This window comes from Rhodococcus sp. NPDC060176, assembly GCF_042728675.1.
In the GTDB taxonomy this organism is placed as follows: domain Bacteria; phylum Actinomycetota; class Actinomycetes; order Mycobacteriales; family Mycobacteriaceae; genus Rhodococcus_F.
In genome coordinates this window covers 1,260,136-1,716,848 of sequence record NZ_JBHWYS010000001.1, presented here as the reverse complement: position 1 = coordinate 1,716,848, position 456,713 = coordinate 1,260,136, and the positions used below count along the sequence as shown (strand labels likewise).

General features: G+C 62.4%; 434 protein-coding genes, 6 tRNA genes, 2 pseudogenes and 3 riboswitches (2 of these 445 only partly in view). Of the genes and pseudogenes, 208 read left to right on the top strand and 234 right to left on the bottom strand.

Going from position 1 to position 456,713, the window contains the following annotated elements; translation table 11 throughout:
* Together ACFWEM_RS08325 and soxR are read left to right on the top strand one after the other, a co-directional pair.
* Positions 1–237, top strand: partial view of an FABP family protein gene (locus ACFWEM_RS08325; RefSeq protein WP_378532655.1) — the 3' end only. 252 nt of this gene lie to the left of the window's left edge; the window shows 237 of its 489 coding nt (coding positions 253–489); its start codon lies beyond the left edge, outside the window; it ends in the stop codon at positions 235–237.
* Positions 238–242: 5 nt separating this feature from the next.
* Positions 243–722, top strand: coding sequence for a redox-sensitive transcriptional activator SoxR (gene soxR, locus ACFWEM_RS08320; RefSeq protein WP_378532653.1), 480 nt, complete (start codon positions 243–245; stop codon positions 720–722).
* On the opposite strand, the gene ACFWEM_RS08315 is transcribed toward soxR, so the two are convergent.
* From ACFWEM_RS08315 to ACFWEM_RS08305, 3 genes are all read right to left on the bottom strand, one after another.
* Positions 708–1,190 carry a DUF2505 domain-containing protein gene (locus tag ACFWEM_RS08315; protein WP_378532652.1) on the bottom strand — a complete coding sequence of 161 codons (483 nt, stop codon included), beginning with the start codon at positions 1,188–1,190 and terminating at the stop codon, positions 708–710. The genes soxR and ACFWEM_RS08315 overlap by 15 nt on opposite strands.
* A 48-nt stretch (positions 1,191–1,238) precedes the next feature.
* Positions 1,239–2,084 carry an SDR family oxidoreductase gene (locus tag ACFWEM_RS08310; protein ID WP_378532650.1) on the bottom strand — a complete coding sequence of 282 codons (846 nt, stop codon included), beginning with the start codon at positions 2,082–2,084 and terminating at the stop codon, positions 1,239–1,241.
* 142 nt (positions 2,085–2,226) lie between these two features.
* Complete coding sequence (locus ACFWEM_RS08305) at positions 2,227–2,370, bottom strand: hypothetical protein (RefSeq protein WP_378446434.1); 144 nt, start codon at positions 2,368–2,370, stop codon at positions 2,227–2,229.
* Positions 2,371–2,861: 491 nt separating this feature from the next.
* Between ACFWEM_RS08305 and ACFWEM_RS08300 the strand changes: the two genes are divergently transcribed.
* Entirely contained in the window at positions 2,862–3,278 is a 417-nt protein-coding gene (locus tag ACFWEM_RS08300; RefSeq protein ID WP_003946231.1) for a helix-turn-helix domain-containing protein, read from the top strand.
* 59 nt (positions 3,279–3,337) lie between these two features.
* On the opposite strand, the gene ACFWEM_RS08295 is transcribed toward ACFWEM_RS08300, so the two are convergent.
* The 3 genes from ACFWEM_RS08295 to ACFWEM_RS08285 are packed head-to-tail and all read right to left on the bottom strand — an operon-like array spanning position 3,338 to position 5,358.
* Positions 3,338–4,339: a hypothetical protein gene (locus tag ACFWEM_RS08295; RefSeq protein WP_378532648.1), complete on the bottom strand. Its 1,002-nt coding sequence runs from the start codon at positions 4,337–4,339 to the stop codon at positions 3,338–3,340.
* Complete coding sequence (locus ACFWEM_RS08290; RefSeq protein ID WP_003946241.1) at positions 4,336–4,836, bottom strand: ImmA/IrrE family metallo-endopeptidase; 501 nt, start codon at positions 4,834–4,836, stop codon at positions 4,336–4,338. Before ACFWEM_RS08290 ends, ACFWEM_RS08295 begins: the two co-directional genes overlap by 4 nt.
* A gap of 3 nt (positions 4,837–4,839) precedes the next feature.
* On the bottom strand, positions 4,840–5,358 hold the full coding sequence (locus ACFWEM_RS08285; RefSeq protein ID WP_378532647.1) for a hypothetical protein: 519 nt from the start codon (positions 5,356–5,358) through the stop codon (positions 4,840–4,842).
* A gap of 64 nt (positions 5,359–5,422) precedes the next feature.
* Here ACFWEM_RS08285 and ACFWEM_RS08280 point away from each other — a divergent pair, with 64 nt between their 5' ends.
* A complete protein-coding gene (locus tag ACFWEM_RS08280; RefSeq protein ID WP_378532645.1) occupies positions 5,423–5,818 on the top strand; it encodes a hypothetical protein in 396 nt (131 codons plus the stop codon).
* On the top strand, positions 5,818–6,018 hold the full coding sequence (locus ACFWEM_RS08275) for a hypothetical protein (protein WP_378532643.1): 201 nt from the start codon (positions 5,818–5,820) through the stop codon (positions 6,016–6,018). The genes ACFWEM_RS08280 and ACFWEM_RS08275 overlap by 1 nt, the downstream gene beginning before the upstream one ends.
* A gap of 292 nt (positions 6,019–6,310) precedes the next feature.
* Here the strand turns inward: ACFWEM_RS08275 and ACFWEM_RS08270 are convergent.
* The 5 genes from ACFWEM_RS08270 to ACFWEM_RS08250 form a co-directional block, all read right to left on the bottom strand.
* Positions 6,311–6,386 (bottom strand) — tRNA-Ala (locus ACFWEM_RS08270).
* Positions 6,387–6,487: 101 nt separating this feature from the next.
* On the bottom strand, positions 6,488–7,222 hold the full coding sequence (gene glpR, locus ACFWEM_RS08265) for a gephyrin-like molybdotransferase receptor GlpR (protein ID WP_007727521.1): 735 nt from the start codon (positions 7,220–7,222) through the stop codon (positions 6,488–6,490).
* A 288-nt stretch (positions 7,223–7,510) separates the two neighbouring features.
* Positions 7,511–8,146 carry a GNAT family N-acetyltransferase gene (locus ACFWEM_RS08260; RefSeq protein WP_007727523.1) on the bottom strand — a complete coding sequence of 212 codons (636 nt, stop codon included), beginning with the start codon at positions 8,144–8,146 and terminating at the stop codon, positions 7,511–7,513.
* A 21-nt stretch (positions 8,147–8,167) separates the two neighbouring features.
* Entirely contained in the window at positions 8,168–9,427 is a 1,260-nt protein-coding gene (glp, locus tag ACFWEM_RS08255; protein ID WP_317554289.1) for a gephyrin-like molybdotransferase Glp, read from the bottom strand.
* A 125-nt stretch (positions 9,428–9,552) separates the two neighbouring features.
* The gene (locus ACFWEM_RS08250) at positions 9,553–10,464 is read right to left on the bottom strand and encodes a UTP--glucose-1-phosphate uridylyltransferase (protein WP_019744725.1); all 912 of its coding nucleotides are present in this window, start codon (positions 10,462–10,464) and stop codon (positions 9,553–9,555) included.
* Positions 10,465–10,523: 59 nt separating this feature from the next.
* On the opposite strand from ACFWEM_RS08250, the gene ACFWEM_RS08245 reads away from it, so the two are divergent.
* From ACFWEM_RS08245 to mscL, 4 genes are all read left to right on the top strand, one after another.
* The gene (locus tag ACFWEM_RS08245) at positions 10,524–11,102 is read left to right on the top strand and encodes a 5-formyltetrahydrofolate cyclo-ligase (RefSeq protein ID WP_378532641.1); all 579 of its coding nucleotides are present in this window, start codon (positions 10,524–10,526) and stop codon (positions 11,100–11,102) included.
* Between the two features lie 111 nt (positions 11,103–11,213).
* Positions 11,214–11,525, top strand: a complete 312-nt coding sequence (locus ACFWEM_RS08240; RefSeq protein WP_003946378.1) for an FmdB family zinc ribbon protein — start codon at positions 11,214–11,216, stop codon at positions 11,523–11,525.
* Positions 11,526–11,602: 77 nt separating this feature from the next.
* The gene (locus ACFWEM_RS08235) at positions 11,603–12,334 is read left to right on the top strand and encodes an SAF domain-containing protein (protein ID WP_378532639.1); all 732 of its coding nucleotides are present in this window, start codon (positions 11,603–11,605) and stop codon (positions 12,332–12,334) included.
* A gap of 99 nt (positions 12,335–12,433) precedes the next feature.
* On the top strand, positions 12,434–12,853 hold the full coding sequence (gene mscL, locus ACFWEM_RS08230) for a large conductance mechanosensitive channel protein MscL (protein WP_317827296.1): 420 nt from the start codon (positions 12,434–12,436) through the stop codon (positions 12,851–12,853).
* 60 nt (positions 12,854–12,913) lie between these two features.
* Here the strand turns inward: mscL and ACFWEM_RS08225 are convergent, their stop codons facing one another.
* From ACFWEM_RS08225 to mrf, 9 genes are all read right to left on the bottom strand, one after another.
* Complete coding sequence (locus ACFWEM_RS08225; RefSeq protein ID WP_230814328.1) at positions 12,914–13,090, bottom strand: hypothetical protein; 177 nt, start codon at positions 13,088–13,090, stop codon at positions 12,914–12,916.
* A gap of 6 nt (positions 13,091–13,096) precedes the next feature.
* Positions 13,097–13,594, bottom strand: coding sequence for a molybdenum cofactor biosynthesis protein B (locus ACFWEM_RS08220; protein WP_283303020.1), 498 nt, complete (start codon positions 13,592–13,594; stop codon positions 13,097–13,099).
* Positions 13,595–13,674: 80 nt separating this feature from the next.
* Entirely contained in the window at positions 13,675–15,108 is a 1,434-nt protein-coding gene (locus ACFWEM_RS08215; protein ID WP_378532784.1) for a S1C family serine protease, read from the bottom strand.
* Positions 15,109–15,343: 235 nt separating this feature from the next.
* Positions 15,344–16,723 carry a HAMP domain-containing sensor histidine kinase gene (locus ACFWEM_RS08210; RefSeq protein ID WP_020908630.1) on the bottom strand — a complete coding sequence of 460 codons (1,380 nt, stop codon included), beginning with the start codon at positions 16,721–16,723 and terminating at the stop codon, positions 15,344–15,346.
* 65 nt (positions 16,724–16,788) lie between these two features.
* Positions 16,789–17,475 (bottom strand): response regulator transcription factor, encoded by a 687-nt coding sequence (locus ACFWEM_RS08205; protein ID WP_003946387.1) that lies wholly within the window; start codon positions 17,473–17,475, stop codon positions 16,789–16,791.
* 70 nt (positions 17,476–17,545) lie between these two features.
* Complete coding sequence (locus ACFWEM_RS08200) at positions 17,546–18,157, bottom strand: trimeric intracellular cation channel family protein (RefSeq protein ID WP_003946409.1); 612 nt, start codon at positions 18,155–18,157, stop codon at positions 17,546–17,548.
* 18 nt (positions 18,158–18,175) lie between these two features.
* Positions 18,176–18,349: a 50S ribosomal protein L32 gene (rpmF, locus tag ACFWEM_RS08195; RefSeq protein WP_007727540.1), complete on the bottom strand. Its 174-nt coding sequence runs from the start codon at positions 18,347–18,349 to the stop codon at positions 18,176–18,178.
* On the bottom strand, positions 18,349–18,603 hold the full coding sequence (locus ACFWEM_RS08190) for a type B 50S ribosomal protein L31 (RefSeq protein ID WP_019744731.1): 255 nt from the start codon (positions 18,601–18,603) through the stop codon (positions 18,349–18,351). The genes rpmF and ACFWEM_RS08190 overlap by 1 nt, the downstream gene beginning before the upstream one ends.
* A complete protein-coding gene (mrf, locus tag ACFWEM_RS08185; RefSeq protein ID WP_378532637.1) occupies positions 18,600–19,853 on the bottom strand; it encodes a ribosome hibernation factor-recruiting GTPase MRF in 1,254 nt (417 codons plus the stop codon). The genes ACFWEM_RS08190 and mrf overlap by 4 nt, the downstream gene beginning before the upstream one ends.
* A 104-nt stretch (positions 19,854–19,957) precedes the next feature.
* Between mrf and rpmB the strand changes: the two genes are divergently transcribed.
* The 7 genes from rpmB to ACFWEM_RS08150 all read left to right on the top strand — a co-directional run bounded on the left by rpmB (position 19,958) and on the right by ACFWEM_RS08150 (position 23,988).
* The gene (gene rpmB, locus ACFWEM_RS08180; protein ID WP_020908631.1) at positions 19,958–20,194 is read left to right on the top strand and encodes a 50S ribosomal protein L28; all 237 of its coding nucleotides are present in this window, start codon (positions 19,958–19,960) and stop codon (positions 20,192–20,194) included.
* A gap of 4 nt (positions 20,195–20,198) precedes the next feature.
* Entirely contained in the window at positions 20,199–20,363 is a 165-nt protein-coding gene (gene rpmG / locus ACFWEM_RS08175) for a 50S ribosomal protein L33 (protein WP_003946358.1), read from the top strand.
* A 2-nt stretch (positions 20,364–20,365) separates the two neighbouring features.
* The gene (gene rpsN / locus ACFWEM_RS08170; protein WP_019744735.1) at positions 20,366–20,671 is read left to right on the top strand and encodes a 30S ribosomal protein S14; all 306 of its coding nucleotides are present in this window, start codon (positions 20,366–20,368) and stop codon (positions 20,669–20,671) included.
* Positions 20,672–20,680: 9 nt separating this feature from the next.
* Positions 20,681–20,938, top strand: coding sequence for a 30S ribosomal protein S18 (gene rpsR / locus ACFWEM_RS08165; protein ID WP_003946414.1), 258 nt, complete (start codon positions 20,681–20,683; stop codon positions 20,936–20,938).
* Between the two features lie 112 nt (positions 20,939–21,050).
* Positions 21,051–21,989 (top strand): AEC family transporter, encoded by a 939-nt coding sequence (locus tag ACFWEM_RS08160; RefSeq protein WP_378532635.1) that lies wholly within the window; start codon positions 21,051–21,053, stop codon positions 21,987–21,989.
* A 19-nt stretch (positions 21,990–22,008) separates the two neighbouring features.
* Positions 22,009–22,473: a hypothetical protein gene (locus ACFWEM_RS08155; RefSeq protein WP_317827301.1), complete on the top strand. Its 465-nt coding sequence runs from the start codon at positions 22,009–22,011 to the stop codon at positions 22,471–22,473.
* 153 nt (positions 22,474–22,626) lie between these two features.
* On the top strand, positions 22,627–23,988 hold the full coding sequence (locus ACFWEM_RS08150; protein ID WP_378532634.1) for a flavin monoamine oxidase family protein: 1,362 nt from the start codon (positions 22,627–22,629) through the stop codon (positions 23,986–23,988).
* A 36-nt stretch (positions 23,989–24,024) separates the two neighbouring features.
* On the opposite strand, the gene ACFWEM_RS08145 is transcribed toward ACFWEM_RS08150, so the two are convergent.
* Positions 24,025–25,542, bottom strand: a complete 1,518-nt coding sequence (locus tag ACFWEM_RS08145) for a PucR family transcriptional regulator (RefSeq protein ID WP_378532632.1) — start codon at positions 25,540–25,542, stop codon at positions 24,025–24,027.
* Positions 25,543–25,711: 169 nt separating this feature from the next.
* Between ACFWEM_RS08145 and ACFWEM_RS08140 the strand changes: the two genes are divergently transcribed.
* From ACFWEM_RS08140 to ACFWEM_RS08130, 3 genes are all read left to right on the top strand, one after another.
* Positions 25,712–27,142, top strand: coding sequence for a gamma-aminobutyraldehyde dehydrogenase (locus tag ACFWEM_RS08140; RefSeq protein WP_378532630.1), 1,431 nt, complete (start codon positions 25,712–25,714; stop codon positions 27,140–27,142).
* A gap of 90 nt (positions 27,143–27,232) precedes the next feature.
* Positions 27,233–28,132 (top strand): universal stress protein, encoded by a 900-nt coding sequence (locus ACFWEM_RS08135; protein ID WP_378532628.1) that lies wholly within the window; start codon positions 27,233–27,235, stop codon positions 28,130–28,132.
* Positions 28,129–29,655 (top strand): APC family permease, encoded by a 1,527-nt coding sequence (locus ACFWEM_RS08130; RefSeq protein ID WP_378532626.1) that lies wholly within the window; start codon positions 28,129–28,131, stop codon positions 29,653–29,655. The genes ACFWEM_RS08135 and ACFWEM_RS08130 overlap by 4 nt, the downstream gene beginning before the upstream one ends.
* Here the strand turns inward: ACFWEM_RS08130 and ACFWEM_RS08125 are convergent.
* Positions 29,652–30,266 carry a TetR/AcrR family transcriptional regulator C-terminal domain-containing protein gene (locus tag ACFWEM_RS08125; RefSeq protein ID WP_378532624.1) on the bottom strand — a complete coding sequence of 205 codons (615 nt, stop codon included), beginning with the start codon at positions 30,264–30,266 and terminating at the stop codon, positions 29,652–29,654. The genes ACFWEM_RS08130 and ACFWEM_RS08125 overlap by 4 nt on opposite strands.
* Positions 30,267–30,414: 148 nt before the next feature.
* On the opposite strand from ACFWEM_RS08125, the gene ACFWEM_RS08120 reads away from it, so the two are divergent.
* Positions 30,415–31,362 carry a nitrilase-related carbon-nitrogen hydrolase gene (locus ACFWEM_RS08120; RefSeq protein ID WP_378532622.1) on the top strand — a complete coding sequence of 316 codons (948 nt, stop codon included), beginning with the start codon at positions 30,415–30,417 and terminating at the stop codon, positions 31,360–31,362.
* Complete coding sequence (locus ACFWEM_RS08115; protein ID WP_378532620.1) at positions 31,359–32,384, top strand: agmatine/peptidylarginine deiminase; 1,026 nt, start codon at positions 31,359–31,361, stop codon at positions 32,382–32,384. Before ACFWEM_RS08120 ends, ACFWEM_RS08115 begins: the two co-directional genes overlap by 4 nt.
* Here the strand turns inward: ACFWEM_RS08115 and ACFWEM_RS08110 are convergent.
* From ACFWEM_RS08110 to ACFWEM_RS08100, 3 genes are read right to left on the bottom strand one after another with little or no spacing between them, the layout of a single operon-like run.
* Positions 32,381–34,318 (bottom strand): VWA domain-containing protein, encoded by a 1,938-nt coding sequence (locus ACFWEM_RS08110; protein WP_378532619.1) that lies wholly within the window; start codon positions 34,316–34,318, stop codon positions 32,381–32,383. The genes ACFWEM_RS08115 and ACFWEM_RS08110 overlap by 4 nt on opposite strands.
* Positions 34,319–34,327: 9 nt before the next feature.
* A complete protein-coding gene (locus ACFWEM_RS08105; protein ID WP_378446415.1) occupies positions 34,328–35,704 on the bottom strand; it encodes an ATP-binding protein in 1,377 nt (458 codons plus the stop codon).
* Between the two features lie 54 nt (positions 35,705–35,758).
* On the bottom strand, positions 35,759–36,175 hold the full coding sequence (locus ACFWEM_RS08100) for a VOC family protein (RefSeq protein ID WP_378532617.1): 417 nt from the start codon (positions 36,173–36,175) through the stop codon (positions 35,759–35,761).
* Between the two features lie 85 nt (positions 36,176–36,260).
* Here ACFWEM_RS08100 and ACFWEM_RS08095 point away from each other — a divergent pair, with 85 nt between their 5' ends.
* The 4 genes from ACFWEM_RS08095 to ACFWEM_RS08080 all read left to right on the top strand — a co-directional run bounded on the left by ACFWEM_RS08095 (position 36,261) and on the right by ACFWEM_RS08080 (position 38,501).
* Positions 36,261–36,833: a DUF4126 domain-containing protein gene (locus tag ACFWEM_RS08095; protein WP_378532615.1), complete on the top strand. Its 573-nt coding sequence runs from the start codon at positions 36,261–36,263 to the stop codon at positions 36,831–36,833.
* A 27-nt stretch (positions 36,834–36,860) separates the two neighbouring features.
* Entirely contained in the window at positions 36,861–37,829 is a 969-nt protein-coding gene (locus ACFWEM_RS08090) for an alpha/beta hydrolase family protein (protein WP_378532613.1), read from the top strand.
* 236 nt (positions 37,830–38,065) lie between these two features.
* The gene (locus ACFWEM_RS08085) at positions 38,066–38,191 is read left to right on the top strand and encodes a hypothetical protein (protein WP_378532612.1); all 126 of its coding nucleotides are present in this window, start codon (positions 38,066–38,068) and stop codon (positions 38,189–38,191) included.
* An 88-nt stretch (positions 38,192–38,279) separates the two neighbouring features.
* Complete coding sequence (locus ACFWEM_RS08080; protein WP_003946391.1) at positions 38,280–38,501, top strand: hypothetical protein; 222 nt, start codon at positions 38,280–38,282, stop codon at positions 38,499–38,501.
* A 97-nt stretch (positions 38,502–38,598) separates the two neighbouring features.
* Here ACFWEM_RS08080 and purH read toward each other — a convergent pair whose 3' ends face one another.
* The 4 genes from purH to ACFWEM_RS08060 all read right to left on the bottom strand — a co-directional run bounded on the left by purH (position 38,599) and on the right by ACFWEM_RS08060 (position 43,604).
* Positions 38,599–40,158, bottom strand: coding sequence for a bifunctional phosphoribosylaminoimidazolecarboxamide formyltransferase/IMP cyclohydrolase (gene purH / locus ACFWEM_RS08075; protein ID WP_003946407.1), 1,560 nt, complete (start codon positions 40,156–40,158; stop codon positions 38,599–38,601).
* On the bottom strand, positions 40,151–40,870 hold the full coding sequence (purN, locus tag ACFWEM_RS08070) for a phosphoribosylglycinamide formyltransferase (RefSeq protein WP_378532610.1): 720 nt from the start codon (positions 40,868–40,870) through the stop codon (positions 40,151–40,153). Before purN ends, purH begins: the two co-directional genes overlap by 8 nt.
* A gap of 6 nt (positions 40,871–40,876) precedes the next feature.
* The gene (locus tag ACFWEM_RS08065; protein WP_378532608.1) at positions 40,877–42,418 is read right to left on the bottom strand and encodes a DUF6350 family protein; all 1,542 of its coding nucleotides are present in this window, start codon (positions 42,416–42,418) and stop codon (positions 40,877–40,879) included.
* A gap of 121 nt (positions 42,419–42,539) precedes the next feature.
* Complete coding sequence (locus ACFWEM_RS08060; protein WP_378532607.1) at positions 42,540–43,604, bottom strand: DUF5336 domain-containing protein; 1,065 nt, start codon at positions 43,602–43,604, stop codon at positions 42,540–42,542.
* Between the two features lie 86 nt (positions 43,605–43,690).
* Between ACFWEM_RS08060 and ACFWEM_RS08055 the strand changes: the two genes are divergently transcribed.
* Positions 43,691–44,326, top strand: a complete 636-nt coding sequence (locus ACFWEM_RS08055) for an IMPACT family protein (protein WP_378532605.1) — start codon at positions 43,691–43,693, stop codon at positions 44,324–44,326.
* A 42-nt stretch (positions 44,327–44,368) separates the two neighbouring features.
* On the opposite strand, the gene sucD is transcribed toward ACFWEM_RS08055, so the two are convergent.
* The 3 genes from sucD to ACFWEM_RS08040 form a co-directional block, all read right to left on the bottom strand.
* Positions 44,369–45,271 (bottom strand): succinate--CoA ligase subunit alpha, encoded by a 903-nt coding sequence (gene sucD / locus ACFWEM_RS08050; protein ID WP_283302108.1) that lies wholly within the window; start codon positions 45,269–45,271, stop codon positions 44,369–44,371.
* A 15-nt stretch (positions 45,272–45,286) separates the two neighbouring features.
* A complete protein-coding gene (sucC, locus tag ACFWEM_RS08045) occupies positions 45,287–46,456 on the bottom strand; it encodes an ADP-forming succinate--CoA ligase subunit beta (RefSeq protein WP_003946426.1) in 1,170 nt (389 codons plus the stop codon).
* A gap of 179 nt (positions 46,457–46,635) precedes the next feature.
* Positions 46,636–48,477, bottom strand: a complete 1,842-nt coding sequence (locus ACFWEM_RS08040) for a hypothetical protein (protein ID WP_378532603.1) — start codon at positions 48,475–48,477, stop codon at positions 46,636–46,638.
* Positions 48,478–48,709: 232 nt separating this feature from the next.
* Between ACFWEM_RS08040 and ACFWEM_RS08035 the strand changes: the two genes are divergently transcribed.
* Positions 48,710–49,732 carry a M23 family metallopeptidase gene (locus ACFWEM_RS08035; protein ID WP_378532601.1) on the top strand — a complete coding sequence of 341 codons (1,023 nt, stop codon included), beginning with the start codon at positions 48,710–48,712 and terminating at the stop codon, positions 49,730–49,732.
* A gap of 76 nt (positions 49,733–49,808) precedes the next feature.
* Here ACFWEM_RS08035 and pcrA read toward each other — a convergent pair whose 3' ends face one another.
* Entirely contained in the window at positions 49,809–52,301 is a 2,493-nt protein-coding gene (gene pcrA, locus ACFWEM_RS08030; protein ID WP_378532599.1) for a DNA helicase PcrA, read from the bottom strand.
* A 316-nt stretch (positions 52,302–52,617) separates the two neighbouring features.
* Between pcrA and ACFWEM_RS08025 the strand changes: the two genes are divergently transcribed.
* Complete coding sequence (locus tag ACFWEM_RS08025) at positions 52,618–52,944, top strand: chorismate mutase (RefSeq protein ID WP_019744757.1); 327 nt, start codon at positions 52,618–52,620, stop codon at positions 52,942–52,944.
* 74 nt (positions 52,945–53,018) lie between these two features.
* On the opposite strand, the gene ACFWEM_RS08020 is transcribed toward ACFWEM_RS08025, so the two are convergent.
* Entirely contained in the window at positions 53,019–54,473 is a 1,455-nt protein-coding gene (locus tag ACFWEM_RS08020) for an NAD-dependent succinate-semialdehyde dehydrogenase (protein ID WP_378532597.1), read from the bottom strand.
* 92 nt (positions 54,474–54,565) lie between these two features.
* Here ACFWEM_RS08020 and pgi point away from each other — a divergent pair, with 92 nt between their 5' ends.
* The gene (gene pgi, locus ACFWEM_RS08015) at positions 54,566–56,221 is read left to right on the top strand and encodes a glucose-6-phosphate isomerase (RefSeq protein ID WP_378532595.1); all 1,656 of its coding nucleotides are present in this window, start codon (positions 54,566–54,568) and stop codon (positions 56,219–56,221) included.
* A 2-nt stretch (positions 56,222–56,223) separates the two neighbouring features.
* Here pgi and ACFWEM_RS08010 read toward each other — a convergent pair whose 3' ends face one another.
* A complete protein-coding gene (locus ACFWEM_RS08010; protein ID WP_378532593.1) occupies positions 56,224–57,036 on the bottom strand; it encodes an FAD:protein FMN transferase in 813 nt (270 codons plus the stop codon).
* 942 nt (positions 57,037–57,978) lie between these two features.
* Here ACFWEM_RS08010 and ACFWEM_RS08005 point away from each other — a divergent pair.
* Positions 57,979–58,422, top strand: a complete 444-nt coding sequence (locus tag ACFWEM_RS08005; protein WP_378446399.1) for a helix-turn-helix domain-containing protein — start codon at positions 57,979–57,981, stop codon at positions 58,420–58,422.
* A 12-nt stretch (positions 58,423–58,434) separates the two neighbouring features.
* Here the strand turns inward: ACFWEM_RS08005 and ACFWEM_RS08000 are convergent, their stop codons facing one another.
* Genes ACFWEM_RS08000 through ACFWEM_RS07985 form a run of 4 tightly spaced genes read right to left on the bottom strand, consistent with a single transcriptional unit; the run spans position 58,435 to position 62,576 of the window.
* Positions 58,435–59,253: an ABC transporter permease gene (locus ACFWEM_RS08000; RefSeq protein WP_378532590.1), complete on the bottom strand. Its 819-nt coding sequence runs from the start codon at positions 59,251–59,253 to the stop codon at positions 58,435–58,437.
* The gene (locus ACFWEM_RS07995) at positions 59,213–60,064 is read right to left on the bottom strand and encodes an ABC transporter ATP-binding protein (protein ID WP_378532588.1); all 852 of its coding nucleotides are present in this window, start codon (positions 60,062–60,064) and stop codon (positions 59,213–59,215) included. Before ACFWEM_RS07995 ends, ACFWEM_RS08000 begins: the two co-directional genes overlap by 41 nt.
* A gap of 1 nt (position 60,065) precedes the next feature.
* Positions 60,066–60,536, bottom strand: a complete 471-nt coding sequence (locus ACFWEM_RS07990; protein WP_378532586.1) for a MarR family winged helix-turn-helix transcriptional regulator — start codon at positions 60,534–60,536, stop codon at positions 60,066–60,068.
* A gap of 45 nt (positions 60,537–60,581) precedes the next feature.
* Complete coding sequence (locus ACFWEM_RS07985) at positions 60,582–62,576, bottom strand: ArnT family glycosyltransferase (protein ID WP_378532584.1); 1,995 nt, start codon at positions 62,574–62,576, stop codon at positions 60,582–60,584.
* Positions 62,577–62,767: 191 nt separating this feature from the next.
* Between ACFWEM_RS07985 and ACFWEM_RS07980 the strand changes: the two genes are divergently transcribed.
* On the top strand, positions 62,768–63,271 hold the full coding sequence (locus ACFWEM_RS07980; RefSeq protein WP_378532582.1) for a hypothetical protein: 504 nt from the start codon (positions 62,768–62,770) through the stop codon (positions 63,269–63,271).
* A gap of 3 nt (positions 63,272–63,274) precedes the next feature.
* Here the strand turns inward: ACFWEM_RS07980 and ACFWEM_RS07975 are convergent, their stop codons facing one another.
* Together ACFWEM_RS07975 and ACFWEM_RS07970 are read right to left on the bottom strand one after the other, a co-directional pair.
* Positions 63,275–64,597, bottom strand: coding sequence for an NAD(P)/FAD-dependent oxidoreductase (locus ACFWEM_RS07975; protein WP_378532580.1), 1,323 nt, complete (start codon positions 64,595–64,597; stop codon positions 63,275–63,277).
* Positions 64,597–65,349, bottom strand: coding sequence for an SDR family oxidoreductase (locus ACFWEM_RS07970; RefSeq protein WP_378532578.1), 753 nt, complete (start codon positions 65,347–65,349; stop codon positions 64,597–64,599). The genes ACFWEM_RS07975 and ACFWEM_RS07970 overlap by 1 nt, the downstream gene beginning before the upstream one ends.
* 82 nt (positions 65,350–65,431) lie before the next feature.
* On the opposite strand from ACFWEM_RS07970, the gene ACFWEM_RS07965 reads away from it, so the two are divergent.
* The 3 genes from ACFWEM_RS07965 to ACFWEM_RS07955 are packed head-to-tail and all read left to right on the top strand — an operon-like array spanning position 65,432 to position 69,869.
* Complete coding sequence (locus ACFWEM_RS07965) at positions 65,432–66,841, top strand: dihydrolipoyl dehydrogenase family protein (RefSeq protein WP_378532783.1); 1,410 nt, start codon at positions 65,432–65,434, stop codon at positions 66,839–66,841.
* 29 nt (positions 66,842–66,870) lie between these two features.
* Positions 66,871–68,400 (top strand): carboxylesterase/lipase family protein, encoded by a 1,530-nt coding sequence (locus tag ACFWEM_RS07960; protein ID WP_378532577.1) that lies wholly within the window; start codon positions 66,871–66,873, stop codon positions 68,398–68,400.
* On the top strand, positions 68,397–69,869 hold the full coding sequence (locus tag ACFWEM_RS07955; RefSeq protein ID WP_378532575.1) for a carboxylesterase/lipase family protein: 1,473 nt from the start codon (positions 68,397–68,399) through the stop codon (positions 69,867–69,869). The genes ACFWEM_RS07960 and ACFWEM_RS07955 overlap by 4 nt, the downstream gene beginning before the upstream one ends.
* A 7-nt stretch (positions 69,870–69,876) precedes the next feature.
* Here the strand turns inward: ACFWEM_RS07955 and ACFWEM_RS07950 are convergent, their stop codons facing one another.
* Both ACFWEM_RS07950 and ACFWEM_RS07945 read right to left on the bottom strand, forming a co-directional pair.
* Positions 69,877–70,302 carry a hypothetical protein gene (locus tag ACFWEM_RS07950; protein WP_378532573.1) on the bottom strand — a complete coding sequence of 142 codons (426 nt, stop codon included), beginning with the start codon at positions 70,300–70,302 and terminating at the stop codon, positions 69,877–69,879.
* The gene (locus ACFWEM_RS07945) at positions 70,299–70,889 is read right to left on the bottom strand and encodes a helix-turn-helix domain-containing protein (RefSeq protein ID WP_378532571.1); all 591 of its coding nucleotides are present in this window, start codon (positions 70,887–70,889) and stop codon (positions 70,299–70,301) included. The genes ACFWEM_RS07950 and ACFWEM_RS07945 overlap by 4 nt, the downstream gene beginning before the upstream one ends.
* Before the next feature lie 166 nt (positions 70,890–71,055).
* On the opposite strand from ACFWEM_RS07945, the gene ACFWEM_RS07940 reads away from it, so the two are divergent.
* The 6 genes from ACFWEM_RS07940 (at position 71,056) to ACFWEM_RS07915 (ending at position 77,025) form a co-directional block, all read left to right on the top strand.
* The gene (locus ACFWEM_RS07940) at positions 71,056–71,841 is read left to right on the top strand and encodes an aldolase (protein ID WP_378532569.1); all 786 of its coding nucleotides are present in this window, start codon (positions 71,056–71,058) and stop codon (positions 71,839–71,841) included.
* 33 nt (positions 71,842–71,874) lie between these two features.
* Positions 71,875–72,777 (top strand): dihydrodipicolinate synthase family protein, encoded by a 903-nt coding sequence (locus tag ACFWEM_RS07935; RefSeq protein ID WP_378532567.1) that lies wholly within the window; start codon positions 71,875–71,877, stop codon positions 72,775–72,777.
* Between the two features lie 59 nt (positions 72,778–72,836).
* Positions 72,837–73,718, top strand: a complete 882-nt coding sequence (locus ACFWEM_RS07930) for an SDR family oxidoreductase (protein ID WP_378532565.1) — start codon at positions 72,837–72,839, stop codon at positions 73,716–73,718.
* Positions 73,718–75,511 carry a DEAD/DEAH box helicase family protein gene (locus ACFWEM_RS07925; RefSeq protein ID WP_378532563.1) on the top strand — a complete coding sequence of 598 codons (1,794 nt, stop codon included), beginning with the start codon at positions 73,718–73,720 and terminating at the stop codon, positions 75,509–75,511. The genes ACFWEM_RS07930 and ACFWEM_RS07925 overlap by 1 nt, the downstream gene beginning before the upstream one ends.
* A 199-nt stretch (positions 75,512–75,710) precedes the next feature.
* A complete protein-coding gene (locus ACFWEM_RS07920) occupies positions 75,711–76,187 on the top strand; it encodes a nitroreductase/quinone reductase family protein (protein ID WP_378532561.1) in 477 nt (158 codons plus the stop codon).
* 58 nt (positions 76,188–76,245) lie between these two features.
* Positions 76,246–77,025: a DUF427 domain-containing protein gene (locus tag ACFWEM_RS07915; protein ID WP_378532560.1), complete on the top strand. Its 780-nt coding sequence runs from the start codon at positions 76,246–76,248 to the stop codon at positions 77,023–77,025.
* A gap of 30 nt (positions 77,026–77,055) precedes the next feature.
* Here the strand turns inward: ACFWEM_RS07915 and ACFWEM_RS07910 are convergent, their stop codons facing one another.
* The gene (locus ACFWEM_RS07910; RefSeq protein ID WP_378532558.1) at positions 77,056–78,288 is read right to left on the bottom strand and encodes an MFS transporter; all 1,233 of its coding nucleotides are present in this window, start codon (positions 78,286–78,288) and stop codon (positions 77,056–77,058) included.
* 72 nt (positions 78,289–78,360) lie between these two features.
* Between ACFWEM_RS07910 and ACFWEM_RS07905 the strand changes: the two genes are divergently transcribed.
* Positions 78,361–79,236, top strand: a complete 876-nt coding sequence (locus ACFWEM_RS07905) for a LysR family transcriptional regulator (RefSeq protein ID WP_378532556.1) — start codon at positions 78,361–78,363, stop codon at positions 79,234–79,236.
* Here the strand turns inward: ACFWEM_RS07905 and ACFWEM_RS07900 are convergent.
* The 4 genes from ACFWEM_RS07900 to cobF all read right to left on the bottom strand — a co-directional run bounded on the left by ACFWEM_RS07900 (position 79,229) and on the right by cobF (position 83,337).
* Complete coding sequence (locus tag ACFWEM_RS07900; protein WP_378532554.1) at positions 79,229–80,095, bottom strand: Fpg/Nei family DNA glycosylase; 867 nt, start codon at positions 80,093–80,095, stop codon at positions 79,229–79,231. The genes ACFWEM_RS07905 and ACFWEM_RS07900 overlap by 8 nt on opposite strands.
* Positions 80,096–80,135: 40 nt before the next feature.
* A complete protein-coding gene (locus tag ACFWEM_RS07895) occupies positions 80,136–81,311 on the bottom strand; it encodes a diguanylate cyclase domain-containing protein (protein WP_378532552.1) in 1,176 nt (391 codons plus the stop codon).
* Positions 81,312–81,354: 43 nt separating this feature from the next.
* Positions 81,355–82,521, bottom strand: coding sequence for a diguanylate cyclase (locus ACFWEM_RS07890; RefSeq protein ID WP_378532549.1), 1,167 nt, complete (start codon positions 82,519–82,521; stop codon positions 81,355–81,357).
* Positions 82,522–82,596: 75 nt separating this feature from the next.
* Positions 82,597–83,337, bottom strand: a complete 741-nt coding sequence (cobF, locus tag ACFWEM_RS07885) for a precorrin-6A synthase (deacetylating) (RefSeq protein WP_378532547.1) — start codon at positions 83,335–83,337, stop codon at positions 82,597–82,599.
* An 86-nt stretch (positions 83,338–83,423) separates the two neighbouring features.
* On the opposite strand from cobF, the gene ACFWEM_RS07880 reads away from it, so the two are divergent.
* The 5 genes from ACFWEM_RS07880 to ACFWEM_RS07860 all read left to right on the top strand — a co-directional run bounded on the left by ACFWEM_RS07880 (position 83,424) and on the right by ACFWEM_RS07860 (position 87,569).
* Complete coding sequence (locus ACFWEM_RS07880; protein ID WP_378532545.1) at positions 83,424–84,224, top strand: thymidylate synthase; 801 nt, start codon at positions 83,424–83,426, stop codon at positions 84,222–84,224.
* A 2-nt stretch (positions 84,225–84,226) separates the two neighbouring features.
* On the top strand, positions 84,227–84,718 hold the full coding sequence (locus ACFWEM_RS07875; RefSeq protein ID WP_378532543.1) for a dihydrofolate reductase: 492 nt from the start codon (positions 84,227–84,229) through the stop codon (positions 84,716–84,718).
* An 84-nt stretch (positions 84,719–84,802) separates the two neighbouring features.
* The gene (locus tag ACFWEM_RS07870; protein ID WP_230814377.1) at positions 84,803–85,135 is read left to right on the top strand and encodes a cupin domain-containing protein; all 333 of its coding nucleotides are present in this window, start codon (positions 84,803–84,805) and stop codon (positions 85,133–85,135) included.
* A 19-nt stretch (positions 85,136–85,154) separates the two neighbouring features.
* Positions 85,155–85,850: a hypothetical protein gene (locus ACFWEM_RS07865; protein WP_378532542.1), complete on the top strand. Its 696-nt coding sequence runs from the start codon at positions 85,155–85,157 to the stop codon at positions 85,848–85,850.
* Positions 85,851–85,877: 27 nt separating this feature from the next.
* Positions 85,878–87,569 carry a GAF domain-containing protein gene (locus ACFWEM_RS07860; protein WP_378532539.1) on the top strand — a complete coding sequence of 564 codons (1,692 nt, stop codon included), beginning with the start codon at positions 85,878–85,880 and terminating at the stop codon, positions 87,567–87,569.
* Between the two features lie 2 nt (positions 87,570–87,571).
* On the opposite strand, the gene ACFWEM_RS07855 is transcribed toward ACFWEM_RS07860, so the two are convergent.
* Together ACFWEM_RS07855 and ACFWEM_RS07850 are read right to left on the bottom strand one after the other, a co-directional pair.
* The gene (locus ACFWEM_RS07855) at positions 87,572–88,210 is read right to left on the bottom strand and encodes a response regulator transcription factor (RefSeq protein ID WP_003946380.1); all 639 of its coding nucleotides are present in this window, start codon (positions 88,208–88,210) and stop codon (positions 87,572–87,574) included.
* Between the two features lie 76 nt (positions 88,211–88,286).
* Positions 88,287–89,180 carry a universal stress protein gene (locus ACFWEM_RS07850; protein WP_378532537.1) on the bottom strand — a complete coding sequence of 298 codons (894 nt, stop codon included), beginning with the start codon at positions 89,178–89,180 and terminating at the stop codon, positions 88,287–88,289.
* Positions 89,181–89,458: 278 nt separating this feature from the next.
* Between ACFWEM_RS07850 and ACFWEM_RS07845 the strand changes: the two genes are divergently transcribed.
* A complete protein-coding gene (locus ACFWEM_RS07845) occupies positions 89,459–90,130 on the top strand; it encodes an SDR family oxidoreductase (protein ID WP_378532535.1) in 672 nt (223 codons plus the stop codon).
* A 172-nt stretch (positions 90,131–90,302) separates the two neighbouring features.
* On the opposite strand, the gene ACFWEM_RS07840 is transcribed toward ACFWEM_RS07845, so the two are convergent.
* The 5 genes from ACFWEM_RS07840 to cycA form a co-directional block, all read right to left on the bottom strand.
* A complete protein-coding gene (locus ACFWEM_RS07840; RefSeq protein WP_230814737.1) occupies positions 90,303–91,343 on the bottom strand; it encodes an LLM class F420-dependent oxidoreductase in 1,041 nt (346 codons plus the stop codon).
* A 176-nt stretch (positions 91,344–91,519) separates the two neighbouring features.
* Positions 91,520–92,413, bottom strand: coding sequence for a universal stress protein (locus ACFWEM_RS07835; RefSeq protein ID WP_378532533.1), 894 nt, complete (start codon positions 92,411–92,413; stop codon positions 91,520–91,522).
* Positions 92,414–92,554: 141 nt separating this feature from the next.
* Positions 92,555–94,060 carry a glutamate-cysteine ligase family protein gene (locus ACFWEM_RS07830; protein ID WP_378532531.1) on the bottom strand — a complete coding sequence of 502 codons (1,506 nt, stop codon included), beginning with the start codon at positions 94,058–94,060 and terminating at the stop codon, positions 92,555–92,557.
* A gap of 124 nt (positions 94,061–94,184) precedes the next feature.
* Positions 94,185–94,955 (bottom strand): M23 family metallopeptidase, encoded by a 771-nt coding sequence (locus ACFWEM_RS07825; RefSeq protein ID WP_378446373.1) that lies wholly within the window; start codon positions 94,953–94,955, stop codon positions 94,185–94,187.
* 122 nt (positions 94,956–95,077) lie between these two features.
* Positions 95,078–96,541, bottom strand: coding sequence for a D-serine/D-alanine/glycine transporter (gene cycA, locus ACFWEM_RS07820; protein ID WP_378532529.1), 1,464 nt, complete (start codon positions 96,539–96,541; stop codon positions 95,078–95,080).
* Positions 96,542–96,683: 142 nt separating this feature from the next.
* Between cycA and ACFWEM_RS07815 the strand changes: the two genes are divergently transcribed.
* Entirely contained in the window at positions 96,684–97,400 is a 717-nt protein-coding gene (locus tag ACFWEM_RS07815; protein ID WP_378532527.1) for an HAD family hydrolase, read from the top strand.
* A gap of 4 nt (positions 97,401–97,404) precedes the next feature.
* Here the strand turns inward: ACFWEM_RS07815 and ACFWEM_RS07810 are convergent, their stop codons facing one another.
* From ACFWEM_RS07810 to eltD, 8 genes are all read right to left on the bottom strand, one after another.
* Positions 97,405–97,884: a ribose-5-phosphate isomerase gene (locus tag ACFWEM_RS07810; RefSeq protein ID WP_378532525.1), complete on the bottom strand. Its 480-nt coding sequence runs from the start codon at positions 97,882–97,884 to the stop codon at positions 97,405–97,407.
* Positions 97,877–99,625 (bottom strand): dihydroxyacetone kinase family protein, encoded by a 1,749-nt coding sequence (locus ACFWEM_RS07805; RefSeq protein WP_378532524.1) that lies wholly within the window; start codon positions 99,623–99,625, stop codon positions 97,877–97,879. Before ACFWEM_RS07805 ends, ACFWEM_RS07810 begins: the two co-directional genes overlap by 8 nt.
* 12 nt (positions 99,626–99,637) lie before the next feature.
* The gene (locus tag ACFWEM_RS07800; protein ID WP_378532522.1) at positions 99,638–100,786 is read right to left on the bottom strand and encodes an ABC transporter ATP-binding protein; all 1,149 of its coding nucleotides are present in this window, start codon (positions 100,784–100,786) and stop codon (positions 99,638–99,640) included.
* Positions 100,783–101,958: an ABC transporter ATP-binding protein gene (locus ACFWEM_RS07795; protein WP_378532520.1), complete on the bottom strand. Its 1,176-nt coding sequence runs from the start codon at positions 101,956–101,958 to the stop codon at positions 100,783–100,785. Before ACFWEM_RS07795 ends, ACFWEM_RS07800 begins: the two co-directional genes overlap by 4 nt.
* Positions 101,958–102,824, bottom strand: coding sequence for a carbohydrate ABC transporter permease (locus ACFWEM_RS07790; protein ID WP_378532518.1), 867 nt, complete (start codon positions 102,822–102,824; stop codon positions 101,958–101,960). The genes ACFWEM_RS07795 and ACFWEM_RS07790 overlap by 1 nt, the downstream gene beginning before the upstream one ends.
* Before the next feature lie 4 nt (positions 102,825–102,828).
* Positions 102,829–103,794, bottom strand: a complete 966-nt coding sequence (locus ACFWEM_RS07785) for a carbohydrate ABC transporter permease (protein ID WP_166809424.1) — start codon at positions 103,792–103,794, stop codon at positions 102,829–102,831.
* 37 nt (positions 103,795–103,831) lie between these two features.
* The gene (locus ACFWEM_RS07780) at positions 103,832–105,211 is read right to left on the bottom strand and encodes an ABC transporter substrate-binding protein (RefSeq protein ID WP_378532781.1); all 1,380 of its coding nucleotides are present in this window, start codon (positions 105,209–105,211) and stop codon (positions 103,832–103,834) included.
* 130 nt (positions 105,212–105,341) lie between these two features.
* Positions 105,342–106,415: an erythritol/L-threitol dehyrogenase gene (eltD, locus tag ACFWEM_RS07775; protein ID WP_138872303.1), complete on the bottom strand. Its 1,074-nt coding sequence runs from the start codon at positions 106,413–106,415 to the stop codon at positions 105,342–105,344.
* A gap of 177 nt (positions 106,416–106,592) precedes the next feature.
* Here eltD and ACFWEM_RS07770 point away from each other — a divergent pair, with 177 nt between their 5' ends.
* Positions 106,593–107,615, top strand: a complete 1,023-nt coding sequence (locus ACFWEM_RS07770) for a sugar-binding transcriptional regulator (RefSeq protein ID WP_378532516.1) — start codon at positions 106,593–106,595, stop codon at positions 107,613–107,615.
* A 17-nt stretch (positions 107,616–107,632) separates the two neighbouring features.
* Complete coding sequence (locus ACFWEM_RS07765; RefSeq protein WP_378532514.1) at positions 107,633–108,403, top strand: SDR family NAD(P)-dependent oxidoreductase; 771 nt, start codon at positions 107,633–107,635, stop codon at positions 108,401–108,403.
* Positions 108,404–108,425: 22 nt separating this feature from the next.
* Here the strand turns inward: ACFWEM_RS07765 and ACFWEM_RS07760 are convergent, their stop codons facing one another.
* Genes ACFWEM_RS07760 through ACFWEM_RS07745 form a run of 4 tightly spaced genes read right to left on the bottom strand, consistent with a single transcriptional unit; the run spans position 108,426 to position 111,989 of the window.
* The gene (locus tag ACFWEM_RS07760) at positions 108,426–109,904 is read right to left on the bottom strand and encodes an FGGY-family carbohydrate kinase (protein WP_378532512.1); all 1,479 of its coding nucleotides are present in this window, start codon (positions 109,902–109,904) and stop codon (positions 108,426–108,428) included.
* Positions 109,905–109,944: 40 nt separating this feature from the next.
* On the bottom strand, positions 109,945–111,342 hold the full coding sequence (xylB, locus tag ACFWEM_RS07755) for a xylulokinase (protein WP_378532510.1): 1,398 nt from the start codon (positions 111,340–111,342) through the stop codon (positions 109,945–109,947).
* 25 nt (positions 111,343–111,367) lie between these two features.
* Complete coding sequence (locus ACFWEM_RS07750; RefSeq protein WP_378532508.1) at positions 111,368–111,685, bottom strand: WhiB family transcriptional regulator; 318 nt, start codon at positions 111,683–111,685, stop codon at positions 111,368–111,370.
* Between the two features lie 52 nt (positions 111,686–111,737).
* Positions 111,738–111,989, bottom strand: a complete 252-nt coding sequence (locus ACFWEM_RS07745) for a DUF3263 domain-containing protein (RefSeq protein WP_378532506.1) — start codon at positions 111,987–111,989, stop codon at positions 111,738–111,740.
* A 194-nt stretch (positions 111,990–112,183) separates the two neighbouring features.
* Between ACFWEM_RS07745 and ACFWEM_RS07740 the strand changes: the two genes are divergently transcribed.
* Together ACFWEM_RS07740 and ACFWEM_RS07735 are read left to right on the top strand one after the other, a co-directional pair.
* On the top strand, positions 112,184–113,371 hold the full coding sequence (locus ACFWEM_RS07740) for an ROK family protein (RefSeq protein ID WP_378532504.1): 1,188 nt from the start codon (positions 112,184–112,186) through the stop codon (positions 113,369–113,371).
* Positions 113,372–113,637: 266 nt separating this feature from the next.
* Positions 113,638–114,939, top strand: coding sequence for an MFS transporter (locus ACFWEM_RS07735; RefSeq protein ID WP_378532501.1), 1,302 nt, complete (start codon positions 113,638–113,640; stop codon positions 114,937–114,939).
* 46 nt (positions 114,940–114,985) lie between these two features.
* Here the strand turns inward: ACFWEM_RS07735 and ACFWEM_RS07730 are convergent, their stop codons facing one another.
* From ACFWEM_RS07730 to ACFWEM_RS07690, 9 genes are all read right to left on the bottom strand, one after another.
* Positions 114,986–115,786, bottom strand: coding sequence for a crotonase/enoyl-CoA hydratase family protein (locus ACFWEM_RS07730; RefSeq protein ID WP_378532499.1), 801 nt, complete (start codon positions 115,784–115,786; stop codon positions 114,986–114,988).
* 65 nt (positions 115,787–115,851) lie between these two features.
* Positions 115,852–116,832, bottom strand: coding sequence for an LLM class F420-dependent oxidoreductase (locus tag ACFWEM_RS07725; protein WP_378532497.1), 981 nt, complete (start codon positions 116,830–116,832; stop codon positions 115,852–115,854).
* A gap of 34 nt (positions 116,833–116,866) precedes the next feature.
* Positions 116,867–117,268 (bottom strand): nuclear transport factor 2 family protein, encoded by a 402-nt coding sequence (locus tag ACFWEM_RS07720; RefSeq protein ID WP_378532495.1) that lies wholly within the window; start codon positions 117,266–117,268, stop codon positions 116,867–116,869.
* Entirely contained in the window at positions 117,265–118,986 is a 1,722-nt protein-coding gene (locus ACFWEM_RS07715; protein WP_378532493.1) for a class I adenylate-forming enzyme family protein, read from the bottom strand. Before ACFWEM_RS07715 ends, ACFWEM_RS07720 begins: the two co-directional genes overlap by 4 nt.
* A gap of 13 nt (positions 118,987–118,999) precedes the next feature.
* On the bottom strand, positions 119,000–120,283 hold the full coding sequence (locus tag ACFWEM_RS07710; RefSeq protein ID WP_378446355.1) for an ABC transporter substrate-binding protein: 1,284 nt from the start codon (positions 120,281–120,283) through the stop codon (positions 119,000–119,002).
* 58 nt (positions 120,284–120,341) lie between these two features.
* Positions 120,342–121,430 (bottom strand): branched-chain amino acid ABC transporter permease, encoded by a 1,089-nt coding sequence (locus ACFWEM_RS07705; protein ID WP_378532491.1) that lies wholly within the window; start codon positions 121,428–121,430, stop codon positions 120,342–120,344.
* Positions 121,427–122,323, bottom strand: coding sequence for a branched-chain amino acid ABC transporter permease (locus tag ACFWEM_RS07700; RefSeq protein WP_378532489.1), 897 nt, complete (start codon positions 122,321–122,323; stop codon positions 121,427–121,429). The genes ACFWEM_RS07705 and ACFWEM_RS07700 overlap by 4 nt, the downstream gene beginning before the upstream one ends.
* A 3-nt stretch (positions 122,324–122,326) precedes the next feature.
* On the bottom strand, positions 122,327–123,040 hold the full coding sequence (locus ACFWEM_RS07695) for an ABC transporter ATP-binding protein (protein WP_378446353.1): 714 nt from the start codon (positions 123,038–123,040) through the stop codon (positions 122,327–122,329).
* The gene (locus ACFWEM_RS07690; RefSeq protein ID WP_378532487.1) at positions 123,037–123,840 is read right to left on the bottom strand and encodes an ABC transporter ATP-binding protein; all 804 of its coding nucleotides are present in this window, start codon (positions 123,838–123,840) and stop codon (positions 123,037–123,039) included. The genes ACFWEM_RS07695 and ACFWEM_RS07690 overlap by 4 nt, the downstream gene beginning before the upstream one ends.
* A gap of 112 nt (positions 123,841–123,952) precedes the next feature.
* Here ACFWEM_RS07690 and ACFWEM_RS07685 point away from each other — a divergent pair, with 112 nt between their 5' ends.
* Genes ACFWEM_RS07685 through ACFWEM_RS07670 form a run of 4 tightly spaced genes read left to right on the top strand, consistent with a single transcriptional unit; the run spans position 123,953 to position 127,984 of the window.
* Positions 123,953–124,540 (top strand): nuclear transport factor 2 family protein, encoded by a 588-nt coding sequence (locus tag ACFWEM_RS07685; protein WP_378532485.1) that lies wholly within the window; start codon positions 123,953–123,955, stop codon positions 124,538–124,540.
* Positions 124,537–125,307 (top strand): SDR family oxidoreductase, encoded by a 771-nt coding sequence (locus ACFWEM_RS07680; RefSeq protein WP_378532483.1) that lies wholly within the window; start codon positions 124,537–124,539, stop codon positions 125,305–125,307. The genes ACFWEM_RS07685 and ACFWEM_RS07680 overlap by 4 nt, the downstream gene beginning before the upstream one ends.
* Positions 125,304–126,359, top strand: coding sequence for a dihydrodipicolinate reductase (locus tag ACFWEM_RS07675; RefSeq protein ID WP_378532481.1), 1,056 nt, complete (start codon positions 125,304–125,306; stop codon positions 126,357–126,359). Before ACFWEM_RS07680 ends, ACFWEM_RS07675 begins: the two co-directional genes overlap by 4 nt.
* The gene (locus ACFWEM_RS07670) at positions 126,356–127,984 is read left to right on the top strand and encodes a long-chain-fatty-acid--CoA ligase (protein ID WP_378532479.1); all 1,629 of its coding nucleotides are present in this window, start codon (positions 126,356–126,358) and stop codon (positions 127,982–127,984) included. The genes ACFWEM_RS07675 and ACFWEM_RS07670 overlap by 4 nt, the downstream gene beginning before the upstream one ends.
* Positions 127,985–128,058: 74 nt before the next feature.
* Here ACFWEM_RS07670 and ACFWEM_RS07665 read toward each other — a convergent pair whose 3' ends face one another.
* From ACFWEM_RS07665 to ACFWEM_RS07655, 3 genes are read right to left on the bottom strand one after another with little or no spacing between them, the layout of a single operon-like run.
* Positions 128,059–128,790 carry a hypothetical protein gene (locus ACFWEM_RS07665; RefSeq protein ID WP_378532477.1) on the bottom strand — a complete coding sequence of 244 codons (732 nt, stop codon included), beginning with the start codon at positions 128,788–128,790 and terminating at the stop codon, positions 128,059–128,061.
* The gene (locus ACFWEM_RS07660; protein WP_378532475.1) at positions 128,787–130,304 is read right to left on the bottom strand and encodes a carotenoid oxygenase family protein; all 1,518 of its coding nucleotides are present in this window, start codon (positions 130,302–130,304) and stop codon (positions 128,787–128,789) included. The genes ACFWEM_RS07665 and ACFWEM_RS07660 overlap by 4 nt, the downstream gene beginning before the upstream one ends.
* Positions 130,305–130,346: 42 nt before the next feature.
* On the bottom strand, positions 130,347–131,579 hold the full coding sequence (locus tag ACFWEM_RS07655) for an acetyl-CoA acetyltransferase (protein WP_378532779.1): 1,233 nt from the start codon (positions 131,577–131,579) through the stop codon (positions 130,347–130,349).
* A 123-nt stretch (positions 131,580–131,702) separates the two neighbouring features.
* Between ACFWEM_RS07655 and ACFWEM_RS07650 the strand changes: the two genes are divergently transcribed.
* The 5 genes and pseudogenes from ACFWEM_RS07650 (at position 131,703) to ACFWEM_RS07630 (ending at position 136,598) form a co-directional block, all read left to right on the top strand.
* Positions 131,703–132,914, top strand: coding sequence for an acetyl-CoA C-acyltransferase (locus tag ACFWEM_RS07650; RefSeq protein ID WP_378532473.1), 1,212 nt, complete (start codon positions 131,703–131,705; stop codon positions 132,912–132,914).
* Positions 132,911–133,834, top strand: a complete 924-nt coding sequence (locus ACFWEM_RS07645; protein ID WP_378532471.1) for an SDR family NAD(P)-dependent oxidoreductase — start codon at positions 132,911–132,913, stop codon at positions 133,832–133,834. Before ACFWEM_RS07650 ends, ACFWEM_RS07645 begins: the two co-directional genes overlap by 4 nt.
* Positions 133,831–134,655 (top strand): annotated as a pseudogene (locus ACFWEM_RS07640) (DUF1295 domain-containing protein). Before ACFWEM_RS07645 ends, ACFWEM_RS07640 begins: the two are co-directional and overlap by 4 nt.
* Positions 134,652–135,518, top strand: coding sequence for an acyl-CoA thioesterase (locus tag ACFWEM_RS07635; protein WP_378532469.1), 867 nt, complete (start codon positions 134,652–134,654; stop codon positions 135,516–135,518). The pseudogene ACFWEM_RS07640 and the gene ACFWEM_RS07635 overlap by 4 nt, the downstream one beginning before the upstream one ends.
* An 81-nt stretch (positions 135,519–135,599) precedes the next feature.
* The gene (locus tag ACFWEM_RS07630; protein WP_378532467.1) at positions 135,600–136,598 is read left to right on the top strand and encodes a winged helix-turn-helix transcriptional regulator; all 999 of its coding nucleotides are present in this window, start codon (positions 135,600–135,602) and stop codon (positions 136,596–136,598) included.
* Between the two features lie 9 nt (positions 136,599–136,607).
* On the opposite strand, the gene ACFWEM_RS07625 is transcribed toward ACFWEM_RS07630, so the two are convergent.
* The gene (locus ACFWEM_RS07625; RefSeq protein WP_378532778.1) at positions 136,608–137,987 is read right to left on the bottom strand and encodes an LLM class flavin-dependent oxidoreductase; all 1,380 of its coding nucleotides are present in this window, start codon (positions 137,985–137,987) and stop codon (positions 136,608–136,610) included.
* 243 nt (positions 137,988–138,230) lie between these two features.
* Between ACFWEM_RS07625 and ACFWEM_RS07620 the strand changes: the two genes are divergently transcribed.
* Positions 138,231–138,306 (top strand) — tRNA-Arg (locus ACFWEM_RS07620).
* Positions 138,307–138,355: 49 nt separating this feature from the next.
* The gene (locus ACFWEM_RS07615) at positions 138,356–139,318 is read left to right on the top strand and encodes a formylglycine-generating enzyme family protein (RefSeq protein WP_378532465.1); all 963 of its coding nucleotides are present in this window, start codon (positions 138,356–138,358) and stop codon (positions 139,316–139,318) included.
* Between the two features lies 1 nt (position 139,319).
* Here the strand turns inward: ACFWEM_RS07615 and ACFWEM_RS07610 are convergent, their stop codons facing one another.
* Complete coding sequence (locus tag ACFWEM_RS07610; protein WP_378532463.1) at positions 139,320–140,237, bottom strand: TauD/TfdA dioxygenase family protein; 918 nt, start codon at positions 140,235–140,237, stop codon at positions 139,320–139,322.
* Between the two features lie 32 nt (positions 140,238–140,269).
* Positions 140,270–140,938, bottom strand: coding sequence for a TetR family transcriptional regulator (locus ACFWEM_RS07605; RefSeq protein WP_378532461.1), 669 nt, complete (start codon positions 140,936–140,938; stop codon positions 140,270–140,272).
* Positions 140,939–141,143: 205 nt separating this feature from the next.
* Here ACFWEM_RS07605 and ACFWEM_RS07600 point away from each other — a divergent pair, with 205 nt between their 5' ends.
* Positions 141,144–143,480, top strand: a complete 2,337-nt coding sequence (locus tag ACFWEM_RS07600; protein WP_378532459.1) for an arylsulfatase — start codon at positions 141,144–141,146, stop codon at positions 143,478–143,480.
* A gap of 73 nt (positions 143,481–143,553) precedes the next feature.
* Here the strand turns inward: ACFWEM_RS07600 and ACFWEM_RS07595 are convergent, their stop codons facing one another.
* From ACFWEM_RS07595 to ACFWEM_RS07580, 4 genes are all read right to left on the bottom strand, one after another.
* On the bottom strand, positions 143,554–145,056 hold the full coding sequence (locus tag ACFWEM_RS07595) for a DUF4153 domain-containing protein (RefSeq protein WP_378532457.1): 1,503 nt from the start codon (positions 145,054–145,056) through the stop codon (positions 143,554–143,556).
* Between the two features lie 108 nt (positions 145,057–145,164).
* Complete coding sequence (locus ACFWEM_RS07590; protein ID WP_378532455.1) at positions 145,165–146,160, bottom strand: ATP-binding protein; 996 nt, start codon at positions 146,158–146,160, stop codon at positions 145,165–145,167.
* A complete protein-coding gene (locus ACFWEM_RS07585; protein ID WP_003940586.1) occupies positions 146,157–146,843 on the bottom strand; it encodes a response regulator transcription factor in 687 nt (228 codons plus the stop codon). Before ACFWEM_RS07585 ends, ACFWEM_RS07590 begins: the two co-directional genes overlap by 4 nt.
* Before the next feature lie 65 nt (positions 146,844–146,908).
* Positions 146,909–147,442 carry an NlpC/P60 family protein gene (locus ACFWEM_RS07580; protein ID WP_378532453.1) on the bottom strand — a complete coding sequence of 178 codons (534 nt, stop codon included), beginning with the start codon at positions 147,440–147,442 and terminating at the stop codon, positions 146,909–146,911.
* A gap of 250 nt (positions 147,443–147,692) precedes the next feature.
* Here ACFWEM_RS07580 and ACFWEM_RS07575 point away from each other — a divergent pair, with 250 nt between their 5' ends.
* Complete coding sequence (locus ACFWEM_RS07575; RefSeq protein WP_378532451.1) at positions 147,693–148,787, top strand: serine hydrolase domain-containing protein; 1,095 nt, start codon at positions 147,693–147,695, stop codon at positions 148,785–148,787.
* Between the two features lie 21 nt (positions 148,788–148,808).
* Here ACFWEM_RS07575 and ACFWEM_RS07570 read toward each other — a convergent pair whose 3' ends face one another.
* Entirely contained in the window at positions 148,809–150,026 is a 1,218-nt protein-coding gene (locus ACFWEM_RS07570) for an erythromycin esterase family protein (protein ID WP_378532449.1), read from the bottom strand.
* Positions 150,027–150,139: 113 nt separating this feature from the next.
* Here ACFWEM_RS07570 and ACFWEM_RS07565 point away from each other — a divergent pair, with 113 nt between their 5' ends.
* Positions 150,140–150,835, top strand: coding sequence for a MerR family transcriptional regulator (locus ACFWEM_RS07565; protein WP_378532447.1), 696 nt, complete (start codon positions 150,140–150,142; stop codon positions 150,833–150,835).
* A gap of 21 nt (positions 150,836–150,856) precedes the next feature.
* On the opposite strand, the gene ACFWEM_RS07560 is transcribed toward ACFWEM_RS07565, so the two are convergent.
* Entirely contained in the window at positions 150,857–153,133 is a 2,277-nt protein-coding gene (locus ACFWEM_RS07560; RefSeq protein WP_378532445.1) for an ATP-dependent DNA ligase, read from the bottom strand.
* A 44-nt stretch (positions 153,134–153,177) separates the two neighbouring features.
* Between ACFWEM_RS07560 and ACFWEM_RS07555 the strand changes: the two genes are divergently transcribed.
* The gene (locus ACFWEM_RS07555; protein WP_378532443.1) at positions 153,178–153,537 is read left to right on the top strand and encodes a WhiB family transcriptional regulator; all 360 of its coding nucleotides are present in this window, start codon (positions 153,178–153,180) and stop codon (positions 153,535–153,537) included.
* Positions 153,538–153,602: 65 nt separating this feature from the next.
* Positions 153,603–154,508: a transporter substrate-binding domain-containing protein gene (locus tag ACFWEM_RS07550; RefSeq protein ID WP_317827387.1), complete on the top strand. Its 906-nt coding sequence runs from the start codon at positions 153,603–153,605 to the stop codon at positions 154,506–154,508.
* Position 154,509: 1 nt separating this feature from the next.
* On the opposite strand, the gene ACFWEM_RS07545 is transcribed toward ACFWEM_RS07550, so the two are convergent.
* From ACFWEM_RS07545 to ACFWEM_RS07490, 12 genes are all read right to left on the bottom strand, one after another.
* On the bottom strand, positions 154,510–156,165 hold the full coding sequence (locus ACFWEM_RS07545) for a substrate-binding domain-containing protein (RefSeq protein ID WP_378532441.1): 1,656 nt from the start codon (positions 156,163–156,165) through the stop codon (positions 154,510–154,512).
* A 120-nt stretch (positions 156,166–156,285) separates the two neighbouring features.
* Positions 156,286–156,717: an SRPBCC family protein gene (locus tag ACFWEM_RS07540; RefSeq protein WP_003939735.1), complete on the bottom strand. Its 432-nt coding sequence runs from the start codon at positions 156,715–156,717 to the stop codon at positions 156,286–156,288.
* Positions 156,718–156,791: 74 nt separating this feature from the next.
* Complete coding sequence (locus ACFWEM_RS07535) at positions 156,792–158,429, bottom strand: cation acetate symporter (protein ID WP_378532439.1); 1,638 nt, start codon at positions 158,427–158,429, stop codon at positions 156,792–156,794.
* Positions 158,426–158,788, bottom strand: a complete 363-nt coding sequence (locus ACFWEM_RS07530) for a DUF485 domain-containing protein (protein WP_378532437.1) — start codon at positions 158,786–158,788, stop codon at positions 158,426–158,428. Before ACFWEM_RS07530 ends, ACFWEM_RS07535 begins: the two co-directional genes overlap by 4 nt.
* Before the next feature lie 162 nt (positions 158,789–158,950).
* On the bottom strand, positions 158,951–160,702 hold the full coding sequence (locus ACFWEM_RS07525) for a cation acetate symporter (RefSeq protein ID WP_378532435.1): 1,752 nt from the start codon (positions 160,700–160,702) through the stop codon (positions 158,951–158,953).
* Positions 160,703–160,712: 10 nt separating this feature from the next.
* Positions 160,713–161,084, bottom strand: coding sequence for a hypothetical protein (locus ACFWEM_RS07520; protein WP_378532433.1), 372 nt, complete (start codon positions 161,082–161,084; stop codon positions 160,713–160,715).
* Entirely contained in the window at positions 161,081–161,872 is a 792-nt protein-coding gene (locus ACFWEM_RS07515) for a LytR/AlgR family response regulator transcription factor (protein ID WP_378532431.1), read from the bottom strand. Before ACFWEM_RS07515 ends, ACFWEM_RS07520 begins: the two co-directional genes overlap by 4 nt.
* A gap of 51 nt (positions 161,873–161,923) precedes the next feature.
* On the bottom strand, positions 161,924–163,141 hold the full coding sequence (locus tag ACFWEM_RS07510) for a sensor histidine kinase (RefSeq protein ID WP_378532429.1): 1,218 nt from the start codon (positions 163,139–163,141) through the stop codon (positions 161,924–161,926).
* The gene (locus ACFWEM_RS07505) at positions 163,138–163,524 is read right to left on the bottom strand and encodes an MmcQ/YjbR family DNA-binding protein (protein WP_378532427.1); all 387 of its coding nucleotides are present in this window, start codon (positions 163,522–163,524) and stop codon (positions 163,138–163,140) included. The genes ACFWEM_RS07510 and ACFWEM_RS07505 overlap by 4 nt, the downstream gene beginning before the upstream one ends.
* A gap of 4 nt (positions 163,525–163,528) precedes the next feature.
* Positions 163,529–164,749: a lipase family protein gene (locus tag ACFWEM_RS07500; RefSeq protein WP_378532425.1), complete on the bottom strand. Its 1,221-nt coding sequence runs from the start codon at positions 164,747–164,749 to the stop codon at positions 163,529–163,531.
* A gap of 15 nt (positions 164,750–164,764) precedes the next feature.
* Positions 164,765–166,408: a Na+/H+ antiporter gene (locus tag ACFWEM_RS07495; RefSeq protein WP_378532423.1), complete on the bottom strand. Its 1,644-nt coding sequence runs from the start codon at positions 166,406–166,408 to the stop codon at positions 164,765–164,767.
* 122 nt (positions 166,409–166,530) lie between these two features.
* On the bottom strand, positions 166,531–166,722 hold the full coding sequence (locus ACFWEM_RS07490; RefSeq protein ID WP_214884047.1) for an antitoxin: 192 nt from the start codon (positions 166,720–166,722) through the stop codon (positions 166,531–166,533).
* A 180-nt stretch (positions 166,723–166,902) separates the two neighbouring features.
* On the opposite strand from ACFWEM_RS07490, the gene ACFWEM_RS07485 reads away from it, so the two are divergent.
* Positions 166,903–168,045 carry a diguanylate cyclase domain-containing protein gene (locus ACFWEM_RS07485; RefSeq protein WP_378532420.1) on the top strand — a complete coding sequence of 381 codons (1,143 nt, stop codon included), beginning with the start codon at positions 166,903–166,905 and terminating at the stop codon, positions 168,043–168,045.
* A gap of 6 nt (positions 168,046–168,051) precedes the next feature.
* Here ACFWEM_RS07485 and ACFWEM_RS07480 read toward each other — a convergent pair whose 3' ends face one another.
* The 3 genes from ACFWEM_RS07480 to ACFWEM_RS07470 form a co-directional block, all read right to left on the bottom strand.
* Complete coding sequence (locus ACFWEM_RS07480; RefSeq protein WP_378532418.1) at positions 168,052–170,556, bottom strand: HAD-IC family P-type ATPase; 2,505 nt, start codon at positions 170,554–170,556, stop codon at positions 168,052–168,054.
* 76 nt (positions 170,557–170,632) lie between these two features.
* Positions 170,633–171,748 carry an MBL fold metallo-hydrolase gene (locus tag ACFWEM_RS07475; RefSeq protein ID WP_378532416.1) on the bottom strand — a complete coding sequence of 372 codons (1,116 nt, stop codon included), beginning with the start codon at positions 171,746–171,748 and terminating at the stop codon, positions 170,633–170,635.
* A gap of 62 nt (positions 171,749–171,810) precedes the next feature.
* Positions 171,811–172,542: an enoyl-CoA hydratase gene (locus ACFWEM_RS07470; RefSeq protein ID WP_378446313.1), complete on the bottom strand. Its 732-nt coding sequence runs from the start codon at positions 172,540–172,542 to the stop codon at positions 171,811–171,813.
* A gap of 112 nt (positions 172,543–172,654) precedes the next feature.
* On the opposite strand from ACFWEM_RS07470, the gene ACFWEM_RS07465 reads away from it, so the two are divergent.
* Both ACFWEM_RS07465 and ACFWEM_RS07460 read left to right on the top strand, forming a co-directional pair.
* A complete protein-coding gene (locus tag ACFWEM_RS07465; protein ID WP_378532414.1) occupies positions 172,655–173,758 on the top strand; it encodes an NAD(P)-binding domain-containing protein in 1,104 nt (367 codons plus the stop codon).
* Positions 173,755–175,197, top strand: a complete 1,443-nt coding sequence (locus ACFWEM_RS07460; protein WP_378532412.1) for a phospholipase D-like domain-containing protein — start codon at positions 173,755–173,757, stop codon at positions 175,195–175,197. Before ACFWEM_RS07465 ends, ACFWEM_RS07460 begins: the two co-directional genes overlap by 4 nt.
* A gap of 4 nt (positions 175,198–175,201) precedes the next feature.
* Here ACFWEM_RS07460 and ACFWEM_RS07455 read toward each other — a convergent pair whose 3' ends face one another.
* Positions 175,202–175,744, bottom strand: a complete 543-nt coding sequence (locus ACFWEM_RS07455) for a hypothetical protein (protein WP_378532410.1) — start codon at positions 175,742–175,744, stop codon at positions 175,202–175,204.
* A gap of 353 nt (positions 175,745–176,097) precedes the next feature.
* On the opposite strand from ACFWEM_RS07455, the gene ACFWEM_RS07450 reads away from it, so the two are divergent.
* From ACFWEM_RS07450 to ACFWEM_RS07425, 6 genes are read left to right on the top strand one after another with little or no spacing between them, the layout of a single operon-like run.
* Positions 176,098–178,971, top strand: a complete 2,874-nt coding sequence (locus tag ACFWEM_RS07450) for an ATP-binding protein (protein ID WP_378532408.1) — start codon at positions 176,098–176,100, stop codon at positions 178,969–178,971.
* The gene (locus ACFWEM_RS07445; protein WP_003940329.1) at positions 178,968–179,384 is read left to right on the top strand and encodes a roadblock/LC7 domain-containing protein; all 417 of its coding nucleotides are present in this window, start codon (positions 178,968–178,970) and stop codon (positions 179,382–179,384) included. Before ACFWEM_RS07450 ends, ACFWEM_RS07445 begins: the two co-directional genes overlap by 4 nt.
* A gap of 5 nt (positions 179,385–179,389) precedes the next feature.
* On the top strand, positions 179,390–179,764 hold the full coding sequence (locus ACFWEM_RS07440) for a DUF742 domain-containing protein (RefSeq protein WP_019744850.1): 375 nt from the start codon (positions 179,390–179,392) through the stop codon (positions 179,762–179,764).
* Positions 179,745–180,332 carry an ATP/GTP-binding protein gene (locus ACFWEM_RS07435; RefSeq protein WP_378446307.1) on the top strand — a complete coding sequence of 196 codons (588 nt, stop codon included), beginning with the start codon at positions 179,745–179,747 and terminating at the stop codon, positions 180,330–180,332. The genes ACFWEM_RS07440 and ACFWEM_RS07435 overlap by 20 nt, the downstream gene beginning before the upstream one ends.
* A gap of 40 nt (positions 180,333–180,372) precedes the next feature.
* On the top strand, positions 180,373–181,167 hold the full coding sequence (locus tag ACFWEM_RS07430) for an MHYT domain-containing protein (protein WP_378532406.1): 795 nt from the start codon (positions 180,373–180,375) through the stop codon (positions 181,165–181,167).
* A 53-nt stretch (positions 181,168–181,220) separates the two neighbouring features.
* A complete protein-coding gene (locus ACFWEM_RS07425) occupies positions 181,221–181,763 on the top strand; it encodes an AAA family ATPase (RefSeq protein ID WP_378532404.1) in 543 nt (180 codons plus the stop codon).
* A gap of 7 nt (positions 181,764–181,770) precedes the next feature.
* Here ACFWEM_RS07425 and ACFWEM_RS07420 read toward each other — a convergent pair whose 3' ends face one another.
* A complete protein-coding gene (locus tag ACFWEM_RS07420) occupies positions 181,771–182,229 on the bottom strand; it encodes a GNAT family N-acetyltransferase (protein ID WP_378532776.1) in 459 nt (152 codons plus the stop codon).
* A gap of 56 nt (positions 182,230–182,285) precedes the next feature.
* On the bottom strand, positions 182,286–182,873 hold the full coding sequence (locus ACFWEM_RS07415) for a helix-turn-helix domain-containing protein (protein ID WP_037128769.1): 588 nt from the start codon (positions 182,871–182,873) through the stop codon (positions 182,286–182,288).
* A 71-nt stretch (positions 182,874–182,944) separates the two neighbouring features.
* On the opposite strand from ACFWEM_RS07415, the gene ACFWEM_RS07410 reads away from it, so the two are divergent.
* Positions 182,945–183,973 carry an NAD(P)/FAD-dependent oxidoreductase gene (locus tag ACFWEM_RS07410; protein WP_378532401.1) on the top strand — a complete coding sequence of 343 codons (1,029 nt, stop codon included), beginning with the start codon at positions 182,945–182,947 and terminating at the stop codon, positions 183,971–183,973.
* Positions 183,974–183,981: 8 nt separating this feature from the next.
* Here ACFWEM_RS07410 and ACFWEM_RS07405 read toward each other — a convergent pair whose 3' ends face one another.
* Genes ACFWEM_RS07405 through ctaD form a run of 3 tightly spaced genes read right to left on the bottom strand, consistent with a single transcriptional unit; the run spans position 183,982 to position 186,730 of the window.
* Positions 183,982–184,422, bottom strand: coding sequence for a DUF5313 family protein (locus ACFWEM_RS07405; protein ID WP_378532399.1), 441 nt, complete (start codon positions 184,420–184,422; stop codon positions 183,982–183,984).
* 34 nt (positions 184,423–184,456) lie between these two features.
* Positions 184,457–184,930 (bottom strand): MarR family winged helix-turn-helix transcriptional regulator, encoded by a 474-nt coding sequence (locus ACFWEM_RS07400; RefSeq protein WP_378446301.1) that lies wholly within the window; start codon positions 184,928–184,930, stop codon positions 184,457–184,459.
* 45 nt (positions 184,931–184,975) lie between these two features.
* Positions 184,976–186,730: a cytochrome c oxidase subunit I gene (gene ctaD, locus ACFWEM_RS07395; protein ID WP_378532397.1), complete on the bottom strand. Its 1,755-nt coding sequence runs from the start codon at positions 186,728–186,730 to the stop codon at positions 184,976–184,978.
* Positions 186,731–186,933: 203 nt separating this feature from the next.
* On the opposite strand from ctaD, the gene ACFWEM_RS07390 reads away from it, so the two are divergent.
* Positions 186,934–188,085 carry an NADH:flavin oxidoreductase gene (locus tag ACFWEM_RS07390; RefSeq protein WP_378532774.1) on the top strand — a complete coding sequence of 384 codons (1,152 nt, stop codon included), beginning with the start codon at positions 186,934–186,936 and terminating at the stop codon, positions 188,083–188,085.
* Between the two features lie 63 nt (positions 188,086–188,148).
* On the opposite strand, the gene ACFWEM_RS07385 is transcribed toward ACFWEM_RS07390, so the two are convergent.
* A complete protein-coding gene (locus ACFWEM_RS07385) occupies positions 188,149–188,997 on the bottom strand; it encodes an aldo/keto reductase (RefSeq protein WP_019744860.1) in 849 nt (282 codons plus the stop codon).
* A 130-nt stretch (positions 188,998–189,127) separates the two neighbouring features.
* Between ACFWEM_RS07385 and ACFWEM_RS07380 the strand changes: the two genes are divergently transcribed.
* The 3 genes from ACFWEM_RS07380 to ACFWEM_RS07370 all read left to right on the top strand — a co-directional run bounded on the left by ACFWEM_RS07380 (position 189,128) and on the right by ACFWEM_RS07370 (position 192,428).
* The gene (locus ACFWEM_RS07380) at positions 189,128–189,724 is read left to right on the top strand and encodes a class I SAM-dependent methyltransferase (RefSeq protein ID WP_378532395.1); all 597 of its coding nucleotides are present in this window, start codon (positions 189,128–189,130) and stop codon (positions 189,722–189,724) included.
* A gap of 89 nt (positions 189,725–189,813) precedes the next feature.
* Positions 189,814–191,445, top strand: coding sequence for an ABC-F family ATP-binding cassette domain-containing protein (locus tag ACFWEM_RS07375; RefSeq protein ID WP_378532393.1), 1,632 nt, complete (start codon positions 189,814–189,816; stop codon positions 191,443–191,445).
* A gap of 143 nt (positions 191,446–191,588) precedes the next feature.
* The gene (locus ACFWEM_RS07370; RefSeq protein WP_378532391.1) at positions 191,589–192,428 is read left to right on the top strand and encodes an aldo/keto reductase; all 840 of its coding nucleotides are present in this window, start codon (positions 191,589–191,591) and stop codon (positions 192,426–192,428) included.
* A 12-nt stretch (positions 192,429–192,440) separates the two neighbouring features.
* On the opposite strand, the gene ACFWEM_RS07365 is transcribed toward ACFWEM_RS07370, so the two are convergent.
* The 3 genes from ACFWEM_RS07365 to ACFWEM_RS07355 all read right to left on the bottom strand — a co-directional run bounded on the left by ACFWEM_RS07365 (position 192,441) and on the right by ACFWEM_RS07355 (position 193,926).
* Positions 192,441–193,016 carry a TetR/AcrR family transcriptional regulator gene (locus ACFWEM_RS07365; protein ID WP_378532388.1) on the bottom strand — a complete coding sequence of 192 codons (576 nt, stop codon included), beginning with the start codon at positions 193,014–193,016 and terminating at the stop codon, positions 192,441–192,443.
* Positions 193,017–193,430: a VOC family protein gene (locus ACFWEM_RS07360; protein ID WP_378532386.1), complete on the bottom strand. Its 414-nt coding sequence runs from the start codon at positions 193,428–193,430 to the stop codon at positions 193,017–193,019. It lies immediately after the preceding gene.
* A 76-nt stretch (positions 193,431–193,506) separates the two neighbouring features.
* Positions 193,507–193,926, bottom strand: coding sequence for a hypothetical protein (locus ACFWEM_RS07355; RefSeq protein ID WP_378532384.1), 420 nt, complete (start codon positions 193,924–193,926; stop codon positions 193,507–193,509).
* Between the two features lie 106 nt (positions 193,927–194,032).
* Between ACFWEM_RS07355 and ACFWEM_RS07350 the strand changes: the two genes are divergently transcribed.
* The 6 genes from ACFWEM_RS07350 (at position 194,033) to ACFWEM_RS07325 (ending at position 199,657) form a co-directional block, all read left to right on the top strand.
* Complete coding sequence (locus ACFWEM_RS07350) at positions 194,033–194,356, top strand: helix-turn-helix transcriptional regulator (RefSeq protein ID WP_378446291.1); 324 nt, start codon at positions 194,033–194,035, stop codon at positions 194,354–194,356.
* The gene (locus ACFWEM_RS07345) at positions 194,349–194,894 is read left to right on the top strand and encodes a hypothetical protein (RefSeq protein ID WP_378532382.1); all 546 of its coding nucleotides are present in this window, start codon (positions 194,349–194,351) and stop codon (positions 194,892–194,894) included. The genes ACFWEM_RS07350 and ACFWEM_RS07345 overlap by 8 nt, the downstream gene beginning before the upstream one ends.
* A gap of 43 nt (positions 194,895–194,937) precedes the next feature.
* On the top strand, positions 194,938–195,834 hold the full coding sequence (locus ACFWEM_RS07340; RefSeq protein ID WP_378532380.1) for an ABC transporter ATP-binding protein: 897 nt from the start codon (positions 194,938–194,940) through the stop codon (positions 195,832–195,834).
* Complete coding sequence (locus ACFWEM_RS07335) at positions 195,831–197,024, top strand: ABC transporter permease (protein ID WP_378532378.1); 1,194 nt, start codon at positions 195,831–195,833, stop codon at positions 197,022–197,024. Before ACFWEM_RS07340 ends, ACFWEM_RS07335 begins: the two co-directional genes overlap by 4 nt.
* 93 nt (positions 197,025–197,117) lie before the next feature.
* Complete coding sequence (locus ACFWEM_RS07330; protein ID WP_378532376.1) at positions 197,118–198,605, top strand: carboxyl transferase domain-containing protein; 1,488 nt, start codon at positions 197,118–197,120, stop codon at positions 198,603–198,605.
* Entirely contained in the window at positions 198,602–199,657 is a 1,056-nt protein-coding gene (locus tag ACFWEM_RS07325) for a hypothetical protein (protein ID WP_378532374.1), read from the top strand. The genes ACFWEM_RS07330 and ACFWEM_RS07325 overlap by 4 nt, the downstream gene beginning before the upstream one ends.
* Positions 199,658–199,661: 4 nt before the next feature.
* Here the strand turns inward: ACFWEM_RS07325 and ACFWEM_RS07320 are convergent, their stop codons facing one another.
* On the bottom strand, positions 199,662–200,933 hold the full coding sequence (locus tag ACFWEM_RS07320) for an MFS transporter (RefSeq protein ID WP_378532372.1): 1,272 nt from the start codon (positions 200,931–200,933) through the stop codon (positions 199,662–199,664).
* A 192-nt stretch (positions 200,934–201,125) separates the two neighbouring features.
* On the opposite strand from ACFWEM_RS07320, the gene ACFWEM_RS07315 reads away from it, so the two are divergent.
* From ACFWEM_RS07315 to ACFWEM_RS07305, 3 genes are all read left to right on the top strand, one after another.
* Complete coding sequence (locus ACFWEM_RS07315) at positions 201,126–203,042, top strand: propionyl-CoA synthetase (RefSeq protein WP_378532371.1); 1,917 nt, start codon at positions 201,126–201,128, stop codon at positions 203,040–203,042.
* Between the two features lie 92 nt (positions 203,043–203,134).
* Complete coding sequence (locus ACFWEM_RS07310) at positions 203,135–203,980, top strand: mycofactocin-coupled SDR family oxidoreductase (protein WP_378532369.1); 846 nt, start codon at positions 203,135–203,137, stop codon at positions 203,978–203,980.
* A gap of 300 nt (positions 203,981–204,280) precedes the next feature.
* Complete coding sequence (locus ACFWEM_RS07305) at positions 204,281–204,790, top strand: hypothetical protein (protein WP_378532367.1); 510 nt, start codon at positions 204,281–204,283, stop codon at positions 204,788–204,790.
* Positions 204,791–204,798: 8 nt separating this feature from the next.
* Here ACFWEM_RS07305 and ACFWEM_RS07300 read toward each other — a convergent pair whose 3' ends face one another.
* Complete coding sequence (locus ACFWEM_RS07300; RefSeq protein WP_378532365.1) at positions 204,799–205,185, bottom strand: DUF1304 domain-containing protein; 387 nt, start codon at positions 205,183–205,185, stop codon at positions 204,799–204,801.
* 87 nt (positions 205,186–205,272) lie between these two features.
* Here ACFWEM_RS07300 and ACFWEM_RS07295 point away from each other — a divergent pair, with 87 nt between their 5' ends.
* Positions 205,273–205,866, top strand: coding sequence for a TetR/AcrR family transcriptional regulator (locus tag ACFWEM_RS07295; protein ID WP_378532363.1), 594 nt, complete (start codon positions 205,273–205,275; stop codon positions 205,864–205,866).
* Positions 205,867–206,073: 207 nt separating this feature from the next.
* Here the strand turns inward: ACFWEM_RS07295 and ACFWEM_RS07290 are convergent, their stop codons facing one another.
* Positions 206,074–206,661, bottom strand: a complete 588-nt coding sequence (locus ACFWEM_RS07290; protein WP_378532361.1) for a TetR/AcrR family transcriptional regulator — start codon at positions 206,659–206,661, stop codon at positions 206,074–206,076.
* A 113-nt stretch (positions 206,662–206,774) separates the two neighbouring features.
* Here ACFWEM_RS07290 and ACFWEM_RS07285 point away from each other — a divergent pair, with 113 nt between their 5' ends.
* From ACFWEM_RS07285 to ACFWEM_RS07275, 3 genes are all read left to right on the top strand, one after another.
* On the top strand, positions 206,775–208,013 hold the full coding sequence (locus ACFWEM_RS07285) for an MFS transporter (RefSeq protein WP_378532359.1): 1,239 nt from the start codon (positions 206,775–206,777) through the stop codon (positions 208,011–208,013).
* Between the two features lie 134 nt (positions 208,014–208,147).
* A complete protein-coding gene (locus ACFWEM_RS07280) occupies positions 208,148–208,600 on the top strand; it encodes a hypothetical protein (protein ID WP_378446279.1) in 453 nt (150 codons plus the stop codon).
* Between the two features lie 138 nt (positions 208,601–208,738).
* Complete coding sequence (locus ACFWEM_RS07275; RefSeq protein WP_020970460.1) at positions 208,739–209,107, top strand: VOC family protein; 369 nt, start codon at positions 208,739–208,741, stop codon at positions 209,105–209,107.
* 4 nt (positions 209,108–209,111) lie between these two features.
* Here ACFWEM_RS07275 and ACFWEM_RS07270 read toward each other — a convergent pair whose 3' ends face one another.
* Positions 209,112–210,458 carry a cryptochrome/photolyase family protein gene (locus ACFWEM_RS07270; RefSeq protein WP_378532357.1) on the bottom strand — a complete coding sequence of 449 codons (1,347 nt, stop codon included), beginning with the start codon at positions 210,456–210,458 and terminating at the stop codon, positions 209,112–209,114.
* 10 nt (positions 210,459–210,468) lie between these two features.
* Positions 210,469–211,056, bottom strand: coding sequence for a TetR/AcrR family transcriptional regulator (locus tag ACFWEM_RS07265; RefSeq protein WP_378532355.1), 588 nt, complete (start codon positions 211,054–211,056; stop codon positions 210,469–210,471).
* A 76-nt stretch (positions 211,057–211,132) separates the two neighbouring features.
* Between ACFWEM_RS07265 and ACFWEM_RS07260 the strand changes: the two genes are divergently transcribed.
* The gene (locus ACFWEM_RS07260) at positions 211,133–211,510 is read left to right on the top strand and encodes a DUF952 domain-containing protein (RefSeq protein ID WP_378532353.1); all 378 of its coding nucleotides are present in this window, start codon (positions 211,133–211,135) and stop codon (positions 211,508–211,510) included.
* Here the strand turns inward: ACFWEM_RS07260 and ACFWEM_RS07255 are convergent.
* Positions 211,507–212,502: an ABC transporter permease gene (locus ACFWEM_RS07255; RefSeq protein ID WP_378532351.1), complete on the bottom strand. Its 996-nt coding sequence runs from the start codon at positions 212,500–212,502 to the stop codon at positions 211,507–211,509. The two genes, ACFWEM_RS07260 and ACFWEM_RS07255, sit on opposite strands and share 4 nt — an antisense overlap.
* 89 nt (positions 212,503–212,591) lie before the next feature.
* Between ACFWEM_RS07255 and ACFWEM_RS07250 the strand changes: the two genes are divergently transcribed.
* The 3 genes from ACFWEM_RS07250 to ACFWEM_RS07240 are packed head-to-tail and all read left to right on the top strand — an operon-like array spanning position 212,592 to position 215,252.
* The gene (locus tag ACFWEM_RS07250; protein ID WP_378532349.1) at positions 212,592–213,167 is read left to right on the top strand and encodes a TetR/AcrR family transcriptional regulator; all 576 of its coding nucleotides are present in this window, start codon (positions 212,592–212,594) and stop codon (positions 213,165–213,167) included.
* A 40-nt stretch (positions 213,168–213,207) separates the two neighbouring features.
* Complete coding sequence (locus tag ACFWEM_RS07245) at positions 213,208–213,912, top strand: response regulator transcription factor (RefSeq protein WP_378532347.1); 705 nt, start codon at positions 213,208–213,210, stop codon at positions 213,910–213,912.
* A complete protein-coding gene (locus ACFWEM_RS07240; RefSeq protein ID WP_378532345.1) occupies positions 213,909–215,252 on the top strand; it encodes a sensor histidine kinase in 1,344 nt (447 codons plus the stop codon). The genes ACFWEM_RS07245 and ACFWEM_RS07240 overlap by 4 nt, the downstream gene beginning before the upstream one ends.
* Before the next feature lie 5 nt (positions 215,253–215,257).
* Here ACFWEM_RS07240 and ACFWEM_RS07235 read toward each other — a convergent pair whose 3' ends face one another.
* Positions 215,258–217,534, bottom strand: a complete 2,277-nt coding sequence (locus tag ACFWEM_RS07235; RefSeq protein ID WP_378532343.1) for a SulP family inorganic anion transporter — start codon at positions 217,532–217,534, stop codon at positions 215,258–215,260.
* A 319-nt stretch (positions 217,535–217,853) separates the two neighbouring features.
* On the opposite strand from ACFWEM_RS07235, the gene mgrA reads away from it, so the two are divergent.
* Positions 217,854–218,885, top strand: a complete 1,032-nt coding sequence (gene mgrA, locus ACFWEM_RS07230) for an L-glyceraldehyde 3-phosphate reductase (protein ID WP_378532341.1) — start codon at positions 217,854–217,856, stop codon at positions 218,883–218,885.
* A 13-nt stretch (positions 218,886–218,898) separates the two neighbouring features.
* Here mgrA and ppk2 read toward each other — a convergent pair whose 3' ends face one another.
* Positions 218,899–220,011 (bottom strand): polyphosphate kinase 2, encoded by a 1,113-nt coding sequence (ppk2, locus tag ACFWEM_RS07225; protein WP_378532339.1) that lies wholly within the window; start codon positions 220,009–220,011, stop codon positions 218,899–218,901.
* A 63-nt stretch (positions 220,012–220,074) separates the two neighbouring features.
* On the opposite strand from ppk2, the gene ACFWEM_RS07220 reads away from it, so the two are divergent.
* Positions 220,075–222,492 (top strand): YbhN family protein, encoded by a 2,418-nt coding sequence (locus tag ACFWEM_RS07220; RefSeq protein ID WP_378532337.1) that lies wholly within the window; start codon positions 220,075–220,077, stop codon positions 222,490–222,492.
* A 24-nt stretch (positions 222,493–222,516) separates the two neighbouring features.
* On the opposite strand, the gene ACFWEM_RS07215 is transcribed toward ACFWEM_RS07220, so the two are convergent.
* The 4 genes from ACFWEM_RS07215 to ACFWEM_RS07200 form a co-directional block, all read right to left on the bottom strand.
* Entirely contained in the window at positions 222,517–222,807 is a 291-nt protein-coding gene (locus ACFWEM_RS07215) for a hypothetical protein (RefSeq protein WP_378532335.1), read from the bottom strand.
* Positions 222,808–222,818: 11 nt separating this feature from the next.
* Positions 222,819–223,268 carry a flavin reductase family protein gene (locus ACFWEM_RS07210; protein WP_378532772.1) on the bottom strand — a complete coding sequence of 150 codons (450 nt, stop codon included), beginning with the start codon at positions 223,266–223,268 and terminating at the stop codon, positions 222,819–222,821.
* Positions 223,269–223,317: 49 nt separating this feature from the next.
* The gene (locus ACFWEM_RS07205) at positions 223,318–224,484 is read right to left on the bottom strand and encodes an LLM class flavin-dependent oxidoreductase (protein ID WP_378532333.1); all 1,167 of its coding nucleotides are present in this window, start codon (positions 224,482–224,484) and stop codon (positions 223,318–223,320) included.
* A 94-nt stretch (positions 224,485–224,578) separates the two neighbouring features.
* The gene (locus ACFWEM_RS07200) at positions 224,579–225,388 is read right to left on the bottom strand and encodes a response regulator transcription factor (protein ID WP_378532331.1); all 810 of its coding nucleotides are present in this window, start codon (positions 225,386–225,388) and stop codon (positions 224,579–224,581) included.
* Positions 225,389–225,474: 86 nt separating this feature from the next.
* Between ACFWEM_RS07200 and ACFWEM_RS07195 the strand changes: the two genes are divergently transcribed.
* Complete coding sequence (locus tag ACFWEM_RS07195; protein WP_378446265.1) at positions 225,475–226,686, top strand: low temperature requirement protein A; 1,212 nt, start codon at positions 225,475–225,477, stop codon at positions 226,684–226,686.
* Positions 226,687–226,696: 10 nt separating this feature from the next.
* Here the strand turns inward: ACFWEM_RS07195 and ACFWEM_RS07190 are convergent, their stop codons facing one another.
* The 7 genes from ACFWEM_RS07190 to ACFWEM_RS07160 form a co-directional block, all read right to left on the bottom strand.
* On the bottom strand, positions 226,697–227,935 hold the full coding sequence (locus tag ACFWEM_RS07190; protein WP_378532329.1) for a GAF domain-containing protein: 1,239 nt from the start codon (positions 227,933–227,935) through the stop codon (positions 226,697–226,699).
* A 105-nt stretch (positions 227,936–228,040) separates the two neighbouring features.
* On the bottom strand, positions 228,041–229,438 hold the full coding sequence (gene lpdA / locus ACFWEM_RS07185; protein ID WP_378532327.1) for a dihydrolipoyl dehydrogenase: 1,398 nt from the start codon (positions 229,436–229,438) through the stop codon (positions 228,041–228,043).
* 6 nt (positions 229,439–229,444) lie between these two features.
* Entirely contained in the window at positions 229,445–230,956 is a 1,512-nt protein-coding gene (locus tag ACFWEM_RS07180; protein ID WP_378532325.1) for a 2-oxo acid dehydrogenase subunit E2, read from the bottom strand.
* A gap of 2 nt (positions 230,957–230,958) precedes the next feature.
* Positions 230,959–232,008: an alpha-ketoacid dehydrogenase subunit beta gene (locus tag ACFWEM_RS07175; protein WP_378532322.1), complete on the bottom strand. Its 1,050-nt coding sequence runs from the start codon at positions 232,006–232,008 to the stop codon at positions 230,959–230,961.
* A 10-nt stretch (positions 232,009–232,018) separates the two neighbouring features.
* Positions 232,019–232,942 (bottom strand): thiamine pyrophosphate-dependent dehydrogenase E1 component subunit alpha, encoded by a 924-nt coding sequence (locus tag ACFWEM_RS07170; RefSeq protein WP_378446540.1) that lies wholly within the window; start codon positions 232,940–232,942, stop codon positions 232,019–232,021.
* Between the two features lie 234 nt (positions 232,943–233,176).
* Positions 233,177–233,638 (bottom strand): RNA polymerase subunit sigma, encoded by a 462-nt coding sequence (locus ACFWEM_RS07165; RefSeq protein WP_378532320.1) that lies wholly within the window; start codon positions 233,636–233,638, stop codon positions 233,177–233,179.
* A gap of 63 nt (positions 233,639–233,701) precedes the next feature.
* The gene (locus ACFWEM_RS07160) at positions 233,702–234,268 is read right to left on the bottom strand and encodes a hypothetical protein (protein WP_378532319.1); all 567 of its coding nucleotides are present in this window, start codon (positions 234,266–234,268) and stop codon (positions 233,702–233,704) included.
* A 254-nt stretch (positions 234,269–234,522) separates the two neighbouring features.
* Here ACFWEM_RS07160 and ACFWEM_RS07155 point away from each other — a divergent pair, with 254 nt between their 5' ends.
* The 4 genes from ACFWEM_RS07155 to ACFWEM_RS07140 are packed head-to-tail and all read left to right on the top strand — an operon-like array spanning position 234,523 to position 237,699.
* Positions 234,523–235,179, top strand: a complete 657-nt coding sequence (locus tag ACFWEM_RS07155; protein ID WP_378532317.1) for a hypothetical protein — start codon at positions 234,523–234,525, stop codon at positions 235,177–235,179.
* Complete coding sequence (locus ACFWEM_RS07150; RefSeq protein WP_378532315.1) at positions 235,172–235,735, top strand: hypothetical protein; 564 nt, start codon at positions 235,172–235,174, stop codon at positions 235,733–235,735. Before ACFWEM_RS07155 ends, ACFWEM_RS07150 begins: the two co-directional genes overlap by 8 nt.
* Before the next feature lie 12 nt (positions 235,736–235,747).
* Positions 235,748–236,425: a response regulator transcription factor gene (locus ACFWEM_RS07145; RefSeq protein WP_029256009.1), complete on the top strand. Its 678-nt coding sequence runs from the start codon at positions 235,748–235,750 to the stop codon at positions 236,423–236,425.
* Positions 236,422–237,699 carry a sensor histidine kinase gene (locus ACFWEM_RS07140; protein WP_378532312.1) on the top strand — a complete coding sequence of 426 codons (1,278 nt, stop codon included), beginning with the start codon at positions 236,422–236,424 and terminating at the stop codon, positions 237,697–237,699. The genes ACFWEM_RS07145 and ACFWEM_RS07140 overlap by 4 nt, the downstream gene beginning before the upstream one ends.
* Before the next feature lie 64 nt (positions 237,700–237,763).
* Here the strand turns inward: ACFWEM_RS07140 and ACFWEM_RS07135 are convergent, their stop codons facing one another.
* The 3 genes from ACFWEM_RS07135 to ACFWEM_RS07125 form a co-directional block, all read right to left on the bottom strand.
* On the bottom strand, positions 237,764–239,479 hold the full coding sequence (locus ACFWEM_RS07135) for a glycerol-3-phosphate dehydrogenase/oxidase (protein ID WP_347874482.1): 1,716 nt from the start codon (positions 239,477–239,479) through the stop codon (positions 237,764–237,766).
* A 48-nt stretch (positions 239,480–239,527) separates the two neighbouring features.
* A complete protein-coding gene (gene glpK, locus ACFWEM_RS07130; RefSeq protein WP_230814506.1) occupies positions 239,528–241,036 on the bottom strand; it encodes a glycerol kinase GlpK in 1,509 nt (502 codons plus the stop codon).
* Positions 241,037–241,100: 64 nt separating this feature from the next.
* Entirely contained in the window at positions 241,101–241,928 is an 828-nt protein-coding gene (locus tag ACFWEM_RS07125) for an MIP/aquaporin family protein (RefSeq protein ID WP_378532309.1), read from the bottom strand.
* A 239-nt stretch (positions 241,929–242,167) separates the two neighbouring features.
* On the opposite strand from ACFWEM_RS07125, the gene ACFWEM_RS07120 reads away from it, so the two are divergent.
* Positions 242,168–243,151 carry a sugar-binding domain-containing protein gene (locus tag ACFWEM_RS07120; RefSeq protein ID WP_317828753.1) on the top strand — a complete coding sequence of 328 codons (984 nt, stop codon included), beginning with the start codon at positions 242,168–242,170 and terminating at the stop codon, positions 243,149–243,151.
* On the opposite strand, the gene ACFWEM_RS07115 is transcribed toward ACFWEM_RS07120, so the two are convergent.
* Positions 243,086–243,889, bottom strand: a complete 804-nt coding sequence (locus ACFWEM_RS07115) for a TetR/AcrR family transcriptional regulator (protein ID WP_378532770.1) — start codon at positions 243,887–243,889, stop codon at positions 243,086–243,088. The genes ACFWEM_RS07120 and ACFWEM_RS07115 overlap by 66 nt on opposite strands.
* Positions 243,890–243,981: 92 nt before the next feature.
* Here ACFWEM_RS07115 and ACFWEM_RS07110 point away from each other — a divergent pair, with 92 nt between their 5' ends.
* Both ACFWEM_RS07110 and ACFWEM_RS07105 read left to right on the top strand, forming a co-directional pair.
* A complete protein-coding gene (locus tag ACFWEM_RS07110; RefSeq protein WP_378532306.1) occupies positions 243,982–244,935 on the top strand; it encodes an ATP-binding cassette domain-containing protein in 954 nt (317 codons plus the stop codon).
* Entirely contained in the window at positions 244,932–245,693 is a 762-nt protein-coding gene (locus ACFWEM_RS07105) for an ABC transporter permease (RefSeq protein ID WP_378532304.1), read from the top strand. Before ACFWEM_RS07110 ends, ACFWEM_RS07105 begins: the two co-directional genes overlap by 4 nt.
* Before the next feature lie 91 nt (positions 245,694–245,784).
* Here ACFWEM_RS07105 and ACFWEM_RS07100 read toward each other — a convergent pair whose 3' ends face one another.
* From ACFWEM_RS07100 to pdxH, 5 genes are all read right to left on the bottom strand, one after another.
* The gene (locus tag ACFWEM_RS07100) at positions 245,785–246,147 is read right to left on the bottom strand and encodes an FKBP-type peptidyl-prolyl cis-trans isomerase (RefSeq protein WP_003940440.1); all 363 of its coding nucleotides are present in this window, start codon (positions 246,145–246,147) and stop codon (positions 245,785–245,787) included.
* A gap of 70 nt (positions 246,148–246,217) precedes the next feature.
* Positions 246,218–247,516 (bottom strand): citrate synthase, encoded by a 1,299-nt coding sequence (locus tag ACFWEM_RS07095; RefSeq protein ID WP_003940509.1) that lies wholly within the window; start codon positions 247,514–247,516, stop codon positions 246,218–246,220.
* A gap of 358 nt (positions 247,517–247,874) precedes the next feature.
* Positions 247,875–248,822 (bottom strand): aldose 1-epimerase family protein, encoded by a 948-nt coding sequence (locus ACFWEM_RS07090; protein WP_378532302.1) that lies wholly within the window; start codon positions 248,820–248,822, stop codon positions 247,875–247,877.
* Between the two features lie 41 nt (positions 248,823–248,863).
* Positions 248,864–250,129, bottom strand: coding sequence for an MFS transporter (locus tag ACFWEM_RS07085; protein ID WP_378532300.1), 1,266 nt, complete (start codon positions 250,127–250,129; stop codon positions 248,864–248,866).
* On the bottom strand, positions 250,126–250,839 hold the full coding sequence (gene pdxH, locus ACFWEM_RS07080; protein WP_378532298.1) for a pyridoxamine 5'-phosphate oxidase: 714 nt from the start codon (positions 250,837–250,839) through the stop codon (positions 250,126–250,128). The genes ACFWEM_RS07085 and pdxH overlap by 4 nt, the downstream gene beginning before the upstream one ends.
* A 245-nt stretch (positions 250,840–251,084) precedes the next feature.
* On the opposite strand from pdxH, the gene ACFWEM_RS07075 reads away from it, so the two are divergent.
* From ACFWEM_RS07075 to ACFWEM_RS07060, 4 genes are all read left to right on the top strand, one after another.
* A complete protein-coding gene (locus ACFWEM_RS07075) occupies positions 251,085–252,212 on the top strand; it encodes a citrate synthase 2 (protein ID WP_230814514.1) in 1,128 nt (375 codons plus the stop codon).
* Between the two features lie 62 nt (positions 252,213–252,274).
* A complete protein-coding gene (serC, locus tag ACFWEM_RS07070) occupies positions 252,275–253,396 on the top strand; it encodes a phosphoserine transaminase (protein WP_007733484.1) in 1,122 nt (373 codons plus the stop codon).
* A 199-nt stretch (positions 253,397–253,595) separates the two neighbouring features.
* Positions 253,596–254,510: a septation protein SepH gene (sepH, locus tag ACFWEM_RS07065; protein ID WP_378532296.1), complete on the top strand. Its 915-nt coding sequence runs from the start codon at positions 253,596–253,598 to the stop codon at positions 254,508–254,510.
* 52 nt (positions 254,511–254,562) lie between these two features.
* On the top strand, positions 254,563–255,348 hold the full coding sequence (locus tag ACFWEM_RS07060; RefSeq protein WP_378532294.1) for a DUF6928 family protein: 786 nt from the start codon (positions 254,563–254,565) through the stop codon (positions 255,346–255,348).
* A 20-nt stretch (positions 255,349–255,368) separates the two neighbouring features.
* On the opposite strand, the gene ACFWEM_RS07055 is transcribed toward ACFWEM_RS07060, so the two are convergent.
* Genes ACFWEM_RS07055 through ACFWEM_RS07045 form a run of 3 tightly spaced genes read right to left on the bottom strand, consistent with a single transcriptional unit; the run spans position 255,369 to position 257,071 of the window.
* On the bottom strand, positions 255,369–255,629 hold the full coding sequence (locus tag ACFWEM_RS07055) for a DUF2537 domain-containing protein (protein WP_378532292.1): 261 nt from the start codon (positions 255,627–255,629) through the stop codon (positions 255,369–255,371).
* On the bottom strand, positions 255,626–256,432 hold the full coding sequence (locus ACFWEM_RS07050; protein WP_378532289.1) for a TrmH family RNA methyltransferase: 807 nt from the start codon (positions 256,430–256,432) through the stop codon (positions 255,626–255,628). The genes ACFWEM_RS07055 and ACFWEM_RS07050 overlap by 4 nt, the downstream gene beginning before the upstream one ends.
* Before the next feature lie 48 nt (positions 256,433–256,480).
* On the bottom strand, positions 256,481–257,071 hold the full coding sequence (locus ACFWEM_RS07045) for a TetR/AcrR family transcriptional regulator (RefSeq protein WP_378532287.1): 591 nt from the start codon (positions 257,069–257,071) through the stop codon (positions 256,481–256,483).
* Between the two features lie 70 nt (positions 257,072–257,141).
* On the opposite strand from ACFWEM_RS07045, the gene ACFWEM_RS07040 reads away from it, so the two are divergent.
* A complete protein-coding gene (locus ACFWEM_RS07040; protein WP_378532285.1) occupies positions 257,142–257,690 on the top strand; it encodes a hypothetical protein in 549 nt (182 codons plus the stop codon).
* Here ACFWEM_RS07040 and ACFWEM_RS07035 read toward each other — a convergent pair.
* The 3 genes from ACFWEM_RS07035 to ACFWEM_RS07025 all read right to left on the bottom strand — a co-directional run bounded on the left by ACFWEM_RS07035 (position 257,674) and on the right by ACFWEM_RS07025 (position 261,014).
* Positions 257,674–258,981 (bottom strand): MFS transporter, encoded by a 1,308-nt coding sequence (locus ACFWEM_RS07035; protein ID WP_378532768.1) that lies wholly within the window; start codon positions 258,979–258,981, stop codon positions 257,674–257,676. The two genes, ACFWEM_RS07040 and ACFWEM_RS07035, sit on opposite strands and share 17 nt — an antisense overlap.
* An 81-nt stretch (positions 258,982–259,062) precedes the next feature.
* Entirely contained in the window at positions 259,063–259,494 is a 432-nt protein-coding gene (locus tag ACFWEM_RS07030) for a MarR family winged helix-turn-helix transcriptional regulator (protein WP_003939901.1), read from the bottom strand.
* A 65-nt stretch (positions 259,495–259,559) separates the two neighbouring features.
* Complete coding sequence (locus tag ACFWEM_RS07025) at positions 259,560–261,014, bottom strand: NCS2 family permease (RefSeq protein ID WP_378446242.1); 1,455 nt, start codon at positions 261,012–261,014, stop codon at positions 259,560–259,562.
* Positions 261,015–261,116: 102 nt separating this feature from the next.
* Here ACFWEM_RS07025 and ACFWEM_RS07020 point away from each other — a divergent pair, with 102 nt between their 5' ends.
* Together ACFWEM_RS07020 and ACFWEM_RS07015 are read left to right on the top strand one after the other, a co-directional pair.
* Complete coding sequence (locus ACFWEM_RS07020; protein WP_007733492.1) at positions 261,117–261,374, top strand: DUF2530 domain-containing protein; 258 nt, start codon at positions 261,117–261,119, stop codon at positions 261,372–261,374.
* 90 nt (positions 261,375–261,464) lie between these two features.
* Positions 261,465–262,526, top strand: a complete 1,062-nt coding sequence (locus ACFWEM_RS07015; RefSeq protein ID WP_378532283.1) for an iron-siderophore ABC transporter substrate-binding protein — start codon at positions 261,465–261,467, stop codon at positions 262,524–262,526.
* Here the strand turns inward: ACFWEM_RS07015 and ACFWEM_RS07010 are convergent.
* The 3 genes from ACFWEM_RS07010 to ACFWEM_RS07000 form a co-directional block, all read right to left on the bottom strand.
* Positions 262,516–263,067, bottom strand: a complete 552-nt coding sequence (locus ACFWEM_RS07010) for a phosphatase PAP2 family protein (RefSeq protein WP_378532281.1) — start codon at positions 263,065–263,067, stop codon at positions 262,516–262,518. The genes ACFWEM_RS07015 and ACFWEM_RS07010 overlap by 11 nt on opposite strands.
* Positions 263,068–263,073: 6 nt before the next feature.
* A complete protein-coding gene (locus ACFWEM_RS07005) occupies positions 263,074–265,746 on the bottom strand; it encodes a sacsin N-terminal ATP-binding-like domain-containing protein (RefSeq protein WP_378532279.1) in 2,673 nt (890 codons plus the stop codon).
* Positions 265,747–265,814: 68 nt separating this feature from the next.
* A complete protein-coding gene (locus tag ACFWEM_RS07000; RefSeq protein ID WP_230814746.1) occupies positions 265,815–266,636 on the bottom strand; it encodes a DUF3027 domain-containing protein in 822 nt (273 codons plus the stop codon).
* A 38-nt stretch (positions 266,637–266,674) separates the two neighbouring features.
* Here ACFWEM_RS07000 and ACFWEM_RS06995 point away from each other — a divergent pair, with 38 nt between their 5' ends.
* The 3 genes from ACFWEM_RS06995 to ACFWEM_RS06985 all read left to right on the top strand — a co-directional run bounded on the left by ACFWEM_RS06995 (position 266,675) and on the right by ACFWEM_RS06985 (position 269,763).
* The gene (locus ACFWEM_RS06995; RefSeq protein ID WP_378532277.1) at positions 266,675–267,505 is read left to right on the top strand and encodes a glutaminyl-peptide cyclotransferase; all 831 of its coding nucleotides are present in this window, start codon (positions 266,675–266,677) and stop codon (positions 267,503–267,505) included.
* Positions 267,506–267,574: 69 nt separating this feature from the next.
* A complete protein-coding gene (locus ACFWEM_RS06990) occupies positions 267,575–269,269 on the top strand; it encodes an MFS transporter (RefSeq protein ID WP_378446236.1) in 1,695 nt (564 codons plus the stop codon).
* A gap of 26 nt (positions 269,270–269,295) precedes the next feature.
* Entirely contained in the window at positions 269,296–269,763 is a 468-nt protein-coding gene (locus tag ACFWEM_RS06985; protein ID WP_378532275.1) for a DUF2771 domain-containing protein, read from the top strand.
* Positions 269,764–269,850: 87 nt separating this feature from the next.
* On the opposite strand, the gene ACFWEM_RS06980 is transcribed toward ACFWEM_RS06985, so the two are convergent.
* A complete protein-coding gene (locus ACFWEM_RS06980; RefSeq protein ID WP_007733502.1) occupies positions 269,851–270,264 on the bottom strand; it encodes a cold-shock protein in 414 nt (137 codons plus the stop codon).
* A gap of 215 nt (positions 270,265–270,479) precedes the next feature.
* Here ACFWEM_RS06980 and ACFWEM_RS06975 point away from each other — a divergent pair, with 215 nt between their 5' ends.
* Together ACFWEM_RS06975 and ACFWEM_RS06970 are read left to right on the top strand one after the other, a co-directional pair.
* Positions 270,480–270,707 (top strand): hypothetical protein, encoded by a 228-nt coding sequence (locus tag ACFWEM_RS06975; RefSeq protein WP_003940194.1) that lies wholly within the window; start codon positions 270,480–270,482, stop codon positions 270,705–270,707.
* Between the two features lie 33 nt (positions 270,708–270,740).
* Positions 270,741–271,130: a YccF domain-containing protein gene (locus ACFWEM_RS06970; RefSeq protein ID WP_003939919.1), complete on the top strand. Its 390-nt coding sequence runs from the start codon at positions 270,741–270,743 to the stop codon at positions 271,128–271,130.
* Between the two features lie 93 nt (positions 271,131–271,223).
* Here ACFWEM_RS06970 and ACFWEM_RS06965 read toward each other — a convergent pair whose 3' ends face one another.
* Complete coding sequence (locus tag ACFWEM_RS06965) at positions 271,224–272,618, bottom strand: YncE family protein (RefSeq protein ID WP_378532273.1); 1,395 nt, start codon at positions 272,616–272,618, stop codon at positions 271,224–271,226.
* 383 nt (positions 272,619–273,001) lie between these two features.
* Positions 273,002–273,222, top strand: a riboswitch (cyclic di-AMP (ydaO/yuaA leader).
* 8 nt (positions 273,223–273,230) lie between these two features.
* On the opposite strand from ACFWEM_RS06965, the gene ACFWEM_RS06960 reads away from it, so the two are divergent.
* Positions 273,231–273,794 (top strand): transglycosylase family protein, encoded by a 564-nt coding sequence (locus ACFWEM_RS06960; protein WP_378446234.1) that lies wholly within the window; start codon positions 273,231–273,233, stop codon positions 273,792–273,794.
* An 82-nt stretch (positions 273,795–273,876) separates the two neighbouring features.
* On the opposite strand, the gene ACFWEM_RS06955 is transcribed toward ACFWEM_RS06960, so the two are convergent.
* Entirely contained in the window at positions 273,877–274,065 is a 189-nt protein-coding gene (locus ACFWEM_RS06955; protein WP_019744939.1) for a hypothetical protein, read from the bottom strand.
* Between the two features lie 60 nt (positions 274,066–274,125).
* Between ACFWEM_RS06955 and ACFWEM_RS06950 the strand changes: the two genes are divergently transcribed.
* Both ACFWEM_RS06950 and ACFWEM_RS06945 read left to right on the top strand, forming a co-directional pair.
* The gene (locus tag ACFWEM_RS06950) at positions 274,126–276,450 is read left to right on the top strand and encodes a helicase-associated domain-containing protein (RefSeq protein ID WP_378532271.1); all 2,325 of its coding nucleotides are present in this window, start codon (positions 274,126–274,128) and stop codon (positions 276,448–276,450) included.
* Between the two features lie 87 nt (positions 276,451–276,537).
* Complete coding sequence (locus ACFWEM_RS06945) at positions 276,538–276,663, top strand: hypothetical protein (RefSeq protein WP_007733507.1); 126 nt, start codon at positions 276,538–276,540, stop codon at positions 276,661–276,663.
* Between the two features lie 410 nt (positions 276,664–277,073).
* Here ACFWEM_RS06945 and ACFWEM_RS06940 read toward each other — a convergent pair whose 3' ends face one another.
* Together ACFWEM_RS06940 and ACFWEM_RS06935 are read right to left on the bottom strand one after the other, a co-directional pair.
* A complete protein-coding gene (locus ACFWEM_RS06940; protein WP_378532269.1) occupies positions 277,074–277,724 on the bottom strand; it encodes a TetR/AcrR family transcriptional regulator in 651 nt (216 codons plus the stop codon).
* A gap of 54 nt (positions 277,725–277,778) precedes the next feature.
* Entirely contained in the window at positions 277,779–278,090 is a 312-nt protein-coding gene (locus ACFWEM_RS06935; protein WP_378532265.1) for a hypothetical protein, read from the bottom strand.
* A 216-nt stretch (positions 278,091–278,306) separates the two neighbouring features.
* Between ACFWEM_RS06935 and ACFWEM_RS06930 the strand changes: the two genes are divergently transcribed.
* From ACFWEM_RS06930 to ACFWEM_RS06910, 5 genes are all read left to right on the top strand, one after another.
* Positions 278,307–279,500 (top strand): LLM class flavin-dependent oxidoreductase, encoded by a 1,194-nt coding sequence (locus ACFWEM_RS06930; protein WP_378532262.1) that lies wholly within the window; start codon positions 278,307–278,309, stop codon positions 279,498–279,500.
* Positions 279,497–280,576, top strand: a complete 1,080-nt coding sequence (locus ACFWEM_RS06925) for an alcohol dehydrogenase catalytic domain-containing protein (protein WP_378532260.1) — start codon at positions 279,497–279,499, stop codon at positions 280,574–280,576. Before ACFWEM_RS06930 ends, ACFWEM_RS06925 begins: the two co-directional genes overlap by 4 nt.
* 180 nt (positions 280,577–280,756) lie before the next feature.
* Complete coding sequence (locus ACFWEM_RS06920) at positions 280,757–282,415, top strand: DNA repair helicase XPB (protein ID WP_138872200.1); 1,659 nt, start codon at positions 280,757–280,759, stop codon at positions 282,413–282,415.
* A 102-nt stretch (positions 282,416–282,517) separates the two neighbouring features.
* Positions 282,518–284,596, top strand: a complete 2,079-nt coding sequence (locus tag ACFWEM_RS06915; RefSeq protein WP_378532257.1) for a peptidase — start codon at positions 282,518–282,520, stop codon at positions 284,594–284,596.
* A gap of 73 nt (positions 284,597–284,669) precedes the next feature.
* The gene (locus ACFWEM_RS06910; protein WP_378532255.1) at positions 284,670–285,332 is read left to right on the top strand and encodes a DUF3239 domain-containing protein; all 663 of its coding nucleotides are present in this window, start codon (positions 284,670–284,672) and stop codon (positions 285,330–285,332) included.
* Positions 285,333–285,340: 8 nt separating this feature from the next.
* Here ACFWEM_RS06910 and ACFWEM_RS06905 read toward each other — a convergent pair whose 3' ends face one another.
* From ACFWEM_RS06905 to ACFWEM_RS06880, 6 genes are read right to left on the bottom strand one after another with little or no spacing between them, the layout of a single operon-like run.
* Positions 285,341–286,327: an LLM class F420-dependent oxidoreductase gene (locus ACFWEM_RS06905; RefSeq protein ID WP_378446226.1), complete on the bottom strand. Its 987-nt coding sequence runs from the start codon at positions 286,325–286,327 to the stop codon at positions 285,341–285,343.
* A 13-nt stretch (positions 286,328–286,340) separates the two neighbouring features.
* The gene (locus tag ACFWEM_RS06900; RefSeq protein WP_378532253.1) at positions 286,341–287,573 is read right to left on the bottom strand and encodes an MFS transporter; all 1,233 of its coding nucleotides are present in this window, start codon (positions 287,571–287,573) and stop codon (positions 286,341–286,343) included.
* The gene (locus ACFWEM_RS06895; protein ID WP_378532251.1) at positions 287,570–288,916 is read right to left on the bottom strand and encodes an LLM class flavin-dependent oxidoreductase; all 1,347 of its coding nucleotides are present in this window, start codon (positions 288,914–288,916) and stop codon (positions 287,570–287,572) included. The genes ACFWEM_RS06900 and ACFWEM_RS06895 overlap by 4 nt, the downstream gene beginning before the upstream one ends.
* A 32-nt stretch (positions 288,917–288,948) precedes the next feature.
* A complete protein-coding gene (locus tag ACFWEM_RS06890; protein WP_378532249.1) occupies positions 288,949–289,821 on the bottom strand; it encodes an ABC transporter permease in 873 nt (290 codons plus the stop codon).
* Positions 289,814–290,635 carry an ABC transporter ATP-binding protein gene (locus ACFWEM_RS06885; protein WP_003940477.1) on the bottom strand — a complete coding sequence of 274 codons (822 nt, stop codon included), beginning with the start codon at positions 290,633–290,635 and terminating at the stop codon, positions 289,814–289,816. The genes ACFWEM_RS06890 and ACFWEM_RS06885 overlap by 8 nt, the downstream gene beginning before the upstream one ends.
* Positions 290,632–291,711 carry an ABC transporter substrate-binding protein gene (locus ACFWEM_RS06880; protein WP_378532247.1) on the bottom strand — a complete coding sequence of 360 codons (1,080 nt, stop codon included), beginning with the start codon at positions 291,709–291,711 and terminating at the stop codon, positions 290,632–290,634. Before ACFWEM_RS06880 ends, ACFWEM_RS06885 begins: the two co-directional genes overlap by 4 nt.
* A gap of 277 nt (positions 291,712–291,988) precedes the next feature.
* On the opposite strand from ACFWEM_RS06880, the gene ACFWEM_RS06875 reads away from it, so the two are divergent.
* Entirely contained in the window at positions 291,989–292,951 is a 963-nt protein-coding gene (locus tag ACFWEM_RS06875; protein ID WP_378532245.1) for a sigma-70 family RNA polymerase sigma factor, read from the top strand.
* Here ACFWEM_RS06875 and ACFWEM_RS06870 read toward each other — a convergent pair.
* Entirely contained in the window at positions 292,927–294,648 is a 1,722-nt protein-coding gene (locus ACFWEM_RS06870; protein WP_378532243.1) for an FUSC family protein, read from the bottom strand. The two genes, ACFWEM_RS06875 and ACFWEM_RS06870, sit on opposite strands and share 25 nt — an antisense overlap.
* A gap of 239 nt (positions 294,649–294,887) precedes the next feature.
* On the opposite strand from ACFWEM_RS06870, the gene ACFWEM_RS06865 reads away from it, so the two are divergent.
* Positions 294,888–296,015, top strand: a complete 1,128-nt coding sequence (locus ACFWEM_RS06865) for an acyl-CoA dehydrogenase family protein (protein WP_378532766.1) — start codon at positions 294,888–294,890, stop codon at positions 296,013–296,015.
* Positions 296,016–296,019: 4 nt separating this feature from the next.
* Here the strand turns inward: ACFWEM_RS06865 and ACFWEM_RS06860 are convergent, their stop codons facing one another.
* Complete coding sequence (locus ACFWEM_RS06860; RefSeq protein WP_020970505.1) at positions 296,020–296,646, bottom strand: TetR/AcrR family transcriptional regulator; 627 nt, start codon at positions 296,644–296,646, stop codon at positions 296,020–296,022.
* Positions 296,643–297,299, bottom strand: a complete 657-nt coding sequence (locus tag ACFWEM_RS06855; RefSeq protein ID WP_020908817.1) for a TetR/AcrR family transcriptional regulator — start codon at positions 297,297–297,299, stop codon at positions 296,643–296,645. Before ACFWEM_RS06855 ends, ACFWEM_RS06860 begins: the two co-directional genes overlap by 4 nt.
* Positions 297,300–297,482: 183 nt before the next feature.
* On the opposite strand from ACFWEM_RS06855, the gene ACFWEM_RS06850 reads away from it, so the two are divergent.
* From ACFWEM_RS06850 to fadD11, 7 genes are read left to right on the top strand one after another with little or no spacing between them, the layout of a single operon-like run.
* Positions 297,483–299,039: a flavin-containing monooxygenase gene (locus ACFWEM_RS06850; protein ID WP_378532241.1), complete on the top strand. Its 1,557-nt coding sequence runs from the start codon at positions 297,483–297,485 to the stop codon at positions 299,037–299,039.
* Complete coding sequence (locus ACFWEM_RS06845) at positions 299,039–299,971, top strand: metal-dependent hydrolase (RefSeq protein ID WP_378532239.1); 933 nt, start codon at positions 299,039–299,041, stop codon at positions 299,969–299,971. The genes ACFWEM_RS06850 and ACFWEM_RS06845 overlap by 1 nt, the downstream gene beginning before the upstream one ends.
* The gene (locus ACFWEM_RS06840) at positions 299,968–301,059 is read left to right on the top strand and encodes a PDR/VanB family oxidoreductase (protein WP_378532237.1); all 1,092 of its coding nucleotides are present in this window, start codon (positions 299,968–299,970) and stop codon (positions 301,057–301,059) included. The genes ACFWEM_RS06845 and ACFWEM_RS06840 overlap by 4 nt, the downstream gene beginning before the upstream one ends.
* Entirely contained in the window at positions 301,056–301,556 is a 501-nt protein-coding gene (locus ACFWEM_RS06835) for an SRPBCC family protein (protein WP_378532235.1), read from the top strand. Before ACFWEM_RS06840 ends, ACFWEM_RS06835 begins: the two co-directional genes overlap by 4 nt.
* Positions 301,553–302,986 carry an aldehyde dehydrogenase family protein gene (locus ACFWEM_RS06830; RefSeq protein WP_378532233.1) on the top strand — a complete coding sequence of 478 codons (1,434 nt, stop codon included), beginning with the start codon at positions 301,553–301,555 and terminating at the stop codon, positions 302,984–302,986. The genes ACFWEM_RS06835 and ACFWEM_RS06830 overlap by 4 nt, the downstream gene beginning before the upstream one ends.
* A gap of 4 nt (positions 302,987–302,990) precedes the next feature.
* Positions 302,991–303,953, top strand: a complete 963-nt coding sequence (locus tag ACFWEM_RS06825) for an SDR family oxidoreductase (protein WP_378532231.1) — start codon at positions 302,991–302,993, stop codon at positions 303,951–303,953.
* On the top strand, positions 303,950–305,746 hold the full coding sequence (gene fadD11 / locus ACFWEM_RS06820) for a fatty acid--CoA ligase FadD11 (RefSeq protein ID WP_378532229.1): 1,797 nt from the start codon (positions 303,950–303,952) through the stop codon (positions 305,744–305,746). The genes ACFWEM_RS06825 and fadD11 overlap by 4 nt, the downstream gene beginning before the upstream one ends.
* Here the strand turns inward: fadD11 and ACFWEM_RS06815 are convergent.
* The 5 genes from ACFWEM_RS06815 to ACFWEM_RS06795 form a co-directional block, all read right to left on the bottom strand.
* Positions 305,728–306,813: an ATP-binding cassette domain-containing protein gene (locus ACFWEM_RS06815; RefSeq protein WP_378532226.1), complete on the bottom strand. Its 1,086-nt coding sequence runs from the start codon at positions 306,811–306,813 to the stop codon at positions 305,728–305,730. The two genes, fadD11 and ACFWEM_RS06815, sit on opposite strands and share 19 nt — an antisense overlap.
* On the bottom strand, positions 306,810–307,619 hold the full coding sequence (locus ACFWEM_RS06810) for an ABC transporter permease (RefSeq protein ID WP_378532223.1): 810 nt from the start codon (positions 307,617–307,619) through the stop codon (positions 306,810–306,812). Before ACFWEM_RS06810 ends, ACFWEM_RS06815 begins: the two co-directional genes overlap by 4 nt.
* Positions 307,616–308,425, bottom strand: a complete 810-nt coding sequence (gene modA, locus ACFWEM_RS06805; protein ID WP_378532222.1) for a molybdate ABC transporter substrate-binding protein — start codon at positions 308,423–308,425, stop codon at positions 307,616–307,618. The genes ACFWEM_RS06810 and modA overlap by 4 nt, the downstream gene beginning before the upstream one ends.
* A gap of 41 nt (positions 308,426–308,466) precedes the next feature.
* The gene (locus tag ACFWEM_RS06800; RefSeq protein WP_378446207.1) at positions 308,467–308,862 is read right to left on the bottom strand and encodes a molybdopterin-binding protein; all 396 of its coding nucleotides are present in this window, start codon (positions 308,860–308,862) and stop codon (positions 308,467–308,469) included.
* Between the two features lie 125 nt (positions 308,863–308,987).
* Positions 308,988–309,566, bottom strand: a complete 579-nt coding sequence (locus ACFWEM_RS06795) for a carboxymuconolactone decarboxylase family protein (RefSeq protein WP_378532220.1) — start codon at positions 309,564–309,566, stop codon at positions 308,988–308,990.
* 135 nt (positions 309,567–309,701) lie between these two features.
* Between ACFWEM_RS06795 and ACFWEM_RS06790 the strand changes: the two genes are divergently transcribed.
* Positions 309,702–310,892 (top strand): pyridoxal phosphate-dependent aminotransferase, encoded by a 1,191-nt coding sequence (locus ACFWEM_RS06790; protein WP_378532218.1) that lies wholly within the window; start codon positions 309,702–309,704, stop codon positions 310,890–310,892.
* Positions 310,889–311,899, top strand: a complete 1,011-nt coding sequence (locus ACFWEM_RS06785; RefSeq protein ID WP_378532216.1) for an AraC family transcriptional regulator — start codon at positions 310,889–310,891, stop codon at positions 311,897–311,899. Before ACFWEM_RS06790 ends, ACFWEM_RS06785 begins: the two co-directional genes overlap by 4 nt.
* Here the strand turns inward: ACFWEM_RS06785 and ACFWEM_RS06780 are convergent.
* Positions 311,896–312,321: a VOC family protein gene (locus ACFWEM_RS06780; RefSeq protein WP_095968800.1), complete on the bottom strand. Its 426-nt coding sequence runs from the start codon at positions 312,319–312,321 to the stop codon at positions 311,896–311,898. The genes ACFWEM_RS06785 and ACFWEM_RS06780 overlap by 4 nt on opposite strands.
* 59 nt (positions 312,322–312,380) lie before the next feature.
* Entirely contained in the window at positions 312,381–312,821 is a 441-nt protein-coding gene (locus ACFWEM_RS06775; RefSeq protein WP_378532213.1) for an Lrp/AsnC family transcriptional regulator, read from the bottom strand.
* Positions 312,822–312,900: 79 nt separating this feature from the next.
* Here ACFWEM_RS06775 and ACFWEM_RS06770 point away from each other — a divergent pair, with 79 nt between their 5' ends.
* The 3 genes from ACFWEM_RS06770 (at position 312,901) to ACFWEM_RS06760 (ending at position 315,246) form a co-directional block, all read left to right on the top strand.
* Positions 312,901–313,638 carry an AzlC family ABC transporter permease gene (locus ACFWEM_RS06770; protein WP_378532211.1) on the top strand — a complete coding sequence of 246 codons (738 nt, stop codon included), beginning with the start codon at positions 312,901–312,903 and terminating at the stop codon, positions 313,636–313,638.
* Positions 313,631–313,960 (top strand): branched-chain amino acid transporter permease, encoded by a 330-nt coding sequence (locus ACFWEM_RS06765; RefSeq protein WP_378532209.1) that lies wholly within the window; start codon positions 313,631–313,633, stop codon positions 313,958–313,960. Before ACFWEM_RS06770 ends, ACFWEM_RS06765 begins: the two co-directional genes overlap by 8 nt.
* Positions 313,961–314,100: 140 nt before the next feature.
* Positions 314,101–315,246 carry a HoxN/HupN/NixA family nickel/cobalt transporter gene (locus ACFWEM_RS06760; protein WP_378532207.1) on the top strand — a complete coding sequence of 382 codons (1,146 nt, stop codon included), beginning with the start codon at positions 314,101–314,103 and terminating at the stop codon, positions 315,244–315,246.
* 2 nt (positions 315,247–315,248) lie between these two features.
* Here ACFWEM_RS06760 and ACFWEM_RS06755 read toward each other — a convergent pair whose 3' ends face one another.
* Together ACFWEM_RS06755 and ACFWEM_RS06750 are read right to left on the bottom strand one after the other, a co-directional pair.
* A complete protein-coding gene (locus ACFWEM_RS06755; protein ID WP_378532205.1) occupies positions 315,249–315,713 on the bottom strand; it encodes a hypothetical protein in 465 nt (154 codons plus the stop codon).
* Positions 315,714–315,796: 83 nt separating this feature from the next.
* On the bottom strand, positions 315,797–316,588 hold the full coding sequence (locus ACFWEM_RS06750) for a MerR family transcriptional regulator (protein WP_378532203.1): 792 nt from the start codon (positions 316,586–316,588) through the stop codon (positions 315,797–315,799).
* A gap of 247 nt (positions 316,589–316,835) precedes the next feature.
* Between ACFWEM_RS06750 and ACFWEM_RS06745 the strand changes: the two genes are divergently transcribed.
* Positions 316,836–317,063, top strand: a complete 228-nt coding sequence (locus ACFWEM_RS06745) for a hypothetical protein (RefSeq protein ID WP_378532201.1) — start codon at positions 316,836–316,838, stop codon at positions 317,061–317,063.
* Between the two features lie 94 nt (positions 317,064–317,157).
* Here the strand turns inward: ACFWEM_RS06745 and ACFWEM_RS06740 are convergent, their stop codons facing one another.
* The gene (locus ACFWEM_RS06740; RefSeq protein WP_317556243.1) at positions 317,158–317,574 is read right to left on the bottom strand and encodes a hypothetical protein; all 417 of its coding nucleotides are present in this window, start codon (positions 317,572–317,574) and stop codon (positions 317,158–317,160) included.
* A gap of 148 nt (positions 317,575–317,722) precedes the next feature.
* Between ACFWEM_RS06740 and ACFWEM_RS06735 the strand changes: the two genes are divergently transcribed.
* Positions 317,723–318,355 carry an alpha-ketoglutarate-dependent dioxygenase AlkB gene (locus tag ACFWEM_RS06735; protein ID WP_378446195.1) on the top strand — a complete coding sequence of 211 codons (633 nt, stop codon included), beginning with the start codon at positions 317,723–317,725 and terminating at the stop codon, positions 318,353–318,355.
* Here the strand turns inward: ACFWEM_RS06735 and ACFWEM_RS06730 are convergent.
* Positions 318,348–319,886 carry a class I adenylate-forming enzyme family protein gene (locus ACFWEM_RS06730; protein ID WP_378532199.1) on the bottom strand — a complete coding sequence of 513 codons (1,539 nt, stop codon included), beginning with the start codon at positions 319,884–319,886 and terminating at the stop codon, positions 318,348–318,350. The genes ACFWEM_RS06735 and ACFWEM_RS06730 overlap by 8 nt on opposite strands.
* A complete protein-coding gene (locus tag ACFWEM_RS06725; protein WP_378532197.1) occupies positions 319,883–320,710 on the bottom strand; it encodes a crotonase/enoyl-CoA hydratase family protein in 828 nt (275 codons plus the stop codon). Before ACFWEM_RS06725 ends, ACFWEM_RS06730 begins: the two co-directional genes overlap by 4 nt.
* Before the next feature lie 105 nt (positions 320,711–320,815).
* Here ACFWEM_RS06725 and ACFWEM_RS06720 point away from each other — a divergent pair, with 105 nt between their 5' ends.
* A complete protein-coding gene (locus ACFWEM_RS06720; protein ID WP_378532195.1) occupies positions 320,816–321,589 on the top strand; it encodes a hypothetical protein in 774 nt (257 codons plus the stop codon).
* 22 nt (positions 321,590–321,611) lie between these two features.
* Here the strand turns inward: ACFWEM_RS06720 and ACFWEM_RS06715 are convergent, their stop codons facing one another.
* Positions 321,612–322,304 (bottom strand): SDR family NAD(P)-dependent oxidoreductase, encoded by a 693-nt coding sequence (locus tag ACFWEM_RS06715; protein ID WP_378532764.1) that lies wholly within the window; start codon positions 322,302–322,304, stop codon positions 321,612–321,614.
* A 134-nt stretch (positions 322,305–322,438) separates the two neighbouring features.
* Here ACFWEM_RS06715 and ACFWEM_RS06710 point away from each other — a divergent pair, with 134 nt between their 5' ends.
* The 8 genes from ACFWEM_RS06710 (at position 322,439) to ACFWEM_RS06675 (ending at position 332,253) form a co-directional block, all read left to right on the top strand.
* Positions 322,439–323,356, top strand: a complete 918-nt coding sequence (locus tag ACFWEM_RS06710) for a LysR substrate-binding domain-containing protein (protein ID WP_378532762.1) — start codon at positions 322,439–322,441, stop codon at positions 323,354–323,356.
* Between the two features lie 139 nt (positions 323,357–323,495).
* On the top strand, positions 323,496–324,872 hold the full coding sequence (locus tag ACFWEM_RS06705; protein ID WP_378532193.1) for an MFS transporter: 1,377 nt from the start codon (positions 323,496–323,498) through the stop codon (positions 324,870–324,872).
* 63 nt (positions 324,873–324,935) lie between these two features.
* Positions 324,936–325,817 carry a shikimate dehydrogenase gene (locus ACFWEM_RS06700; RefSeq protein WP_378532191.1) on the top strand — a complete coding sequence of 294 codons (882 nt, stop codon included), beginning with the start codon at positions 324,936–324,938 and terminating at the stop codon, positions 325,815–325,817.
* A 44-nt stretch (positions 325,818–325,861) separates the two neighbouring features.
* The gene (locus ACFWEM_RS06695) at positions 325,862–327,814 is read left to right on the top strand and encodes an FAD-dependent oxidoreductase (protein WP_378532761.1); all 1,953 of its coding nucleotides are present in this window, start codon (positions 325,862–325,864) and stop codon (positions 327,812–327,814) included.
* Positions 327,811–328,635 carry an aldo/keto reductase gene (locus tag ACFWEM_RS06690; RefSeq protein ID WP_378532189.1) on the top strand — a complete coding sequence of 275 codons (825 nt, stop codon included), beginning with the start codon at positions 327,811–327,813 and terminating at the stop codon, positions 328,633–328,635. Before ACFWEM_RS06695 ends, ACFWEM_RS06690 begins: the two co-directional genes overlap by 4 nt.
* Positions 328,635–329,729, top strand: a complete 1,095-nt coding sequence (locus ACFWEM_RS06685; protein WP_378532187.1) for a Gfo/Idh/MocA family protein — start codon at positions 328,635–328,637, stop codon at positions 329,727–329,729. The genes ACFWEM_RS06690 and ACFWEM_RS06685 overlap by 1 nt, the downstream gene beginning before the upstream one ends.
* Entirely contained in the window at positions 329,726–331,453 is a 1,728-nt protein-coding gene (locus ACFWEM_RS06680) for an FAD-dependent oxidoreductase (protein WP_378532185.1), read from the top strand. Before ACFWEM_RS06685 ends, ACFWEM_RS06680 begins: the two co-directional genes overlap by 4 nt.
* Positions 331,450–332,253, top strand: a complete 804-nt coding sequence (locus ACFWEM_RS06675; protein WP_378532183.1) for a sugar phosphate isomerase/epimerase family protein — start codon at positions 331,450–331,452, stop codon at positions 332,251–332,253. Before ACFWEM_RS06680 ends, ACFWEM_RS06675 begins: the two co-directional genes overlap by 4 nt.
* Positions 332,254–332,307: 54 nt before the next feature.
* On the opposite strand, the gene ACFWEM_RS06670 is transcribed toward ACFWEM_RS06675, so the two are convergent.
* Entirely contained in the window at positions 332,308–333,396 is a 1,089-nt protein-coding gene (locus ACFWEM_RS06670; RefSeq protein ID WP_378532181.1) for a 3-deoxy-7-phosphoheptulonate synthase, read from the bottom strand.
* 375 nt (positions 333,397–333,771) lie between these two features.
* Here ACFWEM_RS06670 and ACFWEM_RS06665 point away from each other — a divergent pair, with 375 nt between their 5' ends.
* Positions 333,772–334,821 (top strand): ABC transporter substrate-binding protein, encoded by a 1,050-nt coding sequence (locus ACFWEM_RS06665; RefSeq protein WP_378532179.1) that lies wholly within the window; start codon positions 333,772–333,774, stop codon positions 334,819–334,821.
* Between the two features lie 57 nt (positions 334,822–334,878).
* Here ACFWEM_RS06665 and ACFWEM_RS06660 read toward each other — a convergent pair whose 3' ends face one another.
* Genes ACFWEM_RS06660 through ACFWEM_RS06650 form a run of 3 tightly spaced genes read right to left on the bottom strand, consistent with a single transcriptional unit; the run spans position 334,879 to position 337,963 of the window.
* Complete coding sequence (locus tag ACFWEM_RS06660) at positions 334,879–335,979, bottom strand: DNA alkylation repair protein (protein ID WP_378532177.1); 1,101 nt, start codon at positions 335,977–335,979, stop codon at positions 334,879–334,881.
* On the bottom strand, positions 335,979–336,296 hold the full coding sequence (locus ACFWEM_RS06655) for a nuclear transport factor 2 family protein (RefSeq protein ID WP_378532175.1): 318 nt from the start codon (positions 336,294–336,296) through the stop codon (positions 335,979–335,981). The genes ACFWEM_RS06660 and ACFWEM_RS06655 overlap by 1 nt, the downstream gene beginning before the upstream one ends.
* On the bottom strand, positions 336,293–337,963 hold the full coding sequence (locus ACFWEM_RS06650) for a PucR family transcriptional regulator (RefSeq protein WP_378532173.1): 1,671 nt from the start codon (positions 337,961–337,963) through the stop codon (positions 336,293–336,295). The genes ACFWEM_RS06655 and ACFWEM_RS06650 overlap by 4 nt, the downstream gene beginning before the upstream one ends.
* 195 nt (positions 337,964–338,158) lie before the next feature.
* Here ACFWEM_RS06650 and pruA point away from each other — a divergent pair, with 195 nt between their 5' ends.
* Both pruA and ACFWEM_RS06640 read left to right on the top strand, forming a co-directional pair.
* Positions 338,159–339,820, top strand: coding sequence for an L-glutamate gamma-semialdehyde dehydrogenase (gene pruA, locus ACFWEM_RS06645; RefSeq protein WP_378532172.1), 1,662 nt, complete (start codon positions 338,159–338,161; stop codon positions 339,818–339,820).
* The gene (locus ACFWEM_RS06640) at positions 339,820–340,785 is read left to right on the top strand and encodes a proline dehydrogenase family protein (protein WP_378532171.1); all 966 of its coding nucleotides are present in this window, start codon (positions 339,820–339,822) and stop codon (positions 340,783–340,785) included. Before pruA ends, ACFWEM_RS06640 begins: the two co-directional genes overlap by 1 nt.
* Here the strand turns inward: ACFWEM_RS06640 and ACFWEM_RS06635 are convergent.
* Together ACFWEM_RS06635 and ACFWEM_RS06630 are read right to left on the bottom strand one after the other, a co-directional pair.
* On the bottom strand, positions 340,782–342,080 hold the full coding sequence (locus tag ACFWEM_RS06635; protein WP_378532168.1) for an NtaA/DmoA family FMN-dependent monooxygenase: 1,299 nt from the start codon (positions 342,078–342,080) through the stop codon (positions 340,782–340,784). The two genes, ACFWEM_RS06640 and ACFWEM_RS06635, sit on opposite strands and share 4 nt — an antisense overlap.
* 113 nt (positions 342,081–342,193) lie before the next feature.
* On the bottom strand, positions 342,194–342,739 hold the full coding sequence (locus ACFWEM_RS06630) for a CGNR zinc finger domain-containing protein (RefSeq protein ID WP_378532166.1): 546 nt from the start codon (positions 342,737–342,739) through the stop codon (positions 342,194–342,196).
* A gap of 68 nt (positions 342,740–342,807) precedes the next feature.
* On the opposite strand from ACFWEM_RS06630, the gene ACFWEM_RS06625 reads away from it, so the two are divergent.
* The 7 genes from ACFWEM_RS06625 (at position 342,808) to metE (ending at position 350,684) form a co-directional block, all read left to right on the top strand.
* Entirely contained in the window at positions 342,808–343,755 is a 948-nt protein-coding gene (locus ACFWEM_RS06625; protein WP_378532164.1) for a DMT family transporter, read from the top strand.
* A gap of 45 nt (positions 343,756–343,800) precedes the next feature.
* A complete protein-coding gene (locus ACFWEM_RS06620; RefSeq protein WP_378532162.1) occupies positions 343,801–344,757 on the top strand; it encodes an ABC transporter ATP-binding protein in 957 nt (318 codons plus the stop codon).
* Entirely contained in the window at positions 344,757–345,551 is a 795-nt protein-coding gene (locus ACFWEM_RS06615) for an ABC transporter permease (RefSeq protein WP_378532160.1), read from the top strand. Before ACFWEM_RS06620 ends, ACFWEM_RS06615 begins: the two co-directional genes overlap by 1 nt.
* Positions 345,552–346,676, top strand: a complete 1,125-nt coding sequence (locus tag ACFWEM_RS06610; RefSeq protein ID WP_378532157.1) for a sensor histidine kinase — start codon at positions 345,552–345,554, stop codon at positions 346,674–346,676. It abuts the gene before it with no gap.
* The gene (locus ACFWEM_RS06605) at positions 346,673–347,302 is read left to right on the top strand and encodes a response regulator (protein WP_378532155.1); all 630 of its coding nucleotides are present in this window, start codon (positions 346,673–346,675) and stop codon (positions 347,300–347,302) included. Before ACFWEM_RS06610 ends, ACFWEM_RS06605 begins: the two co-directional genes overlap by 4 nt.
* 216 nt (positions 347,303–347,518) lie before the next feature.
* Positions 347,519–347,956, top strand: coding sequence for a helix-turn-helix domain-containing protein (locus tag ACFWEM_RS06600; protein WP_378532153.1), 438 nt, complete (start codon positions 347,519–347,521; stop codon positions 347,954–347,956).
* A gap of 103 nt (positions 347,957–348,059) precedes the next feature.
* Positions 348,060–348,261: riboswitch (cobalamin riboswitch) on the top strand.
* Between the two features lie 158 nt (positions 348,262–348,419).
* Entirely contained in the window at positions 348,420–350,684 is a 2,265-nt protein-coding gene (metE, locus tag ACFWEM_RS06595; RefSeq protein ID WP_378532151.1) for a 5-methyltetrahydropteroyltriglutamate--homocysteine S-methyltransferase, read from the top strand.
* Between the two features lie 58 nt (positions 350,685–350,742).
* On the opposite strand, the gene ACFWEM_RS06590 is transcribed toward metE, so the two are convergent.
* Complete coding sequence (locus ACFWEM_RS06590) at positions 350,743–352,341, bottom strand: ABC transporter substrate-binding protein (RefSeq protein WP_378532149.1); 1,599 nt, start codon at positions 352,339–352,341, stop codon at positions 350,743–350,745.
* A 403-nt stretch (positions 352,342–352,744) separates the two neighbouring features.
* Here ACFWEM_RS06590 and ACFWEM_RS06585 point away from each other — a divergent pair, with 403 nt between their 5' ends.
* From ACFWEM_RS06585 to ACFWEM_RS06565, 5 genes are all read left to right on the top strand, one after another.
* Positions 352,745–353,311 carry a MarR family winged helix-turn-helix transcriptional regulator gene (locus tag ACFWEM_RS06585; RefSeq protein ID WP_378532147.1) on the top strand — a complete coding sequence of 189 codons (567 nt, stop codon included), beginning with the start codon at positions 352,745–352,747 and terminating at the stop codon, positions 353,309–353,311.
* A 108-nt stretch (positions 353,312–353,419) separates the two neighbouring features.
* On the top strand, positions 353,420–354,619 hold the full coding sequence (locus ACFWEM_RS06580) for a homogentisate 1,2-dioxygenase (RefSeq protein WP_378532145.1): 1,200 nt from the start codon (positions 353,420–353,422) through the stop codon (positions 354,617–354,619).
* Positions 354,616–355,485: a hypothetical protein gene (locus ACFWEM_RS06575; RefSeq protein ID WP_378532143.1), complete on the top strand. Its 870-nt coding sequence runs from the start codon at positions 354,616–354,618 to the stop codon at positions 355,483–355,485. The genes ACFWEM_RS06580 and ACFWEM_RS06575 overlap by 4 nt, the downstream gene beginning before the upstream one ends.
* Complete coding sequence (fahA, locus tag ACFWEM_RS06570; RefSeq protein ID WP_378532141.1) at positions 355,482–356,672, top strand: fumarylacetoacetase; 1,191 nt, start codon at positions 355,482–355,484, stop codon at positions 356,670–356,672. The genes ACFWEM_RS06575 and fahA overlap by 4 nt, the downstream gene beginning before the upstream one ends.
* Before the next feature lie 176 nt (positions 356,673–356,848).
* Positions 356,849–358,741: an FAD/NAD(P)-binding protein gene (locus ACFWEM_RS06565; RefSeq protein ID WP_378532139.1), complete on the top strand. Its 1,893-nt coding sequence runs from the start codon at positions 356,849–356,851 to the stop codon at positions 358,739–358,741.
* Positions 358,742–358,790: 49 nt separating this feature from the next.
* Here the strand turns inward: ACFWEM_RS06565 and ACFWEM_RS06560 are convergent, their stop codons facing one another.
* The 4 genes from ACFWEM_RS06560 to ACFWEM_RS06545 form a co-directional block, all read right to left on the bottom strand.
* Positions 358,791–361,214, bottom strand: coding sequence for an ATP-dependent Clp protease ATP-binding subunit (locus ACFWEM_RS06560; RefSeq protein WP_378532136.1), 2,424 nt, complete (start codon positions 361,212–361,214; stop codon positions 358,791–358,793).
* 114 nt (positions 361,215–361,328) lie between these two features.
* Positions 361,329–361,844: a hypothetical protein gene (locus ACFWEM_RS06555; RefSeq protein WP_378532134.1), complete on the bottom strand. Its 516-nt coding sequence runs from the start codon at positions 361,842–361,844 to the stop codon at positions 361,329–361,331.
* 12 nt (positions 361,845–361,856) lie between these two features.
* Positions 361,857–363,092: an MFS transporter gene (locus ACFWEM_RS06550; RefSeq protein ID WP_378532132.1), complete on the bottom strand. Its 1,236-nt coding sequence runs from the start codon at positions 363,090–363,092 to the stop codon at positions 361,857–361,859.
* Positions 363,089–363,991, bottom strand: a complete 903-nt coding sequence (locus tag ACFWEM_RS06545; protein WP_378532130.1) for an NAD(P)-dependent oxidoreductase — start codon at positions 363,989–363,991, stop codon at positions 363,089–363,091. Before ACFWEM_RS06545 ends, ACFWEM_RS06550 begins: the two co-directional genes overlap by 4 nt.
* A gap of 108 nt (positions 363,992–364,099) precedes the next feature.
* Between ACFWEM_RS06545 and ACFWEM_RS06540 the strand changes: the two genes are divergently transcribed.
* On the top strand, positions 364,100–364,678 hold the full coding sequence (locus tag ACFWEM_RS06540; RefSeq protein ID WP_378532128.1) for a CGNR zinc finger domain-containing protein: 579 nt from the start codon (positions 364,100–364,102) through the stop codon (positions 364,676–364,678).
* On the opposite strand, the gene ACFWEM_RS06535 is transcribed toward ACFWEM_RS06540, so the two are convergent.
* A complete protein-coding gene (locus ACFWEM_RS06535; protein ID WP_378532126.1) occupies positions 364,675–365,304 on the bottom strand; it encodes a TMEM175 family protein in 630 nt (209 codons plus the stop codon). The genes ACFWEM_RS06540 and ACFWEM_RS06535 overlap by 4 nt on opposite strands.
* Before the next feature lie 216 nt (positions 365,305–365,520).
* Here ACFWEM_RS06535 and ACFWEM_RS06530 point away from each other — a divergent pair, with 216 nt between their 5' ends.
* The 3 genes from ACFWEM_RS06530 (at position 365,521) to ACFWEM_RS06520 (ending at position 369,218) form a co-directional block, all read left to right on the top strand.
* Positions 365,521–366,771 carry an MFS transporter gene (locus tag ACFWEM_RS06530; protein WP_378532124.1) on the top strand — a complete coding sequence of 417 codons (1,251 nt, stop codon included), beginning with the start codon at positions 365,521–365,523 and terminating at the stop codon, positions 366,769–366,771.
* Between the two features lie 16 nt (positions 366,772–366,787).
* Positions 366,788–368,467, top strand: coding sequence for an amidohydrolase (locus ACFWEM_RS06525; protein ID WP_378532122.1), 1,680 nt, complete (start codon positions 366,788–366,790; stop codon positions 368,465–368,467).
* Positions 368,468–368,564: 97 nt separating this feature from the next.
* Positions 368,565–369,218: an LppP/LprE family lipoprotein gene (locus ACFWEM_RS06520; RefSeq protein ID WP_378532120.1), complete on the top strand. Its 654-nt coding sequence runs from the start codon at positions 368,565–368,567 to the stop codon at positions 369,216–369,218.
* A 93-nt stretch (positions 369,219–369,311) separates the two neighbouring features.
* Here ACFWEM_RS06520 and ACFWEM_RS06515 read toward each other — a convergent pair whose 3' ends face one another.
* Positions 369,312–372,767, bottom strand: coding sequence for an indolepyruvate ferredoxin oxidoreductase family protein (locus tag ACFWEM_RS06515; RefSeq protein ID WP_378532118.1), 3,456 nt, complete (start codon positions 372,765–372,767; stop codon positions 369,312–369,314).
* 321 nt (positions 372,768–373,088) lie between these two features.
* On the opposite strand from ACFWEM_RS06515, the gene ACFWEM_RS06510 reads away from it, so the two are divergent.
* Positions 373,089–373,844 carry a MerR family transcriptional regulator gene (locus tag ACFWEM_RS06510; protein WP_378532115.1) on the top strand — a complete coding sequence of 252 codons (756 nt, stop codon included), beginning with the start codon at positions 373,089–373,091 and terminating at the stop codon, positions 373,842–373,844.
* A gap of 7 nt (positions 373,845–373,851) precedes the next feature.
* Here ACFWEM_RS06510 and ACFWEM_RS06505 read toward each other — a convergent pair whose 3' ends face one another.
* Positions 373,852–376,371 carry a response regulator transcription factor gene (locus ACFWEM_RS06505; protein WP_378532113.1) on the bottom strand — a complete coding sequence of 840 codons (2,520 nt, stop codon included), beginning with the start codon at positions 376,369–376,371 and terminating at the stop codon, positions 373,852–373,854.
* A 358-nt stretch (positions 376,372–376,729) separates the two neighbouring features.
* On the opposite strand from ACFWEM_RS06505, the gene ACFWEM_RS06500 reads away from it, so the two are divergent.
* Positions 376,730–377,737 (top strand): helix-turn-helix domain-containing protein, encoded by a 1,008-nt coding sequence (locus tag ACFWEM_RS06500; protein ID WP_378532111.1) that lies wholly within the window; start codon positions 376,730–376,732, stop codon positions 377,735–377,737.
* A gap of 49 nt (positions 377,738–377,786) precedes the next feature.
* Complete coding sequence (locus ACFWEM_RS06495; RefSeq protein ID WP_378532109.1) at positions 377,787–378,221, top strand: hypothetical protein; 435 nt, start codon at positions 377,787–377,789, stop codon at positions 378,219–378,221.
* Positions 378,222–378,618: 397 nt separating this feature from the next.
* Here ACFWEM_RS06495 and ACFWEM_RS06490 read toward each other — a convergent pair whose 3' ends face one another.
* Positions 378,619–379,521, bottom strand: a complete 903-nt coding sequence (locus ACFWEM_RS06490; protein ID WP_378532107.1) for a hypothetical protein — start codon at positions 379,519–379,521, stop codon at positions 378,619–378,621.
* 151 nt (positions 379,522–379,672) lie between these two features.
* A complete protein-coding gene (gene sthA / locus ACFWEM_RS06485; RefSeq protein WP_283302488.1) occupies positions 379,673–381,085 on the bottom strand; it encodes a Si-specific NAD(P)(+) transhydrogenase in 1,413 nt (470 codons plus the stop codon).
* A 472-nt stretch (positions 381,086–381,557) separates the two neighbouring features.
* Between sthA and ACFWEM_RS06480 the strand changes: the two genes are divergently transcribed.
* The 6 genes from ACFWEM_RS06480 to ACFWEM_RS06455 all read left to right on the top strand — a co-directional run bounded on the left by ACFWEM_RS06480 (position 381,558) and on the right by ACFWEM_RS06455 (position 387,891).
* Positions 381,558–383,090, top strand: coding sequence for a condensation domain-containing protein (locus ACFWEM_RS06480; protein ID WP_378532105.1), 1,533 nt, complete (start codon positions 381,558–381,560; stop codon positions 383,088–383,090).
* Complete coding sequence (locus ACFWEM_RS06475) at positions 383,023–384,495, top strand: condensation domain-containing protein (protein ID WP_378532103.1); 1,473 nt, start codon at positions 383,023–383,025, stop codon at positions 384,493–384,495. The genes ACFWEM_RS06480 and ACFWEM_RS06475 overlap by 68 nt, the downstream gene beginning before the upstream one ends.
* A complete protein-coding gene (locus ACFWEM_RS06470; protein ID WP_378532101.1) occupies positions 384,495–385,922 on the top strand; it encodes a condensation domain-containing protein in 1,428 nt (475 codons plus the stop codon). The genes ACFWEM_RS06475 and ACFWEM_RS06470 overlap by 1 nt, the downstream gene beginning before the upstream one ends.
* 78 nt (positions 385,923–386,000) lie before the next feature.
* Positions 386,001–386,462, top strand: a complete 462-nt coding sequence (locus tag ACFWEM_RS06465) for a MarR family winged helix-turn-helix transcriptional regulator (RefSeq protein WP_095968728.1) — start codon at positions 386,001–386,003, stop codon at positions 386,460–386,462.
* On the top strand, positions 386,459–386,887 hold the full coding sequence (locus ACFWEM_RS06460) for an organic hydroperoxide resistance protein (RefSeq protein WP_003939720.1): 429 nt from the start codon (positions 386,459–386,461) through the stop codon (positions 386,885–386,887). The genes ACFWEM_RS06465 and ACFWEM_RS06460 overlap by 4 nt, the downstream gene beginning before the upstream one ends.
* Positions 386,884–387,891, top strand: a complete 1,008-nt coding sequence (locus tag ACFWEM_RS06455) for an NADP-dependent oxidoreductase (RefSeq protein ID WP_378532099.1) — start codon at positions 386,884–386,886, stop codon at positions 387,889–387,891. Before ACFWEM_RS06460 ends, ACFWEM_RS06455 begins: the two co-directional genes overlap by 4 nt.
* Positions 387,892–387,969: 78 nt before the next feature.
* Here the strand turns inward: ACFWEM_RS06455 and ACFWEM_RS06450 are convergent, their stop codons facing one another.
* The 4 genes from ACFWEM_RS06450 to ACFWEM_RS06435 all read right to left on the bottom strand — a co-directional run bounded on the left by ACFWEM_RS06450 (position 387,970) and on the right by ACFWEM_RS06435 (position 391,377).
* Positions 387,970–388,845, bottom strand: coding sequence for an oxidoreductase (locus ACFWEM_RS06450; RefSeq protein ID WP_378532097.1), 876 nt, complete (start codon positions 388,843–388,845; stop codon positions 387,970–387,972).
* Positions 388,846–388,896: 51 nt separating this feature from the next.
* On the bottom strand, positions 388,897–389,850 hold the full coding sequence (gene yidC / locus ACFWEM_RS06445; protein WP_378532095.1) for a membrane protein insertase YidC: 954 nt from the start codon (positions 389,848–389,850) through the stop codon (positions 388,897–388,899).
* A 111-nt stretch (positions 389,851–389,961) separates the two neighbouring features.
* Entirely contained in the window at positions 389,962–390,243 is a 282-nt protein-coding gene (locus ACFWEM_RS06440) for a DUF6412 domain-containing protein (protein WP_378532093.1), read from the bottom strand.
* Positions 390,244–390,483: 240 nt separating this feature from the next.
* Positions 390,484–391,377: an alpha/beta fold hydrolase gene (locus tag ACFWEM_RS06435; RefSeq protein WP_378532091.1), complete on the bottom strand. Its 894-nt coding sequence runs from the start codon at positions 391,375–391,377 to the stop codon at positions 390,484–390,486.
* 300 nt (positions 391,378–391,677) lie between these two features.
* Between ACFWEM_RS06435 and ACFWEM_RS06430 the strand changes: the two genes are divergently transcribed.
* Positions 391,678–392,217: a C40 family peptidase gene (locus tag ACFWEM_RS06430; RefSeq protein ID WP_378532089.1), complete on the top strand. Its 540-nt coding sequence runs from the start codon at positions 391,678–391,680 to the stop codon at positions 392,215–392,217.
* Positions 392,218–392,618: 401 nt separating this feature from the next.
* Here the strand turns inward: ACFWEM_RS06430 and ACFWEM_RS06425 are convergent, their stop codons facing one another.
* Together ACFWEM_RS06425 and ACFWEM_RS06420 are read right to left on the bottom strand one after the other, a co-directional pair.
* Positions 392,619–394,979 carry an ATP-binding protein gene (locus ACFWEM_RS06425; RefSeq protein ID WP_378532087.1) on the bottom strand — a complete coding sequence of 787 codons (2,361 nt, stop codon included), beginning with the start codon at positions 394,977–394,979 and terminating at the stop codon, positions 392,619–392,621.
* An 88-nt stretch (positions 394,980–395,067) separates the two neighbouring features.
* Complete coding sequence (locus ACFWEM_RS06420; protein ID WP_378532085.1) at positions 395,068–397,404, bottom strand: ATP-binding protein; 2,337 nt, start codon at positions 397,402–397,404, stop codon at positions 395,068–395,070.
* A 195-nt stretch (positions 397,405–397,599) separates the two neighbouring features.
* Here ACFWEM_RS06420 and ACFWEM_RS06415 point away from each other — a divergent pair, with 195 nt between their 5' ends.
* The 3 genes from ACFWEM_RS06415 (at position 397,600) to ACFWEM_RS06405 (ending at position 400,738) form a co-directional block, all read left to right on the top strand.
* Entirely contained in the window at positions 397,600–398,322 is a 723-nt protein-coding gene (locus ACFWEM_RS06415; RefSeq protein WP_378532083.1) for a GntR family transcriptional regulator, read from the top strand.
* A gap of 107 nt (positions 398,323–398,429) precedes the next feature.
* Positions 398,430–400,004, top strand: a complete 1,575-nt coding sequence (locus ACFWEM_RS06410; protein WP_378532081.1) for an NCS1 family nucleobase:cation symporter-1 — start codon at positions 398,430–398,432, stop codon at positions 400,002–400,004.
* 5 nt (positions 400,005–400,009) lie between these two features.
* Positions 400,010–400,738 (top strand): aspartate/glutamate racemase family protein, encoded by a 729-nt coding sequence (locus ACFWEM_RS06405; RefSeq protein WP_378532079.1) that lies wholly within the window; start codon positions 400,010–400,012, stop codon positions 400,736–400,738.
* Here the strand turns inward: ACFWEM_RS06405 and ACFWEM_RS06400 are convergent.
* Together ACFWEM_RS06400 and ACFWEM_RS06395 are read right to left on the bottom strand one after the other, a co-directional pair.
* Positions 400,705–401,880, bottom strand: coding sequence for an MFS transporter (locus tag ACFWEM_RS06400; protein ID WP_378532076.1), 1,176 nt, complete (start codon positions 401,878–401,880; stop codon positions 400,705–400,707). The two genes, ACFWEM_RS06405 and ACFWEM_RS06400, sit on opposite strands and share 34 nt — an antisense overlap.
* 98 nt (positions 401,881–401,978) lie before the next feature.
* Positions 401,979–402,290 carry an ArsR/SmtB family transcription factor gene (locus ACFWEM_RS06395; protein ID WP_378532074.1) on the bottom strand — a complete coding sequence of 104 codons (312 nt, stop codon included), beginning with the start codon at positions 402,288–402,290 and terminating at the stop codon, positions 401,979–401,981.
* Positions 402,291–402,628: 338 nt separating this feature from the next.
* On the opposite strand from ACFWEM_RS06395, the gene ACFWEM_RS06390 reads away from it, so the two are divergent.
* Both ACFWEM_RS06390 and ACFWEM_RS06385 read left to right on the top strand, forming a co-directional pair.
* Positions 402,629–403,879, top strand: coding sequence for an MCE family protein (locus ACFWEM_RS06390; RefSeq protein WP_378532759.1), 1,251 nt, complete (start codon positions 402,629–402,631; stop codon positions 403,877–403,879).
* Positions 403,880–403,961: 82 nt separating this feature from the next.
* On the top strand, positions 403,962–404,717 hold the full coding sequence (locus ACFWEM_RS06385) for a class I SAM-dependent methyltransferase (RefSeq protein ID WP_378532072.1): 756 nt from the start codon (positions 403,962–403,964) through the stop codon (positions 404,715–404,717).
* A 44-nt stretch (positions 404,718–404,761) separates the two neighbouring features.
* On the opposite strand, the gene ACFWEM_RS06380 is transcribed toward ACFWEM_RS06385, so the two are convergent.
* The 8 genes from ACFWEM_RS06380 to ACFWEM_RS06345 all read right to left on the bottom strand — a co-directional run bounded on the left by ACFWEM_RS06380 (position 404,762) and on the right by ACFWEM_RS06345 (position 414,364).
* Positions 404,762–405,514 (bottom strand): MerR family transcriptional regulator, encoded by a 753-nt coding sequence (locus ACFWEM_RS06380; protein ID WP_378532070.1) that lies wholly within the window; start codon positions 405,512–405,514, stop codon positions 404,762–404,764.
* 75 nt (positions 405,515–405,589) lie between these two features.
* Positions 405,590–407,077 carry a flavin-containing monooxygenase gene (locus tag ACFWEM_RS06375; RefSeq protein ID WP_378532068.1) on the bottom strand — a complete coding sequence of 496 codons (1,488 nt, stop codon included), beginning with the start codon at positions 407,075–407,077 and terminating at the stop codon, positions 405,590–405,592.
* The gene (locus tag ACFWEM_RS06370; RefSeq protein ID WP_378532066.1) at positions 407,074–407,994 is read right to left on the bottom strand and encodes a ferritin-like domain-containing protein; all 921 of its coding nucleotides are present in this window, start codon (positions 407,992–407,994) and stop codon (positions 407,074–407,076) included. Before ACFWEM_RS06370 ends, ACFWEM_RS06375 begins: the two co-directional genes overlap by 4 nt.
* Before the next feature lies 1 nt (position 407,995).
* Entirely contained in the window at positions 407,996–408,907 is a 912-nt protein-coding gene (locus ACFWEM_RS06365) for an SDR family NAD(P)-dependent oxidoreductase (RefSeq protein WP_378532064.1), read from the bottom strand.
* A gap of 171 nt (positions 408,908–409,078) precedes the next feature.
* Complete coding sequence (gene puuE, locus ACFWEM_RS06360) at positions 409,079–410,023, bottom strand: allantoinase PuuE (RefSeq protein WP_378532062.1); 945 nt, start codon at positions 410,021–410,023, stop codon at positions 409,079–409,081.
* Between the two features lie 16 nt (positions 410,024–410,039).
* Positions 410,040–411,026 (bottom strand): allantoicase, encoded by a 987-nt coding sequence (alc, locus tag ACFWEM_RS06355; protein WP_378532060.1) that lies wholly within the window; start codon positions 411,024–411,026, stop codon positions 410,040–410,042.
* Between the two features lie 3 nt (positions 411,027–411,029).
* On the bottom strand, positions 411,030–412,274 hold the full coding sequence (locus ACFWEM_RS06350) for a DUF6986 family protein (RefSeq protein ID WP_378532058.1): 1,245 nt from the start codon (positions 412,272–412,274) through the stop codon (positions 411,030–411,032).
* Positions 412,275–412,336: 62 nt separating this feature from the next.
* The gene (locus tag ACFWEM_RS06345) at positions 412,337–414,364 is read right to left on the bottom strand and encodes a CocE/NonD family hydrolase (RefSeq protein WP_378532056.1); all 2,028 of its coding nucleotides are present in this window, start codon (positions 414,362–414,364) and stop codon (positions 412,337–412,339) included.
* A 140-nt stretch (positions 414,365–414,504) separates the two neighbouring features.
* Here ACFWEM_RS06345 and ACFWEM_RS06340 point away from each other — a divergent pair, with 140 nt between their 5' ends.
* The 3 genes from ACFWEM_RS06340 (at position 414,505) to ACFWEM_RS06330 (ending at position 417,979) form a co-directional block, all read left to right on the top strand.
* Entirely contained in the window at positions 414,505–415,428 is a 924-nt protein-coding gene (locus ACFWEM_RS06340; protein WP_378532054.1) for a pseudouridine synthase, read from the top strand.
* A gap of 75 nt (positions 415,429–415,503) precedes the next feature.
* Positions 415,504–417,039: a CYTH and CHAD domain-containing protein gene (locus tag ACFWEM_RS06335; protein ID WP_378532052.1), complete on the top strand. Its 1,536-nt coding sequence runs from the start codon at positions 415,504–415,506 to the stop codon at positions 417,037–417,039.
* A gap of 49 nt (positions 417,040–417,088) precedes the next feature.
* A complete protein-coding gene (locus ACFWEM_RS06330) occupies positions 417,089–417,979 on the top strand; it encodes a universal stress protein (RefSeq protein ID WP_378532050.1) in 891 nt (296 codons plus the stop codon).
* Between the two features lie 54 nt (positions 417,980–418,033).
* On the opposite strand, the gene ACFWEM_RS06325 is transcribed toward ACFWEM_RS06330, so the two are convergent.
* Entirely contained in the window at positions 418,034–418,789 is a 756-nt protein-coding gene (locus ACFWEM_RS06325) for a VIT family protein (protein ID WP_378532048.1), read from the bottom strand.
* 131 nt (positions 418,790–418,920) lie between these two features.
* Here ACFWEM_RS06325 and ACFWEM_RS06320 point away from each other — a divergent pair, with 131 nt between their 5' ends.
* Positions 418,921–419,679 (top strand): SDR family NAD(P)-dependent oxidoreductase, encoded by a 759-nt coding sequence (locus ACFWEM_RS06320; RefSeq protein WP_378532046.1) that lies wholly within the window; start codon positions 418,921–418,923, stop codon positions 419,677–419,679.
* Between the two features lie 3 nt (positions 419,680–419,682).
* Here ACFWEM_RS06320 and ACFWEM_RS06315 read toward each other — a convergent pair whose 3' ends face one another.
* From ACFWEM_RS06315 to ACFWEM_RS06290, 6 genes are all read right to left on the bottom strand, one after another.
* Complete coding sequence (locus tag ACFWEM_RS06315; protein WP_019745059.1) at positions 419,683–420,315, bottom strand: TetR family transcriptional regulator; 633 nt, start codon at positions 420,313–420,315, stop codon at positions 419,683–419,685.
* A gap of 114 nt (positions 420,316–420,429) precedes the next feature.
* Positions 420,430–421,806, bottom strand: a complete 1,377-nt coding sequence (gene ftsW / locus ACFWEM_RS06310) for a putative lipid II flippase FtsW (RefSeq protein WP_378532757.1) — start codon at positions 421,804–421,806, stop codon at positions 420,430–420,432.
* Positions 421,807–422,030: 224 nt separating this feature from the next.
* Positions 422,031–423,404 carry an MFS transporter gene (locus ACFWEM_RS06305; RefSeq protein WP_378532044.1) on the bottom strand — a complete coding sequence of 458 codons (1,374 nt, stop codon included), beginning with the start codon at positions 423,402–423,404 and terminating at the stop codon, positions 422,031–422,033.
* Positions 423,405–423,461: 57 nt separating this feature from the next.
* Entirely contained in the window at positions 423,462–424,856 is a 1,395-nt protein-coding gene (locus tag ACFWEM_RS06300) for an NtaA/DmoA family FMN-dependent monooxygenase (RefSeq protein ID WP_378532041.1), read from the bottom strand.
* A 29-nt stretch (positions 424,857–424,885) separates the two neighbouring features.
* Positions 424,886–425,965 (bottom strand): LLM class flavin-dependent oxidoreductase, encoded by a 1,080-nt coding sequence (locus ACFWEM_RS06295; RefSeq protein ID WP_378532039.1) that lies wholly within the window; start codon positions 425,963–425,965, stop codon positions 424,886–424,888.
* Between the two features lie 4 nt (positions 425,966–425,969).
* A riboswitch (SAM riboswitch) is annotated at positions 425,970–426,065 on the bottom strand.
* 180 nt (positions 426,066–426,245) lie between these two features.
* Positions 426,246–427,874: an ABC transporter substrate-binding protein gene (locus ACFWEM_RS06290; RefSeq protein WP_378532037.1), complete on the bottom strand. Its 1,629-nt coding sequence runs from the start codon at positions 427,872–427,874 to the stop codon at positions 426,246–426,248.
* A 279-nt stretch (positions 427,875–428,153) separates the two neighbouring features.
* On the opposite strand from ACFWEM_RS06290, the gene ACFWEM_RS06285 reads away from it, so the two are divergent.
* Positions 428,154–429,545, top strand: a complete 1,392-nt coding sequence (locus tag ACFWEM_RS06285) for an MFS transporter (protein WP_378532035.1) — start codon at positions 428,154–428,156, stop codon at positions 429,543–429,545.
* Positions 429,546–430,037: 492 nt separating this feature from the next.
* On the opposite strand, the gene ACFWEM_RS06280 is transcribed toward ACFWEM_RS06285, so the two are convergent.
* From ACFWEM_RS06280 to ACFWEM_RS06265, 4 genes are all read right to left on the bottom strand, one after another.
* A tRNA-Phe gene (locus tag ACFWEM_RS06280) sits at positions 430,038–430,114 on the bottom strand.
* 70 nt (positions 430,115–430,184) lie between these two features.
* A tRNA-Asp gene (locus tag ACFWEM_RS06275) sits at positions 430,185–430,258 on the bottom strand.
* A gap of 135 nt (positions 430,259–430,393) precedes the next feature.
* Positions 430,394–430,466: transfer RNA gene (locus tag ACFWEM_RS06270), tRNA-Glu, on the bottom strand.
* A 112-nt stretch (positions 430,467–430,578) separates the two neighbouring features.
* Positions 430,579–431,232 carry a TetR family transcriptional regulator gene (locus ACFWEM_RS06265; protein ID WP_378532033.1) on the bottom strand — a complete coding sequence of 218 codons (654 nt, stop codon included), beginning with the start codon at positions 431,230–431,232 and terminating at the stop codon, positions 430,579–430,581.
* Positions 431,233–431,639: 407 nt separating this feature from the next.
* Here ACFWEM_RS06265 and ACFWEM_RS06260 point away from each other — a divergent pair, with 407 nt between their 5' ends.
* From ACFWEM_RS06260 to ACFWEM_RS06250, 3 genes are all read left to right on the top strand, one after another.
* A complete protein-coding gene (locus ACFWEM_RS06260; RefSeq protein ID WP_378532031.1) occupies positions 431,640–432,131 on the top strand; it encodes a MarR family winged helix-turn-helix transcriptional regulator in 492 nt (163 codons plus the stop codon).
* The gene (locus tag ACFWEM_RS06255) at positions 432,128–433,519 is read left to right on the top strand and encodes an MFS transporter (RefSeq protein WP_378532029.1); all 1,392 of its coding nucleotides are present in this window, start codon (positions 432,128–432,130) and stop codon (positions 433,517–433,519) included. The genes ACFWEM_RS06260 and ACFWEM_RS06255 overlap by 4 nt, the downstream gene beginning before the upstream one ends.
* A 12-nt stretch (positions 433,520–433,531) precedes the next feature.
* Positions 433,532–433,604: transfer RNA gene (locus tag ACFWEM_RS06250), tRNA-Lys, on the top strand.
* A gap of 73 nt (positions 433,605–433,677) precedes the next feature.
* Here the strand turns inward: ACFWEM_RS06250 and ACFWEM_RS06245 are convergent.
* Together ACFWEM_RS06245 and ACFWEM_RS06240 are read right to left on the bottom strand one after the other, a co-directional pair.
* Positions 433,678–434,529 (bottom strand): alpha/beta fold hydrolase, encoded by an 852-nt coding sequence (locus ACFWEM_RS06245; RefSeq protein ID WP_378532027.1) that lies wholly within the window; start codon positions 434,527–434,529, stop codon positions 433,678–433,680.
* Between the two features lie 62 nt (positions 434,530–434,591).
* Positions 434,592–434,846: a hypothetical protein gene (locus ACFWEM_RS06240; protein WP_378532025.1), complete on the bottom strand. Its 255-nt coding sequence runs from the start codon at positions 434,844–434,846 to the stop codon at positions 434,592–434,594.
* A gap of 448 nt (positions 434,847–435,294) precedes the next feature.
* Between ACFWEM_RS06240 and ACFWEM_RS06235 the strand changes: the two genes are divergently transcribed.
* The gene (locus tag ACFWEM_RS06235; RefSeq protein WP_378532023.1) at positions 435,295–435,966 is read left to right on the top strand and encodes a hypothetical protein; all 672 of its coding nucleotides are present in this window, start codon (positions 435,295–435,297) and stop codon (positions 435,964–435,966) included.
* Positions 435,966–437,162 (top strand): PrsW family intramembrane metalloprotease, encoded by a 1,197-nt coding sequence (locus ACFWEM_RS06230; RefSeq protein WP_378532021.1) that lies wholly within the window; start codon positions 435,966–435,968, stop codon positions 437,160–437,162. The genes ACFWEM_RS06235 and ACFWEM_RS06230 overlap by 1 nt, the downstream gene beginning before the upstream one ends.
* Positions 437,163–437,200: 38 nt before the next feature.
* Here the strand turns inward: ACFWEM_RS06230 and ACFWEM_RS06225 are convergent, their stop codons facing one another.
* Together ACFWEM_RS06225 and ACFWEM_RS06220 are read right to left on the bottom strand one after the other, a co-directional pair.
* Positions 437,201–438,010, bottom strand: coding sequence for a CPBP family intramembrane glutamic endopeptidase (locus tag ACFWEM_RS06225; RefSeq protein WP_378532019.1), 810 nt, complete (start codon positions 438,008–438,010; stop codon positions 437,201–437,203).
* Between the two features lie 86 nt (positions 438,011–438,096).
* On the bottom strand, positions 438,097–438,642 hold the full coding sequence (locus tag ACFWEM_RS06220) for a TetR family transcriptional regulator (protein WP_378532017.1): 546 nt from the start codon (positions 438,640–438,642) through the stop codon (positions 438,097–438,099).
* A gap of 121 nt (positions 438,643–438,763) precedes the next feature.
* Between ACFWEM_RS06220 and ACFWEM_RS06215 the strand changes: the two genes are divergently transcribed.
* The 3 genes and pseudogenes from ACFWEM_RS06215 to ACFWEM_RS06205 all read left to right on the top strand — a co-directional run bounded on the left by ACFWEM_RS06215 (position 438,764) and on the right by ACFWEM_RS06205 (position 441,639).
* Positions 438,764–439,237, top strand: coding sequence for a DUF4334 domain-containing protein (locus tag ACFWEM_RS06215; RefSeq protein ID WP_378532015.1), 474 nt, complete (start codon positions 438,764–438,766; stop codon positions 439,235–439,237).
* 29 nt (positions 439,238–439,266) lie between these two features.
* Complete coding sequence (locus ACFWEM_RS06210) at positions 439,267–440,355, top strand: NAD(P)-dependent alcohol dehydrogenase (RefSeq protein ID WP_378532756.1); 1,089 nt, start codon at positions 439,267–439,269, stop codon at positions 440,353–440,355.
* Positions 440,356–440,439: 84 nt separating this feature from the next.
* Positions 440,440–441,639: pseudogene (locus ACFWEM_RS06205) on the top strand (low temperature requirement protein A).
* Position 441,640: 1 nt separating this feature from the next.
* Here ACFWEM_RS06205 and ACFWEM_RS06200 read toward each other — a convergent pair.
* Positions 441,641–442,225 (bottom strand): hypothetical protein, encoded by a 585-nt coding sequence (locus ACFWEM_RS06200; RefSeq protein ID WP_378532013.1) that lies wholly within the window; start codon positions 442,223–442,225, stop codon positions 441,641–441,643.
* A 45-nt stretch (positions 442,226–442,270) separates the two neighbouring features.
* On the bottom strand, positions 442,271–442,648 hold the full coding sequence (locus tag ACFWEM_RS06195) for an MmcQ/YjbR family DNA-binding protein (RefSeq protein ID WP_378532011.1): 378 nt from the start codon (positions 442,646–442,648) through the stop codon (positions 442,271–442,273).
* Between the two features lie 100 nt (positions 442,649–442,748).
* On the opposite strand from ACFWEM_RS06195, the gene ACFWEM_RS06190 reads away from it, so the two are divergent.
* Positions 442,749–443,195, top strand: a complete 447-nt coding sequence (locus ACFWEM_RS06190; RefSeq protein ID WP_378532009.1) for a hypothetical protein — start codon at positions 442,749–442,751, stop codon at positions 443,193–443,195.
* 99 nt (positions 443,196–443,294) lie between these two features.
* Positions 443,295–443,882: a DUF937 domain-containing protein gene (locus tag ACFWEM_RS06185; protein WP_378446578.1), complete on the top strand. Its 588-nt coding sequence runs from the start codon at positions 443,295–443,297 to the stop codon at positions 443,880–443,882.
* A 57-nt stretch (positions 443,883–443,939) separates the two neighbouring features.
* Here ACFWEM_RS06185 and ACFWEM_RS06180 read toward each other — a convergent pair whose 3' ends face one another.
* Positions 443,940–445,157 carry an MFS transporter gene (locus tag ACFWEM_RS06180; protein WP_378532007.1) on the bottom strand — a complete coding sequence of 406 codons (1,218 nt, stop codon included), beginning with the start codon at positions 445,155–445,157 and terminating at the stop codon, positions 443,940–443,942.
* Between the two features lie 114 nt (positions 445,158–445,271).
* Between ACFWEM_RS06180 and ACFWEM_RS06175 the strand changes: the two genes are divergently transcribed.
* The 5 genes from ACFWEM_RS06175 to phoU all read left to right on the top strand — a co-directional run bounded on the left by ACFWEM_RS06175 (position 445,272) and on the right by phoU (position 451,461).
* The gene (locus ACFWEM_RS06175) at positions 445,272–446,150 is read left to right on the top strand and encodes a LysR family transcriptional regulator (protein ID WP_378532005.1); all 879 of its coding nucleotides are present in this window, start codon (positions 445,272–445,274) and stop codon (positions 446,148–446,150) included.
* A 128-nt stretch (positions 446,151–446,278) separates the two neighbouring features.
* Positions 446,279–447,238, top strand: a complete 960-nt coding sequence (locus ACFWEM_RS06170; protein WP_378446580.1) for an acyl-ACP desaturase — start codon at positions 446,279–446,281, stop codon at positions 447,236–447,238.
* Between the two features lie 81 nt (positions 447,239–447,319).
* Positions 447,320–448,462 carry a tRNA dihydrouridine synthase DusB gene (gene dusB / locus ACFWEM_RS06165; RefSeq protein WP_378532003.1) on the top strand — a complete coding sequence of 381 codons (1,143 nt, stop codon included), beginning with the start codon at positions 447,320–447,322 and terminating at the stop codon, positions 448,460–448,462.
* A gap of 152 nt (positions 448,463–448,614) precedes the next feature.
* Positions 448,615–450,693 carry an LCP family protein gene (locus tag ACFWEM_RS06160; RefSeq protein WP_378532001.1) on the top strand — a complete coding sequence of 693 codons (2,079 nt, stop codon included), beginning with the start codon at positions 448,615–448,617 and terminating at the stop codon, positions 450,691–450,693.
* Between the two features lie 72 nt (positions 450,694–450,765).
* Complete coding sequence (phoU, locus tag ACFWEM_RS06155; RefSeq protein WP_003940130.1) at positions 450,766–451,461, top strand: phosphate signaling complex protein PhoU; 696 nt, start codon at positions 450,766–450,768, stop codon at positions 451,459–451,461.
* Between the two features lie 58 nt (positions 451,462–451,519).
* Here phoU and ACFWEM_RS06150 read toward each other — a convergent pair whose 3' ends face one another.
* The 7 genes from ACFWEM_RS06150 to ureA form a co-directional block, all read right to left on the bottom strand.
* Positions 451,520–452,266 carry an SDR family oxidoreductase gene (locus ACFWEM_RS06150; protein ID WP_378531999.1) on the bottom strand — a complete coding sequence of 249 codons (747 nt, stop codon included), beginning with the start codon at positions 452,264–452,266 and terminating at the stop codon, positions 451,520–451,522.
* Positions 452,267–452,356: 90 nt separating this feature from the next.
* On the bottom strand, positions 452,357–453,094 hold the full coding sequence (locus ACFWEM_RS06145; RefSeq protein ID WP_378531996.1) for an urease accessory protein UreD: 738 nt from the start codon (positions 453,092–453,094) through the stop codon (positions 452,357–452,359).
* Positions 453,094–453,843, bottom strand: coding sequence for an urease accessory protein UreG (gene ureG / locus ACFWEM_RS06140; protein ID WP_347874591.1), 750 nt, complete (start codon positions 453,841–453,843; stop codon positions 453,094–453,096). Before ureG ends, ACFWEM_RS06145 begins: the two co-directional genes overlap by 1 nt.
* On the bottom strand, positions 453,836–454,525 hold the full coding sequence (locus ACFWEM_RS06135; RefSeq protein WP_378531993.1) for an urease accessory protein UreF: 690 nt from the start codon (positions 454,523–454,525) through the stop codon (positions 453,836–453,838). Before ACFWEM_RS06135 ends, ureG begins: the two co-directional genes overlap by 8 nt.
* Before the next feature lie 4 nt (positions 454,526–454,529).
* Entirely contained in the window at positions 454,530–456,239 is a 1,710-nt protein-coding gene (locus ACFWEM_RS06130) for an urease subunit alpha (RefSeq protein WP_019745084.1), read from the bottom strand.
* Entirely contained in the window at positions 456,236–456,706 is a 471-nt protein-coding gene (gene ureB, locus ACFWEM_RS06125; protein WP_007733849.1) for an urease subunit beta, read from the bottom strand. Before ureB ends, ACFWEM_RS06130 begins: the two co-directional genes overlap by 4 nt.
* A protein-coding gene (gene ureA / locus ACFWEM_RS06120; protein ID WP_003939800.1) for an urease subunit gamma crosses the window boundary here: on the bottom strand, positions 456,703–456,713 show its end. It continues 292 nt past the right edge of the window; the window shows 11 of its 303 coding nt (coding positions 293–303); its start codon lies off the right edge, out of view; its stop codon occupies positions 456,703–456,705. Before ureA ends, ureB begins: the two co-directional genes overlap by 4 nt.

Genomic DNA, 456,713 nt, shown 5'->3' with positions numbered 1-456,713 from the left:
GTCAGTCAACCCACCGGATTTGTCGAGATCCACCGCGGCACCGTCGACTCCGAAGGCACTCTCGCCTTGACCCGTCTCACGCTCGCAGCATCGCCCGACGCAAAACCCGTTCACGACGTCCGACGCGTCTTGCGGGTCCAGGGCGACACGCTGACATACGACGTGTGGATGGCGCACGGAGACACCCCGCTGACGCATCACCTCCACGCCACTCTTCATCGGGCAACGAACCGGTAGTCGTCATGGAGATGCCGTCGTGGAAAGCCAAGGAACTGACGCCCGGCCAACTCTCCGAGCGCAGCGGTGTGGCCGTCTCAGCCCTGCATTTCTATGAACGGGAAGGCCTGATCGTCAGTCGCCGGACCAGCGGCAACCAGCGTCGATACCAACGAGACACGCTTCGACGCGTCGCCTTCATCAGAATCTCGCAACGCGTCGGAATTCCGCTGTCGGAAATCCGGGAGGCACTCGGCACACTGCCTGAAGGCCGGACCCCGAACCGCGCAGATTGGGAAAGGTTGTCGACCGGGTGGCGGCGCCACCTCGATCTACGCATCGAGCAGTTGGAACGCCTACGAGACAACCTCACCGGCTGTATCGGTTGTGGGTGTCTCTCGCTGGACGGGTGTGCCCTCGCCAACCCTCACGATCAACTCGCGTCCGCCGGTCCGGGTGCGCGCGTTCTGGAGGTCGATTTCGGCGCCGATTCAGGCGAGAAATGACTCGACGGCGTCCCGATCGCGCCCCAGCAAGTCCTCGACGGTCTTCTTCAGCAACTTCTCGATCTGGCCGCCGATAATCGGCATCTTCACCTCAGCCGTTCCGTCGACGACCAACCGCGTGCAGGACTCGGCAGCGGTGAGATCGAGCGTCGTCTCGATTCGTATCGGCAGTCCCTGCGCAATTCCAGTCACCGAACCTGCCGCACGCCCGTCCGACAGAGGTCCCCACCGATCGATCCGCTGCAGACCGAGTCGACTCGGCGCAACCTTCGCAACCAAGCTCGGCAGGGAGGCGGAGTCGATTTCCTCGGACACCGATACTTCGATGGATCCGTCCAGTACCGCGATGTCCGAGGTGGCATACAGATCGCCCAGTCGAACTTCCCAATAACTCGGGTCTGTCAAAGTTCGATGAACGTCGTCGATCGGATATTTGAAATCGATATCGAAATGAAAACTCTTCGGCATGACCTTGGTCCCTATTCGACTAGATAAAAGTCCCGACTGAGTTAATGCTCATCGCTTGAGCAATTTACCGAACTGGTCGTTCGCTTTTTGCATGACGAACTCGTAAGGCGGGGCGAATTTGCGCGCCCACCAGTATCCGAAACGGATGTCATTGGACGTGTAAACGAGATACTTGTTCTTCTCGATCCCCCGAACAATGCACGACGCCACCTTTTCCGGCGAAACCGCACGCTTCTCGAACCGATGTGTGAGCTTTTTTACCCGCGGGTCATCCCTGTCGATACCCGCGATTTCCACGGTTCCCACCAAAGGCGTCTTCACCCCACCAGGCACAACCAGACTGACGCCGATCCCGTGCCGCTTCAGATCGAATCGCAGCACCTCGGAGACCCCGCGAAGGCCGAACTTGCTCGCACTGTAGGCAGCGTGCCACGGCAGGGCCAAGAGTCCGGCGGCCGAAGACACATTGACCAGATGTCCACCCTTGCCTGCACGAATCATGGGCGGAACAAACGTCTCCATGACATGAATAGGCCCCATCAAGTTGACGTCCACCATCGACTTCCAATGCCGATGTTCGAGGTTCTCGATAGTTCCCCAAGCTGAAATGCCGGCGATATTCATGACGACATCCATCGGTGAGAATTGAGTGTGAATCTCGGTACCGAATTTCACGACCTCGTCGTAGTCCGAGATGTCGAGCGCCTTCGCCATGCTGACCGTGCCGCCGCCGGCACCGACCATCGCAACGGTCTCCTCTAATCCGAGGTCATTGATATCGGTGAGAAACAATTCTGCACCAGCCTCGGATGCGCGCAGCGCGGTTGCGCGTCCAATTCCACTACCAGCGCCGGTGATCAGGCATTTCTTGCCGTCGAGCGACCTTACAGACATGGATGAACACTCCCCCGCACTCGTACTGTGGACATGCGGGAAAGTCTACGCACGCACGGTGCGGCCGCCCCGAAACACGCAAGGCGACCTGCGAGTGAGGCCGCACTCCAAAAATGTTCGGTGGAGACGACCGCACGCAGTACTACAGACGCTGCATCATCTGCTCTTGATAGCCCCTGACCGTACGGTCGAGTTCTTCCGCCGCTACATCGTCCCCGCGCTTGCGCGCGTCGTGGGCTCGATCCTGAATTTCACGGATTGCGCGGCGCAGTTCGTCATCGCTCATCGTGTGTTTCATATCACAATTCTGCACCTGTCCAGCGGGTTTAGCTAGCACAGATCGCATTCCGGCAAACCGTTCAAGGTTCAACCCAGAAGTGATCCCCACGACATCGCGAATAAGCAGTCAGATTGCGGCCCCATTCATTCAAACCGTCTCTGAACTGCAGTTTTTCAACCGAAACACTCTCGAAAAACCAGGCTAACGCTTAGCTAATATCGCCAAAACAGGTAAATAGTTTGATAATGGGCATATTAGCCAAGTACTGGAAGGTTCGAATAGCGCAGCCGTAGCTGCGCATTTCCGTGCGGCGGATACTCAATGTGCGCTGGGACATAGCTGAGCACTCAACGACCCGATGAATCGAATCTCGGACACATTTGACAACTAGTCCACTAAACAGACTACGGTGAGCTACCGATCGGTTATCCGCGTGATACCGTAGGATTCACTGAACGGACAATTGCTAGCTAGAGAGGATTACGGGGCGGTTCACAATGGCTGACTTTGCAGAACGATTGAACAAACTGTTCGACAGTGTTCATCCTCCGGGGCGCAAACCCCACACCAATGCCGAGGTTGCGGCAGCGCTCATCGAAGACGGCCATCAGATCTCCAAGCCGTACATCTCGCAGCTCCGCTCGGGACAGCGCACCAATCCGTCCGACGAGACAGTCGCCGCATTCGCCAGGTTCTTCAAGGTGAAGCCCGACTACTTCTTCAACGACATCTACGCAGCCAAGATCGATCACGACCTCGAGCTGCTCTCGCAGCTCCAAGGCTACGGTCTTCGCCGCCTCTCGAGCCGTGCATTCGACCTCTCGGAAGAATCGCAGAACCTGCTCACCACGATGGCTGAAAAGCTCCGCGCGAGTGAAGGATTGCCAGAGGTTCCGCCTGACGCGTCACGCTGATGCGAAAGTGCTGAAGTGGCGAGAGCACTGAAATACTGAAATGACATGGAGTAGGTCGACTATGAACGTCGACCTACTTTTGTCGTTTCATCGAGTTCTTTCGCCAACAACAAGACCCAGCGGCGCGCAGACATCTTCTCCGGTGGTGCAATCCACCTGGTGTCCAACACATCCGAGGCCAACGGATCCGCGATCCACCCTGCCAGTATTCCCGCATGTGCAGTGACTGCCCGTGGCGGTTCCTGTCCGCCGACGTCGAACATCCCGGCGCCGGACTGGATGTACATTGCATCCATGATCTGGGCGATCATGTCCGATGCTCGCAGCACGGACGTACTTCCCGCACTGTCCGCGTCGACAACCTCGGGGAATCGCTTGACGAGAAGCGCATGCATTCGCCGCAGACGATACAAATCTCGTCGTGCGCGCAACCAGGTCTCGAGAAGCACCCATGTGATGCCCAGCGCTATGAGAACACTCGACGCAGCGATGAACCAAACCCCTGCGCCCGTCCAGACATCCGATTCGAGTGCTCCTGTGCCACCGATCGATTCGACCAGCATCACGACGACCACGACAAGCAGGATCGACGAACCCGTCACGATCAATGCGATACCGCGGCCCAACGGCGCCCACGCGACGTGTCGTAGACCCGTCGAAATGACAAGGGACAGAGCGACTATGACAAAGATCAGAGCCGGCGCCGGGTAACCGAAAAGAACCGCGATCGCCACCAGCAGCCCCACCGAGTACAGCACCGTAGCCAGACCGCGCATAGCCGGACGCGACATCACCGGCCAGGCAGACACGGCACCGACTGCGCTGGCCGCAGACAACGCTGTCCACAAGACAATGACGATCATCGCTGCGGCATGCTGCTCCGGCGCAATGCGATCGACGATGTCCCACACCGCCGGCACCATGACCGTCGAGGACAATGCGACCGAGAAACCTGCAAAGACCATCGACATTCGCAAAGGGGTAGCGGTGCGCGCGACGACTCGACCCAGTCTCGCGCCGGCTGCAACCCAGGCGAGAAGGGCGACAGCCCAAAAGATCATCCGATCGCCTCGTCGTACCGCAACACCGACAGCGGTGTCCCACGGCCACTCATCGTTCGCAGACGCATGATCAACATGGACGCAAACGTCTCGGCTTCCCACTCGGCGATGTCATCCATCGGCACAGGCTCGTTGCGCCGCAAAGAACGTTGACTCAGCATGTACGCGATCAAATCGTCACTGACTTCGAGCGTCGCTTCGGCGATCTCGGCACCCTCGTGACGAAACACTATGTGCCCCAATTCATGTGCCAGGGTTCGCTCGACATTGGGCAGTCCGGGAGCCAGGACGATGACATCGTGATCGTCGTAGGCTCGACGCTGACCGCACACTCCGGTGGCGAGCGGGGTTTCCAGATCGATCTCGATCGGTCGACCACGCTCGCGGGCGACTGTCTGCACCACCGTCAGCAGTGACACAGCCTCGGACGACGCTGCAGCGTCACATACGGCATCCACCGCAGCCAGAACGCGGCGATGTGAACGTCTGTCCGGCACGACTCACGCACCTCCCTGTGATCCGGGTGCCAGGAATTCGGCACGAGCGGCAGCCAATCGCGCCTTCTGCAGCGATGCTCCGCGGAAAGTCATTGCTCCCGCACCGGCCGCTACAACTGCCATTCCGCCCACACCGCCGGCGACGGCGGCAGCGTTGAGAATCGGCGGAAGCCCTTGAGTGAACGCCGTCGGAAATGCCTGCGGGTTGTCACTGGGAGCCGCGACGTTCGGAGTATTCGACGGCACCTGGGGAGCCACGGGTGCCGGAGCGGCCAGGACCTCGGGGACCGATGGTGCTGCGACTGCGCCCGGCGCAGCGTTCGCCGGTCCACCGGAAGAGGGTGCAGGCCCTCCGCCCGCTGACGGTCCCTGCGGATCAGACGGTCCCGCCGGCGGAGCCGCTACCGCGGACGACTGCTCGGAACTCGGCTGCGATTCGGAAGGGGACTGCGTCTCTGACGTCTGCAACTCGGAGGGTGCTTCGCTCGGAGAACTCTCGGTCTGCGAGCTTGCGCTGGTCACCGGTGACGCACTGCTGCTCGGACGTTGCGACGCCGAAGGGTTCGCTGAGGGCTCAGTCGTGGTCGTGGGCTCAGTCGTCGTGGTCGGCTCAGTCGTGGTCGGCTCAGTCGTCGTCGTGGGCTCAGTCGTCGTCGTGGGCTCAGTCGTCGTCGTGGGCTCAGTCGTCGACGTGGGCTCATTCGTCGACGTGGGCTCAGTCGTCGTCGTGGGCTCAGTCGTCATCGTCGGCTCAGTCGTCGTCGTGGTCGTCGTGGTCGGCTCAGTCGTCGTCGTCGGCTCAGTCGTGGTCGTGGGCTCAGTCGTGGTCGGCTCAGTCGTGGTCGGCTCAGTCGTCGTCGTGGTCGTCGGCACAGTCGTCGTGGTCGTCGGCACAGTCGTCGTGGTCGTCGGCACAGTCGTCGTGGTCGTCGGCACAGTCGTCGTGGTCGTCGGCACTACCGTCGTTCCGCAGTTGTGGTGATGGCAATGCCAGCCGTAGTTGCCGTTGCCGCCACCGTTGTTGCCGTTGCCGTAATTGCCGTTGCCGTGGTTGCCGTTGTTACCGTTGTTTCCATTGCCGTTATTGCCACCGGGTTGGGCGGCGACGATGGCGGGGAAGACCGATACGGCAAGGACGCCGATTCCCATCAGGCACATCACAGCAACAAGCATCATCGCTAGCCGTCGTGGCTGGCTCATCGACATTCCTCCCCGACATATACGTCCTACCTGCGGAAAACTGCAGCGGACTCATCGTGCCTATCGCAGCGGACAGACCCTCGTTACATTTCCGGCAAACATGTATCCGCCCAAGGATCATCCCTCACTTGGAAGCTCAACGGTCCGGATCGGCGGTCGCAATCGTATGAAACGGCGCACACTCAGACCGAATCTTCGCAATTCGGGCAGGCCCTGAAAATGCAGGAAAGGGTCGTTCAACTTTCGTTGAAAGACCCTTTTTGCTGGTACTTCTTGGTGGAGCTGAGGGGAATCGAACCCCTGACCTCTTCGATGCGAACGAAGCGCGCTACCAACTGCGCCACAGCCCCGTGCCACCGCCTCAGCGGTGCTCGGCAACTCTAACAGGAACGATTACTCCCGTTGGAATCACCCGACACGAACTTTCGGCCCGACAGATCGGCCCAGAGGATCACTGACCGGACGCGCGACGCATCTCGGTGTGCCTGATCTCTTCTTCATAGTGGTCCAAGTGATCGAACACCGGATCTTCGTCGTCGACCTCGAGGACAACCGCTCCGGGCCGACGCAGTCGCGCCGGAATCAGGCGCAGCTCTTCGTCGGTGTGCGATTCGACTCCGAGTCGCGATCGGTTGAGGCGTTCAGTGCGGCGGCGGCGAATCTCCTGCTCGATCCGAACCTGCCGACGCAAGTAAGCCATGTACCCGCCGAGGCCGCACACGGTGAGCGCGAACAACCACCACACCATCGGCGAGATGATCAATGCGAGAGCGCCCGAAAGAATTGCGACGAACGCAAGTCCCAGCAATGTCCGCTGACGGAAGGCATACCGCGCCTCCCGGGCGATGGCATCCGCTTCTGGGTCGAACCCGCCTCGGCCGCGCCTGACGGGAACAAATTCTCCGACCGGTGCACGACCGCCGGCGTAATCGTCTTCTGCGTGAGTGTCCATCTGGTCCTCCGCGTCGTAGCTGCTGCGCACTGGTTCTGGTTGCCAGTTCGGATCGCTTCGATGTCCTGCTGCCGGCCCGCGCTGAACAGGGTTGCTGTCGCCGCGGTGGAGTACTCGAGTCGCGAGCGCCGCGTCACTCGTCTGCCGGATCCTGGGGCGCTTGTTGACGAGCATCGGCACCAGGACGAACAGCCACACGGCCACCAGCCCGATCCACACGAATGAGCTAGGCATGCCGCGGCCTCCTCCCGATCACCTACCAGCACCTATGCCAGCCGTTGACGAGTCAAGGTTAACGGCCGACGCCCTCGCATCGTTGCCGACGCGCCGAACCCCACCATACTCATGTGTCACCCCACCATACTCATGTGTCACACGCGTACCGAACTGAACTTCCGGTTCAGTCCCAAAAGTCTCAAGTTCTAGTTGAATCAAAAATCACAAATTTCCGACCAAAAGTAGGACTACTCAGCGGTAACTGCTGTTTAGCTCGCGTTTCTCATGCTTCTGGCGCCGTCTTCGTCACACCCACGAAGCGCGCCCAGATCGCACCAATCTGTCGACGACGGTGGTGGGCACTTCCTCGATCGTCATTCCGACCAGAAGATGATCGCGCCATTGGCCGTCTACATCGAGATAGCGTTTGAGGAGACCTTCCTCCCGGAACCCCACATTTCGTAGGACTGCGCGACTCGACGCGTTCTCCGGCCGAACAGTGGCCTCCACTCGATGCAGACCGACCTTCGAGAATGCGTGATCGAGTGTGAGCGCAACGGCCGCTGTGGCAACGCCCCCACCGGTGACGTGCGAGGCGACCCAATAGCCCACCCAGGCGGACCTCAGGGCGCCGCGCACCACATTTCCGATGGTGACCTGCCCGCAGTACTTCCCGTCGAGTTCGATCACCAGGGGAAGGATCCTGCCCTTGCGCGCTTCGGAGCGAAGGTTTCCGCACAGGGAGGGCCAGACAGTGATGTGGTGGCGAGCATCCCAGGGCGATTCTCCGGTGGGCTCCCACGGCTCGAGGTGCTCGCGATCGCGAATGCGGAGACGACTCCACACAGCAGCGTCACGAAGTTTGACGGGGCGGACGGTCACCACGCCCGCGGGCACTCGCAGCGGGCCGAGATCTTCCGGCCATCCTGGATGGACTGACATCACACCCCACTCGGGTCGGCGTTACCCACGTTGGGCGAGAAAAGCTACGTCGACTTCTTCACCGATGTGCACTTCGGTGACGTCTCGATCGACAAGAACCAGGCAATTGGCTTCCGCCAAAGTCGCGAGGAGGTGGGAGGACGCGCCGGGTGCACCGCCGAGAGCCTGCACCAGGTACTCCCCTGTCGCTTCGTCACGCATCAGCTGACCACGCAGGAAACCCTTGCGATCGGCGATCGACGTAATCGTTCCCACCGTGCGCGCCTTCACTACTCGTCGCATCGGTTGGCGTCGTCCCAGCGCGATTCTGATCAGCGGGCGAACCATGACTTCGAATACCACCAGTGCGCTGACCGGGTTGGACGGTAGGAGAAAGGTCGGAACCTCGTCTCGTCCCAGCTGACCGAAACCCTGGACCGATCCCGGATGCATGGCAACGCGCTCGACCTCGAGTGTCCCCAGATCGGCAAGCGCCTCACGAACTTCGTCGGACGCTCCGCCGCCCACTGCACCGGCGATGACAACGATTTCCGAGCGAATCAGCTGACCCTCGACTACTTCACGAAGACGACGCGAGTCGTTGCCTGCGATTCCCACGCGGTTGACATCGGCACCGGCATCGCGCGCGGCGGCAGCGAGAGCATACGAATTGACGTCGTAGACCTGACCAGGCCCCGGCGTGCGATCCACGTCGACGAGTTCTCCACCGACGCTGATGACCGAGAGGCGCGGACGTGGATGGACGAGCACTTTGTCGCGGCCGACGGCGGCAAGCAACCCGACCTGTGCGGCTCCGATGATGGTGCCTGCCCGAACGGCGACGTCGCCCGGCTGGACGTCATCGCCTGCACGGCGAACGTAATCGCCCGAACGCACCGGCTCGAAGATCCGAACGCGAGCGCGACCACCGTCGGTGTTCTCGAGCGGAAGAACTGCGTCGGCCAGCGTGGGCAACGGCGCGCCGGTGTCGACTCGGACAGCCTGACGAGGTTGCAGCCGGATCGGTTGGCGTGAGCCCGCCGTCACCTCGCCGACCACCGGCAAGCTGAGGTCCGTGGGCTCGCCGTCCTCTCCTCGGAGATCGGCTCCCGCACCGGCGACGTCGACGCTGCGAACCGCGTAACCGTCGATGGCAGCTTGATCGAATCCTGGCAATGGGCGTTCGGTCACCACTTCCTCGGCACACAGCAGTCCCTGCGCCTCCGAGATGGCGACCCGAACCGGACGGGGTGCCACTGCAGCAGCGGTAACCCTGGTCTGCTGCTCCTCAACCGACCGCATCTGGTCCGCGTCCTCCTGTGTCTGGAAATTCGGTGATATCCGTCAGCTCATGATGCCTTGCCTTCGAAAAGGGACAAGCACATTGATACTGCGTTATCGGGCGATCAACCACCGTGGCGACACGCTCAGCGGTCGAGTCGATCCGCGAGCCACTTACGCAAGGACGGGCCGTAGTCGTCACTGTCGAGAGCCAGGTCAACCGAAGCGCGGAGGTACCCGCCGGGGTTGCCCAGGTCATGACGTGTTCCGCGGTGCACCACCACGTGAACCGGATGACCCTCGGAAATCAGGAGCGCGATGGCGTCGGTGAGTTGCAACTCACCGCCTGCTCCCGGCTTGATGCGACGAAGTGCGTCGAAGATCGCACGGTCGAGCAGGTAGCGACCCGCCGCGGCAAAGGTCGACGGCGCATCTTCCACAGCGGGCTTCTCGACCATGCCGACGACCTTGAGTACGTCGGGATTGACCGCGTCGGGAACGATCTCGACGTCGAAGACGCCGTACGCACTGACCGCATCTTTGGGTACGTCGATTGCGCAGAGAACGGAGCCGCCGCGCTTGGCCCGAACTCGCGCCATGATCTCCAGGACACCACGCGGCAGTACGAGATCGTCGGGCAGAAGGACCGCGATGGCATCTTCGTCGTCATCGAGAACCGACTCGACACAACCGACGGCATGCCCGAGCCCGAGGGGCTGTTCCTGAATCACGGAATCGACTTCGAGCAAACCGGGCGCTTTGCGCACCTTTGCCAGCGCAGCAAGTTTTCCGCTCGCCTCCAGCTTGCTTTCGAGTACGAGATCCTCGACGAAGTGAGCAACCACTCCGTCTTTACCCGGGGACGTCACGATGACGAGCCGCTCGGCTCCCGAGTCCGCGGCTTCACCAGCCACCAGTTCGATACCCGGTGTGTCCACGACCGGCAGCAATTCTTTCGGAACCGTCTTGGTGGCAGGTAGGAAACGCGTACCAAGTCCGGCTGCGGGGACCACGGCCGTACGGAAGGCCCTCGTGCTGCTAGCGACAACGTCTGTCATGCCAACACCTTAGCCGCCGCTTGTTACCGCTCGGTCAGCAAGACGAATATCGTTGCGGGGTGACACCTCGGACAAAAGCGCAATGGCGACAAATCGCACTCGCAGCCCGTGAAGCAGTCTCGGAGCACACTCGAAACACGGAAACTGCGGCGTTGATCACGCACCTGCGGTCGGTGATCGTCGACGGGTCAACGGTATGTGCGTATGTCCCCACTCGCACCGAACCCGGATCCACCGACTTGCTCGACGCCGTTGCCGAGATCGCCCAGCGAGTACTACTTCCGATCACCGGGGAGCCCGGACCCTTGTCCTGGGTCCAGTACAGCGGCGCCGACGGTTTGCGCCCGGCGAAGTACGGCATTCGGGAGCCCGTCGGACCCGTCCTACCACCGGAAACCCTGTCCGAGGTGGAATGCATGCTGATCCCTGCACTTGCGGTGGACTTTCGCGGAACACGCCTCGGCCGTGGCGCAGGCTTCTACGACCGCACCCTCGGGTCGGTCGGCTCGCAGACTCGACTGGTGGCCCTCGTCAGAGACTCCGAACTCGTCGAGACCTTGCCGGCGGACGACCACGACATTCCCATGGGCTGGGCACTGACGCCGGGCGGCGGTCTCACACGGCTCAAGCGCGAATGATCTGCGGGAATAGATCCCTGATTAGCGCTGTTGGCACTGTCACTTGTAGAGTGCTAAAGGCTGCGGTGTAAATACGCGGCTGCTCGAACATCACAGTGCGGAGGAAGCCCGGTGCCCACCTACTCATACGCATGTACGGAATGTGACAACCGTTTCGACATCGTCCAGTCCTTCAGCGAAGATTCGCTGACGGTCTGCCCAGCCTGCTCAGGCAAGCTCCGCAAGCTGTTCAACTCTGTTGGCATCGTGTTCAAGGGCAGCGGCTTCTACCGCACCGACAGCCGCGGCGGCTCCGGAACAGCGAGCGAGCCGGCCAAGAGCGATTCGGCACCCGCCGCGAAGTCCGAGTCCAAGTCGGACTCCTCTTCGACCTCGAGTTCGTCGACCAGCACGCCGGCGCCCGCGAAGGCTGCCGCAAGCTGATTTCCACAACCTCCGGGTTGTCCACAGGTTCACATCATTAGGGCCGGAAGCACCGCTTCCGGCCCTAACGTGCATGAATGCCGTCAGTACGTTCTCGTTCGCCGAGGCGCTCCCACCCATTGCGCGACCAACTCGATCTCACGCCGAACACCTTCGATCGCCTCGTCGAACTGTCACGCGGCACACGATTTCGCTCGGCGACCGTCCGCAAGATCGCAGCCGTTGCCCTGGCCACACTCGGCGTTGTTCTTTTCTTTCGAGGCGATCCCGCGACCGACACCGTCGCCGTAGTTGTCTCGAACCGCGATCTCACTCCGGGGCAGGTGATCGCGGATTCGGATGTCGAGGTCCGCGAGATCGACTCGAAACACCTTCCGGAAGGAGTTGTCTCCGATACCGACCTGGTAGTCGGCAGAACCGTTGCCGGCCCGATTCGCTCCGGAGAAACCGTCACCGACGTGCGTGTTCTCAGCCCCCGGTTGGCCGGGTTGTCGGTGGGCACCGACGACGCCCGCATCGTCCCCGTTCGACTCGCCGATGCGGCCGTGGCAGAAATTTTGCGCAGCGGCGATGTCGTCGACGTCCTGACTGTCGGCCCAGACACACCCCGCCCCGACACACCCAACGAATCAATTGCCGACAAGGCCCCGCAGATTCTTGCCGCGGGGGCGGTCGTCGCGCTGGTCACCACCTCGGAAAGTACACGTAACCAGCAGGAACAGGTGATTCTGCTGGCCCTGCCGACACCGGCGGCCAACGTCGTAGCCGCCGCATCTCTGTCCAATGCGATCACCGTGACATTTCGCTGACCGCACAAAGCGGCCGAAGCTCCTCTAGGATTTTTCCAGTCGGTTCGGTATCAACGGACCATCTGGCACTTGCCATCGGAGACTCGAGGGGACACCGACATGCTCAAGGGATTCAAGGATTTCCTGCTTCGCGGAAACGTGCTCGACCTGGCCGTCGCAGTGGTCATCGGAGCTGCCTTCACCGCCATCGTCACGGCATTCACCAGCAACATCATCAACCCACTCGTCGCTTCGATCGGCGGCGGCAACGAATACGGGTGGGGCATTCAGCTGACGGGTGACACCTCTGAGACGTTCCTGAACTTCGGCGCAGTGGTCACCGCGATCATCAACTTCATCATCATCGCAGCGGTCGTTTACTTCGTCCTCATCGTTCCCGCGAATGCGGCGAAGAAGAAGTTCGTCTCCGAACCCGAGGACAAGGAAGCCAGCGAAACCGATCTGCTCATCCAGATCCGCGACATCCTCTCCGCCAACAGCGGCGCCGACACGGGAGCGCACGCCAAGACTCTCGAATAGGCAGAACTCACAGAACAAATCAGGCCCTCGGACACAGCGTCCGAGGGCCTGATTTACTACTCAACCACCGTGGTGCGGGGGCCGCTGGCTGCGCAGCCAATCGTCGTCCGAGGATCGCGACGATCCTTCCGGCCCCCGCTCGTCCGACGTCGTCTCGGGAAAGACGTCCCCGAAGATGCGCGCCAGGCGCTTCTTGTCGACTGGCGGCTTCTTCGGGATATCTGGCTGTTCGGGCAAACCGTCTCAGCCCTCGAGGCTGGACAGCTCGGCGATGACGTGGCTCGCCAGTGCCGTCAGGGTTGCCATGCCGTCGCGAATCGCCGGCCTGGTCGACGCCAGGTTGGCGACCAACGTGCTGCCCGAAACCCCGACGAGGCCACGGGACAAGCCTGCGTCGAGTGATCCGGCCGAAAGACCGGAAGCGCGAAGTGCTTCGGCAATTCCCGGGATCTCGCGATCGAGAACCTCGGCGGTCACATCGGGAGTGACGTCACGCGGGGACACCCCGGTACCGCCGACCGAGATGACGAGGTCGACGCCACCGATGACTGCTGTGTTGAGAGCGTTGCGAATTTCCACTTCGTCGGCGGCGACGGCAACCGTCGCATCGACGAGAAAACCCGCTTCGTTCAGCAGTTCCGTGACCAGAGGACCGATGGAGTCGGTGTTGTCGCCGTGGGCTGTGCGATCGTCGACGATGACGACCAGAGCGCGGCCGGCCGATGTGGCTTCGAGTTCCATGACTCCTACCGTAGTGTCCGATCCCGACGCCGTTGCGATCTGGCCGAAGATCGGGTCGATCGTCTGCTGATCGCCGAACATCATCGGCCGCCCTGCGCCGCTGCGGTTCCCAACGTGACGTCGACGGTCTTGGTCTGCCCGCCGTCGCTGTACGTGATCGAGACCTTGTCTCCGGGAGCATGCGAACGCACTGCCGCGATCAGCGAATCACCATCTGCGACAACACGATCGTCGACTTTGGTGATGACTGCACCCTTCGGGATGCCGGCCTTCGCAGCCGGCCCGTCAGCAGTGACATCCATGACGGTTGCGCCGTCGGCGTTGTCCTGCGACGGCACGGTCACGCCGATCATGGCCTGGGTCGCCTTGCCGGTCTTGATCAGCTCGTCGGCAACACGGCGTGCCTGATCGATCGGGATGGCGAACCCGAGGCCGATGGAGCCGCCCTGGGTACCCGAGGACGCTCCGAGAGAGGCGATCGCCGTGTTGATGCCGATCAGCTGGCCGTCCATGTTCACGAGGGCACCACCGGAGTTGCCGGGGTTGATCGCTGCGTCGGTCTGCAGAGCGTCGATGACGGTGTTCTGGTTACCGGACTCGCCGCTCGTGGACACCGGACGATCGAGGGCGGAGATGATGCCTTCGGTGACCGTGCCGGCCAGACCGAGCGGGGACCCGACGGCAACAACCTGCTGTCCGACCTGGACGTCGCCGGAGTTGCCGAGATCGATGGGAGTGAGGTCGTTGCGACCGTCGACCTTGATGACGGCGATGTCGGAGACTGGATCGGCACCGACCAGGGTGGCCGAGGCCTTGGTTCCGTCGGAGAACGCGACGCGAAGTTGCGCTCCCTGAGCACCGGCAACGTGGTTGTTGGTCAGGATCAGGCCGTCGGGGGACAGGATGACACCGGAACCCTCACCGCCCTGTCCCTGAGCGGTGGCCACCTCGATCTGCACGACGCTGGGCACCACCTTCGAGGCAACGGCCTGAACCGAGCCGGCAGGAGCGTTGGACGTGTTGGTCGCAGTGGGCTTCGGTGCGTTCAACGAGTTGGTGACCGTCGCGGTTCCACCGTTGCGGTCCGCTACGACGGCACCGACCACGCCACCGACACCACCACTGACCAGGACCAGGGCGAGAGCGCCGGCAACCAGCGCCATGCGTCCCGACTTCGGCTTGGTGGTGGTCGAACCCGAGTTCGGCCCCTGCAGCGGCGCTGGGATCTGATTGTGGCCGCCCGGACCGTTCGGGCCGCCGGGGCCACCCGGGTTGGGTGCGCCGTACGGAGCGTTCTGCTGGTACGCCGCCTCATGAGCACCGTGCGGGTGGCCGAAAGCCTGCGTGGGCTGCTGCGGCGCCTGCCCGAAACTTTCGGTGGGTCGGGCAAAGGATTCGGTCGGCTGGTACGGCTGCTGCGGCTGCACAGGAGGCTGCTGCGGCTGCGCCTGGGTGGTGGGCTCGCTGTTGGGCTGCTCGGGCCGGGTCGGCCCGACGTTACGGTCCTCGGTCATCGGCTCGCTTTCGTCTACGGTGACCACCGGACGGGCAGTCACAACTGTTCTGCCGACAATGCTGCCTTGCGCTGCTGAGAAGGCGCTGAGACGTGCCTGTCACTTTACCCAGAGTTCGACGTGAAAAGCCGGTGTTGCCGGCTCGGCCCGAAATACTTTCGGCCCGAACGTATTACCCCGTGACCTCGGTCACCGATACGCGGGACCGACGGGCCTGGGCAGCCGCCCGAACACGCTACTCGGCGCTCGGACCCGGTTCGCCGGGAAGCACGATTCGAACCAGCGCTCCCCCACGATCGGATTCGTCGATCGCAATGGTGCCGCCGTGCTTGACGACGACCTGACGCACAATCGCAAGTCCCAGACCCGATCCCGGCATGGACCGAGCCGCAGTCGACCGGTAGAAACGATCGAACACCAACTCCCGATCCTCCTCCGGAATGCCAGGTCCCGCATCACTTACGGTCAATTCCAACAATCCTTGGCCGACCGGACGCATTTCGACGCGTACCTGTTCGCCCTTCGGGCTCCATTTCGCAGCGTTGTCGAGGACGTTGAGTACGGCACGCGAGAGGCCCGCCTGGTCTCCGTAGACGTACCACGGAGTAGTGACCGCCTCGAACTCGATTTCGTTGCGCCTGCGCCGTGCTCGCTCGAGCGCCCGCTCGACGACGTCGCTGACGTCGACGCGCTCGTACACGGTTTCGGGCGCGTCTTCGCGGGCCAGATCCACGAGGTCGCCCACAAGAGTCGACAGTTCTTCGATCTGCGCGACGACGTCGGCGCGCAGTTCGGCCATGTCCTCGTCGGGAATCTGCGGCGCACCTGGTCGACTGGACGCGATCAGCAATTCCATGTTGGTACGCAACGAAGTCAGCGGTGTGCGCAACTCGTGTCCGGCATCCGCGACGAGACGCGACTGACGCTCGCGGGACTCGGCGAGTGCGCGCAGCATCGTGTTGAAACTCTCTGTCAGGCGCGCCAATTCGTCGCTGCCGGTCACGGGGATCTGCGTCAGATCGTCGGTCCGGGCGACGCGTTCGGTGGCCGCAGTCAGCCTGGCAATGGGCCGTAAACCGGTGCGGCCCACGGTAGTACCCGCCACCGCCGCGAGAATGACACCACACCCGCCGACCACGAAGAGCACCCACGCCAGACGGTCCAGTACCGCAACGGTCGGCGCGAGCCGCTGCCCGATCACCAAAGTGCTTCCGTCATGGGTTCGTTGAGCCAGCACGCGCTGGCCGTCGACGGTTCGCAGCGAGGAATCCGATTCGCCCCGCGCAACGGCATCTTCGGCTTCACCGATCGGCACGTCGGAACCGGGCGGCTGGTACGTGCTCAGATCCGAGAAGATCAGGGCAACACTGATGTCGGTGGTGTAGAGCGTCGCGCCGGAGATGTAGCGAGGATCGAAGCGCACGACATTACTGTCGATGAGCACCGCTGCTCTGGTCCGCAACTGGTGATCGACGTCCGCGTAGAGCGCACGCGAAACCACCGCGTACGCCGCGATCGCCATGACTGCGACGGCAATGGCCACCACCGACGCAGCGAGCAGTGTCACGCGCCAACGCAGCGACACCGAACGGGTCAGTGGCATCGGCGGGCGCATTTCGACGGACGCTTGGGTGGTGGAGGATTTCTTCGGTTCGGCGTTCTTGCCGAACGGAGCGGTGATCACGGAGGCGTCTCCCGCAGGACGTAGCCGACTCCGCGGACGGTGTGAATCAACCTCGGTTCGCCGTCCGCCTCCGTCTTACGACGCAGGTAGCCGACGTACACCTCGAGCGCATTGCCGGACGTCGGGAAGTCGTATCCCCACACCTCTTCGAGAATGCGTCCACGAGTCAGCACGCGGCGCGGGTTGGCCATGAGCATTTCGAGTAGGGAGAACTCGGTTCGGGTGAGGCTGATCGATCGTTCGCCGCGCTTGACCTCGCGGGTGACCGGGTCGAGGGTGAGGTCCTCGAACGCCATCATCTCGGAATCGGCGTCGAGATCGGGTGCGGTGCGACGCAGCAGAGCGCGCAGTCGCGCGAGCAGTTCTTCCAAGGCAAACGGCTTGGGCAGGTAGTCGTCGGCTCCGGCGTCGAGGCCGGCGACTCGCTCGCTGACCGAATCGCGAGCGGTGAGTACCAGGATGGGTAGGTCGTCGCCGGCGCTGCGCAGTCGGCGGCACACTTCGAGTCCGTCGAGTCGCGGCATCATGACGTCGAGAACGACGGCGTCGGGCCGGTTTGCGAGGATCTTCTCGAGAGCGTCGAGCCCGTCGACCGCGAGTTCGACCGTGTAGCCGTTGAAGCTGAGCGACCGCCGAAGCGACTCGCGAACCGCCCGGTCGTCGTCGACCACCAAAATACGCATACCGACAGTTTGGACTGAAGTGCTGAGATGCGGCTGAGAGGGTCCGATTCCGGGCTCCGGCGTGTCGCGATCAGTCCCGGGTTCGCCGGGGTCCCGGCAGGCTCCAATGACGCCACAACGCAAGCAGTCTGAACACTGCGGCGAATGCGGTGCCGCATACCAGCGCGGCGTTGGTGGACAGTCCGGCTTGCGAGACTGTGACCACCAACGCAGCGCCGAGCAGTGCGGGAACCGCGTACAGGTCCTTGTGCAGGAGCAGCGGCACCTCGTTGACGAGGACGTCGCGGATCACTCCGCCGCCGATCGCAGCGGTCGCACCGATCAACGTCGCCGCCAGCGAACTGGCGTTGTTGTCCAGCGCGATGACGGCGCCGGTGCTCGCGAACAGGCCCATTCCCAGTGCGTCGAGCGCCAGGATTTCACGACGCAGTCGATTCAGCGGCTCGTGGAGGTAGAACACGGCGAGTGAGGTGGCGGCGGCCGTTCCGAAGTACGGCCAACTGCTCAGCGAGCTGGGCGGATGGACGCCGAGGAGAACGTCGCGGACGATACCGCCGCCGATACCGGTGAACACACCCACCGAGCACACCCCGAAGATGTCGAGTCGCTTGGTGACGCCCACCAGGGCACCCGAGGCTGCGAACGCCACGATGCCCACCAGTTCGAGGATCCTCAGCAGCACCGGCCAAGGATCGCACGGTCAGATGCGGCTCGGGTCGATCACCCCGAGTCGAACTGCTTTGACCAGTCGCCGGGGAACCCGGTGGGTCTGGCCGAAGGCCGTGACCTCGACCAGATCGGGCGCCGTCGCCTTCCATTGGGCACGGCGACTGCGCGTGTTGGAGCGCGACATCTTCCGCTTGGGAACGGCCATCAGAGTGCCTTGCGCTTTCCGTAGCGACGCTCGAACTTCTCGACGCGTCCGGCGGTGTCCATCACGCGTTGCGCTCCGGTCCAGAACGGGTGCGAGTCGCTCGTGACATCGACGACCAGCAACGGGTAGGTGCCGCCGTCTTCCCATTCGACGGTGCGGTCACTCGTCACGGTCGATCGGGTCAGGAAGCTCTTGCCGGTGCTGGCGTCCTGGAACACCACCGGGTGGTAGTCGGGGTGCATCTGCTTCTTCATTCGTTTCCCTCTCGCGTTGATTCGGTTTCGGCATAAGGTGATTCGGATTCGTCACACGGGTCTTCGTGGAACTCACCGAACGGGTCTTCCCAGGTGGCCCACGACGTTTCATCTGCCAATTCGTCGTCGGTGACCAAGGCGTGCTGCAGTGTTCGGTCGATCTCGAGCGGGTTGGCACCGCAGGTCAGAACGACCATCGAGGTGTCGCGATCACCGAAACGCTCGTCCCATTTCAGGGCCGCGAGGGCACGGCGCTCGGCCGGAACACGCTCTCGTTGCTCCGGCGTCATCGCGGCCAGCCAGGTGTCTGCGCTGGCAACCCGCAAGCCACCGCCGGCCGATTCGAGCCAGAGCGCTTCACCCGGTTGCGTCGCCACCCAGACGCGCCCCCGGGAGTACACGACGCCTTCGAGCAGGACGTCGATCGCCTCGTGCAGACGCCCGGGGTGGAACGGCCGGTTCGCGGTGAACTCGACCAGCATCACTCCGCCGTCGTCGTCGAGCGGCGGCTGGCGACGCAGCAACGGTGAATGTGCGTCGGCCAGTTCACCGCGTCGCGCATCCACAGGCACCTTGAGGAGCAGTGCCTCGATGTCGTCTCCCTCATCGAAGACGGGTACCCGCGGAGCGATGCGCGCGAGAACCGCGTTCAGGCGGGACCGCTGCCAGCCGTCGAGTCCGTCGGACCCGCGCAGGACGAGCGCGTCGGCGAAGTCGACCTGCCCGACGACGACCTGAGCCAGGGTGCGGTCGTCGTCGAGAGCTTCGTCGCCGGTCGCGTCGGCGAGCCAGGTCTGCGCGTCGATGCACGTCACGACAGCGTCGACGCGGACATCGCGCTGTGCCGGTCCGTCCAGTTGGCCGACGACGCCGGTCACGACGACGTGCTCGATCGCCCAGCACAGCGCCTCGGGCTCGAGTTGGCGGTCCAGCAGCAAGACGATCCGCTGGACCGAACTGTGCGAGTGAAGCCGGCGCAGGAGCGGCAGCAAGTCTTCGCGCAGGGTGCAGGAGACGCAGCCGTGCGCGAGCTCGAGGATCGTCTCGCGCTCGGACACAGTGCTGGCAGACCCGGCACTCCCGGTCATCGAGGTGACCGTCCGCCGGACCACCCCTTCCCGGACGTGGCTCAGGTCGTGATGGACCAGAACAGTTCCGGTTCGCAGCAACGCTCGTGCGGTGTGTGGGGTGGATTCGCTCATGCCGGCGACCAGGACCAGCGGAGTCCTGCCGTCCAAGATCGTGTTCACAGCGGGCCTTTCTGGGAATGATTGTCATTACCGAGGTTGAACGGTACATTGATCTCACCGCATTGTCGAAAATGATTGTCATCTGCAAGTTGAAAGGAACACCCATGTCGGCTCACTGCCAAGTGACCGGACGTGTGCCGGGGTTCGGAAAATCCGTCTCGCACTCCCACAAGCGTTCGAACCGTCGCTGGAACCCGAACATCCAGCGCAAGACCTACGTGCTGCCCAGCGAGGGTCGCCGCATCACGCTCACTCTCTCGACAAAGGGGATCAAGACGATCGACCGCGACGGCATCGAATCCGTCGTCGCCCGGATTCGCGCCCGCGGCGAGAAGGTCTGAGCAGATGGCGCGCAACGAGATCCGCCCGATCGTGAAACTCAAGTCCACCGCGGGCACCGGGTACACGTACGTGACCCGCAAGAACCGTCGCAACGACCCCGATCGACTCGTGCTGAAGAAGTACGACCCGGTGCTGCGAAAGCACGTCGATTTCCGAGAAGAGAAGTAGGCATGGCCAAGAAGTCGAAGATCGCCAAGAACAACCAGCGACGGGTCATCGTCGAGCGGTACGCGGAGCAGCGATCCGCTCTCAAGGAGGCGATCCGCTCGCCGAAAAGCTCGCCCGAGGAGCGCGCGAAGGCCCAAGCGACCCTGCAACGTCTACCACGCGACGCCAGTCCGGTACGATTGCGCAATCGAGACGCTGCGGATGGACGTCCGCGCGGCCACCTGCGGAAGTTCGGGCTCTCCCGGATTCGCGTGCGAGAAATGGCGCACCGTGGGGAACTGCCTGGCGTACACAAGTCGAGCTGGTAAGGAAGTCGGATGGCAGTCAAGCGTTCACCGTCGAAGAAGCCACGCCCCGTAGAGGGTCGTAAGCCCAAGAAGAACCCGTTGTTTGCAGCGAAGATCACGCATGTCGATTACAAGGACATCAACTTGCTTCGCACGTTCATCTCGGACCGCGGCAAGATCCGCAGCCGTCGCGTCACGGGCCTGACCCCGCAGCAGCAGCGTCAGGTCGCCGTTGCAGTGAAGAACGCACGCGAAATGGCGTTGCTCCCCTTCACCGCCGCACGGTAGTCACACGTAGAAGTACCGAAGAGGCCGCGCAGTCACTCGACTGCGCGGCCTTTTTGTTGCCCGGACTAAGATTTCTCGAAGTCGTTCATTCCAGTCGAGAGGTGCCCGCAGCGTGTCGGGAGTTGTTGCGGGTTTCACCGTAATTTTTGTTGTCATCGCGGTCGGGTATCTCCTCGGCCGTCTCGGCACCCTCGGTAGCCAAGGACAGTTCGTTCTCGGTCGACTCGTCTTCTTCGTCGCGACGCCTGCCCTGCTGTTCACGACCCTCGCGTCGTCCAATTTGTCGGTGATCTTCTCGCCGACGCTCGCGGTTGCGTCGGCCACGGCCTTTGCCGTCGGCGCTCTGTACGTTCTCGTCGCGAAGATCTGGCTCAATCGGCCGCTACCCGAACTGACTATCGGCGCACTGTCTGCGTCGTACGTGAATTCGGCGAACCTCGGAATCCCGATCGCGGTATTCGTGCTCGGCGATGCCACGTTCGTTGCCCCGCTCCTGCTGTTTCAGATCGTCGTCTACTCCCCGATCGCTTTGACGATCCTCGATCTGACGGCGCTTCGCGGCGAGAATGCCGAGAAGCTCTCGTTGATCGACACCGTCACTGCCCCCTTCAAGAACCCGATCGTGCTCGCGGGCGCAGCGGGATTGATCGTCGCGTTGGTCGGTTGGTCACCGCCCCGGCCGCTGATGCAGCCTTTCGAATTGATCGGCGCCACGTCGGTACCCGGAGCGCTTTTGGCATTCGGGCTCTCGCTGTACGGCGTGCGGGTCTTGGAGAAGGGCTCGAGTCCGCGCCGCGACGTCGCGCTGGCGTCGACGCTCAAAATCGTCGTCCAACCTGTGCTGGCCTATCTGATGGCGCATTTCCTCCTCGGCATCGACGGCCATCAGTTGTTCGCGATCGTGGTCGTCTCGACCTTGCCGACTGCGCAGAACGTCTTCATCTACGCAAGCCGCTACCGGCGTGGAATGGTCCTCGCCCGAGACAGCGCGTTTGTCACCACTTTGGCGTCGATTCCGGCAATTGCGCTGGTCACGGCACTACTCGCTTGAACAGGGTTACGGTGGATTCATGCGTGTACTAACCCTCGCCGTTCTGGCCTGCCTTGCTTTGGCCGGATGCTCCGTCGGGGCCCAGACAACCGGGCCGGTTGCCGCGCCGAATCCGATGGCGGCCAACGAAGCGAGTCCCGCCGACTGGTCGCTCGGAACGCCCGTTCCCGACGAGGTCGACGACAGCGAGATGGGCACGGAGTTCGACAGTCGCACCGACATCGTGGGAGCAACGGCCACGATGTTCGAATCGTGGTCCGAGGTCGACGATCACACGGTGGCCGTCCACTTCGTGACCGGCACTCCGGAGTGCTACGGCGCGTACGCAACCGTCGAAGAGACCGATACGACGGTGATCGTCACTCTACGAACCGGGGCACTGCCCGAGGCCGCGGACAAGATGTGCATTCTCGTTGCCGTGTTCGGCAGCTTGGATGTCCCGCTGAGCCGACCGCTCGGCGATCGTCACGTCATCAACGGCTAGCCGCGCCTAAACGGCACAAGATCACCGATCGAACACTCCGTTTCGTCAGGTGTGGCGTGCGTCTCCTCAGGACAGACTGAAAACCGACACCCGTTCACTCGCTCGTCGGCAGCTTTTCGACTCGAGCGGTGCTCAACATGAAGGAGCTCGCAAGTGCCTACTCTCCAGAGAGACGTTGCAATCGTCGGCGCCGGCCCCTCTGGCCTGGCAGCTGCAACCGCGCTGCGCAAGGCCGGCTTGTCCGTCGCCGTGATCGAAGCACGTGACCGTGTCGGCGGCCGCACGTGGACCGACACGATCGACGGCGCAGTCCTGGAAATCGGCGGCCAGTGGGTCTCCCCGGACCAGACCGCGCTGATCTCCTTGCTCGACGAGCTCGGCCTCACGACGTTCGAGCGCTACCGAGAGGGCGAATCCGTCTACATCTCGTCAGCGGGTGAGCGGACGCAGTACACGGGCGACTCCTTCCCCACGAACGAAACCACGAAGAAGGAGATGGACCGTCTCATCGACGAGATGGACGATCTCGCAGCGCAGATCGGCGCGGAGGAGCCGTGGGCACACCCCCTCGCCCGCGATCTCGACACCGTCTCGTTCAAGCAGTGGCTGATCAACCAGTCCGACGACGCCGAGGCCCGCGACAACATCGGCCTTTTCATCGCCGGCGGCATGCTCACCAAGCCCGCCCACTCGTTCTCCGCTCTGCAGGCAGTCCTGATGGCCGCCTCCGCAGGTTCGTTCTCCCACCTCGTCGACGAGGACTTCATCCTCGACAAGCGAGTTGTCGGCGGAATGCAGCAGGTATCCATCCGCATGGCCGAGGCGCTCGGTGACGACGTCTTCCTCAACGCGCCCGTCCGTACGGTGCAGTGGAACGAATCCGGCGCAACGGTGTTGGCGGACGGCGACGTTCGCGTCGAGGCAAGCCGGGTCATCTTGGCTGTACCGCCCAACCTCTACTCCCGGATCTCCTACGATCCCCCGCTGCCGCGCCGTCAGCACCAGATGCACCAACACCAGTCCCTCGGCCTCGTCATCAAGGTGCACGCGGTGTACGAGACGCCTTTCTGGCGCGAAGCCGGCCTCTCCGGCACCGGCTTCGGCGCGTCCGAGGTAGTGCAGGAGGTGTACGACAACACCAACCACGAGGACGATCGCGGCACCCTGGTCGCTTTCGTCTCCGACGAGAAGGCCGACGCGATGTTCGAGCTTTCCGTCGAGGAGCGTAAGGCCACGATTCTGGCCTCACTCGCCCGCTACCTGGGCCCGAAAGCCGAAGAGCCGGTTGTGTACTACGAATCCGACTGGGGCTCGGAGGAATGGACCCGCGGTGCGTACGCGGCGAGCTTCGACCTCGGTGGCCTGCACCGATACGGCGCGGATTCCCGCACGCCCGTCGGCCCGATCCACTTCTCGTGCTCCGACATCGCGGCCGAGGGGTACCAGCACGTCGACGGTGCCGTCCGGATGGGGCAGCGAACCGCCGCCGACATCATCGCCCGCAACAAGGCCTGACGGCCGCTTTGCCAAGTCTCGATCATTGCCCGGCAGTCACGACTGCCGGGCAATGATCGAGAGCAGCAGCTCCGCACGAACTCTCGCAACTTCGAGCCGACAGTCGATCAGGCTCTCCACCTTCGCCATTCGGCTTCGCAGCGTGTGTCGGTGAACGCCCATCGTGATGGCTGCCGCTTCCCAGTGCCCGTTGGCCTCGAGGAACGACCGCAACGACGCCAGCAGTTCGGTGCCGTTGTCACGGTCGTAATCCTCGATCGGAGTGATCATCGTTTCCGCCAGTGTGTTGAGCACTTCACGGGTGGAATCGAAAGACAGCAGCACACTTCCGGTCAGCGCCGCGAATTCCAAAGGCTCACCACCGATTTCCGCCGCAGACGCACACAGCTGGGACTGTTCGACGGCGACCGCAAGGGCCGCGACCACGCGTCTCGCGCTCAGGCCGACGCGAAGTGAGCGTAGATCCGACCTCGATACCCCGCTCAGTAGCTCTCGGGCGAACGCGACATCGTCGGTTCCTCGCAGCAGCACCGTGACGCGAGTGTCGTTGATCCGCGAGAACAACTGCCGCCCTGCCTTGTTCATGAATTCGGCAATCTCGACTGCGACGCGTCCCGCGACATCGGACGTGTCGGCAAGAACTGTCAGGCCACGGATCATTCCCTCGCCGTCGGCGGCCTGACGGATCTGTTGCCACGCCGGCGCCGGGTCGCGGTCTTCGGTGAGCAGCAGTCCGAGGGCATGCGAATTCAACTGATCCTGAGTGGCACGCAGGCGCGCAGGTTTCTCGAAGTCCAACGCCAACAACGAGTTCGCGTGACCGAGAAGTATCTGATCGACGTAACTGAGCGCAGACGAACTGATGACCGCCAGGTATCCGTACGGCGTTCGCCCGACGCTGATCTGCTGCACGGCGATGGACGCGCCGGAACGTGCAAGCGTCACGCTGCTGGACGCGCCACCCCCGAGAGTTGCTCGCAATTCCTCGATCACGTCGTCCGTCGGCAGTTGAGGTGAGCTCTCGAGAACCCGTCCGGCGGCGTCGAGCAGGAGTACCGTCGCCGAAGTCGCGATCGCCAGTTCACGCACGGTCGCAGCAGTCCCACCGGAAATGACTGCGCGCGTCATCCGCGGTTGCGCTCGTGACGCCCGAAGGACAGCTTCGTACTCCTGCTCTGCCAACCGGCTCATCACGCGCTTGACGACGGCTGCGAAAGGCGTCGGCAGCGGCACCTCGATCAGCGGCAGTCCGATCTCGTCGGCAACCGCCACCAGATCGGCCGGAACCTCGGGGTACGAGAGTCCGGTCCCGAACCCCACCGCCGCCACACCCGCTGCGTCGAGCATCCGGAGATAACGGCCGCGCTTTTGCTGAGTGGACGGCAATCGAATGCCGGTGGTGAGGATGAATTCGCCGCCGGTCAACCATCGGAACGGGTCGAGCAACTCCGTGGCGTGCGCAAATGTGATTTCGCGACCGACACCCTGCGCCCCACCTTTGAGCTCCAGCGCGAGGTCCGGCTGCGCCAACATCCACCGCACAGCGATCGTCATGCGCTGGACTGTACAACTCGGCGCGTTGGTGATCAAAGATTTCACCTTTTTGGCAGCTGTCTTTACCTGTGAGTCAGCGCACACTTGCTCACACACGCCCCACAAAGTGCGAGTTCCGTGCTGATCACCTCGGCCGGAACTCGTTCGACCTCGAGAGGAACCGGTACCGATGTCGATCGTCGTACTCGAGAACTACATCAACGGTGAATTCGTCGCCTCAGCCGCGACGGAAACGCTCGACCTGATCAACCCCGTGGACGAGAGTGTGGTCGGGCGTACGCCGGTCTCCACCAAGGAAGACGTCGACGCCGCCGTCGAAGCGGCGCAGCGCGCCTTCGAGACCTGGGGCAAGACGACTCCGAGCGTGCGCCAGGCCGCACTCCTCAAGCTCGCCGACGCCATCGAAGCGCACAGCGACGAAATCGTCGCGGCCGAAAGCGCCAACACCGGCCAGGCCCACCAGATGATCGCCGACGAAGAGGTCAAGGTCGGAGCCGATCAGATGCGGTTCTTCGCCGGCGCCGCACGCCTCCTCGAGGGCAAGGCTGCCGGAGAGTACATGGAGGGTTTCACCTCGTACGTCCGCCGTGAGCCGATCGGCGTCGTCGGTCAGGTCACTCCCTGGAACTACCCGTTCATGATGGCGCTGTGGAAGATCGGGCCCGCGCTCGCAGCCGGCAACACGATCGTCCTCAAGCCCAGCGACACCACACCGGGCAGCACGCTGGTCTTGGCGAAGCTCTCGAAGGGCATCCTGCCGGACGGTGTGTTGAACGTCGTGCTCGGCAACGGCGGAACCGGCGCGACGTTGGTGGAGAACCCGGCCCTCGGTCTCGTCTCCATCACAGGGTCGGTACGGGCAGGCATCGCAGTCGCGGTGTCCGCGGCGCAGCAACTCAAGCGCGCACACCTCGAATTGGGCGGCAAAGCCCCGGCCATCGTCTTCGGCGACGTCGACATCGAGAAGACCGCCACCGGCATCGCCGAGGCAGCGTTCTTCAATGGTGGTCAAGACTGCACCGCGGCCACCCGCGTGATCGTTCACGAATCCATCCACGATCAGCTTGTCGAAGCTCTCGTGCGTAACGCCGAAAAGCTGCGACCCGGAGCGCCTTCCGATCCTGACGCCTTCTACGGCCCGCTCAACAACATCAACCACTTCAACGCCGTGAGCGACAAGATCGCGAACCTGCCGGCGTCGGCCAAGATCGTTGCCGGCGGAAAGCGTTCGGGCGAAACCGGATTCTTCTTCGAGCCGACCGTCATCACCGGCGCCGCGCAATCGGACGACATCGTGCAGGAAGAGACTTTCGGTCCTATCCTCACAGTCCAGAGCTTCTCCGACGAGAAGGAGGCGATCACGCTTGCCAACGACGTTCGGTTCGGCCTGGCCTCGAGCATCTGGACCAAGGATCACGGTGTCACGCAACGCGTCTCCGCTGCTCTCGACTTCGGTGCGGTGTGGATCAACTGCCACATCCCGCTCGTCGCCGAGATGCCGCACGGCGGCTTCAAGTACTCCGGTTACGGCAAGGATCTCTCGGCCTACGGAGTCGAGGACTACACCCGCCTCAAGCACGTCATGAGTTCGCACGACTGAGTCGCCGCCCCTCCTGCTGTGCGCCTTTATTAACCCCCCGCGGTTAATAAAGGCGCACAGCAGATTCCTCCAATCCGGAAAAGAGCCACCATGCGCCTTATCGTCGGATACCTCGCCACACCCAGTGGTAAAGACGGGCTGGTCCTCGGGGCCCAGCTCGCGCGCAGTCTCGGCGCGCAACTCGACATTTGCATGGTCCTCCCACCGGATCGGACACTGCCGGCCAAGGTTCCCTCGGAAGCCGGCTACGACGACATCCTCGCCGCACGTGCACACGACTGGCTCGCCGAAGCGAAAGCCTCGGTGCCCGAGGACATCCAGGTGGAAGTACACCTGAGCTTCCACGAGTCGTTCGCTCAGGGCCTGCTCGACGAGGTGGACCGACTGAACGCGCTGGCGATCGTCGTGGGCGCTTCCGGCGACGGTCTGCTCGGCCGTCACGCGATAGGTTCGGTCTCGACCGAACTGCTGCACTCAGCCCACGTCCCGGTAGCACTGGCGCCTCGCGGAACGCGGCACTCGTCGGCTACCGCAATACGAGAAGTCACCTGTGCACTCGGCACCCGCGTCGGCGCCGACATCGTCTTGAACACCGCCGTACGCGCCAGCGAACTGATGCAGGTTCCGCTGCGACTGGTGTCTCTCGTGGCGCTCGACCCCCAGAACGATCTGCGCGATCATCGCGACACCGCCGAGTCGGCCAGGGAGCGTGCACGAAATCACGCTCAGGACACACTCGACGTCGCAAGAGCCGCGCTCCCCGCGGAGTTCCCCATCGAGGTCATCATCGCCGACGGGTCCACCGTGGAATCGGCAGTGCGTCAACTGGACTGGCAGGACGGCGATCTCGTGATGGTCGGTTCAAGTCGCCTCGCCCAGCCCCGCAAACTTTTCCTGGGTTCCACCGCCGCCAAGATGCTGCGCGTGTTGCCCGTTCCCATGGTCGTAGTGCCCAAGCACGAATTCACCCAGCCGGAGGCACTGTCATGACCAGCACCGAACTGAGTTCCAAAGGCCTCGCTACCGGCAAGATCGGCATGATCTCCGGCGCAGTCCTCGGAATCTCCTCCGTGGCACCGGGTTACACCCTGACGGCCAGCATCGGATTGATCGTCGCTGCGGTCGGTCTCAAGATGCCCGCCATCTTCATCGCCGGCTTCATCCCGATGTTCCTCACCGCATACGCGTACCGCGAACTGAACTCCGACACTCCAGACTGCGGGGCGTCATTCACGTGGTCCACCAAGGCATTCGGACCGTACGTCGGCTGGATGTGCGGCTGGGGCATGGTGATCGCCACCATCATCGTGCTCTCGAACCTCGCGGCCATTGCCGTCGACTTCTTCTATCTGTTCATAGCGCGGGTGGTCGACAATCCCTCGATCGCCGATCTACCGGGCAACAAATTCGTCAACGTCGGCACCACCCTGGTGTTCATCGCCTTGGCCACCTGGATTGCCAGTCGAGGAATCACCACCAGCGAGCGCGTGCAGTTCGCGCTCGTCGGTTTCCAGATGGTGTTGCTCGTCGTCTTCGCCGTCGTTGCACTGGTTCACGTCGGCGCCGGCGATGCCCCGGCCGGATTGTCCTTCGATCTGAGTTGGTTCAACCCGTTCAGCGGACTCGCCATCGGTGCATTCGTCATCGGACTCACCGGATCGATCTTCGCATTCTGGGGCTGGGATACCTGTCTCACGCTGGGCGAGGAGTCGAAGAACCCCAAGAAAACTCCGGGCCGCGCCGGTTTGCTCTGTGTCGCAACCATTCTCCTGACCTACCTGCTGGTCGCCGTCGCCGCGATGATGTACGCCGGCGTCGGCGAGGAAGGCCTCGGCCTCGGCAATCCCGACAACTCCGAGAACGTCTTCGGCGCCCTCGCCGACCCGGTCCTGGGCAACTGGGGTGGAATGCTCCTGTTCCTCGCCGTCTTCGTCTCCTCCGTCGCCAGCCTGCAGACCACGTTCCTGCCCGCTGCACGAACCATGCTCGCCATGGGCGCGTACGGAGCCTTCCCCAAGAAACTCGCCGAGGTCTCCCCTCGCTTCCTGGTGCCGTCGTACGCCACAGTCGTGGCCGGCGCGGTGACCGCCGTGTTCTACAGCGTTGTCACGTTCCTGTCCGAAAGTGCACTGCTCGACACGATCGCTGCACTCGGCATCATGATCTGCTGGTACTACGGCATCACGGCATTCGCGTGCGTGTGGTACTTCCGCAAAACGCTTTTCGAGAGCTTACGAAACTTCGTCTTCCGGCTCGCGTTCCCACTCATCGGTGGCCTCATGCTGCTTGCGGTGTTCGTCATTTCGGTCCAAGAGAGCATGAATCCGGACAACGCCAGCGGAGCATCCATCGGCGGGATCGGCCTGGTCTTCTTCCTCGGGTTCGGAATCCTCATCCTCGGCGCGGTCCTGATGATGGTCATGCGAGTGCGCAATCCCGAGTTCTTCGAGGGCAAGACCCTCAACCGCGACACGGAGGCACTGCGCGACGAGAACGACCTCAGCGTGTCCTAGGAGGCAGTTTCGGGAGCCTGCGCGATCAGGCCCGCCATCAGCACGCGCAAGCCGAATTCGAAGGCAGCGTCGGCACGTTCGGGATTCTTCCCGGACGTTGCCAACGCCGCCTTCATCGCGTCGTTGGCCTCGGGCCCCGACGCCCACTGAACGTCCGGCGCCGCCAGATCCAAGGCCGAACCGAGAACAAAACTGTCGACGGTCGTGATCGCGTGCAGTGTTTCGGCCGGGTCGAAGCCACCATCGGCAAATGCCTGCGCCAATGCGTTGTACAGGGTGAAAGCCACACCGGCCTGCACGGTCTGCGCAGTGAAGAGCGGAATCAGACGAGGATGCGCGGCGTAGCTTCGCCGGTACTCGGCTGCCAGCGCCGCGACGGTCTCACTCCAGGTCCCCGAGGCCGACTTCACGTCGATTCCTGCCATCAGTTGAGCCCTCATCAGTTCGACGATCTCAGCCCGTCCGGAAACGTGGTTGTAGAGCGACGACGGTCGAACCTTCAGCCTTGCGGCGAGTCCCGGCATGGTGAAGTCGCCGGATTCGTCCACCGACTCGATCGCTGCCTCGGTGATGATCTCCGGTGAGAGCAGTCGTTGCGGTGGCCGCGGCATATGTCCTCCTGTAGTGATCCACACCGTTCGGGCGCAGCAAAAAACAATTCCTCGAAAGTCCTTGATCAATCAGCGCTCACCCACCATACTTAACGAATCACATTCGTTTTACGTTGAACGTCGAATACCCGAGCACCGAGGAAACCCCATGCTGACGATCACCGCCCTCACTCCACCCGAGTCCCTGGCCGCGACTTCGCCCTCCACGTCTGCCCCACTGCGAGTAGGTCTCGTCCAACATCGCTGGCACGCAGACCAGAACGACCTCCGCGCCGAACTGAGTGAGGGCATCGCATCCGCAGCGAAGCTGGGAGCGGCCGTGGTGTTCCTTCCGGAGTTGACGCTCAGCCGCTACCCCGCCTCCACCCCTGCCGGGGACAATCCCGGACGCGAAGCCGAAGACCTGCTCACCGGACCCACTCTCACCTTCGCTGCCAAGGCCGCCGCCGAGAACCAGGTCCTCGTTCATGCATCGCTGTACGAGCGCAGCGAAGCCGAGGACGGACTGGGATTCAACACCGCGATCCTCGTCTCCCCAGGAGGGGAGCTTCTCGCTCGTACCCGCAAGCTCCACATTCCGGTGACGGCCGGGTACTACGAGGACACCTACTTCCGGGGTGGTCCGTCCGAGAACCCATACCCCGTTCACGAGGCGCTCGGCGCCAAGTTCGGACTCCCGACGTGCTGGGACGAGTGGTTTCCCGAGGTCGCACGTGCGTACTCCCTCGCCGGTGCACAGGTTCTGGTGTACCCGACGGCGATCGGTTCGGAGCCTGATCACCCGAACTTCGACACCCAGCCACTGTGGCAGCAGGTGATCGTCGGAAACGGGATCGCGAACGGCACGTTCATGGTTGTCCCCAATCGCCACGGCAGTGAAGGCCTCATCACCTTCTACGGTTCCTCCTTCATCTCGGACCCGTACGGACGCATCCTCGTTCAGGCTCCCCGCGACGAATCAGCCGTGCTGGTCGCCGATCTCGACCTGCAACACCGTGAAGACTGGCTGGCACTGTTCCCATTCCTGGCAACGCGTCGTCCGGACACCTACTCGACTCTGACCGCGCCGGTGAACACTGCGGGAGCCAAGCGATGACCTGGCGCATGCCCGCGGAAAGCGAACCGCACGAACGTACCTGGATGGCCTACCCCAGCGCCGGATACTCCCTCGGGGACACCGCGGAAGAACAACACGAAGCTCGCTCGACGTGGGCCGCAGTTGCACACGCCGTCGCCGAATTCGAGCCCGTCACCGTCGTCGTCGATCCCGCCGAGGTCGAAGAAGCGCGAAAGTACCTGTCCGAGAAGGTAGACATCGTCGAGGCACCCCTCAATGACGCATGGATGCGCGACATCGGGCCGACGTTCGTCTTGTCCGACGAGGGCCGTCTCGGCGGAGTCGACTGGGTGTTCAACGGGTGGGGCGCACAGGATTGGGCGCAGTGGGACAAGGACTCGAAGATCGGCAGATTTGTCGTCGAGCAGTCCGGGGCCCAATTGATCGACTCACCAATCGTCAACGAGGGCGGCGGCATTCAGGTCGACGGCCTCGGCACTGTGCTGGTCACCGAAACCGTGCAACTCGATCCGGGACGAAACCCCGAACTGACGAAGGCGGACATCGAGGCCGAACTCGCCCGCACCATCGGAGCCAAGCATGTTATCTGGCTTCCCCGCGGATTGACCCGCGATCAGGAGACCTACGGAACGCGCGGACACGTCGACATCGTCGCGGCAATCTCCTCCCCCGGAGTGGTACTCGTCCATGACCAACGCAATCCGGTGCACCCCGACTACGCCGTCAGCAAGACGATCATCGAGTTGTTCGAACGCTCGACCGACGTCGGCGGCCGGCCGTGGAAGGTCATCCGGGTACCTGCGCCCGAGATCCTGCGCGACGACGAGGGATTCGTCGACTACAGCTACATCAACCATCTTGTGGTGAATCGGGGAGTGATCGCCTGCAGCTTCGACGATCCTGCCGATGCCGAAGCGGCCCGGATCCTGTCAGCCGCTTACCCCGGGCGCACCGTCGTCACCGTCGACGCGAGGCCACTGTTCGAACGTGGCGGCGGCATCCACTGCATCACCCAGCACCAGCCCGCTGAACAGAACTAACGTCGACCTCGCATGTAGTCACTCACCACGGCGGCGCCGAGGCCGTCCAGGTCCGGCGCGATGACGCGTCCACCCACACGGTGCGCCATCCGGTCGACCACCCTGGCCAGGCCTGGATCGTCACCGAGGCGGAAGAACGTGACCTTGGCGCCAAGCCTGGCCACCGCGTCGAGTGCGCGAACCGTCAAACCGAGGGTTCGTGCACTCGGCGGGTAGTCGAACCTGGCTTCTCCGTCGGCTTCGAGATGAGCCGTCGGTTCACCATCGGTGACGATCAGTACCACCGGCTGTGCGTTGGAGTGGCGTCGAAGGTGTCTGGCCGCCAACAAGAGCGCATGGTGGAGGTTGGTTCCCTGGTCCCACGCGCCGTCCAAACCGGCGAGCTCAGACGGAGTCAGTACGTGCGCGTGGCGTCCGAAGGCGATCAACTGCAGCTCGTCGCTACGAAACCGAGTACTCACCAGATGATTGAGCGCCAGTGCGGTGCGCTTCATCGGAACCCAGCGATCCTCCATGACCATCGAGAACGACGTGTCCACCAGCAGAGCCACGGCAGCCTGACTACGTTGTTCGGTTTCGGCCACCTCGACATCGACGACGCTCAGCCGCACCGGCATTCGGCCCGGGTCACGCAGGACGGCGTTGGTGATCGTTCTCGTGACGTCCCACGGTTCCGTGTCCCCGAATTCCCATTCGCGGGACGCTCCGGTCGGTTCACCCATCGCACCGGCCCGACGCGTGTCGCGTTGACCGGTTCGCGACGACAGTTGCCCGGCGACATCGCGTAGAGCAGTCTGTCCGAGCTGCCGCATGGCCTTGGGCGACAGGCGCCATTGACCGTCCGGTGCGCGATCGAAGAAACCCTGCTCCTGCAAAGCCTTTTCGAGGTCGGCGAGGGTGCGGGCGTCAGCAGCGGCTTCGTCGCCGAGTTGCCGCGCGAGCAGTTCGGGGTCGATGTCGTCGAGTGCTGCGCCTGCATACTGCTGCGATAGTTGGTCCGCCAACGATTCCAGCTCGGCAATGTCCTGCAGTGCGCCGGTTCCCTCACCCAAACCCATCCCGTTGTCGCCGCGGAACTGTTGCGAGCCTTCCCAGTCCTCACCCGGCCGAGCTGCCTGAAGGTACTGGTCGAGTTGCCCCAGTTCACTCATCAGGCTCGGATCCCCGAAAGCCTGCTGCGCCAAAGCATCCAACTCGTCACGCTGCTCCTGCGAGAGCGAGTTCCGTAATCGTTGTGCGGCCGCTGCGCGCTGCGCCAACGAATCCAGAAGTTCCTCGACGTTGCGGGGGTTGTCCGGGAAATACTGCCCGTGCTTGTCCATGAACTCTGCGAACTGCTCCGGAGTGTCGACGCCCCGAGAGTGCGCGTCGAGCAGTTGATTCAGATCTGCCAGCATCTGACGAATCTGCTCGCGATCCTCGTCCGTGGCGCCTTCGAGTGCCTGCTTCATGCCTGAGAATCGCTGATCGAGGACTTCGCGTCCGAGCAGATCACGGATCTTCTCGTAATCCGCGCGAGCCTGTTCGCTGCGCCAGTTGTAGTCGGCCAGATCTTGCACGGCCTGAGCTGTCGACGGCGGTAACTCCTCGATCCGCATTTCGTTGAATCGTGCGTCGTCGTCGAGAGCACGTGCCAGTTCCTTGCGCTCTTCGAGCACCGCCTTGTCGAGAAGCTTACGAACCTCGTCGAGAGTTCCGTCGAGGTTGTTGCGACGCAGCAACTCACGTCGACGCCGGTTCGCCTGGGCGGCAAGGTCGTCGAGCCCGCGCATGTCACGATTCCCTCGCCGCAGCAGCTCCCGCAGGGCATGGCGCGGCGACGTGCCGGACAGGACGTCGTCGCCGATTGCTGCCAGGGCCTCGCGCAGATCTACCGGAGGCGCCAGCGGATCGGGACCGCCGTCGTAAGGCCCGTACCGCGGATTGTGAATCATCACTGCCCCTTACGAATACACCGAGCGGCCGCCCGGGCCTTGATCTTTGGAGATCCGGCGTGCGAGGTAAAGCCCTTCGAGGGCAAGTTCGGCACCCGCGGCACGCTCACCGTCGGATTGCGCGCCGAGACGTTCGGCTACTTCGTCCAGTACTTCGAGATCCGGAAGTTCGTCGAGAAACGCCTTGGCCGTGACAGATTCACCGGTGACGATCGTGTTACCCATCTCCACAGCAGCAACCAGCATTCCCAGGTCGATTCCGCCGAGACGCACCCGAACGGTATCGGCCGTCGCGCGACGCAACAGGTGCTCGAGCACCTCCAGTTCGCGGCCCTCTTCGCCGGATTCGAACTCCACCTTGCCGCGAAGAACCTCGACCACGGACTCGAGATCGACCGGCCGTGCAACAGGATCAGCTTCGCCGAGCACCGCCGCGCGTCGTACTGCGGCCGCACTGACGGTTTCTGCGCCGGCGACGGCAAATCGTGCCGACACACCAGATCGCTGGTCCACCGAGGTGGATTCACGAAGCAGGCGTGTGAATCTGGCAAGAATTTCGAGGAGATAGTCGGGCACCTCGGCGGCCAGATGCGCTTCCTGCTCGATCACCGCGATCTCGCCCTCCAGTTCGACCGGATAGTGAGTCCGGATCTCGGCACCGAAGCGGTCCTTGAGCGGTGTGATGATGCGTCCACGGTTGGTGTAGTCCTCCGGGTTCGCGCTCGCGACCAGCAGGACGTCCAACGGAAGCCGAAGCGTGTATCCGCGGACCTGGATGTCTCGCTCCTCCATCACGTTGAGCAGCGAAACCTGGATGCGCTCAGCCAGGTCGGGAAGCTCGTTGATGGCCACGATCCCGCGATGCGCGCGGGGCACCAAACCGAAGTGAATGGTCTCCGGATCGCCGAGGCTCCGACCCTCGGCAACCTTGACCGGATCGACGTCGCCGATCAGGTCGGCGACCGAGGTATCCGGCGTCGCCAACTTCTCGGAGTACCGCTCGCTGCGGTGGCGCCAAGCGATCGGGAGGTCGTCGCCCAGTTCCTTGGCTCGACGTATCGAAGCCGGGGTGATCGGCTCGTACGGGTGCTCCCCCAGTTCCGAGCCTTCGATGACGGGCGTCCACTCGTCGAGCAGGAGCCCGAGAGTGCGAAGCAACCTCGTCTTTCCCTGGCCTCTTTCGCCGAGCAGAACCACGTCGTGGCCGGCGATCAGCGCCCGCTCGAGTTGTGGAGCGACCGTGTCCTCGAACCCGACTATCCCGGGCCAGGGGTCACGGCCGTCCCGCAACGCGGCGAGAAGATTCTCTCGTAGTTCTTCTTTGACACTTCGCTGTACGTGTCCGGAGGCGCGTAGCTCTCCGAGGGTTTTTGCGACAGTCACCACTCCACGCTACGAGTGTTTGCGGGGTTTCGCCTCTCGCCGAGGAAGTTCGGTCGCTCAGCCCTCGATGTTCTCGGGATTCATCCAGATGATTTCCCAGATGTGGCCGTCGGGATCCTGGAAGCTGCGGCTGTACATGAAGCCGTGATCCTGCGTCGCGTTTCCCTCGGAACCGCCGCTCGCGAGTGCCTTGTCGACGATGGTGTCGACGGCCTCACGGGTCTCGGCCGAGAGACCGAGCAACGCTTCCGTCGACGTCGAAGTGTCGGCGATGCCCTTGGTGGTGAAGGTCTTGAAGAAGGGCTCGGCCAACAACATCACGACGATGGTGTCACTGATGACCATCGACGACGCGTTCTCGTCGGAGAACTGCGTGTTCTTGGAGTATCCGAGGGACTCGTAGAAGGTGGTGGCCTTTCCGAGGTCCTTGACGGGCAGGTTGAGGAAGAACATCGGCTGCGGGTTTGTCGCCATGGAAGGTCCTTTCCGAGACTTTGCTGTGCGCCTTTATTAACCGCCGGCGGTTAATAAAGGCGCACAGTAGACCTAAACTCCACCCATGGATACCTGGGTGTTGCCGGCCATGCTCGGCCTCGGACTCGCCGCAGCGTCCGGAATGCGAACCTTCCTGCCCCTGCTGATGCTCAGCGCTGCCGTCCACTTCGAACTGTTCGGGATCACCGTCGGCGAGTCGATGCGGTGGATCGGATCCACCGGCGCACTCGTGGCATTGGCGATCGCCGCAGTGGTCGAACTGGGTGCCGACCTCATTCCCTTCGTGGACAACGCGTTGTCGGTGATCGGGAACGCCACCGGACCCATCGCCGGAGTGATCGCGGCCTGGGCGGCTTTCAGCCATCTCGATCCTGCGATAGCCGCGCTCGCGGGCATCATCGTCGGCGCACCGACGGCTTTGACGTTCAGCGCCGCCCAGACCGGAACTCGCGCGGTCAGTACGGCCACTACCGGTGGGCTGGCAAATCCTGTCGTTTCCGTCATCGAGGACGTACTGACTTTCTTCACCTCGTTGATCGCGATGATCTTGCCGTTCCTGATCATTCCGCTGCTCGCCGCACTCTTGTGGTTCAGTTGGCGCGGCTGGCGCCGTGTACGGAGTCTGCGCACCGCCTGAACGTACGGACCTGGTAGACAAGTCGTCATGTCCGACACCGAGATCTCGTTCCAATCCGGCGACGTCACCCTGTACGGGAGTCTTCGCCTGGCCGCCTCACCCGACGTCCCTGCCCCGGCCGCGCTGATTCTGGCCGGCAGCGGCCCCACCGATCGCAACGGCGACAGCGCGCTCCTCGAAGGTGACATCGGAACCCTCCGCTTCATCGCGGATCTCCTTGAGAATCAGGGCATTTCAAGCCTGCGTTACGACAAGCTCGGCAGCGGCGAAACCGCACTCGGCGACTACGAGATCGAAGACATCGCCGATCTCGGCTTCAACACTTTTGTCGACGCCGCCTCCGACGGACTGGACTACCTCGCCGGGCAACCCGGTGTCGATCCCGAGCGGTTGTTCGTGGTCGGACACAGCGACGGTGCCGTCGTCGCACTGGCTCTCGCCACTGCGAAGGAGGGCACCAGAGTCAGCGCCCTCGCACTCCTCGAGCCACTGAGCGTCAGGCTTCTCGATCTACTCACGACGCAGATTCACCGCCAGCTCGACGCCGTCGTCGGCGCCGGTCAGTTGCCGGTCGAACTAGCTGACGAACTGCGCGTCGCGCTCGCCGACGCCGTCGAGTCGCTGCGATCCGAGGGCACTGTGCCGGATGACCTGCCCGAGCCGCTGCAGAATGCGGGACTCGTACACGCCAACGCCAAGGCACTCGCCGAGGAAGACGCATTGGACCCGGTCGCGCTCGTGGCGGCTCTACCGGCGGGCATGCCGGTTCTCACGAGCTGCTCGGACAAGGACATCCAAGTCATTCCCGCCGATGTCGCAGCACTGGATGCCGCGCTCTCACATACAGCGCTGACTTCCGTGCGGATGCGCAACGCCAACTTCGTACTCAAGGACATCGGCGACGAACAGTCCACCGGTGCCGACTACGTCGCGCCGCTTCCGTACTCGGCAGAGTTCTCGGAGCCCTTCACAGCGTGGGTCCGTTCGTTCTCCTGATCACGTACAGACCGAACGTCCTTTTTTCAGGTAGAAAGTTCCCTCCGCGAAGCATCGCGGAGGGACTTTCGCTTTCTACGCCTGACCTGCACCAGAGGCTCTTTCAATCCCGCAAATCCGGGGACAGAAGTCACCCGGTGTTTACGTTCGCGGCGCTTTTTATTGGTGCGAACCCTCGATCCGTGCTGTACGGTCATCCATTAACCAGCAACGCCACACGGAAAGGAACGGACATCATGTCGCTACACCCGAACGTCGTATCCGTACTTTCGTGGCGCAGCTGCACCGCAGACAAGCACATTTTTTCGGCCGCAATGTCGGCCAAGCACATGGGCAACAAGCGCGGTGCACCCCGAGAATGATCCCCAGTTTCACCGGATTCGTTCTCGGGCACCCAGGGCAAACGCCTCGGGTGCCTTTTCTTTTACCTTTCACACGCAGGAGCACCAGATGAAACTTCGAGTCAACCAACTGTCCATCGCGCCGCCGTATGTCGATCTGCCCGGTGACCTCACCGGATATGCCGTCACCCTGGATCTTTCGCACTCCGACGCTGCCCACGAAGCCACCCTCGGCGCACTGATCAGCGAGATCCGCAGTCGCGGAGCCTCACGCGTCGTCATCACCGGCTCACCCCGCGAACTCCAGGGCACCCACAGCAGCGCTGCCTGAAAGAACCGGGCTGCCTGAAAGAACCGGGCCACCTGAAAGCAGAACGGGCCCCGACAACCTACGAAGAGGAAGTCGAGGCCCGCCAGCGAAGCAGGAATCAGTGCGCGAAGTGACGCGCACCGGTCAGATAGAGAGTGACGCCGGCTTCTTTGGCCGCAGCAATCACTTCGTTGTCACGAACCGATCCACCCGGCTGCACAACAGCCTTGACGCCGGCGTTGAGCAGTACCTGCAGACCGTCCGGGAACGGGAAGAACGCGTCCGAGGCCGCAACCGAACCTACGACGCGGTCACCGGCGCGCTGAACAGCAAGATGCGCTGCATCGACGCGGTTGACCTGGCCCATGCCGACGCCGACGGACGCGCCGCCGGAGGCCAGCAGGATCGCATTGGACTTCACCGAACGGCTGGCGCGCCAAGCAAATTCGAGGTCTGCGAGGGTCTCGGCATCGGCAGCCTCACCGTTGGCGAGAGTCCAGTTGGCCGGGTTGTCCCCGTCAGCGTCGAGGACGTCGCGCTGCTGGAGCAGAGTACCGCCCGAGATCGGACGCAGTTCGATGCCGGTAGCGGTCGGAGCGGCAGCTTTCAGAACGCGAATGTTCTTCTTACGCTGCAGAACCTCGACAGCTCCGTCTTCGTACGAGGGCGCGATGACGACCTCGGTGAAGATATCGGCGATCTGCTCGGCCAGTTCGACGGTGACCTCACGGTTGGCTGCGATCACGCCACCGAAAGCACTGACCGGATCGCACGCATGCGCTTTGCGGTGAGCGTCGGCGATGTCGGTGCCGATGGCGATGCCACACGGGTTGGCGTGCTTGATGATTGCCACTGCCGGATCCGTGAAGTCGTACGCTGCGCGCCACGCGGCGTCGGAGTCCGTGTAGTTGTTGTACGACATCTCCTTGCCGTGCAACTGCTCTGCCTGAGCCAAACCTGCAGGCGCTGCGGGGTTTTCGTACAGTGCGGCGTCCTGATGCGGGTTCTCGCCGTAGCGCAGGACAGCGCTGCGGTTCCACGTGGCACCGACCCAGGCCGGGAACAGCGAACCGTCTTCGTCGGCGGCAATCGTGCTCGTCATCCAGCTCGCAACAGCGACGTCGTACGACGCCGTGTGCTGGAACGCCTGCGCCGCAAGCACAGTGCGCTCACGCAGAGTGAATCCGCCACCGGCAACGGCAGTCAGAACATCGGCGTAGCGAGCCGGATCGACCACGACGGCAACCGACGGATGGTTCTTGGCTGCAGCACGCACCATCGACGGGCCGCCGATGTCGATCTGCTCGACGCACTCGTCCGGGCTCGCGCCCGAGGCAACCGTCTCAGTGAAGGGGTACAGGTTCACGACGACCAATTCGAAAGTCGCGATGCCGAGTTCCTCGAGCTGAGCGAGGTGATCCGGCTTGCGGGTATCGGCGAGAACGCCAGCGTGGACGCGCGGATGCAGCGTCTTCACACGGCCTTCGAGGCATTCCGGGAATCCGGTCAGAGCCTCGACCGGGGTCACGGGGATTCCGGCGTCGGCGATCTTCGACGCGGTCGAACCGGTCGAGACCAACTCGACACCGGCCTCGTGCAGGCCCGTGGCCAGCTCGATCAGACCACTCTTGTCGTAGACGCTGACAAGTGCACGGCGCACAGCCTTGCGTTCACTCACTGGGGATCACGGCCTTTCGTCCATCGGAAACCACTCCGCGCGTAGCAACAGCGGCGATGACGTCCGCCAACAACCGTCGCTCCACAATTTTGATGCGTTCATGCAACGACGACTCGGTGTCGTCGTCATGCACCGGCACAGCTTCCTGCGCCAAGATCGGCCCGGTATCAACTCCGCCGTCGACGAGATGCACCGTGGAACCGGTGACCTTCACGCCGTACGCCAGAGCGTCGGGAACCGCGTGCGCGCCGGGGAAGGCAGGCAGCAACGCGGGATGAGTGTTAATGATTCGGCCTCCGAAACGCGCGAGAAAGGTGGGGCCGAGGATCTTCATGAAACCTGCACTGACCACCAGGTCGGGATCGTGCTCGGCCACCGCTGCCGTCAGCGCGTCGTCCCAGGTGGCGCGATCTTCGTAGGCCTTGATCGACACTTTGAAGGACGGAATCTTCGAATCCGCGGCGTGCTCGGCGGCGAGGCAGTCACGATCTACACCGACGGCAACGATCTCGGCCGGGTATCCGTCGGCATGCGAAGCATCGATCAGCGAGGTCAACAGGGTTCCCGCGCCGGAAGCGAGTACGACTACCCGCGCGATCGAGTCGCGAAATTGGACCCTGTCGGGCATTGTCGGCTGCGGATTGTCGGCCGAGGCAGTCAGCGCACTACTCCTGAGAACTGGAAGATGATGCGGCCGGAGTATCGGCCGCATGACAGCCTAGTCGCTGGACTCCTGCGGCTTCGAGGGCAGGTCGGTCTCCGGCCCGGACTTTGTCTCTGGTCCGGCAACGGGGTCGGTCTCCGGTGCCGCGACAACTTCGGCGTCGACTACTTCGATTTCGACGGTTTCCTCTGTCACGACCTGCACAGGTTCGCCTGATTCCTCGACGATTTCAGCTTCGACGACCTTGGTGACAACTACCGCAGATTCCTGGGCGAGCACTTCGTCGGTGTTCTCGTCTGCCTCTTCCGGGGTGGCCGCGGCCGTGATCGCGAGTTCTGGCTCGGATGTTCGAGCCGGTTCAGCCTCCGGCGGCGCAACCTCGTCCTTCATGTGTCCGCGATGCGAGAACCACATCGAGAACAGCGCCGAGACGGTTCCGAACAATCCCAGCCACGCAAAAGTCAGAAGACCGAAGCCCCACCACAGGACCTCGACGGTGCCGAACTGCCCGAGGTCTCCCCCGGCAGCAAGGGCAAGCAGAGCCATGACGACGCCGGCACCGGCAGCTGCCGTCAGCACCGCGAGCACACTGTCCTGCCCGACGATGCGTCGAGCGCAATCGCGGCCGAGCATCACTCCCACGGCCGCCGGAACGATCAACAAGACCGGCCAGATTCCGCCGGCGACGCCTTCCGGAATGGCTCCGAGGAGGGGCAGCGGTGGCAGATCTCCGCCGATGTTGCCGAACACACTGATGGAGACGTTGCCGAAATCGGCCGTCGATCCCGTCATCACCGCGGCAGCGCCGACGACGAGATTCGGTAGATAGAGGAGCGACAACACCGTCAATCCCAGAACGCCGACAAACCCGTTGCCGCGCGCGAGCAGGTCACCGACCGTCGACCACGACACGAGCAGTGACACCACGACGGCCACGGCGCCTGCGGCCAACAGCGCTGCCGACGCGGCCGTTGCCGGGCGGACAGCGGCGGACGCCCACGGCGGAATCTCGGCGACGACGCGATCCCAGTGCGCTGCAGCAACACCGACGGATGCGGCGACCAGGTGAATCCCGGCGACCCAGCCGAAAGCAGCCAACGTGTTGGGGCTCGACAGCGGAATCGCCGCGGAAGCGTCGGCGACCACTGCGAGCGCGATCGCCGTGATCGTCAACGGTCCGGCTACCGCGGCCCCCACCAGGCGGAGGGTGTCGTCACGGGAGTCGGTGTGCACCGCAGTCGACGCGCATCGGCGTGCGACCACCCACATCATGACCGCCGTCGGAAGCAGTGGCAGTACACCGAGTTGGACGCCGCTGATAGTCGCCGGCACTTGGTGGATGACCAACCATGTAGTGGCAATGGCGCCGAAGGTTCCGGTCAGATCGCTGCTCGCCGATACCAAGGTGACCACAACAACGGCCGCGATCAGCAGCATCGTCAGGCCCGACGGCCGGAACGCGACAGTCAACAACTTGCGTGCCAGGTCCGGGTTGGGTGCCGGGCGACCGCCGCCGACGCGGCCGCCGCCAGTACGACCGCGTCCGGGTCGTGCGGACGCGGGACGGGACCGGGTGCCATCAATCAAAGAACTCATCCCCTCGAGGGTTTCACTCGATAGTGCGCCGCGCACTCAGGCGCGCCGTCGGGCTCACGGAATGTGGCCTCCACCCGCAGCGGGTCGGAGGCCACATTCATGCTCGTGAAACGAAGAAGTACTACTGCTGACGCTCGTCAGGGTTCTGGGAACCGAAGACCTTGGTCTCGGCCGCAGAATCGCTGCTGCCCTGCTCAGGTTCCGCGGGCGGCGTCGGTGCTTCGAAAGCGGGCGGCTCGAAGCCCGTCGGCTGCTCGGTCGAGCCAGTCTGCTGCTGGTTGTACGGCTGGCCGTAACCACGCGGAGCGGTGAACTGGTCCGACGAGTAACTCGGGTTCGGCTGGCCACCGGGCTGCGAGGTCAGCGGATAGTAAGAGGACGTCGTTGCGGACGACGACGAGTCGGTGGGGGTCTGCGTCGGATTCTGCACCGGGTTCTGACCGTAGGGAGATGCGCTCTGTCCGTAAGGCTGCTGCGAAGCAGTCGGGTCGGCGGGGGCGGCGTGCGCTCCCCCGTATCCCTGCTGCTGCGCCTGCCCGTACTGCGGATTCTGCTGGTACTGAGGCTGCTGCTGAGCCTGCTGGCCCTGGCCGTACTGCCCTTGTCCGTAGCCCTGGGGCTGACCCAGTTGTTGCCCCTGGGGCTGACCCTGCTGCTGACCGTAGCCCTGCGGCTGACCGTACTGCTGGGCTACCGGACGCGGCGCGGGAGCCTTCAGAATTCCGATCTCGAACAGCAACGCCGCAACTGCGACGACGGTCTGCACGAACGAGAGAATCAGCACGATGATCAGGCCCCAACCGAGCCCGATATCTACGTAGTCGCTGGTACCGACCGAGAACGCTGCGAACACCAAAGAGAAGAAACCCGTGAGTGAGAGCGCTGCGGCAATGCCTGCATACGACTGCTTCGGGAGCAGCGAGATTCCGGCGACAACACCGCCGGCGAAGATGAACCCGAGGCCGTAGATGCTCGACTCGAAGAAGCTCGAACTGGTGTCCAGATCGCTGCCGATTCCACTGCTGCTTCCACTGATCGTGGTGAAGGGCGCAAAACCGAGTAGGAAGTTGATCAGGCCGAGCGCCGCGACGGCGATGAGCAGGATGAATCCGAGATTCTTGGTTCCACCGCCCGCTGCCGGCTGATTCGGTGGCCCGAAGTTGGGCCCTTGCGGCGTGAACGTCATGACTTCTCCTCGTAGACGGTCTTCGATGGTTACCAGCGTATGTGTCTCGACTTCGCACGCTAACACCGACGGGAGACAATGGGCAGATGCCCTTCACCCTCGCGCCCGGCGCCGACCATGTCGTCGAAACCGAGGTGAAGCATTCAAAATTCATCGCCGCGCTTCGCCGGATCGACGACCCCGAAGCCGCCATGGAGTTCGTCGCGGAGCAGAGGTCGCTGTATCCCGATGCGCGCCACCATTGTTCGGCTTTCGTGATCGGATACGACGCGAACTCGCGCGTCGAGCGTGCACACGACGACGGCGAACCGGGTGGCACTGCGGGGGTGCCGATGCTTCAGGTTCTCAAGTCTCGAGATCTGGTCGATGTGATTGTGGTCGTCACGCGCTATTTCGGCGGAATCAAGCTCGGCGCCGGCGGATTGGTTCGCGCGTATTCGGGAGCGGTCTCGGTGGCTCTCGATTCGGCCGAGCTTGTGGCCAGGGAGCGGAAAATCCTGCGCACTTTGGCGATCCGGCACTCAGAGGCCGGTCGAGTGGAAGCAGAACTGAGAGCGCGGGGCGTCTCGGTGCTCGGAACTACGTACGGATCGAAGGCGGTCATGACACTCGCCGCCCGTGATGCCGACGATCTCGAATCGGTCGTCGCATCCATCACATCCGGTGCCGGGCAGTTGGAACCAGCCGGGTCGATGTGGGTCGATACCACCGTGCGCGGTTAAGGAGTCCGGAGACTCCCTAACCACGCACGGGGGCGAAGCCCCTTACAGGGACTGAAGGATCTCGCGAGCGAGAGCAGCAGTGGCGGACGGCGTCTTGCCGACCTTCACGCCTGCAGCTTCGAGAGCTTCCTGCTTGGCCTGAGCCGTTCCCGAGGAACCGGAGACGATGGCGCCTGCGTGGCCCATGGTCTTGCCTTCGGGAGCGGTGAAGCCTGCCACGTAGCCGACGACCGGCTTGGTGACGTTGGCCTTGATGTAATCGGCTGCACGCTCTTCGGCGTCGCCACCGATTTCACCGATCATCACGATGACCTTGGTCTCGGGATCGTTCTCGAATGCCTCGATGGCATCGATGTGGGTGGTGCCGATGACCGGGTCGCCGCCGATACCGATGGCGGTGGAGAAGCCGAAGTCACGGAGTTCGTACATCATCTGGTAGGTCAGGGTGCCCGACTTGGAGACCAGGCCGATGGGACCGGTGCCTGCAATGTTGGCGGGCGTGATGCCGACGAGGGCCTCACCCGGGGTGATGATGCCGGGGCAGTTCGGTCCGATGATGCGGGTCTTCTTGCCCTTGGACTCGTTGTACGCCCAAGCGTAAGCGGAGTCCTGAACCGGGATGCCCTCGGTGATGACCACGAGCAGCGGGATCTCGGCGTCGATAGCCTCGACGATGGCGTCCTTCGAGAAGGCCGGGGGGACGAACGCGATGGAGACGTCTGCGCCGGTCTCCTTGATTGCCTCTTCGACCGTCGCGAAGACGGGGAGCTCGACAGGGGAACCGTCAGCAGCAACGTGCGAGACCGTGGTGCCGGCCTTGCGTGCGTTGACGCCGCCGACGACCTGGGTGCCGGCCTTGAGCATCAGGGCGGTGTGCTTGGTGCCCTCGCCGCCGGTGATGCCCTGGACGATGACCTTTGAATCCTTGGTGAGGAAGATTGCCATTGTTCTGTGAGTCCCTTACTTCGCTGCGTGAGCGAGTTCGGCGGCCTTGTCGGCGGCCTCGTCCATGGTTGCGACGACCGTGACCAGCGGGTGGTTGGCCTCGGCGAGGATGCGGCGACCCTCTTCGACGTTGTTTCCGTCCAGGCGAACGACGAGCGGCTTGTTGGCCTCGTCACCCAGGGTCTTCAGTGCGCCGACGATGCCGTTGGCAACTGCGTCACACGCGGTGATGCCGCCGAAGACGTTGACGAACACGCTCTTGACCTGTGCGTCGTTGAGGATGACGTCGAGGCCGGCAGCCATGACTGCAGCGGAAGCTCCGCCACCGATGTCGAGGAAGTTGGCGGGCTTGACGCCACCGTGGTTCTCGCCGGCGTATGCGACGACGTCCAGGGTGGACATGACCAGGCCTGCGCCGTTGCCGATGATTCCGACCTCACCGTCGAGCTTGACGTAGTTGAGGTCGTTCTCCTTGGCCTTGAGCTCGAGGGGATCGGTAGCGTCGCGATCCTCGAATGCCTCGTGGCCGGGCTGACGGAACGCTGCGTTCTCGTCCAGGGTGACCTTGCCGTCAAGGGCGAGGATCTGATCGTCAGGCGTGCGAACGAGGGGGTTGACCTCGACGAGGAGCGCGTCTTCGCCGATGAAGACCTCCCACAGCTTCTGGATCGTCACGGCCGCTGCGTCGAGCACCTCTGCGGGCAGCTTTCCTGCCTCGGCGATGCTGCGCGCGAACGCGAGGTCGACGCCCTTGACTGCGTCGACGGGGATCTTGGCGAGAGCGTCGGGGTTCTCCTCGGCGGTGACCTCGATCTCGACGCCACCCTCTACCGAGCACATGGCCAGGTAGGTGCGGTTGGTGCGGTCGAGCAGGAAGGAGATGTAGTACTCCTCGGCAATGTCACTTGCCTCGGCGACCAGCAGCTTCTTGACGACATGGCCCTTGATGTCCAGGCCCAGGATTGCCTCGGCGTTTGCCACTGCGGCATCCACGTCGGGCGAGTACTTGACGCCACCGGCCTTGCCGCGGCCGCCTACCTTGACCTGTGCCTTCACCATCACGGGCTTACCGATTTCTTCGGCAATCTCGCGTGCGCCGGCGACTGTGTCTGTAACACGTCCAGCCGAAGTCGGCACTCCGTGCTTGGCGAAGAGTTCCTTCGCCTGGTATTCGAAGAGATCCATCTGCTCACCGTCTCGTCTGCGTTGTCACCCGCTCGAGGGGTAGGAGCGGGTCTGTTCTGGACTTTAACCAGTTGCCGCGTTCGGTTTGCGCCCGCATTGATGCTATGTGGCCCAAGTCACGCGCAATTGCCCAATGAGGCACGCCTCACCGATTCGGCAAGGTGGCCACACCGAATTTGTCAAGCATCAGTCTCACTGATTCTTGCGCTCGAGAACGCTGCAACGAGAAGCAACACTATGCCCGTGGCTGCTGTGATCGCACCCACCCCCACCGTTGCGTCCGATATGCGCGATGACGTGAGCGGCCACTCACTGACGTACACCAGAGCTGCCACGGCAGATCCGATCAGCAGTACTACGCCCTGTGTCGGCCGCGCAGACGCAGCGATCACCGCGGCGATCACGACGGCGACGCCGACGAGCAGTTGTCCCCAGACGTCAATTCCCCACGGCCACTCCAGAACTGACGCCGCCCTGTACGCGTCGCCTTGATAGAGCGGAAGCGCCGTTCCGATCAGGACCGCGACGCCGCCGATCCCACCGACCAGAAGTACCAGCCCTCTCGAACCGCCGCCTACCGACGTGTCGACGTCCTCACGTTCGGCGCTTCCTGCCAACCAGACGAGCAGTCCCGTCGCCGCAGCGAGGAGTGCTGCCCCGCAGAGGACGAAGGCTCCGGCTCCCAACCCGACGCCCGGTACGTCCGTCGCGATGACTGCCGACTGCATGACCGCGGCGACTCCCATCACGACCGTTGTCCACAACACTCCGACGGCCGGACGCACTACGGCGGCGCGGCCCGGAACGAAGAGACCCAGTGCGGCGAGCAGCAGTACGGCAGCGGCGAGCAGGACAACTCGAGACGAAAGAATCGACGGTTCCGGGATGCCCGCCGGCAACGACAGGACCGGAAGGGCCGCGCCCAGGGTCGCCAGTACTGCCGTGACAACCGCGCCGGTTCCGGCAACGCGGTGAAGTCTGTTCACCCGCGCTTGCGCTGCCCGGGACTGAGCCACCATGGCTGCTTTGAGTGCCCCCTTCGTCGTCTTCGCAGGAGCGCGGACCTCACTGGCGGCGGGAATCGCGTCAGCTTCGCGGCTGGACGCCAGATAGTGCGCTGAAACTCCGATGACGACGATGACCACCGCTGCCAGCGCCCCGACGACGGAACCCGATCCGACCCCGATCCGATCACCGGCTGCGAACCCGGCCACCACCCTGGTGCCGCTGACTGCCAGCGCGCCGAGACCGACACCGATCAGCGCGCCGCAGCCAACCGGCAGCGAGATGGACGTCAATGCCGCCGCGACCGCCACGAGTACCGCGACGCCGACCAATCCCGTACCGACAGCGGTGGCCGCCGCCGAGTCGACGAGTGGTTTCACCAGGAAGATCGGATCCTGCGAACTGAAGGAAGGACCGAACAGGGAGAGCACGAACACCACCGCGGCCAGAATCAGCAGCGCTGTCGGCCACCCACCGATCCGCCCGCCAACCGATCGCCCGTCGAATTCTGCGGCGCGTGCACTGCCGTATCCGTCTCGTTCAGATTCACGATGGACGACCATGAGCCCGAGGACGCCGGACACGACAAGGAGGCCGTGGCCGACGAGTGCGAGGTAGGCACCCGGACCTGCATCGATCGAACCCGCAGATATCGGACGGAAAAGGTCCAAGCGGTTTGCATCGATTGCGTCGACGAACAACTGGACGTCCAGAATTGCGGCCCCGAGCGACACCGCGCCGATACCTGCCAGGAGTCCACCGGCAAAAGCGGGTCTGCGACTCGAAGCAAGCACTGCAACCAGCGGCACGATGATCACGCAGACAGCGGCGAAGAGAGCTGCAGAAGCAAGAGCCCCCGTCGTATCGATCCCGCGGCCACTCCCGACTCCGACGACGGGACCGGCCGCCACTGCGAGGGCTCCGAGCAATCCGGTTGCCGCCGCGAGGGGCGCCCCCGACTTCACTCGGGGATCGTCGAAACGCGCCTGCGACGTAGTTCCAGGTGTTGTGGACACTCGATCGACGGTAGTGCCTGTGTGGACCGGTGATCCCGTTGTGACACGCTTGATCACGAAACGAGATGATTCGTCCGTTTTGCCCGAATCGACATATTCCCAGGTCAACCTGTGAGGCACGTCACATAATCGGACAGGTTTCCGCTACGGCTTGCGCCCATCGCAATCATTTCGTTACCGTCAGTCGGTCTAAGTCACGGGCTGATCACGAACTCGAGGAGAGAACCGGCATATGCATCACCGCAGCCAGTTCACCGCTAGTAGGTTCTCGAACCCAGCAGATGACGAGGTCACGACCACTTATCCAACGCACTCGGCCAGGCGTTACACCGAGACTAAAAGTTCTGAGATCTCTACCGATATGTTCATTCGAAATTCATCCTCCACGTCGTCAGAATCCGACTCTCACGAGTTCGTCGAGTCCGACGTGATCAGCGCTCCGACTTACTCCTCCTCCGCACCGACAGTCGATGTCGAATCTCCGGTTCGCCGCAGCGGTGCCCACCGACTCCCCACCCCTCCTTCCGCCCTCAAGGGCCGCGCCGCCGTTCTGGCCGTTGCAGCCGGCGCAGTTGTCGCTGCGGGCCAGGCAGTCATCAACGACGGTTCCCCTTCCTCCGCCGACCACTCGGAAGTTGCACTCGCCAACGAGTCCTCCGCGATCGGCACCACCGCAGAACCGCAGGCCGCTCAGTTCGCTCCGGCCACCTCCACGGCAGCCACCACCGAGGCCGACGCTCCCCAGGTCCTCAACGTTGCAGCGCCGACCGATCTCTCCCAGTTCAGCAATCTGCTTGCCAAGGGCCAGCGTTTCAGTGACGAGCGCGCCGCACGCGAAGCCGCTGCCCGTCGCCCGCTGTTCGTTCTGCCCGCAGTCGGAACCTTCACGTCCAACTTCGGCACCCGCTGGGGCACCCTGCACGCGGGCGTCGACATCGCTGCCCCGATCGGGACTCCCATCGTCGCCGTCGCCGACGGCAAGGTCATCGATTCGGGCCCGGCTTCCGGATTCGGCATGTGGGTCCGCCTGCAGCATGCGGACGGAACGATCACCGTCTACGGCCACATCGACACCTCGACCGTCACCGTCGGTCAGCAGGTCATGGCCGGCGACCAGATCGCCACCGTCGGCAACCGCGGCTTCTCCACCGGCCCGCACCTTCACTTCGAGGTTCACCTCGCCGGCGAGAACAAGATCGACCCCCTCCCCTGGCTCGCCTCGCGCGGCATCAGCCTCGGTATCGAGCAGGACTGATCGCAAGCCCGACACTTCTGAAAAAACTTCCGGCCCGCACCTGAAAAGGTGCGGGCCGGAAGTTTTTGTCTGCCTTCTACAGCTTGACCATCGGCACACCACCGATGAGCATCAACCGCACCTTGCCCGCGCTACCGAAGTCGATGGTGACCGTCGCGGTGGGTCCGGTGCCCTTGGTTTCGAGAACGGTCCCCAGACCGTACTTGTCGTGACTGACGCGATCACCCGTGGTGAGGACCAGAACGTTGTTGCGGCCACGCGCGGCTCCGAAACTGGGAGTCGACGCAGCCTTGCCTGCCCCACCCCCATAGCCCTGTCCGCCGCCATAACCCTGGCCGCCCTGGCTGCCGTACCGGCTTCCGCTGCCGTAACCTGGCCTACCACTTCCGAATCCACCACCGGTACCCGGATCCTCGCGGCGCCAGTTGATCAGGTCCTCCGGGATCTCCTGGATGAACCGTGACGCCGGGTTCTGGATCGGTTGCCCCCATGCCGAACGCATGATCGCGCGCGTCAGGTACAGGCGCTGCCTGGCTCGGGTGATGCCGACGTAGGCGAGTCGACGCTCTTCGGACAGCTCTGCAGGATCGCCGAGGGCACGCATGTGCGGGAACTGTCCGTCCTCCCAGCCGGTGACGAAGACGACCGGGAACTCGAGGCCCTTGGCGGTGTGAAGCGTCATCATGGTCACGACGCCGTCGTCGGAGTCCGGTAGTTGATCGGCGTCGGCGACAAGCGATACGCGTTCGAGGAACGCGGCGAGCGAACCCGGATCGGGTTCACCTTCGCGCATGGCTGCCGTTTCCTCGTCGTCCGGATCTATCAGCCCCGCTGCGTTTCGTGCGTCGGAACTGAATTCTCTTGCCACGCTGACGAGTTCGTTCAAGTTGTCGAGCCGAGCGCCGTCCTGCGGATCGCTGCTCGCAGCGAGTTCGGCGCGATAGCCGGTTCGCTCGAGCACCGCCTCGGCGACCTCACCGATGTCACCGAGTTCGAAGGGTTCGTCCTCGTCGGCCGCTGCTGTCGGCAGCAGGGCCCGCAGTCCGTCCATCATCTCGAGGAACGACGCGATGGCCTTCTGTGAACGCGTATTGAGCAGCGCCACTTTGCCTTCCGCGCCGTCGCGCAGTGCGGCGGCGAAGCTGATGTTGCGGTGCTCGGAGTGCACGGCGACGCAGGCTTCGGCTCGATCACCGATACCGCGTCGTGGTGTGTTGAGAATGCGTCGCAGGCTCACGGTGTCGTCTTCGTTGGCGAGGACTCGCAGGTACGCGACGATGTCCCGAACTTCCTTGCGCTCGTAGAAGCGAACGCCGCCGACCACCTTGTACGGCACACCGAGTCGGATGAAGATTTCCTCGAGCGCACGTGAGGAGTTGTTGGTCCGGTAGAAGACAGCGATGTCGGCGAATTTGGTCTCGCCCTGGTCCACCAGGCGATCGATCTCCGAGGCGACGAACGATGCTTCGTCGTGCTCGTTGTCTGCAACGTAACCGACGATCAGTTCGCCCTCACCGGAATCGGTCCACAGGCGCTTTTCTCGTCGTCCGGTGTTCTTGGAGATCACGGAGTTGGCCGCCGAGAGGATGTTCTGCGTCGAACGGTAGTTCTGTTCGAGCAGGATGGTTCGGGCGTCCGGGTAGTCGCGTTCGAACTCTTCGATGTTGCGGATGGTGGCTCCGCGGAATGCGTAGATCGACTGATCGGCGTCACCGACGACACACAGCTCTGCCGGGGCAACCGCGTGGTCGGACTCGCCGGCACCGCCGACCAGTTCACGCACCAGCATGTACTGCGCGTGGTTGGTGTCCTGGTACTCGTCGACGAGCACGTGACGGAAGCGGCGACGGTAGTACTCGGCGATCTGCGGAAACGCCTGCAAGAGCGCAACGGTCTCGCCGATGAGGTCGTCGAAGTCGAGTGCGTTCGCAGCACGCAGTCGCTGTTGGTAGTGGCCGTAGACCTTGGCGATCAGTCGCGGCAGTTCCGCCGGATCCTGATCGGCCGCGACAACCGCTTCTTCCGGTCCGACGAGTTCGTTCTTGAGGTTGGAGATGTGCGTGGCGAGAAGCCGCGCGGAGAATCGTTTGGTGTCGAGCTCGAGGTCCTTCGAGATCATCGTCAGCAGTCGACGCGAGTCGTCGGAATCGTAGATCGAGAAATTCGAGTTGAGACCGGGCAGGAGCGCCGCCTGTGCCCGCAGGATGCGAACACAACTCGAGTGGAACGTCGATACCCACATGGCGTTTGCGCGCGGTCCGACAAGCGCGGCCACACGCTCACGCATCTCGGCTGCAGCCTTGTTGGTGAAGGTGATGGCCAGGATCTGGCCGGGAGTGACGCCCCGTTCGGCCAGCAGATAGGCGATGCGACGCGTCAGCACTGCCGTCTTGCCCGAGCCGGCACCCGCGACGATCAGCAACGGCGAACCGGTATGGACCACAGCCTCGCGTTGCTGCGGGTTGAGTCCCTCGAGGAGGGCGTCCGAACCCGCGTCGTGTCCCCGCGCGCCGCCCCCGTCGTGATGGGAATGTCCGTCGTGCTCACCGAGTGCTGGGTACGTGTTCATCGCCTGTCCACGCTACCGGCGTCCACCGACACGGTCGTCAGTGCGTCCACCTGCTGGTAGAGGCACTTGGATTCCTTGTGTCGAACATGGCAAACTGGACGCTATGTTCAGCATTTCCGTTCGCGACAACGCGGCCGACCCCGTCGGTCCGCTGTGGCGTTACTTTACGTGCCCCGGACCTCGGTGCACGTGATCTGAACAGCTCACCCGCCCCTGGTCCGAATCGGATCCGGGGCATTTTCGTCAGTGTGCCTGGATCGGTAACGACCCGAGCCGAGACCACGATCCACGCAGTAGGAAGAGGAGACGAATAGCAATGAGCACCCAGGCTGCAGCACCCAATGGAAATACTGTAAATACTGTAAATACTGCTCCGACGGACGTCGAGATCCCCCAGAGTGAGGCGGAGATCGACGAACTACGGAAAGAAATCGACCGTCTCGACGCCGAGATCCTCGCGGCCATCAAACGCCGCTCCGAGGTCTCCCAGATCATCGGCCGCACCCGGATGGCATCCGGTGGTCCGCGTCTGGTGCACAGCCGGGAGATGAAGGTCCTCGAACGGTTCAACGAGCTCGGCCAGGAAGGCCATACCCTCGCGATGCTGCTCCTGCGTCTGGGCCGAGGACGCCTGGGCCACTAGCGCACACGCCGATCATTCGCGAACGGCCACATCGGATGCCTCTGGCAGTCCCGATGTGGCCGTTCGCGTGTGTATCAGCTCTCGAGCGCGATGTACTTCGTGTCGAGGTACTCCTCGATCCCCTCGGTCCCGCCCTCGCGGCCGAATCCGGATTCCTTCACACCACCGAACGGCGCTGCCGCGTCCGAGATCACTCCGCGGTTGACGCCGATCATTCCTGATTCCAGAGCGTCGGAAACGCGAAGTGCACGGTCGAGATCCTTCGTGAAGATGTATGCGGCCAATCCGAATTCGGTGTCGTTGGCGGCCGCGATTCCCTCGTCTTCGGTGTCGAAACCGGTGATTGCGGCGACGGGCCCGAACACTTCTTCCTTCAGAATCCGTGCGCTCGCCGGAACGTCGGCCAGCACCGTGGCGGGATAGAAGTACCCTTCACCACCTGGCGCTTCGCCGCCCAGTCGCACCTTTGCCCCGGCGTCCACCGCGTCTGCGACCAGCTCTGCGACGGTGTCGAGCTGATCCTGGTTGATCAACGGCCCGAGCTTGGTCTCCGGGTCAGTCCCCGGTCCCATCGTGAATGCCGCCATCTTCTCGGTCAGTTTGGTCGTGAACTCTTCACGCACCGCGTTGGCGACGTGGAAGCGGTTGGCGGCAGTGCAGGCTTCGCCCCCGTTGCGGAGCTTGGCCAGGACCGCGCCTTCGACGGCCTTGTCGACGTCCGCGTCGTCGAACACGACGAAGGGCGCGTTGCCACCCAGTTCCATCGACGTGCGGAGCAAGCGCTTCGCGGACTTCTCCACGAGCATCTTGCCGACGCCGGTGGACCCGGTGAAGGTGAGCTTGCGCAGTCGCGGGTCGTCGATGAGCGGGCCGGTCACTTCACCGGATTTCGACGTCGGCAACACCGAGAGGACACCGTCCGGCAGCCCTGCCTCGGCCATGAGCTGGGCGAGCAGCAGCATCGTCAACGGGGTCTCCGAGGCGGGCTTGACGATGATCGTGCATCCGGCAGCCAAGGCCGGTCCGATCTTCCGGGTGCCCATCGCCAACGGGAAGTTCCAGGGCGTGATGGCCAGACACGGTCCCACCGGCGCCTTCGTGACGAGGATCCGTCCGTTGCCCGCCGGCGCCGGTGTGTAGCGCCCGCCGATGCGAACGGCCTCCTCGCTGAACCACCGGAAGAACTCCGCCCCGTACTTCACCTCGGCGCGGCTTTCGGCGAGCGCCTTACCCATTTCGAGGGTCATCAGCAGCGCCACGTCCTCGGCGCGCTCGGTGATCTTCTCGAAGACGGCTCGCAGGATTTCCCCACGCTCGCGCGCAGGTGTGCTCGCCCACTTCGGCGAGACCGCCACTGCTTCGTCGAGGGCGCGCAGCGCGTCCGCTGGGCTCGCATCGGCGACATCGGTCAACGGTTTCCCGGTCGCCGGATCCGACACCGGAAAGGTCGCGTTGTTCTCCGCGGGCACGAACCGGCCGCCGACGAACAACTGGGTGGGAACTGATCGAATGAATTCGAATGTGTCCATAAGTTCCATGATGCTCGCCGCAGGCGCGTACGTCTGCGGGTGAGTAAGACTCGCGAGGAAGTTTCCAGCCCGTGCCACTAAAGTCGATGATCGTGAGCACTGATATCACCGGAACCTCAGCCTGGCAGAAACTGCGCGCTCATTACGCCGACATCGAAGGCGTTCACCTGCGAGAACTCTTCCAGGACGATCCAGCCCGAGGGCGAGAGCTGACGATCGACGCCGGTGATCTTCACATCGACTACAGCAAGCATCGTGTCAGCCGCGAGACTCTCACGCTGCTCGTAGACCTTGCCCGCGAGGCCGGCGTCGAAGCACGACGCGACGCGATGTTCGCGGGTGATCACATCAACACCTCTGAAGACCGCGCCGTGCTGCACACAGCGCTGCGTCTGCCGAAGGATTCTGCTCTGACCGTCGACGGTCAGGACGTCGTCGCGGACGTTCACGAGGTTCTGGACGCGATGGGCGCGTTCGCGGATCGCGTGCGCAGTGGCGAGTGGACCGGCGCCACCGGCAAGCGCATCCGCACCATCGTCAACATCGGTATCGGCGGTTCCGACCTCGGGCCCGTGATGGTCTATCGCGCGCTACGGCATTACGCCGACGCCGGAATCAGCGTCCGGTTCGTCTCCAACATCGACCCTGTCGATCTGGTCGGGCAGCTCGACGACCTCGATCCGGAGACGACGCTCTTCATCGTCGCGTCCAAGACCTTCTCCACCCTCGAGACGCTCACCAACGCGACTGCGGCAAAGCGTTGGCTGTTCGCCGGCTTGGGCAGCGAAGACGTCTCCGCCGTAGCCAAGCATTTCGTCGCAGTCTCCACCCACGGTGACCGCGTGGCGGAGTTCGGCATCGACACCGCGAACATGTTCGGTTTCTGGGATTGGGTCGGCGGGCGCTACTCGGTCGACTCGGCGATCGGCTTGTCGGTCATGTGCGCCGTCGGACCCGTCCGTTTTGCGGAGTTCCTCGACGGTTTCCACCAGATCGACACGCATTTCCGAAACCAACCGCTCGAGCAGAACGCGCCGGTACTCCTCGGTCTCATCGGGCTCTGGTACTCCAACTTCTTCGGAGCTCAGTCCCGCGCAGTTCTGCCGTACTCCAACGATTTGTTGCGCTTTCCCGCGTACCTGCAGCAGCTGACCATGGAATCCAACGGCAAGTCGGTGCGCGCCGACGGCTCACCGGTAACCACGTCCACCGGTGAGATCTTCTGGGGCGAGCCTGGAACCAACGGGCAGCACGCGTTCTATCAACTCCTGCATCAGGGCACCTGGCTCGTGCCTGCCGATTTCATCGGGTTCGCGGAATCCACCGACGATCTGCCGACGGCGGACGGCACGGGATCCATGCACGATCTGCTCATGAGTAACTTCTTCGCTCAGACCAAGGTTCTCGCGTTCGGCAAGACGGCCGAAGAGATCGCGTCGGAGGGCACGGCACCAGAGTTGGTGCCGCACAAGGTGATGCCAGGCAACCGGCCTTCGAGCACCATCTTGGCGAAGGAATTGACACCCTCGGTGGTCGGTCAGTTGATCGCCCTCTACGAGCACCAGGTATTTGTCGAAGGTGCCGTATGGGGTGTCAATCCGTTCGATCAGTGGGGCGTCGAACTCGGCAAGACACAAGCGCTGGAACTTGGGCCTGCACTGTCCTCCGAAAAGGCACCCGGAGACCTCGGCGACACATCTACCGATGCTCTGGTGCAGTGGTACCGCAAGGAGCGCGGACGCGCCTGACTTCACGCGGCGGCTGGGCCGAACCAACTCTCCGTTGTGTACACACGTCCGGATCGGTCGACGAGCCGAGCGCGAAGTTCTTGCTGTTCAACCCATTTGATGGCGCTGATGCCTCGGATCAACACTGCTTCGCTCGCGGCATACGCCCACACAGCATCGTCCGCGATCACCGAGACCTGCGCCCACTCCGTGGAGGGCCGCTCTTGGTTGGGTTCCCAGGAGGGCAGCTCTACCGCCCGCGCCGTCGCCATCGCGGTTCCGTTGATCAGCTCGACTTCTTCGCTGCCCGGCACCGGAATCTGCCAGCCACCGGCGGGCGCATGGCCGGCAGTGGCGATCACGTCGCCGATCCGGACGGCGACGCCACATTGCAGTTCGGCAGCGACGATCTGCGCGGCGCGATCGACGGTGTCCGCCTTGGCAACTCCGGTGATGTCGAACGACGCACCCCACGGCGCGTACACCACGTCACCGTCGAGTTGGACGTCCTCGAACGTCGGGGTCGGGTGCACCGGAGGGATGGATTCGTCCTCGGAGTAGTTGTCGGCAAGCGGATTGACTGCACCGCCGGTCATGCGAGCCGCCCACAGCGCGGAGCGCAGCAGAGCCGACATACGTCGTGTCACTTTGACCGGAGTTCCCTGAGCGAGATTGACGGCGTGGATCTCGGCGTCGCCCCGGCGAAGGTCGCACACTGTCTCGGTCTCGTCGATGGCAGCTGCGATCAACGCGTGCGCAGTGGGCAGCGCAGCACCCTCGGTGACATCCACCTCTACGGCGGAATCCCACATCGCCCACTTCTCCACACTGACCATGCCAGTCCTGCCCTTCAAACACCGCGATGTAACCAGTATGCGCCGGTCAGCAAGCCCCGTGCCATAAGCCGCTGATCAGAGTCGAGGCAAGCGTGGTGCACGGTGTGCAGCGCTTCGGCAGCCGAGACAGGAACGGGACAGCGACGAATCGGAAGACCTGTGCGACAGAATTGCCGCGCGTCACTCTCACCCGCTGTTCCGCCCTGACTGGCGTCTCGCTGCAACGCACGCCGACCACTACAGACGCAACAGGCAATTCCGACTCGAAAGATGCAGAGGCGATCCTCGACATGTCCTTATGGGGTGCTGCGTCACGAGACCCGTGCGTCGTCGCCGAAGGCTGCCGAAAAATGTCCGGGCACATGCCGACGGCGCCGACAGCACCGTATGAAATAGTGGCGAGCGACGAGATGTATTGCGCTCCAACATCGGTGACATACCGATCGGCCGCTTTTCGGAAAGCAACGACTTCGATCGGAGCCACTGGGAACATCTGACCGACAGGTCGACTCGGCCGACCGCCCACTCGCGAATGACAAAAAGTGTGCGCCCGTTACTGCTCGCGGGCGTCGACTCGACCACCAAGCGAGGACGGCGCGCCAACTTCCGCGAAATGCAGCGACCGTCGCCTGCCGGCGGTTCGCGCACGTTACAGGCAGGGCCGACATGCATCGACCCTCATGGATAGGACCGGCCGAAAGAACCTGCAGCGCAACCGCGTAACCACCGCCATTTTGCTTATACGCCACCCCCACACCGCTTGGCAAAACGAACGGTCAGTACGCGGTGTAAATCACATACTTTGCAAAGTCTTTGGAATGTTGCCGCACCAAATATCCGCAGGTGAAAGGACTTTCGACCGGAGTCCAGAATAACCGTGTCGTCTACTATGTGAAAACTGCGAAGTAGCTGTGACGCTGGGTCACGCTCGAGGGAGGAATTGTGACCGATTCATTCAAGGACCGATTGAACGCCTTGTACCCGGCCACAGCCCCTAGACTCACCAACGCGCAAGTTGTGGAAGCCCTTTCACAACGAGGATGCAAGATTTCGACACCGTACCTCTCGCAACTCCGCAGTGGTGTGCGCACAAATCCGTCCGAGCAAGTCGTTTTGGCATTGGCCGATTACTTCGGCGTTGCCGCCGAGTACTTCTTCGGTCCGACGCCTCGTCACGATCCCGAACTGATTCCGGAAGAAGACCGTTCGGTTGTCGAAGAGTTCCACGACAGCGAATTACGTTCTCTGGCCATAAAAGCGGTTGATCTCTCCCCCGAATCGCAAGATTTACTCTCGTCCATTGCGGAGAAACTTCGCTCGTCCGAAGGACTCCCGGCCGTCCCCCCGGATTGCAGCACGTACACTCCACCGTTCACGCGCGACTAGTCGTGGTGAAGGTCAGCGAGTCAACCGGCCCAATAGTGCCGAGGCGGTGACGATTCCGAGCAGCGCTGCCCCGATCAGCACGCCGAAGTCGACGGCGTAATTGGTCGGCATTCCGATGAGCAGACCCCGCAGCGCTGACACCTCGTAGCTGAGCGGGTTGATGCGGCTGAGCCACTGAACCCACGTCGGCATGAGTTCGACCGGGTACAGCGCGTTGGAGGCAAAGAACAGTGGCATCGTGATTGCCTGCCCGATGCCCATCAATCGATCTCGTTTCAGCACGATTCCCGCGATCGCGACCGACAAGCAGGCAAAAAACGCGGAGCCCAGCACAACGACGACCACGACCCCGAGCAGTTTGAGCGGGTTCCACGTCATACTCACACCCAGTATTGCCGCCACGATGACGACCACCACTGCTTGGGCGACAGCGCGGATACCGGCGGCGAATGCCTTACCCGTCACCAGTGCGGCGCGCGGCGTCGGCGTGACCATCAATTTGGTGAGTACTCCCGCATCACGCTCCCAGATGATCTGGATTCCGTAGAAGATTGCAACAAAAAGAGCGGACTGAGCAATGATGCCCGGTGCGAGAAAGTCGAGATAGGGAACGTCGCCGGTCGGGATCGCTCGGATATGACTGAACGTCTGACCGAAGATCACCAACCAGAGGATCGGCTGGATTGCGCGCGTAACCAATTCAGATCGGTCGTGCCGCAACTTCTGCACTTCCACGAGGCAAAATGTGTAAATTCTCGACAGCAATCGTGCAGGACCGTTGGTTGTGGGATCAGCCCAAGCGGCGCGCTGTGCGACGGGCAGTGCGGACATCGCGGAGACCTCCTGACTTGTCGCCGGTGAGATCGTCGCCGGTGTAATGGCGGAACACGTCTTCGAGAGTGAAATCCGGTCCTAGTTCGGAGGCCAACGCGCTCGGCTCGCCCACTGCGCGAAGTTCACCGTGATGCATCAACGCAACACGATCACACAACTCGTCGGCTTCTTCCATGTAATGCGTAGTGAGCAGCACGGTCATGCCGTACAGCTTCTGCATCTCTGCCACTCGCTGCCAGACGGATTCGCGGGCAATGGGATCCAACCCCACCGTCGGTTCGTCGAGCACCAGCAGCGACGGTCGGTTCACCAGAGCCTGCGCAAGTTCGAGCCGTCGCACCATACCGCCGGAGAAACTCGACGCGAGACGATCCGCCGAATCGAGTAGATCCACCATCTCGAGCGCCTGGTCGACGCGCTCGCGTCGTTCGGACCGCGGAACGTCGTACAGTCGCGCGAACCAGGTCACGTTCTCGCGTGCGGTCAATGCGCTTTCGATCGAGAGCTGTTGTGGCACGTACCCGAGATGACGCCGAATGGTCATCGCTTCGCTGCGAACGGATCGACCGAGAATTCGAATGTCACCATCCTGCAGTGGAAGCAGGGTGTTGAGCATCCTGATCGTCGTCGTCTTTCCTGCACCGTTGGGACCCAACAGGCCGAAGCATTCCCCCGCGTTGATGACCAGACTCAAGTTGTCCACCGCGCGATGATCGCCGAAATTGTATGTTACCGAGTCGATCTCGACCGCGGGCGCGCCTGGGTCAGGCACGTGCGCCGCTCGGCTCTTCCGCCACTGTGTCAGCATCTCACTGCCCCTCGCCTTCTGATCCGGCTGCCGCCAGAGCGCTCGCCAATCGAGACAGGGCCGGTAGCGCAGCCTCGATACTCGTCCTGTCTGCTGCGGTCAGACTCGACAATGCCTGACCGACAATCACACTCCGTCGATCACGCCACACTTCGACGCGGGCGCGCGCCTCGTCCGAGAGCACCAAACGCGCGACGCGTCGATCGGCCTCGTCGGCGACGCGTTCGATCACTCCCTCGTCGACCAGCTGACGAACCAAGGTGGACACCGTATTTGCCGCGACACCCAACCGCCCGGCAGCCTCGGCCACGGACAGGCCCGGGTTGCGTCGCAGCAACCTGACGAGTTCGATCTGGGCGCCGGCGAGCGGTCGTTCCGCAAACGGACGCCCCGACGCCTTCCTGGTTCCCCGACGCAATTGCCCGAGCGTCTCCAGGACGTCATCGGCAAGATCTGCTCCGCTTTCATCCACAACCTCACAATAGCTCTGTAACAGAGCTATTGTCGAGAGGTCGGCTTACGCGGTGTAAGAACTCATGTCGTAGACCGTGTAATCGTCCACGAAAGTCGGGGTGAAGTGGGCGTGCACCCACGTGGTGATGTCGGAGTGACCACCTCCCGCTCGCGCATTTCCGCCGACCTTTCCGCCGCCTCGATCACCACCCTCTTCCGGAGCCTGAGACTGAGACTGTGTCTGCGTGGGCTCGACAAAGTACGTGACACGGTGGTTCGTCACATCCGAGACGAACTCGGCCAGGGTGGGCGCCGGGTCGTTACTGAAACCACCGATCGCCATCACCGCAGTGTTGCTTCCCAGTTCCAAAGTTGCTGCTGCCGAGGACCTGTCAATTGCCGCTGACCATCTCGTGGTTGTCGTCCGAAGCATCGAATCCAGTGCGGAACTGTCAGCGCCACCCCCGAATCCACTACCACCGAATCCGCTGCCGCCGATTCCACTAGCACCGACGGACTGACCGTCCCGAGAACTGTTCTGCGCCTTCGGCCCTACCGCAGGGCTCCCACCGGTGTGTGGCTGTTCGAACGTCGCCACCGCGTATGCCGTGCCACCACCGAGACCGCCGATCAGTGCGCAGGCGATCAACAACGGCGTGAGAATCCGCCGCTGCGAACCAGAAGTGACGACGAGCCCCACCGAGCCGATGAGGACAGCAGCCAGCAGCACCCACCGAAGCTCGGGCAGCCAGTTCGAATTGCGTTGAAGAAGAACACATCCCCAGACTCCGGCCGTCAGGGCGATCGCTGCCAAGCCGATTCGTCCGAACAGACGCTCGCGGATCGACCACATCTCGGCAACACCGATGCCGACCAGAGCAGCGATGGCGGGTGCGATCGCCAAAGTGTAATACGCATGGATAGTGCCACTCATGAAGCTGAACACCAATGCATCGACAACCAACCACACACCGAAAATCAACGCGCCACCACGGATCACATCTGTTCGTGGCCGTCGCCCCCGACTTACGAGAATCACGAAGAATGCCATCAGCGCAGAAGGCAGCAACCACGAAATCTCGTATCCGAACTCACCGGTGAAGAGACGGCCGATACCCGGGGCGGCGTTGCCCATTCCCCCACCACGGCCACCGGATACAGCATCGAGCGCTTCCGGCGACGGACCGGACGCCCCACCTCGGGCCCCTCCGCCGCTCCGGCCGAGTATTCGCGCAAATCCGTTGTACCCCAGTACCAAATTCATGAAATTGTTGTCCGTCGAGCCTGCAAGATAGGGACGCGCGTCGGCGGGCCACAGCAGAGTCAAGATGACGAACCATCCGGAAGCGATCATCATCGACACCAGCGCGCCGACAAGGTGGAGTAACCTTTTCGGCAACGAGGTAGGTGCTACGACGAGATATGCAATCGCCAACGCCGGCATCACCATCAGTCCTTCGAGCATTTTCGCCAGGAACGCAAAGCCCAGTGCGACCCCAGCCAACGCCAGCCAACGTGGACTCGCTTTCTCCAACGCACGGACAGTGCAGTAGGCGGCCACAGTCATCAGCAGAACCATCACCGCATCGGGATTGTCGAACCTGAACATCAGCGCGGCAACCGGAGTCAACGCCAAGACCACTCCCGCCAGGAACCCTGCCCGCGCGCCCGACAATCGCGTGACGGCGCCGTAGATCAGCGCCACGGCGCCCACAGCCATCAGGGCCTCGGGAATCAACATGCTCGCGCTGCTGAAACCGAAGAGCTGCCCGGACAGTCCCATTACCCACTGTGAGACCGGAGGCTTGTCGACAGTGATGAAGTTGGACGTGTCCAGCGAGCCGAACAGCAAGGCCTTCCAATTCTGGGAGCCGGCTTGCGCCGCAGCCGCGTAGAACGCGTTGGCGTTGCCATTGATCGAGATGTTCCAGATATAGACGATCGCCGTGCCGACGAGAAGTACAGCCAGAGCGATACGTTGCCACAAATTCTCGACGTGGGAGCGCGGTCCTCCTGCTGTCTGAGGTGCGGAGAGCAATTGATCGCTGGTCTGGGTCACACCACACTGTCCGACCACAACCTGGCCGTCGGCTGGCACGGTCCTGGCAGTTTCCTGTCAGACACCCGACTTCCTGTCAGAACCCCGACTTCCAGTCAGGACTGTCCGCACCCGCATCGCGTTTTCAGCTCGTCCGCAACGGGTATCCCCGATTGCTTGTCCCGAGCACTCCCGCCCAGAACGGAGACGTCATGCGCAGACAGTGGTTGTTCGCGACGGTAGCGAGTACCGCCCTCGTCCTCACCGGGTGCTCGCCCGACGCCCTCGACTCCGGGGACAGCGCGGACAACGTCACCGCCATCTCGACGTCGCTGTCTCCACCTGCCGCTGCCGATGCTCCCTTGCTGAAGACCGCCGACTCCCCGCTCGGGAGGATCGCCGTCGACGGCGAGGGCATGACGGTCTACGTCTACAACCCGGACGAGGAGAACTCCCAAGCCGGCGCGTGTGACGAAGCGTGCCTGCGCTACTGGCCGGCGGTCACCTCGGTTTCCGATTCACCGATCGTCGAGGGCATTGACGCCGCAATCGGCACCGTCGACGGGCCGGAAGGATCGTTCCAGATCACCGTCAACGGCAAGCCCGTCTATCGGTACCTCGACGACAAGGTTCCCGGCGACATGCTCGGACAGAGCATCGGCAGCCTGTGGTGGATGATCGACGCCACCGGAAACCCCGTGTTCACAACGGAGTAGCCCTCAGTTGTACGGCTGCCGAGCGGTTTCCGGATCACCGTACGTGATTGCCCGTTCCCGACGAGTTTTCGACGCCAAGGTTGCACCCCAGTTCAGCACCGTGCTGGCGCGGTTGCGGAACCCGGCGAGAAACGCGATGTGGATGATTCCCCAGGACACCCATCCGATGAACCCGGACAACTGAACCGGCCCTGCCTGAAGCAACGCGTGGCGACGCGAAATGTACGCCGCAGTTCCAAGATCGCGGTACTTGAAAGGCTTTCGGTTGGGTGCGCCGTTTTCGACTGTGGCCGCGATCCTGGCCCCGGCGTGCCGCCCGCCCTGCATCGCAACCTCGGCCACCCCGGCAAGCTTGTCACGAGACATGAGGTCGCCGACCACGTAGACGTTCGGGTGACCGGGGACGGTCAGATCGGCTTCTACTTCGATGCGGCCACCGCCGACCTGCTTCACACCCAGTGCTGTGGCCAGGGCCTCGGCGAATGGCACTGCCTCGACGCCCGCAGTCCACAGAATCGTTCGAGTCTCGTACTGCTGCTTCTCTTTTGTCTTCTTGTCCGTCGTCTCGATGCTGGTCTCGCACACGTCGGTGACGTGCACACCGAGGTGAGTCTCGACGCCTATCCCGTCGAGAGTGCGTTTGGCTGCGGCCGAGAGCTTGCGACTGAACGAGGGCAACACACGATCGTCCCCGTGGAAAAGCAGCACCCGCGCCTCGTCCGGGTCGATGGACCGGAACTCGTTGGTCAGCGCGTGCATCGCCAATTCACGGATCTGCCCGGCTAATTCGACACCGGTCGGCCCGCCGCCCGCCACGGCGAAGGTCAGCCACGGTCGACGCTCCTCCGCCGTCGGGAGCGATTCGGCCATCTCGAACGCGGCAATGAGACTGCGTCTGATCGCCAGAGCGTCGTCGAGGGTTTTCATCCCCGGCGCCCATTGGATGAACTCGTCCTGACCGTGGTACGACTGCCGCATTCCGGCCGCCACGATCAGGTAGTCGTACGGCAATTCGAAGGTCGACCCGTCGAAGCGGCTGGCCGTCAGTATCCCGGCGTCCGCGTCCACCGACTTTGCCTCGCCCAGAACGACGTTCGTGTTCTTGTTGTCCTCGAGGAGATGTCGCAGCGGACTTGCGATCTGCCCTTCGGAGAGCAGACCTGTGGCGCACTGGTAGAGCAGCGGCTGGAAAACATGGCTGGTTCCCCGGTCGATCAGAACTACCTCGACGTCGGCCTTCTTGAGTCGTCTCGCCGCGTACAGGCCACCGAAGCCGCCACCGACGATCACTACCCGGGGCTTGCCGTTCGAGATATGGATGCTCATCAGACAAACCTCGCTGTCACGGAGTTGGGCAGGAATCGTAAGGCTGCATCTATCCCCTGCCACTTGAGGCCGGGCAACGCCGCCCGTGTGGTTTCCTTCTCGATGGCGTCGACCATCGCGCTGACGCCTTCGTCCAAACTGGCCATGAGCGCAGCGTCGTCGCCGGCGCCGGCGGACATGTCGGTCTTGATGAAGCCGGGCAGCAGCGTGGTGACCCGAATGGGTGTGCGCGACAACTCGATACTGAGCGCCTCCCCCAGAGCCGCTACCCCGGCCTTGCTCGCCGAGTAGGCCGCCTTCGGCCCGGGTAGTCCCCGATCCGCGCTGATCGAGGACACGAGAACCAGGTGTCCGGCGTCCTGTGCGCGGAAGATCTCGAGCGCAGCTTCACACTGCGAAAGCGCACCGACAAAGTTCGTCTGAGCTGTTGCGAGATTCGCGTGCGCTTTGCCGGTACCGATCTTCGCGCCCTTGCCGAGCCCGGCATTGACGATCACTCGGTCCAGACCGCCCAGCTCGTCGCGAAGCTCGCCGAAAACTCGGACGACGGAATCGTGTTCGGTCACATCGAGTTCGCGCACTGCGACGCTGATCGACGGGTACTGGGCCACCAACTCCTCGCGAAGTGCGTCGAGGCGATCCGTCCGCCGGGCACACAGCGCGAGATCGCGACCGGCTGCGGCAAATCTCCTGGCCATCTCCTCCCCGAGACCCGAACTGGCACCCGTGATCAAAATCTTCTGCCGCGTCATGGGTGCAACTGTAGCCACCATCGAGCTCTCGTACCCGGCAGTAACCGAGCGAACTCGGACCGATCCGGCATACCGTGGAGCAATGACCGACGAATTCGATGTCATCGTGATCGGCGGTGGGCCCGCCGGTGAGAACGCCGCCGCATACGCCATCGCCGGGAGTAATCGCACCGCCGCAATCGTGGAACACGAACTGGTCGGCGGTGAATGCTCGTATTGGGCCTGTATGCCCAGCAAGGCGTTACTGCGTCCAGGGCAGGTCCTCGAAGCGGCCGACGCGTTGCCCGGTATCCCGGCCGGACCGCTGGACGTCGAGGCCGTCCTGAAACGGCGCGACTCGTTCACCCACAACCACGACGATTCGTCCCAGGTCGACTGGGCCACGTCCGCGGGCATCACTGTGATCAAAGGCCACGGAGTCATCGACGGCGAGCGAGCAGTGACAGTCGACGGGACCCGTAAGCTCCGCGCCCGCCAGGCCGTCGTACTCGCTACGGGCACAACTGCCACCGTCCCGAAGACACCGGGATTGCGCGAGGCACTCCCGTGGACCTCGCGCGATGCGACCAACCTGCACGAGGTTCCGTCGCGAGTGGCGGTCATCGGCGGCGGAGTGGTCGCAACGGAGTGCGCAACGTGGTTGTCGTCGTTCGGCGCTCATGTGACGCTGCTCGTGAGGGGCGATGCTCTCTTGAAATCAGCAGAACCGTTTGCCGGAACGATGGTTGCCGAAGCACTCGGCGCCCGCGGTGTGGATGTTCGACTGAGCACTGACGTCAACTCGGTCTCACGCCCCGATGCCAAGGACACCGGCGAAGGCCACATCCACGGAGGACCCGTCAGCATCGAGACCTCTTCCGGCGTGATCGAGGTCGACGAGGTCATCGTCGCGGCGGGCCGCGGTCCGACCTCTGCCGATCTCGGCTTGTCCGCCATCGGCCTCGAGGACGGCAAGTACGTCACCACCGACGACCACCTCTGTGCCCAAGGTGAGTGGCTCTACGCAGTCGGCGACATCAACGGCCGTTCACCCCTGACCCACATGGGCAAGTATCAAGCGAGAGTGTGCGGAGACGTCATCGCAGCGCGAGCCGAGAGTCGGGGACTGCGCGGACCTCGATACACGGCGTCGTCAGACAACGGGCAGGTTCCCCAGGTGGTATTCACCTCACCCGAGATCGCCTGGGTGGGACGCACCGAGAAGAAAGCTCGCGACGACGGCTACGACGTCGAAGTCGTGGAGATCGAACTCGCCGTCGCGGGATCTTCACTGCTGCGTGATGACTACTCGGGACGCGCGAAGTTGGTGATCGACAAGGCCACCGACGTGATCCTCGGCGCTACCTTCGCCGGGCCCGAGGTATCCGAACTGGTGCATGCGGCGACAATCGCGGTGGTCGGCGCCGTACCACTGGAAACTCTGTGGCATGCGGTGCCCTCGTATCCGACGGTCAGTGAGGTCTGGCTTCGATTGCTGGAGGCTCGACGCTGACGCGATCCCGAAGTACGTATAGTCGCGACATGGCGTCCGACATACTTGTGACCACGGCCGACGGCATTCTGCGCGGCCGCCGGGTGGGAAAACTTCGTGCCTGGCGCGGAATTCCCTACGCCCGGCCGCCGGTCGGAACACTGCGTCTGACGCGACCCCAGCCGGTCACGCCGTGGTCCGGAGAACGCGACGCGACCAGATTCGGCGACGCGTCTGTCCAGCACAAGAAGGGGCTGCTGCTCGCGCCCGGGAAGTACCAGCCCAGCAGCGAAGACTGCCTGACGCTCAACGTGCTCGCTCCGGCGAACACCGGAAATACTCCGCGTCCCGTCATGGTTTTCATCCACGGCGGGGCCAACACCATCGGAACCTCCGCCACCGGCCTGTACTCCGGCGTGTCCCTCGTCGAACGCGGCGACGTCGTCTACGTCTCGATCAACTACCGGCTCGGCGCTCTGGGCTACCTCGATTTCACCCCGTTCTCCACATCCGAGCGCGTATTCGACTCCAACCTCGGACTGCGCGATCAGGTCGCGGCGCTGCAGTGGGTGCAACGCAACATCGCCGCCTTCGGTGGGGATCCCGACAAAGTCACGATTTTCGGTGAATCCGCCGGAGCCACTGCCGTCACCACCCTGATGGCCACTCCGGCCGCCAAGGGACTCTTCGCCGGGGCTATCGCCGAAAGTTCGGCTCCGGATCTGGTCTCGAGCACTCAGCGATCACACGCCTGGGGTGCGCGTTTCGTCGAGATCCTCAATTCCGGTCTACCGCCCGCGAAAGCCCTGACCTCGGCGACAGCCGTCGAATTGGGCCGAGCCGGAAGCCGACTGGGCGCCGAAGTACTCGCGAACACACCTGGACTACATCCCTTCGGACCGGTCGTCGACGGCGACTTCCTTCCGCGCTCCCCCTTGGACGCATTCAAAGAGGGATCGGCACACCAGGTTCCGATGATCATCGGAACCAACAGACGAGAGGGAACGCTGTTCCCGAAAGTGCTCGACGCACTCCCGACCAACCCGTCGCGCATCGACACCATGTTCGCCCTCACCGATCCCGAAGCCGGGAAACGCATCCTCGCAACCTATCCCGGTTATCCGGACGAGCAGTCCGCGATCGACGTCGGCGGCGACGTCACGTTCTGGCACCCGTCCGTGGAGTTGATGCAAGCGCACGCACAATCGGCGCCGACGTACGCCTACCGATTCGACTTCGCGCCGACGATGATGCGTTGGCTCGGCCTCGACGCCACCCACGGATTCGAGATGTTCGCAGTCTTCGGTATCGGTGACACGGTGATCGGGCGCGGCCTCACTCTTCCCGGTGGTCGACGCGGACTGCGCGCAGTCACCGAATCCGTTCAGGGACACTGGCTTCACTTCGCCGAGCACGGCTCGCCGCGCGGATCGTGGCCGCGCTACGACGCGCAGGAGCGTCGGACCATGATCTTCGACCAGATCGTGCGCGTCGAGAACGATCCCAGACGCGAACAACGCTTGGCCTGGGCGGGATACAGCGGTTACCGCAGCCACGGCACCGACATCCCTCTACCGTGACGAGCCCTCTCGAGATCACTCTCGATTCCGGAATCGTGCGCGGCCGCCTCGATCGAGGACTGCGCACCTGGCGGGCAATCCCCTACGCAGCGGCCCCGACCGGTCCTTGGAGATTTCGCGCACCACAGCCGGTCGAGGCTTGGAATGGTGTCCGCCCGGCGGAAGCATTCGGCTCTCCGTCTCCGCAGCGCAAGAGCAACTTCGACGAGAACTCTCTGTTCGTGAACGTCGTGGCCCCTCGGCTACCTTCTGATTCGCTGCGACCGGTCATGGTCTTCATTCACGGCGGCGCGTACAACGGTGGGAATCCGTCGACGCCCATGTACCGCGGAACGACCCTGGTCGAGCGAGGCGACATCGTCTACGTCTCTGTCCAGTATCGACTGGGCGCCTTGGGTTACCTCGATTTCAGCGAATACTCTACTGCTGAGCAACCATTCGAGGCGAATCTCGGATTGCGTGATCAGATCGCGGCACTGGCGTGGGTCCAACGCAACATCGCCGCTTTCGGTGGCGACCCGAACGCCGTCACCGTCTTCGGTGAATCGTCCGGCGCCAACGCGGTCACCACTCTGATGGCAACGCCGGCGGCACGAGGGCTGTTCGCCCGGGCCATCGCGCAAAGTCCGCCGGCCGCTTCCGCATACGGAAAAGAGCGAGCGCACCGCTGGGCACGCGAGTTCCTCGAGATCGCACATGCTCCGGAAACCGATCCGGCATCGTGGCTGCGCTCCGCTTCGGTGAAAGAACTGGTGGATACCGGCGAAGAACTTGCGCGCCGCGGCGCCGACGAAGAACCCGGAACGCGGGCATTTGCTCCCGTAGTGGGTGACGACGTCCTTCCCGAACACCCGCTCGACGTGTTCGCAGCGGGAAAAGCCCACCCCGTCCCGTTGCTGGTCGGTTCGAATCTCCATGAGGGGCGGATCTTTCCGCGCGTTCTCGACATCTTGCCTACCAACCCGGTTCGGATCGAGAAGATGTTCTCCCACACCACCCCTGAAGTGAAAGCACGTGCGCTCGCGGCGTATCCCACATATCCGCACCGGTTTGCTGCCGCAGATCTCGGCGGCGACATCACTTTCTGGGAACCGGCGATACTCTGTGCACAGGGTCATTGCCAGGTAGCTCCTACCTACAGTTACCGTTACGACTTTGCGCCGCGACTGCTCCGACTCATCGGCATGGGCGCTACCCACGCCACCGAATTGCTTGCGGTCTTCGGGCGTTCGGATGCACTCACCGCGGCCTTGACCGCAGTCGGAGGGCGCCACGGACTGACTGCGGTGACCTCCACCATGCAGCGCCACTGGATCCATTTCGCCCACCACGGAGTGCCGGACCGGGAATGGCCCGCCTACTCCGTACCGGAGCGGCAAACAATGGTTTTCGACGAGACGTCCCGAGTGGAGAAGGACCCGATGGGTGAGCGTCGACGGGCTTGGATCGGCTACGAGCACAGGCGCTGAAGCCCGATCAGAAGAACTGGCCTTTCACGAAACCTGCGAGTAGGACGGCGAATCCGCCGACCTCTCCGAGAATCAGCAGGAACATTCCGAGGTGCAGGGGCGGACCGGCGGACTCGAACTGGTTGTCGGTGTCTTTCATCGCACCGTGAGCGATGTAGCTGAATATCGCTGCAAGAAAGAAGAATACGACCACTGCTGCGCTGGTCAGGTTGATCCACGTCGGCCACGCACTGAGTTCGACGAACACCGCGATCAACAGCGTTGCAAACGAGTACATCAGTGCTGCGCGGTGTGCGATGTCGACATACGGATGGGCGAGGTGATTGTCCGAGGTAGCCATCTGTTGGTATTTCCAGATGCCCAGGCACAGGGAGAGCAGGAAGATCAGACCCGCCGCGAGCAGCGTGAGTGTCGTATCGGTCCCGAGCGTCATCTGCTCACCCCGCAGTGCGTTTCCAGCGAGTCACCGCTGGGTGATCCAGCCGAAGGCTTGTCGTAGACGACAACCAGCACCACCGCACGATCCGCCGACACCGACCGCATCCGGTGCGGCGTATTCGCGTCGAAGTACAAACTGTCGCCGGCGTCGAGGTGCATCGTCTGACCGGGGATTTCGAATTCCACAGATCCGGAGTGCACGAACACGAACTCCTCTCCCGTGTGGTCCATGAACTTGGGACCCATCACCGAGGACGGATGAACCACGAACGGCTGCATGGCCTTTCCGACCAGTGAGGGCGCGATCGGATCGTAGACGGAAGACTGCACGGAGGTGGCCGGGTCGATCACGCGGTCCTTCGCGCGCACGATCGTCATGGCATTTCCCTCCATACTGTCCGAGAACAGTTGCCCCACATCGGCATCGAGCACACGCGCAATCTTGAGTGCCACCGCGATCGACGGGGTACTGATACCCCGCTCGACCTTGGAGAGATAGCTCTTCGTCAGCCCGGTCTGCTCGGCCAGGCCCTCGAGCGTCAGACCGGCACGACGCCGATGTGTCCGCAGAAACGCTGCCATTCGATTCCCCTCACGAGACTTTGTGTCATCACCCTACCAACACATTGACCTGCGATGACCAGCACCATACGAACCCAGGGTTGCGCAATTCCGTCCTATATGACACTTTGTGTCCTGTAGGTGACTGAATGTCATCTACTCCTGGGTCCCGAGAAAGGCACACCCCATGACCGACACGATGCATGCGAGCAAGCAAGAACTCATGGCCACCGCCGAGACGAAGATGCTCACCGAAGTAACCACAGGTAGTTGGACCCTTCGACAGAAAATCGCGTTGACCTGCAGGGCGCTGTCGGAGGCCGGCCACGATTCCGGCCTTGCCGGCCAGATCTCCGCCCGCGGTGAGCAGCCCGGCACGTTTGTCACCCAGCGACTCGGCCTCGGGTTCGACGAGATCACCGAGGACAACCTCCTGCTTGTCAACGAGGATCTCGAGGTTCTGGACGGGGAGGGAATGCCGAACCCCGCCAACAGGTTCCACAGCTGGATCTACCGCGCCCGACCCGACGTCAACTGCATCGTCCACACGCACCCATTGCACGCGACGGCGTTGTCGATGCTCGAAATTCCCCTCGTCGTGTCCCAAATGGACATCGCACCCCTCTACGACGATTGTGCATTTCTTGCCGACTGGCCCGGAGTTCCTGTGGGAAACGAGGAGGGCGAGATCATTTCGGCTGCACTCGGCGACAAGCGGGCAATTCTGCTCGCCCACCACGGCCAACTCGTCGTCGGCAACACGGTCGAAGAGGCATGCTCCCTCGGACATCTGATCGAGCGGGCCGCGCGGCTGCAGTTGCTGGCGATGGCTGCCGGCGACATCAAGCCGCTACCGCCTCGCCTGGCGAAGGAGGCACACGATTGGACACTGACTCCTCGGCGCAGCGAGGCGAACTTCGCGTACTACGCCCGCCGCGCTCTCCGCAATCACCCAGACACGCTGACCAACTGAATTTCGTTTCTCACCAACAGAACAGAGAATCTCATGAGCAGCACCGTCAAGGGAATCGTCGCCTATCCCATCACCCCGTTCGACCGCGATACCGGAGCGTTCGATTCCAAGCCGCTACACACGCTCCTCGACAACATGATCGGCAGTGGTGTCGACGCGATAGCTCCGCTCGGCAGTACCGGCGAGAGCGCCTATCTCGACGACGCGGAATGGGAGACAGTCGCCCGGGAGACCCTCGACTACGTCGACCGCCGAGTCCCCACCGTCGTCGGCGTATCGGACCTGACGACGGCGGGAGCACTTCGCCGAGCATCGATCGCGGCGGACGCCGGCGCCGACGCAGTCATGATCCTTCCCACGTCGTACTGGCATCTGGGTGAGCCGGAGATTCGTGAACACGTCACTGCGGTAGCCGATTCCGTCGACATTCCCACGATGATCTACAACAATCCGGCCACCACCGGTATCGACATGTCGCCGGAGTTTCTCGTCGATCTCGTCTCCACCGTCGACGGCATCACGATGATCAAGGAATCCACCGGCGACATCACCCGGATGAACCGCATCAACGAACTGAGCGGTGGCACGATCCCCTTTTTCAACGGCAGCAATCCTCTTGCACTGCAATCTTTCTCTGCCGGTGCACGCGGATGGTGCACGGCAGCCCCGTGTCTGGCCCCAGGGCAGGTGGTGCACTTCTGGCGTCTACTCGAATCCGGTGATCGGTCGGGTGCCGCCGCTGTGTTCGAACAGATCGAGCCACTACTGAAGGTCCTCGTCAGTCGCGGACTGCCGTCGACGGTCAAAGCCGGGTTGGAATTTCTCGGCGTCGACGCCGGCCTTCCCCGCCGGCCCCTGCTGCCCCTCGACGACAACACCAGGACTGCTCTGTCCGATGCGTTGTCGGTGGCTCGCGGTGTAATCGTCGCGTCGTGACCTGACGTGGGAGTGGGTTCCGGCAAGATGGAATGCACACCGACCGAAGGAGTGGCACCATGTCCGTAGATTCACGGTCTGCGAGGATCGCCGTCACCGGCGCTACCGGTCATATCGGCGGCCTGGTGGCCGCGTCGTTGGCCGACGCCGGTGTCCCGCAGCGGCTGATCGCACGTTCGGTCAATCGATTGCCGCAGCTCGCCGGTGCCGATTCTGCCGAGACCACATACGGGGATCGCGAGCGCGCTCTCGCGGCTTTGGCGGGAATCGACACCCTTTTCATGGTCTCGGCGGCCGAAAGCGCAGATCGCCTGGATCAGCATCGCACCTTCGTCGATGCCGCAGCGGCGGCCGGGGTCAGGCACATCGTGTACACGTCTTTCCTCGGCGCCGCTCCGGACGCAACGTTCACGCTCGCGCGCGATCACTGGGTCACCGAAGAACACATCCGTGCTTCCGGACTCGCATTCACCTTCCTGCGCGACAGCTTCTACCTCGATTTTCTACCCGCTCTCGCCGGCGAAGACGGTGCGATCCGGGGCCCCGCAGGAAACGGTCTCGTGGGCGCTGTAGCGCGATCCGACATTGCTGCCGTCGCTGTCTCGGTTCTGCAGGATCTGGATTCCCATGTCGGACAGACGTACAACCTGACCGGACCGGAGGCGCTGACGCTCTCCGAGGCTGCGAGCATCATCACCGAAGTCACGGGCAAGCAGACCACGTACGTCGAGGAAACTGTCGAGGAAGCTTACGAATCACGGGCGTCGTACAACGCACCGGCATGGGAACTCGACGCGTGGGTGTCGACGTACACCGCAATCGCGCAGGGTGAATTGTCGCTGATCACGGGCACTGTCGAGGAACTTGTCGGCCGGCCTCCAGTCACGCTGCGCGAATTCCTCACGGCAGAGACCGACACCACCGAGGTCGACACCGCCTGATGCCGCCACGCAAAGCAACCACGGCGCGCAAGGCTGCCGCAAAGAAGGCTGCACCGAAGAAGGCTGCACCCAAGAGGAACACGACCAGAAAGACCGCCCCGAAGAAGACTGTCGCAAAGAAGAGCTCACGCGCGACGATGCCGGATGTGCCGACTGCCGGCCCTGGTGAGAGAGTCTGGCTCCTCGACGTTCCCTTTCGTACGCCGGCGCCTGGTGCGCAGTTCGTCAAGAAATGGAAGAGCTACGCGTGGGTCGGTACGGAGTTGCCCGTAGAACTCGCTCCATTCAAGGCACTCCCCTTCTCGTATCAGCAATGGGTAGAGGACGACATCAATGACGGCACCGGTGAACGTCCCGTGGCCGCACCCAAAATTCCGCGACCCGAACAGGTTTCGGGGGCGAGCGCCGTCGTCGACGCTGCTCGCGCCGGTAAACGCGGATTTCTGTTGGCAGACAATGCGGGCCTGGGTAAAACGCTCATCGCGGTGATGTCGGCCAAGACGATTGCCGAAGAGCGCGGCGAAACCAACATCCTCGTCCTCGTCGATCGACCGGCACAGATCACCATTCCGCATTGGCGCTATTCCATCGCCTCGGTGGGCGACGGCGGCTTCCGTTGGCTGATCATGTCGCCTGACCAATTGAAGAAACTGATCGCACGAAACGGGCGTCCCAAGTACACGTTCGGTGTGGTGATTGCTGACGAGGCCCAGCTGTACAGCAACGACACACAGCGCACCGCTGCTTTCGAGAAGGTTGCGCGCTTTTCGAATGCGCACGAGCAGGCGCCCTTCGTCCTGTCCGTGACAGCAACACCGGGTCACACGCCAGCCGATCAGCGTTACCTGGCACCACTTTTTGCGCAGTTGCATTCGGAGCCCTCCGAATACTGGTCGGACCTCGGCGCCAGGCTTGTCGAGTCCGGTCTTCCGCTGGACAAGTCCTACGGGAAGTGGACGTGGAGCGCTGAGGCGAAGGAATCACCGACACTGCAATCCCAGGCACTCGACACCGTACGGGGGTGGATGTCGAACAGTAAACCGCCCTTGATGATTCATCGACCGACGCCGTGGGGACCCGTTCCACTGGACGGTATGCCGATCGACCTCACGCATGCCCAGCGCGCCGAGTACGAGACCGAGTGGGCCGAGTACGCGTACGAGATGGGCTTGGCCCGTAAGAGCCGCAACATCGCTCGGGGTCGTGCGCTGGTTCTCCGCTATCGGCAGAAGGCGGGAATGATCCGTGCCGAGTCGACAGCTCAGTGGGCGCAAGCCCAGGTCAAGGCAGGCAAGCAGGTGTTGGTGGCCGTCGAGTTCGTCTCCACGGCAGGCGATCCGCTGGTCGAGATGATCGAAGACGCCGGAATCTCGGTCGCGAAACTGTTCGGCGCGGTAGCGGACAAGGAGGGCCAGCGTCTGCGATTTCAACGCGGGGACGCGTCGGTCATCGTCTTCAATGTCACGACCTCGATTTCGCTCCATGCCAACGAAGCACTCCCGGACGGCTCTCACGCGTCCTCGTTACCACGGACGGGGATCTTTCATCAACCGCGATACTCAGGAATCGCGGCAGAACAGACATTCGGTCGGTCACATCGCGACTACCAAACGTGCCCGTGGGTCATACCCTTCGGCGTGGGCACCAAGGAAGAGGACGTCGCCACGGTCATGTTGCGCAATCTCAATTCCGTGACCGGCTTGAAAGGGGGCGATCGATCCGGACTGCGGTCGCTGTCCGAGTTGCTCGGCGTCGAGTGGCTCGAGCCCGACGTCTTGACGTCGGAGGCCTGACCTTCCAGCGAACATCCACCGACCAAAAACGGGCGGTTTCAGAGATTTGCCCCAATTCCACTCCACCAAAACCGAATTCGGCTGACCGCTTCATTCCCTTCGGGACCTTGGGACTCAGGTATCTGTGACCTGACGTGGCAGACTCTTTCGAGTCGAGGTGCACCAGCCTCGAAACAGTGCCGAGAATGCGAGGGGTCCGATGCGCAATATCTACCGGTCATTGATGCGCAATGTGGGCCATACACAATGGTTCTCGGATCTCGGCAAGGATCTGGTTCCGCTCGATCGAGCAGTGCAGAGAGTGTCGGGAGGCAAGCTCTCGCTGGTCGGAGAGAACACCGTGACTCAGCTACTGCTCACCACGACGGGCCGTAAGACCGGCCGTTCTCGTACTACGCCACTCCTGTACGCGCCCGACGGCGATGCGTTTGTCGTCGTCGGTTCCAACTGGGGTCAGGATGCGCATCCAGCGTGGACCCTCAATTTGATGGCCGACCCCACTGCAATCGTGACGGTGAAGGGCGTCGAAATACCGGTCGGTGCGAGTCTGGCGGAGGGTGCCACGCGTAAGAAGCTGTGGGAGCTCGCGACCACCACGTGGCCGCCGTACGAAACCTACGCCGATCGAGCATTCGGGCGCCAGATCCGCGTATTTCGACTCCACCCTGTCAAATAGCTACTGCCGGGCGCAGGATGGGAAGGACCAACCTGCCGAATCTCAGGAGCATTCGCGAATGTCCACAGCACTGACTCACGCAGAAGACACACAGATCAAAGCTTCCAACGGGCGGATCGCACTGGAGCCGAACCCCCGCCGAATTCGAGCATTCTTCGCTGGTCACGCCGTCGCGGACACCACTCGTTCGGTGTATCTGTTCGAACGCGGCCGCCTGCCGATGTACTACATCCCCCTCGCGGACGTTCGTACCGAATTCCTCGTCCCGACGTCGACGACCACCCATTGCCCGTGGAAGGGCGACGCCACATATTGGACTATCGAGATCGGGGATCGCCGCGCCGAGGACGCCGTCTGGTCCTACCCTCAACAGTTCGACGGTTCCCTGGACCTGAGTGAGTACGTCGCGTTCTACTGGGATCGCATGGACGCCTGGTTCGAAGAAGATCAACAGGTCTTTGTCCACGCCCGCGATCCATACGTACGTATCGACGCACTCCCCTCGTCCCGGCACGTCGAGGTTTTTGTCGGCGACGTACTGGTCGCCGAGACGACACGACCCCGACTGCTCTTCGAAACCGGCCTGCCTACCCGCTATTACATTCCGAGAATCGACGTCCGCAGCGAGTACTTTGTCGCGTCCTCGACCACCACTGCTTGCCCGTACAAGGGCACCGCGTCGTATCTGTCCTTTACCGGCACAACCGAACTCGCACCGATCGACGATCTTGCGTGGTTCTATCCGTTCACCACCGCCGAAGCGTCCGGGATCGACGACCACGTGTCGTTCTATCCCGAACGCGTCGGCAAGATCCTGGTGGACGGTGCCGAAATCTGAAAGGTGCTGGAGCCGAGAAGGTGTGGGTGCCTACCCCACTGCAACAGGGGATTCCGGGATTCGCAGTTCAGCCGTCTCCAGTCGGCGATCGTGCATCCACACCAACACCGTTACAAGGGAGAAGACCAACCCGGCGATGCATACTCCGGTCCAACCGTGCGACTTCCATACCACTGATCCTACTGCCGAACCCACGGCAGCACCGACGAAGTAGGTAGTCATGTACACGGAGTTCACACGCGAACGTGCCTCGGGGACAAGGGCGTAGATCACATTCTGGTTACTGACGTGTACTCCCTGCAGCGCGAGATCGGCAAGAACGATGGCAACAAGAAACCACACTATGTGCGCGGCACCGGCGACAAAGGGAAGCCACGAGACCAACAGAATCGCAATGGCGCCGCCGGTTGCCACCTGACCCAATCCCCGATCGGCCAGTCTGCCTGCCACTGTCGCCATCAACGCTCCTGCCACACCGAGAAGTCCGACGAGGCCGATTTGAGTGTCGCTGTAGCCGAATTCGTCGGAGAGCAGAAAGGCCATGGTTGTGAAAACAGTGCTGACAGCAGCAAAGGCCAACCCGCCCATAGCCGATCGAGTTCTCAGTCGCGGCAACGTCGCAGCCAACCTACCTACCGAAGCAAGCGTGGCGCCGTAACCGGCCTTCGGGCGATCTGCGGAATCGGACGGCAGAGATCGCCACAATGCCACGGCCATTCCCACCATCAGCACCGCCGCCACCTTGTATACCGTCGACCAACCTCCCAGTCCGGAGAGCACGCCGGCAACGCTGCGCGCCAACAGGATTCCGATCAGTAGTCCGCTCATGATCGTGCCGACCACCTGACCGGACCTCTCAGGCTCGGCCAGTGAGGCGGCAAACGGGATCAGTACCTGCGCGGCGACCGAAAAGACTCCAGCGACTGCGATTCCCACTGCCAGCGTGGCAAAGTTCGGCGCAAATCCGCTGACCGCTTGACCGGTCGCCGCCAGCAGCATGAGCCCTACCGTCAGCTTGCGTCGGTCCACCATGTCGCCTACCGGAACCAGGAGTATCAATCCGAGTGCATACGCGACCTGCGCAATGGTCACCGTCGCGGCCGCGGTCGAGGCCGACACATTCAAGAGATTCGCGATGGAATCGAGGAGTGGCTGATTGAAATAGTTACCGCCCGCGCACAGGCCCGTCGCTGCAGCCATCAGCAGCACTGTCGGTAGTCCGAGCCTCGGACGCGCGTCGCTTGAAATCATGTCGCCAAGCATGACCCTCCACACCGGCGCGCGTCCAATAGATGGATACGCATGATCTATCGCCGAGAACGATAGATTGGTGATATGGAACTACGTCACATTCGCTACGCCCTTGCCGTCGCGGAAGACAGACACTTCAGCCGGGCCGCCGCGCGGTTGCACGTTTCCCAGTCCGCCCTGAGCGCCCAGATCAGAGACCTCGAAAAGGAACTGGGAGTAGAACTGTTCAACCGGAACAGTCGCAACGTCGGCCTGACTGCTGCCGGCGAGGTTTTTGTCGCGCGCTCGCGTGAGGTACTCGGCGCCATGTCGAGACTGGTCAGCGATGTCTCGGCTCGGAGCAACGAGCAGGTGCGGCTGACGGTAGGCACCATCACCTCGGCAGGACGCGTCGACGTCGGCCGCGCGCTGGCAGATCTGACACGGCGGCATCCCGCCATCAACATCACCGCGCGGCCCTACGGCAGTGAAGTAGTGATCGAGGGAGTTCGGTCCGGCGCGATCGACGTCGGCATTGTCGGATTGGCCGCCGGCCGCCTACCCAAGAGCTTTGCCGCGGCACCGTTGTGGAGTGAACCGACCGCAGCGTTTGTCGCTCCCGACCATCCCTTTGGCCAGGCCTCGTCGATCAGGCTCGAAGACCTACGAGATCACACTCTCGTGGACTTCGCCTCGGGCAGCGAGGCCCGTGTCCAAACCGACCAGGCCTTCGCCGAATCACAGGTCCCACGCGGAAAAACTCTCGAAGCCAACTCCGTAGACCTGATCTGTTCACTGACCGCCAACGGTTTGGGCGTCGGCCTGCTCCCCCAGTCCATGAGCGCCCTACATCCCGAACTGATCTGCATTCCGATCACCGATGCACCGCATCGGATCGTCCACGCAATAACCGAACCCACCCATTCGTCTGCCCTCGCCCGAGAGTTCGTCGAACTGCTCGCGGCGCAGTTCGCTACTTGAGTAGTTTCGACATTCGCCTGTCCGCCAATGGCTTACCACCCGTCTGGCACGTCGCGCAGTACTGAAAAGAGCGTTCTGCGAACGACACTTCGCGTACGACGTCACCGCACACCGGGCAGGGAAGTCCTGTGCGCGCGTGTACTTGCATCCCCGAGCGTTTCTCACCCTTGAGTCGGGCCGCGTCCTGACCCTCGGAACGCTCGACCGCATCGGCCAGCGTGGATCGCATCACGGTGTACAGCGTCGAAATCTGCTCCGGAGTCAGGCGCGACGACGTCGCGAAGGGCGAGAGCTTCGCGGTATGGAGGATCTCGTCCGAATAGGCGTTCCCGATACCGGCGATCAGCGACTGATCAACTATCGAGTTCTTGATCCGGGCCGACGTGCCGCCCAGAATTTCTGCGAACTCCGCTTCCGTCACAGCCATCGCGTCCGGCCCCAATCGCGCGATGCCTGGAACCTCTTGCGGATCGCTGACCACCCAGACTGCCAGGCGCTTCTTGGTACCTGCTTCGGTGAGATCGAACGCCGGCGTCAACCCTTCGGGTGTGAAGAAATGAACGCGTAGCGCCAACGGCCCCTTGCCAGGCTTCGGCGGTGCTGCCGACGGATTGTCGAGCCACCGCATCCAACCGGCACGGGAGAGATGCGTGACCAACCACAACCCGTCGCAGTCCAGCGCCAGATGCTTTCCGAAGCGGGCGGCGCCCGTCACGTCACGCCCCTGCAAGGCCGTGATCGGCGGATCGAAGGTCTTGAGCACACTCAGTGCGGCGATGTCGACGCGTCCTACCACTGCGCCGACCGCGTGCTGACGAAGGAACCCTGCCAGTGCTTCCACCTCGGGTAGTTCAGGCATGGCAACAGACTAGCGCCGACCACGGACACTCACAGCGCGCTCAGCCGGTTTCAGTCTGCAGAACCACCGAGTGCCCACCTCGCGCCTTCGCGGCGTACATCGCCCGATCCGCTCGCCGCAGCAGAGTCGGGTAGGCGACCAACGCATCGTCAACCGAGTCGAAAGGCCCTGCCACTTTCGCGATTCCGACGCTTATCGCCACCGGTGGATGATCGTGCGAGGTGATCGTCGGACGCCGAAGTTCGTGCGCGAGTCGATCGACCGAGCGTTGATCGACCGAATCGACGATTACGAACTCGTCGCCCCCGATCCGTGCGATCAACGCCGTCGGTCCGGCGCTGTCGACCAGTCGCGATCCGACTTTTTCGATCACCGCATCGCCGACGCTGTGCCCGTACTCGTCGTTGATCGCTTTGAATCGATTGATGTCGACCGCGGCGACAACCAAGAGAGTCGAGTGCTTGTGCGAGCGCTCGAGTAAGAGCCGTACTTCGTCTGCCAGTCCCCTTCTGTTCAGCAATCCGGTCAGCGGGTCCAATTGCGAATTCAGCGCATCGGTACTGAGGATCGAGAGTATGAACTGACAGGCAAAGGGAATCACGTAGATCGCTGCACCCACTAGAACAACCAGCGCGAGAAGAACCGGAATATCGGAATAGTTCTCGACAATGGCAATGCGTGTCACGATCCCGATGACTACGACGAACACCCACAACATGTGCAGGCTCTGAAGTCGAGCATTGTGAAAGAACGCGATGTAACCGCCGATCACGGAGAACATCACTGCATGCGCCAATGCCGCAAGTGGATTGGAGTACAACAGCATTGCTGCGGCAATTCCCACTTCTGAATAGAGCACGAAGGCGTATGACCACGAGCGAGACAGATTGCGCTTCGTCGAGAGAACAAGGACCATCATCACGGTTACGACGATGATCACCAGATTCGCAGTGCGCGCATGCGCGCTCGTCGGCCCCTGTGCACTGAATCGAGTCAAGAACATGATGACCGTGACCAGCACCAACGAGGAGACGACCAGAAAACGTGAAGCGATGGTCAGCCCCTTGTCCGCAAGGTAGCGATTGAAAGTATCGAATTGATCCGGCCGCTGATACCAATCGACGAGTTGCGAAGAGATCATCCGAAATGCTGGACCCGAGAGCGGTCGTTGCGACGCGACGACGTCCGAACGCTCTGCACCCCCGGTTGTTCCCATGAGGTCAGGGTAATCCAGTCAACTCCCCGCAATCAGACAAATATCACGGTTTTTCTTCGCACATCACAACCTGATTGCCGCCGCCGGCCTTCGCTCGGTACATCGAGGTGTCGGCTACTCGAAACAGTTCCGTCAGCTCCTCGTCGGAAATGATCGCCGACCATTGAGCAGAGGTGATCGCCACTCCGACACTGGTCGTCACTGCCGGATCACGATCGTCGATTCGCAAGTGCCTCCGCAGCTTGTCTTCGAATGCAGGCGCTGCACCGGTGTCTATCATGTCGACCAACACGAACTCGTCCCCACCGAACCTGGCGAAGAGTGCGTTTTCGCTGCCACACCACCGCAGTCGATCAGCAATCTGACGAAGTACAAGATCGCCTTCTTCGTGCCCGTGCGAGTCGTTGACGCTCTTGAACGAATCGACATCGACAATCGCGACGACATAAGACGATTTGCTCGACGCATGTCCCGTTGCCCCCAATTCGACTACTGCTCGCTGCAGCCCGCGCCGATTCAGGAGGCCGGTCAACGGATCGACATCCGAACTTTCGGCGTCGGATCCGAGAAGTGAGAGGACGAACTGGCATGCAAACGGCACGACGACGATCGCGGTGGCGATGATCAGACACAGTGCAGTGGCCAACGCAGGGTCCGCGTAGTCCGCGACCTTTCGCCCGACGAGTGCCAGAACCACGATGGACAGCGCGATGTGAACTGCTTGGAGTCTCGCATTGTGGAAGTAAGCGATGTAACCGCCGATCAGTGCGAAGAGCACACACTGGATCAAGCCGATGAACGGATCGCTGTTCAGGAATACACCGACGAAGACGCCGACCTCGCAGTAGACGACAAAGAAATACGACCACCGACGTGTGATTTCGGGTAAGAGACAGAAGAGCACGATCACCGCGACCGTGACGGCGATGATCACGGCGTTGACGACACTGGTGACGTGGTTGTGAACGCCCGCATCACTGAAGCGCAACAGAGTCATCGCGATGATGACCGTCGTCAGGGAGCTGACAACCAGCAATCGGACAGCTAGCTCCAGGCCCTTCGCGGCGAGGTATCGATTGAAACTGTCGAATCGATCAGGGTTCCGATACCACTGGGCGAGAAGATCCAGAGCCGACTTCACCGCTGATTTTTCACGGCCACGCGGTGCGGGCAGAATCGACTGCCGTCGATCCTGCCCGAACGATGTCATGCGCAGATCATAGGTGCGCAGACCGTCATTCGGGATCAAGAGCGCAGGATCGACGACGCAATCTGTGGCCGGTCGTCAGCGCCGAATGAGGTACGTATCCATGATCCAGCCGTGCTTCTCTCGCAGCTCCGCCCGACGCGCGACGATCCGATCTTCGACGTCGCGTAGTTTGCCGGAAATCAACTCCTCATCCGAGGTTCCGAGGTACGCACCCCACCAGATCTCGGCGTCGTCTTCGGCCACCTGAGTGAACGTGCAATGCGCGTCGAGCATCACGACGGCGTTGTCCACTCCGTCAGGTAATCCCTCGGCCAGTTTGCGGCCGGTCGTGATGTGGATGGGTTCGCCGATGCGGTTCAGGACGATCCGGTGTTGTGCAGCCAACGACTGCACGCTCGTGATCCCCGGGATGACGGAGTAGTCGAACGACACTCTCCCGCGAGCGAGCACGCGCTCGACGATCCGCAGAGTGCTGTCGTAGAGGGAAGGGTCACCCCAGACGAGAATCGCGCCCACTCCGGGTTCGGCCGCGAATTCCGCTTCGAATTTCGCTGCCCTGCGCTCGTGCCAGTCCTCGACGACACCTTCGTAATCGGTCGGGGTTCGGTCCCGCGGTGGGTCCGTGATCTCGACCACCTTGTAGTCGAGATGAACGTGCTCGTCGAGGATGCCGGTTCGCAGGTCGACCAGAGCCTGCTTCTCGTCACCCTTTCCGATGATGAAGAAGGTATCGGCCCTGTTCATGGCCTTGATCGCCTGAACAGTCACCTGGTCGGGATCACCCGCACCGATACCGATCACCAAGAGTTCGCGCATGCGCTGAGGCTATATTGCTGTGCGCCTTTATTAACCGCCGGAGGTTAATAAAGGCGCACAGCAGGCTAGGCCCTAGACTGATTCCCGTGACTGTCTCCACTGCTTACGAAGACCTCCTCCGGCTCGTCATGGAGACGGGTACCGCTAAATCCGATCGCACCGGAACCGGCACCCGCAGCATCTTCGGTCACCAGATGCGCTTCGATCTAGCCGACGGCTTTCCGCTCGTCACCACCAAGAAGGTCCACCTCAAGTCGATCGTCAACGAGCTCCTGTGGTTCCTGCGCGGCGACTCCAACGTGGCATGGCTGCACGAGCACGGCGTCTCCATCTGGGACGAGTGGGCCGACGAGAGCGGCGAACTCGGCCCCGTCTACGGCGTCCAGTGGCGTAGCTGGCCCACCCCTTCGGGCGAGCACATCGACCAGATCACGCAGACCGTCGAGACCCTGCGCACGAATCCCGATTCACGGAGAATCATCGTCTCGGCGTGGAACGTGGCCGACATTCCGCAGATGGCTCTGGCTCCGTGCCACGCGTTCTTCCAGTTCTACGTCGCTGACGGCAAGCTCTCGTGCCAGCTGTACCAGCGCAGCGCCGACATGTTCCTCGGCGTTCCGTTCAACATCGCGAGCTACGCGCTACTCACGCACATGATGGCCCAGCAGGCCGGACTCGACGTCGGCGAGTTCGTCTGGACCGGCGGCGACTGCCACATCTACGACAATCACGTCGATCAGGTCACCGAGCAGCTCGGCCGTGAACCGCTGCCGTTGCCGACCCTGAAGCTGAACAAGCGCGACTCCATCTTCGACTACACCTTCGAGGACGTGGAGATCGTCGACTATCAGCACCACCCCGCGATCAAAGCGCCGGTAGCAGTCTGACGATGACCGATCGCACAGTCACCCTCATCTGGGCGCAGGCCAATGCCGGCGTCATCGGCGCCGACAATACGATCCCGTGGCGCGTGTCCGAGGACATGGCTTACTTCAAACGCGTCACCATGGGCCATCCGGTGATCATGGGGCGGCGCACCTGGGACTCCATTCCACTGAAGTTCCGGCCGTTCAGCGGGCGACGGAACATCGTCGTCACGCGCGATCCGGAGTGGCACGCCGAAGGCGCCGAGGTAGTCCACAATCTGGACGACGCGCTGGCATTGCCGGACGGTGACGTCTTCGTCGTAGGTGGCGGGCAGATTTATTCGGCTGCACTGCCATTCGCGACGCACCTACTGGTCACCGAGATCGACCTCGATACCGCCGGTGATGCCTTTGCTCCCGAGATCGGCTCCGAATGGAACCTGAAGTCCGACAAGCCCTGGCAGACCTCGGAGAAGAGCGGGCTGCGCTTCCGCTGGCTGGAATACACGCGCTGACCGACTTCCGTCGATAACGAGGCACCTCGCGAGTGAGTCGGTCATACTCCAAGAAGGACATTCACCGCTTTCGAGAGGTCTTCGATGGACAAGAAGTCACTGACCGCTCTCGCTCGCCAACAGTTGAAACTGGCGGGCTCGGCGACCAGCGGTCGCAGTTCACAAACCGTCTACGGCGGCCACCAACGCAGCCTGCGGCAGACAGTGATCGCGCTGAGCGCCGGCAAGAGCCTTGCCGAACACGACAGTCCGGGCGAGGCCACGCTGTTGGTCCTGAGCGGGAAGCTGAATCTTGTGTGTGGGAGCGACCAGTGGAAAGGATCTACCGGTGATTTCCTCGCTGTTCCGGCCGACCGGCACAGTGTCGAAGCGCTCGAAGACGTCGCATTTCTGTTGACCGTCGCCATGAAGGGCTGAAGTCGGTAGCGTCTTCCGGATGAGCGAAACCGTGATCGAAGTGTCGATCGTCGCAGCCCCGTCCGTACTCTGGCCCGCGCTGCGTGATCCGTCGCTGATTCGTCGTTGGTTCGGCTGGGAGTACGACGGACTCGACGACGAAATCACCCAGATCTACTCCACCGCCGAGGCCGACCCCGAAGCGTTGACGCTGAGACTCGGAAACGGTGACCGTTTCTCTCTATTGGAACAAAACGGCAAGACGCTCGTCCGCATCGATCGGCCGGCAAAGTCGGCAGAAGACGACTGGTACGACGACATCACCGAGGGGTGGACGACGTTCCTCCAGTTGCTCAGATTCGCCGTGGAACACCACGGGCTGGCCGAGCGAAGGACAATTTACCTCGACGGCCTTCTGCTCCCCGGCGAAAACGTGGCGACCGTCCTCGGGATCACCGAAATCGAACTGGAAGCGGGAAGTCGGTACGCGTCGACGATCGCTCCCGGCGACTACTTCGAGGGCGTCGTCGACTTCGTCACTGACCACCAATTCGGCTTGACAGTCGAAGATCTCGGCCCTGGCCTGCTGTCGGTCGCCTCGCAGTCCGTGACTGCCCAGCGACCCGATGGAGGTATGTCGATCCTGCTGACCACCTACAACCTGAGCGATGACGAGTTCGACGAAATCAAGCATCACTGGTCTTCGTGGTGGGAAGGTCGCCGTCAAGAGGGCTGACGTTCCGCGAAGCGATATGCTTCGACCATGGTCGAAGCTTCGGGTCACAGTCCGGCACGCACGTTCGGCGAGTTGCTCGACCGCCTGGGCGATTCCAACGCAGACATCCCCACGCTCCACCGTCTGCTCGAGGCGGTCCTGGTCGTCGGTTCAGGCCTTGATCTCGACCTGACACTTCAACGGATCATTACTTCTGCGACAACGGTTCTGGATTGTCGCTACGGAGCCCTGGGAGTTGCGGCGCCAGGGGGCGGGCTCTCGGAATTCGTCTACGAGGGAATCCCCGGGTCCCAGCGCGCGATCATGGGACATTTTCCCGAAGGGCATGGCGTTCTGGGTGTTCTGATGAATCATCCGCAGACTTTGCGCGTGGCGCATCTCGGCGACCATCCCGAATCGGTCGGATTCCCCGCAAACCACCCACCGATGGAGAGCTTCCTCGGAGCGCCGATCATGATGCGAGGAAAGGTGTTCGGCAGCATCTATCTGACCGAGAAGCGAGGAAAAGCCGAGTTCACCCAGGAGGACGAGGTCATTCTGGAGGCTCTCGCCATCGCAGCCGGTATCGCCGTGGAAAACGCCCGACTGTTCGAGCAGTCTCGAACTCGTGAAAGATGGCTCACCGCAACATCTGCCATTCGCTCCCGGTTGCTGGCCGGTGACTCGCTCGAGGACGGCTTGCAACTTCTTGCCAGCCGCGTTCGGGATTTGACCGGGGTCGAGGACGTGATCGTGGTGATCTGCGAGAACGGGTATGCCCAGGTCCATGCTGCGGCCAGCGCCCGAACCACTTCTCGTGGGGTCAGAATTCCAGCGACGACCTATCCGTTCGACGTCGTGCGGAGTACCCGAAAGCTACAGGTGCTCACCACATTAGGTGCGCTCACAGAACTGGTGCCGTCGGCCGGAAGTGCGGTCGTTGCACCGATGTGCGTCGCCTCGGGTGTAGTCGGCGCGATCATCGTGGCGTCGAATTCCACCAACACGCACTGGGACCACGACGAACTGACCCGAATCGAGTCGATGGCCGAACTCGGCTCCGTTGCAATCGAGTTCGACGAAAAGCAAAAGGCCCAGCGTCTGCTGTCGGTCCTCGCCGACCGCGATCGCATCGCACGAGACCTGCATGACAACGTCATCCAGCGACTGTTCGCGAGTGGAATGAGCCTGCAGAGCACGCTTCCGGACGAGGCCCTCCCCGCGTCGGCACGCGCGATTGTCAAACGATCCCTCGAACAGTTGGACAAGACCGTCCGCGAGATCCGGACAACCATCTTCGATCTGCAAACTCCTACTGCGGCCGGGTCGTCGAGCCTGCGCCGACGCCTCCTCGATGTCATCGGCGACGCCACCGCGCAGTCTGCGGTGACCCCCAGCGTCCAATTCTCCGGCGCCATCGACACTCTGGTGAATCCCGGAATCCATCAGCACGCCGAGGCCGTGCTGCGTGAAGGACTGAGCAACGTCCTGCGGCATGCACAGGCCCACAACATCACCATCGCAGTGACCGCGGATGTCGAATTCGCGATCACAATCGAGGACGACGGCGTCGGACTCCCCTCCGACTTCCACAAGAGTGGGCTTCACAATCTCGAGCGCCGTGCCGAACACTGCGGCGGTACATGCACAATCGTCAACCACGAACCGAGCGGTGCACGTCTGCTCTGGCGAGTGCCGCTCGGCCGCACCAACTCGAATCGACCGAAGTCCGGTCGATAGTCCTATCGACTGCCGCTTCGGATTTCGGTGGCCAGCACTGCAGCCTGAGTACGGCGCTGCATGCCCAGCTTGGACAGCAGACGCGTCACGTAGTTCTTGACCGTCTTCTCCGCGAGGAACAACCGCGCGCCGATCTCCCGGTTGGTGAGTCCCTCTCCGATGAGGTCGAAGACTGCTCGCTCCTGATCGGAAAGTTCGGCCAACGGATCAGCTGTGCGGTCGCTACGGATCCGCTGCATCAGCGCCTCCGTCGCCCGACTGTCGAGCAGTGAACCGCCGCGCCCAACTGTGCGGACGGCAGCGACCAGATCGGTTCCCAGAATCTGTTTGAGGACGAACCCCGAGGCGCCGGCCATGATCGCGTCGAGCAACGCCTCGTCGTCGGCGTAGGAGGTGAGCATCAGGCAGCGCAGGTCGGGAAGCATCGAGCGGAGCTCGCGGCACAGCTCGACGCCGTTACCGTCAGGCAGCCGTACGTCCAGAACCGCGACGTCGGCATTGCTCTGCGGTACCGCAGCCAATGCTTCTCCCACGGATGCGGCCTCGCCCACCACCACGAAGTCTTCGACCCCGCCGAGCAGGTCGAACAAACCGCGTCTGACGATCTCGTGATCGTCGACCAGGAATATCCGCGTTGTCATCGAACCCCTCCAAAAGACATCTCGAGTCGAACGGTACCGGAGATGGTGGACTCAGAACTCATTGAATGCATTCTCTTCACTTGTTGTCGTGCCGGACTATGAGAACCGGGCAATCCGCAGTGTGCAGGAGCGCCCGACTGGTCGATCCGAGGAGCATTCCCGCGAATCCGCCGCGCCCACGGCTACCGACGACTATCAATTGCGCCGTCTCCGCGTATTCGCTCAAAACCCGGACCGGACGGTCACGCGCGACGACCCTCTCGACGACGACGTCCGGGTAACGCTCGGTGAATCCGGCCAATTGCTCGGCGAGCACAACTTCCTCGCCCGTCTGGATGCTGCTCCACAGCTTGTCCTCCGGGGTGGCGCCCAGCGAGGGCTGCACACTCACGTCGCTCCACACGTTGACCGCAATCAAGGTGGCGCCCCTCGCGGAAGCCTGCTCGAAAGCATGCTCGACTGCCTCGATACTGCTCTCGGATCCATCGACGCCGACGACGACGGGACCTTCGGTCGGCGGTCGCCCGTCGAGCGTGCGCCCTCTGACAACTGCAACCGGCGATTCACCGTGCGAGACCACGGACACAGTCGCGGAACCGACGACCAGTCCGGTGAATTCACCGTGCCCGCGCGGTCCGAGCGCAATGATGTACGCACTCTTGGACAATTCGATCAGCCGATCGGAGACGCTGCCGTCAAGAAGTTCGGTGACGATCTCGAGGTCGTCATCGATGCTTTGCCGCGCAAGAATCTGCGCGCTGTCCAGACGAGCTGTGGCAGTTCGGCGCAGTTCTTCCTTGAAGCTCTCGGCGAGGTACGGCTCGGAGTAGTAGAAGGCGGGGATGTGCACCACCGTCGCGACATGGAGGGGGCGACCGAGCGCCACCGCCGTCCTCGCCGCCCAGACGACAGCCGACGACGCCGATTCCGAACCGTCTACCGCTACGACGACGGGTTTGGTTGCACTCATGTTCGTCCCTCCACTATCGACCACAGAATCTCTACGCCCTCACACTATTGCCCAATGACGGCAAAAAGGATTCATCAGCCGACGCGAGTCCCGAATCGGACATTCGACCTTCGGGTCTACTGCGGCAACGGCCCCGCCAACATCCCTTTCGGGCGTCAACGAGGCCACTGGAGCCGGATTCGCACGCGGACCCTGGCTACCCGATCCACGATAGGTGAAGAACCCGACCGGTCAGAAGTGCAAAAAGTCCTGTCAACAAGCGCCTAAAATCGGGTTTCGTGCGCAAGAGATCCCGAATCGACTGGAACACCTCTCACCTGATCGTCACCGGAGGCTCGTCCGGAATCGGTGAGGCAGTGGCCAATGAGGCAACAACTCGAGGGGCAAAGGTTTCACTGATTGCGCGCGACGCCGATCGGTTGGAAGCAGTCGGCTCCCGAATCGGAGCGCAATGGGCCAGCGCCGACGTCACGGACTTCGATGCCGTTCAACGAGCCGTCGAAGATTTGCAGTCCCGCAGCGGCACGTGCACCGCTCTGGTCTCCTGCGCAGGAACCGCGCTCCCCGGGCGATTTCTCGACGTCGACGTCGCGGAGTTCGGATCTCAGATGGCACTGAACTATCTGGGCGCCGTGCATGTCCTACGCGCTGTCCTCCCAGCGATGGTGGCACGCGGCAACGGCTCGGTACTGTTGACCAGCTCCACCGCGGGTCTGATCGGTGTTGTCGGATACAGCGGCTATGGCCCGACCAAAGCTGCAGTCCACCAACTTGCACACAGCCTGCGATACGAAATGGAACCGCACGGAATCACCGTCGGCGTCCTCTATCCCCCGGACACTCGAACGCCCGGATTCGACGTGGAGAACGCTCGGAAACCGCCCGAGACTGCTGCGGTTTCCGGTGCGATCACCCCGGTGGAACCGTCGGTCGTCGCGGAGCGGCGCTGAACGGAATGGAGCGCGGGCACCATCACATCGCAGCAGATCCGCTCACGAAAGTTCTGATCCGAGCGGGCGGATTGTTGGAGCCGGCCATCAGACCCTTCATGAACAGGACTATTTCCCGCTCTGCTGTGCGCCTTTATTAACCGCGGGCGGTTAATAAAGGCGCACGGCAGGGTCAGTCACAAATCTTGCGGAACTTCTCGATCAGCTGGACACGGCCGTTGCGATCGGCAGCCAACGGCGTGACGTTGAGCGTCGTGACGCCCGCTTCGGCGAAGGCTGCGACGCGTTCCCTGACGTAGCTCTCGGGACCGATCAACGACACGGCACGAACCAACTCGTCGGGGACTGCTGCTGCGGCTTCGTCCTTCTTGCCCGCGAGGTAGAGATCCTGGATCTTCTCGGCGGCCTCTTCGTAGCCGTATCGCACTGCGAGGTCGTTGTAGAAGTTCTTGCCCTTGGCGCCCATGCCGCCGATGTAGAGCGCAAGGCTCGGGCGCACCCAGTCGAGCATGTGGTCGACGTCGTCACCGATGGCGAGCGCCGGCGACGCGTACACCTGAAGCTCGCCGAGGCTCGGATCGCGCTTGGCCTTGCCCTTCGCAATCGGCTCGCCCCATACGCTTGCTGCCTTCTCCGGATGGAAGAAGATCGGTTCCCAGCCTTCGGCGATCTCGGCCGTCAGCTCGACGTTCTTGGGTCCGAGCGAAGCGATCAGGATCGGGATGCGCTCACGCACAGGATGATTGATCAGCTTGAGCGGCTTGCCCAGTCCGGTGCCCTTCTCGGCGGGGAGCGGAACCTGGTAATACTTGCCCTGGTATTCGACCTTCTCGCGGCGCCACACCTTGCGGCAGATCTCGACGACCTCACGGGTACGTCCTAGCGGAGCGTCGTACTTGACGCCGTGGAATCCCTCGATCACCTGCGGCCCGGAGGCGCCCAGTCCCATGACGAAGCGGCCGTTGGAGACGAAGTCCAGGCCCGCTGCCGTCATCGCGGTCAACGAAGGCGTACGGGTGTAGATCTGAAAGATTCCCGAAGCGAGTTCGATTGTCGACGTCTTGGCCGCCAGGTAACCCAGCTGGCTGACCGCGTCGAAGGAATACGCTTCCGGGACGAAGGCGATGTCCAGGCCGGCCTTTTCCAGGTCACCGACCTCTTCGACGGTTTCGGCGAACCCGCCGCTGTAGTTCAAACCCATACCGATACGCACGTTGTAACCCCAATCCTGACGATTGCTGCCGTGTGCGACGCGCACACGGGCAGTGGTACTCCCATCGAACACTTACTCACATCGAACACTACGGAACCTGAGTCCGCATTCATGTGACTACCCCGTTCATATTCGATGACCGAAATGAACGGGGTAGCGGGAGAACCTGAAGAGGGTCAGGATTCTTCGGGACGAACCACCATGACGGGGCACTTGGCCGAAGCGATCAGGGTGTTGCTGGTCGAGCCGAGCAGCATGCCGCGAAATCCACCGCGACCACGGCTACCGACGACCACGAGCTGCGCTTTTGCCGACCAGTCCAGCAGCCGTCCGCGTGGGTTGTCGAGGTAGACCTCGCGCCGGACCTTCACGTCCGGGTACTGCTCGGACCAACCGGCCAAGCTCTCGCTGAGAACTGCGTGTTCTTCCTCTTCGAGGGACTGTGGTGCAAGTGCAGCGGCCCTCGGATCTTCGAATGCCGCGCTCCCGAGGTCACTCCACACGTGCAGCGCCACCAACTCGACGCCGCGGAATGCCGCTTCCTCGAAAGCCGCCCCGACGGCCTGCGCGCTCAATGCGCTGCCGTCGACGCCGACCACGACCGGCCCCTCCGAGGGCACCGCGCCGTCGCGGTCTCGGACGACGATCACCGGGCACTTGCCATGACTGGCCACCCCGACCGCGGTATTGCCGAGCACTGCCGTTGCCGCCTTGCCTGATGCAGAAGCTCCGACAACGACGCGCCTGGCCTGTGCCGAACTCTCGATCAACCACTGAGTTGCACTGCCGATGGCGATTTCGGTGTGAACCTCCAGTTTCGGATCGATCTCACGGGCGAACTGTTCCGCCTCTGCCAAGATCGCTTTTCCGGCCTCCTCGACCCATTCGTACACCCCACCCGCGTCGACGTACGGTCCACCGAAACCGTACGGCGCGAAGTCGAGAGCGTGGATGATGTCGAGTCGCAATTCGCGCTGGGCGGCGATTTTCGCGGCTTCGCGGAGCGCGGTGGACGCAGTGTCCGAACCCTCGACTCCGACAACAACACTGTTATGTTCGCGTGAACTCATGTGCCCACCTTCCTGAAGAAGTAACCGAGCCACTTTCACTCTAACCATCCCACTTGTCCGGCTTTTTTGGGGTCGCCCCCTCTCGATTTCGGGGACTTAGGTCCCCGAAACTGTTGACGGATAGGAGAATTAGCAGAGCAATCAGGACCAGGTGTGAACAGGATCTCCCGTGCGCATGTTCTCCACGTAACCGCGGAGCATTCCGGTGAGCGCAGTCGAGCGGTCCGCGCCAGAGCCCTCCGCCCGCGCAACATGCTCTCGTTGCCAGGCGGCACCGGTCTGCCGATTCATGCACCGCCCTTCGATGACGCCGAGGTACCGATCGCGGGCGGCGGCGGACAATCCGAAGTCCGTCAAGCCCTCGTGCGCCAACGGCAGCAACCTTCGCAGTATCAACTCGTCGGCACCGACCCAACCGATCTCCGGCCAGTACAGGGTCGCATCCAGTCCGTACTTGGCGCCGATGTGCAGGTTCTCTTCCGCCGCGTGAAAAGACATGTGCGACCACAGTGGCCGCTCCGCGTTCACCAGTGCCCGAACGGTTCCGTAGTAGAAGGCTGCATTGGCCATGATGTCGACGACGGTCGGTCCGGCCGGCAGTACGCGATTCTCGATACGCAAGTGCGGCTTGCCATCCGAGCAGTCGTACACCGGTCGATTCCACCGGTAGACCGTGCCGTTGTGCATCTGAAGCTCGCTCAACTCCGGAACCCCGCCCGCCGCGAGCACTTCCAGTGGATCGGTGTCCGACACATCAGGCAGCAGGGCCGGGAAATACCGCGAGTTCTCCTCGAACAAGTCGAGCACCGAATGGATCCACCGTTCACCGAACCACACCCGCGGACGCACACCTTGATTCTTGAGCTCGAAAGTTCGGGTGTCCGTGGCCTGTTCGAAGATCGGAATGCGTGATTCGTGCCAGAGTGCCTTGCCCGCCAGGAAAGGAGAATTGGCGGCCAACGCCACTTGCACTCCGGCCAGACACTGCGCGGCATTCCAGTGCGCGGCAAATTCTTCCGGCGCCACCCGCAGATGCAACTGCATGGACGTACACGCCGCCTCCGGCACCACCGAATTGGTATCGGCCCGAAGAAGTTCCACGTCGCCGCCAGGTAGCGCGACACCTTCGACGTCGAGTTCGATGTCCTCTCCTCGCGCAGCAAAAATCTGCTCGTTGAGCAATTCGTAGCGCGGGTTGGCGGTGATCCACTCTCGATCGAGATGCTCGAGCTGCAGTGTCGGCAGCATCCCGATCATCACCATCTCGGCGTCGTGCGCATGGATTCGCGCGTCTGCGACGTCGAGGGACGCCCGCAGTTTCTTTTCCAATTCGAAAGTCGCGTCACCGGTGAGCGGGCCGGGTTCGACGTTCATCTCGACGTTGAACTGTCCGAGCTCGGTTTGGAAAACCGCAGCGTCGTCTATGGATTCGAGTACTTCACGATTCGACATCGCAGGAGCCATGTCTCCGTTCACCAGGTTGAATTCGATCTCCATACCCAGCAGCGGCGCGGGCCTGTCGACGGCGTCCCGAAAGTCACCACCGTCGAGCATCTGCTTCATGGCATCGACGCATGAGCGCACCTTCTTACGAAAGAGCCTGCGGTCGGCTCTGGTGAATTCTCTCGCCGTGACCTCTGCACCCATCGCGCGTTCCCCCTTCGACGATCAACGTCACTGAAGGCTATCCGGCCGGGGTCACCGACAAACGAGAACTGCGGTGGCACCAGGAAGATTTTCCGGCACCACCGCAGTACTACAAGAAGCTTTCTTACGAGTTGTCTACCCAGGTGACAGCCACGCCGCGGGCCTGCAGCCACGCTGCGGGATCGACCTTTGCGCCGTTCTCGGCAACCTCGAAGTGGAGGTGCGGGCCGGTGGACTGGCCACGGTTACCCACGGTGGCAATCTGCTGGCCGGCGTTGACACGCTGACCGACGTTCACCTGGTAATCGTTGACGTGACCGTACGTGGTGACGGTGCCGTCGTCGTGCTGGACACGGACCCACAGGCCGAAACCTGACGCCGGGCCGGCGTCGATGACCTGGCCGTCGGCGGCAGCCAGGATCGGCGTACCGATCGGGGCTGCGATGTCGAGGCCGCCGTGGTGCGCTCCCCAGCGCGAACCGAAGGTGGAGGTCAGCGTGCCGGACACCGGCTGCACCGTGCGAGCGGACGTGCCGGGATTGATACCGGCGAGGAACTGCTGTGCCTGTGTGTTGAGGTCAGCTGCAAAATCGGGAAGCTCGGGAATGTCGAGAGCGGGAAGAGCCGCCAATTCAGCCGGAACGACAACGCCCTCGGGAAGCAGACCCTGCGGGAGTTCAAAGCCCGCGATGGTCTGTGTTGCGGGCGCCGCAGCAGCGGTTCCTGCACCCATCTGGCCTGCACCGACGAGGAGTGCACCGGTAGCCGCAGCTACGACGCCTGCCTTGACACCGGCACCAGGGCCAGACGACGCGGTGCGGTGGCGGCCGCTTGCTGCCTCGGGATCGATCTCGAAGACAACATCGTCATTGCCCGTGCGGTGGTGGTTTCCCACAGTGTGTACTCCGTCAGTCGTCGGCGTGCAGGGTCCTTCTGATGAAGCCCGCTCCTCTGTCTGCCGAAGAATGTAACAGTTTGATCAAGGCGGCCGCCACCGTTACCCGATCTTGACCAAAACTATTTTTCGCCGTTCTGTCGGCTGGCGTCCAGTTCTGACTTGAATGCGTCGTATCGTGCCCGGTGAGCGGGTCGGCGCCGGATGATCGCCCACGCGATTCCCAGAACGACGAACCAGATCGGCGTGACGACAAGTGCCTGCAGGGTGTCGTCCTTGGTTGTCAGCGCCCAGAGGATGAAGACGAAGAACGCGAGCACGACCCAGCACATCACGATGCCGCCGGGCATCTTGAACTTCGACGCCTCGTGCAGGTGCGGACGACGCTTCCGGTACACCATGTAGCTCGCCAGGATGATCGTCCACACGAACATGAACAGCAGCGCCGAGATGGTCGTGACGACGGTGAAGGCCTCGATCACGGAGTCGCCCGAGAACAGCAGGATCAGCGACGCCAGCAGGAAGATGCAGGAGAACATCAGGGCGTTCGCGGGAACCTTGCGTGAGTTCAGCTTGCCGAGAGCCCTCGGTGCGTCGCCTTCTTGTGCAAGCCCGAACACCATGCGCGAGGTGGAGTAGATACCCGAGTTCGCCGAAGATGCGGCGGAGGTCAGCACGACGAAGTTGATGACCGATGCAGCGATGCCGAGGCCGGCGAGTGTGAACATGGCGACGAACGGACTCTTGTCTGCGCTGATTTCACGCCACGGTGTCACCGCGATGATCACGGTCAGCGCAACGACGTAGAACAGCAGCACACGAATGGGGATGGAGTTGATGGCCTTCGGCAGATTCTTCTCCGGGTCCTTCGCCTCGGCTGCTGTCGTGCCGACCAGTTCGATACCCACGAATGCGAACACCGCGATCTGGAAGCCGGCCACGAAGCCCATGAATCCGGTCGGGAACATGCCGCCGTCGTTCCAGAGATTGTCGATACCGGAGGTGGCACCGTTGGGCGCAGTGAACCCGGAGACGACCATGACGATGCCGACGATGATCAGGCTGACGATGGCAATGATCTTGATCAGCGCGAACCAGAACTCGGTTTCACCGAAGGCCTTCACCGTCGGCAAGTTCAGGAGGAGTAGGGCCGCGATCGTCAGCAAAGCGGGAATCCACGCCGCGAGACCTGGCCACCAGTATTTGAAGTAGCCGGAAATCGCGATGACGTCCGCGATGCCGGTGACGATCCAACAGAACCAATACGTCCAGCCGGTGAAGAATCCCGCCCAGGGGCCCAGCAGATCAGCGGCGAAGTCCGAGAAAGACTTGTACGCCATGTTCGAGAGCAGCAACTCCCCCATCGCACGCATGACGAAGAAGAGCATGAAGCCGATGATCATGTACACGAAGATCACGGAAGGCCCGGCAAGAGAGATCGTCTTGCCCGATCCCATGAAGAGTCCGGTGCCGATGGCCCCACCGATGGCGATCAGCTGGATATGCCGGTTGGACAGCTGACGTGAGAGGTGGGGGTCTTCGCCGGACGGCTTCGTCAAATCTGGTGTGTTCGCGTGGTCGGACACGGAGGATCCCCCTCGTCGTTCGGTTCATCCGGGGCGTCGAAATCACGCCCGTCGGGGGAACCTCGGAAAATGTGCCCTCTCAAAGTACGCGTGCACTGGCTCACATCACGCATCGGAAAGCGGACGCCGATAACCTGTCGAGGTGAACACTGACAGCACGGCCCATCAAGACGGACATATCGCCGCGACGCTGTTCGATTTCTCCGGAACGCTCTTCCGTTTGGAAGAGAGCGACGATTGGAACGAGCACCTCGTCGATCACCAAGGTGATCCGCTCGACGTGCATGCTCAAGCCGAGCTGATGCGCCGGATGACCGCGCCGGTGGGTAGAACCGTCGAGATGGACGAAGCCGGTATCTACGCGTGGGAGAACCGCGACCGAGATCCGAAGTTGCATCGTCAGGCTTACCTCGACGTGTTGAGCAAGTCCGGAGTTCCCGATCCGGTTCGCGCCGAGGCTTTCTACGCCCTACTGGTCGATCCGGACCAGTGGTCGCCGTACCCGGATACCGGGGAGGTCCTGAAGACATTGTCGGAGAAGGGCATACGAACCGCGGTCCTGAGCAACATCGCCTTCGACATCCGACCGGCGTTCGTCGACCGAGGCTGGGACGTCTGGGTCGACGAGTTCGTACTCTCTTTCGAGGTGGGTGCAGTCAAGCCCGAACCGGCGATCTTCGAGTACGCCCTTGCGCAACTCGATGTGGATGCGGCGCAGACTCTGATGGTCGGTGACAGCGACATCGCCGACGGCGCTGCCCGCGACGTCGGTTGCCAGTTCGCACTTGTCGATCCCCTGCCGACGACAGAACGCCCGCACGCGCTACTCGACGCAGTCCGAAAGTTCGGCCTGCTCTGAGCGATCAGCAGTCGCCGGGCTTGCCGGCAGTCTCGTATTCGCCGATCGCAGCAACCTTCTCGGCCGAGGCACTCCGAGTGTCGAAGTGGTAGCCCAGCCACTCCTTCGCCAGTCGCCTGGCGAGTTCGAGTCCAACCACTCGCTGCCCGAAACACAAGACCTGTGCGTCGTTGCTGAGCACCGATCTCTCCACCGAGAAGCTGTCGTGGGCAGTCACCGCGCGGATCCCCGGCACCTTGTTGGCGCTGATGGCGACGCCCAATCCTGTTCCACACACGAGGAGCGCCCGGTCGGCTTTGCCGTCGGCCACCAACCTGGCGGCGGTGACAGCAACGTGTGGATACGCAGTGTGCTCGTCGTTTCCGACGCCGACATCGGTCACCACCTCTACGCGGTCGTCGGCTTCGAGGTCGGTCTTGAGTGCCTGCTTGTATTCCAAGCCGGCGTCGTCGCAACCGACGACGATACGAAGTCGCTCAGCCATGTTCGTGCTCCTTGTGTTCAGAGTTCGTGTTCAAGAAATCGGCGACGGTACGGACGCACATCGCCATCGATATCGCGCCGGCATCCGGGGTCCCGACGCTCCGTTCTGCCAGCGGTCGTGCCCGACCCACCAGCGGGCGTAATTGTGCCGTGGCGTCGGCTGCGGTCTGGGCAACGACGGCGGCTTCGTCCCATGCCTTCGCTGTGGGGACCCCGTTTCCGACTGCGGCACTCAAGGTTTCCACGAAAGGCCACAGGGCGTCGAGCATCGTCTTGTCGCCTGGTTTTGCTCCACCGAGCGCCACTATCGCGTCGTAGCCCGCCCGCACACCGTCAGCGAGGTCATGGGCGCCTGGTTGTCCCTTGTCGCCCAGCCTGGTTCCCATCGCCGTGAGCGCGGCACCCCACAGCACGCCGGAGGTTCCGCCTGCCTTTGCCGCCCAGGCTTCACCCGCTGCAGTCAGAACTCCTTGCGGCCCTGCACCCTGCGCGGCTGCGGCTTGCGCTGCCAGCGTCGCGTACTCGGTTCCACGAACCATCCCGCGCCCGTGGTCTCCGTCGCCTGCCACCGCATCGATATGGCCCAGATCTTCCTCGTTGTCCGCCATCACCCGAGCGAGAGCCTCGATGACCGTAGCCACAGTTTCTCCGCATCGTCGCCCGTGCTCGTCGCCCGCGGCGCTCACACCAGACGTCTCGTGCACGGAAGCAGCCCTGCGGCGCTCCCCCGATCGTGTTGCCACACCGAATGTTCCGCGCCGAAATGCCGGAGTGTCCGCGGCTGCGGTCCAGAACGATTCGAGTTCCTCGTCCAACCACATGAGCGTCAGAGAACAACCGGCCATGTCCAGACTGGTCACCAACTCTCCGACCTCCGGCGAGACGATCGTGTATCCGGCCTCCCGCAACAGCTTCGACGCGGTTCCCCAGACCACGAACAATTCCTCGTACTTGGTACGCCCGAGCCCGTTGAGGATGGCACCGACGCGTGTCCCGGTACCGTCCGGTCGTTCGGCAAGCACGCCGTCGACCAATAGCCGCGCCAGTTCTGCGGCACTTGGCATCTCGTGCGTGGATACACCCGGTTCTCCGTGAATACCGAGCCCCAGATCCATCATTCCGGTTTCCACTGTGAAAAGTGGGTGATCCGCGCCCGGCATGGTGCATCCGTCGAAAGCAACACCGAGTGTTCGTGTGTTGTCGTTCGCCGCCCGGCCCACTCGCTGTACCTCGTCGAGGTTGTACCCCGCTTCCGCGGCAGCCGACGCGATCTTGAACACCGTGAAATCACCGGCAATTCCCCGCCGCTTCGTGATGTCCTCCGCCGATGCACTCGCAATATCGTCGGTGACCGGCAGGTATCGAGCATCAATTCCCTCGTGCGCCAAAGCTTTCACTGCGAGCGAGAAATTCATCACGTCACCCGCGTAATTTCCGGTGGTCAGAAGAACCCCGGCACCGCTGTCGACGGCGCGAGCGACGGAGGTCGCCTCCGCGGCGGAGGGAGACGTGAAGATGTTTCCCACCACTGCGCCGTCGGCGAACCCCGGCCCGACAACACCACAGAACGCGGGATAGTGACCGGAACCGCCACCTACGACGACCGCAACCTTGCCCGGTCGTGTCTCCTGGGCGCGCACTACACCGCCTGGTACACCGACAACATAGTCGGAGTTGGCGTCGAGGAAACCCTCGAGCATGTCTTCCGTAAATGTCGCGGGATCATTGAATAGCCGAGTCATGACAAAGTACCTCTAACGCAGTCGATTTCCGGTTTCTGGGTCGAACAGATAGACACGTTCGGGAAGAGCAGTCGCAGCGCACTCGTCGCCTGCCGCAAACCTCTCGTGGGCCGGCGTCTGAACCATCAGCGTTGATCCCGAGCCAGTCGACTCGGTTCCCGCTGCGTTCACCTGTACCAAACCGAACTCCATCAGGTGCTCGAAATGCTTCACGTGCACGGTGATCTGCCGATGCTCGGCAGGCCCCGGCACCATGGTCATGTCCTGGGGGCGAACCCCGACCCGAACCGACTGACCTTCAACGACATTGCGTGCCGAGACCGGCAAGGTACCAGCCGAACCTATGGCAACAACCGCAGATCCGTTCTCGAGTCGGACAATTCCGTCGAACATGTTGATCTGAGGTTCGCCCACGAACTCCGCCACGAAGATGTTGGCCGGATCGTCGAACACTTCGTCGGGAGTGCCGTACTGCTGGATGATGCCACCGTCCATCACCGCAAGCCGGTCGGCCAAGCTCAGCGCTTCGACCTGGTCGTGGGTGACCACGATTGTGGTGTAGCCGAATTCGCGTTGCAGCATCTTCAGTTCACGCCGAACCCGTTGCCGCGCCGACGCGTCGAGGTGCGAGAGCGGTTCGTCGAGGAGCAGCACCGGCGGATTGCGCACAAGCGCCCGAGCGAGTGCAACTCGCTGCTTCTGCCCGCTCGACAATCCTGCCGGACGCAAGTCGAGTAGGTCCTCCATCTCGAGACGACGGGCGATGGTGGACACCAGTTCGTCTGCGCCCGCAACCTTTCGTGCTTTCAATCCGTACGAGAGGTTGTCACGCACCGAGAGCGGCGGATACAAAGCGTAGCTCTCGAATCCAACCCCGACGCCTCGTTTCCCGGGCGCCAACTGACTGATCTTCCGGTCACCGATCAAGATCTCCCCACTCGAGACGGTCTCCAGTCCGGCGATCATCCGCAGGGTTGTCGTCTTGCCACATCCCGAAGGACCTAGCAGGGCGACCAGCTCACCGGGTTCGATGTGCAGGTCGATTCCTTTGACCGCGTGGAATGCTGCCCGCCCGCGTGAAGAGTAGGTCTTCTCCAGGTTGTCCAGGGTGAGTGATTGCGCGACCTTCGTGGCGCGACGGCTATCGGCGGTAGTGGTCATCGCCTGTCCTCCTGTGCTGCATGGGTCGTTACACTGTCGCCGGACCTACCGGCGCCGGCGATCGCGCTGCCGAGTCGTCGACTGTCTGTTCCCTCTGGCGCTCCCTCGAACAGGTGAATGTTCTGGCGCGCCACTTCCACAACGATCTCGGCGCCTTCGACCGCGAGCGAACCACCCGAAGACAGACCGATCATCGTGACCCCGCCGCCGAGATCTATCGAGAGTTCGACATTGCGGCCGAGACGCTCCACCAGTTGGATGCGGCCACGTACCGCCACCGAACCGGCGTTCCGCGAGAAATCTGCCCGAATCTCGATGTCACACGGTCGGATACCGATTCGAGCGCCAGCCGACGCAGATATCGTGATGTCCGACGGAATCTCGACCTCCAGATCGGTTCCGAGCACCCGGAGCGCTGCGCCGTCGACTACTGCATCGAACACGTTGATCTCGGGTTGGCCGAGCGAGCGCGCCACGAAGGTGTCAGCGGGCGCATGCCAGATGTTCGCCGGTGTGTCGATCTGGACCAACCGGCCCTCCCGCAGGATCGCGATACGATCACCCAACGCCAGCGCTTCTTGATAATCGTGTGTCACGTATACCGTTGTGGTGTTGGACATCTGACCGAGCTGACGCAATTCGGCACGCATCGCCGCCCGTAGTTTGGCATCGAGATGTGAGAGCGGTTCGTCGAGAAGGTACACGTCGGCCGGCCGTACCAACACTCGCCCGAGAGCAACTCGCTGCCGCTGCCCGTTCGACAATTCCCGTGGAAAGCGCTCGAGAAGGTGGTTGATTCCCAAGGTCTTGGTGACGGTGTCGATCCGGCGCTTCTGCTCGTCCTCCGAGTATTTTCCAGTTCGGCCGGACTTCAGTGGTGACGCCAGATTCTCGGACACCGTTTTTTGTGGGTACAACGCGTAACTCTCGAAGGCCATGGCGACGTTGCGGTGGTACGGCTCGACGAGCGTCATGTCCACTCCCCCGATGTCGACCGTGCCGTCGTCGACTTCGACGAGTCCGGCTATCGACTTGAGCGTCGTCGTCTTGCCTGCGCCCGAAGGTCCCAGAATGACGAGGAATTCACCGTCTGCCACGTCGAGGTCGATGCCGTCGATGCCCACGGTCTTTCCGTAGTGTTTGGTCAATGCTTTGACAGTAAGTGCGACCATCAGGATTTCACCGCCCCGAACGACAGTCCGCGCACAAGGTATCGCTGGATCGTCAACGCCAGAATCAGCGGTGGTAGTGCAGCGATCACCGCAGCCGCAGCTGTCAGGTTGTAGTAGGCCTGTCCGCCACCACCGAGGAACTTGGTCACCGCGACGGTGACTGTTCCGGCGTTGCTGTCGGCGAGGATGAGTGGGAATACGTAGTTGTTCCACGCGAATATGAACGAAAGCAGCGCTGCTGCAGCAATTCCCGGACGAACGAGTGGTAGCGCCACCATGACGAAAGCGCGCTTGCGCGTGTACCCGTCGAGGAGGGCCGCCTGTTCGAGGTCTTCAGGCAGATCTTCGAAATACGAGCGCAAGATCCAGACCACCAGGGGCATCGTCACCAGTTGAAGAACCCACACCATCCCGAGTTTGGTGTCGAACAACCCGATCTGGTTGTAGATGACGAACAGAGGCACGATCACCATCAGCTCCGGCGCAAAGCGGAAGGACAGCATGTTGAACATCAAATCGTTGGATCCCTTGTACTTCCAGCGTCCGGCAGCATACGCAGCCGGAATGCCGATAGCCAACGAAACCAGAACAGCACCGCCACAATTGATCAAGCTTGTCAGCAGAGCCGACTTGAAGTCGACACTCGTCAGGTCCGTGCCCTTCTGACTCAGCACGGTTCCGAAGTTCTCGAACGTGGGACTGAACTTGAAGTATGTGGTGGTCTGCTCGGCCGGAGTCTTCAGCGCCAACAGAAACATCCACAGGATGGGAAAGAGCGAGAAGACGAACCACACGAGCAACACGATGTCCGCGGCTACGGCACCCACCGTGAATCTTTTCTGGCCTGGCATCAATTCACTGGCCATGACTTTACGACTCCGCTCCGGCAGCACGACGCTGCGCCTTGCCCAACACGCTCACCAGATAGCGCGCGGTGACGAACACGATGATCCACAGCAAGAACATGTAGGTGCTGCCGCGGGAATAGTCGAGATTGATGATCGAGTCCTCGAACGCGCCGATCTGGAGCGTTCGGGTGGACAGTCCTGGTCCACCCGCAGTCAGGACGTACACCGCGTCGAACACTTTGAGGTTGTCCATGAATCGGAAGATCACGGCGACCAGAATGTATGGCCACAACATGGGCAGCATCAGCCTGCGGAACATGTAGAACCAGCTGGCACCGTCCACCTCGGACGCTTCGAACGGCTCCTTCGGTAGCGAACGCATGCCGGCGAGAACAAGAATTGCCACGAAGGGAGTGAAAATCCACAGGTCCACCAGAATGACGGACCACAGCGCGTTCTGACTGCTCAACCAGTCGAATGTGTTGCCCAGTCCCAGAACGTGATTCAGAATTCCGAACTGCGGGTTGAACATCAGCTTCCAGATCACGCCGGCGATGACCGGTGCGATCATCAACGGAAGGATCAGCACTTTCTCGAAGATCTTCCCGATCAAGCTCGAACGGTTGAGCAGTAGCGCGATGCCGACGCCGATCACCGTCTCGACTGCCGTGGCGACAATCGCGAAGACTCCGGTCACACGCACGCTGGTCCAGAAGCTCGAGTCGCCCAGGACACTCGCGAAGTTCTTGAACCACACGAACTGCGGATCCGGGTTCACTGCCGCGTAATTCAAGAACGAGTAGTACGCGCCGATCACGAACGGATAGAGAATTCCGACAACGATCACCACAGCCGGAATCGAGAGGATGTAGGGGCGCAACTTGCGTCGCCACATCGGTACTTCGGGAGGTTCGACGTTGCGGGGCGGTGCGCCTGCCGGTTTCGCGGAGTGCGCCTCCGACGGCGGACGGGTGGATTGGGTAGTCACTTTTCCTTACTCCCTTGCTCCGGTGATCCGCCGCGGATCAGAGGTTTACCTTGGATGTGTTGGTCTTGGCGAGCGAGGACAGCGTCGATTTCGCGTCCTTGCCGCCGTAGATGTCCTGCAGCGCGACAGCCCAGTCCTCGGTGGTGTCGAAGAACTTCTTCTGAGGCGTGAACTGGATCTTGGAACTGCCGATCACCGTCTCGAACGTTTCGAGATAGCCCGGCATACCGTCGCCGACTTCCTGTTTGAAAGTTTCGTTGAACACGGACTCGCGCACGGGGTTCGCGAAGATGCCTGATTTGACCGCGTCGTTGAGAGTTCCCTTACTGGTGGCCCACTGCAGGAAAAGCCATGCCGCATGCTTTTTCTCGGAACGCGCATTCATGGCCAACGACCACGTCCACAGGTTGGTCGCGTAACTCCCGTCCGGACCCGCCGGACCCGGGTACCACGCGAGGTTACCCGCTTCGCGACTGGCTCCGGGCTTGTTCTTCGGGTACGTCGCACTGTCCGCGTCGTAGACCATCATTGCCTTGCCGTCACCGAGATCGCCTGTCGCCTGCGGATAGTCGTACGTTGTCCACGAGGTCGGTCCGGCAGCGTGCATCATGTCGATCCACTTCTCGGTGAAGGCGACAGCCTTGTCCGAATCCATGGTCGCCACCAACTCGCCACCCCGGAATTCGTAGTCCTTCGCGCCCTCGCGGGTGAACTGCGTCATGAACCCCGGGTGAATCGTCGCCCAGGACTTCGAGCCTCGCGTGGCGATTCCGTAGACGTTCTCACTTCGATCCGTGAGATCCGTTGCAAGTTGGATCAATCCGTCGAATGTGTCGGGCAGCTTGATGCCCTTGTCGTCGAAGACCCTCTTGTTGTAGGTGACGACGTTGTTCTCGAATCCGAGCGGTAGTGCCCATTGCCCACCGGTTCCGAGTGGAGAACCCAACTCGAAATCCCAGCGGGTGGAGGTACGCAACCCCTCGTAGATGTCCTCGAAGTCGTACTCGTCGCTGGTAGCCGATGTGTTTTCGAGCCACGGCTGCAGATCCTCGAGCCAGGCCGGCGGCCCGTACTGCCAGATGAAGTACGCACCGAGCATGAATACGTCATGCTTGCCGGTACCACCAGCAAGTTCGGTATTGAGCTTGGTGAAATAATCGGCCTCCGGCACCAGGTCGGCTTTGACTGTAATACCGGTCAATTCGGTGAAATCAGCGAGCAGTGGCTGCAACGCCTGCTGGTACGGGTGCGGGGTCTGCAGGATGTTTATGCTGGTACCTTCCAGCGCCCGCCAATTGAATCCGCCTGTCACCTCCGACGCTCCGTTGGTCGGCTTCTCACCACCACCGACTCCACAGGCGGAAAGTATGGGCACGCTCGCGGCAGCCATCCCCGCGATACCGAACGCCCGCAGCATCTCTCGACGCGAGAGCTGTGGACCACCGCTGAATGGGACGCGGGGTGTGAAACGACTCATGTTGATTCTCCGCTGAATGGATGAGTGGGGATCTCGAACGACCTGCGGTACAGGCCGGGTGTGCGAACCGTCAGGGAATGAGTGAGACCTTCACGGACTCGGTGCCACTGGCCACCAGATCGAGTCCCTTCTGGAAGTCTTCCAACGGAAGCTGATGCGTGCAGATCTTGTCCATCGGCAGCAGGCCTGACTCGATCATCCGGATTGCGGCCGGCCAGCAGTCTGGGCCCAGGTGCGCCCCGAGGACGTCAAGTTCCTTGTCGTCGCTGATAATGCTCCAGTCGACGCTGACGTCGTCTTTGAACACTCCGTATTCGACGTAGGTGCCGAGCTTACGCAAGATGTTGAGGCCCTGCGGAACTGCAGACGGATGGCCTGTCCCCTCGAGATAGACATCGGCTCCGTAACCATCGGTGAGATCCTTGACGATCTGAACGGCATCCTCGTCGGCAATGTTGATGACGATGTCGGCTCCGCACAGTTTGGCGAGCTCGAGCTTTTCCGGTGCCATGTCGAGAGCGATCACGTGCGCCGGGCTTTTTGCTCGCGCACCGGCAACCATCCCCAGACCGATCGGCCCGCAGCCGGCGACGACGACTACGTCGTCAAAGGTGATTCCAGCTCGTTCCACGGCGTGCAGTGAGCACGACAGCGGCTCGGCAAACGCAGCATGTGCTGCCGGGAGATCCTTGGATACCTTGTGCACCAAAGCTTCCACTGGATAGACCATGAATTCGGCCATCGCGCCGGGGGTGACTCGCTTGAATCCGTACAGGTTGTGCGGTTGGCACATGTGATACTGACCGCGCTTGCAGTAACGGCACTCCCAACACGGAACGATCTGTTCGGAGACCACACGATCGCCCACCGCGATCCCCCAGCGCTTCGACCCTTCCGCATCGATCGAGACAACCTCACCGACGAATTCGTGCCCCGGAATGACCTCGGTCTCGGCCCAAGCCGGACGGTTCTCGTCGCCCCAGAATTTTGCTGCACCGTGGTAGCACTTCAGGTCACTCGCACAGATTCCGACTGCCTCGACCCGAACCAGCGCTTCACCGGGGCCCGGAACAGGCTTCGGCACTTCTTCGAGTCGATAGTCGCGCGGACCGTGGCAGATGACCGCCTTCATCGTCTCGGACATCGTTGTCTCCTCTTGGGATCAGGTCTGGATGGGGCGCTGAGCGCTGGTCCAGTGGCTGCACATGAACACAATTTCATGTGTCGGCGGTCACAGTATCGGATCGAATTACATATGTCCAGCACAATTGTTCATCTGAACTAGGTGCGTGAGCATCTGTTCATGCGGTACCTTTCTGTCATGCCGATCAGCAGTTCAGACGCGATGCCACTACCCGCATCCACGCCTGCCGGTTCGGCACCGACCAGCACGAACAGCACCTTCACACGCGCGTTGCTCTACACCGCGGCCAAGCTTTACTACGACGAGGACGCCACTCAAGCCGAAGTGGCAAAAGCCCTCGGCACCAGCCGCGCCACCGTCAGTCGCATGCTCTCCGAGGCGCGAAGGCAGGGCATAGTCCGCATCCAAGTTGTGCCGCCTCAGGAAGAAGCACATGGAAGCCTGGCCGAGCGGTTGCGCGTCAAGCTCGGGCTGCATCGCGTGTACCTCTCAGGTCCCCTACCCACTCCGGCGCAGCAGAAAGGCACGGTCGACGTCATGGGTTCGGTACTCGCCCCGGCGACGGCCGAGGCACTCGCCGGCGCAGGCCTCGTGCCAGGTGACGTACTGCTCGTGTCCTCCGGGCGGACGGTCTACGAAGTCGCGCAATACGATCTGACGCCCATTCCAGGAGTCTTGGTCGCTCCCACTGTCGGTGGCAACGACCAACCGGAGGAGTGGTACCAGACCAACGAGATCACCCGCTTGATCTCGAACAAGATCGGCGGACGTCCGAATTATCTTTTTGCGCCGGCGCTTCCAGGTCCCGATCTGTATCCGACCCTCACCAAGGATCCGGCCATACAGCGAGTTCTCGGCCTGTGGCCACGGGCTCGGGCTATCCTCATGGGCATCGGCGCTCCACCCCTACTGCGCGCCGACATTCCGCAGTTCGTTCCGATAACGTCGTCCTCACTTCGAGAAGCCGTGGGCGACATCTGCTCTCGCTTTTACGATCGTGACGGCAACACCGTCGACTTCCCCGGTAGCGAACGTCTTATTGCGCTCGAACTGTCTGCACTGCAAGATATCCCGGTGGGCATCGCCGTGGCCGTCGGTGCCGAGAAAGTCGCTCCAATCATCGCCGGTGCGCGCAGCCGGTACTTCAATCAACTCGTCACCGACCCCACCACCGCACAACAGATACTTGCGGTCGAGTAACTTCGAAAGGCTTTGCCATGCCTACTGCGTCAGCCCGCCTGCTCGACGGAAAACGCGCTCTTGTCACTGGAGCCTCGAAAGGCATCGGCACGCAAATCGCACACGCCTTCGCCCAAGCCGGTGCGGACGTAATCGTCTCCGGTCGTAGCCGTTCCGAACTGACGACGCTGGCCGACAGACTCCGCGACAGTTGTGGCGTGCGCGCCGAGATTCTCGTTGCAGACCTCGCATCCCCCGACGCACCGACCCAGGTCGCACAAGAGTCTCTCGCGGTATTCGGCGGACTGGATGTGCTGGTCAACAACGCTGGAATCTCGTATCCCGAATTTGTCACCGACATAACCGAACCCAACTTCGACGCGGTTCTGAACGTCAACCTCCGTGCCCCGGCCTTGCTCGCCGCGAAGATCGGCTCGGCCATGGCCGATGCGGGCGGCGGAGCCATCGTGACGGTTGCTTCAGCAGCAGCCTTGCGCGCGTTGCCCGAGCACTATTCGTACTGCATCGCAAAGGCCGGTTTGGTGATGGCCACCAAAGTGCTTGCCTTGGAGTTGGGTAACCGCGGCGTCCGGGCGAACTCGGTCTGCCCGACGGTTGTACTCACCGAGATGGGCCAGACGGTATGGGGTGAGCACGAGAAGGCCGCACCTATGTTGAATCGTATCCCGAGTGGCCGCTTTGCCGTACCGGACGAGGTGTCCGAGGCCGTCGTCTGGCTGGCGTCGGACGCCGCCGCCATGGTGAACGGAACCGATCTTCCCATCGACGGCGGTTACCTCGTGAGCTGAACGGCCGCAGCCATCAGGCCGTTCAGCCGAATTCGGCGAGGGCGTGGATTTGTTCCTTCGTCGACGGATACAGCGTCAACCACGTTTGATACAAATCCTCGTACATCGCGCTGTTGGCTGCATTCGGCACTACCTCGTGCGACAGCGTCGTCCAATCAGTATCCGGCGCAACAAGTCCGGTTCCGATCGCAGCCAACAACGCGTCGCCGTAGCTGGCGCCGATGGTCTGAGCGGGAACCAACTGTGTGTGTCCCGTGATGTCGCTGATCGCCTGCGTCCAGACCCGACTCTTGACCCCACCTCCCACCGCGATCGTGCGTCGGACGGGTTCATCTGTGTCACCGAACATCTCGAGTATCTGACGGATTCCGAAGGCTATGCCCTCATAGGCTGCTCGAAACAGATGACCGCGGCCATGGCGCAACGAGAGTCCTGCGACCACGCCTCTGGCTTTGGGGTCGAACACTGGGGTACGTTCGCCGGCAAAGTACGGCAGGATCAACAGCCCTTCGGCGCCTGCCGGTACTGCCTCAGCTTCGGCGAGCAACTGTTCGAATGGTGCATCACCGGTGAGCTTTTGAAGCCAGCCGGTCAAGCTTCCGGCGGTGGATGTGCCGGCCGCAAGTGCCAGAGTATTCTTCTGAACGCCTGCGGTTGTCCACAATGCCGGGTTGCTGTGAAACTTGTCGAGCACCTGCACAAGGAACATCGTCGACCCGTACATGAGCATGAGATCCCCGGGATGACGGGCACCCACACTGAACCCCTCGGAAAAGGCGTCGACGGTACCCGCGACAACAGGAGTTCCGACCGGTAGTCCGGTCTGCTCGGCCGCATCACCGTGCACAAGTCCGACAACATCACTCGGCCACACCAAACGTGGGCATTCCAGATGTCCCAGAATGCGATCGAGCCACTCGGATTTCCAGCTGAAGTCTCGAACCGAATAGAGCGGATCACACTGACTGGCCGTGTGATGATCTTGAATGTACTCGCCGGTCAGCTTTGCGGCGATGTACGAATTCGAGCCGTACCACCGCGTCGCCGCGGCAAAAACATCCGGTTCGTGGATGCGCACCCATTCGATCTTCGGTCCGACGGCCTGACTCGACAGGAGTTTGCCACCACAATCGAGTATTGCCTCCTCGCTGAACAATTCGGTCAGCGAGGCCACCTCCGCTGACGCTCGACTGTCGATTCCGTAGAGGATAGCCGGACGAACAGGACGAAGTTCACTGTCGCACAACACCAACGCCGGGCCGACACCACTGACACATAGGCCGGCCACCTTGGCATTCGTGGGAACTTGCGCCACAAGACGTTTCGAGATCGCACACACCTCGGACCACCACATCTTCTCGGCGTCCACCTCGGCCCACCCTGGCCGGGGCATCGAGATCTGGTGATCGATCTGCTCGGTTGCCAGGACCACACCGTCAGGGGTCACCAGAACCCCTTTGCTGCTGCCCGTCCCCATGTCTATCCCTACCAACAAGTCCACGGAGTCACCCTAACCGAGCGAACGGTGTCAGGCTCTGTGGTTACACGCCTTCGGTGAGTTCGCGCAGCGACGCGTAACGCTCACGCACGTGGGGAGCTGGTTCGGCGTCGAATCGCCGCTCTTCCGGTTTCGGCCACACCGGCGGCTGCACGTCTCCGGACAGAGCCCATGCTGCTTGCCGGCAGGCTCCCTCGGCGACGTACTCACCCGGAGCAGGGATCACGACCGGCACCCCGAGAATTGCCGGCGCTATCTCACAGAGTGCACGAGACTTCGCTCCGCCTCCCACAAGGAGAACTCGCTTCACCTCGACACCCTGACGAACCAGATCGTCGACGCCATCGGCCAAGCCGCACAGGAGACCTTCGACGGCGGCTCGTGCAAAGTGCGCAGGCGTCGAGTTCTGCATACGGAAACCGTGCATGGCTCCCGTGGCGTCGGGCCGGTTGGGCGTCCGCTCACCCTCGAAGTACGGGATCATGACCAACCCGTCGTTTCCGAGGGGCGCGGTCAGCGCCAACCTGGACAGTTCGGCGTGATCGACGCCGAGAATGGATGCCGTCGCATCAAGAATGCGAGCGCCATTGAGAGTGCATACCAGCGGCAGGTGCAGTCCGGTCGCGTCCGCGAATCCTGCCACGTTTCCACTGGGATCGTGTGTGGGCGTGACTGATACAGCGGATACTACGCCGGAAGTTCCGATCGAGATGATCACGTCACCGGGGACTGCACCCAAACCAAGTGCGGCGGCGGCATTGTCACCCGTGCCCGGTCCGATGATTCCCCCGGAGTGAGTGCTTCCGATCTTCTCGTTCGGCGCTGCAACTCGGGGAACCTGCGGGGTTCGATCGCGAAATGCCAACGCCAACAGATCGATACGGTATTCGCGCGTCGAGGCAGCGTAATAGCCGGTTCCACTGGCGTCGCCCGCGTCGGTGGCAAGTTCCTTCAACGACCCTGACCCGCCCAATTTCCAGGACAGCCAGTCGTGCGGAAGACACACCGCGGCAGTGCGATCGGCGTTGGCCGGCTCGTGATCTGCCAGCCATCGAAGCTTGCTTGCCGTGACTGCAGCGACCGGGACGACTCCGACGGCGTCGGCCCATTCGTTCGATCCGCCGAGTTCTTCTACCAGATCGGACGCAGCCTTGGCCGAACGAGTGTCGTTCCACAGCAGCGCCGGCCTGACGACCTCGCCGCCGTTGTCCAGACACACCATGCCGTGCTGTTGAGCTCCGACGGAAACTGCCGCAACGTCGTCCAGCCCACCCGCCGCGGCAATTGCACTGTCCATAGCCTCGAGCCAGCAGGCCGGATCTATCTCTGTACCGACTGGATGAGCCGCTCGTCCTTCTCGTACCAGTTCGCCTGAATCGGCGTCACGGACAATGACTTTGCACGACTGAGTAGACGAATCGATACCGGCAACGAGCGTCACGCTGGAGTCCTTTCCGAAGGGACCTTCAGCTCGCGTTGGCGACCGCGGGCATCCGGTTGCTGCGCTTACGCAGCGATCGCACATATTCTGCGCGCTCGGTCTCCGTCATTCCACCCCAGATGCCGTACGGCTCGTGGACGGACAGTGCATGTTCGCGGCACTGCTGGAGTACAGGGCACGTCTCGCAGACCTTCTTGGCGTTGCGTTCACGGTTCTCGCGAGCATGTCCACGCTCGCCGTCCGGGTGGAAGTACACGGCGGAGTCGTGCCCACGGCACGCTCCCTGCAACTGCCAATCCCACACTTCGGCGGTCGGGTACGGCATCGGAAGGTGCTTGTGCATGATGGCGACCTCAATTCCTTACTCGGGTGAAACGGATTCGGGTGACTCGGAGCTACGCTGCGGACTTACCGGCGCCCGGCTGATTCGCCGATCGGCCGAGTCGATGCGCACAGACCGAAGCGAGTTCGCCGGCGACGGGCGGAGTCAGCGCTGCGACGCCGTCGTCGAGAATCGCCTGCAGCCTGCGGAAATACTCGTCCGGGGCGAGGCCGAAAGTTACGAAGATCTCTTCGTCGGGTCCACCGTCGAACTGCTGCCACTTACGTGCGAACTCGACGATCTCTTGTGTATCGGTGCGGCTCATCAGGTTCTCCCCTGTTTGTGCGCCCTGCTTCACAGAAACTGCGACTCGTCTCCTCGGACGCCCGTGGCAGTGAGTCAAGACACACACTATGCCTACTTCTGCTTTTGCACAAGACTTACTTAAGTCTTTTTGTGAACAAAGTAGGGCAACTTTCGCACGCTGAAGTTGCCGACAAGGAATGCTTGAATAGGACAATGACCCGACCGTCCACAACTCCGGCTACCGCAGGAGAGGTATTCACGCTGATACGCAGCGGTTCAGCGACCACTCGCAGCGAGATCGGGAAGCTCACCGGCCTATCCAGGACAGCAGTATCGGCCAGGGTTGCGGCACTTCAATCGCTTGGATTGATCGCCGATGACGACGAGGGACCGTCGACGGGCGGACGGCCGCCGTCCACTCTCACGTTCGCAAAGGCGTCCGGCGTGGTTCTCGTCGTGGCGATCGGTCGATCGCGGGCACAACTTGCCGTCACCGACCTGGCGGGCACGATCCTCGCAGCGGAAGACATCGACAAGTCGGTCGGAGTCGGCCCGGACGAACTGATGCCCGAAATTGCCGAGCATCTCTCGTCACTCCTGGCCCGGGGCCAGCGCAAGTCCACCGAAGTCATCGGAGTAGGACTGAGCATTCCCGGAACCGTCGACGTCGCTGCAGGAGCCAGCCTCGATTCCCCGATGATGGCGGGATGGGACGGAGTTGCTCTTGCCCCCTACCTGGCATCGGTGACGACGGCACCGCTGTTCGCCGACAACGATGCCAACGTGATGGCTCTGGCCGAATTGAGCGAACGACGCGAGAGCGCGCCCAACCTCCTGATGATCAAGGCATCGACCGGCCTGGGCGCGGGAATCGTCCTGGGCGGAGTCCTCCAACGCGGTTCACTCGGAGCATCCGGCGAGATCGGGCACACGAAAACCGCTGCGGCGCGGGGAATGAAATGTCGGTGCGGCGACGTCGGCTGCGTCGAAACCGTCGCCAGCGGTTGGGCTCTCGTGCACGCCCTTCGAGATCAAGGTCGGAGCGTCGGGCATGTGCGTGACGTTGTCCGCCTCGCCCTGGACGGTGACAGCGAAGCCCGCCGGCTCATCAGAAGCAGCGGTCGACTGATCGGCGACGTCATTTCGGGCGCGGTCAACCTCCTCAATCCCGAGGTCCTGATCATCGGCGGCGACATGGCCGAGGCCGACGAACTCTTCCTCGCCGGGCTTCGAGAGTCCGTGTACGGCAATGCAACGGCGCTTGCCACCCGAAAGCTGCAGATCGCATCGGTCAGCCACGGCGCACAGTCCGGCATTCTCGGCTGCGCGGTTCTTGTCCTCGACCACCTACTCAGCGCTCGGGAAATCGACCTGCGCATTGCCGCGTCGCCCCAAAACTGAGCGCCCGATTTCTCGCACACTCCGCACCGGATAGTCAGACCTTTCCGACATCTCTTGTGCTGACGCTCACACTTCTGCATAATTCATTACCTACCGATCATTCGGTTGACGATATCGACAATGGGATCGCGCAGGAACGCTCCGAATCAGCCAAAAGCATGCATCGAGCACACCGGCAACGTCGCAGATCGAACAGTATTTCTCCCCTGTTCCGACTTCGCAGTTCACCTCCTCGGTGGAACACGTGAATGGCAGAAAGTAGCTCGATGACCACAACCAGAACTGGCACCAAACCCGCCGCAAAGGAGTACGATCGCGCCGCGATGGCGTCGATGGTCGGCACCACCGTCGAGTGGTACGACTTCTTCATCTACGCCCAAGCCGCAGCGCTGATCTTTGCCGACCTGTTCTTCAAGCCGATGGGCTCGGCAGGCCAGATCGTCTCCTACGTCACGGTCGGCATCAGCTTCGTCTTCCGTCCACTCGGCGCCATCGTCGCCGGCTATCTCGGTGATCGACTCGGCCGAAAGCGCGTGCTGGTGGCAACTCTGGCAATGATGGGCGCCGCGACGGTCCTGATCGGCGTGCTGCCGACGTATGCCTCCATCGGAATCTGGGCGCCGATCCTGCTGATACTTCTCCGAATCGTGCAGGGATTCTCGACGGGCGGCGAATGGGGCGGGGCCGCTCTACTTGCCGTCGAACACGCACCCACCAAACGCCGAGGATTCTTCGGAGCATTCGTCCAGATGGGTGTACCGCTCGGAATGTTGCTCGCCACCGGTGTTTTGGCACTGTGCACGTTCACCCTCACGGAAGAACAGTTCACCACCTGGGGATGGCGAGTGCCGTTCCTGCTCAGCGTCGTGTTGATCGGCGTCGGCTTCTACATCCGAAGCCGGGTCAGCGAGTCACCCGTATTCGCCGAACTCAAGGAACGCCGCTCCGAGAGCAATACGCCTATCCGCACGCTGTTCAAGAAGCACCCGAAGCAGGTCGTACTCGCAGCCCTGTCCTTCATCGGCACAAACGGCAACGGCTACATGGTGATCGGTGGATTCATCGTCGCGTACGCAACCAAGACGTACGGTCTGGGTAAGACGGAACTACTGATTGCCACGCTCGCCAGTGCCGTCACATGGGGTGTGTTCACCATGATCGGCGCCTACTGGTCGGACCGACGCGGCCGCACCACGGTAATGAACGTGGGCAACCTCGCGATGGTCCTGTTCGCGGTGCCGTTCTTCCTCCTCATCGACACCGGAAATCTCGGCTGGATCTATGTGGCGATGATTCTCTTCTCGGTTGGACTCGGGCTTTCGTACGGACCCCAACCGGCGTTGTTCGCCGAGCTGTTCCCGGCCTCGATCCGCTACAGCGGCGCGTCGATCTCCTACGCCGTCGGAACCATCTTCGGCGGCGCCTTCGCACCCACCGTCGCGCAGTGGCTCCTCGGCAAGACCGGTGGCACTCTGGCCATCTCGATCTACCTCGCTTTGCTGGCAGCGGTGTCATTCGTCGCCACGACGCTCATCAAAGACCGATCGGGACGAGATTTGATGCTGTGATCGACCTCGACGTGGACGCCGCACGGCGCCGCGATGCCGGAGTTCGTCAGCCGAACTTTCGAATGGCGAACTCCGGCAACTTCTTCACACCGTTCGCGGTGCGCACGATCTTGTGATTTTTACCCCTCATCAAAGCCAGTTGGATCCGTGATTCGATCCAAAATGCCCAGCGAGGCGATCGGTTCCAGGTCCTGTGCAACAACGTCTTCGTTGCTGCGACGGCGTCCGGCGAGCGAGTCATGATCTGCGACAGCAGTTCCTGCGCCGGCTTGATCGGGTTGTCGCTGACTCCGCTCACGAAACCCCACTCGAGAGCTTGATTTCCATCGAACAGTTCCGCCGTCATGGCTAGGCGTTTCACGACATCTATTGCCGCGAGTTCGCGCGTCGTGACCGTCCCGGTCATGTCTGGAATCAATCCCCACTTCGCCTCCATTACCGAGAACGTGCAATCAGGGGTGGCGAATCGAAAGTCTGCGGCGAGCGCCAATTGCAGTCCCCCGCCGAAACAGTGGCCGTGAACGATCGCGATGACCGGCACGGGCAATTCGCGCCATACCCAGCACGCGCGTTGAAACAAGTTGGTCTTCTGACCTGGAAACTTCGCAAAGGCCCTTGCCATCCGCCTCGGTTGCTTGCCGGCAGAAGCAAAATCCAATCCGGCAGAGAATGCGTCACCCGCGCCTTGCAGAACTACGCCCCGAATCGAACGATCGCTCTCGATCGTTCGAGCGGCATTCACCAGCGCGTCGAGCATGTCCAGATCGAGACCGTTGAGTTTCTCCGGCCGGTTCAACGTCACGTACGCCACCGACTGCACTATCTCGACACGAACACGATCACTCACGGCAACTCCTCCGATTCGACATATCCCCGACGAACTTACCTGAGAGTAAGTTCTTCGGGGATTCGTCATGCCATCTCGGCGAGAAGTTCCATGGTCACTTGCCCGGCCGGGTCCGAATCAGTGGATGACGGCACGGCTACAACGGTGTCCACGCCCGCCGCTCGGTACGCCTCGAGTTGCGCGCGAGCGTCGGCCGCTGTTCCCACTATTCCCACCGTCGCCACCATGGCGTCGGAGACCTGACTCAAGAGCTCTCGCGGCGCGGCTCCGGCCCTCGCTGCCTCGATCACGTCCGCGAAGCCGGCACGGACGAACATGTCCGAGTACCCGGGGGCAGCGAGATACGGCACAAGCCCACGTCTGAGTTGATCGATCGACGCCTGCGACGGTCCATTCTCGGCGACAGCAGCCGGTGCCCACACCGACACGACGGGCATGCCCGTTTTCAACTCGGCCGCGATCTCCTTGCATCGCGAAATCAGACGACCGGCCTGCTCCGCACTCACCAGATTGAGCACCAGTTCGTCACCCAACTCCACGGCGGCCCGAAGCGCCTTGTCTCCGAATGCCGCAACGATCAACCGGCCACCCGGCGGCTGAAGACGCAGTCGGTATCCACTGGTCCGCATCACCGTTCCGGCGACTTCGCCCCGCTCGCCGTTCATCAGCGCTCGCACACCGCGGGCGGACTCCGCGAGTGCACGTGCTGCCCCGGATCTGCTTCGCCCATGCCATTTTTCGACCACGACAGTGCTGGACGTTCCCAACGCGATCGACACGTGACGCCCGGTCAAGTCCGCTACCGACGCCGCCCCGATCGCGATCATCGCCGGATCACGAACCGTCACTGCCAGCGGGCCGACCACCAACTCGGAGCGCTCGAAGCCGGCGCCGACCGACGTAGCCAACGCAAAGGCGTCGTACGTCGCCATCTCCCCCACCCACACTCGGCCGAACCCCAGTTTGTCGGCAAGGCGCGCAGTGACGGTCACCTCGCGCGGCGGACGGTCCTGCCACAAACCCAGGGAGATGTCGACAGTCGGCAATCTACTCTTCGAAATCCCGCTACTCGAAATCCCGTTATTCGAAATCGGAGACAAGACCCATTCCCTTCAACAGCGTCGGACGGTCGTAGTATTCGAGCCACTCGGTGATCCGCCCGTCTGCCATGGTGAGGATTCCGACAACAGGCACGACGCCGTGGGTACCGTCGAAGTGGAAGTCGTCGACTCTCTGCACGAAAACCCTGCCGCCGATCACGCCGAGCGACTCGATCTTCAGGGTGATCCATTCACACTTGCTTGCCAGCAATGCAATTCGGCCCGCGACGGCCTCTTTGCCGACAAGCGGTTCCTGCATCACGCTGTGGAGCACACCGTCCTCGGCAAACAGGTCGACGACGCGTGTCCAATCCATGACGTCCCAGGCCTGGAACATCTCACGCGCCAGCGCAAGTTTTTCACTGTCGTTCATCACACTCATGCCACACTCTTCTGTCGAAGTTCACGCTTGAGGATCTTTCCGGTCGAATTGCGCGGCAACTCTTTCCGAATCTCCAGCCGTTCGGGAAGCTTGTACGACGCGATGCGCTTGTCCTTCAGGAACGCGACCAGAGCGTCCAGTTCGAGTTCCGTCTCGGGCCGCAGCGTGACCACTGCCGCCACACGCTCACCGAGCACTTCGTCGGGGTCGCCGATGACGGCCACATCCGCAACTGCCGGATGCTCGGCGATCAATCCCTCCAGTTCGGCTGGGGCGATGTTCATTCCGCCGCGGATCACGAGATCCTTGCCTCGATCCAGGTAGCGGAGGAACTGCCCTTGATCACCGGCGATCTCGAAGATATCTCCGGTGCAGAGGAATCCGCGTTCGTCGAACGGCGACGGTCGATCGCCGAGGTAGCCGGCGAAGACAGTCGGTCCACTGATTCGCAACTCACCCGGGTGCCCGACTTCGGTGATGTCCTCGCCGGTGACCACGTCGACCAAGCGCACGTCCATCCAGTCCGAGATCCTGGTGCTCCAACGGAAGTTTTCGACACCGAAGCGGGGGAAGTACCGTGCGCGGTCGTCCGGATCCGGCATGTCCGCAGGCGAGGAGAGCAGACTGATGCCTTCGTTTGATCCGAAAAAGTTGATGACTCCGATTCCGTATCGCTCCTGCCATCCCCGCACCATCGGAGGTTGTAGTGGCACCGAACCCGAACCGATCCGAGTCAAGCTCGACAGGTCGACCGCCGCGAGCATCGACTCGTCGGCGAGCAGCATCCACAACAGCGCAGGCGGCGCTACTGTGTACGTCACTCGCTCGGCCTCGATCTGCCCGAGGAACACTCGAAGGTCGAACGGGTGATGTTGTACCAGTACACATCCCGTGCGGAGCCACGGCAGGAACATTCCGTTGATTCCGGCCATGTTGACCATCGGGAACGGGTTCAACAAGACGTCGCCGACGACGATGTCGGGAGCGTCGATCGTGGCCCAGCAGATGGCCAGCCACTCGTAGTGCGAACGTGGGACCCCCTTCGGTTCGCTTTCGGTCCCGGAGGTCCAACAGATCGTCATCGCATCGTTGGGGTCGTTGGGATCTTCGGTGTTTCGTTCCACCAGTTCACTGCGCTGTGCTTCGGTGGCAGTCCGAGGACTCAGTCCCACGACGCCGGCGGGAAGCTGAGCCGCAAGCTCGGACGCGGGAGCGTAGGCGAACACCGATCTCAGAGAAGGAATCCGGGATCTGATTGCAGCGATCTCCGTAGCGGGGAGTCTGTCACCGAAACTGGGTACGGTGACAAATGCTGCAAACGCCGCCTGGTTTGCCATTCCTTCCACTTCACGTTCGCGGTACTGCATCGGCAAGGGTGAGACCACGATCCCCAGCGACCACGCTGCAAGATAAACCTCGACCAGTTCGACGGTGTTCGGCATCTGCACGCCCAGAACATCTCCCCGGCCCAAACCCACCTCGGAGAAGCGGGCAGCGAGCGCGATGACTTCGCTCTCCAGTTGATTCCAACTGAGGCGTCGTGGATCTCCGCCGGACAACTCGCTCCGGTTCGCCGGATCAACTACCGCGAGTTCGTCGCCGCGGGCCCGCACCTGCGCCCGGAACACCTGATCGATCGTCTCGTCGGACCACCACCCCTTCGAGGTGTATTCGTCCACCTTGCCACGAGGATGCAATCCCCTGTGTGTCTTGTTCATGCGCGCACTCGCTTCAGTTCTCGTAACGGCCGGAAATGTCGATCACGTCGCCCTGCTTCTCGAACGCCTGGGTAGCGGCATTCCACTCGAACGGCTGGAATGCCAGGATTCCCAGCGCATGGTCGGCGGTCATGGTGAACTTGATTCCGTCGATGAACATCGGCGGGTGGTAGTCCTGCGTACGCGCGGCACTCATGATGGTGGCACGAGAGAGTCCGTCAGAAGATTCGGAGGCCCGAGTGAAGTTGTCCACCAACAGGTCACCGATGGCCCAGCCGTTCACGGTGTAGCTGTTGGTCGGGGAATCGGCACCGTGAGCAGCTGCACCCGCTAGGTAGTCACGTACCGCCGCGTCGTCCTTGTAGAGAGCGTTATTGGGATCCTTGAGCCACACCATCACCTGCTGCCCGTCTGCAGCATCACCGGCGGGCGCGTACAGGGTCGCACCGTCGACGCAATTCGACGGCTGAATCACGGTGTCGGGCTTCCATCCGACACGTCCGATCGCCTGAGTGATCGCGAGGCAGTCAGTGGTGACACCAGCTACCACCAACACTTCGGCGCCACTGGCCTTGAGGGTCGATGCCGCCGTCTTGGGGTCGGTCAACGCCTCCTCGGCTGCAATCTCGAAGTTGGTTCCTTCGATCGCCGACTTGAAGCCGTTGGCGATTCCCTGTCCCGACTCGGTCTGGTTCGTAGCCAATGCGACCTTGGCGCCGTCCGGATACTTCTTCTTCAGGCTCTCGACGACTACTTCCATCTCGATGCCCGGATCCGGGAGATACTCCGTTGTCCACGGGAAGTCTTCGATGACCCGGAACTCCGGCATCCCTGCCTGCGCAAACAGCAGTGGCACACAGGCAGTGGTCTGATCGTCCGCGATGGCGTTCAACTGGCCGGCTCCGAACGTGCCCAGAACATCGACCTTGTCCTTCTGAATGAACTCTCCGACATTGGCTTTGGCCCGTTCCGGAGAGAAGGCATCGTCCTTGACCACCACGTCGAGTTTGACACCGCCGACACCGCCGGCCGCGTTCGCCACCTCGAACCGTGCTCGCATTCCTTCGATCACGTTGCCGACGGCGTCGGCGAGCGGGCCGGACGTCGGCCCACTCCATCCCACCGTCAGTTTGTCGGTGATCGGCGCTGCGGCACCGCTGGGATCGCTGCAGTCGTCGACCGAGACTGCACCGGCTGATGTCGACGTGTTGCTCTCTGCATCGGAGCTACCTCCGCAGGCCGTAAGGAGTAGTGCCGCAGCGGCGATGACTGCGGGAATCGTGGTCTGCCTTTTCATGTCGTCCAGTTCCTTGCTGTGAGTTGAGAGAAACGAGAGTGGGCGAGGGAGATGTTGTTCAGGTGCGAGGCTCGCCTTCGCGATACTTGGGATGATCTGCGGGAACCACGAGGACGAATCGTCGTAGGACGCTGTTGATCCGGCCGACGATTCCGTCCGGCATCAAGAACACGATCGCGATCAGCACCGCGCCGAACACCACTCCCGACACGGGGCCGTCGGTGACGCTTCCGGTGTAGTACGGCAGGAACACCACTGCCGTTGCCCCCACGATCGGGCCGAATTGGGTTGCGATTCCGCCCAACACCAGCCCTGTGATGAATTCGATCGACTTCATCAGCGAGAAGGATTCCGGCGAGAGCGCGCCGATGTACATCGTGAAGAGCGAACCTCCCAGGCCGGTGATCGCGCCGGAAAGCCCGAAAGCGAGAATCTTGACCCGCGCGACGTTGATGCCGTTTGCGCTCGCCGCAATCTCGTTGTCGCGCACCGCGACCATAGCCAGACCGAATCGACTCTTGACGAGATTGCGAATCAGGAGCATGACAATTGCCAGCGTCACGACCGACACCCAGAAGATCCAGAGATAGGTGTCCGCGCGAGTCAAACCAGTCCATTTCGGCGGGACCAGTAGATTTGCACGAACCACCATTCCGGCAGCACCACCGGTCAGATCGCCGGTCTTGCGGATCACTTCGGGAAACGCCACAGCGACAGCGAGTGTCACGAGAGCCAGATACAGCCCCTTGATCCGCAACGACGGAAGACCGACGAGAAGCCCTAGTACAAAACATAATACGACTGCCATCGGGATCGTGGTCAACGGCGAGTATCCGCGATCGACGATCAGCACGCCGGTCGTGTACGCGCCGAGGCCGAAGAAGGCAGAATGCCCGATCGACAGCAGTCCCGTGTATCCACTGACGATATTCAGTCCCGCAATGGCAATCGCGATGATGAAGACGCTCGTGAACTGCCCTACGCGAAACGGCGCACTTTGTGAAGCGAGAAGCAAAGCACAGACGGCTGCCACCAACAGCCCCATCTGGAGTAACCGGTACGACGTCGATCCGGCGACCACCACACGCGGCTGCCTGACCGCCTTTTCGGCGACGGCGGGTTCATTTCTCTCGGCAAGCGTCGTCATACTCGCTCCAGTTTCTTGGTACCGAACAGTCCATTGGGTCTGACGAACAGGATCACCACGATGATCAGCAGAGCGGAGGTCTGCTGAAGCGAACCGCCGATGGCCGAAATGTAGCCGCTGAGCATCGATTCCAGGACACCGATCGTCAACCCACCGACCACGGCACCGACAAGACTGTCGAGTCCTCCGAACAGTGCGGCCGCAGATGCTGCGATGAAGATCGGAAACATGGTCGTGAGACCGAGTTGTTGCGGCGAGAGCGGAGTGACCAGGACACCGGCCAGTGCGCCGATCGCTGCCGCAACACCCCAACCGATTGCGAGTATCCGGCTGGTCGGAACTCCAGCGAGGGTTGCCGATTCGGCGTTGTCCGCGACAGCGCGCATGTGCAGACCAACCCTGGTCTTGCGAAAGAGCAAGGACATCAACACAAGTAGGACAACCAGCGCCACGAGTACACCCAGCGCGTCGCCGTACACACGCGCACCGCCCACCGAGATGTAATCGGTCGGACCGTTGGGGAACGGACTCGGCATGATCTTCGTATCGCTCCCCCACAGCATTCCGGCCAACGAGTTGAGCCCGGTGAACAATCCCAGTGCCACGATCAGCACGGCCATGTCGCTTCTCCGCTGAACCGGCCGGATCAGCAGGCGCTCCATCAATGCACCGAGCAGGAAGCCGAGAGCGAGAGCCGCTCCGATCGCGCCCCAGATCGGCCAGGACATCGTCGTGAGCCACCACGCCACGAAGGTCGTGAACAGGGCCAACTCACCCTGAGCGAAGTTGATCGTGCCGGTGGCGCGGAACACCACGACCAGTGCGAGGGCGAGAATTGCGTAGATGGACCCATTGGTCAATCCGGAGATGAGTCGTTCGAGAAAGAGTGTCACCGTTTACTCCTGGTACCCGAGGTAAGCGCTGCGCACGACGTCGTCGGAACGAAATTCCTCGGGCGTTCCGGCAGCGACGATGGTGCCTACGTCGAGCAGGAAGACCTTCGACGCGAGTTTCATTGCGAGGTCGGCATTCTGTTCCACGATCAGCAGTGCAGTTCCGTCGCTGCGGTTGATCGCACCGAGCGTGTCGAACAATTCGGCGATGACGATGGGTGCCAGCCCCAGGCTGGGTTCGTCGCACAGAAGCAGTGTGGGACGGCTCATCAATGCGCGTGCGACCGCGAGCATCTGCTGTTCGCCGCCCGAGAGTGAGCCCGCCAGTTGCGTCGAGCGACGACCGAGTACCGGAAACGTCTCGCACCACCGCTCGATGTCGGCTGCGATCTCCGCCTTGTCCTTACGCAACGCAGCGCCGACGAGCAGGTTGTCGCGGACGGACAGTTGACCGAGAGTTCCGCGGCCTTGCGGGACGAGGCTCACGCCGGCAGCCACGGCGCGTTCCGGTTTGGACCCCAACGGCGAACCGTTGAAGGTGATCGTTCCCTGATGCGGAATCAACCCGGCCAGCGCACGCATCATGGTGGTCTTTCCGGCGCCGTTCGCACCGAGAACAACAGCGACCCCACCAGGTTCGACGTCTAGCGAAACCCCGTGCAGTACATTGCCGCGCCCGTAGCCGGCATGCAGATCGTCGACCTTCAACAGCGTCATGCGGCACGTCCCAGGTACGCGTTGATCACGGCGTCATCCTGCTGGATCTGCGCCGGAGTGCCCTCGGCAATCTTGTGACCGAAGTTCAGGGCGACAACGTGATCGGAGATCCCGAGCACCAATCCCATGTGGTGTTCGACCAGAAGCGCACCGAAGCCGAAGTCGTCGCGGAGGGAGACGATCAGTTCTCCCAGTTCCTTGACTTCACTGTGCGTGAGCCCACCGGCAGGTTCGTCCAGCAGGAGTAGCGACGGCTCGGACATCAATGCTCGCGCCAGTTCGACGCGCTTGAGTGTTCCGAACGGAAGGCCTGCCGCAGGTGCGTTCGCGACGTCGACGAGTTCGAGGCGTTCGAGCAGATACCAGGCCTTCTCTCGCAGTTCTCGGACTCGAGCGCGCGCTGGAGGCCAGCCGAGAAGCCCGCTCGCCAGTCCGAAGCGACCCCGAGACGACCCGCCGACCATGGTGTTGTCGAAGACGCTCATGCCGCTGAACAGTGCGAGATTCTGGAAGGTTCGAGCGATCCCGGCCGAGGCGAGCGCATAGGGGCGCAGCCCGAGTAGATCGGTTCCCTGCCAGGTGATGACGCCCCGGCTCGGCTCGTAAATCCTTGTGATGCAGTTGAACAGCGTGGTCTTACCAGCGCCGTTGGGTCCGATGAGCCCGCAGATCTGTCCGGCGCGGACGTCGAAGCCGACGTCGTCGAGAGCGGTGACACCGCCGAATTCGATCGACACGCCGGAAAGCGTGAGTACGACCGGGTCATTCGCGGGTTGTGCGGGTGGTGTGGTTCCAAGCATTGGTTCACCTCCTCGTGACACTTCAATTAACAGTGTGATAGAGATTACTACAGTAAGCAGAGGCACTCCGTCAACGTGCGGCTCCGCTCCGGGGCCGAGAAGGGACATCATCGTGAGGTCCAACGACATTCGCGCAGTCGATACCGGCGGGGGCCCGGGCACTCGGGAGTACAGCCCGATCGAAGCCCTCGTCGCCAAGCAGGAAATCTACGAAGTTCTGGCGCGTTTCCTCCGAGCCGCAGATCGCGGCGACGTCGAGGACGCCCGGCAGTGCTACCTACCCGGCGCAACCGAAGACCACGGCGGGGTCTTCACCGGCACTGCCGACGAGTACGTCGACCACATCGCCGGGGCCATAACGCACCCGCGGTCGCTGACGACCCACGCCCTGACCAACGTCTTGATCGAACTCGACGGGGACACCGCACGGGTCGAGTCCTACGTGCTCGCATTCGCACGAATCAAGCACTCGGACGGCATAGCCGACACACTCACCTCGGCGCGCTTGATCGACCGCTTCGGCTTCGAGGACGGCAGGTGGGGAATCCGCCACCGCGCACTGCGGTGGGACTGGAACCACGACATGGCCACTACCGAAGGCTGGATCTTCGGGATGCTCGCACCCGAATCGTCATTGAAGAAGAGCAAGAAATTTCCCGACGACCTCATCTACACCCGGCAGACACAGGAGAACTCATGACAACCTTTCGCGGAACTCCGGTCGAGGGTGCGACCGTCCTCGTCACCGGCGCCAATCGAGGCCTCGGGTTGGCCTTCGTCCAGCAGGCGAAGTTGATGGGCGCATCCAAAATCTATGCGGGGGTGAGAAATCCCGACGAGGCACCGGCCGAGCTGCGAGCCACGGGAGTGCACATCGTCGAACTCGACGTGACCGATCCAGGACTCGTCGACGCAGCGGCCAGTGCGTGCGGTGACACCACGGTCGTCGTCAACAACGCCGGACTGTTCACCGGGAATCGGTTGATCGAGGCCGACGACCGAGACGCCGCTCGCGCCGAGATGGAGGTCAACTACTTCGGACCTCTGACGATGATCCGAGCCTTCGCGCCAGTGCTCGCCGCCCGTGGCGGAGGATCGATAGTCAACGTCCTGTCCGTGGCCGCAATCGCTCCGACCGCTTTCATGGGTGGCTATTCACCGGCCAAGGCGGCTGCTCTGTCTCTCGGCGGAATCGCTCGCGCCGAACTCGAACCGCACGGCATCACTGTCACGTCGTTGATCGTCGGCAGCGTCGACACCCGCATGGCGTCACATGTGCAGGGCCACAAGGAAAACCCCCTCGACATCGCGGCAACCGGACTCGCCGCCATGCAACGCGGCGAGTGGACGTGCGACACCGATTTCATGGCAATCGACGCACGTGCGCGCCTGTCCCGCGACCCGATTCGGTACGAACGCGGACTGGGCAAGCTCCTCTTCGCCGGCGAACTGACCACCCGATCATGAGCGATCCGATTCGCGTTGCCCAGTGGGCGACCGGCGCCATCGGCAAGACGGCGCTGCGCGGAATCATCGATCGTCCCGACCTCGAGTTGGTCGGCCTGTACGTCTACAGCGACGCCAAGGCAGGTCGAGACGCCGGTGACATCGCCAGACGCGCACCGACGGGTGTGATCGCTACACGTGACGTGGACGAGATTATCCACTCGCGCCCACAGGTTCTCATCCACAGTCCGCGGTTACAGATTCCGTACGAACGCCACGACGACGATCTGTGCCGTCTGCTTCGAGCCGGGATCAACGTGATCACGACGGCCGGGCAGCACTTCCCCCGCGCACACGGCACCGAGCGCGAGCACATGTTCGCCCAAGCATGTAAGGAAGGAGATTCGACGCTCTACGGGGTTGGTGTGAGCCCAGGTGTCATCGGCGAGCGATTGGCGTTGGCTCTGACGGGAACATCGATCGAACTCGACCGAATCACGATCGACGAGGTGCTCGACGCTCGCGGCATGCCCGACCCCGACTTCGCGTTCACCGTCATGGGAATGGGCTCGCCCCCGGAGGAACTGGACGGAACCGGGCCGTTGCCCTCGCTGTACGCGTCGCTGTACCTCGAGACCATCGCGTTCATGTGCGAGCGCCTGGGCGTCACCTACGACGAGGTCGTCTCCGATCACAAGGCACTCCCCGCGCGTACGGATCTCGACGTCGCTGCCGGGCGCATAGCGGCCGGAACCGTCGGAACCACCGAATGGCGCTGGCACGCAATGGTCGACGGAAAGCAGTTCCTCACCCTCGCCATCATCTGGACCATGGAACCTGATCGCGAGGAATACGCGAGACGGGACCAATGGGAAGTCCACCTTTTCGGTAAACCCGAGATCGTGATGACCGTCAATCTGGTCGAACCGCGAGATCCGAACAGTCGCACAACAGCCGGTCAGTTCATCACCGCAGGCCCGGCACTACGCGCCGTCGAGCATGTACTCGCCGCTCCCGCCGGCATTTTCGAACCCCCTGTCTTTGCCCCCTTCAGATTGGAGCATTCAGCATGACAACTCAGCCGACGGCCGTAGATTCGACTGCCACCCGTGAACCCGCCGCCCGTGAACCTTCCGTGAACGCGCTCCTGCCCGACGGACGTCCGGTACAGAATCTGGAAGACCTACTCCGCAGCCGGGCTATTGCGAGCCCGGACAGCACCGCCGTCATCTCCGATGACGGTCGAACCAGCTTTCGCGAGCTGGACATCGAAGCCAACCGAGTGGCGAACGCACTTCTGCGCGATGGTGTTCGACCCGGCGACCGGGTGGCGTACATCGGCGCCAACGCACCGTCCTTCCTCTCCGCCTTGTACGGATCTTCGAAGATGGGCTCGATTCTGACGGCCGTCAACAATCGGCTGGCACCGGGTGAGGTCGACTACATCCTGAGCAACAGCGAGCCGACCGTCGTCGTCCTCGGAGCAGGCGATGAGGGCCTCTCCGACGTCGCGGCGGCGGTCGGTAGCGTCCGAACCGTCGTCACAGTCGACGGCGCCGGAAACTCGGTCTCGTGGAACGACTGGCTGTCCGGTGTCGGGGACGAAGATCCAGGGTCGTCGCGCCGTCCCGACGACACAGCGCTGATCTTCTACTCGTCGGGAACCACCGGTCACCCCAAGGGAATCGAGCTCACCGGCGCCAACCTCGGCCGAGCCCTCGCCACCATGTATCACCTGCTCGATCTCGACACCGACTCCGTGGCTATGTGCCCGGTTCCGTTCTTTCACGTCGCGGGGCTCGGTCTTGCCCTCGTCACGACGCTCGGCGGTGGCGCTCTACTTCTCGAGACCATCGCCGGGCCTCTCGAACTCGTCGCGCTGATGCAGGAGTACAAGGTCACGCATGCGGTCGCCGTTCCCGCGGTGATCAGCGTCCTGACCTCCCTTCCTGCTGTGCGCGAGGCAGATTGGAGTGCCCTGCAGTTCCTGGTCTACGGAGCCGCGCCGATGCCACTGCCCCTGTTGCAAGATGCGACCAAGGTGTTCGGATGTAGTTTCCTGCAGGCATACGGACTCACCGAGTCAACCGGAGGCGTCACCATGCTCACGCCCGAAGACCATCGGGCGACCGACGAGTCGACCGCGCATAGGTTGAAGTCCGTCGGGCAGCCGATGTTCGGCGTACCCATCCGCATCGTCGATCCCGTGACGCTCGAGGACGTCCCGGTCGGTAGCCGCGGCGAGGTCGTCATCGGCGGCGCTCACGTCATGAAACGCTACTGGCGCAACGAGGCAGCGACGGCGACCACCATGTTGGACGGAGACTGGCTCCGAACTGGAGACGGAGGATCGTTCGACGAGGACGGTTACCTCTACCTCCACGACCGTCTCAAGGACATGATCGTCTCCGGCGGTGAGAACGTCTATCCCGCCGAGGTGGAGAGCGTTCTCTCGGGGCACCCTGGAATCCGGGAAGTCGCAGTGGTCGGCGTTCACTCCGATCGATGGGGTGAGACTCCCATTGCGGTGGTCGTTCGAGCCGGCGATTCTGCTGCCACCGAAGCTGAGATCATCGAGTGGTCACGCGAGCGGCTGGCTCACTTCAAGTGCCCCAGTGCAGTTCGGTTCGTCGAGGAGCTGCCACGCAACGCAAGTGGAAAGCTTCTCAAGACTCGCTTGCGGCAGGACTTCGCCTGAGTCCATGACAAGAAATCGGGGCCGATCGCTTCGAGCGATCGGCCCCGGTTTCTGTCGTTCGATGTAAGGCAAGCTCAGCGTGGGTGAATCCGGAACTCGACGCCGCCGAGACTCAGACCGGGCTCGACGGCAGACGCGCCGCTCGACGCCGCCAGATCGATTGCACTGAGCATCGACCGCTCCCCCGGAACGAACGACACGACGCGCGATCCCAGCGTGATCGAGAGTGTTTGCGTCGAAACCGGTTTCTTTCCGAACACCTCGCCCCACAGTGCCGCCGTCTTGGCCGGATCGGGAGAGGACACGTCGACGCCGAGGATGTCGTCGACCCATGGATCGACCGAAACCTCCTTCTCCGTCTCATCCCAGAACCACTCGTCGGCGTCGGGAATCTCGTCGAGTTCTACGAGCAGTCCGAGATCACCGGGATGGAGCTGGACGATCCGGTGACCGTAGGCCTCGAGATCGGCCACTGTCCGAACATCGGCCGCAGTTGCACGTTCCAGATAGGGCTCGATGTTCGATACCTGGATCGAGAGTGCATAACCGCCCTCCCCTCCGCCCTTTCGGATCCATCTCGCCAGCGAGACAGTCTCGTCGAGCGGTGCGACGATCTCCAGAAAGGCTTGCGGCCCGACGGTCAGGGTCTCGTCGGCCAAACCGATGTCTTCGAGCAGCGGATCCGCGAATCCGGCAGCGAGATTCAGCGCTTCACGTAGTTGCCGACCGGTCTTCTCCAGGTCTCGTGCGCCGATCACCACCTGCCGCAAGATCTCCCAGGAGCCTGAGTCGGGCGTGGCCGTCACAATCCGACCGCTTCGGCTGCGGTGTCGGCACTCTGCCAGCGTCGGAGCTCGGCCCCCGGAGCCCACGTCGAGTGCGTACCACTCGAAATCCTTTCGGGAAGGCGAAGTTTGCACAGAGGACCGTCTCCGACGCGGGCGGCGTCGAAGATCAGGCAGAAGGACGCGTCCTCGTTCATGTCAGTGGTCAACGTGATGAGATAGCCGTCGTCTTCAGCGGTACCACCCACGCGCGGCGCCATCGAAGTCTCGCTGCCGTACACACCGTCACCGAAGGAGAATCGTTCCTCGTTGCCCGTCAGCAGGTCGTGTTTGACCAATCCGTCGAAAAGGAACCACGACGGCTTACCCGAAGCTGCGTATGCGTATCGGTATTTCTCGCCCGCGAAATTCCCGTTCATCATGCCGAATTCGGTGATCGAGTCACTGAGCTGCTCTTCACGCGTAGCTCCGGTGACCAGATTCAATCGCCAGCGGTGCAGCCGGGTCTGCATGCGATCGAGAGCGAGGAAGCGGAAGGCGCGTTCCCATTGATTGCCCATGCCGTTGTCCGACGGCTCCGGATCACCTTGGTAGAAACCGTCGAGAACTATTTCGTCACCCTCTTCGTAGGCGTTCACGAAGTGCAGGACGTAGGTCGGATCGGCCTCGAACCACTTGATGTCAGCGGTGTTTCCGCGGCGTGGGATGACTCCGAGACGCAGCGGGATTTCGGGATGGAAATTCGCGACGTGCGCGCCCTTCTCGAGCAGAACCGGATCCCAGAACAGGGGGCAATCGTTGAGGATCGCGTAGTTCTCCGTGAAGGCCATGTCGTGCGGCAAGCGCGGACCGGGAAGTGGGACATCGACGTAGTGGACCAACTCGTTGGCCGAGTCCACGACGCCGTAATGCATGTACGGCGCTTCCTTGCTGTAGTTGAAGAACAGCATTTCTCCGGTTTTGTCGTCCACCTTCGGGTGCGCGGACACACCCCATTCGAAGGGGAACTTGCCGTTCCAGCTTTCCTTTCCGAGTGTCTCCGCCGACATCGGATCGAGGCGATACAGATCCCCACACTGGTAGAAGCTGGTGAGAGCGGTTCCCCGGTGAACCACGACGTCGGTGCTGGACGCGTCCTTCATCCGGGTGCGTGCACCTTTGCCTCCCTCGGGGCGACTGAGTTTGGGAGACTCGGCGAGCCCTGCCCACAACGCAGCGCCGGCATCCTGCTCGGCCGCCAAGCCGTCCGTACGCACGAATCGGTTGCGGTAGAACGACTCTCCGTCGCGGAAGCCCACGATGTGAATCATGCCGTCGCCGTCGAAGGGGTGATATGCCTTCATCGAGGGATGAAGCGGATTCTCGGTATTTCGCAGGTAGACACCGTCGAGGTCTTTCGGAACCTCTCCGAACACAACTTCGAGGTTGTCCGCTTTGAACTCGGTGGTCTGCGGTTGCCACGGACCGGTGCGATACGGGTGATCGTCATCGGCGGGAAGGGTGGACAACAACTTGCCTACGATTTCGACGTCCATGGATTTCTCTTTTCAACTGATGGGGAAAGACTGGGCTGCAATTCAGGAAACGGCGTCGACGACAAAACTGACGGTGGTGGCCGTACTTCCGCCGAAGTTGAGCGTCGCAAACCGGTGTGCGCCCTCGACTTGGAAGCCGCCGGCCGTTCCCGTCACCTGATGGGCCGCATCGAGAAGCATGCGGACACCGCTGGCACCCACCGGATGACCGCCGCCGATCAGACCACCGCTCGGGTTGATCGGCAGCTTGCCGCCCATGGCGATGTCTCCACTCTCGATGGCTTTCCAGGACTCACCAGGCGCCGTCAGACCGATGTGGTCGATCGCGAGATACTCACTCGCGGTGAAACAATCATGTGTTTCGATCCCGTCTATCCCGGTCAGATCGACTCCGGCCCGAGAGAAGGCGTCCATCACCGCATCCCGAACGTGTGGCATCACGTAGGGATTCTCCGCGTCACGCGCCAGTTTCTGTTCGAGGCCCAAACCGACGGTGCGGTGGCCCCAGCCCGCGATCTGAGCCAGAGGGGTCGCCGCGGCACCAGGGTGCTCACGAAGGTACTTGTCCGTCACCAGCACCACCCCTGCACCACCGTCGGTCACCTGACTGCAATCGAATCGTCGAACACCACCTTCCACAACAGGATTGGTGGTGTCGTCACCACCCGCATTTCCGAGCAGATCGGGCACCGACCAACCGCGTGTCTGTGCGTTGGGGTTGTTCTTCGCGTTCGCGAAATTGATCTGCGAGATCGCGCGCAGGTGAGATTCGTCGATCCCGTAACGGCGCCCGTACTCCTTCGACACACGATCGAACATGTACGGCCACATGAATTTTGCTTCCCGACCTTCATGTCCGACCCAGGCTGCGGCACCAAGATGACCCGCTGCGTCGTCACCTGGAACTGTCTTCTCCAGTTCGATACCCATCACCAGAGCGGCGTCGTAATTCCCGGCACGCAGGTCTGCCATCGCGGCGAGTACCGCGATACTGCCCGATGCGCATGCCGCCTCGTGTCTGGACGAGGGCACACCCCAGAGATCCGGATGGACGGTGGCGGGCATCGCACCCAGCTGACCTTGGCCGGCAAACAACTGGCCGAAGGCATTACCGACGTGAATCACCTCGATGTCGGTGGCAGGAACCTTCGCCGCGGCCAGCGTGTGGTTCACCACCTCTTCGGCAAGGTTCGCGAAATCGAGTTCTTCACGGGTGAAGTTTCGTGCGAAGTCGGATTGGTACCCGCCGAGAATCCAAATGTTCGAAACAGTCATGACCTCTCCCCTTGCCGATCCGGCCTCGGTGACGTCACCGAGATACCCGTGTATCGGCGGTTGTAATTTCATCGCAACCGTACTACAACTAGCAGAGTAACTCTACTAATTGAAGGGTTGAAAATGACTGATGCTTTTGTCCTCGACTACGTGCGCACGCCGCGCGGTCGAGCATCGGCGCGAGGCGCCCTCCACGAACACAGCCCCGTGGATCTTGTGGTCCACCTGGCCAAGGCTCTGCAGGGTCGAACAAACCTCGCCACAGAACAGATCGACGACGTAGTTCTCGGTTGCGCATCGCAGGTGGACGAGCAGGGCGCGAACATCGCGAGAACTGCCGCACTGCTGGCAGGTTGGGGCGACTCCGTTCCCGGCGCGACTATCAACCGATTCTGCGCATCCGGTGTCGACGCAGTCGGCCAGAGCGCAGCCCGTATCCGAGGTGACGACGTTTCCCTCGTCGTGGCAGGCGGTGTCGAAAGCGTCTCCCGCACCCCGATGTTCAGTGATCGCGGACCGCTGTGGACCGACCCGGCGACTATCGCGCAGATCGGCTCCATCCATATGGGTGTTGCCGCCGACTTGAATGCCACGATCGAGGGATACTCCCGCGACAAGTTGGATGCCTACGGCGTCGAAACCCAGCACAAGGCTGCCGAAGCGTGGCGCAACGGGGCGTTCGAGCGATCGGTTGTACCTGTTCCCGGAAGAAACGGTGAGGCGGGAATCGCGCACGACGAACTGGTCAGGGCAGACACGACCGCAGAGGGACTCGCCGCACTTCCGGCCGCATTCGAAGGACTCGGCGCCGGAGGTCAGGACGCTCTCGCGCTCGCCGCCTACCCAGAGGTCGGAAAGATCGAACACCTGCACACCGTCGGATCCTCTCCCGCCATGGCCGACGGAGCGGCACTCCTACTCCTCGGGTCCGAGAAAGCCGCTGCCCGAGCCGGTTTGACACCTCGCGCACGGATCATCGGGTCCGCGTCGACATCGGTGAATCCGGTTCTCATGCTCACGGCAGGTCAGAGCGCCGTGGAGGCCGTCATCGCGCGAGCCGGACTGCGTCCGCAGGACATCGACGTGTTCGAGTTCGCGGAAGCCTTCTCCGCGCTCTGCCTGCGATTCCGTCGCGACCTCGACGCCGGGCCGGACCGGATGAACCCCAACGGCGGAACGATGGCGATGGGCCATGCATTCGGCGCTACCGGAGCAATTCTCGTGGGCGCGTGCGTCGACGAACTTGTCCGAAGCGACGGGCGATACGGCGTGGCCGCGGTCAGTGGCGCTGCAGGCGTCGGAGTTGCCGTGCTCGTCGAACGGATCGCCTCATGACCGCCGGTGCACTCTCCGGTCGCGTTGCCGTCGTCACCGGAGGTGGCAAGGGCCTCGGCCGTGCCGTCGCGCTTCATCTGGCAAGCCGAGGCGTCACGGTTATCGTCAACAATCGAAATCGCACACTCGATGCGAGCGGCCGAGGCCCCGCAGATCAGGTTGTCGACGAAATCCTCGAAGCCGGTGGACAGGCCGTCGCCAACCACGACGACGTCACCGACCCCGACGTCGGTCGAAAGTTGGTGGACGACGCTCTCACTCGGTTCGGACGACTCGATTTCTGCATCACCAGCGCCGCGGTCAGCGGTCCGCAGATGCTCCACCGCACCACTGCCGAGAACCTCAGTACGGTCATCACGACAAACGTCGTCGGTACCGCACTGGTTGCAGCCGAAGCCTCCCGCGTGATGCGCGAAGCCGGGTTCGGACGCATCGTGATGATTGCCTCCACCGCAGGACTGCACGGTGAGCCCACCGTATCTGCTTACGCCGCAAGCAAGGGAGCCGTGATCGCCCTGGGCCGCACCGCAGCGGCAGAAGGTGCGAACCGCAACGTCTTCACCAATGTCCTTCTTCCCTATGCCACTACGCAGATGACCGAATCCGGAATGAACCCCGAATTCATCGACATCATGGGAGCCGACTTGGTCGCACCGGTAGTCACCGCCCTTGTCGATCCCGAGTCCACCACCAACGGTCAGGTGATAGTCACGGCAGGCAACGGCGTGCGTTCGGCCGACGCCGTCGAGGGCTCGACCGAATTTTTGCCTACCACCACCGAACTCGATGCCACGGCGCTCGATTCACTGCTCGTAGCCAGTCGACTCGGCACACCTCACACCTATTCGAGCGCACAGGAAGCCTTCGCGGACTTCGCTTCCGAACTGCTCGACCACCACAATCGGAAGGCGCACGCATGACCGGCATCCCACTGGGCGATCTAGCGCTGAACTTCGGAGTGAGTGCACTCGCCGTACTCCTCTTCATCGCCGCAGTGATGGCCGTCGCCATCCGAATGAACAATCACTCGATCATCGATATCTGTTGGGGGCCAGGCTTCGCCCTCGTCGCCGTCGTCTCGTACCTGACGTCCATCGGATCGGAAGGAAACGATCTGCGTCGCCTCGTTGTCCTTGCGCTGACCGTGGTGTGGGGGATGCGACTGGGGTTGTACATCGGCTTCCGAAACCGCGGGCACGGGCAGGACAAGCGCTACACTGCCCTGCTCAAACATCAACAGGGACCGTTGGTTCCGTTCTTGATTCGGAAGATCTACGGACTCCAAGGCGTTCTCATTCTCGTGGTGTCGCTGCCCGTCCAGTTCGCGATGTACGAGTTTCGCGCCCTCGGAGTCCTCGGCGCGATCGGCATCGCTGTCTGGACCGTCGGCTTCGTCTTCGAATCGGTTGGCGACTAACAACTTTCCCGCTTCAAGGCAGATCCGACCAATTCGGGAATGGTGATGGATCGTGGACTCTGGGCCTGGACCCGGCATCCCAACTACTTCGGTGACGCATGTGTCTGGGTCGGACTGTTCATCCTCGCGCTTGGTGATCAATTGGCGCTGATCACGATCGTCTCGCCGATCGTCATGATCAAACTACTGGTGAGCTACAGCGGTAAGGCCTTGCTCGAACGAGGCATGCGCAAGAGCAAAGGCCAGGCCTACGACGACTACGTCGCCCGGACCAGTGGCTTCTTCCCTCGTCCACCCCGTCCGGCACGAAACCACGCGTCGTGAGCGCCCCCACGAGTGGCCTCGCCGACGTCTTCGGCCTGGAATCGACCGGCCCGGACCGGTGGCAAGGGTTGAACGACGGTGTTCGGCTTCCTCAGTTGTTCGGCGGCCAACTGGTCGCGCAGTCGATTCTCGCGGCCGGACACACGGTCACCGACGGCAAAGCGATCAGTTCCGTCCATACGCACTTCCTGCGCCCCGGATCGACGAAGTGCGCGACCGAGTTCTCGGTGGATCGTCTTCGCGACGGAAAGCGCTTGTCCACCAGAGGCGTCGACGTCCACCAGGGCGGACGACTGGTCTGCCGTTCGACGGTCTCGGCCTCCTCGATCGACGAGGGCATCACTCACAGTCGAGCCGTCCCCGCAGCACTCCCACCCGAAGAGTGCGTGACCTTGCAAGAGTTGGCCGAGGCGGACGGCGGGTTGGGAGAAGTGTGGGAGGAGTTCTCCGCCATCGAGATTCGTGTGTCCCCACTCGATTCGCAGTCCCCCACGACACATTCGGCGGCGCCTCCGCGCAACATCTGGATGCGTTCGGCGCAGCGACTGAGCGAAGATCCACTGATTCACGTCGCTGCTCTTGCTTATGCCAGTGATTTGATGCTGATGGCCACCGCTTTGACTCCGCATGGATACGACATCGGGCAGGAGCACTCGCTCGACACGGATTGGACGGGAGTGTCCCTCGATCACACGATGTGGTTTCAGCGCCCCGTGCGAGCGGACGAGTGGCTGCTCTTCGAGCATTCGACCCCCACAGCTCATGCCGGCAGAGCGGTCGTGAATGCCGCTGTCTTCGATCGATCCGGACTCCAGATCTGCCAGATCACTCAGGAAGCATTACTCATTGCCCGTACCGAGTGATTCCCGACTCTTTCTGCAGACCACTCGGTACGCTCTCGCGGTGCGGCTGGGTTCACGGCCTATGATTTCGGGGTGGTACGAGTGAATGCAACCGACTCTTCGACACCCACCGCGTCGGCGGGCGTCACCGAGTTGCCCGCAGGCGGACCCAACGCACTGGCCGTCACGCTCGGGCTGTTGGGGGACGAGTGGAACCTCTGGATTCTGCGGTTCGCCCTGTTGGGGTCGCGGCGCTACAACGACTGGCTGGCACTGGGGGGAATCTCCAACTCCGTGTTGTCAGCACGGTTGGCGATCCTGACGGCAGGCGGAATGCTCGAGCGTCGTGAGTATCAGCAGAACCCTCCACGGCACGAGTACTCGGTCACTCGCAAAGGGCAGTCGATCTGGCCCGTCCTCATCACCATGTGGTCGTGGGAGAAGCAGTGGGCGCCCAATGAAACCGCGCCGCTACCACCACTTCGGCACAGCACATGCGGAAACGACTTCACCCCGATCCTGCGTTGCAAGGAGTGCGGCGAGGACGTGGACGTGCGGTCTCTGGACTCCGAAATGGGACCGAGTGGCGACTTCTCACGCAGTGTCCCCGAAGCAACATCGCGGCGACGCTCCACCAAGTCCGAACGCCGACCGGAAATTCTGGCTCACACGATGGAACTCGTCGGCAACCGCTGGTCAGCGGCGATCATCGGTGCGGCATTCCGAGGCGCGCGCCGGTACGGAGAGTTCGCCGAGATCACCGGTGCGCCACCGGCGATAGTCGCGGATCGTTTGAAGCACCTCACCGAGATCGGTGTGATGGAAACGCGACCGCTTCCGGATCGTCCCCAGTGGTCGGAGTATCGACTCACTGCCAAGGGGACGGCCTACTTCCCTGTCGTGATGTGCATGATCTCCTGGGGTCAACGTTGGTTCAGATCCGCGGACGGCCCGGACATCGTTCTCCATCACAAAGCTTGCGGTAAGCGATTCGAAGCAAGGCTCGGGTGCAGTGTGTGCGGTGATGAATTGAGGTCTTCGGACATCGAGGCGATCGACCTCACCACCTCGGTCCACGTACCCGGGTCCGGCTGGTCCTGAAGTCCCCGCTCAGCCGGCAGTGGGGATCCGGTCGAAGCTCCGGCCTCGGTGTTCGAGCGGCAGCCTGTCCCCTCGCCCGAACAGCTTGTTACGCAGCGTTCCCTCGTCGTAGTCGCTCTGGTAGGCACCTCGTTTGGTCAGCTCCGGAATCACATGCTCCACAATGTCTTCGAAGGTTCCAGGAGTCACCGCGTACGCGAGATTGAAACCGTCGACGTCGGTCTCGGACACCCACTCCTGCAACTCGTCCGCGACCTCCGCACCGGAACCGACGACGATCGGTCCCAGCCCGCCGATACCCGCCCACTCCGCGATGTCCCCCACCGTCCATTCACGGCCCTTCTCGTCGGCCTGACGAAACGATGCGACCGCGGATTGAATGGCATTGCTTTCGACGTTTCCGATCGGCTCGTCGGCTCGGTATCCGGACAGGTCGATCCCCATCCACCCCGAGGTGAAAACGAGTGCACCTTCACTACTCGCGTAACTGCGGTAGTCCTCGAGCTTCGCCTGGGCCAACTCGGGGGTTCGGTCGGTGACGATCGTCAACAGTGTGTAGATGCGGGCCGAGTACGGATCGCGGCCCACCTTGGTCAGCTCGTTTCGGATTCGGGCAACGGTGTCTTTGAGAATCGCCTTGGTCGGCGCACCGACAAAAATCGCTTCGGCATTCTCGGCGGCGAAGCGAACCCCGCGAGGCGACGCGCCGGCCTGGAAGATGACCGGCGTCCGCTGCGGAGAAGGTTCGGAGATGTGGATGCCCGGAACCGTGAAATGCTTGCCTTCGTGCTCGATCGGATGAACCTTGGAAGGGTCCGTGTAGACCCCGGTGCTTCTGTCCCGCACCACCGCATCGTCTTCCCACGACGTTTCCCACAACTTGTAGAGAACCTCGAGGTACTCGTCCGCGTGGTCGTAGCGATCGTCGTGCTGGAGTTGGTCGTCCTCGCCCATGTTCCGTGCGGCCGACGGGAGGTATCCGGTGACCACGTTCCACCCGATTCGCCCGTTCGTCAGGTGATCGAGGGTGCTCAAACGCCGAGCGAACGGGTACGGATGCTCGAACGCTGTACCAGCGGTGATCCCGAAGCCCAAGTGCTCGGTCACGGCAGCCATTGCCGACGCCAGTAGCAGTGGGTCCGAGACCGGTACCTGCGCGCCCTGCCGCAACGCTGCGTCGTGGTTCCCGCCATAGACGTCGTAGGTTCCCAGGACATCTGCCAGGAAGAGTCCGTCGAATCGTCCACGCTCGAGGAGTTTCGCCAATTCCGTCCAGTACCTCAGATCCGTGTACCTGGACGACTGGTCCTCGGGGTGGCGCCACAGACCTGGCGATTGGTGGGCGACGCAGTTCATGGCAAAGGCGTTGAAGCGGATTCTGCGGGTCATTCCCGCACCATGCCGCGCCTGCTCGGCGGTGACCACCATTGCGATCAGTGCGATCGGTTCGGCCGGCACCTTGCACGCGATAACACCGTCGACTTCGCCACCGCGTCGGTGGGCCGCTACACTGACTAGCGCAGCTGTGACGTCTGGGGCTTCGTGCCGACAGGTCGAGCAGATGCAACGGCAGTATCGGGAAGCGAAAACCCCCGCAGCACAGGGTTTTCAGTGCTTGTCGGTATGCTCCCCGCCCTCGTAGCTCAGGGGATAGAGCATTCCTCTCCTAAAGGAAGGGTCGCAGGTTCGAATCCTGCCGAGGGCACCAGGTGGGACTCTCCCCACACCGGCGCGACCAACGTGCCATTCTTGAATTCATGACGATGCCTCACTCCACGACTACTCCCCCGAAGAACATGTCGTTGATCCCGGGTGGAACGTACTGGATGGGCTCCGAAGACTTCTATCCCGAAGAACGCCCAGTTCACCAGGTCACAGTCGACGGATTCTGGATGGACACGACGGCGGTGACCGTCGCCGAGTTCCGACGCTTCGTGAAGGCAACCGGCCACGTCACCACTGCGGAAATCGCCCCGGATCCCGCCGACTATCCTGACGCCGATCCAGCCCTCCTCGTTCCGGGATCGTTGGTCTTCAATTCACCACCCGGCCCGGTTCCACTCGACGACTACACCCAGTGGTGGTCGTTCACTCCCGGCGCCGACTGGCGCCATCCCGAGGGCGCCGACAGCAATATCGGGGGACGTGAACGGCACCCCGTCACTCACGTGTCGTACTTCGACGCGCAGGCCTATGCCGCGTGGGCAGGCAAGGATCTCCCGACGGAGGCCGAGTGGGAGTTTGCCGCCCGCGGCGGACTCGATCGCCAGGCCTACGTGTGGGGCGATCACGACTCACCGGGAGGGCGGCCCGGTGGCAATGTCTGGCAGGGCCAGTTCCCCTGGGAGAACCTGCTCGAGGACGGGTACGAGCGCACCGCGCCGGTCGGAAAGTTCCGGCCCAACGGCTACGGGCTGCTCGACATGGCCGGGAACGTGTGGGAATGGACGGCGGATCATTACACGTCCGACCACGCCCACGGTTCGAAGAATGTCGCGCCTGCCTCTTCGTGCTGCATTCCGCGCAATCCCCGCGCGGAGTTCGCCACCGAGGTCTTGGCTGGCGAACCCTACGCACGACGGGTGATCAAGGGTGGCTCACATCTGTGTGCGCCGAACTACTGCTTGCGGTACCGCCCTGCCGCGCGGCAGGGCGAGTCCGAAGAGTCCTCGACCTGCCACGTCGGCTTTCGGTGCATCATCCGCATTCCGCAGACGTAGATCAGAAGGGCACGTCTCCGAGGATTGCCACCCGTTCCATCACGCGGCGATGAGGGAAGTAGTCGCTCGCCGCATAGTGCTGTGTTGCCCGGTTGTCCCAGAATGCAATGGAATTCGGCGCCCACTTGAAACGGCACTGGAAGTCCGGGACCTTGACCTGCGCGAACAACAGGTTGAGCAGATCGTTGCCTTCGGCAGGATCCATGTCCGGAATGTGGGTGGTGAAGAGGCTGTTGACGAACAGCGTCTTACGCCCGGTTTCCGGATGCTTACGGACCATCGGATGCAGAACCGGTGGGTACTGTTCCTTCATCTGCTCCAACTTCTCCGGGCTCATGCCGCGTCCGAAGGACGGCACGAAATCGTGGATGGCTTCCTTGCCGTCGATCAAGTCCTTGATCTCGTCCGGGAGGCAGTCGAAAGCATTTCCCATATCTGCCCACAACGTGTCACCACCGGCCGGCGGCACGTCGATCGCCCGAAGGACCGAACCGAGCGGCGGTGTCTTGGTCCAGGTGACGTCGACGTGCCAGATGTTCTCGGTGCCTGGACTGTCCTCTCCGCGTTCGAATCTGACGACGGCCGGGACCTCTCCCTGCGGGAGAAGTGGATGAATCTCGAGTTCGCCCCAATGGGCGGCGAAGTCACGATGATTCAGACTCGAAATCGGCTGGTCGCGGAAGAAGACCACCTTCCATTCGAGTAGGGCCCGACGTAGATCCTCGATCTGATCCTGCGACGGATCACGTAAGTCGATATCGCTGATCTCGGCACCGATGAACGGTGTGACGGGCGTCAGAGTGAACCGCTCGTACGGGCTCGATTCAATGCCTTCCGGATTTCGCCGCATTCCGCGTGGCCCGAATTCGATTGTGTGATTGCCGATTTGAACTGTGCGCGATGATGTAAGGGTAGCCATCAAATGACTCCGTCCTGTCGTGTCCTGAAGGGTCACACGTCAGTCGACGCGTGCACCCGCTGTGCTCGTGTGCGCTTGTGTGTGCTTTGGGGTGCAGTCAGGGCTCCCACCGCGAGATCGACCAGATGGTCCACCGTCGTATCGAAATCCGCCTGCACAACCGGGTTTTCGTCTTCGCGGCGCTGCTCGAATATGGCCAGCGCGGACACACTCATGTTGAACGACAGGTCGATCCGTTCGACCGCGACGCGGCGGGGCAGATGTGGCAATGCCCGCGTCAGTCTGCCGACAACTTCGTTGATCCCCTCGCTGACCTCACGGAACTCGGCGCTCTGCGTATCCACCGACGGCGAGACCCTCGCAATGAACCTCGCATAGTTGGAACCGTCGACCGTCGCCAGAAAATCGGCCAGCGGATACAGAAAGGCTTCGACCAACGCGCGGACCAGGTCAGTCCGCCCATTGGCGTCGATGTCGTCGAGATACGTCAGTCGCGCTGCATTGATCTGATCCATCCGATGGCGGAATACTGCCAACACCAAACCGTCTCGCCCACCGAAGTGATACTGAACCGCAGAGTTGTTTCGCTGCCCGGCCGCAGTCGCCACGTCCCTCATGGACACTTCGTGAATACCGTGCTCGGCAAACATCCGTTCAGCGACGGCGATCATGGCGTTCTTGGCATCCAACGAGGCGGGCATACACCGACCATATAAGTCACTGTCTTAATTCCGCAAGACCCAACCCCCGTGCGTGGTTAGGGAGTGCAGGGACTCCTTAACCACTCACGGGGGTGATTATCCCAGTCAGCGAGACCTACGGCGTCAACGGAATCCTGACCGATACGCTTCAGATTAAGACGACTGCTTAATCGACCCGGTTTTGCACACGCCAAGGAGCCTGCTGGTGAATCGCCATTCCATCCCGATCATCCCCGAGACGCCCAACGTCGCGGCCGCCGTGTACTACCCCGATCAGAATCCCCCGTACACCCGCCCGGAACCGCTTCGCCCACCCGCCGGGGCACCGAACGTGCTGCTGATCATGATCGACGACGTCGGATTCGGGGCGCCCTCTGCGTTCGGCGGTCCGTGCCGCACACCCACCGCCGAGCGTTTGGCCGAGACCGGCGTGAAGTACAGCCGATTCCATACCACCGCTCTGTGCTCACCGACGCGCGCTGCCACGTTGACCGGGCGCAATCACCACAGCGTCGGCATGGGAGTCATCTCCGAAATGGCTAATGCTGCACCGGGATACAACGGGACCCGTCCCGCTTCCGCAGCGACCGTTGCGCGCGTCTTGCAGGGTAACGGCTATGCGACGGGCGCTTTCGGCAAGATGCACCAGACCCCGACCTGGGAGACAACCGCCGCCGGGCCGTTCGATCGTTGGCCGGTCCGTGAGGGTTTCGACAAGTTCTACGGTTTCCTCGGCGCCGAGTCCGACCAGTTCACGCCAGTGCTCTACGAGGACTTCACCATGGTGGACTTACCGAAGACACCTCAGGAGGGATACCACTTGTCCGAGGACCTGGTCGACCACGCGATCGAATGGGTCGAGGGCATCAACACGATGGACCCCGACAAGCCGTGGTTCTGCTATCTCCCCTTCGGCGCTTGCCATGCCCCACTTCAGGTTCCGGACAGCTACCTGGACAAGTACGTCGGCGAATTCGATCACGGATGGGATCGCCAACGCGAGATCACCCTCGAAAAGCAGAAGGAACTGGGCGTCGTCGCTCCTGATACCGAGTTGGCCCCGTGGGCTCCGGGGCTCCCGCACTGGGACGAACTCGACGACGACCAGAAGAAGGTTTCGGCCCGTCTGATGGAGTTGTACGCGGCGTTCCTCGAGCACACCGACGACGAGGTCGGCAGGCTCGTCGACCGGTTGCAGGATATGGGCGTCCTCGACAACACCCTGGTGCTCTACATGATGGGTGACAACGGCGCTTCCGCGGAGGGCGGAATGGAGGGCTCGTTCAACTACCTCGCCGGCCTCAACGGTTACAAGAGTGCGACATCCGACGTGCTGGCGCGCTTCGACGAATTGGGGACCGAAACCAGCTACCCACACTATCCGGCGTCGTGGGCTCTGGCCCTCGACACCCCGTACCAGTGGGCCAAGCAGGTCGCGTCCCACTACGGCGGTACCCGAAACGGCCTGATCGCCCACTGGCCCAAGGGGATCGACAAGCCCGGGATCAGGGAACAGTGGCACCACTGCGTCGACATCACGCCGACAATTCTGGAAGCGGCGGGAATTCCGGCACCGACCAGCGTCGACGGCGTCGCCCAGAAACCGATGGAGGGTGTGGCGATGAACTACACCTTCGCCGAGCCCGACGCCGAAGAGCGCCACACCACACAGTATTTCGAGATCTTCGGCAATCGCGGAATCTATGATCACGGCTGGACCGCGGTCACCGCGCACCGCGCACCCTGGCTGATGGCGACTCACGGCCTCGAGCTCACCCCGATGAGCGAAGACCGTTGGGAGCTGTACGACACATCGGTCGACTGGTCGCAGGCCCGCGATCTTGCAGACGAGCATCCCGAGATCCTTGCCAGGCTCAAGGACAAGTTCCTCGTCGAGGCCGCCAAATATCAAGTACTGCCGCTGGACGACAGAACGGTCGGCCGTCACGCCACCGCGGAATCACGACCACCACATCCGATGATGGGCCGCAAGACCCTCACGCTGTACCCACACATGAACGGTCTGGTCGAGAAGGCCGCGCCGACGTTCTTCAACCGCTCGTACACGCTGACCGCCAGTCTGGGTAGCGTCGCGGACGGCATGCTGGTCAGCCTCGGTGGCCGGTTCGGCGGATTCGCTTTGTACATACTCGATTCCGTCCCCGTCTACTGCTACAACTTCAGCGGTGGAGGCCGAACCTACGTTCGCGGACCGGGTCAGCTGAGTGCCGACGCCAGCGAGGTGTCCATTCACTTCGAGTACGACGGCGGCGGAATCGGCAAGGGCGGAATCGCCACCCTGAGCGTTGACGGCGAGGTGGTCTCCGAGGGCCGGATCGAGAAGACCACGCGGGCGATCTTCAGCATGAACGAACAACTCGACGTCGGCATCAACCGCGGAAGCCCGGTCTCGGAGGAGTTCGCCGAGCACGGCACCTTCCGTTACGGCGGCACGTTGCACGGCCTGACCATCGACTTGCGCTCCACCCGCGACGTCGTGTCCGCGGAGGAACGGGAGAAAATCTCACTCGCCGTGCACTGATCGAACAGGCGACGCTCGCCGATTGTGCAGCCGCGCGCTATATCTGCCGCGCGGCTGCACAATCGCTCTGCGTCTATCCGACCGTGTACATCTGCAGGCATGGACCCACTGGGCGAGTCTCCACGATGTCACGGGCCTTCTCACGCGCCGCGTTGAACTCCCAGGGCGCACTGGTACCTGGCACTCCGTATCGATACCTACTCAACGCACACGAACGCTGCGGTTCCGGTAGACGATCCAAAGCAGGCACCGCGTCGACGGAGAGCCCGTGCAGGTAGGAGACGTCGATGCTCTTACCGCCCTCGAACCGCTCCACGTTCTTTTGCGCGATGTACGCGTCGGGGTCGAACACAGCGAATGCCAGCAGAGCAAGGGCAGAGGTGGCGAGAACAGCTGTGGGCAGCCACTTCCCGGACATCCGGATACCCGCGACGAGCAACAACACGAACACGAATCCCAGAAGCAACTCTGTCGCGAAGACGCTGACCCGCAGCACCGTGAAACCGTACTGATTCTCGTACAACCACATCCGGTGCACGGCCGATGCCACGATCACCAGGCCGAAGAGGCACAGTGCACCCAACAGACCGCGGGCCAGACGCCTCGATCCAGCATCGCGACGGTCGATGAACCGCACCGCGACGGCGATGACGAGCAGCGTCAGCACGGTCACTGCCATGAGCTGCCAGAAACCCTCACGTGCGTAGTCCGCATAGGTCAGTCCGTCGGTCACCTGAACGTGCTCGTCTCCCCCGAACAGCGTCTTTGTCTGCACTGCAACAAAACCGAGGAACAGGACGTTGAGCACGCCGAGCGGGACCGCCCATTCCCACATCGGCAACGGCGTCGCCGGCGCAGGCGCAAATGCGTCCACCGTCGGCGTTCTACGACGCAGATACACCGCAACCAGTGTGCCGAACGCCATCACGACGCCGGCGAAGATCCGTGCCCCCGGGTTCGACACCGAGATGGCAGGAGCGAAGCCACCGAAGATCTTCGCGAACTCCGGATCCGCACTCACGAACAAAGATCCGAAGATCAGCAGGAGGACAACAGACACTGCGCTCACGACGACAACTCGCACCGCCGGCACCCGCGGAGCAGAGCGGATAGCGAGTTTTCGACGACGAACGAAGTTCACCGTCCGGTGGGGCGCCCGCCAGGGTGCCACCGTTCCCAGGAGTATCCCGGTCCACGTCCGCCCACCGATCAGAGTCCACGTGAACAGAACCCACGCAGCTACGACGCAGAGGAACACCAACCACTCCGCACCGCGAACGGCGGCAACACCCAATAGCGCAAGCATCCCGATGGCGGCGACCCACTGCGTCACGGTCATCCGGGGCGGCGTCAAGATCCCGAAGACGATCACCACACCGACACCCACGATCACGTACGCGATACTGACGAACCCTGGATCGAGGATCAGGGCCGCAAGCACCCCTACTGCGGCCGCGCCGACGAGCATCGAGCGGGTGGCCATCGACGTTCGATCGGGGCGCCAGAACCGGCTGGGACGCTTGGGTTTTACGGCTGGCATCGGCGGTTTCGGTGGAATTACTATCGGAGCGCTCATGTGATCTCCTATGTTTCTGGTTCAAATTTTCAGGTTCGGAAGTACAGACGAATGCCGATGAAGGCATGCGCCATCGCGAGATCTCTCGATCTCGTCAGGGACTTTGATTCAGTTCTGCGGCAGCACTACTCGAATGCAGCATCCCGACGGGGCATCGACGACCGCAATCCTGCCGTCATGTAATTCGACCGCCCACTTCGCGATCGCGAGGCCGAGCCCGGTGCCCCCGTCTGTCGATCCGCCGCGGATGAAGCGGTCGAACACTCGCTCTCGGGCTTGTGGTTCGATGCCGGGGCCGTCGTCGTGGACGTCGAGCACCAACTCCCCCGCGCTGCCGGAACGCACTCGGATGGCAACTTTGGTGTCGACGTTCCCGTGCTGAACCGCGTTGTCCACCAAGTTGGTCACCACCTGATGGAGGCGATCCGGATCGGCTACCACGGACAATTGCGGAGGCTTCACGTCTATCTCGATGTCGCCCGCACTCACACTCGACAGCTCGCGTAGGAATGGCTCGACCTCGAAACGGCTGCGCTTCAACGGCATTGCGCCGCCCTCGAGTTTCGAGAGGTCGAGAAGGTCGGCCACGAGCGCGCCCAGTCGTTCCGTCTGCCGCAGCGCCGACTTCATCATCGCCGGATCCGGTTCTTCGACACCGTCGACGACGTTTTCGAGCATGGCCTGCAAAGCGGTGATGGGCGTGCGTAATTCGTGGGAGACGTTGCCGATCAGCTCGCGGCGGTACCGGTCGTCGGCCCCGAGGTCCTCGGCCATCCGATTGAATGCGTGGGCGAGTTCGCCTACTTCATCGCGGGAAGTCGCTCGCACTCGCCGCGAATAGTCGCCGCGCGCCATCGCCTTCGCCGCGGCCGTCATCTCGCGAAGCGGTGACGTCATCCCGTGTGCGAGCACCTGTGTAACTCCGAGAGCGACAACCAACGCCGTCAGCAGGGCGAAACGAAACGGTTGTTGCGACGTCAGCCAGAACCCACCGGAGGCGAACAACAGTGCTGCGACAACCAGGAGGCCGACCTTCACCTTGAAGGATCGCATCGGGTCCAGTGGCCGCGGCCACCGTGCAAAGAGTCGGTCGACGCCGCTCATCTCGGCACGTCCCAGGCGTACCCGACGCCGTGAACGGTCCGGATCACGGAAGGTCCGAGCTTGCGTCGTAACGCCTTGACGTGGCTGTCGACGGTCCGACTACCCGCTCCCTCGCCCCAGCCCCAGATCTCCTCGAGCAGCGACTCCCGTGGGATCGCGGCTCGCGGTCGCTCCGCCAGATAGGCGATGAGATCGAATTCGGTGCGGGTCAGGTGGACTTCTTGCGCATCACGGCGCACTCGACGCTCGGTCAAGTCGATCACGACGTCACCGAACTCGAGGAGGTCGGCCACCGGACGAGCGGCATGCTCCGCACGATCAGCACGCCGGAGCAACGCCTGCACCCGAGCGACGAGGACACGCATGCTGAACGGCTTGCTCAGGTAATCGTCGGCCCCCACACCGAGACCGATCAGCATGTCGGTTTCATCGGCGCGAGCGGTCAGCATCAGCACGGGCACCGGGCGCACGGCCTGGATGCGGCGGCACACTTCGAGGCCGTCGAACCCCGGCATCATGACGTCGAGCACCACCAGGTCGGCATCCATCTGCTCGCAGCGGGCCACCGCGCTCGGGCCGTCGAACGCCAGCTCGACGTCGTAGCCCTCGGCGCGCAGCCTCGCCGCGATGGACTCGCAGATACTGACCTCGTCGTCGACCACGAGCACTCTTCGCTGACTCATGGAACTGACTGTATTCGGCCGTCGTGGATGAACCTGGGAGGACTTGTGAAGGTTCTGTGCAGGTTCTAGAACCTGCGGATGTTGTTGATCGGCAGATCCGTGAGGGGTGTCAGTCCGGTCGGAACACCAACACCGTAGGCGTTGAACACCATTCCGAACCCAGCGTAGATACCGACGTGCGTCGCTCCGGGATAGAACGTGATGACGTCGCCGGGAGCGAGGGCCCACCGCGGAACCGGCTGTCCGACGTTGGCCTGCTGCTGACTGGTCCGTGGCAGATTCACCCCGGCCTGCCGAAACGCCCATTGCACCAGCCCGGAGCAGTCCCACGAGTTCGGCCCGACGCCGCCCCACTGGTAGGGCTTTCCGGTCTGAGTGCTCGCCGCTGCCAGCGCGATCAGGCCTGCCGGACTCGGAATGGGCAGGGCGGCTGAACCGCTGCTGATGCTGCCCGCGCTCCCCACGCTGCCGGAACTCCCACTACTGCCGCCGCTGCCGAGGCTTCCCGGGTCGGCCGAGGCAGGGGCAGCGGAGAGCAACAGAACACTTCCAGTCAGCAGAACCGCGACCGTTCCCTTGCGGAGTGTCGACTTCTTCATGCATCCGTCCTTCGTGGGAGTCGTTTCGGCGCGCGGCAGCGCACCTCGATAGCCGTGAACTGGTATGACACGTGAAAACAAACACTTCGTTCGGATGTTAACGGCGTAGACGTGGTGTTCGGACAGGAATGATTGATCCGATTTGTCGGTTTTGAACAAACGGGCCTTACGTCCCGGCCCGGCAGAAGATCAGGGAATGATGGGGGATTTCCTGGATCCCGCGGCACGGCGAGGTCCATAGATTCGACTCATGCGCCCATATCTGCTCGTCGCCGCGGTCATCATCGGAGCCACCACGGCACTCGTCGGTTGCTCGACGCTCCAGCGCGCAGTGGAGATTCAATCGGATCTCGACGGACTCACCCGCTCGGGCGTCGTCGGGTCGATCGCAACACTCGACGACGGCACCACGACGGCTGTCATGACCAGCGGCGTGCCCAACCGGACCAACGGCGATTCGATCGGCAAGAATGATCGCGTCCGGATCGGAAGTGTGACAAAGACATTCACAGCATCGCTCGTTCTGCAGTTGGTGGCCGAAGGCAAGGTCGACCTCGACGCACCGATCGAGCAGTACCTTCCGGGGCAGATACATGGGAGCGGCACGGACGGCAACGCGATCACCGTGCGGCAGCTGCTGCAACACCGCAGCGGCCTTCCCGAGTTCGCCGGTGAACCCGGAGCCGACGAATGGATTGCCGCAAACGAGGACCGGACGCTGACGCCTTCCGCTGCGCTCGCCATCGCCCTCGGCAAACCGGCCCAATTCGTTCCCGGAACGTCGTTCGTCTACACCAACACCAACTACATCGTTCTCGGGATGCTCGTCGAATCCGTGACCGGCCGCAGCTACGCCGATGAACTTCAGTCTCGGATACTCGACCCGCTGCATCTGGGAGACACGTACCTCCCGCCGGCCGGCGAACGCGACATCAGGGGCGATCACCTGACGGGCTATCAGGACCTGGGAGGGGGCCTGACAGATGTTTCCCGGACCGAACCGTCGATCCCCTGGTCTGCGGGAGCGATGGTGTCGACGGGCACAGACCTGAACGTCTTCTGGCGGGCACTACTCGACGGGCAGGTGGTGCCGGCCGCGCAGCTTGCCGCGATGACTACTGAGCAAGTCGCCGCCACCGAAGCCGAGGGGCTCGGGTACGGGATGGGCGTCAGCGTCACCGAACTTCCTTGCGGCGTCACCTATACCGGCCACAGTGGCGGGATCTACGGGTACTACACGTTGTCCGGTGCGACGCCGGATCGTGCATTCACCGTGACGCTGACGTCGACGCCGAAGGACCAACCGGACACTGTCGCGATGCTCTCGCATGCTCTCTGCCCCTGAAACGGCTATCAGTACTGACGACTACCAGTACTGATGACGCTTCCCGTCGGTATCGGCGACGAAGATGACCGCGTCGGCGCCGTCCAACTCCGACGGTTTCAGCGGCAGATGGCCTGGCAGGATCGGCTCGCCCGCGGCGATCGACGGGCCGAGCGCGGCTCGCAGGGCCGGCGTCGGAAACAAGGCCCGACGGGTGGTCGCATCGGCCAACGCGGCTTGCAGAGTGCCCGGATCACTGTCGGGATTGGCATCGGTTGCCACGAATACGTAACGCTCCCCGAGGGCAAGTCCGACGAGTGAACCGGCGCTCCCCCAACTGACCACATCATCGCTGACCGGCATCTCGGACTGCACTCGCAGAAGATGAGCGTTGTGGGCGAACAGCAGGCTCGGCCCGCGTCGCTGCTCCTGGGCAACGACGGCCAGCAGGTTCTCCGCCATCATCTCGGCACGGAGACTGAGCAGAGTGCCGATGCGATCAGGAGCGGAACTCGCCATCGCGGCGTGGTATCGCAGAAGACCTACAGCGGTGCGTGCGTGTGCGAGGGCCAGGTCGTACCCGTCCGGGTCGGCGGGTCGCAGCACAGGCGCAGCGCGCCGAAGGATGCTGCCGAGGTCGTCCGCAATGATGCGCAGGAGGCGAGCATGATCGGAGTCACCGATGGACGCAGCCGGATCGAACATCGCCGCCGGGTTGGTCCAGTCGGCGTCCTGCCCGAGCAGAAGGTCGATGTCGTCGAACGAATGCGGCCGCATCTCAGCGGGCAGGATGTCACCTGCCGCAGACAGTGCGCGGCGCGGGCTCGGTGCACCGGAATACTCCACCGGAGCGTCGAAGCCGTAGAAGCGAACTCGGTCGGCCGGAGCGCGGCCGTGGTTGTACTCGCGTAGCCATTCGACGAGTTCGCGGTTTCCCGGTACTGCGCCGAATCCGTGGCTGAAGCCCGTGGCGAGCACTTTCTCGATGTCCGCCTCTCCCCCGCTCACGTAGTCGTCGACAAGGAATGCCGCAAAGGCGTCTGTTTCGAGCACGATCGACCGATACCCTCGTTCGACCAGCTGGCCGAGAAGTTCGTTGCGCAGCAACGGAAATGCCTTGATCCCGTGAGTCGGCTCACCGAGGGCGAGCAGAGTCGGCGCCTCGCTTCGCGCTGCGAGCAGTTCGTCGACGACGCGACCAAGACTTGCCGAGTCTTCGAGTTGGCGGCCGATCTCACTCAGTGTCGAGGCTGTAGACATGGATATCCCTTTCGAAGGTGGACTGCCTTCGACAGTATCGTTGAAGATTCGGGTGAAACTTTCACGACAATTACCTGGGGCAGATCGCTGAAAGCCTCAATCGGAGGTGATCAGTGCGGCCCATCGACCTTGCCCGTGAACACGGGTTGTCCGCACAGGCGATCCGCAATTACGACGACGCCGGCATCCTTCCTTGGACTGAGCGCAGCAACACCGGCTACCGGCGATACACGCCTCTGCACGCGCAGGCCCTGCGTTCTTTCCTTGCATTGCGCAGCGGTCACGGACACCAACAAGCTACGGAAATCATGCGGGCGACCAATCAGGGCGACACCGAGTCCGCCTACCGCCTGATCGACAGTGCGCACGTGACGCTGCTCGCCGAGCGTGGCACCCGCACCGAGGTAGCCACCGCGCTGGGGACTCTGTCCACCACGGCACCGGCACGCGTGCATGGTCCAGCATTGACGGTGGGTGAGCTCGCGCGCCGCCTCGGCGTGCATCCGGCGACACTGCGCACGTGGGAAGAGCACGGCATTCTGCGTCCAGAGCGCGAACGGTCAACGGGTTATCGCGAATACGGTCCGGAGTGTGTGCGCGACGCCGAGATCGCAAGGCAACTGCGACGCGGCGGCTACCGGCTGTCGCAAGTCGCCCAATTCGTCGACTCGCTGCGCGAGGCCGGCGGAGCAGAAGCATTGGCAGCGTTCCTCAACTCTTGGCAAGACCGGCTGACCACACGCAGTCGCAACCTTCTCGCCGGCGCAGCTCAACTCGATGCCTATCTCACGATGCTCGAGCAGACCTAGCCGAGCGATCGTCGACGCAACCTATTCCCGCCCTGTGACATCTGCCGGCCTCTTGTCCTCCCGCAGACCTCGCCAACTCGGATGACGCAGACGCTCGGTCTTCGTCCAATCCATGAACCGCACCTCACCGACGAGTTCCGGTTTCACCCACACTGCTCCCTTGCGGTCGTCGGCGGGCAGTTCCTCCTCGAACGGACTTTCCTTCTGACGCAGCGGTTCCAGTGTCGCAAGTAAAGACTCCAAGTCGCGATCACTGAAGCCGGTGCCGACGCGCCCCACGTAGGTCAACCCGTGCTCGCCCGGAATACCCATGAGCAGCGCGCCGATTCCCTGCGCTCGATTGCCCTGTCCGGTGCGCCACCCACCGATCACCACCTCCTGGGTGCGCCAGTTCTTCACCTTGATCCAACTCGACCCGCGCCGACCCGGAAGGTAGACCGATGCACGACGTTTGGCGACAATTCCTTCCCACCCGGCAGCGGCACTCACCTCCAACGCGTTCTCCGCCGTACCCTCGATCTGTGGGGGCACATCGAGTTCACCGACCTTGCCCGCCAATGCATTCAACACGGTACGGCGATCCGAATAGGACTTCCGCAGCAACGACACTCCGTCGAGGTACAGAAGATCGAAGGCCAGAAAAATCGGATCCCCACCGCGCTGCAGCAGACCGAAATCGGTGACACCCGCCTCGTTGTACGCCACCACTTCACCGTCGAGAACCACCTCATGACCGTCCAGGATCTCGGCCAACCCCGAAAGGGCGGGATAGTCTCGGGTCTTGTCGTTACCCGCGCGACTACGGAGTGACATTGTGCCCGAACGGTATTCGAGAATCACCCGAATACCGTCCCATTTTCCTTCGAAAGCCCACTCTTGCGGGTCGAGACCCTCGAGCGTTCCAGCGGTGGCGAGCATCGGCTCGAGATTCTTGGGAAACTCCGTTCCGAAACTCGCGTTCTGATCCTTCATCAGATGCATCAGCCACTGGTCACCCTTTGTCCGGATCAACGCGAACCGTCCCTGCACCCGCTCCCCGTGAAGGCGCACGATCACCTCGTCGTCACGCCACTTCTCGGTCTCGTATGTTCCGGAATCCCAGATCGTCATCGAACCGCCGCCGTACTCCCCTTTCGGAATCGTGCCCGAAAACGTCGCGTATTCGAGCGGATGATCCTCGGTGTGTACGGCCAGCCGATTCTCTCCGGCACTGGTGGGCACGCCCTTCGGGACTGCCCAGGATACGAGCACACCGTCCCGCTCAAGGCGTACGTCGTAATGCAGTCGTCTGGCGTGATGTTCTTGAATGACAAAGGTATTGCCCGCTGTCTCCTTGGCCACCGCAGTAGGGATCGGCTCGGGCGTCCGATCAGCCGATCGTTTGTTGCGATAGTGCGTCAACGTGTCAGCCACAGCCGCCGAGACGGGCGGATCCAAGGCGCCCAGCAGATCACCGTCTGATTCGACGCGCTCCAGAACCTCGTCGAACAGCAGGTGGCGCAACTTCGGATCGTCGAGTTCGTCCCAACTACGCGGCGCGGCAACATAGGGTTGATCGCGACCGCGAAGCGAATAGGGCGCGATGGTGGTCTTGGCGGCGTTGTTCTGGCTCCAGTCCACGAAAATCTTGCCTGCCCGGACATTTCGAGCCATCGTTGCGGTGACGAGATCCGGGTGAAGCTTCTCGAGTCCGGTGGCGATCTGCTTGGCGACAGTCGACGCACCACTGCCGTCCAAAGTTCGATCCAGCGGAACGTAGAGGTGGATTCCCTTGCTACCACTGGTTACCGGATAAGCAGTCCACCCCAGAGTTTTCACCAGATCTCGAATCGACCTCGCCACCTCGGCGCACTCGGCCAACCCCACGCCCTCACCCGGGTCGAGATCGAACACCAGTCGTGTCGCCGGGCCACGCTCGGAACCGTCGAACCGCCATTGGGGAACGTGCAATTCGAGTGCCGCCTGCTGCCCCAACCACGCCAGGGATGCAACGGAATCGAAGATCGGGTACGTGACAACACGATCCGAGTGTTGCAGCGCCGCTCGGGTAAGCCACTGCGGCGCGGACGACGCAAGGTTCTTCTCGAAGAAGGACTGGCCATCGACGCCGTTCGGCCAACGCTTACGAGTACCCGGCCTACCGACGACGTGCGGAAGCATGACTGCGGCGATACGGGTGTAGTAGTCGATGACTTCGGCCTTCGTGGTCCCACTCTCGGGGTAGAGGATCTTGCCCAGATTGGTCACGGACACCGTTGTGCCGTCGAGCGTGATCTGACCCCGATCCGTCGTTGCCATTTCCTCATTGTGCTGGAAACCGCTGTGTCTGGATACCGCTGCGTATGGCAGTAGAAATCTGGTGGATCGGAAACCTGCCGCTGCGCCAGTCCACGGGCAAGACTGGATTCTCGATCGGAGAGGAGACCACGATGACAGTTCGCAGTTCCCCGGGGCCGTTAGTGGAGAACAACTGGCGGATGTTCGCCACCTGTAAGACGGTGGACCCGGCGGTGTTCTATTCGCCGGGTGAAGAACGCGGACGCAATCGGGCCGCACGGGAAAGTTCCGCGAAGCAGGTGTGCTTCCGCTGCCCCGTCATCCGGGACTGCCTTACTTTTGCACTCGAGACCGCTGAACCACACGGAGTCTGGGGTGGGACGACGCCGTCTGAGCGCCTTGCGTTAAGACGCTCAGCTGCGTGAACACCTCTCGTACGAGACCCCCGTCACGTCCGTACCGGACAAACAGGCAAGATGGCCTTGTGCCTATGACACGACGCGCTGTTGCCGTGACCGCGATCTTCGCTTCCTCGATCTTGTTGGGCTCGTGTTCGTCGCAACCGGAGGCACCTGCGGCAGCGGACACCACGACCACGGTTCCCGAGGCCTTCACCAAACTGCCCTCGACCACCGCGGTGGACAAGTGCGGACCCCAGAGCGGGACCACCCTCGAAGACGGTGTCTTGACCATCGCCACCGATTCACCGGCGTACGCACCGTGGTTCGTCGACAACAATCCGTCGAACGGCAAGGGCTTCGAGGGTGCCGTGGCCCGCGCCGTCGTCGACAAGCTCGGGTACACCACCGAGCAGGTGCGCTTCACCACGGTCGCCTTCAACGACGCGTTGAAACCGGGCCCCAAGGATTTCGACTTCGACGCCAATCAGTTCACGATTTCCGGGGAACGACGCGAGAACGTCGACTTCAGCTCGCCGTATTACGCAGTGGCGCAGTCGGTGATCGCCTCACGCGGAAGCAAAGCTGCTGGTGCAAAGAATCTTGCGGATCTTGCCGGCTACCGCTTGGGCGCTCAGACGGGTTCCACCAGCCTCGCGGCGATCACCGACACGATTGTTCCGACCACTGCGCCACGCGAGTTCGCGACCACGGACGACGCGAAAGCAGCGCTGGCCGCGGGTGAGATCGAGGCGCTGGTCGTCGACATCCCGACGGGATTCCACATCACCGAGAACGAACTCCCCGGGTCTGTCATCGTGGGTCAGTTTCCGCGGCCCAACGCGGTCACCGAATTCTTCGGTTTGGTGCTCGAGAAGAACAGTCCGCTGACTGCGTGTGTCTCTGCCGCCGTGGATGCGCTCTATGCCGACGGCACCCTCGAGAAGCTCGCGACCGAATGGATCACGGACAGCGCGGACGCACCCGTTCTCGAGTAATTCAGCCGGCGCGCCCACTGATCGCGCCGACGAAGACCTTCGGGATATCTGCCGGTGTCGGAGCGAAGTGACTGTTGCCGCCGGTGAGTGCCGAAATCTGCTCGAGCACATCGGTATCGGCGTCATCGGTGACGCCGATGGTGATGATCGGCACCGGGCGCGCCGGGTCCTGTTCGCGAGTCAGGGTGTCGAGAAGTTCTTGCAGCGAGATCCCTGCCGGATCGTCGTTGGCACCGTCGGTCAGCAGAATCACCGAATTGATCGACGCCGGATCGTAGGACTGTTGCACCGACCGATACGCGGCGAGAACGCTGTCGTACAAACCTGTTCCACCGCCGACGATCGACGAGAGATTGTCGATCTGAGACAGTAGTTTGCTCCGATGGTCCGTCTCGCCTTCCATTGCATCCATACGGGCGATGGGTTCGAGTTCGCGGTAGTCCGTCCCGTCACCGAGGTCCACGGAGAAGGCCCAGAGGCCCAATTGTGCGTTGGCGGGAAACATTCGGATCGCGATGTCGCCGGCCTGCGCGGTCGCGGCCATTCGAGTGATCCCGTCCTGCATGTAGTCCATGGACCCCGAGACGTCGACAACCGCCAATGCGCGCGATGGTCTGGACAGAATCTCGTACCGCGCCAGGGCTTTGGTGACGACAGCCGGATCGGACGGCACCAGCGGCACAACCTTCCCCACTCCGCCGGCGACCAGTGGGGCCTGATCCGCGCCGCGGAACCCGAGGCCGGCGAGCACGGAGCGTCCGGTGTCCGACGTCAGAGCCGCCGCCAGTAGTTTGCCGGCTTCGTCTGTCGTCGACGAGTCTGCGCCCACACTTGCCATTGGGTAATCCATGAAGACCGAACCGGACGCCGGTACCGACGCGGCGAGTCCACTGTCAGCATGCGCGGCGAGATAAGCCTCGAAGGTCTGCTCGGTAGTCACCGCGGTCCCGCCGTCCGCGTCCACGGTTTGGATGCGTCCGGTCGAACCGGTTTCCTTCAGATTTCCGTACTGCGCTTGCGCCACCGGGACCAGGGCTGCCGAAATGGACGTGAGGTCCCCGCCCCGCGACTGGGTCTCGGCAAAGGCTGCCACGATCGGCGCACTGGAGACGGCACTGGTCAGGGGATCACCGATGTGCAGTGCTGGAGCACCGAGGACATCCGTCCATGCACCGGGTGCCTCGCTACCCGGCGCCGAGACGGTGACAACAGGGGTGGACGCGACCGAACTGCTGATCCGGCGAATCTCCTGCCCGCTTGCCGAAACCTTGTCCAGCCATTCGCTCGAATCGGGGATCCACAGTGCGGGCGCCGAACCGTCGGCGATCGCCGCGACGGTGAGCGCGGGATCTTGCGGCGTCACGCGCAGTGACGTGCACCCGAGATTCGCAGCGGGAATGGCAGCGGCGACGGCTTCGAGCGCTGAGGCGATCGACGGATCGGCCGCCACAGGCACGGTTTCCTGGTTGTCGCAATTGGTTGCTGTCGCAGCAGCAGCGGCGCCCACGCCGGGTTCTCCTTTGTCGCTGACGCTCTTGAACGTCACCGCAAATGCTGCGGTTCCACCGACTGCGACTACCGCCAGGAGTCCGATCAGAACCTGCACGGATCGAGGCATGGACGCAGGTGGTGCGCCGTACCCGTGACGAGACGACATTGAGCGAATCCTTTCCGGCGGGACCCGCACCAATAACCAACCGATGCCTGGTTTATCCCGCCGAAAAGAATCCTAGCTCATGTTAGCGGCGAAGTAGCTCTATGTGTATATCTCGACAAACTAGGTGTAGATCTGAACAAACTGGGCCAGCGACTTCTCCACATCGCCCTTGAGCGCCCGCGCCACACTCGAACCGATCGGGCCGAACAGCGGCGCGCCACCCAACTCGACTGTCAGCGCAAGTTCCGACCCGTCGCCCTTTGCCTTCACGTCGAGTTCGAGACCGAGCTTGACCCCGCCCTTGCCGTCGCCCTTGAGCGAGATCGCCTTCGGGACGTCGTACTTCTTGATGGTCCACCGAACGCGGTTGCGCAGGCCCTTCACGGTCACGACCGAGCTGATCTCGGTGCCGACACCCAACTGCTCGGGAAGTTCACTACGCCATCCGTCGTGAACCACGAGCCAGTTTTCGTAGCCGCTGAGATCGGAAGCCTTGTCCCACACTTCCTGAGGAGGAAGTGGAACGTCGATTTTCACTGTGAGCTTTGCCATGGCAGAACAATAAGCCCCGTGCGCCTTTTCCGTAACCAGAGGTACCAGAAAGGCGCACGGGGGCTTTGCCCCTCCTAGTGGCTGACGGCTTTCTCGACGCCGACGCCGGTGAGGGAGCGAACTTCCATCTCTGCCTGCTTTGCCGGATCTTCGATCTTGTTGCGTCCGATGTATGTACCGACGATGCCGAGGACGAATGCCAGCGGGATCGAGACGATGCCGGGGTTCGAGAGCGGGAACCAGGCGAAGTCGGAGTTCGGGAACATCGACGACGCCTTGCCCGACACTGCCGGGGAGAAGACGATCAGCGTCAAGCAGCTGATCAAACCGCCGTAGATGCTGAAGAGTGCACCGGTGGTGTTGAACTTCTTCCAGAACAGCGAGTACAGCAGGGTGGGCAGGTTCGCCGAGGCCGCCACTGCGAAGGCGAGAGCCACCAGGAAGGCGATGTTCTGCCCCATCGCCATGATGCCGAGAACGATGGAGACGAGTCCGATGACCACGACGGTGATTCGAGAAACTCGAACCTGCTGCTCCTCGGTTGCGTTGCCGCGCTTGATGACACTGGCGTAGATGTCGTGGGCGAACGACGCGGACGCAGTGATCGCGAGGCCGGCAACGACGGCGAGGATGGTCGCGAACGCCACCGCGGAGATGATGCCGAGGAAGATGGTGCCACCGAGTTCGAAGGCGAGCAGCGGAGCTGCCGCGTTCTCCTTACCGGGTGCCGCCAAGATCTTGTCCGGTCCGACCATGCTGGCCGCGCCGTAGCCGAGAACCAGTGTGAACAGGTAGAAGGCGCCGATCAGCGCGATCGCCCAGGTCACCGAGCGGCGAGCTTCCTTGGCAGTGGGCACCGTGTAGAAGCGCATCAGCACGTGCGGCAGGCCGGCGGTGCCGAGCACCAAAGCGATTCCGAGAGAGATGAAGTCGAGCTTCGTCATTCCGGAGAGTCCGTACTTCGCACCGGGCCCGAGGATGTCTCGTCCCTGCACACCCTTGGTGGTGGAGCTGTTGACCATGTCCTGCGCATTGGCGAGCAACTGAGAGAAGTTGCCGCGCACTGCCCACAGTACGAGCACGAACATGATGCCGGCTCCGGCGACCAGCAGAACCGCCTTGACCATCTGTACGTAGGTGGTGCCCTTCATGCCGCCGACCAAGACGTACACGATCATCAGCACACCGACAATTGCGACGACGATCGACTGTCCCACTTTGCCGTCGATGTTGAGCAGCAGCGCCACAAGTCCACCGGCGCCGGCCATCTGAGCAAGGAGGTAGAAGAGGGAAACTGCCAGAGTGGACAGCGCTGCCGCCATACGCACCGGACGCTGCTTGAGCCTGAAGCTCAGGACGTCAGCCATCGTGAATCTTCCGGTGTTCCTGAGCAATTCGGCCACCAGAAGCAGCGCAACCAACCAGGCGACAAGGAATCCGATGGAGTACAGGAAACCGTCGTAGCCGTACACGGCGATAGCGCCTGCGATGCCGAGGAACGACGCCGCCGACAGGTAGTCGCCGGCGATGGCGAAGCCGTTCTGTGGGCCGGTGAACTGTCCACCGCCAGTGTAGAAGTCGGATGCCTTCTTGGTGGTCCGGCTGGCGCGGATGACCAGCGTCATGGTCACGACGACGAACGCGAGGAAGATCGCGATGTTGAAGGCGGGGTTTCCTACGTCCGTTCCGGACGCGGCGAGTGTGGTGATCACTGTGCGGGACCTTCCAGTTCTTCGCGGATGGCGGCGGAGCGGGGATCGAGCTCACGGCCGGCGAACTTCACGTACCACGCGGTGATGGCGAAGGTGGTGACGAACTGCCCGAGGCCGAGGATGATGCCGAGATTGATGTTTCCGAGAACCTTGGTGGCCATGAAGTCGTGCGCGTAGGTAGCCAGGACGACGTACACCGCATACCAGAGCAGGAAGAATGCAGTGATGGGGAAAACGAACTTGCGCAGACGCGTTCGGAGTTCCTGGAATTCGGGACTCGCTTGCATGTCTATGAATGCCTGGGCATCCGGGGTGCGTCGCTCTTGCGACGACCCCTCACTGATTTCTGCTGTGGACACTGCCGGCTCCTCGCCTCGCGTGTGAAGTGAACTACGCACAGACGTTAGTGAGATCAGAGTCACATGAAGATGCTGTGGTGCCAGTCACACGCTGAGCAGTCGCGCGCTGCGCCGAACGGTCAGGCAGGCGCGACCAACGGCAGGGGCCCTGAGCGATGAAAGTCAGGGTTGGCGGAGATCGTCCTCGCGGTCGGAGCCCATTCCGAGCCGTTCAGGGGCGTGCATCCGCGTGAAGATTCGCGCGATATCTGCCGGTACCTGCTTCGCCGACGCCTTGCTCACGACGATCATCGTGACGAACGCCAGCGGCACGCTCACCGCGGCCGGGAACGCGAAAATGGCCGCCGGCCAGCCACCGAGGACGTTCTCCGACAAACCGCCCAGAACTGCGACGGTAGCGGCAGTTCCCGCGACGAACCCGCCGACCACCATCCCTGCCCCGGCGCCGACGGCGGTCAGGCCGCGCCACCAGATGCCCAACACGAGCAGAGGGCAGAGCGTCGACGCCGCGACCGCGAACACCAACCCGACAGTTCTCGAGAGGTCGACCGACACCACCGCCAGCGACAGCACGAGCGGAACGACACCCGCCAGGAGTGCGGCAATGCGGAAATCCCGAACTCGACCGCGGAGGACATCGGTACTGAGGACCCCTGCGATGCTGACGAGCAATCCGGACGACGTCGACAGGAAGGCGGCAATGGCACCGGACGCCACGAGGGCTGCCAGCAGTTGTCCGCCCCACCCCGAGAACACCGACCCCGGCAGCAGCAGCACCGCGGCATCCGAGGTACCCGTGATCAGAAGTTGCGGAACATACAGGCGAGCGAAGACACCCAGGAGTGTCGGAAACAGGTAGAACACGCTGACCAGACCGACAACTGCGAGCGACGTCAGACGAGCGGCCCGGCCGTCGGGGTTGGTGTAGAAGCGGACCAGAACGTGAGGCAGGCCGAGAGTTCCGAGGAATGTGGCGAGCATCAGCGAGTACACCTGATACATCGGGTGCGGCCCACCGAAACCCCAACCTGGAGTGATCCAGTCCGAGTTCTGCGCAGGCGCTCCGGCGACGACCGGAACCGCGGCTCCTGCGTCGAGGACCATGGACATGCCTTCACCGAGGGTGTGCTCCCCTGGCCCAAGGGTGACGGTGCCTTCGACCGCTCGCCCGTCGACCGTGCCACCGCTGACCGTCACCGGCTCGGACACCTGGACCACGACGTCGGTGGTGATGTCCACCGTCGTTGCAGTGGTGACCGTCGGCGGCATCGACGCGCCGACGTCGTTGTGATCGCCGAAGAAGTAGAAGGTCAGTGCCACAGCGGGAATCGCGACGGCGGTCAGTTTGAGCCAGTACTGGAAGGCCTGAACGAAGGTGATCGAGCGCATCCCGCCGCCCACGACGTTGGCGATGACGATGACGCCGACCGCAACGCCGCCGATCCAACTGGGAACACCGAGCAAGATGTTGAGCGTCAGGCCCGCGCCTTGGAACTGCGGAATCAGATACAGGATGCACACCATCGCGACCACGAGCATCGCGAGCTTGCGCAAGCGCGGTGAGCCGAGACGGAATTCGGCAAAATCGGGGACGGTGTACGCACCCGAACGCCGAAGCGGCGCTGCGACGAACAGCAACAGCGCGAGGTATCCGGCGGTGAATCCGATCGGATACCAGAGGGCGTCTGCACCGTATTTCGCGACCAACCCGGCGACTCCGAGAAACGAAGCAGCAGAAAGGTACTCACCGGAGATGGCCGTCGCATTCCACCGCGCGCTGACGGTCCTCGACGCGATGAGAAAGTCCGAGGTGGTGCGAGCGAGCCGAACTCCGTAGATACCGATCGCCACCGTCGCCACAGCCGCTGCCACGATGCCGATCACCGTCAACACCGGGATAGGTTGTCCTCCCACAGCGCCGCGCTCAGTCGTCCACGATGTCGGTGAAGTCCTGCTCGTTCCGTTCCGCCCGACGTACGAACACCCAGCCGGTGATCAACAACAGGGGATACACCGCGCCGCCCATCACGAGCCACGGCAATCTGATTCCCAGGACAGCGACGTCCGACAGCGTCGGGAAGAGGTGCGTCAGAAGCGGTACGGCACACAGAAGCCCGGCTGCGACGACCGCAAGGCGGATCGCCAGCCCCAACTGCGCGCGAACGAGACCCCGGATCATGGCGTCACCGACCTCGGTCTGTTCCTGCACCTCCACCCGTGTCCGCACGATCCGAGCGCCGCTGCGTTGCGCCAACACCACACGCTCACGTTGAGGAGGATCGGACTGCGACGTCATCGCGACAACCAACTCTGCTTGGGCGCACGAACCAGACGATCCTTGAGTTCACGGGTGTGTCTGCGGCTGACCGGAAGCTCGACGGGAGGCTTGTCGCCGTGCGGGCGCAGACACACCACCAATCCACTGCCCACCGTGCGGATACCGGTGACCAGCGCCAGAGACACCAAATAGGAGCGGTGAACGCGCAGGAAGCCGGCGTCGGCCCAGCGTGATTCGAGCGTCGAGATCGGAATGCGCACCAGGTGCGACTTCCCTGCAGTGTGCAAACGCGCGTAGTCCCCGTCGGCTTCCACCCACTCCACCGAGGACCGCTGAACGAGCGTCGTGACACCGCCCAGTTCCACCGGGATCACCTCGTCGGTCGAGGAAGCTTCGGGCTTGCTCTCGCTCTTGGCGCGCCCGGCCAACCCCACGATCCGTTGAACGGCCTGAGCGAGACGCTCCTCCCGGAGCGGTTTGAGTAGGTAGTCGACGGCACCGAGATCGAATGCCGCAACTGCTCGATCGTCGTGCGCTGTCACGAACACCACGGGCGGCGGCGTGGCGAAGTTGGAGAGAATGCCGGCCAGTTCGAGACCGTCGAGTCCGGGCATGTTGATGTCGAGAAATACCGCGTCGATGCTTCCACCGCGCAGGATCCTCAACGCGGTCGTCGCATCCGATGCAGTGTGAACGTGCGCGACCGAGCCCTCTGCGCGCAGCAAGAACGCCAGCTCGTCGAGGGCTGGTTTCTCGTCGTCGACGGCGAGGACGGTCAGCTGGGCATCAGTGTCAGTCTCGTTCACAACAGGTCCATGTTCCCACGACGGTTTCAGCCTGATCATCGAAGGCGAGAATCAGACGTGAATCCCCTGCTTGAACTTGGGAACACGCATACTGACCTTCGTTCCGGCGCCCGGCGCCGTCTCCACTACGAGTCCGTAGTCGTTTCCGAACGCGGCGCGAAGCCTGTCGTCGACGTTGGCCAATCCGACGTGAGCGGCTTCCCGCGCGCTGGGTCGTCCCGATCCCGACTCGATGGCGTCGAGTGAACCGGAGCGCAGTAGTTCGGGATCCATCCCCACTCCGTCGTCCTCGACGCTGATGATGCAGTCCGGTCCCTCGTCCGCGGCCACGATGCTGACAGTGCCGCCCTCCGGCTTACTCGAAATGCCGTGACGAACCGCGTTCTCGACCAGCGGCTGGAGTGCCAGGAAGGGAAGCACCACGTTGAGCACTTCGGGTGCAACCTGAAGGCGGACGTTCAGCGCCTCCCCGAATCGCGCGCGTTCGAGAGTCAGATACCGATCGATGTTGCGTAGCTCGTCGGCGAGCAGGGTGAACTCGCCCGCTGATCGAAACGAGTACCGGGTGAAGTCCGCGAACTCGAGAATCAGTTCTCTGGCACGCGCCGGGTCGGTCCGCACGAAGGACGCGACGGTGTTGAGCGCGTTGTAGATGAAGTGGGGACTGATCTGCGCGCGCAGAGCCCGCACTTCCGCTCGATCCAACAGGGCCCGGGACGCGTCGAGGTCGGCGAGTTCGATCTGGCTGCAGGCGTACCGAGCGACCTCGGTGACCGCTCCGAGCATTCCCGGCCACGGATCTTCGCTGGTGACGATTCCCATCACCCCGACTACGCCGATGTCCTCGATCAGCAGTGGTTGCGCAATCAGCGCTCGCACGCTGTGATCGCTCGATCCGCGCACCAGGTCTGCGTGGGTGACGAGCACCCGGCGCTCACCTTCGATCGCGCGAATGGCGGCGTCGTGGAACTGATCGGCCAACGCTTCGTGACGACCGTCCCACGCCAGCAGATTTCCCGACGCGTCCGCCAGGCCCAAGCCGGAACCGCCGGTCAGCTCGCGCAGGTGAGGCGCCGCCTCCGCCGCCGAATCCTTGTCGAGTCCGCGCCGAAGTGGCCGCGCTGCAAGCGAAGCCGTGTGGAGCGCCGCGTGGACGGCACGCTCGGTGGGGGTGGTCACCTCACGTCTGGTGCGCATCCACACCGCTGTCAGCGCCCCGGCCACCGCGAGAATCAGTACGCTCAGAAGCGCGACCACGGCCGGGCTCAACGTGAATCCTCGTCCAGTTTCCGGATCAGAGTTTTCGAAGCCACCGTGCGGTACGCATCTTCGACGACGTCGGCGACGTCGTTCCAAAATTTCTCGTCCTCGGTTTCGTCGGCGCTCGGCACGTCGAGGTACACGCCGATCCATCCGCGGCCACCCACGTACGGCGGAACGAAGAACCTCGACGGATCGCGGCTGACCCAATCTGCCTGCGCCCCAAGGGGTGCCGCGGCCCAGATCGCAAGGCGATCGTCGTGGTGGTGATCCGCCATGGTGACGAACTGCGGCGCCTTGCGCACGAACCACGACGCTTCACCGTGGCTGACCCGCTCGGTCGCTTCCGGCAATGCCAGTGCAAGAGCGCGGATTCGCTCCAACGGCGTCATCGATTCACGACCCGCAGGTATTCGGCGCCGGCACACCTGCAAATCGATCCTTGACCCACGCAACAGCTCCCGGCACAGCGGCGCCGTCCGCGTGACCCTCGCCCGGCCGCGCGTGGAACTCGATGACGTCACCGTCGGCGCAGGCACGTTCGACCGCCGCCTCGGTCCACTCCGGACGGATGAGGTTGTCATTCGTACCGACGACGACGTACATGGGACCGCTCGCCCGTTGACGTGGGAGAGCAACGTCGCTGAGCCACGCGTGAATTCGATCCGCGTCCTCGGCGGTGGCGGGCCGGGTGTCGGCCGGCGTGACCTTTCCGACTAGGCCCAACTTTTCGGTCGCGCGAGAGGTCAGGCACGAGGTGAGTAGTTCGTAGTTCTGCTCGAATGCTCCGCGCACGTAGTCGGTTCGTTCGAGTTCGGGATGGGTGAGTGAGAGTCCTTCAAGCACGTACGGGAGCAGCAACTGCTGTGGGAGAGACAGATTCACCTCGGAATCGCTCGAGATGATCGGTGAGATGTCCGCAGCCGGGGACAGGTTTGCCGCACCCACGAATTCGAGGCCGTCGCCGTACGTCTCGGCTTCCTCGGCTGCAGCCCAGGAGGCCTGCCCGCCTTGGGAAAGCCCCAGAGTTGCCCACCGAGTCGAGGTGTCCGGAACGACGTTGCGCGCCGCTCGAACCGCGTCGATGACGTTGAACGCCGCGGTGTCGGGTTGCAGGTAAGGATGCGGATCCGGAGTGCCGAGACCCTCGAAGTCGGAGACAGCGACAACGTATCCCGAGTCGAGGAACGGTGCGACCAGGCCGATCGTGCCGAAAAGAGTCGGCGACGTCGACGGCGCACAGTCGTCCGAAATACCCGTCGTGCCATGGCCGATGGAAACGATCGGCCAGCCACCCTCCGGCGGAGTTCCAGGCGGCGTGAACACCGTTCCCGATACCTGAGTCTCCCGGCCGTCGATGCCGGAGGTGGAGCCGTAAAGGATCTTGACCGCACTCGCTCCGGACGCCGCCACTTCCGCTGTGCTGGTGAAAGGTTGACTGTCGAACACGACGCCGCGTTGAGCACTGTTCTCGACCGGCGGGGTGGTGGTGGTGGTCTCGGTGTCGGTGACAGATATGTCAGGCGAGACATCCGATCCGCAGGCGACGCTCACGAGAAGTGCGCTCGCCACCAGTACTCCCCATCCTGCGCGAACTCTCGAACTCCGAACCGTCATACGCAGTGTTCCCCTCTATTTGCCCGCGCTGCCTGCTCGGCGACGCCTGACACGTTCCTCGGCTGCGGCCTCTTCGATGTCGAGTCCTTCCAATACGGTACGCAATACCTCGTCGTCGAGATCGCCGTCGTCGCGTGCGGCGATCAGCGCAACTCGCTGCGAGCGCAGTGACTGATGCCGGAACTTGTCGAACAACGCTCCCGCGTTCCACAGGACAGCCTCGCGATCGGCGTCTTCGTCGACCTCCTGGAGTTGAAGCCTCGCCTGCATCGAACGCCGCACACGTTCGACGATTGCCTGCAGTTCCTTTCCGTCGATCCCCGGTGGAGGGTGCGCCGCAGCGTCGGCCAACGCCTTCTCACCGGCCTTGCGAGAAATGTTGCGTGCCAGCTCCATCTGTTCCTGCGTGCGCAACTGCTCGTAGGGATCCGCGACGTCGAGGCGGCGAATCATGAACGGCAGAGTCGAACCCTGAATCAGCAGGGTCCCGACAGCGACGATGAACGCGATCGCCTGGATGACGCCGCGTCCGGGGAACGGCTCGCCGGACGAGAGCGCGAACGGAATACCGCCGGCGGCAGCAAGAGTCACGACGCCGCGCATGCCCGCCCACGAGACCACCAGATTCTGTTTCCACGTCAGTTGATTCTCGCGATCGCGGCGCAGGGTTACACCGAATCGAACACGCGAGTAACTCAGGAACAGCCACAGAGGCCGAATCACGATGACCACGGCAAGGACTGCGAGACCGTATGCGAACACGTGAAGCACCGGAAGCCCGTCGGCGACAACATCGTCGATCACGAAGCTCAGTTGTAGACCCATGTATGCAAAGACGAACATCTCGAGAAGAGTGTCCAGACTCGACCACACCGAGCGCTCCTGCAGTCTCGTCATGATCGACGCATCCGTCGAATAGTGCCCGATCACCAAGCCGGCGACCACGACGGCCAGAACACCGGACGCGTGCAGTTCTTCGGCGGCCAGGTACGCAGCGAACGGAAGCACCAGCCCCAAGCCGGTTTCGAGTGGAGAGTCGTACATGCGGGCACGAACGAACTTGACGACAAACGCGAGTACCAAGCCGACGACGACGCCACCGATCACTTCGTACGCGAAAAACAGCAGGGGCGAATCTGTGGCAATTCGCGTTCCGGTCACTGCTGCGACGGCGACTGTGAAGAGCGTCAGCGCGGTGGCGTCGTTGACGAGCCCCTCGCCCGTCAGGATGGCGATGACCCGTTTCGGGAGCCCGAGTTTCTGACCGACCGCCACCGCGCTGACGGCGTCGGTCGGCGCGATCACGGCCCCGAGCACGAGGGCGGCGCCGATCGTGAACTCGGGCACCATCCATTCGGCGAAGAAGGCAACCACGAACGCCGTCACCAACACCATTCCGACGCCGAGACGCAGGATCGGTGCCAGGTTGCGTTTGAAGGTCGCCACCGAAAACTTCAGAGCGGCCGAGTAGAGCAGCGGCGGCAGGACCACACCGAGAATGACGTGGGGGTCGAGTTCGGGTCGCGGCATACCGGGTATGAACGATGCGACCGAACCTACCGTCACCAAAACCAGCGGGGCCTGCAGGTTTCGTCGATTGGACAGCCCGGTGACTGCAATGGCGGCAATGACGACCAGCAGAATCCAGGTGAAGTTCACGCGTTCATTCTGCCCGCCGACCCTGGGAGTTCACCCAGCGGACGCACAGAAGCCCGCAACCTTTTCGGTTACGGGCTCCTGAGCAACGGTGTTACCGAAAAACGGTATTGCCGAATCCGGTCTTACTGCTTTTCGGGAACAGCCTTCTTGGCGGCCTCGGCTGCCTTGTCGATCTTGTCGCCGTACTTGTTGCCGGTCTTGTCGTCAGCAATGTCGGCGACCTTGTCGATCGCGTCGTGAACTTTGTCGGAGTTCTCCGCTGCGAGCTCCTGGCCCTTTTCGACCAATCCCTTGACGTTGTCCAAGAAACCCATGTCCGTGTCCTCTCCCGGTGCTGACGCACATCCTTCGGCGGAATCGTTCCTCCGCGCCCTTCGATTCTCACAGGTCGACGGCCTCCGCGCCAGAAAGCAGGTCCGTGCTCACGATCCTCGCACTACTCGAGGTAGCGTTAACCCGCCAATAGCTGATTGACCGCCCATCGACATCGACAGGTGCCCGGTTTGAATGCAGGACTGCGCGGGACGGGGAGCGATCCCCACCCGACGCGTGAACTGCTGTCTCGGTGGTGGTCAGACCGTACCGATTACAGTTGGCTCCCCCGATTCCTCGACACCCGCGGGCTGACCGTTCCCGGGCGCAAATTGGTTGCGCTGTGGTGTTTCCTCTTCGCCCTGATCGCGGCGACGATGCAGTTGAGTCGCTTCGGTTCCGACACTGCCCTGGCGCGGTCGGTCCTCGCTGTCGGAAGCATCAGCGGGATCTACGCGGGTTGCCGTTGGGCACGAAACGAATCGTGGCCCACCTGGCGACAATCCGTGGCCTTTGTCGTCTGGGCCGACCTGTGGCTCGCCGTCACTCTTTTCTTCGCTGTCCGCACCGCTTTCGTCGGAACCATCGGCTGCATCCTGTTCATCATGATCGGTTTCTACGCGGCGATAGTTCACAGTCCACGCGTTGCCATCACGCACATCGGCTGGGCTCTTGCCGTCTGTACGACGCTGGCCGCCATGGCGATGTCCGAACCGGTCAACGACAACTGGGTGGTCGTGAATCTCTATCTGATGGTTGCCGGTGTGGTTTTCTCCACCGCCTGGATTCTGCAGATCGTCTGGCTGCGTCTGACCGACGACGCACGCAATGCCCACCGGGACTACCTCACCGCGACGCTCAATCGCCGCGGACTTCAAGACGAGGCACAGCATCTGCTGCGCAGTGATCGAACACAGGCGCTGATCGCACTTCTGATCGACGTCGACTCGTTCAAAAGCCTCAACGACACTCACGGCCACGTCGCGGGCGACGATGCGTTGACCGCTGTCGCCGACCGCCTCATCGCTGCCGCCGGACCTGATGCGGTGGTGGCGCGAATCGGTGGGGACGAGTTCGTCGTCCTGCGCGGAGTCGATCGAGGAGATATCGAACAGGTCGCCACCGAGATACATTCGGCGGTCTCGTCCGACTCCGATCCCTATCCCGTATCCGCCAGTACCGGCGTCAGTGTCTATCTGAGTCCCGAGACGGACTTACCGGATCGAGCTGTCAACGAACTGATCGAGCACGCAGACAATGCGATGTACCGGGCCAAGAAGCGCGGCGGCAATCGCATTGCCTGGGTGCAGATGTTCAGGCGCTGAAACTGTCTACTCGCTGTGCGCGTGGTGATGCTCGCCGGGTAAGTCGTCCGGCGTGGCGAACATCTTCCGTTTCTCCCCGTGCAGGCGTGCGCTGATCCACCACGAGAGTTCCACCAGTACAACACCGATCGCGCCGAGGGTGATCGCGAGCGTCGTAGCAGCGACGTTGCTCGGATCCAGTTTGAAGAACTCTCGGGTGAACGGCAGAGCGAACAGAATCAGATAGCCGGCCACCGATCCACCGATCAGAACAAGCTTCCACCAGACGTACGGCCTGGCCACGACGGCCAGAACCCACACGGCGATCATGATCAACGTGATGAGCGCGCTGGTTCCGGCCTGGATCTTCTGGGTCTCCGTCTGGTCCGGACCTTGGTAGGCCAGCACGTAGGAGATGAACGTGGTGATGCCGATGATCAGACCTGACGGCAGCGCCAAGCGCATGACGCGGGAGACGAAACCGGTTCGCGCGCGCTCGTTGTTGGGTGCCAGAGACAAGATGAAGGCCGGGATACCGATCGTGAACCACGCTGCGATCGTGACGTGGCGGGGAAGGAACGGGTACGGCAGCGGTTCGAAGTCGAAGACCTGGGACAGGACGCCGGTGATGCCGATCAGGAACGCAAGCACCACCGAGTAGACGGTCTTGGTCAGGAACAGATTCGACACACGCTCGATGTTGCCGATCACTCGGCGGCCTTCCGCGACGACGTACGGAAGCGTCGCGAACTTGTTGTCCAGCAGCACGATCTGGGCCACGGCTCGCGTAGCCGGGCTGCCCGAACCCATCGAGACCCCGATGTCGGCGTCCTTGAGGGCGAGCACGTCGTTGACGCCGTCACCGGTCATCGCGACGGTATGTCCGCGAGACTGCAAGGCAGCGACCATTTCCCGCTTCTGATCCGGCCGCACGCGACCGAAGGTTGTTGCGCCGTCGAGAGTGTCCGCCAGCTTTTCCTGATCGCTGGGCAGCTCCCGCGCATCGATCGGACGGTCGCCACCTTCGAGTCCGAGTGACCCCGCAACGGCGCCGACGGAAACCGCGTTGTCGCCGGAAATGACCTTGACCGCCACCTTCTGACTGGCGAAGTACTCCAACGTCTCCTGTGCGTCCGGACGCACCTTCTGCTCGAGTACGACCAGCGCTTCGGGGGTGACAGTTCCCGGTGCGTCGGCGTCGTCGACGGGGAGGTCGCTGCTGCCGAGCATGAGGACACGAAGTCCGCTCGACCCCACCTCCTCGGCCTTGCGGGCCATTTCCGAGTCGGGATCGAGCAGAACGTCCGGGGCACCGAGTACCCAGTTACCGTGACTGCCGTACGACTGGCCGCTCCACTTCTTCGCCGAGGAGAACGGCGCCACCGCTGTCGCCTCGCCCCACCCGGAATCGTCCGAGAGCGACTCGCGAATCGCCAGGACACTCGCGTTGGGACGAGGGTCGGAAGCAGCCATCGCGCTCAGCGCAGACTTGACCGCAGCCTCCCCCGATCCGCCCGGTGCGACATCGACCTCGGACAGGCGCATGCCGTTCTCGGTCAGCGTTCCGGTCTTGTCCGCACACACCACGTCGACGCGGGCCAGACCCTCGATCGCCGGCAACTCCTGAACGAGGCACTGGCGCTTGCCCAATCGGATGACCCCGACCGCAAATGCGATGGAGGTCATCAGCACAAGACCTTCGGGAACCATGGGAACGAGAGCTGCCACCATGCCGTTGAGGGCCGGTCGGATCGGCAGGCCGATGGTGAAGAGCTGGTTGAAGATGATCAGCGCACCCGCCGGAATCATCAGGTAGGTGATGAATTTCAGGATCTTGTCGATGCCGCTGCGCAGTTCGGAATGCACGAGGGTGAACTTGCTCGCCTCTTCGGCCAGCTTGGCCGCGTATGCATCGCCGCCGACCTTGGTGGCGCGGTATGCACCACTGCCCGCGGCAACAAAACTGCCCGACAACACTTGCTGGCCGCTCGCCTTGTGAACCGGATCGGCTTCACCCGTCAGGAGCGATTCGTCGACCTCGAGTGCGGCGGAACTGACCACCTCGCCGTCGACGACTATCTGGTCACCAGATCCGAGTTCGATAATGTCGTCGAGCACAACATCTTTGGGTGCCATTGCCACGGCGACGCCGTCACGCCTGACCATCGGCTTGGCCTGACTCACGATGGCCAGAGCGTCGAGCGTGCGCTTGGCGCGGATCTCCTGGATGATGCCGATGCCGCTGTTCGCGATGATCAACAACCCGAACATGCCGTCGATGATCGAGCCCGTCGCGAGCACGATCACCAACAACACGGTCAGGATCGCGTTGATGCGAGTGAAGACGTTGCCGCGAATGATGTCCTTGACCGAGCGGGACGCCCGGTCCGGCACGTCGTTGGTTTGCCCCGACGCGATCCGGGCCGCAACCTGATCGGCGGTCAAACCGCGGGCGACGTCGACGTCGTCCGGCAATCGCTCAGGGGCGACCGCCACTGCTGTCTCTTCTGAACTGGTGTGCTCGTGAGCCATGGTCAAAGATTACGCACCCGGAGCAACTAATCAGGGTCCGACTCGAAAGGCGACCACGTCCGCGGCGCTTCTCCGCTCATCCCAGCGGTATCCACCACTTCGACGGAGGTGTGGGCGACAACGCGTCGATCCTGCCGCCCGGCATCGGAACCGACACGGTCGTGCCTGCCTCTGCGGCCGACTCGTTGAGGCGAATGATCGGCTCCGACCACGAGTGAAACGCGAGGTTGAAGGTCGCCCAGTGAATCGGGACGAATACACCGCGCGACCCGTCGCCCTTGTTGAGGTCGATGTGCGTCTGCACTGCCTCTTCGGGATTCATGTGAATGTCCGGCCAGCGCACGTCGTACGCGCCGACGGGGAGAAGCGTCAGATCGAAAGGCCCATAGGTTTCACCCAGCTGTTCGAAACGTGATGTGTATCCGCTGTCACCACCGAAGAACACCCGGTGCTTCGGACCGGCGAACACCCATGACGCCCACTGGGTCGTGTTCCGAACGAGACCGCGACCGGAGAAGTGACGAGCCTCGGTGCACGTGAGAACCAGCTCGTCGATTTTTGTCGACTCGTCCCAGTCCAATTCCACGATCCGGTTCTCGGGCACCTTCCAGTGCCGCAAGTGAGCACCGATACCGATCGGCACGACAAACGGAGCCGTCTGTGTGCGAGTCAGAGTCTTGACCGTCGCCATGTCGAGATGGTCGTAATGATCGTGGGAGATGACGATCGCATCGACCGCCGGAAGATCGGCCAAGGCCACCGGAGCGGGATGCATTCGTGCGGGACCCACTGTGGCCGAGGGTGATACGCGTTCGCTCCACACCGGATCAGCAAGAACACGGTATCCGTCGACCTCGACGAGAACGCTCGAATGGCCGTACCACGTCACCGCCGCGTCGCCCGCTACCGCCGGTGCCAGCGGAGTGGCCAACGGAATCGGCTGACGCGGCCGACCCGTCGACCCTCGCGTAGCCATCGACTTGAACATCCCGGCATCGGTGCCCGGGACCAACGTGCTGCTGGGCTCCGAATTGTGGAACTGCCTGTCCCGGTATCGCGGGGACATCGCCGCATACGGCTGCACCGTGTTCCGCGATGCCCCGATCTGCGTCGGGATTCCCCATGCGGCTCGCGCCACCCATCCTGTTGCCGCGGCAACTGCAGCAACTCCGAGAAGCGTCGTCTTCTTCATTCAGACGAGCGTAGCCACTATCTGCCCCGCGTGCGTGGCGCCTGAGTACCCTGCAACTGGCTTTACTTTCCCTTGAATACGGGAGGGCGGTTTTCGATGCGGGCGGCGCGGGCTTCCTGGACATCCTCGCTGAGCCAGGCGGCGTGAAGGGCGTCGAGTTGCTCGGGAGACTGCTCCTCCATGGTGCCGTCGTCGTTGAGGACCATCTTCATGTGCCGCAAGGACAGCGGTGCGAGATTCGCGATGCGGTGCGCCCACTCCTGGGCGTCGGCGAGGGTTCCGATCTTGTTGGCGAGGCCGCGGGTGAAGGCTTCCTCAGCGCCGATCTGCTCGATCCCGAGCAGGATGGTGCGCGCGGGACCGCCGCCGACCAGCGACGCGAGCCGGCGCATGGTCCACTTGTCCACCGAGACACCGAGGGTGGCTGCCGGGATTCCGAAGCGAGCGCTCGGTGCTACGACGCGCAGATCCGACGCGATGGCCAGCTGCGTACCCGCGCCGATGGCCGGACCGTTGACGGCGGCGATGACCGGGATGGGCGCCGTGTCGATCGACCGAAGCATCTCGAACAGGCGGTCGGTGAAGCCCTCCATGTAGACGTCGCCGGACAGATCTGCCCCTGCACAGAACGCCGATCCCTCACCGGTGATGACGACGACGTGCGCATGCTCGGCGACTGCCGCGTTCATCGCGTCCCGTATCGCGATGCAGAGTTCCGCGCTGAGCGCATTACGACGCTCGTGACGCTGCAACTCGATGGTCACGACGTTGCCGTCACGGGAGAACCCGATCATGTCCGCTCTCTTTCGTTTCTGGAAGGCTCGACACAGGGTTGTTCCGAGGCGCCGATACCGTCCGCATACTTCTCTGCAGCTAAGTTCTGTACATCAGGAGGTTAGATTACCGATGAGTACAGACGACCTTGCCGCACAGCAACCACATCCGGTTGACGTGGTGGTGATCGGCGCAGGACAGGCCGGACTCTCCGCCGCGTACTACCTGCGCAAGTTCGGAATCGCCCCCGAATCGGGGTTCGTGGTGCTCGATCATGCGTCCGGTCCGGGCGGAGCGTGGCAGTTCCGTTGGCCGAGCCTGACACTGAGCACCGTCAACGGTGTGCATGACCTCCCGGGAATGTCTTTCGCGGAAACCACCGGGACCGACGCCCAACAGGTGCCTGCATCGGTGGCGGTCCCCCACTACTTCGAACTGTACGAAAAGCAATTCGAACTTCCCGTCCACCGCCCGGTACACACGCGAGTGGTGTGCCCGAGGGAAGAGCGACTGCGGATCGAGACCGACCACGGAGTGTTCGCGGCCCGAGGCTTGATCAACGCGACGGGAACCTGGGAGCGACCCTTCATTCCCCATTACCCTGGGGCCGATTCATTTCGTGGCCGACAGCTCCACACGAAGGACTATCGAACCGCCGCGGAGTTCGAAGGCAAACATGTTGTCGTGGTCGGCGGCGGGATCTCGGCCATCCAACTGCTCGACGAGATCTCACGCGTCACGACCACCACCTGGGTGACGCGCCGCGAACCGGAGTTCCGCGACGAGCCGTTCACGCCGGACATCGGCCGCGCTGCGGTGGCCATGGTCGAGGATCGTGTACGACGCGGTCTGCCACCGGGATCCGTTGTTTCGGTCACCGGCCTCCCCGTAACGCCTGCCATTCGGGCAGCACGTGAGCGTGGTGTGATGAATCGACTCCCGATGTTCTCCGAAATTCTTCCGAACGGCGTGAAGTGGGCCGACGGCACCGCTATCGATGCCGATGTCATCCTGTGGTGCACCGGATTTCGTAGCTCTCTCGATCACCTGGCTCCGTTGCACCTACGAGGGCCGGGTGGCGGAATCCCGATGACAGGACGCCTCGCCACGCAGGTCGAAGCCGACCCTCGCGTGCACTTGGTGGGATACGGTCCGTCGTCTTCGACGATCGGAGCCAACCGCGCGGGCCAAGCGGCAGCTCGCGAACTGACGGCTTACCTGGGGATCGGCGAATGAACAGAATTCTTGTTCCGGGCGAAACCTGCTGGCGCATCGAGCCGGCAGACAATCTTGCCTGCATCATCGACGCCGCTGACTACTTTCACCATGCGAAGTCCGCGATGTTGCAAGCCGAAAAGCGAATCATGTTGATCGGCTGGGACTTCGACACGCGTATCAAACTCGAACCAGGCAAGCAGACGCTCGACGGCCCCAACCGGTTGGGAATGTTCCTCCGCTGGCTGGTCCGCGAGAAACCCGACCTCGAAATCCTCGTACTCAAATGGAACATCGGGGCGTTCACCGCAATCGGCCGCGGTATGACTCCTGTCTTCGTGTCCAACTGGTTGACCGACGAGCGCCTTCGGTTCGAGATCGACGGCGCCCACCCGGTGGGCGCGGCGCACCATCAGAAGATCATCGTCATCGACGACGCCCTGGCGTTCTGCGGCGGCATCGACATGACTGTGGACCGCTGGGACACCTCGGATCACGTCGACCGAAACGATTACCGAATCACGCCGAGCGGAAGGCGTTACGGCCCTTGGCATGACGCGACCACGGCGGTCGACGGCAATGCGGCGGCGGCCATCGGCGAATTGGCGCGGGCACGCTGGAAATCCGCAACCGGCGAGGATCTCACACCGGTCGAGAGCACTGCGACTCCGTGGCCCGTCAATCTGGCGCCCACCTTGCGGGTTGTCGACGTAGCCGTCGCCAGAACATTGCCGGAGCTCGGCGAACGCACGGAGGTGCGTGAGATCGAGGCGCTATATCTCGCGGCCATCGCCGGGGCCGAGCGCACGCTGTACATCGAAAGCCAGTACCTCGCCTCACGCACTCTGGCAGAGGCGATTGCCGCGCGCCTGCGTGAGGACGACGGACCGGAGATCGTTCTGGTCATTCCGCGCAACGCCGACGGTTGGCTGGAACAAAAGGCGATGGACGGGGCGCGCCACGACCTGTTGCATCTGCTGTGGGCCGCCGATATCCACAACCGATTCGGTGCGTTTTATCCCGTGACCTCTTCTGGCGCACCTATTTACGTCCACGCCAAGGTTCTCGTGATGGACGATCGTCTCCTGCGAATCGGTTCGTCGAACCTCAACAACCGTTCGATGGGGTTCGATACGGAGTGTGACATCGCCGTCGAATCCGACGACGCCGCAGACGTCGAGTTGCGGGCCTCGATCATCGGTTTGAGGCGCCGTCTACTCAGCGAGCACCTCGACGTCACCGAGGAAGAAGTCGACGACGCATTGCGTGAGCGCTCACTGTTGTCGACGGTTCGCAGTCTTGCGTCTTCCAACGCTCGCAGTCTGCGCGAATTCGACCGGAACACAGTGGACGGCGAAGACCACGTGCTCGCTGAAAACGCGCTGATGGATCCCGAGCGCACGCCGCCCAGACTGAGCGACCGAATCGAGGGATTCCGTCGTCTCCTCGGTAAACGCTGAGACGCTAGAACACGCGGACGCTGTGCCCGGTTGTCAGTGAGAGTTCGACGAGTGTTGCGGCTCGATCACTCGGGACGAGCACAACGAGAAACGTATCGCTGTCGCAGTCGAGCCAGGCCACGGAAACGCCTGCCCCGGCGATGTTGTCGCCCACCCGCGCGAGAAGCGATTCCAGTCCGGCAGCTCGATCGAAGGCAGCGGCAAGGCTGTCTGCCCACTCCCACGATCCCGCACTTGCGGGCGAAGACTTCAGCTCTCGCAGCTGGCCGAGAACCTCGCCCGCGTCCTCGTTCCAGTCCACCCAGACGAGGAGTTCTTGTTCGTGCAACGCGTCGACGAGAGCGAACCACGCCAATTCGGCGTGTGGCTTCTCGAGCTTCTGTGAGTACAGCTCGTTCTGTACTGCGACATACCGTTCCGGGTAGTCGATTGCGAGAGTCACACGGTCGATGACTGTCGAGCTGTTCGGGGCAAGCAGTTCCGCGATCGCGCGCAACGCATCGCGAGCAGGTCCACCCACTATGGCTCCAAGGTTCGATTCGGTCATCGGCGCGGTTTCCACAGTCTGACACGCGGGTCCGCCTCGTACGGACCTGTCCTCGACGTTCGGTGCAGAGTCAGACACCATTGCGGAGAGTTCCCTCACGCTTACGAACCAAAGTTCAGATAGCTACCAAATCGAACAACTCGGCTATCCTATTCGCCGCACTTGTCCGTTTAGCCTTTCACCTGGTCTTACAATCCCGATATAGTCATGGTCGATCCGTTGAGACAACTGGAATGTAGCGAGCCAGCGAACAGTCTGTTACCGTTCAGCTAACTACTCCTTCTGGTCAAACCGGATCGAAGGGGTTCGGGCAATGACCCACGGGGGGTTGACGTGAAGGGGCCATGTTCCGCATGAAACACGATTCACACACGACAACCTCTTGGTGGTCGATCGGCGAATGGCGCCTGGGATGGAAGGTCATCGCTGTCCTCGCATTGCCGATGATCGTCGCCGTTGTCCTCGGAGCCCTTCGAGTTCAGACTGAACTCGAAGAAGCCGCGCAGCTGAGTTCCTCGTCCGAGCGCGCCCTCGCAGTGCCAGCAGCGATCAATCTGGAATCGGCATTGTACGAACTCGCCGAAGCGGCATCGGCACGCTCCGACACCGCTCCTGCCACGCAAGCAGTCTCCGACGCGATGGACCAACTTGTCGATGCCGCCCGCACGTTCCAGTCCGACGATGCCCTCAACGACCAAGTGACTTCGGCGTTGGCCGAGAGCCGTTCCATCACCGAGGAGATCGCCGCCGGCGCGGTGGCACCCGCTCGCCTGGTTTCGCGGGTCGGTGAGGTCTCACGAGCCCTTTCCGGCACCTTCACCAGCGTCGTCGAGCATTCTCAGCGCCCAGTCCTGCGTGAACAGGGTGGTCGACTGTCCGCACTCTGGGAAGCGCGACGAGCCTTGGCCGAACAACGAATCCTCTTCGGCTCAGGCGATCCGGACCAGCAGGCTCGCACCTCGATGGTCAGCGCTGCCGGCGCCGAACTGGTCGCTCTGAACAACATCCTCACGATCGACGGAACCAACGACACCGTCCAGGACCTCAGCAACTCGGCTCAGAACCGGATCAACGCACTCGGATCGACCCCGTCGACTTCTCCCTTGGGGAGCCGCGTCGGCACCGATCTGAAATCTGGAAACGAGCAGTACAACAGCCTGACTGACACCACCGTCACCGAGTTCGGCGATACCGTCACCGCTGAATCCAACGCCGCACGAACCGCGGCACTTCGCGATACCGCAATTGTGCTCGGCGCGGTCCTGCTGGCGCTTGCCATCGCCCTCGTCATCAGCCGATCGCTCATCGATCCGATCCGCCGGTTGCGATTTGCCGCATTGCAGGCAGCGAGACGCGGACTCCCCGACGCGATCGAACGAATTCGCGCAGGTGCCAGTATCGACGACGTCGACTTCGCCCGTGTCCCGATCCGCACCCACGAGGAAATCGGCGAGCTTGCACGCGCGGTGGACGACATGCACGGTCAGGCCATCACGCTGGCCGGCGAGCAGGCCACCCTGCGGCGCCAGGTCAACGACATGTTCGAAACGCTGTCGAGGCGTAACAAGTCCCTCGTCGACCAGCAACTCGGTTTGATCGAACAGCTCGAGCAGGACGAAGACGACCCGCGTCGCCTCGAGAATCTGTTCCGCCTCGACCATATCGCCGCGAGAATGCGCCGAAACGGCGACAACTTGTTGGTTCTCGCCGGAACCGATGTACGCCGCGCCAGGACCGCCCCCATCGCCCTCGGCGATACCCTTCGTGCCGCCGTGTCAGGCGTCGAGGAGTATCGACGCGTCGAACTCGGGCAGATTCCGCCCGGAGTCGTCACCGGTCATGCGGCCCCGGACGTCGTTCACCTCATCGCCGAGCTGCTCGACAATTCGCTGCGGTACTCCCCACCTGAAACCACCGTCTCCATCAACGCCGCCCGCACCATCGACGGCTCCATGATCGTCGAGGTCGCTGATCTCGGTATCGGCATGTCACCTGCCGATATCCTCGATGCCAACGAACGCCTCGCCGCCGGCGGCGAGATGAGCGCAGATACAGCGCGTCGCATGGGTTTGTTCGTCGTGAGCCGAATCAGTCGTCGCTACAACATCTCTGTGCGCCTGCGCCCGACGGCAACGTCGTCGACACACAGCGGCATCACCGCCACGGTGCTCCTACCGACGTCGATCCTCGATTCTTCTCGGGCACCCGAGATCCGCACGCCGCGAACCGGACCCGTTCCCACGCTCGATCGGACTCCCCCTCCCGCAACGTCTGCACCGTTCGCACCGTCGGCACCGTCGGCACCGTCATGGTCACAGCCCGTCCCGACCGAATCCGCACCTCCGCGGCCTGCGACCAGAAGCTTCGCTGATCTCCCACGTCGAACGCCCGCCAACAGCACCGATCGGACTGAGACGTTCGCCCCGATCACACCGCAGTCGACGCCGCCGGCAACGGCACCTTCGGGGCTACCGCGTCGAACCCCGGGCACCAGCGGAGTACCGGCGGTCAGCACCTCGACTCCGACTTCTCCGGCACCCAATTCGTCGGTGTCATCCTTCGCTCCTCTGCTCGATCCCTCGGGGACAGAAACACCAACGGCCCTTCCCGTTCGGGCTCCGTCGCCGGAATTCACCTCGCCGGCACAGGGTCCCGAGATTCCGGTGGGTCCCCAACCGTCGACAACTCCGCCGCCACGGCACCGGCTCTCAGCCCCGACACCGACAAATACTGCGGCGTTCTTCTCCTCGCGTACCCGTGACGGGCTCTCTGCCCGACCATCGGCGCGCGCTGACAGCGCAGGCGACGGCAACTCGAACGGCGCGCCCGCCGCCCCGTCCACGATGCCGATTTTTGCCCGGATGGTGTCGGAGTGGCTTGTCGATCCGACGGCGGAGACGTCAGCGGCTTCCACCGGCAGCTCGTGGACCACGGACGCCGATCAAGGCTGGGTGGCTGCTCGAACGTCATTCGAAATGCCGGTCACCAAGATCGCCGATTCCGGACTTCCCATTCGGGACCGCGGAGCCCGGCTGGTTCCTGGCGCCGTCGGCGGTGGTGGCTCGACTCAGCGTCACGCATCCAATCCGGCGGACGTCCAACGCGGTTGGAGCAGTTACCAATCCGGAGTACAACGAGGGCGGCGGCACGCCGCCGACCATCAGCGCGATGGCGGACAGTCTTTCGAATCGTCCACGATGTTGCACAACGATGAAGGAGAACAGTGAACACTGTCGGAGCCCAAGAGACTCCCCGCGCACTCGACTGGCTGGTTTCGGCTTTTGCCCGAGACGTGCCGGGTGTGAGTCACGCGATCATCGTCTCAGCCGACGGGTTGTTGACGGCCTCGAGCACACACCTGCCGCTCGATCGGGCGGATCAATTGGCCGCTGTCACTTCCGGACTCGCCAGCCTGTCCGCGGGTGCATCACGCCTCTTCGACGGTGGGGCCGTCATGCAGTCCGTCGTCGAGATGGAGAACGGGTACCTACTTCTCATGGGTGTCGGTAGTGGTGCTTACCTTGCCGCCCTCGCCGTTGCCGGATGCGACATCGGCCAGATCGGTTACGAAATGGCGACTCTCGTCGATCGCGTCGGGACAACCATGGACATTGCTCCGCGAACATCGCAGGGTATTTGAGTCCGATGCCTCACCACCAATCCGAGTACGACGACGCCGAACCGAGCTTGGTCCGGCCGTACGCGCTCACCGAAGGTCGGACCCTGCCGTCCATCGACCTCCCGCTCGAAGCGATCATCGCGACGATCGAAGACGTGGTCTCGAACAATCTTGCACCGCAGGATATTCGTGCGTCGATTGTCGCACTGTGTGAGCAGCGGATCTCGATAGCCGAGATCGCTGCCCACCTGGGTGTTCCGATCGGAGTCGTGCGGGTACTGGTTGCCGACCTCGTAGTAGCCGGATCACTGGAAATACATGCCACTCTGCGAAGCGACGCATCTCGAGTCGAGCGACGCGAACTGATCGAAAGGACCCTCAGTGGACTTCGGGCACTCTGACTCATCGTCTCGCGTGAAATCGACCAAAATCGTGATCGCCGGGGGTTTCGGTGTTGGCAAGACAACGCTTGTGGGGACCGTCTCCGAAATCGTCCCCCTTCGCACGGAGGCCATGGTCACCGACGCCAGCGACGGTATCGACAATCTCGGATCAACTCCCGACAAGAGCACCACGACGGTCGCGATGGACTTCGGACGAATCACTCTCGCCGACGACCTGGTCCTCTATCTATTCGGAACCCCGGGGCAGCGCCGCTTCTGGTTCATGTGGGACGACCTCATCACCGGTGCGATCGGTGCGGTCATTCTGGTCGACACTCGCCGCCTTGAAGACAGCTTCGCCGCAGTCGACTTCTTCGAGGCGCGAGGGCTCCCGTTCATCGTGGCGGTCAACCGTTTCGACGGCGCACCAATCCATTCGGCGAGCGATCTCCGGCAGGCGTTGGCTCTGCCCAACCGCGTTCCCATGATCGAGATCGACGCCCGTAACCGCGAATCGGCCAAACGCGCGTTGATCGCCATCACCGAGTACTCCCTCGAACGACTCGCAGCCGAAGCAGTCGTCTAGATGAATCACCAGATGCGAATCGTCACCGAAAGGAACTGGCATGTCGGATGAAATGCACCATTTCTCGATGGGAATCTGGCTGCTCGGGCTCGCCTACGTCGTGTCCGTGGTCGGGTCGGTAGTCGGCCTGGCGTGCACCAGGCATTCAGCGTCGGCGACGACAACCGCCACACGCATGCGATGGCTCGCCATGGCTGCCCTGTCGATCGGTGGCGTCGCCATCTGGCTGATGCATTTCATCGCCATGCTCGGCTTCGCAGTCCCCGGCAGTCCCATTCGATACAACCTCGGATGGACCGTGATCTCTGCGATCATCTCGGTGGGCGCCGTGTTCGTCGGTCTGCTGATCATCGGGACCGAATTCCGCTGGACGCGGCTTCTGATCGGGGGCCTGGTGACCGGTCTCGCCGTGAACATCATGCATTACACGGGTATGCGCGCCTTGCGCTTTCAGGGCGAGATCCACTACGACCTGCTCTTCGTTGCACTGTCGGTTCTCATCGCAGTCGTCGCCGGCACCGCCGCATTGTGGTTCACCATGGTGCTCGAGTCCACGATTCTGCGTTTTGTCGCCGGAATCATCATGGGTATCGCGGTCGTCGGTATGCACTACACCGGAATGGCCGCAGTCGAAGTTGTCCACGACGCGGCAGCCCCGGCGCCGCAGGGGCTCGAAGTGTTCTCCTTCCTCTTCCCCGTCTTCGTTCTCGGCTTGCTGGCGTTGGCAGTTCCGATTGTCGCAGTGCTGACAGCGCCCAACCGTGCGACGGCTCGGATGGAATCCGCCGCCGACGACTTGGCATTCGAAGCTCGAGAGTTCGCGATCCCGAACTGAGAGGAGTACGGGGCGAGTCGGCGTAAATCGACGACGCCCCGTACATTTCGAGGATGGTGGATGCCGGACACAACCCCCAGCCGTCGGCCCGCGCAACACTGGTCGTGATCGGTGGTTTGCCGGCCACCGGCAAGTCGACGATCGCGCGGGCACTTACCCGGCAACACCAGATTCCCTACGTGCGGATCGATACCATCGAACAGGCACTGACCGGCAGCGGTATCGCTGATGCGTCCGGGACCGCTGGATACATCATCGGGTACGCGCTCGCCGCCGAACAATTGCGAATGGGGCTCTCGGTCGTGGTCGAATGCGTCAACCCGGTCGAGGTGACACGAGACGCCTGGTCCGCTACCGCACAACAAAATTCGGCGCGCTTGCTCAACATCGAGGTCATCTGTTCGGATCCCGACGAGCATCGCCGACGCGCGGAGCAGCGTGTCGTCGACATCCCGGATCTTGTACTACCTACGTGGCAGGAAATCCTGGATCGAGACTACGAGCCGTGGACCGTGGAACGGCTGGTGCTCGACACCGCAATCATGAACTTCGACAGCGCAGTACGACTCGTCACTGCCCGAATGTTCATTGCGTGAGAACTGTTCACAGTGCGAGAACAAAGAAGGCACTGTTCGGATCTTCGCGGTAGTTCCCGAATGGTGGACACGGCACAAACCCGAATCTTGCATACAGTCGCCGTGCCGGGTCGAAGAAGTCTTGCGTACCGGTCTCCAATTCGAGTTGCCGGTAGCCCCGTTGTCTTGACTCGTCCACGACGTGTTGAAGAAGTCGCCTTCCCACTCCGCGCCCTCGAGCGGCCGAAGATGTTCGCATCGACTTGATTTCACCACCGCTCGACGACCGTTCCTTCAGAGCTACACAACCGAGTAGCTCGTCGCCTTCGCTCCACAACGTCCACATGGTCACGGAGCTATCCGTCAGACCTGCGACGTCCAGCGCGTGAACGCTCTCCGCAGGCGAGGTCGCATGCATGTCGGCGAGATGTTCGGTCAGTAAGGCACGGACCGCATCCCGGCTCAAGTCGTCAACTTCGATTCGCACAGATCCCTCACCGTCCACTTTGCTTCCGCCTGCATCGAACAAAGTATGACTGTCCGTCACTTCGCCGAAGGCTTGGCACGTACGTGGATGCGTTCTCCCTGCGGGCCGAACAGACTCAGCACCTCGACCGGGCCGCGCCCGTCACTGCCGAACCAATGTGGGTTTCGGGTGTCGAATTCAGCAGCTTCACCCGTGCCCATCACGATGTCGTGATCAGCCAACACCAACCGCAACCTCCCCGACAACACGTACAGCCATTCGTAACCGTCGTGCACTTGGGGGTCCGGTTCCGTCTGGCTTGCGGGGATGGTCATCTTGAATGCCTGCAACCCACCCGGTTGCCGAGTCAACGGCAATACCGTTCGCCCACTGACGCTTCGAGGCGCACTCTGGATGCGCGGATCGGCGACCTGCGGTGCCGCCACCAGCTGGTCCAACGGCACTTGGTGGGCAAGCGCGATCGGAAGCAGCAACTCCAGACTCGGGCGACGCTCCCCCGCTTCGAGCCTCGACAGAGTGCTCTTCGAAATACCGGTGGACTCGGACAGCGCTGTGAGCGTGACGTTCCTCTGTGTACGAATGCGTTTGAGGCGCGCGCCGATCTGCGAGATGGCGGCATCGATGTGCGGACCGTTGACATTCATGGTCCGAGTCTGACGACGATTCCCAGAAATGGCAACAATAGTTGCTGAAACTTCTCGTCCGCAGGCAACCTGTGCTCATGCGAACACACACTGAAACAGAGATCCTCGACGCCGTGATCGTCGGCGGTGGCGCCGCCGGACTCAGCGCAGCCCTGGTGTTGGGTCGTGCGCGGCGCACGGTCGCCGTCATCGATTCCGGCAAACCGCGCAACGCGCCGGCAGCACACATGCACGGCTTCCTCTCGCGAGACGGCATGGCGCCCGGTGAGTTGCTTGCCGTCGGGCGCAGCGAATTGCAGACGTACGGAGTGGAATTCAATCGCGATGACGTCGTCGACGTCTCCTGGCGCGGTATCGAACCCGGCTTTGTCGTCGAACTTTCAGGAGGCACAACCCTCGAGACCCGCACTCTGCTCGTTGCCACGGGCCTACGGGATTCACTCCCGGAAATACCGGGTATTCGGGAGCTTTGGGGACAGAGCGTGCTCCATTGCCCGTACTGCCATGCATACGAGATCAGTGACGAGCCGATCGGCGTTCTCGGCGGCGACGCTCGCGAGATGTCACTTCACCAGGCGTTTCTACTCCGACAGTGGTCGTCGGATGTGATATTCTTCCCCCAGCACATCTCGCTCACCCGTGACGAACGCGCGCGACTTGCTGCGCGTGGGGTGACTGTCGTAGACGGACTAGTCTCTGGATTGATCTGCGAGAGAGGCGAACTGAAGGCCGTCGAACTCGACAACGGGCAATTGGTCCCTCGCTCAGCACTGTTCGTTGCGCCGCGTTCCATTCCGAACGACGCGCATCTGACGCGACTCGGGTGCAAAACCGGCCCTACGGGATTCGCGGCTGTCGACCCTTCCGGCGCCACCAGCGTTCCAGGCGTCTGGGGCGCCGGCAACGTCGTCGACCCTCGCGCTCAGGTGATAGGCGCTGCCGCTGCCGGGTCGACGGCGGCAATCGCGATCAACGGATACCTGGTCGAGCAAGATGTCGCATCGGCTCTTCGTTCGACCGAGCCTGTGGGCGGCTTCTCGGCGGCCGTGGAGCAACGCGTCTGTGAGATGAACGGCGGCAGCGCCCTCCACGGTATGTGACCGAGGTGCTACGTCGCGGGGCCGCCGTGCAGCTTCTCGTAGGCGGCCTTCTCGGCGTCGTGGCGCGAGATCTTCTTGGGGTTCTCGAGGTCGGAAGGCAAACCGTGACGCTCGAGGCGACGCGACCTGTTCTGAGCCATGTAGGAGACCGAATAGAACAGTGCCAGAAGTACTCCGAGCAGCACCATCGATGCCCGCAGGGCCAACGGCCCGGGGAAGAGCATGAAGGCCGCGAAGACTGGAATGAACGGCACCATGCTGCGGATCAGGTGACGCGGCACAGCCCAGTCACCGATCAGGTCGTTTCGCACCCATTCCTGCATGGAATCGGGCAGCTTGCGCCCCACTGAATAGCCCAACCACTGAAGGGGATTCGGGCTCGTACGTTGCTTTTTGGAAGTCACGGAAGTCACCTGTTCGGTACGCATCGACGGTACTGACGCAGTCATCACGATTCTCTCGGATGCAGTCATCACATTTCTCTCATTGGTCCAAGGCTCCGGCGCGGAGCGCGGCCTCGTTGACCCGCGTCAGAACATTGTGGAGTTCTTCGAGTTCGGCGAGGCTCACGCCGAGCTTCGCGACAACCGCCGGGGGGATCTTCTCCGCCTCCGTGCGCAGCGCCACACCCGCTTCGGTGAGGTCCACGTCCAGTTGACGTTCGTCGGCGCGGCTACGGGTTCGCGTGATCAACCCGGACGCCTCGAGTCGCTTGAGGAGCGGCGACAGTGTCGGCGAATCGAGCTGCAGTGCCTGCCCGATTTCCTTGACCGCCATCGGCGACTTTCCCCACAGTGCCAGCATCACCAGATACTGGGGATGCGTGAGGCCCATCGGCTCGAGCAGTGGCCGGTAGACGGACAGCACCGCCCGGTTCGCGACCGCAAGTGCAAAGCACACCTGCCGGTCGAGAGCCAGCGGATCGTCCATCTGCGTCTGCGGAGCCTTCGTCGTCATGAATCCGATGTTATCAGATTAATTAGTGCAGTAACTATTATTGCACTAATCAATTTGGCGATGATCGTCACTCTTCTCCAACGTCGACGTGGGTTGCCCGGTGAGACCCACATGCGCCTCCGCCCTCATTCGCTCGACCATGTGTGGGTAGTGCAGTTCGAAGGCCGGGCGTTCGCTGCGGATGCGCGGCAGCTCGGTGAAGTTGTGACGCGGCGGCGGGCAGGTTGTCGCCCACTCCAGCGAGTTTCCGTAGCCCCACGGATCGTCGACGGTCACAACTTCGCCGTAGCGGTAACTCTTGAAGACGTTCCACAGGAAGGGCAGCGTCGACGCACCGAGCACGAAGGCGAAGATCGTGGACACCGAGTTGAGCACGGTGAATCCGTCCGAGGGCAGGTAGTCGGCGTAACGACGCGGCATGCCCTCGCCGCCGAGCCAGTGCTGGACGAGGAACGTGCCGTGGAAGCCGACGAAGGTGGTCCAGAAGTGCCACTTGCCCAACCGCTCGTCGAGCAGACGCCCCGTCATCTTCGGGAACCAGAAGTAGATACCGGCATACGTGGCGAACACGACCGTGCCGAAGACCACGTAGTGGAAGTGGGCGACAACAAAATACGTGTCGGTGACGTGGAAGTCGATCGGCGGGCTCGCAAGGATGACACCCGACAGACCACCGAAGAGGAAGGTGATCAAGAAGCCCACCGAGAACAGCATCGGCGACTCGAAAGTCAACTGCCCCTTCCACATCGTTCCGATCCAGTTGAAGATTTTCACACCCGTGGGCACCGCGATCAGGAACGTCATGAACGAGAAGTACGGCAGGAGAACAGCACCCGTCGCGTACATGTGGTGAGCCCATACCGCGATCGAGAGGGCAGCAATCGCGAGCGTCGCATAGACCAATCCGGTGTAACCGAAGATCGGTTTACGACTGAAGACCGGGAAGATCTCCGAGACGATTCCGAAGAACGGCAACGCGATGATGTACACCTCAGGGTGACCGAAGAACCAGAACAGATGCTGCCACAACAGAACTCCGCCCGATGCCGGGTCGAAGATGTGCCCACCGAGGTGACGGTCGACGAAAAGACCCATGAACGCGGCGGTCAGGAGCGGAAACGCCATCAAGATCAAGATGCTGGTGATGAAGATGTTCCAGGTGAAGATGGACATGCGGAACATGGTCATACCGGGTGCGCGCAGGCAGATCACGGTGGTGATCATGTTGACCGCACCGAGAATGGTGCCGAGGCCACCAACCGTCAGACCGAAGACCCACAGGTCAGCTCCGACGCCGGGGCTGTGTACCGCGCCGGAGAGCGGGGTGTACGCCGTCCAACCGAAGTCGGCGGCGCCGCCCGGCGTGAGGAATCCACCGAGGACGATGAGGCCACCAAAAGTGAAGAGCCAGAACCCGAATGAGTTCAAACGCGGGAACGCCACGTCGGGCGCACCGATCTGCAGCGGAAGTATGTAGTTCGCGAACCCGAAGACGACTGGGGTCGCGTACAGCAGCAGCATGATCGTGCCGTGCATGGTGAACAGCTGATTGAACTGTTCGTTGGAGAGGAACTGCATCCCGGGAACGGCCAGTTCTGCGCGCATGAACAGCGCCATCAGACCGCCGATCAGGAAGAACACGAACGCAGTGATCAAGTACATGATCCCGATCTTCTTGTGATCGGTCGTCTTGATCATCTCGAGCATCCACGACCCCTTGGGATCACGACGCTTCGGATACGGCCGCTCCGGAATCGGCTCCAGCTCTCCGGCCCGCTCGTTCGGCACCGTCGTTGTCATGCTCGCGCGTCCTCTTTCGTGCTCGATACCGCCCTCAGAAACTTTCCGCACGACCATATCGCATGTTAATAGTTAATGCACAAACTAAGTTTGGTCGACATAGACACTGATCGAAAACCGAACGTACGCAACCTTTTGCAGATTTCAGGGAGATAAACTCATGCGGCGGAATAGGTCGAGGGTCCGCTGTGTTGAACAATCCCGTGACTCTTCCCGACACATCGACAGCACCCGAGGCCTCCGCGTTGCGCGGCCTCTTCGAGCCTTTCGAGGTCAAATCACTCTCGTTGCGCAACCGTTTCGCCATGGCCCCGATGACGCGCGCCTTCTCTCCCGACGGAATCCCCGGCGCCGACGTCGCCGAGTACTACCGTCGTCGCGCAGCAGGTGGTGTCGGCTTGATCATCACCGAAGGCACCTACATCCCCGACCCGGCAGCCGGCCCGCACACCCGCGTACCGCGCATCTACGGTGATTCGAGCCTGGGCGGCTGGAAGTCGGTTGTCGACGCCGTCCACGCCGAGGGTGGATCGATCATTCCTCAGCTGTGGCACCTCGGAGTCGAGCGCGGCGAGAACTCGCACCTGAACCCCGAGGTCGAAACCGTCAGCCCCTCCGGTCTGGCGCTGGACGGCACCCGTTTGGGACGCGAATTCACCACGTCGGATCTCGACGACTTGAAGCAGTCGTGGGTGGATGCCGCGCTCAACGCGAAGAACACCGGCTTCGACGGTCTCGAGTTGCACGGCGCACACGGCTACCTGCTCGACGAATTCCTCTGGGCAGGAACCAATGTCCGGACCGATGGATACGGCGGATCGCTCGAAGCTCGCACCCGTTTCCCGGCCGAGGTCGTCTCCGCAATCCGAGAGGCAGTCGGGGACGAGTTCGCGATCGTCTACCGATTCTCGCAGTGGAAGTCCGGCCAGTACGACGCTCGTATCGCGCAGAGCCCGGCAGAACTCGGCCGCATCCTCACTCCCCTGGTCGACGCCGGCGTCGACGTCCTGCATCCGTCGACGAGGCGTCATTGGGAACCGGCATTCGCTGAGCTTGACGGTGAAGACGGCAAGCTCGGCCTCGCCGGTTGGACCAAGAAGCTGACCGGGTTGCCGACTATCACCGTCGGCTCGGTCGGACTCGATTCCGTGTTCACGACGGCATTCACCGGCGACGCTGCATCGGCTGTGACCGGACTGGAGCGTCTCGAAGCTCAGTACGAGAACGATGAATTCGACATGGTTGCGATCGGACGCGCGCTGCTCGCCGATCCCGAGTGGGTCGACAAGCTCCGCACCGGACGCACGGACGAGCACATCGCATTCACTGCAGAACATCGAACACATCTGAACTGACCGCACACGACAAACGGCACTCCTGCAACTGCGGGAGTGCCGTTTGTGGATCTACCGGAAGTTCTAGCTGCCGAGCGTGACCGGGTCGGGGCCGATACGGCCGGCCGGGTCGTCGAGAGCGCCGATCGCGTTGATCTGTTCCGGAGTCAGTTCGAAGCCGAAGACGTCGAAGTTGGCTGCGATGCGTTCCGGGGTCACCGACTTCGGAATCACCACGTTGCCGATCTGCAGGTGCCAGCGAATGATGACCTGAGCCGCGGTGACGCCATGAGCGTCGGCGATAGCAGTGATGACGGGGTCGCCGAGAACGGTTCCCTGGCCGAGCGGGCTCCACGCTTCCGTCGCGATTCCCTTTCCGGTGTGGAAGGCGCGCAGTTCTGCCTGGTTGAACTTGGGGTGGAGCTCGATCTGATTGAGGACCGGCACCTCACCGGTTTCACCGATGACACGCTCGAGGTTCTCGATGGTGAAGTTGGAGACACCGATGGAACGAACCCGTCCGTCGGCCTTGAGCTTCTGGAATGCCTTGAACGTCTCGACGTACAGGTCCTTGGACGGAACCGGCCAGTGGATCAGGTACAGATCGAGGTAGTCGAGACCCAACTTGTCGAGGCTGGCGTCGAATGCGGCAAGCGTCGAGTCGTAACCCTGGTCGTCGTTCCACAGTTTCGTCGTGATGTAGAGGTCTTCGCGGGCGATGCCGGATTCGGCGATAGCGCGGCCCACGCCCACCTCGTTGCCGTAGATCTTGGCGGTGTCGATACTGCGGTAGCCGGTCTTCAGGGCGGTGGAGACGGCTTCCTGCGTTTCGTCGTCCGGAACCTGGAACACACCGAATCCCAGTGCGGGGATCGTCTTACCGTCGTTCAGAACAATTGTCGGTACAGAGGTCACATCGTTGGTTTCGGTCATATTCGGAACCAACGCGCCAGAGCACGGAGGCATTCCCCGTCGAACATCCGGGGAGTGCCCTTGTACCGCCCGAAATGCCGGTCTACCTTGGAAGACAAGTATTGGAATCGCCTCGAGAAAAGAGAGAGCGATGAATCTTTCATATCGTCTCGCCTACAAGGTCGGCGTCACTCCGTGGGAGCACACCGGGCACGGGTTCGACGCTCAGCTGTCCGGACTTCTCGACGCGATTACCGTTCCGGAAGGTGGCCGTGCCCTCGATATCGGCTGCGGCACCGGACGTCATTCGATCGAGCTGGCGCAACGCGGTTGGCACGTCACCGGCGTCGACGCCGAGCAGGAACCGTTGGACAAAGCGCGCATCCATGCACGTGAAGCCCACGTCGACGTCCGGTTCCTCCATGAGGACGCCGCAGACCTGCACATAGCCGTCGACGGTGGGCACATGCTGGTACTCGACATCGGCTGCTTTCACGGGCTGTCCGAACATCAGCGACGGGACTACGGGAGGTCGGTCAACGCGATCACCGCGCCGGGCGCGTCCATGGTCATGTTCGCGTTCGGGCCAGGTCACCGCTGGCCGATGCCACATGGTGTCTCCGAAGAAGACGTCATGCGCGCATTCGACGGGTGGTCGACGGCCTCGAGCATGGCCGCGGACGTGAGCGAATCCCCACTTCCGGTCCGTGCGGCACATCCGTGCTGGTATCACCTGGTTCGGGACTAACTGCTGTGCGCCTTTATTAACCGCCCGCGGTTAATAAAGGCGCACAGCACCGATTAACAGAGGCGCACAGCACCAGGGATACTTCTCAGGTGACTGCAACACTGCGCATCAGCGGCCTCTCTGCTTCCCGGGGAGAACGCACCCTGTTCTCCGACCTCGATCTGACAGTGGCGCCTGGCGACGTCATCGGCCTCGTCGGGGCAAACGGCGCCGGCAAGTCGACGCTTCTCACTGCCCTCGCCGGAATCGGAACCGCCGACGTCGAGGGTTCGATCATCCTCAGCCCGCCGGATGCTGCGGTCGGTTACCTCGCGCAGGAACCCGACCGCATCGAGGGTGAAACCGTCCTCGAGTTCCTCGGCCGACGCACCGGGGTCGCGCACGCCGAGGCGGCTATGAACACCGCGGCCGAAACGCTGGCTGAAGCCGAAGAGGATCTGTACTCCCCGGCGCTGGAGCGCTGGCTCGCGCTGGGCGGCGCCGATCTGTTCGAGCGCGCCGAGAAGGTAGTCGAAGAACTCGGACTGGGCGTACCCCTCGACGCTCACATGACGGCGTTGTCCGGCGGTCAGGCCGCACGCGCCGGCCTCGCATCGCTGCTGCTTTCGCGCTACGACATTCTCCTGTTGGACGAGCCCACCAACGATCTCGACCTGCGAGGTCTCGAGCAGTTGGAACGATTTGTCGCCGAGACCCGAGCCGCGTTGGTCGTCGTGAGCCACGATCGCGAGTTCCTCTCGCGCACCGTCACCGGGATCGTGGAACTCGATCTGGCACAACAGGACATCGCCGTGTACGACGGCGGCTACGAGTCGTACCTCGCCGAACGCGAGATAGCCCGCCAGCACGCACGCGAGGCCTTCGAGGAGTATGCCGGCACCCGCTCCGATCTCGAAGATCGCGCACAGATGCAGCGCAACTGGATGGAACACGGCGTCCGGAACGCGCGTCGTAAGGCCAAGGACAACGACAAGATCGGGCGCGGATTGCGGACCGAGTCGACGGAGAAGCAAGCCGCGAAGGCCCGCCAGACTCAACGCCGCATCGAGCGACTCGAAGTGGTCGAGGAACCGCGGAAAGAGTGGGAACTGCGTATGGAAATCGCGGCGGCTCCGCGGTCCGGTTCCGTTGTCGCAACCACGAACGGCGCCACGGTAAAGCGCGGTCAGTTCACGTTCGGTCCGGTCACGACGCAAATCGACTGGGGCGATCGAATTCTCGTCACGGGCGCAAACGGTGCCGGCAAGACCACCCTCCTGAACGTCCTGCTCGGCAAACTCGTCCCGGACGAGGGCATCGCATCTTTGGGTTCAGGTGTCGCGATCGGTGAGATCGATCAGGCGCGCGGATTGTTCGAAGGCGATCAACCAGTAGTCGAAGCCTTCGGCGCTCAGGTTCCGGACTGGCCAGACGCCGATGTCCGCACGCTCCTCGCCAAGTTCGGCCTGCGTGGACACCACGTGCTCAGATCTGCCGCTTCACTCTCCCCTGGCGAAAGAACAAGGGCTGCACTGGCTTTACTCCAGGCCCGCGGCGTGAATCTACTGGTACTGGACGAGCCGACGAACCACCTCGACCTTCCGGCGATCGAACAACTCGAGCAGGCGATGGAGTCGTTCGAGGGAACCCTCCTCCTCGTCACTCACGATCGACGCATGCTCCAATCCACCCGCAGCACGCGGCGGTGGCGGATGGAGAACGGACAACTCTTCGAGGAGTAGCCAACAGCGCTGCTTGCGCAGACAACCCGCGTGTGCAACTATTTACCAGGCGCACGCAATAGTTGCATGCGCGGCATAGATGGCTCACGGGCGACACGATCCCCCGTCAAGCTGCCACACCCAGTCCTGAAAGGCGCTCTTCAATGTTGTCGATCCCCGACCGCACACTGACTCACGGAACCACCGGCGAGCCGATCACCATCCCGCAACTCGGGTACGGCGTTTTCCAGGTACCGGACGCGCAGACCGAAGAGGTCACTGCCACCGCTCTCGAGATCGGTTACCGCCACATCGACACGGCCGCGATCTACGGAAACGAGGCCGGCGTCGGCCGCGCCATCGCCGCTTCGGATATTTCGAGGTCAGAGCTGTTTGTCACCACCAAGCTGTGGAACGACGATCAAGGCCACGACCGAGCGCTCGCCGCATTCGACTCGAGCCTCGACAAGCTCGGCGTCGATTACGTCGACCTGTATCTGATCCACTGGCCGGCGCCGGCAAAGGGCCTGTTCGTGGAGACCTGGGCCGCTTTCGAAGAGATTCTTGCCTCCGGCCGCGCCCGTGCGATCGGTGTGTCCAACTTCCTCCCCGAACACCTCGACCTGCTGGCCCAGCACAGCTCGATCACCCCAGCCGTCAACCAGATCGAACTGCACCCCAGACTGCAACAGCACGCGTCACGGGAGTACGCACAGAGCCGCGGCATCGAAATCGAGGCCTGGAGTCCGTTGGGACAGGGAACTATCCTCGACGACCCGACCATCGGGAAAGTTGCTGCAGCACACGGAAAGAGCCCGGCGCAGATCATTCTGCGCTGGCATCTCGAGCAGGGACACACCGTACTGTCGAAGTCGGTCACACCAGCCCGCATGCGCGAGAACGCCGCGATCTTCGACTTCGCACTCGATGCCGACGAGTCAGCTGCCATCGCAGCGTTGAACACCGACAGCCGTGTCGGACCCGATCCGCTCGAATTGAACTGAATCGGAACGACTTCAGAGATTCTCGTGCGGAGCCAACGTCAACAGAACCGAATCGACAGCCCGCTCAGCCAGGAGCGCGTCCAGCGGTAAGTGACGGAACAACGCTCGGTAATAGATCGGGGACGCCAAGGCATCCAGGACGAAGTCCAGGTCGAAGTCGCTCCGAATGTCACCGCGTAGGCGCGCCGATTCCAGCACTGCCGCAGTGGAATCGCGTCGCGGCTGAAAGAATGCCGACTGGAAATCCCGCGCCAATTCCGGGTCCGCGGCCAGATCCGCAACCAACGCGGGCAGTATCCGACCAACTACCGTTTCGCTCAGTCCCACAACCAGTGTCGTGATGCCGGCGACCAGGTCTGCCCTGAGATCGCCGGTGTCCGGCGTTGGATCAGTGCCGATATGCGCCACGACGACGTCCACCACCAGGTGCCGCTTTGACGGCCATCTACGGTAGATGGCGGGGCGATGCACACCAGCCCTCGTCGCCACCGATCCGATCGACAGCTCCGCATATCCGTTCTCCCCCAACAATTCCAGGGTGGCGGACAGTACTGCGTCGTCGATCCGCTCGTCGCGGGCGCGCACCATCTACAGCACCGGCCGCGGCATGAGCACCAGCCGCCAGCCGTCAGGGTCTTCGAAAGTCATTCCCGCATTCTCCTCCCAGTACGGATTCTCGGCTTCGACGGGTTCGTGCCCCGCCTCACCCAGTCGCTGAACCACCTCGTACATCGCCGACTCGCCGGCGAAGTAGAGCACGAACAAGTTGTCCTGCGTCGGCGCCGGGCACGGGCTTCCGTCTTCGTGGGTCGTGAATTCGAGGTGATAGTTCGCATCCGGCAGACCCAGCATGATTCCGTCATAGCCGGCATGTCCGGAAAACCGGTAGAGCTCCGGCAATCCAAGGCAGTCGCGATAGAACGCAATCACGTCGTCGAGTCGGTCGGTGGGTCGCGCTACGCGCACTTGCGCCACTGCGAGGTCGTTCGGCCAAGTTGTCATAATTAAACGGTACAGTACGTACCGTAATATTTTGAGCACAAGCCCGACCGGCTCTCCACAGCCGACCTCGCGAGACCTACAAACGATCATTCTCCGGAAACGCCGCCTTGGGCATGAACTTCGGTCTGGCGAACAAGACCGACAGTTTGGTGGGCTGCGACTCCACCGGGCGATCAGACCGGTACAACAACGCCTGCTGCGGGGTGCTCACCCATTCACTGGCGAAGATCTCGCCGAGACGAAAAACCGGCACGTGCGACCCGTCCTCGAGTCGAACGGTGACGTCAGCCGTGGTGTCCGACTGGCCGTACACGACCCACCATGATTCGCCTTCGACATCGCCTGGAGTGTGCTGACCGATACCGATGACGGCACCTTTCTCCATCGGATCGCGCCAGAGCGGTTCGCGCCCTTGCGGTCCCACGCTGTAGCTACCGTCCTCGCGCACCTGCACGACCAGGCGGGACTTCTCGAGCACCAACTGTTCGACCACCATGTGAAGCCCCTTCCATTGCCCGAACCTTATCCGCCGGCATCACCCAGAAGCGGGACTATCGCGGTTCGTGTTGACAAACTGTTGGGTTTTTACAACACTTTGATACATGAGCCCAGTCCGGCGGGGAGACGCGCTCCCTATCTTCAATCGCATCGGAGTGCTTCGCGCCGAGCGGAAGATGAGTCGGGCCCAGCTTGCACAACTCGTCGACGTCAATCCGCAGACGGTGGGGGCACTCGAACGCGGCGACCACTACCCCAGCCTGGATCTTGCATTTCGGATCTGCTGGGTATTCGACCTACCGGTCGAGGCGGTGTTCTCGCGGACGGAGTTCGGGCCGCTGTCGACGGAGGTCTACCGGAATGCACCGTCGACGGAGGTCTACCGGACTGACCGCATTATCGAGGGGAGTGAAAAGCCCAGTGCCTGAATCGAATCTGATCGACCGCTACCAGGCCCACCGCACTCGGCGGTTCCTGCAGAACGAGGAGACGTTCCGACATTGGCTCCCGAATTGGCGGACCCGTCGACGTCGGCGCGTGCTCGTCGTCGCCCTCGGAGTCCTTTTCGCCTTGATGATTGCCGTCGGCATAGCGTGCCTGTTCAATCCGCTCTTCGCGGTGGCTTGGCCGATCCTCACCCTGTTGTTCCTGCCGACGTGGTCCTCACTTCAAATCGTGTCGGGTCGGCAAGGGGATGCGCCGCGGCAGGCTTTGGACGAATGGGAGATCCAGCAACGCAATGACGCTCGCTCTGTCGGGTTGAGCGTGACCCAAACGTTGGTGTTCATTGTCGCCATTTTCCTCATTTTCACCTCTTCGGTGCAGTGGAATGTAGAGAGGCTGCCTTACACGGGAGGTTTATTGGCACTGACTGCAATGCTGATCGGCGCGTGCACGCCCGCGATGATTCTCTCGTGGACCAATCCAGACCCGGATCCGATTGATTCGGAAGAGTTCGACTTCTGACCCGTATTACCGAAGCGCACCACTCGACCGATGGGAAGGACCCATGTCAGCCACCCTCACGATCGACGGCATCTCGAAACGCTACGGCGACGTCGTTGCACTCGACAACCTGAGTTTCGAAGTCCGCCCGGGCGAGATCTTCGGATTTGTCGGCAGTAACGGCGCCGGCAAGACGACCACGATGCGCATTGCGTTGGGTGTCCTCGGAGCAGATTCGGGGGAAGTTCGTCTCGGCGGCAAACCCGTCGACCTCGAAGTGCGTCGCACTATCGGATACATGCCGGAGGAACGCGGCCTTTACCCCAAGATGAAGGTGGGAGCGCAACTTTCCTATCTGGCCGAACTACATGGACTCTCGAAAGCCGACGCGCATGCGGCCACGGAGCGGTGGACCGAACGTCTGGGCATTGCCGAACGCGTCAAAGACACCGTCGACTCCCTCTCCCTCGGCAATCAGCAACGAGTGCAGCTCGCGGCTGCGCTGGTTCACGATCCTTCGGTACTCGTTCTGGACGAACCGTTTTCGGGCCTGGACCCGGTAGCGGTCGACGTCATGAGTGACGTGTTGGTCGAGAAGGCTCGCACCGGTGTTCCCGTAATTTTCTCGAGCCATCAGCTGGATCTGGTGGAGCGCCTGTGCGATCGCGTCGGCATCATCAGCCGCGGCAGCATGCGGGAGATCGGAACCGTCGACGAACTACGAGGCAAGGGCGACGGCCGAATCGAAGTCTTCGCCCCTGACGCTCCGGTCGGTTGGGCACACCATCTGATCGGTGTCACCACACTGAGCCACCTCGACGGTCGAACACTCCTGAGCGTCGACGGCACCGCCGACGATCAGCAGATCCTGCATGCAGCGTTGAAAACCGGTCCGGTGCACGAGTTCACGCTACGACGTCCGTCACTGACCGATCTGTTCCGAGAGGTAGTAGCCGCATGAGCAACCAGTTGAGTGGAGGTCGAGCCATCGGGTTGGTCGCTCGACGCGAATTCATGACGCAGATCTCGAAGAAGAGTTTTGTGATCAGCAACGTCATCATTCTGGTCGCGATCGTCGGCGGCATCATCGCCTTCTCACTCTTTTCCGGTGGCGACGAGGACAAGTCGAAGATCGGCTTGGTCGGCAACCAGTCGCTCAGTGCCACGATGGTGTCCATCGGCGACACCCTCGGAAATCCGGTGACGGTGACGGAGGTTTCCGACGACGGGACCGCGCGTGGTCAGGTCAAGGACGGCGACCTCGACGTGGCCGTGATCGCTGGATCGGGCGGCGGCGTCACTGTCGTGACCAAGAAAGAAGTGCCCACGAATCTGCGCGCCGTCATCGAGAGTTCCGTTGCACAACAGGCACAGTCGAATGCGCTGTCCGCCGCGGGGATCGATCCGGCTCAGCTCGCCGAAGCCACGTCCACCGCAGTGGTCACCATCGATGCCATCGATCCGCCGGATCCCGAACAGGGCCAACGCATAGCGATGTCGATCGCTGCCGTGGTGCTCCTGTACATGCAGATCTTGCTGTTCGGAACGTACGTGGCGATGGGCGTCGTCGAGGAGAAGTCCAGTCGCGTCGTCGAGTTGTTGCTCTCGACTCTGCGTCCGCTGCAGTTGTTGTGGGGCAAGGTTCTCGGAATCGGCGCTGTCGGCCTGATGCAGATGGCTGCTTATGCTGTCGCGGGCGTCGCGACCGGATTGGCGACGGGCGTCCTGACCGTGACGGGCACCGCGATCGGTGTTCTGTTCGGCACTCTCGGGTGGTTCATTCTCGGCTTCCTCTTCTTCGCCGTGCTGTACGCCGCGGCCGGGTCCATGGTCTCGAGGCAGGAGGACGTCAATGCCACCGCGATGCCACTCGCACTGCTTGTCATGGCAATGGTCAGCGTGGCTTTCGTTTCGGTGAGCAATCCCGAAGGAACCCTGAGCAACGTGCTGAGTTGGATTCCGCCGTTCTCGGCGATCCTCATGCCCCTGCGCATTTCCGCCGGTGTAGCTTCTCCTTTCCAGATCGTGGGAACCATTCTGTTGATGCTGATCGTGACTGCTGCGTTGTCGATGATCGCGGCAAAGATCTACCAGCGCTCCATCCTTCGCATCGGCAAGGTCGTTTCATGGAAGGAAGCGTTCGGACGCTGATTCTCCGGCGCACAACTGACGCCACGCGATCCCGGCGGCACCCCGTCCAGGTAGGTTCATCCTGGACGGGGTGCTGCTTACTTGGAGGACGTTGTGCGAATCTCGGCCGAAGAACTACTCACTGCGGTACTCGATCCCGAGAGCTTCGTCTCGTGGGACTCCCCGCCCGTCGACGTCGGGCCTGGGCCGAAATATGCGGAAGACCTGAAGAAGGCCCGCGAGAAAAGTGGAGTAGACGAGTCCGTCGTCACCGGCGTCGGCACCGTTCGGGGGCGTCGGGTCGCGGTGATTGCCTGTGAATTCAGCTTTCTCGCCGGTTCGATCGGAGTTGCTGCAGCCGAACGGATCGTGACCGCCGTCGAACGTGCTACGGCAGAACAACTCCCACTGCTCGCCTCGCCCACCTCCGGCGGAACACGAATGCAGGAGGGAACCGTCGCCTTCGTTCAGATGGTGAAGATCGCTGCGGCAGTGGCTGTTCACAAAGCTGCGCACCTGCCCTACCTGGTGTACCTGCGTAATCCCACCACTGGCGGGGTCTTTGCGTCGTGGGGATCTCTCGGCCACATCACCGTCGCGGAACCGGGCGCCCTGGTGGGTTTCCTCGGCCCCCGTGTCTACGAATCCCTCTACGGCGAAAAGTTTCCCGACGGGATCCAAACCTCCGAGAACCTGTACCGCAACGGCGTGATCGACGGCGTCGTCCCGGTGGACCGCCTCCGTCTGCTGGTCAACCGAGCGCTGTGCGTGCTCACCGATCCCCCGACTCCGGCAGTCGCGGACCCGATTCCCTCGCCCGAGATTCCCGATGTCCCAGCCTGGCAGTCGGTGATGCTCTCGCGCCGGGCGGATCGACCAGGCATCCGGCAGTTGCTCCGCCATGCCGCGACCGAACAGGTACCACTCAGCGGCACCGGGCAGGGTGAAACCGACAAGACGATCTTGCTCTCGCTCGCCCGCTTCCGAGGCTTTCCGTGCATCCTGCTCGGCCAGGACCGCAGTGGACAATCCGCGCTCACCACGATGGGACCGGCCGCGCTTCGTGAGGCGAGACGGGGCATGAAACTTGCCGAAGAACTACAACTCCCGCTTGTCCTCGTGATCGACACTTTGGGCGCGTCGCTGTCCAAGGAAGCGGAGGAACGTGGACTGGCCCCTGAGATCGCCCGCTGCATCGCCGACCTCGTGACGCTGAGAACCCCGACAGTGTCAGTGCTGCTCGGTCAGGGAACCGGCGGTGGCGCTCTGGCCCTGCTACCTGCCGACCGGGTACTCGCGGCACAGAACGGGTGGCTCGCTCCCCTGCCACCGGAAGGCGCAAGCGCGATTGTCCATCGCGACATCAGTCACGCCCCGGAGATGGCCGCAGCGCAGGGAATTCGTTCGTTGGATCTGCTGCGAGACGGCGTGATCGACGCCATCATTCCCGAAACCCCTGACGCGGCCGACGAGCCCGTGGAATTCTCCAAGAGAGTAGGGGCAGCAATCGCGCACGAACTCTTCATTCTCGCCGAGGAGTCAGACACCGATCGCCAGTCCTCCCGTATCGCGCGCTATCGAAACCTGGGAGTTCCGCAATGACGACGAAGGACCGGACTGCACTGACGCTGCCACACAGTTACGACCGTGCGGCACTGGCTCGTTTCGAGCTGTTCCTGTTCGCTGCCATTGCGACCGTGCTGATCACCCGCGCTTACCTTGCGGCAACCGGCTATCCCCAGATCGGGGGCGGTTCCCTCCACATCGCCCACGTTTTGTGGGGTGGATTGCTGATGGCCGTCGCCATCGTCTCGACCGCCATCACCGAAGGCTCTCGCACGCGCGATCTGGCGACCCTCGTCGGCGGAATCGGATTCGGCCTCTTCATCGACGAGGTCGGAAAATTTGTCACCGCCGACGTCGACTACTTCTACCAGCCTGCCATCGCGATCATGTACGTCGTCTTCGTCCTCTTCTATCTGGCCGCGCGCGAGGTGGTGATTCGGCGCGGTATGAATGATCGTCATCGGCTCGCCATCGGCGCGCGAGCGCTCTCGGACCTCGCTCTCGGTCAGCTCGACGAGATCCAGTACAACCACGCCCTCCGCGTACTCGACGGCGTCGAAGACCGCAGCCTCACCGGTCTCGTCGACTCGATCAAGGCCGGCTTGCACACACAGACTCCGCCGGTCGGCGGTATCGAATCGAAGATCACGCGTGCTCGCAACGTGTTCTTCCAACGGGCCGAAGCACTGCTCGGGCACCGAATTGTCCGCCGACTGGTACTGACACTGTTCGTCTTGCAGGCCCTCCTCGCGATAGCCCAGGTGATCTACGCACTCGTCTCCGAGAACGGCGTCGAAGCTGACGACGTCTCCGACCTCGTCGTCCAGATCTCCACGGCTGCAACCGGAGTTCTTGTGGTTCTGGGAGTGTGGTTCCTCTTCCGCGGTCCTTACCTCCGGGCCTTGCGGCTACTGCGCGCATCGATCGTGGTGAGCCTTCTGGTGACGCAGGTGTACCTGTTCACGCAGGACCAGTTCGGCGCGCTGTTCGGTTTTGCCGTCTCGCTGTTCATGCTCGCGACTCTTCGTATCGCGATTCGAAGCGAAGAGGCCGCAGCAGCTCACCGCCGTGATTCGCTGCCACAGTGATTCTCTAGCGCAGTGACTCGGCGGGCCGACTCGGTAGATCGCGGATGCCGCGCAGTGGACTGAAGAGCAAGACCAATCCGCACGGCGCGATCAACCCGGCCATGATCCACATGGTTCCGCGCACACCTACGAGATCACCCAGGCAGCCCGCCAGCAACGCACCCAGCGGAATAGTGCTGTGCAACAAGAACATACTCGTCGCCACCACTCGACCGAGACGGTCCGGCGGACAGTAACTCTGACGGAAGCTACCGAGCACTACGTTGCAGGACACGACGCCGGCGATCATCACCATTCCTCCCGCACAGAACCAGAACAGGCCGGCGCCGTACGTCGTCAGAGGTGCCAACAGGATGAACGGTCCCGTCACCAACTGACAGATGAGAACGCTTCGGGCAGTACCGAATCGGCGCCCGAGCGGGCGCGCGATCATCGACCCGACAATTCCGCCGACCCCGGCAATCGCCAACAGAAGTCCGAGTCCGAACTCCCCCACGCCAACCGTCTTTTCGAGGAAAACGATCTGGATCGTGGTGTACCCGGCGAGACCGAAATTGAGAAGAGTCCCGTAGACGACGATGGGCCGCAGATACGGATCAGCTGCGACGAATCGCAGTCCGAGCGCTATCTGGCGCCGAAACGGTTCTCGGCCGCCGTGTCCGCGGTCAACCGTTTCCTGCGCACGAATCAGCCAGATGCACACTGAGCAGAAGACGAAGGTGAAAGCATCGACCAGCAGACCGGCTGCCAGCCCGACAGTCGCTACCAACAGTCCACCGATACTCGGGCCGATCACCCGGGTTGCGGCCTCGGCGCCCTGTATCTTCGAGTTCCCTTCGGCCAGATCCGCTTCGTCGAGCACCGTGGGGAGATACGCATGGTAGGCCGCCTGGAAGAAAACGGTGGCCGTACCGGTGAGCAGAGCGACCAGAAGCAGGTGGCCGTATGTCACCGCCCCCATGAGGCCGGCGATCGCGACGCTCGCGAAGAGCAGCGCGCACGCAGCGTTCGCGATCATCATGATCGGACGGCGAGGCAGCCGGTCGATCCAGGCACCGGCGGGTAGCCCGACGATCAACCACGGCAACCACACCGCCGAGGCCAGCGCACCGATCTGAAAGTTACTCGCTTCCAATTCGCGAAGCGCGATCAACGGCAGCACGACGGTCGTGACACCGTTTCCGATGCCGCTGACGGCGTCGCCGGTCCACAGAAGCCGGAAATCACGCTGAGCGAGGACTCCCCAGAAGCCCGCACGTTGCGCCGTATCCGTCACACCGATTCCCCCTTCAGTCCCTGGCCCAAGTCCCTGGCCTATCCCACCCGCCGACGCACCACTGGCCGACGGGACGGGCCCGTCCGGCGCAAACGGACGGTACCCGCACCCACACTGAGGCGCACGGCACTAGCGGTAACCTAAGGTGCTTCAGGTCACGGGTTAGCGAAGTTCACGAGAGGACACACGTCGATGAGCTCTTCTGAGCAGGCGTCCCACACCACGTATGCCGACGCGTATCGCGAGAGCATGGATCAGCCGGAGAAGTTCTGGCTCGATGCAGCGCGTGCCGTCGACTGGGATGTCGCGCCCACGAAGGCACTCGACGATTCCGCCGCACCGATCTATCGCTGGTTCCCGGATGCGTCGCTCAACACCAGCTTCAATGCCCTCGATCGGCACGTCCGCGACGGCCGCGGCGATCAGACCGCGTTGATCTTCGACTCCGCGATGGTCCCCACCAAGGCCACGTACACCTACTCCGAACTCCTCGAGCAGGTCTCACTCTTCGCCGGTGTCCTGAAAGATCAGGGTGTTGTCGCGGGTGACCGTGTCATCATCTACATGCCGATGATCCCCGAGGCTGCGATCGCCATGCTGGCGTGTGCCCGTATCGGTGCTGTGCATTCAGTGGTGTTCGGCGGCTTCGCAGCCAAGGAACTTGCCACGCGTATCGACGACGCCGGCCCCGTGGTGCTCGTGACGGCGTCCGGTGGCCTCGAGCCCGGCCGAACCATCGAGTACCTGCCGATGGTCGAGAAGGCTCTGCAACTGTCCGCCACCCCCGCTCACACCGTGATCGTGAAGAATCGTGAGCAGATTCCCGGCGCTGCTGCCGACTACAAGTCAAGTGCCGCAGCCTGGTTCGACTGGGACGAGCTGATCGCCGATGCCACCCCTGCCGGCCCGGTGTCGGTCGCCGCGACGGATCCGCTCTACATCCTCTACACCTCGGGAACAACCGGTAAGCCGAAGGGCGTCGTCCGGGACAACGGTGGCCATGCCGTTGCGTTGACGTGGACGATGAAGAATCTGTACGACATCAGCCCCGGCCAGGTCTGGTGGACCGCCTCCGACGTCGGCTGGGTGGTCGGCCACTCCTACATCGTCTACGGACCTTTGCTCGCCGGAGCCACGACGGTCATGTACGAAGGCAAGCCCGTCGGCACCCCCGACGCTGGTGCATTCTGGCGCATCATTTCCGAATACAAGGTATCGGCACTCTTCACCGCTCCGACAGCCATCCGCGCGGTCCGCAAGGCCGACCCGGACGCAAAGGAGCTCGCCAAGTACGACATCTCGTCGCTCGACACGCTGTTCGCGGCCGGCGAGCGCTTGGATCCCGACACCTACGAGTGGGCTACTCGGATTCTCGATCGCCCGGTGGTCGATCACTGGTGGCAGACAGAAACCGGTTGGGCAATCTGCGCGAATCTGCGCGGCCTCGAACCCATGGAGATCAAAGCGGGCTCACCCACCGTCGCCTGCCCCGGATACCGCGTCGAAATCGTCGACGGCAAGGGCGAACTCGTGGGACCGGGCACCGAGGGCAACATCGTGATCGGCCTGCCACTTCCTCCCGGAACACTCGCCGGACTGTGGCGTGACGACGATCGGTACGTGAAGTCCTACCTGTCGACATTCGAAGGCTATTACCTCACCGGCGACTCCGGATACATCGACGAGGACAACTACGTCTTTGTCCTCGGGCGCAGCGACGACGTGATCAACGTTGCCGGACACCGTCTTTCGACCGGAAGCATGGAAGCTGTCGTCGCGGGCCACCCGGCGGTCGCCGAATGCGCCGTCATCGGCATTCACGACGAACTCAAGGGGCAACGGCCGAGCGGTTACGTCGTGCTCAAGTCCGGCGTCGACATCGATCCCGAAACTCTCCGACAGGAACTGGTCGCGCGGGTGCGCGACCAGATCGGTGCTGTCGCCACGTTCCGGGACGTCACCGTCGTCGCCGCACTACCGAAGACTCGTTCCGGCAAGATCCTCCGCAAGACCATGCGGCAAATCGCCGACAACGAGGAGTACACGGTCCCGTCGACCATCGAGGACGCGAGCGTATTAGACGAGCTGTCCAAACTCCTTCGCGGATAAGGATTTCGCGAATTCCCCTGCCTGCCCGGCACCGGGCATAGCAGTATGAACACGTTCCAGTTTTGGCGCTTTACACGGGCAGGGGAAGTTCGATGGGCAATTTGGACGGTCAGGTCGCATTCATCACCGGAGCGGCGCGTGGTCAAGGGCGCGCGCATGCCGTCAAGCTCGCGTCCGAGGGCGCGGACATCATCGCGGTGGATCTCTGCGCGCCGGTCGCAACGGCGGGGTACGACATGGCCACCGAGGCCGACCTCGCCCAGACCGTCGCCCTGGTCGAAGCTCAGGGCCGGCGCATCGTCGCGTCCGTCGCGGACACTCGCGACGTCGATGCCCTGAAATCAGCGGTCGACGCCGGAGTCGAGGAGCTCGGCCGGCTGGACATCGTGATTGCCAACGCGGGAATCGCGGCATCGGCAAAACTGTCCTGGGATCTGAGCGCCGAAGAGTTCCGCGAGCTGATGGACATCAATGTCACCGGCGTCTGGTTGACGACCAAAGTGTCGATTCCGCACATCATGAACGGCAATCGGGGTGGGTCGATCGTGTTGATCAGCTCGATGGCCGGCCTTCGCGGCGTGCCGGGTATCGCACACTATTCCGCGTCCAAGCACGCCGTTCGCGGTTTGGCGAAGTCTCTGGCCAACGAGCTCGGCTGGGCGGACATTCGGGTCAACTCCGTGCACCCGGGCAATGTGCGAACCACGATGATCGACAACGAACCGATGGTTCGCGCGTTCCGTCCAGACTTGGAGAATCCCGTCCTCGCGGACACCGCTCCCATCATGTCGAAGCTGAATCTGCTGCCCCATCCGTGGGTCGACCCCGAAGTGATTGCGGATGCGGTGTTCTACCTGGTGGGGCCGGCCGGGCGCGGGATCACTGGGATCGCACTGCCGATCGATCTCGGCACCTCGGAAAAATTCGCCGGCGGCTAAAGGCCCGAACTGATGCAGAATTGCCTCTGCCGGATGGGTCTCGAGCACCATCCGGCAGAGGCAATTCCGGCTTGATCAAGCCTTCGTAGCAACAGAACAAGTAGTCGACAACCTCATAGGCGCTCCTCGTCTGGCGTGGGAAAAACCTTTGTGGGATGCGCAACAAACCCAAGACCCAGAGTAGAAGCATTTGGCCGCAAACGCGCGTCATTCGGCAGTATTTTTTCGGATTCGGGCATACTGGACAACGCTCCCACCACGTATTATGGACCCGAGTTCACACTTACAGGGGTAGGCACAGTGACGGTCAATTACGCCGCAATGGACCCGATTCACGGAAAAGTCGAGATCTCCTTCGACGTCGACACCGGGGTCGTGGACGTCCGAAACGGCGAATCGCGCGCTCTGTTGACGCGCCGAGTCGACGCCCCACGCCGCGAAGGCACACCCATCGGAACGCGGGCTGCCGCCGATCTGTTCTTCACTCTCGGTGGCGACGAAGTCGAACTCACTGTCGGCAAAGGGTTTCTGTCCCGGCGCTCGTATTCGGTCTCGGCACTCGTCGAGGGCGTGACACTGACCTTCGCGCCCGTCGACGACGCGAACAGCGCCTTCACCCGGGACGGGGTTCGCATCGCGCTGTTCTCCAAGAACGAGGAATCCGACCCCAGACAGACCGACGCAGTCTGGTCGAGCACTCCGAGCAACGACGAAGTCGTCATCGGCTACGCCCTTGCCGAAGCATTCGACTGCGGAGCACTCAACGGCGCTTTTGCCCTGATCGAATCACTGGTGCTCGGCGGCGGGTAAGGCCGAACTCAGAGCAGGTGAATAACCAGCAGAACGACGGCAATGGCTGGGAAAAGCATCTGCACGACGGCTGCGCGGGCCTTGTCGGGAGACGAGAGAATCAACACCAACCCCGCGGCAACCATCGATCCTGTGCCTGCCAGCACGAGGGCGATTCCGACCGACGCGGAACCGGTCGCCGCAATCACGATGCCGATCACGGACACGATTGCCAGGAAGAGGTTGTAAAAGCCCTGGTTGAAGGCAAGCGACTGCGTGGTGATCGCCTCTTCTTCTGACTTGACGCCGAATGTCGCGCGTGTCTTCGGGGCCGTCCAGAGAATCGATTCGAGGACAAAAATGTACACGTGCACTGCTGCGGCCAGTCCCGCGAAGATGTAGCCGGCGACGTTCATCGGTGAGCTCCTGTTGCATAGAGTGAATTCTGTATCGTTTGGTCCAATATATACTGGACCAAACGATACAGAAAGAGCGAGGCTTTGATGGGCAGATCACAAGAATTCGACACAACAGCCGTGGTCGCTGCCGCTTTGGACGTGTTCTGGGCACATGGGTACGAAGGCGCATCGCTCGGCGACCTGGAATCCGCGACGGGACTGAGCCGGTCAAGTCTCTACAACTCGTTCACCAACAAGCGCGGATTGTTCGACGCCGCAGTGCAGCTGTACCTCGAACATGTCATCCGTCCGCGTTTGCGCAATCTCACTACGAATCCGGGACCGGACGCCGTCGACGACTACCTTTCCTCACTGAAACAAGCGATCGGCACCATGACCGCCGACTCACCGCGGCGAGGTTGCCTACTCCTCAACACTGCTGCCGGACTCGGCGCGCACGACGACGCGGCGGCAGCCGTCATCCGCGCTTACCGCCAAGAACTCGCCGACGCGATCAACAGTGGATTACACGCCGCTTTTCCGACCGAGACAGACGCCACGCTCTCCGATCGCACTCGAATCCTTCTCTCCTGCACGGTAAGTGCACTGGTTCTCTCGCGAGTTGACACCGAAGAGGCCATCGCGACTCTGGAATCTGCGCGCCGACTGAACGCAGAGTGGCAGAGCCGGAACACGTAGGCTGTAACCGCACTGTCCGAGTGGGCATTCCGAGAAGCAGGGTTTCACCGACGCGAACTCCAGCACTCGATCCACAACCCCCGTCATGCCGAGTCGCCACCAAAGCAGGGTTCAGCGAAGAAGGCGTTCGACGAGGCTCCGCGAGGCACGCCGACGGCTGGCACGACATGCACGTCCACGCCCGACTAGGCAGCGATCAGCCGCAGGTCACTCGATAACCACCCGCGCTGAGAGGGCAAGAGTCTGATCCACCAATTCCGCAACTCTCTGCGGCGTGACCGGCTCGAGGTCGAACAGGATTCGGTAGACGATCGGTGCCACCACATGGTCCACCACCGAATCACCATCCACACCAGCAGCTTCCGGCCAACGCGCGAGGATCACGTCGATCTGCGTCCGACAGAAGAAGGCACACTTGAACTTCTTCGTACCGTCCGGTGCGTGCGTCTGATCGTCGCTCATCAACACGTCTCGCAGCGAAGCACGACCGACGGGCGCCGACATCTCCTCGAGATAGTCCTGCGCCCAGACCGTCAGATCTCCTCGGAGCGAACCCGTTTCACGCGGGTCGGCGTCCGGTCGCAATCTCTCGATCGAGACATCGGCAAAAACTTCGTTGATGTCGCCCCACCGCCGATAGATGGTCGACGGGGTCACTCCCGCATCGGTCGCGATCATCGGCACCGTGATCTCGGCTCGATCACGCTGTTCCAGCAACTTGCGCGCCGACGCGTGCACGGCCTGTTGGATACGCGCACTGCGGCCACCGGGGCGCGGACCTGCGGACGGACTCATAAATCAAATACTAACGCAAAGATGTTGCATTAGGCTACGGCCAAGCGTAGCGTCCCAAACGCAAAGTATTTGCGTTTGAAGTCTTCACCACCCGCACGGGAAGCGCTACGACAATGACAACGACCGTTTCACCACCGACCGAGAGCACTTCACGCCCACGCTTGGGGCGAGGCGCCGCTTTCACACTCATCGCCGTCATCATCGCTACGTTCCTGGGCGCCTCCGCGACCCCGACACCGTTGTACGAGCACTATCAACAGTTGTGGGGATTCTCCTCGCTCGCGTCGACGCTCGTGTTCGGCATTTACGCTCTCGCACTGCTCGCCACACTCTTGACCGCCGGTTCCCTGTCCGATCACATCGGCAGGCGCCCGGTCCTGCTCGGGGCACTCGTCCTCGAGGCGATCTCGCTCGCACTGTTCGCCTCGGCAGACGGTCTGACCATTCTGCTGATCGCCCGCGTCGTACAAGGTGTTGCCACCGGCGCTGCAATCAGCGCTCTGGGCTCGGCCTTGATCGACCTCGAACGCACTCCCGGCCGCGGATCGATCATCAACAGCGTCGCTCCGACAGTGGGACTTGCCGTCGGCGCCGTGGGTTCGAGTCTCATCAGCGAGCACCTCCCCCGGCCCACCAGCACTGTCTACCTGGTCCTTCTCGTACTGGTCGTTCTCGAAATCCTCGGGGTTTGGGCCGCTCCCGAGACTTCGGGCGGACGACCCGGAGCCTGGCAGTCGCTACGCCCCACCCTTGCCGTTCCTCGGGAAGCCCGAACGATGATTGCGCTCACCGCACCGTGCCTGATCGCAGTCTGGGCGTTGGGCGGTTTCTACCTCTCACTCGGACCGGCGTTGGCGCGCAACGCACTTGACGTTCACAGCTCACTCATCGGTGCCATCATGGTCGCAACACTGACGGGATTCGGAGCTGCAGCGGTACTCACCTTCCGCAAACTCGGCGGGCGAACCGTGATGCTGATCGGAACCACCGCCCTGGTGCTCGGGGTGGCTATCACACTCATCGGCGCTGAAACGTCCTCTGCAGTATTGATTCTGGTTGGTACGGCTGTGGCAGGTATCGGCTTCGGGGCAGGATTCCAGGGAACCATCCTCACAGTCATGCCGCTGGCCGAGAACCACGAACGCGCGGGATTGTTGTCCACCGTCTACGTCATCGCCTATCTGGCCAACAGCCTTCCGGCATTGCTGGCCGGCTACCTGGTCGGCAAGGTGGGGTTGGTGGATACGACGCGCGGCTACGGAGCACTCGTCATGGTTCTCGCGGCCGCCGCGCTGATCGGACTGCTGGTCACCGGCGAGCGAAAGGTCAAAGCTGTCCCAGTGTCGGAGTAGATGTCCCCCGATCGGTGGACACACAGTTCCTCCTTCGTACGGTCCGGGTAGTGGACATACGGCATCGATCTGCTCCGACATAGTTGTCTTCGAGAGAGCCAACCGAACGCTCACCCGGACAAAGGACACCGACGATGACGAACCCACGCTACGTAGTTGCCGCAATCACGGCCCTGGCCGCTGGTGCCCTCACTTTGGGGTTGAGCGGAATCGCCAGCGCCGGAACTCTTCCGGCAACCGGCAATACCATCACGATGACGATCAGCAACGACACCGAACAGACAATTCATCTCGTAGGCGCCGACAATCCCTACGGACAGTGGATGCAGAGCCCACGCCAGTCGCTCGCGCCCCACGAGACCGAGATCGTCACCGCATACAACCAGGACCCGCGAGGCCTGACGGTCGACGTCGTCTACTCCACTCCCGGCGGCGGACAAGCCGTCTTCATGGCCAACGATTATCCGCAGTTCGACACCGACGGAACTCGCACAACCGACCCTGATCACTACTTCATCTCGAGCTACATCGACGGCTACTACCCGAACCTGAGCGTCGGCTACCACCTCGGTGCGGCGTCGTCATAAGAAATCCGTCTGCCTCTCAGACGCACTCGTTCTTGGACATTCGTCCGGCGTGAGGGGATTGTTGAACGCGGCCCCGCACGAGAAGGTACACGCCTCGTTGCAGGTGGTCCGAATGTCAATGTGAGAGGGAAAACCACAGTGCGACTACCCAATCAGTTTCTGATCTACGTCAGCGATGCAGCCTCCGCAGCAGCGTTCTACGGCGAATTGTTCGACGCGAAGCCGGAGGTACTCAGCCCTCGGTACATGACCTTCGACCTGGGCGGCGGTGTGGTCCTTGCACTGTGGAGCGGCAAGTCACGCGACCTCGATCCCGCGACACCGCGAAATTTCGAAGTCGGCATATTGGTCGACGGCGGGAGCAACGAAATTCGGGCGATCTACGACGAGTGGGTGGCCAAGGGTGTCGAGGTCGTCGAAGAACCCAACGAAGATGTCTTCGGCCTGACATTCGTCATTTCAGATCTGGACGGAAACCGCCTCCGCGTAGCGCCCGCCGATCACTGAGCACTCAGCCTTTGATCTCGCCGTACCGGCGGAGGGCTTCCTCACGCTCATGCGCATGGTCGACGATCGGGTCCGGATAGTCGACCGGCCGCATCGCTTTCAGTGAGTGGACCGCTTTGCCTGGAACATCGCGAAGTTCGGGGACCCACCGACGGACGTATGTGCCGTCGGGATCGAACTTCTCCCCCTGAGTGATCGGGTTGAAGACCCGAAAGAACGGCGAGGCATCCGTGCCCGACCCCGCAGTCCACTGCCACCCGTGCTGATTGGACGCCAAGTCACCGTCCACCAGTTGCGACATGAAGTACCGTGCGCCGCGCCACCACGGAATGTGCAGGTCCTTCACCAGGAATGACGCGACGATCATTCGCACCCGATTGTGCATCCAGTTCTCGGCGGCGAGTTGCCGCATGCCCGCATCGACGATCGGGAAGCCGGTCTTGCCCTCACACCAGGCAGTGAAGGCAGCGTCCGCGTCGACTCCGCCGTCGTGACGTAAGCGGTCGAACTTGTTGTCGTAGTTCTTCCGTGCGCTGTCGGGGCGTTGAAACAGGATGTCTGCGTAGAAGTCTCGCCAAGCCAGCTGGCGACGGTAAGCCTGAGCGCCGTCGCCGAGCCGCTTGGAAAGGTCTGCCAACATGGTTCGCGGATGGATCGTGCCGTACTTGAGCGGGATCGACATCCGGCTCGTGGTGTCGAGGTCCGGCCGATTTCGTTCGTCGTCGTAGCGGTCAAGATCGTTCTCGCAGTATTCTTTCCACTGCTCGAGCGCACCGGCCTCACCCACGAACTGGCTGACCTCGCGAGACGGCACGGGAATGTTCACCCGGCGCGGGCCACCGTCCTTCTCACTCGGATCGAACCAACTGAGGGTCTGTGCGTCGGTCGACGCGGGACCTCGCCAACCGTGTTCCATCCACTGACGGAAGTACGGCGTGAACACCTTGTACGGATCGCCGTCGGCCTTGGTGACGCGTCCGGGGGCGACAGCGTACGGAGAACCGGTGGCGATCAACTCCACCTTCTCCGCCACTGCAGCGTCACGCCGTCGGCCGTATGGTCCGTAGTCTGCACTGATGTGAACTTCTTCGGCACCAACGGATTCCGCCACGCGGGGCACCACATCCACCGGATCACCTCGAACAACCATCAATTTTCCGTCGAGCTGGTTGTCGAGGGCCGCCAAGTTGGCGAACAGTTGATCCTGGCGGGGGGAGCCTGCCGGTCCGAGCAGTTTCTCGTCGAGAACAAATAATCCCAATGCCTGCCCGCCGCCATCCGACGCCGCGCTCAGGGTGGGAAGGTCACCTACCCGCAGATCGCGTCGAAACCAGACCACAGAGTTGTTCACCCCGTCGAGCCTACCGATCAGATCCCAGAACGCACCCCGTCGCACGCGCAGCAAGTTGCGCAGCTCTTTCGGGTGTCGGCTCTGGGACCAGCCCGAGCAGGCGCCGCCGGTGTTCCTCACCGAGCAGCAATGTGTACAACTGATCCGCACTCAGCGCAGCCTTCTGTCCGTGCTGATCGAGCAAGATTTTCTCCAGGAAGGCAATCGACTTGGCCGGTCCGGATTCATAGAACGCGGCAGCCAGTTCAGGGAACTGCAGTGCCTCGCCGATCATCATGCGGTGCAGCGCAATCGAGTTTTCACTGTGCAGGGCGATGACGATGTCCACTGCGGCGGCCAGCAGGTCGGACTGGCCCTCGCCGGCATTGTCGACGTACGCGTGCTGACGCGCTACCGCAGCTGCAAAGACCGCGGACTTGTCGCCGAAGTAGCTGTACACGGTGCGCTTTGCGACGCCGGCCGCCGTGGCAATCGCGTCGATCGTTGTTCGAGCGAACCCGACTTCCCGAAACGAGTCGACCGCGACGTCGAGAATCTCGTTGCGTCGATCGGCGCGCTCGGCGTCACTGGTTCTCCCACGTCTGCGCGGTTGCTCCATCAAGTCTCCTGTTACCGTGCCAGTGAATTAATGCTACGTTGACGTTTCATTATTTCGAACACTACAGGAGCACTGCATGACCGGACAACGACTCGTCCACGTCGCCATCGCCGACGACTGGGAAGCGTGCAAGCGCTTCGGTGAGTACGAGGTCTCGACGCGCGGAATCAGTTACGACGAGGCGGGATTCATTCGCGCAACCACCCCGGACGCACTCGCTTCGGTGCTCGATCTGGTGTTCGGCGACCTGACCTTGCCACTGATCGTCGCCGTCATCGACGAGGACGAGCTGACCTCCGCAGGCATCGACGTCGAATGGGAGGCCGGAAAGCCCCGAATCCTCCGACCCCTACCGATGGACGAGGACACGGTGGTCGCCGAACTGGCCGTGGAACGCGTTGACGGGGTCTGGCCGCTTCCCGACCTCACCCCGTACGCAACCCGCGCCGGCTAGACCAGGGCTACCTCTGGTTCGACCACCGGCGTCGACGCCTTCTTCCGACCGGCAGCCACGCACAGCGCGATCCCGACGGCGATCCAGCACACCAGCACCAGAAGTGGTGCGGCGGCACCGTGGCCGTCGAAGAAAGCCATCGATCGGACGGATGCCCCTGCGGCACCAGGCGGGAGCAGTTGTCCCAATGCACCCCACCCCGCGGGCAACCAGGCCGCAGTTGTCGCCATCCCCGAGAGGGGATTGCCGACGAACATCATCGTGACGGCCCCCAATGCGAATCCCTTCATCCCGAGCAGGGATTCGAGTCCCAGAATGGGAAGCGAGATAGCCGAAATGCCCATGGTGAGTGCGAGTGCGGTGAGCAGGTAGTTTCCGTCAAGGCTGTTCGTGCCGAACTGCAGAATGGCAGTCAGGACAAAACCTGCGACAACCGCGACGCCGACGGCGCCCAGCACTCGCTTGGCAATGCTGCGCGGAAACAGCTGCACGAGAACAACAGCGGGCATGATTCCACCGAACACCAGCGGCAAGGCCAGGGCTGTGAGCCCCGCACCGGTCGGGTCGTCCGCCGTCAACGGCACCACGTCTTCGACGGGAACCTCCGTTCCCGAAGCATCCGAGAGTCCACTGGCCACTCCGGTCAGGGTTTGCGCGATCGGGGTACCGCCCGCGGTCGCGATCAGCACGTGAGGGCCGGTCGCATCGACAACGATTCCGCCGACCACGTCTCGATTTCGAATCGCGTCACGAAGCGCGTCGGCGTCGGCGAAGTCCTGGGTGTCGAAGGCACCCGGCTTGCTCGCCTCGAGCGAGGCACTGATCTGAGTGGTCGCCTGAGCCGGACCGGCGATACCCAACTTCAGTTCGTGCGGGCCACTGTTCACCGACGGCAACACGAAGGCGAGCAGCATCAGCCCGATCACAGCAGACAGGCCCAACACCACGGCCACCAGCTTCTTACGGTCCCGTGCTTCGGCTTCGACGTTCATCACTACCTTCCCTAAGTGGAAGTTTTTCCTCCACTCTTTGTGGAAGATATTCCTCCAGTTATGATGAACTGTCAATACCGGAGGTGAATGTGCGAGCCGATGCACGCGAACGCAGGAACGCAATAGTCGACGCCGCCCGAGCGGTGTTCACCGAGCGCGGGCACGATGCGCCCCTCGACGCCGTCGCGGAACTCGCGAAAGTGGGCATAGCCACGCTGTATCGGAACTTTCCGACGCGCGAGGACCTGGTGACCACCGTCGCCGTCGCAACGCTGACCGACGTCCGAGAGGCCGCCGACATCGCGCTTGCGGCCATGCCCACCGATCCGACAAGCGCCTGGCACACGTTGGTGGATCGGCTCGTGGAACTGCGACTGGGTGCACTCATTCCCGCACTGGTGGAACGCAGTTTCACCGAGTTGGCCCCCGAAGTTCTGGCCGTGCGCGAGGTGACGAAAGCGAAGATGACCGCAACAATCGGCGCCGCTCAGAGCGCCGGACTGGTTCGCGCCGATCTACAACCGCTCGAATTCGTCATGGCTCTGGCCAAACTGACACGCCCGCAAATCGAGTTGTCCGACGAGGCCATGCCGAACCTGGTCCCTCGATTGGTCGCGGTGTTCATGGCCGGTCTGCGCCCGGACGGTACCGACTTGCCGGTCTGATCGGCGAAACACGACGTACCAGGCAAGGCACAATGGGGCTGTGACCGAGATACCGAAAATCCTCGTAGTCGACGACGACGCAGACGTCCTCACCTCGCTCGAACGCGGATTGCGGCTCTCGGGATTCACCGTACTGACGGCAGTGGACGGCGCCGACGCGCTCCGAGTGATCTCCGACAAGCGACCGGACGCGGTCGTCCTCGACATCAACATGCCGGTGCTCGACGGCACCGGAGTGGTGACGGCGCTTCGAGCCGCCGGCAACGAAATCCCGATCTGCGTGCTCAGCGCACGCAACTCGGTCGACGATCGCATCGCCGGGCTAGAATCCGGTGCAGACGACTACATGGTCAAGCCTTTTGTCCTCGCCGAACTGGTTGCCCGGATCCGCGCGATGCTCCGGCGCAGCAACACCCCTGCCGGCGATCACACCGAGGGAACGAACACCCTGCGCGTCGGCAACCTCGACATCGACCTCTCCGGCCGCAGAGTTCGTGTCGACAGCAAGGAAGTACCGCTCACCAAACGCGAATTCGAACTCCTCGAAGTACTCGCTCACAATTCCGGCATCGTGCTCACTCGCGAACGCCTCCTCGAACTGGTGTGGGGCTACGACTTCGTCGCCGACACGAACGTCGTGGACGTGTTCATCGGCTACCTGCGTCGCAAGTTCGAATCCGGCGGTTCACCTCGCCTTCTCCATACCGTCCGCGGCGTCGGGTTCGTGCTTCGGGAGAACCCGTGAAGCGTCGCCGCTTCTCACTTCGAACCCGCGTTGCCGCGGCCGCGGCACTGGGGGCGACGTTCATCGTCATCGCTCTCGGTGTAGTCGTTGCGTTGGCCATCGCTCGAAACAACCTGTCCCAGCTGGACCGTCGGCTCGAGACGGCGTCGACAGTGATCGTGGCCAACGCCGCCACTGCGGGACCGTTCCTGGGAGCATTCGGAGATGGCGGCGCGTTTTCCGTGACCATCCGCTCCGACACCGACGGAACCGTCAAATCCAGCACCCCGACCCGTCTGCCCGAACTCCCGGTCGGCTCGGCCACCGTCGATGTGGACGGCACCAAGTACCGGGCATACACCGCCGAGGCCGACGGCATCAACGCCCTTGTCTCGCTGGCAGTTCCCTACGCCGAAGCGCGGGACATCACCGTCGACCAACAACGCCAGGTCGCTTTCTTCGGCGTCGGTGCCGTCGGGGCCGCTGCAGCTCTCGGGTGGTTGTTCGGCGGCCCGGCGGTGCGCCCACTCGTGGAACTGACCCGCCGGATCGCCCGACGCGATCCCGATCTCGCCACCGAAATTTCCGGCATCCGTGAAGCGGACGAGCTTGCCGCAGCAGCAGAATCGATGCTCAGCGATGTCGCCCGGGCACAGGCCGCGACCGACTCGGCCCTTGCCGCCGCGCGAGACTTCGCTTCCGCCTCGGCTCATGAACTCCGAACTCCGTTGACGGCGATGCGAACCGACATCGAGGTGTTGTCCATTCACGACCTCGATCACGAACAAAGACGCGAGATCCTCACAGATCTGGCCCGCGCGCAGGGCCGCGTCGAATCAACGCTGCGAGACCTCGAGCGACTGGCGAAGGGTGAACTCTCGACTGCCGAGGATTTCAAGGACACGGATCTGACCGAGGTCTGCGACATCGCTGCCGACGACGCACGCCGACATCATCGCGGCCTCGACGTCAGCGTCGTCACCGTGGATTCCCCACTCCCCTATTGCATCCGGGCTCTTCCCGGCGGAATCCGGTTGATCCTCGACAACGCGATCACCAATGCCGTCCGCCACGGTGGCGCGAGCACCGTGCGCATCACCCTCGCGCGCCCGGTCGATTCACCGGACACAGTCACGATCACGATCGACGACAACGGTTGCGGAATACCGGCCGAGGAACGCTCGAGCGTCTTCGAAAGGTTCACCCGCGGGTCGACGGCAGGCAAGACGGGCTCCGGTTTGGGCCTGGCATTGGTGGCGCAACAGGCGGCCCTGCACGGCGGACGCACGACATTCCACGACAGTCCGCTCGGCGGGGCTCGCCTGCTGGTCGAGCTCAGGGATCAACCCGGATCCGTTTAGCCCTTTCAGGTCTCGATCAGCTCCCCGATCCCGGACGAACTCACTTCGATGACCCGAGCCGATCCGATGTCGAAGAACAACCCGGCGATACGCAGGCGACCGTCGACGCGGGCCTTACCGACGAGTGGATGTCGTTCGAGAGTCTGCAATTGCACTGCAACGTTGACCATTCCGAGCTGATCGACCTCCGAGAAGCCCGCCTCGGCGGCAGCGCGGGCGACCGGATGGCCACTCGTGTAGGCCTGCAAACTCGTTTCGGCGTGACGCAGCCATTCCCCGATGGCTCCCGATTCCGACGAACTGTCGGTCAGGAGTGCTTGCATCGCTCCGCAGCCTGAATGTCCGCACACGATAACCGAACTGACGCCCAACTCGTCGATCGCGAATGCCAACGCCGCTTCCACCGACGTATCGCGTCCGCCGGCAGGAACCAGGTTTCCGACGTTGCGCACAGTGAACAGGTCTCCTGGGCCACTGCTCGTGATGATGTTCGGCACCACTCGCGAGTCTGCGCAGGTAAGGAAAAGGGAGTCCGGATTCTGCCCGTCGCGCAGCTGATCCATGTGTGGCCGTATCGCTTCGGCGCGGTGGCGATGGTAGTTGGACACCCCGTCGAGAATGGGCCGCAGCGCAGGCGGGCTGCTCAGATTCCTTCCCGAAGCCTGTGGTTGCCAACTCCCCCACGGAGCGAGCAAGCCTCGTAGGTCGGTGACTGCTGCGCCGCGCTTGGGCGGTCCGGTGGTCGCGCTCTCCATGCTCACCGATCCGACTTCGTCGATAGTCACCGACCCACCTGCCAACTCGTACTGCCTTGCCCACTCTTCGATGACGTCGAAGACGGCGTGGTCGAGAAAGTCGACGGACAGCTCGACCGTGACCTCGGACCGCGGCGGAATGCCGGCGAGTACCGACGTGAGCTTGGGCAGCACGAGGAAGGTGCACGACCCCTCGACCAGCACCCGCCACTTCCCGGAATCCTTGTCGCCCAACTCTTCTGCCGTGACCGATGCGCGAATGACACGCCACACCAGGAGGGCGATCGCCAGTGCCAGTCCGATGAGTACGCCCTCGAGCAGGTTCAGGAACACGACTCCGACCACCGTGATGCCGTACACCCACAGGTCACCGGTCCGCCGGGCCAACCGAATGTGCGCCAGCTTGACCAGTTGAATACCGATGACGATCAACAGACCGGCAAGTGCAGACTTCGGAATCTGCTGAACCAACCCGGCCAGCGCGGCCGAGAACAGCAGGATCCACAGGCCGTGCATGATCGACGACGCACGGGACTTCGCACCGGCTTCGACGTTGGTGGCACTGCGCACGATCACTCCCGTGACGGGCAGCCCGCCGATCGCCCCTGACACCATGTTCGCAGTACCTTGACCGAGCATCTCGCGGTCGAAATTCGAACGCGGGCCCGAGTGCATCTTGTCCACGGCCACAGCCGAGAGCAGACTCTCGACGCTGGCAATCAGGGCGATGGTCAAGATGCCGGTTGCGACGCCGAGCCACTGGCCGTCCGGCAGGGCAGGAAGTCCGATCGAGTCCAGCAGGGACCCGTCGAGAGCAATACGCTCGACGTCGATCGGCAGCACGAGTGAAGCGAGAGTTGCCAATACGATGCCGACCAACGCGGCCGGCACCTTTCGGACGCCCGCGGGGAGATAACGCCACCCGAGAAGAGTGGCGACGACGACGAGCCCGATCATCAAGTCCTCGACGTGCAAGGCACCGATCTGCGCGGGCAACTGCCGTAGGTTGTCCAGCGCCGAACTGGCAGAGCTTCCGCCCAACAACACGTGAACCTGTTGTAGCGCAATGGTGATGCCGATACCGGCGAGCATCGCGTGCACCACCACCGGTGCAATAGCGAGTGCCGCACGGGCAATTCTACTGAGCCCGAACACGATCTGCATAAGACCGGCACCGACGGTGATCAAGCAGGTGACTTTCCACCCGAACTTGCCGATCAGTTCGGCGACCACCACGGTCAGGCCTGCCGCGGGACCACTTACCTGCAGCGGTGAACCTCCTACCGCTCCGGCCACCACTCCGCCGACGATGGCGGCGATCAGACCTGCCATGATCGGCGCCCCGGACGCGATCGCAATTCCCAGGGACAAGGGAAGCGCCACCAGGAAGACGACCAGCGACGCCGGCACGTCGTATCTGATCAGTTGCTCGAGATAACGCCGGCTTCCACCACCCGGCGGAGACGAATCCCCGACGACGCTCTCGTCTGCCGGTGATTGTGTGTGCACTACGGACTGCGTCGACATAGATCTCCTCGCCGGACCCCGGATCCGGCTGCTGGGCAACATGTTCGAAGCGAATCGGCGATCGGTATCGCCGATCGACTGTGACCATGGTAACCGCGATTCCTTACCGTTCCCTTAGATGCGAACCCAGACGTGGTCGACGTCACCGCCGCCTGACACTGTGACTCGAACCTGAACGCCGGTCCAGAAGATCGATCGAATTACTTTAACCCGCAAGCATTTTGACTGAGACACCTCCCAGCGACCAGCACACCTGAGCGGCATCGGCGATAATGGGTAGACGCTCAACCGCAACCACAACGATGTGAAGGCAGGCACCATGTCCGATCAGTACGTCGCCGCGCAGGACCGCTACGAAGCCATGCCCTACCGCCGGACCGGCCGGAGCGGTCTCAAACTCCCGGCGATCTCGCTCGGCCTCTGGCACAACTTCGGCGACGACGTACCGATCGACAACCAGCGCGCAGTTCTGCGACGGGCGTTCGATCTCGGAATCACCCACTTCGATCTTGCCAACAACTACGGACCTCCGTACGGAAGCGCCGAGACGAACTTCGGCAGGATTCTGCGTGAGGATTTCTCTTCGTACCGCGAGGAATTGGTCATCTCGTCCAAGGCGGGCTGGGACATGTGGCCCGGTCCCTACGGATTCGGCGGTTCCCGCAAGTACGTGCTCTCGTCTCTCGATCAGTCGCTCGGCCGACTCGGGGTCGACTATGTCGACATCTTCTACAGCCATCGCCCCGACGCCGAGACTCCGATCGACGAGACCGCGGGCGCCCTGATCAGTGCCGTCCAGCAGGGCAAGGCCCTGTACGCGGGTATCAGTTCGTATTCACCGGAGCGCACCCGTGAAATCGCCGCACTGCTCGCCGCTGCCGGGGTTCCGTTGTTGATCCACCAGCCGAGCTATTCGATGCTGAATCGGTGGATCGAACAAGAACTGCTTTCGGCTGTCGACGATCTCGGAGTGGGCGTCATCGCGTTCTCACCGCTCGCACAAGGCATGCTCACCGACCGCTACCTCAACGGTGTTCCCGAGGATTCTCGTGCCGCCCAAGGTAAGTCACTCGATCCGTCGTGGCTGACCGACGACGCGCTCACCCACATTCGCGCACTCAACGATATCGCCGCAGCCCGCGGCCAGTCGCTGGCCCAGCTTGCACTGAGCTGGGCACTTCGCGATTCGCGGGTCACCTCGGTACTGATCGGTGCGTCCAGCGTCGCGCAGCTCGAAGCCAACGTCGGCGCGCTCGACAATCTCGAATTCAGTGCAGCCGAACTGGCCTCCATCGATCAGCACGCCAAGGACAGCGGCATCAATCTGTGGGCAGAGGCCAGCTCGATCTGAGTGAGAACTTCAGCTAGAGCGCAGGCAACTCCACGTTCACGTGCTCGCCCTCTTCGAATACCGCCGAGGCCGGCCCGACGATCAAGGGATCCGGAGTACCGACTGCCCGGTGATCCTTGTTGGGATAGTCGAAGCTGGCGAGCACGTGACGCATCGCTTCGAGGCGGGCGCGCTTCTTGTCGTTGCTCTTGATCACCGTCCAGGGCGCATCCCCGGTATCGGTGTAGAAGAACATCGCTTCCTTGGCCTGCGTGTAGTCGTCCCATTTGTCGAGCGAAGCCAGGTCGGTCGGTGAGAGCTTCCACTGACGCACCGGGTCCGTTCGACGGGCCGCGAACCGCGCCAACTGCTCTTCGCGGCTGACCGAGAACCACAGCTTGTGCAGATGAATCCCGGAGTTGACGAGCATCCGCTCGAAGTCCGGGGTCTCTCTCATGAACTCGAGATACTGCGTCGGCGTGCAGTAACCCATCACTCGTTCGACGCCGGCGCGGTTGTACCAGGACCGGTCCATCATCACGATCTCGCCGCCGCTCGGCAGGTGCGCGACATAGCGTTGGAAATACCACTGCGTTCGCTCGATGTCCGTGGGCTTCTCGAGCGCGACGACGCGGGCACCACGGGGATTGAGATGCTCGGTGAACCTCTTGATCGAGCCGCCCTTACCGGCAGCATCACGACCTTCGAAGATGATGAGCACCTTCTGACCGGTTTCCTTGACCCACAGCTGCAGTTTGAGCAGCTCGATCTGCAGGCGCCGCTTCTTCCGCTCGTACTCGCGGCGAGACATCTTCTTCTCGTACGGGTAACCCTGCTTCCAAGCATCCGCGAACTCCGAAGGCTCCAGCACGCCGAGCTTGTGCTTGAGACTCGAGATCTCGTCGATCTCGGCCGCGTAGTCCTCGGTGACGGAAATTCTGGTCGACGGGGTCGGCAGGTCAGGAACCCGACCGTCCACACCGCTGGCGTCGGGGCTCATGAATACGCACTCCCTGTCGTCGAAATGAACGAACGTCCGGAAAGTGAATTTTACGCGCCGAAGCCCGCCGCCGCGGGGCCGAAGCGAATGTTGCTTGGCATCGAGGAGGTAACGACAGGTCCGGCTTCCCAGTCGCCGAACCCCCACGCGGTACCTTGATCGAGGTAACTGAGACGGTCGGTAACCCCGAGAGAAGAGAGTTCTGGCGAGATGCGAGTAGACGGACGGGAGATCCCGGTAACGGGAAGTCTCCTGCCACCACTGCACCGCCGTACAAGCGACATCATGCGGGTCGCTATCGCTGCCGTGCTGCTCGGCGGCGTCATCGCGGGATCTCTGATCACTCGAAGTCAGTGGGACGCCCTCGAAACGTCGGTGTCCAACATCGTCGGCGTTCTGTCGCCGAGCCTGTCAGACACTGTGTATCTGCTCTACGGCATCGCGATTCTGGCGCTACCGTTCGCCATTCTGATCGGACTGATCGTCGGTCGCCGATGGAAGTTGCTGGCCGGATACGCCGCCGCCGGCCTGTGCGCCGGTGTCGCGCTCTCCTTCACCGGAACGGGCCTCGCCGCGCCCAAGTGGCACCTCGACGTCCCGGACAGACTCGACGCCACGTTCCTGTCTCAATTCCTCGACGATCCACGATGGATCGCGATGCTCGCGGCGGTGCTCACCGTCTCGGGCCCGTGGCTTCCGAAAAAGTGGCGACGAGCCTGGTGGACGCTGCTTCTGCTTTTTGCTCCCATTCACCTGATCGTCAGCTCGATCGTTCCCGCCCGCTCGATGCTGGGTCTCGCGGTCGGCTATTTGATCGGCGCTGTGATCGTTCTCGTCGTCGGCACACCAGCCCTCGAAGTGCCGCTGGATTCGGCAGTGCGCGTACTCGCGCGGCGTGGTTACCGGGTCACCACTTTCCGCGTCGTAAGCCCGTCCGGAATCGGGCCTCTCGTCATGTCCGCCGCCATCGACAAAGCACCGGACGACGAACCCTTCGACGAATTGATCGTCGAGTTGTACGGACAGAACCAGCGAAGTAGCGGAGCAATTCGACAGACCTTCCGCTGGATCTCGTTCCGGAACCGGGAAACTCCTCCGCCCTACGGATCGCTTCGTCGTGCCGTCGAACACCGGGCGCTCATGGGTATCGCGTTCGCCGACATCGGACTGGCCAGCTCCAAAGCCGTCGCCATCTCGGTCCTCGATCGCGGATGGGAAATGTACGCGCGCCCGAGTCCGCGCGGTATCCCCCTGGCCGTCGCCGTCGAGAACCAGGCGGGCGAGGAAGAATCCACCAAGCTGATCGACGCGCTGTGGCAAACACTGCATACCGCTCATGTGCACCAGATGGCGCACGGTGACCTACGCGCTTCCGAGATTCGCGTCGAAGGCGGAACCATCCTCTTCGGTGGATACGCGTACTCCGAATTCGGCGCGACCGAAGTGCAGATGCAGTCCGACAACGCCCAGCTTCTTTTCGCCACCGCATCACTGTTCGGCGTCGACGCAGCAGTGGACGCCGCGATTCGCGCGCAAGGCGCAGACACGATCCTCGCGGCGTCGGGCCGATTGACCACTGCGGCGTTGCCCAACCGCATTCGGCGGACCGTCGCGGATTCCGCGAAACTGATGACCGAGATCCGAGACGAGGTCGGTGCGAAGAACGGGATCGAGAAGGTCGCTCCCGCGCAGGTCACCCGGTTCAGTCGCAATCAACTCATCCAGCTCGTGCTGCTCATCGGTCTGGTCTACGTCGCCTATCCGTTCATCAGCCAGGTACCGGCATTCATCACCGAACTGAAGACAGCCAACTGGTGGTGGGCGCTGCTCGGCCTCGGCGTCTCCGCACTGACGTACGTCGGTGCAGCAGCAGCCCTGTGGGCGTGTGCGTCGTCGATGGTCAGTTACCGCAACCTCCTGATCATGCAGGTGGCCAACACCTTTGCGGCGACTACAACTCCCGCCGGCGTCGGCGGGCTCGCCCTGAGTGTGCGGTTCCTGCAGAAAGGCGGGCTCGGTACCGTCCGCGCTACGGCCGCTGTCGCGCTTCAACAGACGGTTCAGGTGGTCACCCACGTCGGCCTGCTGATCTTCTTCTCGGTCGTCGCCGGACGCGATACGAATCTCTCGCACTTCATCCCGGGATCCACGGTTCTGTATCTGGCGGGCGGAGTCGCGCTCGGAGTTCTCGGCGCATTCATGTTCATCCCGAAGCTCCGTGGGTGGCTGCGCGACGATCTGCGTCCTCAGATCACCGAAGTGTTGGGTGAACTGAGCCAGCTCGCGCGAAACCCCACGCGTTTCCTCATCATCGTCGGCGGCAGCGCCGCAACAACTCTGGGTGCCGCTCTGGCGCTGTGGGCGAGCGTCGAAGCATTCGGCGGCGGAACGACGTTCATCACCGTCACCATCGTGACGATGATCGGCGGCACGCTGGCCTCGGCAGCTCCGACACCGGGTGGCGTCGGAGCCGTCGAGGCCGCCCTCATCGGCGGTCTGTCCGCATTCGGACTGCCGGCAAGCATCGCGGTCCCGTCGGTCCTGCTCTACCGAGTACTGACCTGCTGGCTCCCGGTGTTCTGCGGTTGGCCGACGCTGCGATGGCTGCAGAAGAACGACATGGTCTGAGCCGTTCCCCTTTTACTGCCGGTTTTACTGCCGACGAACGACGTGCGCCTGCAGCGCTTCTCCGTCCTCGTCGACCCAGCCTTTGCTCTGCGCGTAATCGACCATCGCGGCAACACCTTCGACGTCCGTGGCGCTCTCGCGCACACGGGCCACCGAGACGAAGGCACTACCACCGCTGACGTATCCGTAATCTCGAACGCGCAACAGCTCGTCCAGTTCGGAATCGGAGATGTCGGTAGTCGCCTCGACGTGGAAGTCCTTCAGATTCTCGCCGTCATGGATGCTGACGCGGCCGTCGTCCACCAATACATACATGGCTTTCCTTCCTAAAGCACTGACGTCGGTGCGTGCGTACCGAATACACGCCGGTGGTAGGTCAGTGGATTCGACTCGCGGTGCTCGACCTCGTCCACCGATCCTGTCACGATCTTGTGATCACCACCGTCCACGACGGCATCAACGGTGCACGCGATCCAGATGGATACGTCCGGCAGTCTCGGAACACCGAGATGCTCCGCCCACTCGACACCGTCGAACTTCGCACGGCCCTTCCTCGCAAAGGCCACGGCCAGCGGGCTTTGCGAGGTCCCGAGGACGTTGATCGCGAACCTCCGGGTTCCTTCGATCAGGCCGAGAACTTCCGACTGTCGATCCAGAGCCACCGCGGTCATCGGCGGGTCCATCGACAACGACATGAATGCACTGACCGTCGTGCTGTGCGGCCGGTCGCCGTCCATTGCCGTGATGACGGCGACCGGTGAGCACACGTGCGCCATGGCTTCTCGAAAATGCAACGCCCGATTGCCCTGTGGATCGTTCACGACGTCAGCCCTTGTCTGCCAACTCTTGTGCGTACTTCTTCGTCATGTGGTCGACGGCGTCGAGTTGCGCCTTGGCATGCCCCTCCCGGACGGCCCGCGCGTGAGCTGCCGCATCGAGCGTCGCCTGCGCCTGCCCTTGGAAATGCGGAAAGACCTCCTGCGCGAACAACTCTGCCGAACGTCGGGTGTCCTGCGGGTTCGCCCAATCGTGACCCATCTGCAGCATGCAGCCGAAACCACCGGACTGGTCCCACAGCCGTTGTACCTGACGCCTGGCCTGCTCCGGTGTGCCGATGACACCGATCCCGGCTTCGTTGATGAAGTCGATCATCTCGCTCAGGCGCGCACCGGAGACCGCCATCTGCGGGAAGGCCGCGACGTGCTGGAAGTAGTCGAACCACTCCTCGATGCCGTATTCCACTTGCTTGCGTGCTTCCGCTTCGGTTTCGGCGATGTGAAAAGGCCCGGCGAGAGACCACCGTCGGCGATCCACCGTCGTGCCGTTGACCTCCGCGCGCTCCTCCATCACATTCCAGTGGTGCGCCAAGGCGTCGAAACCGTCGGCGGACAACGTTGCTCCGATGGAGAGCAGCCCCAGACCGTGCGTACCGGCCAGGCGAGGACCAGTCGGGGAAGCCACTGCGGCAACGGTGATTTCGATGCCGTTCTCCGAGTACGGAGCGAGTTGTAGCTTGGCGTCGTACAACTCGTGAGTTCGGGTCTTCGCGGAAACCGTCTCGCCACGAAGGAGGCGTACGACGATGTCGAGGTTCTCCTGCAACAACTCTCGGGTGTCGGTCGGGTTCAAACCGATCATCGCCGAGTCGGTGGGCAACGAACCGGGCCCGACTCCGAAGATGGTGCGGCCCTGAGTCAGGTGGTCCAACTGCATGATTCGATCCGCTGCCCACAGCGGGTTGTGATACGACAGCGACGTGACACCCGTGCCGAAACGAATCCGCGGTGCGCGCTGTGAGGCTGCAGCGATCATGATTTCCGGCGACGCGATGATCTCGCTTCCGGCAGAGTGATGCTCACCGAACCACGCCTCGTCGTAGCCCAACCGGTCGAGGTGCTCGACCAGTTCTAGATCGCGCTGCAGTGCGGCGGTGGGATTGCGTCCGGGGACGTGGAACGGTGCCATGAAATACCCGAAACGAAGCCTGCTCATGAGTTCTCCTAGTGCTGTGGGCCAACTCCTGGCCGTGCACCGGAAACGCTATCCGCGACGTGACCGTAGTCACAGTGCACGAAAGTGGACAATCTCAGACCCGCTGATCGGCGAGTTTCTGCTCGTAGACCAACTTCACGAACTCGGCACGGTTACGTACGTGCAAAACGGCAAGGATGCGGCTGACGTACTTCTTCACCGTGTCCGGACTGAGCGACAAGATCACCGCAATTTCGTCGTTGGTATGACCGTCCGCCAACAGCTCCGCGAGATCGATCTGCCTGGGCGTCAGCTTCTCTCGCCATCCCGGCTCGCGCTGACCGGGAAGTGTTTGACACAGCAGCGACAATTGCCTGCCCACAATGCCCAATCCTGCGATGTCGCGCCCTGAAAGATCCTTGCCTTCGGAATCGAAGATCCCCACCAGACCGTGACCACCGTGGGCCAGCTGGAGATGCATCACCGACGCGCTGTGCAGTCGTTTGCGATAGAGAAAATCCCGCAGGTAGGTCGCCGACTGCGAAGGGACGTCGGCCAACTGGGTGTGCGTGATCGCTGGGGAGGACAACAGCGTCGCCCGTGATTGCGCCGTCGCAAAGACGTCGTCGAGGTACCAATGCGCTTGGTACTCGTCGAGAATCGGCGTGATCCGCCCGGTCGTCACCGGATTCGGATCGGCGAACGCTGTCGTAAAGGTAGGACCGGCGAGGAATGTGGTGTTGGGGCAGCCGTAGTGATCGTGCAAGGCCACCATGAGGAGGTTCTTGAGCTGGTCGAGCGTTTTCGCCGCCGAGCAGTAGTCGAGGATCGCGAAGACACGGTCGTAGTCCGTCGCGGACAGAGCCACGTCACCGCCACCACGCACGTCTACCACCTCGCCGGAACTATGATCCAGATCACTCATCGAACAGCATAGGCACTGCGCTCGCGAAACGGACAAGTTCCGCGCCCTACCTGCACTGTTGGCGTCCATACCGGATACTGACCCCTATGTCGGAACTCGGAAAAGAACCAGACGAGAAGCAGAAGGCAGTTCTGGAGCGGCACGCCTCGTGGATCGAATTGTTCTTCGACCTCGTCGTGGTTGCCGGCATCGGTCAACTTGCTCACCTGCTCCACGGTTCACCGTCCTGGTCGGATGTCGCGCTCTACGCCTTGCTCTATCTCGCGTTCTGGACCGCGTGGGCGACGTTCACGATGTACGGCAACGTTGCCGGCGACCGCGTCCGAATTCCGAGCATGCTGATCGCCATGTTCGGGCTGGCCGTCATGATGGCGGCAGTGGCCGGCATCCACGACAACCATGCGCTGGCCTTCGCTGTCGCCTACGTAGCCGTACGTCTGCTGGCGAGTCGCGTGTGGCACAACGGTCAGATCGTCGTCGACTGGCCGATCGCCCAGATGTCACTTGGTGTGATTCCGTGGATCGTCTCGTTCTGGTTCGAGGGTGACACCCGCTTCTGGCTCTGGACTGCCGGTGTCACCATCGACCTATTGATCATGTTCGTCGTCTCCGGCAGCGCGATCATGGAAGACGCGCAGGAAAAGCTCGACCGCATCATCAAGGTCCGTGGGTTCAAGGACGACCGAATGCCCGAACTCGAAGCCCTGCACTCCGATCGGGCCCACCTTGCCGAGCGCTTGGGCCTGTACGTCATCATCGTGCTGGGCGAAGGCGTGATTCTCGTGATCTCCGCGGCCTCGAAGCTCACCTGGGACTCGACGGTGGTCAGCCTCGCCGTCGGATCGTTTGTCCTGCTCTCGGGCATGTGGGCGCTCTCGCTTCTCTACGGCCACGCCGGTGTTCCGCACCTGCAGGCCGAGAAGTTTCCCGCTCGCATCGACATGGCCCTGCACTGTTTCACCACCGGGGCGATCGCAGTTCTGGTCGCGGGCCTCGGGGCGGCCACCGAACACGGCGCGGAACACACACCCACGAACCTCCGGTGGCTGTTGTGCGGAAGCATCGCAGTCTATTTCGGCATCAGCACCGTGGCCGGATTGTTTGCGCGAACGGATCGACGGTGGCTGCTCGGCTGGGCACTCCCCTGCACCGCCATCCCCATCGTCATGGGCATCGTCGGCACGCATATGAGCGCGACGTGGATCATCTGGGTGCTGGTGGCTACCGTGACCTGGCAGAACGGCTACGAGTACGCGCAGGTGAGGCGTTCGCGCCGCTCTGCTGTGCGCCTTTATTAACCCCCCGCGGTTAACAAAGGCGCACAGCAGGGAGGGTTTTTACCCGCACCGCCGGGTCGTAGCGATAAGGCTGCGCCAAGAGGATTCCGGCCAATCGTTTACGCAACCTCGACATCTCGGCCCGGACGGTCACCGTCTTGCGCGGATCGCCGAACAGCTGTGAGGCTAGCTGCGAGGCCGTGAGGCCCTCGGACGACTGCGTCAGAGCGAGAAGGATCTGTGAATGGCGCGGGCTGAGGTCGATACTCCAACTCCCCATGGCCGAGGAGTACCGCAGTTCCATCGCATTCGGATCTCGCAGATCCAATTCGATTTCGGCACAAACAGTTCCGGACGCCGGGTTCAACTGAGGACGGATGAGCCAACCACCTGGAAGCGGCTCGCACATACATAATCCGAGCGACGGGAGCCAATGCTCGCCGCTGCTCATCACTTTCGGCAGCGCAATGCGGTAGATCGGCGCCATCGAATCCACGGCCGCGACCCAGCCACCACGGTCCACGACCACTGTAGGCTGACTCGCGCGAGCCAGTGTCGACGCCGAGATCATCCGGAGCTGATCCAATCCGATTCGATGCTTCTCCCGCAGCGCGGATTCCGCCAGCCTGGCCACACTGTCAACCAGTGCGAGGGTCGAAGGGTGGACCGTGTCTGCTGCGCCGGCGACGTTGACGACGGCGATGGCCCGGCGACTACGCGGATCCCGAACCGTCGCTCCGGAGCAGGTCCACGGATGCTGCGAGCGTGAGTAGTGCTCGGCCGAGAACACCTGCACTGCCGAACCTGATGCCAAGGACGTGCCGATCCCGTTGGTACCGACAGCTTCCTCGGTCCACGACGCACCCTCGATCATCCCGAGTCGTTCGGCCCGATCCAGCATTCGACTGGGCCCGTGTCGCCAAAGGATCCGCCCATGGCGGTCGGCCACCACGATCAGATTCGCGTCGTCTGGGCCGACGAGTGGCGCCAGACCGTGCACCGCCTCGTCGAAGATCTCCGTCATGCCGGCGGCGCGTCGGCCCTCTTCGATCTCGGATTCGCGGCCCGTTTTGGTGATCGAGCACCGCTCCGGATCGAGTCCGAGCGCACGCAGACGCGACCACGAATTCGCGATGACGGAGCGCGGACGTGCAGGCGGCTTGCGCCCCGACATCGTTGCTTCGTACACGGATTCGAGAACACGTGCGTACTGCGCCGGGTCTTCACCACTACCCAAGGCCGGTTCGAGTCGATTCGTTGCGCCGATCACACTCCAGTCCTATGCGACGAGGTCACCGAAAGCGAGCGTTGCACCCGGTTGCAGAGTTGTCCGCGTGCGTGAATGTAGGACGGCGTTCACGCACGCGGACTGTGCTCACGCGTTGAGGGGTCTCCCCAGCGCCGAGAGCACCGACTCGTGCATTGCCTCCGAGAGCGTCGGATGAGCAAACACGACCTCGGCGAGATCCTCGCCGGTGGCTTCGAGGGATCTGGCGATTCCGAACCCCTGAATCTGCTCGGTCACGTCCGGACCGACCATGTGCGCGCCGAGCAGTTCCCCGGTATCGGCGTCGAAGATCGTCTTGACGAAGCCTTCGGCCTCACCGATCGCCAATGCCTTGCCGTTCGCCTGCAGGTCGAAGTGCCCGACGCGCACCGTGCGACCAGAGTCGGCGCATTGCTTCTCCGTCAGACCGAGACTCGCTACCTGAGGGCGGGCATACGTGCAACCAGGAACGTAGTCACGATCGAGCGGGTGAACATCGGGCACGCCGGCTAGCTTTTCGACGCACAGGACGGCTTCGTGACTTGCCTTGTGCGCCAGACACGGAGCGCCCGCGACGTCGCCGATGGCGTAGATCCCGAAAGCACTGGTGCGGCACCACTCGTCGGTGACGATCGCACCGCGCTCGATCTCGACACCCACGGCTTCCAACCCGAGATCCTCGACGTTGCCGGTAATTCCGGCCGCCACCAAAACCCGGTCCACGGTCAACGCGTGGACACCGTTGCTCGTCTGCACATTCACCTCGACGGCGTCGGCGCCGACGGTTACCGCCGACACCGAGGCTCCGGTGTGAATCGTGATGCCCCACTTCTCGAACTGCTTGCGAACGAAGCCGGAGATCTCCTCGTCCTCGACCGGCATGATGTGCGGTGCCATCTCCACGATGGTCACCTCGGTTCCGAGATCGCGGTACAGGCTGGCGAATTCGACTCCGATCGCGCCGGACCCGATCACGAGCAGCGACTTCGGCAGTTCATTCGGGACGAGTGCGTCGAAGTAAGTCCACACCCGGTCGGCGTCCGGAGCGACACCGGGAATCGAGCGCGGCCGGGCGCCGGTCGCAATGATCACGTGGTCGGCTCGATACGTCCGACCTTCCACGGATACGACGCCCTTGTCCACCAACTTCGCAGTGCCGGAGATGACCTCGACGCCGTTCTTCTTCATCAGATAGGCAACACCGCCGGACAACCGCTCCGAAACGCCACGGCTGAACGCCACCAACTTCGAGATGTCGAATTCAACAGACGCCGAACTGAAGCCGTATGTGTCGAGTTCGCTCAAGGTATGCGCGACGTCCGCGCCGTGAAGCATCGCCTTGGTGGGGATACAGCCCCAGTTGAGGCAGATACCACCGAGGCGATCACGTTCGACCAGCGCAACGCTCAACCCCAACTGGGCAGCCCGGATCGCCGCAACGTACCCACCCGGGCCGCCGCCGATGACAAGAACGTCGTACTTCTGAGACGTATTGCTTTCCACCACAGCCCCTTACACCAACATCAGCGCGGGAGAAGCAACAAAGCGCTGGAGTTCGCGAAGGAAGGTCGCACCCAACGCTCCGTCGATCACCCTGTGATCGCACGAGAGGGTCACGGTCATCAGTGTCCGAACCGAGACGGTGTCGCCGACCACCACGGCCCGCTTCTCCCCCGCACCAACGGCGAGGATCGCACCCTGGGGCGGATTGATGATCGCGTCGAAGGCCTTGATCCCGAACATACCGAGGTTGGACACCGTGAAGGTTCCACCCTGGAATTCTTCGGGACGGAGTTTGCCGGTCTTCGCCTTGGTGGCCAACGAGAGCACCTCACCGGAGATGTCCGCCAACGACTTGGTGTTCGCACTGCGCACGATGGGCGTGATCAGCCCGGTCGGAAGTGCCACTGCCACCGAGACATCCGCCGACGCGAATCGAAGAACCGATTCGTTCGCAGCATCGAACTGGACGTTCACGTCCGGCACCTTCATCAGCGCGGCGGCGCAGGCTTTCACGATGAAGTCGTTGACCGACAACTTGACCGCCGGGACGGTCGAATTGATCTCCTTGCGCAGAGCGAGGAGCGCATCGAGCTCGAGATCCGCCGAGAGCCGGAAATGGGGAGCCTGCTGCTTGGACGCCTGCAACCTACCGGCGATTGCCGATCGCATGGGTGTGAAAGGAACTGTGTCGTAATCGGGTTCGACGGCAACGGTTCCCGTCTCGGCTGCCGCATCAGGTAGGAACTGCGCGGAACGGGCGGCGTCGTGCACGTCGGCGACGCAGACGCGCCCCCTCGAGCCCGTCGGACGACAGTCGTGCAAATTGACGCCCAGCGATTGCGCAGTTCTGCGTGCGACCGGGGTGGCCGGTACGGCGCTGTCATCGACAGTCGATCGCAGCGGAAGTCCGGATCTCGTAGCCGTCGCCGCGGGCGCAACAGTGCCACCGGCGTCACGAATCGCGTCGTCGATGTCTCGGACACTGATCCGTCCGAGGGGGCCCGTGCCCACCACGGCGGCGAGATCGATTCCGAGTGCTTCGGCACGTCGGAATGCGCGAGGACTGGCAAACACGTCACTCTGAGTCGTGCCCTGCAGAACGCTCGGTACGACGGTGGAGCCGGTTGGTGCAGGTTTCGGTGCAACAACCGCCTTCGCAGCCGGCGTCGGCAGAGGTGTCGCGGGAGCCGCCGGCGCGGCAGCTGGTGACGGCTCTTCCGGCGACGCGGTTGCGCCGCGCGCGGCGAGGAACTGCTCGATCTCCGCATCCGTCGTGGACGCGTCGGCTGACACACCGATCACGGCACCGACGGGCAGGGTCTGCCCAGGTGTGCCGACGATCTTGCGGAGAACACCGTCGAACGGCGCCTCCAGCTCGTTGGTGATCTTGCTGGTCTCGATCTCACAGATCAATTGGCCCTTGGTGAACGACTCGCCTTCCCCGATGAGCCAGGCGTTGACCAACCCCTCCTCCATGGAGAGCCCCCATTTGGGGATGTCGATAGCTTTGATATCCGCCATGATCAGGCTCTCACCAGCTTGCGAACCGACTCTTCGATGCGCGCCGCGTCAGGCAGCCAGGCAGTTTCGAGGGTCGGGGAGAACGGAACCGGGGTGTGCGGCGGCGTGATCAGTTCGATCGGCGCTTTCAGGTAGTTGAAACCCTTGGTGGCGATCAACGCGGCCACGTCGTGCCCGAAGCCGCAGCGGGCTGCGGATTCGTCGACGATCACGACCCGTCCGGTCGACGCGACGGATTCGAGGATGCCATCCTCGTCCAGTGGTGAGACAGTACGAGGATCGACGACCTCCACCGAAATACCCTCTGCTGCCAGCTTGTCCGCTACGTCGTTGGCGCGGTTCACCATTGCGGACAACGCGATGATCGTGACGTCGTCGCCCTGCCTGGTGTAGTTGGCGACGCCGAACGGAATCGCGTAGGGCTCGTACGGCACCTCGTCCTTGAGGTCGTAGAGAACCTTGTGCTCACAGAAGACGACGGGATCGTCGTCCCGGATAGCTTGGATGAGAAGCCCTTTGGCGTCGTAGGCATTGGACGGTGCGACCACCTTCAGACCAGGCACCGCCGCGAACACGTTGTACGGGGACTGAGAATGCTGTGCAGCGGCGGAGAATCCTGCGCCGATCATGCCTCGCACCACCAGCGGAGTTCTGGCCTTGCCACCGAACATGTAGCGGAACTTGGCAGCCTGGTTGTAGAGCGCGTCGTAGGAAACTCCGAAGAAGTCCATGAACATCAACTCGGCGACCGGCCGAAGTCCGGTCAGTGCGGCTCCGGCAGCCATTCCGATGATCGCGGATTCGGTGATCGGGGTGTCGATCACACGCTCCGATCCGAACTCCGTCCACAGGCCCTTGGTGACACCGAGGACACCGCCGAACGCCTCGATCTTCTTCGTCTCCAGATCGGGATTGGTACCGGCATGCCCGCCGCGTACGTCCTCACCGATGAGGACGACGCTCGGATCTCGTTGCATCTCTTGGGCGATGGCCTCTTTGACGGCCTCGCGGTAAGTCTTCTTCGACACGTTCTTGGTTTCCACGCTTGTCATCTCGGGCTCCTCAGTACGACACGTAGACATCGGTCAGCAGATTCTCGACGGGTGGATACGCCGCGGCGCGCGCCTTCGCTACCGCCTCGTCCACCAACACCCGCGACTGCTCGTCTACCGCGTCCAGATCAGCGAAGCTGACCTTCTTCGCGTCGACACTGCTACGGAAGTTCTTGAGCGGATCTTTGGTTTCCCGCAGTTGCGCAACCTGTTCCGCCGTGCGGTAGAGCTGCGCGTCGCCCTCGAAGTGGCCGTGCCAGCGGAATGCCGCCGCCTCGATCGTGGTGGGGCCACCGCCGGTCCTGGCACGCTCGGATGCTTCCGCCATTGCGTCGTAGACCGCGAAGAAGTCGGTGCCGTCCACCTTGACGGCAGGCATGCCGAAGGATGCGGCGCGCGCGGCGATGTCGGGTGCACCGACGGCGTAGTCGGTTCCGGTGGCCTCCCCGAATCCGTTGTTCTCGATCACGAAGACGATCGGAAGATCCAGCACCACAGCCATGTTCATCGCCTCGAAGACGGTTCCCTGGTTAGATCCACCGTCACCCGTGAACGAGGCTGCGATGACACCGTTTCCGAGCGTCTTACCACTCAGTGCCGCACCGATCGCCAACGACGGTGCGCCGCCGACAATCGCGTTGGCGCCGAGCATTCCCACGGACAGGTCGGCGATGTGCATCGAACCACCCTTGCCGCGACACAGGCCGTCGTCCTTGCCGAAGATCTCCGCCATCATTCCGTTGAGGTCACAGCCCTTGGCAATGCAGTGCCCGTGACCGCGGTGTGTGGATCCGATGTAGTCGGCGTCGCTGAGGTTCTCGCACACTCCGACGGCGATGGCTTCCTGGCCCGAGTAGAGGTGAATGAAGCCGGGGATGTCGCCGGTTGCATTCTCTTCGTGCAAGCGATCCTCGAAGGCACGGATACGTGACATCTTCTCGTACGCCTTCAGCAATGCTTCCCGGCCCAGTCCTGAATGAGGCTTGGCCCCGGTCTTTTTCGATCCTGGCGTTGTCGGCTTCTGCGCCGTCCGTTGAACCACCGTCACACTCCTCGTTCTCGATCACTCGTGCCATGCAGTGTCGTGTGGGTCACGGGCGAAGAGAAAGAGTTGCGTACGGTTGCCGGGAGTTGCGAAGGGTTGCAGCTGTTGACTTTCGAGCGTTGATTAGGCGCCGCTCAGGCTGCCGCGTCTGATCTTGGACAGCGCGCGGTGTTGGACGAGTTCGACGGCGCTCGTTGTTGTTCTCAGTGACAGCGCCGTCTCGCGCACGTCGAAACCGACAACGATGCGAGCTACCAAAACGTTGCGTTCGACGGCCGACAGATCGCCGAAAGGCAGAGTGAGTCGACTCGATGCTGGTAGCGAATCGATTTCGCGACTGATCGCGTCGTACAGATGCGCGAGGAACGCTTCTCCGGCGCGTCTTCGTCGCCGGATGTCGGACAGGACGGATCGGCAGATACCGACGGCAATACGATCAGCGTCGAGCGGTCGCAGTTCGGCACGACAGCGCCGCGTCACCAGAGGCACGATGCGTTGAAGGAGTTCTGCAATCGCGTCACGATCCCCTCGGCACGCATCGTCGGCAACACTGTCGATCGAACGTCCACCTGCCCTGCTTGTCATTGCGATCTCCCCCTGGTTCGGCCCTTGGTCGAATTCCCGACTACTGCTGAGGTTTTGAACTTGTCAGGGGCGTATCGGCTCGGGGCAGATCCCGGTTTGTTCCCCGATGATGTTGATCTCGGCGTTGGAACGAGGGTCAGCGCCGTAGTTGATCTGGTCGGTGCACTTCTCCGAGGGCTCGACGGCATCGGGTGGGAGCGGCGCCGGACACGAACCCATCCGCTCTCCGATGCTGTTGATCTCCGCATTCGAACGAGGATCACCCGCATAGTTGATCTGATCGGTGCACCTGGTCGACTCGGTAGACGGACCAGGGCCCGCAGGGGCAACCGCGCTGGTCGAGACCGGGGTCCAGGCCGGCGCTGCATCGCCCGCCGGGGCTCCGGGAGTGGATGTGTCCGCACCGCCGCCCACCGAGTTCGAGCTTTCGACTGTCTCCGACGTGGTCGCTGGGGTCGGCGGCGGTGCGGTCGTCGACGCCGCGACCACCGACGTAGTCGTCGATTCGAGTCCTGGCGCGCTGGTGTCGTCACTCGAACACCCGGCCATCGCGCACACCACTCCGATCGTCAGTACGGCAAGCAGCACTCGCGGACGCCGAGTCTTGTTGGTTAGCAATACTTCAGGCATTTGCTCTCACACTCCTCGATACGCGGATCAGCTCGTTCCGCCCAAGCGGTGAACACCGACGTGACTCACTCTAGAAGCCCGATTCCATCGGTTTCGTAACAGAATTCCGGCGGTCGCGTACCAACTCTCGACGGTCCCGACATTCATACGATTACGTAACGGTGGGTGGTGAAACGCCGATATCGAGATCACGTGTGATCCTATGAAAAGTGCGCATGCCGATGAGACAGTTCGCACCGGCCGGGGAGGGGAAAGTGTTGTATCGGAATGAGATCTGCGAGGGCCGAACAGGCCGCACTCGCAGGCTGTTCGGTACGGCACTCGCGACAGCGGCCCTCGGAGCGTCCGTGATCACCGGATGCGTGTCCACCCAGGGTGTTGTGATCGAAGGCGATGTCGCTTCCACCGGATTGTCCGTCACACAGCCCGCCGACCTGGCCAGACGGGTTGCCGAGAATTCGAGGTTGGGGCGGGCGCTTCTCGACGACCCCGGGGTGTCGGAGGGTGTGAAGACCGAACTCCGATCGTGCCCGGACTGGTATCCGATCTCTGTCGGATCCATCCTTCTCGATCCAGGCGCACCTCGTATCGTGCCGGAGACCGAACTGATCGTCATGAACGTGTATCCGTGCCAGCCGGCCCACCAACCCGGGACCGGAGTATCGATTTCGGTCAACCTCGCCGGCTACGTCTACCGCAGCGGCAAGGCCGGTTCGAGTGAAGACAATCCCGAACTAGGTGAGCGCCTGTTCTCCGTCGAAGAGCGAGGAAAGTTCATCGTCAGCGGTCAACGGGCCGCGAGTTTGTCTGTCCTGGAGACGGATCCGCGGCCACCGGAGTTCGAATGTTGCCCCCGTCCACCGCTTCGGACCGAGTTCCACTGGGATGGAACGGAGTTCATCCGTGATTGATCGCCGTCGTCGCGCGCTGCTCGCCGTGCTCTGCCTGCCGGTCGCGTTTGCTCTCGCCTCCTGTTCCACCGAGCCTGAATCAGAACCCACTCCGAATATCGCAGCATCACTCGACCCCTCGGATCTCTCACAGGGCTTGAGCATCGATCCTGTTGCCCTCCTCAGAGCAGACCCGGAAGTGTCCGATGCGGTCAAGGACAGTCTCCGACTGTGCGGTGATGCGAACTTCCCCTTCGAAATCCGCTACTCCCACGTGACGGACGCCGTTTGGCAAGATGCCGTCGTCAATGTCTTCACCTGCGAGTCTGTCGGCATCTGGGGACGACCGGCCCCACCGGTCAGCTTCATGGTCGCCGGATTCGTCTACCAGATCGACGAATCGGGCGCTCACAAAGTCTTCGGAGTGCAAGACCCAGGACGCTACGTCGTCGGCTCAACCGGAGGATTGTCGGTCATGGTCGACCTGTGCAAAGACCCCGGCATTCCGGAGTTCTGTCAATCGTCGACTGCATACAAGTGGACCGGTGAAGGGTTTGAGAGTGTTCCGTTCCCATGAAAGCGAAGGCCGATGACCGATCCGTTGATTTTGCTGGTCGAAGACGACGCTGTCATCCGCGAAGCAACGCAATTGAATCTCGAACGCAACGGGTTTCGGGTGATCACCGCATCGGGTGGGTTGACCGGAATGGATTTGGCGGTCGACGCCAAGCCCGATATCGCCGTCCTCGACGTGATGCTTCCCGACCTGAACGGAATCAGCCTGTGCCGACGCATTCGTGAGGAACTGTCGGTGCCGGTCATCATGCTGTCCGCGCGCGACGACCCGGTCGACATAGTTCTCGGATTGGAAGCCGGTGCCGACGACTACGTCACCAAGCCCTTCGACAGCGGTGTCCTGGTGGCCCGTATCCGAAGTGTGCTCCGGCGGGTCGAATCCCATTCCGGTACGGAGAAAGACATCGTGACTCTCGGCGATCTGGAGATCGATCGCGAGTTGGTGACCGTCACGCGTTCGGGCGCCGAAGTGGCACTCACCCCCACTGAAATGAAGCTGCTCCTGGTCATGGTGAGTGTGCCGCGGAAAGTCTGGTCTCGCTCCGAACTGCTCTCGGACGTCTGGGATTACGACTGGGGCGGCGATACGCGCATCGTCGACGTTCACGTTCAGCGATTGCGCACGAAGATCGGCTCCGAACAGATCCGAACCGTCCGGGGGTTCGGCTACACGATGGACAACCATCGGTGAGATCGCGGGATCTCGCCGCCAAGCTCCCGTCCACCGGGAGGCGGTTGTCGTTTCAGTGGAAGATCGCGGCGGCCATCACGTTCGTGATTGCCGTCGCCTCGATCACGCTCAGTACCGTGATGCATCAAACCTTTTCACACAACCAGGAGGATGCAGCGCGGGCCGCAGCTGATCGCAATCTCCAACTGGTGCTGCAGGACGAAACAGGCAGCATGCGTGCATTGTTCCGCGCCACCACGGATGGCCTGGACGTTCCGGAAGAGTTACGCGAGGCCGTCGCCGGCGGCAAACGCGCCACCTACCTCGTCGACAGTGGCGACCAACCATTCGTCTGGGCAGCTGCCGACGTGAACACTCAGGTGGTGGCGATTCGCGTCCCGTACACCGCGCAGCAGGAATCGATCGCCAGCGTCGATCGGACACTGCGCAATGCCACCGTCGCTGTGATCGCAGCGGGTGCCGTCCTGGGTGTGATGCTTGGGCTCGCGATGTCGTATCGTTTGCGCTCGGCCGCCCGTGCGGCTCGCAAAGTGTCTACCGGAGCGGACATCCGCGTCCGCTCGGTCACCTGGTCGCTTTTCGACGACGAGATCACCGAGTTGGCGGATGCGGTCGACGCAATGTCGGATGCGCTGCGGGGACAATTGGACGCCGAGAAGCGTGTGACAGCCAACATCGCGCATGATCTCCGGACGCCCATCTCCGGACTGGTCGGCGCCGCGGAGCTTCTGCCGCCAGGTAGGCCTACCGAATTGGTGCGCGACGGCGTACATAAACTCAGGAGACTCGCCGAGGACGTCATCGAAGTGGCCCGCCTCGACACCACGTCCGAGCAGGCTGACATCCAATCGGTGGAACTGGCACCGGTGGTTCACCACGCGATTTCCACCACCGGGGTGGAGTGCGAAGTGAGAGTTCACGGCGCCCCCGCGTCGTACACCGATGCACGCAGACTCGAACGGATCATCGCCAACCTGATTTTGAATGCTCGCAATCACGGAAAGTCGCCGATCGATGTCGACGTCGACCACTCCCGCATCACGGTGCGGGATCGGGGCAGCGGGTTCACTGAAGAGTGGCTTCGTCAGGGGCCGAAGAGATTTCAGACTGATTGCGTCGAACGCGGCCCGAACTCGGGCCTGGGTCTCGGCTTGACGATCGTAGTGGGGCAAGCGGCGGTCATCGGCGCTCGAATCGACTTCGCGAACCATCCGAACGGGGGCGCGGTGGTGACGGTCGACCTCCCCGAATGCTCGTCGGACGAGTTCGATTGACACCGGTGCAGTTCGGTCGATCGGCCGGGACACAGTGCCCCGGCCGACCATTGGTGCTTCAGGCTCAAACCTGTCCGACAGTAACTCCGGTGCGAACGTCCGGTGCACCGAGGCGCGCCGCATCAGCCGTCAGGTCATCGGGCTGCTCCTGAGATTCCCGCTCGGCTGCAACGCGCAACCGGTAGTGCTCGATCTCCTCGGCAATGTGCTCGGGAGTCCAACCGAGCACCGGTGCAACCAGTTCTGCCACTTCGGCAGCTGCCGCATCTCCGCGATCGGTAACCTCGATGGAGATGCGAGTACGACGGGTCAGGATGTCGTCGAGATGCTGCGCACCCTCATGGCTCGCAGCGTAATGGATCTCTGCCTTGAGGTACTCAGGGGCGGAGTCCAACGGTTGCCCCAGTTCCGGCCTCGCCTCGACGAGTTCGAACAACTCGTCGGCCAGAGTGCCGTACCGACCCAGTAGGTGCTCGATGGTCGAAACGTGGAGTCCCGTGCGCTCAGCGGTGAGATGCCGATTGTTGTGCGCGGCGAAGTAGCCGTCGGCACCCACCAGTTGGATACGCTCGGTGCAGGACTTCGGCACCTTCTGTTCGAGTCCGTGCACCGCGGAATCGACTGCGTCCTTGGCCATCACGCGGTAGGTCGTGTACTTGCCACCGGCGACCACCGTCAAACCTCGGACCGGACTCGACACCGCGTGCTCACGCGAGAGAGTGCTGGTCGAGTCCGATTCGCCGAACAGCAACGGACGCAACCCCGCGTACACACCGACGACGTCCTCGTGCGTCAACTCGTCCTGAAGGAGCTTGTTGACATGTCCGAGGATGTAGTCGATATCGCTTCGGCTGGCTGCCGGATGCGCGAGGTCGAGGTTCCAATCGGTGTCCGTCGTACCGATGATCCAGTGGCTTCCCCACGGGATCACGAACAGCAGGCTCTTCTCGGTCCGCGTGATGATCCCGGTCGAGGAGTTGATCCGGTTGCGCGGGACAACCAGATGCACGCCCTTGGAGGCACGAACCTGGAATTGTCCTCGCCCACCGACCATTTCCTGAATCTCGTCAGTCCACACGCCGGCCGCGTTGATGACCTGGCGAGCACGGATCTCGAAGGCGCGACCCGTTTCCAGATCCACCGCCTTCACACCGACCACACGGTCCTCCTCACGGAGAAAACCGACGACGCGAGTGCTGTTGACGCACAGAGCGCCGTACTCGGCCGCCGTGCGCGCCAGCATCATCGTGTGGCGGGCATCATCTACCTGACCCTCGTAGAACTTGACCGAACCCCGGATAGCAGAACGCTTTCCGGAAGGGAACGATTCGAGAGTCTTCTTCTTGCCCACATGCTTGTGGTGTGAAGGAACCCCGCGGCCTGCGCCCATCACGTCGTAGACGCCGATGCCCAGACCGACGTACGGCCGGTCGATCAGCTTCTCGAGCGGGTAGATGAACGGCACCGGCTTCGCGAGATGCGGGCACAGCGAGTTCAGAACCAGCGACCGCTCACGCAGCGCCTCGAACACGAGCGCAAAATTGAACTGCTCGAGGTAACGCAGTCCGCCGTGGAACAACTTGCTGGACCGGCTCGAGGTTCCGGACGCGAAGTCGCGTGCCTCCACCAAGCCCACCTTCAGACCACGAGTCGCGGCGTCCAGCGCGCTACCCGCACCGACCACGCCACCGCCGATGACCAGGACGTCGAGTTCGGTTTCTTCCAACTTCTTCAGCGACTCCGCCCGCGAGGACGGACTCAATGCTTGTGCTGTGCTCATGAAAACTGTTCCTTCACTTGAAAATAGGTAGAAATGCGGGCGCCGCGATCAGTCTGCGTCGACCCAGTCGAGTGTCCGAGTGACGGCCTTCTGCCAGCCTGCGTACAGCCGGTCCCGCTCCGCCGAATCCATCGACGGCGTCCAACTCTTGTCCTTCGCCCAGTTGCTGCGAATGTCGTCCTCGCTCTCCCAGTACCCGACCGCGAGACCAGCGGCGTATGCAGCGCCCAAAGCCGTGGTCTCTGCCACGACCGGGCGGATCACCTCGACGTCGAGCAGATCGGCCTGGAATTGCATGAGGAGTTCGTTCGCGACCATTCCTCCGTCGACCTTGAGCACCTTCAAGTCGACACCCGAGTCGAGGTTCATCGCCTCGATCACCTCACGGCTCTGGTACGCAGTCGCTTCGAGCACCGCCCGGGCAAGGTGCCCCTTGTTCACGAACCGGGTCAGACCGACGATCGCGCCGCGTGCATCCGCGCGCCAATGCGGTGCAAACAGACCCGAGAACGCGGGCACGAAGTACGCGCCGCCGTTGTCCTCCACAGAGCGAGCGTTCACCTCGATGTCGGCCGCGTTGTCGATCATGCCGAGGTTGTCCCGAAGCCACTGCACCAGCGAACCCGTCACGGCGATCGATCCTTCCAGCGCATAGACAGTGGGCTGCTCGCCGATCTTGTAACAGACCGTCGTCAGCAATCCGTTCTTGCTCATCACCTTTTCGGTGCCGGTGTTGAGGAGCACGAAATTGCCGGTTCCGTAGGTGTTCTTCGCTTCTCCGGGCGAGAGGCAGGCCTGGCCGAAGGTCGCAGCCTGCTGATCACCGAGGATTCCGGCGATCGGCACGCCGGACAGGGTGCCACGTTCACGGACGAATCCGAAGACCTCGGACGAGCTGCGGATCTCGGGAAGCATGGACTCCGGAATTCCCATGTCGGCACAGATCGCCGAATCCCAAGCGAGAGTGTCGAGATCCATCAGCAGGGTGCGCGAGGCGTTGGTCGGATCGGTGGCGTGCACTCCGCCTTGGACGCCGCCGGTCATGTTCCACAACACCCAGGTGTCCATCGTGCCGAAGCACAACTCGCCGGCTTCGGCCTTGTCGCGAGCGCCCTCGACGTTGTCGAGAATCCACTTGACCTTGGGGCCCGAGAAGTACGTTGCCAACGGCAGTCCGGTGACCTCGGTGTACTTCTTGGGGCCGTCTTCGCCCGCGAGCGCCGTGCAGATCCGATCAGTGCGTGTGTCCTGCCAGACGATCGCGTTGTAGACGGGCTTTCCGGTTGCTCGTTCCCAGACCACGGCCGTCTCACGCTGATTGGTGATTCCGACGGATGCGATGTCGGCTGCGGTCAAGTCTGCATTGGCCAGGGCGCCCGCCGTGACGTTGCGGACGTTGTCCCAGATCTCGATCGGATCGTGCTCGACCCAACCCGCCTGTGGGAAGATCTGTGAGTGCTCATGCTGTTCGACGGCAACCACGTGCCCACTGTGATCGAAGATCATGCAACGAGTGGAGGTGGTTCCCTGGTCTATCGCGGCTACGAACTGCGCCATCGTGCTACCCCTTTGGTGTCGAAGAAAGTGCGAAAGATTTACTGTCAGAGATGATGATTCGCCGTCACGCCGGTATCGTGGCCGGCTCCTCGGCCGCCTTCTCCACCGACTCGTCAGGCAGGAATCGTCCAACCAGCTTGTCGTAGAGGAACACCCCGATCGGAGCGCCGATCAGCGGTCCAACGATGGGCACCCAGAAGTACAAACTTCCGTACTGATCCCGCCAGGCACTGCCGTAACCGGTGAGGTACGACGCCAGACGCGGGCCGAAGTCACGGGCCGGATTGATGGCGTAACCCGCGTTGGTAGCCCAGGCGAATCCGATTCCCACCACGATCAATCCGACGACGAAGGGCGCGAGATTCGCAAGCGGCGGAGTGCCGCGGGAATCCGTCACGGCAACGATGAGAAACAGCAGGATGGCCGTACCGATGATCTGATCGATCAGCGCCGAGCCGAGACTGACCGGAAGCGTTCCGTTTCCCGGCATCGTCGAGAAGATCGTCTGAGTGGCCGTGGTGTGTCCGGGATCGATGGCGTTGAGCATGTCGTTGTAATTCCATCGAACGATCAACGCCGCGACAAATGCGCCCGCAGTCTGCGCCAGCGTGTACGGCAGCACCTTGCGCCAGGAGAAGTCCCGGAAGATCGCGAAGGCGAACGTGACCGCGGGGTTCAGATGAGCACCCGTCGCCCGGCCTGCGACATAGATTCCGAACATCACGCCGAGTCCCCAGGCCCACGCAATGCTGTCGTGTCCACCGAGACCCCCTTCGCTCCCGCCGGACACCACCTGCGCCACCACCCCGACGCCGAACAAGATCAAGATCATCGTTCCTGCAAACTCGGCTGCCAACTCGCCTGGAAGCCCCAATCGCTTGGCTTTCTCCATCCCCACCCTCACCTCGTTGTGATGCATGTCATAGTTTGGTCTGCTGCACTCGTAGCGTAAGGCCCTTTGCACATTCACGCATAGCTCGTGCACATATGTGCAAATTGCCCATTTACGCACCGTAACGCGGGTAACAGACACACTTCAGGGACTTTGCGTGATCGAACGCTTCGGCCTGGTCCTACTCGGATAAGATTCGGTTCAGTGCCCTTGCACGTACGTGCAGACAGGACGAAACCATGGAAACTCCCACTTCCGACTCTCCAACCTCAGACCCGGCAGACCCGCGTATCGCCGACGCCGTTCAGGCCGCTCGCCTCTACTACTTCCAAGATCAGACGATGGCTGCCATCGGGCGCGACATGGGAGTCTCCAGATCCACCGTCTCCAGGCTGATCACCTACGCACGCACTTCGGGACTCGTCGAGATCAAGATCAGCACGCCGCACGGCCAGGCACCTCGCATCGAACGCGAGTTCTCGGAACGATACGGAGTACGCGCACACGTAGTGACCGTGCCGGAACTGGTGGGGGATCTCGAGCGACTCGAGAAGGTAGCCACTTTCGCGGGACGCCTGTTGGCCTCGTTCTTCGACAGCGACATGGTGATGGGAATCGCCTGGGGAACCACTCTCAGTGAAGTCAGCAAGCACCTCGCCCCCAAACGCACGTACAACTCCTACGTCGTGCAACTCAACGGTGCTGCCAATACCCGCACCACGGGAATCTCCTACGCCAGCGACATCATCAGAACCATCGCCGACGCCTACGGCGCTCTGCCACAAGGATTTCCGGTACCTGCATTCTTCGACTACCCGGAAACCCGGGAACAGTTGTGGCGCGAACGCAGCATCAAGCGAGTGCTGGACATGCAGAAACGAATGGACCTGGCAGTCTTCAGCATCGGTGTCCCGGGTGGCAACGTGCCCAGTCACGTCTACACCGCCGGATACCTCGAACCCGATGAAGCAGAAGCACTTCGACGCGACGGAGTGGTCGGGGACATCGCAACCGTGTTCTTCCGGTCCGACGGGAGCTATCGCGGCATAGAACTCAACGAGCGCGCGAGTGGACCGCGGCTCGACCTTTTCGAGAAGGTCGCCAGACGCGTGTGCATCGTCGCCGGAACAGCAAAACTGCCCGCCCTGGAGGGAGCACTACGGGGCGGGCTGATCACCGACCTGATCATCGACGACGTCAGTGCCACCGCACTGGTGTCCTGACCGCTGCACCAACTTCTCGATTCCGTCGAGCAGAAGGCCAAGCGAGAAACTGAAATCGAAAGCATCATCGCCGGCTGCCTCGCCCTCCGGACTGCCGTCCTCGAAGCCTCCCTCCTCGATTGCAGCACTGAGGTAGGGAAAGTCCTCGCGGTTGATGACTCGCGCGATGAGGGCGCCGTAAGCCACGTCGTCGTCAGCCGACTGCGCCGACCGCGAAGCCAGGTCAGCCGAGAAGCGGGCACGGCCGATCACGAACAACGACACGTTGGTCACCACCTGGAACTTCGATGCGGCACTCAGAGCGACGCCGTCGAGTGCGCTCAGCCCCGCGTCGAGCCACGCCATGTTGTTCGGTCCGGTCGGCGGAGCGGTGATGGGCAGCTTGAGCCACCAGGGCCGACTCAGCATCGTGGCGTACTCCTGGTTCGCCCACGCCTCGAGCTTGACGCGCCAGGTCACGTCGTCGGGAATTATCGGCGGCGGCCCGATCACTCGATCCGAAATCAGTTCGATCAGTTCGTCTTTGCTTGCCACGTAGCGATAGAGCGACATCGTCGCGAACCCGAGCGCTTTGGCCACCCGGCCCATCGACAGTGCCGTGACACCTTCGGCGTCGGCCAACTCGATCGCGGTGTCGAGGATGTGCTCGAGACTGAGCCCCTTCTTGGGACCCCGCGTTCCGGGCTGATCCAGTCCCCAGGCCAGTTCGACCGTCCTCGGTAGCGCGCCGCCATCCATACAGCTCCCACTCTTCGCTCTTGCCATCATCCTAGAACTGTGTACGCTATAAACAAGAGTTTATGCCATACACAGTTACCTTGGAGGTTTCGATGCCAGGAACGATCTCCGCAATCTCGGTCCGCGGACTCCGCAAGCGCTACGGCGATCAACAGGTTCTGGACGGACTCGATCTGTCGGTACCAGCCGGATCGGTGTACGCCCTCCTCGGCGCGAACGGCGCCGGAAAGACCACAGCGGTAAGAATTCTCACCACCCTCATTCCTTTCGACGCCGGCGAGGTCACCGTGGCGGGCCACTCACTCCCCGACGATCCCCAGAACGTTCGCCGACGCATCAGCGTCACCGGGCAATATGCTGCCGTCGACACGCTGTTGACCGGTTCCGAGAACCTGACTCTCCTGGGCGAGCTGAATCACCTGGGCCGGAAGAACTCTCGAAAACGTGCCGACGAACTGCTCGACCAGTTCGACCTGACGGACTTCGGCGACAAACGAGCGGGCGACTACTCGGGCGGCATGCTCAGGCGACTCGATATCGCGATGAGCCTGATCGCGAAGCCGGACGTCGTCTTCCTCGACGAACCCACCACCGGCTTGGACCCGAGAAGCCGCCACGAAATGTGGTCGATAGTTCGTGGCCTCACAGCGTCGGGTGTCACGATCTTCCTCACCACCCAATACCTCGACGAGGCAGACGAATTGGCCGACACCGTCGGCGTGCTCAGTGGCGGCCGTCTGGTCGCCGAGGGAACACCTGACGAACTCAAGCGACTTGTTCCCGGCGGCCACGTCGCACTGCAATTCGAGAACCTGGCCCAACTCGACCTCGCCGCGGCGTCACTGCCGCAGGCACATTCGAATACCGAGACATTGACCCTGCACATCCCTTCCGACGGAGCCGTTCCGTCGATCAAAGCCATCCTCGACTCTATCGACGACCCGTCGATCACCGTCGAGAAGTTCTCCGTTCACACCCCGGATCTGGACGACGTGTTCTTCGCGCTCACCGGATCCGGCCAACCCGAGATTGCGAGCGTTCGATGACGTCCACCATTGCAGTCGATTCCGCGGTGATGCTTCGCCGGAATCTCAAACACGTTCTGCGTAGCCCTGATTCGATGATCACCGCGATAGCGCTGCCGGTCATGCTCATGCTGCTGTTCGTCTACGTCTTCGGTGGTGCCATCAACACCGGTACCGAGTACATCGACTACGTCGTGCCCGGAATCATCCTTCTGTGCGCCGGTTTCGGCGCCTCGACCACCGCCGTCAGCGTCTCGAGCGATATGAAGGACGGGATCATCGACCGTTTCCGGACGCTCGCGATCTCACCGTCATCGGTCCTGACCGGGCATGTGCTCGCCAGCGTCGTTCGCAATGTTCTGACGACGGCGATCGTGGTTCTCGTCGCTCTGATCATGGGGTTTCGTCCGACCAGTGATCCGCTACGGTGGCTCGGCGTCGCCGCGGTGATCGTCGCCTTCGTGTTCGCGATGTCGTACCTGTCGACGGCACTGGGGCTCCTGGCCCGGAACCCCGAGGCGGCAAGTGGTTTCACCTTCGCCATCATGTTCCTGCCCTACGTCAGCACTGCCTTCGTCCCGGCCGAGACGATGCCGTCGTGGCTGCAGGGGTTCGCTCGCCACCAGCCGGTGACTCCCATCATCGAGACGGTGCGTGGACTCTTGATGGGCACCCCGATCGGAAACAGCGCCGTCATCGCGCTCGTCTGGTGCCTGGGCATCGCCGCCGTGGGATTCGTGTGGTCGAACTGGCTCTACCGGCGAAAGACAGCACGCTGACCACACAGGAAAGCCCCGCACCTGACGGTGCGGGGCCCTCGTGCTGTGCGCCTTTATTAACCGCGGGGGGTTAATAAAGGCGCACAGTAAATTACTTGGCGTCCAGCAGATCGATCACGAAGACCAAGGTCTTGCCGGAAAGCTGATGCCCTGCACCGGCGGGGCCGTATGCCAGCTCCGGCGGAATGGTGAGCTGACGGCGTCCGCCGACCTTCATGCCCGGGATGCCGTCCTGCCAGCCCTTGATCAGGCCACGAAGCGGGAACTGAATGGACTCGCCACGGCTCCAGGAAGAGTCGAACTCTTCGCCGGATTCGAACTCGACACCGACGTAGTGAACGTCGACGGTGCCACCGGGAACGGCTTCGGCGCCTTCTCCGACAACCAGGTCCTTTATGACCAGATCGGTCGGCGCGGGGCCTTCCTGGAACTCGATTACGGGCTTGCTACTCATGGGTCCTCCTCGTTGAGGCGAAATATTGGGTACAGAAGACTAGCGGGTGGTGATATCGCTAGGTCACGCGTCAGCGGGACGTGATGTCTCTGTAGTCACGCTCGGTGTAGCCGGTGTAGATCTGGCGCGGGCGGCCGATCTTCGTAGCCGGATCCTCGTGCATTTCACGCCAGTGCGCAATCCAACCGGGCAGACGGCCCATGGCGAACAGCACCGTGAACATACGCGGCGGGAAGCCCATCGCGCGGTAGATGAGGCCGGTGTAGAAGTCGACGTTCGGGTAAAGCTTGCGCTCGATGAAGTAGTCGTCCGTGAGGGCGGCTTCTTCGAGTTGCATTGCGATGTTGAGCAGTTCGTCGTCGCCGCCGAGCTTGGCGAGGATGGTGTGCGCAGTTTCGCGGACCAGCGCAGCGCGCGGATCGTAGTTGCGGTAGACGCGGTGCCCGAAGCCCATGAGCTTCACGCCGTCTTCCTTGTTCTTGACCTTGCGGACGAACTCGGCTGCGGTGCTGCCGCTGGCCTTGATCTCGTCGAGCATCTCGAGCACTGCCTGGTTCGCGCCGCCGTGCAGCGGGCCCCACAGTGCGTTGATGCCGGCGGAGACGGAGGTGAACAGGTTGGCGTCCGACGAGCCGACCATACGCACGGTCGACGTGGAGCAGTTCTGCTCGTGGTCGGCGTGCAGGATCAGCAGCATGTCGAGTGCCTTGGCGACCTCGGGATCACCCTGGTACGGCTCGGCCGGGAAGCCGAACGTCATGCGCATGAAGTTCTCGACCAGGTTCAACGAGTTGTCCGGGTAGAGGAACGGCTGTCCGACGGACTTCTTGTACGCGTACGCAGCGATGGTCGGCAGCTTCGCGAGAAGACGGATGGTGGACAGTTCCACCTGCTCCGGATCCTCGGGATCGAGCGAATCCTGGTAGTACGCCGACAGTGCGTTCACTGCGGACGAGAGAACCGGCATCGGGTGAGCGTTGCGCGGGAAACCGTCGAAGAACCGCTTGAGGTCCTCGTGGAGCAGGGTGTGTCGACGAATGCGGTCCGTGAAGGACTCGAGCTGGGCGTCGGTCGGCAGTTCGCCGTAGATCAGCAGGTAGCTGACCTCGATGAACGTCGACTTACCTGCCAACTGCTCGATGGGATATCCGCGGTAACGCAGGATTCCCTTCTCGCCGTCGATATAGGTGATTGCAGAACTGGTGGATGCAGTGTTCACAAAACCGGGGTCAAGGGTGGTGTACCCCGTTGTGGCCAGCAGCTTTCCCAGCTCGATGCCGTCATTGCCCTCGGTTGCCCTGGCAATGGACATCGTGTACTCACCACCGGGGTAAGTAAGCGTGGGCTTTGTGTCATTGTCAGCGGGCACGAAGGATCCCTCTCAAGCTCGAACCAACGAGTAACTACATGCGATCAACTAGAAACTAGTCGCACGGGAGAGATCGTGCCGAAGGAGGGTCGCCCCACGGCTATTTTTCGGGTACTCACGAACCCGACATACCCACCGAAACTGAAACACGTTCCAGGCGGGATTTTCCCACCCGCGTGACCGGTACTCCTGTCTACGGAATCGCGCGCTTACCCGCATTGATCTGCAAGTCTCGACAGCAGCACGAGACGTGGACGAACGATCGACCTTCTGAACCACTGACACGGCGTACCGAAAATCGATTGTTATCGGCCGATACCCAGACTGCGTTACACGATCCCACGGTATGAGAGCCGGATCACAGAGCCTTGATGCCCCAGCTACCAGTCCACGTCTGACCCGGTTGAAGCACCAGGAGATCGATGCCCGAGTTGAATGCATCGGGTGGGCAGGTCATCGGCTCCAACGCCAATGCTCGTCCACGGTCGGGATATCCCTTGTCATTGGCGGGATCTGCGATGAATGCCTGAATCCAGGGGAACTCGCGGTTGGTCCACAACGCTGTGCCCGTTCCATCCGGAGCCAGCAGCTCGTGCTGAGTGCGACCACTGCCGTCGACGACGTCCAACGCGCTGTACGGGGTGTCCAACTGAACCCCGGCGAGCAGTCTCGGCGTCCGGAAGTCGTAGTCCGTACCGGCGACTGCCTGCGAATACGCGTTCGGCAGCATCCTCGCCGGATCGATCGGCAGTCGCGTGCCTGCCGCCAGATGCAGAGCACATTCGTCGAGCGGAAAGTCGCCGGCGCGGATGAAGGTGTGCATTCCGAGCCCGAACGGCGACGAGGTCGCGCCCTTGTTCGTGGCCGTGTGAGTGACGGTCAATCCGTCAACACCGACCTCGTAGGCGACCGTCAGCTGCAACGGATACGGCCAACCCTTGTGCAGTCCCACGTCGACCGACAGTTCGACGCGCTCGTAGGTGTGGTCGACGAGGCTCCAATTCCGACGCCTGACAAACCCGTGGCTTGCGTTTCCCAGCGCCGGTTCGGTGATCTCGAGTTGATGCTCGATTCCGTCGAACATGAAGTGCCCGTCCCGAATCCGGTTGGGCCACGGTGCGAGAACCAATCCGGCAGAGAGCGGCGGCTTCGATCCGAGGGCCCAGGTTTCGGTCAGCGCGCGCTGACCGTTGGGCCCCTCGTGATCGAGAAGCCGCAGTCCGGCACCGGCCGCCGCGATCTCGGCCCGATAGCCGCCACCACGGATCTCGAACCCTCCCCTACCCGTGCTGTGCGGCGCAGTCATACGTACCAGTTTCCACCACGAGCGACCGGTTAACCAGGACGTCAGACGGCGCGTCCCACCTTGTAGCGAACGAACGCCGGGAATGCGAGGGCAGAAAGGACAACACCGACAATCACCAGGAAGCCGCCTCCCGCTGCCGCAACACCGGTTCCGAACAGGAAGGCCGCGCCGCCGTGCAGTACGTCACCGATACGCGGACCACCTGCCACGACCACGATGAAAACGCCCTGCAATCTTCCGCGCATGTCGTCGGTTGCCACTTGCTGGAGCATCGTGCTGCGGAATGCGGCCGAGACCATGTCGACGGCGCCGCCGAACGCCAGGAACGCCACCGCGACCCAGAGCAGAATCACGCTGGAACCGGGACTCGCGAAGTACACGGCAACGCCGAAGCCGACCATGGACAGCCCCCACAGCACGATGCAGACCATCACGGCGCGCCCCTGGTACTGCACCCGCGGCAACCAACCCGAGAAGACTCCGCCCAGAACGGCTCCCACCGACATCGCCGCGAACAGCAGTCCGAGCGCAAAACCACCGCTGGCAGGGTCACCGAAGGATTCGTGTGCGATCTCCGGGAACAGTGCTCGCGACATCCCGAACACCATCGCGATGATGTCCACCACGAACGACGCGAGCAGAACCTTCTGCGTCGCCAGATACGTGAAGCCGCCAAGCACCTCGCTCAATCCGGCCCGCCGAGAGGTACCGGTCGGCGGAATCGCCGGGAGCTTCCACACTGCCCACAACGTGGCGAGCAGAAAGATCGAGTCGACCAGGTAGAGCAGCTGCAGACCTGCCTTCGGAATGAGAACGCCGGCCAGCAGCGGGCCGGCTATTGCACCGAACTGCACGACGGTCATGTTCAGCGAGTTCGCGGCAGGCAACTGTCGGCCCGGAATCAGCCGAGGGATGATCGCCGCTCGAGTCGGCTGGTTGACGGCAAAGAACGCCTGTTGAACTGAGAACAAGCCGAGCACCAACCACACGTTGTTCACGTTCAGCGCGGCTTGGATCCAGAACAGAACCGACGTGACGCCGAGTCCGATCGAGGTGATCATCAACAGTCGTCGTCGATCCATGACATCGGCGAGGGCGCCGCCCCACAGACCGAAAACGATCAGCGGTACCAGGCCGAAGATTCCCGTCAGACCGACATAAGCCGAGCTCAAGGTGATCTGATACACCTGCTGCGGTACGGCGACCACACTGAGCTGAGCGCCGATAACGGTGACGATGCCGGCAGTCCACAGTCGTCGGTAGTCGCGATTCTCGAGCGGAGTCGTATCCGCAAGTAACCGGCTCACGGCTGGAGTCGGACGGCGGACCACTGACCGTCGACCAGGCTCGTGCGAACTCGATTGTGCATGCGGTTCGCGCGCCCTTGCCAGAACTCGACAGACTCCGGCCGGATCAGAATCCCGCCCCAGTTCGGTGGCACCGGAATCTCTCCGTCCACGCCGAATCGGGCCGCGACCTCACGCAGTTGCTCGTCGAGATCGGCACGCGAGCCGATCGCACGAGACTGCGACGACGCCCACGCACCGAGCTGCGATCCACGAGGCCTGGTCCGCCAATACTCCTGCGTCAGTTCAGCACTCACCCGCTCGGTGGCGCCGCGAACGATCACCTGCCTGGCAAGGGTCAGCCACGTGAAGTTGGCCGACGCGTACGGATGGGCGTCGAGTTGACGAGCCTTGTCGGATCCGTAGTTGGTGAAGAAGAGCACGCCGTCTTCACTGAGGCCTTTGCAGAGCACGGTGCGCGAGGCCGGGTGTCCACTGTCGTCGACCGTCGACAGAGTCATGGCATTCGGTTCCGGCGCGTCCGCTTCGACGGCGTCCACGAGCCATTGACGCATGAGGGGCAGCCAACCGGTCTCGACGACCGAGGTATCCAATTCCGCACTCATGCGGTCCTCGACGGACTCCGATTCGCTGCCTGCTTGCGGATAGCCCACACGCATGGCCGCGAGTTCGTTGTCCACCGCCTGCGGGTCCTGACGTTCATTCGACACAGCCGAGAACGCTACTCCCGGGTACTCACTGGCCAACGGCTACGCGGCACGCGCTAAAGTTTGCCGTGGCTAGACCCGACCCGGACCGCGAGCCGCACCAGCGACAGCAACCGAATCGGGACGAGAAGATTGCGCAGTACTAAACACGGTGCGTGCTCATCCCTGCGAGCACCGAGGCGCAGTCACTGAAGCTGAGGCAGTGCGACTGTAGACCTGGCGCACTCGAACGAGGAGAGTCCACGAGAATGGCAGCGAGCGCAGCAATACCGGACGATTTTGTGAGCGGACTCGAAGGCGTCGTCGCCTTCACCAGCGATATCGCAGAACCCGACAAAGACGGCGGCGCACTGCGCTACCGCGGAGTCGACATCGAAGACTTGGTCGGCCAGAGGGTCACCTTCGGCAACGTATGGGCCCTTCTCGTCGACGGCCGCTTCGGCCCCGGCCTCCCGCCGGCCGAGCCGTTCCCCCTCCCCATTCACACCGGCGACGTCCGTGTCGACGTCCAGGCCGGACTGGCGATGCTGGCTCCCATCTGGGGCTACCAGCCACTCCTCGACATCGATGACGAGACCGCCCGCGACCAGCTCGCCCGCGCGTCCGTCATGGCACTGTCCTACGTCGCGCAGTCCGCTCGCGGCATCTACCAGCCCGCAGTCCCCCAGAGCCGCATCGACGAGGCCAAGACGGTCACCGAGCGCTTCATGGTGCGCTGGAAGGGCGAGCCCGATCCGGCACACGTCGAGGCAATCGACGCGTACTGGGTCTCCGCAGCCGAGCACGGCATGAACGCCTCCACGTTCACGGCCCGCGTCATCGCCTCCACCGGCGCCGACGTCGCGGCCTCGCTCTCCGGCGCCATCGGCGCGATGTCCGGCCCGCTGCACGGCGGTGCTCCGGCCCGCGTTCTTCCGATGATCGAAGAGACCGAGAAGACCGGCGACGCCCGCGCACTGGTCAAGGGAATCCTCGACCGCAAGGAAAAGCTCATGGGCTTCGGACACCGCGTCTACCGCGCCGAAGATCCCCGTGCACGCGTGCTCCGCGCTACGGCGAAGCGTCTCAACGCTCCCCGCTACGAGGCTGCCGCAGCTCTCGAGCAGGCAGCACTGACGGAACTGCGTGAGCGTCGTCCCGATCGCGCGATCGAGACCAACGTCGAGTTCTGGGCTGCAGTCATCCTCGACTTCGCCGAGGTTCCCGCGCACATGATGCCCGCCATGTTCACCTGTGGTCGCACCGCCGGCTGGTGTGCACACATCCTCGAGCAGAAGCGTCTCGGTAAACTGGTACGCCCGGCCGCCATCTACACCGGCCCGGAGCCCCGCACGCCTGAGTCCGTCGAGGGCTGGGACCAGATCAGCCACGCGTGACACCCGCTCGAATTCGCCAATCATGGTAGTACAGAACACAAGTGAAGGAACAGAAAGAAGCGATGACCTCCACACCGATCATCCCCGCCGACCTCAAGCCCGCCGACGGACGCTTCGGCTGCGGTCCTTCCAAGGTTCGCCCCGAGCAGCTGCAGTCCCTGGTCGAGGTGGGCGCTTCGGTGTTCGGCACCAGCCATCGCCAGAAGCCGGTCAAGAACGTTGTCGCCAGCATTCGTTCCGGCCTCGCCGATCTGTTCTCACTGCCCGAGGGCTACGAGGTCGTCCTCGGTAACGGTGGAACCACTGCGTTCTGGGATGCGGCTGCATTCGGCCTCATCCGCGAGAAGTCGCTGCACCTGACCAACGGCGAATTCAGCTCCAAGTTCGCTTCGGTCGCCAAGGCCAACCCGTTCATCGGTGACCCGATCGTCGTCTCCGCCGATCCGGGCAGCGCACCGGTGCCGGTCTCGGACCCGTCCGTCGATCTCATCGGCTGGGCGCACAACGAGACCTCCACCGGTGTGTCGATCCCCGTCTCGCGTCCCGCGGGTTCGGAGAACGCCCTGATCGCCATCGACGCCACCTCGGGCGCCGGTGGACTCCCAGTCAACGTCGCCGATTCCGACGTCTACTACTTCGCTCCGCAGAAGTGCTTCGCTGCAGACGGCGGACTGTGGATCGCGCTGATGAGCCCGGCCGCCCTCGAACGCGTCGCGGAGATCAAGGATTCGGGACGCTGGACGCCCGACTTCCTCTCGCTGCCCATCGCCGTGGACAACAGCTCCAAGGACCAGACGTACAACACCCCGGCCCTGGCCACCCTGTTGCTCTTCGCCAACCAGATCGAGTGGATGAACAGCAACGGCGGCCTCGACTGGACCACCGCTCGCACCGCGGATTCGTCCTCGCGCCTGTACAACTGGGCCGAGGCCAGCGAGTTCGCAACGCCGTTCGTCGCTGATCCGGCACACCGCTCGCAGGTTGTCGGCACCATCGACTTCAACGACGACGTCGACGCAGCAGAAGTTGCAAAGATCCTGCGCGCCAACGGAATTGTCGACACCGAGCCGTACCGCAAGCTCGGACGCAACCAGTTGCGTGTCGGCATGTTCCCGGCCATCGACCCCGATGACGTCACCGCTCTCACCAAGAGCATCGACTGGGTCGTTTCTCAGCTCGGCTGATTTTCACACTGCTTCACCGCTCGGCCCTCGACATCGTGTCGGGGGCCGAGCGTCGTTTGCGCAAGACCCTGTGAGCTACCACACCGGTAGGTGAATCAGAGGCCATCTCGCCCTGCGTGTCCTGCCGAGCCCATGGTCACGAATGAATTACAGTTGAGCGCGGCGCAAAGTCGCGAGCCGGCGCGATAAGGAGGTCAATGTGCGAGAGCTTCGAGTGATCGGACTTGAACCCGATGGATCGCATGTGGTGTGCGCAGATGCTGAAACCGGCCAGAAATTCCGGCTTCCCGCCGATGACAAACTTCGTGCAGCTTCCCGCGGAGACGTGGCTCGACTCGGCCAGATTGAGATCGAAATGGAAAGCCAACTCCGTCCCCGCGAAATCCAGGCCCGCATCCGTTCCGGTGCTTCCGTAGAACAGGTCGCCGAAGAAGCGAAGATTCCCATCAGCAAGGTCGAGCGCTTTGCGTATCCCGTTCTGCTCGAGCGCTCTCGCGCCGCAGAAATGGCGCAGGGCGGTCACCCGGTTCGCGACAACGGTCCGACGGTTCCCACACTCTCCGAAATCGTGACTCACGCATTCCGTGCTCGTGGCCACAGCATCGACGAGGCCACCTGGGATGCCTGGCGCGACGAGGACAATCAGTGGGTTGCGCAGTTGCAGTGGCAGGCCGGCCGCACCACCAACGCCGCACACTGGCGTTACCAGCCCGATGCACACGGCGGAACGATCGTTGCGCTCGACGACGCAGCATTCGACTTGATCGATCCTGACTTCGGTCGCCCTCTCCGCGGGCTGGTACCGGTGGCCTCGAACGAGCCGGAACAGCTCGAACTGTCCCGATTCGACGTCGAACCGGTGGCGGAAATCGAGCCGACGGTGGTTCCCGAACGGACTGTGGTTGCCGAACGGACTGTGATTCCCGAACGGATCGTGGCGCCCGAGCCGATTGCCGAACCGGAAACCGTCGTCGCCGAAGAGGTTCCCGAACCTGCGCCGGATGTGACGCCGAAAACCGCGCCGCAACAGACGCAGACAAAGGACAAGCGCGGAAGGCCTGCTCTGCCCTCGTGGGATGACGTTCTTCTCGGGGTCCGCAGCAGCGGTCGCTGACCCGAAGGAAAGTATTCTTCTTTCGAGCGAGGCTGAGGAGAGAGGACTGCCGGTGGCTGCACGGGTATCGACAATCTGGTTTCTGGGCGGCGCAGACGCTCGCACCGAATTGAGCAAGTACCCGCAGCCGGATCAGACAGAGGCGCTGAAAATCGCCATGTCGTTGTATCCGGACAAGGAGTTCGAATCCCTCGGGCCCCAGCCGCTGTCGATGGCCGCGACGGTGAGCCCCGGCTACGTCTTCATCGGCGCGTACAACCGGGTGAGCGTCGTATGCAGCGCCGAACTCAGCACCTTCGTCCCCTCGAAACTGCCTGAGTCCTGGCACCTTTCGGCCGAGGGTGGGTCGACGCTGCTGATCAGCTCCGTCCCCGAAACCGCGCAGGGCTCGTTTGCACTGTGGGAGGACGGCGAGCTACGACGCTCGTTCAGTGCCATCCCGATAGACATCGTCGAAAATGTGGGGATCCCGCAGACCTGGGAACGGGAATTCTGGGCCGGCGATCATCCTCTGCGCTATCCGCCCGGGATCCTGCCCGAACCACAGTCACTGCCGTTCCACCCGCAACAGTTCGCGGAGTCCGCCAACCTCGAGTGGCTGGGATTCCGGTACACCGGCGCTCCGCGAGAACATGAACTCGACACGACGCAGATTCTCCTGTGGGGCTTCAAGATTCACCGCCCCGGCGAGGCGCCCAAACCTGCGCCACCAGCTCCCGTGCCGGTACCCGAGCAGGCGTCGACCGAGGTGCCCGTGCCCGAGAACATGCCGCCGATCCGCGAGGCGCCGGCAGCCAAGCCTCGCAGCCGCCTCGCCCGCTACTTCGGATTCAAGTAGCGCGGTACGCCTTCACAGGTTCATGCGGCTATCGCTGCGATCCACCCGAGCGGAACGCCGACAACTGCGCCGAAGACCACCCATCGCCAGACAGGAATCGCTCGCCAGCGCCACACGGTCGGCGCAAGTCCGCCTACCGCAATGAGATTGACGACAATCGCCAGGAGCACGTTCACGTTGCCCAGTGCGACGCAGAACGCCGCGACGGCACTGGTCGAGAGCATCGCGGCGAATACCGACACCGCGATTCCGGTGAACCAGGGTGTGCGGTCCTGAGTCACCGGCCGGTCCTGACACGTTCGTAGAAGGCCATCGCCGCTGCGGTCGCGACGTTGAGCGAATCGGTGCCTGGTGCCATCGGTATCTTGGCGCGAATGTCGGTGGCGCGCATCGCATGTTCGGTCAGTCCTGGCCCCTCGGCGCCCAGCAGTAGCGCCACCTTCTCCCCGGTCATCGCTTCGGCGAGAGTGACCGCCTCCGGGTTCGGGGTCAAGGAGATGAGCTGAAAACCGTTGCCACGCAGCTCTTCCAAGTCGTACGGCCATTTCGCCACGTGCGCGAAGGGCACTCGCAGCACGTGCCCCATCGACACGCGGACCGAGCGCCGGTACAACGGGTCGGCACAACCCTTCCCGAACAGAACGGCGTCGACGCCGAGCCCCGCAGCGTTACGGAACATCGAGCCGAGGTTCTCGTGATCGTTGACACCTTCGAGGATCGCTACCGTCTTCGCATCCCTCAACACGTCCGAGACCGCGAGCGGTGCCGGACGTGATGCTGCAGCGAGGACGCCACGGTTCAGGTGGAATCCGACGACCTCGGCCATCACTTCGGCGCTCGTACGGTAGAACGGCACGTCCACACCGTCGAGATCGTCAGCCAACTCCACGAGCCGTCGTTCGACGCCGAGGAGACTGATCGGCTCGAACCGCGAGGTCAGCAGCCGCTGAGTGACGAACACTCCCTCGGCGATCACCAACCCCTTGCCCTCCGGCAGGTCGGGGCGTCGATCCGAGGAGTTGAGATCGCGAAAGTCATCCAGCCGGGAGTCGGCGGGATCTGAGATGTCGATGACGTGAACCACGGGTCTATCGTGCCGTACGCACCGCGAGCCCCCACCACTACTCCCGACCTAGCGCAACAGCGTGACAAAATGCGCGTCGAGCACCTGGCTGATCACCTCCGGATTGGTTCGCTCGGGATTGTCGACGCCGTGCGACGCGAGCCCGTCGGCGAGCGCATGCAATCTCATCGCCTCGATGTCGACCGAGGCACCCGGCCGTAGAAAACCCGCTCGATGCGCCGCTTCCACGAACGAACGAAAGTGCTCGAACAAGGTCCGGTCTGTCTCGTCACGCACCGCCGTCAACGCCGGATCGGTCTGGGCGGCAGCAGCAAAGGCCTCCCAAACCTGCATTTCTTCACGCCGATCTTCGTCCAGGGGCACGAACTGATCGGTGAACTGGCGGATCGCGCGGCGGATGTCGGGATCGAAGTCGATGCCGGCAATCCTCTTCTCCACCCGAACGGTCACGAGCGTCATCGCGAACAGCAAGAGTTCGGACTGCGTGGTGAAGAAGTGACGCAGCGAGCCCGTCGACATCTTCGCCTCGTCCGCGACGGCTCGGACGCTGGCGCTCGCGACACCGTCGCGTCGAATCACACGCCAGACAGCCTCGGCGATCTCTTCTCGTCGCTCGTCGGGACTGATTCGTTTCACCACTTCACAAAACTAACACAACTGTGCTAGTTTTCCTCCACTAATACAGTCGTACTAGAAATGAGCTGATGTCATGATCGTCCACCTGATCATCGCGTGCGAAATCATGTTCTGGGTGTTCATCGCCGTCGGTCTCGCCGCCCGCTATCTCCTGCGCCGCAAGACGCTGGGCGCCGCGCTGCTCATCTGCGCTCCCCTGGTCGACGTGGTCCTGCTCGTCGCCACGGCCCTCGATCTTCGCGGCGGTGGCGAGGCGAACTTCACCCACGGCCTTGCCGCGGCCTACATCGGCTTTTCCGTCGCGTTCGGACACAGCCTCATCTCCTGGGCCGACACCAGGTTCGCCTACCGATTCGCCGGCGGCCCAGCGCCCGTGGCACCGCCCAAGTACGGGAGTGCGCGGGCCCTGCGCGAATGGCGCGAGTTCGGCAAAGCCGCGATCGCCTGGGCCGTCGCGTGCGGACTTCTCGGCGCGGCCATCTTCCTCGTCGACGACCCCACCCGTACTGGAGCCCTCGACGGATGGATCAGCAAGCTGACAGTGGTACTCGCAATCTGGGGAGCAATCGCCCTGAGCTACACGGTGTTTCCCAAGCGTGAGAAGGTCACGGCGCGCGGCTAGCCTCGACTGCCTGTTCGGTCGCGTCGCATACGATCACCGGACGCAGGACGAAAACCGGCAGCCTGCCACCGTCTTCGGGTCGCGCAAGACGAAGTTTCAGCCCTTCGCTGCGTAGCAGGTACACCCCGGCCACAGTGCCCGAGACGAGCGAGATCACTCCGCCCACGATCAAGGGCGCACGTGGGTCCACGGAGTCGGCGAGCCAACCCAGCAACGGGCTTCCCAGCGGTGTGCCACCGAGGAAACTGAGCATGTAGATACCCATCACACGCCCGCGCATCTCGGAGGGCACCGACATCTGCAGGATGTTCATCGCGGACGTCGTGAACGTCAACGTCAGTGCGCCCGTAGGGATCAACATCAGCGCCACCAACGCGTAGGTGGGCATCAATCCCACCGCGACCTCGAACACACCGAAAGCCACGGCGGCACCGAGGAACGTCCGCAACCGCGGCGCTTCCTTCCGTCTTGCGGCGTACGCAGCGCCGGCAAGGGTGCCCACGGCGAGCGTCGTGGACAGCAATCCGTAACCGTCGGCCTCGAGGCCGAACGTGTTGCGCGCCATCACCGCAAGGCTGATCGCGAAGTTCAGACCGAACGTCGAGACCATGAAGACGGACACCATGATCACCCGAAGGTCCTTGCGGCCCCACACATATCGGAACCCGTCGCGCACCTGCCCCTTGGTACGCGGAGCCGGTTCGGACGGGATCAACTCCTTCTTGTTCATGAGGTAGAGCGCGATGAGCACCCCACCGAACGTCGCGACGTTGAGCAGGAACACCCACCCGGTACCGATCAGGTTGATCAGAACACCCGAGATGGCCGGACCGACGATGCGGGCCGTGTTGAACGTCATGGAGTTGAGCGCGATGGCGTTGGACAGGTGCTCCTTGCCCACCATTTCGATAGTGAACGACTGACGCACCGGTGCGTCGAGCGCCGAGACACAGCCGAGCGCAAAGGCAATCAGGAAGACGTGCCATAACGCGACCAGTCCGCCGACGTCCAACACACCCAGTACCAGCGCACAGGCCGCACTCGCCCACTGCGTGAAGATCAGGATCCGACGCTTGTCGTACCGATCGGCCAGCACACCGCCCCATACCGAGAGGAACAGCGTCGGGCCGAACTGCAAGGCCATGACGATGCCCACCGCCAACGCGTTGCCGTCCGAGAGCGTCAGTACCAGCCAGTCCTGGGCGATACGTTGCATCCACGTGCCGACCAGAGAAACGATCTGTCCGGAAGCCCAAAGGCGGTAGTTACGGTTGTGGAGCGCGGCAAACATGCCGGAATCGGGGTCTCGGGGCACCACACCATCTTGCCCCTCGAGTAATTCGTTCGGGCAACGACCTATGGCATGGCGGAGCTACTCCGTCTTGTTGACCATCTCCGTGATGATCTCGACAGCCCCGCGCAGCGTCGCGAGTTCTTCGCCACCCAACCCCGCCAACTGCTCGTTCATCCACGCTTCACGCGCGTGGGTCTCGTCCGCGAGCAACGCCTGCCCGGCGTCGGAGAGGTTGACGATGATCTGACGACCGTCCGTGGGATGCGGCGAACGCTCGACCAAACCGAGCTCGGCGAGAGAAGCAACAACCCGCGTCATCGACGGCGGCTGCACTTTCTCACGTGCTGCGAGTACGCCAGGAGTCATCGGGCCGTACTGATCCAGGCTCGCCAAAGCGGACAGTTGCGTCAGCGATACCTGAGCGTCGACTCTGCGGCCGCGCAGATGCCTGGTGAGACGCACTACAGCCAGGGAAAGATCGCTGGCCAGCGCACGAGTTTCGGTGGTCACGCGTCAGACAATACGTCAAGAGCTGGCCGGTAGCTCACGTAATCGAATACCGGTCAACCCCGATTTCACGTAAGGGCGTCGGTAATGGGTCCGACAGTGAAGTAGGCCACAAAAAGTGCCGCCACGATCCACAGCAACGGGTGGATTTTCTTGATACCACCGCTGGCAGCGTGCAGGACCACCCACGAAATGAAGCCGACGCCGATGCCATTGGCGATCGAGTAGGTGAACGGCATGACGATCATGGTCAGGAACGCCGGGAGTGCCACCGAGAACTTCGTGAAATCGATGTCTCGGACCTGTCCGATCATCAATGCACCGACGACGACGAGGGCAGGCGCAGCTGCCTCGATCGGCACGACGGAGTACAGCGGCGTCAGGAACATCGCGACCAGGAAGAGCAGACCCGTGACCACGTTTGCCAGGCCCGTGCGGGCGCCTTCGGCGATACCCGACGCGGATTCCACGAACACGGTGTTCGACGACGCCGAAGCGCCACCGCCGACGATCGCACCCGCACCTTCGACGACCAACGCGCGACCGACGTTGGGGAGGTTTCCGTCCTTGTCGGTCAGGCCGGCTTCCTTACCGAGACCTGTCATCGTGCCCATGGCGTCGAAGAAATTCGCGAGCACGAGGGTGAAGACCAGCAGGCTGGCGGCCAGAACACCGATTCGGGTGAACGCTCCGAAGATGCTGACGTCGCCGACCAAGCTCAGGTCGGGCATACCGCCGAGCATGTCCGGGATGGCGGGGATGCTGAGGTTCCAGCCCTTGGGGTTGGTGCCGAGTGAGGGTCCGACGTCGGCAACGGCTTCGATGACGGCGGCGAGGATCGTCGTGACGACGATGCCGATCAGCAGTCCACCACGAACCTTGCGCACGACCAGAACACCCATGAGCAGCACACCGAAGATGAACACCACGGTCGGCCACGAAGCGATGGAGCCGTTGATTCCGAGTCCGACGGGGACCGTCGTACCGGCGGCGTCGGGGATGCGGCGGACGAATCCGGCGTCGACGAGTCCGATGAAGGCGATGAACATGCCGATACCGGCTGCGATCGCGGACTTCAGCGCTGCGGGGATCGCGTTGAACACCGCCGTTCGGAAGCCGGTGAGCGCCAACAGAACGATGATCACACCGTCGATGACCACCAGACCCATCGCCTCGGGCCAGGTGACCTGAGGTGCGATGGTGACTGCGAGGAGGCTGTTGATGCCGAGACCCGCGGCGATGGCAAACGGATAGTTGGCGACGACACCGAAGACGATGCTCATCAGGCCGGCCACCAGAGCGGTGACTGCAGCCACCTGGTTGACCGGAAGGATGTTGCCGAGAACGTCGGTCTTCGCCGCAGCGTCTTCGGCCGAGAAACTGCCGAGGATGAGGGGGTTGAGGACCACGATGTAGGCCATCGCCACGAAGGTGACGACACCGCCGCGAATCTCGGTCGAGATCGTCGACCCTCGTTCGCTGATCTTGAAATAGGTGTCGAGGATCTTGCCGGGTGCCGCCATGTTTGTTCTTTCCCCATCGCTGTAGGTCGCCGTGTGCCGGCGCACATGAAGCCGGTCGCACTAGGGAGAGTAGGCCACCGGGGTACGGGTAGCGTTAATTTTGTGACGGAGACTCGCAACACAACTGGCCTGATCGGCAAATTGTCCGCACCCGCGCCGGCACTGATCATCGGCACCGCGTTGTGGGTGATCGCCACGATCGTGGTCGCGGTGAGCGGCGACCGTTGGTCGGATGCACTCCCGATTTGTTACGCGGGTATCGGAGTCGGCTTCCTCGGCTTCGCTCTGTTCTCGATTCAACGGCGCGCAGCTGTGCGCGGCGACAAGGGCGCGCAACAGGGCGCCGGTCTGGTCGACTGAGCGGGTCGAATTAACCAGTCAGTATGGTAAGCCTACCCTGCACTGTAGTGCGGATCCCGGCTTGCCGCCGCTGAAAGGAAACACGTCACCGTGAAGATCTCCATCCGAAATCGTTGGAAAAGCCGCGACCTCAGGAAAAGTCGAGGACATCGGACGAGACTGACGTCCGTTGCCCTGGTCGCACTGGTCGGCACAGCACTCGTCTCCTGCGGATCGGGCGACGACGACACGACAAATAGTTCGTCGACTTCCGGAGGCGGCGCCTTCCCCGTCACGATCGATCACGCCTTCGGCAGCACCACGATCGATTCCGAACCACAGCGGATCGTCACCGTCGGCTACAACGACGAGCAAGCCCTGTTGGCCTTGGGCATCAAGCCCGTCGGCATGGTCAATCAGTACCCGGGTGAGCCGGACGTCAACCGCACGTGGCCGTGGGTGACCGGACCTTGGGGCGGAACCGAACCGACCGTCGTCGGCAGCAATCCCGAGACCACGATCAGCGTCGAAAAGATCGCCGCGCTCGAGCCGGACCTGATCCTCGGGCTCTACTCGAGCATCGACAAAGACCTGTACAGCACACTTTCCGCGATCGCCCCCACCGTCGCGAAGGATCCGGCCTACGGCGACTACGCAACCCCGTGGCAGATCACGACGAAGACCGCGGCAAAGGCAGTGGGCCGCGAAGCCGACGGCGAGAAGTTGGTCGCCGACATCGACAAGCAGTTCGCCGACGCGAGAAGCGCTCACCCCGAATTCGCGGATCAGACCGCGGTGATCATCAGCGTCGACACGACTCCGGAGTTCTACGCCTTCTCCTCCGAGGATGCCCGCGGACGAGTTCTCGGCAGCCTCGGATTCAAACCTGCTCCCGCGGTCGAGGCGTTGATGAACGGCGAGTTCTACGCTCCGATCTCCACCGAACGACTCGATCTCCTCGATGTGGACCGTCTCGTGGTCATCGGCAATCCCGATGCCGCCCAGGCGGTCCGGAGCAATCTCGGCTTCCAACAACTCGACGTGGTCAAGAACAACCGCGTCGTCTACGTCAACGACGATCAGGCCCCGCAGGTCGGCGCTGCCCTGACCGCAAGTTCAGCGCTGAGCTTGCCTTGGGCTACAAGCGAACTACTCGCCGAGCTTACGAAGTAACCGGCGTCCGGCGCGCCTTGATCTGCGCAGTTCCCCAGATCCACACTCCGGCCCACATCATCCCGAACGCCCAACCTGCCAGAACGTCGGTCATCCAGTGGGCAGCCAGGTAGACGCGGGAGAATCCGACGGCGATCGTGTACAGGCCGAGGCTCGCGAGCATTGCCAACTTCGCGAGCCTCGGCAAGACAAGCCGAAGAATCACGGCGGCAACCGAAGTCGCGAGGATCGCGCTCATCATCGCGTGGCCCGACGGGAACGAATACGAATCGATTTCGATCAAACGCTCCGGAACGGGTGGACGGGTGCGGGTGAAGATGCGCTTCAATCCGCTCATCACGAGCAGGCCGGTCAACATCGACCCGGCGATCAACAGAGCTTCGGTGCGCAGTCCTCGGACCAGAAGCACGATCGTCAGCAGTGTCGCGATCAGCCACGACGCGAGTGTTCCGCCGCTGTCGGTGATGACGTCGACCACGTCCACGAGCCACGCCGTCCGCTGACTCACCGCGCTGTCGAGCACCCACTGATCAAAAGACATCTGGCCTCACATTCCTTGCGGCAGAGTCCACGTGCGCATCACGTGATGAACGCCGTCCGAGTCCACCCACCACGGCACGGTCACTGTCGCCTCCACTGCTCCTGTCAGTTCCACCGACAGTTCGTGATGGATCACTACCTCGCCGACGGGAACCTCACGGCCGAGGGCTGCGAAGCCGAGAACTGCCTGTGGTTCGTTCGCCCAAGTCGTGACGACACCGGTGCTGCTCACTCGTCCGTGAACGGATGCAGAAGCCGCCGCGATGTCGAGGAGATCCGCCAGTGCGTCGGCCGTCTCGAAGCTGCCGAGCACCACTCGTTGCGCAGGTAGTGCTGCTCCGAGCCACGGTCGGTCGAGAACAAGGGCGTCGCCGGGATCGACCAGATCGCCGGAAAGGCCGCGCACGAACGGTGGCAGGCGCAGTTCCTCGAGGTCGAGAACCCGTCGCTGCGCTGCCTCACCCAGTAGTCTGTGCGCCCGCGCGACGACGGCGGAGGCCGGCATCCGTAGTGGGTCGGCAAGCCGATCGAGCAGCAGCTGAGCCAGTTCCGGATCGTCGACGGTATCCGATGCCAGCAGTCCGGAAAAGAATCCGGCGTCGGGGTGTTCGGCAGCATCGAGCAATCCCTCGAAAGTGCGATCGCCCGGCGCGCGCAGCAGTCCCAGAACCTCCCCGCCCAGTTCGGCATTCGATCGCAACCACCACGCCGTGTATCCGCGGCGATCGACGAGCAGCGCCCGCGTTGCCGGCGATTCGACCAGCAACGACAACGCTTGAGCCCAGCGGTCTTCGTCCACGAGATCGAGGTCGCGCACGGCTTCGATGTATTCGGGATCCTCGTCGAGGGTGTCCCACCATGCGTCTTCGGCGTCGAGATCGTGGTCCGGGCCGGACGGCAATTCCTCACGGACCACCGTGAAGCCCCACCCGACACCGACTACCCGAAGTGCCTGCTCCCCCACCTGCTGCACGAAATCAGCGTCGACGATGCCGAAGGGAGAATCCTCGACCAGGACACCCGCGAGGGGAGCCCCCGGAAGCAGAAGCTGGTCGGCGGAACGCAATTCGCCCTCCGAATCAGGAAGCAGCACTTCACCGATCCACGACGGTAGTGCCCCTGGCGCCACGTGGGCAGCCAAGCCGAGCACCACCTGCGCCAAGTCCGTCACTACCGAATCATCCTGATCCGCAGCATCTTCGATCAATGCTCGTAGCGCCGGGTCGGACAGCAGGTCGGTGGCACTCGCGGTCTGCGCTCCCAATCGAGACAGCAACGGGTGAGCCGCAACGGGATGAACCAACCTCGTCCACTGCACCGACGGTGCGTCTTCGCCCAACTCGACGCCGACGACGACGGTCCGCGGACCGGTCACGATCCGTCCGTCGGAGAGCGGAACGGGCAGCGTTCCAAGCTCTTCCACCGCAAGGGTGTCGATCACCAAGGGCTCGAGAGCCGAATAGAGCCGATTCCACCAACTCGGTTCACGTTCGAGGCCGCTGAGCAGTTCCGCGATGCGCGCGAGTCCGATGCGGTGCGTCGACACCGCCGCAAGTGCTCGCTCGTGCTTGGGGCCGGAGAGTTCGGGGACAACCAGTCCGCCGATGATGTCGGTGAGCAACTCGGCGAGTTCGTCGCTGAGCCCGGGAACCACGGACGCTCGCTGCGGCGCCCGGTCGGGTTCACCGACCACCGGAAGCCACTCATTCTCCTGCAACTCCTTCAGAAGCGCTTCGCGCAGAAGCGAATCCGTTTCACTTCGAGCGAAGGCGGGAATCGGAACGAGCGCCGTGCGCTGCCGGGGCGGCAGTGCGGCAAGGAACTTCGCGTATCCCTCGGCGAGCGGAGCGATCGGTGCAGCGGGCATGATGCGTCGCCGATCGGGCTGCATCGCTATGTCGGCAATGATGATCGCGGGGATCGACAGTTCCTCGTCGGATCGCGTCGGCGCCCGCAGGACGTCGTCGGACACCGGCTCGACGACCCCGTCGCGGACCGGCACCAACCATCGTGCGTTCGTCGCCGAGTACTGCCACCACGTGCGATCTCCGATCGCTATCTCCACGAGACCGGATTCCAGCACTCGTTCCGAACGCTGAAAAGTCTTCTCACCCAGACGAATAGATCCGAGGGCCGGAAGTTCGAGCAGCAAGTCGACGGCCTCGCGCGTCATCTGCGCGAGCAACGCAGCGGCATCGACATCCGGCCGCAGTGTCAGCACCACTTCCGAATCGGCACCGACGCCGGGCAATTCGACCGAGGGCCACACCAAACGGAGTACGGGAACTCCGGTTTCCGGCACCGGAAGTTCGTGAGACTCGATCTCGCGCAGGGTTTGCGAGGCAGAGAACCGAACCGATCCCGTCGACGAGCGCAGTTCCACCTCGTCACTGACCGAGAGAACTGCCGAGAATCCGACGCCGAACCGACCTGTGACGCCTTCGTCGGCGTCGACCTTGTTCGACGCTCGCAGCGCCGTGAGCGCGTGCACGCCGGATTCGTCCAGCGGACGGCCCGTGTTCGCCACGGTCAGCGTCTGATCGTCCAGGTCCACCCACAAAGAGCCTGCGATGCCCTCACGTGCAGCCGCATCGGCAGCGTTCTGTGCCAACTCGGTGAGCAGACGGTCGCGGTACCCGGCCTTCGCGAGATCGGATTCAGCAGCCGCGTCTTCACGCAATCGCGTCGGAGATTCCGACCACGCGCGCAGCGTCGCCGCCCTGAGTGCGTCCGTGCCGAACGGATCTTCTACTCGGTGGATACCGAATCCTCAACTGCAACAACGCTCGACGGGCGAGCAGGCACCGCGATCAGCTCGACTGCCCCGTCGTCGAATGCGTCGAACTGCGGCGAACCCGCGCCGAGCGGCAAGCTGGTGTCCGAGTGCGCGCCACAACCGTAGGACACGCTGACCACCCGGCCGTCTGCGGAGAGTTCGTTGCCGCACACACCGAACGCTGCATGCAGCGAACCGGCGAGCGGCAGGAAGAACCCACACAGCCCACACGTCGACGGCGCGGCCTTCGCCATTTCCGACTCCGGGCCGAAGTCACCGTCGAACCAACGCTGCGCGGCATCGAGTCGGCCCTCGAGGCTCATGACCTGTTTGCGGCCGAGCCCGATTTCGAGAGCTACCTCGTCGACTTCCGGGTCACCGGTGGCGACGTAGCCGGGAACGAGCCGAGGATCCTCGGCCGGCGGAGCCAACAGGTCACCGACGGAGAGATCGCCGGGACGAATCCGCTGATCCCATGGCAGCCATTCCGGCGCAACCAACGCGTCGGGACCTGGCAACAGCGCCAACTCACTGACCGTGGCGTGGGTGTCCTCCGGTCCGGCAGCGACGACAACCGCCCACTGCCAACCGCGGTATCCCGGAATGTCTGCTGCAAATCGATGGGTGGCGGCAAATTCGTCCTCCGACGTCACGCCGAGGTATGCCCCCACACCGCCTTCATGCAGGTCGACGACTGCCGTTCGGGCAAGCTCGACCGCATCGGCCAGTACTGGGCGCGGCACTGCACGCTCTGGAGAAGTAGCAACACTCACTCCTCCAGTTTGCCGCACCACCGCAAGTCCGCAACGCACTGGGCTGCCATGCTGGGCAGATGAGTAGGTCACACGCCAATTCCGTGCGCAGTTTCGCAGCGGTCGCCGTGATCGCGTCGGCACTGACGGGGTGCTCCGATTCCCCCAGCGCTCCCGACAACCTCACGACCGAAACCGGCTCCGTCGAGATCGTTCGAGTGTCCGCGCACGACCCCGACGCGTTCACGCAAGGCCTCGAAATCGACGGAAATCGTCTCTACGAAAGTACCGGGCGCGTCGGGCAGTCCTGGGTCCGCTCGAGTGAGATCTCGGACGAGCAGGCACCCGCTTCGGGACCGGAGGTTGCACGTGCCGATCTCGACCCGCCGTTGTTCGGTGAAGGCATCACGATCGCCGGAGACACGCTGTGGCAACTCACCTGGAAAGACGGCGTTGCCATCGCTCGTGACAAGGACACCTTGATCGAACGAGGGCGGTTCCCACTCGACACCGAGGGATGGGGAATCTGTTCGCTCGGGGATCGGCTGGTCTCGAGCGACGGTTCGGCCACGTTGACCTTCCGCGATCCCGAAACCTTCGCGGCGATCTCCACGATCGACGTCACCAGGTCTTCGGAGTCCGTGGGCAAACTGAACGAACTGGAATGCGCCGAAGACGGCTCCGTCTACGCCAATGTCTGGACCACGGACACCGTCGTCAGAATCGACCCGTCGGGCGGCAGTGTCACGAACGTGTACGACGCGTCGCCGCTCCGCGAAGAACTCGTCACGGACGGATCGACCAGCACCGTCGACGTTCTCAACGGCATCGCGCAGATTCCCGGTACCGATCGATTCCTGCTCACCGGCAAGTATTGGCCGCAGATGTTCGAAGTCCGTTTTGTTAACTGAGTCCGACATGACACAGGACTCGCAGGGGTGTGCGTGGTAGCCGCGCCGACACTAGGACAGAATTGAGTGGTGACCGGACCGCGCGAACCCTACGACCCCGAAACTCGGCGAATCCACGACGAGCCGGAGGGGCAACAGGTGCACCCCGGTTACGACAATTACCCACCCGCGGCCCGCCCGGACAACTACCCGCCTTCGGCCCGTCCCGCTGCCCGTCGCACGCCTTTGCCGCCGCTGCATCCGATCCCGGAATCACGGGGAGACTCCGATTCCGCGTCCGGTTCGAAGGCACCGGGTGCGGACGCTCCCAAGGCTCCCCCGATGCCTCGCAAGCTCACCGTCACCCGCGTCGCAGCGATGCGCAGTCGTGAACTGACGAACAAGGGCATCGCGACCTTCCAGCGCGCAGCGAAGGCCGACGGCGCGGACAAGTCCGGCCTGACCGCTCTGACCTACGCGGTGATGACGAACAACGCGACCGACGCGGCCATCTCCGTCGCCCTCGCGAACACGCTGTTCTTCTCGGCCGCAACGGGTGAGGACAAGACCAAGGTCGCGCTCTATCTCCTGATCACGATCGCGCCGTTCGCCGTGATCGCGCCGCTCATCGGTCCGATGCTCGACCGCTTGCAGCGTGGCCGCCGAATCGCGCTCGCGTCGTCGTTCGGAGTCCGGACGCTCCTCGCGGTGATCCTGGTCTTCAACTTCGACAGCTGGATTCTGTATCCGGCCGCGCTCGGCATGATGGTGCTCAGTAAATCGTTCTCGGTACTCAAGAGCGCGGTGACTCCACGCGTGCTACCACCGGAAATAGACCTGGTGCGCGTCAATTCGCGTCTGACGGTCTTCGGGTTGATCGGTGGAACGATCGGGGCCGGCGCTGTCGCAGGTGCGCTCGCGCTCGCTTTCGGTTCCACCGGAGCATTGTGGTTCGCGGTTGCCGTCACCGTCTTCGGCGCATATCTGAGCATGCGAATCCCGTCGTGGGTCGAGGTCACCGAGGGTGAGGTTCCCGCGACCATCACTTACCACCCGGACGAGGCACATCACGCCGGCAGCGCCCCACCACAGCCGAACGCGAAACCGGCCAAGGTCCGTCAGCCTCTCGGACGGGCCGTGATCATCGGACTCTGGGGCAACGGAACCATCCGAGTGCTCACCGGCTTTCTGACGCTCTACATCGCGTTCGTCGCCAAGTCGCGTACCGATCACGAGCCACTCCAGCAAGCCATGATGCTCGGCTTGGTCGGCGCAGCCGCCGGTCTGGGTAACTTCGCCGGCAATGCCGCGGGCGCTCGCCTCAAGCTCGGCCGGCCCGCGTTGATCGTGCTTCGGTGCACGGCCTCGGTATGGATCATCGCCGTGATCGCCGCTCTGACGGACAACCTGATGACCGCCGCCCTGGCAACGCTCATCGCCTCGGCCGCCAGCGCACTCGCCAAGGTCTCGCTCGACGCGTCACTCCAGCACGACCTGCCCGAGGAATCGATCGCGTCCGGATTCGGCAGATCGGAGACGGTTCTGCAGTTGAGCTGGGTACTCGGCGGCGCATTGGGGGTTCTGCTTCCAACCGAATACTGGATCGGGTTCACTGTTGTATCGGTGTTCCTGACGATCGGTCTCCTACAGACCTTCCTGAGCTACCGAGGAAGCAGCCTCCTGCCCGGCCTCGGTGGGAAGCGACCCGATCTGGCCGAACAAGAAGTGACCGAAGTGATTTACACCGGTAAATCCAACCGAGGACAAGGAAGTACTCCGCAGTGATGATGCGCTCGAGAACAAAGAAGATCGTGGCAGCGATCAGTGTCCTGATGGTGGTGGCACTGGTTGCTTACGTCTCCGTTCTTTTCGTGATCATCAAGAACATCAACGACGACCCCGAGAAGCTGCCGGTCATCACTGCATACGCACACGGCCAGACGATCGAGACCAACCCTGCCGGGTTCTGCACCATCGATCTGTCCCAGTGCGCCCAGGTGGGCGACATCTACGCCCTCGACGTTCCCGCGGGCTATCCGCTGCAGCTGTCGTTGTCGACTGACGTCTCGGATGCGCAGTGGGCACTGCTGGCCGTCTACGAGGATGCCGACGGCAACCAGACCGGCGAGCCCCGAGTCTTCGAGCCTGGTGAGGCATTGGCCGTGACGGTCGAATCTTCGAGCGATCCCGTCAAGCAACTGGTCGGCGTCGAAATCCACCTCGCCGTCGGTGAGGGAAGCGAACAGGGACTGCTGATCTGGTCGATCAAGACCGCCTGATCCCCGGACCATGAAAATGCCCTGCACACCGATTGGTGTGCAGGGCATTTTGTCAGCAGCTGTATATGGCAGCTCGTATCGAAGCGATCAGGTGTCGAGCTCGCGAGCGACGGCCCGGACGACCTCGGAGATCCGCTGAGCGGTCTTGCGGTCCGGGTACTTGCCGTTGCGCAGATCCGGCTGGACCTTCGCCTCGAGCAACGTGATCATGTCCTCGACCATGCCGTGCAGCTGGTCAGGGGTGTGCTTACGCTCGACGGGCTCGCGACGCGTCGCCGTAGCGCCGCGCAACGACGGTGCCGGCTCGAGCACCTTCAGGCTCAGCGCCTGCGGACCGCGTCGACCTGCAGCCATGCCGAACTCGACGCGCTGGCCGGCCTTCAAGCCCTCGACGCCCTCGGGGAGGGCGGAAGCACGGACGTAGACGTCCTCGCCCTCTTCCTGCGACAGAAAGCCGAAACCCTTTTCGACGTCGTACCACTTCACCTTGCCGGTCGGCACCGCGTTCACCTGCTCATCACTCGACTGGGGCATCTGCCCCAATGTGCTCGGGAGGCTCTCGGAAGAGCCTCATGGCCTTGCTCGCATCGCTTCCGGTGGAAGAATGCAAAAGAACGCGCCCCACACTTGCTTCAGCGGGGCGCGCAGTCTGTTAACAGTCTACCTGTGACGAACCCGGGTCGGCACCCAGGTTTACAGGCACTATCCTCATAGGTGTGGACCCTCAACCGAACCCGCGCACTTCCGGCACCGGAAACGGTCTGTTCCGTACGGCGATGGCACTGTTCATCGTCGGATTCCTGGCGATCGTGGCCATCTTCGCGGTCCACATCTTCAGCGACACTCCGCCCGGCCTGGCCTTGTATCTCGTCGCACTCGCGTGCCCGATCGGCTTCCTTCTCGCCATCGTCTACACGCTCAGATCCGGTCGACGCGTGCGCTGATCTCTCCCGCCTCCAACCGAAAGGTCACTGACCATGAGAATCCTCCTGAACGTGATCTGGCTGGTGTTCGGCGGCTTCTGGCTGGCGTTGGGTTACTTCGCCGCAGGCATCATCTGCTGCATCCTCATCATCACGATTCCCTTCGGAATCGCAGCGTTCCGCATCGGCATCTACGCGCTGTGGCCGTTCGGTAAGACCGTCGTCGACAAGCCGACCGCCGGTGTCGGTTCGATGATCGGCAACGTCATCTGGGTGATCATCGCCGGCATCTGGTTGGCGATCGGACACATCGTCACCGCCGTCGCGATGGCAATCACGATCATCGGAATTCCACTCGCCGTCGCGAACTTGAAGATGATTCCGATCTCGCTGATGCCACTGGGCAAGGAGATCGTCGACGTGGACCGCGTCAATTACGCATAGCCGTCGATCGCGTCAATTGCTCGTAATCGGCCTCTCAAACCGAAGAACCCGACCACGGCAGGTGCTGTGGTCGGGTTCTTCTATCAGGTCGGATCAGCGGCCGAGGCTACCGAGTCCGGGGAGGTTACCGAGCGAACCGGTACCCGTGCCCGTGCCCGGATCAACGGGGCCGACCGGGCCCTCGGAGACAACGACGGTCACGCTCGAAGCACGCGAAAGCACGCTCTTCGCAGTGATCTCGACGGTGACGCTGCCGACAGCCGTGGGGGTTCCCGAGATGGTGCCGTCCGGTGCGAGGGACAGTCCGCCGGGCAGAGTGCCGTTGGTGAGTGCAAAGGTTGCGCGCGCATCGGCGGCAGTGAGCTTCTGCGAATACGCCTTACCTACCTGAGCGGCAGGCAATTCGACGGTCGCGGGCAGCGGGTACGCAGCAACTACGGTCACCTTGCCCCCGTTGGTCGTCGACGCGATGGCGCCGGTCGAGGTGTCGAGCGCAAGGTTTTTGACCTTCTCCAGTGCCGGAACCTTGGTATCGGCCAGAGCGGTGGTGGCGCGCGTCGTCAGATCGACCGACCACAAGTGTCCGTTCATGACGTCCGCGACATATGCAATGCCTGCCGCAGAGTCGACGATCACGCCGTTGTGAATCGCGGTCGGAGACAGCGTGGTCTTCGACAGAACCGCGCCGCCCGGGGTGATCGCCCACAGGTTGGTTGCCCGGGTGTCGGTCATGTAGATGTTGCCGGTGTTCGTGTCGACATCGACGTCGACGGGGTAGAGGTTGTCGGCACGCACGATCGACTTGAGTGCTCCGCCCTTGCGTACGTCCGCCTGCCACAGCGTGCGGCCGTAATTCTCGTCGAAGAAGTTGGTGTCCGCGATGTAGAGGAAACCGCGGACACTGTCGAAGGCGAGCTTGGTCGGCGTTGCCGACTTGTCGACCAGAATGCTCGACACGGCGTCGGCGGCGTTGGGATCGACGACTCGGATGTTGCCGGACTTGTAGTCCGAGAAGTACGCGCGGTGTGTTGTGGGGTCGACGACGACATCGTTGATCTGCGGCCGCGAGCCGTCGGGGTTCTTCTCGCTCAGCGTGACCGTCTTTTCGACCTTGCCGGTCTTGGTGTCGACAATCGAGATCGCGCCGCCGTAGGAGGAGGACACGTATGCGCGTCCGAGGTCCGAATCCACGGCAAGTGCCGACGGGTAACCGACGACACCGTCGATGCTGCCGACGGACTTGCCCGTGTTCGTGTCGACGACGGACAACGAACTGGTCGGTCCGCCGTACTGCGTGATGTATCCGCGGTGGGTTGCCGAGTCGACGACGATGTCGCCGGGCTGGGTTGCGGAATAGCTTCCGACAACACCGTGTGTCGGATCCTCGGGTGAGGCGTGTGCAGCGGGAGCAGTGACGGCCAGGCCGACAGCAGCAGCGGCGACGGCGAGTGACGCGGTGACCGCGCGCCGACGGTATTGCAGTTTCATGAGGGGTGCCCTACTTCTTTGGAAGACTCTGCGAACCCTGCCCATTCAGGGCAAGTCAGGCAAACCTAACCTAAGTTTCTATTCAGATGTTGAGACACAGGCCACACCACCGGCCTGGATCGACACACCTCTCAATCGCCCGGATTCCTATTTCCACATAACGTGTGACCTTGCTCACATTACGGATGGATAACGGAACGGACACAACCGGACATTCACTCAGGCACCCCCACCTACCTGGGAAGAGTCTCCTGCGCTTTGTGTGACGCGTTGTACGTCTTTCGCCACGCCGCGTTATCAAATGGTGACACGAGAGACTCGAACCGTTACCGTCGTTTTCGGCCGGGAAACTCGGCCACCTCCGGCCCGCCGCGCCAAGCCTTGTCCCGCGGGTACCGGACTTCCGACAGAGCATTCCAGGGACGAGGACGGGGGACCCAAAGTCCTCTGTGAGAACAGAAAAGTTCTCCAGTGGACACCGGTTCGGTCGCAAGACCGGATCTTGGGGTGAAGCCAGACCCTTTCCAGCCAGGAAAGGCGAGGCCGGGCGACCTCTCAGCCCGAACCCGACAGCTGACCTCGCAGGCGCGTGTGGAGAGGATTTCGACCATCATGAGCGGACGCCATCGCAAGCCCACCACCACCGGCCGCACTGTCGCCAAGGTCGCCGTCACCGGCGCCATCATGGGCGTAGCAGGAATTGCAGCCACCGGAACCGCAAACGCTGCCCCCGACTCCGACTGGGATCGTCTTGCCCAGTGTGAGGCCGGCGGAAACTGGGCCATCAACACCGGCAACGGTTACCAGGGCGGATTGCAGTTCTCCCCCAGCACGTGGAACGCACACGGCGGCGGACAGTACGCAGCCACCGCAAACCAGGCCTCTCGCGAGCAGCAGATCGTTGTTGCCGAGCGTGTTCTCGCAAACCAGGGTTGGGGCGCATGGCCGTCCTGCTCCTCCAGCCTCGGACTGAGCAGCGGCGCCACCGAGCGTTCCGCTCCGGCCACCACGGCTCCTCAGGCAGCTCCGGCTCCGGCACAGCAGGTCGCTCAGACCGTTGCACACCCGGTTGCCGACGCCATCGATCAGGCAATCGCTTTCGCCAAGGCCAACGGCATCCCGGTCGACCCGCAGATCCTCGCAGTCGCCGACACCGCGAAGACGTTCCTCAAGTAAAACCGGCAAGACTGTCCGCTCGGACGCTCGAACTAGAGAAGGCCCGCACCGAATCGGTGCGGGCCTTCTTCGTGTCGAGTTGTTATCGGTTGATGACGGTGTGCGGGTGCACGTAAGGGAGTGACTCCACCGGAACCGGAAAGGTGGTGTCCTCGCCGAAGGGTGAAAGTCCACCTGCACGGGTCGATGACAATTCGGTCACTGCGTGATCTCCGTCTGCAGTTTCCGGCCATCCTGGATCTACATAGTGTTGCTTCGAATTGTTGGCCACGAAGTCATTTTGACAGGACGCCGTTACGCCGTACAGACCAGGTCTCTAATCTGATACCTGATGACCGAAACACGTGGCACCCCGGCGGGCAGTTCCGCAGCCGAAAGTCTGACCGATTGGCTCTCGGCGCGCAGTGACGCCGAGTTGACGGAGTTGCTGCGTCTGCGCCCCGATCTGGCCGTGCCGCCGCCGAGCACGATGGTGGTTCTCAGCGGTCGGGCACAGCAACGCGCGTCGGTCAGCCGAGCCGCAGACGAACTCGACACCCTCGATTTCGGTCTTCTCGAATTGTTGGCGCTGGCCGGCGCCGAGGAAACTCCGATGACGCGGGCGGAGCTCAACAGTGCAATCGCCGAACGCGCCCTGACCGGCAAGGGCAAGGTCACCAAGAAGGCCGTCGACAAGTCGCTGTCGAAGATGCGCGAGTCCGCCCTCATCTGGGGTGTCGATCCCATCAGCGTCGTCCCGGCAGTCATCGGGATGATTCCCTGGCGTGTGGGGCGTGCCCTCGAACCTGCCGAGGCGATGTCCGAGACCGAGATCTCGGCGGCCCTCGACGCTCTGGACACCCGGGAACGGGATCTCCTCCAGACTCTCGCCAACTCCAGCCCGATCGGCCGTACCCGCGACGCTGCCCCGGGAACGCCGCCCGAGCGCCCGGTTCAGCGATTGCTGGCAGCCGGCCTGCTGCGGTGGCTCGACGAGCAGACAGTCGAACTTCCGGCGACGGTTCGTCAGGTCATCCGCGGCGAGCCGGTTTTCGATCCGACGACACTGACCGCACCGGTCATCGGGGGCGACAAACTCAAACCGGCGGACGTGAACGCCGCAGCAGCCGGCGAAGCGCTCGAGTTGGTACGCCAATGCGAGAACGTGATCGCAGTTCTGGGAGCAGCACCGGCCCCCGCCCTGCGAGCCGGTGGACTCGGCGTTCGAGAACTACGACGCGTGGCCAAGACTGCCGATCTCGACGAAGCGCGAGTGAGCCTGCTTGTCGAATTGCTCTCGGCAGCCGGACTCATCGCGAGCGGAACGCCCGACCCGGCGCCGATCTCGGACAACGCTGACGAATACTGGACGCCTACACTCGCCGTCGACGGCTGGCTGAACGCGTCCACAGCGCGACGGTGGGAGGTCCTGGCGTCCGCCTGGGTGGACGTACCGCGCGTTCCGTGGATGATCGGGCTGCGGGATTCCACCGACAAGCCGATCGCGGCACTGTCCGAGGAGGGCCGGGCACCGGCCGCTCCGCGAGATCGTCAGGCCATTCTGGGGTTGCTCTCCGAACTCGACAGTGGTCAGACTGCGTCGGCCGTCGAGGTCAGTCGGCTGCTGGCGTGGCGACGTCCGCGGTGGAGCGGGCGCCTACGGACCTTCGCGATCGAGCGAACTCTGGACGAGGCCGCCGCGCTCGGACTGGTAGCCCGCGGCGCTTTGTCGTCACCGGGACGAGCATTGCTGCACGGCGGGGACGCCGAAGCCGAAATGCAGTCCGCGCTACCCGAGCCCATCGACTTCATCCTGGTCCAGGCAGATCTGACTTTGGTTGCGCCCGGCCCGCTCGTACCGGACCTGCTCGAGCAGGTGAGCCTGGTCGCGGACATCGAGTCCGCAGGATCGGCGTCCATGTACCGCATCAGCGAGGACAGTGTGCGGCGTGCTCTCGACGCCGGTCTGACGGCTACCGAACTGCATGCCATGTTCGCCTCGAAATCGAAGACACCTGTCCCCCAATCGCTTTCGTATCTGATTGACGACGTTGCCCGCCGACACGGACGACTGCGTGCCGGGGTTGCAGCGTCGTTCATCCGGTGCGAGGACGCATCACTGTTGGCGGAGGTACTCGCATCGGCGGTGGCCGAGTCCCTGGCATTGCGCGCATTGGCTCCCACGGTCGCGATCTCCCAAGCCCCGCTACGCGAGGTCCTGGCCGAATTGCGCGCAGCCGGATTTGCGCCGGCCGGTGAAGACTCCTCGGGAACGCTGGTCGATCTTCGCCCACGCGGGGCTCGCGTACCGAACCGTCGCAGCCGACCGGCGTCGAGAATGCCTGCGAGCCCGTCGGCGGATCAGTTGGCGTCGTTGGTACGCACGATGCGGGCGGGCGACCGCGCTTCCGCCCCCGGCCGTGGCGGCGTTCGAACGGACGGTTCGCGCGAGAACAACGCAGCCACCATCGCCTTGCTGGCCACGGCGGCACGAGACAATTCCAGCGTCAACATCGGGTACGTCGACGCCCAGGGGGTGGCGACCCATCGCATCGTCGACCCCGTCAGCGTGGGCGGCGGACAGCTGGACGCGTTCGACCCGGCAAGTGGTGCGGTACGCCGTTTCACGTTGCACCGCATTACTTCCGTCAGCCCCGTCGACTCCGGAAAAAAGTAGCAGAAAAGAAGCAACTGGCTTTTTTCTGTAAATGAAGTATGGTCGAGGTCAGTTTGTGATTGCCACTTCGAAAAATGAGGAGCGACAATGGCTGACAAGGCACCGGGTAAAAACATGAAGAAACCCGCTCAGTCGATCAAAGAACGCCGCGCGGAGAAGCGGGCGAAAACTGCGGAGTCTTCGGAGTTCATTCGTAAGAGAAAGCGGAGCTGACAGCACAGTCCAGAGAAAGACGAGCTGACTGCGAAGCTGACCAATGCCGGCCCCCACCGACACCCTCGTGCACCTGCACGAAACATTCAACCTGTTCAAGTCACGTAGTCGAGGAACTGACGCACGCTCGCGCGGCTACGCAGCGGGCATGACCCTCGCTTCACTCTGCGTCCTCGACGAACACGCTCGGCAGTCCGGAATACTACTTTCGGATTCTCCGCAGAAAGAGAATTAACCATCGTGAAAAGAACAATCCACACCCTGGACCGCATTCAAACGAGACTCGAATCGGAGCTTGATTCCACTCCGGGCGATTCCGAAAAGAATATCGGTTATCGATCCGGAATTTCCGAGGCTATTACTCATGTAATGGAAATGCGAAAGTCTGTCGTCGCGCAAAAATAAGGACCTCATCCCAATAACTGCCGCACGCCACCGATCAGAAAGACGACCTGATCCTCGTAGAAGTCGGCAAGTCGCTCCGGCGCGAGCGGCTTGCCACTTCCGCTCCAATCGCCGGCCCGGCTCAATGCTTGGAGGAAGCCCATCAAGGCGATCGCCCAGCGAGTCTCGAGCCTTTCCGGATCGGTAGCGGGAAAGGTACGACGGACCTGGTCGAGAAGGTGATCGCGAAGGTGCAGCTCGGTCGCCTCGAGGGCGGGATGCCCTGGTCGTGACATCTGCGGCTGCGAGATCTGCGTGACGATCCTGATCCATCGCATTCCCCGCGTGCGGTGGCGAAGGAGTAACGCCTCGTAGGGCGCGGTGACAGCCCGTACCAGTGCCTCGACCGTCGGCGGCGTCTGTTCGGCGGCAAGGGCGTCCACGTTCGCGCTGATCTGATCTCGCACCGACGTTCCCATGTCCAGCAGCACCGCGGCGACCAGATCGTCCTTGGTGCCGAAATGGTAGTGGACAGACGACGGACCGAGACCGGCTGCTGCGTTGACCGAGCGCAACGAGACTGCATCCAATCCCTCTGTCGCGAAAAGCCGCTCGGCAGTTTTGAGCAAGCGCATGCGCGTCGCGTCGCCTTGTCGGTTCTGCCTGGAGTCGGTCATACGAACGAGCTTCGCACGGGCTCGCCGAAGTTCTCCGAAGCGCTGACCCTGGAGTCAGAGTGATTCACGGTGTGCCCGCACCCTGTTGTCGCGATCGACCCAGCCGTGGGCGCGTGCGTAGTCCACCATCGCGGAGAACTTCTGCCTCCACTGCGCGTTTCCGACCTGGGCCGCGACGGCTTGTTCCAGGTGAGCAATGTCGAGCCAGACGTGATCGTCCTCGAGTTCCCCCCACGGTTCCAATACCCGACGCAGAGTCTCGGACTGATCGTCGCCGCCTACGACGACCGAGAGACTGGTGAAGTCGTCGACCCCGTTCAGTTCGACGGTCGAGGAGGTGGGGGTGATGGTGACGTCCAAATGCATGACCTCTTCAACGCTCCTTCTCGAAATTCCTGAATCAGTTGATCGACTTGAAACAACATTAGACGACGTGACTAAACCAGATAGCGTTGAGCTACAAGTGATTACAAACCTCCCACTGTGCGGGAGATTCAACTTATTGGATCAGGTGATCCATGTTAGACATCTCCACCAGAGCGAGTGAGCCAAATCACTTCCCTGTCGACAGGAGATGTCATCGTGTGGTCCGCATCGTCTATCCGCTTCGGAGCCTTCCTTGCCCCGTACCACCCGCTCGACGCCGATCCCGCCTTGCAGCTCAGACGCGATATCGATCTCATGGCGCACCTGGATCACCTCGGCTTCGAGGAAGCCTGGATGGGTGAGCATCATTCGACCGGCGCCGAAATCGTGCCCGCGCCGGACATGTTCATCGCCGCCGCAGCCGAGCGGACCGAGCGCATCCAGTTCGGTACGGGCGTGACGTCCCTGCCCTATCACCACCCGTTGATCACGGCCGACCGCATCACTCAACTCGATCTGCAGACCCGCGGGCGAGTCATCTTCGGCACCGGCCCGGGCAAGATCCCCCTCGACGCACACATGATGGGTATCAACCCGTCGGATCAGCGCCGCCGCCAGGGCGAAGCACTCGAGGCCATCCTTGCGTTGCTCCGCGGCGAGGTCGTCAACATGGAAACCGACTGGTTCACGTTGCGTGATGCTCGTGCACAGCTGCCCACGTACCGCGCGGATGGCATCGAGACCGTGACAGCGTCGACGATTTCGCCCAACGGTTCGGTACTCGCAGGCAAGAACGGCCTCTCCTTGCTCTCGTTGGCGGCGAGTTCACCCAGCGGATTCGACGCACTGGATCGCAACTGGGATGTGTACGAGAAGGTCTCGGCCGAGCACGGCCACCACGCCGACCGCGCGACGTGGCGGGTGGTTAATCCGATGTTCATCGCAGAGACCCGAGCCGAGGCCGAGCGCGCCGTGAGCCGACGGATCGGATCGATGGCCTCCTACGTGAATCGGCAGACCGGCCAGACCCCGGCCTGGGCAGATACGCCGGCAGGGATCATCGACCAGTGGCGTAACGACACTCTCGGCGAGTTCGGTCAGGCGATCATCGGTACCCCCGAGGATGCGATCGCACAGATCGAGCGCCTGATCGAGAAGACGGGAGGGTTCGGCACGTTCCTGATCCTTCACGTCGACATGGCGAGCTGGGAGGACACCAAACGCAGCTACGAATTGTTCGCCTCCGAGGTGGTCCCGCACTTCCGGAAGCGGAACGTCGGGCGTCAGGCGAGCATGCAGTTCGCCGAGGACAATCGCGAGTACCTGATCGGCGGGCTTGTCGGAGCGCTCACCAAAGCCCACACCGACTACTACGGCCGGTCCGCCGAGACGGGAGCGGTACGCGCATGAGGGCTGTCCGATTCCAGAACGGTGAATTCGCAGTAGCGGTGGTAGCCGACCCGCCGCCGTTGGCACCCCATCAGATCCGCATCGACGTCGTCGCCTGCGGGATCTGTGGCAGTGATCTGAGCATGTCGAAAGACCCGTGCCGGTTCGTCGAGGTCGCACACGACGGGGGTTACCCGCTCGCCACCTTCGACCCCGACCGCCCCGTAGTCCTGGGACACGAGTACGCGGGTATCGTCTCCGAAACCGGCTCTGCAGTAGACGATTTCGCGATCGGCGACAGGGTGGCGGGCATCGGCCTGGCCACCGACACTGCCACCGGGATCCCGACGATCATCGGCTACTCGAACGAATACCACGGCGCGTTCGGCGACCACATCGTCGTCGACGCGTTCTGGGTCCGCAAAGTTCCCGATCACCTGTCACTCGAGCACGCCACACTTGCCGAACCTCTCCACGTCGGCGAGATGCACCTTCAACAGTCCGGCCTCACCTCGGCCGATTCGGCGCTCGTCATCGGTTGCGGGACGATCGGACTTGGTGCCGTCGTCGCGGCGAAGGCGAGAGGAGCACAGATCGTCATCGCGTCCGAGCCCTCCCCCAAACGACGCGAGCTCGCCGAGAAGATGGGCGCGGACATCGTCGTCGATCCGGCCGAGCAGGATCCGATCGAACTGTGGAATCAGATGGTCGCCGAGGGCAACCCACTCGTCGGTCAGGCCGCAAACGGCATCCTGATCGCCTACGAATGCAGCGGCCGGGCGGGGGTTATCGGGGAACTGATGCGCACCTTGCCGTTCAACTCGCGGATACAGGTGCTGGCTGCGCCGTTCGGCGACGAGACGATCATTCCCGTCGTCGGGCAGTTCCGGAGGATCTCGATCAACTTCGGTCACGGCCCCTACGAGAGTGCCTACGACATCACCCTGCAGAGACTCGCCGATGGAGAGATCGACGCGGAAGCGATCATCACCGGCCGGGTCGGTCTCGATGGCGTCTCGGACGCTTTCGCAGCTCTGCGCGCACCCGACGAACACGTGAAGATCCTCGTGCTACCCGGCTCCGGTCTCCCGGAATAGCGGTCGGTCCTGCCCTGTTGACGTAGGGGTGTCCGCACTCGGGCACCCCTACTTCGGGCTGTGCGAGCGTCGCCTGTTGGCGTATGCGCTCCGATACCAGGACAATGGCAGGGTTGGCGTCAGCCGACAACGCGGCGCAACGCTCTGTGGCTGCCGCGTTTGTTTCACTAGGAGGATTCCGTGACCGACGGACCGTTGATCGTCCAATCCGACAAGACGCTGCTGTTGGAGGTCGACCACGAGCGTGCCGGCGAGGCCAGGCAGGCAATCGCCCCCTTCGCGGAACTCGAACGGGCCCCGGAGCACGTCCACACGTATCGCATCACTCCCCTGGCATTGTGGAATGCCCGCGCTGCCGGGCACGACGCCGAACAGGTTGTCGACGCACTGGTGTCGTTCTCGCGGTTCGCCGTGCCACAGCCACTCCTGGTCGACATCGTCGACACGATGGCCAGGTACGGACGCTTGCAGTTGGTCAAGAGCCCGGTGCACGGTCTCATCCTGGTCAGCCTCGACCGCGCAGTGCTCACCGAGGTGATGCGGCACAAGAAGATCTCGCCGATGCTCGGTGAGAAAGTCGACGACGACACCGTGATCGTGCATCCGAGTGAGCGCGGCCGCCTCAAGCAGATGCTGCTCAAGGTCGGCTGGCCGGCCGAGGACCTCGCCGGCTACGTGGACGGCGAAGCGCACCCGATCGATCTCGCTTTCGAAGAGGGCCACTGGGAACTGCGTGACTACCAGCAGATGGCAGCGGATTCGTTCTGGGCCGGCGGCTCGGGCGTCGTCGTGCTGCCATGTGGCGCCGGTAAGACGATGGTGGGCGCCGCAGCGATGGCAAAGGCCAAGGCCACCACACTCATTCTGGTGACCAACACCGTTGCCGGTCGCCAGTGGAAGCGTGAGCTCATTGCCCGCACGTCGTTGACCGAGGAAGAAATCGGCGAATACTCCGGCGAGCGCAAGGAGATTCGGCCGGTCACGATCGCCACGTACCAGGTGATCACGCGTCGTACGAAGGGCGAGTACAAGCACCTCGAACTTTTCGATTCCCGTGACTGGGGACTGGTGATCTACGACGAGGTACACCTGCTCCCCGCGCCGGTCTTCCGGATGACGGCAGACCTGCAGTCACGCCGCCGCCTCGGTCTGACCGCGACGTTGGTTCGTGAGGACGGCCGCGAAGGCGACGTCTTCTCGCTCATCGGCCCCAAGCGCTACGACGCTCCGTGGAAGGACATCGAAGCGCAGGGCTGGATCGCACCGGCCGACTGCGTCGAGGTGCGAGTGACGATGACGGACGCCGAACGCATGTCCTACGCCGTCGCCGAACCGGAGGAACGCTACAAACTGTGCTCGACGGCGCACACCAAAATCGCTGTCGTGAAGTCGATTCTGGCCAAGCACCCGGATTCCCCGACGTTGGTGATCGGCGCGTATCTCGATCAGCTCGACGAACTCGGCGAAGCCCTGAACGCCCCGGTGATCAAGGGATCCACCAAGAACAAGGAACGTGAGATCCTGTTCGATCAGTTCCGGAACGGTGAGATCCAGACGCTGGTCGTGAGCAAGGTCGCGAACTTCTCGATCGACCTTCCGGAGGCGTCTGTCGCCGTGCAGGTTTCGGGAACCTTCGGATCGAGACAGGAAGAAGCTCAGCGACTCGGGCGCCTCCTGCGACCCAAGCACGACGGCGGTCAGGCGCACTTCTATTCGGTGGTCTCCCGCGACACTCTCGATGCGGAGTATGCGGCACATCGTCAGCGATTCCTCGCCGAACAGGGCTACGCCTACCGGATCACCGACGCCGACGACCTGCTCGGACCTGCAATCGGCTGAGCATTTCTGCAACACGTTCCAGAAATAAATGGACATACGTCCAGTTATCTGTAGAGTGTGCCCTGTCACAGTCGTGTCCATCGGCCGGGGGTCACCAGCACCATGCGCTCAGTTCCACGTCTACGGGGTCGGCTCGCCGGAACCATCTCGCTGCTGACTGCCGCCGTCGTCGTCGCCACGACCGGCGTCAGTGCGGCGGCACCGAGCCCATCTCCTACCGCGCAGAACTCGGTGTACGCACTTGCGAACGGCTGCTACGCGCTTCGCACGGAGTCCGGAGACTTCGTGCGTCGGGGCGGACCGGCGTACCTCACCGACGCCACGAAAGCCGCCGACGCCGAGCCTTTCCGCCTGCATGCGGCCCAGTTGGGCCGTTTCATGCTGTACGGCCCCGACGGGTCGATGCTCTCGCACGACGGAGCAGACTCCGTTCTCGCCACCTCCGAAGCAACTCCAGCCACCGACTGGACCGTGATGTCCACCGGCGAGTCCTTCGTTCTGACCGCAACCTCGAACGGCCGCCAACTGATCTCGCGAGATTCGACGCTCACGATGTCCGATCCCGGTGACGTTCCCGAATCTGCGTTCACTCTCGTCCCCCGCGATGGCTGTGCCGATTTCCCCGAAGCCGAAGTGGGTGCAAACGGTATTCCCGGAGAAATCGGGCCGAATGGTGAAGTCACGGGATTCATCGACACACACGTGCACATGAATGCTTCCGAGTTCATGGGTGGAAACCTGCACTGCGGCAAACCTTTCGACCCCCAAGGTGTCACCGCTGCCCTCGTCGACTGCCCGGACCACCAACCCGACGGAATACCGGCACTCCTCGAAAACGTTCTGTCGTACGGAAATCCCTTCGAAACTCACGACACCACGGGCTGGCCGAGCTTCGCCGACTGGCCGGCCCACGATTCGCTGACGCACGAGCAGACTTACTACAAGTGGGTCGAGCGGGCCTGGCGCGGCGGACTGCGAATCTTCACCAATCTCTTTGTCGCCAACCGTGTCCTGTGCGAGCTGTATCCGAGCAAGCGAAATCCCTGCGACGAGATGGAGACCGTCCGGATCCAGGCGCAGCAGACACGCGAACTCCAGGACTACATCGACGCCCAGTACGGCGGTCCCGGCCGCGGATGGTTCCGCATCGTGAGCTCCCCGGAACAAGCCAGGCAGGTTGCTGCCGACGGAAAGCTGGCCGTCACTCTCGGGGTGGAGGTATCCGAACCGTTCGGTTGCTCTGTGCGTAACGGGATTCCGCAGTGCACCGAAGACGACATCGACCGCGGCCTGGACGAGTTGTACGACCTGGGTGTCCGGCAGATGATCGTCACGCACAAGTTCGACAACGCTCTCGGCGGTGCTCGTTTCGACGGCGGAATTACCGGCGTGGCCGTCAATATCGGCAACTACCTCGGCACCGGGGAGTTCTGGCAGTCGGAACCCTGCACCGGAGTTGCCGAGGACAACGTGCTGCCCACCAAGGTCGACGGCGCGCAGAATCTTCTCGCCGTACTCCCGCCCGGAGTGACGCTTCCGGTGTACCCCTCTGGTCCGCAATGCAATTCACACGGCCTGACCGACCTGGGTGCTTACACGATCAGAGGTTTGATGGACCGAGGAATGATCGTCGACATCGACCACATGAGCGTCAAGACCGCCGAAGCAGCCCTCGACATTCTCGAAGCTGCGAACTACTCCGGTGTCGTCTCGAGTCACAGTTGGAGCGACCCGAGCCTGTACAAGCGGATCTACGCACTCGGTGGATTTGTCGCCCTGTACGCCGGGCAACTGGACGCATCGGACGAAAAGCCCGAAGAGCGCGGATTCATCGACCAGTGGCGCGACGCGCGGGCAATGCGAAGCGAGAACTACTACTTCGGTTTCGGCTACGGCGCCGACACCAACGGCTTCGGCCCCCAAGCCGCACCGCGCGGTGACGCCGCCGAAAATCCGCTGCAATATCCGTACACCGCCTTCGACGGCACGGTCATGGACCAGCAGCGCGCCGGCACCCGGGTTTTCGACGTGAACACCGACGGCGTGGCGCAGTACGGGATGATTCCCGACTGGATCGCGGACATGCGCATCGCCGCGGGAGCCGACGGCGACACCATCGTCGAGGACATGAGCCGCGGCGCCGAGGCTTACCTGCAGATGTGGGAGCGCGCGCGAAACTAGCTACGCTGGTGGACGGTCCCCGGGCGATCGGGGGCCGGTCCTAGATCGTCCGGCACCACCCGAAGGATTTTTCGTGGCTGACTTCCAGTTCACTGTCGACAAGGCTCACGCCAAGTCGGTCAACGACACACTGGCCGACGTACGCCGCCTGCAGATTTCTGCGGTGATCTTCGCGATCGTCCTCGCCGCGGTCGGCGCCTGGCTGATCAGCATGGGCGAGGTGTGGTCCATCATCATCGGCGCAGTCCTGGTCATCGGTGCGGTCAGTTCCCTGTGGGTGGCCGTGTGGGCACCTCGCAAGGTGGGGAGCGTCGAATCTCTGTATGCGGACAACCCGCTGGTCCCGGCGATCGTCACCGAGGTCCACCCGCGTGCGGCGACGCTGACCGCACTGATCGACATCGCGAAGCCCGCCGCTGGGGCACCGAAGTACGCACTCGTCAGCCGCAATGTACGACTCAATCCGAAGTGGCGAGTCGGCGACCGCATTCCGTCGGTTGCACTGCGTTCGGATCGTTCCACCCGAAGCAAGGCTGACACCTGGCAGATGGTCAGCCCCATGCCGATCGAATGGGGAACCAAGGACTCGGCGGTGCTGGCACGCGCTGTCGCGGCTGTCAGTGCGAGCGAGTGGAACTTCCTGCAGAGCCGGATCCCCGATTCCGAAGAAGTTCGCACCCACCCCGATCGCCGGGTCCTGATCAACCCGGCCGATCTTCCTGACTCCCTGCGATAGCCGTACCGCTACGCGAGCGCGGGCAGTACTTCCTTCTCGAACATCTCGATCCCCGAGGTGTCGTACGCGGCCTCGGGGAAGTAGAAAATTCCGTACTCGAGGCCCTGCGCTTTGAGCGCCGACAGGTTCTCGATGATCTGCTCCGGTGTACCCACCGCCGGCATTCCGCGGAAGGCGTCGAGCGACGCATCCGCAGCAGCTTCGCCGACCAACGGCGTCAGCCGGGATTTCAGCGTCTCCAACCGCTGAGCCACCTCGGCTTCCGTCGCTCCGATGGCCACGTTGTAGTTGGCCGAACGGACGATCGCGTCGAAGTCGGTACCGACGGTGTCGCAGTGCTTCTTCAGGATCTCCGACTTGTGTGCGAAGCCGTCCGGGGTGCCGTCGAAGTTGGTGTACTGCGCGTACTTCGCCGCGATCTTGAGTGTGACCTTCTCGCCGCCGCCGGCAACCCAGATGGGAATTCCGCCCTCTTGCAACGGAAGTGGACGACACAGCGCTCCGTCGACCTGGTAGTACTTACCGTCGAGCGTCGCACTTCCCTTCGACCACGCCTGCTGCATGATCTGGATTCCTTCGTCGAGTCGACCCAGACGCTCACCGGCAGAGGGGAATCCGTAGCCGTACGCGCGCCACTCCTGCTCGTACCAACCGCCGCCGATTCCCATTTCGACGCGTCCACCGGTGATCAGGTCGGTGGTCGCGGCGACCTTGGCGAGGTACGCCGGGTTGCGGTAGCTCATGGCGGTACACATCTGGCCGAGCCGGATACGCGACGTCGACGCACCGAGCGCGGCCATCAACGTCCACGCCTCGTGAGTCGCTTCTTCCGTCGGCTGGGGAACGGTGTGGAAGTGGTCGTAGACCCACACCGATTCCCACGGTCCTGCCTCCGCGCGGAGCGTGAAGTCTCGCATCACCTCCCACTGCTTCGCGGGGTCGATGCCGACCAGGTCCAGACGCCAGCCTTGAGGTACGAACAGTCCGAATCGCATGCAGCGAGCCTACCTATCGTTTCCCGAGGCGCGAGCGGGGTGACACCCGCGGAGAGTAGACCGGAATGAAGCGGAACATCATCGCTGCGCCCGCGAACGAGGTCGCACCCAGTGCGGCGAACGCCCACCCGAGCGGGAACACCGCGGCAAGGAGACCGATCGCGAGCGGCCCACCGAACATGCCCGTGTCGTGAGTCAAGCGCCAGGCGGCGAGGAACTCGGCACGTTCTTCGGGCGGGGCGATATCAGCACCGAGAGTCATGATCACGCCGTTGCCCAGTCCGTTGCCGATCCCCATCACGACAGCGACCACGGTCAGCCCCACTGCACTCGTCGAGAACGGCAACAGTAGGTACGACACACCGATCACCGTCAGCGAAGGCACCGCGACCAACCTGCGCCCGTATCGGTCCATGATGTGCCCGGCGGGATACGAGCACAGCAGATCCACGGCCGCACCGATACCGAAGATCACACTCACCTGGGCCGCATCCAACCCGAGGTGCAATGCCCACAGCGGCAGCACTGCCTCCCGCGAAGCACGAGCGGCGCCCATCAGCAGGGAGCCTGTCCCGAGCGTCGACAGGGCGGCGCGGTGGCGGCGAAGGATCTGCGGGAGCGTGACGTGGCTATGATCGCCGTTGCCCGCCTGCGCCTTTCGTGGCGGGTCGGGAACGCGGGCCATCAGCGCCCCGGCGAGTACGACGCCCACCAACTGGACCAGAAATCCTCCGCGCGCGCCCACCAGCAGAATCACGCCGGCGCCGATGAGTGGGCCCAGGAAGAAACCCAACCGCCACATCGCGGCGAATGACGACATTGCTCGGGCCCGCAGGCCGAGCGGCACCGTCTCAGCGAGGTAGCTCTGCCTGGCAAGACCCCACACAGCATTCGCCAGTCCGGTCAGCAGAGCACCGATACCCAGCATCCACGGAGTCTGCGCAAGCAGACAGATCACCACTCCGGTCGCGCCCAAGGAACTTCCGCCGATGATGGACCGACGCTCGCCGAATCGCGACACTATCCGGCCCGCCGGGAGATCGCCGAGGACGGCACCCAAACCGCCGAGTGCAACGATCAATCCGGCGACGGCGACCGATGCACCGAGGTCGCGGGCGGTGACGGCCATGATGGGGGCGGCCGCGCCCTGACCGATTCCGAAAATAGCCGCCGGTACGAAAACCGTTGTGACCAGTGGCTTGAGCCCGGCAATCGCCGGCTGTTCCTTGGGCAGTGTTTCCGTCACGCGCTCACTTCTGCCGCGTCAGCGGCCCGCGAAAACCGATTCGCCGGACGATCGAGGCCGTAGTGACCCCGCAGGGTGGATTCCGTGTATTCGGTACGGAAGAGCCCACGCGCCTGCAGAATCGGCACGACCCGGTCGACGAACACCTCGAGCCCTCCGGGCAGATAGGGCGGCATGATGTTGAAGCCGTCCGCGGCGCCCTTGTCGAACCATTCGGTCAACTCGTCCGCGACCTGCTCCGGTGTCCCGGCAAATGTCCGATGCCCACGGCCACCGCCGAGTTTGCCGATCAGTTCACGAACGGTCAGGTTTTCGCTCTCCGCAAGATCTTTGACGAGCTGGTATCGACTCTTGTTTCCTTGGATGCGATCGATGTCCGGCAGCGGCGGCAACGGAGCGTCCAGCGAATGCTCGGTGAGGTCGACGCCCACCATGTTCGAGAGTTGGCGCAGCGAGTACTCAGGTGAGATGAGATCCGTGAACGACTGCTCCAGCGCCTTGGCTTCTTCTTCCGTATCCGCGATGAAGGGAACGATGCCTGGCAGCACCTTGATCTCGTCGGGACTACGCCCGTACTTGATCAGCCGCGCTTTGAGGTCGGTGTAGAAATCCTGCCCTTGCTCGAGCGTTCGTTGAGCGGTGAACACGGCCTCGGCATACTTCGCCGCGAAATCCTTACCGCTCTCGGAGGAACCGGCTTGCACGAGCAGCGGACGTCCCTGTGGAGACCTCGGCGAATTGAGTGGACCGGCTACCGTGAATCGTTCGCCGTCATGGTCGATCCGATGGACACGATCCGGGTCGGCGAAGATCCCGGACTCTTCGTCCAGGACAACCGCCCCCTCTTCCCAACTGTCCCAGAGTCCGAGTGTCACGTCGAGAAACTCCTCGGCGCGCTCGTAACGACCACTGTGCGCCGGTACCGCATCGAGACCGAAGTTGGCCGCCTCGTCGGCGCCCGCCGATGTGACGATGTTCCACCCGCCACGTCCCCCACTGATGTGGTCGAGGGACGCGAACTTCCTTGCAAGAGTGTACGGATCGCTGTAACTGGTCGACGCGGTTGCAATCAGCCCCACCTTGTCGGTGGCAGCAGCGATCGCGGAGAGCAACGTGACGGGTTCGAAAATCGCCTGCGTGTTGTACTTGACCCGCGGGCCCACTGCCAGGCCGTCGGCGAAGAACACCGAGTCCAGCTTTCCTCGTTCGGCGATCCTCCCCAACTCCTGGAAGTGCTTGACGTCCAACAAGTTGGCCGCATTTGTGCGAGGGTGGCGCCACGCCGCCTCATGATGGCCGACGCCCATGAGGAAGGCGTTCAGATGAAATTGTCGTTCGGACATGAGTTCGCAGAATCTTTCCGTGAAGGTGCAGATCAGGTGGTGACGCGCCAGCGTGAGAGCCGACGTTCGATCAGGACCAGAATCGCGTTGATTGTCAGACCCAACAACGAGATCGCGACGATACCCGCGTACATGTTCGGGATCTGGAAATTGAGTTGTGAGGCAGTGATCAGGTATCCGAGACCGGCTTTGGCACCGACCATCTCGGCGGCGATCAGCACGAGTATCGACGACGCGGCGGCCATGCGAATTCCGGTGAAGATCGTGGGCACCGCAGCGGGCAGAACTACCTTCTGGAACAGTCGAATCGACGAGAACCCCAGAGAGGCAGCGGACTTGATCAGCAGCGGGTCAACCGTGCGCACACCGGAGATGGTGTTGAGCAGAATCGGGAAGGTGCAGGCGTAAATCACCAGGGCGATCTTCGACTCTTCACCGATGCCCAGAATCAGCACGAAGACGGGAAGCAGAGCCAAGGCTGCTGTGTTGCGGAACAATTCGAGAATCGGGTTGAGGAAGTCGGAGACCGGACGGTACCAGGCGATCGCAATTCCCAACGGAATCGCGATCGCGATGGCCACGAAGAATCCGGTTAACGCACGCGTCAGACTGGCCGAGACGTGCTCTTGCAGTTGACCGTTCCCGGCAAGAGTGAAGAACGCGGACACAACCTCACTGAAGGGCGGAAGGAAAACCTTGTCCACCAAGCCCAACCGAGGTGCGGCTTCCCAGATCCCGAGGAAAATCGCGATCGCTATCGACGGCTTGGCAATCCGCCACGCGGCAGATCCAACGTACCGCGCCGCCTTGCCGCCGGCCTGGCTCCGCTGCGCAATGTCAGGTGCTTTGTCGTGCAACGGTTCGGGGTCCGCGACCACTTCCGGCGTCGCCAATGCGCTAGACATGTGCAACCTCCTTGGCTGGGTCGAGCTCGCCCGCCCGTGCGCGTTCCACTTCACCGTGCAGCAGCGTCCAGATCCGGTGCCGGAACACTCGGAACTCCTCGCCGGATCGCACGTCGTCGCCGGACCTGTCGATGTCGATGTCGACGATCGTCTTGACACGCCCCGGCCTCGACGTCAGCACGGCAACGCGCTGCCCCAGGTAGATGGCCTCGTCGATTCCGTGAGTGATGAACAAGATCGTCTTACCGGTGGCTTTCCAGATGCGCAGAAGCTCGTCCTGCAGAGACTCTCGCGTCTGTGCGTCCAGCGCTGCAAACGGTTCGTCCATCAGCAACACTTCGGGGTCGAAGGCCAGGCTGCGGGCGATCGCGACTCGCTGCTTCATTCCGCCGGACAACTCGTGCGGATAGCGATCCGCGAAACCTTGCAGACCGACCAATTCGAGGTAGTGCTCGGCGAGCTCGCGTCGCTCGCTCTTCTTCACGCCCTTCGCTTCGAGTCCGAACTCGATGTTGTGACGTGCAGTTCGCCATGGAAGTAGCGCGTATTGCTGGAAGACGATTCCCCGATCCAAGCCGGGTCCGGTGATCTGCTTGCCGTCCAGAAGGATTCGACCGGAAGTCGGCGAACTCAGTCCGCCGAGGAGGTCCAGCAGAGTCGACTTACCGCACCCACTCGGCCCGACGAGGACCAGGAACTCCCCCGGCGCCACGTCGATGTTGATGTCCTCGACCGCGGTGAAAACTTCGTCGGTCCCACGAATGTCGAACTGCTTGGTGACGTGCTCGAGCCTTAGTTTCGGTTCTGTGCTCATTTTGCGGCCTCCAGTGCCTGTCCGTCAGCGCCGCTGTCGGGTGAATACGTTCCGTTGGCGTATGGATTGAATTCGTTGGTGTAGATGTCCGACGGCTTCAACTTCCCCTCTTCGAGTTCGCCGTTACGGGTGAGCCAGTCGATCCACGTGCTGATCTCGGTATCGGTGATCGTTCCGCCGGGGCCGGCGACTCCCGGGCTCTTCCAGTAACTGATGAGCTTGGTGTCCTCGTTGCGTCCGCGACTGTTGATGATCGACGTCAGCTTCGCGATCACTTCCTCACGTGGGTGCGTCTGGGTCCAGCGGATCGCTCGCGCTGTTCCCTGTACGAAATCGGCGACCGCTTCCTTGTTCTTCGCGATGTAGTCGTCACGGAACACCAACGTGCCGTAGGTGAACGAGCCGAACAGTGATTCGTCCGTGAACAGCTCGCGAAGACCACCGCGTTCGAGCGCGGAGTCACGGAAGACCGAGCCGAGGGTGGCAACGTCGATCTGTCCCTGGCGCAGCGCTTGCTCCGTGTTGACGGGAGGCACCACGATCAGTTCAACCTGCTTGATCTCGTCCGGCGTAAGCCCCTCCCGCGCAAGCCATTCACGAACAACGAACTCGTGGTGGGCGCCGAGTGTATTCATCCCGACCTTCTTGCCGATCAGGTCTTTGGCCGTTTTGATCGGACTGTCGTCGAGAACGTAGTACCCATTGAAGCTCTGCTTGTCGGAGCCGTAGTACCCGATCACCGAGGTGATCGGTGAACCCGCGGAAGCCAACTTCACCACCGCACCGTTGAACGCACCACCGAATTCGGTCTGACCGGTCGCGGCATTCTGAATGCTCTGAGGACCGCTGGTCGTGTCGCCGATCCAGTTGAGTTCCACGTTGTCGAAGTAGCCGAGATCGGCAGCGAGTTCGGGGTAGATGACCTGTCCGGTACTGCCCTCGTACCGCAGGACGGTCTTGCCGTCGGCGGTCTTGACGACTTCGTCGGAAGAGCCCGAGCAGGCCACGGCAAGGCTGGACAGTGTGACAAGAGCGACGACTGCGGCTATGGAGCGCGCAAGGCGAGGGCGAATCATGAAGTTGCTTCCTTTAGAGGATGATTGGTGAAATTTACGACGACACCTGTCCGGATCGCCTTGTGCGGCGATCGGCACAGGCAGGTGTTGGGAAAGTCAGTTCAACGACAACAGTTCAATGACGACAAGAGCGAAGACCGAAACACGTGAGACTCCAATGAATGTGAAGACAGAATCGAGCCGTTAGCAGTGTCGAAACCATACGTCGGCACCCACTACCTGGGTCAACGGTTACATTCATGCCGGATTTAAAGTGTGAAGTCCGTATCATGAGGGCATGCTTTCGCCGACTACCGCGCAGGACTTCGAGCAACACCGTGGCCATCTGACGTCGGTGGCCTACCGTCTCACCGGAAGTTTCAGCGACGCTCAGGACGCGGTGCAGGAAGCATGGATACGACTCCAAGTAGCCGAAACCACGCGAGGTGAAGAGCTGGAGATCCGCGAGCTGCGCGGATGGCTCACCACTGTTGTGGGTCGGATCTGCCTCGATCATCTCAAATCGGCCGCAGTCCGGAGAGAAAGCTATGTAGGACAATGGCTTCCGGAGCCGATCGTCACGCCCGTCGACGCCACCGTGAGCACACCCTCAGCGACACCCGATCCCCTCGAGTACGTCGTGACGCAGGAACAGAATCGTTTTGCGGCCCTCGTCGTCCTGGACACTCTTACTCCCGCGCAACGCGTTGCCTTTGTCCTGCACGACGGCTTCGACGTACCGTTCGCCGAGGTAGCCCGAATCCTCGACATCGAAGTCGCCGCCGCCCGTCAGTTGGCCTCGCGAGCCCGTAGAGCCGCAGCGTCGGCGCCCGTCCCGGTCAGCAGCGAGGAGCATGCTGCCGCCGTCGAAAGACTGGTCATGGCTATCGCGAGTGGGGATCTGAACGCGGTGATCGAAGCACTCGATCCCGATGCCGTGCTGATCGGCGACGCAGGCGGAACAACTCGCACGGCGGTCAACGTCGTGCGCGGCAGTGATCGTGTGGCACGGTTCTACCTGGGGCTGGCACGCAAGTACGGACCGGCGGCGCTGTTTTCGATGTCACCGGTTCTCGTCAACGGACAGCTCGGTGGTGTATTCGCCGGCTCCCCCGGAGATGACCGGTACCCGCAGTTCGCCGCTCGCGTTGCCGGCTTCACGGTTCGCGACGGAGTTGTGTGTGCGGCCTACGACATTGCGAACCCAGCCAAGTTCAGTGCCGTCCCGATGCTCGATCACACCGAACCCGAGCGCAGGTAGCGAGACTCCCATTCTTCGAGGTGAGACCTGGACACCTGCGTGCCGAACCACAGTCGGTGCAGCACATCCGATCCCAGGTGATGCAGTGCGGTGTGCGTTCTCCACTGCTGCGACGCCCACTCGGGTTCGTTGTGGGCGGCGTCGATCCCGGCCATCGTGCTGCCTCGTAGTTCGAAGTCCAGGTCGCGTCGAAGCTCCGAAAGCTCGGACCAATTCGCTTGTGGTGCATAGTGCCTTGCGCGGATTTCGGTCAGCAGCTTGAACAGGACGCTGTCGGCACGCTCGTCGACCCAGATCAGAGTGCGTCGATGTGCCCCGCGCCCGACCGTCCACAGGACGATCAACGCCACGACGACGCCGATTGCCGTCTCGAGCATGCGGCTGAGGATCAGATGCTGGACGGTCCCGTGTGCACCACCGGCAGCGCCGAGGAGAATTGCCAGAGCGGTGATGAAGATGACGGCGATCCCGTAGTTCCGCACCAGGAACAGTTCGATCCCCGCCATCAGGACGGCAAGTACAGCCACCAGCCACAGACCGGTCGGACTCCAGGCGTATATGGCGCCCAACAGAATCAACCCGAGGACGGTTCCGCCGATGCGATGGATTCCGCGATAGGTGCCCAGTATTCGATCCGGTCCTTGATGCAGGACCATCGCCGCGGCGATCACCGCCCAGTCCGGGCGATCGATACCGAGTAGAACGGTGAGGGTTCCCGCCGCCATACAGGCGATGGACAGCCGAAGTGCCGTGATCGACGCTCGGCTGGACGGATTGCAGGCGCGGAGAAACCGATACCGGATCGTCGGGTCGGGCAGGGGCGGATGCGCCCCGACCTCGTCGACGTCGAACGCGGGGTCCGCCATGAGTTCGGGATCGTGGTCGTCGGAGATCGCCCTGGCCATCGCGATTTGTGCTCGTTCGAGTTCACGGGTCAACGGGTGGTCTTTCCCGACGATTGCGCCGCGGTAGAGGCACTGCCACGCGTCGTGCAGCCGCAGTGCTGCAGCGTGCCGTTTGTCTCGCGTCTGCTCCGGCGGGGCGTACTTCGCCTGCGCTTCCGTGTACTCCGCAACAGCCGAGACGGCTGCCTGTACCGCGCTGCGTTCGATCGCTCGCGGTGCCCACAGGATTCCCGTCATCGAGACGACCACCGCGCTGATCCCGCCGATTGCCGTCCACATCGCAACCTCGATCGGCGGCTGCCCGGGAGTGGCGATCACCGAACTGATCTCGGTGGTCAGCAGCAGGAAGAACGCGCCCGGTGGGCCTAATCGAAGCGCGTCGACGGTAAAGGCGCAGGTCGACACCACGATGGCCATGATCAGCACGACAAAGACGAGCAGCACCGTCGGCGCGCCTTCGGAGATCGCTCGGTGGACCGGCTCCCCCACCGATGCCCCGATGAAGGACAGGATCGTCAACGCCGCCGCGGCGATACCGACTGCCTTCCATCTGCTCCGGTACGGACGTCCCTCACCGTAGATCGACGCGAATGCACCGAGCCCGACCAGGAGGGACGAGGGCCCGAATCCGAGCAGTGTCGCGACAGCCGCAGGAATCGCCAAGGCGAGTGCGACCCGAATTGCTCCGGGATACCGGTTTCCCACCGGCGGCAATCCGAACAGGACGCTGCGAGCCGGACGCGGCGCCGGGAGGTTGGACTCGTGACCCGCTGATGTTTCTTCGGGGTCCACTGCCCATCCTTCGCGCCGGTTCGATCGTGTCTGTGCCGTCCCATTCTTGCGGGCGGCTGCCCTGGTATCCGAAGCGGGTCTGGAGGTCGATTCGGCCACCCGCTTATTGACACTGCGTCAACAGTGTGGATGATAGGTGGAGCCAGATCCGCTCGTGGGTCGCACTTCATCGATCGGGAGAAATCACGATGACGCAAGTATCAACCGCAACCCGAACCACCGAACGACGCTCCCCGTGGATGGACGACGAATTGGAGGCCGTTGGCGAACTGGCGAGGAACTTCTTCGCCAAACACGTGACACCGCACCAGAAACGCTTCGCGTCCCAGGGTTTTCCCGACAAATCCGCCTATCGGGAACTCGGGACGCTCGGCCTCGCCGGCATGTCGATACCCACCGAGTACGGCGGCGGAGGAGGAACTTTTGCGCATGATGCCGTGCTGTTCCACGAGCAGGTGATGGCGGGTGATCATTCACTCCAACTCGGTGTGCACTCGGGAATCGTGCCGCACTACCTCAATGCCTACGCCGATCACGAGCACAAACTGCGCTGGCTACCGAAGCTGGCGAGTGGCGAGTGGGTGGGCGCAATCGCCATGACCGAGCCCGGCACCGGATCCGACTTGCAGAACATCACCACCCGCGCCGTCCGCGACGGTGACGACTATCTGATCAGCGGCGCAAAGACATTCATCTCCAACGGTCGCAATTGTGATCTGGTGATCATTGCCGCCAAGACCGATCCCAGCCTCGGAGCGCGTGGAGTGTCGCTCATCGTGGCCGAGGTCGATGACAACACACCGGGTTTCGAGCGCGGGCGAATACTCGAGAAGGTCGGACAGAAGGGCCAGGACACCACCGAGCTGTTCTTCGACCGCTTGCGGGTGCCTGCAACAAACCTGCTCGGGGACCGCGAAGGCACAGGGTTTGCCCAGCTGATGCAGCAGCTACTGCCTGAACGATTGATCTGCGGAGTTGCAGCCACTGCGGCAATGGAGCGTGCAGTCGCCCTCACCGTCGAGTACACCAAATCCCGAAACATGTTCGGGCAAACGCTCTTCGATCTGCAGAACACGCGCTTCGAACTTGCCGAGTGCGCGTCCATCGCTCGTATCTCACGAACGTTCATCGACGACTGCATCGTCAAATACCTTGCCGGGCAGCTCGATGCGACTACCGCCGCGATGGCCAAGTACTGGCTCACCGATCAGCAGTGCGCCGTGATCGACCGCTGCGTGCAACTACACGGCGGGTACGGCTACATACTCGAATATCCCATCGCTCAGATGTACGCCGACGCTCGTATTCAGCGAATCTACGCCGGATCGAACGAAGTCATGAAAGACCTCGTGGCGAGATCACTCTGAGTAATCAGGAATCCGCCTCGCACGCCGGCAGAACGTCACGCACGATGGCGAGCAAACTGCGTACCAGCAGAAGGTGCACCTGTTCGCGGTCGAGCGCTCCCGTCACCAACCACTGCTTACTGGCGGCCTTCGCCAGTCCTCCGTACGCCACGATCATCGAATGAACAGCAGCCTCGCTGCCTTCACTCGGTCGAATCTCGAGCGCATCCATCATGCGTCGCGCAGCAACGTCGTCAGCATCCTGCAGGATCCGATCCATCTCGGGATCACGGCGGAGGTCGTCGGACATGACTGTCGAGATCCACATGTCGCGATGACGCCAGGCGACGTCGAGCCACCGATCGATCACGGCGCCGATCCGCTTCTCCTGGCTCGCCGATCGCGGAATGCGGTCCACCGCCACTTCGGGAATGAAGACGAACCGCCGCACGACGTCGAGATACAACTCCCGCTTGGAGCCGAAGTAATGATTGAGCAGCGGACGACCGACCCCGGCCGCCTTGGCCAACTCGGTCATCGAGACGTCGGCAAAAGACTTCTCCTCGAAAACCTTTGCCGCGCTGACAATGATCTGCTCACGCCGGTCTTCGGGACCGAGACGCTTTCCGCCTGTGGCCGACGCGGACGTCATTCTTTTCTCGCGGGCGTGCTGTTGACCGTCGCCTGCGCCTCGACCATGAGCGAAATGTGTTCCACCAAACGCTTTCGAGAGATCTTGGAGGACGGGGTGTGCGCCTGATAGATGAACGCGAGGGCACCGAACAGCCCCACCGAATTGAGTTCGGAGTTCGCGGAGTCGGTTGCCTCGCCGCCGTACATCAGCTCGAGCGACGCGGAGATCGGATTGGTGAACTCCGCCATCAATTCTCGCCCTCGATCCCACAGCGCAGGTTCCGCCTGGGATTCGACGAACATGATGCGTCCACGGCGCGGATCCTTGAATACGTAGGTGGTGAAGGCCTTCACCACGTGACGGATCAGGGCCGACGGTTCGGAAGGCGCCGCCTCGAGAGCGTCCAGAATAGTGTCGCGTGCCCCGAGAACGACCTCGTCGAGCACGGCGACCAGCAGTTCGTCACGATTGGCGAAGCTCTCGTAGAAGTACCGTTCGGTCAGCGCAGCCTCGCGGCAGGTCGCACGCATGGTCGCGGCGGCCGCACCCTCGGTGCCCATGATCTGCAACCCGGCTTCGATCAGCTGTGCCCGGCGCGCGGCGCGGCGATCTTCTGGTTCCTGCCCACGCCACCTGCGCGGGCCGGTGCGCCGAGCCTCGGTATCCGTCATGTCCCCATGTTCTCACTGACCGGCAGTGCTCTCGACCTCAGGTTATCGCGGCGACCTCGGCAAGCGAACTGACATCGCACGATGTCAATCAATTCAATTCTGACATCAATCGCTGTTGACATCACTTGATGTCAGACTTACTCTTCGTTCAGTTGTTCACGCACCAATCAGGAGGCGTCACACATGGTCGACATCGACCCAACCTCGGGGCCATCGGCCGGTGAAGAGGAAACTCCAACTCGCCGAACACGAGTCGTCGTCATCGGAGCAGGCTTCGGCGGCATCGGAACTGCTGTCCGCTTGAAGCAATCCGGGATCGACGACTTCGTCGTTCTCGAACGCGCTGCGGAGCCCGGGGGAACCTGGCAGGTCAACACCTACCCCGGTGCACAGTGCGACATCCCGTCGATTCTGTACTCGTTCTCGTTTGCGCCCAATCCGAACTGGACGCGGCTGTATCCGCTACAGCCCGAGATCTACGACTATCTCCGGGATTGCGTCCATCGCTTCGGACTGGCCGGTCATTTCCACTGCAACCAGGACGTGACAGAAGCTTCGTGGGACGAGCAGGCCCAGATCTGGCGGGTGCACACCGCGGAAACCGTGTGGGAGGCACAGTTCCTGGTGGCGGCCACCGGCCCGTTCAGCGCCCCCGCCACACCCGACCTCCCCGGACTCGAATCGTTTCGTGGTCAGATGTTCCACACCGCAGACTGGAACCACGACCACGACCTTCGCGGTGAACGCATAGCCGTGGTCGGCACCGGCGCCTCCGCAGTGCAGATCATCCCCAGACTGCAACCGCTCGCGAACTCGCTGACCATATTCCAGCGGACACCGACGTGGATCCTGCCGCACCCGGATCAGCCGATGACGGGCTGGCCCAGCGCGCTGTTCGAGCGGGTACCGCTCACCCAGCGACTCGCACGCAAGGGACTCGACCTACTTCAAGAAGCCCTGGTACCCGGATTCGTGTACAAGCCGTCACTGCTCAAAGGGTTGGCCGCACTCGGCCGAGCACACCTTCGCCGGCAGGTGCGGGACCCGGAGCTTCGCGCAAAGCTGCTCCCCCACTACGCATTCGGATGCAAGCGTCCGACGTTCTCGAACACCTACTATCCCGCGCTGGCGTCACCCAATGTGGAGGTGGTGACGGACGGAATCGTCGAGGTGCAGGAGGGCGGAGTTCTCACCGCGGACGGAACCTTCCGGGAAGTCGACACCATAGTCATGGGAACCGGCTTTCGGATGGGAGACAACCCGTCGTTCGACATCATCCGAGGCCAGGACGGCCGCAGCCTCGCGCAGACGTGGAACGGCAGTGCCGAGGCCTTCCTCGGCACCACCATCAGCGGTTTTCCGAACTGCTTCATGATCCTCGGCCCCAACTCGGTGGTCTACACCTCGCAGGTCGTCACGATCGAAGCGCAGGTCGAATACATCGTGAGCTGCATTCTTCAGATGGACGAGCGCGGCATCGGCAGCATCGACGTCCGCGCCGACGTGCAGCGCGAGTTCGTGCGCGCAACAGACCGCCGACTCGCCACCAGCGTGTGGAACGCGGGCGGGTGCAGTAGCTACTACCTCGTCGACGGCGGCCGCAATTACACCTTCTATCCCGGATTCAACCGATCCTTCCGCGCCAGGACCAAACGAGCTGACCTCACTCACTACACGCAGGTACAACCTGTCTCGTCCACATCACTCACCACTGCTCGAGAAACCGTGGGGAGCCGATAATGCTCGGCATCAACGCCTTCAGAGGCACACCCGTCATCGCACCGTCCGGCGCTCGCCGCTACACCGACGAAGCACATGCCATCGCCGCCCGTGACGTCGAATTCGACTGGGACGGTGTACCACTGCACTACGTGCCGAACGAACCGATGGTCACCCACGTCATCAACTTCATGCATCTCGTGTTACCCGAGGGAGAGCGGGCCATGTCCGCGACGCTCGCCGAAGCGCTCCCTCTCATCGAGGACACCCGACTGCACGAAGAGGTGGTGGGTTTCGTCGGCCAGGAAGCAACACACGCGTCGTCGCACAAAGGTGCACGCGAACACCTTGCGGACCTCGGCATGGACATGAAACCGATGGCACGCCGCATGGACTGGCTCGTGGACAAGATATTGGGCGACAAAGGATTGACCGGAAAAGCCAAGCACGCCTGGCTCTGTGAACGTCTCGGCTTGTTTGCTGCCATGGAGCACTACACGGCAGTGGTCGGGGAATGGCTGCTCACCGATCCCGCCCTCGAAGATGCCGGCATGCACCCGGTGATGCTCGACATGGTCAAGTGGCACGGCGCTGAAGAAGTCGAGCACCGCAACGTCGCTTTCGACGCCTACATGTACGTCGACGGTAGCTACTCCCGACGCGTTCGCACGGCGCTGCTGGCCAGCTTCACGTTGTTCGTACTGTTCATCGCCTCGATGAATTACCTTTTCCGGCAGGACCCGTCGAAGGCGAAGGGTCGACTGTGGCCTCTGCAGCTGATCAGCGCCACTCGTCGTGGACTGGTACCGAACATGAAATTCCTGATCACCGAGATTCCTCCGTATCTGCGGCCGAGCTTCCATCCGTCCCAGATCGGGGACATGGACGTAGCCATGCGCTACCTCGCTCGCTCACCTGCCGCCAATCGTTCTTCCGAAAAGAGTGAAGAATGAACAAGACGGCTGCCGACCGTCCTCACGACGCACACGGCTTCACACCGACCCGGTCGTTGAGGTTTGCCGCGCAGGCCACCAGCGCATACCGTCGGATCTTTGCAACCAGTCCTGCAGCGCAGATACTTTCGCGTCCCAACCCGGTCCGCTACAGCGGGTTCGACATGACGCTGGACGTGAAGTCCGTCCGGTTCGAGTGTGACGACGTCCTGAGTGTCACCTTGACCCCGAGGGAAGGCATCGCCCTGCCGTCGTGGATTCCCGGCGCCCACCTCGACGTCTTTCTCCCCTCTGGAAGGCAACGACAGTACTCGCTGTGCAGCGACCCCGACGACTTGACCTCGTATCGGATCGCCGTCCGAAGGATAGACGAGGGCGGTGGCGGCTCACGCGAGATCCACGAGTCGCTGAAACCTGGAATGGCGGTGGACGTACGAGGGCCACGGAATGCATTTCCGTTTGTCACTGCTCCGTCGTACCTCTTTGTTGCGGGCGGAATCGGGATCACTCCGATACTTCCCATGGTGCAACGCTGTCACCGCCGCGGAGTCCAGTGGCGATTGGACTATCTCGGACGAACTCGGGCAGCTATGCCATTCCTGAACGAGATCGAGGAGTATTCCAGCGGCCGGGTAACCATCCGGCCGGACGACGAGTTGGGTCCGCCGGATGTCGAAACACTGCTCTCCGCTACGGATCCCGGCGCCGCGGTGTACACGTGCGGACCGACGCCGCTGATGAACATGGTGCGCGCGGCAGCCTTCACGAGCAACCCGACCGGATCGGTACACAGTGAGCGCTTCTCGCCGCTACCGGTAGTCGACGGCAAAAAATTCACTGTGCACCTGGCGCGCACCGGTCTCACCGTCGATGTCGGCGAGTCCGAAAGTGCCTTGGCAGCAATACGACGCGCACTTCCCGGCGTCGCGTATTCCTGCCAACAGGGCTTCTGCGGTACGTGCAAGGTTCGGGTGCTCGCCGGGACCGTCGACCATCGGGACACCCTTCTCACTGATTCGGAACGCACCGATTCGATGTTGACCTGTCGATCACGTTCCACCGGTAAGTCTTTAATGGTGGACCTGTGAAGCGAAAATTCCCGCTCGCGACGGCCGACGCAGACTTCGTCCGATCCGCGCCGCTGGTGATCACTCACCGGATCGAGTCCGAAGCGACGTGCGAAAGCTTGTGGCAGACGTTGACCTCGGACGGTGCGCTCGCGTCGTGGGCGCGCGGGATCACCGGATCCGACTGGACCTCGGCCAGACCATTCGGCGTCGGTACGACGCGAACTGTGCGGGCCGGCGCTTTCGCCGCACTGGACGAGAGATTTTTTCGCTGGGACGAGGAGAACCGGATGTCGTTCTACGTGGAGTCTGCGTCACTCCCGGGATTCAAGCGTTTCGCCGAAGATCTGGTGCTGGAACCGACTTCGACTGGAAGCCTTCTCACCTGGACGTTCGCGGTGCAGCCGCAGCCGTGGTTCGCCCCGATTCTGTCACTGGCCAGACCGATCCTCGACCGCGTGACCCGCAACTGGGCCGACGGCGCCGTCCACCACACACTTCAGGGGACTCCGCGATGACAACAACCGAGATCGACACGACCGCGCAGGCGACCGACGTCACGGTGACACAGGCAGTGCGCGAAGCTCGAGTCGCCGCCGCGTGGTGGGCGGAACTGACATTCGAGCAACGCGCCCACCGACTGGATCGGTGGCGAGGAATCATCGCTCGTCGAGCATCCGAACTCGCCGACGTCGTGCACCGGGACATGGGCAAGCCTCACCCCGACGCAATGCTCGAAATTGCCATGGCGCTCGAACACCTCGCGTGGGCCTCTAAGAATGCTCGAAAGGTGTTGGGCAGGCACACCGTCGGTTCCAGTCTGTTGACGATCAATCAGGCCGCCTCGGTGGAATATCGGCCTCTCGGAGTGGTCGGCGTGATCGGTCCGTGGAACTATCCGGTCTTCACCCCACTCGGTTCGCTCTCGTTTGCCCTGGCTGCCGGCAACGCTGTTGTCTACAAGCCGAGTGAGTTCGCACCAGGTGTCGGTGAATGGTTGGCCCGAGCATTTGCCGAGGTCGTCACTGAACATCCTGTGCTGCAAGTTGTCACAGGTGACGGTGGGGTCGGCGCGGCACTGTGCCTGGCCGGTGTCGACAAGATCGGGTTCACGGGATCGACCGCGACTGGCAAGAAAGTCATGGCAGCGTGCGCCGAGACCCTCACACCGGTGTTGATGGAATGTGGCGGTAAGGACGCACTCGTCCTCGATTCCGACGGAGATGTCGGCGCCGCCGCGGATGCTGCGGTGTGGGGAGCGTTGTCCAACTCCGGTCAGACCTGTCTGGGCGTCGAGCGTGTGTACGTGCACGAACACGTCTACGACGAGTTCCTCGACAAGACAACCACTCTGGCCGCTCGAATTCATGCAGGTCCTGCTGCCGACGACAAGATCGGTCCGATCACCATGCCCTCGCAAGTCGCCGTCATCCGGCGCCACATAGACGACGCGGTATCGCGGGGTGGACGTGTCGTTCTCGGCGGGCTCGGCACGATCTCCGGTCAGTACGTGCAACCGACCATCATGGTCGACGTACCCGAAGACAGCCTCGCCGTCACGGAGGAGACCTTCGGCCCGACGATGACCATCACCAAAGTCAGCTCGATGGACGAGGCGGTGGAGTTGGTCAACGCGTCGCCATACGCCTTGGGAGCAAGCGTGTTCGGCAAGGACGGAGTATCAATTGCAGATCGACTCCGATCGGGAGGAGCGTCGGTGAACTCCTACGTGATGTACGCCGCGGTTCCCAACCTGCCGCTGGGTGGGGTCGGAGCATCCGGTTTCGGACGCGTTCACGGCCCCGACGGACTGAAAGAGTTCACCTACGCCCGTTCGATGACCAGGCAACGGTTCCGTTCGCCACTACCGCTGACGACGTTTCGACGGACCGCCCGAATCGACTGGCTGGTCAAGGTTCTCATCCGCGCTCTACACGGAAGGCACTGAAGCAATGACGGGACGCTTGTCCGCGCTTGCAGGAACAGTCCGCGACCTGGGCATTCCACTGCCCGGGCGCCGAATCGACTACGACGTCGCCGGTAAGGTTGTACTGATCACCGGCGGAGGCGACGGTATCGGAGCGGCGTTGGCGCGCACTCTCCATCGACGTGGGGCGACGGTGGCGCTGGTCGATGTCAACCAGAGTTCGCTGGCAGCAGCCGAGCGCGCATTCGAGTCACGGCGAGTCGTGACGGTGACGGCAGACGTCCGCGATCGGGACGGTATGAAAGCAGCCGCGCGCACGGTTGTCGATCAGCTGGGCAGAATCGACGTCGTGGTGGCGAACGCCGGAATCACCCCTCCCCCGGCAACATTGCGCCAAATCGATCCCGACGCCTTCGATCGAGTAGTCGACGTCAATCTCACCGGTGTCTTCAATACCGTGCATCCGACCATCGACGAGGTGATCCGCAACAGTGGGCACATCGTCGTCGTGTCCTCGGCCGCGTCGTTCGCCCCCGGTTTGGGCGGAGCGTCGTACATGATCAGCAAGGCCGGCGTCGAAGCGCTCGGGCGGGCTCTGCGTTTGGAGGTTGCGGGCTACGGCGCCACGGCCGGTGTCGCGTACTTCGGGATGGTGGACACACAACTTGCGCGCGCAACTCTCGACGACGACGAGATCGGGCGCAAGCTCGACGCTCGACTGCCTGGGCCCCTCCGCCGTCGAATCTCCCCGGACAGTGCCGCGAAAGTGATCGCCGACGCGATCGCGCGCCGCGCCGGCCGGACCCTTGCCCCCGCGGCCTGGGAACCCTGGGCGTGGGGACGCGGTTTCGTCAATGTCCTTGCCGACGGTTACCTGGCCAGGGACAAAGAGGCACACGACCTGATCCGCGAACTCGAAGACAGAACCACCGCTGCGGCCCCGACGAATGCATCAGCCCTGACAAAGGCATCCAGGAGAACATCATGACCACGTTGTGTGCTGCCTTCCAGCGAGTGTCGGCGGTAGCGCCCGACGCGGTGGCCCTGCGAGACATCGGCGATGCGCGAACACTGACGTGGCGCGAGTACGGCGAACAGGTCCGCGATGTTGCCGCAGGATTGGCCGGAATCGGCGTGGGACATGGCGATACGGTTGCCTTGATGATGAGTAACCGAATCGAGTTCTACCCGATCGACGTCGGCGCCCAACACCTCGGCGCGACGTCCTTCTCCATCTACAACACGTCGGCACCCGAAGCCGTTCGCTACATCCTCGCCAATTCCGTTGCGCGAGTTCTCGTCTGCGAGGCCCAGTACGTGGATATCGTCCGTCGCTCCGGTGCCACACTCGACACGATCGTGGTCGTCGATGCGCAGCCGCATGCCCAGCAGTCCGGCACCCTGACGATGGAGCAGATGAAGTCTTCTGCTGCCGCCGATTTCGATTTCGAGAGCACCTGGCGTGCGGTGAAGCCGAACGATGTCGCCACGCTGATCTACACCTCCGGTACGACCGGCAACCCCAAGGGCGTCGAGACGACCCATGCCTGTCTGTTGTTCGAAACCACCGCCGTCAGTGCTGTACTCCCCGTCGAGTTCGGTGACCGCATCACCTCGTACATGCCGTCGGCGCACATCGCCGATCGGCTCACCTGCCTGTACATGCAAATGGTGTTCGGCACCCAGATCACTGTCGTGCCGGATCCGAGCCAGGTAGCGGCTGCGCTTCCGGACTGTCGCCCCACGATCTGGGGCAGCGTCCCCCGTGTGTGGGAAAAGCTGAAGGTTGCCGTCGAATCGGCCGTCGCCAACGAACCGGACGACGCGCGGCGAGCGGCATTGCAGTGGGCACTCGACGTCGGTCGCACTCGGCTCGCACACTTGCGAGCCGGTGAAACAGTCCCCGCCGAACTGGAAGCGGACTACGCCCGAGCCGATGCGATGGTCCTCTCCGCCCTGCGTGCGAAACTGGGCTTTGCCGAATTGAAGTGGGCCATCTCCGGCGCAGCGCCCATTCCGCCGGACACCTTGGCATTCTTTGCGGCCCTCGGAGTTCCGATCTCGGAGATCTGGGGAATGTCGGAACTGACATGCATTGCGAGTACAGCGCCGGCCGAGCCGACCAAGCTCGGAACGGTCGGAAAGTTGCTCCCGGGCATGGAAATGCGCATCGAGGCCGATGGCGAGCTACTGGTTCGAGGACCGCTGGTCATGAAGGGGTATCGCGGCGAACGCGCGAAGACGGCAGAGGCGATCAGCGCCGACGGTTGGCTCTCGACCGGAGACATCGTCACCGCCGACGCGGACGGGTACCTCACGGTGATCGATCGCAAGAAGGAGTTGATCATCAATGCGTCGGGAAAGAACATGTCACCCGCAGCCATCGAGACGGCGGTGAAGACGGCGTCGTCGTTGATCGGTGAAGTAGTGACGATCGGTGACGGCCGGAAGTTCAACACAGCATTGATCACTCTGAGCGCCGACGCCGCGGTCGAAGCGGCACGCTCACTGGGACTTGCGGTCGACGCCGCGGTGCTCGCCAAGGACGCTCGGATCGTCGACATCGTTGCAGCTGCTGTCGCCGAGGGAAACTCGCGACTTTCGAGGGCCGAGCAGATCAAGCGGTTTCACGTGCTCACCACGTTCTGGGAGCCCGGCGGCGAGGAGCTGACACCGACGATGAAACTCAGGCGCAAGCCGATAGCCGAGAAGTATGTTTCCGAAATCGTTGCTCTCTATGCGGATTCGATCGCAGAGGACGTCTACGAGCCGGCGCCCTGAGCGTAGATCAGTGTTTCGGTGGCCTTGACCACAAACGTAGCGGCCGTTCCCGGAACCAGATCGAGTTCGGCCGCTGCACTGGCCGTGATGTCGGCAGACAAACCAGGCTGGCCGGCGTCGTCCTCGGCTCGGACTCTGACGACATCGCCTCGGTTTTCGATCTCGGCGACCGTGACTGCAAACGCGTTTCGTGGGCTGCCGTGCGGCGGTTCAAGGTAGACCGATACCGCTCGCGGTTCGAAGACCGCCACAGCGGCACTGCCGGCGAGTAATTCGGACTCGGCCTGACCTGCGATGTCCACTCCGGTCGGGCTCCTGAGAACACCGTCGCCTGCCATCGTGCCACTGCGCAAGTTGATCCCGGCGATGCGTGCGGCGAACGCACTTCGCGGGCGAGTCAGAACTGTTCGCACGTCACCACGTTCGACAACCCGGCCACCGTCCACAACGACAACGGTGTCGGCAAGGGCCAGCGCATCCAGAGCGTCGTGCGTCACGAGTACGGCTGTGCGATCCCCGGTCCGGAGCACTCTGCGCAGCAACGACCGCAGCGCCGGGGCCGACGCGACGTCGAGCGCGGACATCGGTTCGTCGAGCAGCAGCAGTTCGGGTTCAGCAGCCAATGCCCTCGCCACTGCGACGCGTTGTGCTTGGCCGCCGGAGAGCTGTGAAGGCTTGCGGTCAGCCAATTCGCCGGCGTCGACTGCGTCGAGCCAATGGCGAGCAGTCTCGGCGGAATCGCGACGCGACCGTCCTGCGCTGCGCGGCGCGAACGCCACGTTCGCCGCCGCGCTGAGATGTGGAAAGAGCAGTGCCTCTTGCGCGAGTAGGGCGGTGCCGCGCCGATGCGGCGCCAATGCGACTCCCCTGCTGGTATCGGTGAGAACGCGGGAATTGAGTTCGATCAACCCGCGCCGCGGATGATGCAGTCCGGCAACTGCCGCCAGAACGGTCGACTTGCCGGCGCCGTTGGGTCCGAGGATGGCGGTCACCTCACCGGCCGCGACGTCGAACGCCGCGACGACGTCGCGCTCAGGAATCTCGATGTCGACGTGGAGGCCACTCACAACGAACCCGCCGATCCGCGTCCACGCACCGCAACCACAATGATGACCGCGACGACTACCAGCACCAGCGAAAGCGCAACCGCTGCATCCGGATCGGTCTCACGCTGGAGATAGATTTCCAGCGGCAGGGTGCGCGTCACCCCTTGCAGACTTCCCGCGAACGTCAGCGTCGCACCGAATTCTCCCAGCGCACGAGCGAAAGCCAGAACTGCCCCTGACACCAGACCGGGAAGAACCAACGGCAGCGTCACCCGGCGAAGCACGGTGGTAGGGCGGGCACCGAGCGTCGAGGCCACTGCCTCGTATCGCGTGCCTGCAGTGCGTAGCGCACCTTCGAGGCTGACGACGAGGAACGGCAGGGCAACAAACGTCTGCGCCAGGACGACCGCAGTTGTCGAGAAGGCTATCTGGATGCCGAGCACTTCCAACTGCTCACCGATCAACCCCTTGCGGCCGAACGTGTACAGCAACGCGATACCGCCCACGACCGGCGGCAGAACCAGCGGGAGCAGAATCAAGGACCGGAGAACGGACAGTCCCCGAAAGTGACTGCGTGCCAACACCGCGGCCATCGGTACCCCGAACAGGATGCACAGCACCGTGCTCATCGCCGCCGTCTTCAAACTCAATTTCAGTGCAGCAACCGATGATTCGGAGGTCACGAGTTCCCAGAACTGCGACCACTGCACGGTGGCCAGCATCGCGACCAAGGGAGCTATGACAAAGGCCCCGCCGATCAGCGCAGGAAGGTAAATCCACACCGGCAACCCGAGCGGAGCGCGGGTTGCCGGTCGTAGGCGTGTCACGGAGCAGCGAATCCCGCGTCACTCAGAACTGCCAGGCCCTTCGGCCCCTTCACGAAGTCTACGAACTTGGTTGCCGTAGCCGAATTCTTCGAATCCTTCAGCACCGCAATCTGGTACAGGTTGACCACCGTGGTTGCTTCCGGGAACGCGACGGTCTGCACCTTGTCACCGGCGGACTTCGCGTCGGTGACGTAGACGATGCCGGCATCGGCCTGGCCGGATGTCACCTTGTTGAGAACGTCGGTCACCGACGATTCCTCACTGACAGGCGAGAGGGTCTCACCGGTGGCCGTCTCGACCTTCTTCGTGGCCGCACCACACGGAACCTGTGGAGCGCAGATCACCAATTGTGTCCCCTCCTTTGCCAGGTCGGCGAACGACGCGATGCCCTTCGGATTGCCAGGAGGCACAACAATCGTCAAGGTATTGCTCGCGAAGTCCGAGGCTGACCCTGCGACGACACCGGCATCGGTGGCCTTGGTCATGTTGGCGGCGTCAGCCGAAGCGAACACATCTGCGGGCGCACCTTGGGTGATCTGGGCGACGAGGTCCGAAGATCCCGCAAAGCTGAAAGTGACTTTGGAACCGGGGTTCTCGGACTCGAACTCCTTGCCGAGTTCGGTGAAGGTGTTCTTGAGTGACGCCGCCGCGAAGACGGTGATGCTTCCCGTGGCACTCTCGCTCGAAGTGGTTGTGGTCGGAGCGGCCGACGACGTCTCCGACGAAGAGTTGTCGGAGGAACTACAACCGGTCACCAGGGCAAGCGAAAATGCGCCTGCTGCAACAAGTCCGAGTACGCGTTTCACGAATATCCTCCAATATGTTCAGAACTACGGCGTTTTCAGAGTTACGGGGTTTCCACTATGACGGTGGTGGCCTTTACTATCGCGACGGCGATGCTTCCGACTTCGAGTCCGAGTTCCCTAACCGCGTCGGTGCTCATCAAGGAGACGACGGTGAAGGGCCCACACTGCATTTCGACCTGTGCCATCACCTTGTCGGTGACGACCTTGGTGACGAGGCCGGCGAACCGGTTGCGGGCCGAACTTGCACCGGTGAGCGGATCGGCCGGTGCGGGTCCGGCATTGGACCTGGCGAAGCCTGCCAACTCGGCGCCGTCGATGACCTTGCGGCCGGAGTCGTCCGTCGTCGCTTCGAGAAGCCCACCGTCGACCCACCGTCGAACGGTGTCGTCACTGACACCGAGCAGACCGGCGGCTTCGCGGATTCGAATGTTGGGCACGAGGTGATCGTAGGTCGCAAGTGCGGACCTAACAAGCCGAAATGCTCCGCAGATGCGTGAACTAGTCAATCCTGATCACGTATCTGCGGAGCATTGTCGATAGTTGCCGTAGACGAGTCAGCGCATCATTCTTCGGCCCAGGGCACGCGGCAGGAGTCGGTGCTGAACCCTTGCTCGGTGATCCCCAACGCCGAGTACATCCGGGCGCGCATGTTTTCGAGCCCGATCTGATAGGTCAGTTCCACGACGCCCGCGCGCCCGAACCTGCGCTCGAGGTCTGCGACCTGCTCGTCCGTCACGCCATGCTCGCCGTGCGGGTCACCGGTCATCGCGTCGGCGTAGGCGATCGCGGCGCGCTCGTCCTCGCTGTACTTCGGTGAATCCCGGTAATTCGCGATCTCTTTCAGCTTGTCGACGTCCAAACCGTCCAAACGAGACAGCATCGTCCCGAAATCGACGCACCACGAGCAGCCGACCGTCCAGGCGACGCGATAGACGGCCAATTCACGAATGTTCGACGGCAGCACCTTCGACGCCTTCTGCACGGCCATCTCGTGACGGGCAGCGGCGACGAACAATTTCCGATGATTGGCCAGGACGGCAAAAGGCTCGGGAACTTCGTCGTACTGCCTGGCGGCAAATTTGTAGGCCACCTTGATCAACGGACTGGCTTCTGACGGTGTCACTGCGGGAATGCGAGTCATGGCAAGCCTCCGTATCTTCTACAGCACCGGATTCGATGCTCTCTACAGAGTTGGACGACGGCGGCGATTCAAACGTGACAAGCACCGCGCCCGAGCAGATGTGAGGATGCGGTGTCAGCCGACTAAGCTGCAAAGATGCCTTCGACGTCCCGCAACCGCACCGTCTCGCGTCTGCAGCCGTTCGCATCCACGATTTTCGCCGAAATGACAGCGTTGGCCACACTTCACGACGCGGTCAACCTCGGTCAGGGCTTTCCGGATACCGACGGTCCTGCGGCCATGCTCGAAGTAGCGCGTCGAGCCATCGCCGAGGGCGTCAACCAATACCCACCCGGGCCGGGCATGCCCGTCCTGCGTCAAGCAATCGCGGAGGATCGGCGCATCCGCTACGGGCTCGACAGTGATCCCGACTCCGAAGTTCTGGTCACCGTCGGTGCCACCGAGGCGATCAGTGCTGCGATCCTCGGGCTGGTCGAACCCGGCGAAGAAGTAGTGCTGATCGAGCCGTATTACGACTCCTACGCAGCATCCGTCGCATTGGCCGGCGCGGTGCGTCGCACTGTTCCTCTGGTCGCCGCGGGAGACGGATTCGCGGTCGATCTCGATGCATTGCGCAGTGCGATCACCGCCAAGACGAAGATGCTGATCGTCAACAGTCCTCACAATCCCACCGGCACCGTGTTCACCGATCACGAACTTCGAGCAATCGCCGAACTCGCGTGCGAACGCGACCTGATCGTGTTGAGTGACGAGGTCTACGAGCACTTGGTCTTCGACGGCCTCACCCACACACCGATGGCGTCTCTTCCGGGTATGCGTGAGCGCACCGTCACGGTGTCCAGTGCCGCAAAGACTTTCAATGTCACCGGCTGGAAAACAGGATGGGCGATCGGCCCTCGCGAACTCATCGACGGCGTTCGTGCTGCCAAGCAGTTCATGTCATTTGTCGCCGGCGCACCATTCCAACCTGCCGTTGCGTATGCGCTGACCAACGAACAGCCGTGGGTGGTCGAACTTCGAGAGAGCTTGCAAGGCAAACGGGACGTGCTCGGCAAAGCCCTGGCCGAAGCCGGTTTTACGGTGCATTCCGGCGGCGGCACGTACTTCCTCCTTGCCGACATCAGACCGTTGGGTGAGACCGACGCGGGAGAGTTCTGCCGCGCGCTGCCCGAGCGTATCGGCGTCGCGGCGGTACCGGTCGACGTGTTCGCGGACAACCGCGACGACTGGAAGCACTTGGTGCGCTTCGCCTTCTGCAAGCAGGACCACATCCTGTCCGAAGCGGCACGCCGTCTCCACCTGCTCCAAGGAGCAGCGCACCCATGACAGCGCGGACCATCCCGACCGCCTTCGTCCACCGATACCTCGCGTTCTCACCGGACAACAACGTCGATTTGTCCGGCGCACTGCGCGCTGCTGGGATCGACCTCGAGACATTGTCCGACCCTCGCGCCCGGCTGACTCCGACTCAGGTCACCACGTTCATCCAATCCACCTGGCAGATCACCGACGACGAATTGTTCGGCCTCGGATCCGCCCCGGTGCCCCGTGGCACTTTCCGATTGATCTGCCTGACGTTGATCCATTGCCCTGATCTCGGATCGGCCTTTGTCCGAATGTCCGACGTGATCCGTGCACTACCGGCACTGGCCCCACTGTCGATCGAGAAGGGCGAAGAAAGCACCCGAGTGAGTTTCGCCGTCCGAGCACGCGAAGGTGTCGCCGAGCGTGATGTCGCGGAACGTGTCACGACCGATTTTGTCCTGATCTTGCTCCACCGCTTTTCCGCATGGTTGATCGGAAAGCGCGTCCGACTGCGGGCCGTCGAATTTCCGTACTCTGCACCGGATGCGCGATTGGCCCAGGACTACGACTACATCTTCGGAGCGCCCGTCACCTTCGGCGCGCAGCGAGCGGCACTGGAGTTCGACAACTCGGCCATGCGTGCGCCAATCATCCAGACCGAAGAGACACTGGAGGAATACCTCCGAGAATCTCCAATTCAGCTCATGTCCGAACGCGACTACGACAGCACCGCGTCGGCACAGGTGCGACGGGTCCTCGAACTCGGAGTGAAGGGACGAACCTCCACGGCCGAGGAGATCGCCGAAATGCTCTCGATCAGCGTTCCCCATCTGCGTCGACTACTGCGGCGTGACGGGACCTCACTCAATCAACTGCGCGAAGAAGTGCTCCGCGACGTAGCCATCGCCGGTCTGCGACGCGGAGAATCCGTCGAAGTACTCTCGGCGCGATTGGGATTCTCCGAGCCCAGCGCCTTCCGTCGTGCCTTCAAACGATGGACCGGCGATACGCCGAGTTCCTACCGCTAGCTGACGCAGAACTCGTTACCTTCGGGATCGGTCATCGTGATCCACACGCTCGGCCCCTGTGCTCCTCGGTGCAGGATCGTCGCTCCCACCTTCTCGAGTTGCGCTGCAACATCCTCGCGCTTGTCGCCCACTCGTATGTCGAAGTGGAGACGGTTCTTCACCGTTTTCGATTCCGGAACCAGTTGGAACAGAACGCGGGGACGTTCGGGATGCTCCGGATCGCTGATGGCCGCGCCTTCACGCCAGACGAGAACTCCCTCGAACGTCGTGGTGTCGGATTCCTTGGCGTGACCAGCGGCGACGAGGCCTCTGATGAAGTCTTCGTCGCTGGGCTCCGCTGCCCACCCGAGTGCCGCGGCCCACCACTTCGCCTGTTCGTGCGGGTGCGCCGAATCTACTGTGACCTGAAATTCGTATCCCATGTTCCGACGTTAACGCCGAGCACCGACACGAAAGAGCAGATTCGGACCGGGGCTGGGCGTCAGTCGACGCTCTTGATGGTCTTCATGGTGATCAGCGATGTCACCCGCGAGACGGCCGGAAGCCCGCTGAGCTTGGTGACCATGAAGTTCTCGTACGTCGCCAGATCTTTCACAGCGACACGGATGAAATAGTCGGGAATTCCGAAAAGTCGCCGACATTCGATCACTTCGTCGAACGCCGCGACCTGAGATTCGAAGTCCTCGATGGTCGCCTGGTCGTTGATTCCGATCTCCGCGGTGACGATCACCTGAAATCCTCGACCGAGCGCTTCCTGACTGACGATCGCGCGGTACCCGGTGATGATTCCGTCGGCTTCGAGCTTCTTCACCCGACGCAGGCAAGGAGAGGGCGTCAGCCCCACCAGATCCGCCAATTCCGTGTTCGTCAGACTCGAGTCCTGACGGAGGTGAAACAAAATTGCGTCATCCATGGCATCCATCGCACTATTATTGCGCACTGTTCAATATGTGGGCATTCTGAGCAATCGATCACCTCGATCTTTGTTATAGATTTGCGTCGTGATCGAACCAGCATCGTCGACGGCCGCGCCTGCCGTCGAACTCTCGCCGCGAACCCCGGCGTGGCGGCACGCCTTCCAACTGTCGCTGCCGGTCGGATTCGGCCTGCTCCCACTCGGGATAGCCCTGGGCGTTCTTGTGGTCCAACAGGGCCTCAACCCTTGGTGGGCAGTCGCTTTCACCTCGCTGATCTACGCCGGATCGCTGGAGTTTCTCGCCGTCGGAATGGTCGCGGCCATGACACCACTGCCGTACGTCGCTCTGACCGCACTGCTGGTCAACTTTCGACATGTGTTCTACGCCTTGAGTTTTCCGCTGGAAAAGATTCGCAACCCCTTCGCCCGCTTCTACAGCATGTTCGCGCTGACCGACGAGGCCTATGCAATGTCGGTAACTGCCGATCCCAAGGCACTCACCGGACGCGTCATCGTCTACTCCCAGCTGTACCTCCACGGCTACTGGATCGGTGGCGCGATCCTGGGCGCGACGGCAGGACAGTGGATTCCAGATTCGATAGTCGGTCTCGACTTCGCTCTGACCGCACTGTTCGTCGTCCTCTCGATCGAGGCAATTCGCGCACAAAACGGATTCGCGGTGCCGGTCGCTGCGGTCACCTGCGCCCTGGTCGCCCGGCTCGCGGCACCGGAACACATGCTGCCAATTGCGATGGGTGCCTTCGTACTCTTCCTGATCGGCCGCTTTGTCTACGACTCACGAAAGGCGAAGATCGATGCCTGACACCTCGTACATCTTTGCGGCGGTCGCCGTCATGGCCGTGGTCACCTTCGCTCTGCGCACGATACCGTTCGCCGCGCTCATGCCGCTGCGCTCCTCCGCTCTGGTCGGCTACCTGGGCGTCTACATGCCGGCCGGCGTCATGCTGATCCTCGTGATGTATTCGCTCAAAGGCGTGTCGATCACCGCACCGTCGCACGGCATACCCGAACTGATCGCAGTGTGCGCCACGATCGCCGCGCATCTCTGGCGAAAGAACGCCGTCTTGAGCATCGTCGTCGGAACGACGATCTACGTCGCCCTGGTCAATACCATGTTTGCCTGAAGATTTCCCATCCGGGAGCAAAGAATCTTTACTCCTGGATGGGTGATTTGTAACCTCCAGGCGCTTATCTGAACAGTTGAACACTTATACGATTTCAGTAGTGTGGCCGCCGGCCGCGACTGAAAGATCGGTGAGGTTCGATGTCCACGACAATGACCACGACGGGCACCCGAATCGCCGGAGCCTGGCACAGTCTGGATCGAGGCCAGCGTCGAAGCATCATCGGAATGACCGTCACCGTCGTTGCACTCAACGTCGTCGGGTGGGCAGTTCTGCTCGGTCTGGTCGTGCCCGGCCACTACACGATCGAAGGCAGTGTCTTCGGCATCGGACTCGGCGTCACGGCGTACACGCTCGGCATGCGCCATGCTTTCGACGCCGATCACATCGCCGCCATCGACAACACCACTCGGAAGTTGTTGGCGGACGGCAAGAAACCGATGTCCGTCGGTTTCTGGTTTTCACTCGGACACTCCACCATCGTCTTCGTTCTCGTCGCACTTCTGGCGTTGGGTGTGCGGCAACTTGCCACCAGCCTTTCCGACGACAACTCCGATCTGGAGAAATGGACCGGCTTGTTCGGCACCACCATTTCCGGAACGTTCCTGATCTTGATCGGCCTCCTGAATCTTTTCTCTCTCATCGGGATTCATCGCGTGTACACGAAGTACAAGGCCGGAACCTTCGACGAGGAACAACTCGAGAAGGAACTCGACAGCCGCGGCGCCCTCAACAAGATCCTGGGCCCGGTGATGAAGATGGTTCGCAAGCCCTGGCACATGTACCCGGTCGGCCTACTGTTCGGACTGGGATTCGACACCGTCACCGAAGTGGGACTGTTGGTGATCGCCGGCGGCGCAGCGGCGACAGGGCTCCCGTGGTATTCGATCCTCGTTCTACCGATACTCTTCTGCGCCGGGATGTCTCTGTTCGACTCGATCGACGGATCGTTCATGAACTTCGCTTACGGTTGGGCATTTGCCCAGCCGGTACGAAAGATCTACTACAACATGGTGATCACCGGACTCTCGGTGGCAGTAGCCCTACTGATCGGGACCCAGGAAATCATCTCGATCTTCACCGACAAACTCGACATCCACGACGGGATTCTCGGCGCCATCGGGAACCTGGATCTCGGCGCGATGGGCTTCATCATCGTCGGACTCTTCGTCGTCACCTGGATGATCGCCCTCCTCGTGTGGCGGTACGGCCGCATCGAAGAACGGTGGCAGGCGCAGTCCGGTGCGGCAGTCGCACGACGAGCGACGGCAGAAGACGCGATGTGAGTTCAGTTCGGCGACAAGGCAGCACAGAATTCTCGAGGTTGGTCGACATGCAACCGCAGCCCACCGATCATGGTGGAGCTAGATCCCTTCGACAGCCCTTTCGGTAGCGAGACCGGCAGCGGTCGATCGAATTCGACGTCCACGACAGTCCCGTCGGGCCCCGGGAGAACGAGATGCTCGTCGACCACCGCATTGGCGGTATCACCGAATCTTCGGACCATGCTCACCCGCGAAATCCGTGATCGGTCCACCTCGACACGAATGCCCGTGCCGGATCGAAACACCACCGTTCGAGCCGACACGAGATGCGGGTGCACGACCCGTCCGGCGAGCCAACCGCCAATCGCAATCAGCGACAACACCGTTGCAATGAGCAGCACGACGCGAAGCCACTGCCACGGAACAAGGAAGTGAATCGCCACGGCCTCGATCACACTCGCCGCGACAAAAGCCACCGGTATCGACATGGTCCCCCTCGAGTAGCCGAAAGTCGCTGTATCACCGGAACTTCCGTCTACCCTGCCCGTCGAGAGCAACCACAGTGATCGGATCACGCCGTACCGCTAGACATGAGACGTGTTGCGACGCGCGCGACCACTTCCCGTTGCGCCGGATCAGGCACCAGATCTGCGATCCCGACCGAGAAGCCCACACCTGCGGATCCTCCGTCTGAGGACACGTCGCCCAGCACCCCGGCCAACGATCCCCCCAACTCGCCCGACAAGTCCGCGATCTCGTCCGCAGCCTCGGCTACCTCGCGCCCAGCCAATGCAGCAAAGCGACGGTAAAGATCGACAATGCGCTTCCGGTCATCCTCGTCGGACAGCAACTGCGTGGCCGTGGAGAACAACTCGTGCGGCGCTGCCCCCGAGATCGCCACCAGCTCCCACATGTCGCGTTCCCGTTCGAACAGGCGCCGCACCGAGTCCGTCGGAGACGAGGCGATCAACTCTTCGAACGCCGACACCAGCTCCACGGGAAGCGGCGAGACCACCCGCCCGGCACCTCGCGCCGACAGCATTTCCTCGAGGCGCACCCGCTGGTCAGCGAGGACACGCTGCTTCCTGTCTATCTCTGCAATCAGGGAGGAAAGGTCGTCGGCGAAGTCGTCCGGTTCTCCTGCATCGATCGGCTTCGGCTCGATCATGGCGGCAATGGAGCCGAGTGGAATGCCGGCGGCAGAGAGCCAACGAATGCGCATCAGCCTGACCAGATCGGGCAGTTCGTAAGTTCTGTATCCGTTGGACAGCCGCCTCGGCTCGGCCAACAGGCCTAGTCGGTGATAGTGCCGAACGGTCCGTGAAGTGGTCCCTGCCGCCCTGGCCACGTCGCTGATTCGCATACGAACAGCATCAACTATGACGCTACGTCATAGTCAAGGCACGGCATCCCTGGCCGCAGGTCTAAGGTCCCGTTCTTCCTGCGGGGAGTTTCGCAGACGAATGTGGCGGGTATTGATCACTTGCGGCGGCGATTTCCAGAGCGAGGGGTCAGCCGCGCAAGGTCTGCCCCCGGCTGTCACTCGCCGGGTGGCGGGCCGCCAAAGCAAGCGGGCCGCCGAAAACAATCTGCGCCAGGCGATGATTTCGATGCAAACGACACGACTCGACACCATCCTGATTCTGATCGTCGGGACGGCAATCGGACTGAGCGTCTGGCTGGCCACGCAAGAACCATTCGCGTCGATCGGACTCGGAATCGCAACGGTCGTGATCTGCTGGATTTCTTGTTCGATGATCCACGGCTTCCCACACCGATCGACAAAGGACATGCGTCCGCGCGAGGACCAGGATCGCGAATCACCGAGGCGCCGTTGACGCCGTGCAGTGATGTGGCCAACCGTGGAGGCCCGGACACAGCGGAGTGAGTGGTTCGCCTGTCGCAGGTGAACCACTCACTCCGGTCAGTTGATCAGACCTCGTCGGGTCGCCACGTCGCGACGGCCCAGATCACAGCGACGTCGAGAGCGATGATCACGATCGACCACAGCGGGTAGTACGGCAACCACAAGAAATTGGCCACGATCGAGAGAGCTGCGATCACGAAGGCCATCCCGCGAGCCCACGTCATTCCCACGAACAATCCCAGCGACACCGCGATGCCGATGATTCCGAGCACGATGTGAATCCAACCCCACGTCGTGACGTCGAATTCGAAGGTGTAATTGACTCCGACGATCAGAAGATCGTTGTCTGCGAGAGCGGCAATGCCTTGCAGCAGCGCGACAATTCCCGCTACGAAGAGCAGGCAGGCTGCCGCCACCGTGGTCCCGATGGCAAAGCCTTGTCGGACAGGATGGTTCGCATGAGATTGGTGCGGAGCAGTCATGACATCCCCTTCATCGGCGAAATAGCGTGAGAACAGTATTCAAAGGTTCGCGCCGACGAACATCACCCAGCAAGGATGAACAGCCGTCCAGCACGGCAATTGAAAATTCATGGGAACATATGTTCGATTTCGGTGTACTGTGGTCCTTATGACCGCCACGATGCAACCGTCTCTCTTCGACAACGGTGACCTCGGCGTTTCTTTGGCCGATCTCGACGGCACGGTGCAGCGACGCATTCTCACCGCCGGTGCATGGGTCGACCATCGCCCAGCCTGGCTGACGGGATCGGAAGCCGTGTTCGACAACCTGGAAGCTACGGTTCCGTGGCGATCAGAACGGCGCCAGATGTATGACCGCGTTGTCGACGTACCTCGTCTGGTGTGTTTCTACGCGGAGAATCAGCCGCTGCCGGACGCGCTTCTCACTGAAGCCAAAGACGTACTGAGCAGCCACTACTTCGACGAACTCGGCGAGCCCTTCGCCACGTCGGGGCTGTGTTTCTATCGTGACGGCTCCGACAGCGTTGCCTGGCACGGGGACGACACGGGACGAAGCCGCACCGAGGACACAATGGTTGCCATTCTGTCTCTCGGTGCCGCGCGCCCGCTCCTACTGCGCCCCCGCGGGGGTGGCGAATCGATCCGGTTCAATCTCGGTCACGGCGATCTACTCGTGATGGGCGGATCCTGCCAACGCACCTGGGAACACTGCGTCCCCAAGAGTGCGAGGGCACTCGGGCCGAGAATCAGCGTCCAATTCCGTACTCGCGGAGTCAGATAGCGTCGCCAAGTTGCTCTCGCAGCGCCTTCCGATTGAGCTTGCCGACAGCCCTCTTCGGAACCGATTCGGCAAAAACCACCCGGCGCGGTTTTTTGTACGACGCCAGTCGCTCGCCGACATGAGCGACCAATGATGCTTGCAGTGCGTCGTTTTCGACGTTTCCTTCCGCGAGGACAACGACGGCGGTGACCGCCTCCACCCACTTGACGTCGGCGGTGCCGACCACGGCAACCTCACGAACAGCCGGATGCGTCAGGAGCGCATCCTCGACTTCACGGGGGTAGACGTTGTATCCGCCGCTGATGATCATGTCCGAAGCCCGGTCCTTCAGGAACAGGAATCCGTCGGCGTCGAACTGGCCGATGTCGCGCGTGTGGACCCAACCGTCTTCGGTGAAGGTGTCCGCATTCAGTTCCGGTGCATTGAAGTATCCGGCGATCGCAGATGGCGAACGGATCACGATTTCGCCCGGTTCCCCCTGCGGCACTTCGTGTCCCTCGCCGTCGAGCAGCCTGATCTCGACGTCGATGGCAGGCTGACCACAGGACAGTAGTCGATCCTCCGTGTGGTCTTCGGGCCGAAGGACTGCGATACACAGAGGCGCCTCGGTCTGCCCGTAGTACTGCAGAAAGCGGTGTTGCCCCCATGCCTGCATTGCCCGCTCGATGGTGTCCAGCGGCATCGGCGAGGCACCGTAGATCACGGATTTCAGACTCGCGATGTCTGCACTCGCGAAATCAGGGCGTTCGAGGAGCATCTGAATCATCGTCGGCACCAAATTGATTGCGGTGGCACGATGCTCGGTTATCGAGTTCAGGAACGTCGATGGGTCGAATCCGGGAAGGACGACGGTCTTTCCGCCGCGGAGCCAGAACGGAAGCACGAACACACCGCTGGCATGGATCAGCGATGCCGCATGCAGCATCGTGTCGTCCTGAGTCGCCGGAAGCAGATTGAGCAGCACATTGCGGCAGATGGCGGCGTAGCTGCGTTGGGTGTGCTGCGCGGCCTTCAATGTTCCCGTAGTGCCGGACGTGAACAGAGTCAGGATCACATCGTCGGGAGCCACCTCGACGGCAGGCATGTCCGAAGGCATGCTCTGCGCTTGGTCGAGCAGAGAACTCTGTCCCTCCGAGTTCGTTTCCAGCCCGATGAATGTCCGCTCGGGAAACCTGGCCGAGAGTTCAGCCGCTCGGTCCGCGAGGTCATGACCGAAGACGACGTGGGAACTGTCGGTGTCCTCGAGCATCCTCGCATGCTCGTCGACCGAGAGTCGCGAGTTGAGCGGAACCCGATTGATTCCGGCTTTGACGCAGGCAAAATCGACTGGCACGCTGGCAAGAGAGTTGTTGACCAGCAACGCAACCCGTGCGCCATGCCCGATACCGAGCGCGATGAACGCGTGTGCCAATCGGCTGCTGAGTTCGTCCACTTCCGTGAACGTCATCGATCGATCGCCGAAGACGACGGCCGTTCGCGCCCCGTGCTGTCGCGCGCCACGGACGATCAGATCTCTGGTTATGGGCATCATGGTTCAGTTTCCTCATTCGAATTCCGGTTGTTCTCGAATCGGCCGTGCCGGCCGGCGCCCGCGGCGAACGCAGCAGCGCCGCGCACCCCTTCAGCGATGACAATGGGATTTCCTGCAACGCCCTCGGCGCGCAGCGCTTCGGCAAGTGGTAGATCAAAAGATCGGTAGGCCGACGCGCGATCCGCGAGCATGCAAAGTTGCGGAAACGCGGTCAACTGGTGTGCAAGTTCCTTGGCTGCCTGGAGTGATTGCCCCACTGGAACAACACGATTGGCCAGACCGAAGGCCAGCGCCTCCGAAGCATCGACCGGACGACCGGTCAAGATCATGTCGAGTGCTCGCCCCTGCCCGACAATTCGCGGCAGTCGCACGGTCCCGCCGTCGATGAGCGGAACTCCCCAGCGTCGGCAGAAGACTCCGAACACGGAATCTTCCTCGCAGATCCTCAGGTCCGCGAGCAATGAAAGCTCGAGCCCTCCGGCAACCGCGTATCCACTGACCGCGGCGATCAGCGGTTTGGACAACGCCAACCGACTCGGCCCCATCGGACCGGTGCCGCCGCCTTCCGGATGCAACTCGTGCACGCGGGCGGGATCGGAGACTGCGGTCAAATCCGCACCGGCACAAAATGTGCCGCCCGCACCCCACAGAATCGCCACCTTCTGGCTCTCGTCCGACTCGAATTCCAGGAAGGCATCACGCAACTGCGCTGCCATCGGCCCGTCCACCGCGTTCTTGCGATCGGGGCGATTCATCACGACGACGGTGACGCCACCGTCACGCTCCACATAGACATCGCCACCTGGTCGATCAGAGTCGGTCACGATATTTCCTCACTGCTCGCGGATAAGGTTTCCCGGTACCCACCATGCCACTTGTAACAGAATTTGTCAGGAGTTGTTCAAAAGTTGTTACAAACTGATCGAGGAATGTCCGCAACCCGAGTCGTGCTGGACCTCGCAACGGCGAGCCCGGACACCGAGTTCAGCACCGCCATGCTGACCCGGGCCGGCGAGATTGTCGGCGTAAGCGCATCAAGCATTCGCGTGGCCGCGGGCCGTCTGTGCCGCGAGGGCAAACTGCGTCGTACCGCTCGCGGAACATACGTCCTCAACCCGGACGGCATCCCCACCTACAGCGAAGTGGAGGGGTGGCGAACTCGTACCGATCGCATACACCCCTGGGACGGCACCTGGATCGCCGTCGAGCACTCAGGGCTCAAACGAAGCGACCGCACCGCCGCCCGCCGGCACGATCAAGCGTTGCGCCTGGCGGGCTACGAGGACTGGAAGCCCACACTCGCCGTCCGTCCGAACAATCTCGGCGGCGGAATCGACAGCGCTCGCCACACTCTCCGCCGACTCGGCGCCGCTCCCGAATCGTCGCTGATGGAGGTTGATCACCTTACCCCCGAGGATGATTCGACTATCCGCACACTCTGGAACTTCGAAGCGCTGTTGGCCGACATCGCCGAGGCTCGCGAAGCACTCACACAGGCGCAAACCCGCCTGGCGGCAATCAGCCGCGAGGAAGCCGCCCGCGAATCACTTGCCCTGGGCAGCGCGATCATCGCGGTCATCGTCCGCAATCCACTATTACCGGAAGAGCTCGAACCAACGCAGCCACTGCGAGAGTTGATCTCGCACATGCTCGAGTACCAGGATGCATCTCGTGAACTGTGGCAGTCGCTGCTCCAATTCTGATCGGCTTCCTCCAGAAGGTATTTCAATACGTTGCGCGGCCACCGCTGGCGTCGTAAACGGCACCGGTCGAGTAACTCACCGCAGACGACGACAGCCAGGAGATCAGTTCGGCGATCTCGTCCGCCTTCCCCATCCGCGCCATCGGCGTCAAAGATTGCGAACGGGCGAGAATGGCAGGATCGGTGCCGGCATTCATGGGGCTTTCCACCGCCGCCGGCGCAATCGCATTGACCAGCACTCCGGTGGTGGCGACCTCTTTGCCGAGTGATTTCGTCAGCGCGACAACGGCCGCCTTGGACGCCGAATACGCACTCTGATTCGGATTTCCGTCCTTGGCAGCAATACTCGCGAGATTGACGACCCGTCCCCATCCCGACGCAACCATCCCCGGTACGAATGCCCGGCACATGAGGAATGTTCCCTCGACGTTGATGCGGAACGTACGCTGCCAGGCCGCAAGATCAACCTCGACCAGCGGCGCTGACGGCCCGACAATTCCCGCACTGTTGATCAAGATGTCGACACTGCCGACTCGGGCACGAAGCGCGTCGACGGCGTCCGGGTCACTCACGTCGAGTTGTTCGTGCGCTCCCTCGGCAAGATCTGCCGTGATCACCCGAACTCCCCTCTCCGTCAGCAACTTTGCGCTGGCGGCGCCGATTCCGCTCGCACCGCCGGTGATGAGCGCGGTGACACCTTCCGGATAACTCTGCATCCTCTTCACTCCTGAGTTTCTGTGCGTTACGCACTCAATTTATGTTGCAAATAGGCATAATTGCCGTCACACTGTGTAGAAATTCTGAATATATGGCGTTTGTCGTCGACGTCAAATACCTGGAGGCGTTGTCGATGGAAACCCGCTGGTTGCACGCGTTCGTCGCGGTTGCGGAAGAACTTCACTTCGGACGGGCTGCGTCTCGGCTCCAGATGGCGCAGTCGCCGCTCAGCCAAATGATCCGAAAGCTCGAAAAAGACATCGGCGTCAAGTTGTTCGAACGGAGCACCCGCAGCGTCGCACTCACGTCCGGTGGACACGCCTTTCTCCCCCACGCCTATCGCGTCATCGAGAACATGGAGACCGCACGGCACGCTACGCGGGCGTCGTCGGGAGGCGTCTACGGACGAGTCACGATCGGATTCACCGGAGTGCTCAATTATCAAGCACTTCCGCCACTCACCCGCGCGTTGCGTCAGCGCTATCCCGAAGTCGAACTGACACTCCTCGGCCGGATCATGACGCGCGACGCGGTCATTCAACTCGAGAGCGGCGCCCTCGATCTCGCCTTCGTCGGACTGCCGGTGGAATCCGCATCGCTCTCTACCCGACTTATTCGACGGGAGGCGTTCGGCGCCGTACTTCCGATCGACCATCCCCTTGCCGAGAGGGACGCGATCGATCTCCGCGAATTGGCCGGCGACGGATTCGTGACCACCCCGCTCTCGGTCGGCTCGGCACTGCAGGAGACCGCGATGCGGGCTTGCATGAACGCCGACTTCAGACCCCGCGTAGTTCAGGAGATCACCGATCCGTACATGATCCTGATGCTTGTTGCTGCCGGCGTCGGCGTAGCCCTGATGACATCGGGCATGGCTGCGATCACGCCCCCTGGCAGTGTGTTCGTCCCGCTCACCGGCGAGCCGACGTACATGAATCACGGAATTGCCTGGTCACCACGGCACATGACCGATGCGCTCGCCGTCGCACTGGAGACGTCGGAGGAGATTCTGCCTACCCCAGAAATTGAGACCAAGAACGTCATTATTTGAGACTCATTTAGTGTTGGACGCGCCATAGTCCCTCGTGGCACTGTCGTCTCAGCCGCCGAAAGGTGAGGGACGTCACCGATGCGTGGTGCATCTCCAAACGTGCCACCACGGCCGGCCCATCGGGACGAAAGGACTTCACATGGCACCTCCGATTACCTCCACCGGTTCCACGAACTCGACCGAGGAACATCCGAATGCGAACGCGCGCCGCGCCGCCGTTTCGGGCTTCCTCGGCAGCACCCTCGAGTACTACGACTTCTTCATCTACGGCTCCGCGGCCGCGCTGGTGTTCCCCAAGATCTTCTTCCCCGGCGGCGGATCAACGGCAACCCTGCTCTCGATCAGCACCCTGGGTGTTGCCTACGTCGCCCGCCCGCTCGGCGCGGTGCTGTGGGGTCACCTCGGCGATCGCTACGGACGTAAGAACGCACTTCTCGCGTGTCTTCTCCTCATGGGAGTCGCGACCGTCATCGTCGGTTGCCTGCCGACCTACGACCAGATCGGCATAGCCGCGCCGATCATCCTCGTCTTGCTCCGTCTCCTTCAAGGGCTCTCGGCCGGCGGTGAATCCCCCGGCTCGTCGGCGCTGACACTCGAACACGCACCTGATCACCGTCGCTCGTTCTTCACCTCGTTCACCATGAGCGGGATCATGTTCGGCATCGTCATCTCCAGCCTGGTGTTCATCCCGGTGGCAAGCCTGCCCGACGAAGACCTCTACTCGTGGGGTTGGCGAGTTCCCTTCTGGCTCAGCATCATCGTGACCGTGGTCGCGCTCTGGTTGCGTCGCACCCTCGACGAGCCCGAAGTGTTCGAAGAACTCAAAGAGCAGGACGAGACAGCGGGAATCCCCGTCGTCGAGATGTTCCGCTCGCACTGGCGCACCGTGATCCGTATCAGCATGAGCTCGACCTTCGCCATGATCAACACCATCGTCAACGTCTTCGCCCTGGCGTATGCCGTCGAATCCGGATTCGAACGCTCCACGATGCTGTGGGCCATCGCGACCGCCAATTTTGTTGCCGTACTGACGCAGCCACTGTTCGGCATTCTCTCCGATCGCTACGGGCGCAAGCCGATCTTCGTCATCGGTGCGATCGGAGCGGGGCTGATGATCTTCGTGTTCTTCCATTCCATCGAAACCCAGAGCGTTCCCATGGTTTTTGCTTCGGGAATCGTCATGATCGGCATCTTCTACGCGATGCCCAACGGTACCTACCCGGCGTACTTCCCGGAGCAGTTCCCTGCGAAGGTCCGATACACCGGTATGGCTGTGAGCCTCATGCTCGGTCTACTCGTCGCCGGCTTCACACCGGCTATCGCCCAGGCAATTTCGGCTGGAGACAAGAGCAACTGGACGCCGGTTGCCTGGATGTGCCTCGGCTTTGCAGTCGTGTCAGCCATCGCTGCCATGACCGGGCCGGAGACGTACCGGACGCCCACAGCTGAACTGGGCCAACCGAAGCCGAGCCTGCTGACCAAGCAGGACTCAGAGCTCACCAGCAACAACGCTTGACCGGACCGGCCCCTCGCGTTGAATTTCCGCGAGGGGCCGTCCCCACTTATGCAGGAGAATGTCATGACTACCGAATTCACACGCCACCGAATCGGCCTTGTCGGAGCGGGGATCTCGACCTCCCTCTCGCCGGCGCTGCATTCGCACGAAGCATCAGCACTCGCACTCGTCGATTACAGCTACGAACTGATCGATCTCGAGAACCTGACGGTCTCGGTCGAGAAGACCGGCGAAGTTGTGCGGAGCGCCGTCGCAGGCGGTTTCACCGGGCTGAACATCACCCATCCGTGCAAGCAGGTTGTCGTGGACGCGCTCGACGAACTTTCCGACAATGCCCGACTGCTCGGTGCCGTCAACACGGTCGTCGTCGACAACGGCCGTCTGATCGGCCACAACACCGATCACAGTGGATTCCTCACCGCACTGCAACGCGGTTTACCTGACGCCACCCTGGATCGAGTTGTCCTCGCCGGAGCCGGTGGCGCGGGTTCCGCGGTGGCGTACGCACTCGCTGCGGCCGGTACGACGGACCTCCGCATCGCCGACGTCGATCCCGAACGTGCTGCCGATGTGTGCTCGCGCGTGTCCTCAGCCTTCCCCGCCACGTGCACAACGGCTTTGACGATCGATCAGATCGCCGACAATCTGGCTACGTGCGACGGAGTCGTCAATGCGTCGCCAATCGGCATGGTCGGTCACCCTGGAACCCCCTTCGACCCCGCGGCGCTGCACTCCGAGTTATGGGTCGCGGACATCGTTTATCGGCCGATGCGCACCGAATTACTCGACGCAGCACTCACTCTCGGATGCTCGGTTCTCGACGGCGGTCAGATGCTGGTGGCACAAGCCTCGGACACCTTCACTCTCCTGACCGGTGTCGAAGCCGATACGGACCGCATGCGCAGTCATCTGCGCGATCTGCTCTCCGAGGCGGCACACGCATGAGCACAACCGAGCACCTACTTTCTCGCGAAGTACCAGGAGCGCTGATGAACGTGACTGCGCCGTTCGCCGAACCTCTCGACATGGGCACCGTCCGCCTCCGAAACCGATTCGTGTCGGCTCCGATGGAGCGCAATTACTGCGAGGTCGACGGAACCATGACGGACGAGTACATCGCGTACCTCGCCCGCCGCGCCGAAGGTGGTGCGGCACTGATCTTCACCGAGGCGAGCTACGTGCGCGCCGACGGCAAGGGGCGCATCCGGCAGATGGGCGTCGACGTCGACGAGCGGATCCCCGGCATCAAGAAGATGGTCGACGCGATCCACGCGCACGGTGCGCTCGTCGGAGTCGAACTCAACCACGGTGGTCGCACGGCTCAAGGTTCGGTCAGCGGTTTCGTTCCCGTTGCCCCGACTCCGATTCCGTGCTTGGTGGTCGGCGGCGAGATGCCCGAACAACTCGACGGTGACGACATCGAGCACATCATCGAATGTTTCGGTGAAGCCGCGGCGCGCTGCAAGAAGGCCGGCGTCGACGTCATCTCCCTGCACGGTGGGCACGGGTATCTGATCCACCAGTTCCTCTCCCCCGCTTACAACCACCGTGACGACGAGTGGGCGGACCCGACTCTCTTTGTCAACAGGGTCATCGCGGCGGTACACGAGCATGCTCCGGGAATCACTCTGGGACTTCGATTCTCAGCCTTCGAGGGAATCGACGGCGGGCTCGACGCCGAGACGACCCGTGCCCGCATCGACGCCATCGACACCGACCGACTCGATTTCCTCGACGTCTCGGCGGGCAACTACGAAGCGGGACAGTGGATCATCCAGCCCGGCGAATGGTCGCGTGGCCTCTTAGCACCGTACTCCGAGCAGTACCAGCGCGACTTCGACATCCCGGTGGGCGTAGCCGGCCGCATTACATCGCCCGAAATCGCTGCGCAGATAATCGAATCCGGGCAGGCGAACTTCGTCAGCATGGCACGGACTCTGCACGCTGATCCCGACTTCCCCAAGCGCGCGATCGACGGCGGCCGCTACCGCCCGTGCATCGCCTGTAACTACTGCATCGACAGCCTGGCCGCTGGGCCTATCCCGTGTTCCGTCAACCCATGGGTCGGCCGTGAATTGGACCAGCCCACGACGCCTGCTGATGCCACTGCGCGGGTCGCCGTCATCGGCGCCGGACCCTCCGGAATGGCTGCTGCCCGCGACCTCGCACTCGCCGGCCACCGCGTCGACCTGTACGACGAACGCCCCCGTCTCGGTGGCGACTTCGCCTTGGCGTCAAAGTTGCACGAGTATCCCGAATACGGGCGGATCGTGGAGTGGTATCTCGACGAGCTGGCTGATCTCGGAGTGCAGTGCCACACGTCGACCAGGGCAGATGCCGCTTCACTCGCCGGCCGTGACTTCGACGCGATAGTCCTGGCCGCCGGCGGCGTAGGCCCCACGGTCGATCTCCCCCAAGCAGCAACGCGCACCGTTCGTGACATCCGCGAATTCCTCGTCTCCGAAGATCCTGCCCCCGATGCGATCACGATCTTCGGTGCTGATCGCGAGGCTGCGGCCGTCGCCGACGATCTCCTCCAGAAGGGCACCCGAGTCGTGATGATCGGCCCACAGGAAACCATCGCGCACGACGTCGGACGTCGCGGCAAGATCGTGCTGCTGCCGCGCCTGGCCGCAAGTGAGAACCTCACGACCCACCTGAGCTCGATCATCACCAAGGTCGACACCGACTCGGTCACGATCTCGACGGCCGGTGTGCTGAGCGAGGTCGACGCCCCCGGCGAACTGCTGATCTCGCAGGGCGTCGAGCCGCGCTCGGAGCTTCTAGCCGAACTACGTTCACTGGCACCGCGACTCGGTGTCCACACCGTCGGCGATGCGAGCGGAGACGGAGGTTCCATTCATGCCGCCCTGGTGACCGCAGCCGATGTCGCCGTCACGATCACCGCCGCCGCTGCGGCCCGTCAGGAGGTTCACGCATGACCACACAGTCAGCAATACCGATCGCAACCGCGCTGCCACCCATCGGACTCGGAACCTGGCCCCTGGTCGGCGCCGACGCCACGAAGTCCGTTCTCTCCGGCATCGAGACCGGATACCGGCTCATCGACACCGCCGCGATCTACGGCAACGAGGACGCTGTCGGTGTAGCGCTGGCGGAATCAGGTGTGCCGCGAGAAGAACTGTTCGTCACCACCAAACTTCGTGGCAACGACCAGGTTTCCGGCGACATCCGGGGCGCCCTCGAGCAGAGTCTGGAACGACTGGGGCTCGACCGGCTGGATCTGTTCCTGATCCACTGGCCGCTCCCACGAATCGATCGTTACGTCGCGTCGTTCGAGGCGATGCTGGCCTGCCGTGACGCCGGACTGGTTCGGTACGTCGGTGTGTCGAACTTCCTGGAGCACCATGTGCATCGACTCGTCGCTGAGACCGGTGAGGCTCCGGCAGTCAACCAGATTCAGATGGACCCGTCGCTCGCTCGCATTCCGGTGCGCCGGGCAAACGACGAGCTCGGCGTTTTCACCCAGTCGTGGAGCCCCCTCGGTCGGGGTGACGTGCTCGACAACGCCGTCGTCGGGGAGATTGCCGGTCGAATCGGTTGCACCCCAGCGCAGGTGGTCCTCGCGTGGCACTCCTCGCAGGGCGTGGTCCCGGTCGCGAGGTCAGCTAACCCGACCCGCCAGGCCGAGAATCTGGCGGCTCTCGACGTGACACTTACCGCCGAAGACGTCACCGCACTGAACAGTCTCGACCGCGGCGAGTCCGCGGCGCGGGACGTCGAAGCAGAGGAGCATTTCTGATGACGTTGAAAGTCGGAATCGTCGGCTGCGGCAAGATCGCAGGCAACCATGCCCGTGCTCTGCAACAAGTACCCGGCGTCGAGGTGATCGGCTGCTGCGATCCCGATCTTGGGCGCGCCCAGGAGTTCGCGGCACTCCACGGCATTCCCGCAGCCGTAAGTTCCGTTGATGAACTGCTTGCTCTCGGCCTCGACGCCTGCACTGTCTGCACGCCGCACCCGGTACACGAAGAGGTAGTCGTGGCCGCTGCCGAAGCGGGTGTACATGTGCTGTGCGAGAAGCCCATCGCGGTGAATGTTGCTGCGGCCGACCGCATGATCGAGGCCGCGGACCGAGCCGGTATCACCTTCGGCATCCTCTTCCAACGACGCTTCTGGCCGGCAGCGCGTCGTATCCGGGACGCCATCGACGACGGCCGGATCGGACTGCCCACACTCGGCGAGGCGTCGGTCATCCTGCACCGCCCCTCGAATTACTACTCGGCCGACGCGTGGCGCGGGCGCTGGGACACCGACGGCGGCGGTGTGCTCATGACTCAGGCCGTGCACCAGATCGACATGCTGGCCTGGTTCATGGGCGAAGCCGTCTCGGTCAGTGGCTTCATCCGCACCCACACGCACGGTGACCACATCGAGACGGAAGACAGCGCGTCGGCTGTGATTTCGTTTGCTTCAGGCGGCACTGCAACCGTCACCGCGACCACGGGTGCCAATCACAATTTGGGTAACCGCGTCACGGTGATCGGGCGCACCGGTGCCATCGCCAGTGTTCTCGAGTTTCCCGAAGGGCACGAGGGTGTCAACGAAATCTGGACCGGGCCGGGCGAAGTGGAGTTCCGGTCCCCATACTCGGCGGACATAGATGCGAATCTTGATGTGGGCGCGGTCAATGCGGCACTTACCGACTTCCACACATTGCAGGTGCAAGACTTCGCCGACGCCGTCCTGACCGGGCGCGAACCCGCCGTCACCGGACGCGACGCCCGCGCGTCGCTTGCCATCATCGCCGCAATCTACGAATCGTCACGAACCGGGAAGGTTGTCGAATTGTCGTCGACGCCGACCCTCGCAACAACTGCCAAGGAGCAGAAATGAGCAGCAGTACCCCCCTCACCTACGACGTGGTTGTCGTAGGCTCCGGCGCAGGCGGGCTTTCCACAGCAATTGCCGCAGCGCATGGCGGCGCATCCGTACTCGTGGTCGAGAAGGCCGACACCTGCGGCGGCGCAACGGCATGGTCGGGTGGGTGGATGTGGACCCCGCGCAACATGTTTGCCATCGCCGACGGGGTTGTCGAAGATCGATCCGCTCCCCGTACCTATCTGGAGAACCGACTCGGCGACAATTTCGACGCTGCCAAGGTGGATGCACTCCTCGACGGCGCACCGGAGATGGTCGAGTTCTTCGAACGCAAGACCGCGCTGAAGTTCGTTCCCGGAGCCAAGATCGCCGACATTCACGGTGACACACCGGGTGCCGGCACCGGTCACCGGTCCGTCGGACCGAAACCGGTGAGTCTGCGAAAGCTCGGGCCAGATGTTGCGGCCTTGCTCCGTCGGCAGTTGTACGAGACGTCGTTCCTCGGAATGGGCATCATGGCCGGCCCCGATCTACAGGCGTTCCTGCACTCGACCCGATCCCCGAAAGCCTTTGCGCACTGCGGTGTTCGAGTCACCAGGCACATGTTCGACCTCGCCACCAAGCGTCGCGGTCAGCAACTCGTCAACGGTACTGCCCTGGTCGGCATGATGCTGCGTTCAGCGCTCGATCTGGGCGTCGAGTTTCGGGTCAAGACGTCCGCGACCGCATTGCAGACCGATGACGACGGCCGCGTTGTCGGCGTCCGTCTCGAAGGTCCGGACGGTGCGTACTCGGTAACAGCCACGCGTGGCGTCGTACTCGCCACCGGCGGCTTTGCACAGGACATCGATCGACGACGCGAATTGTTCCCCCGCACCCCAACCGGACACGAGCACTGGTCGCTCACCCCGAAGACAACCACCGGCGACGGAATCACCCTCGGCGAATCCGTGGGCGGAAGACTCGACCGCACGCTCGCCTCCCCCGTTGCCTACTGCCCCGTCTCCATCGTTCGTTACCGCAACGGCAAGGAAGGCGTGTTCCCGCACATCCTCGACCGCGGAAAGCCCGGTGTCATCGGGGTTCTCGCGAACGGTAGGCGGTTTGTCAACGAAGCACTCGGCTACCACGACTACACGCTTGCGATGGTCGAGAAGGTTCCTGAGGGCGATGAGGTGTGCTCGTGGCTGATCGCCGATCAGCAGTACGTGCGCTACCTCCCGCTCGGCATGGCCAAGCCACTACCGATCCCGATCCAGCCGTATCTGCGCTCGGGATACCTCACGCGGGGGCGCACTGTTCGGGACTTGGCCGAGAAGATCGGCGTCGATGCGGCGCAGTTGGAGAAGACCGTCTCGGCGTTCAACACCGGAGCTCGCAGTGGCGACGACCCCGAGTTCGGTCGCGGCGCAACACCGTTCAACCGGGGATCCGGTGATACCGCCAATCCCTGGCCGAACCCGTCACTCGCGCCGTTGCAGAAGGGTCCGTACTACGCGGTGAAGGTGGTACCCGGCAGCTTCGGCACCTTCGCCGGGCTTGTCACCGACTCGTCGTCGCATGTCCTCGACGACAACGACCGCCCCATCGAGGGATTGTTAGCTGTGGGTGTCGATCAGGCCAGCGTGATGGGTGGGCATTACCCCTCCGGCGGTATCAACCTCGGTCCGGCCATGACCTTCGGTTACCTGGCAGGCCGGGAACTGGCCGGCACCAAAACAGTTGGAGCGCACGCATGACACTCTCACTCGGGCTGGCGGCCCTCACCGTGCTCGATACCGCACCGATGCAGCATGTCGACTTGGCCGAAAAGCACGGCTTCGACACGATCGGTATCCGGTTGATGCCCGCGGCACCGGGTACGACGGCGTACCCCCTGCACGAGGACAAGCAGGGGTTGAACGAACTGGTGCGTCGACTGGATGATTCACCGGTCGAGGTATTCGATCTCGAAATCATCCGTCTTGCAGCCGACTTCGATCCCGCCGACTACGTTCCGCTCCTCGAAGCGGGAGCGCAGCTCAGCGCCAAGGCCGTTCTGGTCGGTGGCGACGACCGTGACCGTGCTCGTCTCACGGACTCCTACGCCCGCCTCGCGGAACTGTGCGCGAACTACGGCATCGTCGCCTCACTCGAGTTCATGCCGTGGACCGCTGTGCCCGATGCGCGGGCGGCCATCGAGATCGTCTCGGCGGCAGACGGTCCGGCTCGTAGTGTCCTGGTTGACGCATTGCACACCGACCGCTCGGCGACAACGCTCGAGGATCTTGCGTCCATCCCTCGCGAGTGGCTGCACTACGCCCAGATGTGCGACGGTTCGACCCCCGCTCCCACTGGGGACGCAGAGCTGATCCGTCAGGCCCGCGAGGAGCGTCTGGTGCCCGGCACCGGCGGCATCGCCCTGGCCGACATCTGGTCGACGTTGCCCGCCGGGCTGCCGGTCAGCATCGAATTGCCCAACGAGCCACTGCGCCGCGCCGTCGGCACGGACGCTTGGCTGGAACGCCTGGTCACGGCCACGCGAGAAATGTTGGCCTAGCGGCCCTGTGCGCGTTTAGCGAGTCCAGGCACTCCCTAAACGCGCACGGGGGCGTCAGCCCCTCCGAGCCGCAACAGCCTGCGCCAAACGATCCAACTGCGCTGCCGTGGTGGACCAGTCGATGCACGCGTCGGTGATCGACTGACCGTAGGTGAGCTCGTCCGCCTTGCCCAAGGTCAGGTCCTGACGTCCGGCCTCGATGAAGCTCTCCAACATGACGCCGGCGATTCCCCGCTCACCCTCGGTCAGACGACGGGCAATGTCGTCCAGGACGATGACCTGACGCTCGTGGTCCTTGCTGCTGTTGCCGTGGCTCGCGTCGATAACCACGCGCTCGGGCAGGTTCGACTTGTGCAGGCGAGCAAGGGTGTCCGCGACAGTCTCGGCATCGTAGTTGGGTCCGTCGCTGCCGCCGCGAAGAATGACATGGCAGTCGGGGTTGCCGGCAGTGCGAATCAAGGCAGCCTGACCGTCGAGGTCGGTACCGGGGAACACATGGCTCGCGGCGGCAGCGCGGGTACCGTCGACGGCTACCTGCACGTCACCTTCGGTGGAGTTCTTGATGCCGACGGGCATGGACAGTGCGCTGCACAGCTGGCGATGCACCTGGCTCGCAGCGGTCCGGGCACCGATCGCACCGTAGCTGACCAGGTCCGCAATGTACTGAGGCATGATCGGGTCGAGGAATTCACAACCGACAGGCAGACCCAGACTCGACACGTCGAGAAGCAGTTTGCGACCGATACCGAGCCCGGTGTTGATGTCGAAAGTTCCGTCGAGGTGCGGATCGTTGAGCAGTCCCTTCCACCCGAGCGTGGTGCGCGGCTTTTCGAAGTAAACGCGCATGACGATGTGCAGATCGTCCCGCAACTCCTCGGCCTTGGCGGCCAACCGGCGGGCGTAGTCCATCGCGGCTTCCGGATCGTGCACAGAGCACGGACCTACAACGACGATCAAACGATCGTCGTCACCGTTGAGGATGTTGATGGTGTCAGCACGACCGGTGCGCACGGTTGCGGCCGCGACCTCGTCCGGAGCGTGCTGAGCACGAACAGTCGCCGGTGACACGAGCGGACTGATACTCACAGTGCGCTGATCGTCGAGGCTGTCCGAAGATGCGGTGGTGTCGATGGTGACAGTCATGGGGTTTTCGGTTTCCTGTTCTCAGGCCGACCCCAGAGATGAAGAGAAACTCCAGCGAGCCGGTCTGTAGTCCGGCTCTTGGGTGGAGGTTGTCAGCGCGTGGTTACGCCGGCAGGCCCACCCGGGGCCGGCCTGCTAAACCAGAAATAAACGCGCTGCATGTCGGCCACGATACCTCGAGTTCGAATGGGATGGGCGTGCCCCTCCACTCCGAGCCGAGTCCGAGGGGAGCGTCCCCCAGCACGAGTCCGTTGAAGAATGGCCAAATCCGCTGAGCGGTTGGCGCTTTGGAGCAAGGCTCCGACATCGAAGTTCGAATACGTTGAGTGGGCACCCTGCCAATGCCCGGAACATCAGATGGAGCTGCGCCTTCTCATGCCTGTGATCGAATCGACCGAAACCTTCCAACCGAGGGTTTCCCCTTCCGCGCCCGAAACCGCCTTGCAGTCGACGAAAGATGTGGACCGCGAATTCACCCGTCTGATCGATTCCTTGACACGACGTGGCTTCCTGACCGGTGCGACGGCGCTCGGTGCACTGGGCGCACTGTCTGCGTGTTCGAGCGAATCCAACGGCACCGAAGCCTCGGACGAGTGGGTCGACATCGTCGTCGCGGACCAGGCCTACCGCCTCCCGCGGAACCCCAAGCGTGTCGTGGTGCTCGAAGCCCGAGGAGCCCTCGATTTCGCACTACTGGCCGAGTACCCGATCGTCGCGACCAATTGGGATCCGAAGTCTCAACTCATGCAGCAGGTACCCGCCGGCGCAGCTCGCCTCGGTGGGACGAACAACGAACCGAATGCCGAATCGATACTGAGCCACGACCCCGATCTGTTGGTCGTCGGGAAAGGCTGGTGGGATTACTACCAGGACAAGGGCCTGCTCGGCACTGACATCGCACCGGTGCTCGTCGTCGACGAAGGCAAGACGGGCTCGTCCTGGAAGCACGCCATGACCGCGCAACTCACGGCTCTCGATCGCCGCGAGGTCGCTGAGCGCGTCATCGCCCGATACAACGCTGAACTTGCACAAGCGCGGGCCAAGATCGGTGGTCTCCTCGAAGGAAAAACAATCGCGATCGCCGGCGCAGACAGCGGTCAGATCTGGCTGCAAAACAACACGTTCGCGGTGTCGGTTGCGCAGGACCTCGGCTTGAACGTCTTGACCGACGCTGCCCATGCCGCACCCGATCGGAAGGATTCGACCTTCTACAGCCTCGAGGAGCTCGCCATCTTCGGCCAGGCCGACTTCGTGTTGCTACAGAACCCCGACGCTGTCGAAGCCGAATCGCCCACGTGGAAACGAGTACGGGCTGTCCAAAACGGCAATGTCGGGCAGTTGCGCTACGACCTCAACAACGGCCTCGCTCTGACTGCCATGGCCCTGGCCGCTGATATCGCCGAACAAGTACAAGTCATGCGCTGACATCTGTGCGGCATTCGTTCAGGACTCGAGTGACCCCGTCTCACCGGGTGGGGTCATTCACGCATCCAAACGGAATACACCTCGCACCTGGCGTACGCCGTTGATCTGTACCTCGACGGCATGGTCGCCTGCGTAGTACTTCCGGGTACTGATCGGTTTGAAGGAATGCTTCTTCGCGATGCGGGCCGGCACCCCGGGCTCCAGCGTTCGTGTCGTCAGTTTGAAGACCTTGGGCGTCGTCTGCCCGTTGGCCTTCACGTGGTGGACGATGTAATCGATCACGACGGTGACGGACTCGCTGCCGTTGTTCGTGACGGCGAAGTCGAAGGTGAGTTCTCCACCCGCATCAACTGTTTCGCGGTCGATGACGAACCCCTCGACCACGACGTCGGTGGGCGGTGAGAACCCCAAGAGGGACAGAGCATCTGGGTCGCCGGCCTTGATCAATGTCCGCAATGCATGTTTGACGATTTTCAGTGTGTTGGAATCCGGTGTCTGCAACCAACGCTTCGCGGTCGACACTGCGAGCGCCGCATCGGCACGACTGAGATCGTTGAGATGGTTTGCGACCGAACGGCGTACATATTCGGAATCATCCCGGTACAGCTCGTCGAGAATGGAGATTGTCGACTCGGGACGCACCGTCAACTCTTTCACTCGCCTTCCCCAAGGCAAACGTGCACGAGTGCCTTCGGTAGCCAAGCGCCGGACGTGTTCGTCTTCGTGCCCGGTCCAGGCGAGTGCAATCGCCAGAGAACGGTGAAGGTCCGTTTCAAGGAAGGTTCGAATCGCGAATTCACCAGTCAGACGCGAAGTCAGCTCAGCGAGGAGTGCCATTCCACCGTCGAAATCCGACTCGGAGCCGCTCCGTGTTGCCGTGACGGCAACTGCTTCGGTGACCGGCCAGATCATCCACCCCGTGAAGGTCTCCTCTTCGAGCGCACGACGGATGATCTCCGCGAAGACCGGAAAGTCCTCGGGCAGTTCGGCAATCATCGCGTCCCGTACGATACGTGTGCGCTCGCCGAGACTCATTCCGTCGAATTCGGATGAACTACCTCGTACGACGTCAAGGCGCGTATCGCCAGTCGCACGCTCGAGGCAGCCTGCCAAATCGGCCACGACGGATACCCCGAGTAGTTCGTCAGCAGTGGGCATCAGGGGCACACCGTGAGAGCGGAAACCCGATCACCGTCGAGAGTGAAATGGTGATGTAACTGGACCGGGCTTCCCGGAAAATCACCCTCGACCTTCACAGACACGACAACGGCCGAGCCAGGCGTGTGCACCGACTCGATCTTCTGGGTGAAGGTGAACGCCGTGGACACAGCTGACTTCCACGCCACGATTTCTTCGATGCCGAGATACGTCCGGCCGTCGTCACGCACCACCGCGTCTTCGGTGAACACGTCGCGGACATCGCCGCCGTCGAAGTACGCGCGCGCTGCGCCTGGCACCTTCGCTGAGTCGATCATTCGCGAAGAGTACTGCTGGGGTCCGACAGGTTCGGCGACCTCACTGCGCGAGCGGAGGCCGCCAGCTGAATCTCCATCAACAGCCTCGCCGACGGCTCGGACAGGTCGGTATCTGTGATCTCCTCGACCCTCTTGATCCGATACCGGAGTGTGTTCGGGTGAATGCGAAGCTGCTCGGATGCACGCCGGACATCGCCCGAATGTGCGAGGTAAACGGAGACGCTTTCACGCATGTTCGACCCGTTGCGCCCGTCGTAGACGTCGACCGCGTCGATTCTCGGATCGTGCAGTTCCTCGTCGGCCGCGATCGTGTCCATGATTTCGCGCAGCAGCACCGGGGTGCGCGAGTCCGCGAGAGTGGTCACACGAACATCCCCCGACGTGCCGTCGAGTACCCGATCCACTTCGGCCCGAGCCTGGGCCACCTCTGCAAGCGTCGAAACCGGAGACGACACGGCGGCCCGTAAGCCCGAGGGCGACACCTTGTCCAAACGCGCGATAACTTCGCGGGTCCACGAGACCGTGGATTTCACGGATTGGGTTCGTGGAAACAGCACATAGATCCGGGTGCCGACGGCACTCACCAGCGATTCACGCTGAAAGGCGCTGGCGTGCAGGCGCAAAGACGACACGAGTTCACCCGACGACGGCAGCCCACCGCCACCGACGCCCGCCACCCCGATCACCATCGCCGGTCCGGACATGGGTATGGACAACGAGGCCGCCAGGGAAGGAACGTCGACGCCCCCGCCTCGAACCCCGAGCAACCGCTGAATCTGTATCGCCTCGTTGTTCGGTGCGTCCCGAATACGCGAAATCAGCCGAGCAGCAACGGCAGCGGCGCCTCGGAGGACGCTGTCGGCGTCGCCGGCAATGGGAAGCGGGCCTTCCTGAACCCAGATAGTGCCGAGCAGGCCAGAATTGAAACCACTCTCCCCCTTGATGTTCTCGGAGATCCTGCGTATCGGAACCACCAACCGTCGCCTGATTGCGAGGTCTTCGTGGGCAGGCACCTCGACCACGTCGTCGCTGCGGCGCAGGCTCTCGAAGACACCCCACTCTTGCAGCTTTCGGAGGTATTCGTGAGGACCTTCGCGTCCGAGAATGGATCGTTTGCGTAGCTCGTCCGCAGCATCCCCCGATGCCGAGTAAGCCAAGACATGAGAACGCTCGTCCTCGATACTGACCATTCCCCGCGTGAGTGCTGCGACGTTCTGAGCCAACTCGAACAAGTCTGTGTCACTGCCGAATACGATGTCGTCCGAATCCTGTCGGGATACCGAATGATCGAGCACGCCGCGGACCGTGGTGAACAATCGATCCCACCGAGCGTCCGCATGGACCGCTATCAACGCGATCCCGGCGCGCTTTGCCGCTTCCTGCACCGACGTGTCCGAGGCCTCCTTCGACATGACGGCCCGAGGCGCTGAGCCACTCTGATCGAGGCGGTTCAACCAGGCCGCCAGTTCGGCTGCACCGACACCGACAATGAGCCAGAGCTCAGAGGATTCGACGTCTGCAGTTCTGGGGCGCACGAGGTCCCCGACCTCCGCGAACACCACGGAGTCGACGAAGAAGTCGTCGCCTGGCGGCGCGAGGACGAGCTGGACAAAGGCTCCACCCAGTGCTCCAAGGACCGCGTCGAGCCTGACCCCACGGATAGACACGTACCACCAACTTTCCGGACCGTTCCTACGCCTTGATTTCGAGAATAGTGCATTTTCCTGCGAAAACAGTTCAGCCGATCGGACAAACACGGCCGCAGATGTTTGGCCGCTCAGCGGATTACTCACCGAGATCTTTCGACTTGACTGGTGAACAACACGACAACTGCCCACTCCTGAGTCTGCCGAAGGATCGTCATGGACGCCGTCACCAATGTCCCCCACCCCTCCAACGAACCGGTCAACAATTACGCGCCGGGAAGCCCGGAACGATCTCGCCTACGCACCAAGCTGACCGAACTGGCCGAAACACCGACCGACATCAGACAGGTCATCGGTGGCGTCCACCGAACCGCGGAAGGTAAGCGGGAGAAAGTCGTTCAACCACACCGTCACAGTTCCGTGATCGGATCATTTGCGGGCGCAACGCACTCGGACGTTCGAGACGCAATCGACGCCGCCACCCTCGCCGCCCCCGCCTGGCGCGACCTCTCGTTCGACGACCGGGCTGCAGTCTTCCTGAGAGCTGCCGACCTGCTCTCCGGACCGTGGCGTGAAACCATCGCCGCCGCAACAATGCTCGGGCAGTCCAAGACCGCATATCAGGCCGAGATCGACGCACCGTGCGAACTGATCGACTTCTGGCGATTCAACGTCGCATTCGCTCGTCAGATACTCGCCGACCAGCCCGTTTCCGCTCCGGGAGTATGGAATCGCGTCGAATATCGGCCGCTCGAAGGCTTTGTCTACGCGATCACGCCCTTCAATTTCACCGCCATCGCCGGAAATCTACCCACCGCACCGGCACTGATGGGCAACACCGTGATCTGGAAGCCGTCACCGACGCAGGCCGTCGCGGCGTACCTGACGATGCAACTACTCGAAGCCGCCGGCCTCCCGCCCGGGGTGATCAATCTCGTTCTCGGCGACGGCCCCATGGTGTCCGAGGTCGCGCTTGCCGACCCCCGCCTGGCGGGCATCCACTTCACCGGATCCACCGCAACGTTCCAGCGATTGTGGCGTGAGGTCGGAGCCAACATCTCGAACTACCGGACGTATCCGCGTCTCGTCGGCGAAACCGGCGGCAAAGATTTTGTACTCGCACACAGTTCCGCTGACCCGGACGTACTCACGACGGCGTTGATCCGCGGGGCCTTCGACTACCAGGGACAGAAATGCTCGGCCGCGTCACGCGCATTCGTCCCGAAGTCGGTGTGGGCCAAGATGGGCGACACGTTCATCGACACGGTGTCGTCACTGAAATACGGCCACGTCACCGACCTGACGAACTTCGGCGGCGCCGTCATCGACCAACGGTCCTTCGACCGCAACGCCGCCGCGATCGTCCGCGCCAAGTCGACCAGCAGCCTCACCATCGCAGCGGGCGGCGACTACGACGACCGCGAAGGGTTCTTCATCTCGCCGACCGTCCTGCTCGGCGACGACCCCAGTGACGAGGCATTCAGCACCGAATACTTCGGTCCCATACTCTCGTTGCACGTCTACGACGACTCCGCACCGAATGCCTACGCCGACACCCTCGCTCGCATCGACAGCGGATCCGCCTACGCCCTGACCGGCGCCGTGATCGCCACCGACCGTGCCGCCGTCGATCAAGCTCATCATGGTCTGCGGTTCGCCGCCGGAAACTTCTACGTCAACGACAAGCCCACGGGAGCGGTTGTCGGACAACAACCCTTCGGAGGTGCACGGGCCTCGGGCACCAACGACAAGGCCGGTTCGCCACAGAATCTACTCCGTTGGGCTTCGACGCGAACCGTGAAGGAAACCTTCGTTCCTCCCACCGATCATCGTTACCCCCACCAGGACGTCGATTCAGCCGAAAGCGAGAACCGTTGATGAGTGCCGTGTCCCTGAGCAACCCGCTGCGCCCTGTACTTCTGGCGGCAGCGCGCTCGCCGCGACTGGAGAAGACAGTCTCCGGAATGGCCTTGACCCGCAAGCTGGTAGACAGATTTGTCGCCGGCGACGCGGAACCCGCAGCGGTCCTTGCCGTACGCGACATCCTCACCAGTGGCCGGTTCGCGACGGTCGACTACCTCGGCGAGGACACCACCGATCCAGCTCAGGCAACCGCGACCGTCGACGCCTATCTCTCTCTTCTCCGCACCTATGCAACGCTTTCCGACACCGCCGGGACGCAACACCCCTTCGAGGTCTCACTCAAACTCTCCGCACTGGGGCAGTCGCTCCCCGGCGACGGTGAGAAGATTGCGCTGGCGAATGCACACCGAATTCTCACAGCGGCAGACGAAGTGGGTGCGTGGGTCACCGTCGACGCCGAGGATCACACCACCACCGACTCGACACTGTCCATAGTCGAGGAGTTGCGCCGCGACTTCCCGACGCTCGGCACAGTCCTGCAGGCATATCTGCATCGCACCGAGGCCGACTGCCGCCACTTCTCCGGACCAGGTTCGCGAATTCGCCTGTGCAAGGGCGCATACAAAGAGCCGGCAGGGGTCGCATTTCAAAAGCCCGCCGACGTCGACGCGTCGTACCTGCGTTGCCTGAAGGTCTTGATGGAGGGTGACGGATACCCGATGGTCGCCTCCCACGATCCCACGATGATCGACGCCGCACTCGAACTCGCCACACTCACCGAGCGGACACCCGAGGATTTCGAGTTCCAGATGCTCTACGGCATCCGCGACGGCGAACAACGCAGATTGGTGGCCGAAGGCAATCACCTACGGGTCTACGTTCCGTACGGCAGCCAGTGGTACGGCTACTTCATGCGTCGCCTCGCGGAACGACCGGCCAACCTGATGTTCTTCATGCGCTCACTCGCCTCCAACAACTAGGGCGCCGGAAACTGCGGCAGCGGCGGCAACTCGAGGTTCTCGCGGAAAGTACCGCCGACGTAGTCCGTTCCCACGATTCCACGCTTACGTAGTTCCGGCAACAGGCCGTTCGTGACGAAATCGCGCGTGCGCGGATCGGCAAGGTCACCGAGCGTGATGACGTCGAGAACTCCCGCGTCGTAACGCTCCGCGATCGCGTCCGCGAGATGTTCCGGGGTACCTGCCGCTGCCCAGTGGCCGGTGTCCTTGGACGCGATGATCAACTCACGCAGCGTCTTTCCTTGCGCGGCGAGCTTGCCGAAGATCTCGACCCGGCCCCGTCGTCGATTCACCGACGACGGGTCCGGGATCAACGACTCCGGGATCGGCCGGTCCAACGGTAATTCCGAGAAATCCACGTCGCCGCCGAACATGTCGGCAAGCCGCGTGCGTCCGGCGTCGAAGTCCGTCGATTCCTCGGCCTCTCTGACTAATCGGTCGACTTCGGCTTCGGTGGCTCCGTACGTTGCGTGGAACGAGCTGAAAATCAGTGGCAGTTCGTCCCCACGCCCCAACTCTGCCGCCCTTGCGCGAATGGTCTTCGTGTAGGTGACCGCGTCCTCGAAGGTTGGGAGAGAGGTGAATACGACCTCTGCGAAGCGAGCACCCAGTTCGATACCTCCGGCAGACTGTCCTGCCTGGAATTGAACCGGACGACGCTGCGGCAGTGAAGGAATGTTCAACGGCCCCTGCACGGTGAAATACTTGCCTCGGTGCTCGATGGGGACCACCCGCGACGGATCGAGCACTGCGGACCCCTTGCCCTGGACCAGGGCGCCGGGCTTCCAGCTGTCGAACAGTGCGTTGACGACCTCGAGCGACTCTGCCGCTCGGGCGTACCGCTCCTCCGGGCTCGGCAGCGTCAGATCGCTGTAGTTCTCTTCTCCGAGTGAGGAAGTGACCGCATTCCACGCAGCCCTACCATTGCTGACGTGGTCGAGGGTGCCGAACAACCGCGCCAGGTTGAAGGGGTGATGAAACGTCGTCGTGACGGTCGCGATGAGGCCCACGTGGGTGGTGACCGCACTCAGCGCGGCAAGAAAGATCAGCGGTTCCTGCGCGCCGATCGCGCCCTGCGCGCCGAAGCTCAACAGGTCGGCGGCAAACAGTCCGTCGATCTTGTTCGCCTCGGCCGTCTTCGCGATTTCGATCGCGGACGCGAGCGTCGAAGTCCTCGGATCGATCGCGGCGTCGTAGATGCTCGCCGCCCCGCTGACACCGGTCACCGTTTTGAGCGGACGCCTACGATCGGCCACCGAATATCCTCCTGGCTTCGCGAAATCTGTTCCGACTTCACAACGCTAGACCGATCCTGGCTCCCGACAAGGTATTCACTCAGCCTGGTCCTAACCCTCCGAACACCACTCGGTTACGCCCTGGATCTACGGGCACGATAGGCGGCGACGTGTGCCCTGTTCCCACAGTTTCCGGTGTCGCAGTATCGCTTCGAACGATTGCGCGACAAATCCACGAAGACCGCGCCGCAGTCCGGGGCCTCACACCATCGCAGTCTCGAGAATTCGTCGGTTCGGATCAGATCGAGCACACCCATCGCCGCTTCTGCGGCCATCCGGTCCACCAGCGGCGATTCGTCGGCGGTGACGTGCAGATGCCAACCGAGGTCGTCGTGCCTGGTGAGCCGCGGCCGCGCACCCGATTCGAGCAACAGAGTGTTCACCACCTCGACGGCGTCGTCCACTCCCGCAACTTCCCAGAACTGTCGCAGCCTGGGACGCAGTGCACGAACCGCCGTCAATTCCTCCAGCGTGCCGTCCCGCCTGCCGGTCCAGTGATCTGCGTCGAGAAACCGTGTCAGTTCCTCCTGATCCGGAAGCAGTTCGGCCCCGCCGCGGTCCGTGTTGACCAACGAGGCAGCGAAGACGAGCGCCGATTCCGTGTCACCAGCAAAATGCACTTTGACTCCTGAGCTGTATCAACCTAATGTCAGCATCGTAATCGCTTTTACTCCTGACGGGTGACGACGTGAACTCTCGCAACGGCTTGATCTTCGCTCTGCTGTCCGCGGCAACGTTCGGCGTATCGGGCCCGTTCGCGAAATCTCTCATCGAATCAGGGTGGTCCCCCGGCGGCGCAGTATTCGCGCGCGTTGCCGGCGGCGCACTGGTGATGATGGTGATCGCAGTAGCCACCCAGTGGAATCGCCTACGCCAGGTGAGCGCCCACACGCGAACGGTACTGCTGTACGGGGTGTTCGCGATCTCGGGCGTTCAACTGTGCTTCTTCAATGCCGTGCAACATCTTTCGGTCGGAGTCGCCCTGCTTCTCGAATACCTTGCACCGATCATCGTCATCGGGTGGGTGTGGATCACCAAAGGCGCGCGCCCGAGTGTGCAGACACTTCTCGGTGCAGCGGTTGCCCTGATCGGTGCCGCCGTGGTGATCGACGTCTTCGGATCGGCGGAGATCAGTGCCGTCGGCGTCGCCTGGGGATTGGCGGCAGCTGCCTGTCTTGCAGTCTATTTCGTCATTTCCGAGCGCGCGGACGGCGACCTCCATCCCGTTGTACTCGCGGCGTCCGGGCTCACCGTCAGCGCACTGGTCATCGGCACCCTCGGACTCGTCGGCATCCTCCCCTTCCAGTTCTCGGCCTCGAACACCGTCGTGGCAGAACACTCGGTGGGCGTGTGGCTGCCGGTAACGGTTCTCGTCCTGGTCAGCACCGTCATCGCCTATCTCACCGGCATCGCCGCGATCACGCTCCTGGGACCAACCATCGGATCCCTGGTAGCGCTGACCGAAGTGCTGTGTGCGGTTGTCGCCGCCTGGATCCTGGTCGGGGAGTCCGTCACCGCACTACAAGCTGTGGGCGGTGCAGCCATCATCGCCGGTTTGGTCCTCGCCCGACTCGGCCAGGTTGCACCGAAACAGATACCGGCCGACCCGATGACAAATGTCATGGCAGAAGAATGACGGACGGACGAGGGTTCACGTCCTCGAAGCGAGCAGATTCTATGTATGACCTCAGCACAGGCACTGCATTCACCACAGGCACTTCATCCGCTCAGTGAAGGATCGACACACGACGCCGTCCGGTTGACCGGACTTCGCAAGACCTTCGGCACCGTCGACGCAGTCAAGGGAATCGACCTGAGCATCCGCCCCGGCGAGATCGTCGCGTTCCTCGGCCCGAACGGCGCAGGCAAGACCACGACCATCGACATGATTCTCGGCCTGTCCCGGCCGACGTCGGGCGAGGTGAGCGTCTTCGGAATGTCACCTCGATCAGCGATAGCGCGCGGACTCGTGTCCGCAGTCATGCAGACCGGCGGGCTGCTCAAAGAACTGACAGTGGCCGAGACCGTGCAGATGACCGCCAGTCTGTACGCCCATTCCCGTCCGGTCGACGAGGTGCTGGGGAGAGCCGGAATCCTCGACATCTCCGATCGCCTCGTCAGCAAATGCTCGGGCGGACAACAACAACGCCTACGATTTGCGATGGCGTTGCTGTCGGACCCGCAATTGCTCATTCTGGACGAGCCGACCACCGGCATGGACGTCGAAGGGCGACGGGACTTTTGGTCCGCCATCCGCGCCGACGCCGATCACGGTCGCACTGTGCTCTTTGCGACGCACTACCTCGAAGAAGCCGATGTCTACGCCGACCGCATCATCCTGGTCCGGCAAGGCACCGTGGTCGCAGACGGGACCACAGCCGAGGTCAAGTCCATGGCGTCCGGACGGACCCTGCGTGCGACAGTCCCCGGCATCACCGACGAACTCCTGCGCGCGATACCGAACTCGGACGCCGTCGAGGTGCGTGGCGAGTCACTGCTCGTGCACTCGGGCGACACCGACGCCGTTGCACGGTTCCTGTTGACCAACACGCAGGCTCGCGATCTCGAAATCGTCTCCCGCGGTCTCGAAGACGCCTTCATCGCACTCACGTCGAACAACTCCGAAGGACAGAAGTGATGACCACTGCAACCGAACCGAACACCTACGGGGCCGAGCGAACCGTCGTACCTCTCGGCGGATTCAACACGACGCTTCTGCGACTGGAATTCCGTCGTCTGACCCGCAATCGGCGCACGATGATCTTCACGCTCGTCATGCCGGTTGTCTTCTTCCTCGTCTTCGGGCTCGGTCAAGGCGACGACGATCACGGGATCGGGCATGGCAATGTCGCCGCGTACATCATGATCAGCATGGCGCTGTACGGCGCGATGCTGGCCACTACCAGCGGCGGAGCGATGGTCTCGATCGAACGGGCGTCGGGATGGAGCCGGCAACTTCGGCTGACTCCCCTGACGCCAGTCGCCTACATCGCCGTCAAACTGATCATGGCAATGCTGCTCGGGCTCGTCTCGATTCTCGTGGTCTACACCGTCGGCTCGTTCACCTCCGCGCAGATGGACGGATCACTGTGGTTCACAACGGCATTGATCGCCTGGCTGGGATCGTCGATCTTCGCGGCGTTCGGCCTGTTCATGGGGTATCTACTACCCAGCGAGAACGTCATGCAGTTGCTCGGACCAGGACTGGCCCTACTCGCCTTCGGCGGCGGACTCTTCGTGCCGCTCGAAGACGGTTCGGTATGGGCGAGCGTCGCACAGTTCACACCGATGTTCGGCATCAACGCCCTCGCCCACGCACCGCTGACGGGCAATAGCATTCACTGGACCTGGATCGTCAATATCCTGGTGTGGTTCGCCATCTTCGCCGGCGGAGCGATCTGGCGGTTCCAACGAGATACGGAGCGTGTGTAGTTGCCGGAAACGACTGACCGAAACGATTCCGTCGCATTGCCGCGACGGAATCGTTTCGGCGTTCTCTTCGCGGCGGTCTGGATGGTGTTTCTCGGCGGACCGCTGATCGAGGGATGGAATCTGCGCGACGAACTGCGCGGCTGGACAGGGATTCTCGCGACGATCACCTTCAGTGCGCTCTACCTCTACACCTTCGCCACAACGCAGCAGCGGCGCCGAATGACGATGACTCGGCCGACGATTCGCGAAGCTGCACTGGCTCTGGCCGCCTTGACCGCGCTGGCCGCTGTGATGATCGTCAGCGTCGGGCCGACGGGATTGGCAGCGGCCCCTTATCTCGCGGTGACAGCGGTGACGCTGCTCCCGACCGTCGCGGGCGGCATTTTCGCCTTGGTGTTCGCGGCCTCCGTGGAGATAGTGAGCCTCTCGTCAGGGTGGGGGAATTACTCCGGCCTCTCACTCGGTGTCTGCGCGGCCGCTTTTGCGACGTGGGGAATCATGTCCCTGATCAGCCGTAACTTCGCCATGCTCCATGAACGCGAAGAGCAGGAGCAGCGAGCGATCATGGAGGAGCGAACGAGGATGGCGCGCGATCTGCACGACATACTCGGACACTCACTGACCGTCATCACGATCAAAGCCGAGTTGGCCAACCGGTTACTGGACGTGGACATCGAACGCGCGCGCAGCGAACTCGACGACGTTGAAAGACTCTCTCGCGACGCGTTGGCAGACGTCCGCTCGGCAGTCGAAGGATTTCGTGGGATTTCGCTACCCGTCGAGATAGCCCGTGCGCGAGAGGCATTGCGCGCGGCAGGGATCGAAGACGAGGTGCCGAGCAGTACCGACATGGTTCCTACGCGCCTTCGTGAACTCTTCGCATGGACGATCCGCGAGGGCGTGACCAACGTGGTTCGGCACAGCGGGGCAACACACTGCCGGATCACGGTCGACGAGAAAAGCGCGACTGTCGTCGACGACGGACACGGGGCCGGGTCGGTGTCTTCCGGCAACGGTCTGATCGGATTGCGAGAGCGAGCCGGTGCGTCGGGCGCTCGAGTGATCATCACTCATCCCCAGCCGCAGGGGTTTGCACTTCAGGTAGTCGAACAGGAGAAAGTGTGAGCAACCAGGGCGAGCGGGCATCCATACGGCTGCTCTTGGCGGACGACCAGGCACTCGTGCGAGGAGCGCTGGCCGCGCTGCTCGATCTGGAATCCGACCTGTCCGTAGTGGCCGAGGTCGGCCGCGGTGACGAGGTAGTGGCCGCAGTTCTCGAGCACCGCCCGGATGTCGCGCTTCTCGATGTCGAGATGCCTGGCATGGACGGGATCGCCGCGACGGCAGCCCTTCGCGAGGCAGCACCCGACACCCGAGTCCTGATCGTCACCACGTTCGGACGTCCCGGATTTCTTCGCAAAGCCCTGCACGCCGGGGCCGGCGGGTTCGTCGTCAAGGACACGCCCGCCAGGCAGCTTGCCGACGCCGTCAGACGTGTCCACGCCGGATTGCGCGTCGTCGATCCCACCCTTGCGGCCGACAGCCTCGTCAGCGGCGAGTCGCCCCTGACAGAACGTGAGACCCAAGTCCTTCGGGCCGCACACGACGGCGCGCCCGTGGCAGCCATCGCTTCGGAACTCTTCCTCTCCCCGGGAACGGTTCGAAATCATCTGTCGGCCGCGATGGGTAAAACCGGTGCCACGACACGTGCCGAAGCCGTCAGGATTGCCGAGTCGAACGGCTGGCTCTGATCAGAACGGGAGAGAACCCGCTTCCCGGCAAATAGTTCGCCGCTCGTTCATCGATGGCAATTTGTCCAGATCACTCAAAGTAGGGACCTTATACCCTAGGGATTTGCCCAGAAAACTACCCGGTCACGCAAGTCCGAAACAGCTAATCGTTCGATAACTGGCTATGATGCAGTTAATTGAATTGACGGAGCCTGTGTAACGGGGAAGGGGCGTCTCATGTCGAACCAGTTCAACGATCGATTGAACTCGCTGTTCGAGACTGCCGACTTTCACGTCACCAATGCGATGGTCGTTCGCGGCATGACCGATTTCGGTTGCCGCATTTCGACTCCGTATCTGTCACAACTGCGCACCGGCGTCCGAACCAATCCGTCACCGGAAGTGGTCGCCGCCCTCGCGCACTTCTTCAACGTCCATCCGGACTACTTCTACGCCCCGTCCGACCACACTCCGCCCGCCATCTCCGGTGGCGAAGCTGACCTTTCTCTGCTCGAACAGTTGCACAACGTGCGCCTGCGAAACCTCACCTCGCGAGTCGTCGACCTCTCACCGTCGTCGCAGGATCTGCTCGTGGAAATGGCGGAAAATCTGCGCTCCTCGGAGAATCTTCCGCGCGTACCACCGGACTCGAATTCCTACATGTCACGCGCTTAGTGCTTCGTCGACTCTCCTTGACTGCTCAGGGAGGGTTGGCCTTATGCTGGTCGATGCAGCTGGTTCGCCCGGCACGGTCATGAGGAGCCCCGAAGACCGTTCCCGGCGTCGAAGCCCCGTCAGCGCAAGCTGTCGGAGTGAGAGGGAACCCGGTGAAAATCCGGGACTGTCCCGCAGCGGTAAGCAGGAACGACCGCCGTTTATGTGCACTGGGCATCCGCCTGGGAAGCGACGGCCAGTAGGTTCGATCCAACTCGATCGAGTGCCCGCGAGTCCGAAGACCTGCCGACTGTGTCGGGCACGCCGTGCCCGACGGTCCACCGCCTCGTGGAATGGGCGTGTAGATCTCCATCGGGCCTCGTGTGCGGTGCGGGCAGTGCTGCCCGCCGAAACTCGAGGTCTCGTGAGGTGTACCCGTCTGCCGGCAGTGGCCATCAATGCATTGGCAATCTGGAGAAACTCCGTGACAACGACATTCACTTCGACCGTGCTGGGCTCACCGCGCATCGGTCCTCATCGAGAACTCAAGCGGGCAACCGAAAGCTACTGGGCGGGGCGCATCGACGCCGACGCCTTGCAGAGCGTGGCCCGTGACCTCCGTCGGCAGGGCTTGGCCGACCTCCGTGACCTGGGCCTCGACTCAATCCCGGTCAACACCTTCTCCTTCTACGACCAGATGCTCGACACCGCAGTTCTTCTCGGCGCACTACCCGATCGCGTCGCGCCCGTCACCGATCCGTTGGACCGCTACTTTGCAGCTGCCCGTGGGACGGACACCATTGCGCCGCTGGAAATGACGAAGTGGTTCGACACCAACTACCACTACCTGGTGCCGGAGATCTCACCGTCCACCACTTTCGAACTCGACCCGTCCAAGGTCTTGTCCGAACTGGCAGAAGCGCTTTCCGACGGCATTGCGGCCCGCCCGGTCGTCATCGGACCGGTTACCTTCCTGCTGCTCTCGAAGGCTGTCGGCACAGACGAGCCGCTGCTCTCGCGGCTCGACGAGCTACTCCCCCTCTATGCGGACCTACTCGGCCGGCTCGCGAAGGCCGGTGCAGGGTGGGTACAGCTCGACGAACCGGCACTCGTCGGTGATCGCACCGACGAGGAGATCGAAGCGGCACGCACTGCGTACGAACAGCTTTCGGCACTTTCCGAGCGACCGGCGATTCTTTTGGCGTCGTACTTCGGTTCGCTGCGTGGCGCGTTGCCCGCACTTGCATCGACCGGCGTCGAAGGATTTGCCGTCGACCTGGTGGCCGGTCAGGATTCGATCGGCTCCGTACCTGAACTCGCCCGCAAACTGGTCGTCGCCGGAGTGGTCGACGGACGAAACATCTGGCGGTCGGATCTGGACTCGGCACTGAGCACATTGGGCGCTCTGCTGGGAAGCGTCGATACGCTTGCCGTCTCGACGTCGTGCTCTCTGCTGCACGTTCCGTACACGCTCGACGCGGAAGCCGACGTGGACAAAGCGCTGCGCTCGTGGCTCGCGTTCGGAACCGAGAAAGTCAAGGAAGTAGTCACTCTCGCAACTGCTCTCACACAGGGTCGGGAATCGGTGGAGGACGAGTTCGCTCTGGCACGAGCGGCCGCCTCGACCCGCAAGGACGATCGCAGACTCAACGACGCGAGTGTTCGAGGCCGTCTCGACGCCGTTCTGAACTCGGCAACCGGTCGCGCACCCGCCGCCGAACGCCGTGCGGCCCAGGACGAGTTGCTCTCTCTTCCGCCGCTCCCCACGACAACCATCGGCTCGTACCCGCAAACGTCGAAGATCCGCATCGCTCGCGCGGCGCTGCGCAAGGGCGAGATCGACGAAGCCGAGTACGTCAACCGTATGCGCGCCGAGATCGCCGAAGTTGTTGCGCTCCAAGAAAAGCTGGATCTCGACGTACTTGTTCACGGTGAGCCGGAACGCAACGACATGGTCCAGTACTTCGCGGAGCAGTTGGACGGGTTCTTCGCCACCGCCAACGGGTGGGTCCAGTCGTACGGCACCCGCTGCGTGCGTCCGCCGATTCTGTACGGCGACGTCTCGCGTCCGAAGCAGATGACCGTCGACTGGATCACGTACGCACAATCGCTGACCGACAAGCCGGTCAAGGGCATGCTGACCGGGCCCGTCACCATCCTTGCCTGGTCCTTCGTCCGCGACGACCAACCGCTCGCCGACTCGGCGAATCAAGTCGCACTGGCCATTCGGGACGAGACGGTCGATCTGCAGGCCGCCGGTATCGGAATCATCCAGGTCGACGAACCCGCACTGCGTGAACTACTCCCGCTGCGTGCGGCGGACCAGCCCGCCTATCTGGACTGGTCCGTCGGCGCTTTCCGGTTGGCCACCTCGGGCGTCGCAGATTCCACCGCCATCCACACGCACCTGTGCTATTCCGAGTTCGGAGCGGTGATCGGTGCCATTGCCGGTCTCGACGCGGACGTCACGTCCATCGAGGCGGCGCGATCACACATGGAGGTGCTCGACGATCTCAGTTCGGTCGGGTTCGACCTCGGTGTCGGCCCGGGCGTCTACGACATCCACTCACCGCGTGTGCCGAGCGTCGACGAGATCGCCGAGTCGCTGCGCGAAGCACTCAAAGCCGTTCCGGTCGAACGATTGTGGGTCAATCCGGACTGCGGTTTGAAGACCCGCGGACCGGTCGAGGTCGAAGCGTCGCTGCGTAACCTCGTCGAAGCCGCGAAGTTGGTACGAGCGGAGCTTTAGGGGCAAAGCCCTTGTGCGCCTTTTCGGTAGTGGGCACTACCAAAAAGGCGCACGGGGGTCAGCTCAACCACGTATTGCCGAAGAGCAGAATTCCGTCCGCACTCGGCGTCACTCCGTGCACGTTCTCGCGCCACGGAATGAAGACCTTGCCGGAGTTGACCACAGCCATCGGCGCCGTCTCGTTGACTACTGTCTGGATGTCGTCGATGACGGCTCGACGCTCTTCCTCCCCCGACGCCGTCTGCAGTTTGCCGAGCAACTCGTCCATCCGAGCGTTCTTGTAGCCGAGGATATTCGACGGCGACTCACTGAACAGATTGCCGTACATACGCACGAACGGTGACTCTTCGAGAACGTTGAACGCGAAGTAGGACACGTCGTAGTCGTGCTTGGCATACAGCATGGAGATCAGATCGTTGATGCTGGTTGCGTAGGTGATGTCGACCGTGAAACCCACTGCCTGCAAGAGCGACTGAAACGTCAGCGCGCTGCGTTGCGTCGCCGGGTCGTTCATTCCGACGTAGGTCAGTTTTCCGTCGTAACCGTCGGCCTTCGCCTCGGCCAGATACTTCTTCGCAGCCTCGGGATCGAAACCGTTTCCCGCCACCGAACCGTGCCATTGCGACCACGACGCGAACATGTCGGTGCCAGGTTCACCGAAGCCGCCTTGAACCCGCTCGTTGAACGTATTCGGATCCACCGCAGCGACGATCGCCTTTCGCACACGCTCGTCCTTCGCCGCCCGATCGTCGCGCTGATTGATCGCCAGCACTCCGGCCATGCTGGCCGAGTACACAAATCCCGGATCGCCGGCTTCGAAAGCCTCGTGAATGAAATCGGGAGACTTCAGATAGGCAACCTGAATTCCGTCGGTGTGGAGGCCCTCCAGTTTGCTCTTCTCGTTGACAATTGCCGGGAAGCGCAACTTCTCGAGATACGGCGCCCCGTCCCAGTACGTCGTACGGGCAGCGAGCACCAATTCGTCCTGGGAAGCGAACTTCTCGACGGTGAACGGGCCTGCTCCGACCGGGACGAAAGTGCCGGTTGCCATCGACGAGGGTGCGACGATCATGCCGGGACCAGTGGTGAACATGATCGGGAACTCGTCCCACGGCTGCGCCAAGGTGAAGACGACCGTACTCGGATCCGGTGAATTCATCTCGCGCACAGCGGTCTTCCACACCAGCGCGTGAGTTCCCTTCTTCTGCAGATAGTGATCGATGCTCCACAACACTGCTGCACCGTCCATCGCGGTGCCGTCGCTGAAGGTGACACCGTCGCGCAATTTCAGTGTCCACACCGTGTTGCCGTCGTTGGCAGACAAAGACTGCGCCATGTGGGGAACATATTCTCCCTCAGCGGTGTCGAAGCGCATCAAAAGGTCGTAAATGGCTGCCATTTCGCTACCACCGGTAGCGCCGCCGTCTTGGCGGTCTGCTGGGTCGAGACTGCTGATTCCGTTGTACGTCGCAAACGAGACCGTGCCGCCCGAACGTGGCTCTCCCCCGTCGTTCTGCTCACCGACAACTCCGGCCGTCACGTCCGATGCATCCGTGGTCGTACCTTGGCCACTACTCGCACACCCGGTCACCACCAGTGTCGCCGACGCCAGGACAACCATCCAGATTCGAGCGCGAGCTCGGTACGAGCGCTTCATTGCGACTCACTTTCACAGTTCACGGATACGCCGATTTCAGGGATCCGACACCTGACAGATTTGTAAGTGAATTCTAGGTAAGGATTCATTCTGTGTCTGCGATTTCGCAAAGCTGAGACGATGATTCACAATATTGACGAGGAAAAGAGAATCGAATTCTAGATGACTCTGGTCCGCTGAACACCAACCAGATGGCATCGTCGAGCCTTCCACTGCGCCTCGGCGAACCGATCCCACCACGAAGGGTGCTCGATCTCCCGCCTGCCGTCGTCTCCGCCTTGCGCAATCACGATCGTTCGGAACAGCGCTCGAATTTCCGAGTCGTCAAGGTTCGTCACAGTCCAGAGAAGTAATACACATATTAATTAAGTATTGAACCACGCGATCACGCTAGGGTTAGGCCATGAATGACCCGACGACCGACAACCAGGCAACCGATGACCAGGCAACCGTCGGCGAACTGAATTTCTGGTCGTTCATCGAACTGGCCAACAAGCGACTGGCCACCGAACACGGCTTTCGCGATCAGCTGGCCACCGAGGTACTCCTGACGCTCAATCGAGCCTCCAACGTCGTCACCTACGATCTCGAGTCGTCGATCCACCGCCCTCGCGGCTGGTCATGGTCGTCGTTCCGACTATTGTTCGTCACCTGGCTCGCCGGACCGATCGAGCCGAAGGCTGCCGCCGAGCTCACCGGGATGAGTCGAGCCGCGGTCTCCAACCTGTCCAAGTCCCTGCTGGCAGACGGACTGATCGATCGCCGCCCCACCGAGAACGACGGACGCTCTGTCCAGCTGTACCTGACCGACAAGGGCCGGGAAGCCATGGTCGAGGCATTTCGCGAGCAAAACGAACGCGAGCACGCCTGGGTCGGCGTCCTGAGCGAAGCCGAACAGCGCATCCTTGTCATGCTCCTGGACAAACTGATCACCAACCGCAGCCAATTCGACGTACGCGGGCGTAACTGACGCAAATCAACACCGTCTCGAGGGTTGCACGCATCACATCATTTTAGTTAATGTATTTACTATCTGGTGGATGTGAGCCAGGCAGAACAGCACAGAAGGAGCCCCGTCATGGCGTTCTATCGACAACTCGGCAACATTCCACCGAAACGTCACACCCAACACCGTGACGAGTCGGGCAACCTCTACTACGAAGAACTGATGGGTGAGGAAGGTTTCTCCTCCGACTCGTCGCTGCTCTACCACCGCGAAATTCCGTCGGCCATCGTCGACGCAACGGTCTGGGAACTGCGCGACCAAAGCACCACGCCCAACCACCCCCTCAAACCCCGCCATCTGAAACTCCATGCACTGTTCCCCGAGAGCATCTGGAACGAGACCGACGTGGTAACCGGCCGTCGTCTCATACTCGGCAATGCCGATGTCCGACTCTCCTACGTGGTTGCTTCCGCACCATCCCCCCTGTACCGCAATGCAATCGGTGACGAGATGGTCTACGTCGAGTCCGGCGAGGCTACCGTCGAGACCGTCTTCGGCACGCTCGACGCCCGCGAGGGTGACTACGTCCTGATCCCGATGTCCACGACCCACCGGTGGATCCCCAAGGGCGACAAGCCACTCCGCGCTTACGCCATCGAGGCGAACAGTCACATCGTCCCGCCCAAGCGCTATCTCTCCCGCTTCGGCCAACTGCTCGAGAACGCACCGTTCTGCGAGCGAGATCTGCACGGACCGACCGCGCCCATGATCGCCGAAGGCATCGACGTCGAGGTACTGGTCAAGCACCGCACGTCGGCAGGCATCGTCGGAACCCGAATGGTGTACCCCACGCATCCTTTCGACGTCGTCGGCTGGGACGGCTGCCTGTACCCGTACACCTTCAACATCTCGGACTACGAGCCGATCACGGGCCGCGTTCACCAGCCGCCGCCGGCACATCAGGCGTTCGAGGGGAACAACTTCGTTATCTGCAACTTCGTACCGCGCAAGGTCGACTACCACCCCCTGTCGATCCCGGTGCCGTACTACCACTCCAACGTCGACTCGGACGAGATCATGTTCTACTGCGGCGGTGACTACGAGGCACGCAAGGGTTCCGGCATCGGGCAGGGATCGATATCGATTCATCCCGGCGGCCACGCTCACGGCCCACAACCCGGCGCGTACGAGCGAAGCATCGGCGCCGAGTTCTTCGACGAACTGGCCGTGATGGTCGATACGTTCCGGCCGCTCGAATTGGGCGAGGGGGCATTGGCTTGCGAAGACGGTGCCTACGCCTGGAGTTGGGCGGGACGGGGGCCGCAGCAATGACGGTCATCTCTCCCCTCCTTCGCGGCCTGTGTGACGACGCAGCACTCTTCCCACCCGGCAATGCTCCTCTCGCCGAGGCAGTTCCGGCCCACGGCGCCTACCTGCAGGCGGACTACGACGCACTGGTCGGGCCCTTCGTCTTTCCCGCACCGCGATTGAGCGAACTGGCCGCGTATGTTTCGGCAGACAACCCGGTGACGCTGAGTCTGACCGTGCCGGCCGGCCCAGCCGATACAACGGCCGCGCTGTCGAATGCGCTCGCCATCCCTGGCGTTCACGTCGCCGCCGTCGAGGTGGGAATTCCTGACGGGCTGGACGCCGATGCGGCCTTCGAGGAACTCGCTCGTGTCCATGCCGCTCATCCCGACATCGATATTTTTGTCGAGGTACCCCGCGGTGATCGGCGCGCGGACTATCTGACAGCTCTCGAAACTGCCGGGTACTCCGCAAAGTTTCGAACCGGCGGGATTGTCGCCGAGGCGTACCCGGACGAGGAAGAGCTCGCAGATGCGGTGATATCCGTTGTCCGAGCAAATATCCCGTTCAAGGCAACCGCGGGACTGCACCACGGCGTGCGCAACACCGATCCGGAAACAGGCTTCGAGCAACACGGCTTCCTCAACATCATGGTGGCCGTCGATGCTGCGAGACGGGGCGCCGGTCGTTCGGAAGTTGTTGCCGCACTGGCGCAGCGCGATCACGATTCAATCGCGCGAATCCTGGCCGGATTGACCGAGCCCGAGGCCGGCGAGGTGCGTCGCCGATTCCTCTCGTTCGGTACCTGCAGCATCTCGGACCCTCTCACCGAGCTAGAAGGGCTCGGATTGATCGTCCGCTCCGACAAAACCGAAGGAACACTCGTATGACCGTCACGACCATCGACATTCCCGCCGACTCACTGTTCGGGCTCGACAATCTGCCGTACGGGGTCTTCTCCCCCGCGGGAGGGTCGCCGCGCATCGGTGTACGGGTCGCCGACTCGGTGGTCGATCTCGCAGCCACACTGGGTGATTCCGTCTTCTCCGAACCGACCCTGAACGCATTCATGACCCAGGGCCGAAATCAGTGGATATCTGTGCGAAACCGGATCTCGGAACTCGTGACCGGTGAAATAGACTCGGATGCAGTGTTTTCCGTCGACGCGGTGACACTGCACTTGCCGATCGCCGTGGCCGACTACGTCGACTTCTACGCCTCGGAGAATCACGCAACCAACCTCGGACGGCTATTCCGTCCCGACGCCGCGCCTTTGATGCCGAACTGGAAGCACCTTCCCGTCGGATACCACGGGCGCTCGAGCACCATCGTCGTCTCCGGCACCGACATCGTTCGTCCCTGCGGACAGCGGAAGGCACCCGATCAGGAAAGCCCTGACTTCGGACCGTCTCGTCGCCTCGACATCGAAGCCGAGATGGGGTTCATCGTCGGAACTCCCTCGAAAATGGGCGATTCCATCACCCCGGACGAATTCGCCGAGCACGTCTTCGGCGCTGTCGTCGTGAACGACTGGTCTGCGCGAGACATCCAAGCGTGGGAGTACGTCCCCCTCGGTCCGAACCTGGGGAAGAGCTTCGCGACGTCCATCTCGCCGTGGGTCGTACCGTTGCTCGCCCTCGAAGCAGCCCGAATCGACACTCCGGTGCAGGACCCCGAACCGCTCTCCTACCTGCGCGGTGAGGAGAGGTGGGGACTGGACATCGATTTGGCCGTCGAATGGAACGGCCACGTCGTCTCGCGACCGCCCTACGCGCAGATGTACTGGTCACCTGCACAGATGCTCGCGCACACCACCATCAACGGCGCAGCGGCCAGTACCGGCGATCTCTTTGCGTCCGGAACCATTTCCGGACCGGACAGAGATCAGCGGGGCGCCTTCATCGAGCTGACGTGGGGCGGCAAGGAACCCGTGGCTGTGGGCTCCGAGACCCGTACCTTTCTCGAAGACGGCGACACCATCGCCATCTCGGCCACCGCTCCCGGCGTCGGCGGTTCACGAATCGGCTTCGGGGATGTTCACGCTCGGATCCTGCCTGCAACTCAAACCGGAAGATAGCGATTGACAACTGTTTGATTCACGCTGATCTGATGTCCGGAATTCCTTGCCTCACGATTCTCCGAAGATAAGCTGGACTAACCATCCAGAGCGATCGAGAGTCCTGGCTCCGTGACGTCGCAGCAACCCCCTCAGCTGAGGTGCGGGTGCTTTCTGCCAGGTCCGATGGAGGACTCGTGCCCGGCGATCGACCCCGTACCTCAGTGGGGACAGCAACTGTCATCGTGATCGTAGGCGGTGGTCCCCGCGGTACCGGCGTACTCGAGCGGATCCTCGCTCACGAATCGGTGGACGCCGATCCCACACCGATCGACATTCATGTCGTCGACCCGTATCCGGCAGGCGCCGGCCGCATTTGGCGAGGCAGCCAGGCGCCGCTTCTGTGGATGAATTCGACGACCGCAGACGTCACAATGTTCACCGACGAGACCACCGCAGTGACCGGTCCGGTACTGCCGGGTCCGACCCTCGCGGAATGGGTCGCCGAGAACTCGGCAGAGCTTGCCCACTTCCCCGAAATCGCGGCAGAAGTGCCGACCGTCACGCCGTCGTCGTTTGCATCGAGGTCATTGCAGAGCCGGTACCTGAACTGGGTGTTCCAGACCGCGGTCGACTCCGCACCAGCGCACGTCGATGTTCGGGTTCATCGACGATCCGTGGTCGACATCGTGAACGTCGGCGAAATACAAAATGTTCATCTGGACGACGGCGTTGTCATCGAGGCGACGGCCGTCCTTCTTGCACAGGGGCACCCAGATGCGCTGGCTGCTCCGCGCGAAACCTCACTGAGCGGCTTCGCGTCGGAGCACGGGTTGACCTATGTAGGTCCGGGATACACCGCCGACCTCGACGCCGATGTCATTCCAGCAGGCGAGCCGGTACTGATCGCCGGACTCGGGTTGGCTTTCATCGACTGGATGGTTCTGCTCGCCGAGAGCCGCGGCGGCATTTTCGAACGCGGTGACGACGGCGCCCTCACCTACGCTCCCTCGGGTCGGGAACCACTGTTGTATGCCGGATCTCGTCGCGGCGTGCCGTATCACTCCAAGATCTCTTACTCGATCGCTGACGCCCGGCCACCGCTACCGCGGTTCTTCACCGCTGATCTTGTTCCCGGCGACGGGCCTTTGGATTTCCGAAACGACATCTGGCCGCTCGCGTCGAAAGAACTGGCAGGCGCCCACTATCACGAACTGTTCGCCTCGCACCCGGACCGGACGGTGGGCACCTGGGAGGAGTTCGACGCCGAATTCGCCTCGCTGGCTTGGGGATCGCCTCGATTGCAGGAACTGGTCGAGAACGCGGTCCCGAAGCCGGAAGACCGTATCGATCTCGAACGGCTCAACCGCCCACTCGGCGGTGAGCGCTACGACGGACTTGCCGAGGTCCAATCTCGGATCACCGAATACATCTCGGCAGACGTCGCACGCCGGTCGGACCCGTATTTCAGCGCCGACGCAGCTGTCTTCTCAGCGCTGCTGTCGACGTACATGACTGTCGGAGAATTGTTGCGGCGCGGCAGAATCCCGGCCGAATCCGTAGCCAAGGACGTCGAGGGTTGGCTACATTCGTTCTTCAGCTTCATTGCCAGTGGTCCGCCGCCCGAGCGTCTGGAACAGTTGGTCGCCCTCAACAAGGCCGGCATCGTCCAGTTCCTCGGGCCGGATTCGGTGTTCTCCACCGAGATCGACCCGGCAACGGGAGCAGGGATCTTTGTCGCTCGCAGTGCGTCGCACACCGATATCGTGGCCGCGAATACCCTCGTCGAGGCACGCTTGCCGGTCGCTTCCATCAGCGCGAGCGGTGACTCGCTACTGCGGACACTTCACGGTCGGGGCGAGGCGGTCGAACTACGTGCCACCGCCGACAGTTCGGCGAAGCTCGCCGTCGACGGAACATCACGAATTCTTCATCAGGACAACACTGCTCATCCCCGTCGCTTTGCTGCCGGGCCGTGGGTTGCCGGACACAACTGGTCGGCGGCGTTCCCTCGCCCGCGCACCAATGCAGGGTTCTTCCGGCACAACGACGCTCTGGCTGTAGAGATTTTAGGCGCTGCGCGCCTGTGAGCGGTTAAGGAGCCCAGAGACTCCCTAACCGCTCACGGGGGCTGTGCCCCTAGCTGAACACCAACTCACCCTCGTCAACCGCGACGGTGATGCTGCCACCCTCTTCGAGGAGATCGTCGAGCAGCATGTCGGCGATCTTGTCGTCGACCACTCGCTGGATCGAGCGGCGCAACGGCCGAGCCCCGAACTCGGGCTGGTGCCCGTGCTCGGCGATCCAGTCCACCGCGTCGGCGGTGAACTCGATCTCGATGCCCTTGGACTGCAACCGCTTCCGGCTGTCGTCGAGCAACAGATCAGTGATCCGGTGCAGTTGCTCGGTGTCGAGCTTGCGGAAGATCACGATCTCGTCGATGCGGTTGAGGAACTCCGGCCGCATCGATTCGCGCAACCTGGCCATCACGCGGTCGCGCAGTGGCTTCTCCGCCGACTCTGCATCACCTGTGGTGAAGCCGAGTCCACCGGACTTGCTCGAGATGATGTCCGAGCCGAGGTTGCTGGTCATGATCACTACGGTGTTCTTGAAGTCCACCGTGCGACCCTGGCCATCGGTCAGACGCCCGTCGTCGAGTACCTGGAGCAAAGTGTTGAACACGTCCGGGTGTGCCTTCTCGATCTCGTCGAGCAGAATCACCGAGTACGGGTTACGACGCACTTGTTCCGTGAGCTGTCCTGCCTCGCCGTAGCCGACGTATCCGGGAGGAGCACCGACCAATCGGCTGACCGTGTGGCGTTCCCCGAACTCACTCATGTCGAAGCGCAACATCTTGTTCTCGTCACCGAAGAGTGTGGCAGCCAAAGCTTTTGCGAGCTCCGTCTTACCGACGCCGGTAGGCCCGAGGAACAGGAAGCTGCCGACGGGGCGATCCGGATCGCTCATACCTGTCCGGCTACGACGCACCGCACGAGCGATGGCGCGAACCGCATCATCCTGACCGATGACACGACCGTGCAGTTCCTCCTCCAGACGGCGCAGGCGATCCTTCTCTGCCTGAGTCATCTGGCTGGCCGGAATACCCGTGGCGCGAGCGACAACTTCGGCGATCTGCTGAGCGGTCACGTCCGGAGTTTCCTCCGAAGGAACCGAGGATCCCGCCTTCTCGAGACGCTTTGCGACGCCGTTGATCTCGTCACGAAGGGTCGACGCCTTCTCGTACAACTCGTCGGCGACGGCTTTTTCCTTGTCGCTCTCGAGTTGCTCGAGACGCTGCTGCAGGGCAGCGGTGTCTACCGTGGCCGTCCTCAAACGGAGCCTGGCGCCGGCCTGGTCGATCAGGTCGATTGCCTTGTCCGGCAAGAACCTGTCGCCGATGTACCGTGCCGACAGCTCCACCGCAGCGGTGATCGCCTCGTCGGTGTAGTGCACCTTGTGGTGATCTTCGTAGCGACTGCGCAGTCCGCTCAAGATGGCGATCGCGTCCTCGATCGACGGCTCTCCGACCTGTACGGGCTGGAAGCGCCGCTCGAGTGCGGGATCCTTCTCGATGTTCTTGCGGTATTCGTCGAGCGTGGTGGCGCCGACGATGTGCAGTTCACCGCGAGCGAGCTTGGGCTTGAGGATGTTTCCTGCGTCCATCGCGCCTTCGGCACCGCCGCCTGCACCGGCGATGGTGTGCATCTCGTCGATGAAGACGATCAGCTCGTCCTTGTGTGCGGTGATCTCGTCGATCACCTTGGTGAGCCGTTCCTCGAAGTCACCGCGGTAGCGGGTACCCGAGACCATGCTCGACAGTTCGAGCTGGACGATCTTCTTGCCCACCAACGATTCCGGGACGTCCCCGTCGACGATGCGCTGGGCCAGACCTTCGACGATGGCAGTCTTGCCGACGCCGGCCTCACCCACCAGGACCGGGTTGTTCTTGGTACGGCGGGAGAGGATCTCGATGGTCTGTTCGATCTCGTCGGCGCGGCCGATCACCGGATCGACGCCGCCGTTGCGGGCCCGATCGGTGAGATCGACTCCGTACTTGTCGAGCGTCGGAGTGGTGGACTCGTCCTCCACTGGACCGGCCGCGGGATTCTGAACAGCGGCCTGCAGCTTCTCCGGCGTGATACCGGCGGAAGCGAGTAGGCGACCCGGGACGTGATCGGGGTCACCGGCTAGTGCGATGAAGAGATGTTCGGGGTCGATGTACGTCGATCCCAGGGCTCGGGCCAGTTGATGTGCCTCGAGTAGAGCAGTTTTGACGGCGCTGCTGAGCGCGGGAGCAGAGTATGCACCCTGTTCACGGCCTTGTGGTAGTCGCAGGTCGACGGCGTCGACCACGGATTTCGGGTCGGCTCCGGCGCGCTGCATGAGCGTGCGGACCGGATCCTGCTCCGCCATGACGCGGAGAACGTGCAGTGCATCGAGATCCGAATCACCGCGAGCAGCCGCTACGCGTGCAGCGTCAGCCATGAGTTGCTGGGTGGCCCTGCTCATGAGCCGGGAAATATCGATGCGACCGGGACCCTCGGGCCCGAAGAATGCTGGCATTCCGAAGCCTCCTTGCAGAAAGTTGAGCGTTACTGACTCAATTAACGTGCATGGGGCTCGATCAATTCCCGCGGGCTCAGATTTGTTTCAACACCCTCGGGCCGAAGATCGTTCTCAACTACCGAAAGATCCGGTAGATCGACCGACCGGGTACGCCTCGATGTGCATGATCACCGATCCCTCGCAGGGACCACTCTTGATGTCGGTACGCCACGACCCCTTCAGGCTGCCATCGGCCTGAGGTGTGTAGTACGCGTCCGAATGTGCCGGCGCCCACACCTTGGGTACACCCTCACCCTGGTAGCAATCCCACTCCCAGTCATAGCGGTGCACCCAACTGGTTCCGTCCCAGGTGTATTGCGCCGGCTGCGGCAAAGTCGGATTGGCGGGAGCCGGCCCGCCTACCACTGTGGCAACACACACTCCGCCCGAGCAGTCCGTCTCGAACGTGTACGTATCGGAGAAATCAGGCTCCCATTGTCCGGCGGCCAGACTTGTACCCGTCTTGGTCGCGGCGAAGCGCTTGAGGGAGTAATCACCGGACCAGTTCGCGTCCGCCGCCCCCGCAGGCATCGCCCCTGCGACAAACCAACCAGCAACCAGCGCAACCACCAACAATGACTTCCGCATGCGTGAAGTGAATCACAAGCGATGTCCGATTTGTCGGATACTGGCCACAAGAACACCGACCACGATCAGCATCAGCGCCACCAAGGGCAACGCTCCCGAACCCCTGTTCGCCAAGATCAGGCCGCCGACGACGCCGCCCGCTGCGATCGCCGAATTGAAGATCGTCACGAAAACCGATTGGGCAGTGTCCACCGCGTCGCCCGTCGTTTCCGCGAGCGCAGTCTGAAGGAGAGTGGGAGCGCCTCCGAATGCCACACCCCAAACTGCAACGCTGAGTGCGATCACTGCGAAGTTCTCGCCGCCGACACCCAAGGCCGTCAAAGCTGCGGCAAAGACCACCAAGCTCAACACGGTGAGACTTCGAAGCGCCCGGTCGACGAGCACCCCGACCACACCGATGCCCACGAAGGCGAAAAGTCCGAAGACGAACAAGACGATTCCCAACCGATCGCCGAAACCGATGCGATCCAGGAACGCCGCCATGTACGTGTACACAATGTTGTGCGCGAGGATCCACAAGAACGCGACAAGGAGAATCGGTCGTACGCCCGGCAAGACCAGGACTTTCCGCACCGACAGCCGCCGATCCGCTTGTTGCCCGGGAAAGTCCGGCATCACTGCGAGTATCCACACCACCAGAAGTAGCGCAGAACCCGACATCAAGGCGAAGACGACGCGCCAATCGGCCAAGGTCCCGAGCCACGCCCCCATCGGAACGCCGATTGCCAACGCAATCGGCTGTCCGACTGAGGCAACCGCAACGGCCCGCCCCTGCAGGTGAGGGGGCGCCATCCTGCGTGCGTACCCGGCAAGCAATCCCCACACCACACCTGCCGCCATGCCCGCCAGGAACCGAACACCCAAGGTGAGAACAAGATTCGACGACAGCGCTGTCACCAGATTGAAGACACCGAACCCTACAATCGCCGACACCAGGACCGCGCGCCGTCGCAATCCCCGCGTCACTGCGATCAGCGGTACAGCCCCGACGACAGAGCCCAACGCGTATGCAGTGACCAATTGCCCGGCGCCGGAGACAGATACGGACAGTCCTGACCCGATCTGCACCAGTAGTCCGGCCGGCATGGTTTCGGTTGTGATCGCGATGAAACCTGCCGTTGCGAGTGCCGACAACCCGGCCAGAGGTAGTGTTCTGACGGAATCGGTCTCCGCCAGTGCCGAAGTCGCATTCCCGCCAGAAGTCACAGTCCCGTCCGAAGTCACAGTCCCGTCCGAGTTCGCGCTCACCTCGTCGGTGTTTCGGGACTGCCTTCGCCCGACTGGCCGGAACGAACCAGTTCTGCAATCGACGCCCAGTCCATCTCGCCCTGACCGTTCGCCAGAGCCTGAGTGAGCACGCCTCGAAGTACGCCACCGAACGGCAAATCCAGATTGACGCTGTCGGCGGCGTCGAGCGCAAGCCTCAGATCCTTGAAGCCCAGGGCTGTGGTGAATCCCGCAGGCTCGTACTGACGCGACGCGACGAGGTTTCCGTAGCTGGAGTAAACCGGCCCCGGGAAGATCGTGGAGGTCAGCAATTCTACGAGTTGGCTTCCGTCCACACCTGACCTCTCCCCCAATGCGATTGCCTCACCCAAGGATTGAATCGCGGAGAGGATGAGGTAGTTGCCGATGATCTTGACGATGTTGGCCTGCTCCGGACGCTCACCTTGTGGCCAGGTGCGAGCCCCGATGACGTCGAAGAACGGCTGTACTCGTTCGAGAAGGGCACTGTCGCCACCGGCGATGATGTTCAACTGACCTGCCTGAGCAACAGAAACGCGTCCGAACACCGGCGCCGCGATGTAACCGATGCCGTGCTCGGCGTGCAGTGCGGCGGCGCGCTTGGCAAGATCGACGCTGACGGTGGCCATGTTGACGTGCACGGTTCCACTCGGAACGGATGCGAGTACGGCGGGATCCAGAATGGCCGCAGACACGGCCGAATCATCCGCCAACATCGACAGCACCACACCGGACTCGAATGCCTCGGCAACGGTTTTCGCGCCGGTCGCCCCTTCCTCGACCAGTTCGGTTACCGCTTCAGGGCTGCGATTCCACACCGTCACGTCGAACCCTGCGCCCATCAGATTTCGAGCGATGGGACGACCCATCGCGCCCAAACCGACCACGGAAACAGAAGTCATGGATTTCCCTCTCGAAAGTGTTGAACCATCTAAGACGGTTCAACACTCTCATACAGGTACAGTTGGTGTCGAACCGGTTGAGATGGTTCACCACAAAGGAGGGCGAAAGTGAACGAAGCAGGAGCTGATGAATCCGCTCGGGACGTATTTCGACTCGACAACGACACGCTCGCGTTCCGCTTCACCGCCACCCTCACCAATCGGAACGGCTCGAGGTTCGAGCGACTCACGAGCCCGCATCGACTCGAATTATGGTTGCGCGCCAACGATCTGACGAACACCGCGGCACGAGCGACGGCAGACGACCTCCGCGACGCGCAGGATTTACGTGAATCCATTCATCGCATTGGAATCGCCGTGTGCGAGAACCGACAGGCCTCACGCGCCGATGTCGCGATCGTCAACACCGCATCCGAACTCGGCAGCGCCCACCTCGTCCTTCAGAACGGTCGAGCCCTCTGGACATCGACCGGAGACAATCCGGTCCGCGACGCCCTGTCGATCGTGGCAGCCGACGCGATCGCGGTACTGGGTGGTCACGACCGTGACCGCGTCAAAGCATGCCAAGGCGACGGGTGCACCGGTCTCTACGTCGATACCAGTCGCGGCAACAACCGACGCTGGTGCTCGATGAACATCTGCGGAAACAAGGCGAAGAAATCCGCGATGACCGCGCGCGCCGACTAGCTCATTTCACCTTCGCCGCCTCTCGATTTCACCGCCGCTCGATCCCACAGCTTTTCGATCGGGGTCGACAAGAGGAGAAGAAGCAACGGGAAGTACGACGTCACCGGGACAAGCACACTGACGAGCAGTGCCACCAGCATTATCAGGACGGTGACGATCTCGGCCGTGAAATGCGGCTGTGCACTCTCTTCGCTCAACGACGGGTTGCGGACCAGACCCCACGCGACCACCGCCAGGCACGCAGCGCTGGCGGCCATCGTCCCGATGTAGAGAGCCCTGGTTCCCAGGTCCTGGGACGGTGCTGCAACCAGCGCCGTCGGGAAGGTCAAGAACACGATGGTCAGTACCCACAACCCCAGTCCGCGCACGACCACCTTGTCCCCGTCGATCACAAAGCGAAGTAGTCGATGCTGCGACCACCACAGCCGGAAGATCACCAGAAAGCTCAGGGCGAAGGAGCAGAATTGCGCCGCGTGCTCGCGCAGCAACTCGGACGTGGTGCCGTGGTGGTCGCTGGTCAATTCGACCAACGGCAGGACGAGCAGCGTGATCGCTATGGCAACTATCGCGTCGATGAAAGTGACGTAGCGCTCGAAGTAGCGGGTTCGTTCCTCGATCTCAGCCATTGCGGAAGCATAAGCCTCGCAACAAGAAACAGACCGGTGACGCCACTTTGCGAGAGTCGATATCCCGAAACATACAATTAACGAATCAAATTCGTTATACCTCTTGACCGAGCCCTCGGCCGTCCCCATACTTAACGAATCACATTCATTAAGTGACTCGCATCACGCCATCAGGGGTCGGTTCCGCCACCCCCTTCAGGACTTGGGGTTGCCCTAGTGCCAAACAACGCTTCTGCGAATACGAAGTCAGACCGGGTTCCACTCACCACCAACCGCGGTGTTGCCGTCTTCAGCATCGGCGTCATGGGGTTCATCACCGCGAACCTCATCCCATTGATGATCGTGGCAATGGTCGATGACCTCGGTGTCACCGAATCTGCCGCTGGTGCCGTCCTGACCGCGTCGCTGCTGGTCTGCGCGGGCACCTGCCTCGCCACCACGCGGATCGCATCGGGTCCGCGTCGTCACCTGCTCGGCCGCATCAGTCTGATCGCGATGGCGGCTGCATTCGGCGTCGCGGCCATCGCACCGACCACGGCAATCGCGTGTGCGGCGATCATCATCGGCGGCGTCGGCGCTGGTGGCTCCGCATCCGTCGGTGGCGCGGCATTGGCAGCGCTCACGAACCCGGACCGGGTATCAAGCATCAGCGGACTTGTGAATCGGGTCGTCGTCACAGCGGTCCTCGCTCTCATTCCCATCCTCGGCACACATATGACCAACGCCTTCGGCATCGTCGCGGCCCTGGCGCTTGCCACCGCCGCGACGGTGACCTGGTTGCCGTCATCCCCGGTGAAAGAGTCGCCGGAGGCGACGAAGTCCGCCAAGGCGACCACAACTCTCCCCGCCGGGGTCAGCGCGAAACGACTCACTTTTGCCGGGACCGCCTTCCTCGCGATGCTCGCCGTCTGGGCGATCAGCGAGGACTCACTGTGGGCAGTACTCGGCATCATGGGCTCGGAGCACGCCGGACTTTCGGACCAACAGATGGGGCTCGCGCTGAGCGCATCAACGGCAGGTGGTGTCCTCGCGGCAGTTGTCCTGACCGCGCTGGGTTCCCGCGTCAGCCGGACAGTGTCGATCTCGGCACTCCTGATCCTCGGGGCAATTCTGAAGCTGTCGGCTTGCCTCGCAACCGATTCCACGATCTACCTCATCCTGGTGATCGCCTGGAACACAACCTACGCGGCAACGTTCATCGTCTTGGTCGCCATCTCGGCGGCCCTCGACGCCGCCGGCCGATGGTCCGCCCCACTGCTCGGTACCTACCTCATCGGTTCCGCGTTTGCGCCGTTGTTCGGCACTTCGGTGACTGCGAGCCTCGGCTATCCGACCTTCGGAGTCATCATCTCGGGGATCAGCTTCGTCTTGTTGGTCCCGTTCGCCTTGGTATCGCGGCTCTCCGCACGTACCGAGGGTGCGTATCGTCACCACAGCGCCGCCATCACTACTACCGTCATCGCGTAAGGATCACGTAGAAGTCATGAATGACAGCATCACTCACTACCGAAACGGAAAGATCTTCACGGCCGCCGAGGACGGGTGGGCCGAATCGATAGTCGTCGAGGGCCAACAGCTCAGGTTCGTGGGCGAGACCGTCTATGCCGAAATCCTGGCTCCCGACGCCGAGGTGGTCGACCTGGAAGGTGCGGTCGTGCTCCCCGGTTTTGTCGACGCCCATACACATTTGGTCATGATGGGATTCGCGCTGCAGAAGCTCGATCTCCTCGATGCCACCGATCTTGCCGACATTCAGTCCAGCATCCGGCAATTCGCGGAATCGAACCCGGACGCGCCGCGCCTGTTGGGTCGCAGTTGGTTGTTCTCGGCGCTGAACGGAGAGCACCCCACGCGAGAGATGATCGACGCCGTCGTACCCGATCGCCCGGTGTACCTCGACGCCAACGACGTACATTCGGTCTGGGTGAACACCGCAGCACTGCGAGAACTCGGCATCGACGCGGACACTCCCGATCCGATCGGCGGTCGTATCGGCCGGGATCCGGACACCGGAGAAGCCACCGGAATGCTGTACGAGACGGCCATGATGCTCTACGTCTGGCCGAAACTGGCGGAACTCGCTTCGGACGAGGACCGGGACGCCGCCCTCGCGCTCACGTTCCGCCACTATCTCGAGGACGGCGTGACCGGTGCGGTGGACATGGCCCTCGGCGCGGACGAATTGGCCGCGCTGGAAAGAGCTTTGGAGGCCGGGAACGGCACTCTCCCGCTACGAGTCGCGGCTCACTGGCTGATGACCCGCGAAGACAACGAGGCCGACAACGTGCGGCAAGTTCACGAGGCCACCGAACTCCACAAACGCATCCAAGGGCCGTGGCTCCGCATCGCCGGAATCAAGATCATCATCGACGGAGTGATCGACAGCTGCACTGCCGCAATGAAAGAACCTTACTCCAACGGCACCAATGCCGAGCCTATCTGGGATCTGGAGTCCTTGATCCCGGTCGTGACCGCAGCTGACGCCGCCGGCCTGCAGATCGCCATGCACGCGATCGGCGACGAGGCGTCGGAAATCGGATTGACTGCACTCGAGTACGCGATCGCCGCCAACGGAGACATTCCCCGCAGGCACCGAATGGAACACTTGGAGTCCATCACGCGAGACAACGTCGAACGGCTGGCCCGCCTGGGCATCATCGCCTCGATGCAACCGGTTCACGCTGACCCTGCGATTCAGGAGAACTGGCAGGCGATGCTCGGCGACTATCGGGTGAATCGCGCGTACCCCTGGCCTGAATTCACCGAGGCCGGAGCGGTTCTGGCGTTGGGTTCCGACGCTCCGACGGCGCCTCACCCGCCGCTGCCGAACATGTTCATCGCCACCACCCGTCGATCCGCAATCGATCCGTCGCTGGCACCCAATCTGCCGAAGTACGCCCTCCCACTCGCGGACGCGCTCGCTCACGCAACTCGTGACGCTGCCTACTCGTGCAGGTGGGAAGATGTGACCGGCCAACTGGTTCGGGGTAAAGCAGCCGATTTTGTCGTGCTGAAACAAGATCCGTTCACCGAAGGGGTCGATTCTCTCCTGACCACGGATATCGCATTGACTGTGGTTGCCGGATCCGTGCGATACGACGCATCGGAAGTTGCGAACGCCGGAGCCGCGAACAGCGAGGCCGCGAACAGCGAACCCCGATAGCCGATCGTTACCAGTTGTTCGATAACGCAAACGCATATCCCGGCGACAGAACGAAGGAGGGACTTGAACACGTGAACCCATACTCTCTGGAGGACGCATGCGCAGGAAAGCTCCGATTTCGGTCGTCGCCGCGGCCGTTGCACTGCTGACCACCACTGCCCTGACGGTCGCCGGTTGCGGGTCGACCGAAGGAACACCTGAAGCGGCGAGTTCAACGACAGCAAGTTCGGCGGCGGCGTCTTCGACGGCAAGCGAATCCGAGACGACGGTAGCGAGTTCTCCCCCGCCACAATCGGACACCCGCACAAGCGCATCCATGACAGCGACTACGACAGCAGTCCCCGCTTCGGGTCCCTGTCTCGACGTCGGCTCTCCGCTCGTCACCGATGCCATCAGCACGCTGGGTACCGACGTCAACGGAGGTAACTGGATACCGACATCCTCGAGCGAGGAGCAGGTCGGTAATTGCCCTGACCTGCTCTGGGTTTCGGTCGACGGCGACGGCGTCGGCGATGCTACGTATCAGACACACGTTCTGTTTTTCCGCGACGGAACCTACCTGGGCACGGCTACCAGTAAGCCGTATTCATACACACACGTCATCGACAGCAACAAGGATTCGGTATCCGTCCAATACCGTTGGCTGCTGGACGACGACGCATTCTGCTGCCCCCAAGGCGGACCGAACATCGTGAACTTCACGTGGAACGGAAGCGCCGTGGTTGCCGACGGTCAGTTCCCGCCCTCCTGAACCTGTCTACGTACGATTCGGCTCCGAACACGACTGTGCCCCAGCAACAACGGTTACTGGGGCACAGTTTCTTCGAGCTACTCGCTGACGCTGTTACTCGCTGACGCCGAGTTCACGCAGGCGAGTCTTGTACAGCTCGATGTTGCCGAGCTTGATGTCCTCGTAGCCACGAACCACGTCCGGCAGCGCCGCGATCTCGACGGCGCGATCGTATCCGTCGGTTGCGAGCGTACGAGAGAGGTCAGCGATCATGGCCTCGTACTCGGCGAGCAGTTCACGCTCGACCTTGCGGACGTGCATGTAGCCGAAGGGATCGAGCTTGGTGCCGCGAAGCTTCTTGCCCTTGGCCAGAACCTTCAGTGCAACATGCGACTTGGGTCCCAGACCGATCTTCTTCTTGCGACCCATCACTCGCAGGATCGGCGGGTGGAGCTTGTAGGTCAGGTTCTCCCCGGCCGGCACCTGAGACTTGACGTCCTCGATGAATGCGGGGTCGACCAGCATACGAGCAACTTCGTACTCGTCCTTGTACGCGGTGAACTTGAACAGGCCGCGGGCAACCGCTTCGCTGAAGTCGGTCCGCTCGGTTGCGGCACGCTCGGCAGTCCAGACTGCCTGGACCTGATCGATGTAACGCTGGGCGATCTTGACGGACTGGAACTCGATGAGCTGCGCAGCACGCAGTTCCACCAGTCGCAGGGTTTCACCGGTGAAGGTGGTTCCGGCGAACATGTGAGCCGGTGCGACAACGGGTTCGCGGACGGACTTGGCCGGCGTGGTGACGGCCGAGAACGCAGCGGTGTCGGCAATTGCTGCGCGACCCCAACGGAATGCCGCGATGTTCGCGTCCACGGCAACGCCGTTGATGCCGATCGCTTCTTCGATGGCCTCGGCCGGCAGACGAAGTCCGCCGCTCTGGTAGGCCGCACCGATCAGCAGGAAGTTGGCAGCTGCGGTGTTACCGAACAGCTCCTGCGCCGCTGCGAGGGCGTCGAAGGAACGCAGGGTGCGCGATACCTTGTCGAGGCGGGCGAGGAGTGAAGTCTCCTCGGGGTAGCGAACACCCTTGTCGTAGACCATGTCTCCGGTCGGCGTCTGCGACGTCGACGCGATGGAGACCGTCTTCTCGGAGTTGCCGTAGTCGAGGTTCTTGTTGTCCGTCGCGGTCAGCAGGTCGAATGCGACGATGCAATCCGCACTGCCCGGGGTGAGGCGGTTGGACGGCTCGAGCGCGCTGGAGCTGAAACGCAGGTGCGAGACAACGGGTCCGGCCTTCTGGCTCAGTCCGATCTGGTCAAGGCTCTCCACCTCGAGGCCTGCGCGCAATGCAGCAGTGGCGAGCACCTGGTTGACGGTCACGATGCCGGTTCCGCCGATACCCGCCAGGAAAACGTTCTGCGTGGTGGTGAGCGGGCCGAAATCAGGATCTGCGACGACCGGCGGGACGGGACGTGCGGCCTTGGGAGCCTTCTTGCCCGGTACCAGTTCGACGGTCACGAACGACGGGCAATCGCCGTCCATGCAGGTGTAGTCGGTGTTGCAGGACGTCTGATCGATCTTCGTCTTGCGGCCGTACTCGGTGTCCACGGGCTGGACCGAGAGGCAGTTGGACTTGACGCCGCAGTCACCGCACCCCTCGCACACTGCCTCGTTGATGACGACGCGAGTGTTGCGAGTGGGCAGCGTGCCGCGCTTGCGCTGACGACGAGCGTCGGCCGCACAGTGCTGGTCGTAGATCAGCACTGTGACGCCCTTGATCTCGCGAAGCTCCTTCTGAGCCTCGTCGAGGCGATCGCGGTGCCAGAGCTTGGTTCCCTTGGCCAGTGCGCGCTTGTTGTGACGCGAAGGCTCGTCGGCGCAGATGATGATCTGCTTGACGCCCTCGGTGGTCAGCTTGTGGCTGAGTTGAGCAACGGAGAGGGCACCTTCCGCGTCCTGCGCTCCGGTCATCGCCACTACCTCGTTGTAGAGCAACTTGTAGGTGATGTTCACGCCTGCAGCGATGCACGCCTGGACAGCCAACTGACCGGAGTGGAAGAAGGTGCCGTCGCCGATGTTCTGGAACAGGTGAGGCACGTCGGTGAACGGTGCCTGCCCGATCCACTGGCTGCCCTCGCCGCCCATCTGCGTCAGACCGGTGACAGCGCTGTCCTCACGGCCGGACATGGTGACGAGTGTGTGGCAACCGATTCCGCCGCCGCCGATGGAACCCTCGGGGATAGCGGTGGAACGGTTGTGGGGGCACCCGCTGCAGAAGTACGCGGTTCGCTTGGCGGAGAGCACGTTCAGCGACAGCGGCGCCGGGAGGGTGCGCTTGAGCTCGACGTGCGGCTTGAGCACGCGGCGCAACGGGGCCAGCAGCCGACCTGCAGTCAGCTCACCACTGGCAGGCATGAGCAGACGACCCTGGCCGTCGCGCTTGCCGATGATGCGTGGGGCATCGTCGGTGCCGTACAGGACTTCCCGGATCTGCGCCTCGATGAACGCGGTCTTGTCCTCGACCACGACGATCTGCTCGAGACCTTCGGCGAACTCGCGAACCTTCTCGCCCACAACGGGATAACACATGCCGATGCGGAGGAGGCGGATACCCGCGCGGTGCAGCGCGGCGTCGTCGACACCGAGGTCTGCCAGCGCCTGGCGAACGGAGTCGAAAGTTGTCCCGGTGGCCGCGATACCGATCTTCGCACCGGACGGGTTGACCTCGATGACGTCGAGATTGTTGGCAGTTCCGTACGCGTGCACCAGATCCCATCGCGGGCCGTACAGATCGGCCTCGGCGATGACGCTGTCCGGCGGCGCGGCCATCTGACGCTGCTTGTAGACGAAGGGCTTGCCCTCGAACTGCACCTCCGGAACCACGATGTCGAAGTCCGCGATGCTGCCGTCGATCGTCCAGGCGCCGTCGGCGACGTCGGCGACGATCTTGAGCGCCACGACACAACCGGACACACGCGAGAGTGCAACAGCGTGCATACCCATCGTGATGATCTCTTCGGCGTTGCGCGGGAACAGAACCGGCACACCCATCGCAGCAAGCGAGCGCTCACTGACGGCAGGAACCGTAGATGACTTCGACGCCGGGTCGTCGCCCACCAGGAGGACGACGCCGCCCTTGGGGTTCACGCCGTACATGTTGGCGTGGCGAATGGTGTCGGTAGCGCGGTCGACGCCGGGGCCCTTGCCGTACCAGACGCCGGTCACGCCGTCATGGGTCGCGGTTCCTGCGGGGAGGTCCGTCTGGCTTCCCCACACCGCGGTGGCAGCAAGTTCCTCGTTGAAGCCGGGGATGAAGGTGATGTCGTGTTCTGCGAGTACCTTCGGCATGCCGTGAAGCATCTTGTCGACGCCGCCGAGCGGGCTGCCCTGGTAACCGGACACGAAGGTGGCAATACGCTTACCTGCCCGAATGTCGCGAACGTGCTGCTCGACGAAGCCGCGTGCAATTGCCTGAACACCGGTCAGCAACACCGGTCCCGATCCCGACCGGTACCGATCATCGAGGTCATAGGGCTTGGCCTGGGCTACGCCCGACACCAGTTCAGTCATCGTGGACCACCGTTCCGTCTGCAGTGCATTTCAACTACCGTGCATTTTCAACAACCGCGTAACTCGATCTGTTCAGATGATCGTGGTCGAGGTATGTGAAAGCGTCAACAGAGGCTTGTTCAACTATTCAAATTGACAATTTGTGAGCCAAATCACGTGACCTAGGTCATCGAATCAATCAGTTGGAGACCCGTTCGTGGCGATACGGCGAAACGGACATAAAACGTTCCCGACAATGCAAACCGAAAACATCCTTGACATTGACGCAACGTCAACTTGCATGCTGAATGAGCACAACCGATCCGAGAGTAGGAACTACACGTGAGCGAATGGTCCATCCAAGAACTCGCCAAATCCGCCGGTACCACCAGCCGAACGCTGCGTCACTACGGCGATCTCGGGCTCCTGGAACCGAGGCGCATCGGCGCCAACGGCTACCGCTTCTACGACGAAGACGCCCTGGTGCGGTTGCAGCGCATCCTGCTGCTCCGAGAACTCGGACTCGGATTGCCGGCCATCGCCGAAGTCCTCACCGGTGAACGCGACACGGCCGCCGCGTTGCGTACCCACCTCGAACTTCTCGAGCAAGAGCGCACGCGGATCTCGAGACAGATCGAATCGGTCAACAGGACCTTGAACAAGACGAAGAAAGGTGAATCACTTATGCCGGAAGATGTTTTCGACGGGTTCGACCACACCCGATACAAGGACGAGGTCATCGAGCGTTGGGGCAAGGACGCCTACACGAGAGGGGACAACTGGTGGCGATCGATGTCCGAGCAGGACCGAAAAGCGCATCTGCAGAACCAAGCTGACATCGCAGAAGCATTCGGCACCGCAGTGACAGCCGGTCTGTCCGCGGATAGCGACGACGTCCAGTCGATTACCCAGAGACAGTTCGAGTGGATAAAAATCGGTTGGCAGGGAAGGACTCCCAGCGCCGACGCCTTCACCGGACTCGGGCAGATGTACGTCGACGACCCTCGCTTCACTGCAAACTACGACAAGTACGGCGAAGGCACCGCTGTGCTGGTCCGTGACGCGATGAAGGTCTACGCCCAGCGCAATCTGCACTAACCGGTAATCAGTCCTGCCCGCTGCCGAGTAGGTTGTGTCGGTGCGCTGCCGCGACGGCCTCTTCGCGGGAATGCGCACCGAGCTTGCGATACAGGGCACGGAGATGACTCTTCAATGTGTTGTTGGATACGAACAACTTTCGCGCTATCTCGCCGATCGGAATGCCGAGACCCAGTTCCACGAGAACGTCCATCTCCCGCTTCGTCAATTGGACCCGAACGATCGCCGCCGGATACATCTGCGGCGCTTCGGATTCGAGAAAGGCCGCGACGGCGCTGCTCGAACCCTCGGCCCGCTCCTCGAGTCGCTCGATCAGATCCCGCGGTATCGTCGCCAGCGCCGACAGGACACCCGAGGTTTCGAGCAGTCCGCGAGCCTGCTCCCATGAACTCGCGGCAGCGGCGATTGTGCCCAGTTCGCACAGCGCTGCGCATTCGATCAACAGCGATTCGAGACGATTTCTGGTGAGATACTCTCCACTCCAGTCAATTTCACGGCACAATTCCAATGCCTGTGCCGGCGCTCCGGTCAGTAGATGCGCACGAGCGACAGAAACCGTGACAACAGCAAACGTGTGCGCGGCAGCAACTGCTTCTTCCAGTGCCTTCGCACCCTCCCCGGACGCCAAAAGAAGATCGATGCGTGCTGCGGTGAGAAGTGCGTCACCGAGCGATCGTTCACACGGATTCACGTGACCATGCGTAGCCACTGCACGCTGCAATGAAATCAGGCCCGAGAACGGGTCTGATTGCAGCAGTGCGAATCTCGTGTACGCGTAGGCGGCAAATGCCCAGAGATCCCCTGGCGGCGTGATCTCGGCGAGCACGTCCATCGCGGCAGCGCCCGCAATCCGGTCCACGCTGTCGTACGCCACCAGTGCACGCGCGATCGCTCCGCCCATGTGCGAAGGTGGTCCCAACCATCCCGAAACGTCCGGGTGCATGCTTTCGACTTGAAGCCACTCTGTCGCGTGTGTGACATCGCCGATCAGCGCGGAGTTGAGCGCAGCGTTGCCTGCGGCGTGCCGCAGGACGAACTCCGGACCGTGCTGCACGGCGCCGTGATACGCGAGCCGCAATTCCACCGCGGCATCACCGAGGTCACCGGTCAACTGGTGCGAGACTCCCCAGATCAGCCGCAGGGCGGGCAGTTGAGACCCCAACGCGCTCAACGATTCGTCGCCGAGTCCGTACACGACGTGCGCCAACTTGCGTGTGATGTCGGTTGAGCGCTGGTACTTTCCGGACGTTCTCAGTACGACGGATTGCACGGTCCCGACGTTCAACAAACTACATGCTTGCGAACTACCGCCTATTGCGCGCAACTCCGCAGGTTCCGTCGGTAGCGAATCGCCGTTCATCAACTGTGGACGAAGGCGTGATTCGAGTAGGTCACGCCCCACCAGGATCGAGGGGTTCTCGGCCAGGACTTCACTGGGAATCGATTGCAACGCCGTTCGAATCAGTCCAGTGTGATCGACCAAGAGATCGGCCCAGTGCCGTTCGAGTATGTCGAGCGCGCGAAGCCACTGACGACCGTCCATCGCGTAGCGGACTGCACTGGCGAAATCCGAAGTCGCGAGAGCGTGGTCGACGAGAGCTGGAAAGGGGTCTTCGAATCTCGCCCCTTGTTCGGACCGTGTCCGTATGAGCGCCAGTCGAACTGACGGCGCAAAATACCAGGCCGGCTCCCCGGCGCGACCGTCCCGGAAGATGAGTCCGAAAGACTCGAGCACGTCGAGTTTGCCCGTCACGTCAAGGTCGTCGGACACGACGGCCGCGATCGCAGGCGTGACCGTGCGCGCGGCGGCGATCGTCGTCGCGAAGTCGAACAGCTCGAGCGCTTTGCCCGATCGAGGAGCGGTCCGACTGACGTAAGCGAGGATCGCCTGGTCCACCCGCTTCTGAACGCGTTCACGCCCGCGATTCGGTTCACTCAGCCCCGCAACCGCGCTCAGAGCAACCTTCATCAGAACAGGGACACCCGCAACGCGTTCGCAGATCGAATGCACGATGCCGGACGGAAGGTGAATCCCGGCGTCCGCAAACAGAATCGTGGACTCGTCGAGTGTGTATCTGAGGTCGTTCATGCATAGGTACTCGTCCACGCGTACACCGTCGAGCAAGTCCGTTGCAGATCGATCCTGGAGCGTGACAATCACTTTCAACCCGGGCAACCGCACGATCAGGTCAACGAGTTGGTGCCCCACCTCGTCTCCCTCGACCAGGTCGATGCGATTGAACACCAACACGAACGGCGTAGCCGAGGAGTGGAGAAGTGATTCGACAGCTCCCACCGGATCGTCGAGGATTCGTGGCGGAGCCTTCAGCGATTCCAGCGAATCCTGAATCAGGGCGAAAGCCGAGTTCCAGTAGTCGACGGGGGTCATCCGTTTCGACGGTGCCGGCACCCACACAACCGGTCTACTCGGCACCGTCCCGAGAGTCGTCAACCACAAGGCCGCGAGTTCGGTCTTGCCGAACCCTCGGGGCGAGTCGATGACCGTCAACCCCGCGGGGCGCTCCATCAAAGCCAGGAGGCGAGGGCGTACCGCGGTCGGTCCACGACCCGCGAGACGCCGATGCAGCGAGCCCGTTCCGCGCGGGTTTCGCTTTGCTCGGGATAGCTGTGATCGATTCGGAGGGGACGTCACGATTGTCGGCCAGTGAGCAGCCGAGCCCCACCGAATTCGAGATTTCGTTCGAGAACCGAACTCACAGCCTGTCCACCCATAACGAACAACATAGACAGAATCTGCACGACACGCGAGGGCCGTGCGTCTCAAAAACTCGTCCGTTTTGTCTCAATATGTGGGCTCGATCACTATCGACGATTATTTGCGGGAGAGTGACTGCGGCCTGCAGGATCTGACATATCATGCCCGCGTGTCGATCAATTCCGCCCGCATTCGCGTGTCGACCGGATCGGTCGCCCCCGCAGATGCCGACGACTTCTGGCGCGACGCGACGCGTCCGTTCTTCGTCACCGAACCGGTGGGTGCCGACACTCCGCTCGAAGGCTCGATATCCGCTCTGCCCATCGGGACCTCGCTGATCGGTGAAACTACCTTCAATGCGCAGAAGTACACCCGAAACAAAATCGTCATCGCCGAGAGCGGACTCGACGATCAGTACATGATCCAGGTCGTCCTCGACGGGCAGGTGAGTGGTGATGCCGAGGGGGTGGATTTTGTCGCCCGCCCAGGGGACGTCACGTTCTTCGACCTAGGGCGGACCTGGACCGCCGCCGCCGAAGCCGAGGCGACAGGGCGCACCATCACGCTCCTCGCCCCGCGCTCTCTCGTCGAGGCCGAGTCCAAGGGTCGTTCCCTCCACGGAACGGTCCTGCGCGGAGTTCCCGCCTACGTTCTCGCTCAGTGCCTGCAATCGGTCGTACTGGCGCTGCCGCATCTCGACCCCGATGCTGCGGCCGGCTACGAGGACGTCGTCGCTTCACTTCTCCGCGTCAGCTTGGGTATCGCCGAGCCCGACTTGTTGCCGCGGCCCGATCACTCTCTCCGCGATCGTGCGTACGCCTACATTGCCGAGCATCTCTCCGAGACCTGGCTGGGGCCTACGACCATGTGCGCGGCCCTGTCGGTCTCCCGGGCCCAGCTCTACCGCGCGTTCGCGTCCGACGGCGGAATTGCGCTTGTCATACGGCGCAAGCGTCTCGAACTCGTGTATCGCGAGTTGACCCGAGCCGAGATGCCGAACGAAACGATCGAAGCGCTGGCGCAGCGTTGCGGCTTCACGTCCAAGTCCCAGTTGGCGCGCGCGTTCAAGGACTTCTACGGGATGACCCCGAGCCAGGCACGCACAGACGGCAGACGCACGATCGGAGACCCGTCGATCTCGCGTCTGCACCGCCGCCTCGAGTTCTTCAGCCCTTGAATCGCAATACTTCACAGCCCCGCGATCGTGCCTGTGTTCTAGTTGATCCATGAGCTGGGTCGACAAGGAACTGAGTCTGGCCGCGCTCACCGGCGCCGTCACAGGTGTCGCCGTGATGATCCCGATAGTCGGCGATGGAGCCTGGTCCTGGGTAGGACTGTTCATACCCGCCTTCATCGGAGCGATGGTCGGGCTGATTGTCGGCTCCAGCGCTGTTGCAGGCGGGCGCTGTGCGCTGAGCACAGGCCAGAGATGGCCGGCGCGCACAGTCCGCCGCTGGAAGCATCGGTTCGCTGCGTATTCGACGATGGCGGTGACGCTACTGGTGGCCACGGTGTTCATGGCGGCTGTCATCGCTACGGGTGACCCGGTGCGAGATGCCGGAGGATTCCCGACGTCCTTGATCGTACTGGCGGTCATCGCCCTGGTGACGTACGTGTTCTCCTACGTGCTCGCCCCGGCCCAGGCCTCGGAAACTCCGTAAGTAACTCTGCTTCATCACAATTCAGCAGATCATTTCAGCTGGAAATGAACCGAAGAACAAACTGTTCGATGCCTTCCGATATGACCTTGGTGAGGGCGGTGAAGTCGTTCGACCAACGTTGAATGTCCAAGCTGCTCATTGATTTCCTCCGGTCAACATCCCGCTGCCTGTGACCACATGACGTATGCGAGGCATCGGTCGCGCACTAGAACTATCTGCCAGAATGCGGTTTCCGTTATCGCTGGGCCCACCGAATTGCGACAACTGTTCCTGCGAACCCTGGAACTGCAGATGCCGTCGAACGGTTGCAACAACGCCATGCAGAGTTCGAGCGAAAAGCGCTATCCACCAAAAGTATTAGCTCGAAAGGACTACGATTCACGCGACTTCCGGCACATCAAACGGTCACTTCTTCGACCGGCTTCTCCTCGTGGGTCGCGGCGCCGAAGACTGCCACGGCGACGGCACCGGCGATCGCCCCTACGAAGCCGACGACGGCAAGCCATTCCAGGCCCGGTCGCGACGCGTCACCGAGTACCACGACGCCGACGATTCCCGGAACAACCGTCTCGCCGACAACCAGAGCCGCCGTCGCTCCGTTGACGGACCCCAGCTGCAGCGCGACCGTGTGCAGATAGAAACCGCCCAGGCCCGAGACGAGGATTGCCCACCCGGCCGGATCGCGGAGCATCATGCCGATTTCGAACGGATCGATTCCGTAGACCACGCGTACGGCAATGGCCAGACAGCCGAACAGCACACCCGAGATCAATCCGGCGACAACTGCTGCGCGTGAACCCAACCATCGGATCAAACCGATGCCGATCGACAAGATCAACGCCGAGCCCACGAGGACGCCCCAGTGGACGACGTCATTGGAACTCCCGCCACCCGCGTGACCCGACGACAAGCCGAGCAGTAGGAGCGATCCGATCACAGCGGCGATCGCGAACCAGTCGCGGCGATGCAGCTGGATGCCCAGGACCACGGTCCCCAGCACCGCCGTGATGACGAGATTGGCGCTGACCACGTTCTGCGACAAGAACAATGGAATGAGCCGCGCGGAGATCGCACTACCGGCGAATCCGACCGCATCGAGCACGGTGCCCAGAATGAACGACGCCGTCAGCGCGGCTGCGAACGTCGACCGCAAGGTCGGGCCACCCGACGCCGTCACGTGCCCGGACTCCCCCCGCTGCTCGGCGGCTGCTGCCGACTTGCGCGCACCGTATGCCTGCAGCACCGACGCAACGCCGTATCCGACACACGCCACGATTGCGGCTATCAGTCCGATCAGCATCGAAAGTCCACACGAAGTTCCAGAGCAATGGTCATAGACGTAAACCCTGCCCTATTTCCCCAGTCCTGACATCACCCTCAGGTATTCGAACAAGTGCTACCCGAGAAGTACACCGACCAACCCTGACCGGTACCTGAGGACACCCCGACCCCTAGTGGAACTGCTTGAGAGCCCTGATCTTGTTCATGACGTCGAGCGCCGCCACCTTGTACGCCTCGGACAGCGTCGGGTAGTTGAAGACGGCGTCGACAAGGTATTCGACGGTCCCGCCGCACCCCATCACCGCTTGACCGATATGCACGAGATCCGTTGCACCCGAGCCGAAGATATGAACACCGAGCAGTTTGAGGTCATCCGTCGACACCAGAATCTTGAGCATTCCGTAGGTGTCACCGCCGATCTGTCCACGCGCGAGTTCACGGTATCGGGAAACCCCGACTTCGTACGGCACCGACTCCTTGGTCAGATCCACTTCGGTGGCGCCGACGTACGACACCTCGGGAATCGAGTAGATGCCGATCGGCTGCAGATCCATCAGTTTCGCGCCGGGTTCGTCGAAGGCATGGTAGGCCGCGAGTCGACCCTGATCCATCGACGTCGCCGCCAATGCCGGGAATCCGATGACGTCACCGACGGCGTAGATGTGTTCGACCTTGGTGCGGAAATTGTCGTCGACGTAGATACGCCCGCGTTCGTCTGCCTCCAGGCCGGCGTTCTCCAGCGCCAGTGGCGCCGTGAGACCTTGACGTCCAGCCGAGTACATCACGGTCTCGGCGGGAATCTGCTTGCCGCTGCGCAGCGTCGTGAGCGTTCCGTTCGCTCCGACGTCGACTGCCGTCACTTCCTCACCGAATCGGAAGGTGACCGCCAGATCGCGCAGATGGAACCGCAGCGATTCGATGACCTCGGGGTCACAGAAGTCCAGCATCGACGTTCTCTTTTCGACGACGGTGACCTTGGTGCCGAGCGCCGCGAACATCGACGCGTACTCGATACCGATCACTCCCGCACCCACCACGACCATGGTGGTCGGGATGGAGGTCAGATCGAGGATTCCGTCGGAGTCGAGCACCCGGTGACTGTCGAAGGAGACACCGGACGGACGGGCAGGCAACGTTCCGGTCGCGATCACGACGAATTTCGCAGTGATCGTCATCTTGTCTCCGCGCGAGGCGTCCTCGACGAGGATGGTGTGCTCGTCGACGAACGAGCCGACCCCTACCAACAATTCGACACGGTTGCGCAGGAGTTGAGATCGCACGACTTCGATCTCTTTGGTGATGACATGCTGGGTTCGCGCCAGCAGGTCGGCCGGAGTGATGTTCTCCTTGACGCGGTAACTCGCGCCGTACAGTTCGCGCTGGTTCATCCCGGTGAGGTAGAGAACCGCCTCGCGCAGTGTTTTCGACGGAATGGTGCCGGTGTTGACGCACACTCCCCCGAGCATGTTGCCTTTCTCGACCATCGCCACCCGTTTACCCAGCTTGGCGGCCGCGATGGCAGCCTTCTGCCCACCCGGGCCGGAGCCGATCACAACCAGGTCGTATTCCATCGGATCAGTCATCGCTTACAGATACCGTCTGCATACGACCGGCAGATGCCGAGCATGTCAATACTCGGTGAACAATCCGCGGCACCGAGCGCGCGCGCCGGACCTACACGAACCGTGTTGCAATAGAATGAGATACACCAGAATCTCTACGAAACTTACTACACACAAACATATTCCACTATTTGCATATTCGAATGTGTCGCGATCTCACAGCTTTTGAAGCAGGTTGATGAAATTTGTTTCACCACAGAGTGATTGATCGATAAACTGACAGCTGACCAGGACTGTAAACCGGATGTCCAGTATTCGAATTGTCCGAAATAACGAGCGGAATGTTCCTCGTCACATCCCGGACCGAAGCAGTTGCGCGCAGCCTCGGGTCGCGTTCTACTTGCCTTGACTAATCATCTGTCACTCTCGGTTACAAACATCCGCCCCGTTCACGATCCCCACCTTTCGCCATCTCGAGAGATCAGGTTTCCCAATGGAATTCACGGAACTTGCCGACTATCCCTTACCGCCTGGGACCGTCACCGAGTGGACTCCCGCTGCGGTGAATCCGCCCGAGCATTGGCCTGTCGACCAGCGTCCCGCCAGCTACATTCACGAAGCACACTTGAAACATGCCGAACAGATGAAACAGCAGGTGCACCATCAGATCGACGGATGCACTCCCTCCTGGTTGGGTACCTCGTTTCGCATCCACGATCGACTCGACCGAAGGATCTGGGCGGCTGCACTCGATCATTGGATCGATCGCCACGAAGTGCTGCGGACACACGTCGCCACAGAGGGCGAAGCGATAGTCCGACGCACCGCGGGGCCCGGAGACGTCCGGATTCTGGGCACCGAAGTCGGACACCTGGCGTCCTCGATGTCCGTCTTCACGCACCTGCAGCGACTGCTCGACCGGTCGACCGATCCACTCGTCTGGCCTGCGTATCAATTCGCGACGATTGAAAGTCCCAATCATTTCACCGTGGTTTTCGCCGCTGATCATGCTCTGCTGGACGGATATTCGGTTGCGCTGACCGCGCATGAACTGCAGACGATCTACCGATCGTTGAGCGAGGGAAGCCCTACCTCGCCGCCGGAGACCGGGAGCTACATCGACTTCGGCACCACGGAACGAGATCTCGTGGAACACGCGGACTGCTTCCACCCTGCGGTGCAGACGTGGCGTGAGTTCTACACGCACGGTGAGGCTCCGCTCTTTCCGGCGTTACCCGAACCGGTCACCGGACGCCGAGTTCCTCAGCAAAGCCTGTCCGCCTGGCTTCTGAGCGCCCGGGGAGCCGAACGCCTGGCAGAAGCGAGCAAGCGCAGCAACCAAGGTTTCCTTGCCGCGATACTCGCGTGCGCGGCCAAAGTGACCGTCGATCTCACCGGTGCAGACGAATTCCGCGTCGTCGTGCCGCAACACACCCGTTCGGAGCTTCGATGGGCTGCATCCCTGGGATGGTTCATCGGTGTTGTGCCGGTGAGGATTCCGATTGCCCCCGCCGCTACTGTAAGCGATCTGGCCCAGGTTGCCGGCGCGGCGGTACGACGCGTCCGACCCGCAGCGGCCTTGCCGTATTCGAAAGTGTGTGAGCTGATCGACTGCCCGCAGCACCTGCCGTTCGTGCTCTCCTACATGGACGTTCGTCACGTTCCCGGTGCCGAGCAGTGGACGAGCTGGCAGACCAGAGGCCTTCGTAGTCGCGATCATTCGGGAACCGACGTCTACATCTGGCTGACGCGGACGCCGGAAGGGCTCAATCTGGCCATACGCCACCCGGGCAACGCGCGCACGAGCCGCCACATCCATCAGTTCGCCGGGTTGCTACGCCGTGAGATGGAGGACTTTGCCTTCCTGACCGAAACATCCGCAGCGTCGACTGACACCGCTACACCGATCAATACCGCTGCACCGATCAATACCGCTGCACCGATCGAGGAGAACTCTCATGGAAATGACACCGATCGATCTCTGGGCACCGAAAGCCGGGACGCTCACCGAGTTCAGGCCTACTGAGCAATCCCTGGCGGCGGCATCCAGGGCACCACGGAGCGAACAACCGCTCTCGTTCCTGCAAGAGGGACACATTCGTACCGCCGACCACAAGCGCTCACAAGGCGTCGACTGGTCACCGTGGATCGGATTCACCTTCACTCTGCCCGGTGATCTCGATCGGGAGGCCCTGCGGCGGGCAGTGCAGGCTTTTGTCCTGCGGCACAACACACTGCACAGTTGGTTCGAGGTCAGACCATCCGAAGATCCCGCTGGTAGAGGGGTCATCGACCGTCGGGTGGTGGAGGCGTCGACGATCGAACTCACGTCACACAGCGTCGGTCCCCTGAACACGACAGATGCGGTTCGCGAACACGTGAGCCGAAGTTTCGCCGGCGATACCAGCCCACTGCAGTGGCCCTCGTTCATCAGTGGCGCCGTCGAACATGGCACGGGCGCCGGCTTCACCATCTACTACGGCGTCGATCACTCGCATACTGACGGCCTGTCGCTGATGCTGGGCGTCGAAGAACTTCGTGCCCTGTACGTCGCCGAAAGCGCCGGCATCGACGATCAGCTTCCCTCTCCCGGCAGTTATGTCGAGTACAGCGGCGAAGAACGGGCAGCAGCGGGGAACCTCGACCTGGCCGCAGCGCCTGTGCAGCAGTGGATTTCGATTCTCGCCGCCAATGCCGGACAACTCCCGACGTTCCCCCTCGGCCTCGGCGTGGCGCGGGGCGAGCAGACCCGGTCGACGCGCACACATATCGACGTTCTCGACAGCGACGAGTCGGCTGCATTCGCGGCGCTGTGCAAGGCCAATGGCGTCGGCTTCTCCACGGGGATTTTCGCCGCCCTCGCCCTCACCGAGATCGAGGTCGCGAACAGAGCGAACTATTTCGCGCTCAACGCGGTCGGCACTCGCTCCGATCCGAGATACCGTTATTCTCAAGGCTGGTTCATCAATCTCGTCCCGGTCTCGTTCACGCTGAGTGGTGTCACGAGCTTCACCGATGCACTCCCCCTTGCCCACGCTGCTCGCGCCGCAGTGAAGGGGCTCGCGGACGTGTCCATCCATTCGGTGATTGCCGAGGTGTCGAAGTTGACCGGATCCGACATCGGCGGAACGTCGGTCCCGCCGATGGTGTCGTACATCGACATGCGCCTGATTCCCGGTGCCGAGCACCACGACGAACTCGAAGCACGCGCACTGGGTGGGCCCGGAACGACGGGTGATCTGTCGATGTGGATCAACAGGAAGGAAGACCGTACGTATGTGATGGTCAGCTTTCCCGACACCGAGCAGGCACACACATCGGTGAATCGATACCTTCGACATCTCCGCAACGTCCTGAGAACGGTCGCTGATGCCGGCGACTACCGGGTCGTTCGTCAGGCGGATGCACGTCAGGAAGTGGAGACCGCCTGATGCACATCACCTTTCTCGACAGGTTCGAGGCACGGCCGGGCCGCATCCTGCAGTGGACGCCGAGCGACATCTCCACCGGATCGACGTATCCGGTTCCTCCGACCTCCAATCAGCAGCTGCATCTTGCCGGCAGCCGCGGCGATACGACCTGGCTCGCTGCCACTTTCGACGTTCCCGGCCCCATCGACACCAACGCACTCAAGGCCAGCTTCGAGGAATGGACGTCCCGTCACGACGCCCTGTCGTGCTCGTTCTCCCAGGCCGAAGATCCGGGCGAATCCTCGGCACTGTTCGTCGACGTCGCCGACGTCGGCGATCTGCGCCTGCGTGAGGAAACAGTGGCTGACGCACGAACACCTGAACAGGTACGAGAACTCTTGGGCGAGCGCTTGGATCGATGGTGCAACCCTTTTGCGTTTCCCGCGTACTTTCTCGGTGCCATCACCCGCGAGGACCAGTCAACAGTGATCTGCGGGTTCGACCACGCCATCTGCGACGGTTGGTCCATGAGCATCGCAATTACCGAGATCAGCACTCTGTATCGCGAATACACGCGGGCGGACCGTGTTCCGATCGCGTCGGATCTCTTGCCGGAGCCCGGGAGTTTCCTCAACTACTGCTTCCGTGAATCGGCAACCGCGGATCCAGAGCCCGGCGACCACCGCATCGCGGGTTGGCGGTCCTTCCTCCGATCATGCGGGGGTGACACTCCCCATTTTCCCGTAGATCTGGGACTGCCCGCCGGGACCATGTCGCCCCAGGGCACAGACACCCGGATGCTCCTCGACGCCGGCGAAGCAGAGCTGTTCGACCAGAACTGCGCCGATCATCGACACTCGTCGTTCGGCGCGATTCTCGCGTCGGTCGGTTTGGCCACAACACAATTGACCGGCAAGAGGGACACACCCCTACTGTTCCCGGTCCACACCCGTCGAGAACCCCGACACAACCACACCTTCGGTTGGCTGGTGGCCAATGCGCCCATCACCGTGACGAGCATGGACAATCTTCACAGCACTGCTCGGGCAGTCAATCTCGCTTTCCACGAGTCACTTTCACTGTCGTCCGTGTCGTCGAGACAAGTGTTGCGGAGCTTGGGGCCCGAGGTTTCGCCCACTCGCAGAGACATCTTCTCGGTGTCCTACGCCGACTACCGAAGCATGCCTGGTGGATCGCGCCCCCGTACATCACAGTCCAGCGAATCGCCGTCCTGCAAATCACAGCCCTGCAAATCACAGCCCTGCGAATCACAGCCCGCGCCGATCAATCCGCAGCAACTCAGTCGCGTGTCGAGCGCGGACGACGTTCAGTTCTGGTTCTCTCGCACTCACGACGGATTGGCAGTGCGCACCAGGTTTCCGGCACCCGCGGCCCGGACAGTGCATACCTTCCTCGAGCGTGTCTCCGAGATTCTGTCGACGCCGTAGACAGACTGTTGATCACCCCCAGGTCTGTTTGACACTTCTTTGTTGTGCACAACTTAACTGTGCGCTACAGTTGTTCTCGTGACCAACCCACTCGCCCTCGAACGCCAGGTCTGCTTCGCCCTCTATTCGGCGTCGCGGGCTACTACGGCCGCGTACCGAGCAATGCTCGACGACCTGGGGATCACGTACCCCCAGTACCTCGTCCTGCTGACACTCTGGGAACGAGACGGCCGCGGCGTGCGAGAGATCTGCGAGGCACTCGATCTCGATACCGGAACTCTGTCGCCGCTGCTCAAGCGGCTCGAGGGCCTGGGATTCATCGAACGACGACGCCTCACCACCGACGAGCGTCGCGTTGAGATCCACCTGACCGAGTCGGGTTCCACCTTGCGTAGCAAGGCCGAGGACATCCCGGCCAAGCTCGCAGGCGCCACTGGTCTGAGTAACGACGAACTCACCGAGCTCCGAGACGTTCTCACTCGTCTCGGCGAGTCACTTCAAGCATCCAATGCCCACTCCGACGGAAAGAAGAAGTCATGAACATCGTCTACACCGCAGAAGCACTTGCCACCGGCGAAGGTCGCAACGGTCACGCTCGCACCTCGGACGGCCGCCTCGATCTCGGTCTCGCCATTCCCAAGGAAATGGGCGGCAGCGGCGAAGGCACCAACCCTGAGCAGCTCTTTGCCGCCGGGTACGCAGCCTGCTTCCACTCCGCACTGCAGATGGTCGCCCGCGCCGAGAAGGCCAACGTGGCCGATTCCGCAGTCGGCGCGCGAGTCGGCATCGGCCCCAACGGTGCAGGTGGTTTCGGACTCGCTGTGACGCTGGAAGTTTCACTCCCCCATCTGCCCCACGATCAGGCCGTCGAGCTGACGGAGAAGGCGCACCAGGTGTGCCCGTACTCCAACGCGACTCGCGGCAACATCGAGGTCACCCTCGAAGTAAGTAAGGACGACGAATGAGCACCACCACTGTCAGCCGAGAAATCCATCTCGCTTCACGCCCCAACGGTTGGCCTACTCCGGAGAATTTCTCCACCGTCGAGGTAGAACTCCCCGAACTCGAAGACGGCCAGATCCTGGTCCGCAACATCGCCATCTCCGTCGACCCGTACATGCGCGGCCGGATGAACGACGTGAAGTCGTACCTTCCGCCGTTCCAGGTCGGTGCAGCGCTCGACGGTGGCGCTGTCGGCGAGGTCGTCGAATCCAAGTCGGCTGATCGCGCCGTGGGCGACGTAGTCGTTCACGGCCTCGGATGGCGTGAATACGCCATCCTCGACGGATCCGCAGTGACTCCGGCCGACACGACCATCGCGCCGGCGACGGCTTACCTGGGTGCCCTCGGCATGACTGGTCTCACCGCGTATGCCGGCCTCACCGCGGTTGCAGAGTTCAAGGAAGGCGACACCGTATTCGTCTCCGGCGCAGCAGGTGCCGTCGGATCGCTCGTCGGTCAGATCGCCAAGTTGCTCGGTGCGAAGCGAGTTATCGGTAGCGCCGGTTCGCCGGCGAAGGTCGCCCGGCTTCTCGAGCTCGGATTCGACGCGGCATTCGACTACCACGACGGCCCGATCACCGAACTGCTAGCCGCTGCTGCCCCTGACGGCATCGACGTGTACTTCGACAACGTCGGTGGCGAACATCTCGAAGCCGCCATCGATGCCATGAACCAGGGCGGCCGGATTGCCCTGTGCGGAGCCATCGCTCAGTACAACACCACCGACAAGCCCACCGCGCCCCACAACCTGGCACTGGTGATCGGCAAGCAGCTCACCCTGCGCGGATTCCTCGTGGGCGGCTACCGTCACCTCGGCGGCGAATTCCGCACCCACATGGCAGCGTGGCTCGCCGACAACAAGATTCAGTGGGACGAGACCATCGTCGAAGGCCTGGAGAACGCACCACAAGCCTTCATCGACCTGATGCGCGGCGCGAACACCGGCAAGATGGTTGTCACGCTGTAACCCGAACAGTCTTCACCTGAAACAGATTTGACTGTGGCCGCGAACTTCTCGGAGTTCGCGGCCACAGTCGTATCCGAATCAGATGCCGAACGACACCCCTGTCAACTTCTCCGACAGGGTCCACAAACCCGCGGCGGTCCTAGTGTCGTGTGACTTCTTGTTCGACCCCACGACCTTGGGATACCCGCGCTGCTCGAACGGACCGTCCGGTCCGATGTAACTGCCGCCGAAGGCATCCGGCGCGGTTGCCGCCCACAGTTCGGGAAGCGCACCCATCTCCGCGGACTGCGCGAAGATCTGATTGCCGATTCCCATCAGCTTGTCCTGGATCGACTCGGTGTGCCCTTGCAGGTTCGTCGACGCATATCCCGGATGCGAAGCGAGCGCCTTGAGCGGTGACCCCGACGCTGCAAGCCTGCGCTGAAGTTCGTACGTGAACAACAGATTGGCAAGCTTGGACTGCCCGTAGGCCAGCCAGCGGTTGTACTTCCGACGCTCGAAATTGAGATCGTCCAGATCGACGGTCCCGAGCTGATGCAAAGCACTCGACATCGTCACCACTCGGTCGGTGAGCTTGTCCTTCAGCAATCCGGTCAACGCGAAGTGTCCGAGATGGTTTGTGCCGATCTGCATTTCGAATCCGTCGACGGTCCGGCGAAACGGGACCGCCATCACGCCGGCGTTGTTCACCAGGACGTCGACCTTCTTCGTTGCGTCGGCAAAGGCTCGTACCGACGACAGATCCGAGAGGTCCAACTTGCGGACAACCGCGTTGGATCCGATCTCTGCGGCTACGGCGTCGGCCTTCGTGGTGTCGCGACAGGCGAGGACGACGTCGGCCCCGGCTTTGCCCAGCGCTCGTGCGACTACCTCACCCAGTCCGCTGTTCGCCCCCGTGACGACAAATGTGCGGCCGGTCTGATCGACTACGTCTTCTGCGGTCCATTTGGTCATGCATTCCAGCGTACGTGCCTTACCCGTCGGTAGGGAGGGCCGATTTTTCGGTCATCGCTTGCGCTTGGCTCGGATCGGCTTTGCTCCTGGCACCGGTGGGGCACCCGCTGCACGTGCCGGGGGCGTGGCCACTGCGGGTGTCGACGACAATTCGGCCTCCTTCTGCTCTGCCGCGATGCGTCCGTACACAAAATGCTGTTGTCCCAACGTCCAGCAGTTGTTGCTCACGAAATAGAGCAGGATCGCGACGGGAGCAAAAGCACCGAAGGCAATCACACCGACCGGAAACACCCACAGAGCAAGCTTGTTCATGATTGCCGTTTGAGGGTTGACGGTTCCGGTGTCCACCTGGCGCGCGATGGACGCCCGCGACGTGAAATGCGTAGCGACGGCGGCAAAAATCATCAGCGGTACAGCAACCAGAATGATGGAGATCCGACTGACGTCGCCGAACGCTTCCAGCTGCGCTGCCGGACTCGAAATCATGGCGGACAACGGCGCGCCGAACAGTTTGGCGTCGAGAAACGACTGCACGTCCGAGGCGCTGAAGAAGTAGTTGGCCGTGTTCGCGTTGTCCGCCACCGACATCGGTTCGGTCGGGCTCAGAAACGGGACGTGGGATGCTGCTCCGGTTCGATTGAATGATCGCAGGACGTGGTAGAGGCCAATGAACACCGGCGCCTGGACAAGCATCGGCAGGCATCCGAGTAGCGGACTGTAGTTGTGTTCCTTCTGCAGCTTTGCCATCTCGACAGTAAGTTTCTGCCGGTCACCCGAATACTTCTTCTGCAACGCCTTTATCTGAGGTTGCAGCTTCTGCATCACCAGTTGGGTGCGGACCTGCTTGACGAAGGGTTTGAACAGCAAGGCCTTGAGTGTGAAGACCAGAAATACGACCGACAACGCCCACACGACGCCGTTGTCGGGTGATCCGGAGATCAGTGAGAATACTTTGTGCCAGAACCAGAGGATTCCGGACACGGGGTAGTAGACAAAATCGAGCATGACGAATGAACCTCACCGAGAGGCACGCTCAGGCAATCGAGAGCGCGGAATGGTCGTGGACGCAAGACGTCTGACCGGCCTACGACGAGTTCACCCCCGCCGACGGCCGATCTACAGACCGATTCCGGGTGCTCGAGGTTGCGGACGGCCAGGCGCGTCCGGGCTGCTCTGCCTGCGGAAAGCGCCACGCAGGCAGCGTTCGTCATCCGACGGGCCGGCGGCCGAAACCGCGCGTAGTTGGAGAAGTTCGTACTTCGAGGAGGTTGCGAGTGCAGCGACCACGAAGACGGCGATCGCAGTTCCCAGCACCGCGGCGCTACCCGAGGAACCAAGCGGAGGTACTGCGAGAAGGGCGACGAACGGCAACAGAAGCAGCAACAGTGATCGCGTCACTGTTCCCGTACTCCGCTGTTGCATGACTGCGAGAGTACAGAACGACCACCGGATCCAGCTAGACGCTTACCTCGCGGACATGTCCGCGTAGCCATCCATGAGCAGGAGCGTGATCGAGCCGACCGTGCCGCCGTCGCAGTCCGACCGCAGCCAACGCGTCGTCGATCGGTCCGTGGGTCCGGCCACGTCTGGATGTCGAAACGTGTGGGTGCTCGCACACCCTGATCGCCGGCAGCCTGGTCACTGCGCAATCCGCATGGTCGAACAAGATGCGAGAGACGGAAACAGAACTGGCGCATTGACATCTCGACCGGCCAGTTCTTCCGTCAGCACCTGGCCGAACAACTCCGCATCGTCGATCAGCCAATTGTGATTACCGCGAACCTCACGGACCTCGGGATCATGCAAAGCAGCGCAGACAGCATCAAAGCTCGCGCGGGGAATGACACGATCACCGGCGCCCCACAACACGACAACCGACATCGCGCGGACTGCAATCTCTTCAAGCGCATCGATGAGATCGGCAGTCCGCGCGAGGTTGCCCGTTCGCCACACCGCACCGACGTTGCGAAGCGCGTTGAACGCGAACTCGTCGAGTGGAAACTGTGTGATTCTGTGAGTGTGTGCCGTCTCGGCCGCTTCGACCATCGCCGACCCACACCAGCTCCACCACGGCCGTTCACGAATCGAGCGCTCCTGGCCGCCGCTACTCGACCAGATTCCGCCACCGACCGCGTTCACCAGAACCAAGCGCGAGACTCGGGTGGGGAAATCCCGCGCCACCACTGTCGCCACACCGCCGCCGAACGAATGCCCCACGACGGTCACCGGGCCGGCAACGCCGGCCGCGTCCAGAAACCGCGTCACCCACGCGGCATAACCTTCGAAGGTGCGATCGGCTCGGTCGAGCTCGGCCGTGCCACCAAGGCCTGGAAGCGCAGGCGCGATCACCCGGTATCCCCGGTGAACAACAGCAGCAAGGGCAGATCGATAAGCACGAGGCGACAACCCCCACCCGTGCAGAAAGACCACTGTCTCGCCGTATCCGCCGACGCCGAAGTCGACAGGTCGAGAATCGACCACGGCTGTGCGCCACTCGATGAATTCATCGGTTCGGCGTGCGTCGACGGTCATGTCAAATCCCAGTTCAGGTGTGGTTTTTTCTCGGATGAAGTATCGAACTCGATATTGCCGTGCGCCCTCCGGCGCCGCGACGACCGTGGTACCTACATCGGTACCTACTTCTTCCTTTCGGCGTCACATTTCGCGGAATACCGCGAAGTGCTGCCACTCGAAAAACAGGTATGCACCCCGTCCAACTGACCGGCGCGAACGCGTCGATGCGAAACCAGGCTGTGTGTCACAAGCCGAAGCCCGATCACGCCCAGCTGAATACCTGCTTCGGGACGCATCGACACGAAGGCAACACGAGAAATGTCGCACCATCGATTCACCAACCCCCGCACGACGAAGAACACACTCGGGAGGGTCATCGTCATCGGCGCTCTGTCATTGACGACCCTCGCCGTGAGTATCGACACCGCAAACGCTCAGGCACCCTTGCTTCCGGACTGGAACATCGCCGGAGTTTCTGCGGTCACGAATCCGGAGAAAGTGTCAGCTTTCGCTTCCTCGGATGGAGGCCGCGCCTTGGCAGCCGCAGAGTCCAAGATCGGCGCCCCGTACGTCTGGGGCGCGACCGGACCGGACTCGTTCGACTGCTCAGGCCTCGTTCAGTGGGCCTATGCACAAGCGGGCGTTTCGATTCCGCGAACTACCTACGACCAGGCGGTCGGCGGATCTCCGGTTTCCCGGGACGACCTCCAGCCGGGTGACGTGGTCCTGTACTACGGCGGGGAACATGTGGGGATCTATGCCGGAGGCGGTCAAGTAGTTCACGCCCCGACGTCTGGGGAGTCGGTCAAACGCGCGCCCGTGGACTCGATGCCGTACTACCTCGCCCGACGTTACTGACATGTATCACGTAAGCCTGATGAAACATCCTGTATCGCAGCGCTATTCGGGACATTCGTCGCGATCAGAATGCTTGACACTCCCCCATTGCGCGGAATGTGATGCCATCCTCTCCCCCGCAAGCGCCGTCTGCACCAGGTGTCGCGGGGCCCGGTTGGACGTAACGCGGTGTTGCGGAGACGGCACTGTCGTGTCCTGGCGAACGGTTCGCGGCGATCCCGCGACTGTCCTCGCCATCGTCGAATTGGACGAGGGCCCGTGGTTGTACACGTTGCTCACGGAATCTCCGCGTGTAGATGCGTCGGGGCCGCTGCGAGTGTCGTTTCAACGGAGGGAAGTGGGTAAGCGATACCCGGTGTTCTGCCTGTACTGCGACGACCGGGGAAAACTGCGATCGGACTTCAGTTCCGGTCTGTTGAACCATTGACATCGCGCGAGTCACGCTCCGGCGCAGTCGACACCACCCACGCCGCGATCTGCGCTCTGGAGGTGAAGCCCAATTTCGTCAGCACATGCTCCACATGCCCCTGAGCCGTGCGTACCGAAATGACGAGGCTCTCTGCGATAGCGCGATTCGTGAACCCCTGAGCAACCAGTTCCGCAACTTGCTGCTCACGACGAGTAAGTCGAATCACGTCGATCGACGATGCAGCTTCGGCGGTGCGATGCTCGTCGAGCGCGTATGCCACAGCTTCGCCCTCGGTCATCCCCGTTCCCCGGTGAAAATTCTTGTCGAAAGTACTTTCACCCAAAGCCTTTCGAACAACCTCCATGGCGTTCTCACGGAAACGCGACAATCCCGGGAATCCGGTGAGCGGTTGCCCGATCTTCTGCCAGTACATCGCTGCGGCGCCGAGCAGAATCGCTGCTTGCTTCCAATCACGTTGTGCTGTCGCGGTCCACGCCAACGGTTCGATGCACCACGCCGCATTCATCGAAGATTTGTCAGTCTGCAAACTGCGCGTCAAATACTCACTCGCGCGCTCGAAGTCGCCGCGAAGCCAAGCGATGAGTCCGATAAACCCCAACGCGTGGGCCTGATATGTGACTTCGTGCAGTGGCTCGGTGATCTCGATGCACTCGTCGAAACACTGTACCGACCGCTCCAGTTCACCGGCAAGGATGTATGCAAGACCGAGGGTGTCCAAACTGATGACGACGTATTGCAGATTTTCGTCGAGCCGAAACAACGACACGGCAGTTTCCAATTTCACTGTGGCATTGCCGAATTCTCCTGCGGCCGTGTCGATGTACCCGTCTGCCCAAGCCGCCAGCGCCCGCGAGCGCACATCCCCCAGAGCCTCGGCAAGGCGGTGGCCCTCGTCGATCAATTCGCGCGCGCGAACAACATCGCCCTGCATCGCATGCGCCGCGGCGTCTACGCACAGAACATCCACGCGAAAAATGTCAGGCCCAGCGTCTGGGACGCTCAGTGTTCGATCAGCCCAATACCGCAACTGGCCGATCAATCCGTCGGACAACCAGAATCTGTACAACGCGGCGACCACACGAGTCGCAGACCGCGCCTCGCCAGCGGTAGAAATCGAGAATTCCAGCGCGTCGTTCAGATTGTGTTGTTCACGACCGAGCCTCGCGGCCCATGATTCTTGACCGCAACTGATCCAGTCGGATTCGGCACGGACGACAAGATCTTCAAACCAATTACGCTGTCGGCGAGACAGTTCAAGCTGTTCCCCGGTGGATTCCAGTTTTTCCCGCCCGTACTCCCGGAGCAGGTCGAGGAGATGGTAGCGAACGATACCGTCGATCTCTTCACGAATGAGAATGGATTTCTCGACCAAAGCAGTAATCAAATCAAGCACTTCGTTCGAACCCATATCCTGCCCGCACACACCTTCGGCGGCGTCGAGGTCGAACCCACCCGAAAACACCGACAACCGGCCCCACAACTGTTGTTCGGATGGTGAGCAGAGGTCGTAACTCCAATCGATCGACAATCGCAGCGTCTGTTGACGACTCGGAACGTCGCGTCCACCCGTTGTCAGAAGTCGGTATCGATCCGAGAGCCTGTTCATGATCTGCTCGGCAGACATACCACGCAGGCGAGCTGCCGCCAGTTCGATCGGTAACGGCAAGCCGTCCAGATCGTGGCAGATACGGGCAACGGTATTCCGGTTCTCTTCGCTCAGTACGAACCCCGGCACCACTGTTGCGGCTCGTTCCGCGAACAACAGAATGGACTCGTACCGGGCCAGTCCGTCGAAAGCGCTCGGCCCCCGAAGTTCCGGAGTCGTGAGGGAGGGAACCCGCATCGTGACCTCGCCACCGACCCCCAGCGATTCGCGGCTGGTCGCCAAAATCTTCACGCCGGCACACCGGCGTAAGACGGTCCCGGCAAACCTGGCAACCGAATCCACCAAGTGCTCACAGTTGTCGAGCACCAACAGCAGGCTCCGATCGCTGCAATAGTCGATCAGTGCTTGCAGTGCGCCAGACGAGGAAACCGGCCGCACACCCAAAGTCGCGGCGATGTGGTCTTCGAGCAGATCCGCATCCGAGAGCTCACCCAGTTCGACCAACCACGCACCGTCCCGGAACACCCGTTGCAACGCTCCCGCAAGTCGGATCGCAAGCCGCGTCTTCCCGACACCACCAACACCGGTCAGTGTCAACAAACGGGACGACTCGAACAATCTTCTGGCGTCGGCCAACTCACGCCGTCGACCGACAAAACTCGTCAGTTCCAACGGCAAGTTGCCGACTACTCGCTGATCGGCATCTGAGCGCACAGCGGGTGCCATGGACCGTCTCGCTTTCTGCGATTCCGCTACGAATCAACGCTACCCCCGCGAACTGCACCCGGAGAAGCACTCACCTCTGCCCGCGTTCTCAGCCTCGGGAGTCGGTCTCCTGCGCGGTCGAGACGAACCACGCCGCGATCTGTGATCTGGAAGTGAATCCCAGTTTTGTCAGCACGTGCTCCACATGCCCCTGAGCCGTGCGCAGCGAGATGACCAAGTGCTCCGCGATTGCGCGGTTGGTCAGTCCCTGAGCCACCAATTCGGCGACCTGCTGTTCACGACGGGTCAAGTGAGGTGCGTCGATCGGCGATGCAGCCGGTGCGCTACGACGCTCGTCGAGCGCGTAGGCCACAGCTTCACCTTCGGCCATCTCGAATCCTCTGCGAAATTCCCTCTCGAAAGCATTATCACCCAATGCCTTTCGAGCAGAACTTGCAGCGCTGTCGTGATGGGCTGACAAACTCGAAAGCCCGCTCAGTCGACCCCCGACCCGCTGCCAGAACATCGCTGCGGCACCGAGCAGAACTGCTGCATGCTTCCAATCACGTTGCGCTGCCGCAACCCAAGCCATCGGTTCGACACACCATGCAGAGTTCAACGAGGCGTCGGTGGTCCGCAGACTTCGCGTCAAATGGTCACGAGTGCGCGCGAGGTCGCCCCGAAGCCAATCCACAAGCCCGAGGTTGGCTAACGTCGACGCCTGATACATCACTTCGTGCACCGGTGCGGTGATCGCGAGGGACTCGTCGAAGCACTCCACAGAACGCTCCAGAGCACCGGTGAAGATGTACGCGAGCCCGAGGGTGCCCAACCCGATCACCTCGTGCTGCAGATTCTCAGCTGATCGGAACAGCGTTACGGCAAGTTCCAACTTCTCGGTGGCAGTGTCGAATTCGCCGTTGAACGCGTCGACATATCCGTCAGCCCATCCGGCCAGGCCTCGCGAGCGCACGTCTCCGATGACCTCGGCAAGGCGCCAACTCTCGTCGACCTGTCCGCGTGCGCGAACGAGATCACCCTGCATGCCGTGTGCCACAGCATCGATGCACAGAATTTCCAGGCGATACATGTCCGGCTCTCCATCGGAGGCGCTCAGGGTCCGATCCACCCAGCGCCTCGCCGAACCGATCCGCCCACCGTTGAGCCAGAATCGGTACAACGCCGCGACCATTCGTGTCGCAGACCGTGCCTGACCCGGCGTCGAAATCGAGAACTCCAGCGCTTCGTACACGTTACGCTGCTCACGACTCAGCCACTCGATCCACTCCGCCTGCGCGCTGCTGATCCATTCGGAATCAGCCTGTACAACAAGGGATTCGAACCAATCACGATGCCTTCGACGTAGATCGGAATACTCACCGGCGGACTCCAACTTTTCATGTCCGTACTCCCGGAGAAGATCGAGGAGGTGGTAGCGAACATCCCCGTTGGTTTCCTCACGAATGAGGATGGACTTCTCGACCAACGCGGTGACGAGATCGAGCACTTCGGTCGAATTCATATCCTGTCCACACACGCCCTCGGCGGCGTCGAGGTCGAACCCACCCGAAAACACCGACAACCTCCCCCACAACTGTTGTTCGAATGACGAGCAGAGGTCGTAACTCCAATCGATCGACAATCGCAGCGTCTGTTGACGACTCGGAACATCGCGTCCACCCGTCGTCAGAAGTCGGTATCGATCCGAGAGCCTGCTCATGATCTGCTCGGCAGACATACCACGCAGGCGAGCTGCCGCCAGTTCGATCGGTAACGGCAAGCCGTCCAGATCGTGGCAGATACGGGCTACAGCAAGCTTGTTCCCATCCGTGAGGACAAAGCCTGGAACTACCGTGGCCGCACGCTCGGTGAACAGTGACACGGATTCGTATCGAGCCAGCCCCTCGGGCACTCCCGAGTCATACTGCAGCGGGGTGCTGAGGGAGGGAACCCGCATCGTCGCTTCACCACCCACACCCAACGACTCGCGGCTCGTCGCGAGGATCTTCACACCGGCACATCGACGCAAAATCGCCCCGGTGAACAGCGCAACTGCATCGACCAGATGTTCACAGTTGTCGAGCACCAAGAGCAAACTCCGATCGGCGCAGTAGTCGATCAATGCCTGCAGCGGGTCCGGCGACGAGACTGACCGGACACCAAGGGTCACGGCGACGTAATCTTCGAGGAGATCAGGATCTGTCTGCTCCCCGAGTTCCACCAACCAGGCACCATCTCGAAACACCCGTTGCAACGCTCCCGCAAGTCGGATCGCGAGCCGTGTCTTGCCCACGCCACCGATCCCGGTCAGTGTCAACAAACGGGACGTCTCGAACAATCTCCTGGCGTCGGCCAACTCGCGCCGGCGACCGACAAAACTTGTCAGCTCCAAGGGCAAGTTACCGACAACTCGCTGGTCGGCTTCTGAGCGCACAGCGGATGCCATCGACCGACTCGCTTTCTGCCATACCACTACACAACAACGCTACGCCCACGATCGGCCTCCTGAGCAGCACTCACTTTCGCTTGTGATCGGATCACTCATGTTCCCCTTCGAGTGCGCGATTCACGACGGCCACACCGGTGTCACGCGGGCGAAACAACGTATTTCTACGCTGGCAATACACGAAGGGAGAGCGACATGCCGCGCCGTAGATCGGTACTGCTGACGCAACTGGTAATCGATGCTCCCGGTAGTCCACAACAAGCGATTCTCGACGAACTGCGGCGAGTGATTCTGTCCGGTTCGGCGCCTCCGGGTACCCCGATTCCTCTGGGCGAGGTGGCTGATGTGTTCGGTGTCAGCCGAATACCAGTGCGCGAATCGCTGAAAACCCTGGTCGGAGAATCTTTGGTCGACCACCGACATCAATTCGGCTACACCGTTGCTCAGTTGACGCCGGCGGAATTGCGAGAGATGTACATCGTCCGCGAAACTCTGGAATCAGCTGCGTTGGCCGTCGCGGTCGAGCAGGCAACCGAGGAGGATCACGAACACGCCGTCGAGGTGAACTCCCGTCTGGAGATCGCATTGCGCTACGACGACTCTCAGTCCTATCACTGCGAGAGCCGAAACTTTCACCTCGCGCTGACTCGACCTTCGCACATGCTTCGACTTCTGCACATGTTCGAAGCTGCCTGGAACATCACCGAACCGGTTCAGCCGATGGTCCATGTTGCCGGCATCGATCGCCAGGTTCTGCACTCGGATCACACCGCGATGCTGGACGCATTCCTGCACCGGGACGCAGCCGCCCTTCTGAGTGCGTCCGAAATCCATCATCGCCGACTCAATACCGTGATCGCGACTCTGCCCACAAACACCGGTCTACTGTCCGAAAAAGATATACCGATCGCGCAATAACTGTGCAACACAGCGTCGATACCTTTCCCTCGACACGGTTTTCATCACTGACGCTGAGAGCTTGTGCTCTGTCCGCTGATTTCCTGCACTGATGCACAGGAGCTGTCATGACCGACATTCTTCCCTCTCGAACGACCTCTACACCTACTCCCGCAATGGAAACCGGCCCAGGTGACCTGGTCGAAGCTGCGGGTCACCCGGTCGGCAGCGGACTGATCAAGCCCGGCTACGACCCACGTTTGACCAATGAGGATCTGGCGCCGCTTCGCAAGCAGACCTGGTCGTCGTACAATATCTTCGCCTTCTGGATGTCCGACGTACACAGCGTCGGTGGATATGTCACCGCCGGTAGCCTTTTCGCACTGGGGTTGGCCAGCTGGCAAGTACTCGTCGCTTTGCTGCTCGGTATCACGATCGTCTACTTCTTCTGCAATCTCGTCGCCAAACCGAGCCAGGCCACAGGCGTGCCGTATCCGGTGATCTGCCGCAGCGTGTTCGGAGTTCTCGGCGCGAACATCCCGGCAATAATCCGTGGCCTGATTGCCGTGGCTTGGTACGGGATTCAAACCTTCCTCGCTTCGGCCGCGCTCGATGTAGTACTGATCAAACTCTTTCCGTCACTCGCGCCCTATGCCGTCGTCGAAGACTTCGGATTCGCCGGACTCTCCGCTCTCGGGTGGGGAAGTTTCATGCTGCTGTGGGTATTGCAGGCCTGCGTGTTCTGGCGAGGCATGGAGTCGATCCGTCGGTTCATCGACTTCTGCGGGCCGGCAGTGTATGTCGTGATGTTCATGCTGTGCGGCTACCTCATCTACCAGGCAGGCTGGAGCGCAATCGATCTCACGCTCGGCGACGTCAAGTACTCGGGTCTCGACGCCGTCCCCGTCATGCTCGGTGCTGTCGCTCTGGTTGTCTCGTACTTCTCCGGACCGATGCTCAACTTCGGCGACTTCTCCCGCTACGGGAAGTCGTTCGCTGCAGTCAAGAAGGGCAACTTCCTCGGTTTGCCGGTCAACTTCCTCGTGTTCTCGGTGCTGGTCGTCGTCACGGCATCGTTGACACTGCCGGTGTACGGCGAACTGATCACCGATCCAGTTGCAACCGTGGCACGAATCGACAGCACCTTCGCCATCGTCCTCGGCGCACTCACCTTCACCATCGCCACGATCGGCATCAACATCGTCGCCAACTTCATCTCCCCTGCCTTCGACTTCTCGAACGTCAGCCCACAGAAAATCAGCTGGCGTGCCGGCGGAATGATCGCAGCGATCGGCTCGATCCTCATCACCCCGTGGAACCTCTACAACAATCCGGACGTCATCCACTACACGCTCGAAACCCTCGGAGCGTTCATCGGTCCGCTGTTCGGAATCCTGATCGCCGACTACTACCTCGTGCGCAAACAGAAGGTGATCGTGGACGAACTGTTCAGCATGTCACCTACCGGAACCTACTGGTACAGCAAGGGATACAACCCGGCCGCAGTGATCGCAACCATCGTGGGAGCAGTCGTCGCGATGGTCCCGGTGCTGGCCAAAGATCTCACCGGAATGTACACGGCAGCACAGTACAGCTGGTTCATCGGTTGCGGACTCGGATTTGCCGTCTACTACTTACTCGCTACGCGTACCCCCCTGGCTGTCCGTAATGCTTCCTCCGCGGAAACCGCGACGGTCGACTGAACGTCATGAGAATCAAGGTGATCAACCCCAACACCACGTGGGCCATGACCGCCAAGATCGAGGAATGTGCCCGGGCCGTCGCCGGTCCGGGCACATTCGTCGAGGCTGTCAGCCCTGTCATGGGACCCGCGTCGATCGAAAGCCACTACGACGAAGCTCTCAGCGTCCCAGGGATTCTCGCCGAGGTCGCGTCCGGAGAGAAGGACGGTGTCGACGGATACGTCATCGCCTGCTTCGGGGATCCAGGTCTGGACGCAGCCCGCGAACTGGCCAGGGGTCCAGTGGTTGCGATCGCCGAGGCGGCGATGAACTACGCAGGCTTTCTGGGCCGTGGCTTCAGCGTTGTGACCACCCTCGGCCGAACCCGTGGCCGCGCTGCCGACCTGGTGGACCGTTACGGGATGCAGGCCCGCTGCCGGGGTATCCACTCCTGCGAGATTCCGGTTCTCGAACTCGATCGTGATCCCGATGCGCGAAAAGTGATCCTGGAAGCCTGCTTCGACGCATTGGAACGAGACGACTCGGACGTCCTCGTTCTGGGTTGTGCAGGTATGGCGGACCTCTGCCAGGAACTGTCTGCCGAACTGGGGGTGCCGGTAGTGGACGGCGTTGCCGCTGCCGTCACGATGGTTCAATCCTTGATCACGCTTGGTTTGTCGACCAGTACGCGCGGTGAGTTCTCGCGGCCACTTCCCAAGAACTACGCCGGCACCTTGGCGCCGTTCTCGTTGTGAACCCGCCCGAGCGACAATCGAGCGATGATCATTGCCAGGGCGAGGGCAGCGAACAAGACTCCGGCCCAAACCAATTGCCGTGTTCCGAGATGCGAGAGAAACAGGCCGCCTGTCGCTGTTCCGAGCGTGATCCCCAGATTGGAGAACGAAATGAACAGGCTGTTACCGAACTCAGGTGCATCAACCGAATCTCGTCCCATCCAACTCTGCGAAACGACCAGTCCACCGGAATGCACCATGCCCCACACCAACACGGCAACAGTCATCGCGGCAAAGTACGGCCCCACCAGATAGATCACGACGTACACGACGATGTAGAGCAACGGGAAAGCCACCACCGTTCGCACCACATTCTTTCCGAGCATCGCGCCGAAAACGAAGTTCCCGAAGATCATCACGACACCGAAAGCCAAGAGCATCGCGCTGATCCACGATCCGCTCATTCCGGTCACCCCGCCGAGATATTCGGCGAAGTATCCGTACACCGAGAACATGGCTGCGAAGACGAACGTGACGGAAAGAATGGTCAACCACACGCGGGGCCGTCGAAGTATTCCGACCTGCGCGCCGTAGGAAATGCGTTGTGTCACCGGGGTCGAGGGCAGAAGTGTCAGAATTCCGAAAAACGCGAGGACATTGACCACGGCGCCGAAAACGAAAGCTGTCGACACCGTGAAATTCTCGGCCAGATACGACGTCAACGGCACACCGAACGCAAATCCGACGGTGACACCGGCAAACACCTTCGTGACCGCAGTAGTTGCCTCCTCTGGTGGCACCAGACGAACCGCACTCGCGAGCGCGAGAGCGAAGAAGACCGGATGAACGACGGCGGGGATGATCCGGAAAGCAAACATCACCTCGAAACTCGACGTTGTCGCATACACCAGATTGGAAACCGCGAAGACTGCAATCGCCACCAGCAGAACGGTTTTCCTGTTGATTCCCGAAGTGAAAAGCGTCGTGAACGGACCGGTCACCGCCACGACGAGCGCAAACACACCGACCAACCATCCTGCATCGGACGCGGTGATGCCGAACTTGTCGCTGACCTGGGGCAGAACCCCGATAATCCCCATTTCGGTGGTTATGATTCCGAATACGCCCAATGCCAGAACGGGAATCAATAATTTCGACTTCACAACACACTCCTCTTACTGCGCCACACGGGACGCGAAACAGATACATATCTAGATATGTAGATATGATGAGGCGCTCATCGTCGCGAAAAAACCGACTGTCACAGTTCTTCGCGAACGAATTCCCTGAACTCGGCGATCACGGCTTCATTCCGCCGGTAGTACGTCCACTTCCCGATACGTTCGGACTCGAGCAGGCCCACATCCTTCATGCCCTGCAGATACCCCGAGATTACCGACTGCGCGAGCCCCGATCGCGACGCAATGTCACCGACACAGACTCCGATGTGAAAACCGAGATCCTGTTGCGTGTACGAGTCTTCGTCGAAGTACTTCGCCGGATGCGCCAGCCACTCCATGATCTGCAGGCGAGTCTGGTTCGACAGGGACTTGAAGATCGCCAAAGCATCCATCGATCACACCTCACCCTTCGCCGACCGGAACGCATCTACTTTTATAGATACGACCGGCTAAGTCAAGCCTGCACGGCGCGGGAAAGGTTGTGCATCACACTTCTACCCGTGAAGTGAGCTGTGCCACTTGGTTTTCATCGACCTGCGGAAACATACACCCCGACTTTCTATCTGTGACGACTTGTTTATAGTTATCGCCAACAACGAATTGTCGGAACTTTCCGGTTCACCTCAGAACGTCCGTGGGTGAACACAATTCGCTCAACATCAGCCGTACCCGGCTTGTCATTCGGGAGTCGAACCATGAGCACACCACATCAGTTCGGGCTCGATCTCCGATGGTGATGTCGAGGCTCGCCAAATGGCAGCTGATCGCTCTCGTCGCCGTCGCGCTACTCGGGTTGATCTACGTCGGTGCGAAATATGTACGGCTGGACAATCTTCTGGGATTCGGCCAGTACACGGTCAAGACCGAACTGGCGACGTCCGGCGGCATCTTCACCAATGCCGAAGTGACCTACCGCGGTGTACCCGTCGGACGCGTCGGCGACATGTCCCTCACGTCCGAGGGAATCGAAGTCGACCTGTTGATCGACAGCAGTGCTCCCCCGATCCCCGCATCAGCGCGAGCCGTCGTGGCCAATCGCTCTGCCATCGGCGAGCAGTACGTCGACCTGCAGCCCGATACCGACCAGGGTCCGTTCCTCGAAGACGGCTCGGTGATCGCCGTGGGCGACACCACCACGCCGATCCCGATCGAGAACGTCTTGACCAGCGCCGACGGTTTGGTGCGGTCCGTTCCCGTCGACGCACTGCATACCGTCGCGAAGGAACTCGGCGCGGCATTCAACGGCAAAGGCGAAGATCTGCAGGTACTTGCCGACTCGCTGTCGGGGATTTCCCAGTCGGGCCTCGATACCCTTCCCCAGACCCTCGGACTGATCCGCGACAGCCAGACGGTGCTCACGACCCAGTCCGATCAATCGTCGGCGATCAAGCAGTTCAGCACCGACCTCGACGCACTGACCGCGCAGTTGCGCACCAGCGACCCCGACATCCGACGCGTGATCGACAACGGCATACCGGCCAGCGACCAAGTCGGCGCACTCGTCACCGAAGCCGGCCCCGCACTCACCACCAACCTCTCCAACCTCTCCGCCGTTGCAGCTGCGGCTGCACCGACATTGCCTTCCCTGCAGCCATTCCTACTCTTTCTCCCTGCGCTCGCCGGGGCGGCGCCCACCGTTGCGCCGGGAGACGGGACTGTTCATCTGGGCTTGGTACTCGAGACCAACAACCCACTCTCGTGCACTGTCGGCTACGAAGGAACCATGGCGATTCTCGACGAGATGAAGCGCAAAGACCCGAACTTCGACGACACCACGCAGAACTTCCCGTTGAACACTGCCGCCAACTGCCAGGCGCCTCAGGGCAGCGAAACGGGAGTTCGTAGTGCCGACCGCATCGCCTTCGCCGACCCGAACACCTCGCAACCGTGGGACAGCAAGCCCAAGGTGGACCCGGACAGGCTCAACCTGAACCCGATTGCCACTCAACTCGCACCGATGCTCGGCGCCACCCCGAAGTAGCCGTAAACAAGTGGCACCGTCAGTGCTCGCCGACGATGATGATGTGATGTCAGAAGGAAGGCCTGAGGGCAAGCCACAGGGGATGTCACGAAGTTTCGACGAACTCGTAGCCGAAGCCGAATCTGCCTCCGTCGACGGATGGGATTTCTCGTGGCTCGACGGGCGCGCTACGGAGCAGCGTCCCTCATGGGGATACCAGAGGCTGATGGGTGAGCGTCTCGGCCGCGCCGGCGCCGCATTGGACATCCAGACCGGCGGCGGCGAAGTCCTCGCCGCTGCACCGTCACTCCCGCGGGTGATGGCAGCAACCGAATCCTGGCCACCGAACATCGCCAAGGCCACCGCCCTTCTGCGTCCCCGAGGTGTGGTGGTCGTCGCGGACGCAGACGAGCCACCGCTACCGTTTGCCGATTCGGCATTCGATCTGGTGACCAGCCGGCACCCCGCGACAGTGTGGTGGTCCGAGATCACTCGCGTGCTCGAACCCGGGGGAACGTACTTCGGCCAACATGTGGGTCACGCCAGCGTGTTCGAACTGGTCGAGTACTTTCTCGGTCCTCAGCCGCAGGCTCGTCGTGGACGGCACTACGAGGATGAAAGTGCTGACGCGATTGCGGCCGGGCTCACTGTCGTCGACCTTCGTTTCGAGCGTCTGCGCATGGAATTCTTCGACATCGGCGCCGTTGTCTACTTCTTACGCAAGGTGATCTGGATGGTTCCGGGATTCACCGTGGCGCAGTACCGAGACCGACTCCGCGAACTCGACGCGCAGATCCGTCGCGCCGGATCGTTTGTCGCGTACTCGAGTCGATTCCTGATCGAGGCACGCAAGAGCTGAGCGCACCGCGACGGGGCAGCGCATCCCGAACGTGATCGAAGCTGCTAAGTCGACTCGTCGACGTCGCTCCGCGAGCCGATCGCAGCGGCGAGGTAGTCGCCGAGTTCACGCTGAAGGTTCGCGTCGAGCGCCCGGGCCAGTGCCGAATGTACCGATGCCACACCGAGTTCACGCATCGTCTGGAGCATCTCGGCTGTTCCGGCAATCTCGTCGCCCTCCGGAAGCCAACCGACCCCGTGCTGATCGACGATGCGGTCCTTCGCCGCCTGAATCAGGTCTTTGGCGATCCCGTCCACAGCGTTGTGGAGCTTTTCATGCACATCGACAAGTTGATCGAGAGTAAAACCGTATTCGAGGAGACTCGAAAACCCGCTGAGCAAAGCAGGATCGGTGAAAACACAGTTCTCGCCTTCGATCTGTACCAGTCCGAGATCTACGAGTCGATCCAGTTGACCATCCGCATCGCCCCCGAGAAACTCGCGTACGACGGTCATCTCGATACTCACGGTGTCACTGCGGGACCATGATTCGGTGACCGCGTGCTGCAGACCCAGCACCTCTGTCAGGTCTTTCCCGGTTTCCCACCCGGTGATGAAGTCGTCGATATGCGCAGTGGTGAAACCTCGTTGAAGAAGTGTGTCGATCAGTTTGAGGCGTTCGAGGTGCGCGTCGCCGTAGATGCCTACCCGCCCCCGCTTCTCCGGTGGAGGAAGCAATCCGCGTTCCTGATATGCCCGTACGTTCCGCGAGGTGGTGCCCGCAGCCCGCGCGAGATCGTCGATGCGGTACTCGGTCACCGCCTCGTCTCCTCTGCCGCGTCGGTCGTCACGATTCCAACTTAGTGGCAACACCAGGCCGATCAGAACCCGGGATCAGGTCTGCGCAGTGTCTTTCTCGCGCACTGTGCTCGTGTAGTCCCGAAGATCCACCGATTTCAATTGGTTCACGTACTGGGTCGCGAAACCGGGAAACATCGTGGCATTGAAACCTTCGTCGGTGAGATACCAACTCGAACATCCAGAGTTCCACGTGGTCTTCGACAGCCGCCGTTGCAACTCGACGTTGTACGCATCTTCGACATCTTGACGAACATCGAGTGCCTTGAGGTCGCGCTCGAGGACGATTTTGATCGCTTGGGCGAGATAGTCGAGTTGCGCTTCCATGTACACGAGGGCGGAGCTGTGCCCCGGACCCGAGTTGGGTCCGAAGGTGAAATACAGGTTGGGGTAACCGGATACCGCGATGCTCTTGTACGCACGCGCCCCCGATTTCCACTCCTCTGCGAGCACACGTCCACCCCTTCCGATGATCGGGACCGGTGTTCCGGTCTTGCAAACGTCGAAGCCGGTGGCGAACACAATGCAGTCGAATTGATGCTCGATCCCTTCGACCGTGCGAACGCCATGTGGGGCCAATCTCGCGATCGGCCAGGTCACGAGTGTGCAATTGTCCTGCTGGAGAGCCGGGTAATACTCGCTGGTCATCAGCAACCGCTTGCACCCTGCCCGAAAATCGGGAGTGAGTTGTCGCCGCAACCACGGGTCCTTCACCTGCATGCGCAGATGAAGACGCCCGACTGTTTCCACCACCCTCGTCAACGGGGATTCCCAGACCACCCCGAGCGCTACCGATTCGTGTCCCCAGTACCAAGCCCGACGCGCCAGAGTCTGGACGACCGGATGACGACGGTACAGCTCCTTCGTGCGAGGTCGTGTGCGTAGATTTGCTCGCGGCAATGCCCATCCGGGGGTTCGTTGGAAAACCTTCACAGATCGTGCAGTTTTGACGAGTTCCGGCACGATCTGGACGCCACTGGCGCCGGTTCCGATCACTGCGACTCGCTTGTCGGTGAAGTCGTAGTCATGGTCCCAGCGAGCACTGTGAATCTTGTGTCCTTCGTAGCTCTCCAAACCCGGAACAGCAGGAAAGCTGACGTTCGCGAGCGGACCCGACGCCATGACGACGGTCCGGGCAACGACCGCTTCACGGCCCTCGAGCGCGATCGTCCAGGCGCCGGTCTGCTCGTCCCACTCGATGCCCGTGACGTTGCACCGAAACCGAATCTTCGAATCGAGGCCGAACTCTTTCACCATCGTTCGGATGTAGCCGAGGATCTCCGCACTGGCTGAGTAGGTGTGCGACCAGTCGGGGTTCGGGGCGAAACTGTACGAGTACAGACGGGACGGAATGTCGCACGCGGCTCCCGGATACGTGTTGTCGCGCCACGTCCCGCCGACCTCCGTGCCCCGTTCGAGAATGACGAAGTCCTCGATACCGTTCTGCTTCAACCGAATCGCCGCTCCGATTCCTGCGAAACCTCCACCGATGATCGCCACTGACAGTGGCTCGGCAGTACTCATGCGAGTGGCTCGTACGTCAGTTCCTTGGCCCAGGTCGGCTCGGAATTGAGCCTGCTGCCGGAAAGTCGGCCAGTGACCTTGACCATCCGATCGGCAAGCAGATGATAGGGATGGTTGCGATTGATGACCATGTTTCCGTGCCACTTCACCACCCGATACATCGGGACGCGGAGCGCGGCCGGACTCCGTTCGCCTACGTTCCTGAACCGCTTCATCGCGGTGTAGAGCCGTTCCTCGTTCACTCCCATGTCGACGATGTTGTCGCGCATCTTGTTCAACAGCGGGATGTATCGAAGTGTCCCGATGATCAACGCCGGATTCATCCAGGCGCCGACGGTTTCGACGACGAGCTTGCGCGTCGTCGAGTGCCCGAGCATCTCGATCACCGCGAAATCGACCGCCAGATGCCTGGACTCGTCTGCATTGATCTTCTTGAACACAGCCTGACAGACCGGATCCTCGATCTCGTCCATGATGAATTTGACCAGGGCTCCGTCGAGCGCCACCTCGAGCATCGGTATGACGGTCCCGAGAATCGAGAGAGACAAACCGTCGGAATGCTTGTCCAGCCAGTCGATGACGAGCTTGACGTTGATGTTGGGCTCGGGCATCTCGTCGCCGTCGAGCATTCCCCACCTACGCATCAGCGCGAGTTCGGCGTTGGCGTGCTTCTGTTCCTCGGCGTGAAAATGCCGATAGATGTCGCGGAGAGTTTCAGTCGGCGCCTTGAGAGCCATCGCAGCGAAGCCACGGGCACCGACGTTCTCGATCCACATCAGGTCCGACATGAACGGTTTCAGCTTCGCGTGAAGCTCTGGACTGATCGTCTCGGCACCGGGAGCATCCCAGTCGATCTCCACCAGAGCCCATTGTCGGTCCTTGATCTTCTGCAGCATTCCGTCGAAATCGAAGGACATGTCACGCTCCTTTCGTGCTCAGCGAGTTCGTATCCGGCACCGCCGAGGCTCCAGATGATCCCGACTTCTGTTTCGGCGCAAAGCGATTGAGAACTCCACAGCCCCACGTGTATGCAACGGGTAGATACCGCTTGAGTCGCCAGATCACCTTCGCATCGAACTGCGGCACCACGTAGAGTCGCCCCTTGTCGTAGGCGTCGAGAGTGGTGACGGCGATGCGCTCCGGCGAAAAGCCGGTTCGCCGCATCAACGTCTGCGCCAATTGTGTTGCTTCCGCGGTGATTCGACCGTCGCGAGCAACATTTGTCTTGACGAAGGTCGGACACAGCACCGTCACCCGCACTCCCGTACCGGCAAGTTCAGCAGACAAGGTCTCCGAGAGCGACATCACGGCCGCTTTGCCGACGTTGTAGGGCGCCATCAGCGGCGCAGCCGCAAACCCAGCGGCCGAGGCCACGTTGATGAATCCCCCGGCGCCGCTCGCACGCAGTTGTGGAGCGAATATCTCACAGCCGTGCACGACACCCCACAGATTGATCCCGAGTGCCCACTCCCAATCCTCGAAACCGATCTCACCCACCGGTTTCCCACCGATACCGACCCCGGCATTGTTGATCACCAGCGAAAGCGGTCCCGCAAGTTCGAGTTCCGCGAACAACGCCAGGTCCTGAACCTGCTCACGAATCGACACATCGCATTGGACGGCGTGTGCGGTACCACCGATCTCGTCGATGAGTGCCACAGTTTCCTTGGCCCGCTCCAGCGAGATATCCGCGCAGATCACCTCACCGCCTCGGCGCGCCAACTCCAACGAAAAGGCCCGGCCGATTCCGCTGCCGGCGCCGGTCACCACTGCGCGGGCATTGTGGGACAACGTCGATCCGCGGTTATTGGTCGGCTTCTTGGTTGACACTGGTCGGCTCACCGCGAAGTCGCTTCGACTGCTGTGCGTTTCTTCATCTACAAAGAGTCATCCACAACCGTGCCAGTTGTCAATGGCCTAGAATTCGATGGCGGAATGCGCGCCGGTCGAATAAGTACCCGAACTGCTCGAATGAAGTCTTTTGTCGACCGGCCGTGATCCCTAAGCGGGGTGCGCGGACTTCCAGTGCTCGGCGATGTCGATGCGCCGCGCGATCCAGACCTTCTCGTGCGACTGCACGTGGTCCAGGAATCGTTCGAGAGCGGCAGCACGGGCGGGGCGGCCGACTATGCGGCAGTGCAACCCGACCGAGAGCATCTTCGGCGATCCGGCCGTCCCCTCCGCATACAGCACGTCAAAGGCGTCACGAAGGTGCGCAAAGAACTGATCTCCGCTGGGAAATCCTGCGGGAGAGGCGAAACGCATGTCATTGGTATCGAGCGTGTACGGAACGACCAGGTGCTTCACCGACTCTGCGCCACGCGGCACATCGACCCAGTACGGCAGATCATCTGCGTAAGAATCGGAGTCGTAGACAAAGCCGCCGTGCTCGACCACCAGTTCACGAGTGTTCGGTGAATCGCGTCCGGTGTACCAACCGAGAGGCGCCGAACCCGTCAGATCTCGCAGAATCTGCACTGCCTCGGCCATGTCTGCGCGTTCGCGTTCGATGTCCACGGATTGGTAAGACTTCCAACGCAATCCGTGGCACGCGATCTCGTGGCCTAACTCCTGAAAAGCACTGACTGCTTCGGGGTTACGCTGCATCGCCCGCGCCACCGCAAAGACTGTGAGAGGCAGGTTTCGCCGCTCGAAGGTTCGCAGTACACGCCACAACCCGGCCCGGGAGCCGTACTCGTACAGCGATTCCATGCTCATGTGTCGGTTCGGAAACGCCTCTGCCGGAGTCATTTCCGACAGAAATGTTTCCGAAGCCGCGTCCCCGTCCAGGACGTTGTTCTCCGCTCCCTCTTCGTAATTGAGGACGAACTGAACGGCTATCCGCGCGTCGCCGGGCCAGTGCGGGTGCGGCGGATGAGGCCCGTATCCCACCATGTCCCGGGGATAGGTGTCCCGGGGATCGTTCTCGCGCGGATAGTCGCTCATGTCAACAACTTTACCGTCAGCGCCCGGAAATCACAGCGCGAGCAGCGTCGGTCAATACGCCGAAGACTCTCAGCCGCGCGAGGCCACCATCCGGGAAGATGTCCAGACGGACATCGGTGACCGGGGCTTCGGATTCGATCGGAAAGCGATGACGCGTATCCGGACGCAGCGTCGTGCGCGGCAGCAGTTCGATCCACTCCCCTCCCGTCGTTCGGCCGGCCAAAGCACCCTCACCCGGACTGTTTCCGAGGAAATACGAGGTGTCGATCTCGACGAAGCTCAACACGCCTTCACCCGCGAGTTGTACTTGCACCCAGTCGTTTCCGTCATCGCGGCGCCTGGCGGTCTCCCACCCGTCACCCATCGAAGCAGCGCGTCCGGGAAACAGGATGTTCTGCGGTGAGCTGTAGAACATGTTGGAGCAATCGGTCACGCGGCCACCGTTTTCGAGTGCTGCGAGGTCCAACGGCCCGGCGTCGAGGAAACGTGGGTCCGGCCGCGCTTCACCGTGAACACGGAATCTCGCCACGCCGCCGTCCGGGTAGATGGTCAGCTTGACGTGTGTCCACCGCTCCTCCGACGCCACCGAGAACGGATTCTCCGAGTCGCCCCGCACGGTCGAGCGCTCGACGATGGTTGTCCACTCGCCGGAGCCGGCGAGGTCGAGGGGATCCGGATACCCGTCGACGGAGATTGCCTCCACCGAGATCTCGGGCGGGTAATTGCCCTTGAACCAAGCAGTGTCGACGACGACGCCTCGCACCACTCCGGGAACACCGAGGCGCACGATAGCCTCGTCATGACCTGCCGCGCGGCGACGACGCGTCTCCCAACCGTCGTACACCTGCCCCTTGTGCCCGAACGTCGCCGGCTGGTACCCGGCCTTGCCTGGCCGGATCAGGGCCTCACGCTCGGCGAATGCCTCGTCGTTGGCCCAGATGACGGCTCCGCCGAGGGTGCGCAGTGCCAGGTCGGGCAGCAAAGTGAATTCGGTGGTGCTCATCGGTCAGTGTTCTCCTGTGATCGGTGTGGTGCGTCCTACGAGATGGCGGAGTGCGTCGGTGTCGGCGCCCGGTGCGAGCCGGAGAACCTCGGATTCCGGATAGGCCCCCGCGTCGAGCCCGCGCAGAACCACCGCCGCCAGAGCCTGTGCCGTTGCGGGTTCGTCCATCACATCGCCACCTTGGCGCCCCAGGTACGACTCGATGCGCGGAGCGGCGGCACCGAGCGCGTTGCGGTAGAAACCGAAGGTGGCGAGCCAGCGGGTGACCAGGTGCCCGGGGTGCATGTCCCAGCCCTGGTAGTAACCGCGTTCCAGGGATCGTGTGACGAGCCCATGGTGCCGAGTGATCGCGTCGCGGATTGCCGTGGCACTCCCGACTGGCGCGACCTGAGTGGACCCGTCGCACACCCACACGCCGGTCTGCGCGGCAGCAGCCAACATGACAGCCTTTGCGTGATCTGCCACCGGATGTTCGAGCGACTGATGACGCGATGCAATTCCGCACGCCGCACTGTAATCGTAAGTGCCGTAATGCAAACCGGTCAGACGACCGGCACCGCGGTGGATGGCCGGAGCAACAGCCACCGTTCCGTCGGCAGCGATGACTGCTTGCGGGCTCTCGATCTGCAACTCGAACCGAAGCGAACCCGGCTCGAGTCCGTGAGCCTTCTCCAGTTCTTCACAGAGCAACACCGTCGCCGTGACCTGCTCCACCGCGCGCAGTTTGGGGACGGTGAAGACAAATCCGTCCGGCACTCCGCCGGCTGCGTCGAGCACCAACTCGAGCGTCCTGATCGAGCGTCGACGCTCACTGGCCGGCAACCCCTTGAACCTGATGCCACCCCAGTTCGGCCCGGCAGGATCAGCGCTGAGCGCCGCAAGTGTCCGCCCGGCCGACGTCGCTGCAGCGTCTTCTTCCTCGTCGCTGCGGCGTCCGTATCCGTCCTCGAAATCTATTCGAAAGTCTTGGACCGGCTTGCGGCCGAGTTGAACTCGCACATCGGCGAGTGCATTCTCGGTATCGAGATCGGCGAACACATGCGCGTGAGAATCGAGAAGCGCAATCGCCTGCTCACCCCACAGACGAGGGGTGTCGACGGTTGCATCAGCGGCACTGACGTAAATCGTGTGCACTGGCTGGATCTCGTCACGGTTTCCCGGGTACTGCGCCGCGAGCCGCTCGTCCACCGGGTCCAGAAGTTCGTCCAGACGATCATGGACGGCGGCGGAGAGTCGGGATTCTGTCATCGGACGATCTTCTCAGAACCTCCGCGAACCCGCAGGTTCTCACGCCGCCGTCGCAGTCCGGGTCAGCGACCCCCGACGAAGGGAACATTGACGAAGCTCGGCCGGTCCGCAGCCAACTCGATGTGCTGCGGCTCGAGTTGGCTGTCGGCGAGCATCGGCCCGAGGGCCAGGTAACGCGGCACGCTGGCAGCGTAGACGTCGACGCGAAGTCGGTGCCCCGGTTGCAGCACTGCGTCCGTCGGGAGCATGTTGATGTCGACGGTGGTGACCTCTCCGGGAACAACCGGCTGACGCGTGTCGATCGTCAGAAAGTGGTGCGGTTCACTGTAGTCACCGTTGGCCGAGCGGGTGCTCTTGGAATCGTCGACCGCCCGGAGCGACGCAGTCAGAGCGCCGTTCGTGATCGGCGTCGAGGTTCCGTCCGGCGCTACGTCGTTGACCGTCGCTGCCCAGAATCCGTCCGTCGCGTCCAGGACCGTCTCGAGATGGACGTTGATCGGGCCCGAGAGTGTTGTCGGCTCGGTCACTGCCTCACCGGTGAACGTGAGACCCTCCGCTTCCTGGAATCGGGAATCCTTGGAACACGACGCACCGAGCACCACGGAAATACCGGCAGTGCCCTGAGTTCCGTCACCGGAGCAGAAGCCTCGCAGTCCGGGTGCAACTGTCAATCGCGCTGCGGCACTGGGCGGGTCATCGGTCAGGGAACCGTCGTACGCCGCGTGAGCGGCAGTACCGCTGGGCGCGGAGTTGAGATACATACGTTCGTAGCTCGCACCTGCGCGCGGGAACTGATCGTCCGTGATCCATCCGCCACCTTGCTGGAACATCGTCACCGGACCGTATCGATCGATTCCGTTGTCGATGCCCTTGAGCCACTTGTCGAACCACGCACGCTCGAGCACGTCGAGGCGCGGCGGCGCACCGTCCTTGCCGAACCCACCGCCGGGAGTGACGTGATAGCCGTTCCCCATGATCAACTGCTTCTGTCCGGGCGGCAGATCTAGTCCGTTGTAGATCCGCGGCTCACTGTTGGCGAAGATGTCGTGCCACCCGCCGTAGACCATCGTCGGAACAGTGATGTTTCCGACGTCTGCGGACCGGTCCTGATAGAACTGACCGTCTTGCGCGACTTGCAGAGTCGACGGTGACACGTCCTCGATTCTCTGAGCCGTCATCGCTTGCACCAGTTCGGGAATCAGCGTTCCCGGATCCTCGAGGCGGCTCGCCAACCACAGGGGATCGAAGTTTCCTTGCAGGATGTCCTGAACGTTCGGGACAAGTTTGAGCCCGTTGACCGCGGCCAACCACAACGGCATGAACCCGACGCCGAGGCCGCCGCCGGTTCCGACGATGTCACGCAGCAGATCGTTGCCCGGTTCGACCGGGAAGATCGCCTTCAGTGCAGGTGGATTGTTGCTTGCCGCCTGCACCGAGTTGATCGCGGAGTAGGAGATGCCCGCCATCCCTACTTTCCCGTCGGACCACCCCTGCTTGCTCATCCAGTCGATGACCTCGACCGAATCCTGTTGCTCACGCTTGCCGAGCACGTCCCAATTACCTTGGGAGAAGCCGGTTCCACGTGCGTCGACCACAACCTGTGTGTATCCGTTCTGGACCAGATCACGGTTGACGCCGAGCACCCTGGCACCTCCGCCGGCGATGACGCCCGTCAACTCCGACACTCCGTCGAACGGCGCCGCAAGGTCGAGCGAGTTCGCCACGTCCATCAACGTCTCACCGACCTGCGGAATCGACAGAGCTGAATCCACCAGCGTGTCCAGCAGTTTCGTGTACGGCGTGATGTTGAGGACCGAAGGCGTCTTCGATTCCACGGCCCGTCCGGAGGCATCCGCCGGTCGATACACATTCGCTTGCAGAACTGTGCCGTCGCTCATCGCGATGGGCACGTCCCACTCGATGGAGACCCCCGGATACTGCGGCGTCGCCTCCGTTGCCGCGAGCCAGGCCTGCCCGTCCGACCCTCCCGTCGGATCCGCAGAAGCGACGGCGCTCGGCACCGTCAATCCCACGACGCACAGCCCCACCGCAATCGTTGTCGACCTTCGACGTAGAAGTCGTGTCCTCACGAAAACCCCAATTTTCTGTTGTGATGACCCAGCCCTGCCCCCACGACAGTGACCGGTGTCACGAACTTACCGGATAGTAACTTCCGTCCCATATGTCGTCAATAGGTCTGAATGCCGACCGGACGGCTAGCTTTGAAGATGTGTCACGATCACCCCTTCCCGTCCGCGACGGCCTGAACCCCAGTCGCATCCGTCAGCCCGACGACGGCATGTGGGCGACGACGCTCGACTACCTGCTCGAACGGTTTCCCCAGGATGCCGTCCGCCTGCGGGAGAAAGTCGCAGCCGGGGAGGTCGTCGACGAGAAGGGCGTCGGAATCACCGAGACGAGCGCTTACGCTCCCCGGCGGTTCGTCTACCTGTACCGCGACCCTCCCGTCGAAACGCGGGTGCCGTTCGAGATCGACATCCTCTATCGGGACGAGAACATCCTTGTCGTGGACAAGCCGCACTTTCTCGCGAGCACCCCGCGCGGCCGATACATAGCCGAATCTGCGTTGGTCCGCTTGCGTCGGGACCTCGATCTACCGGAGCTGAGTCCAGCTCATCGCCTCGACCGCGTTACGGCGGGACTGCTGCTGTTCACCGTGCATCAGGCGGCCCGGCGCGACTACCAGACCATGTTCGCCGAGCGCCGCGTCACCAAGGAGTACGAGGCCATCGCGCGTTACGACGCTCAGGTGAACACCCCCGTAGTCGTGCGCAGTCGCATCGTGAAAGAACGCGGGGTACTCAAGGCCGAGGAGATCGAGGGCGAGCCCAACAGCGAGTCGCGAATCGAACTGATCGAGACGCGGGACGGCTTCGCGCGGTACCGATTGCTCCCCCATACCGGCAAGACTCATCAACTTCGCCTGCACATGACCTCGCTCGGGCTACCGATCCACGGCGACAACTTCTATCCCGACTTCTACGACGTTGCCGCAGAGGATTATTCGAATCCGCTGCGCCTGCTGTCGAAGGTTCTCGAGTTCGAGGATCCGACTACCGGCCGCCTGCAACGGTTCGAAAGTAGGCGGACCCTGTCCTGGCCGGACGAATCAGCCCATGGCGACTCGCCGTAGGAACCCCGGACCCTTCCACTGTGCGTCCGATACCGGGAGGATGGAAGCGCAGACCGCACCGCAAGAGGAGACCAGATGAGCAAGACCGCTGACGTACCCGAAGCCGTACGGGAGATCGAGCGTAAGTACGAGGCGCCCGCCGAACAGGAAGTTCCCGCACTGGGCGGACTTCCCGGTGTCGTCGGCGAACCGGTCCACGACTCGATACAGCTCTCTGCCACCTACTTCGACACCGCCGACTACCGGTTGCTCGCCGAGAAGATCACGCTGCGCAAGCGTGAAGGCGGCGATGACGCGGGATGGCACATGAAACTTCCCGCAGGCCAGGACACTCGAACCGAAATTCAGCTTCCACCGGACGAGAGCACCGATGTGCCCTCGCCGCTGTCGAGTCTGATCCGGGCGATCATCCGCGGACACGATCTGGTGCCGGTCGCCCTGATCATCACCGATCGGGAGCGCACCAGGCTCAACGGCGAAAACGGTGTGCTGCTTGCCGAAGTCGTCTCCGACACCGTCATCGCCTGCAAGGCAGACGGTTCCGGAGAGTCGACGTGGCAAGAAGTCGAGGTCGAACAAGGTGCAGGCGGACAAGACCTCGCCGACGCCATCGAGTCGGTTCTACTGGACGCCGGACTCGAGCGTTCTGCGAGTCCGTCCAAACTCAAACGAGCACTGGGCACTTCGGTCACGCCGTACGTCGGCCACGAGGTCACCACGGGCAAAGCATCGAATCCGCGGATTCTGTTGCGCAATTACCTCATCGAACAACAGCGCGCACTGGTCGCAGCGGATCTCGGGACGCGCCGGGCCGACGACGAAGCCGTTCACGATTTCCGGGTCGCAGCACGTCGCATCCGAAGCGCTCTCCAGTCGTATGCCGGCCACTCCCCCAAGACCGACGATCTCATCACGGATCTGCGATGGATCGGTGGAAAGTTCGGCGACGCCCGCGACGTCGAGGTCCAGTGGGAGCGTCTTGTGGAACGCCTCGGCGAAATCGACGAGATGCCCGAACGAGAAGCTGTGCGAGCTCGAATCGACGAGTTCTTCTCGGCACGCGGTGAAACCGCCCAGGAAACAGCCCTCGAGGCGCTCGATTCCGAGCGATACACCACGCTGCTCGATCGTCTCGACGAGTACGTCGGCGACCTCGAGTTCGACACAGTCGCACACCGCGTGGGAAAGAAGGCGTCGGCACGAGAATTGGCTCATACCCTGCGCCACCTGGCACACAAGGTGGGTAAAAGAGTCGACCACGTCTTCGACGCCGATACCCGCACCGATCGTGACGAGCGCATGCACCGCGCCCGCAAGGGAGCCAAGCGGATGAAGTACGCGATCGAGGTCATGGAACCCGTGTCGAAGAGTCGAGCCAAGCGCGCCTTGAAGCATTTCAGCCACTTCCAGGACGTTCTCGGTGAGCATCAGGATTCCGTTGTCGCCCAACATCATCTGCTCGAAATTGCCGCAGAGCAGGAACACACGTCATTGACCAGCTTTGGATTGGGCATGGCCTATCGGCGGGAATTGGAAATCGCCGACGGGCAATCAACCCTGCTGCGCAAGACGTGGAAGGAAGCCGTGAAGTCGGCGTCGTCACTCTGGTGACTTCGCTGTAACCAGTCGACCGATCTCGATCATTTCAGAGGGAGTAGACATGAACACACTTGCAGGACACCAGGATGTCGTCGCCGGCATCGACGGATCCGAGGCCTCCACGGCCGCGGCCCGGTGGGCCGCCTCGATCGCCAACGCGGTGAATTCACGACTGATTCTGGCGCACGCCCTGCCGCAAGAGGGTCCGATCTACAGTCCCGCTGCAGTGATGTTGCAGTCGCAGTTCCTCAGCCAGATCCGCGAAGACGGCGAAGCGATAGTCGAGGCCGCCGCCGCAGTGATTTCGGCCGAATTCCCGGAACTGACCATCGAATCCGAGATCGCGCCAGGGCCGGCGTCGACGCACATCCTCGAATCCTCGGGTACCGCACGCCTGATCGTGATGGGGTCGACCGGATCGGGCGCACTGCGCTCACGGCTGCTCGGGTCGACCGCACTGAAGGTGGCCAATCATGCAATCTGTCCGGTCACCGTGTGGCGTGGTTCGGCACAGAATCCCGGTCCGGATCAGCGTCCCGTCATAGTCGGAGTCGACGGAAGCGCGTTGAGCAAGAAGGCCGTCGAGTACGCGTTTCGTTATGCCGATCAGTTCGACGCACCGCTCATCGCAGTTCACACCTGGCAGGGTTCGTCCACCTTCCGCGAAGGCGGAGCGGGAATTCTGATCGACTGGGAGGCCGTCGAACAGGAGGAATCGGCACTGCTGGCAGAGAATCTCGCGGGCATGGCCGACCAGTACCCCGACGTGCCGGTCACCCGCATCAGTGAACCCGGTGCCGCTGCCCCGGTCATGCTCAAATACGCCGACGACGCGCAGTTGATAGTTGTCGGAAGTCACGGCCGCAGTGCGATGGCCGGCGCCGTGATGGGATCGACCAGCCAGAATCTGCTGCACCATGCGCCAGGACCGGTCATGATCTGCCGTGCCTGAATTGCTGTGCGCCTTTATTAACCGCGGGGGGTTAACAAAGGCGCACAGCAGGGGTCAGGCGAGGCCCGTGCCTACCAACTGACCTACCCCGTACGTCACAGCCATCGCAAGTGCGCCGCCGATCACCACGCGTAGCACCGCTCTGGTCTTGCGGGCTCCGCCTAGCGTCGCGCTGATCGTTCCGGTCAGCGCAAGTGCGATCAGCACCGCGAAAAACGCAATGGGGACACGGATACCCGTCGGCGGCACCAGAATTGCGACCAGCGGGATCGCCGCGCCGATCGTGAACGAGATTGCCGACGAAATCGCCGCATGCCACGGATTGGTGAGATCTTCTGGATCGATACCCAATTCGACTTCTACGTGTGCCGCGAACGCGTCGTGCTCGGTCAATTCTTCGGCGACGCGTCGAGCCGTCTCCGGACTCAATCCCTTGTTCTCGTAGATCTCGGTCAGTTCCTGGAGTTCAGCCTCCGGGGTCTCGAGGAGTTCCTTCTTCTCCTTCTGCAGGAGCGCGCGTTCAGTATCCCGCTGGGCGCTGACCGAGACGTACTCGCCCAACGCCATCGATACAGCGCCGGCGACCAGGCCTGCAAAACCAGCCGTGAAGATCGCGGAACGCTCGGTTGTCGCTGCCGCAACACCGACCACGAGGCCTGCGGTCGAGACGATTCCGTCGTTTGCACCCAGAACACCGGCACGCAGCCAGTTCAGGCGATTGTTCAAACTCGGTGCGTGAGGTTCCGAGGCATGGGGTTCTGGTTCCCCTTCCGGCGCCCCATCGGTCAACTGCACACTGTCTCCGGACATGGCATCAGATTAGGGCGATCAGTCCGGTTGCGATAGCAATCTGAGCCTGTCCTTCGCGCAGTGATATATTCCGAACGCAATCCCAACCAAGCATTTGCTAGGTTACGTATCGGCATACCACTGGAGGCACTGTGAGCGCAGCACGCACCGCTTTTGTCAGCGGCGGAACCGGCGGAATCGGGTCGGCGATCGCCTTGGCCCTCGCCGAACGCGGACACGACGTCGCCTTCACCTACCGAAACAACAAGGACGCCGCCGAGAAACTGAGCGCGCAGATTCGAACCCATGGAGTGCGCGCCCACTCGTACCCTCTCGACCTCACCGACGAGTTGTCGATCAGCGCCGCCGTGAGCGACGCGGTCAGTGATCTGGGTGGATTGACGACGCTGGTCCACGCTGCCGGACCGCACGTCCCGATGACGCACCTCTCACGCGTGACGCCGGCGTTCTTCACCGAACAACTGAACCAGGAAGCCGCAGCGTTCTTCACCCTCGTTCACACCGCTCTGCCTTCGCTGCGTGCATCTTCAGGTTCGGTGGTAGCAGTGACGACCGCGGCAACGGATCGTTTTCCCGTGCGCGACGGGCTCTCCGCAGGTACCAAAGGGGCTGTCGAACAACTTGTTCGCGGATTCGCCGCAGAAGAAGGGCGCTACGGCGTCCGGTTCAACTCCGTGGGCCCCGGCATGTTGACCGACGGAATGGCCGAGCGGCTGATCAACTCGGCCGAACTCGATCAGAGCGCACTCGACGTGACCATGAGCCGAATCCCGTTGAAGCGCTTCGGATCGGCAACCGACATCGCTGAAGCCGTATGTTTTCTCGCAAGCGATGCCGCCGGATTCATCAGCGGCCAGAAGCTCAACGTCGACGGCGGCTACACCGTGTGAGGACTATCCGCCCAACTTGCGAAAGACCAGGCGCACTGCAAGTTCGAGATGCGCCATCACTTCGTCCGTCGTCATCCGGCCGGCAACCCACGAGACGAGACTCGACATCCAGACGTCGTCGATGACCTTCACCGCGTCCATCTGCTGTTGCGAGACTTCCTCGACGCCGATCGCCTTCGCGAACATCTCGGTCACGACCCCACCGAGCGCATTGAGTTCCGGAGTCGCCGACGCGTCCGCGAACATGTACGCCCGAACCAACGCTTCGTAACGGAGGTGATCGGTCTCGAGGACCTCCGTATTCTTGCGCAGCACAAACAGAATCCGGTCCGACGGAGTCTCACCCGGGATTACAAAGTCCTGGAATCTGTCACGCAAACCCTCGAACATCCACAACAATGCGACAACGAGCATGTGGTTCTTGGACGGGAAATACCGGTAAACAGTGCCGATCGCGACGCCGGCGCGATCGGCGACCGATCGCATCTGCACCGCGTCGTAGCCGCCTTCGGAGGCGGATTCCATTGCGGCGTCGACAATCCGGCGAAAACGTGCTCGCTGCGACGGCGTCGTACGACGTCCGGTCACCGAGCTACGTTCGACCACCGACTGGTCTGCCTTGTCGCCACCTGCCATGTCCACAACCCTTATTAGACGTCGTTTTGCCGACTCCCAATGTAGTCGCCCACCGCAATAGTCGGGTGGATGACTGCCCGCTTCCGAATTGCCCGCCAGTGGAACTGGCCCAGATCAGGAAGCGCGCCGGGGTCGATCGGAGCGGCCGCGTCTGCGTGGATCTTCCGACCAGTCACGCGACGGTGCGCGTCGGCCCGGAGCTGGAGCCCGGCGCCTGTCGGGTTGCGGCGCGCGTCGTTCCGGTCTGCGTTGCCCAGTTGGAGCAGGTTGGGCGCGGCGAGCGGGCGGCCTACGTCGATCAGGCTGTGGTTTCTTGGCAATGCCGAACCGAGGCTTGCCGAAGACCAGCGGGATCCAGCCGCGACCGCTGCTCTCGGACGAGGCGACCGCCTCCGGTTCACGGAAGGCTGCATGAGCGATCAGCCCGAACATCAGCAGGGTGGTGATCATCGACGTTCCGCCCGCCGAGATGAGCGGCAATTGCAGACCGGTCACCGGAATCAGGCCCACCACGTAAGCAATGTTGATGAACGCTTGGACGACGATCAGCGTCGTTGCCGTCGCTGTCATGACTTTGAGGAACGGATCGGTGGACCGCTTCGCGATCCGCAACCCGACGATCAGTACCGCGGCAAAGAGAGCAACGACAATCAGGGCGCCGACCAAACCCAACTCTTCACCGATCACGGCAAAAATGAAGTCGTTATGTGCCTGCGGCAGGTAACTCCATTTGGCGTCGGACTGTCCTAGACCGCGACCGAAAATGCCGCCGTTGGCCAATGCGTACTTGGCCTGAGTGCTCTGGAAGTTCAACCCCTGCGGGTCGAGGTCGGGATTCAGGAATGCCTTGATGCGATCCGATCGGTAACCAGCAGTAAGCCCGAGCACGAGAAACGCGACGGCAGAACCGAGTGTGAGGCTGATGAACGTCTTCATCCGGAACAGTCCGAACCACAGCACCGACATGAAGATGATGCCGATCGTGATGGTGGTTCCGAGGTCCTTCTCCAACACCACCAGGACCAGAACGAGCAGCGTCGTACCGCCGATCACCGGCAATGCGCGGTTGACATCCATCCGTGCGTTCATGAACGACGCAACTGTCGCAGCCGACCAGATCGCCAGAGCAAGTTTGGCCAGCTCCGAAGGCTGGAAGGAAATGCCCGCGATCACGAACCAGCTGCGAGCACCCATCTGTTCGGAACCGATACCTGGAATCAGCACCAGGACAAGCAGAACAAGACACAGGATCAGCAGCCACGGCGAAGCTCTGCGCATCGTTTCGGTCGGTAAGCGCACGACCGCCACGAACATCACGAGACCGATCGCTGCGAACATGCACTGCGGCCAGAATCTAGCGTACGACGTCCCGGACAGAACGTAGGATTCGACGCCCGAAGACGAGAGCACCATCAGTAGTCCGAACGCGACGATCAGCACGACCAGACCGACGATCATATGGAAATCGAACAGTGGCCGATTCGTCCACATCGCCGTTCGAGCGCGAAAGGGCGTCGATGTACGGTCACGTTTGTCCGACGATCCGCGGGGTGAGTTAACTGGCTCTCCACTCCCGCGACCGTTGGGCTTGTCTTCGCTGCGACCGGTCACCACACAAGTATCGTCCCACGACTCCTAACCCATGGGTAACACAAGTCCCACGAGTCACACGGGCTCTGCCTCCGAAGGACCGAGGAGACCCACAAAATGCCAGTTCACGTCTTTCTCCGACGGCTGTCTGTCACCGCCCCCGCCAACGAGAGCATCAACATGACGACGCAGACGGCCAGCGCGATTCCGAGCGCACGTCCGTATCCGTCGGTCGACGACCCGAGGACACCGAGATACAACCCCGATACCGCTGCCAGAGAGATGGTCGCCGACAAGCGCTGCGAGAGTTGAAGGAAGCCCGCTGCAACTCCGTTCGCGCCCGCCGGCGCGTATTCGAGAGTCAACACCCGATTGGGTGCGTCGACGAAGCCACTGGCAACTCCCGACAACACGGCCAGGACTACCAGCACCGGGATCAGATACTCCCGAGGAATCAGATTGACCGCCGCGATGTAGCCGAGGATGACAAGTATCTCCCCGACTATCGCAACAACGACCGCACCTCGGCCGAACCTGGCAACCAACCGCCACCCGAAGGCCGACGTCAGTGCCATCGCGAGCGAACTGCCGGTCATGATTAACGCCGCACTCAGCGGCGCGAAGCCCAAACCTTCGATCAGATAGAGGCTGAGTACCGCGTTGACGGCGAGGATGGATCCGAACCAGAAAAGCGCAACCGTCGTACCGAGTCGAAATCCCCGAGAGGCGATCAACGACGGAAGTAGCACGGGCGCACCTCCGCGGACGGCATACCGACGTTCCCAGAACCAGAAGGCGACAGCAGCGCCGAAAGCACCGATCAGGAAAGCCGCGGCCACCGTGACACTCGTTCGGGTCACGATGGGCCACAACAGGAGCCCGGTCGTAGCCGCCAGCAGGCACAACCCCACCGGATCTATCGACGCGCCGGACCGGGTGGTTCGATCACGGCGCAGAAAGCGAAACGCCAGAAGCAGTGTGACCACGGCAAACGGCACGTTGAGGATCAGGAGCAGCCGCCACCCGAAGTCAGGATCGGAATACTTCAGCAGAACACCACCGAGGATCGGTCCGGAAACGCCGGCCAGACCACCCGCGGTGCTGTACGCGCCCAACGCCTTCGCCCGCGCCTTTCCGGACACCCGGTCGGTGATGATGCCGAGCACTTGCGAACTGATGGTGCCTGCACCGATCCCCTGTCCCAGCCGAGCCAAAACGATCATCGACGGGTCCGACGCACACGCTCCGAGGATTCCCATCACCGCGAAAATGCTGAGCCCGACCAAGAACAAGCGTCGACGCCCGACGACGTCACCGAGTCGGCCCGCCGGCACCAGGGCCAAGCCGAAAGTCAGCGAATAGCTCGCGAGGATCCACTGCACCTCGGAGGTCGACGCGCCCAGCGACGCCCGGATGGACGGGACCCCGATTCCGAGCACCGCCGAATCGAGAAGGGTGGTGAAACCCGCCGCTACGCAGACGACGATCTCCCAGCGCACGGCCGAATCGAGCTTGGTGGATTCGGCCGCCGCTGTGACTGTGTGGGACAGGACCCGTTACCCCGCAGCTTCGTGGGAAGCCCGACGCGTGAGCGCCGGTCGCAGCCCAAGGTGCTCCCGCAGCGTCGACGTGGAGTACTCGGTGCGGTACGCCCCACGCTCCTGCAGTTCCGGGATCAACCAGTCGACGATCTCGTCGAGTCCGGTCGGCACCAGGTACGGCGAGATGTTGAAGCCGTCCGAGGCTCCGTTGCGCACCCAATGCACCAACTGGTCGGCGACCTGCCCGGGAGTGCCCGCAAAACCCGAACGCTGCGAGGTTTCGATGGCGACCTGACGCAGGGACAGATTCTTCGCCTCCGCGAGAGCGCGCCATTCACGCGCAATTGCAATGGGGTCGTTACCGTCCCGCGCTGAACCGCGAGTCTCCGAAACCGGGCGAGCAACCGGATCTTCTTCGGGGAGTGGACCGTCGGGGTCTCGATCGGAAAGGTCCTTGCCCCACACCAGACCGACGAGAGAGAGTGCGGTTTGGCCGGTGAACTGACCTTCGAGGACCCACCGAGCCTTCTCCTCCACCTCGGACTCGTTCTCCGCCAACACGATCTGCGTGCTCGGCAAGATCTTGACGTCGTCTTCGGGTCGCCCGGCTTTACTCAACCGAGCCCGAATGTCCTCGGCGAAGTCGAGAGCGCCGTCGAAATGTGTCCCGTGTCGCGAGAAGATAACGTCGGCATGCGTCGCCGCGAAATCGCGTCCACTCGGCGAATCACCCGCTTGGAAGATGACCGGATGCCCCTGGCGGCTTCGGGGAAGCGTCGGCGTCACGGAGATGTCGAACTGCGAAGTCTGCCTGTGTACCTCGCCGACGGCTCCCGGATTCGACCAGTTCTCGGACGTCGGAGAGTCCGAGATCGCGTCGTCGGTCCACGAATCCCACAGTGCCCGCGCAGTTTCGATGAACTGCCCGGCACGCTCGTAGCGTAGGGCGTGGTCGAGGAAACCACCGCGACGGAAGTTTTCTCCCGTCCACGCGTTGTCGGTGGTCACCGCATTCCAGCCGGCCCGTCCGTCGGAAAGTAGATCGAGGCCGGAGAGTCGACGAGCAAGGTCGGCAGGTTCGTTGTACGTGGTGTTCTGCGTCGCGACCAACCCGATCTTGTCGGTGATACCGGCGAGTGCGGCCAACTGCGCTATTGCATCCGGGCGGCCGGCGATATCCAGATCGAGAATCTTGCCGTTCTGTTCACGAAGCCGCAGGCCCTCACCGAGGAAGAATGCGTCGAACAGACCTCGCTCGGCGGTGAGTACCAATCGCCGAAAAGTCTCGAAGTCGATCTGGGATCCACTGGCGGAATCGGACCAGATGGTGGTGTGGTTGACCCCTTGGAAGAAGACGCCGAAGTGAACGTGAGCGTCGGGTCGAGGCACGGCGGAGCGTGATGCAGTCATAGCCGAAATATCCTTAGCACGAAGTCAAGTCAGGAAGAGTGGGCGAATCGATTTGCGGGCCGCTGCAGCCCGAGGTTGCCCCTCAGCGTCGAGCCCGGAACGGGGCGCCGCGTCAACCCGGCCTTGGACAACCCCGGAAGCACGAACTTGGCCAGCACAGGGAGGTCCTCGTCGATCACGAGAGCGTGGAAATGAACACCGTCGAGGTGCCCGGCCAACTCTTTCAGAACTGCGGCCGCCTCCCCCGGATCTGCAGCCAGGAGCAGTCGACCACTGTCGACGGCTTTCCCGTGCGAGTTCAGCTCGGTCAGCCGCTGCGCCGCAGACAGATTCGGCGTATCGAAAGCCACATCGACCTCGGCGACCACCAATGACGCGCCCTCATCGCGCGCCTTGGCAGCCGACTGTGCGATGGCCTCCACCGAATCACCGGACACGAGAACAACATCCGCCTGGTGTGGTTCGATGGCGCCGTAGCGGCCGAAGACCACCAACTGGCCTTGCGGCGGCCGCGGAACGATGGCCGGCCCCTTCACCGAGAACGTGTCGCCCTCGAAATTGACGTAATGCAGACGATCACGCTCGAGGAACCGTCCACTGAGATAGTCACGGACGACGGCGTCGTCCTCCCACGAGTCCCAGAGATCAGTCACGACGGTAACCGAATCCCGCTGCTCCTGCTGACGCGCCGACTCCGTTGCCACCGGAGCTCTCCCCCACGCCCTCGCCGCAGCGTCGTCCTCGACCGGAACGGCAAGCCAGCCGCCGCGCCCGCGGGAGGAGTAGTCGAGCGTCGCCAATTGCGAAGAGGTATGGAATGGTTCGGCGTACGTGGTCCCGACGACGGGGACCAGCCCGATCGTGCTGGTCGTCGCCGCCACGTACGCCGCCCTCGAGACAGCGTCGATACGACCGACTACGTCACCGCTCGGAGGAAGGATGGAATCGTCGAACGTCGCGAACGTGAAGCCCGCATTCTCGGCAGCCGAGACGCGATCGCGCACGGTCTTACCCGTGAGCAGCTGGTCCGGGCGGTGCGAGCTTCGGCGCCAGGCAGCGGGGTGAGTACCCTCGCCGTCCAGTTCGATACCCACGGCAAATACAGTCATGTGTCCTCCATCGGTCCTGGCGGTAGCACCCACACTGCGGTTAGGTAGCGGGTTGCTGCGGCATCATCGAGCCAGGTCTCTCAGCCACTCTGGATGGTGGATGCAATCTATGTCGACCACGACAGGCAAGTCAAATTCGATCATTCGAATTACCTTGACTAGCAACATATTTCAAAATAATCACGATGATCGAAAGGGTTGCGTGTTCACGCTATCGAGCTGGGCACGACAAAACCCCGCCCGACTCACGTCGGACGGGGCTCTCGGGTTGCGCGTAAGGCTACTTAGCGCCCATCCATGCCTGGTCGAACAACATGATGCCCGTTGCGGTCGGAACCACACCATGCACGTTCTTCTGCCAAGCCCAGAAAGCGGCCAATCCACCGACCGGAGCCGACGGAACCGTTTCGTTCCACAAGGTCTGGATCTTGCTGATCACGGCCAGCGCCGACGCGTTGTCCTTCGTCTGCTGCAGATCAGCAATCAACTGATCCATAGCGGGGTTGGCGTAACCCGCGGTGTTGGACTTCGAGGTGCTGTTGGTGGTCGAGTACAGACCGAGATCGGGAATCGACTCGTACAGACCGATACCGGCGTGAGCGAGGTCGAAATCATTCTTGACGTAGACGTTCTGAACGATGTCGCCGGCATTGTTCGCAAGAATGAGGTTCACCTCGAACCCGACGGCCTGAAGCAGAGACTGCACAGCCAAACCGATCGCATGGTCCTTCGGCTCGCTGAGCACGATGTAGTTGAGCGTGCCGTTGTATCCGTCGGCCTTGGCCTGGCTCAGAAGCTCCTTGGCCTTGGCGGGGTCGTACGCGATCCCCGGGGTGTCTACATGCCACTGTGACGTCGTGCCGAACAGCTCCGAACCCGGGAGTCCTTCACCGTTTTCGGCGCGCTGGTCGATCAGCTCCGGATCCAGTGCGTAACCGATAGCCTGGCGGACACGAACATCCGAACCCGGACGGCCCGCACGGTTGTTGATGATCTCCGCACTGCCGGCGTTGAGTACGTCGATGTAACCGGGATAGCCGGCGGACTTGGCTGAGTTGATCGCCGACGTCAGACCACGAATGTAGGCAACGTCCAACTGACCGCTGTTCAGCGATTCGAGATTGGCCTGCGGGCCGTTGAGCGCAACCATCCGAAGCTGTTCGAGCTTGGGAGCACCACCGTAGTAGGCGGGGTTGGCCTTGAAGATTCGCTCGACACCCGGGCTGAACACGCCTTCGGTGAACGGTCCGGCACCAACCGCAGTGAACTTGTCACCTTGCTGCGAGCTGGGAGCGACGATCATTCCGTGGCCGAGGGCCAGCATCGACGGAAAACGCATCCAGGGCGTACTCAGATTGAAGACCACGGTAGTGGCATCCGAAGCTTTCATCGAGGCGACCGATGCCAGCCACAGTTCTGCGCCGTTACCCTTACCTGCGTTGTACCGATCAATACTCGCGATCACCGCGTTGGCATCGAGCGCAGTGCCGTCACTGAACTTCACACCGTCGCGAAGTTTCAGCGTCCAGGTGGCTCCGTCGTCAGCTGTCTCGAGCGATTCAGCCAACTTGGGCTCGAACTCGCCGCTCGCAGTGTCGTAACTCATCAGGACGTCGTACACAGCAGCGAAGGCCTCACCGCCGGAACCGCCGCGTGCGGCAGTCTTGGTCGGGTCGAGTGAGGGAACGAGCACCTGCACGCCGTAGGTCATCGTCCCGCCGGCGACAGCGCTCCCCGGATCGGACTGCTCGTTGACCATGCCGGTCACGATGTCTCCCGATGCGGTCGTCGTGTCGGTACCGCTGTCGTCATTGCTGCTCGCGCAGCCCACCAACAGGACACCGGCACCGAGCAGCGCCACGGCGACACGGCCAACTTTCCCGATACGCCGAGATCTCGAGTTCGACACGGAGATTCCACCTACTTCCAGTAGACGCGGCCAGGAATCGGCCGCAACCCGCTAATAGTGAAGTTCTCGGCGGAGTGACGCGCAGCACGTTCCCGGTGACCGGAAATTCATCTGAACGGACGAATCCGGACGTGCGCGAGTGGAGACGCCCACCCTTGCCGAGACCGGCAGGGCCCATCTCAACCGTGAGCAAACTCATATTTTCTATGCAACAAGTATTGCAGAAGACACTCTATGCAGCTAGCGTTGCCGACGATATTCCCGTCGATTGGAGGAATCTTGACCGAATTACCCGTTACACACGCAGTCTCGAATGAGGACGATTTGCTGCTCCGCCTCGATCGACTCAAGCCCGGGCGCCCTCATCGCAAGCTGATGGTGATGGGTGGACTCGGCTACACGTTCGATGCTTTCGACGGCGCGTTCATGTCATATGCGCTTTCAGCACTGATCGTGATTTGGCACATTCCGAAAAGCACGGCGGGATGGCTGCTGTCGTCGATTTTCGCCGGCTACCTGGTGGGCGCTCTGGTGGCCGGCGTTTTGGCGGACCGCTTCGGCCGTCGGCGAATGATGCTCACCGCGCTCCTGGTGTTCTGTTTTTGCAGTCTCTTGATAGGGACTTCGACGACGGTTCCCGAACTGTTTGTCTGGCGGATGCTCGCCGGCGTGGGACTCGGCGCAGAGGCCACCTTGATCGCGCCGTATATCTCCGAGTTTCTGCCGGCTCGCGTCCGTGGCCAATTCGTCGCCCGCACCATCAGTTTCCTTGCGCTCGGATACATCTTGGCAGGAATACTGGCGCCAGTGGTGATCGCACCCCACCCCGAAACCGGTTGGCGGATCGCGGCTGTGATCGCAGCACTGCCCGTAGTCTTGCTTCTCTGGTGGCGGCGCAGCATGCCCGAGTCACCCAGGTACCTCCTCTCACGTGGGCGGGTCGCCGAAGCCACGGCCATAATCGAGGACTTCGAACGAAAATGCGAGGTCGATCCCGAGGCTCTCGCTGAAACCGCGCAGACCCAGACGAGCGCACCAACGCAGTCCAATGTCAGTGCCGGGGGCATGTTTGCGCCGTTGACGAAGTTGTGGGCCGGGCCAACGGCACGCACGACTTTGATGTTGTGGCTGTTGTGGTTCGCTCTGACGGGCGCCCACTACGGATTCTCCACCTGGCTGCCAACGCTGCTTGTGACGGACAAGGGATTCACAATCACCAAGTCGTTCCTGTTCACCTTGGTGGTCGGGATCGCGCAGATCCCCGGTTACTACGTCGCGCAATTGCTCATCGATCGGCTGGAACGCAAATGGTTGATCGCCGGTTATGTGCTTGGTGCAACCGGCTCCGCCCTGGTGGTGGCGTTGTCCGACAGTAATTTGATGCTGCTTGTAGGTGCAGCGCTGCTCGCCGCATTCTTGAACGGAGTGGCTGCCGTCTACTACACGTACACCGCCGAGCTCTACCCGACCTCGATCCGCGTGACAGGCATGGGCGCGGCGTCCGCAGTCGGGCGAATAGGTGCCATCGTCACACCAATCGCGATCGGTTACCTGTCCGCGGCTGGGGTCAGTTTTACGCAGATCTTCCTCGGCCTCGTTGCATTACTGGCCACCGCGATCGCTGTTGTGGTGGTTTTGGGACAGAAAACGTCGGGTCGCGCCCTGTCCTGAGACGGTGAAGATTCCTACCACGTCACCGATTTTCCAGAGCGGTCGATCGATACGTCGCCAGGATTCGATGTGCCGAGCTTCCCGGCGGTTCGCACTGTTCTGTCATCACAACTCAGGGACTATTGTGGGCAGACCGATGAGGGGCATGCCTTACATATCGCTCAGCGGTGGATGCGGACGGACATGAAGACGTGGCCAAGTAGGCGCTTTCACCGAAAGGGTCTGAACTACAAGGTTTTACACCAATTTCCTACCTCGATGAGAGCATCCACTGACAGCATCGAATTCTCATGCCGCGCCATGATTGAGGTTTGGACTTCGCGACGGGTAGCTGTGAGCGCCGGAAGAATGCTTACAGCTACCCGTTGCAGCATTCCCAGCCGGTTCGGGACGGAGAATAGCTACCTCTGGACGGAAAACAATCACTGAACGACAAAAGGCTCCAACATCATGTCAAGACACATGATGTTGGAGCCTTTTCTCAAAATATTATGGTGGCCAGGGCCGGGATCGAACCGGCGACCTTCCGCTTTTCAGGCGGACGCTCGTACCAACTGAGCTACCTGGCCGGACGGCACCCGAACCGAATGCCTATCGCATTGCGTTGTTCTCAATCAAGTGACTGAGAACAACGCTTTGCGACCCTGACGGGACTCGAACCCGCGACCTCCGCCGTGACAGGGCGGCGCGCTAACCAACTGCGCCACAGGGCCTTGCTTTTTCCTTGCTGTGAAACCGTACTACATCTTCGAGCCGCTCCCAAACCACTGTCCTGGTCTGGCATTTGTGCATCTCAAAGCGTGTCGTGCGGGTCAAACCATACTGCATCGTTCCGCTTTCGCAAAACGTACCCCCTACGGGATTCGAACCCGCGCTACCGCCTTGAAAGGGCGGCGTCCTAGGCCGCTAGACGAAGGGGGCCCGCCGGATCTCTCCGAACTAGTACCCCAACGGCGTTCCGTTGGGAGCTTGGATAGCTTATGGCACGGCATTCGGAAATCACAAATCGCCTGTTCACGGGCGAAAAAGTACGCTATTCGGTGTCAGGGAACTCCACCTGAGGCCATCCGTCACGATGGAACGTCTCCAACCACTGCGGCGTAGCCATGGCTTCGAGGACCACTTCGAGAGACTCCTCGAACCACTCGCCCAGCTCTCCGCTGGAGGCAATCAGGTCTGCCATGTACCGCTGACCTGCAAGGCCGGCCGCCAGCACGCGCGTGAATTTGACCGGGTCGGCATCTTCTCGCAGCAATCCGTCGTCCTTGGCACGCACTGCCAACTCGTAAGCGGTCTTACCCCAGACCTGCCCACCACCCGATTGCACGTCCTTGTAGAACTCGGGCTCGATGATCAACCGGAATTCCGCCTGCACGATCACTTCGGCACGAAAGACTTCGGCAATGTCGAGCACGAGTCCGTGCAATGCGACGAATGGATCGAGGTCTGTTCTCTTGGCCCAACGATCAGTGATTCCAGTGAAGGTTTCGATGGCCGAGGTCAGAACTGCTCGCGCCAACTCTTCCTTGGACTGGAAATGAAAATACATGGCGCCTTTGGTGGCGCGGGAGCCCTCGAGGATCGTGTTCACCGACGCAGCTGCATAGCCGCGCTTGGCGAATTCGACTGCAGCCGCTTCGACCAGGGCGGCGCGGGTACGCCGCGCACGCTCTTGTTGACGTGCCATTTACGGTGTTGTGCCTCTCGCAGAGTTGGTACGCAGAATCGCCGTGATCGGCGCCTGTCATCCCCCCGAAACTTCACAGTATCCCCTCCAACACACCCTACGTAAGGACTAGAGCGATACCCGCCAAAAGTACTAGTCGCAATCGGCTGTTCAGGGGACAACAACCGACTTTATGCCCAAAGGACACCAAGTGGTATGGTTTTGGCCGCTCGGGTGCGGCACAGGGGGTGCGCATCCGAGCTTTTTATTGCCTGGGACGTCGACAATCCGACCATTCGGGCGAAATCACTTTTGCCGACCAAGGCGTAACAGTCCCAGTGTTTTAAACAACCAAAGCGATTGTTTATTCCCTATTTTTCGACAAAACAGCACTGGAAGCATTGAAATAACACAGTTAGACTGTCTAAATGAACGTAGGTATGGATCGCAGCGAAACCAGAGACGACATCGACGTACTTTGGGATGATCTGGGCGCCTTCGTCCGGCGGCTCCGCACCAAACGCAACGACCACAAACTCACGCCAAGCCAAATCCAGGCCCTCGGCCACCTAGATCGACAAGGTCCGTCGACCGCGAAAGCGTTGGCGCAGTTCGAGCGAGTCACGCCGCAGTCCATCGCAAAGACGGTGACCGCACTCGAAGAGCAGGGGATGGTGACACGCAGTTCGGATCCATCGGACGGTCGCGCGGTCCTGGTCACGATGACCGAACTCGGGACATCGACCCTGCACGAAGACCGAACGAAACGCACAGCGTGGCTGGCCGAGGTCATCGAAGCCGAGTGCACCGAAGCCGAGCGCGACTTGCTGCTGATCGCCGGCCGCATCCTGCGCAAACTCGGCCAGGACGTGACCCCAGCATCCGCATCCGCATCAGAGGAGTCACTGATGAACCCGTGACCGCCGTCGCCGTAACGTCGACACCCCAAACCTCCGTTCCGCTGAAACTGAGTCTTGCTCTCGGTTCGGGAACCGTTCTTCAAGCACTGAACTCGTCGATGATTGCGGTGGCAATCGTCCCGATCGCCACCTACTTCGGTTCGAGTTCCGGCACGGCCTGGGTGATCTCGGCCCTCTACATCGCGACTGCTGTCACGGCCCCGGCTGCCGGGCGACTCGGATCTATTCTCGGAGCCAAACGCGTCTACCTCGCCGGGTTGGGCCTGATCGCTGCCGGATCGATCCTCGGCTCGCTCGCTCCGTCACTGGGTTGGCTGATCGCCGCACGAATCCTGCTCGGAATCGGCACCGCGACACAGTATCCGAATGCAATGACCGTCATCCGTGAATATGCCGATCGCCACCGGGCTCAAACCCGTTCAGCCATCGCAACACTCACCATTTGTGCACAATCGGTAGTCGCACTGGGGCCTACCCTCGGTGGGTTGCTGGTCGGCACACTCGGTTGGCAGTCGATCATGTGGGTGAACCTCCCACTTGTCGTAGTTACTGCAATATGGGTCCTCTTCGCCGCTCCGAGCGACTCCGCCCTGCCCGACCGGGCCGGTGCCGCTGCTCTGTTCAAGTCTCTCGACCCACTCGGCATCGCCCTGTTCCTGGCACTGACGACATCTACGATGCTCTTTCTCCTCTCTCTTGCCGAGCAAGCGAAGTGGTACCTCGTCCCGTCGACGGCTCTATTCGCGTTCCTGTTCGTCTGGTGGGAACGGCGAACCACCTCGGCGTTCATCGACGTCCGAGCTGTCGCGCGAAACCGAGCGTTGAGCATGACTCTCGGCCGGACCCTTCTGACCTACACGGCGTTCTACTGCATTTTCTTCGGACTCCCCCAGTGGCTGCAGGTGGCCCGAGGAATGTCACCGATCAGCGCCGGACTCTTCATGCTCCCTGTCGCTGCGGTCGGGATCTTCGCGACCATGTCCGCATCGAGGGTGTACGGGAAATTCGGCGCACGGACCACCCTGCTGATCGGCACCGCCGCCTTGGCGGTGGGCGGGGTTCTGATCGCCTTTGTCGAATCGAGCTCGACGCCACTGGTGGCGCTGTTACTGATTGCGGCGATCCTGGGCATTCCCAACGGCTTCAACAACATGGGAAACCAGAACCTGATCAACTCGGTGACCACCTCTGCAGATGTCGGAACGGCGATCGGCCTGTACCGAACAATCCAGTACATCGGCGCCAATCTTGCTGCCGTCGTCATCGAGCTGACCATGCGCGGAACCATCGACGACGCGGGTCTGCATCGCACCGGTGGGACCATCGCCATCATCGGAATTGCACTTCTGGTGGGGGTGGTGTTTTCACGAACCCTGCGGTCCCGTTAGACTCTGCGCCGCGCCCCTATAGCTCAGTTGGTAGAGCTACGGACTTTTAATCCGCAGGTCGTAGGTTCGAGTCCTACTGGGGGCACAAACGCAGACCCGGCACCTCATTCGGAGGCGCCGGGTCTTGTGCATTCGAGCTACATGAATGCATCAGCAAGTCATCGAAGCAGAAACTCGAGGGTCACCCGCTCGAATGCCTGCTTGGCTTCGATCATCACCCAGTGCCCGCAGTTCGGGAAGACGTGCAGTTCTGCGTTCGGAATCAGTCGCATCGGAATCATCGGCATGTCCGGTGGGCACTGCCGATCATCGAGCCCCCACGTCAACAAGGTCGGGCACTGCACCTTGTGCATCATCGACCAGTAGGGCGGTGCATCCGAGGTGGCCATCATCTGCTGCTGAGCGGCAAAGGCTTTGGACCCGTACATCGCCGACAATGCCTGGTGCGAGGCCGGGTCGTTGGCCGTTTCCCACCGCTCCTCGATCCGCTCCTCGGTGATCACGGATTTGTCGTAGACCATGCACTCGAGCCAGCGAACCAACTTCTCGCGACTGGGACCGTCGGCGAAGTCCTGCAGGAGTCGCGTGCCTTCACTCGGGTTCTGACTGAAAATGTTCGGACCGATGCCACCGATGGTGACCAACTTGCGGACGCGATCGGGAAACCTCATTGCGACGTTGACGCCGACTACCCCACCCATCGAATTGCCGATCATCGCAGCCGATTCGATTCCCAGCGCGTCCATGAATCGGTTCACCGACGAAGCTGCCGTGAGAACCGGATGACCGTCGACGGGATCGCTCACGCCGAACCCCGGGAACTCCAGGATGTAGCAGTGGAAATGCTTCGCGAACACCGCGAGGTTCCCCCGGTAATTCCGCCAACCACTCACGCCGATCCCCGAGCCGTGCAACAGGATCAACGGCGGACCCTCACCTACCTCGTGATAGCGCAAGGTGCCCTTGTCGGTAGCGACTTCCCGTTCGGTCCCCTCATAAGTCACGTCCATGACCCGATACTAGAACGTGTGTCAGATTTGCAGGACGGAACCTTCGAATGCAGCCGACGAGGTCAGAAGCATCCCCCACCACCTCGACGCCCACTGCGATTCGTGGACTTCTGCTCGCTCGGTTTCGGCTTCCCCGGTGCGGCCTTCGTGCACCGGTTGGGGCGCCGCACCTGCTCGAAATGCCCAGCGCTCACTACATGGCCGGCCACGCTCACCCTGACCGGCGTGTCCGCGCGGGCGGTTCCGACTTGCGCCGACCCCACTGTCAGGGCGAATGCCGCCACAACGACCATCGCCATCTTCTTCGAGATCTTCATGCGTACTGCCACTTCGACACGGGTCCACTCCAGATGCTGAACAGGTGCGCGCACCGAAGGAACACGCTCGGTGTCGACGATATTCAGCCAGGGTGGCCGGCCGCGATCCTTTTGCTCACCAGCATCTGAACAGTCGACAACAAAAGTTTTGGCGGCACGTCAACATCCCGAGGGCGTCAACGAGCCGACGCCCAACGTACGCACCGTTACTGAGAAATCCGTAAATCCAGACCGCCGCCTCACGCGACGGTCGAGCTGCACCTATTGCAAGTCCCGATGGAAACAACGCGTTTCGTCCGCAGTCCGAAACATCCGGTTTGATAATTTCTTCACAGACAAGCTCACTCCTCGGATTCTCGGGGCATGCCGGCGCTCTCCGGTGAACAGGCATCGGAAACTGTTGTGCGCGAACTCTTCAACCCAGATACCCACAGAAGCCGAGGCATTGATGACGCAGACCAACGTCACGGAACGGGAAGGTCCGACGCCTACCCGATACGAACCCGACGACCGCTGGGTCCCGGTTGATCGGCGGTGGTTCGGTCTCGACCGCACGACCATCCTTCCGGCCGCCATCGTATTGGCTGTCGCAATCGTGATGAGCATCGTCATTCCGCAGATCAACGACGCCGTCTCCTACGACGACCCCGTCGTCGCGGGCGACGTCATGGAACTCCAGTACGGCGTCACCTTCGTTCCCGCTCCGGGGTGGGGAATCACCGACGGCGTCCGGGAGGCTGATGCACCGGTGACCGGTTCGTTCCCTCCTCGCGCCACCCTCGTGAACGGAGGTGCGATGTTCACCGTATACACAGCGTCTTTCACCGGTGACGCAAACGCCCTCCTCGAACAGATCAAGAAGACTTCCGATGCCCTCGCTACCGAGAAGTCACTCCGGGTGAGCGACGATGCCTCCGCAATCACTACGGAAAGCGGCATCCGCGGAGTGCTGACCAGCTACTCGAATTCGACCACAGACGGCGTGATCGCCGCATTTGTCGTCGACGGTAAGGGCATCGAAGTGGTGTCCACCGGTCCGAGCGACGTGGCTCCGACGATCACCGACGACATCGCTCACATGATAGTGAGCATCGGCCACCGAACCGGAGAGGGCAAGTGATGACTGCTCCCGTAGTACAGACGACCGACGATCTGATCACCATTCGAGCGGAAGCTATCGAAAACTCGGGCTGGGGGCGGTCTTTCGCTTTCTATCAACCACGCAACGCAGCCTTCTGGGTGTACCTGCTGTTGGTGGTGAGCGGCGCCTTCAAGCTCTTCTCCATGCTCTCGGCCTCCGCACCCGCCTACGGCGACGCCATAGCATTGTCCATCGCACTCTTCGGCGTGTACGGCGCGGTCTTCTGGTGGTTCACCCACCACATCGACCGGTACGCACGCCAGCCCGTCAAACTGATCGTGGTGGCGTTCTTCTGGGGCAGTTTCGCGGCTACGTGGGTGATGGCAGCGAACGCCAACGACGCGATACTTGCCCTGTACGCCAAAACGTTCGGACAGGCATGGGCGTCGGATTGGGGCGCAGGATTGACAGCGCCGTTCACCGAGGAAATCGCCAAGGGCGTCGGATTGCTCCTGCTCATCTCGCTGGCATCTCGCTTGGTGCGCACCGCGTTCGACGGCTTCATTCTCGGTGCCTTCATCGGGCTCGGCTTCCAGATCTTCGAAGACATTCTCTACGCATTGAACTCGGCTGCCTCGCAGTTCGGAGCAAATCCGGTCGGCGCCGAAATGTCGACGATCGTCCTCCGCATGGTCTTCGGAGTGGCAGCACATACTCTCTACAGTGCGATCTTCTGCACCGGACTGGTCTACCTCCTTGGGCGTCCGGCCGAACCACGGCGTGTTGGGCGTGGTCTCGCCTTGATGGCATCCGCGATGCTCCTCCACGGCCTCTGGGATTCCGCCGGCGCCTTGGCACAGGGCAAGAATGCACTCCTCTTTCTGCTCTTCGTCATTATGATCGCTGCCGCCTTGATCCTCGTGGTCCGCGTGTTTCGAATGACGGTTCCGCGTGAGCGCCAGTTCCTCCGTGAGGTTCTCGCCCCGGAGGTCGAGCGCGGCGTCATCACCGGTGACGAACTGACGGCACTGTGCGGCGACCGTAAGGCACGCAAGGCTTTCCGAAAGTCAGCGGGAAACCATGCCGACCGCAAGCGCAACGGGTACGTGCTCGAGGCCGCCGCGGATCTTGCCGATGCGCTGGCCGAAGGCCGCGGAACAGAAAGCGGTCGAGTCGAATTCGCTCGATCCGAGGTAAGCCGAATCAGGAGTGGTCAGCCGTCGGTCAAGCTCTGACCGACAGCCGACCACTGTCCAATGCGGCGTTTCTCGGTTCAGAGGGCGAGGAACGCCGCGTTGGCCACCAGTGCCTGCGTGAAAAGCGTCCAGTCGTTGATGATGTGCGCACCTGAGGAGACCCACAGATTCTTCGTGCGAATGTAGGCAAGCGTCAGGATAATTCGAGCCCCACCGATAATGATGAAGGCTTGCGCGAAATTCCAGTCGTATGTCGGAAGGTGTGCTGCCGCAAACCACAGGGAACTGATCAGCCAGGCCAAGAGAATCGCGTTCTTGCGCGAAAGCTTTGCCTTGGCGAACAGGAAGTACATCACGGCGAGGAACGGGATGATCGTGAAGACTTCTTCACCGACAAGTTGGAACAGTGTCCCTACGTAAAAGGCAACGGTGTCCACAGCGCCGGCGTCGCCGACATCCTCGATGACGTCGTTGGCCGATACCCCGAAAACCGACTTGACGATCAAAGCCAATACCACCGTCAGAATGAGGTTGAGGACGGCAAAACCGATCATCACCAACACATCGTGGCCACTGACTTTGCGAAACAGGGCGCGCCAATGATCTCTTGTCACCATGGCCAGCACAGCCAACGGAACCGTCACGAACAGAATTCGTGGAATCAGGGCCACAACGTTGTCGGGCTGCGGGATGAGCACCAATGCAGCAAATCCGACGACGACGGATGCCCACACTGTCAACCATTGCTTCACCGAGAGCGCAGCGGGAACATCGTTGTAGAACGGGAAATCTGCGTCGTCACGACGCTCGATCAGATGACCGAAACGATCACCGGGAGTATCGGTTCCGCCTATCGGCAACTCGTGTGCTCCGGAACGACCACTCATCAATGTGCCCCTTTTAGGTAGATTTGTGGATTAATAGTTCCACGTCACGCCTAGCGGAGCAGCATTGAGATCCGTAATTCTCCGAGTCAGGGCACAGCAGTCAATCGACGAACCGCCTCCACCGCAGCCTCGCGACGTCGAGCGACGGTACGGGACGACTTGAGCGCAAACATCCGGGCGATGTCCGTGATCAACAGAATCAATTCCGTGGGATTCCACTCCGGATCAATGTGCCCCTCGAGCTGTCCCTTGCGAATCTCCGCAATTTTCGGCCGGAAGGTCTTGCTTCGTATGTCGTCCTCGCTCATGACATCCGGCGCTTCGAGATCCGCCCACTGCTGCAATCGAGCGTTCTCGGGATGGGCGACGTAGTTGTCGAAAAGCCGACCTGCATAGCCCGGCAGGTCATCACCTCGAAGCGCTGTCTCCGCTGTGGTTTCGGATGTCCACTGTTCAGTGACGGCAGCGAACAACTCTTCCTTGCTTGCGAAGTAAGCATAGAGACGGTCTTTGCTGGCACGCGCTTGCGCGGCGATTCGATTGATCCGCGCGCCGGGCAGACCGTACGTGGCAAATTCGTCCTTTGCGGCCGCCAGAATGCGGTCCCTCGTGGCTTCCCCTGCTGAGCGCATGTTCACAGCCTAGAACGAATCGACCGTTGCCGAACCATCCGGTTCGGCGTAGCGTGCAAAGTTGACGAACAATTTGGTTCGCGAACTGACATGTGGCCTACCCGCCGATGCAAGGAGAGACATGAATCTCGACGAAGCCCGAACCGCTTTCGCCCGGCTCCGTGCAGCGGAAAGTGGTGTGTCGCCAGAAGAACTCGACGACGTGTGGGCGGCGCTGGATACCGTCGCCGCCGCGGACATACTCGGTGAATGGAAGGGTGACGACTTCGCCACCGGTCACCGGCTGCACGAAAAGCTGTTCGCGAGCCGTTGGTACGGCAAGACGTTCAACTCGGTCGAGGACGCTAAGCCGTTGATCTGTCGCGACGAGGACGGAAACCTCTATTCCGACGTCAAGGGCGGCAATGGCGAAGCAAGCCTGTGGAACATCGAGTTTCGCGGCGAAGTCACGGCGACGATGGTCTACGACGGCGCGCCGATCTTCGACCACTTCAAGAAGGTCGACGACTCGACACTCATGGGCATCATGAACGGAAAGTCGGCATTGGTTCTCGACGGCGGGCAGCACTACTACTTCCTACTCGAGCGAGCGTGATTCGCGCCGAACAGAATTCGACGTCTGCAATGCAGATGACAGCGGCGCTCTCGCACGGACCGCACTCCCCCTTCACACTCGACACCGTCGAGATCGACGAACCCCGTGCAGACGAGATCCTTGTTCGCATCGTCGCAACAGGTCTGTGCCACACAGATCTGTTCACGAAGTCGGTGCTCCCGGAAAGCCTCGGCCCCTGTGTGTTCGGGCACGAAGGGGCGGGGGTGGTCGAGGCCGTCGGCTCGTCGATCGACAGCATTTCACCCGGTGATCACGTGTTGCTGAGCTACCGCAGTTGCGGTGCGTGCAGGCAGTGCCTCAGCGGTCATCGGGCATATTGCGAAAGCTCCCACAGGCTCAACAGCTCTGGCGCACGCACCGACGGCTCGACGCCGATCCGGCGAAACGGAACTCCGATACGGTCCGCATTCTTCGGTCAGTCCAGTTTCGCGGAATACGTCATCGCCTCTGCCGACAACACCGTTGTCGTCGATCCTGCGGTGGATCTGACCGTCACGGCTCCGCTCGGCTGCGGGTTCCAAACCGGCGCCGGTGCGGTCCTGAATCTGCTTCGCCCCGAGCCCGACTCGACGTTTGTCGTTTTCGGAGCCGGAAGCGTCGGATTCGCGGCGCTGCTGGCAGCACGGGCTGCCGGGGTTTCCACCCTGGTTGCCGTGGACCCCGTTGCACATCGACGAAGCCTCGCCGAGGGTTTCGGCGCCGTCACCGTCGACCCGACCACCGAAGACGCGATGGAAGCGGTTCGCGCCGCCACCGACGGTGGCTCGACGCATTCCCTCGACACCACCGGCATCGGCGCCGTGATCAATCAAGCCGTCGCATCACTTCGTGCGCGGGGAACACTGGCGGTGGTCGGGCTCGGAGCGTCGACAGTCGAGGTGAACATGGCCGACATCATGCTGAGCGGAAAGGCAATTCGAGGATGCATCGAAGGTGAATCGGAAGTCGCGACATTCATCCCCGAACTCGTCGAACTCTTCACTGGTGGCCGGTTTCCGATCGACCGCTTGGTGACGCGCTACGCCTTCTCCGACATCGACAAAGCCGTCGAAGATCAAGCGTCGGGGCGCGTCATCAAACCCGTTCTCGTGTGGTGAGGGGCGAAATGTCTCATTCGTCGACCCGGCGGAATTCGCCCTAGACTGCGCTCCTGCACTTCACGTCGGAGCAAGGTGGGGACGATGACAGAACACACCAGTACAGGCGCGGGCCACGGCCGGGCCGTTATGCCGATCATCCGGATGCGCGCACGCAGCCGCGACGAGGACCATCGAGCGTCGACGCCACTCGAACTGTTCTTCGACCTATGTTTTGTGGTGGCAGCTGCGCAAGCCGGAGTTCAACTGGTGCATGCCGTTGCCGAAGGCCACTACGCCGACGGCATCGCCGGTTACATGTTCGTCTTCTTCGCGCTTTGGTGGGCGTGGGTGAACTTCACCTGGTTCGCCTCTGCCTACGACACGGACGACGTCCCCTACCGGATCGCGACCTTCGTACAGATCTGTGGCGTTCTCGTCTTTGCCGCCGGAATCCCCGACGCTTTCGACGGAACCGACCGCACGACAGCTATCGTCGGCTACCTCATCATGCGGATAGCACTGACGTGCCAATGGCTTCGAGCCGCGAGCGGTGAAACCGGTGCGGCGCGAACCACAGCGCTGCAGTACGCCGCCGGACTCGTGATCGTTCAGGCGGGCTGGATCGTGCTGCTTCTGATGCCGGCGTCGGCGTGGATACCCGGCTTCTTCGTTCTGATGATTGCCGAACTCGCGGTGCCGGCAATCGCCGAACGCAACCACCAGACGCCGTGACACCCGCATCACATCGCCGAACGCTACGGCCTCTTCACCATCATCATGCTCGGCGAAACCATTGCTGCCGCCACCATCGCGGTCCAATCCGGCATTCGTGACTTCGACGCCGCCGATCTACTGATCCCCATTGCCGTCGGCGGAGTTCTGATCGTGTTCTCCGCGTTGTGGATCTACTTCGCCGTCCCGATCCACGAGTACCTCGCAGACCAGGGCAATCGCGCTGTCCTGTTGTGGGGGTACGGACACTACTTCGTATTCGGGTCCGCTGCGGCCATCGGCGCCGGGATCGAAGTAGCCGTCGAGGAAGCAGTCGGCGAAGCGCACATTTCAACATTCGCAGCATCTGCTGCGGTCACGATCCCAGCCGCGATGTTCTTGATCTTCGTGTGGCTCATGCACTCACGGCACTTCAAGCGCGACAGGATCGAGCAGGCCGTTCTACCGGTGAGCGCAATCCTGGTTCTCGCCTGCACGTTCGCCGGACACTGGGCGGTCCCGCTCGCCGGACTGGTGGCGGCGGGAACCGTCGGAGTCGGTGTCGGCCTGAGTACTCGATCGAAGAGCTGACTCAGATTTCGGGAGCCGGTGCCTCGCCCTTGCTCTGCGGCTCGTGCTGCTTGAGTTCACCGCGCATCTTGTCGAGATCCTTGCCACGCTTCTTGTACAGGTAGCCGAGCGCAACGAGACCCAGGAACAACGCGACGCCGAGGACTGCACCGACAACGGAGGCTCCGCGGAATCCGGGACCGTCCACGTCGAGGATCCGCTCGCCCGCATGCGCTGCATTGTTGTTGCCGAGAACAACTGTCAGAGAGAGCAGATTCGGCAGCGCGAAGATGACACCCAACGCGAGAGCCGTGATCTGCATGATTCGAGCATGCTTGCGCTTGCGCACCTGCCAAACCGCCCGGAAGAAGATCAGCGGGACGAGTGTGCAGACGAGACCGAACAGTAGTCCCCACGCGATACCGGCGCTGAAGCTGCCGTTCGCCAGCGACGCAATGCGCTGCGCCCACCAACGCGGTAGGAAGGCGGCAAGGATGAAGTAGGCGATGACCAGGACCACCGCCATCACTGCGATCCCGATGGCCTTCTTCGCCCACGGCGGCATGCCCGGTTTTGCGGTGGCCGGTGAAGTTTCCGGTGTCGTCATGACAATTCCTCGTCTAGTCGGCGTTTGTACTGACGAATCTATCCGTTACGGGCGTTCCGCATCCGCATCGAGAACGATCCGGGCAAGCCGCTTCGGCGCAACGAGGGTGAACGAGGTGTAGATCCACTCCTCGAGCTGTGACCATTTCTCCTCGGAAACGTCGGTACCGATGTCGAGTGCAACCCACCCGTGGCGGCCGAGTCCGTAGCCGGCAGCGTTTGCGCCTGGTTCGGTGGCCACTACCGCTTCGGCTTCCTCCTTGCTCAACTTGACTGTCACGGAGGTGGCTTCGAGGTTGCAGAACACGAAGTTCTTGCCGCGCACCCGAAACGTCGGGTGACCATCCCACGCTTCGATGTCGACACGCTCTGCCTCCGGCAGTGACAGCGAGATCTCTTCGAGTCGACGCATGTTGTCGGGCATGGAGATGATTGTGCACGCTTCGATACCGGGCTTCACACTCTCGACACGGCTAGGCTCGGCGACGACCGCGTTACCGAACTCCAATCAAGGGGAGAGTGGCATGCGCACGTTAGTTCATCTGGTTCTGTTGATTTGTGGGATCGCCGTAGCCGTCGGCTCGTTCATGTACGTTCTGGCCGGCGTCAAACCGGGCAACGTTCGTCTCGAGGACCTGCGGGACGGTTTTCCGGCGGGCTGGGCGATCGAGCAGATCGGCGATCAGTCCGTGACCTTCTACCGTTCGATGGCGATACTTTTGCTCGCCGCCGCCGTTTTGATTCTGATTGCCGCATTGTTCGGTTCTCGTCTTGCAGCGTGGATCGGAATCATCGTGGGATTGGGAACTCTGGGCACGTTCTACTACCGAGTGAACGACCAATTCGACAACGTCATCAGGGAAAACTACTCCACGATCCTGACAAATCAGACAGGATTCATCTTGACGGCCGGTGGACTGATTCTCGCGCTCCTAGCGTGTCTGGTCCCCCGCGAGAAGACCCGAGCCTGACCGCTCGGCAACCGGAGGGTTACCGTCGACGCCGACATTCACTAGTGTCTGCAACAGCCGGGTACTGACGAGTAGTACCCCAGAAGAGGTAGGGCATCAATGGCATCGCTTGACGACCTTCTATCCCAGATCCCCATCGACCAGATCGCGCAGCAACTCGGCGTAGACCAGGCAACTGCCGAATCGGCGGTCAAGACGGCACTGCCGACCCTCGTCGGTGGCCTCGGCGCCAATGCGCAAGATCCGGCAGGCGCGGCCTCGCTGGAAAGCGCGTTGCAGTCGCATGCCGACACCAGCCTTCTCGACGACGGCGTCGACATCAGCAAAGTCGACACCGCTGACGGTCAGAAGATCGTCTCGAACATCTTCGGCGGCAACACCGATCAGGTCGCCAGCGCACTCGGCGGAGTCGGCGGCGGCGGAAACGATCTGGTGAAGCAGTTGCTGCCGATCCTCGCTCCCATCGTCCTGGCCTACCTCGCCAAGCAGTTCACCGGCGGCGGCGCAGGTGCGCAGACCCAGGCCTCCGGCGGCGGCGGGCTCGGGGATCTCCTCGGCGGAATTCTCGGCGGCGGTGGCAATTCCGGCGGCGGCATCGGTGGCGCACTCGGCGGCATCTTGGGTGGATCCGGTGGCGGCGGCCTCGGAGACCTGCTCGGCGGTCTCCTCGGCGGCGGCAAAAAGTAAGACTCTCGGCAGATAAGCGCTGCGGCGATCCCCTTCGGGATCGCCGCAGCGCTCTGTTCAGTCAACCGTCGAGGATCGAAACATCCTCAGCGACAATGCAAACGCAACCAACAGCAGAGCGCCGACAAAAGCACTGACCCCGACCCAACCGCCACCCGCGTACGCGAGACCCGCGAGGGCGCCCGCCACGGACGAACCCGCGTAGTAGGCAAACAGATACAACGCCGACGCCTCGGCCCGGTGATCGGTAGCGATCACGCCCACCCACCCGCTGGCCACCGAATGTGCCGCGAAGAATCCTCCGGTGAAGAGCAGCATCCCCACGAGGGTCAACGCCAGATTGTCCGGAACGGTCAGTGCCAGGCCGATACCGATGACGACAACCGAGCCGAGCAGAACGCTGCGCCTACCCAGTCGGTCAGAGGCCCCGCCGGCTACCGCCGAGGTTAAAGTTCCGGCGAGGTAGAAAAGGAACACCAGGCCCACAAGCGCTTCAGGAAGGCCGAAAGGTGCTGCTGTGAGCCGAAACCCGAGGAAGTTGTAAATCGACACGAAGCCGCCCATCAGGATGAACCCCAAAGCGAACAGTGTGCGCAGCGACGGGTTCGCAAGGTGGCGTCGTAGATTCGACGCGATCGTGCGCGCCGATATCGGTTGCGAGCGAAAGAACTTCGATGCAGGAAGCTGCCGGATCATGTTGAGCGCGAACAATGCCGACAGCGCGGACGCAGTCAACAGCGCCCAACGCCACGTACTGAAATCGACCACGGCCGAGGGAACAAGCCGCCCGATCAAACCACCGATGGTCGTACCAGCGACGTATCTCCCCATCGCCGCACCGAGGTCCTTCCGATCGACCTCTTCTGCCAGGTAGGCCATCGCCACCGCCGGGACCCCGGCCAGAGCCAAACCTTGCGCCGCTCGCCCGATCAGCAGAACCTCGATCGTCGGACTGAGCGGCAGGAGCAAACCGATCACACAGGACGCCGACGCCGACGCGATCATCACCCGTGTGCGACCGAACCGCTCGGAGAGCGCACTGGCCGGAATGATTGCCAACGCCAGCATGCCTGTCGTCGCCGAGACGGACAGCGCAGACACCGCCGGCGAGACGTCGAAGCCTTCCGCGAACGCGGGCAGCAACGCCTGTGCCGCGTACATCGAGATGAAGGTCGACAGTCCGGCCGCGAACAACGCAACGGTCAGCGTGCGATACCCGGCGGATCCCCGGCGGAGCGGCGCCACCTCGGTTTCGATCACGTTCTCAACAGTCACCACGTACCTCCAGGCATCTCTTACCTCCGGTAAGAATCCTCCCGCCCAGCTTGGGCAAAAGAAAATGCATAAATTTGGAGTTCTATATGCTTGATTCGCATATAGATTTGGTTCGTGATGCTGACCGAAGACCTCGAGTGGTTAGTCGTACTCGCCGAAACCCAACAGGTCACCGCTACCGCGGATCTGACCCACCTGTCGCAGCCAACCCTTTCACGCAAACTCGCACGCCTCGAACGACAGATCGGCGTGACACTCTTCGACCGTCAGGGACGCCGACTCGAACTGAACCGGTACGGCGAGATCCTCTACGAACACGCTCGGACCGCGCTCCGCGCCCTCGACGCGGCGCAGACCGAAATCCGGTCGCTGGCGAGCCCCGAGAGCGGCACGGTGCGACTCGACTTCCTCCACTCGTTCGGAACCTGGCTGGTACCGCACATGCTGCGGGGATATCGCGTCGAGCATCCCGGGGTGCGATTCGAATTGCATCAGGACAGTGCCCAGTTCCTGGTCGACAGAATTTCCGCCGGCACGTCCGACCTGGCCGTCGTCTCGCCGCAGCCGCGCGATCCACAGGTGGCGTGGATGCAGATCGCTCAGCAGTCACTGGCATTGGCTGTTCCGGCTGATCATCGCTTTGCGCAGCTGCATTCGGTCGAGCTTGCGGACGCGGCCGAAGAACCGTTCATCGGAATGCACCCGAACTTCGGGATGCGAAGAATTCTCGATGAACTCTGCACGGCCGCAGGATTCACTCCGAATTTCGTCTTCGAGAGCAGCGAGCTGGCAACGGTCGGCGGACTGGTCTCCGCGTCCTTCGGTGTCTCGGTGATGCCGGTTCAAGATCCGCCGATCTGGGCCGAAGGAGTCGTCTACGTACCGATCGAAGGAGCACAGCGAAAAATAGGGCTGATCTGGTCGAAGAGCCGCGAGCTGTCCGATCCCGCCCGGACGTTCCGCGACTACGTCCAAAGAACGACTTGGTCGTGAAAGTGCCCCCGGATAACTACGGATCGGTAACATCGCTCGAGGGGAGCAATTTTCATGCCATTCTTTTCAAACCTACGGTGCCGTAGGCTGGGGCGAAGTCGCGCATTCACTCAACATGGAGGCAAGAAATGACGAGGATTCTGACGCAGCTGGAGCTGCTACAAGAGCTGCAGCCGGTTGCCGAGGAGAACGTCAACCGCCACATCTCCATGGCCAAGGAATGGCATCCACACGATTACGTCCCGTGGGACGAGGGTCGTAACTTCGCAGCCATGGGCGGCGAAGACTGGAGTCTCGAGCAGTCACAACTCGGCGAGGTCGCCCGAGCCGCGATGATCACCAACCTGCTCACCGAGGACAACCTGCCGTCGTACCACCGTGAGATCGCCGAGAACTTTTCGCAGGACGGCGCCTGGGGCACGTGGGTCGGCCGATGGACCGCCGAGGAGAACCGCCACGGCATCGTGATGCGTGATTACCTCGTCGTCACGCGCGCAGTCGACCCCGTCGAGCTCGAGCGCTTCCGCATGGAACACATGACAAACGGTTACAGCGCACCCATCGACGAGGGCGACGCCGGGCTGCTGCACTCGGTCGCGTACGTGACCTTCCAGGAACTCGCGACACGCGTCAGCCACCGCAATACCGGCAAGGCCTGCGACGAGCCGGTTGCCGACAAGATGCTTCAGCGCATCGCGGCGGACGAGAACCTGCACATGATCTTCTACCGCAACATCTGCGCCGCCGCGCTCGATCTTGCTCCCGATCAGGCTCTCAAGGCTGTGGCGAACATCGTCCAGAACTTCCAGATGCCCGGCGCCGGAATGCCGAACTTCCGCCGCAACGGCGCTCTCATGGCCAAGCACGGTATCTACGACCTTCGCCAGCACCTCGACGAGGTCGTCTGGCCCGTCCTGCGCAAGTGGAACATCTTCGAGCGCAACGATTTCAGTGCCGAAGGCGAGAACACGCGCGAGGAGTTGGCGGCCTTCCTCGAGACCCTCGCCGCCAACGCGACCAAGTTCGAGGAGCAGCGCGATCGCATGCTCGCACGCGAAGCCGCCAAGCGCGAACAGCAGGCTTCTTAGTTTCACCAGCTATTCTGTGCCCGGTACCGGATTCGGTGCCGGGCACTTCCAATTGTCACAAATATTTGTTCAGAGGTAGTCATGTCATCCCTTCGTATCGGTTCACTCGAGCTGCACAGCCCCGTGGTCCTCGCACCCATGGCGGGCGTCACCAACGTCGCCTTCCGCACGCTGTGCCGTGAACTCGAACTCGAACGTGCAGGCAGCACGTCCGGGCTCTACGTCTGCGAAATGGTCACCGCACGCGCGCTCGTCGAACGTCAGCCGGCCACGTTGCACATGACCACGTTCGGCCCGACCGAAACACCCAGGTCGCTGCAGCTGTACACCGTCGACCCGGATACGACGTACGCCGCGGCCAAGATGATCGTCGACGAGAACATGGCCGATCACATCGACATGAACTTCGGCTGCCCGGTACCGAAGGTGACCCGCAAGGGCGGCGGATCTGCGCTGCCGTACAAGCGTCGACTGTTCGGACAGATCGTCGCGGCGGCCGTGCGCGCCACCGAAGGCACCGACATTCCGGTCACCGTCAAGATGCGCGTCGGTATCGACCCCGAACACCACACACACCTCGACGCCGGCCGGATCGCCGCAGCTGAAGGCGCTGCTGCCGTCGCGCTTCACGCACGAACCGCGTCGCAGCGCTACTCCGGCACCGCCGACTGGAACGAGATCACGCGTCTCAAGGAGCACGTAACCGATGTTCCGATCCTCGGCAACGGCGACATCTTCGACGCCTCGGATGCTGCCCGCATGATGAACGAGACCGGCTGCGACGGCGTCGTCGTCGGACGCGGCTGCCTCGGACGGCCATGGCTGTTCGCGGAACTCAGTGCAGCTCTCAACGGACAACAGATCGCCACGCCGCCGACGCTCGGCGAAGTCACCAAGATCATCGCCCGTCACGCCCAACTGCTCGCCGCGCATCACGGTGAAATGAAGGGCTTGCGCGAACTCCGCAAGCACGTCTCCTGGTACATGCGTGGGTTCCCGGTCGGATCGGATCTGCGGGTCTCGATGGCTCTGGTCAGCACGTTGTCCGAACTGGACGACCTGCTCGGACAGCTCGATCACGACGTCCCGTTCCCCAAGGACGCCGAAGGCCCGCGCGGACGCCAAGGCTCACCCGGTCAGGTAGCACTTCCGGAAGGGTGGCTCGACGATCCCGAAGACGACCTTGTGCCGGTGGGCGCTGACATGATGCACTCTGGCGGCTAGCGAAAACACGCCGTCGGATTACTCACATCACTTTCTGAGTGGAGCACTCAGGATTCACCAGTAATATGGCTCCAGCTTCGTCGACAAACTCGGTTGACGCCGGCATCTGAATGACGAGTTACTGACAGTCGACGACGGGACAGGTTGCATCGGTGGGTGATGATCACGATTCGGGCCCACCTCCGCCCGAGAGCCGCGCCCCCTGGGAACGTCCGCTCGCAGACAAGCGCTTCCGCAGCGCCCGACCGGACCAACCGGCAACGCCCCAGCGCCCAGCCACACCCCAGCGACCAGCACCGCAACCGCCCACTCCCCCGGAGCGTCGCAGCAGTGGACGTACCGGCCGACGGGATTCTCCTCCGACCGACGACTCCGTGTCAGTCGCCGAGTTGGTCCGCCGGGTAGGCGACAAAAAGCCGCCACCAGCCCCGGCTGCGCCGCCCAAGTCCACCCCACCTAAGACTCCATCGCGAGCTGCATCGGCACCACCCCCGGCGCCGTCGGCACCGCCCCGGGCGGCATCGGCACCGCCCCGGGCGGCATCGGCACCGCCCCCAGCCCGGCCGATTCCCGCGCGCCCGACAGTCCCGGCTGCCGCAGCGGACTGGATAACCGAAGAACATCCCGTCACCTCCGCAGTGCCGCGAGTAGTCGGTGACACCGGCGCCACCCGCCTGGCGCAAAGCAAGATTCGCCGACGCCATCGCGCAAAAGTGATCGGCCGATCAGCAGTAGCGTTCCTGGCCGTCATGTCGCTCGCATTGACCGGCGTCGTCTGGGGTTATCTGCGATCAGTCGAAGGCGGCTTCGATCAGATTGCAGCACTCGACACCGAATCCGACGACATCATCGACGCCGGCGGCCAGCTCGGTGACGAGACATACCTGATCATCGGCACCGACACCCGCGCCGGTGCGAGCGGTGAAATCGGCGCCGGAACCGTCGAAGACGCCGAAGGTGCCCGAGCCGACACGGTCATGCTGGTGAACATTCCCGCCGACCGAAGCCGTGTCGTCGCAGTCTCCTTCCCTCGTGACCTCGACGTCGAACGTCCGATCTGCCAGGGCTGGGACAACGACGCCGGCAAGTACACCAGCGAAACCTTTCCGGCAGCCAGTGGCGACAAGCTCAATGCGACGTACGCACTCGGTGGCCCGAAGTGCCTGGTCAAGGTCATCCAGAAGATGTCCGGCCTGAAAATCGGGCACTTCGTCGGAATGGACTTCGCCGGTTTCGAGCGCATGGTCGACACCGTCGGCGGCGTGAACGTCTGCTCCCCCGGACCGATCGAGGACGGCATCCTCGGAACCGTCCTCGCGTCCGGCGGCACGCAGATGCTCGACGGCCGTACCGCACTCAACTACGTGCGCGCCCGCCACGTCGAAGCCGAAGGCAACGGCGACTACGGACGCATCACCCGTCAGCAGAAGTTCCTGTCGGCGCTGCTTCGCTCGGCCCTGTCCAACCAGGTCCTCCTGAATCCGAGCAAGCTCAACGGATTTATCAACGCCTTCACCAGCGACACGTTCGTCGAGAACATCGACACGAAATCACTGGTCACCCTCGGCCGTTCGCTGCAGAACGTCGATGCAGGCGCGGTCACGTTCTTGACGGTCCCCACCGACGGCACCAACGACTGGGGCAACGAGATTCCTCGCACCGACGAGATCAAGTCCCTCTTCCAAGCAATCATCGACGACGATCCACTTCCGGGTGAAGAGCGCGAGGACACCACACCGTCGTCGACCAGTTCCACGACAACCGCTCCTACGTCCAGCACGCCGCCGGCCGCCACTTCCGTCGAGGCGATGAGCGCCTACAACATCTCGGTCGACGTCTCCAACGCGTCGGGAATCGCCGGGCAGGCTGCGACGATCGCCGACAGCCTCGCGGCTTACGGTTTCCAGATCTCCACGGTCGGTAACTTCAGCGCAGCCACCGGCCTGGCGAATGCTCAGGCATCAACCACCGTCGTGCGCTACGCCGCAGGCTACGAGGCTGAAGCGGTGACCGTCGCGTCGTCGATTCCCGGTGCGGTTCTCGTTCTCGCTCCGAGCATGGGAGACATGATCGAGGTCGTCGTCGGAAGCAATTTCTCCGGCACCGTCGTCGCCCCCGCCGAGCCGGGGACCATGCTGGCGGCAAATCCGACGTCGGTCGACACCAGCACCTCGACGGCTCTGCCCGCCGACATCGCCAGCGTCAACGCCGGAGACACCACCTGCGACTGAGACTTGTTCATTCACCTTGCGTTCACCTGGTGCTTGTGACTTGGTCTTTCACGGCACGTAGGCTCTGACCTCATGCGCGTGGCTTACAACGAACAGATGACCGAGCTTGCAGACACGCTCGGCGAGATGGCAGGACTGGCAGGTGCCGCTATGGAGCGCGCCACCCAGTCCCTGCTCCAGGCAGACCTGTCCCTGGCAGAACAAGTAATCGGCGAACACGACAAGATCACCGAACTCAGCACCATCTGCGAGGAGCGTGCGTTTGCGTTGCTTGCCTTGCAGGCTCCCGTTGCCGGAGATCTGCGCTCGGTGGTCAGCGGAATCCAGATCGTCGCCGACATCGACCGCATGGGTGCACTCGCCCTGCACGTCGCCAAGATCGCGCGCCGCCGACATCCCAACCACGTGCTTCCTGAAGAGGTCAACGGCTACTTCGCCGAGATGGGACGCATCGCCGTCTCCATCGGTGCAGCCGCCAAGGTCGTACTCGAGACCCGCGACCCCGAGCGCGCTGCCCGCCTGCGCGAAGAAGACGAAGCGATGGACGACCTCCACCGCCACCTCTTCACCGTCCTCATGGATCGCGAGTGGAAGCACGGCGTAGCCGCCGCAGTCGACGTCACTCTGCTCGGCCGCTTCTACGAGCGGTTCGCCGACCACGCTGTCGAGGTCGGCCGACGCGTCATCTTCCTGGTGACCGGCAAGCTGCCCGAAGAGCCGGAAACCACCGAGAAGGTCGACAACCTCACCTCGTACCCGGATCTCTGAACCCAACCGTCCACGTGAGTAAAAGGCGGCCGCGCACTTGCGCGGCCGCCTTTCCTATTCAGTTCTCGTGCAACCAGGCTTCCAACGTGGGTCCCGCAGTTGTCGATCCAGGCCCGGGCAACAGCGCCCCACCCTTCATCGCCTTACCCGCTCCCGGCATCGAGATCGGGATCAGCAATCTGCGCCGGCCACGGTATTTCAAGATCTCGCGCGTCATGGCCGGGATCTCGAGGACCTCGGGCCCGGCCAGGTCTGGGGCCCTACCGGTCGGACCGTTCTCAGCACAGGTCACGAGCGCCTCGGCAACGGTCTTCGCCGCCACCGGTTGTGACCGCATCCGGGGAACCATCGCGATCGGCCCCAGTCCGAAGAGGGCGATGGTCTTCTCGCCGAATTCGAACCACTGAGTGGATCGCAGGATCGTGAAGGGAACGCCCGACGCTTCCACCGCGCGTTCCTGGGCAGCTTTTCCCTGGTAGTACCCGAACGACTTCAGCTGCGGATCGTCGCAGTTCACGATCGAAAGCAAAACGTGGTGCTTCACGCCGGCTCTGGTTTCAGCCGCGGCGATATTCCTCGCTCCGGTCTCGAAGAACTCGATCGCCTTCTTGGCACTGTTGGTGACGTGATCGCTCACGTCGACAACCACGTCGGCGCCGGCAACCGCTTCGTCCAACCCGGCACCCGTGGAGATGTCGACTCCCGTCGATCGAGCGGCAGCGACCACGTCATGGCCCCTTGCCTTGGCCTGCTCTACGACCAGTTTTCCCATCTGGCCGGTTCCGCCCAGAACAACAATTCGCATGATGCCTCCGTCAAACCTGTGCGCCCGGCTCTCTTCGGCCTGGTCACATAGTGGACGATGCAGCCGCCCGGAGTGTGACGGTCGGGCAGATCAGTCGCTGTACTTTTCCGAGACCCGTGCCCGCCACTGCGACCAGACCGGATCCAACGCTTCGCTCGCCTCGTGTGCGTGGTCGGCCACAGCCCGGGCCAGCATCCCCGGTCCCGCCAGCGGCGTCACGTGCCCTTCGACGTCGTCGGAAGTCTTCATCCCCAACAGCATGGTTGTACCGAGCACGCGATGACCACCAAGAATTCCCGGCAGCGAACGGCCCGGCACGCTACGCAGGTCGAGTGTTTCCACGAGAAGCGCGTCACCGTCGACGGTGATTCGCTGATCCGAGCGAAGCGCACCGCCGGTTTCGCCGGTCCGGCCGAACACGATCATCTCGTCGAGCAGCGCCACCGCATCGGATTCCAGCGAAATATCCACGCGCCTGGTCACATCCGCGCCGCCGGCGACGACAAACGGTGCCGCACGCCAGATCAGCGCCGCACCCGCGCCGACGCTCGCTGATGCCGACCACGACGCCCGGCCACCGCGCGCGTTGTACGCGACGGTCCCTGAAGGCTCGATCACCTCGAGACACGTACCCGGTGCGACCACGAATTCGATACGCAGGTCGTCACCGGCAAGCAGCGTTGCGCTGTGCCCTACCAAGGCAATTCGCACGGTGAGCTCGCGAGCGTCGACGAATCGCGGGGCCAGGAAGTCGCCCGAGATCAGCTCTCGCGCAACAGCGGTGTCCCCCACTCGCTCGACGACAACCCGCGTAGCTCCGGTGCTCATCAGTGAGCGTGAGAGTGACTGTGCCCGTGACCGTGTCCGTGGTCGTGGTCTTCTTCATCGGCATGGAAGTGCGGTGCCATCGGTCCCGGATCCTGCGGGGTGTGGCTACCCGCGCGATGAGCTGCGATGACCTGGCGAAGCCACGCGCTGAGCTGGTCGATCGTGGCGTGATCCTTCTGGCTGAGCGCGAGAACGGGAAGTCCGTCACGCGCGGCCGTGGCATCGGCAACCATCTGGACCGCGTCGACGTCGACGTACGGGGCCAGGTCGATCTTGTTGACAACCAACAGATCTGCCCGCTCGATTCCGGGACCACCCTTGCGTGCGACGTCTCCGCCGCCGGCGACGTCGATGCAGAAGATCTGGGCGTCGACCAAGGCCGGACTGAACGTGGCGGTCAGATTGTCACCGCCGCTTTCCACGATCACCATGTCGAGGGGATGGAACTGACGCTCGAGGTCTTCGACCGCAATGAGATTCGGTGTGACGTCGTCACGAATTGCCGTGTGCGGGCACGCGCCCGTCTCGACTGCGACGATGCGCTCGATCGGCAGAACGTTGGCCGCGCGCAACAGTCGTGCGTCCTCGTCGGTGTAGATGTCGTTGGTGACAACCGCGATCTCGTACTCCGACGCGAGTTCGCGGCAGATGGTGGCGATGAGGGTACTTTTGCCGGTGCCAACCGGTCCGGCGACGCCGAGCCTCAAACCTCTTGCAGCAGTGGCGGTGTTGTTCAGGTTGTCAAGCACGGAAAATCCTCCTGGATCGAGCGTGGTGTTCGAGTGACCATTGTTCGACCAACGGTCCTGTTGTTGCGGGTATATCTGTGACGCCGTCGACTGCTACGGCAGCCGCGGCGACGGTTTCGATGGTCGAGGCGGCTCGGAGCAGCCATTCGACCGGTTCTGCCGGATCCACCGGCAGTAGCTTCAATGCTGCCGACGCCACCGTTTGGGCGTCGTCGTACAGACAGGATCTAGCTGCCTGTAGGTCGTCCATCCCGGAGATCGCCGTGAAGACTCCCAATGCGAGCGGACGCATCGGATGCCCGGGCAGAGTCATGAGGATCTGCACCGCGGGGTGGTGCGGCCACAATCGCGACGCCAGCCGTGCCAGCCCGCGTCCGAGTTGAATCGACGCCTCACGCAGCGGTGCGCTGGGAGTCCGAGCGAGCAGTTCTCTCGAGATGTCCTCGAGTTCGCCTGCACTACCCGCGCTTACGGCCCAACGCCGCGTGATCACCGTTGCAGCGGCCTCGACCAGCCCTACTGTTTCGAGTCGACCGCGAATGAAGTCAGGGACCTGACTCTGCAGGAGTCCGCCCACCAGTGCCGGTTCCAACCCCGACGAGTGCGCGTGACCGCCCGTAGGCAGACGCCCGTCTGCCAAGAGCATCGACGCTATCTCGGCAGACGCCATCTCGATTGACATGGTTTCAGAACAGCATGTAGCGCTGAGCCATCGGCACTACGTCAACAGGGTTGGGCGCGATCAGGTCTCCATTGACCTTGATGGCAAACGTCTCCGGATCGACGTCGATGGACGGCAGTGCCGTGTTGTTCGGCATATCCGCTTTGGTGAGGTGACGAGTCGGCCGGACGCCGGTGAGGGTGCGGGTGAGACCGAGACGACCGGCCAAACCGTCCTCGATGGCCATCGGAGAGACGAACGTCGTGGACAGGTGCGGCGCCGATCCCGGAGTTGCCGCGATGGCCGGGCGAACGAACACCGGCTGCGGGGTCGGGATCGCAGCGTTCGGATCACCAAGAGGCGCAGCAACTATCGCCCCACCCTTGATCACGGCAGAAGGACGCACTCCGAAGAACGCGGGGTCCCACAGAACCAGGTCCGCCATCTTCCCGGCCTCGACCGACCCGATTTCGTGATCGATCCCGTGCGCGACGGCAGGGCAGATCGTGTACTTGGCGACGTAGCGCCGCGCACGCTCGTTGTCGGCAGGCATGCTGGTGCCCAGCTTGCCGTACTGGGCCTTCATGACGTGGGCCACCTGCCACGTCCGCAGAGTCACCTCGCCGATACGGCCCATAGCCTGGGCATCGGACGAGGTGATGGAGATGGCTCCGATGTCGTGCAGAAAGTCTTCCGCCGCAATCGTTGTCGGGCGGATTCGAGACTCGGCAAAGGCAAGGTCCTCCGGAACCCGGGGATTGAGCGCATGACACACGATGAGCATGTCTAGGTGCTCGGCAACCGTGTTGACGGTATGCGGCAACGTCGGATTGGTCGATGCCGGAAGAACGTTCGGCTCACCGGCGGTCACGATGATGTCCGGTGCGTGCCCGCCGCCGGCGCCCTCCGCATGGAATACGTGGATTCCGCGTCCGGCGATCGCGTCCAAAGTGTGCTGTACGTAACCGGTTTCGTTGAGACTGTCCGCGTGTAGCGCTACCTGGAGGCCGAACTCGTCGGCTGCACGCAGAGCTGCGTCGATCGCAGCCGGAGTGGAACCCCAGTCCTCGTGGACCTTGAATCCGCCTGCGCCGGCGAGAGCTTCCTGACGCATGGCCTCATGGCTGACGGTGCTGCCCTTGCCGAGGAGAAGAACGTTGAGCGGGATGTGGTCGAGGGCGCGGTGCATCATCGTCAAGGACCAGGCGCCGGGTGTGACAGTGGTTGCCTTGCTTCCCTCGGTGGGACCCGTTCCGCCGCCCGCCACCGTCGTCGTACCAGTGGCGAGTGCTTCCATCATCTCGATTTCACTGAGGAAGTGCACGTGAGTGTCGATCGCACCCGCGGTGAGGATCTTTCCCTCGCCGGCGATCACGTCGGTGCTCGGCCCGATGAGCAACTTGGGGTGCACGCCATCCATGATGTCGGGGTTACCGGACTTGCCGATCGCAACGATGCGTCCGTCGCGAATTCCCACGTCTGCCCGGACGATTCCCCAGTGATCGAGAATCACCGTGTTGGTGATGACGACGTCGAGAGCACCCTGATCACGAGTGGTCAGGCCCTGGCCCATCGACTCGCGGATGCTCTTACCGCCGCCGAAGACCATCTCGTCGCCGGTCGCGGTGTAATCGTGCTCGATCTCGATCCACAGATCTGTGTCGGCCAAACGGATCTGGTCGCCTGCGGTCGGACCGTACAGGGAGGCGTAACCGCGTCGATCGATCCTGCTCATTCGGCTGTCCTCTCAACTGTCGTCGCGGCGTCATCCGGTGAATCCGCCTCGACTGGAACATCACTCACGCGAACGTTCACCGAGGACGCTCGCAACGGCTCTTCGACCTCGACGCCGGGTGTACCGAACGGCATGACGGTCTTGGGCTCACGCGCATGCGTCGGCAGGTCTTCGTCCGGCACGATCTGCAGGCCCGGAACCCTTTTGAGTCCGCCGAGCGCGATCAGTGTCACCGTTCTGCTGACCCCCGGTTCGAACCGAACCGACGTTCCCGAGGGGATGTCGAGCCGGAAACCGTCCGCCGCTTCGCGATCGAAGGTCAACGCCGGGTTGGCGGCCGGCAGATGGAGATGCGAACCGATCTGAATGGGACGATCGCCGTCGTTGACGACGACCATCGTGATCTTTTCCGCGTCTGTGCCGAACTCGAGCGGTTCGGTGGACACACGTACCTCACCGGGAATCATCGAATGG

What these genes read in the sequence shown, in the direction of transcription:
- soxR (WP_378532653.1), top strand. Translation starts at nt 243, where the DNA reads ATGGAGATGCCGTCGTGGAAAGCCAAGGAACTGACGCCCGGCCAACTC.
- ACFWEM_RS08315 (WP_378532652.1), bottom strand. Translation starts at nt 1,190, where the DNA reads ATGCCGAAGAGTTTTCATTTCGATATCGATTTCAAATATCCGATCGAC.
- ACFWEM_RS08310 (WP_378532650.1), bottom strand. Translation starts at nt 2,084, where the DNA reads ATGTCTGTAAGGTCGCTCGACGGCAAGAAATGCCTGATCACCGGCGCT.
- ACFWEM_RS08305 (WP_378446434.1), bottom strand. Translation starts at nt 2,370, where the DNA reads ATGAGCGATGACGAACTGCGCCGCGCAATCCGTGAAATTCAGGATCGA.
- ACFWEM_RS08300 (WP_003946231.1), top strand. Translation starts at nt 2,862, where the DNA reads ATGGCTGACTTTGCAGAACGATTGAACAAACTGTTCGACAGTGTTCAT.
- ACFWEM_RS08295 (WP_378532648.1), bottom strand. Translation starts at nt 4,339, where the DNA reads ATGATCTTTTGGGCTGTCGCCCTTCTCGCCTGGGTTGCAGCCGGCGCG.
- ACFWEM_RS08275 (WP_378532643.1), top strand. Translation starts at nt 5,818, where the DNA reads ATGGCAATGCCAGCCGTAGTTGCCGTTGCCGCCACCGTTGTTGCCGTT.
- glpR (WP_007727521.1), bottom strand. Translation starts at nt 7,222, where the DNA reads ATGCCTAGCTCATTCGTGTGGATCGGGCTGGTGGCCGTGTGGCTGTTC.
- ACFWEM_RS08260 (WP_007727523.1), bottom strand. Translation starts at nt 8,146, where the DNA reads ATGTCAGTCCATCCAGGATGGCCGGAAGATCTCGGCCCGCTGCGAGTG.
- glp (WP_317554289.1), bottom strand. Translation starts at nt 9,427, where the DNA reads ATGCGGTCGGTTGAGGAGCAGCAGACCAGGGTTACCGCTGCTGCAGTG.
- ACFWEM_RS08250 (WP_019744725.1), bottom strand. Translation starts at nt 10,464, where the DNA reads ATGACAGACGTTGTCGCTAGCAGCACGAGGGCCTTCCGTACGGCCGTG.
- ACFWEM_RS08235 (WP_378532639.1), top strand. Translation starts at nt 11,603, where the DNA reads ATGCCGTCAGTACGTTCTCGTTCGCCGAGGCGCTCCCACCCATTGCGC.
- mscL (WP_317827296.1), top strand. Translation starts at nt 12,434, where the DNA reads ATGCTCAAGGGATTCAAGGATTTCCTGCTTCGCGGAAACGTGCTCGAC.
- ACFWEM_RS08220 (WP_283303020.1), bottom strand. Translation starts at nt 13,594, where the DNA reads ATGGAACTCGAAGCCACATCGGCCGGCCGCGCTCTGGTCGTCATCGTC.
- ACFWEM_RS08215 (WP_378532784.1), bottom strand. Translation starts at nt 15,108, where the DNA reads ATGACCGAGGACCGTAACGTCGGGCCGACCCGGCCCGAGCAGCCCAAC.
- ACFWEM_RS08210 (WP_020908630.1), bottom strand. Translation starts at nt 16,723, where the DNA reads ATGCGCCCGCCGATGCCACTGACCCGTTCGGTGTCGCTGCGTTGGCGC.
- ACFWEM_RS08205 (WP_003946387.1), bottom strand. Translation starts at nt 17,475, where the DNA reads ATGCGTATTTTGGTGGTCGACGACGACCGGGCGGTTCGCGAGTCGCTT.
- rpmF (WP_007727540.1), bottom strand. Translation starts at nt 18,349, where the DNA reads ATGGCCGTTCCCAAGCGGAAGATGTCGCGCTCCAACACGCGCAGTCGC.
- ACFWEM_RS08190 (WP_019744731.1), bottom strand. Translation starts at nt 18,603, where the DNA reads ATGAAGAAGCAGATGCACCCCGACTACCACCCGGTGGTGTTCCAGGAC.
- rpmB (WP_020908631.1), top strand. Translation starts at nt 19,958, where the DNA reads ATGTCGGCTCACTGCCAAGTGACCGGACGTGTGCCGGGGTTCGGAAAA.
- rpmG (WP_003946358.1), top strand. Translation starts at nt 20,199, where the DNA reads ATGGCGCGCAACGAGATCCGCCCGATCGTGAAACTCAAGTCCACCGCG.
- rpsN (WP_019744735.1), top strand. Translation starts at nt 20,366, where the DNA reads ATGGCCAAGAAGTCGAAGATCGCCAAGAACAACCAGCGACGGGTCATC.
- rpsR (WP_003946414.1), top strand. Translation starts at nt 20,681, where the DNA reads ATGGCAGTCAAGCGTTCACCGTCGAAGAAGCCACGCCCCGTAGAGGGT.
- ACFWEM_RS08155 (WP_317827301.1), top strand. Translation starts at nt 22,009, where the DNA reads ATGCGTGTACTAACCCTCGCCGTTCTGGCCTGCCTTGCTTTGGCCGGA.
- ACFWEM_RS08145 (WP_378532632.1), bottom strand. Translation starts at nt 25,542, where the DNA reads ATGACGATCGCTGTGCGGTGGATGTTGGCGCAGCCGGACCTCGCGCTG.
- ACFWEM_RS08140 (WP_378532630.1), top strand. Translation starts at nt 25,712, where the DNA reads ATGTCGATCGTCGTACTCGAGAACTACATCAACGGTGAATTCGTCGCC.
- ACFWEM_RS08135 (WP_378532628.1), top strand. Translation starts at nt 27,233, where the DNA reads ATGCGCCTTATCGTCGGATACCTCGCCACACCCAGTGGTAAAGACGGG.
- ACFWEM_RS08130 (WP_378532626.1), top strand. Translation starts at nt 28,129, where the DNA reads ATGACCAGCACCGAACTGAGTTCCAAAGGCCTCGCTACCGGCAAGATC.
- ACFWEM_RS08125 (WP_378532624.1), bottom strand. Translation starts at nt 30,266, where the DNA reads ATGCCGCGGCCACCGCAACGACTGCTCTCACCGGAGATCATCACCGAG.
- ACFWEM_RS08120 (WP_378532622.1), top strand. Translation starts at nt 30,415, where the DNA reads ATGCTGACGATCACCGCCCTCACTCCACCCGAGTCCCTGGCCGCGACT.
- ACFWEM_RS08115 (WP_378532620.1), top strand. Translation starts at nt 31,359, where the DNA reads ATGACCTGGCGCATGCCCGCGGAAAGCGAACCGCACGAACGTACCTGG.
- ACFWEM_RS08110 (WP_378532619.1), bottom strand. Translation starts at nt 34,318, where the DNA reads ATGATTCACAATCCGCGGTACGGGCCTTACGACGGCGGTCCCGATCCG.
- ACFWEM_RS08100 (WP_378532617.1), bottom strand. Translation starts at nt 36,175, where the DNA reads ATGGCGACAAACCCGCAGCCGATGTTCTTCCTCAACCTGCCCGTCAAG.
- ACFWEM_RS08095 (WP_378532615.1), top strand. Translation starts at nt 36,261, where the DNA reads ATGGATACCTGGGTGTTGCCGGCCATGCTCGGCCTCGGACTCGCCGCA.
- ACFWEM_RS08090 (WP_378532613.1), top strand. Translation starts at nt 36,861, where the DNA reads ATGTCCGACACCGAGATCTCGTTCCAATCCGGCGACGTCACCCTGTAC.
- ACFWEM_RS08085 (WP_378532612.1), top strand. Translation starts at nt 38,066, where the DNA reads ATGTCGCTACACCCGAACGTCGTATCCGTACTTTCGTGGCGCAGCTGC.
- ACFWEM_RS08080 (WP_003946391.1), top strand. Translation starts at nt 38,280, where the DNA reads ATGAAACTTCGAGTCAACCAACTGTCCATCGCGCCGCCGTATGTCGAT.
- purN (WP_378532610.1), bottom strand. Translation starts at nt 40,870, where the DNA reads ATGCGGCCGATACTCCGGCCGCATCATCTTCCAGTTCTCAGGAGTAGT.
- ACFWEM_RS08065 (WP_378532608.1), bottom strand. Translation starts at nt 42,418, where the DNA reads ATGAGTTCTTTGATTGATGGCACCCGGTCCCGTCCCGCGTCCGCACGA.
- ACFWEM_RS08060 (WP_378532607.1), bottom strand. Translation starts at nt 43,604, where the DNA reads ATGACGTTCACGCCGCAAGGGCCCAACTTCGGGCCACCGAATCAGCCG.
- ACFWEM_RS08055 (WP_378532605.1), top strand. Translation starts at nt 43,691, where the DNA reads ATGCCCTTCACCCTCGCGCCCGGCGCCGACCATGTCGTCGAAACCGAG.
- sucD (WP_283302108.1), bottom strand. Translation starts at nt 45,271, where the DNA reads ATGGCAATCTTCCTCACCAAGGATTCAAAGGTCATCGTCCAGGGCATC.
- sucC (WP_003946426.1), bottom strand. Translation starts at nt 46,456, where the DNA reads ATGGATCTCTTCGAATACCAGGCGAAGGAACTCTTCGCCAAGCACGGA.
- ACFWEM_RS08035 (WP_378532601.1), top strand. Translation starts at nt 48,710, where the DNA reads ATGCATCACCGCAGCCAGTTCACCGCTAGTAGGTTCTCGAACCCAGCA.
- pcrA (WP_378532599.1), bottom strand. Translation starts at nt 52,301, where the DNA reads ATGAACACGTACCCAGCACTCGGTGAGCACGACGGACATTCCCATCAC.
- ACFWEM_RS08025 (WP_019744757.1), top strand. Translation starts at nt 52,618, where the DNA reads ATGAGCACCCAGGCTGCAGCACCCAATGGAAATACTGTAAATACTGTA.
- ACFWEM_RS08020 (WP_378532597.1), bottom strand. Translation starts at nt 54,473, where the DNA reads ATGGACACATTCGAATTCATTCGATCAGTTCCCACCCAGTTGTTCGTC.
- ACFWEM_RS08010 (WP_378532593.1), bottom strand. Translation starts at nt 57,036, where the DNA reads ATGGTCAGTGTGGAGAAGTGGGCGATGTGGGATTCCGCCGTAGAGGTG.
- ACFWEM_RS08000 (WP_378532590.1), bottom strand. Translation starts at nt 59,253, where the DNA reads ATGTCCGCACTGCCCGTCGCACAGCGCGCCGCTTGGGCTGATCCCACA.
- ACFWEM_RS07995 (WP_378532588.1), bottom strand. Translation starts at nt 60,064, where the DNA reads ATGCTGACACAGTGGCGGAAGAGCCGAGCGGCGCACGTGCCTGACCCA.
- ACFWEM_RS07980 (WP_378532582.1), top strand. Translation starts at nt 62,768, where the DNA reads ATGCGCAGACAGTGGTTGTTCGCGACGGTAGCGAGTACCGCCCTCGTC.
- ACFWEM_RS07975 (WP_378532580.1), bottom strand. Translation starts at nt 64,597, where the DNA reads ATGAGCATCCATATCTCGAACGGCAAGCCCCGGGTAGTGATCGTCGGT.
- ACFWEM_RS07970 (WP_378532578.1), bottom strand. Translation starts at nt 65,349, where the DNA reads ATGACGCGGCAGAAGATTTTGATCACGGGTGCCAGTTCGGGTCTCGGG.
- ACFWEM_RS07965 (WP_378532783.1), top strand. Translation starts at nt 65,432, where the DNA reads ATGACCGACGAATTCGATGTCATCGTGATCGGCGGTGGGCCCGCCGGT.
- ACFWEM_RS07960 (WP_378532577.1), top strand. Translation starts at nt 66,871, where the DNA reads ATGGCGTCCGACATACTTGTGACCACGGCCGACGGCATTCTGCGCGGC.
- ACFWEM_RS07950 (WP_378532573.1), bottom strand. Translation starts at nt 70,302, where the DNA reads ATGACGCTCGGGACCGATACGACACTCACGCTGCTCGCGGCGGGTCTG.
- ACFWEM_RS07945 (WP_378532571.1), bottom strand. Translation starts at nt 70,889, where the DNA reads ATGGCAGCGTTTCTGCGGACACATCGGCGTCGTGCCGGTCTGACGCTC.
- ACFWEM_RS07940 (WP_378532569.1), top strand. Translation starts at nt 71,056, where the DNA reads ATGACCGACACGATGCATGCGAGCAAGCAAGAACTCATGGCCACCGCC.
- ACFWEM_RS07935 (WP_378532567.1), top strand. Translation starts at nt 71,875, where the DNA reads ATGAGCAGCACCGTCAAGGGAATCGTCGCCTATCCCATCACCCCGTTC.
- ACFWEM_RS07930 (WP_378532565.1), top strand. Translation starts at nt 72,837, where the DNA reads ATGTCCGTAGATTCACGGTCTGCGAGGATCGCCGTCACCGGCGCTACC.
- ACFWEM_RS07925 (WP_378532563.1), top strand. Translation starts at nt 73,718, where the DNA reads ATGCCGCCACGCAAAGCAACCACGGCGCGCAAGGCTGCCGCAAAGAAG.
- ACFWEM_RS07920 (WP_378532561.1), top strand. Translation starts at nt 75,711, where the DNA reads ATGCGCAATATCTACCGGTCATTGATGCGCAATGTGGGCCATACACAA.
- ACFWEM_RS07915 (WP_378532560.1), top strand. Translation starts at nt 76,246, where the DNA reads ATGTCCACAGCACTGACTCACGCAGAAGACACACAGATCAAAGCTTCC.
- ACFWEM_RS07910 (WP_378532558.1), bottom strand. Translation starts at nt 78,288, where the DNA reads ATGCTTGGCGACATGATTTCAAGCGACGCGCGTCCGAGGCTCGGACTA.
- ACFWEM_RS07905 (WP_378532556.1), top strand. Translation starts at nt 78,361, where the DNA reads ATGGAACTACGTCACATTCGCTACGCCCTTGCCGTCGCGGAAGACAGA.
- ACFWEM_RS07900 (WP_378532554.1), bottom strand. Translation starts at nt 80,095, where the DNA reads ATGCCTGAACTACCCGAGGTGGAAGCACTGGCAGGGTTCCTTCGTCAG.
- ACFWEM_RS07895 (WP_378532552.1), bottom strand. Translation starts at nt 81,311, where the DNA reads ATGGGAACAACCGGGGGTGCAGAGCGTTCGGACGTCGTCGCGTCGCAA.
- ACFWEM_RS07890 (WP_378532549.1), bottom strand. Translation starts at nt 82,521, where the DNA reads ATGACATCGTTCGGGCAGGATCGACGGCAGTCGATTCTGCCCGCACCG.
- cobF (WP_378532547.1), bottom strand. Translation starts at nt 83,337, where the DNA reads ATGCGCGAACTCTTGGTGATCGGTATCGGTGCGGGTGATCCCGACCAG.
- ACFWEM_RS07875 (WP_378532543.1), top strand. Translation starts at nt 84,227, where the DNA reads ATGACCGATCGCACAGTCACCCTCATCTGGGCGCAGGCCAATGCCGGC.
- ACFWEM_RS07870 (WP_230814377.1), top strand. Translation starts at nt 84,803, where the DNA reads ATGGACAAGAAGTCACTGACCGCTCTCGCTCGCCAACAGTTGAAACTG.
- ACFWEM_RS07865 (WP_378532542.1), top strand. Translation starts at nt 85,155, where the DNA reads ATGAGCGAAACCGTGATCGAAGTGTCGATCGTCGCAGCCCCGTCCGTA.
- ACFWEM_RS07860 (WP_378532539.1), top strand. Translation starts at nt 85,878, where the DNA reads ATGGTCGAAGCTTCGGGTCACAGTCCGGCACGCACGTTCGGCGAGTTG.
- ACFWEM_RS07855 (WP_003946380.1), bottom strand. Translation starts at nt 88,210, where the DNA reads ATGACAACGCGGATATTCCTGGTCGACGATCACGAGATCGTCAGACGC.
- ACFWEM_RS07850 (WP_378532537.1), bottom strand. Translation starts at nt 89,180, where the DNA reads ATGAGTGCAACCAAACCCGTCGTCGTAGCGGTAGACGGTTCGGAATCG.
- ACFWEM_RS07835 (WP_378532533.1), bottom strand. Translation starts at nt 92,413, where the DNA reads ATGAGTTCACGCGAACATAACAGTGTTGTTGTCGGAGTCGAGGGTTCG.
- ACFWEM_RS07830 (WP_378532531.1), bottom strand. Translation starts at nt 94,060, where the DNA reads ATGGGTGCAGAGGTCACGGCGAGAGAATTCACCAGAGCCGACCGCAGG.
- ACFWEM_RS07810 (WP_378532525.1), bottom strand. Translation starts at nt 97,884, where the DNA reads ATGGCTGAGCGACTTCGTATCGTCGTCGGTTGCGACGACGCCGGCTTG.
- ACFWEM_RS07805 (WP_378532524.1), bottom strand. Translation starts at nt 99,625, where the DNA reads ATGACTCGGCTATTCAATGATCCCGCGACATTTACGGAAGACATGCTC.
- ACFWEM_RS07800 (WP_378532522.1), bottom strand. Translation starts at nt 100,786, where the DNA reads ATGACCACTACCGCCGATAGCCGTCGCGCCACGAAGGTCGCGCAATCA.
- ACFWEM_RS07795 (WP_378532520.1), bottom strand. Translation starts at nt 101,958, where the DNA reads ATGGTCGCACTTACTGTCAAAGCATTGACCAAACACTACGGAAAGACC.
- ACFWEM_RS07790 (WP_378532518.1), bottom strand. Translation starts at nt 102,824, where the DNA reads ATGGCCAGTGAATTGATGCCAGGCCAGAAAAGATTCACGGTGGGTGCC.
- ACFWEM_RS07780 (WP_378532781.1), bottom strand. Translation starts at nt 105,211, where the DNA reads ATGCTGCGGGCGTTCGGTATCGCGGGGATGGCTGCCGCGAGCGTGCCC.
- eltD (WP_138872303.1), bottom strand. Translation starts at nt 106,415, where the DNA reads ATGTCCGAGACGATGAAGGCGGTCATCTGCCACGGTCCGCGCGACTAT.
- ACFWEM_RS07770 (WP_378532516.1), top strand. Translation starts at nt 106,593, where the DNA reads ATGCCGATCAGCAGTTCAGACGCGATGCCACTACCCGCATCCACGCCT.
- ACFWEM_RS07765 (WP_378532514.1), top strand. Translation starts at nt 107,633, where the DNA reads ATGCCTACTGCGTCAGCCCGCCTGCTCGACGGAAAACGCGCTCTTGTC.
- ACFWEM_RS07750 (WP_378532508.1), bottom strand. Translation starts at nt 111,685, where the DNA reads ATGCACAAGCACCTTCCGATGCCGTACCCGACCGCCGAAGTGTGGGAT.
- ACFWEM_RS07745 (WP_378532506.1), bottom strand. Translation starts at nt 111,989, where the DNA reads ATGAGCCGCACCGATACACAAGAGATCGTCGAGTTCGCACGTAAGTGG.
- ACFWEM_RS07740 (WP_378532504.1), top strand. Translation starts at nt 112,184, where the DNA reads ATGACCCGACCGTCCACAACTCCGGCTACCGCAGGAGAGGTATTCACG.
- ACFWEM_RS07735 (WP_378532501.1), top strand. Translation starts at nt 113,638, where the DNA reads ATGACCACAACCAGAACTGGCACCAAACCCGCCGCAAAGGAGTACGAT.
- ACFWEM_RS07720 (WP_378532495.1), bottom strand. Translation starts at nt 117,268, where the DNA reads ATGAGTGTGATGAACGACAGTGAAAAACTTGCGCTGGCGCGTGAGATG.
- ACFWEM_RS07715 (WP_378532493.1), bottom strand. Translation starts at nt 118,986, where the DNA reads ATGAACAAGACACACAGGGGATTGCATCCTCGTGGCAAGGTGGACGAA.
- ACFWEM_RS07710 (WP_378446355.1), bottom strand. Translation starts at nt 120,283, where the DNA reads ATGAAAAGGCAGACCACGATTCCCGCAGTCATCGCCGCTGCGGCACTA.
- ACFWEM_RS07705 (WP_378532491.1), bottom strand. Translation starts at nt 121,430, where the DNA reads ATGACGACGCTTGCCGAGAGAAATGAACCCGCCGTCGCCGAAAAGGCG.
- ACFWEM_RS07695 (WP_378446353.1), bottom strand. Translation starts at nt 123,040, where the DNA reads ATGACGCTGTTGAAGGTCGACGATCTGCATGCCGGCTACGGGCGCGGC.
- ACFWEM_RS07690 (WP_378532487.1), bottom strand. Translation starts at nt 123,840, where the DNA reads ATGCTTGGAACCACACCACCCGCACAACCCGCGAATGACCCGGTCGTA.
- ACFWEM_RS07680 (WP_378532483.1), top strand. Translation starts at nt 124,537, where the DNA reads ATGACAACCTTTCGCGGAACTCCGGTCGAGGGTGCGACCGTCCTCGTC.
- ACFWEM_RS07675 (WP_378532481.1), top strand. Translation starts at nt 125,304, where the DNA reads ATGAGCGATCCGATTCGCGTTGCCCAGTGGGCGACCGGCGCCATCGGC.
- ACFWEM_RS07670 (WP_378532479.1), top strand. Translation starts at nt 126,356, where the DNA reads ATGACAACTCAGCCGACGGCCGTAGATTCGACTGCCACCCGTGAACCC.
- ACFWEM_RS07660 (WP_378532475.1), bottom strand. Translation starts at nt 130,304, where the DNA reads ATGGACGTCGAAATCGTAGGCAAGTTGTTGTCCACCCTTCCCGCCGAT.
- ACFWEM_RS07655 (WP_378532779.1), bottom strand. Translation starts at nt 131,579, where the DNA reads ATGACTGTTTCGAACATTTGGATTCTCGGCGGGTACCAATCCGACTTC.
- ACFWEM_RS07650 (WP_378532473.1), top strand. Translation starts at nt 131,703, where the DNA reads ATGACTGATGCTTTTGTCCTCGACTACGTGCGCACGCCGCGCGGTCGA.
- ACFWEM_RS07645 (WP_378532471.1), top strand. Translation starts at nt 132,911, where the DNA reads ATGACCGCCGGTGCACTCTCCGGTCGCGTTGCCGTCGTCACCGGAGGT.
- ACFWEM_RS07625 (WP_378532778.1), bottom strand. Translation starts at nt 137,987, where the DNA reads ATGACCCGCAGAATCCGCTTCAACGCCTTTGCCATGAACTGCGTCGCC.
- ACFWEM_RS07615 (WP_378532465.1), top strand. Translation starts at nt 138,356, where the DNA reads ATGACGATGCCTCACTCCACGACTACTCCCCCGAAGAACATGTCGTTG.
- ACFWEM_RS07610 (WP_378532463.1), bottom strand. Translation starts at nt 140,237, where the DNA reads ATGGCTACCCTTACATCATCGCGCACAGTTCAAATCGGCAATCACACA.
- ACFWEM_RS07605 (WP_378532461.1), bottom strand. Translation starts at nt 140,938, where the DNA reads ATGCCCGCCTCGTTGGATGCCAAGAACGCCATGATCGCCGTCGCTGAA.
- ACFWEM_RS07595 (WP_378532457.1), bottom strand. Translation starts at nt 145,056, where the DNA reads ATGAGCGCTCCGATAGTAATTCCACCGAAACCGCCGATGCCAGCCGTA.
- ACFWEM_RS07590 (WP_378532455.1), bottom strand. Translation starts at nt 146,160, where the DNA reads ATGAGCGGCGTCGACCGACTCTTTGCACGGTGGCCGCGGCCACTGGAC.
- ACFWEM_RS07585 (WP_003940586.1), bottom strand. Translation starts at nt 146,843, where the DNA reads ATGAGTCAGCGAAGAGTGCTCGTGGTCGACGACGAGGTCAGTATCTGC.
- ACFWEM_RS07580 (WP_378532453.1), bottom strand. Translation starts at nt 147,442, where the DNA reads ATGAAGAAGTCGACACTCCGCAAGGGAACGGTCGCGGTTCTGCTGACT.
- ACFWEM_RS07575 (WP_378532451.1), top strand. Translation starts at nt 147,693, where the DNA reads ATGCGCCCATATCTGCTCGTCGCCGCGGTCATCATCGGAGCCACCACG.
- ACFWEM_RS07570 (WP_378532449.1), bottom strand. Translation starts at nt 150,026, where the DNA reads ATGTCTACAGCCTCGACACTGAGTGAGATCGGCCGCCAACTCGAAGAC.
- ACFWEM_RS07560 (WP_378532445.1), bottom strand. Translation starts at nt 153,133, where the DNA reads ATGGCAACGACGGATCGGGGTCAGATCACGCTCGACGGCACAACGGTG.
- ACFWEM_RS07555 (WP_378532443.1), top strand. Translation starts at nt 153,178, where the DNA reads ATGGCAGTAGAAATCTGGTGGATCGGAAACCTGCCGCTGCGCCAGTCC.
- ACFWEM_RS07550 (WP_317827387.1), top strand. Translation starts at nt 153,603, where the DNA reads ATGACACGACGCGCTGTTGCCGTGACCGCGATCTTCGCTTCCTCGATC.
- ACFWEM_RS07545 (WP_378532441.1), bottom strand. Translation starts at nt 156,165, where the DNA reads ATGTCGTCTCGTCACGGGTACGGCGCACCACCTGCGTCCATGCCTCGA.
- ACFWEM_RS07540 (WP_003939735.1), bottom strand. Translation starts at nt 156,717, where the DNA reads ATGGCAAAGCTCACAGTGAAAATCGACGTTCCACTTCCTCCTCAGGAA.
- ACFWEM_RS07520 (WP_378532433.1), bottom strand. Translation starts at nt 161,084, where the DNA reads ATGACGTCGCAGTCCGATCCTCCTCAACGTGAGCGTGTGGTGTTGGCG.
- ACFWEM_RS07505 (WP_378532427.1), bottom strand. Translation starts at nt 163,524, where the DNA reads ATGACGCCGTTGGAGCGAATCCGCGCTCTTGCACTGGCATTGCCGGAA.
- ACFWEM_RS07500 (WP_378532425.1), bottom strand. Translation starts at nt 164,749, where the DNA reads ATGACGGTTCGGAGTTCGAGAGTTCGCGCAGGATGGGGAGTACTGGTG.
- ACFWEM_RS07490 (WP_214884047.1), bottom strand. Translation starts at nt 166,722, where the DNA reads ATGGGTTTCTTGGACAACGTCAAGGGATTGGTCGAAAAGGGCCAGGAG.
- ACFWEM_RS07480 (WP_378532418.1), bottom strand. Translation starts at nt 170,556, where the DNA reads ATGGCTCACGAGCACACCAGTTCAGAAGAGACAGCAGTGGCGGTCGCC.
- ACFWEM_RS07475 (WP_378532416.1), bottom strand. Translation starts at nt 171,748, where the DNA reads ATGAAGAAGACGACGCTTCTCGGAGTTGCTGCAGTTGCCGCGGCAACA.
- ACFWEM_RS07470 (WP_378446313.1), bottom strand. Translation starts at nt 172,542, where the DNA reads ATGATCGGGTTCTCCCGTGACGGCAACGTCGTGACCATCGAGTTGCAG.
- ACFWEM_RS07465 (WP_378532414.1), top strand. Translation starts at nt 172,655, where the DNA reads ATGAGTACAGACGACCTTGCCGCACAGCAACCACATCCGGTTGACGTG.
- ACFWEM_RS07460 (WP_378532412.1), top strand. Translation starts at nt 173,755, where the DNA reads ATGAACAGAATTCTTGTTCCGGGCGAAACCTGCTGGCGCATCGAGCCG.
- ACFWEM_RS07455 (WP_378532410.1), bottom strand. Translation starts at nt 175,744, where the DNA reads ATGACCGAATCGAACCTTGGAGCCATAGTGGGTGGACCTGCTCGCGAT.
- ACFWEM_RS07450 (WP_378532408.1), top strand. Translation starts at nt 176,098, where the DNA reads ATGAAACACGATTCACACACGACAACCTCTTGGTGGTCGATCGGCGAA.
- ACFWEM_RS07440 (WP_019744850.1), top strand. Translation starts at nt 179,390, where the DNA reads ATGCCTCACCACCAATCCGAGTACGACGACGCCGAACCGAGCTTGGTC.
- ACFWEM_RS07430 (WP_378532406.1), top strand. Translation starts at nt 180,373, where the DNA reads ATGTCGGATGAAATGCACCATTTCTCGATGGGAATCTGGCTGCTCGGG.
- ACFWEM_RS07425 (WP_378532404.1), top strand. Translation starts at nt 181,221, where the DNA reads ATGGTGGATGCCGGACACAACCCCCAGCCGTCGGCCCGCGCAACACTG.
- ACFWEM_RS07415 (WP_037128769.1), bottom strand. Translation starts at nt 182,873, where the DNA reads ATGAATGTCAACGGTCCGCACATCGATGCCGCCATCTCGCAGATCGGC.
- ACFWEM_RS07405 (WP_378532399.1), bottom strand. Translation starts at nt 184,422, where the DNA reads ATGACTGCGTCAGTACCGTCGATGCGTACCGAACAGGTGACTTCCGTG.
- ACFWEM_RS07400 (WP_378446301.1), bottom strand. Translation starts at nt 184,930, where the DNA reads ATGACGACGAAGGCTCCGCAGACGCAGATGGACGATCCGCTGGCTCTC.
- ctaD (WP_378532397.1), bottom strand. Translation starts at nt 186,730, where the DNA reads ATGACAACGACGGTGCCGAACGAGCGGGCCGGAGAGCTGGAGCCGATT.
- ACFWEM_RS07385 (WP_019744860.1), bottom strand. Translation starts at nt 188,997, where the DNA reads ATGACCGAAACCAACGATGTGACCTCTGTACCGACAATTGTTCTGAAC.
- ACFWEM_RS07380 (WP_378532395.1), top strand. Translation starts at nt 189,128, where the DNA reads ATGAATCTTTCATATCGTCTCGCCTACAAGGTCGGCGTCACTCCGTGG.
- ACFWEM_RS07370 (WP_378532391.1), top strand. Translation starts at nt 191,589, where the DNA reads ATGTTGTCGATCCCCGACCGCACACTGACTCACGGAACCACCGGCGAG.
- ACFWEM_RS07365 (WP_378532388.1), bottom strand. Translation starts at nt 193,016, where the DNA reads ATGGTGCGCGCCCGCGACGAGCGGATCGACGACGCAGTACTGTCCGCC.
- ACFWEM_RS07360 (WP_378532386.1), bottom strand. Translation starts at nt 193,430, where the DNA reads ATGACAACTTGGCCGAACGACCTCGCAGTGGCGCAAGTGCGCGTAGCG.
- ACFWEM_RS07355 (WP_378532384.1), bottom strand. Translation starts at nt 193,926, where the DNA reads ATGGTGGTCGAACAGTTGGTGCTCGAGAAGTCCCGCCTGGTCGTGCAG.
- ACFWEM_RS07350 (WP_378446291.1), top strand. Translation starts at nt 194,033, where the DNA reads ATGAGCCCAGTCCGGCGGGGAGACGCGCTCCCTATCTTCAATCGCATC.
- ACFWEM_RS07340 (WP_378532380.1), top strand. Translation starts at nt 194,938, where the DNA reads ATGTCAGCCACCCTCACGATCGACGGCATCTCGAAACGCTACGGCGAC.
- ACFWEM_RS07335 (WP_378532378.1), top strand. Translation starts at nt 195,831, where the DNA reads ATGAGCAACCAGTTGAGTGGAGGTCGAGCCATCGGGTTGGTCGCTCGA.
- ACFWEM_RS07325 (WP_378532374.1), top strand. Translation starts at nt 198,602, where the DNA reads ATGACGACGAAGGACCGGACTGCACTGACGCTGCCACACAGTTACGAC.
- ACFWEM_RS07315 (WP_378532371.1), top strand. Translation starts at nt 201,126, where the DNA reads ATGAGCTCTTCTGAGCAGGCGTCCCACACCACGTATGCCGACGCGTAT.
- ACFWEM_RS07310 (WP_378532369.1), top strand. Translation starts at nt 203,135, where the DNA reads ATGGGCAATTTGGACGGTCAGGTCGCATTCATCACCGGAGCGGCGCGT.
- ACFWEM_RS07300 (WP_378532365.1), bottom strand. Translation starts at nt 205,185, where the DNA reads ATGAACGTCGCCGGCTACATCTTCGCGGGACTGGCCGCAGCAGTGCAC.
- ACFWEM_RS07295 (WP_378532363.1), top strand. Translation starts at nt 205,273, where the DNA reads ATGGGCAGATCACAAGAATTCGACACAACAGCCGTGGTCGCTGCCGCT.
- ACFWEM_RS07290 (WP_378532361.1), bottom strand. Translation starts at nt 206,661, where the DNA reads ATGAGTCCGTCCGCAGGTCCGCGCCCCGGTGGCCGCAGTGCGCGTATC.
- ACFWEM_RS07285 (WP_378532359.1), top strand. Translation starts at nt 206,775, where the DNA reads ATGACAACGACCGTTTCACCACCGACCGAGAGCACTTCACGCCCACGC.
- ACFWEM_RS07280 (WP_378446279.1), top strand. Translation starts at nt 208,148, where the DNA reads ATGACGAACCCACGCTACGTAGTTGCCGCAATCACGGCCCTGGCCGCT.
- ACFWEM_RS07265 (WP_378532355.1), bottom strand. Translation starts at nt 211,056, where the DNA reads ATGGAGCAACCGCGCAGACGTGGGAGAACCAGTGACGCCGAGCGCGCC.
- ACFWEM_RS07260 (WP_378532353.1), top strand. Translation starts at nt 211,133, where the DNA reads ATGACCGGACAACGACTCGTCCACGTCGCCATCGCCGACGACTGGGAA.
- ACFWEM_RS07255 (WP_378532351.1), bottom strand. Translation starts at nt 212,502, where the DNA reads ATGAACGTCGAAGCCGAAGCACGGGACCGTAAGAAGCTGGTGGCCGTG.
- ACFWEM_RS07235 (WP_378532343.1), bottom strand. Translation starts at nt 217,534, where the DNA reads ATGTCGACGCAGTCCGTAGTGCACACACAATCACCGGCAGACGAGAGC.
- mgrA (WP_378532341.1), top strand. Translation starts at nt 217,854, where the DNA reads ATGTCCGATCAGTACGTCGCCGCGCAGGACCGCTACGAAGCCATGCCC.
- ACFWEM_RS07220 (WP_378532337.1), top strand. Translation starts at nt 220,075, where the DNA reads ATGCGAGTAGACGGACGGGAGATCCCGGTAACGGGAAGTCTCCTGCCA.
- ACFWEM_RS07215 (WP_378532335.1), bottom strand. Translation starts at nt 222,807, where the DNA reads ATGTATGTATTGGTGGACGACGGCCGCGTCAGCATCCATGACGGCGAG.
- ACFWEM_RS07210 (WP_378532772.1), bottom strand. Translation starts at nt 223,268, where the DNA reads ATGGCGCACGTGTGCTCACCGGTCGCCGTCATCACGGCAATGGACGGC.
- ACFWEM_RS07205 (WP_378532333.1), bottom strand. Translation starts at nt 224,484, where the DNA reads ATGAGCAGGCTTCGTTTCGGGTATTTCATGGCACCGTTCCACGTCCCC.
- ACFWEM_RS07200 (WP_378532331.1), bottom strand. Translation starts at nt 225,388, where the DNA reads ATGAGTGATCTGGATCATAGTTCCGGCGAGGTGGTAGACGTGCGTGGT.
- ACFWEM_RS07195 (WP_378446265.1), top strand. Translation starts at nt 225,475, where the DNA reads ATGTCGGAACTCGGAAAAGAACCAGACGAGAAGCAGAAGGCAGTTCTG.
- ACFWEM_RS07180 (WP_378532325.1), bottom strand. Translation starts at nt 230,956, where the DNA reads ATGGCGGATATCAAAGCTATCGACATCCCCAAATGGGGGCTCTCCATG.
- ACFWEM_RS07175 (WP_378532322.1), bottom strand. Translation starts at nt 232,008, where the DNA reads ATGACAAGCGTGGAAACCAAGAACGTGTCGAAGAAGACTTACCGCGAG.
- ACFWEM_RS07170 (WP_378446540.1), bottom strand. Translation starts at nt 232,942, where the DNA reads ATGTCACGTATCCGTGCCTTCGAGGATCGCTTGCACGAAGAGAATGCA.
- ACFWEM_RS07165 (WP_378532320.1), bottom strand. Translation starts at nt 233,638, where the DNA reads ATGACAAGCAGGGCAGGTGGACGTTCGATCGACAGTGTTGCCGACGAT.
- ACFWEM_RS07160 (WP_378532319.1), bottom strand. Translation starts at nt 234,268, where the DNA reads ATGCCTGAAGTATTGCTAACCAACAAGACTCGGCGTCCGCGAGTGCTG.
- ACFWEM_RS07145 (WP_029256009.1), top strand. Translation starts at nt 235,748, where the DNA reads ATGACCGATCCGTTGATTTTGCTGGTCGAAGACGACGCTGTCATCCGC.
- ACFWEM_RS07135 (WP_347874482.1), bottom strand. Translation starts at nt 239,479, where the DNA reads ATGAGCACAGCACAAGCATTGAGTCCGTCCTCGCGGGCGGAGTCGCTG.
- glpK (WP_230814506.1), bottom strand. Translation starts at nt 241,036, where the DNA reads ATGGCGCAGTTCGTAGCCGCGATAGACCAGGGAACCACCTCCACTCGT.
- ACFWEM_RS07125 (WP_378532309.1), bottom strand. Translation starts at nt 241,928, where the DNA reads ATGGAGAAAGCCAAGCGATTGGGGCTTCCAGGCGAGTTGGCAGCCGAG.
- ACFWEM_RS07120 (WP_317828753.1), top strand. Translation starts at nt 242,168, where the DNA reads ATGGAAACTCCCACTTCCGACTCTCCAACCTCAGACCCGGCAGACCCG.
- ACFWEM_RS07115 (WP_378532770.1), bottom strand. Translation starts at nt 243,889, where the DNA reads ATGGATGGCGGCGCGCTACCGAGGACGGTCGAACTGGCCTGGGGACTG.
- ACFWEM_RS07110 (WP_378532306.1), top strand. Translation starts at nt 243,982, where the DNA reads ATGCCAGGAACGATCTCCGCAATCTCGGTCCGCGGACTCCGCAAGCGC.
- ACFWEM_RS07105 (WP_378532304.1), top strand. Translation starts at nt 244,932, where the DNA reads ATGACGTCCACCATTGCAGTCGATTCCGCGGTGATGCTTCGCCGGAAT.
- ACFWEM_RS07100 (WP_003940440.1), bottom strand. Translation starts at nt 246,147, where the DNA reads ATGAGTAGCAAGCCCGTAATCGAGTTCCAGGAAGGCCCCGCGCCGACC.
- ACFWEM_RS07090 (WP_378532302.1), bottom strand. Translation starts at nt 248,822, where the DNA reads ATGACTGCGCCGCACAGCACGGGTAGGGGAGGGTTCGAGATCCGTGGT.
- ACFWEM_RS07075 (WP_230814514.1), top strand. Translation starts at nt 251,085, where the DNA reads ATGGCAGCGAGCGCAGCAATACCGGACGATTTTGTGAGCGGACTCGAA.
- serC (WP_007733484.1), top strand. Translation starts at nt 252,275, where the DNA reads ATGACCTCCACACCGATCATCCCCGCCGACCTCAAGCCCGCCGACGGA.
- ACFWEM_RS07040 (WP_378532285.1), top strand. Translation starts at nt 257,142, where the DNA reads ATGATCGTCCACCTGATCATCGCGTGCGAAATCATGTTCTGGGTGTTC.
- ACFWEM_RS07035 (WP_378532768.1), bottom strand. Translation starts at nt 258,981, where the DNA reads ATGTTTGCCGCGCTCCACAACCGTAACTACCGCCTTTGGGCTTCCGGA.
- ACFWEM_RS07025 (WP_378446242.1), bottom strand. Translation starts at nt 261,014, where the DNA reads ATGGCGGCACCCGGCAAGATCCTCGACACCTATTTCAAGATCAGCGAA.
- ACFWEM_RS07010 (WP_378532281.1), bottom strand. Translation starts at nt 263,067, where the DNA reads ATGTCTTTTGATCAGTGGGTGCTCGACAGCGCGGTGAGTCAGCGGACG.
- ACFWEM_RS06995 (WP_378532277.1), top strand. Translation starts at nt 266,675, where the DNA reads ATGAGTAGGTCACACGCCAATTCCGTGCGCAGTTTCGCAGCGGTCGCC.
- ACFWEM_RS06970 (WP_003939919.1), top strand. Translation starts at nt 270,741, where the DNA reads ATGAGAATCCTCCTGAACGTGATCTGGCTGGTGTTCGGCGGCTTCTGG.
- ACFWEM_RS06965 (WP_378532273.1), bottom strand. Translation starts at nt 272,618, where the DNA reads ATGAAACTGCAATACCGTCGGCGCGCGGTCACCGCGTCACTCGCCGTC.
- ACFWEM_RS06960 (WP_378446234.1), top strand. Translation starts at nt 273,231, where the DNA reads ATGAGCGGACGCCATCGCAAGCCCACCACCACCGGCCGCACTGTCGCC.
- ACFWEM_RS06950 (WP_378532271.1), top strand. Translation starts at nt 274,126, where the DNA reads ATGACCGAAACACGTGGCACCCCGGCGGGCAGTTCCGCAGCCGAAAGT.
- ACFWEM_RS06945 (WP_007733507.1), top strand. Translation starts at nt 276,538, where the DNA reads ATGGCTGACAAGGCACCGGGTAAAAACATGAAGAAACCCGCTCAGTCG.
- ACFWEM_RS06940 (WP_378532269.1), bottom strand. Translation starts at nt 277,724, where the DNA reads ATGACCGACTCCAGGCAGAACCGACAAGGCGACGCGACGCGCATGCGC.
- ACFWEM_RS06935 (WP_378532265.1), bottom strand. Translation starts at nt 278,090, where the DNA reads ATGCATTTGGACGTCACCATCACCCCCACCTCCTCGACCGTCGAACTG.
- ACFWEM_RS06925 (WP_378532260.1), top strand. Translation starts at nt 279,497, where the DNA reads ATGAGGGCTGTCCGATTCCAGAACGGTGAATTCGCAGTAGCGGTGGTA.
- ACFWEM_RS06915 (WP_378532257.1), top strand. Translation starts at nt 282,518, where the DNA reads ATGCGCTCAGTTCCACGTCTACGGGGTCGGCTCGCCGGAACCATCTCG.
- ACFWEM_RS06905 (WP_378446226.1), bottom strand. Translation starts at nt 286,327, where the DNA reads ATGCGATTCGGACTGTTCGTACCTCAAGGCTGGCGTCTGGACCTGGTC.
- ACFWEM_RS06895 (WP_378532251.1), bottom strand. Translation starts at nt 288,916, where the DNA reads ATGTCCGAACGACAATTTCATCTGAACGCCTTCCTCATGGGCGTCGGC.
- ACFWEM_RS06890 (WP_378532249.1), bottom strand. Translation starts at nt 289,821, where the DNA reads ATGTCTAGCGCATTGGCGACGCCGGAAGTGGTCGCGGACCCCGAACCG.
- ACFWEM_RS06885 (WP_003940477.1), bottom strand. Translation starts at nt 290,635, where the DNA reads ATGAGCACAGAACCGAAACTAAGGCTCGAGCACGTCACCAAGCAGTTC.
- ACFWEM_RS06880 (WP_378532247.1), bottom strand. Translation starts at nt 291,711, where the DNA reads ATGATTCGCCCTCGCCTTGCGCGCTCCATAGCCGCAGTCGTCGCTCTT.
- ACFWEM_RS06875 (WP_378532245.1), top strand. Translation starts at nt 291,989, where the DNA reads ATGCTTTCGCCGACTACCGCGCAGGACTTCGAGCAACACCGTGGCCAT.
- ACFWEM_RS06865 (WP_378532766.1), top strand. Translation starts at nt 294,888, where the DNA reads ATGGACGACGAATTGGAGGCCGTTGGCGAACTGGCGAGGAACTTCTTC.
- ACFWEM_RS06860 (WP_020970505.1), bottom strand. Translation starts at nt 296,646, where the DNA reads ATGACGTCCGCGTCGGCCACAGGCGGAAAGCGTCTCGGTCCCGAAGAC.
- ACFWEM_RS06855 (WP_020908817.1), bottom strand. Translation starts at nt 297,299, where the DNA reads ATGACGGATACCGAGGCTCGGCGCACCGGCCCGCGCAGGTGGCGTGGG.
- ACFWEM_RS06850 (WP_378532241.1), top strand. Translation starts at nt 297,483, where the DNA reads ATGGTCGACATCGACCCAACCTCGGGGCCATCGGCCGGTGAAGAGGAA.
- ACFWEM_RS06845 (WP_378532239.1), top strand. Translation starts at nt 299,039, where the DNA reads ATGCTCGGCATCAACGCCTTCAGAGGCACACCCGTCATCGCACCGTCC.
- ACFWEM_RS06840 (WP_378532237.1), top strand. Translation starts at nt 299,968, where the DNA reads ATGAACAAGACGGCTGCCGACCGTCCTCACGACGCACACGGCTTCACA.
- ACFWEM_RS06830 (WP_378532233.1), top strand. Translation starts at nt 301,553, where the DNA reads ATGACAACAACCGAGATCGACACGACCGCGCAGGCGACCGACGTCACG.
- ACFWEM_RS06825 (WP_378532231.1), top strand. Translation starts at nt 302,991, where the DNA reads ATGACGGGACGCTTGTCCGCGCTTGCAGGAACAGTCCGCGACCTGGGC.
- fadD11 (WP_378532229.1), top strand. Translation starts at nt 303,950, where the DNA reads ATGACCACGTTGTGTGCTGCCTTCCAGCGAGTGTCGGCGGTAGCGCCC.
- ACFWEM_RS06795 (WP_378532220.1), bottom strand. Translation starts at nt 309,566, where the DNA reads ATGACTCGCATTCCCGCAGTGACACCGTCAGAAGCCAGTCCGTTGATC.
- ACFWEM_RS06790 (WP_378532218.1), top strand. Translation starts at nt 309,702, where the DNA reads ATGCCTTCGACGTCCCGCAACCGCACCGTCTCGCGTCTGCAGCCGTTC.
- ACFWEM_RS06785 (WP_378532216.1), top strand. Translation starts at nt 310,889, where the DNA reads ATGACAGCGCGGACCATCCCGACCGCCTTCGTCCACCGATACCTCGCG.
- ACFWEM_RS06780 (WP_095968800.1), bottom strand. Translation starts at nt 312,321, where the DNA reads ATGGGATACGAATTTCAGGTCACAGTAGATTCGGCGCACCCGCACGAA.
- ACFWEM_RS06775 (WP_378532213.1), bottom strand. Translation starts at nt 312,821, where the DNA reads ATGGATGCCATGGATGACGCAATTTTGTTTCACCTCCGTCAGGACTCG.
- ACFWEM_RS06765 (WP_378532209.1), top strand. Translation starts at nt 313,631, where the DNA reads ATGCCTGACACCTCGTACATCTTTGCGGCGGTCGCCGTCATGGCCGTG.
- ACFWEM_RS06760 (WP_378532207.1), top strand. Translation starts at nt 314,101, where the DNA reads ATGTCCACGACAATGACCACGACGGGCACCCGAATCGCCGGAGCCTGG.
- ACFWEM_RS06755 (WP_378532205.1), bottom strand. Translation starts at nt 315,713, where the DNA reads ATGTCGATACCGGTGGCTTTTGTCGCGGCGAGTGTGATCGAGGCCGTG.
- ACFWEM_RS06750 (WP_378532203.1), bottom strand. Translation starts at nt 316,588, where the DNA reads ATGCGAATCAGCGACGTGGCCAGGGCGGCAGGGACCACTTCACGGACC.
- ACFWEM_RS06745 (WP_378532201.1), top strand. Translation starts at nt 316,836, where the DNA reads ATGCAAACGACACGACTCGACACCATCCTGATTCTGATCGTCGGGACG.
- ACFWEM_RS06740 (WP_317556243.1), bottom strand. Translation starts at nt 317,574, where the DNA reads ATGACTGCTCCGCACCAATCTCATGCGAACCATCCTGTCCGACAAGGC.
- ACFWEM_RS06735 (WP_378446195.1), top strand. Translation starts at nt 317,723, where the DNA reads ATGACCGCCACGATGCAACCGTCTCTCTTCGACAACGGTGACCTCGGC.
- ACFWEM_RS06730 (WP_378532199.1), bottom strand. Translation starts at nt 319,886, where the DNA reads ATGATGCCCATAACCAGAGATCTGATCGTCCGTGGCGCGCGACAGCAC.
- ACFWEM_RS06720 (WP_378532195.1), top strand. Translation starts at nt 320,816, where the DNA reads ATGTCCGCAACCCGAGTCGTGCTGGACCTCGCAACGGCGAGCCCGGAC.
- ACFWEM_RS06715 (WP_378532764.1), bottom strand. Translation starts at nt 322,304, where the DNA reads ATGCAGAGTTATCCGGAAGGTGTCACCGCGCTCATCACCGGCGGTGCG.
- ACFWEM_RS06710 (WP_378532762.1), top strand. Translation starts at nt 322,439, where the DNA reads ATGGAAACCCGCTGGTTGCACGCGTTCGTCGCGGTTGCGGAAGAACTT.
- ACFWEM_RS06705 (WP_378532193.1), top strand. Translation starts at nt 323,496, where the DNA reads ATGGCACCTCCGATTACCTCCACCGGTTCCACGAACTCGACCGAGGAA.
- ACFWEM_RS06700 (WP_378532191.1), top strand. Translation starts at nt 324,936, where the DNA reads ATGACTACCGAATTCACACGCCACCGAATCGGCCTTGTCGGAGCGGGG.
- ACFWEM_RS06695 (WP_378532761.1), top strand. Translation starts at nt 325,862, where the DNA reads ATGAACGTGACTGCGCCGTTCGCCGAACCTCTCGACATGGGCACCGTC.
- ACFWEM_RS06690 (WP_378532189.1), top strand. Translation starts at nt 327,811, where the DNA reads ATGACCACACAGTCAGCAATACCGATCGCAACCGCGCTGCCACCCATC.
- ACFWEM_RS06685 (WP_378532187.1), top strand. Translation starts at nt 328,635, where the DNA reads ATGACGTTGAAAGTCGGAATCGTCGGCTGCGGCAAGATCGCAGGCAAC.
- ACFWEM_RS06680 (WP_378532185.1), top strand. Translation starts at nt 329,726, where the DNA reads ATGAGCAGCAGTACCCCCCTCACCTACGACGTGGTTGTCGTAGGCTCC.
- ACFWEM_RS06675 (WP_378532183.1), top strand. Translation starts at nt 331,450, where the DNA reads ATGACACTCTCACTCGGGCTGGCGGCCCTCACCGTGCTCGATACCGCA.
- ACFWEM_RS06670 (WP_378532181.1), bottom strand. Translation starts at nt 333,396, where the DNA reads ATGACTGTCACCATCGACACCACCGCATCTTCGGACAGCCTCGACGAT.
- ACFWEM_RS06665 (WP_378532179.1), top strand. Translation starts at nt 333,772, where the DNA reads ATGCCTGTGATCGAATCGACCGAAACCTTCCAACCGAGGGTTTCCCCT.
- ACFWEM_RS06660 (WP_378532177.1), bottom strand. Translation starts at nt 335,979, where the DNA reads ATGCCCACTGCTGACGAACTACTCGGGGTATCCGTCGTGGCCGATTTG.
- ACFWEM_RS06655 (WP_378532175.1), bottom strand. Translation starts at nt 336,296, where the DNA reads ATGATCGACTCAGCGAAGGTGCCAGGCGCAGCGCGCGCGTACTTCGAC.
- pruA (WP_378532172.1), top strand. Translation starts at nt 338,159, where the DNA reads ATGGACGCCGTCACCAATGTCCCCCACCCCTCCAACGAACCGGTCAAC.
- ACFWEM_RS06640 (WP_378532171.1), top strand. Translation starts at nt 339,820, where the DNA reads ATGAGTGCCGTGTCCCTGAGCAACCCGCTGCGCCCTGTACTTCTGGCG.
- ACFWEM_RS06620 (WP_378532162.1), top strand. Translation starts at nt 343,801, where the DNA reads ATGACCTCAGCACAGGCACTGCATTCACCACAGGCACTTCATCCGCTC.
- ACFWEM_RS06615 (WP_378532160.1), top strand. Translation starts at nt 344,757, where the DNA reads ATGACCACTGCAACCGAACCGAACACCTACGGGGCCGAGCGAACCGTC.
- ACFWEM_RS06600 (WP_378532153.1), top strand. Translation starts at nt 347,519, where the DNA reads ATGTCGAACCAGTTCAACGATCGATTGAACTCGCTGTTCGAGACTGCC.
- ACFWEM_RS06590 (WP_378532149.1), bottom strand. Translation starts at nt 352,341, where the DNA reads ATGAAGCGCTCGTACCGAGCTCGCGCTCGAATCTGGATGGTTGTCCTG.
- ACFWEM_RS06585 (WP_378532147.1), top strand. Translation starts at nt 352,745, where the DNA reads ATGAATGACCCGACGACCGACAACCAGGCAACCGATGACCAGGCAACC.
- ACFWEM_RS06580 (WP_378532145.1), top strand. Translation starts at nt 353,420, where the DNA reads ATGGCGTTCTATCGACAACTCGGCAACATTCCACCGAAACGTCACACC.
- ACFWEM_RS06575 (WP_378532143.1), top strand. Translation starts at nt 354,616, where the DNA reads ATGACGGTCATCTCTCCCCTCCTTCGCGGCCTGTGTGACGACGCAGCA.
- fahA (WP_378532141.1), top strand. Translation starts at nt 355,482, where the DNA reads ATGACCGTCACGACCATCGACATTCCCGCCGACTCACTGTTCGGGCTC.
- ACFWEM_RS06560 (WP_378532136.1), bottom strand. Translation starts at nt 361,214, where the DNA reads ATGCCAGCATTCTTCGGGCCCGAGGGTCCCGGTCGCATCGATATTTCC.
- ACFWEM_RS06555 (WP_378532134.1), bottom strand. Translation starts at nt 361,844, where the DNA reads ATGCGGAAGTCATTGTTGGTGGTTGCGCTGGTTGCTGGTTGGTTTGTC.
- ACFWEM_RS06545 (WP_378532130.1), bottom strand. Translation starts at nt 363,991, where the DNA reads ATGACTTCTGTTTCCGTGGTCGGTTTGGGCGCGATGGGTCGTCCCATC.
- ACFWEM_RS06535 (WP_378532126.1), bottom strand. Translation starts at nt 365,304, where the DNA reads ATGGCTGAGATCGAGGAACGAACCCGCTACTTCGAGCGCTACGTCACT.
- ACFWEM_RS06525 (WP_378532122.1), top strand. Translation starts at nt 366,788, where the DNA reads ATGAATGACAGCATCACTCACTACCGAAACGGAAAGATCTTCACGGCC.
- ACFWEM_RS06520 (WP_378532120.1), top strand. Translation starts at nt 368,565, where the DNA reads ATGCGCAGGAAAGCTCCGATTTCGGTCGTCGCCGCGGCCGTTGCACTG.
- ACFWEM_RS06515 (WP_378532118.1), bottom strand. Translation starts at nt 372,767, where the DNA reads ATGACTGAACTGGTGTCGGGCGTAGCCCAGGCCAAGCCCTATGACCTC.
- ACFWEM_RS06505 (WP_378532113.1), bottom strand. Translation starts at nt 376,371, where the DNA reads ATGGAGCGCCCCGCGGGGTTGACGGTCATCGACTCGCCCCGAGGGTTC.
- ACFWEM_RS06495 (WP_378532109.1), top strand. Translation starts at nt 377,787, where the DNA reads ATGAGCTGGGTCGACAAGGAACTGAGTCTGGCCGCGCTCACCGGCGCC.
- ACFWEM_RS06490 (WP_378532107.1), bottom strand. Translation starts at nt 379,521, where the DNA reads ATGCTGATCGGACTGATAGCCGCAATCGTGGCGTGTGTCGGATACGGC.
- sthA (WP_283302488.1), bottom strand. Translation starts at nt 381,085, where the DNA reads ATGACTGATCCGATGGAATACGACCTGGTTGTGATCGGCTCCGGCCCG.
- ACFWEM_RS06480 (WP_378532105.1), top strand. Translation starts at nt 381,558, where the DNA reads ATGGAATTCACGGAACTTGCCGACTATCCCTTACCGCCTGGGACCGTC.
- ACFWEM_RS06475 (WP_378532103.1), top strand. Translation starts at nt 383,023, where the DNA reads ATGGAAATGACACCGATCGATCTCTGGGCACCGAAAGCCGGGACGCTC.
- ACFWEM_RS06470 (WP_378532101.1), top strand. Translation starts at nt 384,495, where the DNA reads ATGCACATCACCTTTCTCGACAGGTTCGAGGCACGGCCGGGCCGCATC.
- ACFWEM_RS06460 (WP_003939720.1), top strand. Translation starts at nt 386,459, where the DNA reads ATGAACATCGTCTACACCGCAGAAGCACTTGCCACCGGCGAAGGTCGC.
- ACFWEM_RS06455 (WP_378532099.1), top strand. Translation starts at nt 386,884, where the DNA reads ATGAGCACCACCACTGTCAGCCGAGAAATCCATCTCGCTTCACGCCCC.
- ACFWEM_RS06450 (WP_378532097.1), bottom strand. Translation starts at nt 388,845, where the DNA reads ATGACCAAATGGACCGCAGAAGACGTAGTCGATCAGACCGGCCGCACA.
- yidC (WP_378532095.1), bottom strand. Translation starts at nt 389,850, where the DNA reads ATGCTCGATTTTGTCTACTACCCCGTGTCCGGAATCCTCTGGTTCTGG.
- ACFWEM_RS06435 (WP_378532091.1), bottom strand. Translation starts at nt 391,377, where the DNA reads ATGACCGTCGACGCACGCCGAACCGATGAATTCATCGAGTGGCGCACA.
- ACFWEM_RS06430 (WP_378532089.1), top strand. Translation starts at nt 391,678, where the DNA reads ATGTCGCACCATCGATTCACCAACCCCCGCACGACGAAGAACACACTC.
- ACFWEM_RS06425 (WP_378532087.1), bottom strand. Translation starts at nt 394,979, where the DNA reads ATGGCACCCGCTGTGCGCTCAGATGCCGATCAGCGAGTAGTCGGCAAC.
- ACFWEM_RS06420 (WP_378532085.1), bottom strand. Translation starts at nt 397,404, where the DNA reads ATGGCATCCGCTGTGCGCTCAGAAGCCGACCAGCGAGTTGTCGGTAAC.
- ACFWEM_RS06415 (WP_378532083.1), top strand. Translation starts at nt 397,600, where the DNA reads ATGCCGCGCCGTAGATCGGTACTGCTGACGCAACTGGTAATCGATGCT.
- ACFWEM_RS06410 (WP_378532081.1), top strand. Translation starts at nt 398,430, where the DNA reads ATGACCGACATTCTTCCCTCTCGAACGACCTCTACACCTACTCCCGCA.
- ACFWEM_RS06405 (WP_378532079.1), top strand. Translation starts at nt 400,010, where the DNA reads ATGAGAATCAAGGTGATCAACCCCAACACCACGTGGGCCATGACCGCC.
- ACFWEM_RS06395 (WP_378532074.1), bottom strand. Translation starts at nt 402,290, where the DNA reads ATGGATGCTTTGGCGATCTTCAAGTCCCTGTCGAACCAGACTCGCCTG.
- ACFWEM_RS06390 (WP_378532759.1), top strand. Translation starts at nt 402,629, where the DNA reads ATGGTGATGTCGAGGCTCGCCAAATGGCAGCTGATCGCTCTCGTCGCC.
- ACFWEM_RS06385 (WP_378532072.1), top strand. Translation starts at nt 403,962, where the DNA reads ATGTCACGAAGTTTCGACGAACTCGTAGCCGAAGCCGAATCTGCCTCC.
- ACFWEM_RS06375 (WP_378532068.1), bottom strand. Translation starts at nt 407,077, where the DNA reads ATGAGTACTGCCGAGCCACTGTCAGTGGCGATCATCGGTGGAGGTTTC.
- ACFWEM_RS06370 (WP_378532066.1), bottom strand. Translation starts at nt 407,994, where the DNA reads ATGTCCTTCGATTTCGACGGAATGCTGCAGAAGATCAAGGACCGACAA.
- puuE (WP_378532062.1), bottom strand. Translation starts at nt 410,023, where the DNA reads ATGAGCGACTATCCGCGCGAGAACGATCCCCGGGACACCTATCCCCGG.
- alc (WP_378532060.1), bottom strand. Translation starts at nt 411,026, where the DNA reads ATGAGCACCACCGAATTCACTTTGCTGCCCGACCTGGCACTGCGCACC.
- ACFWEM_RS06350 (WP_378532058.1), bottom strand. Translation starts at nt 412,274, where the DNA reads ATGACAGAATCCCGACTCTCCGCCGCCGTCCATGATCGTCTGGACGAA.
- ACFWEM_RS06335 (WP_378532052.1), top strand. Translation starts at nt 415,504, where the DNA reads ATGAGCAAGACCGCTGACGTACCCGAAGCCGTACGGGAGATCGAGCGT.
- ACFWEM_RS06330 (WP_378532050.1), top strand. Translation starts at nt 417,089, where the DNA reads ATGAACACACTTGCAGGACACCAGGATGTCGTCGCCGGCATCGACGGA.
- ACFWEM_RS06325 (WP_378532048.1), bottom strand. Translation starts at nt 418,789, where the DNA reads ATGTCCGGAGACAGTGTGCAGTTGACCGATGGGGCGCCGGAAGGGGAA.
- ACFWEM_RS06315 (WP_019745059.1), bottom strand. Translation starts at nt 420,315, where the DNA reads ATGGCAGGTGGCGACAAGGCAGACCAGTCGGTGGTCGAACGTAGCTCG.
- ftsW (WP_378532757.1), bottom strand. Translation starts at nt 421,806, where the DNA reads ATGTGGACGAATCGGCCACTGTTCGATTTCCATATGATCGTCGGTCTG.
- ACFWEM_RS06300 (WP_378532041.1), bottom strand. Translation starts at nt 424,856, where the DNA reads ATGACTGCATCACGCTCCGCCGTGCCTCGACCCGACGCTCACGTTCAC.
- ACFWEM_RS06295 (WP_378532039.1), bottom strand. Translation starts at nt 425,965, where the DNA reads ATGACTGTATTTGCCGTGGGTATCGAACTGGACGGCGAGGGTACTCAC.
- ACFWEM_RS06265 (WP_378532033.1), bottom strand. Translation starts at nt 431,232, where the DNA reads ATGGCACGTCAACAAGAGCGTGCGCGGCGTACCCGCGCCGCCCTGGTC.
- ACFWEM_RS06260 (WP_378532031.1), top strand. Translation starts at nt 431,640, where the DNA reads ATGAACGTAGGTATGGATCGCAGCGAAACCAGAGACGACATCGACGTA.
- ACFWEM_RS06245 (WP_378532027.1), bottom strand. Translation starts at nt 434,529, where the DNA reads ATGGACGTGACTTATGAGGGGACCGAACGGGAAGTCGCTACCGACAAG.
- ACFWEM_RS06240 (WP_378532025.1), bottom strand. Translation starts at nt 434,846, where the DNA reads ATGAAGATCTCGAAGAAGATGGCGATGGTCGTTGTGGCGGCATTCGCC.
- ACFWEM_RS06235 (WP_378532023.1), top strand. Translation starts at nt 435,295, where the DNA reads ATGACGCAGACCAACGTCACGGAACGGGAAGGTCCGACGCCTACCCGA.
- ACFWEM_RS06230 (WP_378532021.1), top strand. Translation starts at nt 435,966, where the DNA reads ATGACTGCTCCCGTAGTACAGACGACCGACGATCTGATCACCATTCGA.
- ACFWEM_RS06225 (WP_378532019.1), bottom strand. Translation starts at nt 438,010, where the DNA reads ATGAGTGGTCGTTCCGGAGCACACGAGTTGCCGATAGGCGGAACCGAT.
- ACFWEM_RS06220 (WP_378532017.1), bottom strand. Translation starts at nt 438,642, where the DNA reads ATGCGCTCAGCAGGGGAAGCCACGAGGGACCGCATTCTGGCGGCCGCA.
- ACFWEM_RS06215 (WP_378532015.1), top strand. Translation starts at nt 438,764, where the DNA reads ATGAATCTCGACGAAGCCCGAACCGCTTTCGCCCGGCTCCGTGCAGCG.
- ACFWEM_RS06210 (WP_378532756.1), top strand. Translation starts at nt 439,267, where the DNA reads ATGCAGATGACAGCGGCGCTCTCGCACGGACCGCACTCCCCCTTCACA.
- ACFWEM_RS06200 (WP_378532013.1), bottom strand. Translation starts at nt 442,225, where the DNA reads ATGACGACACCGGAAACTTCACCGGCCACCGCAAAACCGGGCATGCCG.
- ACFWEM_RS06195 (WP_378532011.1), bottom strand. Translation starts at nt 442,648, where the DNA reads ATGCCCGACAACATGCGTCGACTCGAAGAGATCTCGCTGTCACTGCCG.
- ACFWEM_RS06190 (WP_378532009.1), top strand. Translation starts at nt 442,749, where the DNA reads ATGCGCACGTTAGTTCATCTGGTTCTGTTGATTTGTGGGATCGCCGTA.
- ACFWEM_RS06185 (WP_378446578.1), top strand. Translation starts at nt 443,295, where the DNA reads ATGGCATCGCTTGACGACCTTCTATCCCAGATCCCCATCGACCAGATC.
- ACFWEM_RS06170 (WP_378446580.1), top strand. Translation starts at nt 446,279, where the DNA reads ATGACGAGGATTCTGACGCAGCTGGAGCTGCTACAAGAGCTGCAGCCG.
- dusB (WP_378532003.1), top strand. Translation starts at nt 447,320, where the DNA reads ATGTCATCCCTTCGTATCGGTTCACTCGAGCTGCACAGCCCCGTGGTC.
- phoU (WP_003940130.1), top strand. Translation starts at nt 450,766, where the DNA reads ATGCGCGTGGCTTACAACGAACAGATGACCGAGCTTGCAGACACGCTC.
- ACFWEM_RS06150 (WP_378531999.1), bottom strand. Translation starts at nt 452,266, where the DNA reads ATGCGAATTGTTGTTCTGGGCGGAACCGGCCAGATGGGAAAACTGGTC.
- ACFWEM_RS06145 (WP_378531996.1), bottom strand. Translation starts at nt 453,094, where the DNA reads ATGAGCACCGGAGCTACGCGGGTTGTCGTCGAGCGAGTGGGGGACACC.
- ACFWEM_RS06135 (WP_378531993.1), bottom strand. Translation starts at nt 454,525, where the DNA reads ATGTCAATCGAGATGGCGTCTGCCGAGATAGCGTCGATGCTCTTGGCA.
- ACFWEM_RS06130 (WP_019745084.1), bottom strand. Translation starts at nt 456,239, where the DNA reads ATGAGCAGGATCGATCGACGCGGTTACGCCTCCCTGTACGGTCCGACC.
- ureB (WP_007733849.1), bottom strand. Translation starts at nt 456,706, where the DNA reads ATGATTCCCGGTGAGGTACGTGTGTCCACCGAACCGCTCGAGTTCGGC.